General features: G+C 44.7%; 405 protein-coding genes, 14 tRNA genes, 1 other RNA gene, 9 pseudogenes and 1 riboswitch (2 of these 430 running past the window's edge). Of the genes and pseudogenes, 255 read left to right on the top strand and 174 right to left on the bottom strand.

The features are described 5' to 3' along the window. Positions 1-564, top strand: the 3' portion of a protein-coding gene (locus RA178_RS14605; protein ID WP_028760503.1) for a helix-turn-helix transcriptional regulator. Its footprint begins 150 nt before the window's first position; the window shows 564 of its 714 coding nt (coding positions 151-714); its start codon lies beyond the left edge, outside the window; the stop codon is at positions 562-564. 116 nt (positions 565-680) lie between these two features. On the opposite strand, the gene RA178_RS14600 is transcribed toward RA178_RS14605, so the two are convergent. From RA178_RS14600 to RA178_RS14545, 12 genes and pseudogenes are all read right to left on the bottom strand, one after another. Beyond that, entirely contained in the window at positions 681-1,973 is a 1,293-nt protein-coding gene (locus RA178_RS14600) for an aerolysin family beta-barrel pore-forming toxin (RefSeq protein ID WP_306682490.1), read from the bottom strand. Positions 1,974-2,688: 715 nt separating this feature from the next. After that, positions 2,689-2,991 (bottom strand): AzlD domain-containing protein, encoded by a 303-nt coding sequence (locus RA178_RS14595; RefSeq protein ID WP_011789923.1) that lies wholly within the window; start codon positions 2,989-2,991, stop codon positions 2,689-2,691. Then, on the bottom strand, positions 2,988-3,827 hold the full coding sequence (locus RA178_RS14590) for an AzlC family ABC transporter permease (protein ID WP_306682487.1): 840 nt from the start codon (positions 3,825-3,827) through the stop codon (positions 2,988-2,990). Before RA178_RS14590 ends, RA178_RS14595 begins: the two co-directional genes overlap by 4 nt. Before the next feature lie 128 nt (positions 3,828-3,955). Further along, positions 3,956-4,792: an AraC family transcriptional regulator gene (locus RA178_RS14585; RefSeq protein WP_306682485.1), complete on the bottom strand. Its 837-nt coding sequence runs from the start codon at positions 4,790-4,792 to the stop codon at positions 3,956-3,958. A 189-nt stretch (positions 4,793-4,981) separates the two neighbouring features. Next, positions 4,982-5,638: a Vat family streptogramin A O-acetyltransferase gene (locus RA178_RS14580; protein WP_306682484.1), complete on the bottom strand. Its 657-nt coding sequence runs from the start codon at positions 5,636-5,638 to the stop codon at positions 4,982-4,984. 30 nt (positions 5,639-5,668) lie between these two features. Continuing rightward, positions 5,669-6,184, bottom strand: a complete 516-nt coding sequence (locus tag RA178_RS14575; RefSeq protein ID WP_306682483.1) for a ClbS/DfsB family four-helix bundle protein — start codon at positions 6,182-6,184, stop codon at positions 5,669-5,671. A 57-nt stretch (positions 6,185-6,241) separates the two neighbouring features. Next, complete coding sequence (locus tag RA178_RS14570) at positions 6,242-6,550, bottom strand: hypothetical protein (RefSeq protein ID WP_306682482.1); 309 nt, start codon at positions 6,548-6,550, stop codon at positions 6,242-6,244. A gap of 352 nt (positions 6,551-6,902) precedes the next feature. Continuing rightward, positions 6,903-7,355 (bottom strand): hypothetical protein, encoded by a 453-nt coding sequence (locus tag RA178_RS14565; RefSeq protein WP_306682481.1) that lies wholly within the window; start codon positions 7,353-7,355, stop codon positions 6,903-6,905. A gap of 145 nt (positions 7,356-7,500) precedes the next feature. Next, positions 7,501-7,875, bottom strand: a complete 375-nt coding sequence (locus RA178_RS14560) for a hypothetical protein (RefSeq protein ID WP_306682480.1) — start codon at positions 7,873-7,875, stop codon at positions 7,501-7,503. A gap of 23 nt (positions 7,876-7,898) precedes the next feature. After that, positions 7,899-8,495 carry an HAD-IB family hydrolase gene (locus tag RA178_RS14555; protein ID WP_306682478.1) on the bottom strand — a complete coding sequence of 199 codons (597 nt, stop codon included), beginning with the start codon at positions 8,493-8,495 and terminating at the stop codon, positions 7,899-7,901. 306 nt (positions 8,496-8,801) lie between these two features. Further along, a pseudogene (locus tag RA178_RS14550) lies at positions 8,802-8,981 on the bottom strand (hypothetical protein); the annotation flags it as partial. Positions 8,982-9,410: 429 nt separating this feature from the next. Next, entirely contained in the window at positions 9,411-10,169 is a 759-nt protein-coding gene (locus RA178_RS14545) for an IS5-like element ISSod6 family transposase (RefSeq protein ID WP_011071076.1), read from the bottom strand. Positions 10,170-10,362: 193 nt separating this feature from the next. On the opposite strand from RA178_RS14545, the gene RA178_RS14540 reads away from it, so the two are divergent. The 3 genes from RA178_RS14540 to RA178_RS14530 all read left to right on the top strand — a co-directional run bounded on the left by RA178_RS14540 (position 10,363) and on the right by RA178_RS14530 (position 11,955). Then, positions 10,363-10,821 carry a hypothetical protein gene (locus RA178_RS14540; RefSeq protein ID WP_306682470.1) on the top strand — a complete coding sequence of 153 codons (459 nt, stop codon included), beginning with the start codon at positions 10,363-10,365 and terminating at the stop codon, positions 10,819-10,821. Further along, a complete protein-coding gene (locus tag RA178_RS14535) occupies positions 10,818-10,964 on the top strand; it encodes a hypothetical protein (protein ID WP_306682467.1) in 147 nt (48 codons plus the stop codon). The genes RA178_RS14540 and RA178_RS14535 overlap by 4 nt, the downstream gene beginning before the upstream one ends. A gap of 127 nt (positions 10,965-11,091) precedes the next feature. Further along, positions 11,092-11,955, top strand: a complete 864-nt coding sequence (locus RA178_RS14530) for a hypothetical protein (protein WP_306682465.1) — start codon at positions 11,092-11,094, stop codon at positions 11,953-11,955. Positions 11,956-12,534: 579 nt separating this feature from the next. Here the strand turns inward: RA178_RS14530 and RA178_RS14525 are convergent. The 11 genes and pseudogenes from RA178_RS14525 to RA178_RS14475 form a co-directional block, all read right to left on the bottom strand. Continuing rightward, positions 12,535-12,894: pseudogene (locus RA178_RS14525) on the bottom strand (putative pyridoxal-dependent aspartate 1-decarboxylase); the annotation flags it as partial. A 389-nt stretch (positions 12,895-13,283) separates the two neighbouring features. Beyond that, positions 13,284-14,933, bottom strand: a complete 1,650-nt coding sequence (gene panP, locus RA178_RS14520) for a pyridoxal-dependent aspartate 1-decarboxylase PanP (RefSeq protein WP_306682463.1) — start codon at positions 14,931-14,933, stop codon at positions 13,284-13,286. A gap of 560 nt (positions 14,934-15,493) precedes the next feature. Next, positions 15,494-16,708, bottom strand: a complete 1,215-nt coding sequence (locus tag RA178_RS14515) for a glycerate kinase (protein WP_306682462.1) — start codon at positions 16,706-16,708, stop codon at positions 15,494-15,496. A 232-nt stretch (positions 16,709-16,940) separates the two neighbouring features. Then, positions 16,941-18,299 carry a GntP family permease gene (locus RA178_RS14510; protein ID WP_113938868.1) on the bottom strand — a complete coding sequence of 453 codons (1,359 nt, stop codon included), beginning with the start codon at positions 18,297-18,299 and terminating at the stop codon, positions 16,941-16,943. 326 nt (positions 18,300-18,625) lie between these two features. After that, positions 18,626-19,633, bottom strand: coding sequence for a catalase family peroxidase (locus RA178_RS14505; RefSeq protein ID WP_306682459.1), 1,008 nt, complete (start codon positions 19,631-19,633; stop codon positions 18,626-18,628). Between the two features lie 208 nt (positions 19,634-19,841). Next, positions 19,842-21,080, bottom strand: a complete 1,239-nt coding sequence (locus RA178_RS14500) for a sugar diacid recognition domain-containing protein (protein WP_306682457.1) — start codon at positions 21,078-21,080, stop codon at positions 19,842-19,844. Between the two features lie 8 nt (positions 21,081-21,088). Beyond that, positions 21,089-21,787, bottom strand: coding sequence for a uracil-DNA glycosylase family protein (locus RA178_RS14495; protein WP_263199401.1), 699 nt, complete (start codon positions 21,785-21,787; stop codon positions 21,089-21,091). A gap of 110 nt (positions 21,788-21,897) precedes the next feature. Continuing rightward, a complete protein-coding gene (locus RA178_RS14490) occupies positions 21,898-22,503 on the bottom strand; it encodes a hypothetical protein (RefSeq protein WP_306682455.1) in 606 nt (201 codons plus the stop codon). A gap of 216 nt (positions 22,504-22,719) precedes the next feature. Then, a complete protein-coding gene (locus RA178_RS14485; RefSeq protein WP_306682453.1) occupies positions 22,720-24,807 on the bottom strand; it encodes an MtrB/PioB family decaheme-associated outer membrane protein in 2,088 nt (695 codons plus the stop codon). A gap of 12 nt (positions 24,808-24,819) precedes the next feature. Next, entirely contained in the window at positions 24,820-25,821 is a 1,002-nt protein-coding gene (gene mtrA, locus RA178_RS14480; RefSeq protein ID WP_028760483.1) for a decaheme c-type cytochrome MtrA, read from the bottom strand. Between the two features lie 68 nt (positions 25,822-25,889). Continuing rightward, positions 25,890-27,842, bottom strand: a complete 1,953-nt coding sequence (locus RA178_RS14475; protein WP_306682451.1) for an OmcA/MtrC family decaheme c-type cytochrome — start codon at positions 27,840-27,842, stop codon at positions 25,890-25,892. 138 nt (positions 27,843-27,980) lie between these two features. On the opposite strand from RA178_RS14475, the gene RA178_RS14470 reads away from it, so the two are divergent. Then, positions 27,981-28,142, top strand: a complete 162-nt coding sequence (locus tag RA178_RS14470) for a hypothetical protein (protein WP_181800802.1) — start codon at positions 27,981-27,983, stop codon at positions 28,140-28,142. A gap of 42 nt (positions 28,143-28,184) precedes the next feature. Here the strand turns inward: RA178_RS14470 and RA178_RS14465 are convergent, their stop codons facing one another. From RA178_RS14465 to RA178_RS14450, 4 genes are all read right to left on the bottom strand, one after another. Next, positions 28,185-30,377 carry an OmcA/MtrC family decaheme c-type cytochrome gene (locus RA178_RS14465; protein WP_263144391.1) on the bottom strand — a complete coding sequence of 731 codons (2,193 nt, stop codon included), beginning with the start codon at positions 30,375-30,377 and terminating at the stop codon, positions 28,185-28,187. A 248-nt stretch (positions 30,378-30,625) separates the two neighbouring features. Then, positions 30,626-32,545 carry an OmcA/MtrC family decaheme c-type cytochrome gene (locus RA178_RS14460; protein ID WP_306682448.1) on the bottom strand — a complete coding sequence of 640 codons (1,920 nt, stop codon included), beginning with the start codon at positions 32,543-32,545 and terminating at the stop codon, positions 30,626-30,628. Between the two features lie 35 nt (positions 32,546-32,580). Next, positions 32,581-34,731, bottom strand: coding sequence for an MtrB/PioB family decaheme-associated outer membrane protein (locus RA178_RS14455; RefSeq protein WP_306682447.1), 2,151 nt, complete (start codon positions 34,729-34,731; stop codon positions 32,581-32,583). A 13-nt stretch (positions 34,732-34,744) separates the two neighbouring features. After that, on the bottom strand, positions 34,745-35,704 hold the full coding sequence (locus RA178_RS14450) for a DmsE family decaheme c-type cytochrome (RefSeq protein WP_263165956.1): 960 nt from the start codon (positions 35,702-35,704) through the stop codon (positions 34,745-34,747). A 440-nt stretch (positions 35,705-36,144) separates the two neighbouring features. On the opposite strand from RA178_RS14450, the gene RA178_RS14445 reads away from it, so the two are divergent. From RA178_RS14445 to glnS, 3 genes are all read left to right on the top strand, one after another. Beyond that, positions 36,145-36,384: a FeoA family protein gene (locus tag RA178_RS14445; protein ID WP_028760477.1), complete on the top strand. Its 240-nt coding sequence runs from the start codon at positions 36,145-36,147 to the stop codon at positions 36,382-36,384. Then, positions 36,377-38,671, top strand: coding sequence for a Fe(2+) transporter permease subunit FeoB (feoB, locus tag RA178_RS14440; RefSeq protein WP_306682445.1), 2,295 nt, complete (start codon positions 36,377-36,379; stop codon positions 38,669-38,671). Before RA178_RS14445 ends, feoB begins: the two co-directional genes overlap by 8 nt. Positions 38,672-38,887: 216 nt before the next feature. Then, the gene (gene glnS / locus RA178_RS14435) at positions 38,888-40,558 is read left to right on the top strand and encodes a glutamine--tRNA ligase (RefSeq protein WP_306682443.1); all 1,671 of its coding nucleotides are present in this window, start codon (positions 38,888-38,890) and stop codon (positions 40,556-40,558) included. A 179-nt stretch (positions 40,559-40,737) separates the two neighbouring features. Here glnS and RA178_RS14430 read toward each other — a convergent pair whose 3' ends face one another. After that, positions 40,738-41,334, bottom strand: coding sequence for a Yip1 family protein (locus tag RA178_RS14430; RefSeq protein ID WP_105252940.1), 597 nt, complete (start codon positions 41,332-41,334; stop codon positions 40,738-40,740). Between the two features lie 283 nt (positions 41,335-41,617). Between RA178_RS14430 and miaE the strand changes: the two genes are divergently transcribed. Continuing rightward, positions 41,618-42,388, top strand: a complete 771-nt coding sequence (gene miaE / locus RA178_RS14425; RefSeq protein WP_306682441.1) for a tRNA isopentenyl-2-thiomethyl-A-37 hydroxylase MiaE — start codon at positions 41,618-41,620, stop codon at positions 42,386-42,388. 167 nt (positions 42,389-42,555) lie between these two features. On the opposite strand, the gene RA178_RS14420 is transcribed toward miaE, so the two are convergent. Together RA178_RS14420 and RA178_RS14415 are read right to left on the bottom strand one after the other, a co-directional pair. Then, on the bottom strand, positions 42,556-43,281 hold the full coding sequence (locus RA178_RS14420) for a UDP-2,3-diacylglucosamine diphosphatase (RefSeq protein WP_306682440.1): 726 nt from the start codon (positions 43,279-43,281) through the stop codon (positions 42,556-42,558). An 8-nt stretch (positions 43,282-43,289) separates the two neighbouring features. Continuing rightward, the gene (locus RA178_RS14415) at positions 43,290-43,784 is read right to left on the bottom strand and encodes a peptidylprolyl isomerase (RefSeq protein ID WP_198572192.1); all 495 of its coding nucleotides are present in this window, start codon (positions 43,782-43,784) and stop codon (positions 43,290-43,292) included. Between the two features lie 140 nt (positions 43,785-43,924). Here RA178_RS14415 and cysS point away from each other — a divergent pair, with 140 nt between their 5' ends. Further along, positions 43,925-45,304, top strand: a complete 1,380-nt coding sequence (gene cysS, locus RA178_RS14410; RefSeq protein ID WP_105252936.1) for a cysteine--tRNA ligase — start codon at positions 43,925-43,927, stop codon at positions 45,302-45,304. A gap of 176 nt (positions 45,305-45,480) precedes the next feature. Here cysS and folD read toward each other — a convergent pair whose 3' ends face one another. Then, complete coding sequence (gene folD, locus RA178_RS14405; protein WP_014610292.1) at positions 45,481-46,335, bottom strand: bifunctional methylenetetrahydrofolate dehydrogenase/methenyltetrahydrofolate cyclohydrolase FolD; 855 nt, start codon at positions 46,333-46,335, stop codon at positions 45,481-45,483. Between the two features lie 364 nt (positions 46,336-46,699). Here folD and RA178_RS14400 point away from each other — a divergent pair. The 9 genes from RA178_RS14400 (at position 46,700) to RA178_RS14360 (ending at position 55,796) form a co-directional block, all read left to right on the top strand. Next, positions 46,700-46,776: transfer RNA gene (locus tag RA178_RS14400), tRNA-Pro, on the top strand. 116 nt (positions 46,777-46,892) lie between these two features. After that, positions 46,893-46,969 (top strand) — tRNA-Arg (locus RA178_RS14395). Positions 46,970-46,978: 9 nt separating this feature from the next. Beyond that, positions 46,979-47,054, top strand: a tRNA-His gene (locus tag RA178_RS14390). A gap of 261 nt (positions 47,055-47,315) precedes the next feature. Then, positions 47,316-48,620 carry a trigger factor gene (tig, locus tag RA178_RS14385; RefSeq protein WP_028760469.1) on the top strand — a complete coding sequence of 435 codons (1,305 nt, stop codon included), beginning with the start codon at positions 47,316-47,318 and terminating at the stop codon, positions 48,618-48,620. 89 nt (positions 48,621-48,709) lie between these two features. After that, positions 48,710-49,318, top strand: a complete 609-nt coding sequence (gene clpP, locus RA178_RS14380) for an ATP-dependent Clp endopeptidase proteolytic subunit ClpP (protein ID WP_063883148.1) — start codon at positions 48,710-48,712, stop codon at positions 49,316-49,318. Between the two features lie 84 nt (positions 49,319-49,402). Continuing rightward, positions 49,403-50,683, top strand: a complete 1,281-nt coding sequence (clpX, locus tag RA178_RS14375; RefSeq protein ID WP_028760467.1) for an ATP-dependent protease ATP-binding subunit ClpX — start codon at positions 49,403-49,405, stop codon at positions 50,681-50,683. A 132-nt stretch (positions 50,684-50,815) separates the two neighbouring features. Continuing rightward, positions 50,816-53,173, top strand: a complete 2,358-nt coding sequence (gene lon, locus RA178_RS14370) for an endopeptidase La (RefSeq protein WP_306682434.1) — start codon at positions 50,816-50,818, stop codon at positions 53,171-53,173. Between the two features lie 244 nt (positions 53,174-53,417). Next, a complete protein-coding gene (gene hupB / locus RA178_RS14365; RefSeq protein ID WP_255211589.1) occupies positions 53,418-53,705 on the top strand; it encodes a nucleoid-associated protein HU-beta in 288 nt (95 codons plus the stop codon). A 225-nt stretch (positions 53,706-53,930) separates the two neighbouring features. Then, positions 53,931-55,796, top strand: a complete 1,866-nt coding sequence (locus tag RA178_RS14360; protein WP_028760465.1) for a SurA N-terminal domain-containing protein — start codon at positions 53,931-53,933, stop codon at positions 55,794-55,796. 193 nt (positions 55,797-55,989) lie between these two features. Here RA178_RS14360 and RA178_RS14355 read toward each other — a convergent pair whose 3' ends face one another. From RA178_RS14355 to pspF, 8 genes are all read right to left on the bottom strand, one after another. Continuing rightward, complete coding sequence (locus tag RA178_RS14355) at positions 55,990-56,202, bottom strand: TOBE domain-containing protein (protein WP_006085368.1); 213 nt, start codon at positions 56,200-56,202, stop codon at positions 55,990-55,992. 138 nt (positions 56,203-56,340) lie between these two features. Beyond that, the gene (gene fabV / locus RA178_RS14350) at positions 56,341-57,543 is read right to left on the bottom strand and encodes an enoyl-ACP reductase FabV (RefSeq protein ID WP_105252933.1); all 1,203 of its coding nucleotides are present in this window, start codon (positions 57,541-57,543) and stop codon (positions 56,341-56,343) included. Between the two features lie 105 nt (positions 57,544-57,648). After that, the gene (locus tag RA178_RS14345; protein ID WP_105252932.1) at positions 57,649-58,434 is read right to left on the bottom strand and encodes a peptide ABC transporter ATP-binding protein; all 786 of its coding nucleotides are present in this window, start codon (positions 58,432-58,434) and stop codon (positions 57,649-57,651) included. Further along, a complete protein-coding gene (locus tag RA178_RS14340; protein WP_113938851.1) occupies positions 58,415-59,422 on the bottom strand; it encodes a peptide ABC transporter ATP-binding protein in 1,008 nt (335 codons plus the stop codon). Before RA178_RS14340 ends, RA178_RS14345 begins: the two co-directional genes overlap by 20 nt. Before the next feature lie 3 nt (positions 59,423-59,425). After that, entirely contained in the window at positions 59,426-60,316 is an 891-nt protein-coding gene (locus tag RA178_RS14335; protein ID WP_006081133.1) for an ABC transporter permease subunit, read from the bottom strand. Continuing rightward, positions 60,303-61,334, bottom strand: coding sequence for an ABC transporter permease (locus RA178_RS14330; protein ID WP_212599885.1), 1,032 nt, complete (start codon positions 61,332-61,334; stop codon positions 60,303-60,305). The genes RA178_RS14335 and RA178_RS14330 overlap by 14 nt, the downstream gene beginning before the upstream one ends. Then, complete coding sequence (locus tag RA178_RS14325; protein WP_173496504.1) at positions 61,334-62,959, bottom strand: ABC transporter substrate-binding protein; 1,626 nt, start codon at positions 62,957-62,959, stop codon at positions 61,334-61,336. The genes RA178_RS14330 and RA178_RS14325 overlap by 1 nt, the downstream gene beginning before the upstream one ends. A gap of 69 nt (positions 62,960-63,028) precedes the next feature. Beyond that, positions 63,029-64,120 carry a phage shock protein operon transcriptional activator gene (pspF, locus tag RA178_RS14320; RefSeq protein WP_306682422.1) on the bottom strand — a complete coding sequence of 364 codons (1,092 nt, stop codon included), beginning with the start codon at positions 64,118-64,120 and terminating at the stop codon, positions 63,029-63,031. A 177-nt stretch (positions 64,121-64,297) separates the two neighbouring features. Between pspF and pspA the strand changes: the two genes are divergently transcribed. The 8 genes from pspA to ffs all read left to right on the top strand — a co-directional run bounded on the left by pspA (position 64,298) and on the right by ffs (position 70,871). Beyond that, a complete protein-coding gene (gene pspA, locus RA178_RS14315) occupies positions 64,298-64,981 on the top strand; it encodes a phage shock protein PspA (protein WP_006081137.1) in 684 nt (227 codons plus the stop codon). Positions 64,982-64,998: 17 nt separating this feature from the next. Further along, positions 64,999-65,238, top strand: coding sequence for an envelope stress response membrane protein PspB (gene pspB, locus RA178_RS14310; protein ID WP_006081138.1), 240 nt, complete (start codon positions 64,999-65,001; stop codon positions 65,236-65,238). Continuing rightward, complete coding sequence (gene pspC / locus RA178_RS14305) at positions 65,225-65,611, top strand: envelope stress response membrane protein PspC (protein ID WP_263171057.1); 387 nt, start codon at positions 65,225-65,227, stop codon at positions 65,609-65,611. Before pspB ends, pspC begins: the two co-directional genes overlap by 14 nt. Before the next feature lie 113 nt (positions 65,612-65,724). Beyond that, a complete protein-coding gene (locus RA178_RS14300) occupies positions 65,725-67,185 on the top strand; it encodes a YcjX family GTP-binding protein (RefSeq protein ID WP_306682417.1) in 1,461 nt (486 codons plus the stop codon). Continuing rightward, entirely contained in the window at positions 67,182-68,390 is a 1,209-nt protein-coding gene (locus RA178_RS14295) for a TIGR01620 family protein (protein WP_306682415.1), read from the top strand. The genes RA178_RS14300 and RA178_RS14295 overlap by 4 nt, the downstream gene beginning before the upstream one ends. Positions 68,391-68,731: 341 nt before the next feature. Continuing rightward, entirely contained in the window at positions 68,732-69,925 is a 1,194-nt protein-coding gene (gene megL, locus RA178_RS14290) for a methionine gamma-lyase (protein WP_306682413.1), read from the top strand. Positions 69,926-70,151: 226 nt separating this feature from the next. Further along, positions 70,152-70,514, top strand: coding sequence for a ComEA family DNA-binding protein (locus tag RA178_RS14285; RefSeq protein WP_173496509.1), 363 nt, complete (start codon positions 70,152-70,154; stop codon positions 70,512-70,514). A 259-nt stretch (positions 70,515-70,773) separates the two neighbouring features. After that, positions 70,774-70,871: signal recognition particle sRNA small type (gene ffs, locus RA178_RS14280), an RNA gene on the top strand. A 218-nt stretch (positions 70,872-71,089) separates the two neighbouring features. On the opposite strand, the gene RA178_RS14275 is transcribed toward ffs, so the two are convergent. The 6 genes from RA178_RS14275 to dinG are packed head-to-tail and all read right to left on the bottom strand — an operon-like array spanning position 71,090 to position 76,565. After that, positions 71,090-71,380, bottom strand: a complete 291-nt coding sequence (locus tag RA178_RS14275; RefSeq protein WP_028760452.1) for a late competence development ComFB family protein — start codon at positions 71,378-71,380, stop codon at positions 71,090-71,092. Positions 71,381-71,413: 33 nt separating this feature from the next. After that, a complete protein-coding gene (locus RA178_RS14270; RefSeq protein ID WP_263175955.1) occupies positions 71,414-72,322 on the bottom strand; it encodes a histone deacetylase family protein in 909 nt (302 codons plus the stop codon). Between the two features lie 29 nt (positions 72,323-72,351). Then, positions 72,352-73,041 carry a DUF2057 domain-containing protein gene (locus RA178_RS14265; protein ID WP_263175954.1) on the bottom strand — a complete coding sequence of 230 codons (690 nt, stop codon included), beginning with the start codon at positions 73,039-73,041 and terminating at the stop codon, positions 72,352-72,354. 9 nt (positions 73,042-73,050) lie between these two features. After that, the gene (locus RA178_RS14260) at positions 73,051-73,719 is read right to left on the bottom strand and encodes a primosomal replication protein (RefSeq protein ID WP_249195591.1); all 669 of its coding nucleotides are present in this window, start codon (positions 73,717-73,719) and stop codon (positions 73,051-73,053) included. Continuing rightward, positions 73,710-74,483: a sulfite exporter TauE/SafE family protein gene (locus tag RA178_RS14255; protein ID WP_212599893.1), complete on the bottom strand. Its 774-nt coding sequence runs from the start codon at positions 74,481-74,483 to the stop codon at positions 73,710-73,712. The genes RA178_RS14260 and RA178_RS14255 overlap by 10 nt, the downstream gene beginning before the upstream one ends. 9 nt (positions 74,484-74,492) lie before the next feature. Then, on the bottom strand, positions 74,493-76,565 hold the full coding sequence (gene dinG, locus RA178_RS14250) for an ATP-dependent DNA helicase DinG (protein ID WP_131524311.1): 2,073 nt from the start codon (positions 76,563-76,565) through the stop codon (positions 74,493-74,495). Positions 76,566-76,702: 137 nt separating this feature from the next. Here dinG and RA178_RS14245 point away from each other — a divergent pair, with 137 nt between their 5' ends. From RA178_RS14245 to RA178_RS14235, 3 genes are all read left to right on the top strand, one after another. Then, positions 76,703-79,150: a DNA polymerase II gene (locus RA178_RS14245; protein WP_306682411.1), complete on the top strand. Its 2,448-nt coding sequence runs from the start codon at positions 76,703-76,705 to the stop codon at positions 79,148-79,150. Between the two features lie 222 nt (positions 79,151-79,372). Then, positions 79,373-80,584 carry a porin gene (locus RA178_RS14240; RefSeq protein WP_028760445.1) on the top strand — a complete coding sequence of 404 codons (1,212 nt, stop codon included), beginning with the start codon at positions 79,373-79,375 and terminating at the stop codon, positions 80,582-80,584. Between the two features lie 447 nt (positions 80,585-81,031). Next, a complete protein-coding gene (locus tag RA178_RS14235) occupies positions 81,032-83,914 on the top strand; it encodes a TonB-dependent receptor domain-containing protein (protein WP_306682408.1) in 2,883 nt (960 codons plus the stop codon). Positions 83,915-84,016: 102 nt separating this feature from the next. Here the strand turns inward: RA178_RS14235 and RA178_RS14230 are convergent. After that, positions 84,017-85,165 (bottom strand): annotated as a pseudogene (locus RA178_RS14230) (IS3 family transposase). Between the two features lie 638 nt (positions 85,166-85,803). Between RA178_RS14230 and RA178_RS14225 the strand changes: the two are divergent. From RA178_RS14225 to RA178_RS14200, 6 genes are read left to right on the top strand one after another with little or no spacing between them, the layout of a single operon-like run. Continuing rightward, positions 85,804-86,586, top strand: a complete 783-nt coding sequence (locus RA178_RS14225) for a DUF3450 domain-containing protein (protein WP_113938838.1) — start codon at positions 85,804-85,806, stop codon at positions 86,584-86,586. Then, a complete protein-coding gene (locus tag RA178_RS14220; protein WP_173496514.1) occupies positions 86,586-87,941 on the top strand; it encodes a MotA/TolQ/ExbB proton channel family protein in 1,356 nt (451 codons plus the stop codon). The genes RA178_RS14225 and RA178_RS14220 overlap by 1 nt, the downstream gene beginning before the upstream one ends. Then, a complete protein-coding gene (locus tag RA178_RS14215; protein ID WP_113938836.1) occupies positions 87,941-88,468 on the top strand; it encodes a MotA/TolQ/ExbB proton channel family protein in 528 nt (175 codons plus the stop codon). The genes RA178_RS14220 and RA178_RS14215 overlap by 1 nt, the downstream gene beginning before the upstream one ends. 13 nt (positions 88,469-88,481) lie before the next feature. Beyond that, positions 88,482-88,886 (top strand): ExbD/TolR family protein, encoded by a 405-nt coding sequence (locus tag RA178_RS14210; protein WP_037428129.1) that lies wholly within the window; start codon positions 88,482-88,484, stop codon positions 88,884-88,886. A gap of 1 nt (position 88,887) precedes the next feature. Further along, positions 88,888-89,511, top strand: coding sequence for an energy transducer TonB (locus RA178_RS14205; protein WP_131524316.1), 624 nt, complete (start codon positions 88,888-88,890; stop codon positions 89,509-89,511). Next, on the top strand, positions 89,511-90,758 hold the full coding sequence (locus tag RA178_RS14200) for a tetratricopeptide repeat protein (protein ID WP_212599897.1): 1,248 nt from the start codon (positions 89,511-89,513) through the stop codon (positions 90,756-90,758). Before RA178_RS14205 ends, RA178_RS14200 begins: the two co-directional genes overlap by 1 nt. Before the next feature lie 70 nt (positions 90,759-90,828). Here RA178_RS14200 and RA178_RS14195 read toward each other — a convergent pair whose 3' ends face one another. Beyond that, positions 90,829-91,338 carry a diguanylate cyclase domain-containing protein gene (locus RA178_RS14195; RefSeq protein WP_028760435.1) on the bottom strand — a complete coding sequence of 170 codons (510 nt, stop codon included), beginning with the start codon at positions 91,336-91,338 and terminating at the stop codon, positions 90,829-90,831. Positions 91,339-91,417: 79 nt separating this feature from the next. On the opposite strand from RA178_RS14195, the gene RA178_RS14190 reads away from it, so the two are divergent. The 5 genes from RA178_RS14190 to RA178_RS14170 all read left to right on the top strand — a co-directional run bounded on the left by RA178_RS14190 (position 91,418) and on the right by RA178_RS14170 (position 95,040). Continuing rightward, positions 91,418-93,247, top strand: a complete 1,830-nt coding sequence (locus RA178_RS14190) for a DUF885 domain-containing protein (protein ID WP_306682401.1) — start codon at positions 91,418-91,420, stop codon at positions 93,245-93,247. A gap of 171 nt (positions 93,248-93,418) precedes the next feature. Next, the gene (locus tag RA178_RS14185) at positions 93,419-93,697 is read left to right on the top strand and encodes a peptidylprolyl isomerase (protein WP_028760433.1); all 279 of its coding nucleotides are present in this window, start codon (positions 93,419-93,421) and stop codon (positions 93,695-93,697) included. Between the two features lie 83 nt (positions 93,698-93,780). Beyond that, a complete protein-coding gene (locus RA178_RS14180) occupies positions 93,781-94,317 on the top strand; it encodes a GNAT family N-acetyltransferase (protein WP_306682399.1) in 537 nt (178 codons plus the stop codon). A 74-nt stretch (positions 94,318-94,391) separates the two neighbouring features. Further along, positions 94,392-94,622 (top strand): RNA-binding S4 domain-containing protein, encoded by a 231-nt coding sequence (locus RA178_RS14175; protein ID WP_028760431.1) that lies wholly within the window; start codon positions 94,392-94,394, stop codon positions 94,620-94,622. A gap of 22 nt (positions 94,623-94,644) precedes the next feature. Then, positions 94,645-95,040: a ribonuclease E inhibitor RraB gene (locus RA178_RS14170; RefSeq protein ID WP_105252914.1), complete on the top strand. Its 396-nt coding sequence runs from the start codon at positions 94,645-94,647 to the stop codon at positions 95,038-95,040. A gap of 153 nt (positions 95,041-95,193) precedes the next feature. Here RA178_RS14170 and RA178_RS14165 read toward each other — a convergent pair whose 3' ends face one another. Further along, positions 95,194-96,081, bottom strand: a complete 888-nt coding sequence (locus RA178_RS14165; RefSeq protein WP_168823676.1) for a LysR family transcriptional regulator — start codon at positions 96,079-96,081, stop codon at positions 95,194-95,196. A gap of 156 nt (positions 96,082-96,237) precedes the next feature. Between RA178_RS14165 and RA178_RS14160 the strand changes: the two genes are divergently transcribed. The 4 genes from RA178_RS14160 to RA178_RS14145 all read left to right on the top strand — a co-directional run bounded on the left by RA178_RS14160 (position 96,238) and on the right by RA178_RS14145 (position 103,157). Further along, the gene (locus RA178_RS14160; RefSeq protein WP_028760428.1) at positions 96,238-97,011 is read left to right on the top strand and encodes a TSUP family transporter; all 774 of its coding nucleotides are present in this window, start codon (positions 96,238-96,240) and stop codon (positions 97,009-97,011) included. A gap of 382 nt (positions 97,012-97,393) precedes the next feature. Beyond that, positions 97,394-98,539 carry an exonuclease SbcCD subunit D gene (locus RA178_RS14155; RefSeq protein ID WP_306682397.1) on the top strand — a complete coding sequence of 382 codons (1,146 nt, stop codon included), beginning with the start codon at positions 97,394-97,396 and terminating at the stop codon, positions 98,537-98,539. Beyond that, positions 98,536-101,592, top strand: a complete 3,057-nt coding sequence (locus RA178_RS14150) for an AAA family ATPase (protein WP_306682395.1) — start codon at positions 98,536-98,538, stop codon at positions 101,590-101,592. The genes RA178_RS14155 and RA178_RS14150 overlap by 4 nt, the downstream gene beginning before the upstream one ends. Before the next feature lie 263 nt (positions 101,593-101,855). Continuing rightward, positions 101,856-103,157, top strand: a complete 1,302-nt coding sequence (locus tag RA178_RS14145; RefSeq protein WP_028760425.1) for a peptidoglycan DD-metalloendopeptidase family protein — start codon at positions 101,856-101,858, stop codon at positions 103,155-103,157. 372 nt (positions 103,158-103,529) lie between these two features. Here RA178_RS14145 and RA178_RS14140 read toward each other — a convergent pair whose 3' ends face one another. From RA178_RS14140 to RA178_RS14125, 4 genes are all read right to left on the bottom strand, one after another. After that, the gene (locus RA178_RS14140; protein WP_306685413.1) at positions 103,530-103,985 is read right to left on the bottom strand and encodes a hypothetical protein; all 456 of its coding nucleotides are present in this window, start codon (positions 103,983-103,985) and stop codon (positions 103,530-103,532) included. A 90-nt stretch (positions 103,986-104,075) separates the two neighbouring features. Continuing rightward, positions 104,076-104,600, bottom strand: coding sequence for a M48 family metallopeptidase (locus tag RA178_RS14135; protein ID WP_105252910.1), 525 nt, complete (start codon positions 104,598-104,600; stop codon positions 104,076-104,078). A gap of 48 nt (positions 104,601-104,648) precedes the next feature. Then, a complete protein-coding gene (locus RA178_RS14130) occupies positions 104,649-105,086 on the bottom strand; it encodes a DUF3010 family protein (protein WP_028760422.1) in 438 nt (145 codons plus the stop codon). A gap of 203 nt (positions 105,087-105,289) precedes the next feature. Next, a complete protein-coding gene (locus RA178_RS14125; protein WP_168823685.1) occupies positions 105,290-106,645 on the bottom strand; it encodes a DEAD/DEAH box helicase in 1,356 nt (451 codons plus the stop codon). A 250-nt stretch (positions 106,646-106,895) separates the two neighbouring features. Between RA178_RS14125 and rssA the strand changes: the two genes are divergently transcribed. Continuing rightward, on the top strand, positions 106,896-107,843 hold the full coding sequence (gene rssA, locus RA178_RS14120; protein ID WP_028760420.1) for a patatin-like phospholipase RssA: 948 nt from the start codon (positions 106,896-106,898) through the stop codon (positions 107,841-107,843). A gap of 134 nt (positions 107,844-107,977) precedes the next feature. On the opposite strand, the gene RA178_RS14115 is transcribed toward rssA, so the two are convergent. Beyond that, on the bottom strand, positions 107,978-108,988 hold the full coding sequence (locus RA178_RS14115) for an NADP-dependent oxidoreductase (RefSeq protein ID WP_263175938.1): 1,011 nt from the start codon (positions 108,986-108,988) through the stop codon (positions 107,978-107,980). 146 nt (positions 108,989-109,134) lie between these two features. Here RA178_RS14115 and RA178_RS14110 point away from each other — a divergent pair, with 146 nt between their 5' ends. From RA178_RS14110 to RA178_RS14080, 7 genes are all read left to right on the top strand, one after another. Beyond that, positions 109,135-109,623, top strand: coding sequence for a MarR family winged helix-turn-helix transcriptional regulator (locus RA178_RS14110; RefSeq protein WP_212599903.1), 489 nt, complete (start codon positions 109,135-109,137; stop codon positions 109,621-109,623). A gap of 119 nt (positions 109,624-109,742) precedes the next feature. Next, positions 109,743-110,441: a hypothetical protein gene (locus RA178_RS14105; RefSeq protein WP_306682392.1), complete on the top strand. Its 699-nt coding sequence runs from the start codon at positions 109,743-109,745 to the stop codon at positions 110,439-110,441. Between the two features lie 261 nt (positions 110,442-110,702). Beyond that, positions 110,703-112,820: an anaerobic ribonucleoside-triphosphate reductase gene (gene nrdD / locus RA178_RS14100; RefSeq protein ID WP_306682391.1), complete on the top strand. Its 2,118-nt coding sequence runs from the start codon at positions 110,703-110,705 to the stop codon at positions 112,818-112,820. 103 nt (positions 112,821-112,923) lie between these two features. Beyond that, positions 112,924-113,385 carry an anaerobic ribonucleoside-triphosphate reductase-activating protein gene (nrdG, locus tag RA178_RS14095; protein ID WP_306682390.1) on the top strand — a complete coding sequence of 154 codons (462 nt, stop codon included), beginning with the start codon at positions 112,924-112,926 and terminating at the stop codon, positions 113,383-113,385. A 114-nt stretch (positions 113,386-113,499) separates the two neighbouring features. After that, positions 113,500-113,856 carry a YibL family ribosome-associated protein gene (locus RA178_RS14090; RefSeq protein WP_028760414.1) on the top strand — a complete coding sequence of 119 codons (357 nt, stop codon included), beginning with the start codon at positions 113,500-113,502 and terminating at the stop codon, positions 113,854-113,856. A 273-nt stretch (positions 113,857-114,129) separates the two neighbouring features. After that, positions 114,130-114,744, top strand: a complete 615-nt coding sequence (ribA, locus tag RA178_RS14085) for a GTP cyclohydrolase II (RefSeq protein ID WP_006087423.1) — start codon at positions 114,130-114,132, stop codon at positions 114,742-114,744. A 57-nt stretch (positions 114,745-114,801) separates the two neighbouring features. Next, the gene (locus RA178_RS14080) at positions 114,802-115,746 is read left to right on the top strand and encodes a hypothetical protein (protein WP_263166786.1); all 945 of its coding nucleotides are present in this window, start codon (positions 114,802-114,804) and stop codon (positions 115,744-115,746) included. A 51-nt stretch (positions 115,747-115,797) separates the two neighbouring features. Here the strand turns inward: RA178_RS14080 and RA178_RS14075 are convergent, their stop codons facing one another. The 5 genes from RA178_RS14075 to RA178_RS14055 form a co-directional block, all read right to left on the bottom strand. Then, complete coding sequence (locus tag RA178_RS14075; RefSeq protein ID WP_028760412.1) at positions 115,798-116,253, bottom strand: FlxA-like family protein; 456 nt, start codon at positions 116,251-116,253, stop codon at positions 115,798-115,800. A gap of 169 nt (positions 116,254-116,422) precedes the next feature. Continuing rightward, positions 116,423-116,806 carry a VF530 family protein gene (locus tag RA178_RS14070; RefSeq protein ID WP_306682384.1) on the bottom strand — a complete coding sequence of 128 codons (384 nt, stop codon included), beginning with the start codon at positions 116,804-116,806 and terminating at the stop codon, positions 116,423-116,425. 182 nt (positions 116,807-116,988) lie between these two features. After that, positions 116,989-118,449, bottom strand: coding sequence for a carbon starvation CstA family protein (locus RA178_RS14065; RefSeq protein ID WP_306682382.1), 1,461 nt, complete (start codon positions 118,447-118,449; stop codon positions 116,989-116,991). Positions 118,450-118,648: 199 nt separating this feature from the next. Beyond that, positions 118,649-119,359 (bottom strand): two-component system response regulator BtsR, encoded by a 711-nt coding sequence (gene btsR, locus RA178_RS14060; RefSeq protein ID WP_263171093.1) that lies wholly within the window; start codon positions 119,357-119,359, stop codon positions 118,649-118,651. Further along, entirely contained in the window at positions 119,356-121,053 is a 1,698-nt protein-coding gene (locus RA178_RS14055; protein ID WP_028760408.1) for a sensor histidine kinase, read from the bottom strand. Before RA178_RS14055 ends, btsR begins: the two co-directional genes overlap by 4 nt. Before the next feature lie 128 nt (positions 121,054-121,181). Between RA178_RS14055 and RA178_RS14050 the strand changes: the two genes are divergently transcribed. After that, positions 121,182-121,424 (top strand): YecH family metal-binding protein, encoded by a 243-nt coding sequence (locus RA178_RS14050; protein WP_028760407.1) that lies wholly within the window; start codon positions 121,182-121,184, stop codon positions 121,422-121,424. 356 nt (positions 121,425-121,780) lie between these two features. Here the strand turns inward: RA178_RS14050 and RA178_RS14045 are convergent, their stop codons facing one another. From RA178_RS14045 to RA178_RS14025, 5 genes are all read right to left on the bottom strand, one after another. Continuing rightward, positions 121,781-122,125, bottom strand: a complete 345-nt coding sequence (locus RA178_RS14045) for a replication protein RepA (protein ID WP_263171095.1) — start codon at positions 122,123-122,125, stop codon at positions 121,781-121,783. Continuing rightward, on the bottom strand, positions 122,112-122,780 hold the full coding sequence (locus RA178_RS14040) for an AAA family ATPase (protein WP_028760405.1): 669 nt from the start codon (positions 122,778-122,780) through the stop codon (positions 122,112-122,114). The genes RA178_RS14045 and RA178_RS14040 overlap by 14 nt, the downstream gene beginning before the upstream one ends. A gap of 76 nt (positions 122,781-122,856) precedes the next feature. Next, positions 122,857-123,159, bottom strand: a complete 303-nt coding sequence (locus RA178_RS14035; protein WP_105252894.1) for a PilZ domain-containing protein — start codon at positions 123,157-123,159, stop codon at positions 122,857-122,859. Between the two features lie 158 nt (positions 123,160-123,317). Then, the gene (locus tag RA178_RS14030) at positions 123,318-123,722 is read right to left on the bottom strand and encodes a phosphate-starvation-inducible protein PsiE (protein ID WP_028760403.1); all 405 of its coding nucleotides are present in this window, start codon (positions 123,720-123,722) and stop codon (positions 123,318-123,320) included. 258 nt (positions 123,723-123,980) lie between these two features. Further along, a complete protein-coding gene (locus RA178_RS14025; RefSeq protein WP_028760402.1) occupies positions 123,981-124,490 on the bottom strand; it encodes a DUF2062 domain-containing protein in 510 nt (169 codons plus the stop codon). A gap of 32 nt (positions 124,491-124,522) precedes the next feature. Between RA178_RS14025 and RA178_RS14020 the strand changes: the two genes are divergently transcribed. The 4 genes from RA178_RS14020 to RA178_RS14005 are packed head-to-tail and all read left to right on the top strand — an operon-like array spanning position 124,523 to position 129,868. After that, positions 124,523-126,841 (top strand): DNA internalization-related competence protein ComEC/Rec2, encoded by a 2,319-nt coding sequence (locus RA178_RS14020; RefSeq protein ID WP_306682376.1) that lies wholly within the window; start codon positions 124,523-124,525, stop codon positions 126,839-126,841. 32 nt (positions 126,842-126,873) lie between these two features. After that, the gene (gene msbA / locus RA178_RS14015; RefSeq protein WP_105252892.1) at positions 126,874-128,682 is read left to right on the top strand and encodes a lipid A export permease/ATP-binding protein MsbA; all 1,809 of its coding nucleotides are present in this window, start codon (positions 126,874-126,876) and stop codon (positions 128,680-128,682) included. Beyond that, positions 128,683-129,678, top strand: a complete 996-nt coding sequence (gene lpxK / locus RA178_RS14010) for a tetraacyldisaccharide 4'-kinase (RefSeq protein WP_306682373.1) — start codon at positions 128,683-128,685, stop codon at positions 129,676-129,678. A gap of 10 nt (positions 129,679-129,688) precedes the next feature. After that, positions 129,689-129,868: a Trm112 family protein gene (locus RA178_RS14005; RefSeq protein ID WP_006081200.1), complete on the top strand. Its 180-nt coding sequence runs from the start codon at positions 129,689-129,691 to the stop codon at positions 129,866-129,868. A 137-nt stretch (positions 129,869-130,005) separates the two neighbouring features. Here the strand turns inward: RA178_RS14005 and RA178_RS14000 are convergent, their stop codons facing one another. Then, the gene (locus RA178_RS14000; RefSeq protein WP_306682370.1) at positions 130,006-130,467 is read right to left on the bottom strand and encodes a hypothetical protein; all 462 of its coding nucleotides are present in this window, start codon (positions 130,465-130,467) and stop codon (positions 130,006-130,008) included. Between the two features lie 132 nt (positions 130,468-130,599). Between RA178_RS14000 and RA178_RS13995 the strand changes: the two genes are divergently transcribed. Continuing rightward, the gene (locus tag RA178_RS13995) at positions 130,600-131,289 is read left to right on the top strand and encodes an energy-coupling factor ABC transporter permease (protein WP_263198175.1); all 690 of its coding nucleotides are present in this window, start codon (positions 130,600-130,602) and stop codon (positions 131,287-131,289) included. A 160-nt stretch (positions 131,290-131,449) separates the two neighbouring features. Here the strand turns inward: RA178_RS13995 and RA178_RS13990 are convergent, their stop codons facing one another. The 3 genes from RA178_RS13990 to RA178_RS13980 all read right to left on the bottom strand — a co-directional run bounded on the left by RA178_RS13990 (position 131,450) and on the right by RA178_RS13980 (position 136,140). Continuing rightward, on the bottom strand, positions 131,450-131,806 hold the full coding sequence (locus tag RA178_RS13990) for a glutathione S-transferase N-terminal domain-containing protein (RefSeq protein WP_028760396.1): 357 nt from the start codon (positions 131,804-131,806) through the stop codon (positions 131,450-131,452). Positions 131,807-132,108: 302 nt separating this feature from the next. Continuing rightward, positions 132,109-135,504 (bottom strand): DUF748 domain-containing protein, encoded by a 3,396-nt coding sequence (locus tag RA178_RS13985; protein ID WP_306682367.1) that lies wholly within the window; start codon positions 135,502-135,504, stop codon positions 132,109-132,111. 255 nt (positions 135,505-135,759) lie between these two features. Continuing rightward, on the bottom strand, positions 135,760-136,140 hold the full coding sequence (locus tag RA178_RS13980) for a VOC family protein (RefSeq protein WP_028760394.1): 381 nt from the start codon (positions 136,138-136,140) through the stop codon (positions 135,760-135,762). Positions 136,141-136,575: 435 nt separating this feature from the next. On the opposite strand from RA178_RS13980, the gene RA178_RS13975 reads away from it, so the two are divergent. The 3 genes from RA178_RS13975 (at position 136,576) to RA178_RS13965 (ending at position 137,941) form a co-directional block, all read left to right on the top strand. Beyond that, entirely contained in the window at positions 136,576-137,280 is a 705-nt protein-coding gene (locus RA178_RS13975) for a DUF445 domain-containing protein (RefSeq protein ID WP_028760393.1), read from the top strand. A 102-nt stretch (positions 137,281-137,382) separates the two neighbouring features. Continuing rightward, entirely contained in the window at positions 137,383-137,733 is a 351-nt protein-coding gene (locus RA178_RS13970) for a VOC family protein (protein WP_306682364.1), read from the top strand. Continuing rightward, entirely contained in the window at positions 137,708-137,941 is a 234-nt protein-coding gene (locus RA178_RS13965) for a DUF1289 domain-containing protein (RefSeq protein WP_131524340.1), read from the top strand. The genes RA178_RS13970 and RA178_RS13965 overlap by 26 nt, the downstream gene beginning before the upstream one ends. 125 nt (positions 137,942-138,066) lie before the next feature. Here the strand turns inward: RA178_RS13965 and cdd are convergent, their stop codons facing one another. Both cdd and sbcB read right to left on the bottom strand, forming a co-directional pair. After that, entirely contained in the window at positions 138,067-138,957 is an 891-nt protein-coding gene (gene cdd / locus RA178_RS13960; RefSeq protein WP_212599913.1) for a cytidine deaminase, read from the bottom strand. Between the two features lie 211 nt (positions 138,958-139,168). Then, entirely contained in the window at positions 139,169-140,587 is a 1,419-nt protein-coding gene (sbcB, locus tag RA178_RS13955) for an exodeoxyribonuclease I (protein WP_263166805.1), read from the bottom strand. Positions 140,588-140,763: 176 nt separating this feature from the next. On the opposite strand from sbcB, the gene RA178_RS13950 reads away from it, so the two are divergent. Next, complete coding sequence (locus tag RA178_RS13950) at positions 140,764-140,982, top strand: Arm DNA-binding domain-containing protein (RefSeq protein ID WP_306682362.1); 219 nt, start codon at positions 140,764-140,766, stop codon at positions 140,980-140,982. 335 nt (positions 140,983-141,317) lie between these two features. Here RA178_RS13950 and RA178_RS13945 read toward each other — a convergent pair whose 3' ends face one another. After that, positions 141,318-141,779, bottom strand: a complete 462-nt coding sequence (locus tag RA178_RS13945; protein ID WP_306682361.1) for a Fur family transcriptional regulator — start codon at positions 141,777-141,779, stop codon at positions 141,318-141,320. 231 nt (positions 141,780-142,010) lie between these two features. Between RA178_RS13945 and RA178_RS13940 the strand changes: the two genes are divergently transcribed. Further along, positions 142,011-144,257 (top strand): TonB-dependent receptor, encoded by a 2,247-nt coding sequence (locus tag RA178_RS13940; protein WP_306682360.1) that lies wholly within the window; start codon positions 142,011-142,013, stop codon positions 144,255-144,257. 173 nt (positions 144,258-144,430) lie between these two features. Here the strand turns inward: RA178_RS13940 and RA178_RS13935 are convergent, their stop codons facing one another. Both RA178_RS13935 and RA178_RS13930 read right to left on the bottom strand, forming a co-directional pair. Continuing rightward, complete coding sequence (locus RA178_RS13935) at positions 144,431-145,354, bottom strand: transporter substrate-binding domain-containing protein (protein ID WP_306682358.1); 924 nt, start codon at positions 145,352-145,354, stop codon at positions 144,431-144,433. A gap of 585 nt (positions 145,355-145,939) precedes the next feature. Beyond that, a pseudogene (locus RA178_RS13930) lies at positions 145,940-147,107 on the bottom strand (IS4 family transposase). Positions 147,108-147,225: 118 nt separating this feature from the next. Between RA178_RS13930 and RA178_RS22175 the strand changes: the two are divergent. From RA178_RS22175 to RA178_RS13915, 4 genes are all read left to right on the top strand, one after another. Beyond that, complete coding sequence (locus tag RA178_RS22175; protein ID WP_371134924.1) at positions 147,226-147,483, top strand: DUF1398 family protein; 258 nt, start codon at positions 147,226-147,228, stop codon at positions 147,481-147,483. A gap of 319 nt (positions 147,484-147,802) precedes the next feature. Next, on the top strand, positions 147,803-148,651 hold the full coding sequence (locus tag RA178_RS13925; protein WP_306682357.1) for a hypothetical protein: 849 nt from the start codon (positions 147,803-147,805) through the stop codon (positions 148,649-148,651). Between the two features lie 41 nt (positions 148,652-148,692). Next, positions 148,693-149,508 (top strand): 23S rRNA (guanine(745)-N(1))-methyltransferase, encoded by an 816-nt coding sequence (rlmA, locus tag RA178_RS13920; RefSeq protein ID WP_168823743.1) that lies wholly within the window; start codon positions 148,693-148,695, stop codon positions 149,506-149,508. A gap of 307 nt (positions 149,509-149,815) precedes the next feature. Beyond that, the gene (locus RA178_RS13915) at positions 149,816-150,025 is read left to right on the top strand and encodes a cold-shock protein (RefSeq protein ID WP_011789734.1); all 210 of its coding nucleotides are present in this window, start codon (positions 149,816-149,818) and stop codon (positions 150,023-150,025) included. Positions 150,026-151,017: 992 nt separating this feature from the next. Here RA178_RS13915 and rne read toward each other — a convergent pair. Further along, entirely contained in the window at positions 151,018-154,443 is a 3,426-nt protein-coding gene (rne, locus tag RA178_RS13910; RefSeq protein ID WP_306682354.1) for a ribonuclease E, read from the bottom strand. A 542-nt stretch (positions 154,444-154,985) separates the two neighbouring features. Between rne and rluC the strand changes: the two genes are divergently transcribed. Continuing rightward, positions 154,986-155,945 carry a 23S rRNA pseudouridine(955/2504/2580) synthase RluC gene (rluC, locus tag RA178_RS13905; protein WP_105252860.1) on the top strand — a complete coding sequence of 320 codons (960 nt, stop codon included), beginning with the start codon at positions 154,986-154,988 and terminating at the stop codon, positions 155,943-155,945. A gap of 22 nt (positions 155,946-155,967) precedes the next feature. Then, positions 155,968-156,687, top strand: coding sequence for an HAD family hydrolase (locus RA178_RS13900; RefSeq protein ID WP_105252859.1), 720 nt, complete (start codon positions 155,968-155,970; stop codon positions 156,685-156,687). A gap of 163 nt (positions 156,688-156,850) precedes the next feature. On the opposite strand, the gene RA178_RS13895 is transcribed toward RA178_RS13900, so the two are convergent. Beyond that, positions 156,851-157,435, bottom strand: coding sequence for a Maf family protein (locus tag RA178_RS13895; protein WP_263196023.1), 585 nt, complete (start codon positions 157,433-157,435; stop codon positions 156,851-156,853). A gap of 262 nt (positions 157,436-157,697) precedes the next feature. Here RA178_RS13895 and yceD point away from each other — a divergent pair, with 262 nt between their 5' ends. From yceD to RA178_RS13840, 11 genes are all read left to right on the top strand, one after another. Further along, positions 157,698-158,222: a 23S rRNA accumulation protein YceD gene (gene yceD / locus RA178_RS13890; RefSeq protein WP_198572247.1), complete on the top strand. Its 525-nt coding sequence runs from the start codon at positions 157,698-157,700 to the stop codon at positions 158,220-158,222. Between the two features lie 16 nt (positions 158,223-158,238). After that, a complete protein-coding gene (gene rpmF, locus RA178_RS13885) occupies positions 158,239-158,409 on the top strand; it encodes a 50S ribosomal protein L32 (protein WP_006081226.1) in 171 nt (56 codons plus the stop codon). Between the two features lie 15 nt (positions 158,410-158,424). Further along, a complete protein-coding gene (gene plsX / locus RA178_RS13880; RefSeq protein ID WP_028760370.1) occupies positions 158,425-159,453 on the top strand; it encodes a phosphate acyltransferase PlsX in 1,029 nt (342 codons plus the stop codon). Between the two features lie 9 nt (positions 159,454-159,462). After that, the gene (locus tag RA178_RS13875; RefSeq protein WP_028760369.1) at positions 159,463-160,422 is read left to right on the top strand and encodes a beta-ketoacyl-ACP synthase III; all 960 of its coding nucleotides are present in this window, start codon (positions 159,463-159,465) and stop codon (positions 160,420-160,422) included. Positions 160,423-160,484: 62 nt separating this feature from the next. Further along, positions 160,485-161,411: an ACP S-malonyltransferase gene (gene fabD, locus RA178_RS13870; protein ID WP_263177337.1), complete on the top strand. Its 927-nt coding sequence runs from the start codon at positions 160,485-160,487 to the stop codon at positions 161,409-161,411. A gap of 9 nt (positions 161,412-161,420) precedes the next feature. Continuing rightward, complete coding sequence (gene fabG / locus RA178_RS13865) at positions 161,421-162,167, top strand: 3-oxoacyl-ACP reductase FabG (protein WP_006081230.1); 747 nt, start codon at positions 161,421-161,423, stop codon at positions 162,165-162,167. Positions 162,168-162,331: 164 nt separating this feature from the next. After that, positions 162,332-162,565 (top strand): acyl carrier protein, encoded by a 234-nt coding sequence (gene acpP / locus RA178_RS13860; protein WP_006081231.1) that lies wholly within the window; start codon positions 162,332-162,334, stop codon positions 162,563-162,565. 236 nt (positions 162,566-162,801) lie between these two features. Further along, positions 162,802-164,040: a beta-ketoacyl-ACP synthase II gene (gene fabF, locus RA178_RS13855; RefSeq protein WP_006087466.1), complete on the top strand. Its 1,239-nt coding sequence runs from the start codon at positions 162,802-162,804 to the stop codon at positions 164,038-164,040. Positions 164,041-164,272: 232 nt separating this feature from the next. Continuing rightward, on the top strand, positions 164,273-164,641 hold the full coding sequence (locus RA178_RS13850) for a hypothetical protein (protein ID WP_168823881.1): 369 nt from the start codon (positions 164,273-164,275) through the stop codon (positions 164,639-164,641). 117 nt (positions 164,642-164,758) lie between these two features. Next, positions 164,759-165,238 (top strand): acyl-CoA thioesterase, encoded by a 480-nt coding sequence (locus tag RA178_RS13845; protein ID WP_105252855.1) that lies wholly within the window; start codon positions 164,759-164,761, stop codon positions 165,236-165,238. A 105-nt stretch (positions 165,239-165,343) separates the two neighbouring features. After that, positions 165,344-166,282, top strand: coding sequence for an NAD(P)-dependent oxidoreductase (locus RA178_RS13840; protein ID WP_371134922.1), 939 nt, complete (start codon positions 165,344-165,346; stop codon positions 166,280-166,282). A gap of 125 nt (positions 166,283-166,407) precedes the next feature. Here RA178_RS13840 and RA178_RS13835 read toward each other — a convergent pair whose 3' ends face one another. After that, positions 166,408-167,256 (bottom strand): D-hexose-6-phosphate mutarotase, encoded by an 849-nt coding sequence (locus RA178_RS13835; protein WP_306682313.1) that lies wholly within the window; start codon positions 167,254-167,256, stop codon positions 166,408-166,410. 246 nt (positions 167,257-167,502) lie between these two features. Between RA178_RS13835 and RA178_RS13830 the strand changes: the two genes are divergently transcribed. The 3 genes from RA178_RS13830 (at position 167,503) to RA178_RS13820 (ending at position 173,278) form a co-directional block, all read left to right on the top strand. Beyond that, positions 167,503-169,293, top strand: a complete 1,791-nt coding sequence (locus tag RA178_RS13830; protein ID WP_263179819.1) for an acyl-CoA dehydrogenase C-terminal domain-containing protein — start codon at positions 167,503-167,505, stop codon at positions 169,291-169,293. Positions 169,294-169,687: 394 nt separating this feature from the next. Beyond that, positions 169,688-171,934 carry a TonB-dependent siderophore receptor gene (locus tag RA178_RS13825; RefSeq protein WP_306685412.1) on the top strand — a complete coding sequence of 749 codons (2,247 nt, stop codon included), beginning with the start codon at positions 169,688-169,690 and terminating at the stop codon, positions 171,932-171,934. 243 nt (positions 171,935-172,177) lie between these two features. Next, positions 172,178-173,278, top strand: coding sequence for a patatin-like phospholipase family protein (locus tag RA178_RS13820; RefSeq protein WP_306682310.1), 1,101 nt, complete (start codon positions 172,178-172,180; stop codon positions 173,276-173,278). Positions 173,279-173,448: 170 nt separating this feature from the next. Here the strand turns inward: RA178_RS13820 and asnB are convergent, their stop codons facing one another. From asnB to purM, 7 genes and pseudogenes are all read right to left on the bottom strand, one after another. Continuing rightward, positions 173,449-175,113: an asparagine synthase B gene (gene asnB, locus RA178_RS13815; RefSeq protein WP_105252850.1), complete on the bottom strand. Its 1,665-nt coding sequence runs from the start codon at positions 175,111-175,113 to the stop codon at positions 173,449-173,451. Positions 175,114-175,684: 571 nt separating this feature from the next. Beyond that, the gene (locus RA178_RS13810; protein WP_306682308.1) at positions 175,685-177,361 is read right to left on the bottom strand and encodes a M28 family metallopeptidase; all 1,677 of its coding nucleotides are present in this window, start codon (positions 177,359-177,361) and stop codon (positions 175,685-175,687) included. A gap of 229 nt (positions 177,362-177,590) precedes the next feature. Further along, a pseudogene (locus RA178_RS13805) lies at positions 177,591-177,731 on the bottom strand (HAD hydrolase-like protein); the annotation flags it as partial. A gap of 148 nt (positions 177,732-177,879) precedes the next feature. After that, positions 177,880-178,689: a TIR domain-containing protein gene (locus RA178_RS13800; RefSeq protein WP_263138222.1), complete on the bottom strand. Its 810-nt coding sequence runs from the start codon at positions 178,687-178,689 to the stop codon at positions 177,880-177,882. A gap of 314 nt (positions 178,690-179,003) precedes the next feature. Next, on the bottom strand, positions 179,004-179,750 hold the full coding sequence (locus RA178_RS13795) for an HAD-IIA family hydrolase (protein ID WP_028760358.1): 747 nt from the start codon (positions 179,748-179,750) through the stop codon (positions 179,004-179,006). Between the two features lie 159 nt (positions 179,751-179,909). Continuing rightward, a complete protein-coding gene (gene purN / locus RA178_RS13790; RefSeq protein ID WP_028760357.1) occupies positions 179,910-180,554 on the bottom strand; it encodes a phosphoribosylglycinamide formyltransferase in 645 nt (214 codons plus the stop codon). Next, positions 180,554-181,591, bottom strand: coding sequence for a phosphoribosylformylglycinamidine cyclo-ligase (purM, locus tag RA178_RS13785; RefSeq protein WP_113938786.1), 1,038 nt, complete (start codon positions 181,589-181,591; stop codon positions 180,554-180,556). Before purM ends, purN begins: the two co-directional genes overlap by 1 nt. 330 nt (positions 181,592-181,921) lie before the next feature. On the opposite strand from purM, the gene upp reads away from it, so the two are divergent. Together upp and RA178_RS13775 are read left to right on the top strand one after the other, a co-directional pair. Further along, positions 181,922-182,548: a uracil phosphoribosyltransferase gene (gene upp / locus RA178_RS13780; RefSeq protein WP_011789711.1), complete on the top strand. Its 627-nt coding sequence runs from the start codon at positions 181,922-181,924 to the stop codon at positions 182,546-182,548. Positions 182,549-182,801: 253 nt separating this feature from the next. Further along, on the top strand, positions 182,802-184,217 hold the full coding sequence (locus tag RA178_RS13775) for a GGDEF domain-containing protein (RefSeq protein ID WP_263138223.1): 1,416 nt from the start codon (positions 182,802-182,804) through the stop codon (positions 184,215-184,217). 152 nt (positions 184,218-184,369) lie between these two features. Here the strand turns inward: RA178_RS13775 and RA178_RS13770 are convergent, their stop codons facing one another. Continuing rightward, positions 184,370-185,689 (bottom strand): Na+/H+ antiporter family protein, encoded by a 1,320-nt coding sequence (locus RA178_RS13770; RefSeq protein WP_173496537.1) that lies wholly within the window; start codon positions 185,687-185,689, stop codon positions 184,370-184,372. A 385-nt stretch (positions 185,690-186,074) separates the two neighbouring features. Between RA178_RS13770 and RA178_RS13765 the strand changes: the two genes are divergently transcribed. Beyond that, positions 186,075-186,680, top strand: a complete 606-nt coding sequence (locus RA178_RS13765) for a peroxiredoxin C (protein WP_006081247.1) — start codon at positions 186,075-186,077, stop codon at positions 186,678-186,680. A gap of 67 nt (positions 186,681-186,747) precedes the next feature. Here RA178_RS13765 and RA178_RS13760 read toward each other — a convergent pair whose 3' ends face one another. Beyond that, positions 186,748-188,070 (bottom strand): IS4-like element ISSba6 family transposase, encoded by a 1,323-nt coding sequence (locus tag RA178_RS13760; RefSeq protein WP_259216148.1) that lies wholly within the window; start codon positions 188,068-188,070, stop codon positions 186,748-186,750. Positions 188,071-188,210: 140 nt separating this feature from the next. Next, positions 188,211-188,882, bottom strand: coding sequence for a ribonuclease T (gene rnt, locus RA178_RS13755; RefSeq protein ID WP_105252848.1), 672 nt, complete (start codon positions 188,880-188,882; stop codon positions 188,211-188,213). A gap of 141 nt (positions 188,883-189,023) precedes the next feature. Here rnt and motY point away from each other — a divergent pair, with 141 nt between their 5' ends. From motY to RA178_RS13660, 19 genes are all read left to right on the top strand, one after another. Further along, positions 189,024-189,893: a flagellar protein MotY gene (gene motY / locus RA178_RS13750; protein ID WP_263199126.1), complete on the top strand. Its 870-nt coding sequence runs from the start codon at positions 189,024-189,026 to the stop codon at positions 189,891-189,893. Positions 189,894-190,653: 760 nt separating this feature from the next. Next, a complete protein-coding gene (locus RA178_RS13745) occupies positions 190,654-192,837 on the top strand; it encodes a prolyl oligopeptidase family serine peptidase (protein ID WP_306682299.1) in 2,184 nt (727 codons plus the stop codon). Positions 192,838-193,008: 171 nt separating this feature from the next. Continuing rightward, positions 193,009-193,410: a tol-pal system-associated acyl-CoA thioesterase gene (gene ybgC / locus RA178_RS13740; protein ID WP_006081251.1), complete on the top strand. Its 402-nt coding sequence runs from the start codon at positions 193,009-193,011 to the stop codon at positions 193,408-193,410. Continuing rightward, the gene (gene tolQ, locus RA178_RS13735) at positions 193,400-194,086 is read left to right on the top strand and encodes a protein TolQ (RefSeq protein ID WP_028760350.1); all 687 of its coding nucleotides are present in this window, start codon (positions 193,400-193,402) and stop codon (positions 194,084-194,086) included. The genes ybgC and tolQ overlap by 11 nt, the downstream gene beginning before the upstream one ends. After that, positions 194,086-194,520, top strand: a complete 435-nt coding sequence (gene tolR / locus RA178_RS13730) for a protein TolR (protein WP_113938780.1) — start codon at positions 194,086-194,088, stop codon at positions 194,518-194,520. Before tolQ ends, tolR begins: the two co-directional genes overlap by 1 nt. Beyond that, positions 194,521-195,570, top strand: a complete 1,050-nt coding sequence (gene tolA, locus RA178_RS13725) for a cell envelope integrity protein TolA (RefSeq protein ID WP_173245435.1) — start codon at positions 194,521-194,523, stop codon at positions 195,568-195,570. It begins immediately after the preceding gene. A 9-nt stretch (positions 195,571-195,579) separates the two neighbouring features. Further along, positions 195,580-196,908, top strand: coding sequence for a Tol-Pal system beta propeller repeat protein TolB (gene tolB / locus RA178_RS13720; RefSeq protein ID WP_173496539.1), 1,329 nt, complete (start codon positions 195,580-195,582; stop codon positions 196,906-196,908). Between the two features lie 46 nt (positions 196,909-196,954). After that, positions 196,955-197,488, top strand: coding sequence for a peptidoglycan-associated lipoprotein Pal (gene pal, locus RA178_RS13715; RefSeq protein ID WP_028760346.1), 534 nt, complete (start codon positions 196,955-196,957; stop codon positions 197,486-197,488). A 24-nt stretch (positions 197,489-197,512) separates the two neighbouring features. Then, entirely contained in the window at positions 197,513-198,259 is a 747-nt protein-coding gene (gene ybgF / locus RA178_RS13710; RefSeq protein ID WP_028760345.1) for a tol-pal system protein YbgF, read from the top strand. Between the two features lie 142 nt (positions 198,260-198,401). Next, positions 198,402-198,477, top strand: a tRNA-Lys gene (locus tag RA178_RS13705). A gap of 184 nt (positions 198,478-198,661) precedes the next feature. Then, positions 198,662-198,737, top strand: a tRNA-Lys gene (locus RA178_RS13700). A 38-nt stretch (positions 198,738-198,775) separates the two neighbouring features. Next, positions 198,776-198,851 (top strand) — tRNA-Lys (locus RA178_RS13695). Between the two features lie 59 nt (positions 198,852-198,910). Next, positions 198,911-198,986 (top strand) — tRNA-Lys (locus RA178_RS13690). Between the two features lie 37 nt (positions 198,987-199,023). Continuing rightward, positions 199,024-199,099, top strand: a tRNA-Lys gene (locus RA178_RS13685). A 37-nt stretch (positions 199,100-199,136) separates the two neighbouring features. Beyond that, positions 199,137-199,227: transfer RNA gene (locus RA178_RS13680), tRNA-Lys, on the top strand. Between the two features lie 37 nt (positions 199,228-199,264). After that, a tRNA-Lys gene (locus tag RA178_RS13675) sits at positions 199,265-199,341 on the top strand. Positions 199,342-199,378: 37 nt separating this feature from the next. Further along, positions 199,379-199,454, top strand: a tRNA-Lys gene (locus tag RA178_RS13670). Between the two features lie 59 nt (positions 199,455-199,513). Next, positions 199,514-199,604: transfer RNA gene (locus RA178_RS13665), tRNA-Lys, on the top strand. A gap of 50 nt (positions 199,605-199,654) precedes the next feature. Further along, a tRNA-Lys gene (locus RA178_RS13660) sits at positions 199,655-199,730 on the top strand. 393 nt (positions 199,731-200,123) lie between these two features. Here RA178_RS13660 and RA178_RS13655 read toward each other — a convergent pair. The 3 genes from RA178_RS13655 to acs all read right to left on the bottom strand — a co-directional run bounded on the left by RA178_RS13655 (position 200,124) and on the right by acs (position 204,374). After that, on the bottom strand, positions 200,124-200,384 hold the full coding sequence (locus RA178_RS13655; protein WP_028760344.1) for a GrxA family glutaredoxin: 261 nt from the start codon (positions 200,382-200,384) through the stop codon (positions 200,124-200,126). A 60-nt stretch (positions 200,385-200,444) separates the two neighbouring features. Further along, positions 200,445-202,199: a DNA repair helicase RadD gene (radD, locus tag RA178_RS13650; protein ID WP_306682293.1), complete on the bottom strand. Its 1,755-nt coding sequence runs from the start codon at positions 202,197-202,199 to the stop codon at positions 200,445-200,447. A 222-nt stretch (positions 202,200-202,421) separates the two neighbouring features. Then, positions 202,422-204,374, bottom strand: a complete 1,953-nt coding sequence (gene acs, locus RA178_RS13645) for an acetate--CoA ligase (protein ID WP_306682291.1) — start codon at positions 204,372-204,374, stop codon at positions 202,422-202,424. 174 nt (positions 204,375-204,548) lie between these two features. On the opposite strand from acs, the gene RA178_RS13640 reads away from it, so the two are divergent. Next, positions 204,549-207,989, top strand: coding sequence for a hybrid sensor histidine kinase/response regulator (locus tag RA178_RS13640; RefSeq protein WP_306682289.1), 3,441 nt, complete (start codon positions 204,549-204,551; stop codon positions 207,987-207,989). Positions 207,990-208,130: 141 nt separating this feature from the next. Here the strand turns inward: RA178_RS13640 and RA178_RS13635 are convergent, their stop codons facing one another. Both RA178_RS13635 and bioA read right to left on the bottom strand, forming a co-directional pair. After that, on the bottom strand, positions 208,131-209,732 hold the full coding sequence (locus tag RA178_RS13635) for a methyl-accepting chemotaxis protein (protein WP_173496542.1): 1,602 nt from the start codon (positions 209,730-209,732) through the stop codon (positions 208,131-208,133). 390 nt (positions 209,733-210,122) lie between these two features. Then, positions 210,123-211,478: an adenosylmethionine--8-amino-7-oxononanoate transaminase gene (gene bioA, locus RA178_RS13630; RefSeq protein ID WP_306682287.1), complete on the bottom strand. Its 1,356-nt coding sequence runs from the start codon at positions 211,476-211,478 to the stop codon at positions 210,123-210,125. A gap of 124 nt (positions 211,479-211,602) precedes the next feature. Between bioA and bioB the strand changes: the two genes are divergently transcribed. The 4 genes from bioB to bioD all read left to right on the top strand — a co-directional run bounded on the left by bioB (position 211,603) and on the right by bioD (position 215,970). After that, positions 211,603-212,655 carry a biotin synthase BioB gene (gene bioB / locus RA178_RS13625; RefSeq protein ID WP_263138231.1) on the top strand — a complete coding sequence of 351 codons (1,053 nt, stop codon included), beginning with the start codon at positions 211,603-211,605 and terminating at the stop codon, positions 212,653-212,655. Positions 212,656-212,806: 151 nt separating this feature from the next. Further along, the gene (locus RA178_RS13620) at positions 212,807-214,039 is read left to right on the top strand and encodes an aminotransferase class I/II-fold pyridoxal phosphate-dependent enzyme (RefSeq protein ID WP_306682285.1); all 1,233 of its coding nucleotides are present in this window, start codon (positions 212,807-212,809) and stop codon (positions 214,037-214,039) included. Positions 214,040-214,103: 64 nt separating this feature from the next. Beyond that, entirely contained in the window at positions 214,104-215,063 is a 960-nt protein-coding gene (locus RA178_RS13615) for a methyltransferase domain-containing protein (RefSeq protein ID WP_306682283.1), read from the top strand. A gap of 166 nt (positions 215,064-215,229) precedes the next feature. Next, positions 215,230-215,970 carry a dethiobiotin synthase gene (gene bioD, locus RA178_RS13610; RefSeq protein WP_263163129.1) on the top strand — a complete coding sequence of 247 codons (741 nt, stop codon included), beginning with the start codon at positions 215,230-215,232 and terminating at the stop codon, positions 215,968-215,970. A gap of 152 nt (positions 215,971-216,122) precedes the next feature. Here the strand turns inward: bioD and RA178_RS13605 are convergent, their stop codons facing one another. The 5 genes from RA178_RS13605 to RA178_RS13585 form a co-directional block, all read right to left on the bottom strand. Then, positions 216,123-216,404: an HU family DNA-binding protein gene (locus RA178_RS13605; protein WP_263235445.1), complete on the bottom strand. Its 282-nt coding sequence runs from the start codon at positions 216,402-216,404 to the stop codon at positions 216,123-216,125. A gap of 315 nt (positions 216,405-216,719) precedes the next feature. Further along, positions 216,720-217,631, bottom strand: coding sequence for an ABC transporter ATP-binding protein (locus RA178_RS13600; protein ID WP_306682280.1), 912 nt, complete (start codon positions 217,629-217,631; stop codon positions 216,720-216,722). Further along, positions 217,628-218,458, bottom strand: coding sequence for an ABC transporter permease subunit (locus tag RA178_RS13595; protein WP_113938767.1), 831 nt, complete (start codon positions 218,456-218,458; stop codon positions 217,628-217,630). Before RA178_RS13595 ends, RA178_RS13600 begins: the two co-directional genes overlap by 4 nt. Positions 218,459-218,619: 161 nt before the next feature. Then, positions 218,620-219,291: a YceH family protein gene (locus tag RA178_RS13590; RefSeq protein ID WP_113938766.1), complete on the bottom strand. Its 672-nt coding sequence runs from the start codon at positions 219,289-219,291 to the stop codon at positions 218,620-218,622. Positions 219,292-219,424: 133 nt separating this feature from the next. Continuing rightward, positions 219,425-220,267, bottom strand: coding sequence for a CvfB family protein (locus tag RA178_RS13585; protein WP_105252833.1), 843 nt, complete (start codon positions 220,265-220,267; stop codon positions 219,425-219,427). 597 nt (positions 220,268-220,864) lie between these two features. Here RA178_RS13585 and RA178_RS13580 point away from each other — a divergent pair. From RA178_RS13580 to RA178_RS13545, 8 genes are all read left to right on the top strand, one after another. Further along, positions 220,865-221,017, top strand: a complete 153-nt coding sequence (locus RA178_RS13580; RefSeq protein WP_011846564.1) for a hypothetical protein — start codon at positions 220,865-220,867, stop codon at positions 221,015-221,017. Positions 221,018-221,504: 487 nt separating this feature from the next. Continuing rightward, on the top strand, positions 221,505-223,418 hold the full coding sequence (gene speA / locus RA178_RS13575; protein WP_028760330.1) for a biosynthetic arginine decarboxylase: 1,914 nt from the start codon (positions 221,505-221,507) through the stop codon (positions 223,416-223,418). 159 nt (positions 223,419-223,577) lie between these two features. Next, positions 223,578-224,519 (top strand): adenosylmethionine decarboxylase, encoded by a 942-nt coding sequence (locus RA178_RS13570; protein WP_306685411.1) that lies wholly within the window; start codon positions 223,578-223,580, stop codon positions 224,517-224,519. 28 nt (positions 224,520-224,547) lie between these two features. Further along, positions 224,548-225,186, top strand: a complete 639-nt coding sequence (pdxH, locus tag RA178_RS13565; RefSeq protein ID WP_131523902.1) for a pyridoxamine 5'-phosphate oxidase — start codon at positions 224,548-224,550, stop codon at positions 225,184-225,186. 68 nt (positions 225,187-225,254) lie between these two features. After that, complete coding sequence (locus RA178_RS13560; RefSeq protein ID WP_006081277.1) at positions 225,255-225,707, top strand: YaiI/YqxD family protein; 453 nt, start codon at positions 225,255-225,257, stop codon at positions 225,705-225,707. 154 nt (positions 225,708-225,861) lie between these two features. Further along, positions 225,862-226,437, top strand: a complete 576-nt coding sequence (locus RA178_RS13555) for a YceI family protein (RefSeq protein ID WP_263235441.1) — start codon at positions 225,862-225,864, stop codon at positions 226,435-226,437. A 176-nt stretch (positions 226,438-226,613) separates the two neighbouring features. Then, entirely contained in the window at positions 226,614-226,970 is a 357-nt protein-coding gene (locus RA178_RS13550) for a DUF3802 family protein (RefSeq protein ID WP_113938764.1), read from the top strand. A 423-nt stretch (positions 226,971-227,393) separates the two neighbouring features. Next, positions 227,394-227,756, top strand: coding sequence for a SpoIIAA family protein (locus RA178_RS13545; RefSeq protein ID WP_028760325.1), 363 nt, complete (start codon positions 227,394-227,396; stop codon positions 227,754-227,756). Positions 227,757-227,767: 11 nt separating this feature from the next. On the opposite strand, the gene RA178_RS13540 is transcribed toward RA178_RS13545, so the two are convergent. The 3 genes from RA178_RS13540 to nhaB all read right to left on the bottom strand — a co-directional run bounded on the left by RA178_RS13540 (position 227,768) and on the right by nhaB (position 232,777). Beyond that, positions 227,768-230,398, bottom strand: a complete 2,631-nt coding sequence (locus RA178_RS13540) for a PAS domain-containing protein (RefSeq protein ID WP_306682267.1) — start codon at positions 230,396-230,398, stop codon at positions 227,768-227,770. Between the two features lie 160 nt (positions 230,399-230,558). Beyond that, on the bottom strand, positions 230,559-231,086 hold the full coding sequence (gene dsbB / locus RA178_RS13535) for a disulfide bond formation protein DsbB (protein WP_306682266.1): 528 nt from the start codon (positions 231,084-231,086) through the stop codon (positions 230,559-230,561). An 89-nt stretch (positions 231,087-231,175) separates the two neighbouring features. Beyond that, a complete protein-coding gene (gene nhaB, locus RA178_RS13530; RefSeq protein ID WP_028760322.1) occupies positions 231,176-232,777 on the bottom strand; it encodes a sodium/proton antiporter NhaB in 1,602 nt (533 codons plus the stop codon). A 301-nt stretch (positions 232,778-233,078) separates the two neighbouring features. Here nhaB and fadR point away from each other — a divergent pair, with 301 nt between their 5' ends. Then, positions 233,079-233,795, top strand: a complete 717-nt coding sequence (gene fadR / locus RA178_RS13525; protein ID WP_028760321.1) for a fatty acid metabolism transcriptional regulator FadR — start codon at positions 233,079-233,081, stop codon at positions 233,793-233,795. A gap of 84 nt (positions 233,796-233,879) precedes the next feature. On the opposite strand, the gene RA178_RS13520 is transcribed toward fadR, so the two are convergent. From RA178_RS13520 to sodB, 4 genes are all read right to left on the bottom strand, one after another. Beyond that, positions 233,880-235,406: a SpoVR family protein gene (locus RA178_RS13520; RefSeq protein WP_306682264.1), complete on the bottom strand. Its 1,527-nt coding sequence runs from the start codon at positions 235,404-235,406 to the stop codon at positions 233,880-233,882. A gap of 9 nt (positions 235,407-235,415) precedes the next feature. Next, the gene (locus tag RA178_RS13515; RefSeq protein WP_263265240.1) at positions 235,416-236,684 is read right to left on the bottom strand and encodes a YeaH/YhbH family protein; all 1,269 of its coding nucleotides are present in this window, start codon (positions 236,682-236,684) and stop codon (positions 235,416-235,418) included. 66 nt (positions 236,685-236,750) lie between these two features. After that, entirely contained in the window at positions 236,751-238,685 is a 1,935-nt protein-coding gene (locus tag RA178_RS13510) for a PrkA family serine protein kinase (RefSeq protein ID WP_131523897.1), read from the bottom strand. Between the two features lie 286 nt (positions 238,686-238,971). Next, on the bottom strand, positions 238,972-239,556 hold the full coding sequence (gene sodB, locus RA178_RS13505) for a superoxide dismutase [Fe] (RefSeq protein ID WP_028760317.1): 585 nt from the start codon (positions 239,554-239,556) through the stop codon (positions 238,972-238,974). A 225-nt stretch (positions 239,557-239,781) separates the two neighbouring features. Here sodB and grxD point away from each other — a divergent pair, with 225 nt between their 5' ends. Beyond that, the gene (gene grxD, locus RA178_RS13500) at positions 239,782-240,114 is read left to right on the top strand and encodes a Grx4 family monothiol glutaredoxin (RefSeq protein ID WP_011846572.1); all 333 of its coding nucleotides are present in this window, start codon (positions 239,782-239,784) and stop codon (positions 240,112-240,114) included. A 161-nt stretch (positions 240,115-240,275) separates the two neighbouring features. Here the strand turns inward: grxD and RA178_RS13495 are convergent, their stop codons facing one another. Next, on the bottom strand, positions 240,276-241,526 hold the full coding sequence (locus RA178_RS13495) for a uracil-xanthine permease family protein (RefSeq protein ID WP_028760316.1): 1,251 nt from the start codon (positions 241,524-241,526) through the stop codon (positions 240,276-240,278). 215 nt (positions 241,527-241,741) lie between these two features. Here RA178_RS13495 and RA178_RS13490 point away from each other — a divergent pair, with 215 nt between their 5' ends. Both RA178_RS13490 and hda read left to right on the top strand, forming a co-directional pair. After that, the gene (locus RA178_RS13490; RefSeq protein WP_306682258.1) at positions 241,742-242,833 is read left to right on the top strand and encodes a DUF2066 domain-containing protein; all 1,092 of its coding nucleotides are present in this window, start codon (positions 241,742-241,744) and stop codon (positions 242,831-242,833) included. A gap of 62 nt (positions 242,834-242,895) precedes the next feature. Then, positions 242,896-243,606 carry a DnaA inactivator Hda gene (gene hda / locus RA178_RS13485; RefSeq protein ID WP_168823935.1) on the top strand — a complete coding sequence of 237 codons (711 nt, stop codon included), beginning with the start codon at positions 242,896-242,898 and terminating at the stop codon, positions 243,604-243,606. A 118-nt stretch (positions 243,607-243,724) separates the two neighbouring features. Here the strand turns inward: hda and RA178_RS13480 are convergent, their stop codons facing one another. The 4 genes from RA178_RS13480 to bepA form a co-directional block, all read right to left on the bottom strand. Beyond that, positions 243,725-245,680, bottom strand: a complete 1,956-nt coding sequence (locus RA178_RS13480) for a hypothetical protein (protein ID WP_306682256.1) — start codon at positions 245,678-245,680, stop codon at positions 243,725-243,727. Between the two features lie 302 nt (positions 245,681-245,982). Beyond that, positions 245,983-246,357, bottom strand: a complete 375-nt coding sequence (locus tag RA178_RS13475; protein WP_028760312.1) for a DUF2069 domain-containing protein — start codon at positions 246,355-246,357, stop codon at positions 245,983-245,985. Between the two features lie 52 nt (positions 246,358-246,409). Beyond that, positions 246,410-246,760 carry an arsenate reductase (glutaredoxin) gene (gene arsC, locus RA178_RS13470; RefSeq protein WP_105252827.1) on the bottom strand — a complete coding sequence of 117 codons (351 nt, stop codon included), beginning with the start codon at positions 246,758-246,760 and terminating at the stop codon, positions 246,410-246,412. 128 nt (positions 246,761-246,888) lie between these two features. Continuing rightward, positions 246,889-248,358 (bottom strand): beta-barrel assembly-enhancing protease, encoded by a 1,470-nt coding sequence (bepA, locus tag RA178_RS13465; RefSeq protein ID WP_198572697.1) that lies wholly within the window; start codon positions 248,356-248,358, stop codon positions 246,889-246,891. 111 nt (positions 248,359-248,469) lie between these two features. Here bepA and RA178_RS13460 point away from each other — a divergent pair, with 111 nt between their 5' ends. From RA178_RS13460 to cctA, 3 genes are all read left to right on the top strand, one after another. Continuing rightward, positions 248,470-248,703 (top strand): sulfurtransferase TusA family protein, encoded by a 234-nt coding sequence (locus RA178_RS13460; RefSeq protein WP_306682254.1) that lies wholly within the window; start codon positions 248,470-248,472, stop codon positions 248,701-248,703. 225 nt (positions 248,704-248,928) lie between these two features. Next, positions 248,929-250,011, top strand: coding sequence for an AI-2E family transporter (locus RA178_RS13455; protein WP_028760308.1), 1,083 nt, complete (start codon positions 248,929-248,931; stop codon positions 250,009-250,011). Between the two features lie 510 nt (positions 250,012-250,521). Then, complete coding sequence (gene cctA, locus RA178_RS13450; RefSeq protein ID WP_105252823.1) at positions 250,522-250,872, top strand: tetraheme c-type cytochrome CctA; 351 nt, start codon at positions 250,522-250,524, stop codon at positions 250,870-250,872. A gap of 92 nt (positions 250,873-250,964) precedes the next feature. On the opposite strand, the gene RA178_RS13445 is transcribed toward cctA, so the two are convergent. Beyond that, positions 250,965-251,711: a cytochrome b/b6 domain-containing protein gene (locus tag RA178_RS13445; RefSeq protein WP_263255307.1), complete on the bottom strand. Its 747-nt coding sequence runs from the start codon at positions 251,709-251,711 to the stop codon at positions 250,965-250,967. Positions 251,712-252,008: 297 nt separating this feature from the next. On the opposite strand from RA178_RS13445, the gene RA178_RS13440 reads away from it, so the two are divergent. Next, positions 252,009-252,644 (top strand): LuxR C-terminal-related transcriptional regulator, encoded by a 636-nt coding sequence (locus RA178_RS13440; RefSeq protein ID WP_306682251.1) that lies wholly within the window; start codon positions 252,009-252,011, stop codon positions 252,642-252,644. 117 nt (positions 252,645-252,761) lie between these two features. On the opposite strand, the gene RA178_RS13435 is transcribed toward RA178_RS13440, so the two are convergent. After that, positions 252,762-254,528, bottom strand: a complete 1,767-nt coding sequence (locus RA178_RS13435) for a M61 family metallopeptidase (protein WP_306682249.1) — start codon at positions 254,526-254,528, stop codon at positions 252,762-252,764. 144 nt (positions 254,529-254,672) lie between these two features. On the opposite strand from RA178_RS13435, the gene hinT reads away from it, so the two are divergent. The 6 genes from hinT (at position 254,673) to tsgA (ending at position 258,832) form a co-directional block, all read left to right on the top strand. Next, positions 254,673-255,029: a purine nucleoside phosphoramidase gene (gene hinT / locus RA178_RS13430; RefSeq protein ID WP_006081303.1), complete on the top strand. Its 357-nt coding sequence runs from the start codon at positions 254,673-254,675 to the stop codon at positions 255,027-255,029. Continuing rightward, a complete protein-coding gene (locus RA178_RS13425) occupies positions 255,026-255,553 on the top strand; it encodes a PaaI family thioesterase (protein ID WP_028760303.1) in 528 nt (175 codons plus the stop codon). Before hinT ends, RA178_RS13425 begins: the two co-directional genes overlap by 4 nt. Further along, positions 255,540-256,037: a PaaI family thioesterase gene (locus RA178_RS13420; RefSeq protein WP_306682245.1), complete on the top strand. Its 498-nt coding sequence runs from the start codon at positions 255,540-255,542 to the stop codon at positions 256,035-256,037. Before RA178_RS13425 ends, RA178_RS13420 begins: the two co-directional genes overlap by 14 nt. Before the next feature lie 169 nt (positions 256,038-256,206). Continuing rightward, on the top strand, positions 256,207-256,602 hold the full coding sequence (locus tag RA178_RS13415) for a YcfL family putative periplasmic lipoprotein (RefSeq protein ID WP_028760301.1): 396 nt from the start codon (positions 256,207-256,209) through the stop codon (positions 256,600-256,602). Positions 256,603-256,901: 299 nt separating this feature from the next. Further along, entirely contained in the window at positions 256,902-257,606 is a 705-nt protein-coding gene (gene deoD / locus RA178_RS13410) for a purine-nucleoside phosphorylase (protein ID WP_012196924.1), read from the top strand. Positions 257,607-257,656: 50 nt separating this feature from the next. Beyond that, positions 257,657-258,832, top strand: a complete 1,176-nt coding sequence (gene tsgA / locus RA178_RS13405; RefSeq protein ID WP_306682244.1) for an MFS transporter TsgA — start codon at positions 257,657-257,659, stop codon at positions 258,830-258,832. Positions 258,833-258,899: 67 nt separating this feature from the next. On the opposite strand, the gene RA178_RS13400 is transcribed toward tsgA, so the two are convergent. Next, entirely contained in the window at positions 258,900-259,580 is a 681-nt protein-coding gene (locus tag RA178_RS13400) for a Crp/Fnr family transcriptional regulator (protein WP_012196926.1), read from the bottom strand. Positions 259,581-259,777: 197 nt separating this feature from the next. Then, positions 259,778-259,916: riboswitch (TPP riboswitch) on the top strand. A gap of 54 nt (positions 259,917-259,970) precedes the next feature. Between RA178_RS13400 and RA178_RS13395 the strand changes: the two genes are divergently transcribed. The 13 genes from RA178_RS13395 to RA178_RS13335 all read left to right on the top strand — a co-directional run bounded on the left by RA178_RS13395 (position 259,971) and on the right by RA178_RS13335 (position 270,773). Further along, the gene (locus tag RA178_RS13395) at positions 259,971-262,190 is read left to right on the top strand and encodes a TonB-dependent receptor (RefSeq protein ID WP_306682243.1); all 2,220 of its coding nucleotides are present in this window, start codon (positions 259,971-259,973) and stop codon (positions 262,188-262,190) included. Between the two features lie 97 nt (positions 262,191-262,287). Continuing rightward, positions 262,288-262,548 carry a hypothetical protein gene (locus tag RA178_RS13390; protein ID WP_028760297.1) on the top strand — a complete coding sequence of 87 codons (261 nt, stop codon included), beginning with the start codon at positions 262,288-262,290 and terminating at the stop codon, positions 262,546-262,548. A 46-nt stretch (positions 262,549-262,594) separates the two neighbouring features. Beyond that, a complete protein-coding gene (gene pnuC, locus RA178_RS13385) occupies positions 262,595-263,248 on the top strand; it encodes a nicotinamide riboside transporter PnuC (RefSeq protein WP_212599799.1) in 654 nt (217 codons plus the stop codon). After that, complete coding sequence (locus tag RA178_RS13380; RefSeq protein WP_306682240.1) at positions 263,248-264,363, top strand: phosphotransferase; 1,116 nt, start codon at positions 263,248-263,250, stop codon at positions 264,361-264,363. Before pnuC ends, RA178_RS13380 begins: the two co-directional genes overlap by 1 nt. A gap of 164 nt (positions 264,364-264,527) precedes the next feature. Next, positions 264,528-265,385 carry a DUF6279 family lipoprotein gene (locus RA178_RS13375; RefSeq protein WP_263204391.1) on the top strand — a complete coding sequence of 286 codons (858 nt, stop codon included), beginning with the start codon at positions 264,528-264,530 and terminating at the stop codon, positions 265,383-265,385. Positions 265,386-265,465: 80 nt separating this feature from the next. Next, positions 265,466-266,059, top strand: coding sequence for an HvfX family Cu-binding RiPP maturation protein (locus RA178_RS13370; RefSeq protein WP_219252743.1), 594 nt, complete (start codon positions 265,466-265,468; stop codon positions 266,057-266,059). Between the two features lie 186 nt (positions 266,060-266,245). After that, complete coding sequence (locus tag RA178_RS13365; RefSeq protein ID WP_306682236.1) at positions 266,246-266,794, top strand: NAD(P)H nitroreductase; 549 nt, start codon at positions 266,246-266,248, stop codon at positions 266,792-266,794. Between the two features lie 30 nt (positions 266,795-266,824). Next, complete coding sequence (locus RA178_RS13360; RefSeq protein WP_306682234.1) at positions 266,825-267,322, top strand: GNAT family N-acetyltransferase; 498 nt, start codon at positions 266,825-266,827, stop codon at positions 267,320-267,322. Between the two features lie 193 nt (positions 267,323-267,515). Then, entirely contained in the window at positions 267,516-268,139 is a 624-nt protein-coding gene (locus RA178_RS13355) for a 2OG-Fe(II) oxygenase (protein ID WP_028760290.1), read from the top strand. Between the two features lie 383 nt (positions 268,140-268,522). Then, positions 268,523-269,128 (top strand): GNAT family N-acetyltransferase, encoded by a 606-nt coding sequence (locus tag RA178_RS13350; RefSeq protein WP_306682232.1) that lies wholly within the window; start codon positions 268,523-268,525, stop codon positions 269,126-269,128. A gap of 19 nt (positions 269,129-269,147) precedes the next feature. Continuing rightward, positions 269,148-269,612: a GNAT family N-acetyltransferase gene (locus RA178_RS13345; protein ID WP_028760288.1), complete on the top strand. Its 465-nt coding sequence runs from the start codon at positions 269,148-269,150 to the stop codon at positions 269,610-269,612. A 32-nt stretch (positions 269,613-269,644) separates the two neighbouring features. Next, the gene (locus RA178_RS13340; protein ID WP_105252762.1) at positions 269,645-270,049 is read left to right on the top strand and encodes a hypothetical protein; all 405 of its coding nucleotides are present in this window, start codon (positions 269,645-269,647) and stop codon (positions 270,047-270,049) included. Between the two features lie 328 nt (positions 270,050-270,377). Beyond that, positions 270,378-270,773 (top strand): hypothetical protein, encoded by a 396-nt coding sequence (locus RA178_RS13335; RefSeq protein WP_105252761.1) that lies wholly within the window; start codon positions 270,378-270,380, stop codon positions 270,771-270,773. Between the two features lie 65 nt (positions 270,774-270,838). On the opposite strand, the gene RA178_RS13330 is transcribed toward RA178_RS13335, so the two are convergent. Beyond that, positions 270,839-271,654 (bottom strand): substrate-binding periplasmic protein, encoded by an 816-nt coding sequence (locus tag RA178_RS13330; protein ID WP_306682228.1) that lies wholly within the window; start codon positions 271,652-271,654, stop codon positions 270,839-270,841. Between the two features lie 137 nt (positions 271,655-271,791). Between RA178_RS13330 and RA178_RS13325 the strand changes: the two genes are divergently transcribed. The 4 genes from RA178_RS13325 to RA178_RS13310 all read left to right on the top strand — a co-directional run bounded on the left by RA178_RS13325 (position 271,792) and on the right by RA178_RS13310 (position 277,672). Continuing rightward, positions 271,792-272,889, top strand: coding sequence for a DUF2157 domain-containing protein (locus RA178_RS13325; protein ID WP_306682225.1), 1,098 nt, complete (start codon positions 271,792-271,794; stop codon positions 272,887-272,889). Next, a complete protein-coding gene (locus RA178_RS13320; protein ID WP_306682223.1) occupies positions 272,876-274,039 on the top strand; it encodes a DUF4401 domain-containing protein in 1,164 nt (387 codons plus the stop codon). The genes RA178_RS13325 and RA178_RS13320 overlap by 14 nt, the downstream gene beginning before the upstream one ends. Next, positions 274,039-274,554 (top strand): GDYXXLXY domain-containing protein, encoded by a 516-nt coding sequence (locus RA178_RS13315; RefSeq protein ID WP_113938736.1) that lies wholly within the window; start codon positions 274,039-274,041, stop codon positions 274,552-274,554. The genes RA178_RS13320 and RA178_RS13315 overlap by 1 nt, the downstream gene beginning before the upstream one ends. 283 nt (positions 274,555-274,837) lie before the next feature. Further along, positions 274,838-277,672 carry an ExeM/NucH family extracellular endonuclease gene (locus RA178_RS13310; RefSeq protein WP_306682221.1) on the top strand — a complete coding sequence of 945 codons (2,835 nt, stop codon included), beginning with the start codon at positions 274,838-274,840 and terminating at the stop codon, positions 277,670-277,672. A 723-nt stretch (positions 277,673-278,395) separates the two neighbouring features. On the opposite strand, the gene RA178_RS13305 is transcribed toward RA178_RS13310, so the two are convergent. Further along, positions 278,396-278,638, bottom strand: a complete 243-nt coding sequence (locus RA178_RS13305; RefSeq protein ID WP_028760280.1) for a thioredoxin family protein — start codon at positions 278,636-278,638, stop codon at positions 278,396-278,398. A gap of 743 nt (positions 278,639-279,381) precedes the next feature. Here RA178_RS13305 and RA178_RS13300 point away from each other — a divergent pair. From RA178_RS13300 to RA178_RS13290, 3 genes are all read left to right on the top strand, one after another. Next, the gene (locus tag RA178_RS13300) at positions 279,382-280,698 is read left to right on the top strand and encodes a hemolysin family protein (RefSeq protein ID WP_168823978.1); all 1,317 of its coding nucleotides are present in this window, start codon (positions 279,382-279,384) and stop codon (positions 280,696-280,698) included. Between the two features lie 950 nt (positions 280,699-281,648). Continuing rightward, entirely contained in the window at positions 281,649-283,121 is a 1,473-nt protein-coding gene (gene ltrA / locus RA178_RS13295; protein WP_306682219.1) for a group II intron reverse transcriptase/maturase, read from the top strand. A 510-nt stretch (positions 283,122-283,631) separates the two neighbouring features. Continuing rightward, on the top strand, positions 283,632-284,024 hold the full coding sequence (locus tag RA178_RS13290; RefSeq protein ID WP_028760278.1) for a DUF6678 family protein: 393 nt from the start codon (positions 283,632-283,634) through the stop codon (positions 284,022-284,024). Between the two features lie 197 nt (positions 284,025-284,221). On the opposite strand, the gene atcC is transcribed toward RA178_RS13290, so the two are convergent. The 6 genes from atcC to ppk1 all read right to left on the bottom strand — a co-directional run bounded on the left by atcC (position 284,222) and on the right by ppk1 (position 290,884). Further along, a complete protein-coding gene (gene atcC, locus RA178_RS13285) occupies positions 284,222-285,118 on the bottom strand; it encodes a cold adaptation protein AtcC (RefSeq protein ID WP_306682217.1) in 897 nt (298 codons plus the stop codon). Between the two features lie 11 nt (positions 285,119-285,129). Further along, positions 285,130-285,888 carry a cold adaptation protein AtcB gene (atcB, locus tag RA178_RS13280; RefSeq protein WP_006086363.1) on the bottom strand — a complete coding sequence of 253 codons (759 nt, stop codon included), beginning with the start codon at positions 285,886-285,888 and terminating at the stop codon, positions 285,130-285,132. Then, complete coding sequence (gene atcA / locus RA178_RS13275; RefSeq protein ID WP_115015148.1) at positions 285,888-286,415, bottom strand: cold adaptation protein AtcA; 528 nt, start codon at positions 286,413-286,415, stop codon at positions 285,888-285,890. Before atcA ends, atcB begins: the two co-directional genes overlap by 1 nt. Positions 286,416-286,438: 23 nt before the next feature. Continuing rightward, a complete protein-coding gene (gene atcJ / locus RA178_RS13270; RefSeq protein ID WP_006081330.1) occupies positions 286,439-286,723 on the bottom strand; it encodes a cold adaptation protein ActJcold adaptation protein ActJ in 285 nt (94 codons plus the stop codon). 402 nt (positions 286,724-287,125) lie between these two features. Continuing rightward, positions 287,126-288,670, bottom strand: a complete 1,545-nt coding sequence (ppx, locus tag RA178_RS13265; protein WP_306682210.1) for an exopolyphosphatase — start codon at positions 288,668-288,670, stop codon at positions 287,126-287,128. Positions 288,671-288,712: 42 nt separating this feature from the next. Beyond that, positions 288,713-290,884 carry a polyphosphate kinase 1 gene (gene ppk1, locus RA178_RS13260; RefSeq protein ID WP_028760273.1) on the bottom strand — a complete coding sequence of 724 codons (2,172 nt, stop codon included), beginning with the start codon at positions 290,882-290,884 and terminating at the stop codon, positions 288,713-288,715. A 376-nt stretch (positions 290,885-291,260) separates the two neighbouring features. Between ppk1 and yegD the strand changes: the two genes are divergently transcribed. Next, entirely contained in the window at positions 291,261-292,727 is a 1,467-nt protein-coding gene (yegD, locus tag RA178_RS13255) for a molecular chaperone (RefSeq protein WP_306682209.1), read from the top strand. Between the two features lie 45 nt (positions 292,728-292,772). Then, positions 292,773-293,261, top strand: a complete 489-nt coding sequence (locus tag RA178_RS13250; protein WP_131525552.1) for a CreA family protein — start codon at positions 292,773-292,775, stop codon at positions 293,259-293,261. A gap of 156 nt (positions 293,262-293,417) precedes the next feature. Here the strand turns inward: RA178_RS13250 and RA178_RS13245 are convergent, their stop codons facing one another. The 3 genes from RA178_RS13245 to pdsR all read right to left on the bottom strand — a co-directional run bounded on the left by RA178_RS13245 (position 293,418) and on the right by pdsR (position 297,793). After that, positions 293,418-294,617 carry a cystathionine beta-lyase gene (locus tag RA178_RS13245; RefSeq protein ID WP_105252748.1) on the bottom strand — a complete coding sequence of 400 codons (1,200 nt, stop codon included), beginning with the start codon at positions 294,615-294,617 and terminating at the stop codon, positions 293,418-293,420. Between the two features lie 230 nt (positions 294,618-294,847). Next, entirely contained in the window at positions 294,848-297,007 is a 2,160-nt protein-coding gene (gene pdsS, locus RA178_RS13240) for a proteobacterial dedicated sortase system histidine kinase (protein WP_028760269.1), read from the bottom strand. 93 nt (positions 297,008-297,100) lie between these two features. Continuing rightward, positions 297,101-297,793: a proteobacterial dedicated sortase system response regulator gene (gene pdsR, locus RA178_RS13235; protein ID WP_006081337.1), complete on the bottom strand. Its 693-nt coding sequence runs from the start codon at positions 297,791-297,793 to the stop codon at positions 297,101-297,103. A 258-nt stretch (positions 297,794-298,051) separates the two neighbouring features. On the opposite strand from pdsR, the gene pdsO reads away from it, so the two are divergent. The 3 genes from pdsO to RA178_RS13220 all read left to right on the top strand — a co-directional run bounded on the left by pdsO (position 298,052) and on the right by RA178_RS13220 (position 302,006). Further along, positions 298,052-298,882 (top strand): sortase-associated OmpA-like protein PdsO, encoded by an 831-nt coding sequence (gene pdsO, locus RA178_RS13230; protein WP_263223194.1) that lies wholly within the window; start codon positions 298,052-298,054, stop codon positions 298,880-298,882. 87 nt (positions 298,883-298,969) lie between these two features. Further along, the gene (locus RA178_RS13225; RefSeq protein WP_306682203.1) at positions 298,970-301,288 is read left to right on the top strand and encodes a marine proteobacterial sortase target protein; all 2,319 of its coding nucleotides are present in this window, start codon (positions 298,970-298,972) and stop codon (positions 301,286-301,288) included. 10 nt (positions 301,289-301,298) lie between these two features. Next, on the top strand, positions 301,299-302,006 hold the full coding sequence (locus tag RA178_RS13220) for a class GN sortase (RefSeq protein ID WP_219233729.1): 708 nt from the start codon (positions 301,299-301,301) through the stop codon (positions 302,004-302,006). 105 nt (positions 302,007-302,111) lie between these two features. Here RA178_RS13220 and RA178_RS13215 read toward each other — a convergent pair whose 3' ends face one another. Continuing rightward, positions 302,112-303,137 carry a GGDEF domain-containing protein gene (locus tag RA178_RS13215; RefSeq protein WP_028760265.1) on the bottom strand — a complete coding sequence of 342 codons (1,026 nt, stop codon included), beginning with the start codon at positions 303,135-303,137 and terminating at the stop codon, positions 302,112-302,114. 210 nt (positions 303,138-303,347) lie between these two features. Here RA178_RS13215 and RA178_RS13210 point away from each other — a divergent pair, with 210 nt between their 5' ends. Beyond that, positions 303,348-304,970 carry a M28 family metallopeptidase gene (locus tag RA178_RS13210; protein WP_306682199.1) on the top strand — a complete coding sequence of 541 codons (1,623 nt, stop codon included), beginning with the start codon at positions 303,348-303,350 and terminating at the stop codon, positions 304,968-304,970. Positions 304,971-305,109: 139 nt separating this feature from the next. Here RA178_RS13210 and RA178_RS13205 read toward each other — a convergent pair whose 3' ends face one another. The 3 genes from RA178_RS13205 to RA178_RS13195 form a co-directional block, all read right to left on the bottom strand. Beyond that, positions 305,110-305,973: a hypothetical protein gene (locus RA178_RS13205; protein ID WP_028760263.1), complete on the bottom strand. Its 864-nt coding sequence runs from the start codon at positions 305,971-305,973 to the stop codon at positions 305,110-305,112. 379 nt (positions 305,974-306,352) lie between these two features. Next, positions 306,353-307,354, bottom strand: coding sequence for an ATP-grasp domain-containing protein (locus RA178_RS13200; protein ID WP_263197022.1), 1,002 nt, complete (start codon positions 307,352-307,354; stop codon positions 306,353-306,355). A 20-nt stretch (positions 307,355-307,374) separates the two neighbouring features. Beyond that, positions 307,375-307,824 carry a MaoP family protein gene (locus RA178_RS13195; protein ID WP_263171200.1) on the bottom strand — a complete coding sequence of 150 codons (450 nt, stop codon included), beginning with the start codon at positions 307,822-307,824 and terminating at the stop codon, positions 307,375-307,377. A 108-nt stretch (positions 307,825-307,932) separates the two neighbouring features. Between RA178_RS13195 and hdfR the strand changes: the two genes are divergently transcribed. Continuing rightward, complete coding sequence (gene hdfR, locus RA178_RS13190) at positions 307,933-308,802, top strand: HTH-type transcriptional regulator HdfR (protein WP_306682196.1); 870 nt, start codon at positions 307,933-307,935, stop codon at positions 308,800-308,802. 10 nt (positions 308,803-308,812) lie between these two features. On the opposite strand, the gene RA178_RS13185 is transcribed toward hdfR, so the two are convergent. Then, entirely contained in the window at positions 308,813-309,184 is a 372-nt protein-coding gene (locus RA178_RS13185) for a diacylglycerol kinase (RefSeq protein ID WP_028760259.1), read from the bottom strand. A 280-nt stretch (positions 309,185-309,464) separates the two neighbouring features. Between RA178_RS13185 and RA178_RS13180 the strand changes: the two genes are divergently transcribed. Continuing rightward, on the top strand, positions 309,465-310,376 hold the full coding sequence (locus RA178_RS13180) for a DNA ligase (RefSeq protein WP_263185170.1): 912 nt from the start codon (positions 309,465-309,467) through the stop codon (positions 310,374-310,376). 70 nt (positions 310,377-310,446) lie between these two features. Here the strand turns inward: RA178_RS13180 and RA178_RS13175 are convergent, their stop codons facing one another. The 11 genes and pseudogenes from RA178_RS13175 to RA178_RS13130 all read right to left on the bottom strand — a co-directional run. Further along, the gene (locus tag RA178_RS13175) at positions 310,447-311,517 is read right to left on the bottom strand and encodes a type I restriction endonuclease (RefSeq protein ID WP_131525545.1); all 1,071 of its coding nucleotides are present in this window, start codon (positions 311,515-311,517) and stop codon (positions 310,447-310,449) included. 579 nt (positions 311,518-312,096) lie between these two features. Then, the gene (locus tag RA178_RS13170; protein ID WP_306682192.1) at positions 312,097-313,281 is read right to left on the bottom strand and encodes a phage integrase Arm DNA-binding domain-containing protein; all 1,185 of its coding nucleotides are present in this window, start codon (positions 313,279-313,281) and stop codon (positions 312,097-312,099) included. Then, positions 313,271-313,501 (bottom strand): excisionase, encoded by a 231-nt coding sequence (locus RA178_RS13165; protein ID WP_012088952.1) that lies wholly within the window; start codon positions 313,499-313,501, stop codon positions 313,271-313,273. The genes RA178_RS13170 and RA178_RS13165 overlap by 11 nt, the downstream gene beginning before the upstream one ends. Then, complete coding sequence (locus tag RA178_RS13160) at positions 313,498-313,854, bottom strand: hypothetical protein (protein ID WP_306682190.1); 357 nt, start codon at positions 313,852-313,854, stop codon at positions 313,498-313,500. The genes RA178_RS13165 and RA178_RS13160 overlap by 4 nt, the downstream gene beginning before the upstream one ends. A 178-nt stretch (positions 313,855-314,032) precedes the next feature. After that, complete coding sequence (locus RA178_RS13155) at positions 314,033-314,347, bottom strand: hypothetical protein (RefSeq protein WP_113941495.1); 315 nt, start codon at positions 314,345-314,347, stop codon at positions 314,033-314,035. Then, positions 314,344-314,664 carry a hypothetical protein gene (locus tag RA178_RS13150; protein ID WP_306682187.1) on the bottom strand — a complete coding sequence of 107 codons (321 nt, stop codon included), beginning with the start codon at positions 314,662-314,664 and terminating at the stop codon, positions 314,344-314,346. Before RA178_RS13150 ends, RA178_RS13155 begins: the two co-directional genes overlap by 4 nt. Positions 314,665-314,672: 8 nt before the next feature. After that, complete coding sequence (locus RA178_RS13145) at positions 314,673-316,223, bottom strand: DNA cytosine methyltransferase (RefSeq protein ID WP_306682185.1); 1,551 nt, start codon at positions 316,221-316,223, stop codon at positions 314,673-314,675. Further along, entirely contained in the window at positions 316,211-316,450 is a 240-nt protein-coding gene (locus RA178_RS13140) for a hypothetical protein (RefSeq protein ID WP_306682184.1), read from the bottom strand. The genes RA178_RS13145 and RA178_RS13140 overlap by 13 nt, the downstream gene beginning before the upstream one ends. Then, positions 316,447-316,725, bottom strand: a complete 279-nt coding sequence (locus RA178_RS13135) for a hypothetical protein (protein WP_306682183.1) — start codon at positions 316,723-316,725, stop codon at positions 316,447-316,449. Before RA178_RS13135 ends, RA178_RS13140 begins: the two co-directional genes overlap by 4 nt. Next, positions 316,726-316,950 (bottom strand): annotated as a pseudogene (locus RA178_RS22170) (hypothetical protein); the annotation flags it as partial. It lies immediately after the preceding gene. Beyond that, a pseudogene (locus RA178_RS13130) lies at positions 316,878-317,591 on the bottom strand (IS110 family RNA-guided transposase); the annotation flags it as partial. The pseudogenes RA178_RS13130 and RA178_RS22170, both read right to left, overlap by 73 nt. Before the next feature lie 126 nt (positions 317,592-317,717). On the opposite strand from RA178_RS13130, the gene RA178_RS13125 reads away from it, so the two are divergent. The 11 genes from RA178_RS13125 (at position 317,718) to RA178_RS13075 (ending at position 323,529) form a co-directional block, all read left to right on the top strand. Beyond that, positions 317,718-318,149, top strand: a complete 432-nt coding sequence (locus RA178_RS13125; protein ID WP_306682182.1) for a hypothetical protein — start codon at positions 317,718-317,720, stop codon at positions 318,147-318,149. An 82-nt stretch (positions 318,150-318,231) separates the two neighbouring features. Then, a complete protein-coding gene (locus RA178_RS13120; RefSeq protein ID WP_306682181.1) occupies positions 318,232-318,573 on the top strand; it encodes an immunity protein Imm33 domain-containing protein in 342 nt (113 codons plus the stop codon). A gap of 82 nt (positions 318,574-318,655) precedes the next feature. Beyond that, complete coding sequence (locus RA178_RS13115; RefSeq protein WP_306682180.1) at positions 318,656-319,027, top strand: Imm39 family immunity protein; 372 nt, start codon at positions 318,656-318,658, stop codon at positions 319,025-319,027. An 87-nt stretch (positions 319,028-319,114) separates the two neighbouring features. Further along, positions 319,115-319,426 carry a DUF6980 family protein gene (locus RA178_RS13110; RefSeq protein ID WP_306682179.1) on the top strand — a complete coding sequence of 104 codons (312 nt, stop codon included), beginning with the start codon at positions 319,115-319,117 and terminating at the stop codon, positions 319,424-319,426. Positions 319,427-319,623: 197 nt separating this feature from the next. Continuing rightward, entirely contained in the window at positions 319,624-320,010 is a 387-nt protein-coding gene (locus tag RA178_RS13105; protein WP_263223253.1) for a hypothetical protein, read from the top strand. Next, a complete protein-coding gene (locus RA178_RS13100) occupies positions 320,000-320,440 on the top strand; it encodes a hypothetical protein (protein ID WP_306682178.1) in 441 nt (146 codons plus the stop codon). Before RA178_RS13105 ends, RA178_RS13100 begins: the two co-directional genes overlap by 11 nt. A 128-nt stretch (positions 320,441-320,568) precedes the next feature. After that, entirely contained in the window at positions 320,569-321,000 is a 432-nt protein-coding gene (locus RA178_RS13095; protein WP_306682176.1) for a hypothetical protein, read from the top strand. A gap of 92 nt (positions 321,001-321,092) precedes the next feature. Further along, the gene (locus RA178_RS13090; protein ID WP_306682175.1) at positions 321,093-321,551 is read left to right on the top strand and encodes a hypothetical protein; all 459 of its coding nucleotides are present in this window, start codon (positions 321,093-321,095) and stop codon (positions 321,549-321,551) included. A gap of 24 nt (positions 321,552-321,575) precedes the next feature. Then, complete coding sequence (locus tag RA178_RS13085) at positions 321,576-321,962, top strand: hypothetical protein (protein ID WP_306682173.1); 387 nt, start codon at positions 321,576-321,578, stop codon at positions 321,960-321,962. A 573-nt stretch (positions 321,963-322,535) separates the two neighbouring features. Further along, the gene (locus RA178_RS13080) at positions 322,536-322,916 is read left to right on the top strand and encodes a DUF6896 domain-containing protein (protein WP_306682172.1); all 381 of its coding nucleotides are present in this window, start codon (positions 322,536-322,538) and stop codon (positions 322,914-322,916) included. Positions 322,917-323,001: 85 nt separating this feature from the next. Beyond that, positions 323,002-323,529 (top strand): hypothetical protein, encoded by a 528-nt coding sequence (locus tag RA178_RS13075; RefSeq protein WP_283628007.1) that lies wholly within the window; start codon positions 323,002-323,004, stop codon positions 323,527-323,529. A 382-nt stretch (positions 323,530-323,911) separates the two neighbouring features. On the opposite strand, the gene RA178_RS13070 is transcribed toward RA178_RS13075, so the two are convergent. Further along, complete coding sequence (locus RA178_RS13070) at positions 323,912-325,066, bottom strand: IS110 family RNA-guided transposase (RefSeq protein WP_248993755.1); 1,155 nt, start codon at positions 325,064-325,066, stop codon at positions 323,912-323,914. 125 nt (positions 325,067-325,191) lie between these two features. Between RA178_RS13070 and RA178_RS13065 the strand changes: the two genes are divergently transcribed. Both RA178_RS13065 and RA178_RS13060 read left to right on the top strand, forming a co-directional pair. Further along, positions 325,192-326,157 (top strand): acyl-CoA desaturase, encoded by a 966-nt coding sequence (locus tag RA178_RS13065; protein ID WP_306682170.1) that lies wholly within the window; start codon positions 325,192-325,194, stop codon positions 326,155-326,157. 553 nt (positions 326,158-326,710) lie between these two features. Further along, a complete protein-coding gene (locus RA178_RS13060) occupies positions 326,711-327,160 on the top strand; it encodes a hypothetical protein (protein ID WP_263223263.1) in 450 nt (149 codons plus the stop codon). 1,449 nt (positions 327,161-328,609) lie between these two features. Here RA178_RS13060 and RA178_RS13055 read toward each other — a convergent pair. Next, a complete protein-coding gene (locus RA178_RS13055) occupies positions 328,610-329,620 on the bottom strand; it encodes a hypothetical protein (RefSeq protein WP_306682168.1) in 1,011 nt (336 codons plus the stop codon). Between the two features lie 2,253 nt (positions 329,621-331,873). Here RA178_RS13055 and RA178_RS13050 point away from each other — a divergent pair. From RA178_RS13050 to RA178_RS13015, 8 genes and pseudogenes are all read left to right on the top strand, one after another. After that, a pseudogene (locus RA178_RS13050) lies at positions 331,874-332,060 on the top strand (IS91 family transposase); the annotation flags it as partial. 381 nt (positions 332,061-332,441) lie between these two features. Continuing rightward, positions 332,442-332,657 carry a hypothetical protein gene (locus RA178_RS13045; protein WP_306682166.1) on the top strand — a complete coding sequence of 72 codons (216 nt, stop codon included), beginning with the start codon at positions 332,442-332,444 and terminating at the stop codon, positions 332,655-332,657. Positions 332,658-332,765: 108 nt separating this feature from the next. Beyond that, positions 332,766-333,338: a hypothetical protein gene (locus tag RA178_RS13040; protein WP_028760218.1), complete on the top strand. Its 573-nt coding sequence runs from the start codon at positions 332,766-332,768 to the stop codon at positions 333,336-333,338. A gap of 52 nt (positions 333,339-333,390) precedes the next feature. Further along, a complete protein-coding gene (locus RA178_RS13035) occupies positions 333,391-333,702 on the top strand; it encodes an SMI1/KNR4 family protein (RefSeq protein ID WP_231466234.1) in 312 nt (103 codons plus the stop codon). 107 nt (positions 333,703-333,809) lie between these two features. After that, on the top strand, positions 333,810-334,034 hold the full coding sequence (locus RA178_RS13030; RefSeq protein ID WP_306682163.1) for a hypothetical protein: 225 nt from the start codon (positions 333,810-333,812) through the stop codon (positions 334,032-334,034). Continuing rightward, entirely contained in the window at positions 334,025-334,231 is a 207-nt protein-coding gene (locus RA178_RS13025) for a hypothetical protein (RefSeq protein WP_306682161.1), read from the top strand. The genes RA178_RS13030 and RA178_RS13025 overlap by 10 nt, the downstream gene beginning before the upstream one ends. A 186-nt stretch (positions 334,232-334,417) precedes the next feature. Continuing rightward, complete coding sequence (locus RA178_RS13020) at positions 334,418-334,762, top strand: hypothetical protein (RefSeq protein ID WP_306682159.1); 345 nt, start codon at positions 334,418-334,420, stop codon at positions 334,760-334,762. Positions 334,763-334,808: 46 nt separating this feature from the next. Then, on the top strand, positions 334,809-335,321 hold the full coding sequence (locus RA178_RS13015; protein WP_028760214.1) for a hypothetical protein: 513 nt from the start codon (positions 334,809-334,811) through the stop codon (positions 335,319-335,321). 22 nt (positions 335,322-335,343) lie between these two features. On the opposite strand, the gene RA178_RS13010 is transcribed toward RA178_RS13015, so the two are convergent. After that, on the bottom strand, positions 335,344-336,300 hold the full coding sequence (locus tag RA178_RS13010) for an IS110 family RNA-guided transposase (RefSeq protein WP_306682158.1): 957 nt from the start codon (positions 336,298-336,300) through the stop codon (positions 335,344-335,346). A gap of 888 nt (positions 336,301-337,188) precedes the next feature. Between RA178_RS13010 and RA178_RS13005 the strand changes: the two genes are divergently transcribed. From RA178_RS13005 to RA178_RS12965, 9 genes are all read left to right on the top strand, one after another. Then, positions 337,189-337,977 carry a type IV toxin-antitoxin system AbiEi family antitoxin gene (locus tag RA178_RS13005; RefSeq protein WP_263177699.1) on the top strand — a complete coding sequence of 263 codons (789 nt, stop codon included), beginning with the start codon at positions 337,189-337,191 and terminating at the stop codon, positions 337,975-337,977. Continuing rightward, entirely contained in the window at positions 337,970-338,905 is a 936-nt protein-coding gene (locus RA178_RS13000) for a nucleotidyl transferase AbiEii/AbiGii toxin family protein (protein WP_028760212.1), read from the top strand. The genes RA178_RS13005 and RA178_RS13000 overlap by 8 nt, the downstream gene beginning before the upstream one ends. A gap of 450 nt (positions 338,906-339,355) precedes the next feature. Further along, positions 339,356-339,796 (top strand): low molecular weight protein-tyrosine-phosphatase, encoded by a 441-nt coding sequence (locus tag RA178_RS12995; RefSeq protein ID WP_049821717.1) that lies wholly within the window; start codon positions 339,356-339,358, stop codon positions 339,794-339,796. Between the two features lie 69 nt (positions 339,797-339,865). Then, positions 339,866-340,162 carry a hypothetical protein gene (locus RA178_RS12990; RefSeq protein WP_263166468.1) on the top strand — a complete coding sequence of 99 codons (297 nt, stop codon included), beginning with the start codon at positions 339,866-339,868 and terminating at the stop codon, positions 340,160-340,162. Positions 340,163-340,461: 299 nt separating this feature from the next. Beyond that, a complete protein-coding gene (locus tag RA178_RS12985; protein WP_306682154.1) occupies positions 340,462-340,929 on the top strand; it encodes a GNAT family N-acetyltransferase in 468 nt (155 codons plus the stop codon). A 986-nt stretch (positions 340,930-341,915) separates the two neighbouring features. Beyond that, the gene (locus tag RA178_RS12980; protein ID WP_306682152.1) at positions 341,916-343,232 is read left to right on the top strand and encodes a hypothetical protein; all 1,317 of its coding nucleotides are present in this window, start codon (positions 341,916-341,918) and stop codon (positions 343,230-343,232) included. A gap of 19 nt (positions 343,233-343,251) precedes the next feature. Then, positions 343,252-343,782: a hypothetical protein gene (locus RA178_RS12975; protein WP_168824010.1), complete on the top strand. Its 531-nt coding sequence runs from the start codon at positions 343,252-343,254 to the stop codon at positions 343,780-343,782. Next, a complete protein-coding gene (locus tag RA178_RS12970; RefSeq protein WP_306682151.1) occupies positions 343,779-345,767 on the top strand; it encodes a GMC family oxidoreductase in 1,989 nt (662 codons plus the stop codon). The genes RA178_RS12975 and RA178_RS12970 overlap by 4 nt, the downstream gene beginning before the upstream one ends. 334 nt (positions 345,768-346,101) lie before the next feature. Then, positions 346,102-346,479: an SH3 domain-containing protein gene (locus RA178_RS12965; RefSeq protein ID WP_219250512.1), complete on the top strand. Its 378-nt coding sequence runs from the start codon at positions 346,102-346,104 to the stop codon at positions 346,477-346,479. A 301-nt stretch (positions 346,480-346,780) separates the two neighbouring features. Here the strand turns inward: RA178_RS12965 and ylqF are convergent, their stop codons facing one another. Further along, positions 346,781-347,722 (bottom strand): ribosome biogenesis GTPase YlqF, encoded by a 942-nt coding sequence (gene ylqF, locus RA178_RS12960; RefSeq protein WP_306682149.1) that lies wholly within the window; start codon positions 347,720-347,722, stop codon positions 346,781-346,783. 150 nt (positions 347,723-347,872) lie between these two features. Next, the gene (locus tag RA178_RS12955) at positions 347,873-348,712 is read right to left on the bottom strand and encodes an isopenicillin N synthase family dioxygenase (protein ID WP_263176335.1); all 840 of its coding nucleotides are present in this window, start codon (positions 348,710-348,712) and stop codon (positions 347,873-347,875) included. 393 nt (positions 348,713-349,105) lie between these two features. Between RA178_RS12955 and RA178_RS12950 the strand changes: the two genes are divergently transcribed. Then, positions 349,106-350,011, top strand: a complete 906-nt coding sequence (locus tag RA178_RS12950) for a bifunctional methionine sulfoxide reductase B/A protein (protein WP_306685410.1) — start codon at positions 349,106-349,108, stop codon at positions 350,009-350,011. Positions 350,012-350,165: 154 nt separating this feature from the next. On the opposite strand, the gene hemB is transcribed toward RA178_RS12950, so the two are convergent. Beyond that, positions 350,166-351,149, bottom strand: a complete 984-nt coding sequence (hemB, locus tag RA178_RS12945) for a porphobilinogen synthase (protein ID WP_028760201.1) — start codon at positions 351,147-351,149, stop codon at positions 350,166-350,168. A 351-nt stretch (positions 351,150-351,500) separates the two neighbouring features. On the opposite strand from hemB, the gene tsaB reads away from it, so the two are divergent. From tsaB to rnd, 7 genes are all read left to right on the top strand, one after another. Then, positions 351,501-352,214 (top strand): tRNA (adenosine(37)-N6)-threonylcarbamoyltransferase complex dimerization subunit type 1 TsaB, encoded by a 714-nt coding sequence (gene tsaB / locus RA178_RS12940; RefSeq protein WP_173496587.1) that lies wholly within the window; start codon positions 351,501-351,503, stop codon positions 352,212-352,214. Positions 352,215-352,320: 106 nt separating this feature from the next. After that, positions 352,321-352,635: a hypothetical protein gene (locus RA178_RS12935; RefSeq protein ID WP_006081355.1), complete on the top strand. Its 315-nt coding sequence runs from the start codon at positions 352,321-352,323 to the stop codon at positions 352,633-352,635. After that, complete coding sequence (locus tag RA178_RS12930; protein WP_173245273.1) at positions 352,628-353,356, top strand: M50 family metallopeptidase; 729 nt, start codon at positions 352,628-352,630, stop codon at positions 353,354-353,356. The genes RA178_RS12935 and RA178_RS12930 overlap by 8 nt, the downstream gene beginning before the upstream one ends. A 210-nt stretch (positions 353,357-353,566) precedes the next feature. Beyond that, positions 353,567-354,379, top strand: a complete 813-nt coding sequence (locus RA178_RS12925; RefSeq protein ID WP_028760197.1) for a class I SAM-dependent methyltransferase — start codon at positions 353,567-353,569, stop codon at positions 354,377-354,379. 21 nt (positions 354,380-354,400) lie between these two features. Continuing rightward, complete coding sequence (locus tag RA178_RS12920; protein ID WP_168824028.1) at positions 354,401-355,264, top strand: alpha/beta fold hydrolase; 864 nt, start codon at positions 354,401-354,403, stop codon at positions 355,262-355,264. Between the two features lie 204 nt (positions 355,265-355,468). Further along, positions 355,469-357,142, top strand: a complete 1,674-nt coding sequence (fadD, locus tag RA178_RS12915) for a long-chain-fatty-acid--CoA ligase FadD (RefSeq protein WP_105252274.1) — start codon at positions 355,469-355,471, stop codon at positions 357,140-357,142. Positions 357,143-357,212: 70 nt separating this feature from the next. Further along, positions 357,213-358,322 (top strand): ribonuclease D, encoded by a 1,110-nt coding sequence (rnd, locus tag RA178_RS12910; protein WP_306682143.1) that lies wholly within the window; start codon positions 357,213-357,215, stop codon positions 358,320-358,322. A 92-nt stretch (positions 358,323-358,414) separates the two neighbouring features. On the opposite strand, the gene minE is transcribed toward rnd, so the two are convergent. From minE to minC, 3 genes are read right to left on the bottom strand one after another with little or no spacing between them, the layout of a single operon-like run. Next, the gene (gene minE, locus RA178_RS12905; protein WP_028760193.1) at positions 358,415-358,672 is read right to left on the bottom strand and encodes a cell division topological specificity factor MinE; all 258 of its coding nucleotides are present in this window, start codon (positions 358,670-358,672) and stop codon (positions 358,415-358,417) included. Positions 358,673-358,674: 2 nt separating this feature from the next. Beyond that, positions 358,675-359,484, bottom strand: coding sequence for a septum site-determining protein MinD (gene minD, locus RA178_RS12900; RefSeq protein ID WP_006086391.1), 810 nt, complete (start codon positions 359,482-359,484; stop codon positions 358,675-358,677). 27 nt (positions 359,485-359,511) lie between these two features. Next, entirely contained in the window at positions 359,512-360,177 is a 666-nt protein-coding gene (minC, locus tag RA178_RS12895; RefSeq protein ID WP_006086392.1) for a septum site-determining protein MinC, read from the bottom strand. 122 nt (positions 360,178-360,299) lie between these two features. Here minC and RA178_RS12890 point away from each other — a divergent pair, with 122 nt between their 5' ends. After that, a complete protein-coding gene (locus RA178_RS12890; protein ID WP_028760191.1) occupies positions 360,300-360,578 on the top strand; it encodes a YcgL domain-containing protein in 279 nt (92 codons plus the stop codon). A gap of 143 nt (positions 360,579-360,721) precedes the next feature. Further along, positions 360,722-361,162 (top strand): YcgN family cysteine cluster protein, encoded by a 441-nt coding sequence (locus tag RA178_RS12885; RefSeq protein WP_131525467.1) that lies wholly within the window; start codon positions 360,722-360,724, stop codon positions 361,160-361,162. A gap of 174 nt (positions 361,163-361,336) precedes the next feature. Here the strand turns inward: RA178_RS12885 and RA178_RS12880 are convergent, their stop codons facing one another. After that, complete coding sequence (locus RA178_RS12880) at positions 361,337-362,857, bottom strand: methyl-accepting chemotaxis protein (protein WP_219252690.1); 1,521 nt, start codon at positions 362,855-362,857, stop codon at positions 361,337-361,339. Positions 362,858-363,326: 469 nt separating this feature from the next. On the opposite strand from RA178_RS12880, the gene pheS reads away from it, so the two are divergent. The 4 genes from pheS (at position 363,327) to lpxM (ending at position 368,056) form a co-directional block, all read left to right on the top strand. Further along, positions 363,327-364,310: a phenylalanine--tRNA ligase subunit alpha gene (gene pheS / locus RA178_RS12875; protein ID WP_006081368.1), complete on the top strand. Its 984-nt coding sequence runs from the start codon at positions 363,327-363,329 to the stop codon at positions 364,308-364,310. Between the two features lie 15 nt (positions 364,311-364,325). Further along, a complete protein-coding gene (gene pheT / locus RA178_RS12870) occupies positions 364,326-366,713 on the top strand; it encodes a phenylalanine--tRNA ligase subunit beta (RefSeq protein WP_306682137.1) in 2,388 nt (795 codons plus the stop codon). A 3-nt stretch (positions 366,714-366,716) separates the two neighbouring features. After that, positions 366,717-367,013 carry an integration host factor subunit alpha gene (gene ihfA, locus RA178_RS12865; protein WP_006081370.1) on the top strand — a complete coding sequence of 99 codons (297 nt, stop codon included), beginning with the start codon at positions 366,717-366,719 and terminating at the stop codon, positions 367,011-367,013. 104 nt (positions 367,014-367,117) lie between these two features. Then, the gene (gene lpxM, locus RA178_RS12860; RefSeq protein ID WP_306682129.1) at positions 367,118-368,056 is read left to right on the top strand and encodes a lauroyl-Kdo(2)-lipid IV(A) myristoyltransferase; all 939 of its coding nucleotides are present in this window, start codon (positions 367,118-367,120) and stop codon (positions 368,054-368,056) included. Between the two features lie 156 nt (positions 368,057-368,212). On the opposite strand, the gene hypA is transcribed toward lpxM, so the two are convergent. From hypA to hyaA, 11 genes are all read right to left on the bottom strand, one after another. Next, positions 368,213-368,566 carry a hydrogenase maturation nickel metallochaperone HypA gene (gene hypA, locus RA178_RS12855; RefSeq protein ID WP_028760186.1) on the bottom strand — a complete coding sequence of 118 codons (354 nt, stop codon included), beginning with the start codon at positions 368,564-368,566 and terminating at the stop codon, positions 368,213-368,215. Further along, a complete protein-coding gene (hypE, locus tag RA178_RS12850; protein WP_306682127.1) occupies positions 368,566-369,582 on the bottom strand; it encodes a hydrogenase expression/formation protein HypE in 1,017 nt (338 codons plus the stop codon). Before hypE ends, hypA begins: the two co-directional genes overlap by 1 nt. Beyond that, positions 369,575-370,714: a hydrogenase formation protein HypD gene (gene hypD, locus RA178_RS12845; protein WP_306682125.1), complete on the bottom strand. Its 1,140-nt coding sequence runs from the start codon at positions 370,712-370,714 to the stop codon at positions 369,575-369,577. Before hypD ends, hypE begins: the two co-directional genes overlap by 8 nt. Before the next feature lie 62 nt (positions 370,715-370,776). Continuing rightward, positions 370,777-371,022, bottom strand: a complete 246-nt coding sequence (locus RA178_RS12840) for a HypC/HybG/HupF family hydrogenase formation chaperone (RefSeq protein WP_028760183.1) — start codon at positions 371,020-371,022, stop codon at positions 370,777-370,779. Continuing rightward, positions 371,022-371,819 carry a hydrogenase nickel incorporation protein HypB gene (gene hypB / locus RA178_RS12835; protein ID WP_105252278.1) on the bottom strand — a complete coding sequence of 266 codons (798 nt, stop codon included), beginning with the start codon at positions 371,817-371,819 and terminating at the stop codon, positions 371,022-371,024. Before hypB ends, RA178_RS12840 begins: the two co-directional genes overlap by 1 nt. Before the next feature lie 187 nt (positions 371,820-372,006). Beyond that, positions 372,007-374,526, bottom strand: coding sequence for a carbamoyltransferase HypF (gene hypF / locus RA178_RS12830; protein WP_371134917.1), 2,520 nt, complete (start codon positions 374,524-374,526; stop codon positions 372,007-372,009). Then, the gene (locus tag RA178_RS12825) at positions 374,519-376,432 is read right to left on the bottom strand and encodes a Kae1-like domain-containing protein (RefSeq protein WP_306682118.1); all 1,914 of its coding nucleotides are present in this window, start codon (positions 376,430-376,432) and stop codon (positions 374,519-374,521) included. The genes hypF and RA178_RS12825 overlap by 8 nt, the downstream gene beginning before the upstream one ends. A gap of 3 nt (positions 376,433-376,435) precedes the next feature. Further along, the gene (locus RA178_RS12820; RefSeq protein ID WP_105252281.1) at positions 376,436-376,993 is read right to left on the bottom strand and encodes a HyaD/HybD family hydrogenase maturation endopeptidase; all 558 of its coding nucleotides are present in this window, start codon (positions 376,991-376,993) and stop codon (positions 376,436-376,438) included. Between the two features lie 7 nt (positions 376,994-377,000). Beyond that, positions 377,001-377,675 (bottom strand): Ni/Fe-hydrogenase, b-type cytochrome subunit, encoded by a 675-nt coding sequence (cybH, locus tag RA178_RS12815; protein ID WP_028760178.1) that lies wholly within the window; start codon positions 377,673-377,675, stop codon positions 377,001-377,003. Positions 377,676-377,694: 19 nt separating this feature from the next. Beyond that, positions 377,695-379,398, bottom strand: a complete 1,704-nt coding sequence (gene hyaB, locus RA178_RS12810) for a nickel-dependent hydrogenase large subunit (RefSeq protein WP_105252282.1) — start codon at positions 379,396-379,398, stop codon at positions 377,695-377,697. 3 nt (positions 379,399-379,401) lie between these two features. After that, positions 379,402-380,538, bottom strand: a complete 1,137-nt coding sequence (hyaA, locus tag RA178_RS12805) for a nickel-dependent hydrogenase small subunit (RefSeq protein WP_028760176.1) — start codon at positions 380,536-380,538, stop codon at positions 379,402-379,404. Between the two features lie 384 nt (positions 380,539-380,922). Here hyaA and RA178_RS12800 point away from each other — a divergent pair, with 384 nt between their 5' ends. The 10 genes from RA178_RS12800 (at position 380,923) to mepK (ending at position 393,129) form a co-directional block, all read left to right on the top strand. Next, complete coding sequence (locus RA178_RS12800) at positions 380,923-381,390, top strand: TlpA disulfide reductase family protein (protein ID WP_028760175.1); 468 nt, start codon at positions 380,923-380,925, stop codon at positions 381,388-381,390. A 3-nt stretch (positions 381,391-381,393) separates the two neighbouring features. Further along, positions 381,394-381,612, top strand: coding sequence for a DUF4266 domain-containing protein (locus tag RA178_RS12795; RefSeq protein ID WP_028760174.1), 219 nt, complete (start codon positions 381,394-381,396; stop codon positions 381,610-381,612). A 164-nt stretch (positions 381,613-381,776) separates the two neighbouring features. Next, positions 381,777-383,096, top strand: coding sequence for a DUF3570 domain-containing protein (locus RA178_RS12790; protein ID WP_306682115.1), 1,320 nt, complete (start codon positions 381,777-381,779; stop codon positions 383,094-383,096). A 130-nt stretch (positions 383,097-383,226) separates the two neighbouring features. Beyond that, positions 383,227-384,135 carry an FAD:protein FMN transferase gene (locus tag RA178_RS12785; RefSeq protein ID WP_263265276.1) on the top strand — a complete coding sequence of 303 codons (909 nt, stop codon included), beginning with the start codon at positions 383,227-383,229 and terminating at the stop codon, positions 384,133-384,135. A gap of 20 nt (positions 384,136-384,155) precedes the next feature. Further along, entirely contained in the window at positions 384,156-384,815 is a 660-nt protein-coding gene (locus RA178_RS12780; protein WP_028760171.1) for a response regulator transcription factor, read from the top strand. Positions 384,816-384,899: 84 nt separating this feature from the next. After that, positions 384,900-386,297, top strand: coding sequence for an ATP-binding protein (locus RA178_RS12775; protein ID WP_306682113.1), 1,398 nt, complete (start codon positions 384,900-384,902; stop codon positions 386,295-386,297). A 490-nt stretch (positions 386,298-386,787) separates the two neighbouring features. Then, complete coding sequence (locus tag RA178_RS12770; protein ID WP_049821716.1) at positions 386,788-388,416, top strand: glucan biosynthesis protein G; 1,629 nt, start codon at positions 386,788-386,790, stop codon at positions 388,414-388,416. A gap of 23 nt (positions 388,417-388,439) precedes the next feature. Then, positions 388,440-390,623, top strand: a complete 2,184-nt coding sequence (gene mdoH, locus RA178_RS12765; protein WP_105252289.1) for a glucans biosynthesis glucosyltransferase MdoH — start codon at positions 388,440-388,442, stop codon at positions 390,621-390,623. Between the two features lie 324 nt (positions 390,624-390,947). Continuing rightward, positions 390,948-392,426 carry a L,D-transpeptidase family protein gene (locus RA178_RS12760; protein ID WP_371135019.1) on the top strand — a complete coding sequence of 493 codons (1,479 nt, stop codon included), beginning with the start codon at positions 390,948-390,950 and terminating at the stop codon, positions 392,424-392,426. A 154-nt stretch (positions 392,427-392,580) separates the two neighbouring features. After that, positions 392,581-393,129, top strand: coding sequence for a peptidoglycan L,D-endopeptidase MepK (gene mepK, locus RA178_RS12755; RefSeq protein ID WP_028760165.1), 549 nt, complete (start codon positions 392,581-392,583; stop codon positions 393,127-393,129). On the opposite strand, the gene RA178_RS12750 is transcribed toward mepK, so the two are convergent. After that, positions 393,080-393,511, bottom strand: coding sequence for a hypothetical protein (locus tag RA178_RS12750; protein ID WP_106650352.1), 432 nt, complete (start codon positions 393,509-393,511; stop codon positions 393,080-393,082). The genes mepK and RA178_RS12750 overlap by 50 nt on opposite strands. Before the next feature lie 303 nt (positions 393,512-393,814). On the opposite strand from RA178_RS12750, the gene rplY reads away from it, so the two are divergent. Then, complete coding sequence (rplY, locus tag RA178_RS12745) at positions 393,815-394,102, top strand: 50S ribosomal protein L25 (protein ID WP_306682108.1); 288 nt, start codon at positions 393,815-393,817, stop codon at positions 394,100-394,102. A 203-nt stretch (positions 394,103-394,305) separates the two neighbouring features. Here rplY and tamB read toward each other — a convergent pair whose 3' ends face one another. Both tamB and RA178_RS12735 read right to left on the bottom strand, forming a co-directional pair. Beyond that, a complete protein-coding gene (gene tamB, locus RA178_RS12740; RefSeq protein WP_306682106.1) occupies positions 394,306-398,295 on the bottom strand; it encodes an autotransporter assembly complex protein TamB in 3,990 nt (1,329 codons plus the stop codon). Beyond that, on the bottom strand, positions 398,292-400,142 hold the full coding sequence (locus RA178_RS12735; protein ID WP_028760161.1) for an autotransporter assembly complex protein TamA: 1,851 nt from the start codon (positions 400,140-400,142) through the stop codon (positions 398,292-398,294). Before RA178_RS12735 ends, tamB begins: the two co-directional genes overlap by 4 nt. 120 nt (positions 400,143-400,262) lie before the next feature. Between RA178_RS12735 and RA178_RS12730 the strand changes: the two genes are divergently transcribed. The 13 genes from RA178_RS12730 (at position 400,263) to RA178_RS12680 (ending at position 415,916) form a co-directional block, all read left to right on the top strand. Next, positions 400,263-401,294 (top strand): isoaspartyl peptidase/L-asparaginase family protein, encoded by a 1,032-nt coding sequence (locus RA178_RS12730; protein WP_263144772.1) that lies wholly within the window; start codon positions 400,263-400,265, stop codon positions 401,292-401,294. Positions 401,295-401,680: 386 nt separating this feature from the next. Beyond that, a complete protein-coding gene (locus tag RA178_RS12725; RefSeq protein WP_113939536.1) occupies positions 401,681-402,685 on the top strand; it encodes an isopenicillin N synthase family dioxygenase in 1,005 nt (334 codons plus the stop codon). 18 nt (positions 402,686-402,703) lie between these two features. Next, positions 402,704-403,864, top strand: coding sequence for a trans-sulfuration enzyme family protein (locus tag RA178_RS12720; protein WP_219252676.1), 1,161 nt, complete (start codon positions 402,704-402,706; stop codon positions 403,862-403,864). A gap of 281 nt (positions 403,865-404,145) precedes the next feature. Then, entirely contained in the window at positions 404,146-404,409 is a 264-nt protein-coding gene (locus RA178_RS22165; RefSeq protein ID WP_371135018.1) for a DUF4118 domain-containing protein, read from the top strand. A gap of 113 nt (positions 404,410-404,522) precedes the next feature. Further along, complete coding sequence (locus tag RA178_RS12715) at positions 404,523-406,004, top strand: TrkH family potassium uptake protein (RefSeq protein ID WP_306682103.1); 1,482 nt, start codon at positions 404,523-404,525, stop codon at positions 406,002-406,004. A 52-nt stretch (positions 406,005-406,056) separates the two neighbouring features. Beyond that, positions 406,057-407,055, top strand: coding sequence for an FAD:protein FMN transferase (locus tag RA178_RS12710; protein WP_306682101.1), 999 nt, complete (start codon positions 406,057-406,059; stop codon positions 407,053-407,055). A gap of 225 nt (positions 407,056-407,280) precedes the next feature. Continuing rightward, positions 407,281-407,361: a potassium-transporting ATPase subunit F gene (locus RA178_RS22160; RefSeq protein ID WP_105252297.1), complete on the top strand. Its 81-nt coding sequence runs from the start codon at positions 407,281-407,283 to the stop codon at positions 407,359-407,361. An 8-nt stretch (positions 407,362-407,369) separates the two neighbouring features. Beyond that, entirely contained in the window at positions 407,370-409,094 is a 1,725-nt protein-coding gene (kdpA, locus tag RA178_RS12705) for a potassium-transporting ATPase subunit KdpA (RefSeq protein ID WP_131525162.1), read from the top strand. Positions 409,095-409,096: 2 nt separating this feature from the next. Continuing rightward, a complete protein-coding gene (gene kdpB / locus RA178_RS12700; RefSeq protein WP_131525163.1) occupies positions 409,097-411,115 on the top strand; it encodes a potassium-transporting ATPase subunit KdpB in 2,019 nt (672 codons plus the stop codon). Between the two features lie 9 nt (positions 411,116-411,124). Beyond that, a complete protein-coding gene (gene kdpC, locus RA178_RS12695) occupies positions 411,125-411,724 on the top strand; it encodes a potassium-transporting ATPase subunit KdpC (RefSeq protein WP_168824074.1) in 600 nt (199 codons plus the stop codon). 34 nt (positions 411,725-411,758) lie between these two features. Next, on the top strand, positions 411,759-412,520 hold the full coding sequence (locus RA178_RS12690; RefSeq protein ID WP_263166409.1) for a TorF family putative porin: 762 nt from the start codon (positions 411,759-411,761) through the stop codon (positions 412,518-412,520). A 2-nt stretch (positions 412,521-412,522) separates the two neighbouring features. Next, a complete protein-coding gene (locus RA178_RS12685) occupies positions 412,523-415,183 on the top strand; it encodes an ATP-binding protein (RefSeq protein ID WP_105252301.1) in 2,661 nt (886 codons plus the stop codon). Between the two features lie 49 nt (positions 415,184-415,232). Next, positions 415,233-415,916 (top strand): response regulator, encoded by a 684-nt coding sequence (locus RA178_RS12680; protein ID WP_028760150.1) that lies wholly within the window; start codon positions 415,233-415,235, stop codon positions 415,914-415,916. A gap of 171 nt (positions 415,917-416,087) precedes the next feature. Here the strand turns inward: RA178_RS12680 and RA178_RS12675 are convergent, their stop codons facing one another. Then, complete coding sequence (locus RA178_RS12675) at positions 416,088-416,267, bottom strand: hypothetical protein (RefSeq protein ID WP_081729037.1); 180 nt, start codon at positions 416,265-416,267, stop codon at positions 416,088-416,090. Between the two features lie 215 nt (positions 416,268-416,482). On the opposite strand from RA178_RS12675, the gene RA178_RS12670 reads away from it, so the two are divergent. The 8 genes from RA178_RS12670 (at position 416,483) to RA178_RS12635 (ending at position 426,118) form a co-directional block, all read left to right on the top strand. Further along, on the top strand, positions 416,483-416,899 hold the full coding sequence (locus RA178_RS12670) for a CBS domain-containing protein (RefSeq protein WP_006081403.1): 417 nt from the start codon (positions 416,483-416,485) through the stop codon (positions 416,897-416,899). A gap of 122 nt (positions 416,900-417,021) precedes the next feature. Further along, positions 417,022-420,897, top strand: a complete 3,876-nt coding sequence (gene hrpA, locus RA178_RS12665; RefSeq protein WP_371134914.1) for an ATP-dependent RNA helicase HrpA — start codon at positions 417,022-417,024, stop codon at positions 420,895-420,897. Between the two features lie 604 nt (positions 420,898-421,501). Further along, positions 421,502-421,660: a nitrate reductase gene (locus tag RA178_RS12660; protein WP_028760147.1), complete on the top strand. Its 159-nt coding sequence runs from the start codon at positions 421,502-421,504 to the stop codon at positions 421,658-421,660. Between the two features lie 43 nt (positions 421,661-421,703). Beyond that, positions 421,704-421,961: a chaperone NapD gene (locus tag RA178_RS12655; RefSeq protein ID WP_028760146.1), complete on the top strand. Its 258-nt coding sequence runs from the start codon at positions 421,704-421,706 to the stop codon at positions 421,959-421,961. A gap of 2 nt (positions 421,962-421,963) precedes the next feature. Then, the gene (napA, locus tag RA178_RS12650) at positions 421,964-424,453 is read left to right on the top strand and encodes a nitrate reductase catalytic subunit NapA (protein ID WP_028760145.1); all 2,490 of its coding nucleotides are present in this window, start codon (positions 421,964-421,966) and stop codon (positions 424,451-424,453) included. Positions 424,454-424,463: 10 nt separating this feature from the next. After that, positions 424,464-424,949: a nitrate reductase cytochrome c-type subunit gene (locus tag RA178_RS12645; RefSeq protein WP_028760144.1), complete on the top strand. Its 486-nt coding sequence runs from the start codon at positions 424,464-424,466 to the stop codon at positions 424,947-424,949. An 8-nt stretch (positions 424,950-424,957) separates the two neighbouring features. Beyond that, the gene (locus RA178_RS12640) at positions 424,958-425,545 is read left to right on the top strand and encodes a cytochrome c3 family protein (RefSeq protein WP_028760143.1); all 588 of its coding nucleotides are present in this window, start codon (positions 424,958-424,960) and stop codon (positions 425,543-425,545) included. Positions 425,546-425,746: 201 nt separating this feature from the next. Then, positions 425,747-426,118, top strand: coding sequence for a DUF1801 domain-containing protein (locus tag RA178_RS12635; RefSeq protein ID WP_306682095.1), 372 nt, complete (start codon positions 425,747-425,749; stop codon positions 426,116-426,118). Positions 426,119-426,244: 126 nt separating this feature from the next. Here the strand turns inward: RA178_RS12635 and asnS are convergent, their stop codons facing one another. Further along, the gene (gene asnS / locus RA178_RS12630) at positions 426,245-427,645 is read right to left on the bottom strand and encodes an asparagine--tRNA ligase (protein WP_105252305.1); all 1,401 of its coding nucleotides are present in this window, start codon (positions 427,643-427,645) and stop codon (positions 426,245-426,247) included. Between the two features lie 150 nt (positions 427,646-427,795). On the opposite strand from asnS, the gene RA178_RS12625 reads away from it, so the two are divergent. Beyond that, a complete protein-coding gene (locus RA178_RS12625; RefSeq protein ID WP_113939548.1) occupies positions 427,796-428,131 on the top strand; it encodes a hypothetical protein in 336 nt (111 codons plus the stop codon). A 65-nt stretch (positions 428,132-428,196) separates the two neighbouring features. On the opposite strand, the gene RA178_RS12620 is transcribed toward RA178_RS12625, so the two are convergent. Together RA178_RS12620 and pabB are read right to left on the bottom strand one after the other, a co-directional pair. Beyond that, complete coding sequence (locus tag RA178_RS12620) at positions 428,197-428,784, bottom strand: CoA pyrophosphatase (protein ID WP_261272768.1); 588 nt, start codon at positions 428,782-428,784, stop codon at positions 428,197-428,199. A 31-nt stretch (positions 428,785-428,815) separates the two neighbouring features. Further along, positions 428,816-430,228 (bottom strand): aminodeoxychorismate synthase component I, encoded by a 1,413-nt coding sequence (pabB, locus tag RA178_RS12615; RefSeq protein ID WP_306682092.1) that lies wholly within the window; start codon positions 430,226-430,228, stop codon positions 428,816-428,818. A 119-nt stretch (positions 430,229-430,347) separates the two neighbouring features. On the opposite strand from pabB, the gene RA178_RS12610 reads away from it, so the two are divergent. The 4 genes from RA178_RS12610 to RA178_RS12595 all read left to right on the top strand — a co-directional run bounded on the left by RA178_RS12610 (position 430,348) and on the right by RA178_RS12595 (position 436,021). After that, the gene (locus RA178_RS12610; protein WP_306682090.1) at positions 430,348-431,892 is read left to right on the top strand and encodes a fumarate hydratase; all 1,545 of its coding nucleotides are present in this window, start codon (positions 430,348-430,350) and stop codon (positions 431,890-431,892) included. Positions 431,893-432,209: 317 nt separating this feature from the next. Continuing rightward, positions 432,210-434,261 carry a S9 family peptidase gene (locus tag RA178_RS12605; protein ID WP_306682088.1) on the top strand — a complete coding sequence of 684 codons (2,052 nt, stop codon included), beginning with the start codon at positions 432,210-432,212 and terminating at the stop codon, positions 434,259-434,261. 224 nt (positions 434,262-434,485) lie between these two features. Then, the gene (locus RA178_RS12600; protein ID WP_131525170.1) at positions 434,486-434,944 is read left to right on the top strand and encodes a GNAT family N-acetyltransferase; all 459 of its coding nucleotides are present in this window, start codon (positions 434,486-434,488) and stop codon (positions 434,942-434,944) included. Between the two features lie 132 nt (positions 434,945-435,076). After that, positions 435,077-436,021, top strand: coding sequence for a M14 family metallopeptidase (locus RA178_RS12595; RefSeq protein WP_306682086.1), 945 nt, complete (start codon positions 435,077-435,079; stop codon positions 436,019-436,021). A 199-nt stretch (positions 436,022-436,220) separates the two neighbouring features. Here the strand turns inward: RA178_RS12595 and adhE are convergent, their stop codons facing one another. Next, positions 436,221-438,824, bottom strand: a complete 2,604-nt coding sequence (gene adhE / locus RA178_RS12590) for a bifunctional acetaldehyde-CoA/alcohol dehydrogenase (protein WP_306682084.1) — start codon at positions 438,822-438,824, stop codon at positions 436,221-436,223. Between the two features lie 318 nt (positions 438,825-439,142). On the opposite strand from adhE, the gene RA178_RS12585 reads away from it, so the two are divergent. The 4 genes from RA178_RS12585 (at position 439,143) to tnpA (ending at position 443,401) form a co-directional block, all read left to right on the top strand. Next, positions 439,143-439,775: a YchE family NAAT transporter gene (locus RA178_RS12585; protein WP_006081420.1), complete on the top strand. Its 633-nt coding sequence runs from the start codon at positions 439,143-439,145 to the stop codon at positions 439,773-439,775. Positions 439,776-440,054: 279 nt separating this feature from the next. Next, positions 440,055-442,049: a methyl-accepting chemotaxis protein gene (locus RA178_RS12580; RefSeq protein ID WP_131525173.1), complete on the top strand. Its 1,995-nt coding sequence runs from the start codon at positions 440,055-440,057 to the stop codon at positions 442,047-442,049. Positions 442,050-442,262: 213 nt separating this feature from the next. After that, positions 442,263-442,350, top strand: a tRNA-Ser gene (locus tag RA178_RS12575). A gap of 613 nt (positions 442,351-442,963) precedes the next feature. After that, positions 442,964-443,401, top strand: a complete 438-nt coding sequence (gene tnpA, locus RA178_RS12570) for an IS200/IS605 family transposase (protein ID WP_306682077.1) — start codon at positions 442,964-442,966, stop codon at positions 443,399-443,401. Here the strand turns inward: tnpA and RA178_RS12565 are convergent. Continuing rightward, positions 443,377-444,654 (bottom strand): tyrosine-type recombinase/integrase, encoded by a 1,278-nt coding sequence (locus RA178_RS12565; RefSeq protein ID WP_306682075.1) that lies wholly within the window; start codon positions 444,652-444,654, stop codon positions 443,377-443,379. The genes tnpA and RA178_RS12565 overlap by 25 nt on opposite strands. A gap of 5 nt (positions 444,655-444,659) precedes the next feature. Next, positions 444,660-444,848, bottom strand: coding sequence for an excisionase family protein (xisR, locus tag RA178_RS12560; RefSeq protein WP_014620713.1), 189 nt, complete (start codon positions 444,846-444,848; stop codon positions 444,660-444,662). 350 nt (positions 444,849-445,198) lie between these two features. Between xisR and RA178_RS12555 the strand changes: the two genes are divergently transcribed. Together RA178_RS12555 and RA178_RS12550 are read left to right on the top strand one after the other, a co-directional pair. Next, positions 445,199-446,440, top strand: a complete 1,242-nt coding sequence (locus RA178_RS12555) for a tyrosine-type recombinase/integrase (RefSeq protein WP_306682073.1) — start codon at positions 445,199-445,201, stop codon at positions 446,438-446,440. A 32-nt stretch (positions 446,441-446,472) separates the two neighbouring features. Next, positions 446,473-446,931 (top strand): 5' nucleotidase, NT5C type, encoded by a 459-nt coding sequence (locus RA178_RS12550; protein WP_306682071.1) that lies wholly within the window; start codon positions 446,473-446,475, stop codon positions 446,929-446,931. A 545-nt stretch (positions 446,932-447,476) separates the two neighbouring features. Here the strand turns inward: RA178_RS12550 and RA178_RS12545 are convergent. Next, positions 447,477-447,686: a hypothetical protein gene (locus RA178_RS12545; protein ID WP_306682070.1), complete on the bottom strand. Its 210-nt coding sequence runs from the start codon at positions 447,684-447,686 to the stop codon at positions 447,477-447,479. A 294-nt stretch (positions 447,687-447,980) separates the two neighbouring features. Next, entirely contained in the window at positions 447,981-448,937 is a 957-nt protein-coding gene (locus RA178_RS12540) for an IS110 family RNA-guided transposase (protein ID WP_107948140.1), read from the bottom strand. A gap of 628 nt (positions 448,938-449,565) precedes the next feature. Between RA178_RS12540 and RA178_RS12535 the strand changes: the two genes are divergently transcribed. The 3 genes from RA178_RS12535 (at position 449,566) to RA178_RS12525 (ending at position 452,626) form a co-directional block, all read left to right on the top strand. Further along, positions 449,566-450,399 carry a hypothetical protein gene (locus RA178_RS12535; protein ID WP_306682067.1) on the top strand — a complete coding sequence of 278 codons (834 nt, stop codon included), beginning with the start codon at positions 449,566-449,568 and terminating at the stop codon, positions 450,397-450,399. 126 nt (positions 450,400-450,525) lie between these two features. After that, positions 450,526-451,935 carry a zinc-ribbon domain-containing protein gene (locus tag RA178_RS12530; RefSeq protein ID WP_306682066.1) on the top strand — a complete coding sequence of 470 codons (1,410 nt, stop codon included), beginning with the start codon at positions 450,526-450,528 and terminating at the stop codon, positions 451,933-451,935. A gap of 145 nt (positions 451,936-452,080) precedes the next feature. Beyond that, positions 452,081-452,626 (top strand): hypothetical protein, encoded by a 546-nt coding sequence (locus RA178_RS12525; RefSeq protein ID WP_306682064.1) that lies wholly within the window; start codon positions 452,081-452,083, stop codon positions 452,624-452,626. Between the two features lie 472 nt (positions 452,627-453,098). On the opposite strand, the pseudogene RA178_RS12520 reads toward RA178_RS12525, so the two are convergent. Further along, positions 453,099-453,530 (bottom strand): annotated as a pseudogene (locus RA178_RS12520) (EamA family transporter); the annotation flags it as partial. 75 nt (positions 453,531-453,605) lie between these two features. On the opposite strand from RA178_RS12520, the gene RA178_RS12515 reads away from it, so the two are divergent. Then, positions 453,606-454,831, top strand: a protein-coding gene (locus RA178_RS12515; protein ID WP_306682062.1) for an IS3-like element ISSba5 family transposase whose coding sequence is annotated in 2 segments (ribosomal slippage) — positions 453,606-453,864 and positions 453,864-454,831 — 1,227 coding nt in all. Because the reading frame shifts where the segments join, the coding sequence is not laid out codon by codon here. A 561-nt stretch (positions 454,832-455,392) separates the two neighbouring features. Here RA178_RS12515 and RA178_RS12510 read toward each other — a convergent pair. Both RA178_RS12510 and RA178_RS12505 read right to left on the bottom strand, forming a co-directional pair. Then, positions 455,393-455,893, bottom strand: a complete 501-nt coding sequence (locus RA178_RS12510; protein ID WP_263138382.1) for a peptidylprolyl isomerase — start codon at positions 455,891-455,893, stop codon at positions 455,393-455,395. Between the two features lie 61 nt (positions 455,894-455,954). Further along, positions 455,955-457,358, bottom strand: a complete 1,404-nt coding sequence (locus RA178_RS12505) for a DEAD/DEAH box helicase (RefSeq protein WP_105252329.1) — start codon at positions 457,356-457,358, stop codon at positions 455,955-455,957. A 310-nt stretch (positions 457,359-457,668) separates the two neighbouring features. On the opposite strand from RA178_RS12505, the gene RA178_RS12500 reads away from it, so the two are divergent. Further along, a complete protein-coding gene (locus tag RA178_RS12500; RefSeq protein WP_306682059.1) occupies positions 457,669-459,441 on the top strand; it encodes a DUF885 domain-containing protein in 1,773 nt (590 codons plus the stop codon). A 251-nt stretch (positions 459,442-459,692) separates the two neighbouring features. Here the strand turns inward: RA178_RS12500 and RA178_RS12495 are convergent, their stop codons facing one another. Next, positions 459,693-460,013, bottom strand: coding sequence for a hypothetical protein (locus RA178_RS12495; RefSeq protein WP_028760093.1), 321 nt, complete (start codon positions 460,011-460,013; stop codon positions 459,693-459,695). A 220-nt stretch (positions 460,014-460,233) separates the two neighbouring features. On the opposite strand from RA178_RS12495, the gene RA178_RS12490 reads away from it, so the two are divergent. Together RA178_RS12490 and RA178_RS12485 are read left to right on the top strand one after the other, a co-directional pair. Then, positions 460,234-460,728 carry a putative 4-hydroxy-4-methyl-2-oxoglutarate aldolase gene (locus RA178_RS12490; protein ID WP_306682057.1) on the top strand — a complete coding sequence of 165 codons (495 nt, stop codon included), beginning with the start codon at positions 460,234-460,236 and terminating at the stop codon, positions 460,726-460,728. A gap of 57 nt (positions 460,729-460,785) precedes the next feature. After that, a protein-coding gene (locus RA178_RS12485; protein WP_306682055.1) for an AsmA family protein crosses the window boundary here: on the top strand, positions 460,786-461,373 show its 5' portion. It continues 1,239 nt past the right edge of the window; only the first 588 of its 1,827 coding nucleotides appear in the window; its start codon is at positions 460,786-460,788; the stop codon falls past the right edge of the window.

Below are 461,373 nucleotides of genomic sequence, written 5' to 3'. Positions count from 1 at the left end.
GAAGGGGAGGCGGGTGTCGGCTATTTGTTGCGCCATGAGGTGAATGTCCCGCCCTTGATGTTTAACGAAGCCGAACTCGAAGCGATTCAAGTTGGCATGCGTATGGTGCAAACTTGGGGTGGTAAGGAGCTTGGTAGCGCAGCGAGGCAGGCGATGATCAAAGTCGAAGCCGTACTACCTAAACGATTACAAGCCTATCAATCCCTAATGTTTTCACCAGATTTTTACCTCGACTCCAATGAGTTTCAATTCCTCGATCCCCTCCGTAATGCGGCTCAGCGCCGCGAATACGTCAAACTCTTCTATCAAGACGTCAAACTGGATGTCACCGAGCGGGAAGTTAGGCCGCTCGCCATCTATTTTTGGCGTGGTACTTGGACCTTACTGACATGGTGTGAGCTACGTGCTGATTTTCGTAATTTCAGGGTCGATCGCATCACAGGTCTTGTGCGGTTAAACCGTCATTTTGATCTCACTCTCGGGCAAGAGCTTGAAGATTATATTTGCCTGATGGATGAGCAATCGAAGGCGCGAGCAGAAGCGAAAGAAAAGCCACTCGAATGAGTGGCTTTGTATTACATTTCTAATTTGCTAGTAACTTTCTAGTAATTCGCTAGTTGTATCGAGATCTCTCTGATACTGGTGTCATAGCTGTTATTGAGAGTCTAAGCTCACCGTTTTTAATTGTTTAACATGACTTCACTTGATTGCGAAATATTCAGTTTTTTGATTAAACCATCTTCATCATTGTTTTGGAGCTCGCCGACGGCAACCTGAATATTGCGACTCAGTCCTAATTCTTGAGCGCTTTTAGGACGATTAGCAATGTCTTCATCCGTTAGTGGATAGGATTCACTGGCATCGATATTAAATTGACTCGAATCTATTGCGGTAAATTTACCGCTGATAGGTGCGCCATGTTGTCTAACAATATTCGCTAATTGCCACTCAAACCCACTTTTTGACTGTGCCGAATTAATCGCTGCAGGCCAATCCCATACACCATAACCATTTATATCTTGATGAAGATATTGATCGACTAAGGCTTCTGGCCCATTTAAATTATTCGCATTCGCTCCGCCAAAGGTGTAAGGGAAGTTAGGTCTATTTGTCGGATGATTAATATGCGCATTACCTCCCCATTTTAAGAAGTTCTCATATTTTATATCGTACATCATATATAAACTTGAGGTGTATGGGACATCCGCCTTTTGTTTAAATAGGGTAATTGATATATAACGTTTACTGCGAGGCGGCATAATTGCGCGGTACTGCGCCTGACTCGAAATCGTTGTACTTTTGCCGTCGGTTTCACTCCAACCTTGGCTGGCAGAAAATTCGGCGCTGATTTCAGAACTTGCTCCACCTATTCCTGGAATACCCACTTCATATTTATTGGTTACGCCAATTTTCTCGGAGAAGGAGAAATTATCGGTTTTGGCCCAGCTAGTGGTGTAATCATAGTTTAGGGTGGCCACACCGGTATCTTCGGTATCGCCCCAGTTATAGATAACCACAGGAGCAGTATAAATAGCCTCACGATCATAAACTTGAGGTGAACCTAACTTTAGACTTTGAGGATTAGTGACGAAATGAATATTTTGTAAATTTACCTTCAAACGTTCATTCGCTCTGTAGCCGCTTGCATAAGGATCATTGCCGTTATAGCGGGCTTTAAGACTGTATTCGTTGCTCGATTCCCTTCTGACTTCGATGTCTTCACCAACATACTGGGATGCCGTACCGCCAGCCCATGCATATCCAAGATGGTGTCCTAAGGAGAATAACGAGCTGATAAACGAGGGATCGTTAATCGCATCATTTTTAAGCGAATCAAGATCAGGGGCAGCGTGTTCTACCATTGACAGTTTTGGAATAGTATTCGGAATAGCGGCTTCGGCCAACAAAGAAACAGTTCCAAGTGCGGTTAAACAGGATAAAGTTAATATACTCAGGCTAGATTTTGTTCTCATGATTGTTCCTTTATTTTAATAAAATACGTCCTTTCATTGAGAGCGCCGATGGCAATTATATGTAGTCATAAATCATATAAATAATCATTACTGCTAGGCACATCTAAAAACTAGCACTTTTATTTTTATTAAACAAAATAAAAATGAATTAATTTAAGATGTGTTTAAGTTTGGTTAAAAGTGTTAATTTATTTATTTTTAAACGGTATTTAAAACTTTATAATATAGTGTATTTACTTTAATTTTTAGTGGGTTGGTTTTTGAATGTGGATTAATATTTATGCGGCATTTTATTATGTAAAACCTTTTGAATGGACTCTTTATTTCGAGAGCTATACCGAGAACTATACTGAGATGAGTGCTGTAATAGATACAGTAAATAACATTTCTGAATGGACGTTTTAGAGACTAAATAGTTTGAATATGGTTAGGTTAAGTATTTTGTTTTTATTGTTTGAGTCTTTGTTATTGCTGATAAATACCATCACTCTTTCATTATCGTCGATGTGTGAAATACCGTTAAAGCCGATACTATTAGTTGCACAGACATAAGAGTCTAAATATATGAAGATTGTGGAAAATCAAGATAACGTGGAAGTAATTTTCTAGGGGGCGATGTCTCAGAGGGGTTAGGCTGTGTAAAAGAGTGGTAGGGACAGTGTAAGTGATTGATGCAAGAGTCAGTGCAGTTGCTGAACACTGACTCTTTGTTGACTTAGTGGATAAAGAAAAATAGTCCCATACTTAGCACTGTGGTCAGTAAGGTATTACGGGTGACGAGCGCCAACACAGTAGCGACTATGGCGCAGATGAGATAGCTGTTATCTAGGCTGAGATCAAGCTGACCTTCTTGCACAAACACTATGGGTGCAAAGATTGCAGTGAGTACCGCAGGGGCTGAGTAACTTAAAAAGGTTTGGGTGCCCTTACTTAATCGCAGCGGTAGTTTAGGCTCAAGTAGTAAATGACGACTGATAAACACAACCGCCGCCATTGAAAAGATCATTAACCAAATCATGCTTTTTCTCCTGACAATGTTTTTGTCTTAATGTCAGGCCCATCTCCTGTATCCATTTCTGTTTTGGCCTGTGTGCTTGCTAACTGACTTACTGATTGTTCTGCGCGTTCCGCTTCCTTGGTCACTTTGGCGTAAAGTACACCTGCCGTCATTCCCGCAATGGCGGCAATGAGCAGTCCCGCTTGAATTTTAAAAACGGCGCATACCACTGCTAGGGTGAGCGACACTAATACACAGACGAGAATCGATGGCTTTTTTATGGTAGGAACGACCAGAGCGATAAAGGTGGCTGCGATGGCAAAATCTAATCCCAACTCACCTAAATTCTCGATAGCATTGCCCGCCACTATGCCAAGTAGGGTCGCGATGTTCCAACCGATATAGAAACTCAAACCGCCGCCAAGGGCGTACCAAGGGTCGAACTTATGCAACTTGCCTTGATTGGCTATAGCAAACAGTTCATCTGTGAGCAAAAAGCCCAATGTTAGGCGCCACTTTAACGGCAACGGACTGATTTGACTGCGCATCGCCATTGCATATAACAGATGGCGTGAGGTGATGAGTAGCGTCGTAATTAAGATACTCCACAGACCAATACCGGCTTTCACCATGCCCAGTGCCACTAATTGAGCCGCGCCCGCAAAGATAATCGCTGACATAGCTTGGCTCTCAATGGGCGTTAGCCCAACCTCAATGGCGAAGGAGCCCGCTAAAATCCCCCAAGGTACAACCGCTATTGTCAGTGGCAGCATGGCAATAGTGCCATTTAAAAAGGCTTTGGCTTTTGCAGGATGCATAGGATAAACATCAGGTTTTATAAGCTTGTCCGTGGTCACTTTGGCTCCTAAAAATAGCGGCGACGCGAGGGTCGCTATTAAACAATGAATGCTTGGATAAGCTTGCTTGCTTAGTTAATCAAGGAGAAAGCAAGAATGAGCATGGTAGATTAACCTAAAGTGGTTGTTTAGGCTTGGATAATATTGCGGCCTATTTCTTTGGCAAATTGCCCCGGCGTAACACCGACAGTCTTTTTAAAATGTCGATTCAAATGACTTTGATCGTGAAAACCACAATCGAGGGCGACATCGAGTAGCCGTGTGCCTTGTTTGATTTTTCCTTTGGCGAGTCTCACTCTGGCCTGAATTTGATAAGCGTGGGGCGGTAAGCCGTAATAACGCTGAAATTGCTTCAGCAAATAATAGGGGCTTAATCCCGCGAGTGTTGCCAGCTCTTCAAGGGAGATGTCGGCTGCAGGATGATCGTCGATAAAGGATTTCACCAGTGCTAACGCAGGCTTAGCGATTACAGCGAGGTCATCGCTTGGGCGATTCTTGCCATGGCGTGTCATCAACTGTGTCAAGCTGGAATAGACCAAGCTTTCGCGCAGTAATCGATTGTCCGATGAATCTAAAGTCGTAAAGGTGAAACGCAGTAATTCGGCTAATTCAGGATCGTACACCACGGGCTCTGGGAAATAGGGCGCACCGCGGTTTGATGCTAGCTCACTGTTAATATTGGCAAACTGTGCGGGTACTGGATACATGGCACGATAGGACCAACCGCCCTCTGTGGCGCTACAGCCATTATGGACTTCGTCGGCGTTAACGAGAATGATGCTGTGCTTTGGCGCCACATGGTTGCCACCTGTGCGATAAAAACGCTGCGCCCCCGTTTCAATCACGCCGACTGTATAACCTTCATGGGTGTGCCGACTAAAGTTTTGTTTATGGTAGTGGGCATTGAGTAACTCGAGGCCACCTAATTCATCGGCAATCTGGTAGGCCGCATGTTCTGTGTTCACACTAGGCCTCCGTGTTTAGTGTATGAATGGGCGGGTTGTGCCTGATAGTAACCCAGAAACCCTCAGTGCTTTTGTACAAAATTGCGCATATTGGATTTTGTTTGCGTTTAATGGCGTTTTTTTAATGTTTGTTGCTTAATGCTTGTCGCTTGAGATTTTTCGTTCAGTCTTGCTCGCGATAGGCGTTATTTAGGTTGCCTGCTGTAATGTTGTGAGTTCTGCCCCCGCGATAGCCTCAAGGTGTTGAGTGATTTTCTCTATCGGCCAATCCCACCAAGCGATGGCAACAAGCTCATCTATCACAGTTTGCTCGAATCTCAGCTTGATCACTGTGGCAGGATTACCGCCAACCACAGCGTAGGGTGGCACATCTTTTGTCACTACGGATTGACTGGCAACAATGGCGCCGTGGCCAATCTTCACTCCAGGCATGATAGTGGCGTTATAACCAATCCACACGTCGTTACCGATACAGGTGTCGCCCTTAAAAGGTAAATCTTCGGGCTTGGGCGCCGCTTTCTCCCAGCCATTGCCGAAGATATAAAAGGGATAAGTTGAAAAGCCAGATACTTGATGATTGGCGCCATTCATAATGAATTTCACGTCTTTCGCAATGGCGCAGAATTTACCGATATTCAGTTTATCGCCAATAAAGTCAAAGTGATAAAGCACATTCGACTCGAACCTTTCAGGACCAGCTGGAGCGTCATAATAAGTGTAATCACCGACGATAATGTTCTCGCGGGTAATAAAGTTTTTAAGAAATCCAACTTGAGGGAAGCCTTTCATCGGCGCTTTATCGTTGGGATTTGGGCCTAATTGCGGGGGAGTGCGGGTACTTGGCATGAATACCTCCGTGCTTAAAAGAGTTGTTTACTAGGGTAATGCATTGTCTTTTTTGAATCGTCGTACTTTGGTACGCATATTCTTCATCGGGGAGTAAGTATTGAACTGGATCATACGGCCCAGAGTCCATTTATCGTACCAAGTTATGCCGTACAGTTGCTGATTACTGAGACTCGCAATCAGCGTTGACAATTTTTCCATTGTCATTTCATATTCATCAAGTAAATCAGTATATTGCCATTGGCTATATTCATGATGAAATCGCTCTGCTAATAATCCCAGTTGATTCCATTTATAGCCCGTATCGGGAAAATCAACGGGGAGTGCTTGCGATGTTAACTCGTACCATTTGAGCACTAATTTACCCCAACCAATAAGGTAAGCGACGGTATCACTTACACTCATTTGTGTACCTTTGATGTTTCCTTCTATGCTGCACACACGGGACATTTGGGCTGGGATTGAACGATAGTCTGCTATCAATTTGGGGAAAACTGAATAAATAGCCAATTCAAGTTCTTGTTTTGATTGGGGGATAGATGACATCACTACCTCGTCTACATTAGATGCTTAGGCTGAGTTTAACATCATCTATTGGGCTGTTTAGTATTCACCTGTCACAATAAGCTCTTGTTCAATAGATTCAACAACTAAGGCAAGTGTACTATTGTCTCGCTTAAAGCCGACAGAGCAAATGGCCATCGCGCCGTTACCACAGGTGATTTCAGGGTAATCTTCTGTCATTGGCGTTTCATCTTCTGCTACGGGTGCTAATACCCAGCCAGCAGCCAATAAACTCGATTTCACCTCAGCGTATTCTTTGCCCCATAACGCGCTGGTGTCCTGTGCTGGAGCATATAGAGGCAATGCGCCAAGACTTAGCATGATCAGTGGGAGAATGATTTTTCGCATATAAAGCTTTCAGTTCCTATGTGGTTTCGGTTGGTCGCTTAGCGTTTTTGAGCGTGTTAACAGCATTTATTATTCATAGTCCTATGCGCATTATCCCTATGTGCATTAGTCGGGGAAATCATGGCTGTTCTTGTTTCTTCGTTTTTCCCAATATTTTTCATACAGTATCTGTGTTGATATAAAAATAACAACGAACACACCCGTATCAATAATAAATTTCAATGGTTCAAAAGGATCGCTAAAAATATCGTAGTGAAAATCGAAGTATTTGAATAATAATTTTGAGCCAATAAAAGCAAAAATAAAAGAGGTAAAGAACTTCAATGGTTTTCCCTCAAAATATGTTGATAAATTAACCATTCTCTTTTGCGCGTTTGTACTCTTGTTGGGATTGATAAATTCCCAGAATGATCAGGCCAAATACGAAATAGAACAATTTTTGCGCTGAAAACTCGATTGTCAACGTAGGATGTTCTAGGTGGCGGTATAGAATACTGTGAGAAATTGCCTCTGTTATCGTCAGAATAAATGGATAGCTAATTAATGCAATAGACGATATTTTCGCGAATTTGTACGTTTGAGGTTGTCTAATGAATTTTGCAATAAATAGTAACGCAAATGATAGCGTCAGATTGCTTATCCATAAAATAGCCGCCGTAATTCGTACTTGAGTATGACTGGCTTGTTCCGCATCGGGATAAACCTCTAATATCTCCTGCAAGTAGCTTGCTGGGCTCACTAATCCCCAAACAGGGTAAAGGCATAGCAGCACGGCAGTGAGCATTAAAATATATCTGATAAACATCCTTTTTCTCCGACAGATTCTGCTTAGAAAGCTATACTTGTTATACGAATCATTACCTTAGCATTGTTTTTTACAAGTTGCGATTGCTTTAGCTAAAACTAAATTATTGTGACAAAATCCTTGTTGTTGGATTGCATACTATTTTTTAGGCGCCAACAGCAGAATAGATAAGTAGCAAAGATAGCGGGATGGAAAATAGACCAATTAAACGGAATTTATTGTTGAAGTATTGAGCAGACCATAGCGCAAACTTCCTATGTAACCTTGGAGGCGTTAACGCCAAGCCCATTCCAACACTGAACAATGCAATACCTATCGCAAAAATGGTCTGTGGAAACTGAGTATCGGTTGAGTAATGGGTAAAAATGAGACCCGTAATAACTCGACTAAACACTTCAGCAATATGGAAGTAGGGCTGCTCGCTAAATGAAATAATCCCCTTAGAGAAAGACTCAGGCTTTACAGCCATCACTAGACTTAATAACAACATCATTAAACCAAAAGCAGCAATGAAGTACATAGTGATCCCTTGGTATTATTTTTCTAGTAAGTGACTTCATTCCAGTTCATATATTTTTCGTGTGCAAGTTGTAACATTGCCAGATCTTCTGCTGTGTCACTATAGGCGTAAATACGTTCGTAGCTGTTTAAGTCGAAAGTATGTCTGACTTTTATTGCCTTTGTCTCACAACTGACATCACCTGTTGCATAATACCCCGATAAAATGCCATTTTTTACCTCTAACTCACTACTGATTAACGTTAATCCGAGCGGAGTACACCAGTGTTTTAAATAGACATCGAGTGACGCTGAAACAACTACGACGGTATCGCCATTTTCTTGGTACCAGCGGATTTTGTTTAGCGCATGTGGCATGACATGTTTGGGGATCACTTCTTGGGCATAGGTAGCAGCCATAGTATTTAATTGCTGGTAATCACGACCACGGAAGGCAAGATAGCTAACAATCGGTCTTAGTTTTCGTGCCGGAAACCAGCCAATTCTATACAGTGAATAAAGCGGTAATAATAAACAGCGCGCGACGACAGTTCGTCTTTTAGAAGCCGTAAATCGTATAAATTTAGTGTACATATCCGTATCGGTTATTGTGCCGTCAAAATCAAATAATGCGAGATTCATGTATTTTCCGAGCCTGCTTTGATATTAAGTGTAGGTGCTATCATTAATCATCTCTTTTCTTTTATTTCAAATGCTTACCTAGTGTAACTCATGCACCGTGAGTCAGAAAAACGTTATCAGGTAGAACACAAGTTCGTCGAGCAACAGGATACACATGACTGAATGAATAAAGCATATTTATGTAAGTGACCGTTTGTGGCATGGATGTCACGGTCGAGCTTACAGGGATGATCACTGAGACTCGCAATCAGCGTTGACAATTTTTCCATTGTTATTTCGTATTCATCAAGTAAATCAGTATATTGCCATTGGCGTTTCATCTTCTGCTACGGGTGCTAATACCCAGCCAGCAGCCAATAAACTCGATTTCACCTCAGCGTATTTTTTGCCCCATAACGCGCTGGTGTGCTGTGCTGGAGCATATAGAGGCAATGCGCCAAGACTTAGCATGATCAGTAGGAGAATTATCTTTCGCATGGAAAACATCTTAGTTCCTATGTGATTTCGGGGATGATTGTTGAATGCATAAGGCTGCCATGCTGCCAACGCTCACTGCCTTGATGTTGAAACTATAAATCCAGCGACACAATTAAGCACTTTCATTCCAGTGACACGCCATCAACTCATCCCTGAGGGCTCGACGACGGCATCCATGCCGTCAACGGTCACTTCCATGATAGTGCTTAATTTCGTTAATTCCGGTGTACCTTTTAGCGGCAGTTTTAACACTATCATCTTTTATTTTCACGTAGATGCTTTAGATAAGCACTTTTTTATCTCAGAAACATGTGGGTGTCTTGTTTTTTCGCCTTGTTTGCAAGTCATGCAAAGCAAACCGAGTAATGCTTATTACCACTTTTAGAAATTTAACAATGGGTGGCTAGGGTCTGTTGATCTTTGCTGTACAAATGTTGTTCAGCAATACATCGGCAGCCACATTAACATAAACGCCAGTGACACCATACTGGCGTAATTTCTTGCTAGCTTGTCATATCTTGTTGATATTGCTCGATAGTGCTTAATTCTTCCAAAAGCATTCTCCACTAAATGTCGATACCGATATAAGCACCAATCGACTCTTTCTTGAGGTGTATTCTTATAGCGGCGCCTTGGAATAACAGATTTCCCGCCTTTATTTGCGATAAGTTCACGAAAAGCATCGCTGTCATAACCTTTATCTGCAATGACGGTATCAACCTGCTTCAGGTGCTCAATTAAGCTGGGGGCGTGTGTAATATCGTGTTTTTGGCCTTCTGATAATTCGAAATAAATCGGTAATCCTCCGCTGTCGACGGCTAAGTGAATTTTGGTTGAATTACCGCCTCGACTTTTACCAATACTCTCATTACTTAGCGTCGCTGCACCTGCACTGTGCTGGTGAGCCCGCACTATCGAGCCATCAATAAAGACCCATTCTATATCAGCAAGGTTGGCTAAGGCCTTGAATAAATGTGCTAGAACGCCTTTCTTAGACCATAAATGAAACCGTCTAAAGACCGTGCTCCAATGACCGAACTCTTTAGGTAAATCTCGCCAAGGGATACCTGTTCTAAGGCGGTAAAGAATACCTTCGAATGTTTGTCTATGTTCAGGTTTGTCATAAACACGGCCTGTGCTTTTCATTAAATGAAATAGCTTTTCCCAGCGTGCATCGGTTAGCATAAGTCTTGGCATGGCTTGAGGTTATGGTTACTTTTGGCGAAGCAAATTATAACGTCTTGCCATGCTGTCTAAAAATTACTCTCGAAAGATCAACAGACCCTAGTTAAATTGTGGCTAGTTAAATTGTTCTACGCCACGCTGAAAAGGAGGTGAAAAACGATGACCAGACCACCGAAAAAGCTGATTGATAACAGCCGCAAGGCTGATGTGCTGGTTGTCTGTGGTGCTACGGGGTCAGCAAAGTCGAGCTACGTTAAGGCCGAGCTTAAGCCCTCGAGTGATTATTGGGGATCCAGTAGATGAATACGGCGAGCTTGAGGGCATTGTTAAAGTGACCACCGCCGCCGCATTGGTGGATATTCTCAGGCGTTACCCAAGGGGCGCGTTAAAGGTTCGCTTTGTCACCACTAACTTTAAGTTGTTTGAAGTGTGGGCACTGTGTGCCTTTAGCTGGTGTAATGCTGCCGTGGTCGCCGAAGAAATTGCCGATGTCACAAGCCCAAGTAAAGCGCCGCCATGGTGGGGACTGGTGATACGCAAAGGCCGCGCCCGTGGCCTCGCGCCCATTTTTGCCTTAACCCAGCGCCCAGCCGAATTCGATAAAACCGCCTTAGGTAACGCGACCATTATCCGCTGTGGTCGCCTAAGCCGCGCCGCCGTATGATGGCCGCTGAAATGGATATTAGCCCAAGTGTGTTGGCGAAGCTGGTGTCGCTTGATTACGTGATGAAAGATATGAACACAAATCAGGTGGTCAAAGAAAATATTGCTAATATCAAAACTGAGCTGATGAAGTTAATAGACTAAGGCATATATTTTTACTCATTAACATGAAAAAATAGTTCCAGCTATTGTTGAGTTTTTATTTAATAATGTGATTTACTAAATTCATAACGAATATTCGTAAATGAGTCAAAGTTTTCAGGAGGAAAATATGCCATGTCCTATTTGCAAAAAATCTAGACATTTAAGGCTTCATGCATATGAGTTGTCAGAGTTTTGCTTTTACTTAGATAATACGTCTATATATGAAAAAAATAACCGCAGGACTAATCAGAAGGTAAGTATTACTGCAGAAACAGATGTTGTGGGTAAGTGGCTAAGGCTTGGGGCAGATTTGAATAGTGTCGATGTCGCTTTTGAGTCACATCAAAGTATTTCGGCGTTTGCATGTGATACACATTATGAAATGCTTGAGGATGAATCTCGATTAATATCGGAGTACTCGACAGCTATTACCAGATTTATATATATTTGTAATGCGATGGAAGAGTTGTATAGGTTCGTTGAGAAACATTATTCTGGCGGAAACCTATATGATGCATCTGTTAAGTGTTGTAAAATATTATCAAATTTAAAGGCATCTTCATATCCAAACAATTTTAGTCATTTTTGTAATAACTTTGATGTTAAATTCAAAAGATTTATAAATAGGAATGGTATTGATTTAAACGAGGAAGAGTCAGGGGCTGGCAGATATTTACACTCTGTTAGAGAACTAAGAAATTTGATGCTGCATGGTAAGTTCCCTTTGTCTGTGGCTTATGATATACCGCAAGACTCCAATTCGTCATCATTTGAAATGATTACTTTATTGAATTCTGCCATTAGAGTTCAATTACTTGTTACCCAAGCTTTGCTCTTTGAATTTAATAATGGAATTAACTCCAGAAAGTATCATGATCTAAATATAATGATACAAGAAGATCAGGATGGTGATCTTTCAAGCTTTGGTGTCGATTATTTACGGCACCTTCATGAAGAAAGTGATTTTTCTCTTTCAAGTATCGAATGGTAGTGAGCGTACACGTTAACGGGTACGCTTTTTTTATATTCAAAATCCCCGTATACCTATAAGCGCACTTAGCTAACGCTATGAAGCGTAGGCTCGTTAACCCGCCGTGAGGCGCTTATAGTCTGCCGCGAGGCAGCGTATCCCAAGGGGAAAACCATGCTTAAAAAATACCTGCCTTTTGTGGCGATTGCTGTCGGCGTTGTCTATGCCGCTAATCGCGTCCCGTCTGTTCGCCGTTTAATCGGTTAAGGGGTAGAACATGCGCACAACGTTAAACTCCCATCTTTTCAAACGTTGCCGCAGATTACACCTAGATTTGCTAAGGCGAATTCCATTGCGGACGTGACCTTCGATGACATGGATGTCATCGCAGAGCCGCCATGGATGGCTTCACGGCGTGTCACGGAAGCAATGGAATTTGTCGTATCAACTACGTGAATAGAAGTTCTTTATCTTTGTTATTTCACCAAGTTTTCCGCAAATTTAGCTCTGCCAATAAAAACAGCCGCAAAAAATTTGCGGCTGTTTGCGATTAACACACTGTATTTGAACTGGGATTGAAAGCTTACATCAAACCACTTGCTAATCAGCAATCATCGCCATGAGTGCGGGTAAAAACTCGTTATCTAGTGCGGCTATTTCACTTTGCTCAACAAGCACTTGGTTGAGGATGTCATGGCTGGTGAGGGGGTTGGCGAGTACTACGCGAAATACTACGGTCGCTTGTCTAAAATAGCGGGCTGGCTGAATGCGGGTGCGGGAGACGAAGGACTTACCCTGTTCGCGTTGGTGCTTCTGAATAAACTGAGTAAGACCATCGAGCAGTTCGTTAAAGCGGGCGAGTTTTACTGTGTCAGCTTGCTCACAGGCAAGCTGCATGGCGGCTTGTACGCGAGCGGGGACATAACGGTAAGTCAGCAGACAAAGTTCTGGCTCAGTAAGAGTAAGGACACCCACAGCTTTTATGGTTAATCTTTCACACCATCATCCCAATGGAATGTGATTAACATCGCTGCTATGTGATCGCGTTATTTGTTCTTCCATATGCCGCAGATTACACAGAAATTAGCCACGGCGAAGTCAATTGCTGACGTGACCTTCGATGACATGGATGTCATCGTAGAGCCGCCATGGATGGCTTCACGGCGTGTCACGGAAGCAATGGAATTTGTCGTATCAACTACGTGAATAGAAGTTCTTTATCTTTGTTATTTCACCAAGTTTCCGCAAATTTAGCTCTGCCAATAAAAACAGCCGCAAATAATTTGCGGCTGTTTGCGATTAACACACTGTATTTGAACTGGGATTTAAAGCTTACATCAAACCACTTACTATTCAGCCACCATCGCCATGAGTGCGGGTAAAAACTCGTTATCTAATGCGGCGATTTCGCTTTGTTCGACCAGCACTTGATTGAGAATGTCATGGCTGGTGAGGGGGTTGGCGAGTACTACGCGAAACACCACGGTTGCTTGTCTAAAATAGCGGGCTGGCTGAATGCGGGTGCGGGAGACGAAGGACTTACCCTGTTCGCGTTGGTGCTTTTGAATAAACTGAGTAAGACCATCGAGCAGCTCGTTAAAGCGAGCGAGTTTTACTGTGTCTGCTTGCTCACAGGCAAGCTGCATGGCGGCTTGGATGCGGGCTGGCACATAACGGTAAGTCAGCAGACAAAGTTCTGGCTCAGTGATTAGCTCAAAATCCTCATGGGCTTTGATTTGTTCGGCAAAATAGCGGGCTTTTTCAAGGCTGTTATTGATTAAGATTTCATAACCATCGCGGCCGATGATCTGTAAGCAAGCGTGCACTAACATCGCCATGCCGGGGCGTGAACCTTCCAACGTTTGGCTGCCGAGATCCTTTGAACCACGGCGCAGAATGTATTCGGCGTGATGGGCAATGGCGTGGGCGAACTCTGGATCTTTAAATAACACCATGCCTGCGCCCATAGGCACGTACATTTGTTTGTGGGCATCGATAGTGACTGAATCAGCAAGTTCGATACCTGCGAGTAAGTGGCGGTATTTATTGGATAATAAACTCGCGCCGCCCCACGCTGCATCCACATGGAAATGGCTGTTTAACTCTTTTGCCAGCGCAGCTAATTCTGTCAGTGGGTCAACATTACCGGTTTCTGTGGTGCCAGCCACGCCAACAATCGCTAACACTTTGATGTTTTTATTGGCAAGTTCAAGGGCGGCTTGGCGCATTTTAGCGACATCGACCTTGTTATTGCTGTCAGTGGGAATGCTGATGATATTGTCGCGGCCAATGCCAAGCAGATCGACAGCTTTGCCCAGCGAATAGTGACCGCGCTCTGAGACCAAAATCGCTAAATCGTCATAGCCATAGTGGCGTAGCGCCTTGAGTAATCCTTCGCGGCTGACGCCTTTAAACTCACCCTCGGCTTTCAATAATTGGTTACGGGCAATCCACAGCGCCGTGATGTTGGCCACTGTGCCGCCGGAGCAAAATGCCCCGAGGGAATGATTGGCGCTGTGCATCCAGCTTTGATAAAAATCCGTATCTTGGGCATAAATCAAATGGTGCATCATGCCGAGCACTTGGCGTTCAAGCGGCGTAAATGCCTTAGAGGTTTCGATTTTGACCAGATTTTGATTGAGTCCCACCATCATTTTTGACAGCGGCAACACAAAGTAGGGCAGTGCCGAAGTCATGTGGCCGATAAAACTTGGCGCCGCTGTGTGTACCGAATGCGCCACCAAATTTTGCATGATTTCGTCGGTGTAATCGGAGACAAAACGTGGCTGAGTTGGGATCTCAAAGGCTTGAAAATCGGTTTCGATTTCCGACAAGGGTTTTTCGAGCACGGCGATACTGTCACCCAAAAAGCCTGCTAAGTCCTCGGAGAGCTTTTGCTCAATAATACTCAGCGTTGAGCTTGCATCTTCCGGTGCAGTAAAAATGCGGAGCAAGCTTGCTTCGGATGCGGTGGCTTGGCGAGGGAGTTTCTGGGTCATTGGGCTTGCCGTCTATTAATTTTTATAGTGAAACCGCAAATTGGCTCGAAGAGTATAACGTACCAGTGATTCTCGACCAGTGATGCGCGATCAGTGACTCTCAAATGTTCAATCAGCGGAATACCAAAAAGGGAGCTCACTTTACTGCAAGGCCTTTTAGGCATCAAGCACTAAAATTTTGTGTATACCAATCACGTTAAATATCTAATCAGTTCAGAGCCTCACAGGCATCTCAATCCAAGGCGCATTGACGCAGAAATGGTTATTCCCTTTTAAGGCAATGCAACACGGGAGTGGGATGCCTGTGAGGCTCCCGAAGGGCGGCTGATGTTCACTACATGGCAACGCGCTTTATACTGCGTTTAAGGCTTTCAACAGAGCACCACTATGCCTTCAAGCCTTCGCCTTGTCTAAAGCGCGTTGAACTCCCGCTGAATGAACAGATATTTAATACGATTGGTATTACCAAAGCGTTGCGGCCTAAATAAGCAAAGGCGCCGTTATGGCGCCTTTCTTCAAATCATTAAACAGAGGGAATTACTTAAGCATTAGTTCCAGTACTAGCGCTGGCCCAACATGAGTACCGCACCGATATTTCGAGCGGTATTGCAAAGGTTTAGCTTGGCATTGGCTAGCACATCATCAAGTGGACTTAAGTGCGGGATGATAGGGAAGATAGCCGTCATACCGTGATCCAATATGGCATTGGCGTTTTCACCGAGGCAGCCCGCGATACCGATAGTGGGAATGCCCTGCAGTTTGGCTTGCTTTAACACGCCCATTGGGGTTTTACCAAACACGGTTTGACCATCGATGCGGCCTTCACCTGTGATCACTAAATCGGCGCCACGGATTTTGTCCGCAAGGCCAACGGTTTGCATTACAATCTCAACCCCAGGTTTAAGCTCGGCATTTAAAAAAGCCATCACGCCAAGACCCATACCGCCAGCAGCGCCAGCCCCAGCATGATCGCGGTGATCGCTAATGCCATTGCGGGCAATCACATCGGCATAATGGGCAAGAGCGGCATCTAGCTGCTTAACCATCTCGGGCGTCGCACCTTTTTGCGGACCAAAAATCGCCGAGGCACCGCGTTCACCGCACAGTGGGTTATCAACATCGCAGGCAACTTCGAAGCTGCACTCACGTAAAAGTGGATGAGCGTTTGATACATCGATTTTGGCAAGATTCGCCAGCGCTGCGCCGCCAGAAGGCAAGGTTTTACCTTGGCCATCGAGCAATAAAATATCCAGCGCTTGGGCCATACCCGCGCCGCCATCGTTGGTGGCACTGCCGCCTAGCCCCAAAATGATGTGCTTTATCCCCCGATTAAGCGCATCACAAATCAGCTCGCCGGTGCCATAACTTGTGGTAAGCAGCGGATTACGTTGCTCCCTCGGCACATGGTGCAAACCTGAGGCTGAGGCCATTTCAATCACGGCAATCGCGCCTTGATGTGGCGATTTGTTCGTTGGATCTGCACGTGAAACTGACGCAGAACTTGTATTCATCGCAGCGCCGAGAATGCCTTCACCAAGAATGCCATAGTGTGCTTGCACTCTATGCCCCAGTGGCCCCATGACCTCTAAGCTGACAATACTGCCGCCCGTGGCGTCCACCATAGATTGCACTGTGCCTTCGCCACCATCGGCAACGGGTATTTTGATTATGTCGCAGTCGGGGATCACTTGTTTTAAGCCTTGCTCGATTGCGTTGGCCACTTCGAGCGCGCTTAAGCTTTCTTTAAATGAGTCGGGGGCGATAACTATTTTCATTAAAAATCCTACAGCTAAATGGGATAAAACAGGGCTCAATGTTGAACACTAAACCCAAGGCCACTTACGTTGGGCGCAACAACATCCCTGTGCTAAAACTGAGGTGATATAAAGGCATTTATATCCATCACTGGCACATTAATCTGTTGCAATTATTAGGGCGTATAACAGAACTATATCTTGGGCACGGTATGTGCCCAAGGGACAATATTGAATCAAGAACTCATTAATATTAGAGCAACACTAGGCTTAGCACATACACTGTTACCATGGATGTTACACCTTGGATTAGGGTCGCCATAGTTTGGGCTTTATAGGCTTGTTTGACGCTCATGCGGCTAAACTGGGTGACGACCCAAAAGAAGCTGTCATTGGCGTGGGAAACGGTCATCGCACCTGCGCCAATTGCCATTACTGTTAACACTCGGCCCATATCGCTACCAAGACCAATATCGCCAAGCATAGGCGCAACCAGTGCAGAGGTTGCGACTAACGCTACCGTCGATGAACCCTGCGCTGACTTAAGCGCGGCAGCGACGATAAATGGCATGAAGATACCGATACCCAGTGCCGACAGCGATGTACCCAAAAAGTCACCTATAGGTGTGGCTTTTAATACCGCACCAAAAGCACCACCTGCACCTGTGATTAAAATAATCGGCGCGGCAGTGACGAGCCCTTGGCTGATGCGTTCGCTAAATTCGCTGATCTTATTCTCACCCTTTAACAGCAGCAGGGATAAAAACAGGCCAATCATCAGGGCATTAACGGGCTGACCGAGGAACACGAGCGCATCAAACACACCTTCTTTACCCAAAGGCGCTGAAGGGAAGTTAGCGATAGAACCTAAACAAATTAATACGATAGGCACAAAAATCGGTGCGAAAGCTTTTAATGGACTTGGTAGCGTGCCATAGCTTTTTTTCAGCGTTTCATAGTCACTGGCCTGCGCTTTAAGTTCTTCTGCGCCTTCACCATCGGGCTCGACATCGGCAAAGCGGTTTGCCCACAACATACCCGCGAGTGCCGCAACGGCGGCCACAAAGAGACCCACACCGATCACTAAACCTAAGTTGGACTCTAAACCTAAGTTGCCTGCGGCGGCGATAGGGCCTGGCGTTGGCGGTACAAAGGTGTGAGTGGCGTACAGACCTGTGGCTAAGGCAACGCTCATGGAGACACTAGAGACCTTCATGCGGTTCGCCATCGATTGTTTCAGTGAGTTTAAGATCACAAAACCCGAGTCACAAAAGACCGGAATAGACACGAGATAACCGATAATTGACATAGTGAGTGTCGGGAAGCGTTTACCTAATATCTTGATCACCACATCGGCCATGGTGATGGCGGCGCCACTTTTTTCCAGAATAATCCCTATGATAGTGCCTAAGACGATCACTAAGCCGATATAGCCTAAAATATTGCCAAACCCTGTGGTAATGGTTTTAGCGATTTCTCCGCTTGGCAGGCCATAGGCGAAGGCCGCGATAAAGGCGGCCAGAATTAAGGTTAAAAAGGGGTGGAGTTTAAATTTTGAGGTCGCGATAACAATAAATGCAATCACGCCGATGAGAATAAGCACTAAGTTCATAGTTTGTCCCGTTCAGTTCTTGGCTGAAGTTTTTGAGTAAGTTTTTTGACTTATAGTGTAGGGCGCAGTGCTTATTTGGGCCTGAGTCCAAATGAGGGCTGCTTTAAGGTCATCCTATTATTGTGCAGGTATGTTTGAATAGCTTTGGCTAAATCCACGGAATTACCGCGTTATGTTTCGCCATTTTTGTGCTCATGCACAAAAATGCTTGGGTGAATTCGAATGCAGGAGGAGGCATTTTGTCGGTAAGGGAGGCGCTTGTCGGTAAGAATTGGCAAATAGGGCTATTTGCCAATCCTAAACAGGAGGGACTTAACTCGACATCTTTATTGACGACGAATAAAGGATTCTACATAGGCTGCGGTGCGGGCATTGAGTATGGGATCGGCAGATGCAGTAATGCCCTTAGGTAATAACAGTGGGTTAAATATGCCTTTATCGCACTGTTGAACTTGGGGATCGCTGTCTCGCTCACCGTTAATCATCACTTGGCCTACCAGTAAACGCTGGCGAGTTTCAGGCCAGTGCACGGTTGGGTCATTAATCTCATCACCCATTTCGGCGAGTTGAATATAGAGGTTCCATTGTGCTGGCTGGGTTTTAATGCGCTCGAGTAATTCTGCCTTTAAAAAATCATCACTGAGACTGGCAAGTTCACTGGCTGACAGCGCGGCAGTACCTGCGACAGGTTCAAAAATCCATTTACCCGCGACGGTTTCACCTTGTAGAACACTGTTTTTTTGCGTGCTGAACAGGAAACTATTTACACCAAAGTAGCGGCTGTTGGCAAAACTTGGGCTGGGAGGCAGCTGTTTAACATATTCGAAAAAAGCTTTGGCGCTGGGTTGATTATCAATAAGCCACTGTTTACCTTCAGGGCCTTGTTTCACTTTGGTCTGAAAGTTAAAAAATTCTTCGAGATTTTTGGCAAAGAAAACGGGAACGTTAGTGGTGACAAAGTTAAGGTTTTCTTTATCGCCGTCAATTTTGAGTGACATAAAGCGCCCAGCGGTTTTATCGGAGATCTGCGGATTTGTACCGCCGAGGGAAAAGCGGGCTGTGACCTTGATACTATCTTGATTAAAAAATGGAATTGCCAACGTTTGTTGTAATTGTGGATTCGGTTTAAAACTGCCCGAGGTACAAAATCCCTTAGTGTGATTACGCAGTTTGACATTTTTACCCGCCTCGCGACTTGCCGCATCGGGTGTGCCGTTGACGGCATCGACCAGTTCGGGAATGGTTTTCTCGGCCGCGATTAACGAAGGTGAAGTCAGCGCTAAGCCGCTAATGAGACAAGCCTTGGCGAGTAAAGTCAGTTTGATTGAGGTCATTATCATTCCTTTCAATGGACTAAGTAGAGAGCGCTAGCATATCGACGCGATACTATATGAAAGGATAGGAAAGGGGATACGGTATAAATCTTTCAATTAATTTTTTAGTACAGGCCAAGTTTTACTCAATTGATCTGGTCATAAGGTCTGCGCCGTCATCTGCGGGATTTTTCTGGCTAATCTGTTGAGTTGCTAAGTCATTTGAGCGTTAAGTTAAGCGAGTCGAAGTATCAATTAATTGCCCAAGATACAGGCTTAATAATCCATGCAGGGATTGAATGTCGGCTTGGGTGATTTGCTGAATTTTATCAAGGCGATATCTCAGTGTATTGCGATGAATAAACAGAGCATTCGCGCATTGCTGTGCATCGCCAAAGTGGGTGATGTAAGCCGCTAAGGTTTTGCGTAATTGGCCGTTTTTATCCGCTTTGGCGAGTTGCTGATAGGGCGTTGCCAGCGCCTGACCGCGCCAGTCATGTTTCAGCCCTGCAAGTAACACTTGTAGGGAATAATCTTCAAACAGGTATTTATTCCCTTCTGCATTGAGCTGCTTACCGAGTGCCAAGGTTTCTTGAGCCGTGTGATAGGAGCGCGCTATCCCACCTTTTTCCGGGAAGAAATGGCCTAGAGCAATTTTAAAGTTTAAATCCATCTGGGCGGGTAAGCGCTGCAACAGCTTATCGATGCGCTGATTTTCAAGCTCAGGATCCCATTGTTTTCCATCTAAAAAAGCAGGCTTTAGGATCACCAACTGCGACATTGAGGTCATGGCAATCAAGTTACCACGGTCAGGATATTGCAATAGATGCAGCACTTGCTTGAGGGTTTCACTGACTCTGGGGCTGCGTTCATCGGCGGGCAGAGTGGATGCCTCAGCTAAGAACAAGGTCGATGGGGTTGTGTCGGTTTTTAAATGGTGTTTCTGGATGTTTTTCTCGCTGATCTCAATAATGGCCGCGACTCTTGGCAGGCTGATATCAATGTCGAGCTGTTTTGCCCAGCGGTGCAACTGTGCATCATCGGTTTCAGCTTTGATCAGTTGCAGAATAAACTCTTCACGCTGGCGATTCTCCCATTGCAATTTATCCTGCAGGTTGGCTTGTTCAACAATCATTTCGGCGGTCATTTTAAGTAACTCACCATAATGGGTGAGCTCACGCGGATCACCGGTAATGCCGACGACGCCGATAATTTGTCCTTGATAATGTAAGGGTAAATTGATGCCTGGCTTAACGCCATGCAGCCCTGAGGCGACTTCTTGACTGATCTCAACATTGCGATTTTGGGCAATCGCCAGCAGCGCGCCTTCGTGGGTTGACCCTATACGCTTAGGGTCGCCTGAGCCTAAAATCACCCCTTGGCCGTTCATCACATTGATATTGTGGCCAATGATTTTCATTGTGCGACTCACAATTTGCTTAGCAATGGCAGAATCAAGCAGATACATACAGGCGCCTAGTGGGGTTGAAGGTTTAACAGGGATGCAATACGCATTCTTAATCTGGGTAGCATATCGCGTTCAAACTCAGGATGCTGCTTAAGCCAAAGATTATTACGCGGGCTTGGGTGCGGCAAGACAAGATACTTAGGCCAATATTGCTGCCATTGCGCGCATGCTTGGGTCACAGTTATTGGTTTCAGTTTGGGGATGGCTTTTACTTTAGCGCTGGTCGAAATTTTACTGCTGGTTGTTTGAGGCTCAGTGATCGGCAAAGTGGGGTTTACGGCCTTGGACGATTCGCGCGGTAGATGATAGTCGATGGCATATTGGCCGAGGATCACAATTAGCTCTATTTGCGGCATTAGGGCGAGCAAGGCCTGATGCCAAGTGGCAGCACATTCGGGGCGCGGTGGTTTATCACCCTGCTTTTTACCGTTTTTTTCGATACTGCCCGGAAAACAAAATCCCATAGGGATAATGGCAAAAAGATTGGGGTCGTAGAATTGCTCCCGCGTGACATTCAACCAAGTGCGCAGCCGTTCACCGCTGGCATCGTCAAAAGGTATGCCTTTATGGTGGGTTTTCACGCCCGGAGCTTGGCCTGCAATCAAAATTCGCGCTTGGGTACTGGCCTGTAATATCGGCTTGGGCGCTAAGGGTAAATGGGCCTGACATAAAGTACAGGCGCTGATTTTTGCCAGCAGTTTAGCCATTGATGCCGAGCATGATGGCGATACAGTTACGCAAAGTGGCGATGGCGTTTTAGTGAGATTCGTCTTAGTCAATTTAATCGCTAATTTTATCGTTGCTCATTCATTTTCAATCAGGATTGGAGCATCATCACTGTTTGATATACCCAGTAGCCAAAAAGAGAATAGCCAAGGATTAAACTGATATAACTTAATATCTTAGGAATTTGATTTGTGCTTGAAGCCAAACAAATGTGGGCCAGCACAATCGTAAAGAGGGCTAATGGCGCAATCACATAGCTCAAAGCTAAGATGAATAATGCCCCTAGGCTGATGATCCAATCGGCATTGCGATTGGTGGGTTTATCGATTTGGCAAAGCTGTAGTGGCAATAAAATCAGTCCAATACCGACACAGATAATACCTAAGTTAAGGGCGAAATCACTCCAACCTCTATGATCATAAATGGCTAACGCAATGGCAATTAATGGCACTATTAGTGCGCTTAATACATGGCGTTTAGCAAAAGTGGCGCTGCGATACTGACCCGCAAAAAAGAATAAGCCCTGTAGAAACAGATTGATTAAGGTAAAACCACCGAGGCCTAAAATGATAAATAGGCTCGCTGTGCCACCCGAAGGGTCGAACGCCATGGCGGGTAAGGGTAATAGGCTTAGCCCCACTAGTGCAGAAAGTGATAACAGCCACTGAGATTGGGAGAGTGAAGAATAAATACGCATGGGCTCAGAGGATTAACTAAAAGATTGAATTAAGATCCGCTAAAGTGAGCCAAAACTCAAGGATTAAGGTTTTTATGGGCGGACTTTCGCGCCAGAGTCTGATCTTATTCAAGATTTTTACTGTTATCTGCCATGATGTTATCGCTTTAAAAGATCCAGCTGCACTTAAACAAAAGCCCGCAACATGCGGGCTTTTCGTGTTATGAACAGTATCGATTAGAGTTTGTAACTCATGCTCAGCATGATCATTTGCGCTGTGTAGTCATGGCTATTGCTGCCAAAGCCTACGACGTTCCAGATCCCATCGACGGCGATATCATTGGCGGCATCATTGTCTTTATAATTCTCAATTTTATAATCCAAGCGCAGCGCCATTTTCTCGGTGGCTTGATATTGAGCATATAAGTTAATGTTGTGCACTTTGGCAAAATAATCGCCATAGTCGCCTGTGATACCTTGTCTGACTTGAGTGTTACTGTCGGAGTTTGAATAAGTGTAATCCAATCCCATGTGTAACTTGTTCTCAAGCAAGTTGTTGTAGCTCAGGCCCGCCCCGACCACATCTACATTGTCTTCAATGAATCCTGTCCATGTTGGGGTGCTGTAATTACTGCTTCCCGCTTGTTCAGACTCAATGATTTGGTAGTTGTAGAATGCTGTCGCCAGTAAATCATCGGTGATCATGTAGCTGATGTTGGCATCATAACTGGTGTCTTTTGACTCAGTTAAGCCAATAACTGTGTCAGAGTAGTCATCTAATGCGTAACGGGCACCGAAATCTATGGTCAAGCTGTCGATTGGCGAGTGGGTGACTCGAGCTTCAATCTGGGTTCTGTCGCGGTTAGCCAGATTGTACTTACGTAACAGGCTGTTAGTTTCAGAAGATGTCCATTCAGAAGCTTGATATTGCGAGCCATCACGCTGACCGTAACTGCCCTTAACCCACATATCCCAAGTTTCAAAGCTGTTAACGCGCAAACGTGCCCAAACGGTATTTTCATCCGTGGTTTCACGGTCTTGATAATTACGGTCGTCACGTTTGAAGTCATAGCCGCCATCAAGCTTCAGTCCATGGGTAATACGATAATCCGCCGCCACTTTGAAGCGTTGGCTAGTGTTATCGTAAGGGGTGTTATAGGCAACCTTACCATTGACATTGTTGATGCTGACTTGGGTCCACTCTTCAATTTGAGTATTGTTATCACGGTCGCTATAGTCGTAGCTACCACTTAAGCGCAGTGAGTTAGTCACTTTACTGACGACTTTTAAGTTCAACCCTGTGAGGTCAACTTTTGCATCAACGGCCTCTGTCGGCACTTGATAGCCATAGCCCGAAGTGACTAATGCTTGGTCTTGACTCATTTGTCCCGCAAGCACACGACCTGTTAACACATTGGTATTGTCGTTGTATTGACCCATGAGCGACACTGTGTGTGACTGGTTGTCAGGGTCAAGGGCGAGTGTGCCAGAGGTTTGAGCACCAAAAGTTGGATTGAAGGCACTGTCGAAGTTTAACTGGTTGTACTCGTTCTTAAAAATTGAGCCATTGTAGTTAAGTGCAGTGAACCAACGATCGCCTTTGAGTTTAATGCCAGCTTCAATGGAGTCAGTGGTGTAATCAACTGGCTCAGCTAACATCATGGATTGGTTAAAGAATCCACCTGATGTTTTTTTCAAGCCGGTTTTTTCTTCACGCATGTAGCTCACATGCGTACTCCACAGCGATTCACCTTGATAGTCAAAACCTAACCCTGTGCGCTCACGTTTGAGCGACAGTTCTAAGGCATTTAGATTGTCCATCAGTAAAGGCATCTGGCTGCTTGAACCCGCAGTTACCCAGTTGTCTGGCAAGGTTAAATTATCGCTGCCGACACCAGAGTAGGGCGTTAAGGCGCTATTACTGTTGTAAGTGGCGATTTGGCGATAGTTTACATTGACATTATACTGGCCTTGTTTGCCCGCATTGACATCTAAACGGCCACCATCCATGCCCAGTTGATAAGCTTCAACGCTGGCTTGATAGCCTTTCTCACCACGGAAGGTGACATCGGCATCAAATTTACCTGCAACTTCGTTTGAAGTCCCAAAGGCATTCGCCGAGCGAATATCCTCTTCGCTGTTGTAACCCACGCCAACACCCACAGTGCCAGACGTACCCGTTTCAACAACGCAGCCTTTACAGCTCCAAGCGGACATTTTGACTTTTTCTGTATTGGCATTGGCTAAGCCATACCCGTCGGCCGCTATTGCAAAACCTGTGTTTGCTAGTAACGCCAGAGTGATCAAATTGAGTTTAAATTTCATTTTCTCGTCTCCTTAGCGCTGTAATAGCTTGCCAGATGGATGGTTTGAACCATGGACCTGACTGTGGCAATTTAAACAGCTTCTTCCACCCGTAAAGGCATTGTCGCCGACGTTTGAACCTAAACCAGTGTTACCTAAGTAAGCATTGCTGGCGTGGCCATCGCTAGCGTGACATTGTTGACACAGCTGCGGTGCGCGGGTTTTCAACATGGCATCATTCACACTGCCGTGAGGATTGTGGCAAGTCACACAGTTCTCAGTGACGGGTGCATGTTCCCACAGTTTTGGGCCGCGTTTCTCGGCGTGGCAGGAGTAACAGGTTTCGTTAATGCTAGGCTTGTTTAGATCGGAATCTGTCATGCTCCCATGGGGATTATGACAATCGCTACAGGTCATTTGAGCCCATTTTAGTGGGTGACTCGAGCGTTTATTCATATCTGCTTTTTGCTTAGTGTGGCAGCTAGTACAGACTTCCATTTCGGTGTTTTTTGATAACACAGGATCTTTTGCGACATGCACTTGGTGACATGAGGCACAAGCGACATCGGCATTGTCATGGTGACTACCGTTCCAAGATACGCGTTTATCATCTTGGTGACAGCTCATACAGACACTGTTTTGTTTTTCTGCACTTAAGGTCGATTGCTTACCAAAAGTGATCATCGGCTCGTTGCCGCCTTTATTGTGTTGACCCATAGGACCATGACAGGCTTCACATTGCAGGCCAGCCATTGGGCTCTTTGATGAATCAATGGCGCCATGGACACCTTTGAAGAGGTCCATCACTTTTTCAGATTTTTTGTGGCACATCAAACAAGAATCGGCACCTTTAGGGGAGTAGCTGCCTTCGGCAAACTTCTTATCTAAGGTGGCTTCGACTTGTTCTGGAGTCATTTTGTCATCCCACTTTGAGGCGTGTGCACTCGGTGTGATGCATAAAGACATCACTGCAGACATTGCCATGGAGATGACAAGTGCCGGCAGTAGGTTTTTCATTTTTAGGCTGTTCTTCATAATAGGCTTCCCAATTTGTCCCAACAAAATTCAAGAAAGGGGGAGCGAACTCCCCCTGCTTGGGCAAATTACATCTTCACCTGAGTGTGATCTGTTGGTGTGGGTTTGTGACAGTAGAAACAGGTTTCTGACTGCGCCGCTTGATTGGCTTGAACATAATCACCGTTCACAATCGCGCCCATATTTTCTAAGCCGTGGCCAATAGATTCTGGCACGTGGCATGAAGTACAAGTGGCAGTGATTGGCGTGGTGTATTTACCCGCAGTTGTTGCCAGAGCGCCTTTGACCTTGAATGCATCTAGGTTGAAGTCGTTATGGCATTGGGTACATTCTTTGATGACACCTTGTTTACCATGAACAACGTGTAATTTCATCTCCAACGCACCTTTATTAGCACCACTTGCATAGGTACCATCAGGGGTATGACAAGCGACACACGCATCCACACCGACGATTGGCTTACCGCTGGCATCTTTTGCATGTGATAGCTGTTCTGTCATCACAAAACCCGCATGGTGGCCTTTGTGAATTTCGAAGCTATCACCGTGACAACCTTGACAGGTACCAAACTCAACTGAGTTAACATGACGCATGCTCGGTGCTTTGCCAGACTTAGTGCCAAAAGTTAGCTCGGCTTTCATGCTCGTTGTTGCACTGTCTGCGGTACATGCGGTTAAGTTTGTACCAGTGCTACACACTTCTAAACCGATAATGGTAAAGGCGGTATCAGTATCGCCTGCACCGAAAGGTAGAGCGGGTGTTGTAAAGACTAATTTACCGTCAACTAAGGTTACACCTTCTTGCAGTGCGCCATCTTTGACTAAGTCTTTCGCTATTTTCGCTTTACCGCTACCTGGACTTGGGTTGTAGCCCATGATCGGGAAGTTAGGGCCAACGTTGGTAACGGACTCTAAACGTTTAATCTTATCTTGAACGGTTGCCGCATCAATTGCGTTACCATCTTTGTCTAAGATAGACACGGTTAATACTGCAGTATCATCAGCTTGACCAGCAAGTGCTGCTGACATACTTAACTGAGCGATAACGGCTTTTTTGTCTGCAGTCTTACCTGTGTGCAGTTCTGCAGTCCAATCGCTGTTATGACAGGCGATACAGTTAGAGTTATCTAGCTGTTGTGAGTGACCTTTACCGGCAGCAAAGTCCACTGTGCTATGGCAGCTTCCACATGAGGCAGCAGTTGGGATACGTGACCAATTACTCCAATCAGGCGTAGCCTCATTTGCAGCGTGACAGCTTTGACAGCTTTCTAATGAGCCTAAGGTGAGGTCTTTGTGTTTAGCGTGAACGAGAACATTGAACTCTTTACCTACACCGACTTTTCCGGCTGTGTGGCAAGTTGCACAGTAATTAACGTCAGAATACGCGCCGCCATGTTTAACATTGGCTAAATCTTGGTGACAAGTATTACAGCTTTCTGTGGCGACAATTTTGCGACTGTATGTTGGCAGTGCGCCAGTATCGGCAGTGAAGTCGACAAAGGCGTTACTGTTTGGTACTTGAGTACCATCGGGAAGCGGAGTGTTATAAGCGCGGATTAATACTCGTTGAGCTAACTGTTCGTTATAGGTGACTTTAGTGTTAGCGGTCAGGTTCATACTAAAAGTATAACTGTAGTGACCGTTTTTCTTGTCAACGAAAGTCCCTGGGCATGTTGCAGCGACATCACAGGTCTCATCACCAAAGTACTGCCATTGTGACGCATTACCTGCACCAGTTGCGCCTTGTGGGATTAATTGTGCTGCGGCAAAACGCATTTTTTGTAGGCCAACAACGGGTAAATCATTTTCGTTAGTGACGGTAAACTCAACACTCGGAATACCGTTAGTGACGACAGATTTGTCAAAGGCAAAATTAAGGGTTTGAATCGCTGGAGCAGGTTCGCCACCAGGTTCACCGGGATTACCATCATTACCATCACTGCCACCACAGCCCGCTAAGGCCATAGTGACTGCACTTGCTGCTAACAGCAGTGCGATTTTAGTTGTTTGTGCGTTCATCATTTTTTTCCCTGCATAGGTTTGGCATTGCTTAAACGCTATGTTCTAGAGCCAACAGATTCTATGTCTGTGTTTTTGGTCACTAGAAGCGACTTAAGTGGATGCTGGAAATAGAATTCCCCAAGGAAAGGCTAACCTAACATGACCTTAAAATCTCCAAGGCCTTTGCTAATGTGTGACTTGGATCTTTCTATTTCTAAAGAGGTATTTAAAGCGAGAGGTAAAAATGATTCTAGAACAAAAAAACAGCGGATTTTTGAAAGGGAAGAATATAAAGAGAGAGGTAACAACCTCTCTCTTTAATAACGATAAAAACATTGCTCTGAATGAGAGCGTTACACCTGTTTAGTTACCGTGGACTTCACTCAATTGAGCTGGTGTATGGCAAGTCGCACAGCTTTCAGATGCACGGGTTTGCACATCGGCTGCGCTAGTACCGTTTAAGATACCACCGTTAGCTTCAATATGAGATTTAGCGGCATCAGAGAGATATTTCTGGTGACAGCTTAAACATGCGCCTGCATCAGAAGAGACCCAAATATCGGTACCGTTATTGTTGATGTCACCAAAACGCCATGTGCGTTCAGGTGCACGGCCTAAGGTAATACCTGTAATGACGTTTGATTTATCTACAGTATGACATGTAGCGCAATCGGTTTTAAGCACAGTGCCCGATTGTACGCCTGCATATTTTAGATAATGGCCTTCACGTTCGTGAGCTTTCCAAGCAAAGCTAGTTGGGATTTTGCCACCAGGATAGCTTGAATCGGCTTTAAGGGTTTTGTCTGATGTATGACAAGTTTGGCAGTTTACACCATTGTCATAGTGGTGAATTTCTTGATTGTGACAACCCTGACATTTTGTTGGGTCAATAATATCACGACGAATAGCTGCTTTAGCTGTGCTATCCACAGCATTATCTTTCCAAACGAAGTGATAAGGAGCTTCTTTGACTGGGACTTTGTGTGTGTTAGCTGCCGCACAATCTGTCATCACAACATCCGCAACGCCATAGCCACCATTGTTGAAACATACTTCCAATGTTGACCATAGTTCGAATGTTTTACCATTTGCATCTGCGGGTAAATTGAACTTAGTGCCAGTCAATGAGTAGGTTTTATTGGCTTCGTTATAGGTACCTTCACTTAGAGCAATGCGACGGTTACTGTAAGAAGCCGTAGCAGAACTCGGGAAGTCTTTATTAGAATCCCATGCTACTACAACACGCGAGCCCTGGTTCACGAAGGCTTTGTCAATCGCATTGCCATCTTTATCAATAACTTGAACATCGAAAGTGATTTTGCCTGTGGTGTTGACACCTACATTGCTGAACTTAATACCCATAGTTTTAGTGTCAGAGTAAGCTTTCAGCACATCGCCATGACGTTTAGCCGCACTGCCTGTTCCACCATAGGGTTGAGTTGCATTATGACAGGCAACACAGTCATTGCTGCTGTGGTGAGCAGATGGTTTTTCAGTGTGACAACCAATACAGGCTTGATTACTTAAATCAGCCTTAAATAGATCGGCATTAGCTGGCGCGTTCGTTCCTTCTACGTGACAGGCTGCACAATCAGCGGCAGGTTTTAATGGGAAACCAACCTTGCCATAGTCAATGACTTTACCGCCATACCCCACAATTTTATATGGTGCAGGAACTTCCGCTCCAGTTTCATCATAGGTATGACGCTCGCCACCTTTATGGATAGCATGAATCATGTAAGTAAATTCAATGCTATTGCCTGATTCAGGGTCACCAGAGGTTGCCGTATGGCAAGATGCACAGTTCTCAATATCAACTCTGCGGCCGCCGTGTAACTCTAAACTTTCTGGTTGGTGACAGGTGTAACAGGCTGTTATTGAAACAACGTTACGTGTTTGGATTCCTTCTGTTTTACCTGTTGAAGGCTGCCAGTCAAAATGTGCGTTTGCTGAAAGTTGTGGTAACTCAAGCTCTAAGGTTGCACGTTGAGTCGCTTCAGCGCTGTAAGTGATGGCTAAGGGCTCAGTGACATTGGCGATATTGGCTTGATAGGTATAACTGTAGTTGCCATCACCATGATCGACTAAACATGTATCACACTTGGCTGCAGCTTCAACGTTGGCTTGATATTGAGCGGATGGATTGAGGTTATCCACGCCAGAAGGCACTGTGCCAGGTTCTTTTTTCGTATTGATATAGGCTTGCCATTGGTAACCGCGGTCAGCGGGTTTTGCTGGATCTTCTGTTGCTACTGTTACGTGGCTAAGTTGCGCAATACCAAAGCGAATGTCGTGATCTTTATTCAAGCCAAGTACAGCCACACCATTCGCATTTTCTAATGTGAAATTAACAGTCACTTTACCTGCATCGACTGTGGCGTTAGTGAAACTTGCTTTCAGTGTAGGAGTTGAATCGATATTAACACCGACAACGCCCGGTTTTCCGTCTTCACCATCTTTACCGTCACTACCACCGCAACCGGCGAGTAGTAGAGAGAGTAAACCGGCACCCAACATCGCTTTTGTTGCGGTATTGAAATTGAACCGTTTCATCATGATATTTCCCTGCAATAGTTGTAATCATCATCAAACGCTTGGCAAATAAGAATAAATCTCATTACCCGCATAAGATGTGTGGAATTAGTTTTCCATCTGTAAGGCTAACTAAGTCACTGGTATTTATCAGTCACTTTAGGCGGGTAATGTGACTGAGATCTGACTATTTCTTTAGGAGTAGATGACTGCATCGTATGAGTTCCTTTTATATCTGCAGTTGCTGGCCTTTTTAGGCCAGCATCATAGGGTTAGTTTATTGGATGCACTTTCAATACGTCCGCAACTCCACCCTGTCCATGACAGAAAGCACATGTTTCAGTTCCTGCGGTTGCATCGGATTTTGTACCTGCAAAAACAGCACCTTGCTGCGCCATGTGGTTATGAGTGCTGGTATCTGAATGGCAGTTGCTACACACAGCGGCAATTGGGCTGGTAAAAGTGCCGTTATTGAGGGCAAGGGGTTGCACCGCTGAATTTAAGGGGAGGGCGACGGTGGAAATTCCCGCAGTATCGTTAACATGGCATTGGGCACAGTTACCGATTTTTCCTGGGTAGTTTAGGCTTTCAAACCCTGTGAATTGACTGGTGTGAATACCGTGGATCAGCTGCTTAAAGTCAAATGACGTGATTGAAGGATTGGCTGCCGTCGCATCGGCCAGCATATTGGCGTTATGGCATAGCTGGCATTGACCATCGAGATCGTTACGTGAGCCGTGAATATTCAGTTTTTGATCGCCATGGCAATTACCGCAGCTTGCATTACTCACAACGCTACGGCGACCTTCATTGCTCAATGCTGCCATATCAAAATAACTGTGGCTGGATTTAATCACTAACACTTCCGCCAGTTCAGTCGTGCAATCAACCAGTACTTTATCTTTGGCACAGACTCTGCCTTGAATCGCAAGTCCGCCATGATCCGTTTCAGTGCCTGCTGGCACGGTAAGGCCCGCTATCGTATAGGTATAAATGCCATTAGAGCCTGTTATGGGTGTGGATTCCGGCAGTTTAATCGAGCGAGCTGAACGGGTCGCATAATCAAAACTGGTTCCCCAGTTGGCATATACCCTTAAATCATTGATAAATTTTAGCTTATCGGCACTTTCGCTATATACAGTTCCTGTGGCTGGATTCATTAGTTTAACCGCAACAGTGACCGTGCCATTGGCATCCATACTGGCGCTGGTGATACTTGGGCTAAATTGCATCAATGCCGCGTTTTTAGCTTCATCACTGTGTACGCTTGCGGTCCAGTCGGCATTATGACACGCCACGCAGTTACTGTTATCTGTTTGCACTGGGTGTCCTTCGCCTGCGGGGAAATTGATCTGTGTATGACAGGCACCGCAGGCTTGCATGGTCGGGACTCTGCGCCAGTTTTGCTGTTCGGTTAACTCAGCCTTATCGACGTGACAGGTTTGGCAGTCACTAATGGGTTGCGGGAAGCCGGTTAAATGTTTGCTGTGGATCATTTGTGGGAAAATATCCGCAGGGTTACTGACTTTTTTGCTGTTATGGCAGGTGACGCAGGTTTCGATTTGATTATATCTACTGCCATGGAAAGCAAGATTACTGTGGCAACTATTACAGGTCTCTATTGTGACTAAGTTGCGGGTGTAAGCGATATTACTCCCTGAAGATTGCCAGTCATAATGCTGATTGGTTATAGGTAAGGGCGTGTTATCGGCAAGTTTATCGCCGCCAATTTTGACCACCATTCTTTGGGTCGCTTCGGGCATAAACGTCATTCCATTCATGCCATTAAATGCTGTGCTGAAGGTGTAACTGTAGTGACCGTTTTTATGATCTGTGAGACTGCCTGGGCAAGTTGCTGCGCAGGTTTCAGCGGTAAAGTGCTGCCATTCACTGCTATTCCCCGCGCCTGTATAACCTTGGGGGAGAAGCTGCGCGGCAATAAATGTCGCCGATGGGATACCAATCACGGCTTCATCATCTTGATTGCTTACTTGAAAATCCACTTGAGCAATGCCATCTGTCATCGCGACTTTATCGACCATGATGTTAAGGCTAGTTATCGTTAATGCAGGCGGTTTAGCAGGCTCACCGGGATTACCATCTTGGCCGTTATCACCGCCACAGGCGCTTAATAGCGAGACTAAGGCCAGCATAAGACTGAATTGAGTGCGAATTTTTGCAAACTTGTTCATATTTCTATCCTTGGAATGCGCTGTCAGTGCCTAAGTTACATTTGGTAGCTTAAGGTCAAGCCTAAGTAGTGAGCGTTGTAGTCGTGGCCCATATCACCAAAACTGAGTACGTTGGGAATCGTGTCCCAGCTTGTGCCTTGGTTTTGCCAGTTAGCATCTTGATATTTTTCGAATAACCAATCGACGCGCAGCGACATACTGTCGGCAAACTTATATTTAGCGTAGGCATTAATATTGTGTTTGCGGGCGTAAAAATCGCCATAGGGACTGGTGATGCCGTAGGTCACTTCTGTATCACTCTGTCCATCGGAATAGCTGTAATCCAAACCAATATCGAGGTGATGATCGAACAGGTTTTGATAACTAAGCCCTGCACCAATCAAGGTCGATTTTTCCTCGGCAGTGCTGTACCAATCGGGTGTCGAGAAGGAATTACTGCCCGCTTGGTCTGAATCGCGCCAATCTTGGTTAACAAAGGCGGTTAAATTGAGGTCACTGCTCAGCACATATTGGGCTGACAAGTCGTAACCGAGATAGGACACCTGAGTTAGACCTACTAGGGTATGATGATAGTCGTCATCGACACTGTGTAAGCTGGCGCCCAGCGAGAGGCCCATATCAGTTTGATAATCCGTGTGTAAGGTGACTTTCTGTCTTTTTCTATCGGCAAGGTAGGATTTACGTAGCCAAGGATTACTTGAACTTTGAGTGGTTGCGACGGGATGATATTCACTGCCATCTCGCTCTAGTGCTTCTCCTTTCAACCAAGCTGACCATGCGGGTGAATAGCGATAACTTAGTTTAGCAAACACGCCAGATTCATCGATGGATTGGCGGTCGAGTTCGGCATAATCGTTTTCATTATGGCTGTAACCCGCTTCGGCATAAGCCGCTGAGGTAAAACGGTATTTGCTTTTAAGTTCGAGTTTTTTGGTGCGCTTATCATAAAGTCTATTTTGGGCTGTGCCTTGATTAATACTGTCGGTGATGATCTGCGGAAAGTCTAATTGAGCCGTTTTATTATCTCTGTCTTGATAGTTGTAGCTTGCCTGCATGCTTAAATCTTGGTTGATCCGTCCTGAATATTTAAGGTCCATCTCTACAATATCAACTTGGCCATTTAAGGTATCCGCAGGCAGGACGGGCGATGGGCCATTGATGGTGGCAGGATTAAACGTGTCATCTTGGGTCATGCGACTAAAGCCTGCGTGCATCAATACATTTTGACCATTTGCCCCCCCTGAGGCTTCTGCGGCAACTCGGTAGGCTTTATTGTCGGGGTCGACCGCATTCTGGCCTAAGTATGCTGCACCAAAGTTGGGTGTGTAGGCTGATTGCCACTGCATGGCTTGGTGATCATTTTTATATTGGCTGATTTGGCTATTGATGCCTGCTTGCCAGCCTGAACCGTTAAAATAAATTCTCGCATCGACTTCATCAGTACTGTCATCAATTGGTTGGGCTAGCATAACGCTATTGATGAGTATATTGGCACTGGTCTTTTTTGCGCCACTGCGGTCTTCATGCTGATAGTTTAGCGAGGCTTTGTAGTGACTGTTATTGTCACCTTCAGGTGATATTTTGCCCGCGTAGTAACCACCGATACTAAAGCGATCACGTTGAATGCTTAAATCTTGGCTAACAAGGCTGCTCTGTAACATAGGCAAAGATTGCGTTGTGCCGCCTGTTATCCAGTTATCGGGCAATAACATTTTATCTTGCGCTGAGGTATAGGGGCTTTTGAGTTGATTATGGTTATAGTTTGCTAAGCCTCTATAACCCAAGTTGATTTGATAGTTTCCCGGCCTTCCGGTTGTGAGCATGGCAGAGCCAGCGTCAAAGCCTAACTTGTCCGCGACCAGCTCGGTTTGATAACCCGTCTGCGTTTTGTACACCATATCCGCACCGACGGTGCCAACGAGACCATCATTATCTGTCCCTGTGCGGTTACCGAAACGGCTGTCCTCACTATCGTTGTAAGCGAGGCTGGCACTGACATTGCCAATATGCCCTATATTAGGTTGGCATTGCTTACAGCTCCATGCCTCGGTCTTTATGCTACTTCGATTTGCTTCTTGCAGCTCATAACCTTCGGCGTGTGCTTGAGTCAAAACACCGCTTATCGCCCAAGCCAGCAAAGTGAGGGAGAAATAAGCGTTAGGGTGGGACATTTTAGCTGTTCGCATGATCATTCCCTTGTTATCTCTGTAGTAATTTGCCAGAAGGATGGTTAGAGCCATGCACTTGTCCGTGACAATTCATACAGGAATTACCAGAAGTGAAGGCATTGGTTTGATTGCCAAAATAGGCATTACTGCTATGGCCATCCGAAGCGTGGCACTGCTGACACAGTTGTGGCGGTTTGCTGATCAGCATGGCTTCGTTCACGCTGCCGTGGGGATTATGGCAATTAGCGCAGTTGTCGGTGACGGGGGCATGTTCCCACAGTTTAGGGCCGCGTTTTTCGGCATGACAGCTATAGCAATTTTCATTAACACTCATTTGCTTCAAGCTTGAATCGTTTAAACTGCCGTGGGGATTATGGCAGTCACTGCACACCATTTGTTGCCACTGTAATGGATGCGCCGAGCGCTTGTGCATATCGGCTTTTTGTTGGGTATGGCATTGGGTACAAATGGCGACTTCATTGGCTTTATCGCTGATAGGATCTTTTGCGGTATGCACTTGATGGCAGCTGCTACAGGCGACATCGGCGTTATCGTGGTGATTGCCTTTCCATGCGGTACGTTGACTGTCATTGTGGCAACTCATACAGACACTGTTTTGCTTTTGCGCGGGAACAGGGGAGTTTGCGCCAAAGGTGATCATCGGCTCTTTGCCACCTTTATTATGATTCCCTAACGGGCCGTGGCAGGCTTCGCACTGCAAATCGGCCATGGGTGAATCTTTCACATTAGGGTTGCCATGAACCCCCTCAAATATCGCCATCACCACGGCACTTTTTTTGTGGCACATCAGGCAAGTATCAGCGCCTTTAGCGGAATACTTACCTTCGGCGAATTTTTTGTCTAATGTCGCAACAACTTCTTCTGGTTTTTTGTCATCCCAAGGGGTCGCTGAGGCCGAAACGCTCGCGATTGATAACAAAATACATAGCATAGCCTTAGCTATGCTTCTGAACTTTAGCCCTATTTCCATGGTTATGTTTTCCCGAGTGCATTTATATTTGTTATTTTTACGCTTTCGACATTGCTAATGTAGCTTATTGAGCTCGGTTAATATTAGAACAAGTGTGTGACACGTGCTTAACATTGCGGGGTCTTTTCACTGTAAAGAGGGATGATTTTACAGGCGATATAGATTAAGTGTGATTTTGATCACACTTGCTTCGGGTGGGATTTGTTTACAGCGTTTTGACTTCTGTGCATCGCTTGATAGTCACTAATGCTAAGGTGCGGATTTTTATTTTCGGTTGGTCGTTTATTCATTGGAATTTTTATCACATAATACCCAACACAATTGAAAACTATTATCGTTACCAATCAAAAATCTTGATCTAGGTAAAGTTATTAGTGTCATCGCTCGGTTACAATGGGCGCAGTTTTTCGAGCTGAACCTGTTGCAAGGTGGAATACGTAATGAAGTTAAGCGAACTCAGTCCCGGCGATCGCGGTCTTATTTCTGAAGTGGGGCGTTTGGCGCTGCCACAAACCGTGAAGCGCAAGTTGTTGTCCATGGGGATCACGCCAAATACGCGTTTTTTATTGATCCGATACGCACCTATGGGTTCTGGTCTCGAACTGGATATTCGTGGTAGTAAACTTTGTATGCGCAGAGATTTGGCAGACATCATTGAGGTGGAAAAGACGAATGGCTAAGCAGTTTCATTGCGTCACAGTAGGAAACCCTAACGCGGGTAAATCTACACTCTTTAACGCGCTAACAGGTGCAAATCAGCAAGTGGGTAACTGGTCTGGTGTTACGGTCGAAAAAAAGACTGGTCATTTCACCTTAAACGGTGCTGACGTCTATCTGACAGACTTACCGGGTATTTACGACCTTCTTCCTGCGGGTAATAGTTGCGATTGTTCACTTGATGAGCAAATTGCGCAGCAATATCTTGCCGAGCAACGTGTCGATGGCATTATCAATTTAGTCGATGCCACTAATATCGAACGTCACTTATATCTCACAGCCCAATTGCGTGAACTCGCTATCCCTATGGTGGTGGTGCTGAATAAAATTGATTCGGCTGTCAAACGTGGGATTAAAGTCGATTTAAAGAAAATGAGCCAAGAGCTGGGTTGCCCTGTGATTGGCGTGTGTTCACGAGATCCTGCCGATGTTGCTAAAGTACAGGCACAGGTACTCGATTTACTTCAAGGCCGAGTCTCAGAAGCCCCATTAGTGCTTAATTATGATGAACAAATTGAAGCGGGCGTGCAGTTACTTTGCAGCAAAGATACCCAATTAAGTCGCGGCCGTGCTTTGGCTATGCTAGGTAATGGTTCAGGTTGTGGTAGCTGTAAAAATGCTGAACTGCAGGATGAAGTGAATTCCTGTACTCAGATTATCGCTCAGCAAGGCCATGATATTGAAGTGATGGTGGCGACCACGCGCTTTAATTTCGTTGAACAAGTCTTTCAAGGTTCAGTGAAAGAGTCAGGGCTCCTCACCCTCAGTGACAAATTAGATAAACTCGTTTTACATCCTGTGCTTGGCATTCCTGTGTTCTTGTTTGTGATGTATTTGATGTTTATGTTCAGCATTAATATTGGCAGTGCTTTTATTGATTTCTTTGATGTTTTTGCTGGCGCACTGTTTGTCGATCACTTCGGTTCATTCTTGACGAGCATGGGCTCTCCGGCTTGGTTGGTCACTATCTTAGCGGGCGGTGTCGGCCAAGGCATTCAAACCGTATCAACCTTTATTCCTGTTATTGCGGCGCTTTTCCTCGGTTTGTCGATCCTCGAAAGTTCTGGCTACATGGCACGCGCTGCATTTGTGGTTGACGGTTTAATGCGTCGTATTGGCCTGCCTGGTAAAGCATTCGTTCCTATGATTGTCGGTTTTGGTTGTTCAGTGCCGGCAATTATGGCTACGCGAACCTTAGGCAGTGAGCGTGAGCGTATTGTGACAGGGATGATGGCACCATTTATGTCCTGTGGTGCACGTCTTCCGGTTTACGCACTTTTTGCGGCGGCTTTCTTCCCTGATTCAGGTCAGAATTTAGTCTTCTTGCTGTATATTATTGGTATCTTTGCCGCTATCGGTACGGGTTTATTACTCAGAAGCACTTTATTACCCGGCAGCAGTAGCGCTGTGGTGATGGAGCTGCCAAGTTATGAACTACCTAAGCTGAAAGCTGTTATGGTTCGTACAGGTAAACGCACTAAGAGTTTTATCTTAGGCGCAGGTAAAACGATTGTTCTAGTCGTGACCTTATTGAACTTCATTAATGCTATTGGTGTTGATGGCACATTTGGCCATGAAGATAGCCAAGCATCTTTGCTGAGTGTCGCGAGTCAAAAAATCACGCCTATCTTCTCGCCTATGGGCATAGAGCAGGATAACTGGCCTGCAACCGTCGGTATTATCACGGGTATTTTCGCCAAAGAAGCGGTTGTTGGTACCTTAAACAGTCTATACAGCAGCGCGGCGCCGACAGATGAAGAACTTGCACCATTGAGTGAAAGCTTTAATGCGGCTCTGGCAACGATTCCAGCTAACTTGTTTGGTTTAGATCTTGAAGATCCGCTTAAACTGTCGGTCGGTGATTTAACCAATAAAGAAACCGTTGCTGAAGAACAAGGTGTTGCGACATCGACTTTCGGTGCTTTACAAGCAGGTTTTAGTGGTAAAGTTGCGGCTTTCTCCTATTTGCTGTTTATCTTACTTTATACTCCTTGTGTTGCGGCAATGGGCGCCTTAGTGCATGAGTTTGGTTCTCGGTGGGCGACGTTCGCGGCAACGTGGACTTTCTCACTGGCTTATGGTTCTGCAACGGTAGTTTATCAAGCCGCTACCTTTACGCAGCACCCAGTTCAATCAAGTCTGTGGATTGGTTTCTTCTTGTTTGCATTAGCCGCTTTTTATCTGTGGTTGAAACGTAAGGGTAAAAGAAGCCAGCAGATTATTCCTGGGATCCGCATTATCACTGAGTAAGATTTACTGAGTCGGCGTGACTGAATAATAAATGTCAGCTTAGTTAGGTCAAAGATAAAAGCAGCTTTCATGGCTGCTTTTATTGTTTTACTATCGCGGTTATAACCCTAAACAGTCAAAAACCAGAGTTTTTAACCCTAGGCATTGTAACTAGTGGTGATCTGTAGGATCATGCTGGTTTTCTTAAAATTGCCATTGTTCGCAAAGAGGAATTCCATGAGTCATGTGGACACTGAAGTACGTCCGAGTAACTTTATTCGTAATATCATAGATGAAGATTTACAAAGCGGTAAGCACACGAGTGTACAGACTCGTTTCCCGCCGGAACCGAATGGCTATCTTCATATTGGTCATGCTAAATCTATCTGCTTAAATTTTGGGATAGCGCGAGACTATAAAGGTCTGTGTAATTTACGTTTTGACGATACTAATCCTGAAAAAGAAGACATTGATTATGTTAATTCTATTCAGGCGGATGTGCGTTGGCTTGGATTCCAGTGGGATGGCGATGTTCGCTATTCATCAAACTATTTTGATCAGTTACATCAATATGCGGTTGAACTGATTAATAAAGGTTTGGCTTATGTGTGTTTTTTGAATGCGGATGAAACCCGTGAATACCGTGGTACGTTAAAAGAGCCAGGTAAAAACAGTCCTTTCCGCGACACATCTGTCGAAGAAAACCTCGCCTTATTCGCTAAGATGCGCGACGGTGGTTTTAAAGAAGGCGAGTGCGCATTGCGTGCCAAAATTGATATGGCATCGCCATTCATGTGTATGCGCGATCCTATCATCTACCGTATTCGTTTTGCCCATCATCATCAAACAGGTGACAAGTGGTGCATTTACCCAATGTACGACTTCACGCACTGTATTTCTGATGCGTTAGAACATATTACCCACTCTTTATGTACATTAGAGTTCCAAGACAACCGTCGTTTATACGATTGGGTGTTGGATAATTTGAACGATTTTCAAGCGCCGAATCGTACTCGTCAATACGAGTTTTCCCGCTTAAATCTCGAATATACCTTGATGTCTAAACGTAAGCTGAACGACCTTGTGACCCGTAAACTCGTGTCAGGTTGGGATGACCCACGTATGCCAACGATTGCAGGCTTACGTCGCCGTGGTTATACACCGGCGTCAATTCGCGAGTTCTGTCAACGTATCGGCGTGACTAAGCAAGAGAATATGATTGAAGTCGGCATGTTAGATGCGTGTATTCGTGAAGAATTGAACGAACATGCACCGCGTGCGATGGCCGTATTGCGTCCATTGAAAGTCATCATTGAAAACTATGCTGAAGGTGAACTTGAGTACATTCAAGCGGCCGCTCATCCAAATGATGAGAGCATGGGGACGCGTGAATTAGCCTTTGGCCGAGAAATATTGATTGATGTGGCAGACTTTAAAGAAGAAGCGAACAAACAATACAAACGCTTAGTTACAGGCAAAGAAGTGCGTTTACGTAATGCCTATGTGATTAAAGCTGAACGTTGTGACAAAGACAGCGAAGGTAATATCACGACGGTTTACTGTACTTATGATCCTGAAACTTTAGGTAAAAACCCTGCAGATGGCCGTAAAGTCAAAGGCGTGATCCATTGGGTTGAGGCATCTACTGCCAAGCCTGCTGAATTCCGTCTCTATCAGCGTTTATTTACCGATCCTAATCCTGCTGCGGCAGAGACTGTGGATGAAGTGTTGAACCCTGAATCATTGATCGTTGTACAAGGTTTTGCAGAAGCAAGCTTAGTGAATGCACCTGCGGAACAAGCCTATCAGTTTGAGCGTGAAGGCTATTTCTGCGCTGACAGCAAAGATTCATCGCCGGATAATTTAGTGTTTAACTTAACCGTAGCGCTGCGTGATTCTTTCGAGTGATTTTGCTTAAGTGGATCTGTTTGACTGAGTGAGTCAAACAGATCTGCTAAATCGCTCAGAGCGTTAATTCAACTCAAAAAAGAAGGCCTTTACGGCCTTCTTTTTTATTTTCTGCTACAAATCAATTGCGACGCAGAGCTTGAGTTGCTGTTGATTAAATTTGTGATGAATTAAAATGGTTATTGGTACATAGGACCAAAGCCTAAGCTCCATAAAATGACACTAGTTGCCATTAGCCCCACCAAAAGTACTAAGCCTGCTGTCACCATAGAGCTGGCGTAGATAAAACCTTTCTCTTCGGGGATATTCATAATGATAGGCACCCCCGCGTACAGTAAATACACTGAGTAGGCTAAACCAATCAACCCCACTATCATGATAAACCATAGCACTGGATATAATGCGGCTAAACCGACCATAAACAATGGGGTTGCAGTGTAGGACGCGAGCTCTAATGCTTGGGTGTAAGTTGGGTTAGCATCGAAGGTTTTTGCCATCCAATAGGCTAAATAGGCAAGGGCGAATACGCCTGCAATTAGGCCTAAATACATGCCTGCGGACATAAACAGGGCACTTTGTGGTGTAAGGTAAATAGGATCGCCAGCGCCAGGATTCCAGCCAATGTAAGCCGTAGCTATATAGCTGCACACCGCCGGAATTAAGGCGATAAGTACTACATGACTTAAGCTACTTTTCAGTGCCTCATGGTTTTTTTCAATTGTTTGCCACTCTTGTTTTGGATGAGTGTATAGCCCCATTAAGTGATTCAGTATCATTATAATTATCCTTGTTCAGCATTGATGAATGGCTCGCCAAACGTCAGACGAGCTGATAACAGCTCTACAATCGAGGTTAAAATGGTGTCCTGTCTCTTTATCCATCGATTGGTTACACATAGAGAAGTGAGAGGCTGTGTGATCAGGATCTCAGTTCTTTAGAGTGTAGATTATTTATTGAACAAAAAGTTCAGCGCGTCAAGTTTACTTAAGCCTAATGCTATAGCTTATGAGTAAATATGCGTAAAATAGTGCGATATTCAGAATGATATTGAGTGAGTCCATGCTGCAACTTCTTGCCCCCATCCACGCATTTCTTCACTGTGAAACACCGCAAACTTGGATTGATGTTGCGATAAAATCAGATTCCTTGGATGAGTTGCTGATCGACCATTGTAACTGTGAGTTAAAAGCCGCTCAGACAGCGATTTTTTTGCTACGAAAATATGCGTTAGATAAAGACAGTGGTCGAACCTTGTTGGCGTGGGCTAAACCCTATGAAGAGTTTATTTATTCGCAAGAGCATGATGTGGTGAGTTTTTTGGCCCGTGATGTGAAAAAGAATGAGTTGGTAACTGACCTTATACCTAAGCCCAACTTTAAGTTTGCTGCGAATTTAGTTTCACCTTTAATCCGCTTGATTAAAGAAGAGTTTCATCATTTTGAACAAGTATTGGATTTAATGCACAAGCGCAGTATTGATTACCGCAATATTCGCGCGGGTCGTTATGCCAAGGGCATGATGAGTCATGTGACAACCCATGAGAAAGATATTTTGCGGGATAAGTTGATTGTAGGGGCATATATTGAGGCTCGCTCGTGCGAGCGCTTCGCTAAACTCGCGCCTTATTTAGACGGTGAGCTGAGTAAGTTTTATGTGTCACTGCTGCGCTCTGAAGCTCGACATTATCAAGATTATCTTGCGTTAGCTCAGTTGGTTTCACCTGAGGATATTAGTGAGCGAGTGAAGTACTTTGGCGAGTTAGAAGCGGAGTTGATTTTGGCGCAGGATGATGAGTTTCGTTTCCACAGTGGGTCGCCTCTATTAAATTAATTTGAACGGCTTTGTTTCCCCAAACGAGTAGAGTTAAGTCCATATAGCTGAAACGATTAACGGTTCTAAAAAACCGTTAATCACAGTATTTTCAAGCTATTAAAGCTAAAAATTTAAGCTATTTAAGCTTAAGTAACGCTAAATGAGGCCTACTTAAGCCAATGCCTTTAGGTCATCATCGGGTCGAAGGGTAAGGACTGTAAATTAATCCCTTCAGCGCTCACACTGAGCACACTGCCTTGTTCATACCAATCGCCAACCACTATACGCTTACAGCCATTAGCAAGTTGATGAATGGCTGGTCTGTGGGTATGACCGTGGATCATATGCTTAGTGTGTGTCTTGGCAAATAAAACATCGACCGCATTGGGCTCTACATCCATGATAGTGTAGCTTTTTTGCTTATTGCTGTTCTTGCTCTTGCTGCGAATTTTATCAGCAATGCCCTGACGGGTTTTCTTGGATAAACAACCATACAGCCAACGAGACAGCGATAAACTGCGCAGTTTTCGAAAGCGTTGGTAGGCCTTATCTAAAGTACATAAGCTGTCGCCGTGCAAAATTACAGTGTCGACACCGTATAAATTGAGGCGAGTGACTTCGGGTAAAATTTGCATGCCTGCGGCGCGCGCAAATTGTTTGCCTAGCATGAAGTCACGGTTGCCATGGATAAAATACACGGGTAACTTTTGTGATACTTGCTTGAGTTTTTCGGCGATGTCGAGGGCAAAAGGCAAGGCAATATCATCACCAACCCAGACTTCAAACAAATCGCCTAGGATATAAAGGGCGTCGGCATCTTCGAGTTCAGTGTCGAGAAAGTGAGTGAACGCTTGGGTGATATCAAGGCGATCTGCACTCAGGTGCAGATCGCCTATAAATAGAGTTCGCATTCGCCGTATTATGCCGCGACGCTGACTTTTTCAATCACAATGGCTTCTAATGGCACATCTTGATGCATACCACGGTTGCCTGTGCTAACGGCTTTAATTTTTTCGATAATATCCATGCCTTCAACGATTTCGCCGAATACGCAGTAGCCCCAGCCCTGTGAGGTTTCTGATTTAAAATCGAGGAAAGTGTTGTCGTTCACGTTAATGAAGAACTGCGCAGTAGCTGAATGTGGATCTGAGGTACGCGCCATAGCGACAGTACCAGTACGGTTTGATAAACCGTTATTGGCTTCGTTCTTCACTGGCTCGTTACAACGCTTTTGGCTCATGTCTTCGTTGAAGCCACCACCTTGGATCATAAAACCGTCAATCACACGGTGGAAGATAGTGCCGTCGAAGAAACCTTCGTCAACATATTTCATGAAGTTTGCTACTGTTAACGGTGCTTTTTCAGCGTTCAGTTGCAGTTTAATGTCGCCCAAATTAGTGTGTAATGTGATCATGTTTTCATACTCTGTGTAAATAGTGGCGCGATTCTAACTTATCTCGGATTGCGCGCAAAGTGCAGTATTCAAAACCTGTCAGGCCGTGATAGACTGACTCCTTGATTTTACACCTGAATGTATCATTGAAGAGAATATCGATGTTGAAGATTTACAACAGTATTACCCGCCAAAAACAGGAATTTAAGCCAATTAATCCCGGGAAAATTGGGATGTACGTGTGTGGTGTGACCATATACGATCTCTGTCATATTGGTCATGGCCGTACTTTTGTTTCTTTCGACATGATAGTGCGCTACCTGCGTTACGCGGGTTATGAAGTGAATTTTCAGCGCAATATTACTGATGTTGATGACAAAATCATCAAGCGCGCTAACGAGAATAACGAAAGCTGTGAAGCCTTAACCGAGCGTCTTATTGGTGAAATGCACCAAGACTTCGATGCCTTAAATATGTTGCGTCCCGATTTTGAACCGCGCGCGACCCTTCATATTGCTGAAATCATCGACATGGTTGAGTTATTACTCGCCCGTGGCCATGCCTATGTGGCGAGCGATGGTGATGTGCTTTTCAGCGTGGCCTCATATCCTGATTATGGCCGTTTATCGGGCCAGAATTTAGATCAACTGCAAGCCGGTGCTCGGGTTGAAGTGGACGAAACCAAGCAAAATCCAATGGATTTTGTGTTGTGGAAAATGTCGAAACCTGGCGAACCAACGTGGGAATCCCCATGGGGACCGGGTCGTCCTGGCTGGCATATCGAATGTTCGGCCATGAACAGCAAACATTTAGGTCTGCATTTTGATATTCATGGCGGCGGCTCTGACTTACAGTTCCCACATCATGAGAATGAAATCGCCCAGTCTTGCTGTGCCCATGACACGCCATACGTCAACTATTGGATGCACACTGGCATGGTGATGGTTGACCGTGAAAAGATGTCTAAGTCCTTAGGCAACTTCTTCACCATTCGCGATGTACTTGGTCACTATGATGCTGAAACTGTGCGTTATTTCTTATTATCTGGCCATTATCGTAGCCAACTGAACTATTCAGAAGATAACTTGAAACAAGCGCGCTCAGCCTTAGAGCGTTTGTATACGGCGATTAAAGATGTCGACTTAACTGTCGTTGCGGCGCCTGCAGAAGAGTTTATTGCTAAGTTTAAAGCGGCGATGGATGATGACTTTAATACACCTGAAGCCTATTCCGTTCTATTTGATATGGTGCGTGAGATCAATCGTTTAAAACTGACCGATATGGCACAGGCATCGGCATTAGCGGTCACCTTGAAGCAATTAGCGGATGTGTTAGGTCTATTAAGCCAAGAGCCAGAGGCCTTCTTTCAAGGCGGCGGTAGTGACGATGAAGTGGCCGAAATCGAAGCCTTAATCGTTGAGCGTAACCGTGCTCGTACCGAAAAGGATTGGGCTGCTGCGGATGTGGCGCGTAATCGTTTAGATATTTTGGGCGTTGTGCTTGAAGATGGTCCAAGTGGCACCACTTGGCGTAAGAAATAAGCTTATTCGCTATATTTTTAATTCAAGAAAATCTTCAGTAAATAAAAAACCTGCATCATGCAGGTTTTTTTATGCTTGCTAGAACCTAGAACCTAGAACCTAGAACCTAGAACCTAGAACCTAGAACCTAGAACCTAGAACCTAGAACCTAGAACCTAGAACCTAGAACCTAGAACCTAGTCATGATACTGCTCGGCGGCATATAAGGTGTTTTCTAATAGGCTTGCAATCGTCATCGGGCCGACACCGCCGGGGACTGGAGTGATAAAGCTGGCATTTTGCGCAGCAATGTCATATTGCACATCGCCGACTAAGGTGCCGTTATCTAAACGGTTAATACCCACATCTATTACAATCGCGCCAGGCTTGATCCACTCGCCAGGAATAAAGCCGGGTTTACCCACTGCAACGACCACGAGATCTGCCTGACGGATTTTTTGTTCGAGATTCTTAGTGAAGCGGTGGCAAGTAGTGGTGGTGCAGCCAGCAAGTAGCAACTCTAAGGTCATTGGGCGGCCGACAATATTCGATGCGCCAACCACAACAGCATCTAAACCATAGGTATCAACGCCGGTGGATTTGATGAGTGTCATTATGCCCATTGGGGTACAAGAGCGCAGCACCGGAATACGCTGGGCTAAACGGCCGACATTGTACGGGTGAAATCCATCGACGTCTTTATCTGGGCGGATACGCTCGATGACTTTTGAGTCTTCGATATGTGCGGGTAATGGCAGTTGCACTAAGATGCCATCAATTGTCGGATCATCATTAAGACTATCAATCAGGTTGAGTAATTCATCTTCAGTGCAGTTTGTTTCTAAATCGTATGAACGAGAAATAAATCCAACTTCTTCACAAGCCTTACGTTTACTGCCAACATAAACTTGTGATGCCGGATCGGCTCCCACTAATATTACGGCTAAACCCGGTACGCGTTGTCCAGCCTCTTTGCGGGCGGTGACTTTTTCGCTGAGCTTAGTGCGGATGGATTGAGCAATCGCCTTGCCGTCGATTATTTGGGCTGTCATGGGTGTAGGATATCCTTTATATGGGCGATGGTGAAAACAGTAGTTAACACAGAGATTGGCAATCGTGGCTATTTTAACAGGGCACAGCTACTGTGTCATGGTTAAAGCCGTTGCCAAGTGGATAAAAAAAAACAGATTAGCCTGATAATTCAGCACCTAGAGTCGAACGATAAAAAAATCGTTGACGGGTGTAAAGTGAGGGGATAAGATGCGCTCCGTTCTCAGGCAGATGTGTTCATCTTGCGCTGAAACTTTCATGCAAGACCTTAGGTGATTAGCGCAGTCCGGTAGTGCATCCAGATTTTGGATGAGAGTGGACCAGAGGAAACCCTCTGAGTTGATACCAAGTAAAATGTAAGACCTTCGGTGATTAGCGCAGTCCGGTAGCGCATCTGGTTTGGGACCAGAGGGTCAGAGGTTCGAATCCTCTATCACCGACCACTTTATTGTCGTTTGCTTCGATGAATTCAAAATAATTTGAACTAAAATAGGCAAATGATAGGGTTAGCATAAATGCTTTCCAAATCGGTTAGGATACAGAAAATTCTGTAAACCATGCGCCCGTAGCTCAGTTGGATAGAGCACCCGCCTTCTAAGCGGGTGGTCGCAGGTTCGAATCCTGCCGGGCGTACCAGTTTCAGTGGTGATTGTAGCTCAGTTGGTAGAGTCCCGGATTGTGATTCCGGTTGTCGTGGGTTCGAGCCCCATCAGTCACCCCATTTTTAGTACTTTGAGTACAAATTAAAAAAAGCGACCTTGTGTCGCTTTTTTTATACCCCAGATTCGGCTGTTGAGGCTCGACTCTGCAGAAAACGGTGGCTATAATGTCGCGTCTTGATAGATATCAACTATGAGCGACCTGTGCCTAAAGCCAGTTGTGGTGGGCATTGTAGTCAAATTTAATGATCAAGAAACGAATACCTGAATAGTTGATGAATCGGCTATTACAAAGGACGTTAGACAAATTTCGAGGTAAAACAATGCAAGTTTCTGTTGAAGCAACCCAAGGCCTAGAGCGTCGCCTGACCATTTCTGTTCCTGCTGAACAAATTGAAAAGCTGGTTAAAGACAGTTTACAACGTGAAGCTAAGCGTGCTCGTATCCCAGGTTTCCGTCCTGGTAAAGTGCCTGTTACTGTTATAAACAAACGTTACGGCGCAGCGATTCGTCAAGACATCATGGGTGAAGTGATGCAACGTAACTTCATCGAAGCAATTATTGCTGAGAAGTTAAACCCAGCGGGTGCACCGACTTTTGTTCCTGGTTCTACTGATGGCGAAAAATTCGAATTTATCGCTACCTTTGAAATCTATCCAGAAGTTGAGCTGAAAGGCTTAGATGCAATCGAAGTAGAACAGCCAAAAGCTGAAGTGACTGACGCTGACGTTGACACTATGATTGAAACCTTACGTAAACAACACGCGACTTTCGCTGCTGTTGAGCGTGAAGCTGCTGATGGCGACAAAGTGAAAATGAACTTTGTTGGCTCAGTTGACGGTGAAGAATTTGAAGGCGGCAAAGCCGATGATTTCGAACTGCAATTAGGTAGCGGCCGTATGATCCCTGGTTTTGAAGCAGGTATCTTAGGTCACAAAGCGGGCGAAGAATTTGTTATCGACGTGAACTTCCCTGAAGAATATCACGCTGAAAACCTGAAAGGTAAAGCGGCTAAGTTTGCGATTACGCTGACTGAAGTGCAAGCGGCTAACCTGCCAGAAGTAAACGATGAGTTTGCTGCTTTGTTCGGTATCAGTGAAGGTGGCTTAGAAGCCCTTAAAACTGAAATCCGTAAAAACATGAACCGTGAACTTGAGCAAGCGTTAAAAGCTAACGTGAAAGAGCAAGTGATCAATGGTCTGTTAGCGAACAACGATATCACTTTGCCAAAAGCATTGATCGATGGCGAAGTTAACGTTCTGCGTCAACAAGCCATGCAACGTTTTGGCGGCCAATCGGCTAACATGCCAGAACTGCCAGCTGAATTGTTCACTGAACAAGCTGCGCGTCGTGTTAAAATCGGTCTGCTATTAGGCGAAGTCATCAAGACTAACGAACTGAAAGCGGAAGATGAACGCGTACAAGGCTTGATCGCTTCTATGGCTTCAGCCTACGAAGATCCAAGTGAAGTAGTTGCTTATTACAACAGCAACAAAGAGCTGATGCAAAACATGCGCAACGTTGCTTTAGAAGAGCAAGCGGTTGAAGCACTGTTGAAATCTGCCAAAGTGACCGAAAAACAAGTCGCTTTTGAAGAATTTATGAACAAGGCTACCGGTCGCGCATAAGCTAAGCTTGACTTGATTAGCTGTTCGCCATTTATAATGGCTCGTATGAGGCTCCTCATGCGAGCCATTTTTATTTAGGGAAGTGAATAATGCATAATGCGTCAGACATACAAAGTGCTTTAGTGCCTATGGTGATCGAACAGACTGCTAAGGGTGAACGCTCATACGATATTTATTCTCGTTTGTTGAAAGAGCGGATTATCTTTTTGGTAGGTCAAGTTGAAGAACACATGGCAAACCTTATCGTGGCGCAATTATTATTCTTAGAATCAGAAAGCCCAGATAAAGATATCTTTTTATACATTAACTCTCCTGGTGGCTCTGTCACCGCAGGCATGGCGATTTATGATACCATGCAGTTTATCAAACCGAATGTTAGCACTGTCTGTATCGGCCAAGCCGCTAGTATGGGCGCTTTCTTGTTAGCTGGTGGTGAGAAGGGTAAGCGTCACTGTTTACCAAACTCTCGCGTGATGATCCATCAACCGCTGGGTGGTTTCCAAGGTCAAGCATCAGATATTGCTATTCATGCCAAAGAAATCTTAGGCATTAAAAATAAGCTTAACCTAATGCTCGCTGAACACACAGGTCAACCGCTCGAAGTGATTGAACGCGATACCGATCGTGACAACTTCATGAGTGCAACTCAAGCCGTCGAATATGGCTTAGTTGACTCTGTGATGACGAAACGCGGCTGATTTTTGCTTTTGACTGAGCTATGCTTTGTAAAAGTTAAGCAAATTTAAGACAGGCAGTAGAGCAGACTGCAAATGAGGTAATTAATGGGCGACAACAAAAATAATGGTGACAGCGGTAAATTGCTGTACTGCTCTTTTTGCGGAAAGAGCCAGCATGAAGTCAGAAAACTCATTGCTGGCCCATCAGTGTATGTATGCGACGAATGTGTTGAGTTATGTAACGACATCATTCGTGAAGAGATTAAAGAAATCTCTCCAAAGCGTGATAGCGATAAATTACCGACACCACATGAGTTGCGTGCACATTTAGACGATTATGTTATTGGCCAAGACAGAGCGAAAAAAGTGCTTTCTGTGGCAGTGTATAACCACTATAAGCGTTTAAAAAATGCATCGCCTAAAGATGGTATCGAGCTGGGCAAGAGTAATATTTTGCTTATCGGTCCAACGGGTAGCGGTAAAACCCTACTGGCTGAAACCCTTGCGCGCTCACTCAATGTGCCTTTCACTATGGCAGATGCTACTACGCTGACTGAAGCGGGTTATGTGGGTGAAGACGTTGAAAACATCATTCAAAAGTTGCTGCAAAAGTGCGACTACGATGTTGAGAAAGCGCAGCGTGGTATCGTTTATATCGATGAAATCGATAAAATTAGCCGTAAGTCAGACAATCCATCAATCACCCGTGACGTATCGGGTGAGGGTGTACAGCAAGCGCTGCTTAAGCTGATTGAAGGTACTGTTGCCGCGGTTCCACCACAAGGTGGCCGTAAGCATCCACAGCAAGAATTCTTACAAGTCGATACTTCTAAGATCCTGTTTATCTGTGGTGGTGCGTTTGCAGGGCTTGAGAAAGTGATTGAGCAACGTGCGCACGTTGGCTCGGGTATTGGTTTTGGTGCACAGGTGAAAGGCGAGAAAGAGAAAGCGACGATCTCTGAAACCTTATCACAAGTAGAACCTGGCGATTTAGTCAAATACGGTTTAATCCCTGAGTTTATTGGTCGTCTGCCAGTGGTTGCGACTCTGACTGAGCTGGATGAAGAAGCTTTAGTACAAATTCTATCTCAACCTAAAAATGCCCTAACTAAGCAATACAGTGCGTTATTTGAGATGGAAGGGGTTGAGCTTGAATTCCGCGAAGATGCGCTTAAAGCGATTGCTCACAAAGCCATGTCTCGCAAGACAGGTGCCCGTGGTCTACGCTCCATCGTTGAAAGTATTCTGCTGGATACTATGTACGATATCCCATCCGTTGACGGTGTGGTGAAGGCCGTTGTGGATGAATCAGTCGTGAAAGGGGAATCTGCACCAATCTTGATTTACGAGCACAATGAGGCCCAAGTGGCATCAGGCGAACAATAATTGTACTGATCGCTAATAAACTGAAAAACAAGGAGTCCAATGGACTCCTTTTTTCGTATTAGCCATTGAAACTCCATAAAGCGTCCCAATATACTCCAGTATTAATCCATTTCACCAAAACGGAATCGAACTATGACCCAAGAGCGTGAAGCGCATATCGAACTCCCCGTGCTGCCACTGCGAGATGTGGTGGTCTATCCCCATATGGTAATTCCGTTATTTGTCGGACGAGAAAAATCTATTCGATGTCTCGAAACGGCAATGGCGCAGGATAAGCAAATTATTTTAGTGGCGCAGCGTGATGCCGAGCTCGATGAACCATCAAAAGATGACATCTTCGAAGTGGGTACGGTTGCCTCTATTTTACAGTTACTTAAGCTGCCAGACGGTACAGTCAAAGTGCTGGTTGAAGGCGGTCGTCGCGCCCGTATTACCCGTTATACCCAAGAAACAGAATTTTTTGTGGCTAAGGCTGAGTATCTGGAATCAGAACCGCTGGAAGACAAAGAAGAAGAAGTGTTAGTGCGCAGTGCTATTGGTCAGTTTGAAGGTTATATCAAGCTGAACAAAAAGATCCCGCCAGAAGTCTTGACCTCTTTATCGGGTATCGATGAAGCGGCGCGTCTGGCCGATACTATGGCCGCACACATGCCACTTAAGCTTGAAGATAAGCAATCTGTGCTTGAGATGGTCAACGTCGGCGAACGTCTGGAATATCTAATGGCGATGATGGAATCGGAGATTGACCTATTACAGGTTGAGAAACGTATCCGGACTCGCGTTAAAAAACAGATGGAAAAGAGTCAGCGTGAGTACTATCTGAACGAACAGATGAAAGCCATCCAGAAAGAACTGGGTGACTTAGATGAAGGCCATGACGAATTTGAAGCCTTAAATCGTAAGATTGAAGAGGCTAACATGCCCGCTGAGGCGAAAGAGAAAGCCCTCGCCGAGCTTAACAAGTTACGCATGATGTCACCTATGTCGGCTGAAGCGACGGTTGTTCGCAGTTATGTCGATTGGATGACGGCTGTGCCTTGGAGCCAGCGCTCTAAAATCAAACGTGATTTAGCCAAAGCCCAAGAAGTACTCGACACCGATCATTTTGGTCTTGAAAAAGTCAAAGAACGTATCTTGGAATATTTGGCAGTCCAAAGCCGAGTGCGTCAGCTTAAAGGGCCAATCCTGTGTTTAGTGGGGCCACCAGGTGTGGGTAAAACCTCGCTAGGTCAATCGATCGCTAAGGCCACCGGTCGTAAGTATGTGCGTGTTGCCCTCGGTGGCGTGCGTGATGAAGCGGAAATCCGTGGTCATCGCCGTACTTACATTGGGTCTATGCCAGGTAAAGTCATTCAAAAGATGGCTAAAGTCGGCGTGAAAAACCCGTTATTCTTGCTCGATGAAATCGACAAGATGAGTTCTGATATGCGCGGCGATCCGGCTTCTGCTTTATTAGAAGTGTTAGATCCTGAGCAAAATGCGACCTTTAACGATCATTACCTCGAAGTCGATTACGACCTATCCGATGTGATGTTTGTTGCAACGTCAAACTCCATGGATATTCCTGGGCCACTACTTGACCGTATGGAAGTCATTCGTTTATCGGGTTACACCGAAGACGAGAAACTGAATATTGCTAAGCAACATTTACTGAATAAGCAAATTGAGCGCAACGGCTTAAAAGCGGCTGAAATTCAGGTGGAGGATAGTGCTATCGTTGGCATTATCCGCTACTACACCCGTGAAGCAGGAGTGCGTTCGCTCGAGCGTGAGTTGTCTAAGATTTGCCGTAAAGTCGTGAAAATGATTTTGCTCGATAAGTCAGTTAAGTCAGTGACTGTCAACCAAGAGAATCTTAAGTCTTTCCTTGGCGTGCAGCGCTTTGATTACGGCAAAGCCGAGTCTAAGAACCAAATCGGTCAAGTGACTGGCTTAGCTTGGACTCAAGTGGGCGGTGACTTACTGACGATTGAAGCAACTTCAGTGCCTGGTAAAGGGAAGTTAACCTATACTGGTTCCCTTGGCGACGTGATGCAAGAGTCGATTCAAGCAGCGATGACAGTTGTTCGCGCCCGTGCGGAACAATTAGGTATCAATGCGGATTTCTACGAGAAGCGTGATATCCACGTGCATGTGCCAGAAGGTGCGACACCCAAAGATGGTCCATCTGCAGGTGCGGCAATGTGTACCGCGTTAGTATCAAGCTTAACGGGTAACCCCGTGCGTGCTGATGTGGCCATGACAGGTGAAATAACCTTACGTGGTGAAGTGTTACCTATCGGTGGTTTGAAAGAAAAACTGCTGGCAGCACACCGCGGCGGCATAAAATTGGTGCTTATTCCAAAAGAAAACGAGCGTGATTTGGAAGAAATTCCTGCCAATGTGATTGCCGATTTAGAAATTCGTCCCGTGCGTTGGGTCGATGAAGTGTTAAAACTGGCACTAGAAAGGCCGGTAGAAGGCTTCGAAGTGGTTAAAAACTTGGCATAACGCAAGAAATTGCGCTATCACGTTAAAAAAAATGAAAAAAGGGGCTTAACAAAGCGCAGACCTGTGGTAGCCTAGGTCTGTGGAGAGCCAGCTGCTCCAAGCCCTTGGCGCAACTGGCTTTGAGCTGTATCCAGTTTTAATTCTTTGGTTTTCGAACTCAGCTTGAACTTTGAATTCAAGCTTGTTATAAAAGCCTCCGCAGACCGCTCTAGAGACGGATTTGGTTGCGGCGCAAAAAAATTACATTCAAGGGGATGACATGAACAAATCTGAACTAATCGAGAAAATCGCATCTGGTGCTGACATTTCTAAAGCCGCTGCTGGCCGAGCACTGGATTCTTTTATCGCTGCTGTGACCGAAGGTCTGAAAGAAGGTGATAAAATTTCTCTTGTTGGTTTTGGTACTTTTGAAGTGCGTGAACGCGCTGAGCGTACTGGTCGCAACCCACAAACGGGTGAAGAAATCAAAATCGCAGCAGCTAAAATTCCTGCATTCAAAGCTGGTAAAGCACTGAAAGACGCTGTTAATTAATCATTAATATCGTAGCCTTTGTAAGGCGTTCGTAATGACAAGCACTGTTTATCAGTGCTTTTTACGAATTGAAAGTAATGGAATATGAAGCTTAATTTCTACCATTACTCGGGGTTTTAGAATTTACCAGTGGTAGCGTCTGAATATTCCCCATAAATTACAGAAAGGCGCATCTCAACCTGATGCGCCTTTTTATTTTGTTAATCGCAACAAGCGAGAAATCTGATGTTAGAAAAGATCCGCGATGGTTCGCAAGGCGTGATTGCTAAAGGCATTCTCGTACTTGTGATTTTATCTTTTGCATTTGCAGGAGTCAGTAGTTACTTAGGTTCAACAACTGATGTGCCTGCGGCAGAAGTGAACGGTGACAAGATCACTAAAGCCGAGCTAGAACAGGCGTACCAGAGCGAGCGCTCTCGCATGGAGCAACAGCTAGGTGAAATGTTTGCTGCGTTATCTGCTGACGAAAAATACTTACAAAGCATTAAGCAGAGCGTATTAGAACGCTTAGTGGCTGACAAGTTGATAGATCAAGCTGCTAAGGCTATGGGTCTACGTGTATCTGACGAGCAAATTGTTGCTGCAATGAGAGCTGAACCGGCATTTCAAACTGATGGCAAATTTGATAACGATCGTTATCAGGCGATTCTGCGTCAGTTAGGTTATCAGCCACAGACTTTCAGAGACATGATGCGTGTCGATATGACCCGTCGTCAGTTAACTGCAGCCCTTGTGGGTACTGAATTCGTGTTACCTGGCGAAGCTAAGCAATTGGCTGAGTTACAAGGCCAAACCCGTGATGTGCGCTATGTTATTGTCGATTCTGCACCATTCTTAGCGACAGCGGTTGTGACTGACGAGCAAGTGAAAAACTATTACGACGCAAACCAAGGGCAGTTTATGAGCCCTGAGATGGTGAGCCTAGAATATGTTGAACTGAATGCTGCTGATTTTGCTAAAAATAATCCAGTTTCTGATGAAGAAGCACAAACGTATTACGAAGAACATAAAGCACAATATGTTTCTAACGAGAAGCGTCTTGCCGCGCATATTTTGGTTATGCCAGGTAACGATGAAGCGGCAGCAAAAGCCAAGGCTGAAGATCTCGCTAAGCAATTAGATAGCGGTGCCGATTTTGCTGATCTGGCTAAAGCTAACTCTGATGATACTTTGAGTGCAGAGCAGGGCGGTAAACTGGATTGGTTTGAACCTGGTGTAATGGACCCCGCATTTGATGCCGCTTTATTTGCATTAAATAAAGGCCAACATTCTGCGGTGGTTAAAACAGACTTTGGTTTCCATATTATCAAGCTATTAGATGTGCAATCTGGCGCGACTGTACCGTTTGCTGATGTGAAAGCTAAGATAGTGGCTCAATTGCAAGATAAGAAAGCGGTTGACCAGTTCTATAGCTTACAAAGTAAATTAGCGGATACCAGCTATGAAGTGCCAGATACACTATCTGAAACCGCAAAAGCTGTTGGCGTTGATGTTAAGACTACAGCACTGTTTTCTCGCGATAACGCACCTGCTGAGCTAAACAAGCCTGACTTAGTTAAAGCTGCCTTCTCTGAAACTGTGATGCTGAAAGGTTTAAACAGTGAAGTGATTGAGCTTGAACCTAACCATGTGGTTGTTATCCGAGTGAAAGAACATCATGATGCGGGTACTTTGGCCTTAGCTGAAGTGAAAGCCAACATCACTGAGCGCTTGAAGCAAGATCAAGCAAACGAAGCCGCCCGTGCAAAAGCACAGGAACTGATGGCACAAGTTAAAGCGGGTGCAACTGATCTTGGTTTAGTGTCTAAAGCGAAACTAGGCCGTGGCGCGCAGGACGTTGATGCTGCGATTGTAGGCAAAGCGTTCCAAATGCCAACACCAAGTACAACTCCTGTTGTTGATACCGTTGGTTTAGCAAACGGTTATGCTGTGGTTGCACTGGATAAAGTCAACGCTGCAGAAGGTGTGAGTGATGAGCTAGTTAATGCACTTAAACAACGTCTGAACGCACAATACAGTGAAGCAGACTACCGTGGCTTGATCGATTCGCTTAAAGCCAATGCCAAGGTGCTTTACCCTGTAGAAGAATAATTTCAGTGAGGATAGTGAGTTATTAAATTTACTATCCGACTGATTAAATAGAAAAGGCCAAGTGAGTTCACTTGGCCTTTTTGTTTTTTAATTCGATAAAGTTTACCAATGAAGTTCGAAGGATATCCACTATCGCAACACTGTCAGACTCCATATTCCATTACTTCAATCGCCACGTTACTGAATTGAATGGTTAATCATCAACGCCAATCATTACGCTGCTGGCTTTGATGAGGGCATAAGCCGAATCACCCACTTTGAGCCCTAGGCGCTCACAGGAAGCTTTAGTCACCACAGAGGTCAGTACGACACCGGGTGCAAGTTCTATTGTCACTTCATTGTTTACAGCGCCCATTTCTATGGATTTGATTGTACCGCTGAGGGTGTTTCTTGCGCTAATTTTCATTGATTTTCCTTATTGAGGGATTATTAGGGGTCAACTGCAGCTAGTGTAGCGCATCTTAATCTGGGAGTTATAAATAAAAACGCCACTAAAAAGTGGCGTTTAACGTTTGTGATAAGCAGTGATTCGCTATCGAGTTGATTAGAGTTCGATAACGTCAAATTCAACGTATGGGTTAACGTCGGCATCGTAATCAATGCCTTCGATACCAAAACCAAATAACTTAATAAATTCAGCTTTGTATTCACGGTAATCAGTCAATTCTGATAAGTTTTCTGTGGTCACTTGTGGCCACAAATTACGGCAGTGTTGCTGAATATCTTCACGCAGTTCCCAGTCATCTAAACGTAAGCGATTATCACTGTCGGTCTCAGGTTTTGCACCATCGGCACGGAATAGGCGCTCACTGAATAAGCGATAGATTTGCTCCATACAACCTTCATGGAGACCTTCCTGACGCATTTTCTTGAATACCATAGCGATATATAAAGGCATGACAGGAATGGCCGAACTCGCTTGAGTCACAACGCTCTTTAGCACTGCAACATTTGCGCTGCCGCCAGTGGCTGACAGTTGTTCATTTAAGGCTTTTGCTGCGCGGTCCAGATCCATCTTGGCCTTGCCAAGGGCGCCGTGCCAGTAAATTGGCCACGTCAGTTCTGTACCTATATAGCTATAGGCTACGGTTTTGCAGTTATCGGCTAATACACCGGCTTCAGATAAGGCTTTGATCCATAGTTCCCAATCTTCGCCGCCCATAACAGTGACAGTATCGGCAATTTCTTGCTCAGTTGCTGGCTCAACGGTGGCTTCAATGATGCAGTCTTTATTGGTATCAACGGCAGTCGCTGTGTAAGTTTCGCCAATGGGTTTTAAAGCTGATCGGATAAGCTCACCTGAATCTGGGAGTTTGCGCACTGGTGATGCCAGTGAGTAAACAACCATGTCAATTTCACCGAGATCTTGCTTGATAAGCTCGATGACTTTTTGTTTAGCTTCATGGCTAAAGGCATCGCCGTTAATGCTTTTAGAATATAAACCTTCCGCTTTAGCAAATTTGTCGAAAGCGGCAGAGTTGTACCAACCTGCAGTACCTGGTTTCGCTTCAGTACCTGGCTTTTCGAAGAACACGCCAATCGTTGCGGCATCGCTACCAAAAGCGGCTGCGATACGTGAAGACAGACCATAGCCACTTGATGAACCGACTACTAATACCTTTTTCGGGCCGTTAGCGATCTTGCCTTTTGCTTTAGTTAAGGTGATTTGTTCTTGAACGTTTACTTCACAACCGACAGGGTGTGTAGTGGTACAAATGAATCCACGAATTTTTGGTTTGATAATCATATTTAAGCTTCTTCTATCAAAATGACCAATAGGATAAATATTTCGGCGGGTAAATGGCACCTATTTTTAGCCAATTCACCTCATTATTTAAGTGGTTGGAGCAGTTTAGCGTTTGTGAACAAACAGACTCTGCTCTTGGACCAACCTCTGGGTGTATTCATGTTTTGGTGAATTAAATATTTGTTCTGTATCAGCTTTTTCAACCATTACACCTTTGTGCAGTACCATAATTTTATCGCTGACATGGCGAATAATATTGAGATTATGGGACACGAAGATATAAGACAAGCCGAGATCTTTTTGCAGTTTTAACAGCAAATTAAGAATTTGCGAACGCACCGAAAGGTCCAGAGCGGTTAAGGCTTCATCGGCAATGATAATTTTAGGATTGAGCATTAAGGCTCGTGCTACTGCGACTCGTTGTTTTTGCCCTTCGGAAATCATGTGCGGATAAAACTCCGCGTGCTCGGGTAATAAACCTACTTTTCGTAAGGTATCGACCACTTGGGTGTGCCGCGATTGCGCAGACATTTGGGTGTTGAAACGCAGCGGCTCATCGAGCAATTGACCAATCGTTAGGCGCGGGTTCAGTGAAGTATTCGGATCTTGGAAAATCATCCGAATTAAGCGGCATCTTTGCTTCACATTGCGGCTATCTAAGGCTTCACCTTCGAAAAAAATCTCACCACCGCTGCGGGGCTCTGCACCGACTAAAATGCGGGCGAGGGTACTTTTACCTGAACCCGCCTCACCCACTATCGCTAAGGTTTCACCGCGTTCGAGTTCAAAGGATACGGGCGCTAATGCATCGTTATATTGGCGGGAAAAGCCCTTATAACCAGTATCATATCTTTTATAAAGGTCATTAACTTTAAGCAGTGGGGTCGTCATTATGGGTTTCGCCGTGATAAGGGAAATGACAGGCAAAATAGCGGTCTTTGATATGACTCAAATTTGGCTGATTAACGCATTTTTTTTGTGCTTCAGGGCAGCGTGGCCCTAAACGACAACCAATAGGCAAATGCTGTAAGGCGGGCGCAGAACCCGGTAGGGTAGGCATAATCGCCTTGTGACCACCTGAGCCTGAATAGTCGGGCATATTTTCGAGTAACGCCTTAGTGTAAGGATGATAAGGCTGCTTAATCACTTCGTCCGTCGGCCCAGATTCCATGACTTGACCGCAATAGAGCACGGATAAGTGATCGCACCATTGGGCTAAGGTTTCCAGCTCGTGGCTGATCAATAGAATCGATACGTTTTGTAATTGATTTAATTGGGATAATAATCTGAAAATTTGCGCCTGAGTGCTGAGCTCCATCGAGCTTGTGGGTTCGTCTGCAATCAAGAGGCGAGGCTGGTTAGCAACCGCCATCGCAATCATCACTTTTTGGCATTCGCCTTCGGATAATTCCCATGCGTAGCTAGACATCACCTGCCGCGGATTCTTGATCCCGACTTTATGCAGCCATTTCTGTGCTGTAAGTCTTGCATGTCTGCGCCGTTGCCAAAAATAGGCGTTGGGATTTTTAGGCATAGCTTGCATTAACTGACTGCCAACGGTTTGTGCTGGATCTAAGCTGCCAGACGGATCTTGGAAGATCATTGCCATGTCTGAACCCATCAGGTTACGGCGCTCTTTTGAGCTCATGGCCATCAAGTTATTGCCATCCCACATCATGCGGTCTGCAGTAATAGTCCAGTTGGGGCCGGGGATGCCTAAAATCGCTCTGGCTAACAAACTTCGTCCTGAGCCAGATTCACCAACTAGCCCATGAATTTCGCCCGCATTGAGTGTTAAGCTGACTTTTTCTAGCGCCCGCACTCTACCGTGGGGCGTATCGAGTTCAATCGTTAGATTTCGTACGTCGAGTAAGGGCATAAGTTAGTTTCTGATGGGCGCAAGCGCCGACCGTAGGCCATCGCCAACCAAGTTAATGGAAAGCACACTGAAAAGAATCGCTAAGCCTGGGATAGTTACGGCCCAAGGTGCAGTTAGTAAATTATCCATCCCTTGGGCGACCATTGCGCCCCATTCTGGACTCGGCGCCTGTGCGCCCAAGCTTAAAAAACCCAGGGCAGCGATATCTAAAATAGCAGCTGAAATGGCAAGTGTGGTTTGAATAATCACCACTTCCCACACGTTTGGCATAATGACATACCAAAAAATTTGCATCGAGTTCGCGCCGTCTAAACGCGCGGCTGTGACATATTCTTTTTGTAATTCTTCATGCACTGACTGGTGTATGGAGCGCACAAATTGTGGGGTTAAGGCAATCCCGACGGCCCAGAACACGTTTTCAAGCCCTGGTCCCATTACAGCGACCACTAAAATGGCCATTAATAATGAAGGAATCGATAACAGCGCATCGAGCAAATGACCGAGAATACTGGACTTTAAGCCCCGCATCATGCCCGACAACGACCCTATGATAAAGCCTGTGAATAATGCGGTAACGACGATCAGCAGCGCCATGCCAAAGGTCAAGTGCGCGCCGTGTAATAATCGGCTAAAAATATCGCGGCCGAGATCGTCAGTCCCTAAAAAGTGCGCCACTGTCCCTGAAGGGTCCCAAGAGGGTGGTAACAGCAAGGCTCTTGGATCTTGTGCCTCTGGTGGGAAGGGCGCAATCATAGGGCCAAACAGGGTTAGCAAGAGCAGAAATGCAATCGTCCACAGACCCGCTAAGGCGAAAGGATTAGCCGAAAAGTTAAGCCAAACCCGCATAGTCGGGGAGGCAATTTGATCTTCTTGATAAATTTTAACTGGTGGCATAAAGGTCTTTTCTGCTCAGTGGATTAAAGGCTGTGTGCAGCACTTCAATCAAGATACTTAGGAAGATAATCAATAGGGCCACGGCCAAAATCCCACCTTGGATAACAGTATAGTCCCGTTGGTAAATCCCTGAAACCAGCCAAGATCCTACACCAGGCCAAGAGAAAATCATTTCAACCACTATGGCATAACTGGCAAATGAGCCAAGCATTAGCCCTAAATGTTTAAGTACGGGGATTAACGCATTGGGCAGGGCGTGGCGCAGTATAATCGTGCCAGTATGCATGCCTCTGGCTTCGGCGGCGCGGATAAAGGTTTGATTCATCACATTCACCATTGCCGAACGGGTGCTACGAACCACTACAGTAAAAGGTAACACGGCCAGTGTTGTGGCAGGCAAAATGATATGCAGCAGGGCATCTTTAAATGCCGACATGCCGTATTCAGACTCTGACAACAAGGTATCCACTAGCATAAAGCCTGTGACAGGCTTGATTTCATAGAGCAAATTGATTTGTCCCGAAATTGGTAACCAACCAAGATCGACGCCAAACCAAAGCGAAAGATAAAGGCCTAACCAGAATACGGGTACAGAGTAGCCCGTTAGGGTAATCGCCATAATGGTATTTTGGGTGAGCTTATGTTGACTCTGGGAGGCGAGCACGCCTAAGGGCACGCCCAAGCAAATTGCGATAATGCCCGCCATCACAGCAAGTTCGAAGGAGGCGGGCAGGACGGCACTGAGTTCTTCGGCGACTTCTTGATGTGACGTGACTGAAATCCCTAAATTACCGCTAAGCCTTTGTTGTAGGTAAGCGATAAATTGCCACGCTTGGTTTTTATCTAATTTGTAGTCCTGTTCTATTTGAACCAGTTGGCTCGCCGTCGGTGTATGTATGCCAGTGAGTGCATAGGTGCGCTCAACTGGAAACAAGCCTGTAGCGTAAAATAAGACACCCACCATGACTAACGAAGTAGCAAGAAATAAATTGAGGCGACGCAGTAGGTATGTAAACATTAATTCGCCTCCTTTGGTGCTTGGCTAGTATGGGTGAAGGAAATACCACCAAAAGGCGTAAGCTGCATATCCTTGATATCACTGCGAGTTAACGCTACACGTTTGGCATGGGCCAGACTCAGCATAGGTACTTGTTCAGCTAAAAAGGCTTCTGCTTGTTGATAAATCACTTTACGTTCCGCTTGATCTGATACTTCCCTTGCGCTGTTTAAGATGGCATCAAACTCAGGGTTACACCAGCGAGAACGATTGTTGTTTGATTGCATTGCTGCACAGCTCAGCAGCGGATTAAAAAAGTTATCGGGATCGCTGTTATCAGCATTCCAGCCAATCAGCACAGAATCATAGTCGTCGCGGCTCAGTCTCTGATTAAATACGCTCCAATCGTAACTGACGATATTCACTTTTACGCCGATGTTTGCTAAATCGGATTGAATTAATTCGGCCGTTTTCAACGAATTGGGGTTATAAGCGCGGGCAACCGGTATGGCCCAAATATTGATGCTGAGATTTTTTATACCAGCTTCTTTTAATAGGTCGCGTGCTTTTTGCGGATTGTAATCGACAAGTCCTTTGTTATTTTCGTAGGCCCATGATGCTGGCGGCAGAACGCCGGTGGCTTCAATGGCAGTATTTTGATAAACCGCTCGCAGGATATTTTGTTTATCAACAGCATAGGCAAGTGCACGACGTACGCGAACATCATCTAACGGTGGCTTTTGTGTATTAAAGGCCCAAAATGCTACGTTAAGACCTGGTTGTGATTCGATGTTTAATTCTTGATGCTGTTTGATAACAGGCAGTTCACCTGCTTTGGGCAGCGCAGAAACGCTGCAATCCCCCGCGATAAGCTTAGCGAGCCTAACTGTACTTTTGGGCGTGATATCAAATACCAGCATATCGATTTTTGCTGGCTCTCCCCAAAAATCGGGATTACGGCGATAGCGGATATATTCGTTTTTAGCGTATTGCACTAAAGTGAACGGTCCTGTACCAATGGCAAAGTGGTCGACGTTTTCAGGATGACCTAAAGCTAACTGCTGCTGCGCGTATTCGTTTGATAAGATCACCGCAAAGTCGGTGGCTAAATTCGACAGAAAAGAAGCGTCTTTGCGGGTTAAGTAAAAGACCACTTCATGATCGTTTATCTTCTCTATCCCTTTAACTTGCTGAGAAAAGCCAATACTTTGGAAGAAGGGATAACCCGTGCGGGAGACAAAATGATAAGGATGCTGGGTATCGATAATACGATTAAAGGAGAACAACACATCGTCGGCATTAAAGGGGCGAGTTGGGTAAAAACGCTTTGAATGCTGGAACTGCACGTTTTCCCTGAGAGTGAAACGATAGCTTAAGCCATCATCAGACATGGCCCAACTCGTCGCCAAGGCAGGGACAAGCTTGCCTGACTGGGTGTCATAATCCACTAGGCGACTATAAATTTGATGCGAGGTGGCATCGATTGTCGTGCCAGATGTCACCAATTGTGGATTGAAAGACTCAGGGTTCCCTTCGGAGCAATACACCAAACCAGAAGGGAGTCGTTGGGGGCCACACGCGACCAACAACCAACTCATGCAAGAAACTGCAGTTGTTAGGCACAGGCGTCTAATTAGCACACTCATTTATAAATCATTATTTTATCGACTATGAACGGCTATTTTAGCAGTGCATCTCCCCCGTGGGCAATCTGCTTATGCTTTATCAAGTAAATTGTACTTTTTAAGGATGCCACGCAGTTGGTGGTAGCTTAACCCGAGCATGTCGGCGGTTTTCTTTTGGTTATATTGGCTGTTTGAAAGTGCTTGCTGGATCAGATCCATTTCGTACTGCTCCGTTTGCTCTTTAAAATCTAACGGAAAATTAAAGCAATTCGTTGAATACTCAGTATTGACTTGTACTTCAGCCTCAAATGTCGGCGCAGATTGTGGCGTACTGGCAACAGTTGTTGGCGTTACTGAGGTGATTTGACGTTCGCGGGTCTTGATCCGCGTTTTAGGCCGATACGGTGAAGCAAAGGGATCGAGGGTAATATGATCGATGGGCCTATTTTCACCACCATTACGGTAAACGCTGCGCTCGACTACGTTTTTAAGTTCACGGATATTACCCGGCCAGTCGTGGGTCATTAATTGCTCGACCGCATGGGCGCTGAAACCGCTGAACAGCTGCAGTTTTAATTGGCGCGCCATGCCAACGGCGAAATATTCCGCCAGCGTCATTATGTCTTCTGGGCGGCAACGCAGTGGTGGCAGAGTAATTACATCGAAGGCGAGTCTATCGAGCAAGTCGGCACGAAATTCGCCTGCGTCAGCAAGTGATGGTAAATCTTCGTTGGCGGCGCAGATTAAACGAACATCAGCCTGCACGGTTTTACTGCCGCCGACCCGCTCAAATTCGCCATATTCAATGACGCGCAGGAGCTTTTCTTGGATAAGTCCTGAGGTGTTGGCTAATTCGTCGAGGAATAAGGTGCCGCCGTCGGCGCGCTCAAAGCGGCCTTCGTGTTTGCCTTTGGCGCCAGTAAAGGCTCCTGACTCATGGCCAAATAATTCACTCTCGAGTAAATTTTCACTCAAAGATGAACAGTTTAGCTTAATAAAACTTTGATCCCAGCGCTTAGACAGATAATGTAAGCGTTCGGCAATAAGCTCTTTACCTGTACCACGTTCACCAATAATCAGTACGGGTTTAGACAGAGGCGCTATTTGCGACACATGTTCTAACACTTCGAGTAGGGCGTTGGATTGACCGATGAGGTTGTCTTGCTGAAATTTATTATCCACGATATTTTTTAGTCTTTCGCGCTAAAATTTGGTGAAAATGATAATAAGTGGCTTGAAGCGTAAAAGGAAGTAAAAGTTAATTTTTTGTTTAAGTTGCTGTATTTAAATAAGAAGTAAAAGTTGGCACGGTTAGTGTATTACCTTGTACGAGACCAACATCAATTTGAGGATAGGATTATGGGAATTTTCTCTCGTTTCGCCGATATCATTAACTCTAATATCAGCGCATTGCTGGATAAAGCCGAAGACCCAGAAAAAATGGTTCGACTGATTATCCAAGAAATGGAAGACACACTCGTTGAAGTGCGTTCTACCTCAGCTAAAGTGTTAGCTGAAAAGAAAGAGCTGCAACGTCGTATCAACCGCGTGTTAGAGCAAGTGCAAGATTGGCAAGATAAGGCTGAACTGGCACTGTCCAAAGACCGTGAAGACTTAGCGAAAGCCGCTTTAGTTGAAAAACAAAAAGCGACCGGTTTAGCAGATACGCTGAATCAAGAGTTAGCCGTCATCGATGAACATATCGCACGCTTGAAAGATGAAGTGGGCATGTTGCAAGAAAAGCTGCTCGATGCAAAAGCGCGTCAAAAGACCATTATTTTGCGCACTCAAACAGCGTCATCACGCTTAGAAGTGAAAAAGCAGCTAGATTCAAGCAAGATCGACAATGCTATGCTCAAGTTTGAGCAATATGAGCGCCGTGTCGAAGGCTTAGAAGCCCAAGTTGAATCTTACGATCTTGGCAGCAAGAAGACCTTAGCCGATGAGTTTGCGGCGCTAGAAGCGGAAGATTCTGTGAATGCAGAACTGGCAGCGCTCAAAGCCAAGGTAAAAGGTAAAGCGCCAACTAAGTCAAAAGAATAACAATTCAGAGGTGAGTTATGGATATGGACGTGCTAATGGCGCCGATTATTATTTTCATGGTGATAGTCGCGCCAATATGGTTAGTTCTTCATTATCGCAGTAAGCGACAAGTGAGCCAGGGACTCACTGAGGAAGAGTTTTCACAACTCAATGATTTGATATCCAAGGCCGATAAAATGGCGGCGCGTATCGAGACCTTAGAGGCCATTCTGGATACAGAATCGCCCGAATGGAGGGGGAAACATGAGAGGATCTAATGGCCGTTCTTTGTACCGCATTCCCCAGTCAGGCAAAATAGCGGGTGTATGTGCAGGGATTGCCGAGTACTTTGCGATTGAAACTTGGTTAGTGCGAGTGCTGACTGTGTCTATCTTCTTACTCGGCGGCTCAGGTGTGGTATTTATCATCTATGTCGCTTTGTGGGTGATTTTAGACATCAAGCCGCAAAAGCATTACGATAGAGACGATATCGAGGTGAAGAAGAAGCCGTGGCAGTCGGGAGAACCCGCAAAGCAAGCGCTAAGCGACGTGAGTCGTCAATTTCGAAGTCTGGAAGTCAGGCTACAAAACTTAGAACGTCACGTCACCTCTGACAACTTTGACTTAAAAAGACAAATCAATAGTTTGTAACCCTTCTAAAGGGCGGCCATGTCCGCCCTTGTTGCTTAATCTCTGCTCCATTCCAGTGTATAGTCAACATCACTTGACATAAGTTAACATCATTCGACATAAGGGAAGTCTCTATGGGAATGCTTGATGCCTCGCTCCATAAATTAACCCAAAAGGGCCAATCCCTGTTACATCGCACCGCGGACCGGCATTTACGTTTGGCCGTGACTGGGCTTTCTGGTGCAGGAAAAACAGCGTTTATTACGGGGTTAGTCAATCAGTTACTCAATTCTGGACCTGTCTCAACCTTACCTCACGCCCGCAACAACAGCGCTTTGCCACTGTGGCAGGTGAGCCGCGATCAGCGTTTACTCGGTGTTAAGCGTGCCATGCAGCCGGATCTTGAAATCGCCAGTTTTGATTATCAAGGCGCCATGTTAGCGCTCACTTCCGAACCTGCGACCTGGCCAGCCTCTACCCGTACTATTTCTGAGTTACGATTGGCGATTAAATACCAACCTAAGAAGGGCTTACTAGCCAAGTTTTCTGATACCGCCACCTTGTATTTGGACATAGTCGATTATCCTGGCGAATGGTTACTCGATTTACCTATGTTGCGCCAAGACTTCGTTACTTGGTGCCGTGCTCAACAAGTTCGCATCGAGAATCTTAAAAGCTCTCCCTTGTATGCCGAGTTTGAGCAATCTTTGACATCATTGGATTTAGCCGCGAACGCCGATGAACAGCAATTAAAGCAAATTGCCGATCAATATCAGCTATTACTCAATGATTTAGTGCACGTGCAAGGTTATTACCAAGCGCAACCTGGGCGCATGTTATTGCCAGGTGAATGGCAGGGTGCTCCCTTATTGGCTTTTTTCCCCCTGTTATTGGTGAATGATGAAAAGTTTGCTGAGCTTTCGCAAAGCGATAAACACAGTGGATTCCATGTACTGGAAAAACGCTATCAAGAATACGTGGCTAAAGTGGTTAAGCCTTTCTATAAAAACCACTTTGCCGGTTTTGATCGGCAGTTAGTACTCGTTGACTGTTTTAGTGCGTTGAATCGCGGTAAAAAGCAATTTGAGGATATGGGCGCGGCGCTCAATGCCATTATGGAAAGCTTTCAGTTTGGCCAATCGAGTTATTTACGGCGTTTATTTGCCCCCCGCATCGACCGTTTATTGTTTGCCGCGAGCAAGGTTGACCATGTGACTCGCGATCAGCAGAGCCATGTTTTGTCCCTGCTGACCGATATGTTGAAACACAGCCAGCATTTTGCCAGTTTCGATGGTTGTAAAGTGGAGACGATGGCGATTAGCGCCATTAAAGCGACTCGCCATGGCATGGTAACGACCCAAGAGGGCGAGGTGGAAGTCGTGCGGGGGATGGGACTCAATGGTAAAGCCCTGACCTTGTTTCCCGGCGAAGTGCCCACTCGCTTACCTGAAGCGCATTTTTGGCGTGACCAAGGGTTTAATTTTGTTGGGTTCGCGCCGCCGAGCAATGTTAATGTTGACCCTTCTCAAGTGCATTTTGACCATATTCGTCTCGATCATCTGCTGCAGTACTTACTGGGAGATAAGTTGGAATGACGTTAAAGCTATCTGATAATCCAAATGAGCAGGCCTCTAATTCCTCTGTACACTCATTTGAGTATAAGGCGCTGAAAAAGCAGCAGCTATTTGACCCACAAATAGTGGAGCTTAAACCCAGCAAAGAGGATCTCAAAGGGGCGAAAGCCTTTGATCCCCATACGCCAGTGCAAGAAGTGGCTGCTGATATTGAGGAATTGATGGATGAAACGCTGTCAGCCCATCCCCAAATGATTGATGCTAAATCGGTATCGCCTAAACTCGTCAAGTCACGGCGTTGGTCTTGGCTCGCTCGTCTAGCAGCTGTGAGTTTATTGCTGCTTGTAGTCGTTCAAACAGGATTAGGATTGAGGGATGCTTGGCTTGAGAGCCCTTGGTTGTTTAGTTTTTATGGTGTAGTGCTTGGGGTGGTCAGTGCGTGGGCATTAGCGGGTGCAGTCAGTGAATACCGTAAGCTCAAGCGACTCAAACAGGTCGCCGATACTCAAGAAACGGGTGCAAGGCTAGCGCAGAGCATGCAAATGGGGGAAGCAGACAGCTTTATCGATAATATCGTTTGTCACTATGAAGACAGCCAAGGTTTGCAGCAACTTCGCCGTTCATTAAAAGATGAACATAATGATGCCGAGAAAGTCTTGTTATTCGAGGACTTAGTGCTGACGGAGCGAGATGAACTGGCCAAAAAAGTCGTGCGACGCTATGCGGCTGAGTCGGCAGTGCTACTGGCGGCCAGTCCGTTAGCAGTGCTCGATATGGCGATTATCCTCTGGCGTAATCAACGTATGTTGCGTGATGTCGCGCGCTGTTATGGCATAGAACTGGGTTACTGGAGCCGAATTAAACTTATCCGCAGTATCATCATCAATATTATTTATGCGGGCACCAGTGAGTTAGTCACAGATTTAGGAACACAGCTATTATCGGTTGAAATGACAGGTAAATTGTCTGCTCGCTTGGCCCAAGGTTTAGGCGGCGGTATGCTAACGGCGCGTCTTGGATATCAAGCCATGGCGCTGTGTCGGCCGATTGTGTTTAGAGAAGATCAAAGGCCTAAATTGTCTAAAGTGCATCAGGAATTGTTGATCGAACTTAAGCAGTTTTCAGGCAAGCTGTTTACCAAAGAAGGTCGCGACGCATTAAAAGGCCAGTTCGCCGATGTTGATGACAAAGTACCTCGGGCAGCTAAAGAGAAGACTAAAGAGTAGATATTATTTAATATCAAAAAATTAACCGATTTAAATGGCCGAAATTAGATGCGCTAATGGACTTGTTCCTTAGCGCATTTTTTATGATTCTTGCAGATAAAGAGAATGACTAAGTGCGACGTAAAAGTGCTATGTAACAAGTTAATTACACTTTTGAACGCTGCTATTTTCGTCATGCTACTGGCTTAAGTGCTTGGCCGCGTTATGGTAGGGCTTATTCGATAGGACTAATGTTTCATTAACTTATCTATTAGATTATCCATAATGTGGGCATTGAGCGCTCCACACCAACAATCAATCAAGAACGGGAACTGCTCAATGCCAATGACAAGGAGCTAGGTATGCAAGATGAGTCAGGCAAGATGTGGAAGGCGGCAACACAGGTTATTCATGGCGGCCATGAGCGAGAGGCCTTTGGTGTCTTAGTGACGCCGCTTTACCAAAGTGCGACTTTTGTGTTTGAGTCTGCACAGCAAGGTGGTGAGCGATTTGCGGGCAATGAGCTGGGGTATATTTACACGCGTTTAGGTAATCCGACAACTGCCGAGCTTGAACGTAAAATGGCGATTTTAGAAGGGGCTGAGGCCGCAGCCGCAACCGCTTCTGGTATGGGCGCAGTATCCGCCGCATTGCTGGCTAATTTGCAGATGGGCGATCACTTAGTGGCGTCGAATGCCGTATACGGTTGTACTTATGCGCTAATGACGACTCAGTTTGCCCGCTTTGGTATTGAAGTGTCCCTAGTGGACTTTTCATCGGTAACAGAAATAGAAGCGGCGATCAAATCCAATACTAAGGTCATTTTCTGTGAAACCCCTGTCAATCCGCATTTGCAGGTATTTGATTTAGCTGCAATTGCGAATATTGCCAAACGTCATCAGTTGGTCAGTATTGTCGACAATACCTTCATGACGCCATTACTGCAGAGACCGCTGGATTTTGGCATTGATTTGGTGGTCCACAGTGCGACTAAATATCTGAATGGCCATGGCGATGTGATTGCGGGGATAGTGTGTGGCAGTGAAGAACAGCTCCATAAAGTGAAGTATGAAATTTTAAAGGATATTGGCGCTGTGATATCGCCACATGATGCTTGGCTGATCTTACGCGGCCTTAAAACCTTAGATGTGCGTTTGCAGCGCCATTGCGATAGTGCCCAGCGCGTGGCAGAGTTTTTGGCGGAACATCCAAGCATTACACGTGTGTATTATCCCGGGCTTAAATCTCATCAAGGGCATAAATTCATTGGCCAGCAGATGAAACGTGCTGGTGGTGTTATCGCGTTTGAACTGGCGGCAAATTTAGAAGAAGCTATGGCCTTTGTCGGATATCTAAAGTTGTTCTCAATTGCGGTGAGTCTAGGTGACGCTGAATCCCTTATCCAACATCCTGCATCGATGACGCATTCACCTTATACGCCAGAGGCAAGAACGGCGGCTGGGATTGGTGATAATTTGCTGCGGATCTCTATTGGTTTAGAAGATTGTGACGACATCATCGCCGACTTGAACCAAGCGCTAGCTCGATTAGCTTAATGAATGTTGTTATTTTAAAGACCGTTAGCTATTTGAATGATAAAAGGATGCTTTTTGCATCTTTTTATCATAGTCAAGCACTGGCTCATTGAGCTGAAGACAGAAGTTTAGCGATAGTGAATATTTATGACGCCGATTTGGTATTTCGGGACAGCTTAGACTATTTTTGATTTGAGGCCACGGAAGTAGGACGAAAGGCCGCAAATCATGGAATAGAGGAATTGTTATGAAAACCACAAATCGTATACCAGCTTTTATGAGTGCCATAGCATTAACGGCTTTTTTGGCAAGCCCAGCAATCGCAACAGAAACCCCAACCAAGGCCGCCGTGAAAGTACAGGCTAAAACTGAAGCGGGTGAAATGGCATCGGATGTGAAGAAAGCTATGCCAGATGCCGCTCAAGTCAACATTAATACCGCTTCAGCCGAGCAGTTACTCGTACTCAAAGGGATTGGTGCCGCAAAGGCTCAAGCGATTGTCGACTATCGCACTAAAAATGGTAAGTTCAATGCTATAGATGACTTAGCCAATGTCTCTGGTGTTGGGGCTAAGATAATTGAGCAAAATCGCCATTTGATCAAGTTGTAACCACCTTTGGCGATGATTGCGGTGTAGCCTGCTGATTTTTATGATAAGAGATTCAGTAAAACATATATAAAAGTCTGCATTTGCAGGCTTTTATCATTTCAATCACTCCATTTGCTTATAGATTGTGCAGTTAGGTGGGATATTAAGAGATCTTATCGATTAGCGCTTGATCCCATAGGGTCCATGGGGGATAATCCTCCGCGTTCAAGCAATGCTTTGGTTTATGTCATTCAAAGTAATGTTCGAAGTTATGGTGACCCTAGGGTCCCCCCGCAATGATAACTTGTGAACTCGGCCAGGCCCGGAAGGGAGCAACCGCAGCAAGCGACTCGTGTGCCGGGGTGTCGGCTCTAGGGGAACCTCCAATTCAACAGTCCCTCTGTTTATTTCCGTTGTACTTCTATATATCTACTCAATTTATATTATTCAATATTTTAGCTTACAGACTATTTCCGTTTTCTGTCGTTAATCATTTATAGCATTAATATTTCTGCACAATGAGATAATCCATTACCGGCCTCAGTTCTTGCCACTGCAACGGCTAAAAATGCTCTCAATAGTAACTCTTAGCAAGATTAGCGATTTGCTTCGGCTTCTTCCTGTAATCTTTTTTGCAGATTTTGTTTAAGAAAGGCGCGGGACTTTTCGAGTGCGGTTTGGATCTCACGCTTTAATTCCTGCAGCTCGTTATAGTCTTCAAAGAAGTAGGTATCGACGAGGTGGCGTATGTAGCGCACAGGCAGTTGATTTAAGGTCACGCAACATAAGTCGGCGAGATAGTCTTCAGGAAGCTCGTCCATAAGTCCTTCATCTGACAATATTTCCATTAAAAGAACTTCGTAGTAATTACGGATTTCGAGTTGCATTGTTATGCTCCATGACGGTTTTCATTGAGTTTGCTACCACAAATGATTTGCCGCAATAAAAAGTTGGCTGTGTCTTTGGCTTAATTGTAGTGCGTCTCTGCTGTAGCCGCCGCCTATCACGGCTGCAATTGGAATATTTTCCGATTTTGCCATTGATAACACAGTTAAATCCCGTCTGAACAGTCCTTCTTGGCTGATATTGAGCAAGCCAAGATCGTCATTTTGATGAATATCGACCCCAGCATCATAAAGAATCAGATCTGGTTGATGGATTCGCATAAGGAGGGCGAGTGTCTGCTCCACGGTTTCGAGATACAGATTGTCATCGCTGCCTTTGGTTAGTTCAATATCATGGTGGGAATACTGCTTACGACTCGGGAAATTCTCTTTGCAGTGAATCGAGCAACTGATGATCCCTTGATGTTGGTGGCTGAGGGTTGCACTGCCGTCACCTTGATGCACATCGCAATCAAAAATCAGTACCTTGTGTACTTGATGGCTTGCGATGGCATTTCTGGCCGCGAGGATAAGGTCGTTGAAAATACAATAGCCGCTGCCAAAATTGTAATGGGCGTGATGGTAGCCCCCCGTGAGATGCAGGGCAATACCCTGATTTATGGCTAATGAAGCTGTGAGTGTGGTGCCTGCTACTGAATGCAAGGTACGCTCAACTAAGGCTTCACTCCACGGGAAACCAATCCGTCTTAGCGCCGCTGTTGGCAAGGTACCCGCGATAAATTGCTCTACATATTCGCGTTGATGCACTTGTATTACATCTTCTGCAGTCATGGCCGTTGGTGCGTGGAACTGTGCAGTCGTGGCAATGTGGTTATCGAGTAAGTACTGCCGTAAATGTGCGTATTTAGTGGTGGGAAATCTGTGATGGGGAGGAAGCGCCAGCTTGGAATAGCTGGCGTGATAAACCAGTGGGATCAGAGTCAATATTGACTAAACCTCGTTATCGCAAGTTGTTATAGCTGTGAAATTGCCCAGCTCATAAATTCTTTACGGGTTTTTTCATCCGCTTGTAGCCACCAGTATTGCAACATTTGTTGTGGGTTGGCTCCTGCTGCTTTAGAGGTGTCTACGGGGGCGGTGAGTGATGTTGCGTTAACGGTCGCCGATGTTGTCACGGGTGCTGGTGCAACGGCTACTACTGCTCCAGCGGCACCGGTTGCTGCTGCCGCAGTACCGGATACGTCAACGGCTTGATTACCACTGAAAAGGCGAGAGACGAAGCTTTCTTCTTCTAAATTGGTATTCACCACTTGGTAATTGACGTTGCCTTTGTCACTACGGGTTAATTTGATTTGTGGGTTTTGCGCGTAAACTTTAGGCTTTTTAACGACTTCACCTTCGGCCGCTTGTAGGTAATATTGATGGTCGCCATCAACATCTAAAGTAACGATGAAAGGTGCTGACTTAACAAAGGTTTGGCTGTCACTAAAATTATCCTCTACCATTTCATGGTAACGAATGGCGATTTTGTGAGTGCCGGGGGCCAATTCTAAGCTGCTTTTATGGTTGAATACGCTCGACTCGACTTTTTTACCATCAAGAGCAAGGTACTCAAATGACATAGGAATGTTCAGATCTGCGGCGAAGGCTGAGGCAGATCCGAGTAATACTAGCAGGCTGCTAATTGGCAAAAGTGATTTCATTGTTACTCCTTAACGGTTATTACTCTGATACGGGCGTTCGAATATTTGAATGCGATCTTCTATATAACTAATAGCTTGCCTGCATTTTCCTAGACGACGATGCATCAAAAGGATGTCATTTTGCAATTTTATTTTGTCAGCACTATGACAGTTTTCAAGTTTTGATTCCATTTCTTCAATTTTTTGTTCAAATTTTTTCGCCCAATTCAGATGTTTGTTCAATTCTTCGTAGATCTCATGACTATTTTGCATCACGTTATTGGCGATCCAATCGAAACCACTGGCTTGGTGAGACTGATTCTGGCGTTGTGCAAAACGGGCACGGCTACTGGCACGCTGCTGAGTTTTAGACTTAATGTCGATAGAAGTGGTCAGCAAGGCTCGTTTGACTGCGGTGAATCTATCTTGGATCCGCTCACAGCTCAGGGCAATGGTCTGGGGGGCGAGTTTAAGCTTAATTTGTTTTTCGAGCTGCATAATACTGCTACGAATTTGTTCAATACAGGGGCTGAGTTGGGCGCCGTGTTGGACAAACAGCGAGTGATTAAAACGCTCTGTTTCTTGCAGGAGTTTGCGCTGTGGCGGCGCGAGTCGATTATCGTGTTGCAGCACTTCTTGTTCTAAGGCTTTAAGCTGATTCTTCAGCATCACCATTAATTGTTGGGTGTTCACAACCATGCGCTCCATGCCAAATTCGCTGCAATCATTAGCACGATCAAAATAAACAGTGGGCGGATAAAGGGCATGCCAAATTTAATCGCACAGCGGGCACCGATAAATGAGCCTAACATCATGCACAATCCCATCCACAGACCTATTTGCCACTGTACCTGTCCAAGCCAGCCAAAGATAGTCAGTGCGGTCAAGTTGCTGGTAAAAGTCATCGCACGGGCAAGGCCACAACTGTGCAGTAAAGGCAGTTTATACAAAGAGCCAGATGTGACGGTCCAAAATGCGCCAATGCCTGGGCCTGCAAAACCATCATAAGTGCCTAAAGCCAGTCCCTGTAGCCATTGTTGCTTGGCTGGCGGCTTGCTGATTGGTACTTGGCAGTTAACGTCTGACATCGCATTGGGGCTGACTAAACTGTAAATAGCGATGCCAATGATCAGCAAGGGTAGGACTTTTTCGAGCCATTGAGTATCGACTAAATAGACTAAGAAACTGCCCAATACGGCGCCAATAAAGGTGGCGATAAAAGCCATGTACCAAAACGAGGGTTTAAAGAGGTGTTTGCGATAATAGGTCCAAGCTGCCATAAAAGAGCCAAAGCTTGCTGCTAACTTATTGGTGCCTAATACGGTATGCGGCGCAATGCCTAAGGTTAACAGTGCGGGGATCGACAATAGGCCACCGCCACCCACGACGGCATCAATGAATCCAGCGATAAGACCTATGACTGCCAACAGGGCCCAATGACTGGGCTCGAGTAACAACTCCAAATTTTAATCCTACTCTATAACACGTCTAAAGGGCGGTAAGGCATCCAGTAAGGACTTACCATAGCGTTTAGTGACTAACCGCCTATCTAAAATAGTCACTCGGCCATAATCTTGCTCTTTACGCAGTAATCTACCACAACTTTGAATAAGCTTACGTGAAGCATCTGGGATCGTCAGTTGTAAGAAGGGATTACCGCCTTTGACTTTGACATATTCTGCATGCGCTTGCTCAACGGGCGAGGTTGGTACGGCAAAGGGCAGTTTAGTGACGATCAAGTTAGTCAGATAATCACCGGGCAAGTCGAGACCTTCAGAAAAACTGCCGGTGCCAAACAAGATGCTTGGTTCGCCTTTATCGCATTTAGCTTTATGATTTTCTAACAATTGTTGCCGTGGCGCATTGCCTTGGATAAGTAGCTCAGTGGTGAGTTTACCTTCAAGTAATTCAACCACTTTTTCCATCTGCCAGTAGGAGGCGAATAGCACTAAGGTTGCCATTTCGCCTTCAATAAGGGTGATGATTTGTTCGGCAAGTTCAGCCGTATAGGCATCATCCGTCGGCTCAGTGCGCATTTTGGGTAAATAAAGTGTCGCATTATTGGGGTAATCGAAGGGCGATTGTAAGGCTAAATAACGACTGCCATCATTGAGTGACAACCCAACTTGATGCACGAAATGGTCAAAGTTATTGAGTGCGCGCAGCGTGGCGCTACATAAGACTACGCCTGCGGCCTTTTGCCACAGCATGGATTCCAGCATAAAACCGACTTCAATCGGCGAGGCGCTAAACAGATAATCCACTTGTTTACCTGTGATGAGTTCGACCCAGCGCGCCATAGGTGCGCCTTTGTGCTTATCTTCCTTGGCCATCATCCTCCACAGTTTCTGCAGGTTTTCGAGCCTTTGCAGCATAAATCCGGTTTCGGCCAATAGCGCTTCGGATTGATGTTTAGGAATATCGCCATCTTTAATCGCCTCGGCCAGCAGTGACAGCATTTTATTAAACTGTTTGAGGGCAAGATTAGAGGTCACAGCAAGGTTTTCGGCGAGAATGAGTAATGACTCTGGTAGTTTGCCGTGCTCAAAACGCAGACGGTTTTCAGGATTGGCAAAGTGTTTGGTCTGGGTATCGCAATAGTGGGCCACTTGATTGAGCTGGCTGATAAGATCGCCTAAATGATCTTGCATCGCTTGCGCGGGGGCAATGATATTGTTGCTTTTTATTTGGTTTTGTAACTTAGCGCAGGTTTTGCCAATTTTTTCGAGCCAGTCGCAGGCGCCCCTAAGCGTGGCCTGTGCACTGGAGAAGTCCCGCGCCACAATGGGTAAGTGATGTGCCTCGTCGATAACATAAAACACGTCTTCGGGATCGGGCAAAATCACGCCGCCACCTAATTCTAAATCGGCAAATAACAAGCTGTGGTTGGCGATGAGCACGTCCCAGGTATCAACATCTTCACGGGCCTTATGGAACGGGCAATTTCTGTGGCTGGCGACTTGGCGATGACAGCTGTGTTTGTCGCAGGCGATTTGTTGCCACAGGTGATCGGGCAGCGGCACGGCTAAGGTGTCGATTTCGCCGTTCCAGCGACCTTCGTTATAGTCTTTTAACAGGCCATGCATCATAGCCACTTGGCTATTGTCAGGCTTAGTTTGCCACATGGCCATTTGTGTACTGTTGTCGTCACCGATGAGCATCGCCAGTTTCGATAGACACACATAACGTTGTCGACCTTTGACTAGGCCAAAGCGGAAATTTAAGCCGGATTGCTCAAGGAAGAAGGGCAAGTCTTTATGCAGTAATTGTTCTTGCAGGGCGACGGTCGCGGTGGCGATACAGACTTTTTTCTTGCTCGCTAGTGCCAGTGGGATGGTACCGAGAATATAAGACAATGATTTACCGATCCCAGTCCCTGCTTCGACCACTATGATGCGTCTATCTTTGTCATAGTCGCCGGCGAGGGTCTTAGAGATTTCCGCCACCATATAGTTTTGTTCGCGGCGCGGCCTAAAATTAGGCAAGGCGGTAGCGATATCCTTATAGATGGCGCGGATCTGGGTTTTTACATTGTCAGGTAACATGCGTCACTACTTTATCGAATTAATGCTGTACATAATAACAGTGATTGCATAGCCTAAGAAACTTTTCTGCCATTTGGCGGCATTTAAATTGAGGAACCATCTAAATTGACTAGCTATGCGATTTGGGAACCCATGCGATGAAGTCAGAGGCTACCGCGGCCGTTAGTGTACAAGGTCGAGTCTTAACACGCCATGCGATTCATCGTCATGGGAGTTTAGTGTTGCAGTATTATCTGGCTACCGCCCAAGGCCCTGTGCTGGTGGAAGTGCAAGGCACTGAACACATTTGTTTTTGTCATCAAACTGATGTCACTGCTTTGCAGTTGCAAACGCCGGGTCAAGCATTGCGGTTTGTACCGTTAGCGCTCAAAAGCTTTAAAGGCGGCGCGGTTAGTGGTGTTTATGCTAAATCTAGCAATAGTTTACGTACCTTACAGCGCATCGCTAAAGATGCCGATATCCCTTTATTTGAAGCCGACATTCGCCCCGAACAGCGTTATTTAATCGAGCGGTTTGTGGCGCTGGATGTGGCATTTTTAGGGCATTTCTCTGCGACGAGTAACATACACGCGCCGACTAGCGACAGTCTTGAGGCTAACTCGCTGCCCGTGTTTATCGCCGAGCGGGCTAAGAGTATTGCCCCTTTAACGGCTGTACATTTCCGCTGTATTTCACTGGATTTTGAATGCAGCTTTGAAGGTTTACTCTATTCAGTTGCACTATATGGTCAATACAGTGGCCGAGACGAAGAGCAAGACAGTCTCAAGCAGACTTATGAAAAAGTGATTATGGTGGGTGAGGCTGAATCAAACTCTCTCGAATATATTGAATGGGTGGCCGATGAGGCTGCACTCATTCATCGATTAATCGCGTGGTTCCATGAGTTTGATCCTGACTTTGTCATAGGTTGGTCAGTGGTGAGTTTTGACCTCGCACTCTTGTCACGCCGGGCATTATTACACCGTATTCCGCTCACCATTGGCCGCGGAGGGGCAAAGCTTGAGTGGAAAGTCGATAATAAATTTCGGCCAGAAACCTTAGTTTTACCGGGCCGTGTGGTACTCGATGGTATCGATTGGCTCAAAGCCGCTTTCTATCATTTTGAGCGGTTCTCGTTGGAATTTGTGTCGCGGCAATTATTGGGTGAAGGCAAGGCCATTCATAACGTCGATAATCGCGTTGAAGAAATTGACCAGCTGTTTAAGACCGATAAACAAGCCTTAGCGCATTACAATCTTACCGATAGCCGCCTAGTGTGGGATATTTTTACTCACACTCAATTGTGGGATTTTGCCCTCGCGCGTGCCGAACTGACAGGTTTAGAACTTGGGCGAGTAGGGGCTTCGGTGGCGGCGTTTAATCATTTGTATTTACCGCATTTACATCGAGCGGGTTATGTCGCTCCTGCAGAGCCTGCCAGTGATGGCATTGAAAGTCCTGGCGGCTACGTGATGGATTCTGTGCCGGGACTTTATAAGCATATTTTAGTGTTCGATTTTAAAAGTCTATATCCCTCCATTATTCGTACTTTTTTGATTGACCCTAAGGGATTAATTGAAGGTTTGCGATTGCCCGAGTCTGAATGTGTTGCGGGGTTTCTCGGTGGGCGTTTCAGTCGGCAACAGCCCATTTTACCTAAGCTTATCCAAACATTATCTGAGCAGCGCGAAAAGGCCAAAAGTGAGCACAATGCGCCTTTATCCCAAGCGATAAAAATTATCATGAACTCGTTGTATGGGGTTTTAGGTTCTCAAGGTTGTGTTTTCCATGATGCAAAGTTAGCAAGTTCGATCACTATGCGTGGCCATCAAATCATGAAACAAACCCGCACATGGATAGAAGAGATGGGCTATCAAGTGATTTACGGCGATACGGATTCGACCTTTGTCTGGCTTGGCAGCGAGCCAGATCTCTCAGACATTAACGCCTTAGGTAACACTCTGGCGCGGGAAATTAATGCTAAGTGGCAGGCTAAGATCGGTGAAGATCATCAAGTTGAGAGTTTTCTCGAGTTACAGTTTGAACGCCACTATGAGCAGTTTTTTATGCCGACCTTAAGAGGGTCGTTAGAAGGCAGTAAAAAACGTTATGTTGGCGCGTGGCGTAATGCGAGCGATGAACTTGAGCTTACTTTTAAAGGTATGGAGCAAGTGCGCAGTGATTGGAGCCCTTTAGCGCGCAAAGTTCAAGAGTCACTCTATGAACGGATGTTTAACCAAAGGGATATCAGTGTTTATTTGGCCAGTGTGTTTGAAAAGCTGCTTGATGGCGAGTTGGATGATGATTTGGTATTTCGCAAACGTATGCGACGCAATATTGAAGATTACACGGCTAAATCTTCTCCCCATGTTAAAGTCGCTCAACAATTATGCGACTTAACAGGAGATGCCTCTTTTGGCAAGCGTGGGGCGCAGATTGATTATCTGATTACTGTAAATGGACCGGAATCCTTACTGTACAGAACGTCACCAATTGATTACCAATACTACATTGATAAGCAAATTGGCCCTATTGCCGAGCCTGTTTTTTCGATAATGAAACTAAACTACATGGATATTGCGTCAAAGCAGTTACTGTTAATATAGTGTTTTTAATGTTCTTTATGTGTTGCGCAGGGTGGCGAATGTAGCGTTTTGACCTGTTTTGTAGAGGTTAACTGGTTTGTTTTTGTGATGTTAATCGACATATTCTTTAGGTTTAGCTTTGAGGGAATATTGAAAGTTTGCTACCCTTTAAGAGGAAATTGTAAGGAAATATAACAACGGAATGACGTTGACAGAACATAAACAAAAAAGGTTAAGCACCAAATGAACAAGACGTTAGTAGCAACTGCGCTTGCAGCAATTTTTTTAGTTCCATCAGTCTCAGCTATCGAGATCTATAAAGATAATAAAAATGCCGTAGAAATCGGTGGTTTTATTGATGCACGCGTGATCAACACTCAAGGGGAAACAGAGGTTGTTAACGGCGCATCTCGCATTAATTTTGGTTTTAATCGTGAGTTGACTGACGGTTGGAAAGCATTTGCTAAATTGGAATGGGGTGTGAACCCTGTAGGTAGTAGCGACATCGTCTATAACAATCGCTTCGAATCTGTTCAAGAAGAGTTCTTTTATAACCGTTTAGGTTACGCTGGTCTGTCCCATGACACTTATGGAACACTGACTATTGGTAAGCAGTGGGGCGCTTGGTACGATGTCGTTTACAACACTAACTATGGTTTTGTGTGGGACGGTAACACTGCAGGTGTTTACACTTATAATAAAGATGATGGCGCGGTAAACGGTGTTGGTCGTGGTGATAAAACAGTTCAATATCGCAATGCATTTGGCGATGTAAGCTTTGCAGTTCAAGCACAGTTGAAAAACAGCAGCTTCTATACTTGTGATACAACGGATGATATTTCACAAGCTCAGTGTCAAGCGAACTGGGAAAGTGGTGATAAAGCGGCTCAACAAGTAGAATACAATTATACTTATGGTGGCGCGCTGACTTATAAAGCCACTGATATGCTGACCTTAACTGCGGGTGTTAACCGCGGTGAGTTTGATGTGAGTTTTGGTAACGGCGAACAAACCACAGCGGTTGATCTTATCTACGGTGCGGGTATCACTTGGGGTAACTTCGATAGCAATGGCTTATACGCTGCTGCAAACGTTAACAGACAAGAAAATCATGACACAGACAATATTGGTCGTTTGATTAAAGACGCCTATGGTATTGAAAGTTTAGTTTCTTACAAGTTTGACAATGGATTACGCCCATTCATTTCTTACAACGTGCTTGATGCCGGTAAAGACTACGTCATTCAACCTAACTTTAATGCCGATCCTAACGATGAGTTCAAACGTCAGTTTGTCGTGGTTGGTTTGCATTTTGTATGGGACCCAAACACAGTGCTTTACGTAGAAGCACGTAAAGATTACAGCGATTTTACCAGTGCAGATAAAGAACAAGAAGCTAGAATGGCGCTTTCTGAATCTGACGGCGTTGCCATTGGTATCCGTTACACACTTTAAGTTCGCCCTTATCTATTACAATAGTTTAATTGTTTAGAATTGTGCTAGTTGTAAGTGTTGCTTCAAAGCCCAAAGTGTAAAACTTTGGGTTTTTTCATTTAAAAAGGTTATTAAACTCAATAAGGTCGTGTTAAACGCTTTAAGTTTTAGCATTTTCTCTCCTTGCAACCAAGCTCACGTTAATTATGACGTAAGTTGTGCTATCTCCATCCCCTAAAATTACTCGCTGTATAAATAATCATCATCCACTCATCCTTATGTATCTTTGCTGGGGTGATAATGTGTTGTTTGTTTGTTATTTGTTGATTTAGTGTTTCATATGTGATTTTATTGCTCTTGAAATTGACCTGTTAGCAACTAAGGTTGCGATAGAGCAATTTACGCCATCTATACATAAATGTAGGTGCAGAATATAAGAAAAACATGATTTATCAAGGGAGATAGACAATGCATAAGAAAAATTTATTATCTAATTCAGTGCGTTACGCTCTGGTTGGTGGCTTGGCAGCAGCGACGTTAACTGTGCCATTTGTATATGCAGCTGATGAAAGCGCTGATAAAGTTGAACGAATAGAGGTTACTGGCTCTCGTTTAAAACGAACTGATATGGAAAATGCGACACCAGTAACGACAATTACTTCCGAGCAATTAACCAGCTTAGGTATTCAGGATGTTGGTGAGTTTTTGCAATCTAGTTCTGTTATGTCTGGTTCTCCTGTTGCTACTACTACAAATAACGGAGGGGATGGTAGCGCTTTTGTTGAGTTGAGAGGTTTAGGATCATCACGTACCTTATTGTTAGTAAATGGACGCCGTCCAGTTTCTAATGATATGCAGAATATTCCTGCGTCTATGATTGAGCGTGTTGAAATTTTAAAAGATGGAGCTTCGGCAACTTATGGTGCTGATGCTGTTGCGGGTGTAGTCAACATTATTACTAAACGTAATTTCGATGGACTTGAGTTTACTGCTCAAACAAAGCAAAACTTTGATGTTGATGCTGGTGAGCAAACAAGTTTCAGTTTAATTGCTGGGAAAAAGTTTGATACTGGGCACTTAGTTTTTAACATTGACTATGTTAAACAGAAAGAAATTTATCAGGGTGATGTAACTGATGTTGATTTTTTTCAGCATCCATGGAACGTTGAGGATCCTGATAGTTTCCAAGCTAATGGTTTGATTCCTCCAGGACAAGATGGTGCAAACGCCTTCGATGCTGGTAGTTCTATTATTCCATGTGGTAATTTCTTTTTATTCGGAAAACCTGGTTCATATACGAATGGAAAATGTCGTGACAATGGTGATCAATCAGCCAGTGATCTAGCGACACTAAACGATATGAGACGCTATGATGGTTCTAAAGACACTTACAACTTTAATCCTGTTAACTACCTTCAAACGCCATATGAAAAATTAAACTTTTACATTGATGGAAGTTTCGAACTTAATGATGATGTGACTCTTTATTCTGAAACTCGTATAAATAAACGTGAATCAAGACAAGAGTTAGCTGCAGTTCCATATAATACGGGTACAGATCCTGGTTTTACTGTAATTGATCCTGTAACAGGGATTTCTTACAGTGGAGTATCGAAAGATAACTATTACAATCCTTTTGGTGAGGATGTAAAACAAGCTCGCCGTCGTATGCTTGAAGGTGGTCGCTCATTTGAACAAGATATTCTTCGTGCACAACAAGTAATTGGTGCTGATATTACATTGAATGACGTGTGGTCATTAGATGTCAACTATAACTATGGCTATTCACAACGAACAGATAATGATTTTGGTCAATTATACGGCCCTAATTTAGCAAAAGCTTTGGGGCCATCATTTAAGGATGCAGATGGTAATGTTGTATGCGGTACTGCTGGCAATGTCATTAACGGTTGTGTACCACTAAATTTATTTGGTGGTGCAGGTAGTATTACGTCTGATATGCTTGATTATATAACAGCTCCACTAGTCGACTCTTCAAATTATAAATTAGAAACCTTTACAGCGTTTTTAGGCGGAGAGTTATTTGATTTACCAGCTGGATCTGTAAGTGCTGGTTTTGGTTATGAATATCGTGGTGAAAAAGCTGAAGCCAACGTAGACTCTGGCAAATTTATGAGTCAGGTTTCAGGGAATAAATCTAAAGGAACAAATGGTTCGTTCTATGTTAACTCATTATTTGCAGAATTTCGTATTCCTGTTGTCGAAGGATTACCTGGCGTAGAGCGCTTAGAAATTCCTGTAGGAATTCGTTATGATAATTTTGATACCTTTGGCGGTTCAACAACATATCAAACTGGTCTTGAGTGGACTATATTTGATGGTCTGTTAGCCCGCTCCACATATGGAACAGTATTCAGAGCGCCAGATATTGGTGAATTATATGGACCAGCTAATGATTCATTTGCATCAGCTACTGATCCATGCCGTACATCTAATTGGGCAGATCTAAGTGCAGAATCTCAAGCTAGATGTGTTGCAGATGGAGTACCATCTGGTGGAGTTGATAATGACCAGTCGCAACAGTTGGCTAAGGTTGGTGGTAATCCTGATTTGAAGCCTGAGGAAGGCGATACTTTAACTGTAGGAGTTGCTTATTCTCCTGACTTTATTGAAGGATTAGGTTTAACTTTAGATTACTGGGCTGTTGATATAGATAACGTTATCACCTCTATTGACCCTTCAGATTCTATTGATGGTTGTTATTTAGGCAACTTAGAAGAAATGTGTAATAGCGTCAATCGTGGGCCTGATGGTAATCTTTCATATGTTGATGGACGAAATATTAACCTAGCACGAATGACTGCAAAAGGGGTTGATTTTGAAGCTGATTATGGTTTTGAAACATCTATAGGTGATTTTAAACTTAATTTTGTTTGGACTCATTTCTTAGAGCGTGGCGAAAATTCATTTGTAGCGACTGAACAGGCTGATGGTAGTTTTGCTTATGAGTATGCTTTTGGTGATGTTGCCGGTACATTTGTAAACGATACTTCTTATGCTGAAGATAAGTGGAATTTCAGTGCTAATTATAAATGGGAAGACTTAAGTGTAACTTATCGTACTAATTATATTTCAAGCATGACATATGACACATTAACTTACGTTGATGTTGTTGGTAAAGGATATGAGTTTGAGGTTCCGAGTGTTATGTATCACGATGTTACAGCTAGTTACGTTTTACCAACTAACACCACATTGTCCGTAGGTGTAACTAACATTACTAACGAAAAACCTCCATATATTGAAACGGCTTTCAATGGTAATACTGATGAAAGTACATATCGATTATTTGGTCGTAGTTGGTTCTTAAGTGTCAACCAAAAGTTTTAAGAGTTGGCCCTGTATAGCCTGAAATAAGTTAACACTTATTTCCACCTAAAACGCCTGATGAACCTCATCGGGCGTTTTGTATTTTAAGGCTAAATGGGGCCGTCATTGATTATATATGGCGAACGCTTCTGCCACCATCTGTCGCGCCTCCTGCAGCGTTGCTAGTTTATGTGTTATTCAATATGCCATTTACTCGCGCTGCTAACGCATTTTGATAGCAGTCCTATCCGTCTGCCATTGAGCATGTCACGCCATGATGAGTGTGAACCACTTGATAAGCGTTTAAGCAGTATTGTATTCCTCGGTCTGAGTGGTGTATCAGCGGTTTATCTTTGTGTTGCCGCTGCATCAGTGCCTGTTTGTACGCTGTTAGCACACAATCTGTTTTGAGATTATCATCAACATGATAACCCACGATTTTTCGTGACTAGGCATCGGTCACCAAGCTTAAATAGGCTTCATTATCTTGCAGTGGTAGATAGGTAATATCAGCCACCCAGACTTGCTCTGAGCGAGTGATGTCCACTTGTTGCTCACTGGGCTTAAGTAAGCTGGGATGACACCTAAATCGATGATGGCTGTGATTGGTTTTGTGGTACGCCCGTTTAGGCGCGACCAACAAACGATGCGCTCTGAGGCTGCTAAATAACCGGTCTCGCCCAATCACTATTTGATGCGATTTATTCAGTAAATACTGCAGCTTGCGTGTACATATTCGAGGTTGAAACAACCGTTCATATTGCACCGTTTGCAACACATGTTGCTCCCTCTGCTCTGATATTTTTTGCCGCTGACATTGCTGATAATACGCTTGACGGCTAATCCCGAGGTAGCGGCAGCACTGGGTGACGCGATACCCTATGGCCGTTTTTTCTTGGGGCGTTTCGCGCGTGGCTTTTTTACGACAGAAATCCCGTAGTCAGTGCTAAGTTTTTCGACAATGGCTTCGAAGAATGCGGCTTTCATGCGGGTATCCTCAAGTTCGGTTTCGAGTGCTTTTATCTTTTGTTCAGGGGGCAGTGTGGTGGGCTCAGTCATTAAATGTCCTCGCATTGATGTAGACGGTGTCCCTTGGGACCAATCCAGTTTTCCATGTTTGCAAAGCCAAACTAACACGGTGGAACAACCTTGAATGCCGTACTTGTCTTGGGCCTGCTTATAGGTCAGCTCGCCTTTTTCAACTTGGTCGACAACGGCCAATTTAAAAGCGAGGGAATAATCACGTTGAGTTCGTTTAATTGTTGAAGTCATTACACTCTCCAAAATGAGTTTAAAAAGTGTCAACGCTATTTAGGACGGGTCAAACTTAATCATAAAAGCAACTTTTAAAAGTTGGCTTTTTGAGAGCTGGTTCTCTGGTGTGATGGGTTTATTGTGGTCGAAAAATCCTATCACGTGGTGCCCCTAGTTATAATGTTCTTACATCGAGTTCAAGTTAAGTAAATTTTATCAGGAGAATATGAGTAAAGAACATCTACTCGAGTTGCTTTCATGTTAAAAAATGTTAATTTTACAAACAGGGCTCACAAGTATTACTCTGGTTTATCTTTATGATTTTATAGGGTTTAAGTTAATTTATTATTTTTTGGAACAAAAAGTAATAACCCTAAAGATTCATTTCCGCCTAAAAAAACACCTTTCGTAAAAAATTTCATTATTAACGCTTCTTTACACTAGTTTTTAGTCGTCTGAAATGTTGACACAGGTCAACATTTTGTGAAATGATGCCAGCGGGTCTATGCCTGTAAGGGCGTAGGAAAGGGAAGAAAAAACTAAGAATCACAAGAGAAAGACGAACTTACAGAAATTTTTTCGGCAAGTATTTATTCCTTGTCGTTATGTTGCTGGTAAGTTAAACCTTTTTATTCACTTCAAATTGGTTGGGAACTATGTCCAAGGTAAGCAATAGAACAAAAATCGCTACTGCACTTGTTGGCGTGCTGGCATTAGCGAGCAGCAACTTAGTAGTTGCAGATCCTCTTACCGACGTGCAGAAAGCGGATAGTATGATCCATGCTGATGCTGCTGCGTCGCAAAAGAACGTTGATAAGTATTTCGATCAAGCACAAGACATGCTTTTTGAGTATGGTTCTGTCGCAGATGAGCGCGAATCACTGAAATCATATAACGATTACGTTGCAAGCTTAGTCGCTGATCAACAAAAGACAATGGATTCAGTGCAGGGTGACATCAATGGTGTTGATAAACTTCGCCAAGGTGTTGTGCCATTAATGTTTAAAATGGTTGAGTCATTAGAACAGTTTGTTCAATTAGATTTACCTTTCAATTCTGAAATACGCACTAATCGTGTTAATGAACTGAAAAAACTTCTTAATACTGCCGAAGTAACACTAGCAGAAAAATACCGTCTAATTCTTGATGCTTATAGTATTGAGCGTGAATACGGTAGTGCTGTTGCCGTTAACCAAGGTAAGTTAAACCTAGATGGTAAAGAAGTGTTGGTTGACTTCTTTAATTTAGGTCGTGTTGCTCTTTATGCACAGAGTTTAGATCAAAAGACTGGCTGGATGTACAACCCAGAATCTAAGGGTTGGGATAAGTTAGATGACAGCTATTTGCGTGAACTGACTAAAGGTATCCGCATTGCCCGTAAACAAGGCGCTCTAGATCTATTCGCGTTACCAATTCCTGCTGCGGAGACTGCACAATAATGAAGAAGTTAATTACTACAGCTGTGTTGGCTGCAAGTTTCTCTTTAACTGCTGGTATGGCGAGCGCTGCTGATGCGCCTAAGTCAATTGACCAATTATTGCAACAAGTTAAAGTTGAACGCGCTGCAGAAGGTAAAGTCAACAGCAAGCGTGAGCAAGAATTCCAAGCAGAACGTGGCGACAAAGCCGCATTATTAAAGCGTGAAAAAGATGCTTTAGCTGCTGAAAAGCAACGTGGTAAAGATTTAAACCAAGCGTTCTTAGATAACGAGCGTAAAATTGCTCAGCTAGAAGAAGATCTAAAAACGGCTCAAGGTGACTTGGGTGAAATGTTTGGTGTAGTTAAAGGTGAAGCCGGTGATTTCGCTGGTAAACTGGCAAGCTCTAACATCAGTGCTCAATTCCCAAATCGCGATAAATTTATCGCTGATTTAGGTGCCCGTAAGCAATTGCCAAAAATTGAAGAGTTAGAACAATTTTGGCAAGAGCAGCTATTTGAAATGGCGCAATCTGGCAAAGTGGTTAAGTTTGAAGGTTCTGTTACCGAAATTGATGGTAACGTGAAAACGACGACTATTCATCGTATTGGTGCTTATAACTTAACGGCTGACGGCAAATACGTTGTATATAACCCTGAATTAGGTTTAATTCAGCAGTTATCTCAACAACCTGAAGGTTATCAAGTTAGCGCTGTTGCTAAATGGGAAGAAACGGCTTCTGGTACAGCACCTTTCTATATCGACCCTGCACGTGGCGTACTGTTAAACATCTTTACGAACAAAGCTAGCATGGAAGATCGTATCGAGTCAGGCGGTACCATTGGTTATATTATTCTGATATTACTTGCTATTGGTTTATTAATTGCGGTTGAGCGTTTCATTGTGCTGGCAGCTATCGGTGCAAAAGTTAAACGCCAAGCTAAGAATGTTGATAACCCAGGTAACAATGCCCTTGGTCGTATCTTGAAGGTTTACCATGAAAACAAAGATGTTGATGTTGAAACATTAGAGTTGAAACTGGATGAAGCTATTCTGAAAGAAACGCCTGCATTAGAAGCTCGAATTTCAATTTTGAAAGTCATTGCAGCTATCGGCCCAATGTTAGGTCTACTAGGTACAGTAACTGGTATGATTGCGACCTTCCAAAGTATCCAACTGTTCGGTACTGGCGATCCTAAATTGATGGCGGGTGGTATCTCTATGGCTCTGGTTACTACAGTACAAGGTCTAGTTGCGGCTCTGCCACTGATGTTACTACATGCAATACTCGTTGCGCGTAGCAAATCAATCACCCAAATTTTGGAAGAGCAAAGTGCGGGCATTATCGCAGCACATGCTGAGAAGAGGGCTAACTAATGATGCTATACCTGATGGACATATGGGATTCCGTCAGGGGCTTCATGGCCGCTGGAGGAAACGTCCTTTGGTTGGTTGCGTTTGTATTGTTCTTCATGTGGGTATTGATGCTTGAGCGTTATTGGTATCTTAATTGGATATCACCAAAGCAACATAAAGCTATCATATCTGCGTGGGATGCTAGAGAGGAAACAACCTCTTGGTACGCACACCGTATCCGTGAAGCTTGGCTGTCCCAAGCGAAGCAAGATTTGAATGCACGTATGCTGATGATTAAAACCTTAGTAGCTATTTGTCCTATGATAGGTTTGTTAGGTACCGTAACCGGTATGATTTCAGTGTTTGATGTGATGGCAGTTCAGGGGACGAGTAATGCTCGTTTAATGGCGGCTGGTATTTCAATGGCGACTATGCCCACGATGGCGGGGATGGTTGCAGCATTATCGGGAGTATTCTTTAGTACTCGTCTGGATGTAAAAATGAAAATCAGTTTAGAAAAGCTAAAAGACAGCATGCCGCACCACTAGAGAGAGATTGAACATGGCACGTAAAAAGCATTCCAGTGTAGACGAGGAAGCGCAAATTGATATGACACCGATGCTCGACATCGTGTTTATCATGTTGATCTTCTTCATTGTAACAACGTCATTTGTGAAACCTTCTGGTTTGGATTATAACAAACCCAAAGCTTCGCAAGCGACTTCAAAGCCTTCGGCTAACATCTTTATCGGCGTCAGTAAAACAGGCGTGATCATGATGGAAAACCGTCAGGTTGATATCGAGCGTGTAACGGCAAACGTTGAGCGCATGCTGGCTGAAGCTCCTGAAGCTGCTGTATTAATTCAGGCTGACAAAGACGCAATGCACGGCTTAGTTGTTAAAGTTCTAGACCAAGTCAAAGCGGCTGGTATAGATAAAATTTCGGTATCTGCGGGGAACGATTAATATGCTAAGAGCACTAGTATCGATCATTATTGGTGCTGCTGTGACTTTTGGTCTGTTCGCTTTTATGGCGTTCTTGGTCGGTGGCGGCGCACAGCGCGGCGAAACATCGGCCGAGACCCCTGTAATTGAAATCACTATGGATAGACAGGATTCAAAAGCACAGAATAAGCCAAGGGTAGTGCCTAAGCCGCCGCCACCGCCAGAACAGCCACAGAAGCCTGAGGCAACGCCGCCAGAATCTTCGAGCAATATTGACACTGCAATGTCGTTCAATATGGGTGGTGTAGAAGCTGGTGGTCCAAGTACCGGTTTTAAATTAGGCAATATGATGACTCGCGATGGTGATGCTACACCTATCGTTCGTATCGAACCTCAGTATCCAATTGCTGCGGCGCGTGATGGTAAAGAAGGTTGGGTACAACTTCGTTTTACCATTAACGAACTCGGTGGTATCGACGACGTTGAAGTTATTCAAGCAGAACCAAAACGCTTATTTGATAAAGAAGCTATTCGTGCACTGAAGAAGTGGAAGTACAAGCCTAAGATTGTTGATGGTAAGCCATTGAAACAACCTGGTATGACAGTACAACTAGACTTCACCTTAGATAAAGGAGGCAACCAATAATGCGTAATGTTAATAAAATCGCAGTTCTATTATTGCTTTCTGTTTGTGGAGGTTCATTAACTCTTTCATCTGCAGTCGCAGAAGAAAAGTGTGCTATCGACAAACGTCAATCTAAAGCTGTGGGCGAAGGTGCGGCGAAGAAAGTTCAGAAGTCATTTGAAGCTTATACCAATGGTCAGGTCGATGAAGCTATTGCTATTTTGCTAGAGGCAAATGCCAAGAATGACTTCGATAAAGCCTATGTTGCACGTATGTTGGGTAACTTTTATGCCGAGAAAGGCAAAATGGATACCGCGATCAAATACCTAAAACAAGCTGTTGAAGCTGATATTTTAGGTGGTACAGATCATGCTGCAACTATGCGTCTTTATGCTGATTTGCTATTACAAGAGAAAAAGTTTAAGGAAGCGATTCCTTACTATTACAAGTGGATGGAATTTACTTGTAAATCCGATTCTCAAATGTATCGCCGTATTGGTATTGCGCATTCAGAACTTAAACAGTGGGATAAAGTGATTGAAGTGGCCGACAAAGGTCTTTCATTAGCTGAAGCTCCTGACAAAGGTCTGTATCAAATGAAACTGACAGCTTACTTCAATCAGAAGAAGTACAAGAAAGCTGTTGGTGTGTTAGAAGTCATGGTGCCTTTATTCCCGGATGATGGCAGATTGTGGGTTCAATTAGCACAGTTTTATTTGATGGTTGAAGACTATGACAAGTCTCTTGCAACTTACGATCTGGCTTATAGAAATGGTTTCTTAGATAGCGCGGGCAACATTACGCGTTTAGCGCAGTTAATGGCACAAAAAGGTGCTCCTTATCAAGCCGCTAAAATTTATCAGAAACATATGAAATCAGGCATGATCGCTGAGGACGCTAAGTCTTTAGAGATTTTGGCGGGTTTCTATCAAAATGCGAAAGAGTTTAAGCAAGCTGCTGAGTATTACGGTAAAGCTGCAGCCATCACCAATGATGGCAAGACTTACTTAAAACAAGGTCGCTTATTAAACTTGAATGAACAATATACAGCTGCGATCCCTGTGCTTGAAAAAGCCATATCAATGGGTATTGATCATCCTGGTGAAGCAAACTTTGAATTAGCTTTGGCTCATTTAAGTTTGAAACAGTATAAGTCGGCTTATAACCGTGCAGTGTTAGCTGCTAATGATAAGAAGACACAGAAGAGTGCAAATAGCTATATCTCTTATATTAAAGAGAAAGCACGTATGCATAATATCACGCTGTAATTACTTCGCAGTTTAGTGTTTGAATCGAAAGCCCCGCAAGGGGCTTTTTCTTTGGTATCAATAAACCTATTTACTGTAATCGGATTAAAGCTTGTGATTGATCATGATTTTTTTCAAGCTGTTGTGAAAGTTGGCTGACATTACTGAAGAGTGACTCTATTTTACTTTCCTGTGTAGGTAGGCAAATACAGGCAGCCAGTTTATAGTCGATTGTCAGTTTATGATGTTTACCAAAATCTTGATTAAAGTCAGATATTTGTTGTTCTATTCGTTTTAACACTACTTCCGTCCCCACCTCATCTATGTTGAATAAACCCAGTGCAAAGTGATTGTGATCTAGCCTAGCAATCATATCTGTTGCTCTTAATAGCGCTTCTTGCACTTGTTTGGTAAAGAATTCGAGTAAATGGGGTTGTTTGACGGTTTCATGAATGTGAGGGCACAGATACAATAGTGCCAAGCTTTGGTGGTCTCTCATGTGACGATGCCATTCTCGGTTGAATACTTCCATGAAATAGGTTTGGTTATAGACTCCAGTTTCAGGATCCCTGAAACCTGAGTTGCGGAACGAGTAGATCATAGATTAACTCCGATAGCAGACCTTGAACTAAGTATAGAAACAGTTCTGCAATAGCGGGCCAAAAAGGAGAAATATTAAAATGAAATTGGGTTTATTGGCAGGTTCGATAGCGTTAATCTTCACCCTTCAAGGTTGTTCTAAACCTGAAGTCACTGCAGTTCAAGAAAATAGCTCGGCTAATACGCCAGCAGTGCAGGGCGAAACACAAACGGCAGAGCAGCGTTACTTAGCGCTTGTGGATGCTTATTTTAAAGATTACCTAAAGCTTGAGCCCATCTACGCCACTTTTGTCGGCGTTAATAACTATAACGCCGATTTCGGTGGGGATTTAACTGAGGATTACCTTAAGGCTCGTCATGATCTTAACACTCACTATTTAGCTCAGGTGCGTGCGATAGATCCAAAGCAACTGCCTGCGGATCTACAGTTAAGTTATGACCTGTTCGTCTATGACCGTGATATGGCGTTAGTGGACGAAACTTTCCCTTCACGCTTTATGCCGATAAGCCAGTTCTATAGCACTGTCATTACTATGGTGCAGCTGGGAAGTGGCGAAAGTGCACAACCTTTTAAGACTGTCCAAGATTATCGTAATTGGGAACAGAGAGTCGATGGTTTCATCAAGTGGGTCGCACTTGCTGAAAATCGTATGAATCAAGGCATTGAAAGTAAAGTGGTACTACCTCGAGTGTTGGTAGAGCGCATTATTCCTCAGTTAGATGCTATGTTAACGACGGATGCGACTCAGAGTATTTTTTACTCGCCAATCCAGCATTTCCCCGAGAGTTTTTCAGAGCAAGATAAAGCGGAATTGACCACCCGTTATCAAGCCATGATAGCCGAACGTATCGTGCCAGCGTTAACGAACTTACGCGATTATTTTAAGCAAACCTATTTACCTAAATCGCGTGCGACTGATGGTTGGTCAGGTTTGCCTAACGGTAAAGCTTGGTATCAGCATCTGGCGAACTCACATACGACCACCACTATGTCTGTGGATGAAATTCATCAAATTGGTTTAAGTGAAGTGGCGCGAATTTTATCTGAGATGGATAAGGTGCGTGAGCAGGTCGGTTTTAAGGGCGATTTGAAGGCGTTTTTTGCGTCTTTATCTTCAGAGCCGCAGTATTTCTATAGCGATCGCCAAGGTTTGATTGATGGTTATATGGTGTTGAAAGATAAAATCAATCATGTCTTACCTAACTACTTTAATGTGATGCCAAAGGCTGATTACGTGGTTAAGCCGGTTGAAAGTTTTAGAGAACAATCAGCAGCGGGTGCCTCTTATGAAGCGCCAGCGGTGGATGGCAGCCGTCCAGGGGTGTTTTATATCAACACTTATAACCTCAAAGCACAGCCTAAGTGGGGGATGACGACTTTATCTTTGCACGAGGCCGCTCCTGGGCATCACTTCCAAATCGCGATCAAACAAGAGTTGACCGGTGTACCTGAGTTTCAGCGTTTTAGCGGTTATACCGCTTTCGAGGAAGGTTGGGCACTTTATGCTGAATACTTAGGTATTGAGATGGGGTTATTTACCGATCCTTACCAGTATTTTGGTAAGCTTTCCGATGAAATGCTGCGTGCCATGCGCTTAGTGGTTGATACTGGCCTTCATTCTAAAGGTTGGAGTCGTGAACAGGCGATTCAGTACATGAAAGACAACTCGCCTATGGCTGAGAGTGACATAGTCGCTGAAGTGGAGCGCTATATGGCGATCCCTGGTCAAGCTTTGTCTTACAAGGTCGGTCAGTTGAAGATTTTGGCACTGCGTGCCCGCGCAGAAAAAGCCTTGGGTGATAAATTTGATCTTAAAGCGTTCCACGATCAAATCCTCACCTCAGGTTCATTACCCATGGCGGTCATGGAAAACAAGATCGATCGTTGGATTGCGTCGAAACAAGCTTAGCCGTGTAAGATGCCGTTAATTGACTTTGTTGTCAGTGACGGCATTTTAAGACTTTTTTATTCAACAGAAAGTTTTTATACTGTTGATTCAAAACCTGTTAAAACGAATGTTTTAGTGGGAACTCAATGATATTTGGGGCAAATGTCTCATGATCCTTACAGGAGTTTTACTATGGTCCAGGCAACAGCAAGACATTTGTTAGTCAGCAGTGAAGAGCAGTGTCAAGCGCTGAAACAGCAAATAATGGAAGGCGCAGATTTTGCTCAAATTGCTCGCGCGCACTCTTCTTGCCCATCAGGTGCCCAAGGCGGCGAATTAGGGTCATTTGGTCCTGGCATGATGGTCAGAGAGTTTGATGAAGTGGTTTTTAGTGCACCATTAAACGAAGTACAAGGCCCCGTGAAAACGCAATTTGGCTTTCATTTACTTGAAGTGACCAGCCGCGCGTAAGTTTTACCGCTTATCTAATACAGCTTGTTTGATACGGCAGCGTTTGCTGCCGTTTTGTTTTATATGCTCATCACGGAGTCACTATGCTGGAACTCTACACAGATAGATTGAAACTCAGGAGCTTACAAGATAGTGATTGGGAACATTTTTATGCACTGCATAACGATTCTGAGATTAATCGTTTTGTACGCGTTCCAGAGTCGCAAGAGGTGATCCGCAGTAAGTTTCAGCAGCGTTCCGATACTTGGTTCTACGGTTCTGGCGATTGGCTGACCTTAGTAATTGAGACCGTTGATACTGGGCAGTTTATCGGTTTAACGGGCCTCTATTGTCAAAGTTTCGAGGAACAGCGTGCCGAAGTGGGTTATTTACTGGCGGCCGAGGGCCACGGTAAAGGTTATGCGACTGAGAGTTTAATGGCGGTCATTGATTGGGCTTGTTTAAGTTTTAATGTACATAAATTTGTTGGCCATTGTGCTAAAGATAATCACGCATCGGCACGAGTACTCGAAAAGTGTGGTTTTCGGCTTGAAGGTTTGCTCAGGCAGCAATTCAAAATAGGTGAAAACTGGCTCGATGAATCAGCCTTTGGCCTACTCGCCGATGAAAGACGTCTCTAGCCAAATTATCTTCAGCGAATTTTGTACTGTGCTGGTATAATGCCGCAGGTTTATTTTTAGAAGGCGTGTATTAAGTGGCGCAAATTAATCAATTGGCTTTGCATTCTGGCGAAGATTTCATTGAATTGTACAAAGTATTAAAAGTGCAAGGCATGAGCAATGCGGGTGGTGAAGCCAAACATTTTATCGACGAAGGTCAAGTCACTGTGAATGGTGAAGTTGAAACTCGTAAACGTAAAAAAATTATCGCGGGCGACATCGTCAGCTTTAATGGTGAATCAGTTCAAATCATTGCGGCAGAATAAGCCTGAAACAGTGGAGCAAGAAATGCAATTTCCAGATGATGACAATGGTAAAATGCTGGCCGCAATGGCTGAAGCGGGAATCGATTTAACTAAAGAGTTAGATGTTGATTTCTTTTTGGTTTTTGATGACCAACGCGATGCTGAAACTGCGTTAGAAGAATTAACAAATTCTGACTTGGAAGGCGAGCTTGAGCTGAATCTGAATGATGAGCTTGGTAAGTGGGAAATCATTGTTTGTCTCAATATGGTGCCTGAGTACGATACATTGGTTGAACAAGAAGTCATGCTAAATGATTTTGCTGCCGAATTCGGCGGCATGACCGACGGTTGGGGCGTAATGCAACATCAAGACGGTGACGATGAGTTTATGGACGATGATGACCATGACCATGTTCACGGTGAGCATTGCAATCACTAATTCTGATGCGCTTTAAGCCTTGAATCTAATAAACCACCTTTTGGGTGGTTTTTTATTGGTGTTTTTCTGCGATCCGTTAGTGATCTCAATAGCCTCGTTTAGCACTTATAGCGTTATTGTGCCTCGCTTAAACTGAGATACGTTTAATACAGATTAATGACGATAGGGCGCAAAAATCTCTAATAACCAGTCGATAAAAGCTTGAGCTTTTAACGGCAGGCTTGGGGATTTTGGGGTGAGTAAATAATATCGATAGGGACTGGTAAAGGGGGCGTCGAAGGGGATGACTAAGCTGCCATTTGCCAGTTGTTCTTCGATGAAGAATCGCGGAATAAGTGCTGCACCCATGCCACTCGCAGCCGCTTGACTCAACATATAAAAATGCTCAACACCAAAGGTTTGTGCTTGGGTGAGTGTTAAACCCACCTTTTCCGCCCAATACTCCCAAAGTTCGGGTCTTGTGGTGTGTTTCAGTAACGTGACGTGATTAATGTCCTCGATATTTTGCAGTTTAGGCGCTAGTGAAGGCGCGCAAACTAAGCATAAATCCTCATCCATCAGCTTGATATAATTCGCGCCCTTAGGGATGACTGTGCTACTACGGATCGCAATATCATAACGACCTTGGCTAAAATCCACGGCAAAGTCGCCAATGGATAAGTCGACATACAAGTGTGGATGGCGGGATTTAAACTGCTCCATTCTTGGAATGAGCCAATTGATGGTTAAGCTTGGCAGCACATTGATGGCTAAGGTTTGCGGCTTAGTGGGCTGACGGCGCAAGTCACTTGTAGCACTAGATAATGTTTGCAGAGCGGCTTGAACATGGGGTAAATAGCGTTTGGCTTCATCGGTTAAACCAACTTTTTTGTGTAAACGTACAAAGAGCGCAAAACCTAAATAATCCTCCAATACTCTGATTTGTTTGCTGACTGCGCCATGGGTGACATGCAACTCCTTGCTAGCTAATGTCATGCTCTGTAAACGTGCTGCGGCTTCGAAGGCACGGAGAGAATTGAGGGGCGGTAGTTCGGCAAACATTTTATTTCCTACTGCTGGAAAATCAGAACAGGACTCGGGATTTTGTGTGAGTTTATCTCACGCTGTGGCGACAATAACTCCTTTGCGTTTATTTGGCAAACGCAGTCTAATGTTCGGCAATCACTCTCTTTTTTATCAGAAGAATAATAAATCATCATGGAATTTGAACTGACTCTACAAATCGCAGCGATACTTTTTGCCGTCGCTATGGTGGCTGGTTTTATTGACTCAATCGCTGGTGGCGGAGGCTTGCTGACCATTCCTGCACTTATGTGGGCAGGCTTGCCGCCTGCGGTTGCCTTAGGGACAAATAAGCTGCAGGCCTGTGGCGGCAGTTTTTTTGCGAGTTTGTACTTTGTCCGTAAAGGGCTGGTTGATCTTAAATCCGTTAAGTTAGCCTTGATTTGTGCATTTATCGGTGCGGCATTGGGTACGATTCTAGTTCAACTGGTCGATACTGAAGTGCTGGAGTTGATGTTACCTTTTTTGATTTTGGCTATTGGTTGTTACTTTTTATTTTCGAAAAAGATTTCTGAAGATGACAAACATCAAGTGCTAACACCTACCGCATTTGCCTTTACTGCGGCATTGGGCGTGGGATTGTACGATGGCTTTTTTGGCCCTGGTACTGGGAGCTTTTTTGCGCTGGCCTTTGTATCGTTAGCGGGGTTTGGTTTGGCGAAGGCAACTGCCCACGCAAAACTACTTAATTTCTCCACTAACATTGCTTCGCTGATCTTCTTTGCCTTGGGCGGAAAAGTGATTTGGTTATTAGGATTAGTCATGCTGGCAGGGCAAGCGATTGGCGCAACCTTGGGTTCTCGTCTCGTGGTCACTAAAGGTACAAAGATTATCAAGCCATTGGTGGTGACTATGTCCCTTGCTATGAGTTTTAAACTTTTGGCGAGCCAATATAATTTATTTTCGTAAACTATTTGATATTAAGCATTTTATAAAACTCACTCATCAATAGACGCTCTTTAAGCTGCGCATGAGTGTATCTTAGTGGCGTCCATCTTGGCTCAAAAGTTAAGCTGAGGTGGATATCATCCAAAAGATCCGCCAAATGACGACTTAAAACGTCTCATCCTACTTTGAGTTAGGTGTACTCTTTCAAGTTTTTTGAATAGTATTACCTGTCATTTTTAATACACTTTTTAGGCTTCTTATTGTTTTGGTGTGTATTTTAAATATTGTGTACATATTTAATCCGATTGATATAAGTGCAGTGTCTATCTTGCTAGTCTTATTTGCATCGACGGGCGGCATGTGCGCTCGGGTTTAGCGCCACCACTTCTTTAAAAGAGCGATTATGAAATTTATCCACACCTCGGACTGGCACATAGGTCGTCAATTACACAATCAATCACTACTGGATGATCAAGCCTTTGTGCTCGAGCAAATTATTGCTCTAGCGGATGAACACAAGGTGGATGCCGTGATTGTGGCGGGGGATATTTATGACAGATCGATTCCGCCTGCGAATGCGGTCGCGCTGTTAGATGATGTGCTTAACCGCTTAGTACATGATTTAGGTCTGCAAGTCATTATGATTGCGGGTAATCACGATGGTCACGAGCGCTTAGGTTTTGCAGCAAAACAAATGGCGGCAAGTGGGTTACATATTATTGGCCCTTTGAGTGCTGACATTCATCCCATTACTTTGTCGAGTTCAAGCGGTGATGTGGTGTTTTATCCCTTGCCCTATGCCGAACCTGCCACAGTGCGCCAAGTTTTTGAGTGTGAGGCGGCAAGCCATGAGGCCGCAATGACGCTATTGCTTGAACAAGTACACCAGCACGATAGCCAAGGTTTGCCGAAAGTGGTGATAAGCCATTGTTTTTTGGATGGTGGCAGTGAGTCAGAATCTGAGCGACCACTGAGCATTGGTGGCGCCGATAAAATATCGCCAACGCTATTTACTGAGTTTGATTATGTCGCCCTTGGGCATTTGCACGGACCGCAATACAAAGGTGCAGAGCATGTGCGCTACTCAGGATCGATTTTGAAGTATTCCTTTAGCGAACAACATCAACATAAGTCGGTGACCTTAGTCGAACTTAGTGCAAAAACGCCAGCAAATATCCGCTTATTGCCATTAACGTCGATACGCGATGTCCGCATCTTAGAAGGGGAGTTAGCCACATTACTCGCCCATGGAAAAACGGATATCAAGCGTGAGGACTACCTTATGGTCAGACTCCTTGATAAACATGCCATTTTAGATGCTATGGGGAAATTGAGAGCCGTTTACCCTAATGTGCTGCATTTAGAGCGGACTGGTCTGATGGCGGGGCAGCAACAAGTCACCTTGAGCCGAGATCATATCAAAAAAGGCGAGATGGACATGTTCCGTGACTTTTTCTCTCAAGTGTCCGGCGAGTCATTAACACAAGCACAGCAAGCCGTGATGGATGAACTCCTGACTAAGCTACACAATGAGGAGCACCAAGCATGAGACCACTTAGCCTTTCCATGTCAGCCTTTGGCCCCTTTGCATCGATTCAACAACTTGATTTTACGGCCTTAGGGACTAATCCGTTATTTTTGATTAATGGACCCACTGGTGCGGGTAAGACGACCTTGCTCGATGGTATTTGCTTTGCTCTCTATGGCAAAACCACTGGTAATGAGCGTGAAGGCAGCCAGATGCGCTGCGATATGGCCGATGATAGTCTGCTAACAGAAGTCACTTTTAGTTTTCAGTTGGGTAATTGCAGTTATCGTATTCGCCGTGTGCCAGAGCAAGACAGGGTTAAAAAAAGCGGTGACGGCTCAACGGTGCAGAAGCCCGAAGCACAGTTATATAAGATAGACGCCGCGGGTAATGAAAGTTTGCTTGTAGCGAGCAAAGTCTCTGAGGCAACCGCTGAGATTGAAGCCTTAACTGGCCTCGATGTGGAGCAGTTTCGCCAAGTGATGGTGTTGCCGCAGGGGAAATTTCGCGAATTGTTAATGGCAGACTCCAAAGCAAGAGAACTGATATTTAGTCAGCTATTTCAAACGCATATATACCGACGTATTGAAGATTCCTTAAAAAGTAAGGCTGCAGATATCCGCGCCTTAGTGAAAGATCAACGCAGCCGCCGTGATGGCATTTTACAAAGTGCGGGTTTAGCATCCGATGACGAGCTTAGCTGTGAATTAGCCAAGCTTACGCCAGAACTTGAAACAGCCCAAAGTGCGAAAGAACAGGCATTACAGCAGCAACAATGGGTGATAAAAACCAGCGATGCCGCCCAGCATTTATTGGCCGAATTTGTGCAGTTTGATGCCTTAACTCAAACGGTAGTAGTGCTTGATGCGCAGCAAGAAAACATGGCTGCGCAAACCTATAAACTGAATTTGGCCAAACAGGCGCAGCACTTGGCACCCATGATTGAGGTGTTTGTGGCCCGTGAGCAGGAAGCCAAGGCGGCAAGTTTTGCCCTTGAACATGCGAAAACAGCATTAATCAATGCTAAAAAAGCCTTCGATAACGCAGAGCTTAAGACCGCTGATTTGCCCGTGTTGGAAGCGTCGTTACTCGAACAGGAACAGGTTAAACAGCAACTGAATGCCTTAGGGCCGCAGCTCAGGGAATTGGATAGGCTTAATAAAACCCTTGAACAAGAGCAAGCGCAGCTCATTAGCGCGAAAACACAACTTCAGAACAGCAAAAATGAGTTAACCACCGTAGTCCAAAAACGCCGTGAATTAGAATCCGCTCTGCCGCAACTACAGGCCAACAGCGAAACTCGCCTCTCATTGCAACAAGCGCATCAGCAGCAACAGCAGTTATTGTCTACCTATCAGCAATGGCAACAAGTGGCGGCAAGGGTATCGTCGACACAGGCAAAACTTGTTGAGGCTAAAGTCAAAGGGCAACAACTCAGTGCTCAGCATCAGCAAGCACAGGTTGTATATAAAGCCTTATTGTTGACTTGGCATCAAGGACAGGCCGCTATTTTAGCGCGGCAATTACAGCAAGATGAACCTTGCCCTGTTTGTGGCAGCCAAACACATCCACAGCCAGCACAAAGCCAAGAGCCACTCCCAAGTGATGAAGCGCTGCAATTAGCACTTGAGGCTGAAACGAATGCTCAAGAAATCCTGAGCAAAGCCAGAGCGGAATATCGTGGGCTACAAACGCAGTTAGAAACCTTGCAACAGCAAGCACAAGATCTCGCGGTCCAATTGGGCACTGCGGTTGATATTCCTTTAGACGAACATACACATACCTTGTCGCAATACGCTTTCTCACTCACTCAAGCGGAGCAAGCCCATCAGCAGTTACAGCTGTTACAGCAAGAGATTGCATTGTTGCACGCACAGGAAACGCATCTACAACAAAAGCTAGAGCAAGGACAAACACACGACAGTGCACTGCAATCTAAAGTGGATATATTGCAGGGGCAGTTAGCGCACATGCAGCAAAGTGTTCCATCTGCGCTTGTAACGCTTGAGGCCTTAACTGCAGCAATCGCGCAAAATCAGCAAAGTATCAGCCAAATTAAGCAACAGATCACTAGTGTTAGGGATCTCCAACAACAGACTGGCCAATCTTTTGTTGCGGCTAAAGCGGCACTTAATGGTGCTGAAAATGCTGCTGAGGCGGCATTAGCCCAGCAAACGCGTGCACAGCAGCAACTCAATCAGCAATTAGTCGCAGCAGGTTTTGCCGATCAACAGGCCTTATTTGAGGCCATGCTGGATGAAGAACAACAGCGTGCATTAGCCAGCGAAATTGAGGCTTACCAGCAGCGCAGTGCTTTGACCAAGGCACAGTGCGAGCAGTTAGCGCTTAAGCTTAAGGATAAAGTACTACCCGATAGCATTAAGCTGGCTGCTGAGCTTGAGTTCGCGCAGCAAGCATTACACGCTGCCGAGCAGGCATGGCAGTTGCTTCACACTCGCACAGTATTACTGATGCAAACCCAAACCCAGCTGAGTATTGCCGATGCAAAAGCTAAGGTTTTGGAAGATGAATATGCGGTTATCGGCACCCTTGCAGATGTCGCTAATGGAAATACAGGTAATAAGATCAGTCTGCAACGTTTTGTGTTAAGCGTACTGCTTGACGATGTGTTGTTAGAGGCAAGCCACAGGCTACACCTAATGAGCAAAGGGCGTTATCGTTTACTACGTAAGGAAGATAGGGCCAAGGGCAACAAAGCTTCTGGGCTCGAATTAGAAGTAGAAGATGCTTATACCTCCAAAGTGCGTCCTGTGGCTACCTTAAGCGGTGGTGAAAGTTTTATGGCAGCATTATCTATGGCGTTAGGCCTATCAGATGTAGTGCAAGCCTATGCAGGTGGTATTAAACTCGATACTTTATTTATCGATGAAGGCTTTGGCAGTTTAGATCAAGATTCTTTAGAACTGGCCATTCGGACCCTGATGGATTTGCAATCCTCTGGCCGCATGATAGGGGTGATCTCGCACGTGTCGGAAATGAAAGAGCAGATAAATACCCGCATCGACATCAATAAAACCTCACATGGGAGCGAAATGACGATAGTTTTGCCTTAGTTGCTCTTTCTCACAGAGTGCGATAAATAACAAATTGTTTTATAAGTGTTATTTATTGTATCTCCAGTGTGTTTAACATTCGGATAATACACGCAAAGTGAGTTGGAAATGCCAACTAGCGCATGTTTTTCATTAATGGTGCAACAAAAGAGTGAAATAGCGTTTGTCATAATCGGTTTTTTGATATAAGTTGGGAAAAATTCGGGCTTCCCTCAAAGGGACTGGTCAAAATAGAACGCAAAGTTAACGAAAGGTGAAAAGCGTTGCAAACAGGCAAACCCAACTTTATCAACTTATCGCAAACCCGTTTGCAGAACTTATCATCGACCCAAAAGAACATTCTATTAATGGGTAGTTTGTTGATGGGTGCTGCTATGTTGATGCCGAATAATAACCATGTTACGCCAACTGCTCAGCGTATCCCTGTTGTTCTCGATATTGAAAATATTCTCCCTCAAGTTTCTGAACCTGAAGTCCTAGATCAAGCTGCACTCATTAATAATGCTCCCCAGTTTGAGCGAATTATCGTTTCCGGTGATACCTTAAGTGGGTTATTTTCCAAGGCGGGTGTTGATCAGCAGACTATGTATAAGGTTTTAGAAGCTGATTTAAACATTTTGGCACTTGATACCCTGTTACCTGGTAACAGAATGCAATTTTGGCTTGATAGTGAAGGCCAGTTACAAAAATTAGAACTTTATTTTAACGCTGCCCGCCAAGTGGTTTTTACGCGTTATGAAGACGGTAGTTTTAATGTTGAAGAAGTGAACGTTGAAGGTGTTTGGCAAAATCGAATTTTGACTGGCGATATTAAAGGTTCTTTCTACGTTTCAGCCCAAAAAATGGGCTTAGCCGCTGCAGATATTCAGCGAATTGAAGATTTACTCAAAGAAAAATTGAATTTTGCCCGTGATTTACGAGCTGGCGACAAATTCTCAGTTTTGGTAAATGATCAATATGTTGAAGGTGAACCGACGGGAAGTAGCCAAATTTTAGGCGTCAGTATTAAAAGTGGCCGTTCTGAAATTAGTGCATATCAATATTCTGATGGTAGTTATTATGATGCTAAAGGTCAGAGTTTAGTTCGGGCATTCCAACGTTATCCGTTAGCTAAACAACCGCGTATGAGTTCACGTTTTAACAGCCATCGCAAACACCCAATCACAGGGCGTATTTCTCCCCATAATGGAACAGACTTTTCTGTGCCGATCGGGACTAAAGTTGTTGCACCTGGTGATGGAATTGTCAGTTTAGTGACGGACCATCAGTTTGCTGGTAAGTATATTGTGATTGAACATGGTGGTAAGTACCGTACCCGTTACCTACATTTGTCTAAGGCGTTAGTGCGTAAAGGTCAACGTGTAACTCGCGGTCAAGTGATTGCTTTATCTGGTAATACAGGTCGTTCGACTGGCCCGCATTTGCATTATGAATTCCATATCAATGGTAAACCTGTTGATCCGTTGAAAGCCGATATTCCTATGTCGAGCAAGTTAGCGAATCAAGATTTACGCACATTCACTAATATGGTGAAGAGTCGTGAAGCTATAATGAACTTAGGTTAGCCAAACCTAAGCTAATAGAATTTATAGTATCAAAGTTTGAATAAACAATAGCACTGACTTTCTAGAAGAGTTTATCAATGCCGATGAAATGAAAATTTCATCGGCATTTTTGTTTCCACAATACTTATTATGGTAGACATTTTCCTGCTATCACGAGTACTGTTCGAGTTGTATAAAAGCTTAAAATTTGTTCGACTCGAAGTCGTGGCGATAAAACATAAGGGGATAAAATAGATAGGATCTTCAGTTAGAAGTGTTATAGCGAGTCATTCAAAAGGTTGTGAAGAGGAAAATTGTGCGGCTGAAGAGCTTATAACGTTTTTTATTAAGGACTGAACAGAGAACCCAATATGCAGTGCTAAATCGTGCCTATCAGCTTGCGTGGCGCCTTTGCATCACTTTTAATGCGCACTTGCACAATTTACCTTTTAATGCGGGACAGCCACCACAGGGTGATTTTTTAAAGGGACGTAATGCAAAGCTGTGTTCCGTGGGTAAAGGAGAAAGTCGAGTAATAATAGTCGATGAAAATGTCGCATCATTTGCGGCAATAAACTTAGCTTTCGCGAGTTTTAATTGTTTTTTGAGTGTTGATTTATTGCTATGGGCAAATTCTTGCTGAGCAATATGCTTAGAGAGTAATTGGGTGAGGTGCTTTCGTTGAGCCTTTTTATTCGTCAAAAATTTATCAGTCTGCGCGCGTAGATGTGATGAGGATGTAATAGCGTTCCCTGTGTTTGAAACAGATTTAACCTGTGCTTTGAGTAGCTTTTTAGCTTGCTTTTTACACCACTTGCTTAAGAGTTTGTCGATATTCTGTTTCATCATTGTCATTACAGTATTTTGCTGCGCTAGATACTATAACATTCTAAATGAAAACTATTATCAGTCAAGTTTTGAGCAAAAAATATACGAAGGTCAGGTGTCGACTTTATCTGTAGAATAAGGGGATATGTTAGCGTCGATGCAAGTCAATAATAAGCGCAAATCAAATTCAAACTGGTGATAATCCGGCTCCATGTGGGTACACAAATTATAGAAAGCTTTGTTGTGATCTTTTTCTTTTAAATGGGCTAATTCATGTACGACGACCATACGCAACAAAGGTTCTGGCACACGCTTTAAACGCGAAGAAATGCGAATTTCGTTCTTCGCTTTGATTTTATTGCCTTGAACTCGTGCTACGTAGGAATGCAAGCCAAGTGCATGATGACTAATATTAATTTTGTCATCAAATATCACTTTTGAGAGCGGGGAGGACTGGCGTAAAAATTGATTTTTAATCGTCTGAGTATAGTCGTACAGCGCTTTATCGCTACGAACGCTATGTATGACAGGATGACGTTTCAGCAATAGCTTGGGTAATGTGCCAGCATCGAGATGTTGCTGTACCTGCTGCTGAATATCAAGGCTGTAACCGTTTAAGTACTTTAATGGATTCATAGAGGATTTAGCTCCGAATGACTTCGGAGCCTGAGTTCATCACATTACTTATACTTTGCCAAAAATTCGGCGATTTTGATGGGCATAAGCGGCTTCGAAAGCTAACTGCTGTACTTTTTTAAGATCTAAACTATCGAAATCAACTTGGGGTGGATTGCGCTTGTTTTGCTCTTTGATAGTGACAGGAGACAATAGACTGACAGGTAATTCCCCTAATTGAATGGCTGCTTCAAGTTTAAAGCTTGTCGCTGAACCCGCGAGTTTACCTTTTTGCTCACGTTCTATGATGACAACTTCATCAACGCGATAATCTTGCATCAGCTTATGAAAAGCGAAGTGAAACTCACGAATAGCTTCTGTGGTAGCAGATTGGGAAACGGTGAAAGACACCTTACGGCATTCTGGCACATTGAAGGTTTCACCTTCATAGCTCAATAAACTGATAATGGCTTCGCCACCTTTTAATTCAACACCACAAACTCTCATGTTACACCTTCAAAATATCGATAATAGCGCTATTGTAGCTGGAAATGACATGAGGATCAGTGTTTACCATGCGCTTTTGATTCGCTTGGCGACAGACTGATAATTTTAGTATGTCAATTTCCAGTATTAGATCATGCCTATGTGATTTGTATCAGAGATAATATCTGATGTTAAATCCACCGGCCTTTATGCATAAATTAGTTTTAAACTTCTTCAGTATCATTATCTTGCAGTAATTGTGCCGCAGCAGGTTTTCTACGCATAGGAGCATCGCCGACATCCACGCCCGTGATGAAACGCTTATCCCGCGACGGTGCTGGTGTGGTTGCTTTGGTTCTTTTGCTCTTACCTTTAGCAAGCTCCGCTTTAGCAACACGTTTTACTGGCGTCTGTTTAGCTTTGCTTTTTAGACCACTAAATTTAGCTTCTAGGCCTGGAATTGTGCTGATCTCAAAGGTTTTTCTGAGGAAGACTTGGACTTTCTTAAAGTTGTCCCAATCTTTTGGCCCGACGAGCGATATCGCATCACCTTTTGCGCCTGCACGACCAGTACGGCCGATACGATGCACGTATTCTTCGGCAAATTTAGGCATGTCGAAGTTAACGACCAAGGACACATTGAGCAAATCGAGGCCGCGAGAGGCGACATCGGTTGTCACTAGTACTTGTTGTTGGCCACGGGCAAATTGGTCCATGATTTGGTTTCGTGCGGATTGCTTTAAATCACCGCTGAGGGCGGCGGTTGCAAAACCTTGCGCGGTTAATTTAGCGGCTAAGCGCTCAGTATCTGGACGCGTCGCGGTAAAGATGATCACTTGTTTATGGGTTTCATCTTTGAGCAAACGAGCTAATAACGCTTCTTTATGGTCTAAGTGGTCACATAAAAAGATACGTTGATGAATATCGTTATGCTCAGAGTGAGCTGCGCCAATCGCCACGTGCGCTGGATTTTTTAGTAATGTTGTTGCGATATCATTGATTTCATCGTGATCTAACGTGGCCGAAAACATCAGAGTTTGACGACGTTTATGATCGGCTGCATCGTTGATCGCTTTTAGCTGCGGTGCAAAGCCTAAATCCAACATGCGGTCGGCTTCATCGAGGACTAATAACTCTAAGCCATTGAGAAAAAGATGCTTCTGTTCTAAATGATCGGCGATACGGCCTGGAGTCGCGACAATGAAATGCGGTTCTTTCGCTAGAGCTTTGGCTTGGTCATTAAAGTTTTCCCCGCCCAGTACGCTGATGGCCTTGTATTGGGTGTTGGCGACAAGGAGGCGAAGCTGACTATAAACCTGATGCGCTAGTTCGCGGGTCGGTAATAAAATCAAGACTCTAGGATCACGTTTCGACAGTGAGCGGGTAGAAATGACTCTTTGCAATGCGGGTAACAAAAACGCTAAGGTTTTACCTGAGCCCGTTTTTGATGACGCCATTAAATCTTTACCTGCCAATGCGATAGGCAGTGCTTGTTCCTGGATGGCGGTGGGTTCTGTGATCCCCATATGTTTTATGCTTTGAAGCAGACGCTGGTCCAGAGAAAAATCGGTAAATTGCAAAGGTATATCCCCTAAATCTTAGTAAGGGCAGATTATAGCCTTAATCATCCTTGCTCAGCTATCCACATCGGTGATTATCTCTGCTTCATGCACGGATTGATGTAGAAAGAGTGCCATTTATGCTCTGTTGATTGTATTTATTTACATTGGTATTACAACCTCTTAATTGTGTCGTTTTTACCGATTGACAGTGGATATGGCAGGATTTTACGTTATCGTGTACTGCATTGAGTTACAGGAGAAATGATTTATGGCTAACGGAACAACCCCTTCGGTAGGTATTGCCTTGGGTAGTGGGGCGGCGAAAGGTTGGGCACATATAGGTGTATTGAATGGTTTAGCTGCCATGGGTATTAAGCCCGATAAAGTGGCTGGATGTTCGGTAGGGGCTTTAGTGGGGGCCGCTTACGCCCATGATCATTTACCCGAGTTAGAAAAATGGGTGCGCGGTTTTTCTAGTTGGGACGTGCTTGGCTTGATGGATATTCGATGGCGTAAGGGCGGGCTTATCGGCGGAGACAAAGTGTTCGATGTGCTGCATGCACGTATAGGAGATGTGAATATTGAAAATCTCAATCGTCCCTTTGCAGCCGTCGCGACTGACTTATACTCTGGTCAGGAAATTTGGTTTACTGAAGGGGATTTACGGCAAGCGGTACGGGCCTCTTGCTCCATGCCGGGGATTTTAGCCCCTGTCAGACAAGGAGATCGCTGGTTAGTCGATGGTGCTGTGGTGAATCCTGTTCCTGTTTCGGTCAGCCGTGCCATGGGCGTTGATGTAGTGATTGCAGTGGATTTATATGGCTATCATTCTGGGCGTATCCAAGTGTTACCCGTGAATATGACCAGCCAAAGGACTGTCCAAGCTGAAATGGATATGCCAGCGCGACAAGAAACGGGCTTTATGGATTTATTCGCCCGTGGCCGAGATTATGTCAGCAACCTAACCGATAAGTTTTCACTCGGCACTAAATCGAATCCGGGGATGATTGCTGTGATGTCGCAATCTATGGGTATTTTAGAGCAAAGACATAAGCGGGCGCGGTTGATGGGCGATCCACCAGATATTTGTATTGTGCCAGAGGTGGGAAATATCGGCACTATGGAGTTTCACCGTGCTGATGAGGCGATTGCCGCCGGCGAAGCTGCGGTGGAGAAAGTCGCCCACTTGATTGAAGCTGCGCTCTGGAAAGGCTGATGATGCAAAATGTAGAGTCAAAAGCTTTATATAGATAGCGTTTGATTGCCAGATAAACAAAAGTCGGTATCACTTTTGCGATACCGACTATTTGCTATCTCATATTGAGATGTTTATACCGCTTTGTTGGTGACTTAGGCTAGTTTGACCAACATTTTACCGCGATTCTTACCTTCAAATAGACCGATAAAAGCATCAGGTGCTTGTTCAAGCCCTTGATAAATTGTTTGTTCTGCTTTTACTTTGCCTTCCGCTAACCATTGAGCCATTTTTGCGGTGAACTCAGGATAATGCGCCCAATGTTCGGATACGATAAAACCTTCTAACTTGAGTTTTCGCATTACAATTAGGGCTAAGTTGTCAGGGCCAGGTGTTGGAGTTGTGTTGTTATATTGCGAAATCATACCGCAAACAGCGATACGTCCATGATCTTTCATATTGCTCAGCGCTGCGGCTAAATGCTCGCCACCGACGTTCTCAAAATACACGTCAACCCCTTCTGGCGCAGCTTTTGTCAACGCTTGGGTAAGATTGCCACAAGTCTTGTAATTGATGACCGCATCAACACCATAACTTTTTAATAATTCAGCTTTTTCATCTGAACCGACAGAGGCTATAACACGGGCACCTATTAGTTTACCAATTTGGCAAGCCACACTACCTACTGCGCCAGAGGCGGCGGAAACAAACAATGTCTCACCCGCTTTTAAATCTGTAATGCGAGCCAGTCCTGTCCAAGCTGTCATGCCTGGCATGCCGAGTACGCCGAGGAAATGTGAACTATCAAGCGTAGTTAGTGGTAAAGCTGTTAGTCCTGCGGTATCTGTGACTGCGTGTTCACGCCAACCTAGCATGCTGCTGACTTTAGTACCAACCGGGAACTCGGTGTTTTTTGACGCGATAACTTCACCAATCGCACCGCCTTCTAAGACTTGATTTAAGGCGAAGGGCGGAACATAACTCTTGCGATCAACCATGCGCCCGCGCATGTAAGGGTCAACCGACATCCATAGATTTTTAATCAGCACTTGTCCATCAGCGAGTGGTGCTAACGCTTTATTTACTAAAGTAAAGTTCTGTGCTGTAGGCATGCCTTCTGGGCGACTAGCTAGATGGATCTCACGGGTTTCAGTCATACTCTTCATAAAAACTCACCTTTTGTTTGTGCGCAAACTAATGATGTTAACTCTACGTGGCTTTAAGATTGAATGCAAATAGTTTGCGCGCAAACTAGATGGGGTGGGACAGATCGGATAAGATAGCGTTATGTTTAAATGACAGGCGCTTAAACGTGCAGAATTGCTTACCTCAACATGAGCTAGACGCTACAAAACAGACTCATAGCCAAGCTTCTAGCGATCCACTCTGTTTATCCGATAATGTTTGTTTCGCGTTATATTCTGCGAGCAATGCATTAGTGCGTGCTTATCGGCCTCTACTCGAGGCATACGAGTTAACTTTCCCTCAATATTTAGTGATGCAAACCCTGTGGCGTCAAAACGGCTGTAGCCAAACCCAGCTATCAATGGCGACTAAACTCGATATGGGAACCTTAACGCCCATCGTCAAGCGGTTAGAGTTGAAGGGGTTGATTACGCGATTAGCCTGCGTTGAAGATGAGCGGAAAAAGCTGATCACTCTGACAAGTCAAGGAGAGGGTATCAGGCACGAAGCTCTTGCCTTGAAGCAAACCTTGCTTGATAAAGTGCAGATGGACGCTGAGGCACTCGATTTACTAAGGCGGCAATGTCTTGCCTTGATCGAAGATATACAGTCCTAGATATAAGTTGGTTTATGCATAGTGATGCTATTAACTCAGGGGTTGCACTGATTAATACTTGATTGGCTTAGTTTTTGCTTTAAAACCGTTATTGAGTCTTAGACGCCGAATTTTTGACGATGAATTCTATTTTAAATGCCTTTAATCTTAATCGCAGCAGTGCCAGTATCGCCGATGCCTATGGTGCCTATGGTGCCAATAGCCAAAAGACGAGCACGGCTAAAACCGATACTACGACAGAAACAAATAAAACGCAGACGGATGCTACCAAACCCGATAACGGTAAAACCGATGAGATAGCGCTGTCGCCACGGGCGCAACGCGCACAGAAAATTCAATCGATGGCGAAGGATTTTTTTGCCGATGGTCAATTTGGCGTCGCCGATATTCCCGCATTGGTATCGCGCTTACAAAAAGATGGCATTTTATCGGATGTGCAACTCGAGCGTTTATCGAAAAACGGTATTACAGTGCCGAGCACAACAACGCCGACTAAACAATCGTTGCAAGATTTTTTAGATGATGAAATCAAGTCATTAGCTAAAAAATCACCTAATAATCCTCTTATCAATACCTTAGTTGATGCTAAAAACGTCTTAACCAATATGGATGATGCTCAGTCGCCGGTGCTAGCCCAGAAGGCCACGAAAGTCCTTAGCCAATTGACGGATTATTTGAATTCTGAACCTCCGCTTACGGATGCTCAAAAGCAGCAGTGGCAGGGGCTAAAATCTATGATGCAACTTGCTTCATCTATGGGGGCACATCAATCTGCATCGGGCCAACTCAGTAGTTATCTTGCGCTTGCTAAACGTTAATTCACATCCATAGTGCGTGATAAACACAAATTGTCACGCATTCAACTAGCTGGGTTTAATCAGCAGGTCAAGGCGCAATTTTCAGATAATTGGGCCTAGCTGCAGTTCTTGTTTGTTCTTTTATTTCATCCTAAAAACTATGATCTGGATCATGGACTCCTTACCGTCATTGTAGCCTAATGCTCTACATATTGTGTTTTATGCTTTTAAAATCACTAGATGTAGTGTTAATTTTTAGGCGAGATGGAGAGGAACTGAACAATGCCAGTCGTAATTAAGCGTGATGGTTGCCGCACACCTTTTGATGAAACAAGGATAAGGGATGCAGTGAATGCCGCTGCAAACTCAGTTGGAATAGAGGATGGCGACTATGCAGCGACAGTGGCAGCGTGTATCAGTCAGAGCGTCGCGCCATTAGCTGAAGTCGATATCCACCATCTACAAGATGCAGTTGAGAATTTACTGATGGAAGGGCCGTACAAGTCCCTGGCGCGGGTGTATATCGAATACCGTCACGACAGAGATGTGTGCCGTGAAGCGACCAGTAAACTCAACCTCGAAATCCGTGGTTTAGTTGAGCAAAGCAATGCGGCTTTACTCAATGAAAATGCTAATAAAGATTCAAAAGTCATTCCTACTCAGCGGGATTTACTCGCGGGCATAGTCGCCAAACATTACGCCAAGAGTCATATTTTGCCAAAGGATGTAGTCGCTGCCCATGAAGCGGGCGAGATCCATTACCACGACCTAGATTACTCTCCGTTTTTCCCGATGTTTAACTGCATGTTGATTGATTTAGCTGGCATGTTGACCCACGGCTTTAAAATGGGTAATGCCGAAATTGAAACCCCTAAGTCTATTTCAACAGCGACAGCAGTGACCGCGCAGATCATTGCCCAAGTGGCGAGCCATATCTATGGCGGCACAACTATCAACCGTATCGATGAAGTGTTAGCGCCATTTGTCGCTAAGAGCTACGACAAGCACTACCAAATTGCCCTGAATTGGAAGATCACCGATGCCAAAGCCTTTGCTACGGCACAAACTGAAAAAGAATGTCACGATGCATTCCAGTCTTTGGAATATGAGGTCAATACCTTACACACTGCCAATGGCCAAACACCGTTCGTGACCTTTGGGTTTGGTTTAGGTACGTCGTGGGAATCACGCTTAATTCAGCAATCTATGCTCAAAGTGCGGATGGCGGGATTGGGGAAAAATCGCAAGACTGCAGTATTCCCTAAGCTAGTGTTTGCGATTCGCGATGGTATTAATCATAAAGCGGGCGATTGCAATTACGATGTAAAACAGATGGCGCTCAAATGCGCAACAATGCGCATGTATCCCGACATCCTCAACTACGAGCAAGTCGAGAAAGTGACCGGTTCATTTAAAACCCCAATGGGCTGCCGTAGCTTTTTAGGCACCTATGAAGAAAATGGCGAGCTTGTGCATGAAGGGCGCAATAATTTGGGAGTGGTCAGTTTAAACCTGCCGCGGATTGCCTTAGAAGCCAATGGCGATGAGACTGAGTTTTATCGCATTTTAGATGACAGATTAGTATTAGCCCGTAAAGCGCTGGATACCCGTATTGAGCGACTGAACGGTGTTAAAGCTCGCGTGGCACCTATCCTCTATATGGAAGGCGCCTGTGGTGTACGTTTACGGGCAGATGATGATGTGGCGCAAATCTTTAAAAATGGCCGCGCTTCGATTTCACTCGGTTACATTGGCCTGCATGAAACCATGAATGCACTCTATGGCACCCAAACCCATGTATTTGACGATGCACAATTAAGGGACAAAGCCGTCGCTATTGTAGCTTATCTTAAAGCGGCTACCGATGCGTGGAAGGCCGAAACAGGTTATGGCTTTAGTCTGTATAGCACGCCAAGTGAGAGTCTCTGCAGCCGTTTTTGTAAACTGGATGCGAGGCAATTTGGGCTAGTCACAGGGGTGACAGATAAGGGCTATTACACGAATAGTTTCCACCTCGATGTGGAAAAAAGCGTTAACCCCTACGATAAAATTGATTTTGAACAGCCATATCCCGCTATCGCCAACGGCGGCTTTATTTGTTATGGCGAATATCCCAATATGCAGCATAACCTCGAAGCGCTGGAAAACGTCTGGGATTATAGCTACAGCCGCGTGCCTTACTATGGCACTAACACGCCAATTGATGAATGCTACGACTGTGGTTTTACCGGCGAATTTAGTTGTACCAGTAAAGGGTTCACTTGCCCTAAGTGTGGCAATCATGAGCCTAGTCGAGTTTCTGTGACGCGCCGTGTGTGCGGTTACTTAGGCAGCCCAGATGCGCGGCCTTTTAATTATGGCAAGCAAGAAGAAGTAAAGCGCAGGATTAAACACTTGTAACACTATTACCTTATTCTGCCTGTTAGACTTATTCCGTGGCATCAATGGTGCCATGGGGTAAGTACCAATGTTAAAAGATGAAATGCACTGTGAGTGACCATCAATGAATTACCATCAGTATTTCCCTATCGATGTGGTCAATGGCCCAGGTACCCGTGCGACCTTGTTTGTCTCTGGCTGTGAGCACCAGTGCCGCGGTTGTTACAACCAAAGCACGTGGGATCCCCGTTCTGGGCATATATTTGATAGGATGATGGAAGATAGGATTATTGCCGATCTTAATGATAAGCGGATTGTGCGCCGAGGTTTATCGCTTTCGGGCGGAGATCCTTTATTGCCTGTCAATCTCAGTGCCATTTTGACGCTCGTCAAACGAGTCAAGACTGAGTGTTCGGGTAAAGATATTTGGCTGTGGACAGGTTATGTGCTCGATGAGTTGAGTGATGAACAGCGCGCCGTGTTGGCCTATATTGATGTGCTGGTGGACGGAAAATTTGAACAAAGTCTTGCCGATCCGAGTCTCGTGTTTCGCGGTAGCAGCAATCAGATCATTCGTTTGTTATAAAAGCGGTAACGAGGATCTGTAACTTGCTGCTATAATCTCAGGCCTTGACACAGACGCTAGCATAATCAGGCTAAGATTTTACTGTGGCTAACTTAGGTAATTTAAGGTAACAGAATGAATTTAAAGCAAGAACTGCAGCAGCTTAACGATAAATTAGATAAATTTCGTCGTAAACTTGCTGCGGCTGAACAAAGAGGCGATGACGTCATTATTGCCCAGTTCAAACGCGAAATCGCTGCGGTCACTAAGCAAATCGGCAGTGTGAAAGGACAACAAACCCGCTTATTGAATAAGCAAGGGTCAGATATCAAAGGTTTGCCTTTCCATCGTGCTTTGACAAAAGCGGAACAAGCAGACATGGGCAAACTGAAAAAGTCTGTCAAAGGGCTTGTGGTAATCCACCCTATGACGGCTATCGGCCGTGAAATGGGGCTAACGGAAGTTACTGGATACGCTCCCGCAAAATTTTAATGTGGGATAGGATGTCACTGGCACGGGATCGAGTGTCGATCGCGTGTTTGTGCTCCTTGTATTTTATGCACTGCTTCGTTTTAATCCATTCCTTCGTGCTGCCCATCGAAAAGACATTCATGTTTGGTTTAGTTGATTAAAACACTAAAGTATTTCTGGATTGTTCGAAAACACTTTAGAATAATGCGCTTAGTTGGCTAAGTGCCTAATCCTCGTTTTGTTTCTAGGGATCTTATTCGTCTCATGGAATGAGAGTTGTCGTTAAGGTTAAGTATGTCGATAAAATATGTCGCGACGTCAAAGTTACCCACTCCTTGGGGCGTGTTTGCCATGCATGGTTTTGAAGATACCGAATCAGGTAAAGAGCATGTTGCGCTCACATTCGGTACGCTCAGTGCGGATGAACCTGTGTTGGGCCGTATTCATTCCGAGTGTTTAACCGGCGATGCTTTATTTAGCTTGCGTTGTGACTGTGGTTTTCAGTTACAAGCTGCCATGCAAAATATTGCGGAAACGGGCAGTGGCTTTATCCTCTATTTACGCCAAGAAGGCCGTGGCATTGGTTTGCTTAATAAAATTCGCGCCTATGAGCTGCAAGATAAAGGCGCCAACACGGTTGAAGCCAACGAGCAACTCGGTTTCGAAGCGGATATGCGTAAATACGACATGATCAAGCCTATGCTGGAACAGATAGGGGTGAAGCATGTGCGTTTGATGACCAATAATCCGCGTAAAGTTAAAGCGATGAAGGAGTTTGGCATCGAAGTGGTTGAGCGCGTACCGCTGCAAGTTGGTAAAAATCGTTATAACGAAGCGTACTTAAAAACTAAATCCACTGAGCTTGGACACATGATGTCTGAATATCATTTTATGGATGAAAATAAGTAGTTTTGTCATCATAAAGAGTCGACCGATTGAGTTAAAAATGAGGAAGGTTTAAGTCAATTGAGCCATTGTTTCAGTCGGTTGCTATTAAGCTTGTCGCTAATGTGCTTGGCATTACTGAGCGTTATTCCTACCACCTTTGCCGATAGTGTCTCTGCTACAAATACATTCGTATCTGCATCTCAAGCGGATTATTCCGACTTTTCTATCAATCATGCACCTAATAATGCTAATGGTAGTAATCCGATAGAAACTAGCACTAATCCAAATTCTGTTTACGCCTTTGGTAGTTATCTTGGCACTGGCGTTTACCGCGCTGCAAACCAAAATGCCACCGTCGTTAGCATTCCGTTAAGCTTTGATTTGAAGAAAGATAGCGGTAGCCAAACTTGGTTACGGTTACCTATCTCCTTTGGCTTTTTTGATTATTTAGCCAAAGATATCACTGAAGGTGAGTTGCCGTCGTCGATAGGTACTATGACAGTTACCCCAGGTTTTGAGCATCATTGGCAGGCGAGCGAAAATACTCGAATGGAAGGGTATTTAGATATCGGTTTTGGCACTAATTTCGATAAAAACGATAACGTTGCTATTATCGCCTCAGGGATTAGTAGCTTGTATGACTTTACCTTAGCAGGGCAGGATGCTGTGTGGGTATCGAGATTACGCTTTGCTGGGTACAGCGAGCACTATGGTAAGTTTTCGGATCAATTTGCAGTACTACAAACAGGTGTTGATTTAGGGTTAGCACCACGCTGGCAATGGTGGGATCTGCAGGTGCAACCAAGGATCTTTGCCGTGGGTTATTGGTATTTCAATGAACTCAGATTTATCAGCGAGATAGAGCAAGATACCATAGTTTCAGGCAGCTATGAGGCAGGTTTTTCCCTTGCCTTTTCTAAGCCGTTAGGCGGTGAATTATTGAGTGTTGATCGCATCGGATTCAGTTATCGTCGTGGCGATGGGCTCAATGTTTGGCGTTTAATGTTTAGCTTTCCTATCTAGGTATCATCCATTACGGGATGTATTACAAAGACTATTGGTCAGTTATTTTGTCTAAGCTGACTTTTGCGCGTCGCGCATCTTCTTATCAGTCAAGGTCGCTATTTGACTACTTAGCTGCATTATTTGTTCTTGGATTAACTTACGCTGTTGCTCCGCAACCTCAGAGTCATCTCCTTTAAGTTTGGCCAGCATTTTTTGTAGTGCTTTGATCTGCTCTTTTATTTTCTGGATCTGTTGGTCGATTAACGTCATGGGCTCTTCTGACGCATCATTTTCTGTTCCATCTTTTTTTGCTGCAGCATTGTCTCTTAAAGGGGCACCTACATCTGCGGACAATGCGGCGCGGCCGGCTGAAGAAATGGAGACTGTGTCTTGAGTATCCTGCGCATCTGCTGTCGATTCATTAGTCGCCGTTTTTGTTGTGGCAGGAGTTGCTGCGATATATGCGCTCGATACCGGAGTGAAAGTTGAGCCGATTGTGGCACTGTTTATTCCATTAATGCTCATTCCATACTCCATTAGATGCAAACTGTGTTGATACTCAAATCGCTATCGGCCATTAATTGGAAAACTGAAGCTAATTTTTGGCTTATTTGGCAAAAAGCGCGATATTGCTGATGACAATACAGCCCTCAAGTGAGGACTGTTCACGTTTTATGGCTGCAGAGGGCGAAGATTAACTGTTACCCCAAATATGGCTATTTACTTTGTCATCTGTGCTAGGTTTATCGCTTTTAACAGACTTGTCAGGGGGAGTTTGATTGGTTTTCTTCGTCGCAATTTTTGCCGCAGGCTTCTTAGTCGCTTGACTAGAGTCTGCTTTGGGTGGCGGCAAGGGTAATTTATTGGCTCTTAAATAAAGATATTCGACTTTATCCCGCGCCCACTCTGTTTTTCTCAAAAAACGTAAACTGGATTTGATGCTGGGATCGTGGGTAAAACAGCGGATATTAATTCTTTCACCTAATTCTTCCCAGCCGTATTTCTCGACTAAATAAGTGATGATCGTTTCCAGTTTAATGCCGTGGAGCGGGTTATTCGATTGATTCATATTATGCATGTTGCAGTGTGCTATGGCGGGAGTATAGCAGTTTTGTATGCCTGATACAGTGTGCAATGGTATCGAGTCAAGCTTGAATACCTTGCTAGCTCAAACCTGTGATAGCTGTTATTGGTGCAGCAGTATGATCAAAACAGGCGCAATAAAGCGCCTGTTTTAGGTTGGTCATTTGGACTGTTTGACTAGTCTTTGACTGGCTCTTTAAGCTCAGTTTCAACCAGTAAATCAATTTCGCCTTTACCTTTGGTTTTCACAATCAAGAGTGCTGTAATCACTAAGGTTGTGACTATGCCCGCTATGGTTGATACCGTCATAGGTAAACCTGCGCCTAAGGTTGACGAGTTCAGTAGGAAGGTGATAACCACAGTGGTCATAAACATCGCTGGAATTGTCGCAATCCAATGTAGTTTGTTATGTCGTAGCAGGTAAGCCGAAGCCGTCCACAGCATTAATACTGCAGTGGCTTGGTTTGCTACACCGAAGTAGCGCCAAATCACACCAAAGTCCACTTGGGTCAATATGCCGCCGATAACAAAGAGTGGGAGAGCTAACACTAAGCGCTTTGGTAGTGAGATTTGTGGCATCTTGAAAAACTCAGCCAGAATTAAACGCGCAGAGCGGAAAGCCGTATCGCCTGAGGTAATCGGCAGAATAATCACCCCTAGGATAGCCATAAAGCCACCGATAGCGCCTAACAGACCGGTAGAGGCCTCATAGACGACGTTGGCAGGGTTACCTGACATACCCGCACTTAACCCTTCAACTCCGCCAAAGTAAGACAACGCGATGGCACACCAAAGCAATGCGATAATGCCTTCGCCAATCATGGCACCAAAGAAGACGAAGCGACCATTAGTCTCGTTTTCAACGCAGCGGGCCATTAACGGTGATTGAGTAGCATGGAAACCCGATACTGCGCCACAGGCAATAGTGATAAATAGGGCAGGCCAAAGTGGCATGTCGTTCGGATTTAAGTTTTGGAAGAAATCGCCCGCTTGTACGTTAGGCAGTAAGGTATGCTCGCTTGATAGCATAATTGCGAAAGCTAAACCAAACGACATGAAGAACAATAAAGCGCCAAAGAAGGGGTACAGACGACCGATAATTTTATCGACAGGTACCACAGTTGCAATCAGGTAATAGACGAAGATTATACCAACGAAGATACTGACATCCCAACCAGTAAGCTTGCCAAGTAAGCCTGCAGGCGCAGAGATAAAGACCACACCGACAAGCAGTAACAGCACAATAGCAAACACGTTCATGAAGTGTTTGGCGCTCTTACCTAAATACTTACCCGCAAGGTTTGGCACGGATTGACCGCCATTGCGCACTGACAACATACCGGAGAAGTAGTCATGTACTGCACCTGCAAAGATACAGCCAACCACAATCCACAACATGGCTGCAGGACCATAGAGTGCACCTAAGATAGGACCAAAAATTGGGCCTACGCCTGCAATGTTTAATAATTGAATTAGATAGACTTTGCCTTTAGACATAGGCACAAAGTCGACGCCATCAGTTTGACTGAAAGCGGGTGTTTGACGATTAGCGTTAATGCCGAAGACTTTCTCGACAAAGGCGCCGTAGATAAAGTAGCCGCCGATCAGTAGACCGACACAGAGTAGGAACCACATCATTTTTGTTATCTCCCCATTTGAGTTCTGGCGAGTGTAAACAAGTTGTTGATATAAAACTTTGTAATTTCAATGAGTGGTCGAAAATGCAGTGTGAGCGGCAATTGGTGAGCTTAAGTGGTTACCATTGTATGTTAACGGTGAGTGTTGTTGGCCATCTTATGGCTAAAAATACGTCGCTAAGATAACTTTGGTATTGTGTTTATTGAAAGCCAAATAGCTGTTTAAGGCTTTTAAGATAGCGGCGTGATACGGGTACTTTATCGCCTAAATGAGTGGTGACTTCAGCCCCTGTATCTAACAGCTCAATTTCAGCAATCGCCTTAGGTGAAATCAAATACTGCCTATGGCAGCGCACCAGTGGGGTTTTTTCTTCGAACACTTTCAAGGTCAACTGGGTATGGACTTTGCCTTTCGTGCTGGCCACATGGATGCCGCTTAAGTCACTGAACACATATTCCACATCTTGGATTGCAATGACTTTGAGTTTATTGCCGCTGTAGCAGGGAATATGTTCAAGACTCTTTGGGGTAATGGAGTCCATAGCCTGAGGCGTTAGATTTTTACGCACACGAGTGAGGGTTTTACTGAGTCTGTCGGCATCTATGGGTTTGAGTAAATAATCGAAGGCATGATTGTCGAAGGCTTTGACGGCAAACTCGTCGTAGGCGGTGACAAACACGATTTTCGGCATGTCATCGGGGTCGAGCATTGCAATAAGTTCCATGCCCGAAATGCGTGGCATTTGGATATCAAGAAAGATTAACTGAGGTTTTTCTTTGGTTATGCTCTGTAATGCTTCAATAGCATTGGCGCATTGACCGACGATTTGGATGTCGTGTTCTTGCCCCAAAAGGTCAGCTAATTCTTCACGAGCAAACAGCTCATCATCGACAATTAAACAATTGATCACGTGCGGTTATCCATATTTGATGTTTCAGGGCTTTCTATGGGCAATCTTATGGTGACACGAGTCAATTGATCGGGCTCGCATTCCACTGTCACGCCGTATTGTTCGCCAAAAATATTTTGAATTCGCTTATGCACTAAGTTCATCCCTAGGCCTTCTGAGCCCTCAATGGGCTGATACAACCCGGCATTGTCTGTGACTTCTAGCTCCAGTACATCATTTTCGAGCTTGCCAGTCACTTTGATCTGCCCTTGCTCAATCATGTGCGACGTGCCGTGCTTTACGGCATTCTCAATAATTGGCTGCAGGGTAAAGGCGGGGACTTTACAGTGGTAGAGTGATTCAGGTATCGCGATACTGACTTGTAATTTATCAATAAAACGCGCTTTTTCAATGGTGAGATAGGACGCTATGTGATCTAGCTCATCCCCAAGCGTCACTAAGCCTGTCGTTCGCTTTAAATTGATCCGTAAAAATTGCGATAACTGCTGCAATAGCTGCTTAGACATATCAGGATCACGTTTGATAATCGCGCTAATGGTATTCAGTGCATTAAATAAAAAGTGCGGATTGACCTGAGCCTGCAGCAATTTAAGTTCGGCTTGAGTCAGTAGATTTTGCTGTTGCTCAAAACGCCCATAAAGAATTTGGTTCGATAACAGGCGGGCAATACCTTCACCTAAAGTACGGTTGATATTCAAAAAAAGTTTATTCTTAGGCTCATAGAGTTTAATCGTGCCAATGACTTCGGTATCACTGCGCAGCGGGATCACTAGACTTGACCCTAGACGGCAATGAGAAGAAATAGAGCATGCATAGGGCGTTTCAACGCCATCGGCGAACATGACCTTATTTTGATTGATGGCTTCTAAGGTGATTTTGGATGAAATCGGTGTACCAGGGAGATGGTGATCGGCGCCTATGCCAATAAAGGCTAACAGTTTTTCTCTGTCCGTGATGGCCACTGCACCCACATTGGTTTCTTCGATGACGATTTGGGCGACGTGACTACTACTTTCTTCGTTAAATCCTTTGGATAGTAATCCGACACTGCGTTCGGCAATTTTTAATGCCTTAGTCGAAAAGCTCGATGAGAGTTTATCAAACATGGTTTTTTGGTCACGGATCATGCTCATAAAGAGTGCCGCTCCCACGGAGTTCACTAACAACATGGGCGGCGCGATTTGACGTACCAATTCCCATGCATCATCGAAGGGGCGTGCGACCAAAAGTATGATGCTCATTTGCATCATTTCAGCATAAAAAGTCACTAGGCAAACGAGTAATGGATTGTAGATGAGCTCACTTTTATCTGCGCGTCTTAAGTAGAAGCTTATCATCCCTGCGGATAAGCCTTCTAAGGTGGTGGAGATGGCGCAGGCTATATCAGTAAAGCCGCCCATACTGTAGCGGTGTAGCCCACCAGTCAGCCCCACCAGAAAACCAGTAACCGGTCCTCCTAGTAATCCGCCTAAAACGGCGCCCATAGCACGAGTGTTGGCAATCGCTCCTGAGGTTTGCTCACCAAAATAAGTGGCCATGATGCAGAAACTCGAAAAAATCAGATACATAAAAATCTTATGTGGCAGACGAGGAGACGTTTCAGCAAACAGTTTAAACAGCGGTGTTTTACTGACTAAGTAAACGATCACTAAGTACAGCGACATCTGTTGGGTCAGTAATAGGATCAAAGACATAATGGCTCACATTATCGTCACAGATGTCGGCGCAGTCGTCCCCATTTGAAAGTTTGTGCGCGAGATCAGGGTTCGAATTTAACCGTTAGGATATAAAGAACAATAATATTGCATCTTTAGGAGGACATATGTCCAATTCTGTTCACGGTCATGATGTTATGGCGCTGATGGTAGCTCAAGGGGCCGCTATTATAAAGCCTGAATTAATTTCCATGATGGAGCAAAAGTTTGGCTCGGCGGCTCGATACCATACTTGTAGTGCAACTGATTTGAGTGCCGAAGCATTAATTGAGTTACTCATAGGTAAAGGTAAGTTTTACGAAACGTCCCAAGGTATACAACTTGTAGCAGGGCGAAAGTGTGAGCATTAATACCCATCGTATTAAATATCTGTTCATTCAGCGGGAGCTCAAAGCGCTTTAGACAAGGCAAAGGCTTGAAGGCATAGCGGTGCTCTGTCCAAAGCATTAAACGCTGTATAAGCGTGTTGCCATGCAGTGAATATCAGCCGCCCTTCGGGAGCCACAGGCATTCCACTCCGGTGTTGCATTACTTAAAAGGGAATGACCATTTCTGCATCAATGCGCCTTGGATTGAGATGCCAGTGAGGCTCTGAACTGACTAACTATTTAATGTGATTGGTATAATACACAGTGACCATAGCGTACTCATTTTATTTGGCTGGTTAGTTTTTAGTCACTTAGATGTGTAATTATTTTGTTGAAGCTTAGGCTTCATCATGGCGCTTATTTGCAATTTGCTCCTGCTGTGCGGGGGTGAGTTGGGTAAATTCATTGATCAAAATACGCAGTAATCGAGATTTTGCAATATTGGTGGATTTCGATAGGGCGTCAAGCTGAGAAATACTGTTTTCAGTGAGGGTAAAGGTCGCGTGGCGATAAATCTTAGTCGATTTTTTATCTAAGCCCTTAACTATGGTTTGTGTGGTGGGCGCAGCTAATAAACTCGCCTTACCTAAAGCGTAGTTATTGGCATCTTCAATGAAATCATCGACAGAAACCGGCTTGATGATTTGCTTAGGTTTCTTACGTTTAAGATCAGTTAAGCTCATAGCTATTTTCTGGTGGCATTGCGAATAACTCATCCGCGATGGCGCGGATCTCATCGGCTGCTTTTCCATCGGGTTCTATTTCGACGACTGAAGAGCCTCTTTCTTCACTGTCATCATAAATATTTCGGCAAAATGTAACTGAATTTAGCACTCTTAGTCCAAAGGATTGCACCACATCTTTGGCTTCTAAAATGCGTTTAAACTGTGTAGGAAGCGCTGGACATTGGGTTAGCACTATAGTCGCGATCATTTTAGGATTCACCATCTTACACGTACTTAGCATGTCTTCCATGTGGGGTAATGTTTTGAGATCGCGTCTTTTGGGTCTGAGGGGGATCACAACATAAGTCGCTACCGACATAGCTGCGCGCATGGCTAAGTTATCTTGGCCACCACAATCTACAATTACGTAGTCAAAACGCTCATTGAGGCTGAGTAAATCATTACGAATCTTGCCGTAAAGTTGGATGCAATTAATACTTGGGAGGCTTGGATCATTATTTCTTGCTTGGATCCAATCTGAAGTCGTGCGTTGGGGATCACAATCGACCATGAGGACGTTTGCCTGAAATTTTTGCTTAATATAAACGGCAAGATTTTGAGCGAGACAACTTTTTCCGCTACCACCTTTTTCACCACCTACCAGCAAGATCATACTGACGCCCCTTAATGAATTGTTCAATTCATTGAGTGTAGAACAGAGCCATTAAAGCTGCGAAATTTAAGTTAAATTAAAGCAGTTGCATAGCAATATGGTAGCTTTGGTCATGGCATCTCGCGCAACGGCAGACTTGTCCTTTAACGGTATTTTGTTGGGTTGAATTGGGATTAAAGGTCACTTCGATGAGTTCCCCGAGTGCAAACGGATTTTTATAATCGAATAAAATGCCGCGTCTTGCTAAGTCGATACACACACCTTCATCTGTTTGCTTCATGCCTTGAGTGTCGATCCAATTCAAGACCACGCGCTCTGCTTCCATGTCGACTCGCAGTGATGTGCGTTTTTCTTCAAAACCAGTAGTATGGTCACCCATAACTCAATTGCCCCGTAAATTATTGATCTCAGTAAAACTAGCATAATTGCTTTTTGGCAGAATACCAATGTGAAAGCTAGGTCTTTGATAATAGTTTTAAAACGAGAACAGCAGGTGCCATTGATTTAGGTTTCAATAGCACCAACTCAGGTATTTGATTAATTGTCGTATTCTTGATTTTTTGGATAAGGCATTTTTAATTGGCCCCAACGAATCACAATCACGGTTGCCGCTAAAATTAGCGTCGATAATGATATTGCTGCGATACGCCAGTCTTCCATGCTCTTCATATCTAAGATTAGGTAACGGGCCAAGGCGACAATCGCAATATAAAGCGGCATACGTACTGGTAACTTACCGGATTCATAGTAGTTAGCCACCATGGCTAACACTTCTAAGAAAATAAATAACAAGAGTAAATCGGCCAGTGCGACCATACGTACAGAGATGATATGCACAATTTCTTGGCCTATTGCGACAACGGTGGCAATGGCAATAATAAATAGGACTAAGTGTTCAACGGCTTTAAGGCTTTTAGAACCATATTGATGATAAAAAGGCATGGATATTCCCTACTTGATGTTTTTATAAATAGTAACAGCAAAAATCTGTTTTTAGGGAAAAGCTAGGCGCCGCTGTGTGATTTAATTCACAGATATGTACGATCTTAAATTCGGCGCAAAGTGGAGTTAACGTGGTTGTATTGTAAAAGGTGATTCACATGATGAACAAAAGGGAAGCGAGAGCGAATGTGTTAATCCGCTTATGCTGTTACCTTGACTCAATCGTTGTACCAACATAAGCGGTTTGAATATAAAAGATTATTTATTCTTGCGTTTCTGCCACTTAAACATAATTGAATATTTCCACAGATTATTAATCAGCAAATAACCGACAGCGGAAAAAACCACTCCTAGCACTAGACACCCGAGTAAGAATGCCGGACCTATGGTCGCAAGCGATGCTTCAATCCATTGCCAACTTGCTTCGAAGGCAAAATCTTGCGGAGCATGGCCGAGTATTTTAGCACCGAGTAAATACGCCCCATAAAACATCACTGGCATAGTTAAGGGATTGGTTATCCATACTAATGCAACTGAAACAGGAATATTAACGTTAAATAGAATGGCAAAAGCCGCTGCAACAACCATCTGAAATGGCATTGGGATCCAAGCGACAAATAACCCTACGGCAAATGCGCCTGGGGCGGATTTTCGATTAAGTGCCCATAGATTGGGATTATGTAACAAGCGTCCGAACATGCGTAAGTGTTTATGCTCACGCAAGGTTTCAGGCTTAGGCATAAATCTTTTAATTAATTTTTTTGGCATATGCTGAAATTGCTGTCTTAACTTAATTCACTATGAATCGATTCATGTTTGGCTTTAGTGCCATCTTATTATCAGCGATGTTATGGCCTTCGCTGCCGCCAGTCAGTTACATACCCTACTTTGTTGTTGGGGCGTTAATCTTACACCGAAAAATCCCTGTCTGTGCAGGTGGGCTCTTTGCGGTAGCATGGCTAACTGGTTTTTGCTTAGGATTATCTAGGCAGGATTTGCCAGTGTTACAACAACCTATACAGGTAAGGGGCGAAATCATATCACTAGTTAGTCGAAACAGCGACTGGCTAAGTTTGGATATATCGCTCATTAAACCAAATTTAATCTTAGGGCCAAACGCAAAATTGCGACTCACGTGGAAAGATCCGCCAGAAGTCGATGTGGGTCAGGTTTGGCTGTTTACGTTGACACCTAAGAGCATTGCTAGCGTGCTAAATCAAGGCGGCTACAACGAACAAAAACAATTAATCAGTCAACATGTTGTCGGTAAAGGACGAGTGATTGAGGCGCAGTTACTTGCGGTTTCGCCTTCATTGCGTAATGACCTCATAAGCGCATTGACACCTGAATTAGCCTCTTTACCTCAAGGTGACATTTTACTCGCTTTGCTTTTGGGGGATAAGCATTTGATCTCACAAGCTCGTTGGCAAGCACTAAGGCAGACTGGCACTGGCCATTTAGTGGCGATTTCCGGTTTGCACCTCTCCGTCGTCGCGGCATGGGTATACGCTTGCCTTTTGTTTGGATTGAGTCGTTTGGTGTCACATCAGAGTCGACGTAATATGACTTTTGCGTTAGTCGCGGCAGGTATAGGCGCAGCATTTTATGCCTATCTTGCAGGTTTTGGTGTATCGACTCAGCGTGCACTCGTGATGATTTTACTGTTAATGCTACTGAGTTTATTAAAGCGATTTTCTACTGCGTGGGAGCGCTTGCTGTTTGCATTGTTTGTCGTATTGTTACTCGACCCGCTTGCTTGTTTAAGTGCGGGATTTTGGCTGTCGTTTTGTGCTTTAGGGGTGATTTTATATACCTTAGTCATCCAGCCCAAAGAGTTTACGGCTGTGTCGACTCGAAGGACGCGTGTAGGCGCGGGGCTTTTACAATTTTGGGCCATCCAGTGGCGCTTGAGCCTTGGGCTTGGATTACTGCAAGGAGCACTCTTTGGTGGTGTGAGTTTACACAGCTTGTGGATGAATATCCTAGCTGTGCCATGGTTTAGTTTTGTTGTTATCCCATTAGCTATGGCGGGATTTATATGCTGGTGGGTTGGTACTGCGTTTGGGTTCTCTTGGTTAGGACTGCTTCGCCTAAGTGATTGGAGTTTATCACCCTATGCACAGTTGCTAGACATAAGCCAGCAATTGCCAGCCCATTGGTTAGCGCTTTCAGATACGATATTAGCCTTGGGGTTATCTGCGTTCATCGGTGGTGTGTTATGGCGCTATGTGCCTAAAAATAAAAATTATACTGCTTGGTTAAGCCTGCTGAGTTTACTGTTTATTCCCGCTTTGCTTTTCTGTATTACGCTGTGGTCACCCGTTCAAAATAATCGATGGGCTATGCATTTACTGGATGTGGGCCAAGGTTTAGCTGTGGTTATTGAAAAGAATGGTAGAGGGCTGGTCTACGACACAGGTGCCGCCTTTGGTGATGACTTCAGTTATGCGGAGCGGGTGATATTACCTTTCCTAAAAGCCAAAGGCATTCAAGATATTGATTATATTGTTATCAGCCATAGCGATAACGATCATGCAGGTGGTGCCCCTGTTTTGATTGAGGCTTACCCTAAGGCTTTAGTGATCACAGACATGGCTGGCTTTAGTGGCCAAGATTGCCGCCCAAGGCAGATTCAATGGCAAGGGCTGAGCTTGAATTTGCTTTCTCCGCCTCAAGCGTTAGTGGGTAATAATGGTTCCTGTGTTATACGCATTGATGATGACAGGCAGAGTCTACTGCTTACGGGGGATATCGAAAAGCAAATCGAAACTTCGCTATTAAGTCGTGCCTTAAGTGGTGAGTATGAGTTACAAAGTGAAGTGCTCGTTGCGCCCCACCACGGCAGTAAAACCTCGTCAACTGAAGCCTTTATTGATGCTGTGGCCCCCAAGTTAGTCTTGTTTCCTGCTGGTTTTGCTAATCGCTGGGGGTTTCCAAAATCCACAGTGGTTGAACGGTATCAGCAACGGGAGATTATGGGCCTAACTACAGGTATAGAAGGGCAGATTAGTGTGATTTTTCAGCAGTCTGAGCGAGAGGTTAAGACCTATCGTGGTGATTTAGCGCCATTTTGGTACAACTCTCTGTTTAGATTTGGTGACTTGATTAATCCAGAGTAGAATGCCTACTTTGCCATAATTTAGTGTTATCAATGACAACATCTCCTAAAGACGAAATGTGGACAGTTTTCAAACGATTACTGGGCTATATAAAACAGATGAAAGGCATGTTTATGCTTTCAGTTGCGGGATTAATTATTTATGGTCTCGTCGATGCCGCCTTTATCGCTTTCATCGGCCCCTTTATTGATAAGGGTTTCTCCGGCGGCGCACCTGCTGCGGTGACCAACGGCATCGCATTGCCAACCAGTGAAGGTTTCCACGCGAACAACGACGTGCTAATGATGGCGCCGCTTGTGGTTATCGTCATGTTTTCCCTGCGCGGTTTTGCCAACTTTGTCTCGACCTACGGCATTTCATACATGAGTGCGCGTTTGATCATGGACATGCGTCAGCAAGTGTTTGAGCATTATCTGAGCCTGCCTGTCAGTTATATGGATAAGGAAAATACCGGTAACTTGATCTCAAAAGTGACTTTTGATACTGAGCAAATCGCTCGAGCATCGGGAAGTGCTTTGATTTCAATCGTCCGCGATAGTGTGACTGTGTTTGGTATGCTGGTGCTGATGTTCTATAACTCTTGGAAGCTATCCCTCTGTATTCTTGTGATTGGTCCTATCATGGGCATGGTCATTGCGGTGGTTAGTCGTCGTTTCCGTAAGGTCTCTAAGCAAATTCAAACAGCCATGGGCGGGGTGAGTGCGACTACGGAGCAAATGATTAAAGGCCATAAAAACGTATTGGCCTTTGGTGGACAGGAAACAGAAGCAACCCGTTTTGCTAAAGTAAACGATCAAAACCGCCATCAAAATATGAAGTTAGCTGTGGCACAAGCCATTAGTCAGCCTCTGATCATGATTATTGGTTCATTCGCCTTAGCCTTTGTACTTTATGCGGCAAGCTTAGACAGCATGAAAGCCGATCTTACCGCGGGTACTTTCGCGACGATTCTTGGTGCCATGATGGCCATGTTACAGCCAATCAAAAACTTAACCCGAGTGAATGCCGAATTTCAACGGGGTATTGCGGCTTGTACCACAGTGTTTGAATTACTGGATACGCTGCCTGAGTCAGATACGGGAACTTATACTGTTGAGCGTGCTAAGGGTCATCTACGTTTTGATAATGTGTGTTTTACCTATGACAGCCAAGATCGTCGTGCTCTTGAGAATGTCGATTTTGAAGTCAAACCCGGGCAAACCTTAGCCTTAGTTGGACGTTCTGGCTCAGGTAAGTCGACTATTGCGAGTTTAGTGACCCGTTTTTATACGGGCCTTGAATCCGGCGATATTCTGCTTGATGACGTCAGCATCTACGATTACTCGCTAAAATCGCTGCGTAATCAAGTGGCACTGGTATCGCAACAGGTGACCTTGTTCAATGACACGATAGCCAATAACATCGCTTACGCCTACCCAGGTGAAGCCACTCGTGAGCAGATCATTGAAGCTGCGACCTTGGCCTATGCGATGGAGTTTATTGATCAGCTGCCCCAAGGCCTTGATACCCAAGTGGGTGAGAATGGCGTGTTATTGTCCGGTGGTCAAAGACAGCGGATTGCGATTGCGCGCGCTATGTTGCGTGATGCGCCTGTGTTGATCCTCGATGAAGCGACCTCCGCACTGGATACTGAGTCAGAAAAAGCCATTCAAAAAGGGTTAGATAACCTCAGACAAAACCGCACATCTGTAGTGATTGCCCACAGGTTGTCGACCATCGAGAGTGCCGATCAAATTTTAGTAGTCGATCAGGGGCGGATTGTCGAGCGCGGGACGCACCAATCACTATTGGAATTAGATGGGATGTACGCCAAATTATACCAAATGCAATTTGGTAGTTAGATGCAGGCCTTAGTGAATAAAATTTGGTATCAGGGCCATCCACTGCGATGGCTCCTGTTACCTTTATCTGGCTTATTCGCGGTTATCACTTATGTGCGCCGCGCTTTGTTTCACCTCGGGATGAAATCACAAACTGCAATGCCTGTACCTGTCATCGTCGTCGGTAATATTACCGTCGGTGGCAGCGGTAAGACGCCAACTGTGATTTATCTGATTGAATTACTGCGCCAACATGGATTTCACCCCGGTGTGATCAGTCGTGGTTACGGTGTTGATATTCAAGGCGTTAAATCGGTTTGCTTAGGTGCAAGTGCGGCAGAGGTGGGTGATGAACCTGCCATGATAGTGGCGCGCACTCAAGTGCCTATGGTGGTTGGTGCTAAACGGGTCGATGCGGCTAATGCGCTTATTGCTGAGTTTGGTGTTGATGTCATCATCTGTGACGATGGCCTACAGCATTATGCTCTGGCACGCGATATTGAGCTGGTGGTAATTGATGGTCAGCGCGGTTTAGGCAATGGCTTGCTATTGCCAGCAGGTCCATTGCGTGAAGGCGCGTGGCGTCTCGATACCGTGGATTTTATCGTCAGTAATGGCGGCCCAGCGGCAAAAGGGCAGTTCGAAATGCAACTGACACCTACGGCAGTGAAGCCTGTTAAATGTGATGCGACGTCTGGTGAATATACTTTCGATAAGTCTCAGCCGCTCGTTGCGATGGCGGGCATAGGTAATCCAGCGCGTTTCTTTGAATCGTTGCGCGCTCAAGGTTATCAACTGGCGCTATGCCAGGGTTTTGATGACCATCAGCCCTACGATAAAACCCAATTACGTGATTTAGCCCAAGACTTGCCGCTATTGATGACAGAAAAAGATGCGGTTAAATGTCGCGATTTTGCACAAGAAAACTGGTGGTATTTGGCGGTCGATGCCAAGCTATCCCCACAATTTGATGAACAGCTGCTCGCACGTCTTCGTGAAGTGGCTGCAGCTAAATAAGGAAACTTCCATGGCATTCGATAAAAAATTGTTAGATATAGTGGCTTGCCCTGTGTGTAAGGGAAAACTTGAGTACGATAAAACGACGCAGCAGTTGATTTGTAAGGCAGATAAACTTGCTTATCCGATCACTGAAGGTATCCCGGTGTTATTGGAAAATCGTGCTGTGCCACTGACCGAATCAGTTTAGTGTGATGTGAATGCGCGTATTGTCTCATACGCGCATGCTTACTTTTTATTCTGCTTATTATCGTTTTAGCTATTTTTAGCCGATTTAAGTTTTTTGTATTGGTAACTGTGCACGTTTCTTCATTACTTTGAGTTTAGTTAATAGCTCATAAATTTGTGTTTATCAGCATTGGTTGCCCCCTCTTGGCACTCACCGCGGATTTCTCCTCGACCAGGCTCGATAATTCGGCTTAATTCAATATAACCTTCGCGGCAATAACCCGTCATTTCAAGGGTTTTGATTAAACCTAAATCAACCTGTCTCCCCCAAATTTCTAATGAGTCCTGTAGATCTTGCATCGCGCGGCGTTGCTCACGGGGATCTTGCATATTACGTATGCGTGCCTCGTGTGGAAAAGGGCGCTCTGTATCATTCATTGTCGACTTTTCATCGACCAGCCGCGCTTTGTAGCTGAAGAGTTTAAGGCCATCGCTTTTAATATCCGTCGTTAACTTATCCCGTAATTTTCCGGCGAGTTCACTCGGGTCAATTGGCGCACTGCTGCAGGCGATGAGCGAGAAACAACTTAAGATGGCAAGGCTGAGATATCGAAACGGCATAATCAAATTTAACTCTTAGGTTATTAACTGACAGAAGAATACCTTAATATGGCCCTAAAGTTCATGGATTTATGGCATTCTCATAGGGTGAGTACGCGCCGATAGGTGTAATGGATTAAGGATGGGCGAGTAATGTGGGCGTTTTGGTCGAATAAATGGGCGCAAATCGAATGGGATATGGGCCTGACTCAAGGTATATGCCTTATGTTCTTGGCGTTATGGCTCTACGCCATATGGCCAAAAGAAGAGTTAGTGCAGCTCCGGCGGGATAAACATCTCCAATTACGTTTGTTGCTGACGTTGGTGGGGATCAATGCGCTGTGGTCGCTAAATGCCAGTATTCAAACTGGGTTGCATCTGCATTTTCTGGGAATTGTCACTTGTATGCTGATGTTCGGCTGGCGTCTTGCGACTCTAGTGTTGCTATTGCCGAGCGCTTTTTTTAGTCTTTTTGTATTAAAGCAACCCGCTGATTTTGGTGCTTTTAGTTTGTTCGCTATGGCCGTGCCGCTGTTTCTGTGTTTTATCCTATACAGTCGCAGTTACCATTTATTTCCTAAGCATATTTTTGTATTCATCTTCGTCGGTGGTTTTATCAATGCGGGCCTCTCAACTGTGTTTCATCAATTGAGTTGGGCGACGTGGTTGTGGTCTGCGGCGGATTACGATTGGAATGTGTTAGTAGACGACTACCTGATGCTAATCCCTTTGCTGGCATTCCCAGAGGCATTGCTTAATGGCATGGCGGTGACGCTATTGGTGGTGTATCAGCCCCAGTGGTTATTTGATTATTCTGACCGTGAATATTTGTGGCGTAAGTAAATGCGATAAAAGAATGTGATAAAACAACGCAATAAAAGAACTGCGCCCGAAACCTCGTCATTCCAACGTAAAGCCCTTTGTAAGTGCCCATTGAACAGACGATTGAAAAGGTTACTGGACGCTCTTATTTGTATATTTGCGCTGACCGTTGCGCCGTGATTTAGGCGAAGCGTTGGTCTAAGTAGTTAATGATTTCTTTTGATTCATATAACCACTGTACTTGACCGTTTTCTTCAATCCGCAGACAAGGCACTTGTTGTTTGCCGCCTTGAGCGATGAGTTCATCTTTATGCGGCGCTTTTTTAGCGTCGTGGGTCACTATGTTGAGTCCTTGGCGACGCATTGCACGGCGGACTTTTACACAAAATGGGCATGCAGGATATTGATACAGGGCTAATGCTTGAGTTTGAGCATCAATTTTTTGTTGCTCAGCCAGTGGACGTTGGCGCTTCTTAGGGCTAAATACGAAGTTTAAAAACAGAATAATCCTGCCTAAAATCCAGCGAATGATAAACATGTTATTGACCTTAATGATAATTTTTGTGGAAGAACATTTGTGCGTTATGGCGCCACAGAAAGTGTGCGGCGAGTCTGAGAGCCAGTCGTTTAAAAACTGTGATCTCAGTTGTATAAAGGTCGCAGAGTGTAACCTATGGCACCAAGCACGGCCAACATTTTAGAGTGAATTAACAGATAGATGATTTGATTGTAGAAGAATGGTTTTTTGATTGGTTATGACGCTTAGCCATAAGGTAAAAGCCCGCTAAAGTCGAACTTTAGCGGGCTTAGTTTTATATAAAAAGCAGTTAATTGGCTAAGTTATTGAGCATCAATGGTAAGGCTCACTTGGGCTGTATTCTGGGTTAAACTCACTCGGCTTTCGAGCAAGAAGATCCGCTCTGGAGCAATTTCTTTCACATCCACAAGGTAAGCTTTAACGGCTTTCGCTCTTTCTTGGGCCAAATTACCCAACATGCCATCGTTAACATTCTGTGCTTTTACCGACAGATTATATAAAGCGATATGCCAGCGGGTGGTGATTTCGTCATCGGAAAGCTGCGTGTCTTTGGCCTCTGCGATAACAGTGTCTTTGATTTGGGCAGGATCGGCTTTAACTTCTTGTTCATAAAGCTTTACTAGCGCATCGGCAAGCGGCCCTTGGGTCGGGAATTGACTCGGACTTAAATCATCAGGTAACGCACTAAATTCAATATTGGCTAATTTAGCCAATTTACGCTTCATGATGCGCTCAGCAATGGCTTGGCTGTCATTGATGGCATCGACTTCCCCTTCAACGCTGAGCTTGAGCATAGGTCTGTCGAGTAAGGCGCTAGCGAGTTTGTCTAAACTTTTTTGCTCATCTTCACTTAGGCTGAATTTGCCTTCGGCAAAGCTGATCTTATCTAAGGTTTCGTCAGAACCTATTAGTCCTGCTAAGAAAGTGAAGGGCGCAGTGACGGCTTTAGTGATCACATTGGTAATCGCCGTCATTATGATGCTGCCGACACTAAAGCTGGGTGAGTCTAAATCGCCTGAGACCTCCATACCTAAATCAATCACGCCGTTACGGTCCTGCAGCAGGGCAATCGCGAGCGTGATGGGTAAGCTAGTGGCAAGGTCACTGTCACTGGGTTTACCAAGTTTCAGTTGGTCTATGACCAGATGGTTACTGCCCTTGAGCTTGTTCTTATCGAGTTGATAGTTCAGCGATAGTGATAGCTGCCCTTTATCTATGTAGTAACCCGCATAGGTGCCTGAGTAAGGATTGACTGAGGTTAACTCAACGCTCTTAAAGACTAAATCAAGATCTAAATATGGCATATCTAGCAAAGGGTTAATATCGCCTTTTAGAGTTACAGGCGCATACTTGTCTATCTTACCTTTGATATCGACCGAGGCCTTAGTCCCTGGCGTTGACGACAAGTGAGTGATATTACCTTCAAGTAACTCAATCCCTGAGGCAAAGTTTGGTGTCAGTGAGTTATCGGCAAAGTAAGCTGAGCCTTGGCTAAAGCTAATTTTTTGAATATCGAGGCTTAACTCCGGCGTTGTCTTGCTTGCCGTTTGCAGCTCGGTTTGCTTAGCACTGGCTGTGGTTGTGTTTTTAGTTGTCTTGCTATTTGCAGCCGGAGCCTCAACGATAAGATCGCTGATATTAGTGGTTCTATCTTTGGCTATCACCACTTTGGCGTAGGGTTGATTAAAGGCTAAGTGATCAATTTTGATTTGATTTTTCTGTTGGTCAAAATCCAGTTGATTGATATTCATCTTTTGCCATTTGACCAGTGGAGCATTACGCAATTTGTCATGAATAGCTAAATCATCGAGCTCAACACTACCACCGTAAATGGCTTTGCCTTTAGCATCGGCGGTCAGCTTGCCTGCTGAGCTTAATAGACCGCTCTTGAGCTGGATATTCACGTAGGGCGCTAAATAGGGCTGAAATTGGGTTAATGTCAGCTTATCGAGTTGGATATTGGCATCTATGGTTTCGCCCGTCACATCGACTTGGCCTTGAGAGCTCAAAGTACCTTGATCATTGAGGCTGAGTTGTAGCTCATATTCAATCGGAGCGGTTAAGGTACTCGTTATGACCTTAGTTGAAAAATTAAGCGGATACACTCGCCATTGCTGCGGCGTTGCCGTTAGCTTTTGTTCCGATAGATTAAGGTCATAGTTTTCAATATTGAGCGCATCAAGTTGCACGAACCAAGTGTCAGTTGACGTCGTTACTGGTGTTTGCTTGATTGGCTGTAGAGGATCTGCCTCAGAAGCGACTTCTGCAGTGGCTTCATTAGTGGCATCAGTGGTGACATTTGCGGTCGCTTCTGTCTTTTGTTCTGTTTTATCATTCTCGTTAGTTGCGGCTAATTCGCTTTCCGTTGCTTTGTCTGCGCTATCGCTTGCATCAGTGGCAGTCTCTGCTATTTGACGTTTTTCTTCCACTTGCGCAACTTGTACGCGCTCAAGCGATTGAGCATCTGCTGGCTTAGCATCGATTGGTTTAGCAACCGGCTGCGTAGTCGTTGTGGAGGCACTTAACGATTTAGGCATGAATAAGCCAACAAGATCGAGCCCGTCTTGGTTCAAAATGGCACTCATTGTTAGGCCATCGCTGTGGAGTTTGTTGATATGCACTTTCTGCTGCTTCAAGTTGGCTGAAATACCGTCGAGGGCAAAGATTGGCAGCTTGACCACAGAGCGGTCTTGGTCGTTAAAGTTCAGTTTTTCAACAATAAGCTGGCCTTTGTTGCTGGTGACTTGTAACTCGCCACTCTCGGCAAGATCCACTTGATACTGAGTTTTAATACTGAGCTCGCCATCCGTGAGGACGGGATTAAATTGATCGTCGATAAATCGCCATAGTGGTGTCAGTTTCAGTTTGGCGACTTGGATGTCACCCGCAACTTTTAGCGGGAACAATTGGAATTGCCCCTGCAAACTGATTTCACCAGCATGATCATCACTGAGTTGTATCGCATAGTGATTGTGCTTGATAGGCACAATGGGTGAGTCAGACGTTGATTGGGCGTTTGGTGTCGTATTATCAACTTTGTTTACTTTTATGGCTGGCGTTATCGATGCCGATGATGCCGCCATCAAATATTCAGTATCAAGGTAACTGAGTTTTAGATTGATATTGGGGTAGTTCACTTGAGCGTGGGTAATTTTGTCATCGAAGTTAAATTGTCCCGCATCCAACACAAATTGGCTGAGCAGGACACGAACGGGTGAGCTGGCTTCTGTGGGGGCTGTTTCTGTGCTCGTGGATGAATTCTCGTTCAAGGTCTGCAGAATATCGTCGAAGTTGAATCCAGCTTTCCCTTTTTTCTCCACGCGAATGATATGTGCGAAAGGCGCTTGTATGTGTATGTTTTCGATAACGGCGGCGCGATTAAAAACAGATCGCCAAAAATGTATTTCGAATTGGACTTGTGCAATGCCAGCAAAAGGTTTGTCGTCTTTTTCTTTAATGGTCAGTTGGTCGATTTCGACTTTGAAATTAAAAGGGTTAATGCGTATATCGCCGAGGGTGACGGGACGACCGAGCAGAGTTGAGAGTTTTTCTGGTGCCAGCGTGGTTATCGCATAGGGGAGGATTAAACCTAATGTGCAGACATAGCTAAGGTAGACTGCTGTGAGGTAAATAATCACTCGCAGGTATCTTGGGAGGGCAAAAAAAGAGTGTCTGAATTGCGATAACTGGGTCAGCATTAATATCAAGGCTCCAATGCATAAGACAGGGAAAAACTTCCATAAGTAGGGACATTCTAGCGAATAATGCTAATGTTTCCAGAAATTATTTATATTTTTACCAATGAAATCTTGGTATTACACAGACAATAACGTCTTCTGATCTAAGACGTTCCTGAGTGGTAACCTATCATCTACATTGATAACTACATGTGTTTCAGCCTATGGCTAATGATTTGAGTCGTCAATACTCGCTATATTGGAGGCTATTTTTGATCAGCGATTTAAATAACTAATCGCTGCAATAATGGCGCCTTGTGGATCTTTTATCCAACAAAAACGGCCTACTTCGGGTATATCTTCAGGACCAAACAGAATATCCCCGCCAAGTTTTTTTGCGCTGATAGCGACTTGATCGACATCGTTAACGGTAATGTAGCCGGTCCAATGTGAGGGAAGCATTGGGAGCAAACTATCTGTGATCCCCCCAATGCTGACGCCCTGATTTTCAATAATATGATAATTGCCGTGGGGCATTTTGACGGTTTTAAAGTGCCAGCCAAAAATCTCAGCATAGAAGTGCATAGCTTCTTCGGTATTATTGGTTGTCAATTCATGCCAACTTAACGCCCCTGCAGTGTTAAAAGCCGATTCCATAAGCGCATCCTTTATTCTATTTTGGGTAAATTTTGTGTATTGAGCCGAGGTTAACTGTCAGTGTTCAGTACCGTCTGTATTTTGAGCCATATTTTTTGTACGTTATCTTGATTGAGTGTAGTTGAGGCAAGTTGATAATTCACAGACGGTAAATTAAAATTTTTGCGTTTTTTAGGTCGGCAAACATTAAATTAACTTAATGTTCTACAAGGATATTCACTTTATTTGGTGCTGGCTAATCAGCTTCTTGTGGCTCAGTGGCGCTGCGGCTTAGTTGATGGGCTTCATCTTGCCCCTCGCGCCAAGACTTAGCACTGAAAACAGATTTTAAAACGGGTTTGTTTACTGTGGTTTGAGTGTTAGACCTGACTCCCGTTAACTTGTTAATATAGGCGAGTTTTGCATCTTATCGATGCCACATTAGGGGATATGAGATTGAATAAGAGTTTAGTGACGAATTTATTGGCGGCAGCTTTGGTCGTTGTAGGTTACCTGATGAATTCGGCAATTGTCCTGAATGTCGGATTATTTGCTTTATCGGGTGCGATTACCAACTGGGTTGCAGTTTATATGTTGTTTGAGAAAGTCCCCGGACTCTATGGTTCGGGAGTCGTGCCTTCTCGTTTTGAAGAGTTTAAGGCGGGCATTGCTCATTTGATGATGAAACAGTTTTTTACCACTGAAAATATCGACCGATTCCTATCTGAAAAAGAAGGGCTGAGTAAAATAGACTTGGCGCCAGTGATTGAAAAGGTTGATTTAGCGCCTTCTTTTGATGCGTTAATTAGCACAGTCGCCCAATCTTCCTTTGGCGGCATGTTGTCTATGTTTGGTGGCACAGATGCCTTATTGCCGTTAAAAGAGCCGTTTATTGTGAAGATGAAAGCTTCTTTAGTTGAAATGGCACAAAGCGATGCATTTCACGAGTTGCTGAAACAAGAAATTGAACAGCCAAATGTGATGGCCGATCTGCAAACTAAAATTGCTAACATAGTGGAACAAAGATTAAACGAGTTAACACCACAAATGGTGAAACAAATCGTTCAGGACATGATCCAAACGCACTTAGGTTGGTTAGTGATTTGGGGCGGCGTGTTTGGCGGTCTGATTGGACTTGTCGCAGCCTTAATCCAAGGTTAACCTGAGTTAAAGCCGCGAATAGAATGGGAGCTTTGGCTCCCATTTTTACTTACGCATTTTATATCCATCATTTTGTGCCCTGATTAAATAGCAAGGAAGTCTATGAACCGTCACCACAGTATTAATTATTTGGAAATCCCAAGTCGCGACATTGCAAGCTCTAAGGCCTTTTTTAGCCAGGTTTTTGGATGGACCTATGTCGATTATGGCCCTGAATACAGTTGCTTTATGGATGTCGGCATTACTGGGGGATTCTATCAAGCCGAGGTGAATTTCACCCTTGCTCGAGGTTGCCCGCTGATTGTGATCTACAGCCAGAACTTAGAATTGACTCTGACGGCTGTCGTAACAGCTGGTGGCATTATCACAGCTGACATCTTTAGTTTTCCCGGTGGCCGTCGATTCCATTTTGTTGAACCTTGTGGCAATGAATATGCCGTCTGGTCAGAATGATCCTAATGTCACTCCTTGTATTCGAAATTGTTGTTTAGATCAGCAAGATATTTGTTTAGGTTGTTTCAGGCATCTTGATGAAATTTTAGCGTGGCGCGTTATGTCGGAAGTGGAGCGGCAAGCTTGTTTTATCAGGATGGAGGAGCGTAAGGGGGAGTATCTGGCTAAGTTCAATGACGCGGTTAGTAGAAGACAGGATGGAGCATGATTAGCCGTCAGAATTACCTACGATAATTGATTTTTAAGCTTTAAGTGGATAATCGAACGGCGAAATACGCATAAACGTATTTCGCCGTTGGCATTTTGAAACCCCCTTGGCATTTGAAGCAGACGTTACACAGGATCTACCACTATGTGCTCAAGTTCGATGGCGGCAACGGTATGGAGCGCATCCATAGTCGCGCCAACTAAGCTGATTTTTCCTTGAGATGACTCAATTAAAACCGCACGGCTGATATCGCTAAACTCACGATTGTGGCGTGCCAGATTTGATAAGGCCATCTGCATGGGCAGCATAGAAGGATTGAATGCCGCATTTTCGGCATAACGTCCGCAATAGGTTGCACCATCGTGAGTTTCTAATACCACGGCGGCAAAACTTTGGGTGTAAGGTGCATAGCTTAAACCTGCATGATCTAAACCTTCGATGATCATAGGATCGGCACTGTCTAGTGCAAATTCAGTTTGTTGCTTGGCCATTAAGGGCGAAGTGACATTTAAGTCTTTTGGCCCAAAAGCATAGGGTAAATAATAGGCCAGAGGATGACTTTCCTGTGCGGGTAGATGAATGCTGATCTTGCTCCCTTCAACCAGTTCATTCATAAACTGACGACAATGACCGCAAGGACTGGCATTAACTATAATATCAACAATTTGGCTTTCACCACTGAGCCATGCGTGGCTGATAGCGCTTTGTTCTGCATGGACAGAATGAAATAACGCTTCACCGGGTAATTCTAAGTTGGCCCCCATGTAGATATCGCCACTTTTACCTTTGGCTATCGCGCCGACATAAAACTCACTGATAGGCGGTTTGGCCAATGCCGCTGCTATCGGCAGTAATGCTAATAACACTTCTGCTTCGGTCATTTTGCTTGCACTTGTTAGCGTAGCAAGTTGCTGCGCATCAATGTGTCCAGCAAAATTCTGGTGCAACATTGGGATAAGTGCATCGGCTAACGGCGTTGGCAGTTGGGTTATGCTACGAATGAATCTATCTTGCATTTCCCTATTCCTTATTTGTTAAGTTCATGGAAGAACATTCTAGTAATTTTGTTACAGCATAAATGCGAGTTAGCTCGCGTTTATACGCTGTCAATGTCAGTGCTATCGAGAGTGATAAACTTATGTTATTCACGTATAGAGTAAGTCTATTGGTGCACACATATAAGCTTAAGACTATAAAACAAAAGACTTAAGCTTGAATTTACACAACTTAAAGTTCACGCAAATAATGACAAAGGGCAGCAAGTAGCTTTTGCTTAGTCTCATCCGCTTGTGTTTCTTGTAGCAAATTTTCTAATTTAAGTACGTAGTCTTGATCGGCTAAGCGACTTTGACAGAATTCACGCCAGCGCTGCGACTCTGTATCATCGAGTAGTTCAGGGTAATTACGGGCGCGGTAACGAAACAGCATCTCAGGAATACGTGGATCATCAAACTGCAAATCTAACGCCGCTAGATTTTGCGGTAGGGTATGACGGATGATTTCCATTTTTGCTTTATCAGCTTGGCTAAAGAACCCACCAGAATACAGCATCAAATCGGGATCTGTGGTCGCTCTGCTGTCATCGTGCTCAAATAATAGCGCCAGTTTTTCGCGTAATTCTGGGTGACGTTTTAGGCGTTTATATTGCTCTCTGGCAAATTCTTTATCTATGCCTAAACGAACGGCATGCTCATCACTGAGGATTTTTGCCGAGGTGATAAAAGGGCACTTATTAAGATGAATTTGTTTTACTGCAATAGGTAATTCATCTTCGGCAAGATCAGCCCTTGACGTATACATGCGCGTTTTAATTTGCTCGACATCTAGCTCGAATAGCGGTGTTAAATCCATGGCTAAATTAACGCAAATAACGGCATTTTTGTTAGTTGGATGGTGCGCTACGGGTGAAATTAACGTTGCACAACCATTGCGCGCACTAATTTTAGAGCTTACGTGAACCAAAGGCTGCATATTGAGCACATCGATTTGATCGCTCACCGCTTGCTTACGGCGCAGGTCAAAATAGTACTGATATAACTTAGGCTGTTTCTCGCGAATGAGTTTTGCCATAGCGATGGTCGCATACACATCAGACATAGCATCATGGGCTTTCTCATGGCTTAAACCATTCGCTTGGGTCAGATGTTCTAGCTTAAAACTCGGAGAGCCATCTTCCTTTGTCGGCCAGTTAATACCTTCGGGCCTAAATGCATAACAAGCGCGCACTAAATCAATGATATCCCAACGAGAGTTGCCATTTTGCCATTCACGGGCATAGGGATCGATAAAGTTCCGATAAAAGCCATAACGGGTCACTTCATCGTCAAAACGCAGTGAGTTATAACCTGCAACACAAGTGTTTGGTTGGCTAAATAGCGCTTGAATTCGTCCCATAAACTCAGTTTCAGGGATGCCTTTTAAATTAGCTAACTGTGGAGTGATCCCTGTGATTAATATTGCTTCCGGAGACGGCAAATAATCAGTGGCTTGCTTACAATAGAATGTCTCAGGCTCGCCGATGATATTGAGATCTAAATCCGTGCGAATACCAGCAAATTGCGAGGGTCTGTCTTTCGCTGGGTTCGCTCCAAATGTTTCATAGTCGTGCCAAAAAATCGACCCTGCTTTATCGTCTTTCATCTTCATTTATTTTCGTTCTCTAAAGCATGTAACTTCATGTTATCAGTAGTTAAATTGCTTTAATTGGATTCGTTGTCATTTACATCAATTTAGTATGCAGCTCTTCGATGTGAGTACATAATCTGTATATATTGGGTTCTGCGTCAGATTAGCTAAAATCACATGTACACAGGGTAATTAAAATGTCTTTATCTGACAATTGGTTACGTGCAATAAACGGCAATCCATATTTAGAGAAACCAGAGTTTGCAGACCGCGACGGCTTAAGCGTTCGTATTACCCCTGCAGGGACTATAACATGGCAGTATCGATTTAGGATTGATAATCCATCAGGGTGCTTAACCTTTGGTCTCTACCCGGATTTAGGACTTGCTGACGCACGTAAGCTGGTCCCTGTGTGACTAAATTCATGGGTAAATATTATAGATCCCTATGCGTTTTGGAAACCGCTTAACACATTCGAAGGCCGATCAGTTCCGCTTTACTCGAGATATTATAAGAACAGTGGAACTTATATCACTCGCCATGGCGCTTTCCCACGGCAAGCGACCGAGTAATGTTGCTTCTATTAATGAGCTGGTCCGCGATATGAAATCAAGACTGGCATATCCACGATTTTAGACGGACATTATCGACCAGAATGTCGGAGGCTGGGGGATTTATAGCGTTACTGTGAGTATGGGATAAGTTCAGTAACCATGATAAATAGCGTTCCAAATTAGTTAATGTACATAACTTAACTATTATGTTGCTGCTGACATTCATGACACCAACCCGCTAATTCAAGCTGTGGGCTCGATAAGGTAAATTCCGCTTGGCTAACATTCAACTGTAACTGTTCAACAAGAGCAGTGGGCAATGCTATCTCTGTGACTTTTTGACAAGTATTACAAATTAAAAATTGATTGTGAATGTGATGATCACATACATGATGGCAGGCAATATACTTATTCACCGTTAATAACTTATGCACTAATTGTTCCTGTATTAAGAAATCCAACATGCGATAGATAGACATTATGGGTAAACTCTCGCCCAAACTTTGTTTTAACACATCGGCAATTTCATAGGCAGACAAAGGAACATCATGTTCCTGTAATACGATAAGTACTTTTTTGCGCTTACTGGTAAGATTGATGCCTTTTTCTTCACACTTTTTCACTACTTCACGCAGTAAATCAAGATTTTTTCCTGTCATAGAACTGCCAATTTTTTTGAAATGATCATACTTGAACAGTTTACCTGATCCACCCCTTCTAATGACAATCTTTGTTAGCAATCATCAGTCACCATACCGAGTGCTGTTCTGATTGCCATTTACAATCAGTAACTTAATTTGCTTTCATTCATATTGAACTCGACTGATATGCAGTGATACGTTATAACATATCATTTTTTCAGCAGTAATCATATGGAGACGACCCACAAAATGAATTCCCACAAATACCTTCTGTTATTAGGTGTTGGCACTTTAGCTGTTTCAGCAGAACCTATTGAACGTATCAATGTCACTGGGCATGCTTTAGAAAAACCATTAAGCCAAAGAATACAAGCCAGTAAAATCGAACTCAGCGGCGATGAACTAAATAATCGTAAAGCCGATACCTTAGGAGAAACTTTAAGCCAATTACCGGGGGTAGACAGTGGTTTTTTTGGTAGCTCATCGGGTAGGCCACAAATCCGTGGATTTGGTGGAAACAGGGTTAAAATGTTGCTCAATGGAACTCAAGTTGAGGATATGTCGTCGGTGAGTGAGGATCAATACATCCCCATCGAGCCCTTTCTTGCTGACAGTATCTTGGTCATTAAAGGTCCTACTGCTGTGATTGCCTATGGTGGGCAAGCGATGGCAGGCATTGTTGATCTCCAAGATGGCCGTATTCCATTGAGCCCAATCAATGGGTTTAACAGTCGCGCTGAAGTGAAAGCTGGCTTCAATAGTACAAGTACCGCACTGGCAAAACTTACCGCAGGGAATGAATCTTTTAACTTTGCGCTGAATATGATCAACAAAGACCGTGGTGACTACGATATTCCTGGATATTCTAAAGACAGCGATTGTAAAACGTGGTCAAAAGTCGTAGGTGCCGCACAGTTTGCCGATCTATGCCAAATCAAATATGCGCAACCTGTGTGGCAGATGAACAATCAATTAAAACGCTATGAAGATGCTACACCTTTAGAACAACAAATTATCACCGACTACTCAATAGACAGTAATGGCACTGTGCTTAACAGCAGCCACCACACATCATCATTCTCGGCAGGCGGAAGCTACACTGGCCAACAACGTCTTTTGGGTTTGGCTTATGGTTATACGGACACTCATCGCGGTATTCCGGGATTTATGCGTCGTGGCAGCAGCGCACCAGTGGATTTTGATCAACGGGGTAATATTCGAATTTTTTCCCGTGGTGATCGCGTAGATATGAAGTATGTCGAAAACTGGGATGACAATTGGATAAACTCATTTAGCCTCGATGGCGCCTATTCGAATCAAGTCGATGATGAGCATATGGCAGAGGTATCCGTCAACCAATTCGAACTTACCTCTTGGGTCATTAGCCCTAAGCTCTATCATAGTTGGACATCAAACTTCGATGGTGTCTTAGGATTACAGTACGACACTAAAGCCTATAAAGGGGAGGGCTATGACAATTACATGCCTGATGTCGATAGTCAAAACTATGCAGCCTATACGCTACAAACCCTGCACTTTGGTTCGGTTACTTTTGAGTTTGGAGGTCGTTATGATGCGATTAGGCACCAAGTAAACGCAGAGGGTTACAAGGTAGGTCGAGGCTCAGGAGCGAATGTTAAAGATAGAAATTTTTATCTCCAAAGCTACTCAGGATCACTGCAATGGGACATATTGCAAAATTGGTCAACACGAGTCAATTACGTTCATGCCGAGCGTGCTCCTGAAATGAATGAGCTTTACGCCAGTAACCCACACTATGCTCTGTTAATTGAAGAACAGGGCAGCTCAAATCTTAAAAAGGAAATTAATCACTCCTTTGAAATAAATACCACCGCTAAAATCGCCGATTTACAGCTAATGGCAAGTTGGTATCAAAATCAATTCAATGATTTTATTTATCTTGGTAGTACAGGCCTTGAACGTAATGGTACTTATGTTCGTGAATGGCGCCAAGCAGATACAAACAATCAAGGGTTAGAGGTACAAGCTATCTATACCTTCCCGTGGCAAAGTTGGGGAGTTTTTGAGCTTAGCGCATTTACTGACAGAGTGAGAAATACTCCTCGATATCAATACGATGGTAGTTACGACATCTTTAGTACTCGCCCACCTCTCGCAGGTGAGCGGGACGAATACTTTCGCCGCAGGTTAGAAGGCACTTCAATGCCTCGAACACCACAATCCAAAACAGGCACTGCACTAAATTGGCAGTATGATGCGCTTACTGTGTCCATCGATTATGTTCGCTATCATTCACAAGGTGACGTTAGCAGATTTGAGAGGCCCTCTGAATCTTATGCTTTGCTCGGAGCCAATATCACTTTAGATCAAGTCATTTCGAAAGTGCCGACTCAATTCTACCTAAGCTTAGATAATCTTACCGATGTAGATGCGCGCCCACATAACAGTTTCCTAAGGCATTTATCCCCTATGCCAGGTCGCTCAGCGGCTATTGGTGTCAGAGTGCAATTCTAAAAAGTTTCCTTCAAGGCTAATGGCCTTGAAGGTTTTCATTTGATTTCTTGATACCCAAGGCCAAAAATCTAACCTCCTTCAATTCAAGCCGCGACTTGCTGTTTTTTATCCCATTTTCCGAGAGATGTTTTTAAGTCATGACGGACCCAAAGCGTTTATCTGATGAAGCCTATTCAATGATATTTCTTACATAATATGGAAAAGTCATCCATTGGATTGAGTAAGAAATCTTTACCGACAATGGAAGTCATTTCTGATTCAGATATAAAAGGATTGTTAATTTTAAAAACTACTCGTTGATTCAATTTACTTTTTATCAAAAAATCGCAATGGCGTTGATAAAATAACTGGTCAAATTGACCATTATCGATAATTCTCTGGAGGCCAATTTGTATTCGCTGAGCTAAGCGAGGTTTGTTAGGTGAAACATAATAATATGTCGCTAGCGGAATATGTAGCATGATGCTTTCATCAACAACGAGATCTGGATATTGTTGATTAAACGGCTCAACCTCTTGAAAGACTTCATTCACTCCGCGGCCAAATGTTATAAACCGTCCTTTTGATAACATATTAAATAAACTGTCATATTGATTGCTTTCTATAATCTTAAATCCTGCTTGTTGCATGGCGACTTTAGTTGACCATTGGCTACCTGAACCAGTATCAAGAGCAGTTAACTGCGCTAGCGAGGTGATTTGGGCTAACCTAGGTACATTTTCCTTTTTAATAATAAAAATTCTAAATCCCTGAATGCCTTTTCTAATAGGAATTTTTATTGGAATAAGCTGTTTATTCCACTGTAGGTTAGAGGCTTCAGCAATAACATTGATGGTTTCACCCTCTTGTAATGCTCTGAAGATACGATTTCGACTCATTATTAGATCTGAGACTTGCAGTGATGCTTCACCAAAATCGGCTTTAGTTGCATCAATAACTAATTGTAAAAGGTCATAAGTATACTGATATCTGTGATCAAGCTTGGATTCTGACTGATTGATAATGAATTGATCATTAGCATAAGTGACGGGTAAGTTTGCCAAGACCCACAGGGAAAGAATACAAAAAATAATGCCCAGTCGCTGTAAATTATCCATCAATAAACTCATTGCTAGAGGTTGAAATTGATTCGGTGTGCTTATTTTAGCAGTAGCCTAGATGGCTTGCGGGATAAAGAAACAGATGATAAGTGTAAATGATACATTTTTTTAGTTTGGGTTTATGTGAGTTGTAAATCAATTTAGACACCCCAACGGTGTTGGCACTGGGTGCGAGTGGCTCGCAGAATATTTTAAAGTCCTTATGTTCTTTAGCCATAGTGTTTTTAATATGGCTTTACGTTATATATGCATAAACGTGTTTGTAGTCTGGCAACGATTTTGGGGGAAGTTTGAAGGTCGTGTTTATTGCGTTAATCATTTATGAGAACGTGTTTTGAGCGTTTAACCAGCGCTGGCGCATGCTCCACGTTTTTACAGTGCTATCACTTTGGCTCTACTGCTGATGTTAAACATATAAATTGACCACTCAAGACCCAGAGAGGACATCAATGAACTCGGATAAAATTTTAGAATCTGCACAAGCAACCTTGTCTGGATTAATACCATTTCCTCAAATTGTCGGCAATCTTATTGCTGAAGGTGTCGAGTATTACTATGTAGACTATGCCCTGTAGGATCCCCTCATAATTCATAGCCCCAACAACCATGAGTTAATGAGAGTTCAGCTAGTTTCTTCGCAGCACAAAGCAAATCATCTGCTGATATGGGGTAATCATGCCGTCGCCGCAGCAGTTCTTTGCCCATCCTGATTGTTGATAGCACATTCCTTTTCTTTACCGTGTTGGCTTGGAAGTGCCGCTGTAATTGCTGTGTTTCTCCGTATAATCCTACCCACCAAAATGCCAGTTGCACCAATAATGCTATCAATAGCAGTATGTCCATCCTCGCCGCATAACGTGTTCTGCTATGATGTAAACCAAAGCCATAAGCGGGGCTTTTTAAATCTCTAAAGGTTTCTTCTATTTGCATCCGTTTTTGGTAAATATTAACCAGTTTTTGAGGCGACATGGCTTCTATGGTTAAGTTGGTCACCAGTGCCCAAGGTTCTTTGGCGGTCAGTTCATACGTCCATTGCGCCGTATGGTGACAGTCTGTTGTCGTACTTCGCTGGCCTTTACTTGGGGCTCTGAACAACACCATCTCGCATAACAAGGGTTTCTTTACCGATAACGCCACCCGCCCAACATGTTTTGCGCGACGACTGGCTTGGGGATAAAGCGCTTTTAGTGAAAATTGGCGACCAGAAGGATGCGGCCGATAGACACTTAATCCTCTGACACGACCCAGGATTACGGAAGCCCGCGTCAGTGACTATCAGCGGGGTAATGTTGTCAGGTAACACTTGTTTGAGTTCATTCAGAAACTGATTATGGGCAGTTTGAGTGCCTTGCAGCACTAACGGAAATGTTCGCTCGTAGAGCGTGATAGAGCGGCCCTTGATAGCAATAGAGGCGCGTAGTGCAATCAGCTCACGACCTTCACGCATATCTGACCAATCCACCAATATAGTCGGCATCGTATGAGTAGTCAGCAGCCACTTTGCATGCCACTGATAAACCGCCAGTCTTTCATGGTGAAGGTGCGGGTTGCCCAATAATCTATCCATGCGTTTTATCGAGTGTTTAGTATGAGTGCTCGTGCCATCAATGTGCCGCCCTAAATGCGTTAAGGTGAGACAATCCGCATTGATGAGAGCTTTGCAGGCGACCATGAGTGTATTAAGTCGCTTTTGATGGATTTCTGGACAATGTTGATAGAGAGATTGATGTAAGATAGTTAACACTTGCACCTTAATGCCTTGTGATTGATGTTTGTTCGCACTTCCATCTGATCACACTTCAAGGTGCAAGTTCACTCTAATTTAATGATTTATCTGAAAATCATCAGGGGATTCTTCAGACTATGCCTTGAAGTCATTTACTTTCTATAGCGCAGCAGGTTCTACAGTGCAATCACCTTTATCATATGAGGGACTTCCATTCATTGCTGAAAATTTTAATGTGATTGAACTCAGAGCTGCCATCTTGGATAGTCAGCAGCATGGGCAAACATTTCGGCTTTTCTGTCAGCGCGCTATGAATGCAGGAGTTCAAGGTTATTTCGTGTTTTTGCGAGGTAAACGTGTAACCTATTTTGGCCGTCAAGGTGACCAGCATACCGAATGATTTTCTGGCGCTAAGCCGAGCGATGCCTAATAACGCTGACTAGGCTCGTCACTTTCTGGGTTGGGTGCATCGTGAGTTTTACATTGGGTGAATGGTTACGCGAAGTTCATTGTATACGTCACTTACATCTTCCTGTGCTTAACGTAATAGAACACTGGAAGCATAAATGTGCTACCACGCAATGTCACTACTATTTCTCGAATGCCTATTTACGCCATCATGAAGATTAAGTCATATCTTGCGATGGGTAATGGTTTACGGGGTGATTTTAATTGGTATTGGACGGTACAATTGCGGTTAAATAGGAGAATAATGTCTTATGTACCATCAATTTCTAAATGAACCTATGGTGCTTGATATTGAAAATGCATCAATACTCACATTACGGCTACCCGACGATGTGAGTGATTTTATTGTGTCACAGGCGATCAGTGCCCCTTTACTAGAGATTATCGTCATCGCTGAAGCCGGAATTCAGCAAAATATAGTCATCCGCTTCCAGCCGTTTATGGGTCTTAAGGTCGAATCGTTACCGCAAAGCCCTCAGGCTTTCAATACACCAATAACCCGCAGCCTTGGGCAAGGTTTTAGGCTTTATACACGGATGGGAACAGCTGCGAAATTTTGTGCGGCAGAATTGAGGCGAGGTGTATCTTTTACCTTAGATACGACTCGTCATTTAGGTGCAGATAATGACTTAATAGGTGCAAATAGTTACTTAACTTTTGCCTTACAAGCTAATTCAAAGTTTGAGTTAGTTCCCTTAGAAGCGGATTTACGGGTTTTGCATGAGCCCAAAGCATTAATGGTTGCTAAAGCACTATTAGCAAGGCACTACGACTATGCCGCATCATCTGAATCTCTTGCAATTTACATGACTGAAATCGAGCAGGTTAGATTAGAATTGCAGTCGTTTATGCGCGGGGAGCTTGGTCAATGTCACGCCAGCCTTGCTGATGAAGTATTAAGGATCGATCCCTTGCTATTGCAGAAACAACAATGGTTATTTAGAACCTATACCCATATGTTTGAGCGACCAAACTACAGCCGCGCTGCTAATGATGTCGATAACACTGATAAGCTATTAAGAAAATTAGAGTGTTATGAATTACTTGCTTCACCGGAATTGATCCTGATGGTAGACCGATTAATGGAAGACGAAACGTAAACTTTTTTTACCCAAATTTAGCTAAATGATAAGAGTCCATTATGCATTATTTATGTCCCCTGTGTGCCGCCCCACTGACGTTAACGGAGCGAACTTGGGGTTGTTCGCAGCAACATAAGTTTGATATGGCCAAAGAAGGCTATGTCAACTTATTACCTGTACAGAAGAAAAACTCAAAAGATCCTGGTGATAATAAACAGATGATGTTTGCTCGGCGTGAATTTTTAAACGCGGGTTACTATCAAGGTTTGAGTGATAGAGTGAATGAGCTCGCGCTTGAGTTTGGTGCCGAAGCAAAACAAATCCTTGATATAGGCTGTGGGGAAGGGTACTACAGTCAACGTTTATTCCATGTGTTGAGCCAGCACCATGATTGCAATTTACAAGGTATAGATATCTCTAAGTCTGCAATTAAATATGCAGCTAAACGTTACCCTAATTTGCAATTTTGTGTCGCAAGTGCCTATGAAATGCCAATCGCATCCCAAAGTGTCGATCTTGCCATTCGTATTTATGCCCCCTCAAAAGTAGAAGAGTTACAACGGATTATGGCTGATGGAGGCTTACTGATAACGGTTTCTCCGGGACCTTTACACCATTTTGCGTTGAAACAACAAATTTATGCTGAGCCAAGATTACACCCCGTTTCCACAGCGCATATTGCTGGATTTGAGTGTCTTCATCAGGAGCGCTTAATCTCCCAGTTAGAACTGGCAAACAGTGAACATATTGCTCATTTTTTAGAAATGACGCCCTATGCTTGGAAGTTTACTCATGCCCAAAAGCAAGCATTTGCGTTGCAAGGGCTGAACTGTGAATTGGATTTCCAAATTGAAGTGCATCGGATTTCAAAGTAAGCGATAAGATTAAGCTATTGAAATAAATTATTTAAAATGCTTAACTGTACTTGCTAAACAGCATGAACCTAGTGTTCTGCTAGCCGGTTGCAAAACCGTAAAGTAGATTTAGGCAAAATAAATAATCCAAAGTGTCGCAGTGTGTTGACTTATCTTTAGAATGGTTTATAGTCTTATCAGCTTGAAGGTTGGGCTTATATTTATGTGTTCAATACGACCAGTTCGTCCTGTAAACATAAGTAATACCGGCATTTTCCAGCTCCACCCGCCGTTAAGGCTTTAATTTTTTATTTACAGGATTTATATTATGTCTCAAGTTACTGGTGTTGTTAAGTGGTTCAACTCTGACAAAGGTTTCGGATTCATTGAGCAAGAATCTGGTCCAGATGTATTCGTACACTTCCGTGCGATCAACTCTGACGGTTTCAAAACTCTTGATGAAGGCCAAAAAGTGTCTTTCACTGTGACTCAAGGTCAAAAAGGTCCACAAGCTGAAAACGTAACTATCATTGGTTAATTTTCAGTGCTGTTAGCCTAGAGCTGATAGCAATGGATTAAAGGGCTATGGTTAATTCCGTGGCTCTTTTTATTTTTGCGAAAGATGAAATTTCATTTAGTTTAGATTGTTAAATCCAGTAAAGCGACGAGATCCACTTAACATGTCGCATTAATTTAATGCTTAAATCTGAAGTTAATCCTCTAATCTTTCTCTGTTAGAACCCAATTCTGATATCTCCAAGATTTTCAATAAAACCATTTGATGCACTCTCCTTATTTTTTCCCCTTTAACATTCAATTCCTTTATATGCTAACTCTTAACGCTTGCTCTTATCGAGTTTAGTTTTTTGCGTAATCTTATATTCAATGTCGAACGCGAATGTGTCTAATCATTCATTTGTTGTAAATCAGTGACTTCAGATATTGCCGAATATGATTGGTGCATTTACATTTCTTGCACTTAGTTATCCTACATATATAAGGCTGAAAGCCTTGTAGTAAAGAGTTGAGGCTGGCAAAGCATTTAGTGCTTGATATTAAAGAACACTAGCTTATTTATGATGTAGTTTGGATCCGACCAAAAAATGAATATTGCTATTGAGATGCCTTGCATTTCGTACATTTAAGTATTTCCGACAGAAGCTTTAGGTTGCTAATCCAACTTAATTATCGGCTACTTTATAGCGGAATAATGTTCTCCCTCGACTAGTTTCCCTAACTTATAAAGGAGAGGTCTACAGTTAGCACTAAATGGATTAAGTGCCCTTTCTACTGGCGGTATTGGCCTAATATTTTGTTAGCATGTTTATTGCTTCTAATGTGACGTTAGTGACAATACAAGAATACTTAAAGTTGAGAACTATATACCGAGGATCTTTTGATGGGTTATGTTATTCAAGGGACTACGATTAAGCCGAAAAATGGATAGAGCTAAATTTAAATATTGTGGAGTATTAAGTGTAAATAAAAAAGCCATGCAATTGCATGGCTTTTCTGGTTTAGCTTAAGTGATTATGGACGTGCCATATCAGACTCTGCACCATTAGCGAGTTTGATTTTGGCAGTAGACTCTTCGTTCGCAGTATTCTCATACTCTCGTCCTTTAGGGACTGCCACTTGTTCTCTCACTTCAACGACAGGCTTGGTCATATCCGAAGACACCATAGAGCCAAAGCGGCTGGCCGCTTTCGGCTTGCTGACAACAACTGCATCCGTGATTTGCGGTGTTGTTGGAGCTGTTTGTACTGTGGCTTGAGGCTTAGCGATAGCAGCCGGTCTGGCCATTGGCGCAGAGGCTGTTGCTTTCACGGCTTCTTTTACTTCAGCGCTCGGTGCAACACTTGGCTCGACAAGTGTTTCGGTTTTAGCTGCTTCAGTTTTGGGTACTGCTACTGATTTAGTCACTGAGCTTTCAACTGATGGGACTACAACGACTACGGCTTCAGCAGTAACGCTGGTCACCTGAGTTTCAACGATTGACGCAAGGTCAACTTTTACGTCAGCAGCCTTTGGCTCTTCCGCTTTCGTTTCAGTGGTTTTAGTCACAACAGGTTTAGTTTCAACTGCTGCAACGTCATTTGCTTGAGGCTGAGGCTCAACTTTTGCTTCTACTTTAACAACAGCAGGAGCTTCAACAGCTGGAGTTGAACTGGTTTCAGCTATTTCGACGTCAGCAGTTTTAACGGCCGGTTCAGTTACCGCTGTTGTTTGAGTTGCAACAACAGGAGTTTCCACTCGAACACTGACGATTTCGCTTGGGTACTCTTGGTCCGCACCTAATTCGTCATTAGGAACGAATTGCGCTGGCGTTGATGTCCCTTGGTCATCTTCGTCGCGACGACGACGTTGACCCGCTGCACGAAGGTGGCGAGGGCTACGACGGCTACGACGTTGACCATCTCTTTGCTCGCGTTTTGATTGATCATCAGCATTCGCATTTTCGTTGTCTGCATCAACTTCGCTATCTTGCGATACAGCATCCGCTGCTACAGTATGAGCTGCTGTGTCAACCAAGGTGTTTTCAGCTACGTTAACAGCATCAACAGCAGGTGTTTCTACTACAGTAGAAATTACAGTTGTCTCTTCTAGCACAATATTTTCTTGCGCTTCTTGAGCAGGTGCAGCTTCCTTACGAGGCTGGCGACGTGTTCTTGGCGCTTTAGTTTCTACTGGCGTTTGGGCAATGACTTCAGCTTTGGCATTAACACTGATAGTACTTGCCGCTGCGGCGTTAAGGGCTGCAATTTCCGCTAACACTTCTGCGGCATCTTCAGGTGCAATTGGGATCGCATTATCTGGCGTATTATGGCCATTATCGATACGCACCTTACGACGCATGTTACGGCGCTGACGACGCTCGCGGGCGACTTCTTGCTTAGGGGCATCATCTGCTTCAATGTCGGCAACAACATCTTTTGGCGCTTGTACGCGTGGCTTCGGTTCAGCTTTAGCTGGACGTTTAGCCGTTTCTTCTTTTTCGCGTACTGGACGTTCTTGTGTGCTGACTACTGCATCAGTCGGCTTTTTTGGATTGCGGCTACGCGGCTCACGAGTGCCTTCTTTTGCTTTGTCGGCATCTTGGGCATTGCGTGGGCGGCGAGTGTCATTACGACGGTTACGGCGATTTGCGTTAGCCGCACTGGTATCAGTTGCTTTAGTTTCAACAACTTTTACGGGTTCAGCTTTTTCACTTGGCGCAAACATGGCACTGATTGCACTCACAAGCTTGCTGAAGAAGCCTGGTTGTGGCGCTTCAACTTTCACCGTTGGTGATGGGGCTTGTTCTACTTTTTGTGGCGCTGCAAAACCTTTTAATGCCGGAATAGGCGCCGCAGTACGTTCCAGTTTGCGTGGCTCATACAATTTGGCTTCAGGATGCTCTATACGCTTATAGCTTGATTCACTGATTTCATCATCACTACGGTGACGGATCACGCGGTAATCAGGCGTCATCATGTGTGCGTCAGGTATCACATACACTTCGACATCGTGACGCTGTTCTGTGATGCGAATGGCTTTGCGTTTCTCGTTTAACAAAAAAGCTGCAACATCCACAGGCACAATCGCTTCGATTTGTGAGGTGTTTTCTTTGATGGCTTCTTCTTCCATCAAACGTAAAATTGACAGTGCTAAAGACTCGGTACTGCGAATCGTGCCTTGGCCATGACAGCGAGGGCAGATATGCGCTGCAGATTCTTCTAAAGAGGGGCGCAGACGTTGACGCGACATTTCCATCAAACCGAAACGAGAAATGCGACCTAACTGCACGCGAGCACGATCATGGTGAACAGCATCACGTAAGCGGTTTTCAACTTCACGCTGATGGCGCACAGGCGTCATATCAATAAAGTCGATAACCACTAAGCCACCTAAGTCGCGGAGGCGCAATTGGCGGGCAATTTCATCGGCGGCTTCGAGGTTAGTGTTCAGTGCTGTTTCTTCAATATCGCCGCCTTTAGTGGCACGGGCAGAGTTGATATCGATTGAGGTTAATGCTTCAGTTGGGTCGATAACAATTGAACCGCCAGATGGCAGACGCACTTCGCGTTGGAAGGCAGATTCAATTTGTGATTCGATTTGGAAGTGAGTGAATAATGGCACTTCAGCTTCGTACAGTTTTACGCGCTCAACGAAATCAGGGCGAACTAAGGCGATATGTTGCTTCGCTTCTTCAAAAATACGTGGATGATCGATGAGGATTTCGCCCACGTCACGGCGTAAATAGTCACGAATAGCGCGAACTATCACATTGCTTTCTTGGTGAATTAAGAAAGGTGCGCCTTTAACTTGTGAAGCTTCGGTGATCGCCGCCCAGTGGTGTTGTAGAACTTTTAAGTCCCACTTTAACTCGGCAGATTCTTTGCCTACACCCGCAGTACGCACGATAAGACCCATGCCCGCAGGCACTTCTAAGTCAGCCATCGCTTCTTTTAGCTCAGTGCGTTCATCACCTTCGATACGACGAGAAATCCCGCCAGCACGTGGGTTGTTTGGCATTAATACTAAGTAAGAGCCTGCAAGGCTGATGAAGGTCGTTAAGGCTGCACCTTTATTGCCGCGTTCTTCTTTGTCAATTTGGACAATAACTTCCTGTCCTTCACTGACCACTTCTTTGATATTTGGGCGACCCTGGAACGAATATCCCTTCGGGAAATATTCTCTAGCGATTTCTTTCAGTGGCAAAAAGCCGTGACGATCGGCACCGTAGTCGACGAAAGCGGCTTCTAAAGACGGTTCTACTCGGGTAATTTTACCTTTGTAAATGTTTGATTTTTTTTGCTCATGACCTGGGCTTTCAATGTCTAGATCATACAGTTGTTGCCCATCAACAAGGGCAACACGCAACTCTTCTGATTGAGTTGCATTGATTAACATACGTTTCATGATGACGTCATTCTTCTTTAAATAGAGGTCATCAAACATCGCGCTTCGCTGCATTACGGGCCTAGCAGTAGGTCAACTGAGCCTCACGGCTGGTGGCTAGGCAAGAGGTGCGCATTACTGTTAGACGCAGTCGCTGCGTGTCGCATCCTATTTATGGCTTATTTTTTAATGATTACAAAAACAAGGAATTCGTTGTAAAACATCAACCAACCCCATAAATTCTTTAGTTTCGTTCCGGTAATGCCCAAGTCGAATCGGTTTGTCTGACGACAAGTTAAAATATCCTTCGAAATCGGGGAGGAAAACCTAGGGTAAACCTTATTAAAGTAAGGTGACTTTCTCGATTTAATCGTAAAAAACGCATTTGTGGTATTTTTACTCTATATACGATTTGCAAATCAATGATTTGCTATCAAGAAAATCTTTTTTTATCCGTTAAATTTTCCGCTTGGGATCAGGGCGTTGTGAACACTTTATTCACGGCTTATCCCTAATCGCTGGTGAAATATAGCAATAATCAAAAAATTCAGCAATGGAAAGGCACAATTCTTCTCAGTTGTTGTACAATGGCGACCGTTATAATTAGATGGCGCATCATGAATATAGAATCCACCCCACAACAGGTTCAGTTGATCACGATTGATGAAGATCACTTCGAACAGCGTATCGATAACTACTTAATGACCAAGCTGAAGGGCGTGCCGAAAAGCATGATCTATCGCATTGTCCGCAAGGGCGAGGTTCGAGTGAATAAGAAACGCATCAAACCCGAGTACAAGTTGCAGATTGGCGACATAGTACGTATTCCGCCAGTTCGCGTGGCAGAGCCGGATAACCGTACCGCACCATCGGCGAACTTAAGTAAAGTCTCGCAACTCGAAGATCGTATTTTGCATGAAGACAATCATTTGATCGTGCTGAATAAACCTGCTGGCATTGCCGTGCATGGTGGTAGTGGAGTCGATTACGGTGTGATTGAAGCATTGCGTTCACTGCGTCCTCAACAAAAGTTTTTAGAGCTAGTACATCGTCTCGATAAAGATACTTCGGGCGTGTTATTGGTGGCGAAAAAGCGTAGCGCGCTTAAACATCTGCATGATCAGCTTCGGTATAAAAAGATGCAGAAAGACTATTTGGCCTTAGTTAAAGGTGAATGGTCTGCTCAAGATAAAGCCGTTAAACAGCCTTTATTGAAGATCACCCTTAAATCCGGTGAGCGCATAGTGCGCGTTAATGCTGAGGGTAAGCCTTCAGAAACGCGCTTTAAAATTATGCAGCGTTACCAAGGTTGTACTTTAGTGAAGGCAAGCCCTGTCACTGGACGTACCCATCAAATTCGGGTGCATTGTCAATTTGCCGGTCATCCAATCGCCTGTGATGATAAGTACAGCGAGCAAGGGTTTGACGACAGCATGCGTGCATTAGGCTTAACTCGACTCTTTTTACATGCCGCTGAATTGATGTTCATTCATCCAGAAAATGATGAAGTGATGCGGGTTTCAGCGCCTTTAGATGAAAATTTGTCGCAATTACTCGATAAGTTAAAGCGTGCGTAATCGACGGGGATAGGTTTCAAGGATGAAGATAAAGCAATACGATTTAGTGATTTTCGATTGGGATGGCACTCTGATGGATTCCATCGGTAAAATTATCACTTGTATTGAAAATATGGCTAAGGCATTGCAGTTACCTATCCCAACTGAAAGTGACATTCGCGATATTATTGGTCTTTCTATGACAGAAGCGCTGCGAGTCCTGTTCCCACAGGGACTTAATTGCAGCGCTTCTTCTGCCAATTCTCAGCATCAGCAGCATTCTAATAATGCATTCAGCCAAGGCGAAAATGATCAATATCAGCAAATGCGCGCTGAGTTTAAAGCACAGTATTTGCATTTAGACACCACGCCAACTCCCTTGTTTGTACAAACTCCAGCGTTAATTGATGACTTGCATAGCCAAGGCTATAAGTTAGCCGTCGCAACCGGTAAAGCCCGTGCGGGACTTGATCGCGTCTTTGAGCAAACAGGCTTAGGTCGATACTTTGTTGCATCACGCTGCGCCGATGAAGTGCACAGCAAACCCCATCCTGAAATGATCTCAAGCTTGCTGAAAGAATTGAATATTGCACCGAACAGAGCCTTAATGGTGGGTGATTCTCTGCTGGATTTAACCATGGCGGCCAATGCAGGGATTGATAGCGTTGGTGTGACCTATGGCGCTCACAGTGCCGAAAAGTTGCTGCGGGCAAAACCTATCGCCTTGATAGATTCACCAAAGCAATTACTGCAATACCTCTAACACTGCTATTTAATGCTGGAGCGGCAATACATGCCGCTGCGCATGAGACTTCCTTATCACTTTTATTTACGTCTCATCTTCTCGTCGATGAAACGACTCAGTAGCTCGGTATTTTTGATGCGTGTCATCGATTCAATAAACAGAACAAAGCCTTGGCAAACGTTTAAGCAAGAACGTCTACACCTTGGGCTAACAGCATTTCCGTCAGTAATATCAGTGGTAAGCCAACTAAGGTATTGGGATCGCGCCCTTCGAGCGCTGTAAATAACGCGATACCTAAACCTTCGCTCTTAAAACTCCCCGCGCAATAATAAGGCTCTTCTTTTTCAATGTAAGCCACAATCTGCGCATGGCTAAGGTGCCTAAAATGAACCGTAAAGGGTTCAACCTCAGCGGCCATAGCGCCAGTTTTGGCATTATAGAGTGCAAGACCAGTATAAAAGGTGATGGCCTTGCCTGAGGCTTGAGTGAGCTGCGCGACGGCATTATTAAAATGATGGGGTTTACCGATAATCTTGCCATCAATGACGGCAACTTGATCGGATCCAATAATCAGACCATCGGGGAATTGTTCTGCCCCCGCGACGGCTTTTGCTTTGGCTAATCGCAGCACTAAAGCATGGGCCGATTCTTCGAGATACGCCGTTTCGTCAATATTAGGATTGCAGCATTCGAAGGGTAACCCGAGTTTTTGCAGTAAAGATTGTCGGTATACAGACGTCGAAGCTAAGATTAATGGGGTTGGCATAATGAGATATCCGCAAAAGAGTGACTCATATTGTGACCAATCAATGCGCGAGAGTGCAAGAGTTTCGTCTTTTACGGTTTCTTTTCAATGAATGCGACTATTTTAGGCGGCTTGCGCTTGTATGCGGCCCCATGCTTGGGTACTATTTCGCTTCCGTCAATTTCAATGTTGGGGCAGGGGAAAGGCTTAAGTCGCAAACTGGGACTTAAGTTAGTATTTTTTCTTTGACTCTAGCGTTTTCAAACTATAATATGCGCGCCTTATGCAAACAGTAAAGATACCGGTTTCAATTGATCCATTTCGCGCCGCCTCGAGTCGCCTAGTTTATCAGGGCGTTGTTCCTGGTGTGCAACTGAAAAGATTAACTGAGTTATGTGCCGGCGACTGTTCCGATGTGGCAGTGTTGCTTGAATGTGGCGTAGATTTACAGGGGATAGTCTACCTGAAAGGGAAGGCTGTGACGGAGCTCACTCTGATATGTCAACGTTGCATGACACTATTTACCACTGAGGTTACGGTCGAGTTTTGTTTTGGTCCATGTCGGACTAAAGCAGAAATCGATGAGCTCCCGGATGCGTATGACCCAATTGAGTGCAATGAAATTGGCGAAGTGCGTCTACATCAATTGATCGAAGATGAATTGATAGTCGCTATGCCGATAATCCCAATGCATCAAGAAATTGATTGCAGTGCAGGATCTAAAGACATGGTTGTAGGCGAGATAGAACCCGCTCAAGAGGAGCGTCCAAATCCGTTTGCAGTGTTAGAAAAACTGAAGAGCAAGTAATCGAGGAGACAGGCCAATGGCTGTACAACAGAACAAAAAATCACGTTCAAAGCGCGGAATGCGCCGTTCACATGACGCACTGAGCACTGCTCAGCTGTCTGTAGACGCTACCAGCGGTGAAATCCATATGCGTCACAATGTGACTGCAGATGGCTTCTATCGCGGTAAAAAGGTAATCAACAAGTAATTTGTTGGTTTCCTAATGACGAATCTGACGCTTGCGTTAGATGCAATGGGTGGTGATCATGGCCCCCACGTCACGGTGCCTGCAGCCTTGCGGGCACTACAATTACATTCTTTTCTTAAAATCATTTTAGTCGGTGACAAGACTGAAATTGATGTCTATCTACGTCAAGCCGAAGCGAGTTTACTTTCGCGCATAGAAATCATTCATACCGATGAAGTCGTTAGTATGTCCGATAGGCCTGTGCATGCCTTGCGTACACGTAAAAACAGTTCCATGCGATTGGCTATTGAGTTAGTGCGTGACGACCGCGCACAAGCGTGTGTGAGTGCCGGTAACACTGGGGCGCTGATGGCAATGGCGAAAGTATTGCTGAAGACCTTGCCTGGTGTTGATCGACCTGCATTAGTCAGTTGTTTACCTGCGGTGACTCAAAAACCGGTTTATTTGTTGGATTTGGGCGCGAATATTTCCTGTGACTCGGAAACCTTATTTCAATTTGCCGTGATGGGCTCAGTCCTGTGCGAAGCGGTAGATAAGAAATCTCGGCCAAAAGTCGCCTTGCTCAATGTGGGCGTTGAAGAAATTAAAGGTAATGACCAAGTTCAGCAAGCCGCGCAGTTGCTGCAACACACAGAACAAATCAATTACACAGGTTTTATCGAAGGGGATGAAATCTATTCCGGTAATGTGGATGTGATTGTTTGTGATGGGTTTGTGGGTAACATCACGCTCAAGACCTCAGAAGGTATTGCCAAGTTATTAGTACATCAGTTAAAACGGGGACTAACCCAAGGTTTATTCGTTCGTTTTCTGGCTAAACTTATCGCCCCTCGTATCCAGGCGGTCCTTAGTCAGATGAACCCCGACCACTATAACGGTGCAAGTCTGATAGGATTGCGCGGAATAGTTGTAAAAAGCCATGGAAACGCGGATGAAACTGCCTATTTACAAGCAATTAGTTTGGCAGTAACGGAAGCTCAACGTCGACTCCCTGAAATGATAAAAGATCGTTTGGAGTCGATTCTTTTAGATATAAATAACTGATCCCTCCTTATGCATACAAAAATTCTCGGAACTGGTAGTTATCTACCAGTGCAGGTGCGTAGCAATCAAGATTTGGAAAAAATGGTGGAAACCACTGACCAATGGATTGTTGAACGTACAGGTATATCAGAACGTCGCATTGCGGCTTTCGATGAAACCGTTTCAACTATGGGCTACCAAGCGGCATTAAAAGCGCTAGAAATGGCTGGCATAGAAGCATCAGATTTAGACATGATCGTCTGCGGCACCACCAGTGCTCCCAATGCTTTTCCGGCTGCGGCCTGTGAAATTCAAGCCATGCTTGGCGTGCATACCATTCCAGCTTTTGATATCGCAGCGGCGTGTTCAGGCTTTGTTTATGCTTTATCTGTTGCCGATCAATTTGTAAAAACGGGCGCGGCTAAAAAAGTATTAGTGATTGGTGCCGATGTACTGTCTCGCTTATGTGAGCCAGAAGATCGTTCAACGATTATTTTATTTGGTGATGGTGCGGGCGCGGTTGTGATAGGCGCATCCGAAACGCCAGGGATCATTTCGACCCACATTTATGCCGATGGTCGCCAAGGTGACTTATTGAAATGCGCTTTCCCACCACGTAAAGGCGAAACCTCTGAAGCGGTTGGTTTTATGACCATGAAAGGCAACGATGTCTTTAAAGTGGCTGTGACTCAATTGTCCCATGTCGTGACTGAGACGTTACGCATTAACAATATCGATAAGTCAGAAATTGACTGGTTAGTGCCACATCAAGCCAACTTCCGAATTATCAATGCTACCGCTAAAAAGCTCGATATGAGTCTTGATAAAGTCGTATTGACCTTAGCTAAACACGGTAATACTTCTGCCGCGTCAGTGCCCATTGCATTGGATGAAGCCGTACGTGATGGCCGTATTCAGCGCGGACAACTACTGCTGCTTGAGGCCTTTGGTGCTGGGTTTGCGTGGGGCAGTGCGCTCATTCGTTTCTAAGTTCTACATGTGTGTTCCACATGATTTTTCAATAAATTAAGTTAGCCATAGGTAATTTGAATATGGAAAATGTTGCTTTTGTATTTCCGGGTCAAGGTTCACAAGCCCTAGGCATGTTAGCCGAGCTTGCCGAATCTCATGCTGTTGTTGGACAAACCTTTGCTGAGGCGAGTGACGTCTTAGGTTATGATCTGTGGGCATTGGTTCAGCAAGGTCCTGTTGAAAGCTTAAATGAAACCGATAAAACTCAACCAGCCCTATTAGCGGCGAGCGTGGCGATTTGGCGTACCTACGTGGCTTCAGGCAAACCTATGCCTGCTATACTCGCGGGTCACAGCTTAGGCGAGTATTCTGCTTTAGTTTGCGCCGGTGTGATGGATTTTAAAGACGCGATTAAGTTGGTGGAATTACGTGGTCAACTGATGCAGCAAGCTGTACCCGCTGGCACGGGTGCTATGTATGCGATTATCGGTTTGGACAACGAGAGTATCGCTAATGCCTGCGCCGAAGCGGCTCAAGGTGAGGTGGTGAGTCCAGTTAACTTTAACAGTCCTGGTCAAGTGGTCATTGCAGGTCAAAAAGACGCAGTTGAGCGCGCTGCAGCAGCTTGTAAAGCAGCGGGCGCTAAAATGGCGGTGGCTTTACCTGTCAGCGTGCCATCACACTGTGCATTAATGAAACCTGCGGCGGATAAACTGGCCGTGGCATTAAACGATGTACAGTTTAATACCCCAACAATTACAGTGATTAATAACGTTGATGTGGCATCGCCCACCTCTGCTGATGACATTAAAGATGCGTTAGTGCGTCAGTTATATTGTCCTGTCCGCTGGAGCGAAACTGTTGAGCTAATGGCCCAAAAAGGCATTACCCAACTGGTGGAATGTGGTCCTGGTAAAGTATTGACAGGATTAGCAAAACGAATTAATAAATCACTATCAGCCCAAGCGGTTAATGATGTTGCTTCATTAGCAGCATTAACTGAGTAAGGAGTTTATATGAGTTTCAACCTGAATTTAACAGGCAAAGTGGCTTTGGTGACAGGTGCGAGCCGCGGTATTGGCCGTGCGATCGCTGAGACACTGGTCGAAGCGGGTGCCGTGGTTATTGGAACCGCAACCAGTGAGAAGGGCGCTGCGGCGATCCAAGAATATCTGGGTGACAAAGGTTTTGGTTTAGTGCTTAATGTCACAGATAGTGAATCTGTTACACATTTATTCGCCTCGATCAAAGAAAAAGCCGGTGATGTTGATATTCTAGTCAACAACGCGGGTATAACCCGTGATAATCTGCTGATGCGGATGAAAGATGATGAATGGCAGGATATTATCGACACTAACCTGACATCGTTATTTAGACTATCAAAACCTGTGATGCGTACCATGATGAAAAAGCGCTTTGGCCGAATCATCAATATCGGTTCAGTGGTAGGCACCATGGGGAATGCAGGTCAAGTTAACTACTCGGCAGCAAAGGCGGGTTTGATTGGATTTACAAAATCTCTTGCAAGAGAGGTTGCATCTCGTCAAATTACAGTTAATGCTATCGCTCCTGGATTTATCCAGACCGATATGACAGATGAGCTGACCGAAGAGCAGCAAAAAGCTATCATGTCACAGGTTCCGATGGAACGATTAGGGCAAGCGCAAGAAATTGCGAACGCAGTGCTCTTCTTGGCCTCGGACTCAGCCGCTTACATCACAGGCGAAACTTTGCATGTGAATGGCGGCATGTACATGGTTTAAGGGCGAATGGCAGGGATTTCTGTCGCAACTGAGTAGTGATCTGTATCAATTGATAGTGAAATTTCGTGGTTAGACCACGAAAACTAAGCTTGCATTGTCAGCCAAATCTAATAAACTACTCGCAATCTTACGCAAGTGCGTAATTTGAATAGGAAAGAAAACTAATGAGCAACATCGAAGAACGTGTAAAGAAAATCATTGTAGAGCAACTGGGCGTTAAAGAAGAAGACGTTAAGCCAGCGGCATCTTTCGTTGACGATCTGGGTGCAGATTCTCTGGACACTGTTGAGTTGGTTATGGCTCTGGAAGAAGAGTTTGATACCGAGATCCCTGATGAAGAAGCTGAAAAGATCACTACTGTTCAAGCAGCGATCGACTACGTTTCTAAGAATCAGTAATTCTGAATTCTTGAAGACAGGCGGCATTTTTGCCGCCTGTTTTTGTTTTACCCCCGTCAAATTCTGCCTCCGTGCCATTCAATCGTCTCTGGATCGTGTTTTAATTGTTATCCACGAGATGCTCGCCGCAGATTGGCGAATTTTTCTAAATAAAAATTATTTAAGAAATTGTCTAATGATAGAAAACCCTGTGTCCTCTATCTGAATTAACAAATTAGCATTTAAAGGTGACTGCCGTGTCTAAACGTCGTGTAGTGGTAACCGGTTTGGGGTTAGTAACTCCAGTGGGCAATACTGTCGATACTACTTGGAAGGCTTTGCTTTCGGGTAAGAGTGGTATTGCACCGATAACCAAATTTGATGCCAGTGAATTTACCACTCGTTTCAGTGGTTCAGTAAAAGATTTCGATGTTGAGCAATACGTAACGAAAAAAGACGCCCGTAAGATGGACCTCTTTATTCAATACGGTATGGCGGCTGGCATCCAAGCTATCCAAGACTCAGGTCTGGACATGAGTAAAGAAAACCCTGGTCGTGTCGGTACTGCTATTGGTGCGGGTATGGGCGGTATGTGGTTGATTGAACAAGGTCACAGCGCATTGATGAATGGTGGCCCGCGTAAGGTTTCTCCTTTTTTCGTACCTAGTACCATCATCAATATGATTTCGGGCCACTTGTCGATCATGTTTGGCATGAAAGGGCCAAATTTCGCCGTGACTACCGCTTGTACTACGGGCGTGCATAATATCGGTTTCGCGGCGCGTACCATTGCCTATGGTGATGCAGACGTGATGGTTGCGGGCGGTGCTGAGGATGTCACTTCTCCTTTAGGCGTGGCAGGTTTTGGTGCAGCGAAAGCATTATCGACACGCAATGACGATCCGACTGCGGCGAGCCGTCCATGGGATAAAGACCGTGATGGTTTTGTGATCGGTGATGGCGCTGGTGTGATGGTGATGGAAGAGTACGAACACGCAAAAGCGCGCGGTGCGACCATTTACGGCGAATTAGTCGGTTTTGGTATGAGCGGTGATGCGTTCCACATGACATCGCCTCCAAGCGACGGAGCAGGCGCTGCGGCGGCTATGGTCAATGCTATTAATGACGCTAAGTTATCACTGGAGCAAATTGGTTATATCAATGCCCACGGTACGTCGACGCCAGCAGGTGATAAAGCGGAAGCGGCAGCGGTTAAGTCAGTATTTGGCGACCACGCTTATAAAGTACTGGTTAGCTCGACTAAATCGATGACGGGTCACCTATTAGGTGCTGCGGGCGCGGTTGAAGCGATTTTCACTTTGCTAGCACTGCGCGACCAAGCCGTGCCGCCAACGATTAACTTGGATAATCCAGATGAAGGTTGTGACTTAGATTTTGTTGCCCATACAGCCCGTGACGTGAAGATGGATTACGCTCTGTGTAACTCCTTCGGTTTTGGTGGGACTAACGGTTCATTACTGTTCAAGAAAGTGTAAAACACGCATTTATGGTGTAAAAAACAGTGAAAAAATGCGCCTGAGGGCGCATTTTTTATGGGTCAAATTCATTGCTCATGTGAGTTGAACTCCGTTATCTCATGACTTTATTGTGATGGATGTCACTTTCTAACTGCATGATATCCATAGTGTTAACATTTGTTCATCAAGCTTGTTTAATTCTAGTGACCACAGATAATGACAAACATATTCAATCTTAATGGAGTGTGTCATGTTAAATCCCGCGGTGATCCCGCTTGTTCCCCTTATTGGCGCATTAACTGCCAATCTGACCGAATTGATCCGCGGTGAGTTTAAAGTGTGGCATCCAAACATGGACATTGGGATCAAGACTTTTACCTTAGCAATCGCTGCTTACGTGGTGGTTTGGTTTGCCTTATTGGTGACGGCGATTAATGTCGGTGGCGATAGCAATATGTCCTCTGGCCTCGAAGTGCTTGGTTTCTTTATGTTTGGCTTAGGTGTTTACACTTTTGCTAAGGGTACGCGTTTCGTCAGTAGTGAACTTCAACTATGGATTTATCGTTTAGCGTTGCCGAGTTTATTGCTTTGCTGCGTGCTTATTAGCCACTTTGGTTAAATCGAATTTTTTGACGAGGTCAATCGTAATTATTTTTACGCTAATGGGGCTTTCTATCGTAAACTCAGCCTATTGCACGAAACATTGAGCCACAGTGGCTGAATAAGTTGAGGTTATATGGCTGGTATAGATAGACAAAGTACCCTGAGATTTTTGTCAGAGCCTGCGGATGTGAATTTTGGTGGTAAAGTTCACGGCGGCGCTGTGATGAAGTGGATCGATCTCGCGGCCTATGCCTGTGCAGCGGGCTGGAGCGGTAAATATTGTATTACTGCTTATGCGGGCGGTATTCGTTTTGTGCAACCCATTTTGGTGGGCAATATCGTTGAAGTCAGCGCAAAAGTGATTTATACGGGTAAAACTTCTATGCATATCGGTATCGATGTGCGAGCGGGCGACCCTAAAGTTTCTGAGCGTCATCTCACCACCCATTGTATTGTGATCATGGTAGCAGTTGATGAAGATGGCCTACCTACGCCAGTGCCTGAGTGGATACCACAGACGGAACATGATATTCATTTGCGGGATTCTGCACTGCGCTTGATGGAAATGCGTAAAAAGATTGGCGCCGAAATGGAAGCCCATGTAGTGAAATAGCTCCATAAATTAAATCAGCAAAGGCGCTTAAGGCGCCTTTGTTGTTTCTAGCGAAAAGTGCGTTTATCACTCGCTCCGATTTCACTCTGACGTTACCGTTGATGAATGTTAAACTGCGGCCACTATTTTGAATCGATTCACTTTGTTTATCTATTTAAGGATCTGCTCATGGCAAAAGTTGCATTTATTGGTTTAGGCGTAATGGGATATCCCATGGCGAGGCATTTACTGAACAAAGGCCATGAGGTCACTGTTTATAATCGTACTTTTACCAAGGCGCAAACTTGGGTCGACACCTATGGCGGTCGCTGCTGTCCAACACCAAAGGAAGCGGCTGAGGGTCAAGATATTGTGTTTACTTGCGTGGGCAATGACAACGACCTGCGTGAAGTGGTATTAGGCAGTGATGGTGTTATTCATAGGATGGAAAAGGGCACTGTGCTGGTTGATCATACTACGGCTTCGGCCGATGTCGCTCGTGAGCTTCATCAAGTGTTAGCGGAAAAGGGCATTGATTTCCTCGATGCGCCCGTGTCTGGCGGTCAAGCGGGCGCTGAAAATGGCGCCTTGACTGTGATGGTCGGCGGCGATGAAGCGGTATTTGAGCGTGTTAAACCCGTGATTGAAGCCTTTGCCCGCTGTGCCGAGCGTTTAGGTGAGGTTGGTGCAGGTCAGTTAACTAAGATGGTGAACCAAATTTGTATCGCGGGTGTGGTGCAAGGTTTGGCAGAAGCGCTGCAATTTGCCCGTAAAGCGGGACTCGATGGCGAGAAAGTCATTGAAGTGATCAGCAAAGGCGCGGCGCAAAGCTGGCAGATGGAAAATCGTTACAAGACGATGTGGGGCCAAAGCTATGATTTTGGTTTTGCCGTCGATTGGATGCGTAAAGACTTAGGTATCGCCTTAGAAGAAGCCCGCCGCAATGGTTCACACTTGCCATTGACCGCTTTGGTGGATCAATTCTATTCAGAAGTTCAGGGCATGGGCGGTAACCGTTGGGATACGTCTAGCTTACTGGCGCGCTTAGAGAAATCAGCTAAATAGGCTTATAAAAACTCTGGTTTTGCAGTGATAAAAATGCCCAGTCTCGATTGCGTTGGCAAATAGGACTGGGCATTTTTGTGTGTATCGTTTTTGACTAGGACATTAAGAGCTAGGATATTTAATCGTTAGTCTTTCCAGCGAATATGGGTCACTAAACTGTGGGTTTCACCTGGCGCGAGCACGACTTTATCTTCTAATACATTGGCCGCTTCTAGGCAGACCATGGTCAGATAATCCTCTGGATTAAATCGGCCCAGGCGCTGTGACTTTTCAATCCATGGATTCCATAATACCGCTGATTGGCTGTTTTCACGGCTGACTTCGATTATCCCCTGCGGCGTATGCAATAACTGCACTGGGCCGAGATCGGTATAGACACGATCTGTCTCGCGATCAAACAGCACTTCATCCGTGGTTTGCGGGTAAGGCCCTTGTGCAAATTCGATGTATTTTGACTCACTAAAACCGCTGGCTTTGAGTTGGTGGATATCCTCAATCGGGAAATAGCTGTGTAGCGCTTGGGTAAGCGTGACGGTTTCATCGCCTAAGTTGGTATTCACAAGGCTAATGCTTAGGGTGTCGCCTAGGGTGAATAACACGCTGACCTCAGTGTTATGCGGCCAATAGATTTTATCTTGCTCACTGATTTTTAAGCTAAAACGTAAATCCACTAACTGATTACGCATTTCTACCGATTCCAGCGCCCAAATACGGGTACGGGCGAAACCGTGTTGGGGAAAATTCGCTTCACTACTCATGCCAAACCAAGGCCAGCATACGGGTACACCGCCACGGATCCCATTACCGGGTTGATAATCGTCAGCCGATGAAACCCACAGCAAAGGTGGTTTTCCTACGGGTTGAAAATAGTCTATTTGCGCGCCCTGCAAAAAAATTCTTGCCTGACATAACGCCGTATTTACTTCGACATAATCGAGCCCGTTGGCGTGCTTTTTAGTAGTGACAGAACCCATAGTAACAATATCCTTAACTCTGCTGACGTATCAGAAAAACAGGCAGTTAGCTTACAAAGTTTTCCGCGATAACATAAGGCTTTGTTGCGATCAATTTACGGTTTCGCTGTTCGTTTGTGTAAACAAAAGTCTGTGGCGGTTACTGAGGTGCTTTCTTTTTCGGCAGATTTAGCTAAAGTGGTCAGAGCATCAAAGTGGTCAGATCACTTAGTTGAGTTGCAGTCTAACAAGAAAAGGGAAGCGATTATGCCAGTCTATCAAGCGCCGCTGCGCGACTATCAATTTATCCTCGATGAAATGTTACATATTTATCAGCAAGATGCGCTCAAGGGGTTCGATGAAATCGATCCAGATCTTGTCGATGCGATCCTGCAAGGTATGGCCGACTTTAGTACTGAAGTTATGTTACCGCTCAATAGTGTCGGCGATCTGCAAGGCTGTAAGTTGGTCGATGGTAAGGTGATTACACCGGAAGGATTTGATAACGCCTATCGGCAGTTTGTTGATAATGGCTGGCCGACGCTGACCTGCGATCCTGAATATGGCGGCCAAGGTTTACCCGAAGTGGTGGGGATTTTTGCCACTGAGATACAAACGGCAACTAACATGGCCTTTGCCATGTATCCCGGTTTGACCCATGGCGCCTATGCCGCCATCCATGCCCACGGCAGTGATGCTCTCAAGCAAAAATATTTGAGTAAACTGGTTAGCGGTGAATGGACTGGGACCATGAACTTGACCGAGTCCCACGCGGGTACTGATTTAGCCTTATTACGCACCAAAGCCGTGCCAGTATCTGAAGGCGTTTTTGCTATTACCGGCGAAAAAATTTTTATCTCCTCAGGTGATCATCAACTCACCGACAACATAGTGCACCTCGTATTAGCTCGTTTGCCCGATGCACCTGAAGGTGTGAAGGGCATATCTTTGTTCGCCGTGCCTAAAGTATTAGTGAATAACGATGGTAGTTTAGGCGCACCGAACACTTTATATGCCAGTGGCCTTGAACATAAGATGGGCATTCACGGTAACTCAACTTGTGTGATGGTATTTGAAGCTGCGCTGGGTGAGCTTGTCGGCGAGCCGCACCAAGGACTGCGCGCCATGTTTACTATGATGAACCAAGCGCGTTTAGGCGTTGGCGTGCAAGGTCTGGGTGTCTCTGAGATTGCCTATCAAAATGCGCTAGCCTATGCCAAAGACAGATTACAGAGCCGCGCCTTAAGTGGCGCCAAAGCCCCGGAAAAAGCCGCCGATCCGATTTTGGTTCACGGCGATGTGCGCCGCATGTTGCTGTCGCAAAAAGCCTTCAATGAAGGCGCAAGAGCCTTAGTTGGACAACAAGCTTTATGGCTCGATGAAGCTGAGCGTCATAGCGATCCCGCAAAAGCCAAAGTTGCCTCCCAATTAGCGGCACTGTTCACGCCAGTGGTGAAAGGTTTTATCACTAACCGTGGTTTTAATGCCTGTGTCGATGCACAGCAAGTGTTTGGCGGACATGGTTATATTCATGAGTGGGGTATGGAGCAATTTGTGCGTGATAGCCGTATTGCACTGATTTATGAAGGCACTAACGGTATTCAGGCATTGGATTTAGTGGGACGTAAGTTGCTTAGCGACCGCGGCGCGGCGATGCAGCAATGGTCGGCGTTAGTGACAGAGTTTATTAAGTCACATAGCACGAATGCGGCGATGCAACCTTACGTGAGTGGTTTAATGGATTGTGCGGGTGATTTGCAAAAGGCCAGTGGTTATTTAGCGACCCATGCGGCGACCAATCCTGACATTATCGGCGCAGCCTCTATGGCTTATCTGGAGTTATTTGGGGTGACTGCGCTGGCGTGGATGTGGGCCAGAAGTGCCGCAGTGGCATTAGCGGCGCTGGAGCAGGGCACCGAAGAAACTGCATTTTATCAGGCCAAATTGAAAACTGCCGATTTCTACATGGCTTACTGGGCGGTGCAAGGTCGCAGTCTGCGTAAGCAAATCGAGCAGGCGAGTGAAATGCTAACTCAATTGGATGAAGCTATCTTTTAAGCATTCACCTTATAGGCTGAGTTAAGCCTTTGCTTAAAAACAGCTCAACAACAGTCAAAACCAGCGTCTTGTCGCTGGTTTTTATTTTTATATTGTTTAAATCTTTAACTTATTGTTTTTATTAAGCTGCACGCAAATACTCAGCTTGATGCTGTGAGTCTCTATTTCATTCCACATTAAAACTTCCATCGAAGGTTTGTGTTACTGGCGCTCCTTTGTTTGATTCATAACCAAACATAACAAGGATTATGTGGGTTGATGTCGATGATTTATTAAACGCGTCTCACAATTGCGTAAATTCAAATGATAATTATTGTCATTCGTAAATCATTCTTTATAATGACGGCCAATTCGTTTGAATACATTTGTAAACCCTTTGGTTTATGCCATTTTTATGCGCTCGCGCTGGGGACATTCTGTGAAGACTCGTTTCGCTTACTCATTAATCGCACTTGCACTTGCTCAACATCAGTCGGCATTCGCCGCTGAAACTGTACTCGATAAAGAGGCTCCACAGCAGACCTTGTCTACGAGCTCACCAGTCCCCAGTCCTGCATCGACTCAATCCGCAGCCGATGGGGAGATAAAACTCGCAGCACCTGAGCGTATTACAGTCCATGGCCGCGCAATGCAAATGTACGTCGATAAAGAAACGACGATTGGCACTAAGACGGCGATTAATGTGATGGAATTGCCGCAGTCTGTGCAAGTGCTGACCGAGCAGTTAATCGTCGACCAAGCCGCGCGCAATATTACCGATTTATACCGCTCAATCGCGGGCGTGAGTGAGTTTAGTTATTCCGGCGTGACCTTTCGCGGTTTCCGTGACGATGCCAACGTTTTTTATGATGGGGTAAGGGGCGATCCCTATTCGGGGTTTTCAGTGCCGCAACTCTTTAATGTGCAGCGGGTTGAAGTGCTAAAAGGTCCAGCATCCGCACTTTATGGCGGCGGTGAACCCGGCGGCATGATCAACTATGTCACTAAAAAACCAACCTTTGTCGAGAGTAAAGAGCTGACCTTAAGTACGGGCAGCGAGGATATGATGGGCGGCTCGCTGGATTTCACCGGTGGCTTAACCCAAAATCTTGCCTATCGCTTTGGCGCCTATTATCAGCAGGAAGATAGCTTTCGAAATAATGCCGATAGCCAAAATGCCGAAGTGGCGGGTGGGTTACTCTACGAAATCAGTGATGATACTAAGCTCACTACCACTTTCGATATTATTAAGCAGGATTTAGGTGGCAATCGACTGCGCGGCGTTCCTGTCGATAATGACGGTAACTTCCTGGTTGCGCCATCCTATAATGCCAATGAGAAGAGTGACTTCCAGAAGATGGATGCACTGGTGCTGCAATCGATTCTCGATCATCAATTTACCGATAATTTCTCGGTCAAGACTCAGATCCGTTATCTGAATAATGATTCCACGCAGCAATATCATGAATCGAGAGGTTGGGCGACCTTAGATGCCAATAAAAAGCCCATTATGGGTGATGGCACCATTAAGCGTGAATACCGAGTTCAAGCACGGGCTAATGATGAAATCAGTTTAACCAATGATTTTGTCTATGCATTCGATGCTTTAGGTTTTGAACATGAATTCCTGTTCGGCGGCGACTATCACTATGTCGAAACCGAATATCAGTACAAATTGGCGACTGATAAAGATGGTGTTGGTAACTTGAATATTTTTGACCTTAACTATGGTGAAACCAACCCTAATAGTTACAACTTGAAGGATAAAAATACCGATGGTACCCGCGCTAACCGTTACGGCATTTATGTACAGGAACATCTGCACTTTAATGAACAGTGGTCATTGATTGCCGGTCTGCGTTTTAGCCAGTTTGATGATTATGATAAAAATACCGGTTTCTCCTTCAGCGATAACGCGATAACGCCAAGGGCAGGGCTTAATTATCGCCCAATTGATTCAATGTCCTTTTATTTGAATTACTCTGAGAGCTTCAATCCAGCATCTTTAACCAATCAAGCGGAAGATATTGGTGATGGTTTCCTCGATCCAGAAACGGGCAATCAAATTGAACTTGGGATGAAAAATGAATGGCTTGATGGCCAGTTTATGACCACGCTCGCGGTATATCGCATTGAAAAACAAAATGTCGCCCAAGCTAACCCTTTAGATACTGGCGATGACGATGGTATTCCCGCTTTACTTAATTTGGGTGAAGTACACAGTCAAGGCCTTGAATGGACGCTGGTGGGGGATCTAACCGATAACCTGACCGTCACGGCAAACTATGCCTATAACGAGACCGAAGTGGTTAAAGGGGTAACGAACGATAGTTTAACCAATACGTTTGATAGTAAGCACTTTGCCAATGCGCCGCGCCATCAAGCAGGGATATGGACCCGTTACGATATCAATGCACTCGATTCGGCGATTGCTTTTGGTATGGACTATGTGGGCGAGCAGTTCAGCCTCGATGGCCAAACGGTGAAGCCCCATACGATTTTTGACATGAGCTGGACGACCCTGTGGGATCAAACTCAAGTTCGCTTAAATCTTAAAAATATCTTCGATAAAGAATATGCCGTCAGTGGTTTTAGCGAGCGTAATGGCCATTTCCCCGGTGAGCCGCGTAATATCACGCTTGAACTGAGTCATAAGTTTTAATGCATTGATGTAAAAATAGCTTGTTCGTTAAGGATGATGAGCAAGCTGGAGCGAATGGGTTAATCTTGCGCGAATAACCGCCGTAGCTCTCTGTCTGTATTCGTGCCTTGAGCATGGATTAACCTTGTGTGACTTATCATCTTAATAGTGTTTACCTATTAAGATGATAGTTTCTATCCGTTATCCTTTCTGATTCAGCTTGTTTAGACTCGCCTTATATGAATTATTCGATAAGGTTTTCCTATGCACGCCGTCAGCCACTTAGCCTCCAAAGACCCTCAATCTAACGCTAGCCCACAGGTGGCCCTGATTGCAGAAGGTGGCGGTCAGCGGGGTATATTTACCGCAGGCGTGCTCGATGCTTGGCTTGATGGCAGATTCGATCCCTTTGATTTGTTTATCGGTACCTCAGCAGGCTCACAGAATCTCAGCAGTTTTTTGGCCCGCCAAAAGGGTTATGCCAAACGCTTAATCCGCGGTTTATCGCGCCATAAACGTTTCTATCGACTCGGTCGCGGGTTAGTCGGCGGTAACGTGGTCGATTTAGATTGGTATTTTGAGCAGACTAGACAAGGGATGTTTAAATTAGATCTTAACGCGGCAACAGCCTCACTCGGTCATCGGCAGTTACTGATCACAACTACGAATGCCAGTGATCGCAAGGGTTATTTTTTAAGTCCAAGCAGTAAAAGCCAGTGGCGCGAATTGCTAAAAGCTTCTAGCGCATTACCATTTTTGTATAAACAAGGGGTGAAACTCACGCCTTGGCTGAGTGACAACGCCTGTAATAACGGCGCGGCTAATCATAGCGCCTCTGGTCACGGCACAGCATTAAGCGAAGGTATTGATAGTGATTTTTATCTCGACGGCGGTTTAGCTGCGCCTTTACCTGTGCGTGAGGCCTATCGTCGTGGTGCCCGCAAAATTGTGGTGATCCGTACTGTGAGTGAGGATTTTCAGGCGCAATCGGCTTGGGTGCATAAGCTCAAATCTTGGATTTGTGTTTCTGGCTTTTGTCCGAAAACCATAGATTACTTAGTGCAGCACGAACAAGCCTATCAGGATGAATTGGATTTCATCGCTAATCCGCCAGAGGATGTGGAGATAGTGCAGATTTTTGCTGCTGAAAATTTGCAAAGTAAATTGCTGGGCAGTACCGATGCGGATTTACGCCATGATTATCATGCGGGGCTGAGTGCTGGAAAGCAGTTTTTAAGCTTAGATCCGATGGCGTTGACGCAGAGTAATGCTTATTTTCAAACTCAAGTGCAAACCAACGCTCACACTCAAACCCACATTCAAGCTCACTCTCAAATCAAGCCATTCAGTGCGCTGTCGGCCTAGTTTGGTATTTTAGCTAAGTCACCATTTTGTACGTGAGTAAGCAATAAAAGTAAAAAGTATTAAAACACAAGCGCCACCCTAGGGTAGCGCTTGTGGTTGGCTGTATTAACCAGTTCATCAATCTAGCTCATTAACCTAATTTATGAACTTAGTCCTTCAACGTTAGGCTATTAATAACTTGAGGTGTGTACAGAGCGTACTGCTCGGCCTGATGGGTCGATAATGCCGCGTAAGCTTTCGTCCCAAGCCAATGCTTCTGGCGTTGAACAGGCGACGGATTTACCGCCTGGAACCGTTTCTGCAGCGCCGCTCAGTGGATAATGTTCCTCAAAGAAGCAGCGATAGAAATAAGCTTCTTTGGTTTCTGGCGTGTTGTATGGGAAACGGAATTTCGCGTTCGCCAATTGTAAATCATCCACACGCGCTGCAGCTTGTTCTTTCAAACCGTCAATCCAAGAGTAGCCAACGCCGTCACTGAATTGTTCCTTCTGACGCCACGCTACTTCTTTTGGCAATTTGTGCTCAAAGGCTTTACGCAGAATATGTTTCTCAATACGGCCATCCTTAGACATTTTCGCTTCAGGGTTGATGCGCATCGCCACATCCATAAACTCTTTATCGAGGAAGGGCACGCGAGCTTCTAACCCCCAAGCGGCCATGGCTTTGTTGGCTCGCAGACAATCGAACAGATGCAGCTTATCGAGTTTGCGGACTAACTCCTCGTGGAATGCCTGTGCGTTTGGCGCTTTATGGAAGTATAAATAGCCGCCAAATAGCTCGTCAGCACCTTCACCCGATAACACCATTTTAATGCCCATCGCTTTGATTTTACGCGCCATTAAATACATTGGCGTGGCAGCACGTATGGTGGTGACATCGTAGGTTTCTAAGTGATAGATCACTTCTTTAATCGCATCTAAGCCTTCTTGGAAGGTGAAATGGATCTCATGGTGAATCGTACCAATCGCTTCGGCTACCTTTTTGGCGGCGATTAAATCTGGCGCACCTTCAAGGCCGACGGCAAAGGAATGTAACTGTGGCCACCAAGCGTTGGTTTCGCCATCGTCTTCAATGCGGCGTTTAGCAAAGGTTTGCGTCACGGCGGAAATGATCGATGAATCTAAGCCGCCCGACAGCAACACACCATAGGGCACGTCTGACATTAATTGGCGCTTGACCGCCGCTTCTAATGCGTCACGCAATTCTTCTTGGCTGGCTGGGTTATCTTTAACCGCATCATAGCTTTGCCAATCGCGAGTGTAGTATTTCACCGCGGCGGCATCGCTTGAGTACAAATATTGGCCCGGTAAGAATTCTTCTACCGTTTTACACACTGGCATCAGCGCTTTCATCTCGGAGGCAACATAGAAGTTACCCGCAGCGTCACGGCCTGTGTATAGCGGGATGATACCCATGTGATCGCGGCCGATAAGGTATCTGTCTTGGGCTTTGTCATATAACACAAAGGCGAAGATACCGTTTAATTTATCAAGAAATTCAGTGCCGTATTCTTGATACAGCGCCAAGATTACTTCGCAGTCAGAGTTGGTTTGATAGCTGTACTTATCGCCTAGCTGGGCTTTCAATTCTTTGTGGTTATAGATTTCGCCGTTGACCGCGAGGATCAAACTGCCATCTTCGGTCAGCAGTGGCTGAGCACCATGTTCAATGTCAACAATCGCTAAACGTTCGTGGGCAAGAATTGCCTTATCACTGGCATAAATACCTGACCAGTCAGGGCCACGGTGGCGCATGAGCTTAGACATTTCTAGCGCGACTTGGCGCAGTTCTTTGGCATCAGATTGGATATCTAAAATCGAAAAGATTGAACACATAGTACAACTCCCACACTGTCTGTCATTTGAGGATGTCTCAATTGAGGTTTAATGTGCCAGCAATTTAGGTATTTGCCAAATACTATTTTTGATGTTTTATCTGTTTATTGGTATTTTTATTGATTTAGATGTTTATGTTTAGCGATTTTATTTGAGAATAATTCATTTAATTCGAGTTATTTTTGATGATTTGTTTTTATTGTCTGATTTGGCATGAGGGGTTTTGGGGAATTCACAATGTGTTTTAAAAAAGTGTCGATGACAGAAAAACCGTTAAAAAAGACCATAAATAATGAGTTGGCTCGTTTAAGTGTTTTATTTTTAATCAATTAATGCGTCGAGTTTGACATCAACAAATGGCATAAGCCTATTCATAATGGCGTTGTGGAATGGATATTTCGCGATAACGGCATTTTTGTGAGCTGAAAACAAAAAAGCACGTGAATGGTTCACGTGCTTGTAGGTCTTGTTTGGCGCTTTGGCTGGCGGAGGAGGCGCTTTATTTCAAGCAGACGCCAATAAGAGATGACTAACCCAACTGTCTCTCGCAAGAAGCCACTGACTTAGCCTGTTATTTTGCGTCCGTTACCAGCGTCGTTTTGGCTGGGCGCAGGCTATTAAACTCTGTGCCTTGATAGTATCCCGGCCAATCTTTACTGTTGCTCAATGTGCGTGTGACTTGGTAGTAGATTTGCAAATCTTGCAGCGCGCCGCTCAAATCCCAGTCTTCACGGTATTCATCGCAGACATTGTGATAACAGCCTTTCATTGTAGCTTGCATCTGAGTTTTATAAGCAGCCGTGGCTTCATCAACGGGATCGCTACCGCCGCCGGCAAAGACGGCGGGCACGCCTAGTTTGGCAAAGCTGAAATGATCTGAACGGAAGAAACCGCCCGAAGCGGGATTTTTCTCACCCATGGCGATGCGGTTTTGTTGTTTAGCCGCATCGATAAGATAAGTTTCTAACTCAGATTTACCTTTGCCGACGATGGTAAAGTCTTTGGTTTTGCCATAGATATTAGTGCTGTCGAGGTTTAACACTGCCACGGTTTTGTCGATAGGATAAAGTGGATTAGCGGCGTAATAGCGTGAACCGAGTAAGCCCTGTTCTTCACCTGTGGTGGCAATAAAGGTGACCGAGCGCGCTAAACCATGGCCTTGTTTCGCATTGTCGGCTAATTGTCTGGCGATTTCGAGAATGCCGGCAGTGCCTGAGGCATTATCCATGGCGCCGTTATAAATTTGATCGCCTTCTTTCGTCTCGTCTTTACCTATGTGATCCCAATGGGCGGTGTAGAGGATTTGCTCGTTGGCTTGTGTGCTGCCGGGGAGTGTGGCGACCACATTGTAGCTATTTGCGTATTCGGCTTTATTTTTAAAGGCGATGTTGGCCGTTTGTTCAAGGGGTAAATTGATTGAGCTGTCGGCGGCGCGCGCCATTAAATTAGGCAGTGATAAACCGGCTTTATCGAACAGTTGCGTAGCCGCGTCCAGTGTAAGCCAGCCTTCGACTTGGATACGGCTATCTTGTTCTGCTTTACTGAGGACCAGATCTTGCTGTGGTCCAGTCCAACTATTTTCTATCACGGACCAAGGGTAAGAGGCGGGCTCGGTATCATGGATAATCAGTGCGCCGAGTGCGCCTTGACGACTGGCTTCTTCAAATTTGTAGCTCCAACGGCCGTAATAGGTCATGGCTTTGCCGTTGAATTTACCCGAGTCAGGGCGAGCAAAGCCGGGATCGTTCACTAAGATCACCGCGATTTTGCCTTTCATGTCGAGATCTTGGTAATCATTCCAACCATATTCGGGTGCGTTCACCCCATAGCCGACGAAGACTAATGGTGCGTTCTCAATACTAATACCACCGTTATCGTGGCGACTGCTGAGCACTAGATCTTTTCGGTATTTAAAGGGTAATCCTGCCAGCGTGACTTGCTGTGCTTCATCTGCGGTATAGCTCACCATAGGCACTGGTTGTAAAAAGCTGCCTTGGTACGCGCCCTTGAGTCCCATCTCTGTAAAGGCTTTGGTCAAATAATCCAAGGTGAGTTTTTCACCGTGAGTGGTGGGCGCACGACCTTCAAATTCATCGGATGACAGGGCTTTAATATCATTTCTAAAGCGCGCTTCATTAAACTGCACTGGTTTGAGTTCAGCCAAAGTGCTGTTGCCATCAGGCTGTGATGCATTCGGACTACAGGCACTGAGCATGGCCAACGCACAGAGGGGATACAGACGTCGCATAGGTTAATCCTACTGTTGTTTTAATTAAGGTATTTTAGATTTCTGTTAATCAATCAGAAGCGAGACTTATCATGAAGCAAGCCGCTGTGAGCCACAAGGCTGAGAAGAAGGCGAATATGTTACTTAATGTTGCTTTACCCTATGCAATACGCCTTTGGGCGAGGCGTGTTGCATGGGTAATTGCAGAATGACTGGCTACGCAGGGTTAGACAAAGGTTTAGATAATTGTTTAAACAACATCTATATCGCCCGCGCAGGCAAACACATGGTTCGGGCGGAAGGGTTCTTTGTCGATATCTTCAAGCTTACTCACGCCACTGGTGACCAGAATGGTTTCAAGCCCCGCTTGGAAGCCTGCCAAAATATCGGTGGACACAGGGCTCCACAGGCCGAACTGTAAGCGGGACCGTGGTGGTTGTTGGGGGTGGTATCGGTAATGATTGGCACCTGACTTAGGATGTAACCCTTACTGTAACAACAATACGCTTATGTATTTAGTAAGGGCTTTCAATCAAAACTTAGAAAAGCTTGTTGAAGTCGATCTCGTAACCTGCTTTCTTCATTTCTTTAGCTATAGCTGTTTGCCAGTCATCTCTGACGTAAACCACACCACTAATGTCGTTTGGTATCTCAATGTTATCAGCAACTAATGGCACAACATTTTCTCGCCCAAGTAGACCAATCAATAAGCCATGTTCGAAGACAACATTTTGTCTTGCTCTTGGTTTTAGACCGCTCGATTCTGTATTCTTTATTCCACCTACATCATCAGCGGTGTAGAGGACAATCGCGAAGTCAGTTGTCTTAGCATACTCCAAGATTTTTTCGATGATTGTAGTGCTGCCGCCACTAGCTTGTTCGTGAAGAATGATTGGTTCAAAACCTAACTTTTGGATGAAGCGGGCGGTTCGCTCTTTGACTTCGTTGTTGTGTCCATGCACGATAAACACGTTTTTTGATTTTTCTTTAGGTGTTGCTTCCACTTGTTTAACTTCCTTATTGATTGGGGTGAAATCATATTCATCATTTTGGATATCAAGAATTAACGAATCTAAATATGAATATGTTTTCTCTCCATCAGTTATCCAGAAATAGTCAGCATCGCTTTCTGTTCGGCGTAATAAAACAGCATAAACCACGAACAAAGCATTAAAGTGTTTAACTTCTCGAGGCATATTCTCTTCAAGAAAAGCCGTAGTAACATGTTTCCATGTTACAAATCTGCGTGCACCGTAGTTAGCACCTCGATCATTAAACGATGTATAAACGTCGCTTAGTAGTCGTTCTTTAAGTTTCTCTAATCCATCAATAATTTCTTGCTTATCCATCCATGCCTCACAAAACAATGCTATTAGAAGCATTCTATCGCGTGATGTAGATATGGCAAGAAGTAGGGTGGTAACTTGCTGTTTTAAAATGAGGTTTGTGATGCCGTTCTAGAGGTGTTACTAGTAACTCTATCCACAATTGGAGTTTGACACTGTCACAGCTTTCAATCCACTTTAAGGGGCGCTTAGAAAACCACATCGATTTGTGAAATTAACCTGACACAGAATTATGAACAGCCTCTATTTAGTTTATGGTGCCCAGCGCTGTAAGCACTGGGCACACATTGGGAAATGAGCTTAATTAAAATGAAGATTTAAACAACGTCGATGTCGCCAGCGCAGGCAAACACATGGTTCGGGCGGAAGGGTTCTTTGTCGATATCTTCAAGCTTACTCACGCCACTGGTGACCAGAATGGTTTCAAGCCCTGCTTGGAAGCCCGCCAAAATATCGGTACGCATATTGTCGCCTATGATGACAGTGTCTTCCGAGTGCCCATCGATATGATTAAGTGCAGAGCGAATAATCCAAGCGCTCGGTTTGCCCACGTAGAAAGGTTTTTTACCGGTAATACGTTCGATGGGTGAGCAGAGTGCGCCACAAGCAGGGCTGTAAGCTGGGCCGTGGGTATCGGGGTTAGTGGCAATAAAGCGCGCGCCACGTGCGATGAAGCCTGCGGCTTTATGGATCATCTCCCAGTTGTATGAGCGGGTTTCACCGACAATCACAAAATCGGGATTAATATCGGTAATGGTAAAGCCTGCTTTGTAGAGTTCGTGGGTGAGGGCGCCTTCGCCAATGACATAGGCCTTGCTGCCTTCTTGGTGTTTTAAAAAGTCGGCGGTTGCCATGGCAGAGGTGTAAAAGCATTCTTCAGGAATATCAATACCGGCGGCACTTAAACGGTTTTGCAGATCCTTACCCGTTTGTACGGGATAGTTAGTCAATATCACTAACGGATTGCCTTGCTCTAAAATGCGCTGGATAAATTTGTCGCTGCCGGGGATCAGTTTATTGTCGTGCAGTAGTACACCATCGATATCGCAGATAATATTTTTCATCTAATAGTCTCTTGTCATGCCGATCAAAAATCACTTTTTCGTTAAGTTATCTAATGCCACATTGCCTAAGAAAACAATGCTTTTGTTGAAAATAGTTAAAAAAATAGAGACCCGAAGGTCTCTATTTTTTTGATTGGTACAACTTACGGTCAAGTGGAACTAATCGGGCGCGTAACCGCTTGGGCCGATAAGGTTGCCATCGAGATAGGCTTGGCCATTTTGCATGTTAAGACGTTGCTGACTAAACCATTTCACCACGAGCGGATAAATGGCATGTTCTTGCTCATGCACGCGGGCGGCGAGCATATCAGCCGTATCGTCTTCATAAACAGGCACTTTGGCCTGTAATATCACTGGGCCTGCATCCAGCTCAGGCGTGACAAAATGCACGCTAGCACCATGTTCGCTATCGTTCGCGTCTATGGCACGTTGATGGGTGTTTAAGCCAGTATATTTAGGTAGCAGCGAAGGATGAATATTGATCATGCGACCTAGGTAATGATTCACGAAATCATCGGTTAAGATCCGCATAAATCCCGCCAACACGATTAAATCGGGCTGATACTTTTCAATCACTGTCATTAAACGTGCATCGTATTCAGAGCGAGATTCACCTTGGTGAGCTATCACGCAGCTGGTATCAATTTCGCCATGATGGGCGCGCACTAGGCCATAGGCATCGGGTTTATTACTGATGACTCCGACAACTTCGGCCTGCAGATTATCATCGCAACCGTCGATAACCGCTTGCAGGTTACTGCCATTTCCGGAAATTAATACAACTACACGACAGCTCTGGGGCATTACAGGATCTCCACTTGCTCTTCATTGCCTTCACGATGTGCGATAGCACCGATAAGCCATGCTTGTTCGCCTTCTGCAGCCAGTAATGCAAGTGCTGCATCTACTTTATCGGCTGGCAGCGCGACTAACATGCCGACGCCACAGTTGAAGGTGCGATACATTTCGTATTCTGCAATGTTGCCATTTTCCATTAACCAACTGAAAACAGCGGGCCATTGCCATGAATCGCCTTGGATAACCGCTTTTAAATTATCTGGCAGTACGCGCGGGATGTTTTCCCAGAAGCCGCCGCCAGTAATGTGCGCCATCGCATGGACATCAGATGCTTCAATCAGTTTGAGCAATGATTTTACGTAAATTTTGGTTGGCTCAAGTAGATGTTCAATCAGCGGTTTGCCGTTGAGATCTTGTTGAGGGTCTGCTTGGCTCACTTCTAATACTTTACGTACTAAAGAGTAACCATTTGAATGAGGGCCGCTTGAGGCTAACGCAATAAGCGCATCACCCGCTGCCACTTTGCTACCGTCAATAATGTCGGCTTTTTCAACTACACCCACGCAAAAACCCGCTAGGTCGTAATCTTCACCTTCATACATGCCTGGCATTTCAGCGGTTTCACCGCCAATTAACGCACAACCAGATTGGAAACAACCTTCGCCGATGCCGTTGACGACGGACGTTGCCGTTTCTACATCGAGCTTGCCTGTTGCGTAGTAATCGAGGAAAAACAGTGGCTCAGCGCCTTGAACGATCAGATCGTTCACACACATGGCGACTAAGTCTATGCCGACAGTGTCATGTTTTTTATAGTCGATAGCTAAACGTAATTTAGTCCCAACACCATCGGTGCCAGACACTAAAACCGGTTGCTTGTATTTAGTGGGGATTTCACATAGGGCGCCAAAACCACCTAAGTTGCCCATAACTTCTGGACGACGGGTACGTTTAACGGCTGCTTTAATGTTACTTACCAGTGCATTACCTGCATCAATATCAACGCCGGCATCTTTATAGCTCAGTGGGGTAGGTGTGCTCACGGAGGGATCCTCTCGGGTACATCGTTATTGGATTTTATGCGGCGGTATTCTACCAGCTTGTGCTAGGGGTCGAAAGTCATGATTTGGATTTATGCCCCTCGGCGGAGTTTTTTTGGTCTGAATGCGAGATATTCTATTTTTAGAGGTCTTGAGTTTGGTCACAAAATAGTAAATCACAGTAGGTATCTTAGACGATTGGGGATTATTCTTGCGAGATAGCTCACGATTAGACCGAATGGCAAAACTTTCTGTTTTACCTAGTAAACAAATCAACTAGAATCTGAAAAATTTGCCTAAAATAATACGCCGAAAAATAAGCAGGAGAGAAAAATGAAAGTTGTCGAGGTTAAACATCCTTTAGTGCGTCACAAAATCGGTTTAATGCGCGAAGGTGACATTAGCACTAAACGTTTCCGTGAACTAGCCGCCGAAGTGGGTAGTTTATTAACCTATGAAGCTACCGCAGATTTCGAAACTGAAACGGTGACGATTGAAGGCTGGAACGGTCCGGTTGAAGTCGATCAAATCAAAGGTAAAAAAGTCACTGTCGTGCCAATTTTGCGTGCGGGTTTGGGCATGATGGACGGCGTACTCGAGCACATTCCAAGTGCGCGTATCTCAGTTGTCGGTATTTACCGTGATGAAGAGACCCTTGAGCCAGTGCCTTATTTTGAGAAGCTGGCCAGCGACATGAACGAGCGTATCGCCTTAGTTGTCGATCCTATGTTGGCGACAGGTGGTTCTATGATTGCGACCGTTGATTTATTGAAAAAGCGAGGTTGTACTTCAATTAAGGCCTTAGTGCTAGTGGCTGCGCCTGAAGGCATTAAAGCCTTAGAAGCGGCGCATCCGGATATCGAATTATATACTGCCGCTATCGATAGATGCTTAAACGAGAAAGGTTATATCCTGCCAGGTCTGGGTGATGCGGGCGATAAAATCTTTGGTACTAAATAGCCAAAGTTGCTAAATAATCAGAGTTGATGATGCTCAATTGAGCGGATGTGGTCAGTAAGGGAGCCTAGGCTCCCTTTTTGTTTTTGTTCAATACAGTAATAACAACTTTATCTTAAGCTGCTAAAGTTTAGGATAAGGTAAATAATAATTATCTATTGAAGTTGTTTTTATTGGCTTATTTTGCAATTTTATTGATCGCAGTTTACGTTTTGTGCAAGGTACATTGTCGGTAGAACAGGGATTAAGAGGAATTATGGGAAATTCGGCTCTCAACTGGTTATTATTGCGTCGATCATTTGAATTTGCGACCCTCTTGTTTGTCGTACTCCTACTTATTCTATTACCGTTTAAAATCGATAGAGAGCATAAATCCTTTGTGTCTTTTGTAAAAAACGAGCAACTTACACCGAGTTATATTGAACTGCTCGGTAAAAGCTTATCTCTGCACGATATTATTGATTTCAATAAATCCTCTTTAGCGCTTTTTCAACTCGACCCTTCCAGATTAATGCTGCCGCAAGGGGGAGTGCTTTCCGCAGAAGAAGAGCAAGTATTACGCTATTTTGATTATCTCTATTCCAGTAAAACCAGTAAAAAGACCAATGTCGAAGATATATTCCTGTATGTGGGACTTTATCGCAGTGATGCCATGTATTTTGCCTCCCCAATTCCTGAGGACGTAAAAGCGCGGCTGATTAAAGACCGTACTTCAACGAATGAGTTTTGTCAGAGTCTGCACTATTGCGCGAAAGACGCGACCCCAGAGTCCTTAGCCGATGGAATCGTATTATCCATTCCTTATCAAGATGAAGTCAGTGGGAAAGTCATTTTATCGATGGCATCACCGATTTCATCATCTAATGATCCTAATCATTTCATCGGTGATGTTATTGCCGACACGGCCTTAATGACGTCGGTTTTTATGCGTAATAAACATGTTGAATTGCAGAAAACGGATTATGGTACTGAGTTGGTGATCACGACAGATAGCCTTTGGGCTGAACTGACGCCGGAGTTCTTGTTTTATTCGATGACAAATCATTTAGATAACATGACTTCACTGACATATAAAATCAGTATATTTCGTTTCATTGTGTGGAATTTGCCCCTGTGGTTTTTGTTATCTATCGTGATCTTCTTCGTTCAAATTAATATCAATCGTTTTAGGAAACTTCGTACTGAGCGTCAACGGTTTAGTGAAGCGATGTTATTGGATGCTTTTACTCGAACCTATAATAAGAAAGTCTATGAGACCACACTGTTTGATGTCGCAACTAAGGGGCATTACGCGGTGATTTGCGTGGACGGCGACAAAATCAAAACCATTAATGATACCTATGGGCATAAACTCGGGGATATGGCGATCATGCAAATTGTTGATGCGATGCGCAGTGTATTTCGAGAAAATGATTTGTTAATCAGAACCGGCGGTGATGAGTTTGTCGTTATCTTAGCCAATTGTACTTTTGAACGGGCTTTATTGTTGGCTGAACATTTACGTCAGGCGGTCGCAGAGCGGCAGTTTTTAAATGTGCTGACAGTCTCCTGCGGTGTGGCTGATTCGCAAGATTATGCTTCCTTTGAGGCAGTGCTACAAGCGGCGGATAAAGCGTTATATGAAGATAAAAAGAATAGGCAAGGGAGTCGCAAACTTGACCCGACATCTTAATTATTACGTTAATTAGTACGTGAGTTATCGAGTGAATCAGTAAGTTAACCAGCTGCCCGCAATAAAGTGAATACCCGAGATAAAAAACAGCGCGGAGAATGCCGCGCTGTTGTTACTTTCTAATCCGGTAATGTAAACATCTGCGATAACACTTACAACACCATGGCCGCAATCCACCCAAACACTAATAGTGGAATATTGTAGTGGATAAATGTTGGGATCACGCTGTCACGAATGTGGTCGTGTTGACCATCGGCATTCAAACCTGCAGTGGGACCTAAGGTGGAATCTGATGCTGGCGAGCCCGCATCACCCAGCGCGGCGGCAGTGCCGACTAACGCGATTGTGGCCGCTACTGAAAAACCAAAACTCAATGCCAATGGTACATATATCGTCGCGATAATTGGAATGGTGGAGAAAGACGACCCAATTCCCATAGTGATCAGTAGCCCAACCAGTAGCATCAAAAAGGCTGCGAGGGCTTTATTATCCCCAATGATGTCGCTAAGCGAGGCCACAAGCGTACCCACTTCACCGGTTTCTTTCACTACAGCGGCAAAGCCAGCGGCTGAAATCATGATAAAGCCGATATTGGCCATCATTCGCACACCTTGGTTGAAGATATCTTGGTCGGCGACATGCTTCAAGGCACCCGAAAAACTGAAAATCATGAAGCCGACTAAGGCACCAAAAATCATAGAGTCAGTTTCGAGTTGTACGACGAGAGTGGCTAATATCGCCAGTGCAGCAATGATGATATTGCGTTTGTTGAGATTTTCTTCAGGTTCAGCGACCAACACTTTTGCCTCGTCGTAAGTCCGAGGTTTACGGTAACTGATGAATACTGCAGTGAGTAATCCTACGACCATACCCGCGGCAGGGATTAACATGGCTGGCGGAATTTGCTCGCGAGCAGCGGCTAAGCCATTGCTGGTTAAGTTGGAAAGCAGAATATCATTTAAGAAAATGCCACCAAAACCAATTGGTAAAATCATATAGGTGGTGACTAGGCCGAAGGTGAGAACACAAGCCACAAGGCGACGGTCGATGTTCAGTTTGGTCATCACATGTAAGAGTGGTGGCACTAAAATCGGAATGAAGGCGATATGGATCGGTAAAATATTCTGTGAAGCCATCGACATGACGAGTAGCGATAACAGCAGTAACCAGCGTACCCAGTTAGTGTTAGTGGGATTAGGATCTTGTCCAAGGCTACTAATGATGCTTCTAGAAATCAGCGTCGTTAAGCCTGAATGCGATAGTGCGACAGCGAAAGCACCTAATAATGCATAACTGAGCGCAATTTGTGCGCCGCCACCTAAGCCTGTATTAAAGGCATCTATAGTTTGGTGCAGATCCATTCCGCCTACCAATCCCGCCACGAGGGCGCTCACGGTCAGGGCAATAACCACATTCACCCTAGCTAAACTGAGTGCTAACATTAAGCACACTGCAATTACGACTGCATTCATTATCAATTTTCTTAATTCTTTAAGCCAAAGGAGCTATTTTCGACTGCAAAGGCAGTGGATGTCCAGTTTGCCGAGGGCTTATCTGAAAAATATCTGAAAATGTGATCATGCAGGGTTTTGTCTGTTAGCTGAATGTGGATTGCTCCGCACACTGGATACACAGATTGCTCTATCCTTAGTCAGGCAAAACGGAAATACCCTTGAAAAATGTGATATTGGTCTTAAATAGGTTGTAAGGCACAGCACACGACTTATAATGCCTAAGGATTTGATTGGTAAGAACACCTTTTAATCAGTAAGGATTTAACTTGACCTAGGTTGAGAACATACTGGCTAGAAGGCATCTTGCCTTACACTTAGTTCAACTCATAGATGGAGATATAAAATGAGCGTATTAGTAGGCCGTCAGGCTCCTGATTTTACTGCTGCAGCTGTATTAGGTTCTGGCGAAATCGTTGATAGCTTTAACTTGACTGCAGCCATCAAAGGCAAACCAGCCGTCGTATTCTTCTATCCACTTGACTTCACTTTCGTTTGCCCATCAGAGTTGATCGCTTTTGATCACCGTATGGAAGAGTTCACTAAGCGTGGCGTAGAAGTGATTGGTGTGTCTATCGATTCTCAGTTTACCCACAATGCATGGCGTAACACCCCAGTTGAAAAAGGCGGTATTGGCCAAGTTAAATACACGCTAGTGGCTGACGTTAAACATGAAATCTGTAAAGCATACGATGTTGAGCATCCAGAAGCGGGTGTGGCTTTCCGTGGTTCATTCTTGATCGACAAAGAAGGCATGGTTCGTCACCAAGTCGTTAACGATCTGCCATTAGGCCGTAACGTTGATGAAATGCTACGTATGATCGATGCACTGCAATTCCATGAAGAGCACGGTGATGTTTGTCCTGCTGGCTGGGAAAAAGGCGATAAAGGTATGAATGCAAGCACTGAAGGTGTTGCTGCTTACCTGTCTGAAAACGCAAGCTCACTGTAATTAGTACTTTTCTAATCATAGTCGCCTGTTAAATGAAAAAAGCTGCCAATGGCATAATGCCGTTCACTTAAGAGTGAACGGCATTTTTCTTTGGTCTAACCGGGAACTTGTTTTTGCTCATTTTAAGAACTCGTGGATATGCCCTTTCCCGCTTACCATCCAGCTTAAATTGCCGTGCATTTCGTTCTATATCCAATACGTCTCTCGGGACATTCCCCGGTGTTTGTGATGACAGTTGTGTCAACTTGAAGATGATATAACTCGCCGCATCTCGAAAACTCAGTTGATTGGGGTGGACCGATGGCAAGCTTTTAGCCATCAGCAACATCTTATATCTAATGAGATTATAGGCCAGTAGCACGCCCCATAACTCTTGAGTCACCAGCTCCGGTAGTTGACTACGGAGCGTAAAACGGCTCTCCAGTAGATGTTGCTTCATCTCTCTGTAGCCCAGTTCTATTTCCCATCGATGGGCATATAAGTCGACGATGTCTTCGCTGGGGTAACGCATCGGGTCTGTCAACGAGGTCAAAATGGCGACTGGCTTACCTTTCACTGTCTTAGTCAATAAACGCGCTTCAAGAGTTTCAGGCAGCTGCGGCCATTTCTTTCTGGCCTGAGGTGTAGTGGTGAGTTTCACCCACTGATCATGCTTTCCTAGCGTTCGCACCACCTCATATTGAGTGCCTTTCTTCAATGGCAACAACCAGTGGCTATCAGGTTGCGCTTGCTGCCAAGCGTGTAACAGGCCGAGCGAGTAAAATCCTCGGTCAAATAGGGTTAGGCTGTAATTGGGAATGCTAGGAATGAGCTGGGATGCTAAGTTCATTTCATTTTCGGCAACCGAATCAAAGGCGCTGTTGACCAACAAATGGCTGCTTAATTCCATCAAGCAAACCATGCGAATTTGCGGATAAGCAGCTTCGCCTGAAGCGTTTGCGGTACGCGCAAAGGCGGCTTGATTTTGGACACTATCGGGTGTCCGCCACACTACACCGTCAACACCATACAAGTTAAGGCCGCACCAATGAGGATGTTCAGCTCTCGCGTGCCAGGTATTGGCGCTGCGACTAAATACTTCTCTAATAACCTCACTGCCCAATCGTTTACGCGCCTGAGTCACGGCGCTGCGTGCAACATAATCAATCTCTTGCGGCAAAACAATGTCGAGTTTGTTGATGAGTGACCGAACAGATTCCCCTCGGAACAAAGCCATTCCGATAACGGCCCAAATCATCGCGTCCATCGGCAATTTACGCCGTCTTAACGTCGCAACGCCCTGAGAGTCTAGGCAAGATTGAATTAACTCAGGTTCTAACACATCTGCTAAGCAGGTGAATTCGGTTAGGCGGGTAATATGAGTACGGGCGAGTGCTTCTGAGAGTTGCATAAAAAAATCCGATGACATGAGGTCATCGGATTTTGATCTTTTCAGCGAGATCGTCAAGCGATCTGTCTTAACTGATCGGCATTAGCCAATGGCAGCTTTTTTGTTTTTCATTGCTGAAGATCTATTGTTAACTGTTCAATTTATTCCACAGTACCGCTTTCTGCATCCTGCGCATCCACGGCCAGTAACGGCCAGCCACCTAATGATTTCCAACGATTCACTATGTGACAAAAAAGCTCCGCAGTACGTTCGGTATCATATAGCGCCGAATGGGCTTCTTTATTATCGAAGGGAATACCCGCCATAATGCATGCCTTGGCAAGTACGGTATGACCAATGGCGAGTCCGGCAAGCGTAGCTGTGTCAAAGGTGGCAAAAGGATGAAACGGCGAGCGTTTTAAGTCGCAACGTTCTATCGCCTTACTCACAAAACCATGATCGAATGCCGCATTGTGCGCCACTATGATACTGCGATGGCAGTCGGAGGCTTTTTGGGCTTTCTTCACGGCTTTAAAGATTTCTAAAAAGGCTTCTTTCTCGCTCACCGCTCCCCGTAACGGATTAGTGGGATCAATACCGTTGAATGCTAACGCTTCGGGTTCTAAATTTGCACCTTCAAAGGGCTCAATGTGGAAGTGTAGGGTTTTATCGATTCCTATCACACCTTCATTGTCCATTTTTAGTAGGGTGACGGCAATTTCTAGCAACGCATCGGTTTGAGAGTTGAAGCCCGCAGTTTCGACATCAATAACTACGGGAAAGTAGCCTCGAAATCGGTATTTCAATTTGTTCGCGTCGCAAATGTCACTCATAAAGTACTCAAGAAAATTCACAGGGCGCTATTATGCTAAATGTGTTGGGGTGTGTCATGCTTGATTGGTGGTTTTATGAGCTAAAGGAACTAAATAGTTTGCCGATAAAGCCATGTAACCGATTAAACATGAGTAAAGGCTATGTGGCGAAAACTGATATTAGTATCAATTTTATGCGTTCCAGCAACTGCAATGGCAGAGTTGCGCCATTATGTCGCCTCTTTAAGTGATTCCCAGTGGCGAGTGAGTGAAAATACTCCCATCGTCTGTCGCCTTGAGCATGATATTCCTTCTTACGGTAAAGCAATTTTTACCAGTGAAGCGGGTAAACAGCAGAATATGACTTTTACCTTAGATATGTGGGTAAAACCTGATCAAGTGACGCAGGCGAAATTAATTAGCCGCGCGCCGCAGTGGCGTCCTGGTGTGGTATCGAAAGAGATCACGTCATTACATTATCAAAAGTACTTTAACGGTGAAGTGCCTAAGCGTGCAGCTTGGTCTATGTTGGCAGAGTTGAGTCGCGGTATGGAACCAACGTTTTACTATGCTGATTGGTATAACGAGTCGAATAAGATAGCTGTGGGTTTGTCTTCAGCTAATTTTGGCCGTAAATATACTGAGTTTAAAGCTTGTCTAGCGCATTTATTGCCCTATAGCTTTGAAGATATCGCTTTTACTGTATTAAATTACGATGAAGGCGGAACCGATTTAACTCGTTTCTCCCAGCAACAACTGTCTCGGGTGCAAGAATATTTAGCCTATGATCCCTTGGTAGAGTTAGTGCTGGTGGATGCGTATACCGACAGCTATGGCGGCCGTTCAGTAAACCAGAAAGTGTCGGATACACGAGCTGCGTCTGTAAAAGAGTTCTTTGTTGCCAGTGGTATTCCTCAAGATCGTATTGTCACATTTGGGCATGGTGAGCGTCGTCACGTGGCTTCCAATGATGAAATGGATGAAAGGGCGCGTAACCGTCGTGTTGTTATACGGATCAGTAAACCTTTGTAGTGTTTGTTTTACCTAGGTTTTAAGTGTTTTCCAATGCCAAGTTTATGACTTGGCATTGTCGTTTTTAAAAGAAGGAGAGTTCAGGCAGTATGCCACTTTAATCGAATGATTCGCTCAATTTGCGCGTATGGGTAAAAATAATGAGATTTTTTAATTTGTAGATATGACATATCCACCTCAACAAGTACTGCAGAAAGCGAGAGTGGGATAAGTACGAGTAATATAGATGAAGTATAAAACTTGGCCGTTGCAATAATCAGGATTGTGTTTGAAATGCTAAAAAAAAGCCCGCTTAAACTAAGCGGGCCGCAAAAATAATGCATTTGCAATCAACAAATTGAAGGAAGGAAGTCAAGCATAAGAACCAGAAAAGAAACTGAAGTGTTGGGAACACACCAGTTTAAAAGTTCTTTGTTTTCGATATCTGCAAGCAGTTATCTCCTGAAAACAAGCACATTCTATTGGGAAACCTGTTGTAACACAAACGAGAAAAATTGCCCATAAACATTAGTAATTCTAATGGCTACAAAGGTGATTTATATCACTTAAGTCACTATTTACCTTGATTAATAACTTATAACTCACTATTAATGCATAATAATACACTTCAATAAGCTTATCCTTGCTGCTATTTTGTTAAATTCACGATACAGCTTAAAAAACTTCATATTAAGTTACGCCATTGCCATGATTTTTTTTGCTTGTATAGTACTTGCTGAAAAGGCCTTAAGCCCGAAACCATAAGAAGGACGACAACACGATGGCATTAAGATTTCGCCTTGCAAAGCAAGGTTTGTTAGTGGCCACATTGGGGATGGCACTCGGTGCCTGCCAAAGTGGCAATGCACCTGAGCAAAATTCGACTGAGCAGGCAAGCGCAACTAAACTCGTTTACCCTGTTACTGAAAAAGATGACCTCGTCGAAACCATTCATGGTGTCGCAGTGGCCGACCCTTATCGTCATCTGGAGGCCAATACGCCTGAAACTGAAGAGTGGGTAAAAGAACAACAAGACTTTGGTCAAGCCTACCTCGCTAAGATCCCCAATAAACAAGCTGTGGTCGAACGTATTACAGAACTTTGGAATTACGAAAAAGTCTCTGCTCCGTTTGAAAACGGCGACAATCAATTTTACTACCGCAATGATGGCCTACAGGCGCAATCGGTTTTGTATGTTAAAGGTTTAGATGGTGTTGAAAAGCCTGTTCTTGACCCAAATAAACTGTCTGCGGATGGTACTGTTGCCTTATCCGGCGTTGCTGTGAGTAATGACGGTAAAATTTTAGCTTATGGTGTTTCAAATTCTGGCTCAGATTGGCAGCAATGGCAGTTCGTTGATATCACAACCGGTAAGAAACTGGCCGATGAACTGAAATGGATTAAATTTTCTAGCGCAGTGTGGGATAAAGAAAATCAAGGTGTGTTCTACGCCCGTTATGATGCCCCAGCAGGGGGGGATGTCTTAGCTGACGTTAATTTTAACCAAAAAGTGTATTACCACAAATTAGGCACAGACCAACATCAAGATCTATTGATTTATGAGCGTCCACAGAATAAAGATTGGGGCTTTGGCATTGATGTCTCTGAGAAAGGTGAATACTTATTACTGTCGATTTCTCAAGGTACGGATAAGCGTAATCGTTTCTTCTATAAATCGTTATTTGAGCCTAAATCCCAAGTGGTGGAATTGATCCTCAAATTAGAAGCTGAATATGAGTTTCTCAGTAATGATGGTTCAGTGTTTTATTTCAAAACCGACTTAGAGGCGCCTAATGGTAAAGTGATTGCGATTGACACCCGCAATAGTGATAAATCGCAATGGCAAACGATTATTCCTGAGTCTAAAGATCCGATTAATAATGTCGCCATTATTAATGACCATTTAGTGGTGAGTTATTTACATGATGTGTTAGGTCAATTATCGATTTACAGTATGGGTGGTCAGAAGCGTCAAGATGTGGCATTGCCTGGTCTTGGCAATGTGGCAGGGCCTTTTGGTAAAGCCAGCAAAGATTATTTCTATTATGTGTTTAATAGTTATATTCAGCCTGAAACCACCTATAAGTTTGATTTTAAAACTGGTGGTTCAACTGTCATTGCTAAACCCAAAGTCTCGTTTAATCCCGATGACTATGTTTCTGAGCAGGTTTTCTATAGCAGCAAAGACGGTACGCGTGTGCCTATGATGCTCTCCTATAAAAAGGGCTTAGTGAAAAACGGTCAAAATCCGACATTACTTTATGCCTATGGTGGTTTTGCCATTTCGATGACACCACGTTTTAGCCCTGCCAATATCGCTTGGTTAGACATGGGTGGCATTTATGCCGTGCCGAGTTTACGTGGCGGTGCTGAGTATGGCGAAAGCTGGCATCAAGCGGGGATGTTCGACAAAAAGCAAAATGTGTTTGATGACTATTTTGCTGCTGCGGAATATCTGGTAAGCGAAAAATACACCAACAGCTCTAAACTCGGTGCCTATGGCCGCAGTAATGGTGGTCTGTTGATGGGCGCTGCGGTGACTCAACGTCCTGAACTCTTTGCTGCCGTATTACCTGCGGTGGGCGTGTTGGATATGCTGCGTTTCCACAAGTTCACTATTGGTTGGGCTTGGACGAGTGAATACGGCAGTGCTGATAAAGCAGAGCAATTCCCTGCGCTATTGGCTTATTCGCCCTATCACAATGTAAAAGCGCAAGCTTATCCTGCGACTATGGTAATGACTGCGGATCATGATGATCGTGTTGTGCCATTACACAGTTTCAAGTTTGCGGCCATGCTGCAGGAGAAACAGCAGGGCAATAAACCAGTCATTATGCGTATCGAGTCAAATGCTGGTCATGGAGCGGGTAAGCCCACGGCGATGAAGATCGACGAATTTGCCGACATCTACAGTTTCTTGTGGCAGAGTTTTGGCTTAACCTTGCCACAAGCTATCGCAAAATAACTAACTATGTTAATAAAATGGGGTCGTTTGACCCCATTCTCTTTTACAATTGCCCCTATTCATCTGAAACCCGCGCTATTCCTATCTATATCTTCATCGGGTCATTCACAAGTCTTGTTTCCCTAGGTATAGTAAGCGTCAATTTTTCAACCAAAATTTGCTTATTTTCAAATGATGTTTCATTGGCCAATTTCAGTCTATTACGAAGACACCGACGCTGGTGGCGTTGTCTATCATTCGAACTACCTCAACTTTTTTGAGCGCGCGCGAACCGAGTGGCTAAAAGCCCTTGGCGTGAGTCAGACTGCGTTATTAGCCGACGACACCGCTTTTGTCGTAAAGCGTGCGGAACTCGATTTTCGCAAAGCAGCACGTTTTGAACAGAACCTTATTGTTGAAACTAAGGTCATAGAGTTGAAAAAGGCCTCGTTGATCTTTCATCAACGCTTGGTCGATAAACAGGGAGACTGTTATTGTGAAGGCACAGTGCTGGTTGTTTGTGTTGCGCTATCACGTATGCGTCCCCGAGCTATTCCCTTAAATATTGTGCAGGAGTTTGACAGTGCAAGCTGATATGTCGATTGTTGGGTTATTTTTACAAGCCAGTTTATTAGTGAAATTTGTTATGTTCACTTTACTTTGCTTGTCGGTGATGTCTTGGACGGTGATTTTACAACGCCGTAGCTTACTGACATCCGCAAAAAGTAAATCGGCGAAGTTTGAAGACAAATTTTGGTCAGGTGTTGATTTAAACCGTTTGTATAAAGAATTATCATCTCGTCCAGATAATAGCGGTTTAGAGTCATTATTTGTGACTGGCTTTAAGGAATATTCACGCCTGAATAAATTAAATAGCAAAGTGCCCGATGCCGTCATGGATGGTACATCGCGAGCTATGCGTGTGACCTTGTCTCGCGAAATGGAAAAGTTAGAAGCGAACTTACCGTTATTAGCAACGATTGGTTCGACTAGCCCTTATATCGGTTTATTTGGTACGGTATGGGGGATCATGAATTCTTTTATCGCTATTGGTTCGATGGAAAACGCGACCTTAGCTATGGTTGCCCCCGGTATTGCTGAAGCTTTGATTGCAACGGCTATGGGTTTATTTGCTGCAATTCCAGCGGTAATTGCGTACAACCGTTTCTCGACTCAAGTCGATAAATTAGAAATGGCTTACGCAAACTTTATGGAAGAGTTCTCCAGCATTTTGCATCGCCAAGCATACAGTGAGAAGGAAGGGGCATAATGCAACCAGCTTATCAGCGCAAACGTCGTCGCCCCGTTGCTGAAATCAACGTTGTGCCTTATATCGACGTCATGCTCGTGCTGTTAATTATTTTTATGGTAACAGCACCCATAGTGACCCAAGGGGTCAAAGTTGAGCTGCCTCAAGGGGCGGCAGAAGTGTTACCCAATGACAGTAAGCCGCCCATTGTTGCTTCAATTGATGGTGACGGTGATTACTTCCTCAATAAAGGCGGTTCAACGAATGTGCCTATGGATTTGGAAGAATTGGCAACGGAAGTAGCTGCACTTATCGTGACTGAACCTGAGCGTCCTGTTGTGGTTAAAGCCGATAGAAATATTCCTTACGATAAAGTGATTCAGTTGATGGTGACACTGCAGCAAGCTGGCGTGCCATCAGTCGGTTTGATGACGGATTCACCCAAGGAGAAATAGGTGGCAGATAAGTCAGATGTAACATTACCTCTGTCAATTTCAGCGGGTATTCATATTGGCGTGATAATTATTCTGGCATTAGGAATAGATTTTTCTCACAAACCTGAGCCTATGCAACAAGTTAGCGCACCAGCAATCAAAGCGGTTATGGTTGATCAGCAAAAAGTGGCTAATCAAGTTGAGAAACTTAAGCAAGAAAAGCGTGATGCTGAACGCCGTGAGCAAGAACGTCAAGCCGAGCTTGAACGCAAAGCTCAAGAAGCGAAACAGGCACGCGAGCGCGAACAAGCTCAGATTAAACAGCTAGAGCAAGAACGTAAGCAGCAGGAAATTGAGATTCAAAAAGCCAATGAAGCGACCAAATTAGCCCAGGTGAAACAGCAGCAGGAAAAGGAAAAGGCGGTCAAAGCCGAAGCCGACCGTAAGCTGAAAGAGCAGGAGCGTAAGGTTGCTGAAGACGCCGCACAAAAAGCCGCTGAAAAACGTAAGGTTGAAGAAGCTGCTGCAGTGAAAGCTGAAACTGACCGTAAGCAAAAAGCAGATGCGGAAGCTAAAGCTAAAGCGGAGGCAGATGCCAAAGCTAAAGCAGATGCCAAAGCTAAAGCAGATGCTAAAGCTAAAGCAGATGCTAAAGCTAAAGCAGATGCTAAAGCTAAAGCAGATGCCAAAGCTAAAGCGGATGCTAAAGCCCTTGCCGATCAAGAGCAGGAAATGGCTGATGCATTAGCGGCTGAGCAAGCGGCGCTGTCGCAAACCATGAATAAGCAGATGCAGAGTGAAGTCGGTAAGTATCAGGCAATGATAAAATCAACTATTCAACGTAATTTGGTAGTGGATGAATCTATGCGTGGAAAGACTTGTACTGTCTCTGTGCGTTTAGCGAATGATGGGTTTGTGATCAGCAGCCAAACAAAAGGTGGTGATCCCAACGTTTGTCGTGCAGCAAAAGCGGCGATTTTGAAAGCGGGCAAACTGCCTGTGTCTCCGGATCCTGCGGTTTATAACTTGATGAAAGAAATTAACTTAATCGTTGAACCAACGTTTAATTAAAGGAGCACCATGAAAATATTGGCAAAATGGTTAGCACTGGCAGTTCTGCTGTGCGCCACCCCCGCGAAAGCGGCATTGGATATTGTGATCACAGAAGGTGTTGACGCAGCGCGTCCCATCGCTGTGATGCCTTTTGTATGGCAAGGTCCTGGCGCACCGCCACAAGCGATTGCTGATGTGGTGATGTCTGACTTAGCTCGTAGCGGTACCTTTAAACCTTTAGACGAGCTCGGACTACCTCAGCGCAATATTGGTGCTTTGGCTCAGTTTCAACCTAGTTCATGGTCTAGCGTTGGCGCAGAAGCTGTGGTGTTAGGTACTGTGAAACCTTACGGAACCGATCAGTATTTGGTGAGTTTTGATTTAATCGATTTAGTTAAAGCACAAAACCAAGCATTGAAAGGCTCAGTCAGCGCTACAGAATTTTTGATGGACAGTCGCCAAACTGTGATTTCAGCAGCGCAATTTCGTCAATATGGTCATAGAATTAGCGATATCGTCTATGAAAAGTTAACCGGTATTCGCGGTGCATTCTTAACGCGGATCTCCTACGTCGTGGTCAATCATACTCAAAAAGCACCTTATCAGTTGATGGTTGCTGACTATGATGGTTTTAACGAGCAAATGTTACTGCGCTCACCTGAGCCATTAATGTCACCTACTTGGTCGCCTGATGGGCGTCGTTTGGCGTATGTTAGCTTTGAAAATAAAAAAGCAGAGATTTTCGTACAAGACCTTTATACCCAAGTGCGCACTAAAGTGAGCTCTTTCCCTGGTATTAACGGTGCGCCGGCTTTCTCTCCTGATGGCAAATCTTTGGCTGTGACGCTGTCTAAGGATGGTCAGCCTGAGATCTATGTTATCGATATTGCGACAAAAGCGATTAAGCGTATTACCAATCACTATGCTATCGATACTGAACCATCATGGTATCCTGATGGGAAGTCGTTGATTTTCACCTCTGAACGTGGTGGTAGACCGCAAATTTATCGCGTAGAGTTAAGTTCAGGTAAAGTGAGTCGTGAAACATTTGAAGGTGAATGGAACCTTGGCGGTTCAATTACGCCAGATGGACGTAGTATGATTTTTGTTAACCGTACTAACGGTAAGTTTAATATTGCGCGTATGGATTTAAATACGCGTTTTATGCAGGTGCTAACCTCTACACGCTTGGATGAATCCCCAAGTGTGGCGCCTAATGGTACTATGGTCATATATGGCACTACACACCAAGGTAAGCAAGTATTAGCAGCTGTTTCTACGGATGGACGCTTTAAAGCGAGATTACCCGTGGGTCAAGGCGAGGTGAAATCACCTTCTTGGTCTCCGTTTCTCTAATGTTATACCTTGATTTAATCACATTTAATTTTATAAGGAACACGTAATGGATCTGAATAAGTTGTTAAAAGCTATGTTGGTAGCACTTCCAATTATGGCTATTAGTGCATGTAGCTCAACTTCAGAATCAGAAACTGATGCAATGGGCTCAACAAACGGTTCAGGTAGCGAACTGAATGGTGGCATTCAAACTGGTGGTGTGGGTGCTATGTTGTCATCTGAAGAGCAGCAACGTCAGCAGTTAGAAGAGTTGAGAAAAGAACACATCATTTACTTCGATTTCGACCGCAGTGAAGTTCAAACTGAATTCGCCGCAGTATTAGAAGCTCATGGTACTTACTTAGTTGAGCACCCAAGTGTGCGCGTACTGATTGAAGGTCATGCGGACGAGCGTGGCACTCCTGAGTACAACATTGCTCTGGGCGAACGTCGTGCTAAAGCCGTTGCTAAATACCTACAAGGTATGGGCGTACAGCCAAGCCAAATGAGCGTAGTCAGCTATGGCGAAGAAAAACCACTTGATTTTTCTCGCACTGATGAAGGTTTTGGCAAAAACCGTCGTGCAGTTTTAGTTTACTAAGATTGAATCTCGGAGAGTAACACAATGAAACGTGCCGTCTTAATTACGGCAATGTTCCTTGGTGCGGGCGCTGCAGTTGCAGCGCCTGCTCCTGTGGAAGATATTGCTGGTGGTTCGGGTGATGACAGACTTGCTCGTATCGAACGTATTGTAAAATCGAGACAACAAAGTGAGCTCGAGATGCAACGTCGTCTTGATACACTGCAGCAGGAAGTTCTTGATTTACGCGGTTTAACCGAACAACAGAATTATCAGATTGAGCAGATGCAAGAGCGTCAGCGTCAGTTATATGATGAGCTTGCTAATTTATCCTCAAAGGCATCTGCCGCACCTGCAGCTGCAGCGACATCAATCCCCTCTGTGGTATCGACTAATGCTGCCGCAAGTAGTTTAAGTGAAACTGCAAGTTATGAAAATGCCGTTAACTTAGTCTTAAAAGAGCGTAAGTATGACGATGCCATTCCTGCCTTCCGTGCTTTTATCAAACAATACCCAGACTCTGTGTATGCCGCGAATGCGAACTATTGGTTAGGACAGCTATTATTTAATAAGAGCGAATTTGCAGAAGCCAAACAAGCCTTCAAAACTGTGGTTGATCGTTTTAGTGATTCTAATAAACGTGGCGATAGTTTAGTGAAGCTTGGCATGATCGCCGAGAAAACCGGTGATAAAGCTGGTGCGATGCAATACTACCAACAAGTTGTCAAAGATTACGCAAACAGTGCCGCAGCACGCATTGCACAGCAGCAACTGGCTGCAATTAAAGCGTAATTAACTAAAAAACATACTCTTAGTCTGTTTTTCATGCAAACGACAAAAAATTGGGAATTTGCGCTTGCATGAGAAGATGAAAAAGGTATTATAGGCGCCCTCAGAGCGGCGAGGTCGTTCGGGGCGTGAAATACCAGTAAATGGGTCGTTAGCTCAGTCGGTAGAGCAGTTGGCTTTTAACCAATTGGTCGAAGGTTCGAATCCTTCACGACCCACCACTTACTCTAATGAATAGAATAAGTTAGTGGTATTTAATGAGATAGCCAGTAGTACAATGGGTCGTTAGCTGAGTCGCTTTTTATAAAGCTAGGGCAGTTGGCTTTTAACCAATCAGTCGAATGGTTCTAATCCTTAATGACACACCACTTTACTGAAAGTGCATAAATCAGCGCAACACCAGATGGGTCGTTAGCTCAGTCGGTAGAGCAGTTGGCTTTTAACCAATTGGTCGAAGGTTCGAATCCTTCACGACCCACCACTTTACTGAAAGTGCATAAATCAGCGTTATACCTCGATGGGTCGTTAGCTCAGTCGGTAGAGCAGTTGGCTTTTAACCAATTGGTCGAAGGTTCGAATCCTTCACGACCCACCACTTATTATTCGCATTGTTGATGCTAAAATAAGTGAACATTTTTATCGTAATACCTAGATGGGTCGTTAGCTCAGTCGGTAGAGCAGTTGGCTTTTAACCAATTGGTCGAAGGTTCGAATCCTTCACGACCCACCACTTTACTGAAAGTGTATAAATCAGCGCAACACCAGATGGGTCGTTAGCTCAGTCGGTAGAGCAGTTGGCTTTTAACCAATTGGTCGAAGGTTCGAATCCTTCACGACCCACCACTTTACTGAAAGTGTATAAATCAGTGCAACACCAGATGGGTCGTTAGCTCAGTCGCTTTTTTTATAAAGCGAGGGCAGTTGGCTTTTAACCAATCAGTCGAATGGTTCTAATCCTTAATGACACACCACTTTACTGAAAGTGCATAAATCAGTGCAACACTAGATGGGTCGTTAGCTCAGTCGGTAGAGCAGTTGGCTTTTAACCAATCAGTCGAATGGTTCTAATCCTTAATGACACACCACTTTACTGAAAGTGCATAAATCAGTGCAACACTAGATGGGTCGTTAGCTCAGTCGGTAGAGCAGTTGGCTTTTAACCAATTGGTCGAAGGTTCGAATCCTTCACGACCCACCACTTATTATCTGCATTATGAATGCCACACTAAGTGAATCGTTTTATCGCAATACTTAGATGAGTCGTTAGCTCAGTCGCTTTTTTTATAAAGCTAGGGCAGTTGGCTTTTAACCAATCAGTCGAATGGTTCAAATCCTTCATGACACACCACTTTACTGAAAGTGTATAAATCAGCGTAACAGTTTTAATAGACAATAGATGGGTCGTTAGCTCAGTCGGTAGAGCAGTTGGCTTTTAACCAATTGGTCGAAGGTTCGAATCCTTCACGACCCACCACTTATTTCTTCAGCTGTATATCTCTCGAATTTCCCCCTGAATGTCCCACGTTAAACTCCAATACTGAGTACCGAATTTACTCCAATACTGAGTACCGAATTTAATACCTTCGTTTTACTTATTCCACTGCAAAATATTTTTCTAACATAATTATTGGCATTAGCAAGTTCGACTAATGCGGCATCTTTAAAAAGAAACGTATCTTGATATATTAAAGCTGACATTATGTGCCGTGATGATGACAATGGTGCGCTGGATTCAAGGGGGCTTTCTAGGCAGTTCATGTACCGAGCACTATTTATGGAAAGCTCTAATCTCACTGGGTTGTGATAAAGACTAAAAAGGAGACCTTAGGTCTCCTTTTGCATTAAGCGGATCACATATCTATAACGCTTAATCTAACAGATTGTTTTCACGAACATATTGCTCGAAATCTGTGCAGCCACCTATGTGCTTCTCATCGACAAAAATCTGCGGTACGGTTTCAACTGGCTTACCGACAGTTTTTTCTAAATCTGCTTTAGAGATGCCTTCTGCATGGATATCGACATATCTGAACTTAAAGTCATCACGTTTTTCAACGAGTTGCTCAGATAATTGCACAGCACGAACGCAATAAGGACAGCCTGGACGGCCAAAAATAACAACGAACATAATAGCTCCTTAGGATTACTTTAGTCGTTTTATACCATAGGCCTAAGTGAATTGATAATGTCAGCCACGTTTATTTTCAGTTTGATAGCGACCTTGATAATCAAAATAGCTTTCGAGCAGATCCCAGCCTTTTTTATGTTTCTTCAGCAGCAAGAGATCGGGCATGCGGAATTTATCCGCGTCGCTGATTAACTCTGTCACCTTAGTGTATTTTTTCGGTTTTAATCCCGGTGTACGGCTATGGGGAAAGATGAATAAGGCATATAGGGCTCGCCACTGGGCCGGTGTTTGTAATTTAAAGCGGCGATTGAATTCATTACCGTCGATATCGAGGTACTGCACTTTCAGATTGCCGCCATCGTCGATGAGGCTCATATGCTGGCAGCGGAATAAATGATGGTGCTGCAGGCTGAGCACTTGGCGTAGGCGTTTATCGGGATCGATGAGGGTCGATTGGCAGTGCTGGCAAATGCGCGCCGCGATATCATTCTCTTCGCCGCAATCAGGGCAAGATTTAGATCTAAATCGAAAGTCGCACTGCAGCTTTTTACCTTGCTGTTCGACTATGCCCTGACAGCGGCGACCAAAGTGTTCGATAATGTCGCCATCGTCGTCCGTGAGTCCCCAGAATATATTGGCAAAATCGCATACTGGGCAATGCACTTGCACGGGGACCGATTTACTGTTGGGTTTAGCTTGGCCGACCTCAGGGAAATACAAGTCATAACCATTGGCAGCATAGTCGATGATAAGACAATCTTTTTTGCCTTCAGCGATTCGCAATCCACGGCCGATCATTTGTTGAAACAGACTGACTGAGGCGGTAGGGCGCAAAATTGCAATCAAATCCACATGGGGCGCGTCGAAGCCTGTCGTCAACACAGCCACGTTGACTAAAAACTTAAGCTCTTGGGCTTTAAAGCGTTCAATCGTCGCGTCACGTTCATTGTCGTGCGTTTGTGCTGTGATAATGGCACTTTGTGCAGCGTGAGCTTGGTTGAGTTGGCCAAAAATCTCATTAGCGTGGCGCACCGTTGCCGCAAAAATGATAATGCCTTTTCTATGTTGGCTCAGTTCAATGAGTTGTTTCACAATCGCAGTGGTCGCGCGGCCGTAATGTCCCAGTAAATCGTTAACCTCGGCTTCGGCATACTCGCCATTCTCGTTTGCTTTAAGTTGGCTGAAGTCGTACTGGGCACTTAGGCCATCAAACAGGGTTGGCGCTGTGAGGTAACCTTGCTTAATGAGCGGCCTGATGGGTAGCTCAAACACACAATGTTCGAACACGGCATGTTCGGGAGACCCCACTTTGCCGTGATAGTGTTGCTGATAAATCCAGCCAGTGCCAAGGCGATAGGGTGTGGCGGTGAGACCGAGCAATCTTAATTGGGGATTTTTCGTGCGTAAATGGTTGAGTACTTGCTGATATTGGCTGGTTTTTTCTAGGCTGACTCTGTGGCATTCATCAATAATGACTAACGAGAACGGCTGATCGAACTGGGTTAACCCCCGCGCCGCCGATTGAATACTGGCAACGACGGTTTTCCCCTCTGTGGCTTTTTGATTAAGCCCCGCCGCATAGATACTGGCTTGTGCGGTGAGGAGGCCGACTTTCTCGGCATTTTGTGCAACTAATTCTTTCACATGGGTGAGCACTAATACTCTGCCTTTGGCGATGCGTGCCAGTTCGGCGATCACTATGCTTTTGCCGGCGCCTGTGGGTAATACGAGTACGGCGGAAGCTTGGCTTTGCCTAAAATGGGCGATGGCGGCATTAACCGCTTGCTGTTGATAGTCTCTGAGTTTGACTGACACGCTGATAAAAAATCTATGCTGAATAAAAGTGAGGCTGCAAGCTTAACATAACAGGCAAAAAAAATGCCCCTGGTTGGAGGGGCAAGCTAGAGAAAGGAGCAATCACACACACTCTCTCAACAGGGTTCACTTTTAACCTGAGGTTTAAAAAGGGAGGTTCAGGTTACGCTTAGCCTATTGGGCATAGACTAAGCGTTGTGGACGTTGTTCGTCACTCGGATATTACTCAGTACGATTCAAGCGTGATTCAATCAAGGTCTCGATCACAGCTGGATCGGCCAAGGTTGATGCATCCCCTAAGTTGGTCACTTCGTTAGCGGCAATCTTACGCAGGAAGCGGCGCATGATCTTGCCCGAACGTGTCTTAGGTAAGCCCGTCGCCCATTGGATGAGATCTGGGGTTGCCAGCGCACCAATTTCTTTACGAACCCATTGACGCAGCTCTTGTCGTAGCTCTTCGGTTTCTTCAGTGCCGCGGGTTAGCGTGACGTACGCATAAATACCTTGGCCTTTAATATCATGTGGGTAGCCAACTACTGCTGCCTCGGCGACCAGTTCGTGTGATACCAGCGCACTTTCGACCTCTGCAGTACCTAATCTGTGGCCGGATACGTTGATTACGTCATCGACGCGGCCAGTAATCCAGTAGTAGCCATCTTCATCACGGCGTGCACCGTCACCGGTAAAATACATGCCGCGGAAGGTTTTAAAGTAGGTCAGTACAAATCGTTCGTGGTCGCCATACACAGTACGCATTTGGCCCGGCCAAGAATCGAGTAACACTAAGTTACCTTCGTTCTCACCTTCTAAAATATTCCCCATGTTATCCACTAAGGCGGGTTGAACGCCAAAGAACGGACGGGTAGCTGAGCCAGGTTTAGTATCGGTCGCGCCTGGCAGTGGCGTGATCAAAATGCCGCCCGTTTCAGTTTGCCACCAAGTATCGACGATAGGGCAATGTTCATGACCTATGACCTCATGGTACCAACGCCACGCTTCAGGGTTGATAGGTTCGCCTACCGAGCCCATGATCCTCAAGCTGCTACCATCGAACTTATCGAAGTGTTGCTTACCTTCTGCCATCAATGCGCGAATTAAGGTTGGCGCTGTATATAGAATGTTCACTTTATGGCGGTCAATCATTTCGCCTAAACGGGCAGGGCTTGGATGATTCGGCACACCTTCATGGATAAGCACAGTCGCACCATTGGCAAGTGGGCCGTAAACCATGTAAGAGTGGCCAGTGATCCAACCCACATCGGCGGTACACCAGTACACTTCTCCCGCTTTGTAGTCGAACACATACTCATGGGTCATAGACGCATAAACCATGTAGCCACCAGTGGTGTGCAATACGCCCTTGGGATTACCGGTTGAACCTGAGGTATACAGCAGGAATAACGGCGCTTCGGCGTCCATTTCCTCTGGTTCACAGTATTCAGATGCGGTTTCCATCAGTGAATGCCACCAAACATCACGACCTTCTACCCAATCCACTTTGCCACCCGTGCGTTTAAGCACGATAACTTTTTCAACGGTAGTGACATCAGGGTTTTTTAAAGCATCATCGATGTTGCGTTTCAATGGGATAGCACGGCCACCGCGCATACCTTCATCTGAGGTAATGATGACTTTTGATTTGCCATCAATCACGCGAGAGGCGATAGAATCCGGTGAGAAACCACCGAAGACCACGGAGTGCACAGCGCCGATACGGGCACAGGCGAGCATAGCCACTGCGGCTTCTGGCACCATAGGCATGTAAATCGTGACTATGTCACCGCGGCGCACGCCTTGGCTGCGCAGTGCGTTGGCAAACTTACACACATTTGCATGTAATTCACCGTAGGTGATTTTGCGTTGTTCGCTGGCGTTATCGCCTTCCCAAATAATCGCCACGCGATCACTGTGCTCGGCTAAATGACGGTCTAAACAGTTGGCTGAAGCATTCAGGGTGCCATCGTAAAACCAATTGATCGATAAATTATGGTCATCAAAAGAGGTTTTTTTAATTTTGGTATAGGGTTTTATCCAATCAATACGCTTGCCGTGTTCTCTCCAGAAACCTTCAGGATTGACAATCGACTCTTGGTACATTGTTTTATATTTATCGTTGTTTACAAGTGCATTGGCAGCGATATTGCCGGAGACTTTGTAGAGAGACTGCGAGCTCATAGGGCTTCCCTTTTGAAAAATTGCGTGGACTGAGTATGGTATGCAAGGGGGCGGCAACTCCATTAGACCTTGGTCTAGTGTTAAATTTTCCTTTATATTTAGTCTGTTGCATTAAAAATCCGGCTAGATTTTAGACAGGTTTTATCGCACAATAATCAGAAAAAAGAGCAAAGTATGAATTTAACCTTAGTCGTTGCTGTTATTGCCGTCTGTTATGTCTCGCTTTTATTCCTATTGGCTTGGGGGGCGGAGCGTTGGTTTACTCAGATCACTAAAAAGCTTCAGGTCGTTATCTATGGTCTGAGCTTAGCGGTTTATTGCTCCTCGTGGAGTTTTTTAGGCACAGTTGGGCAATCGGCTAAGGATTTTTGGTCTTTCTTACCGATTTTTATCGGCCCTATTCTGATTTTTACTCTAGGTTTTGGCATGTTACGCAAGATGGTATTAGTGTCTAAGGCGCAAAATATCACCTCAGTGGCCGACTTTATTGCCGCCCGTTATGGCAAATCTCAAACTTTAGCCGCCTTAGTCACCTTAATCGCCTTGTTTGGTATCATGCCCTATATCGCCCTGCAGCTTAAGGCGATGGTGTTCAGCCTTAATTTGTTTCAACCCGCAGACGATCCCCTCGATGGCGTGACGATTCCGTTACTGATCACTTCGCTGTTAGCCATATTTGCCATTTTATTTGGTACTCGCAAACTCGATGCGACCGAGCATAATCCCGGCATGATGCTTGCGATTGCCTTTGAGTCTCTGGTGAAACTTGCCGCATTTTTGTTGGTCGGCATCGTCATCAGTTTCGGAGTGTTCGATGGTTTTGGGGATATTTGGCAGCAGGCCAATGCGCAGTCACTAATTAATTATCCCAATCCACGTATTGAAGCTTTAATGCCTGAGTTACTCGTCGGAATGGCGGCCTTTTTATGTATGCCAAGGCAGTTCCATGTAATGGTGGTGGAATGCGCCGATGAGTCCGTGTTGTCAAAAGGGCGTTGGCTGTTTCCCATCTATTTAGCACTTTTCGGTTTATTCGTTGGACCGCTCGCCTTGGCGGGGAAGCTCATCCTCGGAGACTCCGTGTCGGCCGATACCTATGTGATTAATTTACCGCTGGCGTTAGATCAACCCTTGTTGGCTGTGATTGCTTTGCTGGGCACCTTATCTGCGGCAACGGGTATGGTCATTGTTGCTGTAGTAACTATCAGTGTGATGGTAAGTAATGAATGGCTGGTGCCAGTGATGCTGCGCACGGGTCATATCCGCGAGAAAAACTTCAGTCAGTTCTCGCACCTGTTACTTAATGCCCGCCGCTTGGCGATCGTGATTATTCTTGGCTTAGGCTATGGCAGCTATTTGGCATTATCAGACAGTGATTCCTTGTCCCATTTAGGTATGTTGTCTTTTGGGGCTTTTGCCCAACTCGCGCCAGCTTTAGTCGGTGGACTCTATTGGAAACACGGCAATCGTGCTGGGGTATTTTTAGGGCTCGGCGTGGGCTTTACGTTGTGGTTCTACATCATGTTGCAGGGCATGACAGATGTGCAAAGCTCATCGGTGTTCTTGTCTGGCGTTGCGAGCGAGAAAGGCCTACTAGATGCGATAACACCCAATGTGCGTGATGCGCTGACGGCTCTTTTTGCCAATATCGCCTGTTATATTTTGGGTTCTATTTGGTTTAGAGCCGGTGTGGCTGAGCGTATTCAGGCCAGTGCTTTTGTGAGCCCTGGCAAATTGAAAAACAGCACTAATAAGAAAAATGGTCCGATTTCACAGCAAGATTTACTGATACTGGCGAGTCGCTTCGTTAGCCCAACACGCGCCTATGAGAGTTTTAGCCGTTTCTCGATTGATGCGGTAAAAAGTGATAGTTGGCATAAAGCGGCGCCGCCGGAGTTGATTTCCCACACTGAACGTTTATTGGCGGGGGTGCTCGGCGCTTCAAGCGCAGCGCTAGTGATGGATTCCGTGCTGCAAGGGCGCGATTTAGCGCTGGATGAAGTCTTTAGTCTGGTCGATGAAGCCTCATCGAAAATCATGCTCAGCCAAGACATGTTGCGCGGCGCGATTGAACACGCCTATGAAGGCATGAGTGTTATCGATAACGATCTCAATCTTGTGGCATGGAATTACAAATATGTGGAGCTGTATCAATATCCCGATGGATTTTTGCAGCAGGGCATGCCGATCAGTGAAGTGATCCGCTTTAATGCGGCGCGGGGTTATTGTGGTGAAGGGGAAATAGAACAGCAGGTTGAGCAGCGGGTGCAGCATATGCGTAATGGCACGCCGCACACTTCTGAGCGCCATCGCAGGGACGGTAAAGTGATAAAAATTCAGGGAAATCCTATGCCAGATGGCGGCTTTGTGATGACCTTTACCGACATTACTCAGTATCGCGAACAGGAGCGCGCGCTGCTTGAGGCCAATGAAACCTTAGAGAGCCGTGTTAACGAACGTACCTATGAATTGGCTATGTTAAACAGTGAGTTACTGGAGGCTAAAGCGCAGGAAGAAATCGCTAACGCTTCTAAGAGTCGCTTCTTGGCCGCCGTCGGCCATGATTTAATGCAGCCACTTAATGCTGCGCGATTATTCACTGCGTCGTTATCTCAGTATCCCAATCTAGATCGTGAGGCCAGAACCACCTTATCCCATGTGAATAGCTCGCTAAAAATTGCCGGCGAGTTGCTCACCGATCTGCTGGATATTTCTAAACTCGATTCTGGCATGGTGGATGTTAATCGCCGTGACTTTGCGATTTCAGAACTGATCAATGGCTTATCCGTTGAATTTGAAGCGATGGCGGCGGATAACCAAATTCGTTTTAAGATGATCCCATGCAGCGCAACCGTTAATTCCGATCCTTCGCTGTTAAGGCGTGTCCTGCAAAACTTTTTAACGAATGCCTACCGTTATGCTCGCGGTGGCAGAGTGTTATTTGGTTGTCGTCATCGAGGTCATTACCTTGAAATCCAAGTGTTAGACACGGGTTGTGGTATTGATGAAAAAGAAACCCAAGAAATTTTCAAAGAATTTAAGCGGTTGAATAATCCTAAGAGCAACAATGTTAGCGGCTTGGGCTTAGGTCTAGCGATTGCTGATCGCATTAGTAAAGTGTTAGAACACGGTATTCAGGTTTCATCCTATTTAGGGCGCGGCTCGGTCTTCTCCATTTGTGTTCCGCTTGGAGAAACTGTGCGTCAGCCACAAGTGAAAGCGTTACCGTCGCTGCTGCAGCCGTTATCGGGTATCAAAGTGTTGTGTATCGACAACGAAGAGGCCATTTTAGCTGGATTAGAAAGCTTATTAAGCCGCTGGCAGTGTGAGGTTATCTGTGCAAAAGATTTATCCGATGCACGCATTAAACTAGGACTGAAAGGCGTCGCGCCTGATATTGTGCTCGCGGATTACCACTTAGATGATGGCCAAAATGGCGTCGATGCGATGGACGGTATTCGCGCGCTTTATGGACAAGATTTACCCGGTATTTTGATTACCGCCAATACCCGCAAAGAGCTGGTGGAAGATGTGCAACGCCGCGGCTATCACTATATGGCGAAAATGATAAAACCTGCCGCGCTACGTGCCTTGATTTCTAGCTTGGTAAAATAAGCTTGGTATACGTGTTCGGTAACATGAGTTTAGTGACGTCGGCACGTTTAACGAAATGCCAAGATAATCGCGTAATTTTTTATGCGGCTTATCTTGGCTAAACGGTTTGACACAGGTTTGTGGGTGTAACTAAATACATGACTAGAGTTTGAATACGGCCAGTTTATTGTTTAAATTCAGTGATAATTCGGCCAAACTTTCACTTTCTTGAGCCAAATAAGTTGCCGATTCAGAGACTTCGAGCGCTGAGTTATTAATCCCGCACACGTTTCTGTTCATGTCTTCTGCGACCACACTTTGTTCTTCTGCGGCGGTGGCGATATGGGTTGCCATGTCACTCACATGTTTTATATGAGCAACGATAAGCGATAAATCCTTCCCCGCTTTTGCCGATTGACTCACACTGTTTTCTGCCAGTGCACGGCTTGCATCCATTGCCTTAGCGGCGCTCACGGCCCGTTGTTGCAATAATGAAATCGTGTTTTGAATTTCTTCGGTCGATTGCCTAGTGCGACTGGCAAGTTGCCTCACTTCATCGGCGACTACAGCGAATCCTCGCCCTTGCTCGCCTGCGCGGGCGGCTTCAATGGCGGCATTCAGTGCCAGCAAGTTGGTTTGGTCTGAAATCGCGCTGATAACAGAGGTGACCTCGCTGATCTGCATGACTTCCTCTTTAAGCATATTCACTTGATCCGTCGCTTGCTCCACTTCTTTGGCAAGAGCATGAATACCATCTACGCTGGCGTGAACATCTTGGTCGCCAAGGCCAGCTTCCCAAGTGGCTTCTTTGGTATCTTTGGCTGTGCTCTCCGCATTATTCGCTACATCGGCGATAGTGGCGCTCATTTCATTCATGGCGGTGGCAAGTTGGGCGAGTTGATCCCGCTGATTATTTACCGCTTGATTAGTTTCCTCTGCAGTTGAGGCGATACGAGCCGAGGCCTGTGCAACATTGTCAGCGCTATGACTCGCTTGAAGTAAAGTGCTACGAATGGAGTCTATGCTTTGGTTTATATTGTGGGCTAAGATGCCAAGTTCATCTTTACCATAGATTTTTAGCTGAGTTGTTAAATCACCTTTTGTGATGGCGAGCATAGCCAGATTCACATCATCCAATGGCTGAGTAATAGAGCGGCTAATGGCATATCCTAGCCAAGCCATAAGCACAATAATGACAAATGTAATGCCTCCCATGGTGAGGTATTCATTCCAAATGGTGGCTTCGATATCTTGGAGTAACATACCTGAGCCTAAGATCCAGCCCCAAGGTTTAAATCCCATGACAAGTGAGATTTTCTGCGCTGATTTGCCATTCGCCGTCGTCCAGCGGTATTCGACTAATCCTTGTTTGCCATCACGGCCGAGTTCGACCATTTCAAACCAATAATTCTCTTCGCCTCGATTACCCATTTGTTGGCCAACCAGTTCTTTTTTGATGGGATGAACGATAACGTGCCTCGATTCATCAATCACAAACAAGTAGTTATCACCATCAAAACGCATGTCGTTCAACATGTCTTTAGCGGCTTGCTGTGCTTGCTCTAGGGGGAGCGATTGCGACAACGCTTGGATACGGCTGCTGGCGAGGGACAATACGGCATTAAGTCGTGCTTCACGCTCTGCCATCAGGTTGTGCTTTAGGGCTGTGACGGAAATAGTGAGTAAAATTAAGGCACCTGCGAGTGCGATAATGAGCTGTAGTGCGAGTTTTCGATTAACGGGGATGTCAGCGAGTTTGAACATATGCTCTCCTTTTCTTTGTGTAGCGATTTAAGCCATTCCCTCTGCTCAAGTTGTTGTCAGCTTTTGGCGAAAGATATGTTGTGTAAAGTGAGTGATATAAGCATCGTTGGCTTTGATAAAATTTCCAGTTGGCGGATTAAATAAATGCACTAAATTACAGAGTTTTAATGGAAATTGTGAGCAATATTGCAATTGCAACCTTAGCGCGTTTATCTATCGAGAGGATGCGAGATTCGAACAAGGGAAGGGCTGCTGAGTCTGATATAAGCCAAGCAGTTCGAACCCCTAGCGCACAGTGCGCAGGGGTTCGTGTATTTGAAAGCCTATGTAAGTTGAAGGCTTATTGAGTTGAAAGAGCGTTAAGCTAAAAGATGGTCAAGCGCTAAAACATTAACCGTGGCTGATAAGCTGCGGCTCAAGACTTTTTGATACCGCGCTAATACCTGTTGCGACTTGCTTCATCGCGCAGGTGAGTTGGCTTAATTGTGCTGAGCTAATGATATAGGGCGGCATGATATAGATAAGGTTGGCGAAGGGACGCACCCAGACGCCTAAATCAACAAATTGTTGCTGTAGCTCTGCGGTATTGACGGGTTCGTGCATCTCTAACACGCCGACAGCGCCGAGCACTCGCACATCTTTTACGCTCGGCAAATCAATCGCATCCTTAAGTTCTAAGCGCATTTGCTGCTCGATAGCAGCCACTTGCGCTTGCCATTCATTACGGTTAATTATGTCTAAGCTTGCACACGCCGCGGCGCAGGCTAGCGGGTTACCCATAAAAGTAGGGCCATGCATAAACACGCCTGCGGGAGATTGGCTTATGCCTTGGGCAACTTTATCGGTACATAGCGTTGCCGCTAGGCTGATATAACCGCCAGTCAGCGCTTTGCCTAAACATAAGATATCAGGGGTAATATGGGCGTGTTCATAGGCAAAAAGCTTGCCTGTTCGACCAAAGCCAGTGGCTATTTCATCTAAGATCAGCAGGACATCAAATTCATCACATAGGGCACGAAGACCCGTTAAATAATCTGCGCTGTAGAAACGCATACCGCCAGCGCCTTGCATTATCGGCTCTATAATCACTGCGGCAATATCATGGTGATTAATGCTTAATATGTCGCGCATTGCGGTTAAATCATCGGCTTGTAAGGCTTCGCCAAAGGCGGTTTGTGGCGCGGGCACAAATGATTGCTTGGTTACTGCATCGCCAAACATAGTGTGCATGCCGCCTTCGGGATCGCATACGCTCATCGCGGCAAAGGTATCGCCGTGGTAACCCTTCTTAACGGTAAGAATGCGTTGTTTTAGCGGTCGCTCTTCTCCATGTACACTTCGCCCTTGCCAACTCTGACCTTGCCAATATTGCAGCGCCATTTTAATTGCCACTTCGACTGAGATAGATCCAGAGTCGCACAAAAAGACCTTTGTTAGCGGTTCGCAGGTCATAGCGATAAGTTTTTTACACAGTTCAATGGCGGGTTCATGGGTGATACCGCCAAACATCACATGGCTCAGTTGATGCAACTGTTTTTCCATCGCGGTTAATATCTTGGGATGTGCATAGCCGTGCACGCAGGCCCACCACGAGCTAGTGCCATCGACCAGCTTGCGGCCATCGACGAGTTCAAGCTCGCAGCCCTTTGCACTATGTACACCAAAAACAGGAAGAGATCGGGTCATTGAGGTGTAAGGATGCCAAATATGGGCGCTATCAAAGTCAAAATCGAGTAAATTGCGCATAAATGCTCACTTTTTTTGGTGATAAAGTAGCCATTAGTAAACTGGGTTCACTGGTTGGCGTTGACAGTTTAAGGGCTGAGGTTATCCTAGCCAAGATAAAAAAACAGAATAAAAAGGGTGTTCAATGTCGCAGTTGCAAGTTCGTCATGATTGGAAGCGGGAAGAAATCGAAGCCTTATTTGCGCTGCCGATGAATGATTTGTTATTTAAAGCCCACAGCATTCACCGTGAAGTGTACGATCCTAATGAAGTGCAAATTAGCCGCTTGTTATCGATTAAAACCGGTGCTTGCCCTGAGGATTGTAAATATTGCCCACAGAGCGCCCGTTATGACACAGGTCTAGAAAAAGAGCGTTTGCTGGCGATGGAAACTGTGCTGACCGAGGCACGCAGTGCTAAAGCCGCGGGTGCCTCTCGTTTCTGCATGGGCGCTGCTTGGCGTAATCCAAAAGAAAAAGACATGCCGTACCTTAAACAAATGGTGCAAGAAGTTAAAGCCTTAGGTATGGAAACCTGCATGACGCTTGGCATGCTGTCGGAAGAGCAGGCGAACGATTTAGCCAGTGCTGGCTTAGACTATTACAACCATAATTTAGATACTTCGCCTGAATATTACGGCGATGTGATCACGACACGTACCTATCAAAATCGTTTAGATACACTGACACATGTGCGCGCTTCTGGCATGAAAGTGTGCTCGGGCGGGATTGTCGGCATGGGTGAAAAGGCGACGGATCGCGCAGGCTTACTACAACAGCTGGCTAATTTACCGCAGCATCCTGATTCAGTACCAATCAATATGTTAGTCAAAGTGGCCGGTACGCCGTTTGAGAAGCTTGACGACCTCGACCCACTCGAATTTGTTCGTACTATCGCCGTGGCGCGTATCTTAATGCCGCTTTCCCGCGTGCGGTTATCGGCAGGCCGCGAAAATATGAGTGATGAGCTGCAGGCCATGTGTTTCTTTGCTGGCGCTAACTCGATTTTCTATGGTTGTAAATTGCTGACCACACCAAACCCAGAAGAAAGCGATGATATGGGGCTATTTCGACGTTTAGGCTTACGTCCCGAGCAGGGCGCCGCGGCAAAACTGGAAGAAGAAAGTGCTGTTTTAGCCAAAGCGGCGGCCTATCAAGATAAGTCATCGGCACAATTCTATGACGCGGCTGCTTTGTAATACCACTGAGTGCATGTTGTCCGACAAACAGGTCGAATAGCCTGTAAACCTTGTTGGCTGCAGCCTATTTTGATTGCGGCCGATAGCTTTATTGGCCGCACTCCATTTTTCAAGCAGCATTTTTAAGACAATCATTCTTGAGGCTAAATCGATGAGTTCTCTGCTCGAGATGAAAATTGCCGCCCGTCAGCAAGCCTTACGTGAGCAAGGTTTATTACGGCAACGTAAAATGTTGAGTGTTGATCACAGCTTTGATATTAACGCACCCACTTCGAGCCCGTGCTTTGTGTTCGAAGGGCGATCCTATGTTAATTTTAGCAGTAATGATTATTTAGGCTTATCCCGCGTTCCTGAGTTGGTTGAAGCGCTGCACCTTGGCGCGCAGACCTACGGTGTGGGTAGCGGCGCATCGCCCTTAGTGACAGGGTACAGTGATGCGCATGTCACACTTGAACGTGAACTCTGCGCCTTAACGGGGCATGAAGCGGGATTACTATTCTGCTCGGGCTTTAGTGCTAATACGGCGTTAATGAAAACCTTGTTTGATCAGCAAGATACTGTGATTGCCGATAAACTTGTGCATGCCTCAATTATCGATGGTTTGCAGGACAGCGGTGCGCAGTTAAAACGTTTTTTACATAATTCGCTTGAGAGCGCTGAGCGGCTTCTGACTCGAAATCACGCATCGGCGTTAATCACAGAAAGCGTGTTTAGCATGGACGGGGATTGTGCGCCGATCGTGCAGTTATCGGCGCTTTGTCGTCAACAAAATACTTGGTTGATTGTTGATGATGCCCATGGTTTTGCGGTGCTTGATGGCTATCAAAATAGTGATGTAAAAGATAAAGCCGCCAAGCTTATCGATGTGCAAGTGGTGACCTTTGGTAAGGCATTAGGTTGCCAAGGCGCAGCGGTTTTGGGGAGTCAGGCGCTGATCGACTTTTTGGTCAGTAATGCCCGCGAATATATTTATTCGACCGCCTTATCGCCCGCCAATGCCGCATTAGCGTTAGCCGCGACTCGGTACTGCACTGCACATCCTGAGTTACAGCTGAAACTGCTTGAGAATATTTCGCTATTCAAACAGTTATGCCTCGATGCTGCCGTGCCCCTTTTAGGTTCGGATACCGCAATTCAGCCGTTGATCATTGGCGATGCGCAGCAAACCCTGCAAGTCGCCGAAGCGTTAAGAGCCGCGGGCATTTGGGTTGGGGCGATTCGCCCGCCGACGGTGCCTGTAGGGTCGGCGCGATTACGCATTACCTTAACGGCGACCCATACCGCTGAAGATATTGCTGCTTGTGTTGAGCAATTAGCCCAAGTGCTCAGTCGTGTTGGTATCCCGCTTGTCAGTGAACGAGAATCTGCCGATGAGTACAGATAAATGTACCCTATAGATCGCGTTATTTTATTGAATGTTAAGTTTTTATGGTTGAGTGTTAGTTAAAATGCCAAGCCTGATAAAGTCTAGTGATCCAAGCTGTAGTGAATTTGCTCTTGAGTCAAACAAGTTTATTTCTTGCGATCTTAAGCTGAGTGAGCTTAATGCGGGCGTTTCTTATGAGGGCGTTTTCGCGGGGACTGTGTCCAATGTGCACGGGACTCAAATTGCTGAACGTTTTTCTGCAGCGGCTCATAGTTACCAAGATCATAATCAATTACAACGCCTGAGCGCTGCCAGTTTACTCAGTGAGTTTTCGGCAGCAGGTTATCTGTTAGACATAGGGGCTGGCCCAGGCACGGATTTTTCTGCGTACCACAGTGTCTCTCAACCAGCGGATCTCTCTACGCAAAATCCATCCACAACTGTATTTGCCGTGGATATTGCCCTTGGCATGCTGCAAAAGCTAAAACAGTCTTATCCCGATTATCTCGGCGTATGTGCCGATGCGCAGTGTTTACCTTTTACCAATGGCTGCATGGATGTTATTTACTCTAATCTAGCCCTGCAATGGTGTGCTGATTTTCCTGCTGCGGTAGCCGAAATAGCGCGGGTACTTAAGCCTAACGGCGAGTGTCATTTGAGCCTAGTAGCGCAGGGGAGTTTGAATCAATTAGCTGAATTAGGGTTAAGAGTGAATGACTTTTCGACGATGCAAGCACTCAAGGCTGCATTTAAACTCGATACATGGCAATTACTTGAAGTGCAACTCGTCCCTATGACAGTGTATTTTGACACTCTTAAGGCACTACTCTATTCAATTAAAGGTGTGGGGGCTTCTGTACATGTCGCCAGTTCAACAACTCGGGTTTCAGGTTCAACAGTGAGTGCTTCAGAATTCACTCCACGGCTGCGTGGTCGTCAAGATTGGCAGGCCATGCAGGCCAAAGCTGAATCGCTACGTTTACCCCAAGGTTTGCCTTTAACCTACCAGATAGTTCAAATACGTGCTCGGCGTAGGTTTTAAAGTTCACATATTATGCCTTTAGTCATGGCATTATCAATTAGCACTAATATCTAGAAAACGTTGGATTTTTAACATTACGTATAGAGATCGTTAGCTATATGGACATTTAGCTTATGGAGAGTGGGCTTAACAAAGCACAACTCATAGCAACAGATAAGGATCTAATATGTATTTTGTAACAGGTACAGATACCGATAGCGGTAAGACTTTGGTTTCGGCGGCATTATTAACCGCTGTGAATCGTTTAGGGCTCATAGCCAATGCTGACTCCGCTGTGAGTATTCTTGCGGCTAACACTATGTTGACTTTAGGTGTTAAGCCCATCGCCTCGGGCTGCGCGCAAACCTCTGAAGGATTGCGTAATGCCGATGCGTTACAGCTGATGACGTCATCTTCACTAAAACTGGCCTATTCCGTCATCAATCCTTTTTCCTTCGAACCTGCGATTGCACCGCACATTGCCGCCGCCCAAGTGGGCGTGAGTTTAGCGCCTGAAGCTATTATTGAAAGTTTAGATTTAGTGGCATTTGCTCAAGCGGATTTTTGCTTGATTGAGGGCGCGGGAGGCTGGCGTTTACCCTTAGGTGATGGCAGGTATCTTTCGGAAGTCGTACAGAGATTAGAACTGCCAGTGATACTCGTGGTTGGCATGAAACTCGGCTGCTTAAATCATGCATTGCTGACTCAAGAGGCGATATTGGCCGATGGGCTTAAGATTGCAGGCTGGGTTGCTAATCGTGTCGATCCGAACATGAGTATGTTTGAGGAGAATCTGACGAGCCTTAAAGAGATGATGACAGCACCTTTCCTCGGTTGTGTGCCATTTCTCGAGGATCCAAGTGCTGAAAACGCTGCTGACTATGTCGATATTGCGCCACTTTATCAAGGTGAGGAGAGCAATACTTAGCGACTACTTAATTGTTTAAGGCTTTCCCCTAAGCGGAACGGTTATTTTTCTTTTGATAAAAAATGAGCCTCAAATTATGTTGAGGCTCATTTCTATCAAGGCTGCTGACTAATGTTCGCAAAATCTCGCAAAATAGTGCCTGCACATTAAAGCTAAGCGCCGCTATTGATTTTCTGCTTCAATGCGGTTGAGGCTTTAAAACTGGGCTGATTGTAACCGTCGATTTCTATGGCTTTGCCCGTTTGTGGATTACGCCCTGTTTTAGCGACATGGTATCTGAGTTCAAAGGTGCCAAATTGTGGCAGGAAAATTTTCTCGCCTTCGCTCAAGGCGACGTGGATCTGTTGCAGTATCTGCTCAACCACAGGTTTAGTGCTCGCTTGCGATGCATTGAGCTCGGCGGCAATACGTTGGATAAGTTGTGCTTTGTTCATAGAAACCTCTGAAGTCAGCTTAGGTTCAATCGAAGGGGAGTTATAACAAGCTCGTCCCGAGATTGAAAGCCATAGCAAGCTCAGCGCGGTTGATTGGTGGTTTATTGACAGGCTTGTGAAGCTTTTGGTGATTGTGTGTTGCTAAAGTAAGTACAAGTTTGTCGGGTTGAGTGGCGGGCTGATTGTATTGGGTGAATTGACTGCCTTAGTTTAAAACCTTAGTTAAAAGGCTTAAGCGCAAGGCGTATTGCGCTTAAGCTGTGGATTGAACACTAATCAACCGTTGGGTGATGAGAAACCCCTTTTAACGCTTGCCTATGAAAAGAGTGTTTCTTCCAGAGTGCGACCTTTCAGCAGCATCTTGTATTGCCATTGATGCTGATTGAAGAGGGCGAATAGGCGCATCTCAATATCACTGTTGTGCGCTTTTTCTGTATTTGTGTCTAGCTGGATAATAAACACATTGCTTTGTTTTGAGCTAATGTTCACTACTCCCGCCAGTTTTGCCACTTCCGCTTGCAGTGCATCGCTCTCACAATTTTGCATGGTTAACGTCAGGTAATCGCTGTCGGTCGACGCATGCATTGACACAGCTTGGCTCAGTTGGCCTTTATCTAAATACAACACTTGATCGCACAGCTTTTCGAGCTCATCGAGATTATGCGAGCTGATCATAAAAGTTGTGGTGGGCGATAAGGCTTTGACCAGTTCACGGACTTTTTTTGCATTGGCAGGGTCGAGTCCCGCCGTCGGTTCATCTAATAATACTAATTCTGGCGAGCCAATCAGCGCCTGCGCAATCGATACACGTTTACTCATACCGTGGCTAAGGCTAGGCGGTTTTTGTTCGGCAACATCAATTAGATCGACCAAGGCCAACACGCGAATGGCCTCTTGCTTTGCTTGCTCCACGTTCATGCCCTGCAGGCGAGCGAAAAATATTAACTGGCTGACAATCGTCAAGTTGGGATCGAGTACTGCATCCTGGGGTAAAGCGGCAATCTTGCCTAAGAGTTTAGGGCTATTGGGGGCTTCACCGAGTAGGGTTATGGTTCCAGAGCTGGGTGATAAATAGCCGCATAACAGGCTAAAAAGCGTGGTTTTACCCGCGCCATTGGGACCGACAAGGGCGATGGGGGCACCCGCTTCAAGACTGAAACTCACATTATTCAGCGCCTTTTTGCTGCCGTAAAGCTTCGATAGCCCTTGGCATTGGATCAGACTCATAGCGAGCTCCTTTGCATATAAATTCTGCCGAGCAAGAGGGCCACAGCGGTTTGTAACAGTGGAATAGGGGCATAGACTAAGCTATTGAGTCCATTGGTATTGAGCATGTCCGACAGTTGAGCACCGGGTAATACCCACTGGAGTTGTGCGAGTAGGCTAGATTGATTCGCTAACACCACGATAGTGATGGAAATCACTGTCCATAAAATGGTGGCAAACACCATAGCTTGGCGTGCCGTGCGCGCATACAGGGACAATAAAGTCATCACAGCCGTGTAGGGCAAGATCACTATGATGAGGTTAAGGCCCACTAAGGCGCCAGACGTTAACGCAGATAAAAACAGTTGGCTGTCGCGGCTGAGCGCGAGGGCGACAGTGGCGATAATCGTTAATAGGATCAGTAAACCTTGGATCAGAATTTGGCCGAGAAAACGGCCGAACAATAAGCTGTCACGGCTAGTGCGTATGGTTAAAAAGCGCAGCGTGCCGCGGGTTTTATCCGATGAGAACTGATCGGCGGCGATAAGAATACTGAACAGTGGAAACAAATACAGCGCAAAACACCAAAACACTGCCATTTCGGCCACGGGCCACTCAAAGAGCACATTGAGGGTATTGGCACCAAATAAGCTGTCGATGATATCTTTTACATTGGGCTGCAATAACATGGCCGATGCACTTTGAATGGGGTAAAGCAGAAGTACACCCCAAACTAAACCAAAGGCGACCAAGGCGATGATCCCGCGGGTATTAAATAAAAATTTGCGCAGTTCAAACATGGCGATAATAAACATGTTGTTGAAACTGCTGGGTGGATTATTGGTCATGTGCTGTCTCTATTCTTTTTTGCGCTAGGTTCAGGGGCTATGGTGCTTGGCGCGGTTAAGTTTCTCACCCTTGGGTAGACAGTGGATTGGTCTATAAGTGCCATGTTGCTCACATAGCACTTATTATCCATCGGTATTTATCAGTCATTATCTATCGCTAATTAGCTCAATGAGGCGATTAATTCATCGAGCTTTTGCGTCAGTTCGGCGACTTGTTGTTCAAGCTCTGTCACTCTGTTCACTAATTCAAGCGGCTCTGCGTCTACAGACACAGCGACATGGGCTAAGGTATGACTTGTGCTATGGGATTGACTAGCACTTTCGTGCGATGACGCTGCAGAGAATAATTCCACATAACGGGATTCACGGCGACCAGCTTCTCTGGGTAATTGTTTTAAGAAGGGCTTTTCACGGCTCATTAATTGGCGGATGCAATCTTCCACGTCGATCACGTCTTTAAATTCGTGTAGGCGGTTGCTGCGGGTCCGAAGTTCTCCCGGTGTTTGTGGGCCACGTAATAGCAACAAACAGACGATGGCGAGTGCGGCGGGGGACAGTTGAAGTTCGCTGAATTCGGTATTGCAGAATCTGTGCTTGTATTTAACGACGCGGCTGCCGAATCCCGACTGTTCGCTGATCAAACGTTTCCGATTTAGGGAATCAACGGCGATTTGCACTTGGGTTTCACTGAGTTCGAGTACGGGCTCGCGGCTGGTTTTTTGATTGCAGGCTAAGGTCAAAGAGTTTAGCGAGAGTGGATATTGCTCAGGGGTGGTGATTTCTTTCTCAAGCAGGCATCCGATGACTCTGGCTTCGTGTAACGTGAGTTCCATATAAGCTCCAAAGAAAAAAGCATGGCTTTGTTTATAACAGAGCCATGCTTAATATCCTAGGAGTTGTCAGTCAAACTCTGTCTTAGTGGCGGTAAACTGTACAATTTTAACGCTAAGTCCTGAATAGAGTTGATTATTCTGCTGTTTCAGTTAAACGCAGACCATCATTATCTATGCTCAGTTGGCCATTCTTAAACAAGCCACCTATGGCTTTTTTGAAGGCCTTTTTACTCATGCCAAGCTGATCGTAAATGATTTCAGCATCGGTTTTATCGGTCAGGGCTAAGAAGCCGCCAGCCTGTTTGAGTTTGATCAGAATGATGTGGGCGTGCTTATCTAATTCTTGTTTGCTGCCTTGTTGCAGCACAAGATCGATTTTGCCATCGCGACGCACTTGTTTGATGAAACCTTTGAGTCTTTGGCCGAAACGCAGTTTTTGGAACACTTCGTTTTCGTAAATCACGCCCCAATGGGCATGATTAATAATGGCTTTGTAGCCTAAATCTGTGGTGCCGCCGATGTATAAATCGACCTGCTCACCCACTGTGTAGTCTGGCTCTGTCTTATCGAGGAACTTATCGATTTTTGATGAGGCCATGATGCGTTCATCGGCGCGGTTAGCGTGTACATAGACCAAGTATGAACGGCCTTCTTCGATAGGCTTATGTTGCTCACCGAAGGGCAGTAATAAATCTTTATCTAAGCCCCAGTCTAAAAAGGCGCCATAAGGGCCGGTTGCAACGGCTTTTAAATAGGCAAATTCGCCTACCTGTGCCAATGGACGGCGCGTGGTAGCAATCACGATATCTTCAGAATCTAGATACAGAAACACGTCAAGCAGATCACCGACTTGGCAGTCTTTTGGGGTGACTTTGTTTGGCAGCAGTACTTGCCCTAATTCGTGGGCGTTTAAATACACGCCAAAGCTGACTTGTTTTACAACCTCAAGTTTGCAGGTTTTACCTATCTGTACCATGGATCTCTCTGTGCATAATGGAATGTGATTCGGTTGCGATTATACACTTCGGTGCTGAAACTGCAGCATTATTGTCTTTGAGCTTTATTTTAGCGTGTGTGGGCCGTCACTCAGCGAAGGCTTGATCACGCATTGTGTCTCGGAGGAACCACTGATTTGTGGCGGGTTTGGCGCTGTGATATTGGTTGTTTGGCTTTGCTTAATGTTGGCAAATGTGTATCACTTGAGTGACACACAAAAATCAGGGATATTTGCAGGGGTAAATGTCAATAAAAGTGACAAAGGTGATATAAAAAATATTGAACAGACTTGTACGACGTTTATGGGTTAACTAACTAATATTACTCTATTTAAAACCAATGGGTGGCGGGTGGTTGTTAAGCAAGTGTTTATTATATTTTAATGCAAAAGATTAAATGAGATTCTTGCTTGCATTCTGTGACATTGCGCGGTTTAATTGCGCCGTTCAACGATTCCGCTCGTTGCAGACATTACAAATATTACGTGAGTAATAAAGGTTTTATGGTTCACCAGTCATTAACCGTGTAATTGACAACATATCGATTTACATGGGGTTAAGAGGGTTTTTATTAGCTAATGCACAAGCATCCATTTTTTGCACTTTGCCTAAAAGTGTCACAATGCCAACGCTCGATTGTCGTACCATACGATGATACTGGCCTTAAGCATCTCACGTTGATCCGCATCAATTCTGGCCGCGAAGAAGCCAATAGTCCCCTGTTAAAATAATCTTGCCTAGCGATAAGCTGGTTTGGCGTTTTCGCTAGTTCAGTGTTATCGGTTTTCGTTTTCTACTTGTGTTATCGGTTTCTGAAGGTCTTAACCTCTTTCAAACGTCTTTAAGCTACTTATTAGCTTGATGTTTTAAGGATGCGACTCAGGATCTTATTTGGCTTTTTGGCGGTATTTGTGCCCTTTAGCCTGAGGATAAATGCAAGCGAGGCAAGTAAAGATAGCTTTACTGAGGTAAGGGAATAAGCTTTCCCTTCAATATGATACGATGTATTGCGCTAAGATGCGTTGTCTCTTGCGCTATTAATGAAAATCGCAGCAATGTCACTTACACTAGCGTGACGTTGCGGCATTAAGGAGAAGGTAAAATCTACCTTCGTGTATGTCAGGTAAGGTGTCCCTTTGCCTGGGTTTGTCGAACGGGCGGTTGTGCTATTAAGCCATAACCGTTTAACCCATTTTTTAATAGACGGGCTAAATAATAATGAATGATTGGTCTATTGATGATGCTCGTGCTGGGTACAATGTTACTCACTGGAGCCAAGGTTTTTATGGGATTAGCGATCAAGGTGAGGTGACTGTGTCACCGGACCCCAAAAATCCTGATTACAAGATTGGCTTAAATGAGCTAGCCAAAGACATGGTTAAGGCGGGAGTCGCTTTACCTGTACTAGTTCGTTTTCCGCAGATCCTGCACCACAGAGTGAACAGTTTGTGCCAAGCATTCGACCAAGCGATACAGAAGTACGAGTATCAGGCGGACTATTTGCTGGTTTACCCGATTAAAGTAAACCAACAGCAAACTGTGGTGGAAGAGATCCTGGCGAGTCAGGCATCAAAAGAAGTACCACAACTGGGTTTAGAAGCAGGCAGTAAGCCTGAGCTGATGGCTGTGTTAGCCATGGCGCAAAAAGCCAGTTCAGTCATTGTATGTAATGGTTATAAAGATAATGAATATATCCGTTTAGCACTGATTGGTGAAAAGTTAGGCCACAAGGTTTACATCGTTTTAGAAAAACTGTCTGAACTGAAAATGGTGTTAGCTGAATCTAAACGTCTGGGTGTGACACCGCGTTTAGGTCTACGTGCACGTTTAGCGTTCCAAGGCAAAGGCAAGTGGCAGGCGAGCGGCGGTGAAAAATCTAAGTTCGGTTTATCTGCTGCGCAAATTTTGTTGGTTGTAGAGCAACTTAAGCAACACGATATGCTGGATTCGCTGCAATTGCTGCATTTCCACTTAGGTTCGCAAATCGCTAATATCCGTGATATTCGCCAAGGTGTGAGTGAAGCGGGTCGTTTCTACTGTGAATTACGTGAATTAGGCGCAAGCGTTAACTGCTTCGACGTCGGTGGTGGTTTAGCGGTGGATTACGATGGCACTCGTAGCCAAAGTAATAACTCGATGAACTATGGCCTGACCGAATACGCCAACAACATAGTTAACGTATTGACTGACATCTGTAATGAATACGAGCAACCTATGCCACGTATTATTTCAGAATCGGGTCGTTACTTAACGGCGCACCATGCTGTGCTTATCACCGATGTTATCGGTACTGAAGCTTATCAGCCTGAAGATATTCAACCGCCAGCGGAAGATTCACCACAGTTATTGCATAACATGTGGCATTCATGGTCTGAGATCAGCGGTCGCGCCGATCAACGTGCTTTGATTGAGATTTACCACGATAGCCAAAGTGACTTACAAGAAGCGCATTCGCTATTCGCTTTAGGTCAATTGACCTTAGCGGAGCGTGCGTGGGCTGAGCAAGCTAACCTGCGCGTGTGTCATGAAGTGCAAGGGCTATTGAGTGCGAAAAACCGTTATCACAGACCTATCATTGATGAACTCAATGAAAAGTTAGCCGATAAGTTCTTTGTTAACTTCTCATTATTCCAGTCATTACCGGATGCTTGGGGTATTGACCAAGTGTTCCCAGTATTGCCGTTATCGGGCCTAGATAAAGCCCCTGAACGCCGTGCTGTCATGCTCGATATCACCTGCGACTCTGACGGTATTGTCGATCAATACGTTGATGGTCAAGGGATTGAAACCACGCTGCCAGTGCCAGCATGGAGTGCGGATAGCCCATACCTGATTGGTTTCTTCCTTGTGGGTGCATACCAAGAAATCTTGGGTGATATGCATAACCTGTTTGGTGATACAAACTCAGCAGTGGTTCGCATCGAAGATAATGGTGTGACTAACATCGAATCTGTATTGGCGGGTGACACGGTTGCTGACGTATTGCGTTACGTTAACTTAGATGCGGTGGCCTTTATGCGCACTTATGAAGAGTTAGTGAATCTGCATATCGCCGAAGGTGAACGCGCACAAATTTTAGAAGAATTGCAACTAGGGCTGAAAGGCTATACCTATTTAGAAGATTTTTCTTAATTTCTAGCGTGTTAAAATAAATCAGCCTTGGGTAACCTCGGCTGATTTTTGTTTTTATAAGGACAGATTTTTCGCTTTTATTGCCGTTTTAGTCGTGTAAAATCGCGTTGTTCTAGGATCAAGTAAAGGATGAGTGACGATCATGAGGTCAAAGGGTTGATGTTTTTCGAAGGTTCAGAAAAAAAACTCGAGATTATCGTGACGGCGTCTACGCCGAATTTACGAGAACTCGATGTGAGTTTTTGGTCTGCCTTAGTCAACTGTGCCCACGCCGAGATACTGTCGCAGTTAAGTAATGCGGACTGTGATGCCTATCTTTTGAGCGAATCCAGCTTGTTTGTATGGCATGACAGATTTGTCATGCTCACCTGTGGTAACAGTACCTTAGTGGACGCCGCTTGTTATTTTATCGACGCGCTTGGCGTGCCTGCCATGGCCTTGGTGAGTTATCAGCGTAAAAACGAATACCAAGCCCATCTGCAAACCACGAGTTTTGCCGAGGATATTGGCAAACTGCGCCAACGTATCGCCGGTAAAGCCTTTCGAGTGGGTCATCTCGACAGCCATCATCACTATTTTTTCTGCTCTGACAGTGATTATCGAGCACCAAAGGATGATCAAACTAGTGAGCTGTTGATGTATCACATTCGTGGCGAATTTGCCGACTATCTTAATGGCGGCTCGCAGAGTAACGATGAGATTTGCGCTGCACTCGAACTTAACGATTTACTCCCTGAATTTGAGATTGACGCCCATTTATTTGATCCGTCAGGCTTTTCGATGAACGGTCTCTGGGGCAAATATTATGTTACTTTGCATATTACGCCTCAAAGCGACAATGCGTGCGCTAGCTCCTATGTGAGCTTTGAAACGAATCTGGATTTAGCGCAGTATCCGCAAGATCTATTAGCGCGTCTATTAACCTTGTTTGCTCCTGTCAGTTGGGACACAATCCGCTTTAATACCGACGACTCAACGCAGGGATTTCCTGCCCATTTATGCTTAGGGCGGTGTTCATTAACGACCGAGCAAGGTTATAACATTGGTTTTAGCCACTATCAGCAGCTTCAGGCTGAAGTGCTGATCCCTGAACTCATGTGAATTTTTGGCGTTTGCTTAAGGAAACCCTATGACAGATCTCAGTGATATCCGCCGCGAGTATGCCAAAGGCGGCTTAAGACGTGCCGACTTACCGCAAAACCCGATGGATTTGTTTGAACTGTGGATGACGCAGGCGAGGGATGCAGAGCTTAGCGATCCCACCGCTATGTGTGTGGCGACTGTGGATGAGCACGGCCAACCTTTTCAACGTATAGTATTACTTAAGCGTTTTGATGACACAGGTTTCGTATTTTTTACTAACCTTGGCAGCCGCAAAGCACAGCAAATTGCTGCTAATAATAAAGTCAGTTTGCATTTCCCTTGGCATCCTCTAGAGCGTCAAGTATCGGTGCTCGGTGAAGCGCAGGCACTGTCCACCGCTGAAGTGCTTAAATACTTTATGACCCGTCCTAAGGACAGCCAAATTGCTGCTTGGGTATCGCAGCAGTCGAGTAAACTCAGCGCTAGACAAGTACTTGAAGGCAAATTCTTCGAAATGAAAGCTAAGTTCGCCAAGGGCGATGTGCCTTTACCCAGTTTTTGGGGCGGTTACTTAGTGAGACCTTCGAGTATCGAATTTTGGCAGGGTGGAGAACATAGGCTGCATGATCGTTTTATTTATTCTCGCCATGATGCAGAGTGGGAAATCGATCGTTTAGCGCCTTAGTACGGTGCATAGTTCGATAGCTCGGCATAAAACTGAGCTTGTGAACCTAATTACAGAGTTAAAAGACATTGAGTGATTATAAAATTTGGGTTGATGCGGACGCGTGTCCCAATCCTATCAAAGAAATCCTGTTTCGGGCGGCGGAGCGCAAAGCCCTGCCGCTGGTGCTGGTGGCTAATCAAATGATCCGCGTACCACCATCTCCCTATATCAGCCAAATTCGAGTCGGTGCGGGATTTGATGTGGCCGATCAATATATTGTCGATCATGTTGAACCGACGCATTTAGTGATCACCGCGGATATTCCCTTAGCGGCTTTAATCATTGAAAAGGGCGCCTTGGCGCTCAATCCCCGTGGCGAGCTTTATACCGTCGATAACATAAAACAAAAGCTGACGATGCGCGATTTTATGGAGGATTTGCGCGGTTCTGGCGTGCACACTGGCGGGCCTGATTCGTTTTCTCAAGCAGATAAACAGGCTTTTGCCAATAGCTTAGATAAATGGTTAGTGCGCGTATGAATCATAGTTTACTGGTCGCTAATGGATAAACAGAGTATCTTTAGCTTAAGTTAGGTGATGTTGATCACGTTTAACTGGGCAGGATTTTAGTCTGTTGCGGATGTCGATTTTCTTTACGGCATGGCTTTAAACTCACTCTTTAAGGACGGATACGATGAAAAAATGGATGGGAATTGTCGCCTTATCTGCTATGGCCAGTTTTAGCTGTGCCGCGCAATGGCAAGTGATGGAACAAGATTCGCGAGTCAGTTTTATTTCGGTAAAGAAAGGTGATATAGGTGAAGTCCATCACTTTAAACAACTCAAAGGTACGCTAAAAGATAACGGTCTATTTGAATTAACAATTCCACTAATCGGTGTGGCAACGGGTATTGATGTCCGCGATGAGCGGATGCAAAATTTGTTATTTGAAGTGTCTTTGTATCCAGAGCTGAAACTGTCATCACAAGTAGACCCTCAGATACTAAAAAATCTTGGCGTTGGTGAGAGTAAAGTTTTTGATATTGATGGAAAAATTGCGTTACACGGTAAATCGCAAACTAAGGCTTTTTCGGTGATTATCACTAAAGTTTCTGATAACAAACTTTTAGTGAACAGTTTTCAACCGGTAATTGTTAATGCCAATGAGTTTGATCTTGTTGCTGGGATTGATAAATTACGTGAAATTGCGGGTTTATCGAGCATTAGTCAAGCTGTTCCTGTGTCATTTATACTAACCTTAACTCAGTAACTTCAATAAGATTGGTATAGATCAATACGTCTGTTATCGAAGATAGGCTAGAGTTAAATAAGTGGCGTATGCTAGATCTTGATAAGAAGCCGAGCCTTTGGCTTCTTTGATATTTTCTGATGTGCTATTAATAGCATCACAATAGATATTAAGTTAATGAGTTTAAAGGGTAAAAAATGGTCACAGATAAAGATGGTTACATGCATTTGGTCCAGTATTTAACTGAACATCTTGGCTTATTTGAAACACCAAGTTCAGAGGTAGTTTCAGACGATACTGTGATGGAGTTATTTGAAGAGCAATTGTCGGCACAGATCATTATGGTGTGTGGCCAAAATCCATCGTTGTCTTTTACGCAACGTAATGTGATTATCCGTGAAGTGGATGCAATTGTGTATGATTTAGAAGAGATTTTAGCTTCAGTTGCCAACCATAAAGCGACTCCCGCACAGACTTTATTTATTACCGAGTTTTCTAGTTTGATTAAGAATTTGTTCGATCAAGAAATCGCTAAACTTCAAGTGAGTGCTTAGTCAGAATAGCAATTAGATTATCTATTAATGCGTGATTTCAGGTAAGTCACGACTAATACTAATTTTTAGCGGCGTAAATCATCATCGTTTGAGTACCATGTGTTTCCTCACTCTTATTGTTAAGCTCGAGCAGTCGTAGCCTTGAGTGTGAGGTAAATATCTGCTCTTTGCTTCACCTCATGTTATTTCGTATGGTCACCATTTTTCATCGAGTTCTGCGACTAAGTTTTGTTGCTGGGTTATGCGAGTCATCGCTGTGGATTAGCTCCTTTTAGTGTTATTTGCATTGCTGATGTGTATGTATTAAATGGTGTTAGCTTAAAATAAAAAGCCCATCTTTCCCGCATTTATGTCATTGTCTGTGTATCTTTAGTGTATGAGCTTTAACTATTTTTCCCTTCATGTATTGATAAGGAGTGTTCAATGCTAACGATTTCTTCGGGTCATGCTGATGATATATTGGCAGTGGTCGCATCTGGCCGTGTTAACCATGGGGATGTTGAAGGCTATTTGGTTCCCGCCATAGAAGCCAAGCTGCAAGACCACGCCAGTATTCGCCTTTGGTACGAGTTTTCCCCTGAATTTGAAGGTATATCCGTTGGGGCCCTGTGGGATGATGCGGTATTAGGTTTATTTCATTTAAGTGATTTTTCAAGGGTTGTGATGATTGCCAATGCCACTCAAACAAATGCTATGGTTAATGCGCTAGCCTGCATGCTGCCATGTCCGGTAAAGGTATTTACCGCCGATGAACATAGCCAAGCCAAGGCATGGTTAGATCAATAACGCACCTTTGTTTATTGCGGTTCTAAATCTGTACTCAATGGCCAACGACATTGAATGTGTGTGCCTTGGTTCAAGTGGCTACTGATGCTAAGGCTGCCATTGAGATCATTTTTAAGCCACAGATTTATACAGGTCAGCGTTCCAAGGCAGAGTTCTTGCGCTAGTTCTTGCCGTAACTGTGCGAGTTGCAGCTCTGTCATACCTATCCCATTATCGATAATACTGATGTGTAACTCTTCGCTCGACTTGTCGATATTAATGGTTATTTCACGCTGTTCATTGTGAGCTTTAAATGCATGATTCAACGTGTTGGTGATTAGACGATAAAACAGCTGCAAATATTGCCATGAAGGGCCATCAATAATGATGTTTTCTTCGCAATTTAACGCTATTTCCACATTTGTTTTAGCTAGTTGTACCTTTAGTAACCCTAAGAGATGGCGCATAAATTGTGCGAGATGCAGTGGCCGAATGTCATTTTGATGATTCGTTAATAACTGGGCAATATGTCGCAATTTATCTGCCTGAGTCACCATGATTTCGGTGATCTGATTTTGGTCGTTAGCATTATCTATTGGCTGAAGTTGGCACACTTTGGCGAGTAGCTGATCTTGCTCATGCATAATTTGCGTCATCATTTCAGCTAGAAAATTTTGCATTAGCTGTTGACTTTGTTCACGACTGAGATTGAGTTGATGATGCTTCTCAAGTAATTGGGTTGATTTGTCTTGGAGCAGATAGAGTTCATGGTTATGTTGATTACTGAGGCGAACTTGTTCTTGTAGGTGATTAAGCGCTTCGACTTGCCCTAAAAGTAACTTTTCTTGTTCTTGCTCTTTAATTTTTTGTAAGGTGATATCAAAGGCGATAGCACCGACTGCAATAACGGTATCGTCATCATCTTTGATCTTAAATTTAGTCACGATATAAATAAGATTGCCTAGGGGCGATGGAATAGCTTCTTCGAAGTTTATGGCTTCATGATTATGCAGAACGCGTCGATCATTTTGTTGATACTCGTGGGCAAATTGGCTGGGAAATATCTCAAAATCAGAGGTGCCAATAATGCGTCTGCGTTCTATACCTAAGATTTCACAATATTTGTCATTGACGAGAATATATTTACCGTGAAGATCTTTGATATAGATGAGATTTTGAGAAAATTTAAGCAAAGCCCTCAATTGTTCTTTATGGCGCTTTAACTCCAGTTGAAACAGATTTTGGCTCTGCAATTGCTGTTCTAGCGCCAGGTTACTCGCATCTAAGCTCGCCATTGCCACTTCAAGTTGTCGAGTACGCGATAGGAATGTTTTTGCCAATAAGCCAATTTCGTCATGGCTGTTATTGGCTTTGAGTTCGATAGAGGCGGAATCATTACGTTTTAAGGCTTGGACGATTTCAATAATGGGGGTAATAAATAGTCGGTGCTGGAGTAAGAATAATAGAATTAAGCCTAATAGTTGAATACAGACTAAATAAACGCCGACCTTTTCGATTAAATGTTTAGCGGTATCCTGCAGCGGTGAAATTGGGGTGACGACAAGTACCTTCCAATAGGTATTTGGCATGAGAAATACCGAAACGAGGGATGCCGTTTTAAGGATTGGATCATGGGTCAAAGTTACCGACGTCAGTAATTTCGGGGCAGTAAAATGATTTAAGGCATTGTTATTTACGATGGCCGCTAACATGTCACGCTCATTTTGATGACTTAGTCTCGTTAGATGCTGCATCTGTTCTTGGGTAAAAACGCGTTCGGCAATCGCCGCTTCTATAAAGGCTTTATCTGCACTCTGTAATGCGACTTCGACGGGGCTGAAATCTGGCTGTTGGCTGGCGAGATGATTGAAGGTGACGAAAGAATGATTGGTATTGGTTTGATGCTTAAGATCGTTATTGGCATCCGGATAGGCGAGTACTTGGTTTTGATGATCTAAGGCTATGACATAGCCTCTGACATTAATCATAGCATTGCGTAACAGCACATTGAGCTTTTCTAAACTGATATCCACAGTGGCTGCACCAATAAACTGATGGTCCATCCACATAGCGCCTGAGGCTGTGATCATTGACTCATGGGTTGTCGGATCGAAATAAGATTTTGACCAGAAAATTTTACCTGCAGGAAAATAGCGCGTCGGGCGATACCATTCTTCGGTGTGGTAGCTTGGGAACGTGTCTTTGTTATAGGAATCAATGGCGACTAATTCATCGTTTACATTGTGTGCCCAAAACAGGCTATCTCGAAATTTTTGCTGATTAAACGCACCGGGTTCCGGCCAGACGCCGCCGCCAGAAATGATGCGTTGTTGACTATCGAGTTTCAGCAACGTGGGAATGGTTTTCACCAGTTGCTCATGATCATAGCGGTAAAGTTTGGCAATACTGGAAATAGAGTCGACTACGGTTTCAACCTGTGAAGTCATTTCTTGCAGTTTGGCGATAATCAACTGGCCATAGTTTTGGTTTAACACGGCTTGCTGATCAAGAACTTGTTGGCGTTGAATGCTTAGCATCACCCAAGCTGTACTACAAATCAAAATAGCGGCAATGACGAGCTGAATAAGGCTAAATTTGAATGGCAAACTGTTTTGCCATTGGGTTAATGGCGTGTGTGGCTCAGATGTCGAACTTTTTCCCATAATCCCCAGTTTCCAAATCACCACTTTTCATTGAGCCAGTGTAGCGCTTTCTCACTGTTTTGCTATTGGCATATGTTTAAGTTGCGAGGATTGAATGGGATAAGTGGAATACAATCGTCAATAAAAAGGCAGGTTCTATGCCTGCCTTATCTCAAACTTGTTATTTATAAAGAGATGGTTTATTTGTACCACTTAGGACAGGCACAATAAAGAGTAACCAAGCGACTAAGAAGCCACTGAAGCCCACGACCATCCATTCGGGCATCGTTACACCCATAAAGACCCAAGGTACATCAGTACACATGCCAGTAGGCATCATAACGGCAGGGAACCATTCGTGTAATGGCATCCAAGCTGGAAATTCAGGTAAGAATGAACAGGTTGAAAAAGGGGATGGGTTGGCTTGCATATCTACGAGCGATAAGGCTAGTTTTAATCCCCAAGTTGCACTGATGGCCCAGAGCACGGCAGCTAAGATCCTGACGATTCGATATTTGGGTGCTGTCATGCCAATGAGACCTGCTGCCAATAAACCAAAAATAGCGAGTCTTTGGTAAATACACATGACACAGGGTTCCAGTTTCATAACATATTGAAAATACAGGGCGGCTGCTTCTAACCCAAGGGCTGTGCCTGCGAGAATAAACCAAGATGAACGGGAATGGGCAAAGCGAGTCATTACAGTCAAAGTGAGCTCCATATCAACAAAAAACGCCCTCAGACATGGGGCGTTTTTTGGACTCTACTTATTAAATAAAGTTCAGTCAATAAAGAAGATTAATGTCCAGTCATCGGCTCTAAAACTTCACTCGCGCTGTGATGGATGATTATCTGGGAATCATAGAAATATTGGGTAGCTTGTTCTAAGAAACCCGTTTGAATCGCCATGACACCTACGATAGACAGCACGATAGTGTAAGGCAATGCCATCCATACCATTCTGCCATAGGATAAGCGAATAAGTGGCGCTAGTGCTGAGGTTAGTAGGAATAAGAACGCCGCTTGACCATTGGGCGTGGCAACCGAAGGTAAGTTAGTTCCAGTATTAATCGCAACGGCCAGCAAGTCGAATTGATCACGGCTGATTTGACCGTTAATCAATGCCGCTTTCACTTCGTTAATGTACACAGTGCCGACGAACACGTTATCACTCACCATAGACAGCAATCCGTTGGCGATGTAGAAAATCACCAACTGAGTATTGCCTTGATAACTCAGTGCCCATTGGATCACTGGTGCGAATAAGTGCTGGTCGATAATCACGCCAACAACCGCAAAGAAGACTGCTAATAACGCGGTAAAAGGCAGTGCTTCTTCGAAAGCTTTACCGAGGGCATGCTCATCGGTAACGCCGTTAAAGGCTGTGGTTAAAATAATCACAGAAAGACCAATTAGGCCCACTGAGGCCAAGTGCAATGCAAGTCCAGCGATCAACCAGACACCCACTAAGGCTTGGACGATTAACTTCATGTTGTCTTTATTGGTACGGCGTGCATCTTCATGGGCGGCATATTCACATAAGATCCGATGAACGGCCGTTGGCAACTTAGCGCCATAACCAAAAATGCCAAATTTTTCAACTAAGTAACAAGTTAAGATGCCCGAGATTAATACAGGAACAGTAACGGGTGACATACGCACGGCGAATTCACCAAATTGCCAATTTGCTTGCGCGGCGATAATAAGGTTTTGTGGTTCACCGACCATAGTACACACGCCGCCCAGCGCAGTACCCACACCCGCATGCATTAACAGATTACGTAGGAAACCACGGAATGCACTGAGTTCTTCTTCGTTTAACTGATCTTCACCATCATCATTTTTACCTTCAGAGGTATGATCGTGATCGGCGCCGAAATCTTTTCCAGAAGCGACCTTGTGGTAAATAGAATAGAAACCCACAGCGACCGCGATAATGACGGCAATAACCGTTAACGCATCTAAGAAGGCTGATAAAAAGGCTGAAGCCAAACAAAACATTAATGACACTAAAATTTTAGAGCGCACTTTAGTAATGATTTTCGTGAAGCCAAATAGCAGCAATTGCTTCATGAAATATATACCAGCGACCATAAACACCAAGAGTAATAATACTTCGAGGTTGGCTTCTATTTCATGTAAGACTTGGCTTGCCGATGTCATTCCGATCGCGACGGCTTCAATTGCCAATAATCCGCCAGGCTGTAATGGATAGCATTTTAATGCCATTGCTAAGGTAAAAATAAATTCAAGCACCAATACCCAACCAGCCACAAAGGGGTCGACATAGAAAAAGAGTATTGGATTGATAATTAAAAATGACAGTATTGCGGTTTTGTACCACTTAGGAGAATTTCCTAAGAAGTTCCCAATAAACGCCTGACTCATTGTCGCCGGCATGGCAGCCTCTCTTCTAATTATGTTAAAAATTGCACGTGATTATTATCAATACCTGCGTTAGTTAAATGAGTCTAGCCTAAAGAGAAAGCTAATGTAATGAGTTACTGATACCGACATTTCAAAAAGCGGAGCTAAGCGGCAAAATTGGCCCATCCTGTATTGACCTTGGTCGTTTTTTTGAACGATTCTGTGACATTTACACGGCGATAACACAGTGATTTTAAGTGAATGGTTTCCATTTTTTACCGCTCTGGTATGATCAGTGACCATTACGACGCACAACAACTGGATAAGTGGGCTGATGATTATCAATGCCAAAGGACCTGCAAGTTTTGCAGAGAAGTATATTGTGAGATCAATTTGGGAAAACAAATTTCCTCCAGGGTCCATTTTACCGGCTGAACGTGAGCTTTCAGAATTGATTGGTGTGACTCGCACCACTCTGCGTGAGGTGCTACAGCGCTTGGCGCGTGACGGTTGGCTGAAAATTCAGCATGGCAAACCAACACGGGTTAACAACTTTTGGGAAACCTCAGGCTTAAACATCCTTGAGACTATTGCTGATTTGAATCCCGAGGGTTTTCCGGTATTGGTTGACCAACTCTTGTCAGCTAGAACGAACGTCAGTGCTATCTATTTTCGCGGTGCTTTGCGTTATAACCCGGATACCGCTGTGGAGGTACTTGCAAAGATTCACCAGCTTGAAGATACGGCTGAATCCTATGCTGAATTTGACTACTTACTGCATCACACCTTAGCGTTTTCGTCTGGAAATCCACTTTACGTTTTGATATTAAACGGATTTAAAGGTTTGTATAGTCGAGTTGGTCGTTATTACTTTACCAGCTCAGATGCGCGTTTATTAGCATTGAACTTTTACAAAGAATTAGAACTGTTGGCTCAGGCTAAAAATTACCTCGATGTCTCTGCGCTGATGCGTACCTATGGCATGAATAGCGGTAAGATGTGGTTACAATTACGCGAAGATATGCCGGCTTCTATTGCTCAAGATCATTAAACTCTGTGAGTTATATCGCGTTAAGATTGCGCTAAATAAACAAAAAGGCCGTTTCAATTGGAAACGGCCTTTTTATTGTGCTTATTATTCTGGTTTATTGGCTTCAGGGCAGGATGCTAAGACGCTAATACTCGCATCTGCATTTTTTTGCTCTAAGGTGACAGTGAAGCCCCATAATCGATGTAAATGCTTTAATACTTCTCTATGGCTATTGGCTAAGGGAATATCGTTATTTGGCACATAATGTAAGGTTAAGGATCGATCACCGTTGATTTCCACATTATGTACTTGGATATTTGGCTCAATATTAGACAGGTTATATTGTTGTGATAGTAACTGGCGAATATCTTGATAGCCCCGTTCATCGTGGATCGCGGATACCGAAAGATAATTGCGTTTCTCATCATCATGGATACCAAACAATTTAAATTGGCGGATAACTTTAGGTGAGAGATATTGGCTTATAAAACTTTCATCTTTAAAGTTTTGCATCGCAAAATGCAATGTTTCTATCCAATTACTGCCGGCAATGTCGGGAAACCAAGCTTTATCTTCATCGGTTGGATTTTCACAAATACGCCGAATATCGGTGAACATGGCAAAGCCTAAAGCGTATGGGTTGATGCCACTGTAATAACGACTGTTGTAATCGGGTTGGGCCACAACGCCTGTATGGCTTTGCAAAAACTCGATCATGAAGCGGTCAGTGACCACGCCATCGTCGTACAAGTGATTCAAGATAGTGTAATGCCAGAAGGTTGCCCAGCCTTCATTCATCACTTGAGTTTGTTTTTGCGGATAAAAATATTGCGCCATTTTACGCACAATACGGATTATTTCCCTTTGCCATGGTTCAAGCAAAGGAGCGTTTTTCTCGATGAAATATAAAATATTTTCCTGCGGTTCGGCGGGGAAACGACGTTTTTTCGATTGAGACTGCTCATGTTGATGGGTCGGAATCGTGCGCCATAAATCATTTACTTGGCTTTGAAGGTAAGCCTCGCGATCCTTTTGTCTTGCTTGTTCTTCCCTGAATGAGATTTCAGAGGGACGTTTATAACGATCGACACCATAGTTCATTAGCGCATGACAGGAGTCTATGACGCTTTCGACTTGTTCTACACCGTATTTTTGCTCGCAGTCACTGATGTAGTTTTTAGCAAAGACAAGGTAGTCAATAATCGAGCTCGCATCTGTCCATGTCTTAAATAAGTAATTGTTTTTAAAAAAGCTGTTATGTCCGAAACAGGCGTGAGCTATCACCAGCGCCTGCATTGTGATGGTGTTTTCTTCCATTAAGTAAGCGATGCAGGGGTTAGAGTTAATCACAATTTCATAGGCGAGCCCCATTTGGCCACGTTTGTAACCTTGCTCGGTTTCGATAAAACGTTTGCCGAAAGACCAATGGGTGTAACCTATGGGCATGCCTATGCCAGCATACGCATCCATCATCTGTTCAGCAGTGATGACTTCAATTTGATTTGGGTAAGTGCTGAGTTTATAGAGCGCTGCCACCCGCTCAATTTCCTTGAGGTAGTCCTGAAGTAGCTCGAAGCTCCAGTCGGGACCATCGCTCAGTGGTGTCCAAGATGTTGATTTAGTTATCCCCATAGTGCCCCCTTAAACCGCTTGTTTCTTGAATAGCTCCCTAAAGACAGGGTAAATATCTTCGGCTTGACGTATATGCTGCACGGCGATGTTGTCGTAATGCTGTTGCAGGGATTCATATTCGCGCCACAGGGTTTGATGGGCGCGATTGGTGATTTCGATATAGCTGTAGTAGCGCACCAGTGGCAATATTTTTTGTTCTAATAATTGCCTACAGGTAGGTGAATCGTCGGCCCAGTTATCCCCGTCGGATGCTTGGGCTGCGTAAATATTCCATTCATCGGCGGGGTAGCGTGCTTGTTGAATTTCATGCATTAATTTCAATGCACTGGACACTATGGTGCCGCCCGTTTCTTGGGAGTAAAAGAACTCGTGTTCATCGACTTCTTTGGCTTGGGTATGGTGGCGAATGTAAACCACTTCTAAATTTTTATAGGTACGAGTGAGGAACAGATACAGCAAGATATAGAAGCGTTTTGCCATATCTTTAGTTGCCTGATCCATAGAACCAGACACATCCATTAAACAGAACATCACAGCTTGGCTAGAGGGGATTTCTCGTTTCGCATAATTATTAAAGCGCAGATCGAAAGTATCGATAAACGGCACTCTAGCAATCTTTTGTTTTAATTCCTCAATTTGAGCTTTTAAATCCAAAATCAACTCAGCCCTAGTGCCTGGAATATTTTCCAGTTCAGCAAGTTCTTGTTCTAACTCTTTTAATAGTTTCTTTTTACTGGCCGACATCGCAATGCGACGAGCAAGGGATGAACGTAATGAACGGACAATATTGATGTTAGCAGGGACGCCATCATTGGTGAACCCAGCACGGTAGATTTGGTATTCTACCAGTTTATTGAGGCGATTTTTTTGTAGATTGGGGAGTTCTAAGTCCTCAAACAATAACTCTAGATACTCGTCTTTAGAGATTTCGAACACAAAGTCATCGTCGCCTTCACCCGAGTTTGAGGCCTCACCTTTGCCCGAACCGCCGCCTGAACCACCAGGTGGTCGGTCAATTTTATCGCCACGGGTAAATTGGTCATTACCGGGATGCACTCTATCCCTGACACCGCCTTTGCCTTGGTGAAACATTGGTTCACTGATATCCCGTGTTGGGATACTGATTTTTTCGCCTTTATCTACATCCGTTACGCTGCGACGAGTCACTGCATCGCTGACGGCTTTTTTAATTTGTTGCTTATATCTATTGATAAAGCGTTGGCGGTTGACTGTGCTTTTTCCTTTCGCATTCAACCGTCTATCGATAAAGTTCGCCATACGCACCTCCCAAAACCCAGCGAAGGCTTTGGCAACACCAAAGCCCTGTACTTAGTTAGCGCAAGTTTAAGAAGATTTACGAACTCGTAAATACCACTCAGACAAGAGTCGGACTTGTTTTTTGGTATAGCCTTTCTCCATCATGCGATTGACGAAATCATCGTGTTTGCGTTGATCGTCGTTCGACGTTTTGGCGTTAAAGGAAATAACAGGCAGTAAATCTTCTGTGTTGGAGAACATTTTCTTCTCGATCACAGTGCGAAGTTTCTCGTAGCTGGTCCAGAGCGGATTGTTACCCTCATGATTCGCGCGGGCGCGCAGCACAAAGTTAACGATTTCATTACGGAAATCTTTAGGATTGCTGATCCCCGCGGGCTTCTCAATCTTCTCAAGTTCAGCATTGAGGGCGGCGCGGTCGAATAGCTGACCCGTTTCTGGGTCGCGGTATTCTTGATCTTGGATCCAAAAATCGGCGTAAGTGACATAGCGGTCGAAGATATTTTGGCCGTATTCAGAGTAAGACTCTAAGTAAGCGGTTTGAATTTCTTTACCGATAAACTCCACATATTTAGGGATCAAATAACCTTTTAGGAATTCAAGATAACGTTCGGCGGTATCACCGGGGAACTGTTCTTGTTCAATTTGTCGTTCGAGGACATAGAATAAATGTACTGGGTTGGCTGCGATCTCTGAATGGTCGAAGTTAAATACCCGCGACAAAATCTTAAAGGCGAAACGGGTGGATAGTCCATTCATGCCTTCATCGACACCTGCGTAATCACGGTATTCTTGGTAAGACTTAGCCTTAGGATCGGTATCTTTCAGGCTTTCACCGTCATATACCCGCATCTTAGAGTAGATGGAGGAGTTTTCAGGCGGCTTGATGCGTGACAACACACTAAATTGCGCTAAGGTTTCTAAGGTGCCGGGAGCGCAGGGCGCTTTCGATAACTCAGAGTTGATTAGCAGTTTTTGATAGATTTGCAGCTCTTCTGAGACCCGTAAACAGTAGGGCACTTTGACTATGTAAACACGGTCGAGGAAGGCTTCGTTGTTTTTGTTGTTTTTGAAGGTTGACCACTCGGACTCGTTTGAGTGAGCCAGAATAATCCCGCTATAGGGCAAGGCCGATAAGCCTTCTGTGCCGTTATAGTTACCTTCTTGCGTCGCAGTCAGTAGTGGATGCAGCACTTTAATTGGTGCCTTAAACATCTCGACGAATTCCATCACCCCTTGGTTTGCACGGCACAATGCGCCTGAATAGGCGTAAGCATCGGGATCATCTTGGGAGAAATGTTCGAGTTGCCGAATATCGACTTTACCGACAAGGGACGAAATATCTTGGTTGTTTTCATCACCAGGTTCAGTTTTCGCTATTGCCACTTGGTCCAGAATGGATGGAAAGACTTTTACCACGCGAAATTTGGAGATATCGCCACCAAACTCATGCAGACGTTTTACCGCCCAAGGCGACATGATAGTTTTCAGATAACGGTTGGGAATGTTGAATTCATCTTTTAACAGCTGTCCATCTTCTTCCACATCAAACAGGCAGAAGGGGTGATCGTTGACTGGGCTGCGGACTCCATTCGCGCTCAGAATGTAAATGGGCACTTTTTGCATTAGGGCTTTGAGTTTTTCGGCGAGTGATGACTTACCGCCGCCCACTGGGCCCAGTAGGTATAGAATTTGTTTGGATTCTTCTAATCCTTGAGCCGAGTGCTTTAGGTAAGCCACAATTTGCTCTATGGCGTCTTCCATGCCGAAGAAATCTTTAAATGCGGGATAGCGTGAAATAAGTCGATTCGAAAAAATACGGCTAAGTGTTGGATTTTTTGCGGTATCAATGACTTCTGCTTCACCAATTGCAAGCAGTAGTCGCTCTGATGCTGACATGTAAGCGCTGCGATCTCCCTTGCAGATGTCCAGAAACTCCTGCAAAGAATATTCTTCATCGAGTTTTTGTTCGTAGCGCTTTTGGTAATGCTCGAAAATGCCCATATAAACCCCCTGAAACGCCAGTGATGTCATGGAACGGATAACTGGCTAGCCAGCCTCCTACTCTAATCTTAGACACAAACTCACTATCTGTGTCAAAAAAATATCAAATAAAAACAATAACAAATAGTTGCAAACGCAATTATTGCACTTGTAGTTAGCGGAGGATAAATCGGTAGAATAAGGGATGGGCGGCAAACGAGGGGCATAAAAAAAGAGCCACTAGGGCTCTTTTTACTGGGATTAACCCACTGCTCATTCGGCAGTAAACAACGTTAGGTTAAATGAATTAACCTGCGAAGTTTTGGTTAACGAAGTCCCAGTTAACTAATTGCCAGAAGTGGGCAAGATAGTCAGGACGCACGTTACGGTAATCGATGTAGTAAGCGTGTTCCCACACGTCAACTGTCATGATTGGCGTTACTGTGCTGTCAGTCAGTGGCGTCGCTGCATTGCTAGTGTTAACGATAGCAAGAGTGCCATCGGCTTTTTTCACTAACCATGTCCAAGCGCTACCGAAGTTGTTTACTGCTGAATCAGTAAATTGCGCTTTGAATGCGTCGAATGAACCGAAAGCGGCATTGATTGCATCAGCAACTGGGCCTGTTGGTTCGCCGCCAGCATTAGGGGCTAAGCAGTTCCAGTAGAAAGTGTGGTTCCACACTTGAGCTGCGTTGTTAAATACGCCACCGGTAGAAGTCTTGATGATATCTTCTAAAGATTTGCCAGCGAAATCAGTTCCTTCGATTAAGCCGTTTAGCTTCACAACATAAGTGTTGTGGTGCTTGCCGTAGTGGTATTCTATGGTTTCTTGAGAAATGTGTGGTTCTAGTGCGTTCTTTGCATATGGTAATGCGGGTAATTCGAAAGCCATTAGTATCTCTCCATGGTCTTAGGTTATCGTTTCTTAAACGTGCTCACTTAGGACTATTGTACCGATAAAATTTGTGATGTGAATCATTGTTTAGCTAATTGACTAGATAGACGCCATCGAAAAATCAAATGTCGACATAACCTTACAAACTGTGGGATTTTGTTCTGCGTCTAGCTGACGTACAATAGTCGCATTGAGTCAACGTCATCCTACTTAGGAATCAAAATGGAAACAGTAGAGAAAATTAAGCAGCAGATCACGGAAAACCCTATCATTGTTTATATGAAAGGCTCTCCTAAGTTACCAAGCTGTGGCTTCTCGTCACAGGTAGCTCAGATCATGATTAACTGCGGCGAGCAGTTTGCATTCGTGGATATTCTTCAGCATCCAGACATTCGCGCAGAATTACCTAAGTTTGCTAACTGGCCGACTTTCCCACAATTGTGGATTGAAGGCGAGTTGATCGGTGGGTGTGATATCGTAGTGGACATGTTCCAAAAAGGCGAATTACAACCTTTGATCAAAGCGGCTGCCGCTAAGATCAAGACTGAGGAGTAAGAGTTAATTCTTACTTCATAAAAATATTGCTTCATAAAAAAGCCGCCGTGATTGATATCACGGCGGCTTTTTTATGGTGGTTTCTTAAGAAACGATCAATTTTATAAAGTGGTCATTTTTCAACGACCTACTTCGAAATTGATCGTGTCTTCAAGCCGTGATTAATGAGGCGTCACATCAGACTCGTGGTGTTTATTGTGTGGCTTAGTCGCGGGTAATAGTAAGTTCATGGTAATAGCGACAATACCGCACAAGCTAATACCAGTCAGACTGAATGAACCTATGCCAAATGCCATGCCGCCGATACCAAAGACTAAGGTAACACCGACAATACTTAAATTACGTGGCTCAGATAAATCCACATGATTACGAATAAGGGTGTTGAGGCCAACTGCGGCAATGGAACCAAATAGCAAACACATGATACCGCCCATCACGGGGACGGGGATAGTTTGCATCAGTGCACCTAGTTTGCCAACGAAGGCTAAAGTGATAGCGGTAATGGCAGTCCAAGTCATGATCTTAGGATCAAAATTTCGGGTTAAGGTTACTGCACCTGTCACTTCTGAGTAAGTTGTGTTCGGTGGACCACCAAAGGCTGCGGCTGCAATTGTGGCAATCCCGTCACCCGTTAGCGTGCGATGCAGGCCGGGTTTTTTCATAAAATCTTTACCCGTGACGTTGGATATCGCCAGAATATCACCTATATGTTCTACCGCAGGGGCGATTGCCACTGGGATCATAAATGCGATGGCATACCAGTTTAATTCTGGCGCGACAAATTTAGGAATAGCAATCCAGCTTGCAGCGGTCACGACTGCAAAATCAACAATGCCAAAGGCTAGGCTTAAGCTGTAACCTACTATAATACCTGCTAAAATAGGCATCACTTTGAGGAGGCCCTTTGCGAAAATGGCCACCGCGATAGTGGTACCAAGCGATGCGAGCGAAATAAATAACGCCGTATTTGTAGCGACTAAAGTCAAGCTACCATCACCACTCTTGCCTAATGCCATATTCACCGCAACGGGGGCTAAGCCAAGGCCGATAATAATGATCACAGGTCCCACTACGACTGGGGGCAATAATCTGTGAATAAAGTCAGTGCCGCGCACTTTAACCAAGGCGCCGAGCATGACGTAGACCACGCCCGCGGCCATAATGCCGCCCATTGTGGATGGAATTCCCCAAGTCTGCACGCCATAAAGTATGGGGGCAATAAAGGCGAAGGAAGATGCGAGGAAGATAGGCACTTGGCGTTTAGTAATCAATTGGAAGAGTAGGGTACCGATACCTGCGGTAAACAATGCCACACTGGTGTCGAGCCCTGTGAGTAGCGGCATTAGCACTAGGGCACCGAAGGCCACAAATAGCATTTGCGCGCCCTGTAGGGGGATAGCGAGTCGTCTCATTTATTATTCTCGTTAATTTAGGGTAAACCGCCAAATGATAACAGTTTGTTGGATTTTGAGCAGAAGAAAATCGCCTGTTTTGCCGACGTTGATCACTGTTTGGGTTTTCTGTGCTATGGCAGGCACGGAAATGGGGCTAAATTTTGGCAAGACTCGCTTAAGGCGCTAACTATGGTACAATTTGCCTCATCTGACGCTACTTCAACTACTCAAAGATGCTGAAATTCCTATTGAAGCCGAGCTTAATTGCATTTCTATATTGTCTGTTCACGATTAATAGCGTCAATGCTGTTGAGGTGAGTAAATTAGATGAGGCCAATGTGCCTGTGTCTTCGCGCGCAGTTGCTGAACGCGACAAAGCCTTAAAAAGTGCACTTGAGCAAGTCATTATCAAGAACACTGGGACTGCGCGATCCCTCGATAACAGCCTGATCCAATCTCAGCTCAGTAATCCTGATACCTTGCTGAGCCAGTATGGTTATATCGAGCAAAATGGCCAATTGCTGTTGACCGCGAGTTTTGAGCACCGCCGCATAGTGGCGTTACTGCGTCAGGCACAATTGCCTGTTTGGGGAACTCAACGCCCGCTGACCTTATTTTGGGTCGCTATGCCTGGTGATGGCGACACTATGATATTGGGTGACTCATCTGCGTTAGCCGAACGTAAGATTTTTAGCGATTTTTCCTATGCCCGCGGTATACCTGTACTCTTGCCTATCTTAGATCTTGATGAGTTGATGGGTATAAATCCTAACGATATTAAAGGGATGTTTGCCGACATCGTGGCGAGTGTGTCTGGCCGCTATCAAGCTGACTTTTTGGCGCTAGTGGCAATTGATGCCGCCGGGAATCAGGTTCGTTATCGTTTAAATCTTTATACTAAGGCTACCATTGATTCTTTGACGCCACCGTTATTCAGTTACAACGGTACTGCTGAAAATTCGGCCCAAGCGATTACCGCTATGATGGCGGCGTTAGGTGAATACTATTTTACTAAGTATGCGATTGCCGATACTGGTACTCAGCTTGGTGCGAGTGTTACCTTCGTTAATATCCAAAAAATGGCGCAATTAGTTGAAGTTGAAAAATATTTGAAGCAACTCAGCGCGATTAAAAATGCTACGTTAACGCATATTCAAGGTAATACTGTGACTTTCTCGTTAGATTTATTTGGCTCAGAGACGGATTTACAACGCTTATTAAGCTTAGAGCCGCGTATTTCTGTGGTCGCACCTGTGAGTGCAGGTGAATTTAGCCCTGTCTCTAATCAAACTGGCAAACCTGTGTATGAATGGCGTTTATATTAAGATGTTATCGGCCGTGTTTAGTTAAGCACGGCATTGTTTTTATTTAATATTGAGAAGACCGAGTGCCCTTAAACTCACCTCTGCAACTCTCGTTACCTGTGCATTTGCCAGACGACGAAACCTTTAATAGTTATTACCCCGCCGCGGGTAATGATGAACTTATTCAAAAATTGAGAGCGAATGCCGAAGGGCATGGTGAAGCCGCCATCTATTTGTGGGGCCCAGTTAAATCGGGTCGAACCCATTTAATGCACGCTGCTTGCGCGCACGCTAATGAAGTGGAGCGTCGCAGCTTTTATATTCCCTTAGGCATACATGCGAGTATTTCGACCGCATTGCTTGAAGGCCTAGAACAGTTGGATTTGGTTTGTATCGATGATGTCGATGCCATCGCCGGCCACCCCGTTTGGGAAGAGGCGATTTTTGATCTCTACAATCGCGTCGCAGAAAATAAGAATTGCGCCTTAGTAGTCAGCGGCAGCTCGTCTCCTGCGGATGCTGGGTTCCTCTTGCCAGATCTTGTTTCACGTATGCAATGGGGGTTGAATTACCAACTGCAACCCATGGCAGATGATGAAAAACTTGCTGCACTGCAACGCCGCGCCGCTATGCGTGGCCTGCAATTACCGGAAGATGTCGGGCGTTTTTTACTGAACCGTATGGCGCGGGATTTGCGGACCTTGTTTGATGTATTGGATAAGTTAGATAAAGCCTCATTAGTGCATCAACGTAAGCTCACGATTCCGTTTGCCAAAGAGATGCTGCACCTTTAGATACTGCATGGTTTGCATTCGTTCTGAAGATACAAAATCTACTGGCATTAAAGCCAAAAAGAGTAAAGCCCGTCATGTTGAATACATACGGGCTTTTGTTTATCTAAAACTTAAAACGCTATTGTTGTGGATGTTGGTGACGATCACCACTTAAGCGAAGTTCGGCTTCAAAACGAGACTCGGCATTAATTGCAGCTGCATTGCTTTGGCCTTTGAGATGCGTATTCGCAGGCGATATTGCCAGTGTTTGACGCCAGCTTTGACCTTGCACCATATTAATTGGCTCGGGTAGGCTTTCGATCAGACTGATCCCATTAAGCTCTGGCAGCATTTCATCAATCACCAACGCGGCGCGATTTTCTAGACTGTCTTGCGCAATTCTTCCCCTTTGTCCCCAGTCAATAATCAGCGAATCCGCAGTTAATATCGCAGGTTTATTGGTGACGGCGACATCACGCAATATTTGATAGCGATAACTCATCATGGCTTCCTCAAATAACATGGCCGTGTCTTCACGGGTACTGGAATAGGCATAGAAGTCGCTGGCGATATCGGCAGAAAAGAAAGTACTGACATCCGATGCTTGATAGGTCTTTTGCACATTACTCGCCGCTGCGCCGAGGAAACTAACATTGGCAAGTCCCATCATTTCAGTACTCGTTAATGGGTAGGTTTTGCTGACTTGATCTGAAATTAGACTCTTGTTGGCATTGCGGCGGCTGTAGTCATCTAACAGTCTTGGCCCTGTGAGTGTGGCATGCACGCTGCGTGGAAAAAAGTCATTGGCATGGGCGAGTTCGTGATACAACAAGGAGGCCAGATCGGGGTTGATTTGCGCTAATGTGCGGTTTGCTCTGACGGTGATAGGCACGCCAAGGGAGGCATATTGGTTATCTTTTACATAACGCCAAGGCATCACAAAGTTAAGATCATTTCCAAAATTACTGCGGTAATCCGGCGCTTCATTAATAGTGTCGCGTTGGCTTGGCGTAAGCCATAAATCATTGGGATCGAGATAAATCGCCCCTGTGACTACCCAATAAAAAGAAGGGCGTACATCATAGCTAATCACCACGGCCGTGACGGATTGTAATAGGCGAGCAAAATCGCTGTTGGGGTCCATCTGGGCTAAGAAAGCGGCAAAGTTATCACCCATCCAATCGTGGGAAACCAGTACTCGATTTAGAATCGTCTCGTGATTGAGATCGCTTGAGGTTTGACCTATCAAAGGTAAGGTATTGATAGTGCAGCTATCATTAAGCTGATTGGAGTAAACACAGTTTGCTAGCACATTGGCGTAAGGTGAAGCCGGACGATAGGCATGGGTGCGCGCAACTGGGGTATCGAAGTATGGTGAGCTGATCGCTGGCGCCGAGGTTGTTAGCACAAAGACATCATCGCTAAGCTGATTGCCATTGACGTTGGCATTCACTTTGAGGCGAGTGATTGTATCCTGGGTGACCGTTGGCGCGGTAAACAAGGGTCTAAACGGATCGCTCACATCGACCATTAAATCTGGGCCAGATGCTATACACCAAGAGATATTTGCTGCACTTAATTCCGATTGTTGTCCGAGTCTTAAGCTCACATTATTGCCTTCAACCACTTGGTGATCTTGACGGACGTTTAGCATACCCGTCGATGCGGGATCGACATTAATGCCAATTTCTCCGGTGACATCTAGATTACTGCCCGTCACATGCAAGTTAAAACGGTAGCCGCCTGCGGTGGGAGTATCAAAGGCTAATACCGGGCTGTTTTGACTGACGAGTGCGATGTTAGCGCCATCGATTTGCTGCCAACGGAAGGTTAAGTCTTGGCTGTCACGATTTAGGATATTGGCAATGATAGTACTGGATTGACCCGCCACATAATTTGGCTCGGTTTGAAAGCGAATTGAGGATGACGTGGTGGTAATGAGTGGCGAAATACTATCTGTGCAGCGTGCTAGTGAAGTGGAGGGGGGCGTGACTACACTATCATCTGGTTGACTATCACCACCGCCCCCGCATGCCGCAAGTAGGCCCGAGCAGGCCATAAATCCGAAAAATTTCAGTGGTATCGACATTCCCATTACACCATTCTCCCTTGTTAACTCTGCTGTGCTATTTAGACTTTTGTGGCGTCATGGGACGCTTATACCGTGAGAAACTGACTATAACACGGGCACTTAGTTGCAAAAAGTCAGTGTAAGTATAATAAGTGTTAATTTTGTCGTGATGGGAATTGACGTCGGAACGGAGGTTGAAACTAAGGTTGAAATGGGTATTCAGACTGAGATCATAAGGGATATTTGAGCCAAGGTTTGGTCTTGTAATATAAAAAATGCCGCCATACCTAGCAAGGTAAGACGGCACTGAAAATATATTGAACGGACTATTCTTTAGATTTTTTCTTCAGGCCTAATCCCAGTTCACGACCACGTATGCGGGCATAAAATGGGAAAGCGATTAGCAGTACGCCAATCAATAATACTTCGATTAAGGCAAAAGCGAAGGCGTCATTGGTGACATAAAGCAGGGTGAGCCCATGTAACATATATAAGCACAGAATAAAACTCGCCCAAGCATAAGTGTATGGATTACCTTGGAAAACTCCCTTTGCGGGTAGTAATAACGGCACTATCCATAAGAGGCTAAATAGCAGGGTGTATTCACCGCTAATCCCTTGGCCAACAAACCAACCGCCTAATAGCAGCACTAGCGCAAAGTAGCCTAAACGGCTAAGGATAAATAAGGTGTTGGACGTCATAAGTCTACCTAAGGGTTGAAAATAAAAGCCATTTTGGTTTAAAAATCATGGGTTAAAGAATAGTGAGCACATTCTCAGGAGGGCGGCCGATGGCTGCGCTTTGATTGGCGAGCACAATTGGCCGTTCGATGAGTTTAGGTGTGTTGACCATAGCCTCAATCAACTGCAATTCTGTTAGTGATGAGTCTGCAAGTCCCAAGGCTTGATATTCTGCTTCCTTGGTGCGCATTAATTCGCGAGCACTGATGCCTAATTTAGCCAGAATGTCGCCGATGTCTTTAGCCGTAGGGGGATTTTTTAAGTATTCCACTAGGGTAATGTCGCAGCCTTGTTGCTCGAGTAAAGCTAAGGTTTCACGGCTTTTTGAACAACGTGGGTTATGGTAAATCGTCGCTTGGGTCATAGTACTAGAGGCTCAATACGGGCTGAAATAACAATGGCGCGGATAATAACAGAAAAAACCGCGCCCCGTCAGTGTGTTCGGGGCGCATAAATGGGTTATTGTCTTTAATCTATTTGTAAACCAACTTATTACTTAAGCGCATCCATTTCTTTATCAGCCATTTTAAACTGGCGAATACGTGCTTCAATACGTGCAAGCTGTAATGGATTATTTTCGGATGCACGGTAGGCGAAGTTAAGTTGATCGATTGCGCCCTTATAATTAGCACCTAAGGCCATCAGCTCTGCGGTGGAAAAATATTCCAATGCTTGATTGCCGGTTTTTTTATACACCATAGTCAACAATTGATAAGGCAGTTCATTTTGTTTATCGAGGAAAATCATATCTTCCAGCAAAGGGATTGCTTTGGGGGCTTGATCGGCTTCGATATATATATTGGCTAAGTTGGCATTGATCACTTGAGACGTTGGTTTCATTTTACGCTGGGCTTCGAGCATAGTAATCGCTTTTGCATAGTCCTTACGTTCGATCAGTAAATCAGATTTAGTGTCTATATAAAACAGGTTGTTATCATCGATTTTTAACAGCTCATCGACGATTTTTTCTGATTCATTAAACTTCTTCAATCTATATAAAGCCAGCGCTTTGCCATAAAGTGCTGCCTCTTTGAAGGTATAGGTCTGTTTGTTGAGCTGCCGATCAAACATGCTTAATACTGCTTCGTCGCTATAGCTGGAAAAACGGACTTGAATACGAGCTTTTGCTAGCTGAAAATTAAGATTATCAGGGATATAACGTTTAGGGTATTGCTCGGCACGGTTACGGGCTTCAGTGATCCGCGATTCAGGCAATGGGTGAGTTAATAACATTTGTGGTGGTGTTGTGGTAAAGCGATAACGACTGGCTAATTTACCAAAGAAATCCGCTGCAGCATTAGGATTAAAGCCTGCATCCACTAGAATTTGCATTCCGATGCGATCGGCTTCCTTTTCATGCAAACGGGTGTAGTTGATTTTCGATTGTGTTGCCATAGCTTGGGTTGTCGCAAGTGCCGCCATACCTGCTTGTGGTACTGCAATCGTTAACAAAATGGCGCCGAGTAAACCGGCAATTGTTGCAGGATTACTTTTTTGCTGTGCTTCAAGGGATCGGGCAAGGTGACGTTGAGTAACGTGAGTCACTTCGTGGCCTAATACTGAAGCGAGTTCGCTTTCATTGTCGGCATTGAGAAATAAGCCTGTGTGCACGGCAACATGGCCACCAAAGAAGGCGAAGGCGTTGATTTCATCATTTTGTAATAGGAAAAAATAAAACGGCGTTTTTACGCCTGTGGCATGGGCGACCAGTTTATTGCCAAGCTCGGTAAGATATTGACTCAACACGGGGTCATTTAGCATAGGTGCCGATGAGCGAATGATGCGCATATAAGCATCACCGTAAACCATTTCTTTTTCAAGGCTGAAGGTGTTAACTGCGGCCGTACCTAAATCCGGTAAGTCATTGTTGGCAAAGCTTTTGGCGGCGAAGGTTAGCAGCATCAAGGAGAGTGCGCCTGCAACAAAAGGTTTGAATCGAGTCAAAAAAGTCAAGTTACGCAAGCGGATCCTTTTATTTCTAATTATCTCAACTAAAGGCAGATACTGCACTTAGCTTGTAGTTTGAGGTGCAACTTAGGATAATGGCCCAAGTTCGTCTATAGCAAGTTCATTATGATTTTTATTGATTTAACGCTCTTTCGTTGTCCAGTACCCTTAGTGAAAGTGAAGCTTGCATTGAAGCCAATGCGAGAGGGTGAGCAGTTGCATATCTTACTCTCAGACTCTGGTTCGCGGCGAGATGTTCCCCAATATTTAAAAAAACAAGGGCATGTCGTGCAAGAGTTGCGTAATGATGCAAGTCTGTTAGCCTTGATGGTCACCAAAGTTGATCTATCTCAGAGATAAATTGAGGATTTTTATGTTTAAATCCTCTTAGACTAACATTAATCGCTTAATTCTGAGCCAGACTACCGCTCAGGCTAGGTTGTTTACTCCTATCAGTTTATTTTTTGATTTAGCTGACGTGTAGAAGCGAAAGTCTAACTGAGTAAAGTCTCGAATAACATCATGATAAATAAACTTTCCTGAGCGTTTGGGAAGCCTCGCCAACCATCACTATTGGAATGATCCATGTTTACTGTTTTTTCTCGTTGGTACCAAGAGCGCTTTAGTGATCCACAAGCTGTGACCTTAATGGCTATTCTTGTCGGGCTTGCGCTAGTGATTTATTTTGCGGCAGGTTTACTTGCTCCGCTGTTGGTCGCTCTTGTGTTGGCATTTCTATTGGAATGGCCTGTGGCGCAAATGCTTAAATTGGGGATTAATCGCACCGCTGGTGCGTCCTTGGTTATTGTGTTGTTTTTGGGAATCGTGGTTTTACTGACATTTGGCTTAATTCCGAGTGTGTGGCGTCAAGGTGTTAGCTTAATTGCCGACTTGCCTAGCATGATAGATAAAGGCCTGCTGACAATACAAACGCTGATCAATCAATATCCACGATTTATCAATCCAGAGCAGTTAGATCTGATGGTTGGTGAGCTTAAAAAACTGCTCGATACTCAACATGTGTTGGATATTGCTAAGCAATTAATCGGTTATTCAGCTTCTTTACTCGTCTTGATGGTGTACGCGATTTTAGTGCCCTTACTGGTGTTTTTCTTTTTAAAAGATAAAGACCAACTGATTAGCGGCAGTAAGCGATTTTTTCCCGTAAATCGCCAGTTAGCCCGTAAAGTGTGGTTTGAAATGCACCAACAGATTTTTAATTACATTCGTGGCAAAGTGATCGAAATCGTGGTTGTTGGTGTCGCAACTTATATTTTGTTTGCCTTGATGGGACTGCGATATTCGGCGTTGCTTGGTGTGTTAACGGGGTTATCGGTATTGATCCCTTATGTCGGTGCAACCCTAGTTACATTACCTATCGCCCTAGTGGCATTTTTTCAGTGGGGTTTTAGTTCTGAATTTGGCTATTTAATGTTGGGTTACGGTATTATTCAGGCGCTCGACGGTAATTTACTCGTGCCTATTTTGTTCTCCGATGCGGTGGATTTACATCCGGTGATCATCATAGCGGCCGTTTTAGTCTTTGGCGGTTTATGGGGTGTATGGGGAGTATTCTTTGCCATTCCATTGGCATCGTTGGTCAAAGCCGTGATTAACGCTTGGCCTAAAACAGAGCTTGAGGCTGACAATAAACTTGATGCGAGTTGATGCCTACCTGTCTAATAGCTATTTGTATCATTGGTTATAGTGGGCGAGTTAACCGTTATCGCTAATTCCTTCTGGCATTTGAATTAAGTGCCAGAGGCGTTTTGGTTGAATGTTGTGCCTTCACTATTTAAAGCATCCTCGTCTAGTACTCTGTACCCATTCACTTATTGTCATTCCTTTTTATTATCACTTTGTCTTAAGTATCACCATGAATCGAGCTTTTAGTTTTAGATTAAGGGGGATTTATTCTGTCGCTTGCCAGTTTAGGGATTTACATTATGTAGCCTCTAGGTTAGGTAGATGTAAAACTCTTATATAAGCATGTGGTTACATGATGCAGCGCACATTTTACCCTTGAGTATGTTGATAAAGTTGTGTCGCTTAGTTTGGGTTTGCTTATTCGTTCATCCTTAGCTAAGTTATATCGAGTCGTGCTATTTATTTTGGTTGAGAGATGGAAGTCACCCTGACAAGAATTTCCACTGACAATCGCCATTGGAGGATACTATTGTGAGCAAAAAACTATTAAGTGCGCTTTTCGGGGCAAGTCTTGCAGCGTTAGCGCTGTCGCCAACCGCATTTGCTGCAGATCAAAAATTGTCTGATTTCCATGCTGAGTCGGGTGGATGCGAAAGCTGTCATAAAGATGGTACACCTTCTGCGGATGGTGCCTTTGAATTTGCACAGTGCCAAAGTTGTCATGGTACCTATGCTGAAATGGACGCTGTGCATAAGCCACATGACGGTAATTTAGTCTGTGCAGATTGTCATGCGGTACATGATATGAATGTCGGTCAAAAACCTACCTGTGAAAGTTGCCATGATGATGGTCGTACCCCAGCAACTGTTCTGAAAAAATAATCAAACATGTTAGAAACGTTGGCGTGAGCCTTCAAATCTAAATAAATAACGCCAGCAAATGCTGGCGTTATTTTTATGACTAAAGTCACTCATTACTCATCTTTGGGTTGGCCTTGGATGATTTTTTTACCCGAAAACATGGCTGAAATAATCCCTGGTTGACGTTTTACTTCAGTATAAATCACCGCGAATACATGTAATAACATCAGCAGTAACAACAGATAAACCGCATAGACGTGCACTTGACCTGCCAATCCTTTCATTGGTTTAAGTGCATCCGCTTTTTCTGCGTTCACACCCGTTGCATCATAGGGTTTTAAGCTTGTTGGTTCGACATTGGTATCAGCAAGATAACTTTGTACAGCACTACCTAGCGGCGGATAATAAATATCTGTACCTGCACGCAAAAGTCCAGTGATCATTATGGTCACTAATAGCAACATGATGGCCAGCACGGCAAATTTACCTTTAGGGTTATGACCTAAATACTGCGGATTTTTCCCCGCGGCTAATTCAGTCTTATAAGCTATTAATTCGCTTTTGCTATTAGCATTGGGAAACATGTGGCTGAAACGCGCATATTTGTTACCGATAAAACCCCACACAAGGCGGACGATGAGGTTTATTGCAAACGCATATCCTATGCACACGTGTAAAGTTTTCAAGCCAATTTTACCTGTTAACTCAGATATGCCTAGCTCAGTGCGATACATCATGATGCCACCGACTAAGATGAGTGCGAGTACAAGAATGACATTAATCCAATGAAATAATCGCGTCGGTTTGTCCCACACAGGATAGGATTTTATTTCAAAAGCGGTGGGGTTACTGCTGGACATGGAATTTCCTTATTTTTTGTGTTGGTATGATCTTACGCTTTTATCCTAAAATTTCAGTAACTTTTTTCAGTTTCAATTAAGACTTCTGATTGATAGTGTAGTCAACGAAAGTGTTAGAAGTTTTTGATTTGCGTACGGTAAATATTTTTTACGTAAGTCTTTTTAATCTGTTTTATCTAATGCTAATATCGTGACCACGGTAGACTTGGAAGTCTATTGAACGGATGTTGAAGTCGTATTTGGAGGATCTTAGATCCTTAAAGTGAATAATCGTTAACCAGACAGGGAGTGAGCAGGATGTTCAAAATATTACATTGGATTGTAGTGTCACGATCGCAAGTATTGATAGAATTGCTCGCAGGACGTTGGCCGCAGGAGTTTCTCGTTAAGTTGACCCAAGTCAGCCCTGATGAGATGTGTGAGAAAATCAAAGATAATAATGCCTCCATGGTCGTGATCGATTTAGCGACTGTTGATCTTCAAAAAGCCCATCAATTTCAACGTTTACTTGCCCGTGAGCAACCGAGTGTGCGAGTTGTCTATTTACAGTTCCCTAAACAAGTGGATGCACGTTTTTTAATGCAAGCTGCCACAACTGCAGGGGTGTTTTATCTTGATGCAGGTTTAACTGAAATAAGCCTAGGACTCTCGAATATTTTACGAGGTCATAGGGTCATCCCAATTCAGCTCATTAATGGGGTAAATGATGATTTTGGATTGTTCGAAGACACTGAACCGTTAACTATCCGTGAGCGTGAAGTATTACAAGCATTGTTGACGGGAAGTACTAATTTAGATATCGCCAATCAGTTGTTTGTCAGTGAAAGCACGATAAAAACCCATTTGTACCGAGTATTCCGTAAAATTGGAGTGTCTAGCCGTGGTCAAGCGATTGCGTGGGCACAAACCTATTTGCACGATGTGGTGGTTTAAGTCGATATCAGTATTGATATACAAACGTATATACGTTTAAGTTAAGTCTTATCTCAGATAAAAGGGGCTAAAGCCCCTTTTATTATTTCTCAAAAGTGTTCTTAAGCCGAAAGTCTATTAACGTCCAAGCCAAGCCGCTATTTTGCTTTTGTCACGAATGGATAGGGCGACAGTATCCTTAGGCGCGGCAGTTATCATCAATTCACCCGTCATCAATTCATCCCGTCTAAACCAATGTAAATTCAAGGATTCACCCAGCGGATACTGCTGTAGCTGCGCCTCAAATTGTCCTGTGACTTGTAGGTTATCCGCGGCAATTAACACATCACCTGCACTTAACCCTGCAAGGTGTGCAGGGCTGCCTTGGGTGACTGTCACGATTTTTAATCCTATAGGTGCTGCTTGGGTTTTCGCGCCGAATGTAATCTCATAACCTTTCACTTGTCCACCGCCCACATCTTGCGGGCCTTGGCTGGCTCGAAGACTCAAGTTGACCCCAAATTCGGCGAGTAAAGCCGCTAACGGAATATCGTCAGTGCTATCTAAGTAGGCAAACAGATCTTGGCAATCACGACCAAGGAGTCGTTCAACGATGGCTTGATGGCAAGTATCTGTGGTGCCTTTATCTTGCAGAGCATATTCCTGCCATAAAATCTGCATAACATGGTCGAGATTGTATTTGCCCTGGGTTTCGCTGCGCAGGGTTAAATCTAAATACAGCGCAAACAGAGCCCCTTTAGTGTAATAACTGATGATGGCATTTTGTGCGTTTTCATCCTGCTTGTAGAACTTAGTCCAAGCATTAAAGCTTGAGTCCTTAACACTTTGTTTAAAGCGTCCCTGGCTGCGATAGACACGGGTGAAGGTCTCACTCAGCATATCTAAATAGCTTTGTTCATCTACCAGACCTGCACGATAGGTAAGAAAGTCATCGTAATAGGAGGTGATGCCTTCATAGGCCCATAATTGTGGCGTATAGGTTTCTGCCTCAAGTTTATAGGGTAAAAAGCATTCAGGTTTAATACGCTTAACGTTCCAGCTGTGGAAATACTCGTGGCTGCACAGGGATAAATAAGTGCGATAGTCGTTATTGACTGGCATATCGAGCGACAGTGGTAAGTCTTTGCGTGAACACATTAATGCAGTAGAAGCTCTGTGCTCTAAACCGCCAAAGCCATTGTCTAATACTGTGGTCATAAACAAATAACGCTTAAACGGTGCAGGCGTACCAAAGAAGTTAATCTGATACTCACAAATGGCCTTTAAATCTTGGCAGAGCCTTGGCATGCAAGCACGGTGGCGACCATTGAGTACGATATCATGCCTCACGCCACAGGCATCAAAACTCCCTAAGGTGAATAAACCCATTTCCACCGGATGATCGATGAGCTCGTCATAGCTTTTAGCTGAAAATTGGCCGAAGGCAAAATCGTCACCACTGGTGCGAGTCATGCTGGTAGCAAGGCGCCAGTCACTTAATGTTGGCTCTGTGGGTGGCTCTATAGAGACGGTGTGTAAAGTGTCTTCAAAACCATGGGCAGATAAAAACACGCTACTGCCGTTAAAGAAGCCGTGGGTCATGTCCAAATGCGCGGTGCGCACCGACAGATCCCAAGCATACACTTGATAAGTCAGAATGATTTCGCTGCTATTATGGTCAACCGACCAAGTTTGCTTATCTAGTTGGGTGAGCTTAAGCGTTTGGCCTTGTGCATCTTGTGCCTTGAGTTCAATGATATTTTTGGCAAAGTCGCGCACCATGTAACTGCCTGGCAGCCAAGCGGGTAGGCTAAAGACCTGCACTGGCTTGGGTTGTGATAATGTCATAGTAACAGCGAATAAATGGGCTTTCGGATCGACGGGGATTATCTGGTAATGGATCATATTTATCCTGCAAAACCTGAGTGTTTTAATGGTGGCCATGCTGCCAAAAATGCCTGCAACTGGCAAATGAAAAGCAAAATATCTGCAGACACAAAGTATTGAATTGCTAGTATACTATGCCAACTAACCCAAGGAGGACGCCCCATGGCCGAAGAAACTATTTTCAGCAAAATTATTCGTCGCGAAATTCCCGCGGATATTCTGTATCAAGATGAACTTGTGACTGCCTTTAGAGACATTTCCCCTAAGGCGCCAACGCATATTTTGATTGTGCCGAATCATTTGATCCCAACGGCGAACGACATGAAAGCCTCTGATGAGCCAGTACTTGGCCGTATGATGACGGTTGCGGCGAAATTGGCGGCGGAAGCGGGTATCGCTAAAGATGGCTACCGACTGATCATGAACTGCAATCAACACGGTGGACAAGAAGTCTATCACATTCATTTCCACCTTGTGGGCGGGGAGCCTCTGGGGCCCATGTTGAGCCAAGGCAAATGAAGGTCAATTCGGATTTTTTCCCGCTGACCCAAATGGCGCAGCGGTTTGTGGATCAACTAGCCCAGTGTCGCCGTCTCGGTTTAACCGTATTGGAGGCGAGTGAGCACCATGTGTTGATTGAGTTGCCCTATAGCACTGAATTAATTGGGTATCCCGATACCGGTGTTATCCATGGCGGGGTGATCACTACTTTAATGGATACCGCGTGTGGCAGTGCAGTCGTGAGCGCTATTTTCCATAAATTCAAATTATTAGAAATATCACCTACGCTCGATTTGCGGGTGGACTACATGAAGCCCGCTCAGCCCCATAAGCCTGTATTTGGTTTTGCTGAATGCTACAAGTTGTCTTCTAATATTGCCTTTACCCGCGCGATTGCTTATCAAGACAGTATTGACGATCCCATCGCCCATGCCGTCGGCTCTTTTATGCGGATAAGCCCTGAAATGGTCGGTGATGCCTTTAGGCAAGCGTTAATGGGTGAAGCCGTGCCTGCGATAGGAGAGAGTGATGAGCGCAAATAATTCGATACTAGATGCAGCCAGTCCAACTCAAAACTCACAGGTTAAAGCGCCTATTGATGTGCAAGGGATAGTTAAACGCGCCACTGAACTTAATGATTTTGGCCATTTACTTGAGCACGTTCCCTATGCCAAATTTATTGGCATGAAGGTGGAGCGTTTTGGTGATGAACTGATTTTTAAATTGCCCGCTAAAGACGACAATATCGGTAATCCTGTGTTGCCCGCTATTCATGGCGGCGTGATTGCGGGCTTTATGGAAATGTCAGCGATAGTGCAGTTAATGGTATTTATGCAAACAGCAAAGGTGCCTAAAGTCGTTGATTTTTCAATCGACTATTTACGTGCAGGTCTGCACAAGGATAGTTTTGCTGAGTGTCGTATTACCCGTCAGGGTCGACGAGTCGCCAACGTGAATATTGATTGTTGGCAAACCAATCGTAAGCAGCTTATTGCTACGGCACGGGCACATTTTTTGATTGATTAATCTGATTAAGTTTAGATTGATGAAGCATGACTGATTCACTATTTTAGATTGAGAATGCTTTATTTAGCCTATGTTATTAAGCATGAGTTCAGCACTGTTCGATTAGTTTGTCGTTTAATGGGAAATGATGCGCTAGCTGCGTATTTTGTGGCGTGACTAGGAGAAATATATGAAACAAGTTTATACAGGGTTATTACTGGCCGCAGCGCTTACTTTAGGTGCTTGTGCCTCACATACCGCAGGGATTTCAGTGAGTTCACTGGGTGAAACCCGCGTCGATAATTCCAGCTTTGCCCGAGATATTGCGGTACAGAGTGTGGATGCACGCCGAGTCGGTGATTTAGTGCAGGGCTCAGCGTTGATTGTTAGCAAATCCTCTTCCGATATGCGTGTGCAATATAAATTTACTTGGTACGATGCCAGCGGCTTTACTATCGAAGATGAAGCGACCAGCTGGAAATCGGTGAAATTACACGGCAAACAGCAATTGCAAGTCGGCGCCGTAGCACCTAATGCCCAAGTGGTTAAATTTGATGTATACGTGCGTGAAACCTTTTCAAACTAAGCTTGAGTTTACTTCTGTTTAGTTTATTCCGGGTTTAATTGATTTTTTGATATTAAACCCGTTCTAAAAAGGCTTACTTCTTTTAAGGAGTAAGCCTTTTTATCGTTTTACATCAACGTTCAATGACCTTAAGGTCACTAAAATGTTATTAGCTTTCGTCTTTTTGACATTGAAAGTTGCGATAAATTACCCATTTTTAAGCAAAAAGGTTTACGGCAAGGTGAAATCCGGACTTTAGTCCTAAATACATTCAGTGATTGAGCACTACTATCAGCATATTACCACATGAGGATAGAAAGATGACCGCTCATATTAATGCTCAACCTACTGATTTTGCTGAAACTGTTATTATGCCGGGTGATCCACTCCGTGCTAAATATATCGCTGAAACCTATCTCACCGATGCCGTAGAAGTCACGAATGTTCGCAATATGCTTGGTTACACGGGCTTTTACCAAGGACAGCGTATTTCCGTAATGGGTCATGGTATGGGTATTTCATCTATGGTGCTTTATGGCCATGAGCTGATTAATTATTTTGGCGTGAAACGCATTATTCGTATTGGCAGTTTAGGTGCAACACAAAAACATGTACAAATGCGAGATGTCATTTTAGCCCAAGCCGCAGGCACGGATTCACCCACTAACGCTAAGCGTAGTAGCGGCTACCAAATGGCAACTTCTGCGACCTTTTCTTTATTGCATAAAGCTTATACCACAGCGAATGAGAAAGGCATTAGTGTAAAAGTTGGCAATATCTTTAGTGGTGATCTTTATTACGATCCCGATGAAGATATGATCCCCGCACTTGAACGTTTTGGGGTATTAGGTATTGATATGGAAGTGGCGGGGCTTTATGGATTGTCACACCAACAAGGTATCGAATCATTAGCCATTTTAACGGTATCGGATCATTGTTTAACCGGTGAAGAAACAACGGCCGAAGAACGCCAACTCTCTTTTAATAATATGATCGAGCTCGCGTTAGAAACCGCCCTCAATTAGGTTTAAAGCCATCCTTTGAACCCTTAGCATTTCACTTATGGAATGACATAATGAATAATAAAATTACTTTAACAGCCATCAGTTTTCTCGCCAATTTTATTATGGCGGGCTTTGCGACCCAATTTGGGATGTTGATTGAACCCATAGCTGAGAAATTTGCCGCTAGTGTTAACGAAGTTGCATCAATCTTTTCATTGCTCAATGGTGGTGCACTCGCGGGGACGATTGCAGCATTTTTATTTATTGAAAAAATGGGTATCAAAAGAATGACCTTGATAAGTTACAGTCTGGTTGCTCTTTCTGCTCTGGCTTTACATCTAACCAATTCCCTACAAGTTGTGATGGTAGCAATGACCTTAATTGGTTTTTGTGGCGGTATCGGTCTATGTATTGCTGGTACGATTGTGGTGTCTGTGTGGCAAGAGAAATTACAAAGCACAATGTTAGTGGTGCAAGATGCGACGTTTAATATTGCAGGCGTTATTTTTCCATTGATAACGACTTATGCATTAACAAGTTCATTATCATGGAGTTATAGCTATTTAGCCGTAGGTTTAGTGGCGTTCGGTACAGTCATTATTACCTTGTTCACTCATTTCTCTATTTGCGAGCAATCTTCTACAACACAAGAGAAACAACAGTCTGAATGGAATCTCGGTATTATTAGTGGAGGTATTGGTTTATTTTTAGGAATGCTGGCTTTATATACTTTTTTAACTTGGGCACCTTTATTTGTAAAACAAAAATTTGATATTCCGTTTGAAGATGCCGGTAATATTATTACCCAGTATTGGTCCGCTGCGCTAATTGGGGCGTTAATTTCGACTGTAATTGTGACGCGTGTAAAAATTCACCATTTCTTAGTCGGTATTATTGCTTTAGCTATGGTGATCACCGCTGCCATTGTCAGTACCAATAATCTTAATTGGATAGCTTATTTAACCTATGGTTATGGTTTTGTGTGTGCTGCTCTTTATAATGCATTTATTGCTTATGGCGTGTCTTTTGTAAAAAAAGCCAGTAGCAAAAATGTGTCATATATTCTTATTAGCGGAAGTGCAGGGGCGATGTTTAGCCCAGCCATCAGTTCTTTCTTTGAACGTATTATCGGATTACAAACAGTGATGTATGTGATACCTCTGCTTTACGCAGCGATATTTATGCTATTGATCGTTTCAAGTCAGATGAAATCGGGTATGGAACAACACTCGCCATCCGTAAGTTAATTTACCTGTGCATCCATTCCACACTCGGTTGTTAAATTAAGTCGAGTGTGGGTTATGTTGAAAGCGGTTATATACCTGCTTCAACAAATTTCTTGAGTGCGTTGAGATCACAAATCCGAATGCCATCTTTTTTCCGCTCAATTAAGCCTCGTTCCTCAAGATTTTGTAGCGCCCGACGGTAGACTCGGTCAGTAGTGCCAAATCGTTCAGCCTCTAAATAGCGTTTACTAAAGCCATCTACAGGCAAGTCATTTAAGTATTCATGATAAATATCAAATGCCACGTTATAACTGATGGGATAGAGCAGTCGCCGAGTAAAAATATCCACTGTGTCTTGGTAGTCAATCGCAATTGCACTAGCGAAAAATAGCGCGAGTTGAGGGTGTTGACCGAGGCAATGTTGCAGTTTTTCAGCGCTAATCAACATGATTTCTAAGGGTTCACTGGCAATAATGTCTAGTTGACAGTGGTACTGGGTGAAGAACTCCATTTCGCCAAACAGTTGTGAATCACAATCAATAGTACCTAATTGAAAACACCGACCATTTCTCGCGGTATGGCCGAGTGATACGCGACCTTGCTTCACCAATACAAGTGATGCCATCGCTTCCCCCTGCGTCATGAGGTGAGCGCCTTTTTTGAGCATTTTTATTTCGCTGATGCAGCTAAGTACAACCGCTTCAATAAGTGGATAGTCTTGCTCCCATCGCTGGCTATAACGTCCTTTCGATAAAGGTTTTAGCTGCATCGACTATGATCCTCTTACTGTGTTCGAAATTGCGACCTTCTATAGCATTATCATGATAGGCGGTCAAATGGACGAAAGGATTTAGGCGGCTACTAAAGACATTTTCATCATACGAACTGAAGGGCAGTGGTTTTCGCGACATTTAATTGAATCGCAGAGATAAGAGTGCCCACTTTTTATTTCCGTCATGTATACTAGGTGCCGCCAAGGGGTGTTTGTTGTGCATTAATGTTACTCTGATTTTAACGTTAACGGCTGCAAACTGAGATGTCATCTGACGAACCCTTAGAACCTGATCCGGCTAATACCGGCGTAGGAATGGGCCAATCAACAGCACACTTCTGAATCGCTTATTCGTTGCCGGATCTCAAACATTATATTTGAGGTCCTATGTCAAACCGTAAAACGTCAAACCATCAATCTCCATTTTCAACCGTATCGCCAAGCTTATTTTTAGCCCGAGCGCCGCTGGCGTTAGCCATCGCCGCAGCGCTGAGCACCCCTGTTTTTGCACAAACCGACGCTATCGATAAACCCGATCCCAGCACTGAGATGGAAGTCATGGTGGTGACGGCGGATTTTCGCAGTTCAAGCTTAGAAAAAATGCCCTCCAGCATTACCGTTATCGACAGTCAAAAAATTCAAGATGAAAGTGCGCAACACTTTGAAGATCTGCTTAATTCTATCGCCAATTTTAACTGGTCAGGTGGAAGCTCGCGGCCGAAATATTTTCAAATTCGCGGTGTAGGAGAGCAGGAACAATACCAAGGCGCACCTAATTCTTCCGTGGGTTACATCATAGATGATATCGATTTATCCGGTATTGGTATGGTGTCGAGCATGTACGATTTACAGCAGGTCGAAGTGCTTCGTGGACCGCAGGGGACGCGTTACGGCGCGAATGCCTTAGCGGGATTGATTTATCTGAAGAGTAACGATCCCACCGATGTGTTTGAGCATGGCGGCGAAGTGTCGTTAGGCGAGGATGATTTGCGCACTTTTAGTGGTTTCAGTTCTGGCCCATTAACGGATTCTGGCAAGCTGCTTTATCGTGTGTCAATGCAGCAGCACCAGCAAAATGGTTACCACGATAACCTGTATTTAGGCCGTGATGATACTAATGGTCGCGATGAATTCAGCGGCCGCGCTAAGCTGCGCTGGTATGCGACTGATGATTTGCAGTTTGATTTAACTGTGCTGCATGCCGATTTTGATAATGGCTATGATGTATGGAGTTTAACCAATTCACCAACCCAGACAACATCGGATCAACCGGGTGTCGATAGCCAACGCACCACTGGCGCGGGTTTTAAAGCGACCTATTCCGGCGCCGAAACCTTTGAGCTAACCTCGTTAACGTCCTTTGCGAATACCGATCACCATTACAGTTACGATGGCGATTGGGCTAACTCAGAATATTGGGCCTCTAAGCAATGTAATGATGACAATGGCAATCTGGCGCCGTGTCAATACGATTATTTTTGGGATAAAACGGGTCAGCGTAAAACCGTGTCGCAGGAGTTTCGCCTAAGTTCTACCGAGCAGGGCCGTATTTTTGCAGAGAGTACTGATTGGTTGCTTGGTGTGTATGCCATGAATCTGAAAGAAGATAACCAATTGTATTCTGAGTACAATACTTCGCTAGATGAAGTCTTAGACTCAGAGTATGAGGCGACAAACTATGCACTGTTTGGCCAGCTTGATACGGATTTGGGCTCAAATTATGCTTTATCTGTGGGGCTACGTTTAGAGCGTCGCAACAGCCATTACTCTGATACGAATAACGATAATTTCGACCCGAGCGAAACTATGTGGGGCGGTCATATTGCTGTGAGTAAAGTGCTGAACGACTCACACAATGCTTATGTCCGAGTCGCACGCGGTTACAAGGCGGGCGGTTTCAACATGACTTTGCCAGTCGAATTGAACGATAAAAAAGAGTTTAGTACTGAGACGCTCTATAACTATGAAATCGGCCTTAAATCCCATTGGTTAGCGGGACTTATCGATACTAATTTGGCGCTGTTCTATATGGACAGACAAGATCAACAGGTGGCTGCATCACAGCAAGATCCCGATAAACCACAGCGTTTTATCTTGTTCACTGAAAATGCAGGCAGTTCGAATAACTATGGCGCTGAGTTAGATGCAACCTGGTATGCCACGGATAATCTGCAAGTTTACTCAAGCTTAGGTTGGTTAGAAACGGCCTACGGTGACTATCAGTATCAGGACAAATATGGCACTGAGGTGGATTTAACTGGCCGCGATCTAGCCCATTCTCCACACGTTACCTACAGCCTTGGCGGGACTTATCGTGCTAATTCGGGTTGGTTTGCTAACCTGAATCTTAGCGGTAAGAGTGAATTCTATTATTCAGACAGCAATGAATCCCGCTCTGAACCCTACACTATCGTCAATGCACGCGTAGGTTATGAGGCGAACGCATGGTCGGCATATTTGTGGGGACGCAATCTGTTTAATGAAGAATACGGTGTGCGTGGCTTCTATTTTGGCAATGAGCCAGATAACGGCTGGGCGGAAAAGCAATATATTCGTTACGGCGATCCGCGTCAGATTGGCGTAACCTTTAACGTTAAGTTTATGTAATAGCTCATTTTAAAGTGAGTATAATCATTTAAGTGTTAATTGAACTGTAGCCCAGTATTTGGGCTACAGCCTTACTTCAGAATATCAAGGAATTAAAATGAAACTGACCGCAGAAATTAGCATGTATCCCTTTAATGAAAATTACCTCGATCCTATCAAGTGGTTTATTGGCCGCGTGGATAGCTATCCCAATATCGAGCGCGTGACTAATGCGATGGCAACTCAAGTGTGCGGCGATTATTTAGATGTGATGACTATGCTGGCGACCGAGATGCAAGCGGCCCATGAGAAGTGGGGCAAGGCAGTATTTGTGTGTAAGTTTATCGGTGGTGAGCTGAATTTAGCCCACAGCGAATAATGATTGACCGCCATGTAAGCGACAAATAGGCAATGAGAACAACACTATGACAGATTTATGGTTAACCTTGGTCGAGAGCGTTAATACGGCCTTTGGTGAAGTCCATGTGATGACCGTATGGGAAGCCCTCGCGGTGTTGCTGGCGATGGCATATTTACTGCTGGCGATGAAGGCCAGTGTGTGGTGCTGGGCGGCGGCCTTTGCCAGTACCGCCATTTACACTGTGTTGTTTTGGAAGGTGTCGCTACTGATGGAGTCTGTGCTTAACGTCTATTACATGGCAATGGCGCTCTATGGATATTGGCTCTGGACCCAAGGTGGTGATAAGCATCAAGGAGTAAAAGTGACCACTTGGCCATTGAAAACCCATTTAAAGTTGATCACAGCGACGGGCGTGATTTCGCTTTTGGTTGGTCACGGTATGGCGACGTATACCCAAGCCGCATTCCCGTATCTAGATGCGGCGACAACCTGTTTCGCCGTGATGACGACTTATTTAGTGGCAAAAAAGGTCCTTGAGAATTGGCTTTATTGGGTGGTTATCGACATAGTGTCGATTTACCTTTATCTCAGCAAAGGCTTGATGCTGACATCCTTGTTATTCGTGCTTTATGTGGGTCTGGCGGTCGTGGGGTATTTCCTGTGGCGAACCGCGTTAGCCGACGCACGTGAAGCTAATACCTTGAAGTTACTCAGTTAATGCTCGATATAAACGCCTCGATGCAGCGCTCAGTGGGCGAGCCATTCAAAGCACTTTACCCCATACTCAAAAGTGCTGGGCTAGTTAACGTGTTAAGTATTCATGAGCTTGCGGGCGGCTTAAGTAATCACAACTATAAAATCACTACGCCCACAGGCAGTTATGTGCTGCGGGTGAATGCCGATGCGGCGGACAGTTTTTGCAACCGCCAGCAGGAGCGTTTTTACTGGCAGCAATTGGCTCAAGCTAAACTTGCTCCTGAACTGTTGTGGGTGAGCGAAGATGAGCGTTATTACCTCAGTGATTTTATTGAAAGTGATTATATTGAAAGTGACGATATTGAAAACGAGGTCTTAATCCACTGGCCAGCGTTAGAGCGCCAAACGAGTGCTGCTGATTTTGTGCTGGGGCAATCGACGTTTAATTATTTACAGTATCCGGCAGCAGAACAAGAAACGCATCCTAACCAAGCCCATTGTTTGCTATTGGCGTTATTGCTGCAATTACGCGATCTGCCTACAGGGCCTTATGCTATTAGTATCACTGAGCAGTGGCAGGAATATCACCAGCAAATACTTGCCTATCAGGCTTCTGCAACATTTAGTGAGCCAGTATTAAGGCGACCTGTGCCATTGAAGCAGGGTAGTGATATTGGTGATAGCAATACTCACGATTGGAATGAGCGGGTGGCTAAGCTGCTTGCAATTCAAATCGAAATTAAACATTGGTGTGATGAGTTAGCAGCCTGCATAATCAAGCCGCAGTTTTGCCATCGCGATCTTAATCCCCATAATTTGTTACTTAAAAATAACCGCTTGTGTTGTATTGATTTTGAGTATGCGACGGCGTCGCATCCACTGTGTGAGTTGGCTGTAGTGTTAGCGACCCATGCGTTAACGCCCTATCAGCAAAGTGTTTTGGTGAAACAGTATCTGAGTGGACATCCTTATGTTACTGCACAAGCCGTAACGGCAGTGCCTGCCGCTATTGACATGTATTGGGTATTTGCTTGCTACTGGGCATTATTGATGGCAGCGCAAACAGAACCCAGTCGTAGCGCCGACTACCTTGCTTGGTTTGATTGCTTCTGGCCGCTGATCACCCAAGAATCATAACTGTTTAGCTGCACTTAGCTTTCCTCTGCGCGATTAGAAACTTAAATAAGGCAAATTATTAACATACTGAAAACCTTTATTAGACAAACTTGTTTGATATAAAAAGCAACTTTATATAGTCTCAAGCGTCTTATTAGCAACAATTCTAGGATGGATTATTCAGTATGAAAAAAGGCGTGATGCTACTTGTGTGTCTCTTAGGCTTAAGCGCCTGCTCCACTAAATTCAGTTACCATTTCCTCGACTGGGCCATCGGCTGGGAGCAAGAGGATTATGTTACCTTAGATAAATCTCAGCAAAAGGCATTCGATTCCCTCATTGAAAAATTTGTCATTTGGCACCAATCCAAAGAGTTAGCTCATTATGTGGTGCAATTGACCGAAGTCGAAAGCCTCATAAAAACCAATACGTTAACGCCAGTGCTATGGGCAGATCATGTGAATATTGCTAAGCGGCATTGGTTTCGATTGTTTGAGTTCGCCTTGCCCGAGCTTCTACCTATCATAATGTCTTTGTCCGATGAACAGGTGAAGCAGATCCTCACAAAATTACGGGAGGAAGAGCAGGAGCTCGTTAAAGAATTTGCGGGTAAAACCCCTGAACAGTTACAAAAAGATGCCGATGAAAACCTTCAAACCCAATTTGATGATTGGCTTGGAAGTGTAACTGCGGAGCAAAAAGTGCTTATTCACCAATATAATCAACAGCGTTTATCCACCTTAGATATGTGGCTTGAGTACAGACACGAATGGTTACGCCAGTTTGAAGTTGCATTGGGTCAGCGCGCCGATAAAACATTATTAACCGAGCGTTTGACCTTGCTGATGACGCAGCCCGATGAGCTTAAGTCAGAACAACATAAAGTGTTTTTACGTAAAAATACTGAGGCATTCGGGACTTTGCTGCTGGCGCTGAATGCGAGCTTATCGGAGCAGCAGTCTAAGCATTTTTATAAAAAGTTAGGTGGGCTCATTCAAGATCTCAAAGAACTGAATCAGGAAGCGATTGAAAAAGAAGCCTAGGCAATGAAAGATTTATTACCTTGCTAGGGTCTATTCCTGCAAGCCAATAAATCAGCCAACTAACTACTAATAGAGACCTTATGCCACTCGTATCCCTTTATCAGAAACTGCTCAATATGAGCCGCTATTTCGAAGGCTTAGCGCCATTAGCCCTTAGGATTTACCTTGCACCTGTGTTAATGCAAGCAGGTTATAACAAGCTCGCTCACTTTGAAGATACGGTTGCTTGGTTTGCCAATCCCGATTGGGGCTTAGGTCTGCCAATGCCGGCGTTAATGGCTGGACTGGCGGCGGGAACTGAGTTCTTTGGCGCTATCTTGTTACTGCTTGGGCTCGCGACGCGACTGATTTCAATCCCTTTAATGGTGACTATGTTGGTCGCCGCATTGACTGTGCATTGGCCAAATGGTTGGTTAGCGATTGCCGATGGTAGTTCTTGGCTTGCGAATGACAGAGTGCTTGAGGCAGGGGATAAACTGATAAAAGCCAAAGAGTTATTGCAGGAGCACGGTAACTATGACTGGCTGACCAGTTCAGGTAATTTTGCTGTGCTTAATAATGGTATTGAGTTTGCGATCACCTATTTTATTATGTTGCTGGCGCTTTTTACCTTAGGCGGTGGTCGTTACACTAGCCTAGATTATTTCATCGCTAAGCGCTGTGGGATTAAGTAAGTCTTTCTCAAGCGGGCCCAATTGTTAACTGCATCGGATTTTCAAGCGCATTTAATTTTGAAGCCCACTCGATTGTTAAGTGCACTCAACAAGTTAAATCCCACTCAAGCGGCGGGATTTTTTTATGCCTCTTTGTCAGCAATTTGCTATGCTTGAGCGCAATTTATATCGAACTAGGATAAGAACTTGGACGCTATTGAACTTTTACTCACTCGCCAATCAACCCCACGATTAACTGCTCCTGCTCCAGATGCGAGTCAATTAAAAATCATCTTAGATGCTGCCATTCGTGTGCCAGATCATGGCGCCTTAGCGCCATGGGAATTTATTATTGCCGCAGGACAAGGGTTAGAGACCTTGGCAGATATCTTTGTTGAGGCGGCTAAAGCGAACGGCGCCGATGAGGATTTTGTCAATAAAGCTAAGGGTATGCCAATGCGTGCGCCTATGGTGATTACTGTCGTGGCGAAAACGCAGCAACATTCCAAAGTCCCCGTACTTGAACAGCTTATTGCAGCGGGTTGCGCGACCATGGCGATGCAGCAGACTGCCTTCGCCTTAGGTTTAGGTGCAGTGTGGCGTACAGGGGATTTTGCCTTTGATGCGAATGTGAATGTTGCTTTAGGTCTTGAGCCACACGATCAAATCGTCGGCTTTTTGTATGTGGGTACGCCAGCCGTTACTGCTCCTAAGAAACCGCAAAAGGACGGCAGTCAGTACGTCCGTTATTTATAAATCCGCCCTCTTTTTTAGTGGAGAAATTCTATGCAAGTTGCGCGAACTCCTAGACTCATCCTGCGGCAGTTAACCCCAGCCGACGCTTCTTTTATGTTAGTCTTGCTCAACAGCCAAGGCTTTATAGAGAATATCGGGAATAGAGGAGTACGCACACTTGTGCAGGCTAAGGATTATATCGTCAATGGACCGATGAAAAGTTATGCCGAGTGCGGTTTTGGTTTTTATGCTGTAGTGCTCGCCGAGAATGGATTCACTATTGGCATCTGCGGTTTAATCAAACGGCCGACACTGGACAATGTCGATATAGGCTATGCTTTTTTGCCGCAATATTGGGGCAAGGGCTATGCATTCGAAGCCGCGAAAGCCGCTTTTGACTTAGGTAAAAGTTTTGGTATTGAGCGTATTGTCGCGATTGTTAGCAGCCATAATAGTGCTTCAAAAGCTTTGCTGAACAAACTTGGATTACACTTTGAGCGTTGTTTGCAGCTTAGTGATCATGATGAGCCTGTTGAACTGTTTGGTTAACGTTAACATGTTGTTTATATAGGTTTTTATTTTATTGTAATTCCGTCTTCTTTATTCTAGAATTTCGCAAAATTTATCGTTGAGATATGGCAATCATATCTCTTATCGACGCCCCTCGAAAATCAGGCTCACTTAATCCCTCCTTGAGCCCTTGAGTACAGCAAAAGCGTAGCCCTTTTTTGGATGTAGCATAATGGTTTCGCAATTAAGTGAAGCAATGCTGGACGTGATCGCTGATGCCTTGGTAGACAAAGGCTATATTTTTTTATCTGACTTAGTTCCTTCCTGTATTAGCCAAGTACTATTGGAAAAAATTCAATCAACTGAAATATATGAATTAAAAGCTGCCTCTATCGGTCGAGGTTCTGAACAGCACTTAAATCCAGACATTCGTCGTGACAGAATACAGTGGCTAGAAGAGCAAAATGAGCCTGATGCCCAGTATCTTGAGTTGATGACACAACTCAAAAATGGCTTGAATCGTCGCTTGTTTATGGGCTTATTCGATTATGAAAGCCACTATGCGGTATATCAGCCTGGGGCCTTTTATAAAAAACATGTTGATGCACTTAAGGGCAGCCAAAATCGTATTTTAACCACAGTGTTTTTCTTAAATCCTGACTGGAAAGCGGCAGATTGTGGTGAGTTGATTATCTATGATGAAGCCGATATTGAGATTGAGCGCATCGCGCCTAAAATGGGCCATTTTGTGATTTTCCTCAGTGAGCGTTTTCCCCATGAAGTGACTAAAACCTTGGCCCAGCGTAATAGTATTGCGGGCTGGTTTAGGGTCAGTAACAGCGTGCATGGCTTTTAACTTTAGCTTTTAACTTCACCAGATAACAAACGCCTAAATGCTGCCCACTGGTTTAGGTGTTTTTGCTCTCGATTGTCGCTTTTGGTCATCACCAATCACTTATCGCGACTGCGCAATGTCATTGGCTATTTCTCGGATATTGATTGGCCATCACGGCGTGTTCTTCCGCAGCAGTATTTATTCCAACCTGTTTTAACTACCTTCTACTCATTTTTTCAAATTTTTTTACACTCTTAAGCTTTAGGTAATCTAAGCCGCCGACAATGGGGTAAATTTGTCCAATCATACTGAAAATAGGGTATTTTTTTATTCTCGTTTAATGTTAGGCTAGATAAAAACGTGCGCTACAACACACTTTTCTATCATCTAACGGAGGCGATACTGTGGGCTGTGAAGATAACTTAGGTTGTTTAAGTGGTGAGCATATTGTACTTGAGCCCTTATCTTTGTCCCATGTGGCGGCATTGAGTCTCGCCGTCACAGATGGTCAACTTTGGCGTTTATGGTTTACCAGTGTCCCTGAGCCAACAGAGATGAAGCTCTATGTGGCTAAAGCACTCGAAGAAAAAGCGCGGGGCCTGAGTTTTCCCTTTGCGGTGCGGGATAGAGTGTCAGGGGAAATCGTCGGATGCACGCGAATTTGCAACTGGGAGTCTGATAATCGCCGTCTTGAGATTGGATACACTTGGTATGCTAAACGTGCCCAGCGCACTGGGATTAATACTGAAGCTAAACTGCTGTTATTGACCTTTGCTTTTGAAACTTTAGACGCCATTGCCGTTGAGTTCCGTACTCATTGGCATAACCAAGCTTCGAGACAAGCCATTGCGAGACTGGGCGCTAAGCAAGATGGTGTATTGCGAAATCATAAGATTCTTAAGGACGGCACTATCCGCGATACTGTGGTGTATTCCATTATTGATACCGAGTGGCCAACGGTGAAAAACAGTCTGCAATTTCGATTGCGACAACGACCGCTAACACTCTAATGATAAATAGGAAAAGCCCATGGCAAGCATCATAACTCGAGTAGATGTGACTCATGTCCATGAGGTTGCAGTGTTATTCAATGAGTACCGACAGTTTTATGGGCGTAGGGATGATCTCGCGGCTGCGGAGCAGTTTATTCATTCAAGAGTGTCAGATGGCTCATCGGTGATATTTATAGCCAAAGATAATCAAGGGCTTGGATTAGGTTTTGTTCAAATGTATCCCAGTTTTTCATCGTTACGTTTGGCCCCTATGTTGATCCTCAATGATGTGTATGTGACTCAACATGCCCGATGTGTCGGTATTGGGCGGGCATTAGTGCTACAAGCCGCCAGTTATGCCAAAGCGCATAATATGAGTTATTTGATGTTAGAAACACAGCAAAAAAACCAGCGCGCGCAGGGCTTGTATGAAGGTTTAGGCTTTGTGCGTAACCAAGATTTTTATATCTACGAACTTGAGCTCCACCGAGGACTTGAGTAGGTTTATTTATGACGATTAAAAGGAAAAGTAACATGTTAACTCAGGTAAAAACGTTAGTATTAGGTGGTTTAGTCTTAAGTGCCAGTACTGCAGTTTGGGCTGATGAAGCAGAAAAAGCGTTTAGTAAAGAAGCCATTGAATGTGCCGCTTACTATCAAATTAGCTCAGAAGCCATTGGGGCGATGAATGCACCGCAAATGCAGGCCGTGGGTGAGCGTTTAAAAAGTTCTAAAATTGAGTCTGAGAATTTAGCTAAGAAATACAGCTCTGAAGCAGAGGTCACTCAAGCGGTTGCCGATGCTAAAGCCCGTCAAATCGAAAGCTTAGGGGGGTCAAGCAACTTAGGTGCGTTAATGGGTAAATATAAAGAAGAATGTAAAAACCTGTTAGCCGATCCACAAAAGCGCTTAAATTATTGGACTATGGCAACTATGTAATCGTAGGTTTTAGTCAGGGTAATCGTTTACGGATTGTGAAGAGAAGGAGCCTGATGGCTCCTTTTTTGCGTTAAAGTACAAGCACTAAGGAGCTGATGGGGTCATTCATATTGAGTCGGTTTCCCCATAGATTTTAGCCCCGTTTGGTTTAGGGGCTGAGAACCAAGTTGCTTATTTTAGCTCGGCTGAAACTCAACCGCAGTTTTTAGGGTCTTAGTTACATGGTCAAGTATTTAAGCCTTGGGTTTAAATTCTCCTCAGTTTTAAATTCTTAGTTCAGTTTACGATATTCAAAGATAATCAAATATAAGTACTAAATGGGAGCACTATGGTATTAACAATAATGGCAGCGACTGTTTTGAGTGCTGGAGTCTGTGGCTACCATTTAATCTATGGTAAGCGGGTTTTATTAGCGCCACTCTTAAAGGCGAATGTGTCACAGCAAAGCAAGCAAATGCTACTGTGCTTATTTCACTGCCAATCGGTATTTTTTGTGGTTTCTACAGCTGCACTTTTAGCCTGTGCATTAAAGGTGATCCCTGGGATGTATGCCTTTAGCCTGTTGTTATTCCTCGGGATGAACTATGGGATCTTTGCGATTTGGCAGTTTTATATTGCCACTCTGAGTCCACCAAATAGTGGCCAGATGATCATAGTGCAAGCGCTGATTTTCTTGCTCATTGGTATTTTGGCTATGCTAGGGCCACTCTTGTCTGCCGCGTAAATTGCTCATGATAGTTTGTAAATCATCGCGATTGAAGCGTAAGAGTTTGAAAAACAAACAGCGAATTATGGGGTTAATTGAATACCGTATTGGGCGGCGAGTTCAGCGAGCTTACCATTATTGATGAGCAGTTCAATCCAGTGTGAGAGCCTTTTGCTATCGAGCTGTGAACTGGGGTTGAGTAAAATGCCATTAGCGTATTTTTGGTCCCATTCATCTGATATTAAAAGTAATTTTCTCTCTTCTGGATGAACCTTTAAATAATACTGTAAGTAAGAGTTAGTCACGGGCGCTATGTCGGCGCGTTCACGCAGAATACTTTCGATAGAGGCGTTATTGTGACTGACGAACAAGGGGCGAAATTGTTTTGCCAGCGTGTTCGCATCGGTTTCAAAGTGGGCAAACTGGTAGTGATATCCTTTGATGAACGCAATTGACTTGTTGGTTAAGTTTTTGAAATAGCTTTGGTTATGAGCTTTAGTTTTAAGTGCAATAAAGACTTCACCATCTATCATATGTAGCGGAATAAACTGAGTCGCTATTTTTTGCCATCCCCAAGCGGGATTCTCAAAGAGCATCATGTCGAAGCGACCTAAGGAATAGGCTTTATATCTGTGCTCAATACTGGTGACGGCAAATTTAAAGACCACTTCTTGTTGTACTTGATTTAATGCATTAATGATATCGAGTGTGAGACCTGTGTAACGGCCGTCTTGTTGTTGATGGACATAGGGAGCAAATTGATAACCACCGACATGAATTGTCGGAATTGACTCGGGAATCGCTGGCGACTGAACTTTATCTTGGGCGATAGCCGTGGTAAATGCGCTAATGCTTAAGGTTAAACAAAAGAGTAGACGACACAACTGGCTCAATATCATAGTCACCCCTTGTTATTTTTAGCATGAATGATTTTTTACAAGTATACACAATTTAATTTGTTCAATGCTGTCGATAAAGTGCGAATTTTAAATCTGTCATAGTAAGCTAGCGCAAACAGGATGAGGGAGATTTCACATTGAGCAAGATAAAATCTCAAGTGTGTGGTTGGGTTGAACAGGGACATATCACGCAAGAGCAGGCGAATAAGCTTTATCGACAGGTGACTGTCTTGCCGGATGGGTCGAGTTGGTGTCGCTTAATTGCTCATTTATTACTCTGGTTTGGTGCGTTAAGTTTTGCCTGTGGGGTGATTTTTTTCTTTGCCTATAATTGGCAATCTTTGGGGCGATTTGCCAAATTTGGACTGATTGAAGTGGCGATAATACTCGCTATCAGCGCATTTGCTTGGCTCTATTATCGTGCCAATATTTATTCCCCTGTTAGTTCTTATCGTAAAGACAGCACTTTTGGTGCGACGACCGCCAATGGCGTGCTACTGGCCGCAAGTGTGTTAGTTGGTGGCTTATTAGCGTTAGTTGGGCAAACCTATCAAACGGGCGCCGATCCTTGGCAGTTATTTGCGCTATGGGCATTCGTTATCTTACCCTTTGCTTGGGTGGCGGGATTTGATGGTTTGTGGCTGTTGCTGGTGGGATTGCTAAACCTCAGCATAGGGATATTTCTGGATTCCTTTTCCCATTTCTGGGGATTATTTTGGGGCGCTCAAGGACAATTGCTGATCTTTATCTGTTTGAATTTAATTATCTATTATGCTTTCGTACTTTTAGACAACAAAGTCGCGGGGCGCTGGCATGCGCCAATCCTTGAATATATTTGTTCATTGTTTGCTATGGGCTGTTTTACTTGGTTAATCACTTGGCTTATTTTTGACGATTTCCTTGAACGTGACAGCTTCAGTACTGGGATCTTCTGTGGTTATTTTGCCCATCTGATATTCGGATTCGTTATTTTTCGTTATAGATTACCACGCATATATCCCTTGGCCTTGGGCGGTTTTAGCCTGATTGCCGTAGGCGCCGCGTTACTGATAAAGCTGATGTTTGAGGATAATGACCCCATAGGTGGATTTTTGTTTATTGGGCTTTATATCATTTTGGCAAGCACAGGTTTGAGTATTTGGTTGAGGGAGCTAAACCGGAAACTTAAACCTCAGTTTGTAGGAATCGCCAGCCAAGGAAGCGTGAGCGTGGGAGATGTTCATGAGCAACAATAATGGTTTACAGGATAGCGAAATGATCACTCGATCCAGCACTGATAGTGTTACATCAATCGACGCTTCGAGTGAATTAAGTCTAATCAAACTCTGGCAAGCTTTGTATGCCGAAGGCAATGTTAGTGCTGCTCAAATGCCAGAAGACCATGATATCCCTTGGTATATTGCCACTATGCAGGCGTTTGCTGCTTGGATAGCGGCGTTGTTTTTATTGAGCTTCATGATGGCAGTGTTTGGTGCCATTTTTGAGCATGTTGAAGAAGATGTCATTTTATTTATCGGCTTAACCTATTTAGCCTTGGGGATTGGGCTGTATTTTTTACCGCGGCAACAGATTTTTATTGAACAATTTGCTTTTGCCGCCTGTTTGAGTGGTTTGATCAGTGTGGCATGGGGATTATTTGATTTAATTAACAATGATTTTAGCCTCACATGGTATCTCTGTATGGCGGGTATTACATTGGTACTGTGGGGCTTGATTGCCCACGGGCTAGCCCAGTTTGTATTCGCTTTTTGCTTAAGTTGGTGCGTGATTGGCCTGATGGCAAAATTTGAACTGCTCAATTTTAGCCCAAGCCTTTTTGCCGTAGTCATTAGTCTAGTGTTATTAAATATCAATCAGTTCGGGCGTCATTATCGCAGGGCTCGGATGCTCATCTATGGTTTCGCACTCGCGTTGCTTTCGTTGCAGTTGATGCACGCTTTTAGTATGGACAGTATTTTTGAAGCCTTATTTAGCCCTTGGCAGCAAAGCCTGTGGCTGACACTGACTCATCTGTTGATTATTTTCGCTATTTGCGGATTTTTATTGGTGACAATCTTGCGCGAGCGCCATCAATCACTAAGCTCACCAGCGGCGCTAGGGTGTGTTATCGGTTTAGTCATCGTTAGCGGTTTATCCTTACCTATGCAGGGTTTATCAACAGCTATTCTATTGATCTTGCTTGGCCATTATTGCAACGAGTCTTGGTTGAAAGGTATGGGAATGGTGTCGGCGCTGTTATTTGTCAGCGGGTATTATTATTCCCTAGAGACGACTCTGTTACTTAAATCTGGTTATTTGATGGGCTTAGGCGCCTTGCTGTTGGTGGCAAGGTTAGTGATGTGGCGGTTATTTCCTGCCAATGAAAATGCCAAGGAGACTGTGTGATGGGCAATGTGATGGGAAAACTGTCGGCTTCACATAAATGGGCGCTTGGACTCGTATTATTCACAACAGTGACGATTCTCGCTGGCGTGAATTGGCGCATTTTCAAATTCGAACAACTGCTTAATCACGGGCAAGTGGTGCGTTTTGCATTAGCACCGGTCGATCCGCGCTCATTAATGCAGGGTGATTACATGGCGCTTGAATATGCCATTGCGCGCGATGTGCGTAGCGCCTTAGCGCCGCAACAAATGCAGGGGCAGTTATTGCTGGCTGTCGATGGGCAAAAAGTGGCGCGTTTTGTGGACTTTTATACCGACCAAGCACTCGGTAAAGATCAACTACGAGTGCAGTTTCGTGTCCGTGGTAATCAAATTAAGCTCGCATCGAACAGCTTTTTCTTTGAAGAAGGGCAAGCCGATCATTTTAGTGCAGCTAAATACGGTGAGTTTAGAGTGAATTTGCAAGGTGAGTTACTGCTCGTCAGTTTACTCGATGAAAAGCTTCAGCCCTTATAACCCTATGTCAGGATTGCCATCCATTTGTTCTGCTTACTTGATTAACCTCGATTGATCTCTGGCCGCACTGTGTAGTGCGGCCAGCATCTCCCGTACTGCTTTCTTCCTAGTTCTGATCGCTAAATCGCGCGAATAATATCCACCTTAAGTTGCAACTTTGATGCAACCAATTTGTAACCTTGACCGCCTATAGTATCGTCAGTCTTCGAGGTGATATCACCTTGAAGCATCTAAGCGCATCAATTAAATACCAAATATTAAAACAATACATTTAGGGGTCTCAATGTTTAACACTAAAACTGTGCTGGCGTTAGCCATCAGCAGCGTTTGTGGGCTTGCCCATGGCGCGGATAATTTGATCATTTCTGAATATGTCGAAGGCAGCAGTAATAATAAAGCTATCGAATTGTATAACCCAACCGCGGGCGCTATTGATTTAAGCCAATACCAATTGCGCTTCTATTTTAATGGCAGCACAAACGTCGGCACGACCATTGCGCTCACTGGCTCATTAGCGGCGGGGGCGACTTATGTGGTTGCCGATAATGACTCTTCTGCCGATATCCTTGCGGTTACAAATCAACAGAGTAGCGCCAGCTTCTTTAACGGCGACGATGCGATTGAACTGACCTATCAAAATCAAGTCATTGATAGTTTAGGCCAAGTCGGTGTTGATCCCGGCGCCGAGTGGGGCAGTGGTGATCTCTCCACTCAAGATAATACCCTGCGCCGTAATCCTGATCTGCTGATTGCCGATCCTATCAGTACCGATGCAGTAAGCTTTAGCACTTGGCTAGGTTTTGCGAAGGACGATGTTTCTGATCTTGGTAAATTCAGTGCGGGTACGCCAACCGATCCAGTCGACCCTCCACCAAGCTCTTTAGTGTGCGGCGAAGAAGCCACAGCAATTCATGCGCTTCAAGGCGCGGGTGCTTCCAGCCCTCTCAATGGACAAACTTTAGTGGTTGAGGCGGTTGTCGTCAGTAATCAAGAAGCCGGTCTTAAGGGCATTTTCGTGCAAATGGCTGATAACGAAGCCGATAGCGATCCCCAAACCTCTGAAGGTGTGTTTGTATATACCGGCACTGCGCCCACAGCTTATGTGGCAGGCGATCGTATTCGTTTAAAAGCCAAAGTCACTGAATATCAAGGCTTAACTGAACTAACGACTTTATCTGATCACAAGTTGTGTGCCACAGGACAAACGTTACCTACGGCCGCGCTAGTGACCTTACCTGTTAACAGCAGTGATGATTTTGAGCCCTTTGAGGGCATGCGGGTTCGTTTCAGCCAAGATTTAGTGGTGAATGAAGTCTATAACCTAGGCCGTTATGGCGAGATTTCATTAGGCAGTCAGCGCCACTTTATCGGTACGCAGGTGGCTGCACCGGGCGCGGATGCGCTAGCTGTGAGTGCAGCCAACCAACGGGACAGTATTTTACTGGATGACGGTTTAACGGCGCAGAATCCTGATCCTGTGCAATTCCCCGCTCCTGGTTTGAGCGCATCAAACACTGTGCGTGTAGGCGATAAAGCCACATCGCTTACGGGTGTAATGCACTATGGCTTTAATCTGTATCGTATTATGCCAATCGAAACGGTGAACTTTGTGGCTGAAAACCCACGCCCAGTTGCGCCCACATTGGTTGAGGGTGGTAATCTAAAAGTCGCTAGCTTTAACGTACTCAACTACTTCAATGGTGATGGCCAAGGCGCAGGTTTCCCAACTGCGCGTGGTGCCAATACCTTAAGCGAGTTTGAGCGTCAAAAGGCGAAGATTGTCAGCGCCATGGTGGGCATTAGTGCCGATGTATTTGGTTTGATGGAAATTGAAAACGATGGCTTTGGCGCTAATTCAGCCATTGCCGATTTAGTCGCAGGTTTGAATGCTGCTGTGGGTGAAGCACGTTACGCTTATATTGCGCCAACAGGCATGAATGCGATTGGCACCGATGCCATCACAGTCGGCTTGATTTATCGCAGTGATAAAGTCACGCCGCAGGGCGCTGCACGTATTTTATCCAGTGCAAATTCGCCATTAGATAGCGATCAACAGCCCCTGTTTGACGATAGCAAAAACCGTCCAATGCTGACGCAAGCCTTTAGCGTGAACGGCAGTGAAGAAGGCGTGGTTGTTGCGGTTAATCACCTTAAATCTAAGGGCAGTGAATGTGCGGGCGAACCTGATCTTAACGACGGTCAAGGCAACTGTAATATCACTCGTACCCGTGCGGCGACGGCTGCAGGTCAATGGATTAGCGAGCAATATCCAGATCAAGGCGTATTGCTGATTGGTGATTTGAACGCCTATGCGAAGGAAGATCCATTAACTGCTTTAGGTAATGCAGGCTTTAGTGAGCTGTTTGCCAAACTTGAAAAGCCAAATCCTTATTCCTATGTGTTCTCGGCTGAATCGGGTCAGTTGGACCATGCTTTAGCAAACGCTGCCCTGGTGGATAAAGTGGTGGATGTGACGCAGTGGCATATCAATACCGACGAACCACGCGTTTTGGATTACAACGAAGAGTTTAAGACGCCCGCTCAAATCCAAGACTTATTCGCAAGTGATGCTTACCGCTCATCGGATCACGATCCTGTGGTGATTTCACTCTTACTTGAAGCGGAAAAAGTCGCGCCAGTGGCCAGTTTCACTCAAGTGGTGAATGGCGCTGCAGTGCAACTGACATCCACTTCAACCGACAGCGACGGACAAATCGTGTCAGCTGAGTGGAGCTTTGGTGATAACACAGTGGCAGTGGGTGAGGTTGTTACTCACAGTTACAGCCAAAGTGGTGAGTATCTGGTCACATTAACAGTCACGGATAATGACGGCCTAACCCATAGCACGTCACAAATGGTGACAGTGGTTGCTGGTAATGTTAAACAACCACCTGTTGCGCAAATTCAGCGTATTAATTTATGGTTAGTCGATATGTTTATCTCGACTAGCTATGATACCGATGGCGTAATCAAGCAACATAAATGGACATTCGACAATGGCACCCGCGCTAACGGTCAAGTGGTATTGCGCCTTGCCCGCCGTGGACAACACACTGTTGAACTGACCGTTAAAGATAACGACAAGTTAACGGATACCACGACGCTGACTTACCGTTAAGCCAGTTTTGTATTCCGTTGATTCTTAAGTGATTCAAAGCCCGCAGCCGCGGGCTTTTGTTTTTGCCTAAAAGCAAGATAACTTTGTCGTCAGTTGTTGTGACGCATCAATTGTCATTGTTTCCCCAGTGACTCTTCACCTCTTTATTTAACAAGAAGTATCCCTGAGGGTTCTAATAAAATATCCCTGTTTTAGAAGGTTACAGGTGCAACAATGCCAATCTTAACTAACCCTTCTGCTGTTCGTTTAGCTAAAAAGCTATTGCCCCAAAGTTCACCACAGCTTGAAGTTCAGCCATTTGTTGTCTGATAATTTGAGATACATAAAGTAATGACTACCAAAAAGTAAGGCCTGACCATCAGGGATTGCATAAACCGTTACAGTTGATCAGACTTTGAAGTGATTCTCGGGAGCAAAATCTAGTATTTGGCGTTAGCTTTGGGTAAAGCACTTCTGCCCCATTCTTAATTGAAACCAGTAGACTCGTCGTATCAAGCTTGAATATTTGACCTGCTTTTGTTAATGAGTATTGTTGTGCTTACAGCTATTTTGGAAAAATAAGGCAACAAATCAACAAATCAATAAATCAACAAATCAACAAATCAACAAATAACGTGTGATTTTTCTTTTTTTCTATATGTATAGAACGTTAATTGGGATCTGAGGTGACGGTAAAACAAGAAAGTAATCTGTTGATTTATTGAGCAGTGATAATGCAACAATTCAGCGCAAAATGTTTAGCCATGATTCAACCATGTATGGTTGGGGAGTAGAGCCCCAATGCATTAATCTTTCGTTAATAACAACCGCTGGTGAGCTCACCACTCTATAGTCCATCATCACTTCTGGATTTGACTCCATAATCAAGTTAATACTGATGCCACGATTAGTCGCGATAGTAGTGATTAACGCTGCTGTACTTGTGCATTTTGTGCATCCATTGCCCAAAATTTTTATGTATAGCATTTTTACACTCTCACAAAATGGATCATTCACTCAGTGCCACAGTTATTGGAGATAGGATAAGGACACTTTGCAAAAATTCACTTCAATGTGATAACGGTTAAAATCTATGTGCGCACTATGCCTTTTGGTTTTATTCTAATCAACTAGAGCTTCATTAAAATTTAGGTGTTTTTCTTAAATTTTTGTTAACCTTAGTGTGCTTAAGTAAGGTAAAAACGTAAGTGCTCCATACAACTGATGACCTAAGTAGTCTTCACTACTCATACACTTAAGCTATAATTTTTTAATATCAGAGCTTAAGTATTCGTACTAATTATGTTAATTACTAATACTTTACAACTCTCTCTTTTCGTTTAATATGCGAATTACAATCACTTTTTTATGTAGGATTATGGACCCTCACCGACGATACGCTGTAACTTCATTTGTTGCAGCCATTATCAATAAGCATTGTCTTTCCATTTATTTCAATGAGTTAAGACAAGTATCTACACAATCAAATACACGGCTAATCAAAAAGTTGATAGCAGGTAGTAGATGGTTTGTTCTGAGAATTTCAAATCATACCCCAAGCCCGTTCTGGGAAAGGTCCTTTCGTTATATTCTTTTGTTTTTTAAGAAGATTATTTCATGAGTTGTATCTAAGCTATCTTTCGATATTTAGCTGAGCTCATTGAGTTTCAGTATCAATTGTCTATTCATTTTTTCTTGTTCAACTTAAAGCGGAACCCAGAGCCACGACTATGGAAATTTTTATTCTTATTGGTTTGATTGTGTTAAATGGCTTATTTGCTATGTCGGAAATCGCCATTGTGACTGCTCGCAAGTCACGGCTAACTGCCCTTGCTCATGGCGGTAGCAGCACTGCTAAAGCAGCACTCAAACTGGCAGAAGATCCAACGCAATTCTTGTCAACTGTGCAGATAGGCATAACATCAATAGGGATCTTAAACGGAATATTTGGTGAATCCATCCTCGCCGAACCTTTGTCACTTTGGCTTCAGACTTTTGGTCTAAGTCCAGATTTAACCAACATCTTTTCAACCGTTCTAGTGGTTATCATTGTCACTTATGTGTCAATTGTCATTGGTGAGTTAGTTCCCAAGCGAATTGGTCAAGTCAGTGCGGAAAGTATTGCCTGTCTAATGGCTAAACCAATGGTATTTCTAGCAATAGCAACCAAACCATTTGTATGGATGTTATCCGGTTCAACTCATGCTCTTATGCGTCTAATGGGATTTTCGCATAGACTTGACGACAATGTGACTCAGGAAGATATTCAGGCAATGTTGCAGGAAGGCTCATCTGCAGGGGTGATTGAGCACAATGAACATGCGATGGTTAAAAACGTTTTTCGATTAGATGAACGTACTATTTCTTCTTTGATGGTGCCACGGTCTGATATTGTATTTCTCGACTTAAACCTGCCTCTTGATGCAAATCTGCGAACTGTTATGCAGTCTCCTCACTCACGATTTCCTGTTTGTCGTAACAATGTTGATGATATGGTGGGTATTATTTCAGCTAAACAACTCCTTTCACAGTCTATCGCGGGTGAACGTTTAGAATTGGTGGATCTCGTTAAGAATTGTAACTTTGTACCCAACAGCTTATCTGGAATGGAGCTACTTGAGCATTTTCGTACTACAGGCTCGCAGATGGTGTTTGTTGTTGATGAATATGGTGATTTGAAAGGGCTGGTAACGCTTCAAGATATGATGGATGCACTGACTGGTGAGTTTTTTCAGGAAGATGTGAATGATCAGATGGTGATAAAAAGGGAAGATGGCTCATTATTACTAGATGGTCTAATCCCTATTTTTGACCTAAAAGACGCTTTAGGTATAAAGCAATTGCCAAATGAAGAGGATGGGCGTTATCAAACGCTAAATGGATTTTTAATGTATGAATTAGGGAAAATACCTCAAACCACAGATATTGTTGAAGTTGCAGGTTGGCGACTCGAAATTATGGATATGGACGGTAAAAGGGTAGATAAAGTCCTTGCTCAAATGTTACCTGATGCTGATTCTTCAGAAGAATCTATATTTGTTGATTGATAAATTCAAAAGCATAGTAGTTGTCAGCTTTAGTGCAAAAAACACGTCTAAAGAGCGACCAACTAAATCTGCTCGGTGAGTCGAGCATTAGCCATAGATTTCCTCATGGTTGTTTAACTAAAAATCGTGCCCGTGAATCACTCTACATCAGACTGATTCACGCTATCCCCAATGCCCCGTTTGCAGCTATTCTGGGGCGCTTTTTTCCCTTGAGATGAATCAAATCTTTATAGAATTGATTTATGTCCCTGTTATGCCTATTCCGACTAGTAATATCGAGAGTTGATTAGTTTACAGTCAACAGAGACGTTACTAATAGAATAGCTAATCCGAATCTGACTAAGCAGAGTGAATTATCTAACAAGGTTTTGTCCGTGCGACCTGAGGTCGTATGAAGCGCTGTTCACCGCGATAAGAGTGAACCATCTGTATCACCAGATGACCCTAAGACTCTGAATAAAGCAGCGAGTCTGACAATGTAACGATATTTGGCTTTATGCCGAATGGGAACAGAATTGTGAGAGGACGTTCTTCCTGATAACCACAATCGGGTAAGTGCTAGGGTGTCAGTATGATGAACGTAAGTGAATCCATATAAGGTGCGTTATACGTGAAACAGCGGAAGTGGTTAATACGCTGTGGCCAAAAGGCACGAGAGTTGGAAAGAGATTGGACAGTGCTCTTTCGTGATCAAATAACTCTCCGCACTATAGTGGGCATCTAACCTGACGTTGCGCGACATACGGAACAGGGTAAGCCTGTATTGCTCCCCTTGGGAAAGCGGTCTGCGAAGACTGCCGATAGTCATGCAGGTAAAGGAGGCTAGAAAAAGCGAATGCCGCATTGTAATGATGCGGATACTGATTTTATCAGGCGCGAAAGCGAGCTGACTTCTAGCTGGTCTCCCGTTGCAAGATGATTTGAAGAACTTTATTCAAGGAGAAACGCAAATGATGGCTTCAAACGAAGTTAGTGCACCTCCTGACAATGCTCAATGGCAATCCATTAACTGGAAGGCGGTTAAGCAACATGTATTAAAGCTTCAAATGCGCATTGCAAAAGCAACCCGAGAAGGTAAACACAGCAAGGCGAAAGCATTGCAGTGGATATTAACCCACTCTACATCAGCAAAATTGCTTGCTGTTAAAAGAGTTTCTCAAAATAAAGGCAGCAAAACACCAGGGATCGACGGCATTATTTGGAATAGTGATGCTCGTTGTATGACTGCGGTGAATCAACTGAGCCGGAAAGGCTATCATGCCAAACCGCTCAGGCGTATCTACATCCCCAAGAAAAACGGCAAACTCAGACCTTTAGGCATACCCTGCATGATAGATAGAGCGCAGCAAGCGCTTCATCTTCTCGCCTTGGAGCCTATTTCGGAAACGTTGGCCGACCTCAATAGCTATGGCTTTCGACCTAACCGAAGCGCAGCAGATGCAATTGCACAGTGCTTCAAATGTTTATGTATGAAGCGCTCTAGCCAATGGGTTCTTGAGGGTGACATCAAAGCTTGTTTCGATAAGATAGGTCATCAATGGTTCATCGACAACATTCAATTAGATAAGCGAATGCTGAAACAATGGCTTGGATGTGGTTATGTTGATAAAGGATTGTTCTACAAAACAGCAGAAGGAACACCGCAAGGCGGGATAATCTCCCCAACGCTGATGTTGCTCACGCTGGCTGGGTTAGAACAATTGGTTAAGTCTATTGCCTGTAAAACAGGTAATAGGGTCAACTTTATCGGATATGCAGACGATTTTGTTATCACAGGTTCTTCGAAGGAAGTGCTCGTTAATGAAATCAAGCCGCAACTAATTGGTTTTCTACAGGAAAGAGGCTTAACACTCTCTGATGAGAAAACGCACATAACTCATATCGATGATGGGTTTGACTTTCTGGGATTCAATATCAGGAAGTACAACGGCAAACTGCTCATTAAGCCGAGCAAGAGCAACGTTCTATCATTTTTGAGTAATCTACGTGAATTCATCAGAAAACATCCAACAATCCCCGTTAACGATTTAATCAAAATATTGAATCCGAAACTGAGAGGATGGGCGAACTATTATCGCCACAGTGTTGCAAAGCAAGTTTTCGGTTATGTAGGGCATCAACTTTTCTGGTTGTTATGGCGTTGGGCCGTTAGGCGTCATCCAACTAAAAGTAAGGACTGGGTGAGGCGTAAATACTATATGAATCGCATAGGAGGATGGCAATTTCACGGTTGGCAGAAAATCGCCAACATGGACTGCCATTTTAATCTGGTTCAGATAGCTCAAACGCTGATAAAGAGACATGTGAAAATCAGGAGCGCAGCCATACCTTACGACCCCGAATACGAAGCTTACTTAAGTAAGCGGAAACAGGCAAAGGAAGGTCGAAACTCTTGGTTCGATCCTGTCTTAGCTGCTATGTAGGGTGCTGGGTAACAGAACACGCCTTAGTGGAGGCTTGAGCCGTATGCAGTGAAAGTTGCACGTACGGTTCTTAGGAGGGCGGCACTTGGTAACAGATGCCGTCTATCCGACAAAAGTATGTTGCGTATGCCTTTTAAACCTACAGGTTACGCGAATGCTCGAAAGGTGAGCCGTGGTGATTTGCGATACGACCGTCCGCCCCATGGATGGGGCGGTCGGGCATTCTAGGATGGACTTGAACAACATTCTTGTTTAACTGCCAGTTCGCTGTCCATGGCTCTCATTCATAAACTTAGAATCCCTAGGCTTCTATTCACCCTGTCGACGAGCAAATACGATGGCAAGCTTATATGAGTAGGTCAAACCAATAAGCGCTCCACGGTTTAAAATGGATGGCCTAATTTATTGCCCATCATTTTATCTGTCATTTTAATTAGTTTTTATTGGCAATATATATCTATTAAAGCTATATCATTTAGTTTTTCACTTAGTCGCTTGAGACACTAAAAAATGAATTCTGAAGTTTTGAAGTATGTAAACGAGCATCAGCTTTCGTCTGTAATGAATAAAACAAAGTGGTGCGAGCTTGAAAAGGCATTAAATGGATCTGAAGACTTTATTCCCTATGTGCGATACAAATTGATTTATGATGAAAACCCTAATGCAGGTTTTACTGCTGTGTGGTGGCACGAGTTACTTGAAATAGCAGAAACCATTGAGTGGTTAGAAGTTGATCCATTCAAAAGAGAATGGCTAGGCAGATTAGTGGCGGATCGAGTGACGGACTTTTCTGATGTTGTAAGCGCACAATTAGCCCAATATTCAATTCCTTATTCGATAGAAAATGGTATGTTTCGGATTTGGGGTTATCTGAGGAGGGATGAATCTCCAGAATTTATCTAACTGAAGAGTTATATCTCTGTAAGTTACTTATTTTCAAGCTAAAACCACTCAAAATCGAGACCTAAATACTGATTGTTGGGATTGGAGATAGAGAAATAAGACAATAAAAAAGTGCTTTATTTTTCAATAAAGCACTCATTTTTAAGCGACTCAAGCACTCGTTAACCTACTGATCACAGTACCGATTAAAGTAGCGATCAAAGTACTATGTAGAGTGGCCAGCCAAGGAGACCGACGAGACCTTCTTTGTGTTCGAATCTTTCTAAGCGTTCGGGTGAAGCGTCGCTGAGTAAGAGTTCGCGGTAGCTTTTCGCAAAGTGCAGGGTACGCAGTAGGGCGGGGGCAAAGTTTTTACCGAGATCTTTACTGATGGTTTCAGCGAGTTCTGCGGGTAATTCTGCTAACGCTTTCTGGGTTTCCAATTCGATACGCTCACGGGTAAACCACTCCTCTTTTAAGGTGATTTTGCCGATACGCTTTTTCAAATCCTGTCTGACTTTGGCGCCATCAAACAACAATCGATACAGTACCGCTTCGGCTAATACACTCTCTAGATTGAGAAAATCTAGCGGATCATAGCTCGATTGCGCGTAAAACTGTGCCAATAGGGCTGCAATTGACTGTTGGCGTTGATGCTCAAGCAGGGCATCTTGATAGGCTTCATAGCCTAACCATTCTTCCGCATCGGGCGGGCTAGACACTTGTTCAAGCAAGAACTTGTCGACATCGCCGTACAGTGACTTGCCGTTGACGAGTTTGTGCTTGCTGACGGTGCTGAGCATGCTCCAGCCTTTTTGAAAGCATTTGACTACGCCATCGGCGGTGATCAACAGGCGTATCGCCTGCTGCGGATTCTGGTTTGATAACTCCATCAAACCAAGACTCACCACACCAATGACATCGTGCGCCGCTTGTTCGAGCAGGTGCATTTTGTACTTGTTGTAAAACTTATCGGCCAGTTTGAGGCTCATCAAAATGGCTTTGGATTTGATTTGTGACAGCTGTTCACCGCTCAGCGTTTCGTCTGCTTGGCCTTGGATCAATACCTTGCTCAGGTAGGGTCCTTGATCTACATCACGCAGTACCAGTTGCATCAAATAATTCCTTAATCCAAAAAGCTAAACATATCATCGACTTCAGCGTATTCATCCGTCACTTGGTTTTTCTCTTTGGCTTGAATAACCAGCTCGTTGACAAACTTGCTGATGATCATTTCCCAACCTGAGCTTTCGTTACGCAGCAGACTCTTAATGGCTTTTTCAACATCGGGCGCGAGCTCGTGGATCAAGGCCATTAGGCTGCGTGGGTCGTCTATGCTGAGGCTGTGTGCATCTTCACTGGCAACGCGGCTGTCGTAGCCGATGGTTTCAGTGTCTTCTTCGTCATCATAGAGATCTGTGTAGCCGTCTTCATCTTCATGTTTTTCGCCTAACATCATTTCGATGAAAGGGATCGACAGGTAGAAGAGGCCCGCAGGATCTTCGGCGATACATTCTAGAATCGCAGTTTGCTTTTCTTCGCTATCTTGAATGCGAATTAAATAGGTCAAAAAATCAAAGGTATGCTGAATAAGTTCTTCGGCATTGTTTTTGATTTTTTCTTCCCAGTACAAAGGTTGCTGACAGACGATGTCGCGAATTTGTTCCGGGGTCATGAGTTCAGACATGATCGAAGGGCAAGAGATATCATGGTGACTGTTGATTTGCGTCAGCGTGACGATATCCATGTGTTCGATAACTTCGACTAATTGCTCGTCGCTCATGGTATTTGCAATGATTTCAAAGCGTTTGCTCGCTTGTTTTGGCTCTACGTCCGCCAACTCTTTAATTTCGGCGACGGTAATCTCAATGAGACTAGTGTTCATTAGCGGTCCTCATCATCGTAGTGATCGTAGTAGCCATCTTCCTCTTCGCCTTCATCATCATCGTCGTTATCTGAGGTGCCAACATAATCGTTGTCATCATCTTCATCGTCGTGATGTTTTGCTGCTGGCGTTGCTTTACCTTGAGTTTCAAGTAAATACAGCACGGCGCAGCTTTCAATCAGTAAGGTTTCCGAGTAACCACGCACGGCTAACACTAAAGGTAAATCAGCATTGTTAAAGCCAATCGTGACTTTAAACTCATCCCACTCGGGTTGAGTTGCCGTGTTTATCCAATGTGCCCACTTGAGTTTGGCTTCGGCGGGAAACTTAATTCGACCGTAAAGCGCGACAGGCAGGTACTCAGGCACAGTATCGAGCATCTTAGGATCGGCTTCTAACACCTTTTTGATTTGGCTAGTAAATTGCTCTAGCGCTTTAGGTGTATCGGGATCGTCGTAGGACTCGATATTGTCGTAGGCATTATTTTTTAGCTCATTAATGCGTGAGATATTCAGTTTTTTGACCATTTGGCACTTACTCTAGAAAACGCTCAAGGATAAAATTGATCCCACAGCTCGCGCATGGCACTAGCGGGATCGGTCACTATGACGTTATTGAAATCTTTGATAAACGCATTTCGTCGCTTAGGATCGGACAACACATCATAAGCATTTTTAACGCGTTCAAGTTGTACGGCGGCTTGCTGCTTTTCCTCTTCCGAGGCGCCTAACAACTTGTCGGGATGATATTTGTTTGACAGCCGTCGATAGGCTTTTTTAATGTCGTCTTCTTTGGCACTGGGTTTTATACCAAGCACACTAAAGTGGTTAATCATACTTGTACCTGCAGGCGATGGGGCTGATATCGCGAGATAAAAAGGGTTTGACTCTGATTATCTTTAAATTCGTGGAATTATGATTAGTCAGCCGTGGATGATAGCAGAAATTCCCACTCAGCGGCAAACGCGCGAGCAGGAATTTGTGCTTTAGTGAAGGGTTAAAAATCCTTTAAACTTTAATCTGTTGTGGCGCATAGATTAAGTCTACCGCTATGCTGTTGAAATCCGGTTACCTAGCCAGATTGACAGCTAACTTAACCTTGTTTTAGGCGAGATAATGGCCCTCGATTAAGGGCAATATTTTAGCGCCGAACAGTGCCGAATCCTCGCTAAACGCATTCACACAGAGCTAACCCACACTCGCCTCGGCCACGTTAGGCTGAGCTAACGCCGTAACCGCTAAGTCAGACTAGACACTAAACGCAGGTTCATTCCAAGGGTGAGCATTTGTTTTTGTTCTCGCTGTAAATCTTTCATAAACAAGCTGATTTTCCGCTTATGGCTTGGTAGTACTAGCATGAGTCCATCGGGGATCACTTTAATATGATCTAAGGTCAGCGTCTTAGCGATACGGCCAAGATTGAGCAAGACAGCGAGCCTAAGCAAGCAGAGCAGGCGATTGAGTGTGAGCTTATGGTTGGGATCGAGTTCAGCCAGCATTAATTCGTTAGGCTTCTTTCTGTGATTGGTGATAAGCCGCGCTAAATCCAGCTGTAATGCTTCGCTAAACCCAGGTAAGTCACTGTTACTGATAATGTAACCGCCGTGTTTGTGCAGGGATTTTGAATTAATGTGTAATCCGATTTCATGTAAAGTCGCGCTATAGGCGAGCAAGCGCGCATGGGGCCTTAATTGCCATTCATCGGCGACCTGTTCAAACAAGGCCATGGCAGTGTCGCGTACCTTAGTCGCGTGGGCCATATCGATATGATAAAGCTGGGCAATACTGTCGACGGTGCGGTGGCGAATATCCTGATATTGACCAATCTTTGCCAGTTCATAGAGTACGCCTTCACGCAGTGCGCCTGGGCTAAACTCAAGTTTTTGAATTGGTAAGCGCCTAAAAAAGCTGATCAAAATGGCAAGTCCGGCGGGCACTAAGGGAATGCGTTTATCATCGACGTTGGCAAATTGGATTTGGCTAATATGGCCACATTTGATCAACTTGATTTTGAGCTGTTTGAGTCGTGGTAGCGTGATGGTTTCATCGCCGTGCTCTTCTTGAATTGCTTCGCAGATGGCTTTTACTGTGCCTGAGCTACCTAAGGTGAGTTCCCAGCCACCCGCGAAATATTCCTTTGAGAGCGACGCGAACTGCTTATCGGCCGCACTTTGGGCATCGCGAAATGAGGCTGGGGTGATGAGCCCATCAATAAAGAAACGCTCATTAAAACTCACACAACCGCAGCGCAGGCTAGATAACTGAGTTGGGGTATTTTTCTGGCCGATCACCACTTCGGTAGAACCGCCACCGATATCGATGACTAAATTACTTTTCCCTAGCACTTGGCTTTGGGCAATACCGTTATAAATCAAACGCGCTTCTTCATGGCCCGAAATGACCTCCACCGGATAGGGCATGATGGCGAGCGCAGCCTCGATAAACTGATCGCGATTTTTGGCGATTCTCAGAGTGTGGGTGGCGACTAATCGCACTTGCGCTTGGTCGAGATTGGAAAATCGTTGGTTAAAATCCCGTAGGCAATTGAGCCCACGTTCTATGGCGTCATTGTCGAGAATATTTTGCGCATTGAGCCCAGTGGCGAGCTGAACCTGTTGTTTTTCTTTATGTAAAATCTGCAAACTGCCATCTTGCTCGCGGGCAATGACCAGATGAAAACTGTTCGACCCCATATCGATGGCGACAAAGTGGCGCGATTTAGAGTTTGCGAGTACATTGCTGGGCGTAGCGTGTGACTGTGTGTGCGAATATGTGGTTACCAATCGGATTATCCTTAGGCAATCAAAGCGATATAAAGCCAGCGATTAGCTGGCTTTGGCCCGTAACTCAGGTGTTATGTCAGGCTGAGTTTTCACTTCTCGCTCAGCGTCACCCTCATGGGTGGACATACGTAAGGCATTAAATTCTTGCAGTTGGCGCTTCTCATAATTAATCAGATATTGATAAATGGCAATTTGAGAACGCACTTTTCGTTTGTTACCGCGATTCCGATAAGGATTACTTTGTTCCTTGTTGATGACACGTGCTTTAGTGTTGTCATTGAACTGTAAGGATAAAATATCCATTATCATCTGTTTTAGGCGCAGATCATAAATCGGCACACTCACTTCAACGCGATTATCTATGTTGCGACTCATCCAGTCGGCGGAGCAGATAAAGAGTTTGTTCTCTCCACCCGCATGGAACAGCATCACTCGTGAGTGTTCGAGGAATCGGTCGACGATACTATAGACTTCGATGTTGTCGCTGATCCCTGGAATTTGCGGGATAAGCGAACACATGCCGCGAATAAGTAACTTGATTTTGACCCCAGCGGCTGAAGCCTCATAGAGTTTTTGGACTAAGGATTCATCGAGTAAGTTATTTAATTTTAAGGTAATTGCCGCCTTCATATGGCTTTGGGCATTAACGATTTCATTATCAATTAAGTGACTCAGTTTTTGTCTGGCATCGTAGGGCGACACGATTAAATGCTGGAAGTTATCGCGGCGATACGGATGTTCAATCAAGTCAAACACTTGTTCCACTTCACGGGCAATCTCTTGATTGGCGGTGAACAGTGACAAGTCGGTGTAAACCCGCGCCGTGCCTTCGTTAAAGTTGCCTGAGCCAACGTGACAATAGAGTTTGATTTCCCCTTGTTCTTCGCGGCCAATCAAGCACAACTTGGAATGCACTTTTAAACTGGTGATACCGTGGTGAACTTTGACGCCCGCTTCGGCCAAGATGCGGGTCCATTCGATGTTGGATTGCTCATCGAATCTGGCCCTGAGTTCAATGACGGCGGTGACTTGTTTGCCATTTTTCACTGCATCGATAAGCGATTGCATCACATGGGATTTTTTCGCGACTCGATATAAGTTAATTCGAATAAAGCGCACCGCCGGATCGTAGGCCGCTTGGCGCACCATTTCGGTAAAGTGGGAAAACTTATGGTACGGATAATTGAGCATGATATCGCCCATCCGAATCGCATCGAAACTGTTGGCACTGCGGCCGAAACCTGCACTATTGAGCGCCGGTAGTTTTTCGTTTTCGAGGTAGTCGCGGCTCGGGTTGGGGAAGGCGATAAAGTCTTTAAAGCTGTGGTAACGCCCGCCTGGGATCAAACATTCGGTCGAGCTGATGTTCAGGTTTTCTTTGAGCATCACCAACATGTGTTCAGGCATTTCTTTGTCGTACACTAAGCGTACAGGCTCGGCGGTAAGACGTTTTTTCAATCCCTTGGTCATTTTCTCAAGCTGGGTTTGTTCAAGCTCGTCAGTGATATCAAAATCGGCATCGCGGGTTAACTTCATCGAATACACTTCGATAGCATCGTACTCGAAGAAGGGACCAAAGAGTTCATCTACGCAGTGGCGAATAATATTATCTAATAAAATCAGATATTTTTTCGCTTTACTCTTTTCAGCTGGGAGTTCGATAAATCGCGGTACATTTTTAGTCGGTACTTCGACTAAGGCGTATTGGCGGCGCGCCTTAGTGAACAAACAAACACACAAATAGGTGGCGTCGTCGTTGATTTGCTTGATCAGATCGCGATTATTATTGACCATAAGCGGCGCGATATGGCGTTTGAAATGGTCTCTAAAATGCTTTTTCAGCCAGTCGCTGTGGAACTCGCTTAATTGTTTCTCATTGATTAACAAAATATTACGACGTACAAGTTCGCGCATTAAATCCGTGTATATGCCATCGAACCTTTCTTGCAATGCCATCACTTTCGATTGGATCTTGGCCATTAAATGGCGGCTATTACTGCGACCTTCCTGCAGGGATGACAGCAAAATGGAGCGTCTGACCGCAGCCACACGCACCCTAAAAAACTCATCCATGTTATTGGAAAATATCCCTAAAAAGCGGACTCGCTCCACTAAGGGAACATTGTGATCGCAGGCTTCTTGCAATACCCGCTCATTAAAAGACAACCAAGAGAGTTCTTTATCAATCGAAAGTTTATCGGTATTCGGGGACACTGCACAGCTCCTTTAAGCAAGCGTCATGGCGCAATATACAATAGCATTCATCCGCCGTTGTGCAATCAGATTTACTGCCGACAAGTGAAGGAATTTCAATGATAAATATTGCGTACACGCCAAAATCAGTCAGGGATTTATCTGGGATAAAGATACGAGGGAAATATGTCAACTTGATGACGAGTGTGACAGAAATATGACCTTATGATGATCATCTTGGATTGAGCTTAAACTCTGTTCGCGTCACTGCGATTTAAGTCTTGAGAAACTGTGCAAGCGCGGCTTACTGGAGGATAAATCCGTCAGTGTTAACTCCTTGGGCATTATCGCAAACTATGTTATCTTGCTCGGCTTTTTTATCGCGGGAGTAAAAGGTATGTTTGTTGGATTTGATTATGGTAGTGCTAACTGCGCCGTAGGGATCATGCTGGATGATGGTGTGCAGTTATTGGCGTTATCAGGGCAATCAGCTTATTTGCCTTCGACCTTATACGCGATGGACAGGGAACTGATCGCCGAGGCGGTTTATCGTGGTCTTCCCACTGAATTAAAAGCCGATTACGCCAAAAAGCGCGCCGCGCAATTGAGCCGTGCCCGTATGGTGCGCCATGAGTTAGATCTCGATGCCGATGTTCAGGCTGTATTTGTTGGCGAGCAGGCGGTGAGCGCGTATTTAGAAATGCCGGAGGAGGGATTCTATGTCCGTTCGCCAAAATCCTTTTTAGGCGCGACAGGGCTTAGACCCGAACAAGTGGCCCTGTTTGAAGATATTGTTACCTTGATGATGCAGCACATTAAAGTGCGCGCCGAATCTGTGTTAGTTGAAAAGGACCTTGTTAATCAGGGTAGCACTGCGATGATCACCCATGCGATTATTGGTCGTCCGGTGAACTTTCAAGGCATAGGCGGAGAAGAGAGTAACCGTCAGGCCGAAGCCATTTTGACCTTAGCGGCAAAACGCGCGGGTTTCATCGACGTTGATTTTCTGTTCGAGCCGTTAGCGGCGGGGATGGATTATGAAGCGACCTTGACCGACAACAAAACGGTATTGGTCGTCGACGTAGGCGGCGGTACAACGGACTGCTCTGTGGTAAAAATGGGACCCGCCCATAAACAAAAAGCGGATCGCAGTGAAGATTTCCTCGGTCACAGCGGCCAGCGGATCGGCGGTAACGATCTCGATATCGCCCTTGCAATGAATGCCTTTATGCCGCATTTTGGTTTAGGTTCCTTGATGATCAATGGCAAACCTATGCCCAGTAAAACCTTTTGGAATGCGGTCGCAGTGAATGATATTAGCGCCCAGCGAGAATTCAGTACCTTAAGTAGCCGTAAATTGATTGATGAATTGGTTAAAGAAGCCGAGCAGCCACAGTTACTGAAGCGATTGTTAAAGGTGCAACAGCAGCAGTTAAGCTATCAACTGGTTCGCCAAGCCGAGCGTGCGAAAATTGCGCTGTCAGATACCGATAATACTGATGTTAATCTGGATTTTATCGAAGCGGCGCTGCACGCGGGTGTGAGTCGTGACTTGTTTGAAAATGCCATTGAGCCGTCGCTGACGAAAGTGGAAGCCCTGATGCACCAAGCGCTCGCGCAAGCTGCAAAAACTTTGGCTGCAACAAATGTCGCGGTAAACCGCTCAGCAACTGAGGATTTATCCGCTGAAGCAGAGTGCAAACCCGATGTGATTTACGTGACGGGGGGTACGGCACGAAGCCCTGCGATTTATGCGAAAATCGCTGGTATTTATCCCGATATTCCGGTCGTGGTCGGCGATCACTTTGGCTCTGTGACAGCCGGATTAACCCGCTGGGCACAAAAATTATTCGCTAAGCATTAATATATAAGCGCTAACATATAAGCACTAATGTAAAAGGATGTATGAATGAAAACTCTGTTGAAGTGTGCGTTTGCGGCCTCTGTAGGTTTATTGCTTGCGGGTTGTGGTGACGATGTGGGTAAGGTGAGCTTAGGGCTTTTTACCACTAAAGATGTGATTATTGATGCTAAAAACGATCCTAAAATACCTGGGGTGACTTGCCATATCAGTCGTATCGAAGCCAATTTAGACTTTGCCGATCCATCCGATATGGGGATCAGTTGCCGTCAAACTGGGCCAATTACTGCGGCCGATCTGGCGAAGATAGACATGGGAAAACACGGCGAAGTGATTTTCACCGAATCCCTGAGTATTTTATTTAAGTCATTAAAAGTGCGTAGAATTTACGATGCGCAAAATCAGACTCTGTTGTATTTGTCCTATTCGACGAAAGAGACCAATGGTAGCCATAAACATGCGCTCTCAACAGTGCCGCTTTATGGCTCTGCGGCTTGGGTCGATCCTGCATTAAGTATTGGAACGAAAGCGAATTAATCACCGTAGAGTTTATGATTTAGCGGTTTATTTGCTATAAGCATAATGATATTGCAATAAAAATTCGTATTTGTGTCAGTATCGATAAGAGAAGGGGCGGAATATTTATTCAGCCCCTTTTTTATATTCTGCTAGCACTTAGCACATTAAATATCGTTACTTAGCTTTGGCCGCCAATACTGCGTTAAAGCGTTCAAACCCAGCACTGAGATCGGCGATTAAATCAGCGGGATCTTCTAAACCAATATGTAAACGGATCAAAGGTTTGCTCGCATCCCATTGAGTTGCTGAGCGGATTTTTTCAATACCGAAAATGCCGAGGATTAAACTCTCGTAGCCGCCCCAAGAAAAGCCCATCTTAAAGTGACTCATATTTTCAACCAGTGCGGTGACGGCATCGGCATCGCCCTGTTTTAAGATAAAGGAAAACAAGCCGTTGGAGGCACTAAAGTCGCGTTTAAAGAATTCGTGCCCAGGGCATGTCTCGAATGCGGGGTGACGCAGATGATCGACTTCTGGCCGGGTTTTCAACCAGTTGGCCACTTGCAGTGCATTTTTTTCATGTTGCGCCATACGCACGCCTAAGGTACGTAGGCCGCGGGCAGCAAGGTACACATCGTCTGGCGATGTGGTTTGTCCCATCAAATAACTGTGTTCACGTAATTGTGGCCAGTATTTTTCGTTGGCCGTGGCCGTGCCTATCATCACATCCGAGTGACCGACGATATATTTGGTCGCCGCTTGAATTGAGATATCTACACCCATTTCAAAGGGTTTGCTATTGATGGGCGAGGCCCAAGTATTGTCCAGCATAGTGATCAGCCCATGTTCGTGGGCGATGCGGCACAAGGTCGGTACATCTTGCACTTCCATGGTGATGGAGCCCGGAGACTCTAAAAACAGTACCTTAGTATTGGGGCGAATGAGGTCGCGAATGCCTGCGCCAATTAGCGGATCGTAGTAAGTGGTTTCGATACCAAAACCGCCGAGAATATGGGTGCACAGATCCCGCGTTGGCTCATACACGCTATCAACCATTAACAGGTGATCGCCCGTTTTTAAAAATGACAGTAGCGCCGCACTGATCGCCGCAGCGCCAGAAGGGTACAGCGCCGTACCGACGCCGCCTTCTAGTTCGGCAATCGCGGCCTGAAAGGCAAAATGGGTTGGGGTGCCACGGCGGCCATAAAACATCTCGCCATTGGTTTTATTTTTCGCGGCGTGGCGCATTTCATCCATGGTTTCGAATACGATAGTCGAAGCGCGAAAGACGGGCGGATTGATCACGCCTTTGGTCCATTTTTTGTCTCGACCTAAGCTGACGATTTGGGTGGCTTGATGATGTTTATCTGTCATTGGATCATTACCTTGGCATTTAGGTTGAACGAAGAGGTTGAACAATTTGGGAGAATAATTGGCGATTTCTAATCGATTGTTATGGCGGTCATCTTAGCATCTGCACGCATAAATGACAGGAGGCGCGTGATGAGTTTGGCTCATGTTATTGGCCTCCTGTATTTTAGCTGTTGAGATTATTACGCAGGGCTTAAAAGCTGTAACACGCTTAACTTAAAGGCCGTATGTTCTTAATTTAAAGGTAAGGTAACAAGGATATCCACACCATTATGTTCGCTGCGATTACGGGCAAGGATTTGTCCTTGGTGGAACTCGGCGACCAATCGCGCGATATACAGACCTAAGCCTAGGTGGGGTTTATCTTGGGCTTGATTTATCCGTACCGACACCATGGAATCGAAAATCTGCTCCGACATATCAATGGGCAGTTCAGGCCCTAAGTTACTGATAAGCAGAGTCGCTTGCTTACCCACTTGTGTGAGCGTGACTTCGATAGCACTGTCTTTATGGCAAAACTCAATGGCGTTGGCGATAAGTTTGTCCATTAACTGGGCGATATATTCTGGCACACCTTGCATCATCAGTGGTTGTTCGGGCACTTTCACACTAAAGCCTTGTTCTGGATAGGTCATTTGATAACCTTGCATACAACCGCTGACCACTTGGGAGAGTGGGAACTTAGTGATATCGGCCTGCGTTAAACTCTGTTCTAAGCGTGTTGCCTCGCTCATGTTGTTTAAAATCATGCTTAAGCGGCTGACACCTTCTTGGGCGCGGTCGACATATTTTTGCGTGTCTTTATCTAAGGTCTGCAGGTTTAAATGCTCAAGGGATGAACGCACCACAGCCACGGGCGTGCGCAACTCATGGGACAGGCGCGACGACATGTTTTCTAGATAGTGAGTGTACTGACCCAGTCGCCCCACAATGCTAGAGAAGCTACGGGACAGATCGCCAATTTCATCCCGAGCCTTCGACGGTTTGAGGTGATTACGGACACGGCCTTGGCTATCGATGGCGTTTTCGGCTTCATCGCGCAATTTACGGATGCGGTTAGAAATACTCGAGGCGAAGAAGAACAGCGCCAAGGTGCCCATACTCATTATGGTCAAAATCACGTTAAAGAGTTTTTCCAGCGCTCGGTTACGTAGAGTTCGAATTCCGTGGGTGGTTTCTTCGGCGACGACGGCACCCATCACATTGTTATCAATCCAAATGGGGCTCGCGGCGGCGAGTACCACAGCTTTGTTGTCTGGGGTTAACCGCCAAGTCGAACTTTGCTGACCCGCGAGGGCTTTTTGGATATGACTGCCGTCAAGCTCGGTGGAATCTTGTAAGGAATCAATAAAGTCTTTGGGCGGTTTAGTGAGAATTTTATAGTACAGCGGATGCAGATAATCACGCTTGAAGGTATCCCACAGCGCGGTACTCTTTTCATCTTCTAAGGTGCGGGTCCATACACTGTCATTAGCGCGAATGTCGCCGGATTTTGCCAGTACGCGACCGTGTTTATCGACTACCCAAATACGTGAGCTATAGTGGCTCATGCCTTTGATAATACTTTCAATTTCCGGTGATGGTACCAGCACAGTGCCGAGATTGTCGACCGTATCTAAGGCCGAGGTGCCGACAACTGCAGCGACATCACGGTATTTGCTGTCGTTGACATCGGCAATGGCAAATCCGAGTTTGCTGCCGACCATGTCTAAGGGAATACGCAGCTCGACATTGTAGCCCACATCTGTCGTCGCCCATTGTCCTTGGATACGTACCTCAGGTGTAACAGGCACAGTTTGCTTAGGATTAGCGGGTAATTCGAAGGCGCTGATCCAGCCGGGTTGAGTCGTGGCAACGATATAGCGTTTGAATTTATTGTCGGGCGCGAGTGTTGCAATCGAGAGATGATCGTTTCTATCGACACTTAGGGCATTTTTACCCCGCAGTACCACGGTTGGATCAATGACTTGAAAAAAAGCATACAGATAACCATCGTATTGGCCGACCATGTGGGTAAAGCTTAAGGTCAGGGGAGCGTTCGGATCGGCACGCATAATTTGGTGCGCCTCACCGTATTGGATAAATCTGTGCTGATATTCCTGCCATTCGTTGAGTTTGCCGTCGAGCAAAATCGCCCCCGCCAGTGGATAGGCGTATAGATCGCGGCTTTTTTCTACTTGCTTTAAAAAACTCGCTTGCCCATCGAACAATTTCGGCCGCTCGTGCAGCGCGGTGGCCAGTGCTTGAGTGGTGCCTTCTAAGGTGCGTTCTTGGCCGTGGCGAAGATACTTTTCCATTTCCCACACATATTGATACCCCAGCCAAGGTAGGCAGAGCAAGAACAGGCTAAGGCCGATGACTTTAGTGCGTAGACCAAAGGGGAAACGTGTCATAAGTTAGGGATCAGCATTAATGGGTTTAAAAGTTCATTCATCCAAGGTTATCTGGTTCAACGCCGCGCGCTTAAAGGTTGGTTAAGCCATAGATCAGGCCAAGCTATCCCAGCGATAACCCATACCATAGACAGTATCAATACAATCAAACTCTGGCGCGGTAGCGATAAACTTTTTGCGAATGCGTTTCACATGGGAGGTGATAGTGCTGTCATCGACAAAGATTTTAGCCTCTTGCATTAATTCATGGCGACTGCGTACATGGCCTGGATGTTTGGCTAACGCATGCACCATCCAAAATTCGGTCACAGTAAGCTCGATTGGTAACTGGTTCCAATAGACTTGCATGCGGTTGGCATCAATGGTCAGTGGGCCACGTTCGAGCAGGTTTTCCTGCGCCGTTTGGCTGGCCGCAAGTTCAGATCGTCGAAACAATGCGGCTAAGCGTGCGGTTAAATGGGGAAAACTCACTTCTTTACTCAAGTAATCATCGGCGCCTAAACGCAGGCCACACACAGTATCAAAGTCACTGTCACGGGCGGTTAAAAAGATGATCGGCAGCGTGCTCGACATGGCGCGCAATGACTGACATAGCATAAAGCCGCCATCAATTTCATTACCTAAGCCGATGTCGATAATGGCTAAATCTGGTAAACGGGTATTAAAGGCTAGCATGGCCGATGGTCTGTCGGCGTAGGTTTGCACGCTGTAACCGTGTTGTTGCAGCACGTCCTTGTAATTTTCGCGAATGGCCGCTTCATCTTCCACTATGGCTATACGCTTCATAGAGCCGTATTCCTATTGACTTGGGGGAGTAAGTTTTCGTGACTATACAGGATTTTACCCGAGAAAAAAGGCCACAAATGCAATTGCCATTTTGTTGCCACAATTGATAGTTGTATTGCCATTTTCCATCCCTGCTCATGCCATTCCACTTGTGTTTAATAGCCCCATTCAGTTTTGTACCCGTTTGACCTGATGTGGTGTTGAGTGGATTGCTTCAGGTACGAGTCCAAGCTCAGCTAATAATCAAAAAGGAATGAGATGATGAAAAAGACACTAATTAATCTATTGGTTTTGAGTTTATTAAGCGCACCTGTAGCCAGTGTGTCGGCGCGGGTTTCACTGCAAAATAAAGTGATAGGACAAGACCTCACCCTAGAAAATGATGCCTATGCAAGCGGTATAGCGATGGATGATGAATACGCAAGCGAGGACGAACAACCGGAAGCCCTCATTGGCCTCGGTGGTGGAGCCTTAGTAGGGGCGTTAGTCGGTGGTCCAGTGGGGGCCATTATTGGTGCGTTCACAGGCACCTTAATTGGCAAATCGGTCAGCGATACAGACACACTGCACGTTCAGCAAAGACAGATCCATTTGCAAGAGTCCCAGTTATCCGAGTGGAGTGTAAAACAGCAAGCCGCCGAAAAACGGGCGAGCGAATATACCAAGGCGCAGCAAGAGCTGGATGAGTTGCTGTCAGCGCAACGTCAATTGCTCAGTGAACTCGCCTTGGGGCTTAGCGTACAGTTTCGTACCGGTTCCTCTGAGGTTGAATCGCATTTTTTGCCCCAATTAGATGATGTGGCTGAGGTGATGAATTTGTCACCAGAACTCAATCTTGAGCTGAAGGGTTATGCCGACCGCCGTGGTGATGAGAGTTACAACCAAGCCCTTTCTGAGCAGCGTCTACTGGAGGTGCGTGGCTACCTGATTAAGCAAGGCGTCACTGCCGAGCGTATGACCACTCAAGCCTTTGGCGCTTTATCGCCTTTGCAAGCCGACCAAGACAGAGAATCGGATGTGTTCGACCGCCGCGTGACATTAACACTACAGCCTCATTTGGCCTTGACGGCCAGGCACGCTGCTGACTAGCGGTCAATTTAAGCTGTCCATTTTACGTCGTTCATATTAACGACAACCAACATCAGTTCATATTTGTTAATAGAGGAAGCCTTTGTGATGATCACAGGGAAAAGGGTAAAAGAAGTGAGTGAAGCGGTAGCGGTATTGCTGATCAGTGCAGCCGTGTGTTGGGGTTTGCCCTTTGTGGCATTGGCTTCGCCGAATAGCACCGGCACATTATCTGCGCCGCAGAATATGGCTTCGGCATTGGTCGGGCAAAATAGTGCTCACAGAACGGCAGAGTCACACATCATTAATTACGATGATATTACGCAGGGGCTGTTGCTTTATCGTCAGCCGAGCGGTGCTTGGGTGCCATCTTTGCCGCTCGATACACAAGTGTCGATGCAAGTCTCTGGCTTAAGTAATCGCGTGAGCGTGAAACAGGTTTTTCGCAACAACACTGAATTTGTGTTGAATGGGCAATATTTGTTCCCGCTGCCCAATGAGGCTGCGGTGGATTCGTTGCGATTACATATAGGCCAGAGAGTGATCGAAGGGCAAATTCATCCTAAGGCCGATGCCAAGCAGATTTTTGAGCAAGCGAAAGCTGAAGGTAAACGTGCCAGCTTAGTGAGCCAAGAGCGGCCTAATATGTTTACGACCGAAGTCGCAAACCTAGCACCTCAAGAGGAGCTGATTGTAGAAATCAGCTATCAGGAGACCATTAAATATGAAGATGGTTTGTTTAGTTTACGTTTTCCGCTGGTGGTCGCGCCCCGTTATATTCCGGGATTAACATCGGATTCAAGTGCTAGCGACTCACATGATCCTATGGCACAGGTGCGCCAATCAAGCCGAGTGACAAGTTCGCAGGTGTTTGATGCTGACCGGATTGTGGCACCAGTGCGGGACGGCGCCAGTGGACGCGATCCTGTGCTGAAGGCAGACATTCAAGTTTTACTCTCAAAGGGGGTTGATAAAGCGTCCATTGAGAGTCCTTACCATGACATCAAACTCAAGCAAGACAACAGCGGTGCGGTCGATGTATCGCTGGCGCAACGTGTGCCCGCTAATCGGGATTTTGTACTGCAATGGCGAGTACAGCAGGGCACGAGCCCAATGGCTTGGGTGTTTAATCAGCAAGGTAAAACCCATAAGCTCGATGACGAAAATCTGTCTCAGGATACACTTGAGACAAGTAAAACCAGCGGCGTAAATGATGATAATTACAGTCTCGTCATGGTGTTGCCTCCTAAGGTTGAAAAGAGTACTCAGCCGAGTTTGCCCCGTGAATTAATTTTAGTGATTGATACTTCGGGCTCTATGGCGGGGGATTCTATCGTTCAAGCTAAAAATGCACTGTTATACGCGTTAAAAGGACTGAAGCCGGAGGACAGTTTTAACATTATCGAATTTAACTCCAGTTTGTCTCAGTTCTCAGCAGTGCCATTACCGGCGACCTCGTCGAATTTGTCACGGGCCCGTCAATTTGTGAGCCGTTTACAGGCCGATGGTGGCACTGAAATGGCGTTGGCACTGGATGCTGCCTTGCCAAAATCCTTGGGCAGTGTATCGCTTGATGCAACGCAGCCTTTGCGCCAAGTGATCTTTATGACCGACGGCTCTGTGGGCAATGAACAAGCGTTATTTGATTTGATCCGTTATCAAATAGGTGAAAGCCGACTATTTACTGTCGGTATAGGTTCGGCGCCTAATTCTCACTTTATGCAAAGGGCGGCTGAACTCGGTCGTGGCACTTTTACCTATATTGGCAAAGTGGATGAAGTCGATGAGAAGATCAGCGCCTTACTGAGCAAAATTCAATATCCGGTGTTAACCGATATTCAAGTGCGTTTTGATGATGGCAGTGTGCCCGATTATTGGCCATCACCGATTGCCGATCTGTACCGCGGTGAGCCAGTGCTCGTGAGTTTAAAGCGCAGCGCCCGTGAGCCACAGGAGTTAGTGATTTCAGGACGGCAAGGGCATCAAAACTGGCAACAGTCACTCTCGCTGCAGGACAACTCCGCAGGATTGATGACCCATCAAGGTGCGGGTTTAGATTTGCTGTGGGCGCGTAAACAGATTGGTGCATTGGAGTTGAGTAAAAATGGCGCGAATGATGACAAGGTCAAACAGCAAGTGACGGCCTTATCAATGAATTATCACTTAGTCAGCGCCTATACCAGCTTAGTGGCGGTGGACTTAACCCCAATTGACTCAACTGCAATGAGCCGTGATGCCGTGGTTCGTCAACACTTGCCCTTAGGTTGGCAACCTTTTGGCGCCTTGCCGCAAACCGCGACGTCAAGCCGTTTGGATATGTTATTAGGTGCGCTGACCTTGCTACTCGCTTTGATTCTTACGGGATCGATTCTTCGACAAAGACGGGAAGAGAAGGCGGCCTTGGTGGCACTTACCTGTGAACGATGAGTTAAGCGCGATGAGCAAAAGCAGAACACAGCGATTTTTAGTGGTGGGATTATTTTTAATTGGCGCAACATTGTTAGGAAAGGGACTCTATATGCAAGCTAAAGCACACTTTGCCCAGTATTTGATTGAACAGGCGTGGACTAAAACCTTAGCCGATGGACAATCTCATAAGCCTTGGTCATGGGCGGATACTTATCCCGTGGCAAAGCTGTCTATTCATCGTGAGCAAGTGGCGGCGAACAACAATATTGAAGCAGAGCTTAATGACAGTTTATACGTTCTTGCGGGGGCTTCTGGGCGCAATTTGGCCTTTGGTCCGAGTCTGGTGTTGTCCAGTGCGCCAGCGGGGCAAAAAGGCAATACTGTGATTGCCGGCCACAGGGACACGCATTTTGCGATACTTAATGGCATGGCGGTGGGGCGTCGATTATCGTTACAAACGCTTAAAGGCAATCACATTATTTATGAAGTGGTGGCGACTCAGGTCGTACATGAAACCGAAACTCAATTTATGGCGCCATCCGATGATAATCGCTTAACGTTAATTACGTGTTATCCCTTCGATTCACTTCAAGGTGGTGCTGAACTGCGGTTTGTGGTGCAGGCGATACCCGTCGAAAATGAGTCGATGGAAACACACGGTACGAATGTATCCGTTTCAATAGGGAGTGGCGTGCAAGGGAATATTGGAACTGTTTCTCGCAGTTTCAAACATTAATCTGAAATCTAATTTAAATCATTTACTTAGCTTTGAAAAAAATGCTCCTTTGTTAATCATCTTAGCCTGAAGCTGAATTATCGGCTTCAGGCTAAGTTATAACCATCAGTTACTGATAGGCAGTACACGATTTCGTCCTAAGCGTTTGGCTTCATAAAGTAATTTGTCTGCCGCTTCAATCAATTGCATACCCGTTTGTTTTTCTTGCCATTGGGCGACGCCAAAGGAAGCACTGATATTATTGATGCGTTCGTCTTTGCGTCTGTCTTTTAAACTGAGTTTTTCGAGTCCACGGCGCATAGCTTCGGCCAGTTGCCTTGCGATACGTAGCTGACTTTTAGGGACAATAATCGCAAATTCTTCACCGCCAAAACGATACAGTTTCGTGCCATCGCGGCAGGATTCCTGTAGTCGTTTCGCCACGGCGCGTAACACCTGGTCGCCGAGCTGGTGGCCATAGGTGTCGTTAAACACTTTAAAATGGTCGATATCGGCCAAGATCACACAAGTGCCTAAGGGGGCTTGGGCTATCATTCCTGCAAAATCAGTGTCAAAGGCGCGGCGATTAAAGCAGCCCGTCAGTGCATCGTAGAGAACGTCTTTTTCTGTTTGTTCAAGTTTTTTCTTTAGTGCGTCTATTTCGGTTTGAGCCTTCTGCAGCTGACCGGTAAAGAACTCTGTGCTCGAGCGAATATTGTCCGACTCTTTCACTAAGCTGCGGACCAGATCGAGTACTTGTTCGACGCTAAAGCCTTCGTCTTCGATGCGATTGAGCTTTTCAAAATTACTTTCGATACGTGACTGGAAGTCATTGGCATCTAGATTGGTATCTTTAAGTGATTGGGAAAGCTCAGTCACCATAGCATCCAGATTTTGGCGCATTTCTCTGACATCGAGTTCAACTGGGTCGGCAACATATTGGCGATACAAGATTTCGCTACTGACAGGAGGGCAAGTATTGTATTGGGCAATAACAGTATCGAGTTGTTGATTTAATTCGGGATTTTGTTCACCAACATAAGTGTACCAAAGCGCATAGTTAACGGGGGTGGTCGGAATTTTATGTTTGAGCATCAGAGGCACTGCTTTTTTGAGGTTCAGTGCAGCGGCTTGTAATAACTCTAGCGACATATTGTTACCTTACTCAATGAAAATACACGGATATTTTAAAATTTTCGCTATTTTTTATTCTGTTGCAGTCAGATTTAGGTCAACGACAAGAATATCGGTCAGATGGAGACATGATTACCGTTTACTCTTGGATGCAGCGACTCCGTTTGCGCTAAGACTTCCATCATAAATTAAAGATGATATGGTAAAGTCTATCCTTAAAACCAAATAATGATAATAACTTGGGAGAAAGTTGTGAAAAATTTAATCATAACCACAAGTCTGTTGGCCACTATCTCATTACCTGTCTTTGCTGAAACGGCATTTGTGAAAAGTCTCGATCTCGTGCAATACCGAACCGATGTGAAAACCTTAGCGAGCGATGCTTTTGGGGGACGCGCGCCCTTGTCTGAAGGTGAGACGTTAACTTTAGACTATTTAGTGACAGCATTTAAAGATATGGGTCTCAAACCCGGATTTGGCGATAGCTATTTACAGGCGGTTCCTTTGGCGCAAATTAGTGCCGATCAAAACATGCAGCTTGATATCGGTGGGCTGAAGTTTGCTAATGGTAGTGAGTTTACTGCGAGAACCCAAAGAATCGCCGACACCGTGAGCCTGAATAAAAGCGATGTGGTATTTGTTGGCTATGGTATCAATGCACCCGAATATGGCTGGAATGATTATCAAGGGCTAGATGTAAAAGGCAAAACGGTCATCGTACTCGTGAATGACCCCGGCTTTGCGACCCAAGATCCAACAATATTTAAAGGTAATGCTATGACCTATTATGGTCGCTGGACTTATAAATATGAGGAAGCGGCGCGTCAAGGCGCTGAGGCCGTGTTTATTGTCCATGAAACCGCGCCAGCCGCCTATGGCTGGGGAGTGGTGCAAAACTCCAACACGGGCACTAAGTTTACTCTGGTCGATGCCAATAATAACCAAGGTCAAGTGGGCGTGATGGGCTGGGTTCAGCACGAAACCGCACAAAAAATCTTTGCCAAAGCGGGATTGGATTTTGATACCTTAAAACAGCAAGCAGCCAAGCCAAACTTTAAGGCTATCCCACTTAAGCTGAGCGCGCAGCTCACGTTAAACAATAAAATTGAACGCGCCGAGTCCCATAACGTCGCGGCCTTACTGCCCGGTAAAACGCGCCCCGACGAAGTGGTGATGATGCATGCCCATTGGGATCACCTTGGCACTGTGATTGAAGACGGTAAGTCAGAGATTTTAAACGGTGCGGTCGATAATGCCAGCGGTGTGGCGGGGGTTTTAGCGTTAGCGCGTTACTTCAAACAGCAGGCTAGCACGGCGGCACTGGATCGCTCGGTGCTCTTCAGTGCCTTTACTGCAGAAGAAACGGGTCTGATTGGTGCACAGCATTTTGCTCAGCATCCCAGTGTGCCAACCAAAAATATCGTCGCCTTTTTAAATATCGATGGCATGAATGTAAATAAAGGCGTGGATTACATTTTGCGCTATGGGGAAGGGGTATCTGAGTTGGAGCAATACTTAGATAAAGCCGCCAAAGCCCAAGACCGTTCGGTAAAAGCGGATCCAAGACCACAGAATGGATTGATGTTTAGATCAGACCATTTTGCGCTGGCCCAGCAAGGTGTACCAGGATTGTTATTTATGAGTCTTGGGGATACAGATCCTGACTATATTGCGCATAAATATCACCAAGGAGCCGATGATTATGATCCAAATTGGACGTTGGAGGGCGTGAGTCAAGACCTAGACTTGATCGCCAGTATGATAACCACATTAGCGAATGGTTCAGATTGGCCCCATTGGCTTGAATCATCAGACTTTAAAGCCAAACGTGAGCAGGATGGCCGTAAATAGGTTTAATGGGTTGGATCATGAGGGAGTCCAGTAGGCGCCCTTATTTTTTAGCACTAATTTGGGTTAGGGTTCGGGCAACGGTTTGAGCTAGAAGGGGTGTTTAATACAATATGGGAAGAGATTTTTTATAGCATTAAAATTAAAAGGAATAGCTGATAGAAAGCATAGGGCCAATAAAATTGTAATAGATGTTGTAATCGGCGATTTGAGTATCTTTATTCGGCGAATTTTGGGCGATATCAACGTCAACTTTATAGTAGTTATAGGCCACGCTCATACGCCAGTTTGGGGTGATTTGTGCATTAACCCCCACTTTAATATCAACCAGTTCGCCTTTGACATCATTGAGTTTGATATAGAAATACTGTGCATGGCTGGTGATTTGCCAACCGGGAACAAATTCATACTGACCATATATGCCAATGTCGGGCAGTGGCGCAGTGACATTTTCGTCAACAATGCGCGGAATTGCTTGGCTACCGCAGACATTATTGAGTAATTCCGATGAAGCGCAAACACCAATCACCCCTTCAAAACCTGTCTTGATAAACATAGTATGTAAACCAAGTGATAAACCGACATCATAGTTACTGCCTTGAAATACATCATAGCCATAGCCGAAGCGCAGTACATCAATGTTTAAGGTTGAATTTAGATTACCGCCTGCTTTGATATCGTAAATGGTGTCGTTAATCTCGAGCTGGAAGGGTTTGGTTAAGGCTTGGGTTTCGGCGTTACGATGAAGCTGTTTCCAGTCTAGGTAGATATTGTGCCGTTCGTTAAAGTGATAATTTAACTCGATAAAGGGTAAAAATTCGTTTTCTGCAAGTTGTAGATCGGACTCATAATCTAAGGTGAAATTATTACCCGAAATAGGGTTAGTGACTTCCATATTGGTGTCTGATTGCGAATAAAAGCCGCCTAACTGAATAGTAAAATCATCGGCTTGCACTTGAGTGCTGAGCAGTGACGCTATGATTAGGGGTAATAGGCGGATCGACATGTTAAGGAGTGACTCCTGCATTATTCTTATTATGTTTAGCGATAAGGTCAGAATTTAGTGCCATAAAAAAACAACATTTGGAGTTTAACAGCAAATTTTTCAATGTGAACAAAATGTTTTAAAAAATGCAAAAAATTGTGATTCAAAACAAAAGTAGGGTTGGTTCTCGTGAGGTTGAATGAAATTTGAGTGAGCGATCACATCAATTGTGGATTGAAAGACTAAGGGCAAGTGTTTCCTTCCTGAACGGCTTTAGGATTGTTGCGTTGTTGATGGGGCGAGATACAAATGGATATAGACACAAACATGGTGGAGAATCATCGATATTGAGAATATCTAGCGGTACGATCCCGCTAGATATTGATATGTCCTAGTACTTCTATTTCGCCTCGATAGAGGACGATAGAGGTGACGGGGTAGAAGTCTCAGCCTCTACGCTATCAGTCACGATTTTTGGGCTACTTGGTTCATCTTTATTAAACATGCCTAAACGGATGCGAATAAAATGCAAAATTTGCGCGGCAATATCCACATTCAAACAGGACTCTAAGCCCTCAAACCCTGGAGATGAGTTAGCCTCACAAATTTTGTAATGGCCGTTATCAAACAATAAATCGATACCTGCAACATCAAGATCGAGGATATTGGCTGTTTGGGTGGCAAGCCATTCAATTTCAGGAGTGATCTGAAATGGACGCGCTGAACCACCGGCACTGACATTGGCTTTGAAGCTGTCTTCTTGACCACGTCTTTCATAGCAACCCGCCACACGACCACCAATAGTGAATACGCGTAGATCGCGCCCATGACTGTTAGCGATAAACTCTTGCAGAATGATGTTAGCGTTTTTATTGGTCGCTTCAATCAACTGCATTAAATCGTCAAATTCACGCGCCTTATGGGATAAAAACACACCACTGCCCTGTGAGCCTGAAAGTGTTTTTATCACCACAGGAAAACCGAGATGGCGTTCTACGAGGGCGATATCGACGGGGAATTTAACCAACATGGTTTTAGGCGTAGGCAGATTCTTCTCGGCCAACAATTGTTGGGAGAATAACTTGTCTTTAACGATTTCAATGGCTTTAGATGGATTGAGGCAATATACCCCTAATCTTTCTAAGTGACGAATAATGGCTAAAGCAAAGTAGGTCGTGCCTGAGCCCATTCGCGGAATGATAAAATCGGGCAGCTCGACGGCTTGCCCATTCAATAAAATACTCTTGTTATCTTCTCTGGTGACAGTCAGATCAAATTCATCAGGTGCGTAAACTTCCAACTCTATGTTATCGGCTTTTGCTGCCGCCAGTAGACGCTCAATTTCATACCATTCAGGTTTTAGCTGAGTCGCGGTTTCTTTATATAAAATCCAACCACGCATTTAGTAGCAAACCTTAATCTTCATTCTTTATCCTCGGGTTCAGGTTCATCCTGAACATCATCTTCAATATCAAATACAGCCTCAGCCTCTATTTCTATCTCGGGCTTGGTTGCAGGCAAATGCACTGTACCAACCACGGCATAAAAGGGTTTCCCCATGGCGAGCCTGCGATACTTTACCCAGATCTGCTCTAACAAGCTACTGGGGGCGATATTTCCTTTGGCGACTTCCACAAATTGGGCTTCATCAGAGGTGCAAGGCAGCGTTTTCCCTTCCGCTAAATTCTTCATCGCATGACCATGCAATTCAAGGAGTTCAGCTTCTTTATTGGTAAAATCGCCGCTTCGTTTAAAGCCTTTGGGGAAATTAGCGTCGTCGTAGAAACGTTTTTGAGAGACAAAACTGGTAGCAACTGAGCCGTTAAACGTCTCAGAACCCTTGTTAGCGTTAAAAAAAGACTGTTCAGACATGGCAGATACCCTCTAGTTTTTGATATACAAAGATTTGCAACTGGAGTATTGGCTAGTATTATTGATTTATAAATCAAAAAAATTTGCCTATGTTGGTCAAGAATTTTTATGGATACCGATTTACTAAAAACCTTTCTCGAAGTCTCCCGTACTCGCCATTTTGGTAAAGCGGCTGAGAATCTTTATCTCACCCGAAGCGCTGTGAGCTTTAGGGTGAAACAGCTTGAGAGCATTTTGGGTGTAGCCTTATTTGAACGGCAACGTAATAATATTCAGCTCACGCCAGCAGGCGAACGTATGCTTGGTCATGCCGAAGCGGTGTTAACAGCATGGGAGCGGGCTAAGCAAGATGTTTCCCTCAGCCAGTTACAGACAACGCAGCTTGCCATCGGTGCAGGGCCGAATATTTGGGACGCTTACTTGCAAGGTTATTTACAGGGACTGCATGTCGGTTTACCTGGCGTGGCGTTGCGCACCGAAGTGCTACCCGCGAATGCAATGACGCGTCAGCTAATGGACCGCACCTTAGATATTGCGATTTCATTCGATCCGCCAAAGCTTGATCAATTTGAGATAGTGCAACTGGGGCAAATTAATTTGTTGTTGGTGTCGAGCTTAAAAGGTCAAACGGTAAAAGCGGTTGTGCCGGGGCAATATGTAAAAGTCGATTGGGGTACGGCGTTCAATATTGTTCACGCGCAGGAATATGCCTCGCTGCCAGTGCCAACGCTGCACACGAGTTCAGCACGTATTGCGTTAGATTTCATCTTGAATAATGGCGGCTGTGCATTTTTACCTGAGCATCTAGTGCAACATGCATTGCGCGGCGGCGAATTGCATCTCGTCAGCGGCGCGAATGCCATTTCACGAAATGTGTATCTTGCGTATTGGGCTGAGAATGACCGCTTAGCCCAGATCAAACAAGCCATCGACTTTTTAAGGGACGATGGCTCAATGGTTGTTCATGCGACGGTTTAGAAACTAAGAATTAAAGCACTAGCGGCGTTAATACAACCAGCCAAGTTAATCCACAAAGTGCAAGACTCATAAAGACGGCAGCCGAGGCAATGTCCTTGGCTTGGCCACTTAACGGGTGTATTTCACTGCCGACACGGTCAACCACAGCTTCAATCGCCGAGTTTAATAGCTCAACAATCAACACGATAAACAACGTGAAAATCAGCATAAGGCGTTCAATAGTGCTGATATCAACCCATAAGGCTACGGGTAACATGACTATCGTCAAGATTAATTCCTGTCTGAAGGCGGCTTCGTGGATCCAAGCGGCCTTTAGGCCCTTCATCGAAAATCCCGTCGCTCTGAATATGCGCTTAATACCGTGATTATTGGCTGGTTTCATAGTGTTTCCAATTGACGTTAGCGACAAAGCGCTGAGGTTCTGCTCATTCAAAACAGGGGGGAATAAACCCTACTGTTGTCTTTGTTAACATTTGACTGAGTCATAAATTTGGCCGCAGTATAGCCTGAGATGAAAAGTGCATAAACAATTAACTGAGCAAATTTGATCATCAACATTCGTTGTTAACTTAGGGAGTTAGTGACTTTTGCGGTTATTTTAGTGCAACTTTAGCCGTGCGGCCTAAGCTTGATGAAGGATATATTGCAGCGTGGGCAAGGGAATGACTCATACAAACCCGTTACGAAATTTAACATTTAATCATTTCATCCGTTTTAGTATTTTTAAGCTCAGCTTGCTTATAATTTGCGGTTTAACTCTTTCGGTTAACGCACACACCTCACCTCCTGCCATACAACTTGCTACCGAGTTTGATGCGACTCGAACTTCGCAAGATATTAATATTCAAAATTTTTTGATTAGTGAGAAACTCGACGGGGTTCGAGGTTACTGGAATGGCAAGGAATTATTCACTCGGCAGGGAAATGCCATCGCCGCACCCATTTGGTTTACTGCGAATTTTCCGAATTATCCCCTCGATGGTGAATTATGGCTTGGGCGAGGCCAGTTTGAAGCGATGTCCAGTCTTGTTCGACAAACTTCGGCTAAGGATGATGATTGGCGCAAAGTGCGATTTATGGTGTTCGATGTCCCCAAGGCGAGTGGCGACTTTCAGCATCGCTATCAATTTGCGCTGACTGAACTGAGTGGCAAATCGAATTATCTTGAAGTCATAGTGCAGTTCCAAGTAGAAAGCCTTGAAGCCCTGTATCAAAAACTCGATGCCTTAGTTGCAAAAGGCGCCGAAGGCTTGATGCTGCATCGCAGTTCTGCGACTTATATCAGTGGCCGCAATCCTCATCTGATGAAGCTAAAACCTTATTATGATGCTGAAGCTACTGTTATCGCTTATATCCCTGGTAAAGGTCAATTTGCAGGGCAGATGGGCGCATTAAAAGTGCAAACGCCAGACGGCCGAATTTTTAGTATTGGCACAGGTTTTAGTCTCGCAGAGCGCCAACATCCCCCCGCAGTGGGCACTATCATCACCTATAAATACCTTGGGCTTACCGTTAACGGTTTACCGCGGTTTGCCAGTTTTTTACGGGTAAGAACCGATGTTGAAACTGAGTAGCCGTTCCTAGTAAATCAAATTGCGCATAAGTCTTTACGCTGAGTAATGCGCAATTGATATTTTGATAGTGTTATTCGTAATAGGCGACTGTCGATAATAGTTGTTCACTGAAATTAAAAATATCATCTACAGAGTTAATAGGATGACGAGTTTCATTTTTATTTTCATCCACTAATCCTAGATACTTTTGTTTAGCATTGAAGTGTAAGCGGCATAAGGGTTTTCGGTTATTATCATCCAATAGTATGCCAAAGTAACTTTGGGTATCCCTTGCGATGATTCGATTAACTTCTATTTTTTGCCTCAATATAGCTTTTATCACATTGAAACCGTCAATTTCTTCTTCAGTAGTAACTACTTTAATTTTTTCATCATTGGATGGGATTGGGGTATCGATTAAATTTTTGTTTTCATCAGTTGGTTTATCATTGCCAATAGCGGATTTTAAACGTTCATTAATGCTGTCGTTGAGAAATTGTCTTAGTGCTTTATGAGTAATTTCAGCAAATTGATGTTTTACTTTAGGTGTAAGAACCCCATCATAAGCCCTTGAGGCAAAAAAGCGAATAAACTCTTCTTCAGGTTCTTTAAATTGCTCACTAATAATACGTTTTATCTGACTCAAGTATTTTAGTTCTCCTGCCGCGCTGACTATTGAGTTAACGTCGAACGAGTTTTTAGTCAGCTTTTTAACTTCAGGAATTAAGTGTTCATCAATATTTTCAAGATCTAAGATCAGAAATGGTTTTTCATCCATTTTGTTAGGAGCATCAAGATCGGTATAAAATTGATATTCAGTACCGTTTGTAAGAATAGCTAAGCGTGCGTTTGTGACAGAAAAATAACGAAATAGTTGTGACGCATGCTTTATGGACAGCTTTTCATTGTACTTTTTGCATTCAATAAGGATTTGCACTTCACCTTCCTTAATTAATGCGTAGTCAACTTTCTCACCTTTTTTACCTATAGTATCTGCCGTAAATTCTGGGACAACTTCGCTAGGATTAAAAACATCATATCCTAGAACTGTATGCAAAAATGGCATAACTAAGGCATTCTTAGTCGCTTCCTCAGTTTGAAGGCTATTAGCAATTTGAGGGATGCGTTTTGATAGAACATCGATTCGTTCAATAAAATCCATTTTACTTTTCCTCTTCTTGTACTTTGTGGTGTATTTTTTATTTGAGCGAGTATGCGGTGAACATTCAGTTTTATTTTAAACCGTACTCTGACATATAAACCTAGTCGATAAAAAATCCTTAGCAAGGAGGCTAATTTGTTTCTGTGCTGTTTATCGTATATTTTACGGGTTAGGTTAAATTTTGTGCGTGCTTGGTATGTATATGACTCAAGGGGAATATTTTAGCTGAGGTGACACCCTTAACTTTCGGATCGTAGCGCGCATTTTATTTTTGATAATGGTTTGGCGTAAGAATATTTTGTATTTCTAGGTTTAACATTTTGTATTTATAGGTAAATAATTAATGTATTAAGCTGCTTATCATATTAAGTTTACATCTAGGTTTAAGCACATTAGATAAATTATTGATAATACTAAGCTATGAGGTATTCATGTTAAAAAATCAAAGTGTACGGCGAATATTGATGGTTTGTATGGGTAATATCTGCTTGAAATTTAACTCATTGTAATTGTTAGATAAAAACCTCTCTCCAAAATCTCTCCAAAATTCCTCTCCAAAACACTGTGTGATTTCTGGTGCTAAATCACTAGCTCTATCCACATCTGGCCACGTATATCATGATATGCAGCAGTGGTTCGCGGGTCTTTGTGACCAAGTAAGATTTGAGTGTCGATTCCCTGACCGCTATAGAGTCTTTCTGAAAGTGATCGCAATTCGTGAAAGGTTGTTGTCGATGGACCAAGCTCGTCGCGGCATTCAGAAAAGCGTTTGGTAATGGTATCAACAAACACTTGCCCACCAATGGTTGCACCTCTACTACCGTGTTGATGGTGGATCAGGTATTTAGATACACAGCGGCTACGGCACGATAAAACAACGTTGCCAATGCTCAAATCTAACGCCTCAAGTTTAAGTCCCAACGGCAGCTTGAGCATCGTTGAGGTTTTCTGCTGAAACACATGCAACCATTCGCCTTCAACGTAGGAGTAGGGCGGCTTCGAACGGTTTCCTGTTTTCCAATTTTGATACAGTCTTTCCCAATCTTTGCCCTTTTTAAATTGCATGTTAGCGATATCAACGCGGCGCTGCCCAGTCACCAATGCGAGCAGAATGGTATTTTTAACCCACGGCTCTTTGGTTTCGGCAACCGTGAGGATTTGTTTCACGGCCTCTAGTTCAAGCCGATCCCGAACGACGTTTACCCGTGGGGATTTGGTTGCCGATGCGGGATTAAATCCACCGGTGATTTCTCCCGCTTGAGCGGCTTCTTTGAAAATATCAATCAGTACTGATCTCACCGCCTGCGCAGTTCTTTCTTTTCCTTGCGCTCTTAAAGACTGCATCAGCTCGTAACAGTCTTTGGTTGATATGTCTTTGAGGGGAATATTGCCCATCGCTTTTATAGCAATAGTCGCCTGAGACTTACGGGTTTTAAACGTGTTGAGTCTGATCTCGCCGTTATTTAATCTATCGCCCTGGATAGCAATATATTTTTCAACCCACTTTTTAAAGGCAATGCCATGTTGTGCCACACGTTCCGGCCTAGCGTTATAGTTATCGATAAACGCACTTGCAAGTTGTTGAGCAATTAACAGATTTAATGCGCTTGCTCGTTCCTTTGCGATGGTTCTATCTTTACCTAGCCCTCTAAAGGCCCCATTGCGGGGATCTCGGTACTGGTAATAAACTTCACCATTGCGAGCGTCTTGCCGGCAATAAAGGTTTTCTACACCTAGGTCGAACTTACGTGGTCTAGCCGCCATTGAGGATTCTCCTGATAACAGGGTCGCTTATATCACTGACCACAACCTGAGTCGGGTCTACGTAAATCGCATTGGATTTAACCGCCCAGCGTCTACCGAGCTTAATTGGTCTTGGGACAATGGACCCTGACTTTGCCCAAGCCTGCAAAGTCGCTTTTGATACAGAGAAGGCGATATGCATTTTCGCCCAATCTTCAAGGGTAATATATTGCTCGATCATATCGGACTCCTGATTAAGTCAGCGCCAGCATTGTTGCAGTGTTCATCATCGTGCCTTACCTGCTTTAAACAACCTTCATCCTCATCTTCTTGCCATTCACCAGAGTCGATTAATGCTTTGGTGCATTGACTGCAAATCTGATGGGTACGGCCGCAATGTTCGACAAAGGTTGGTCTATGCGCTTCACAGAAATAACCCTCGCAGCTGATCTCATCTTCGCCATGCATACCACCACACGCATAAGAAAGGCCACGGTCGATTTGTTTGTGGCAACCCGGATGATCACAGGTTGCTTCGAAGGCATAACCAATGGGTCTGCCGTTACTATCTTCACCACAATTTGACCAGCTCATTGCTTACCATCCTCAATGTAACGATGAAAATCATCCCCGCCACATGTTGCAAACTCTTTTTCGCAATGCGCCCATGAACAGACAAATTCGTTTTCGCATAGATCTGATGCGTAAATCGTATTTTCACCGCCACAGTGTGGACATGAAACTATTAGCCCTGCAGGCTTTGCCATCTTCTTCATTGTTTACCACCATTTGTAACGCTTTTTTCTTGGCCGCAAATTTTTAGAAGCTCGTTCGCATCAGTTATTGCACTCTCGATTCCTAGGCACTGTGGATAGTCATTACTTAATACAAATAGGTTTGGCAGTGCTTGTGTAGATATGAAGGTTTTGAGCTTATCCACCTGCATCGCCAGCTGGCCGCGCTCAGCTGTTAGAGTGTCAATTTCTTGCGCTGCCTCAGCCGCAAGATTCTTTTCACCACGACGAGATAAGTCGTCTTGATCTGTAGCGAACTGCTTTAGCCGTTCTGATAGTGAAAGCTGCTTCATGCCGCTACCTTATCTTTCGGCGCGAAGAACAGCGCAACGGGGCCATCTTCGGTATCGTGAATACTCAGCAAGAATGAGCCGGCCTTGTCGCAAACGGGTTGCCAATCGCTGATATCGGTGTCGCCCTCGTCAAAGTAGCGCTCGATTAAGTTTTCAGGCGCATCGAGTTCAAACCAAATCGCCACAAACTCGCCGCCTTGGCGTGCCGCCCATGCTTCGCACTCCACACGGGTTACGCCTTCGTCCCACTCGGGCAAATCTGGATGGGTCCAATAACCTTCTTCACATTCTACTGTTGCTGCTTGTATCGGGTTCATAAAAACTCCTATGCCGCTTCGGCGGTGTGTATGCAAAGCTCTGGGAGATTTGCGCGGGTGAGTGCTTCGGCAAATGGGGGCGGAACGCTGTTACCCACACGGGCGACTTGCTGTTTCTTGGTCGATTTGCCGTTGTAGTTACTGATAATGTATTCAGGGTTAAAACCTTGGCAGGCGAACAGCTCATGGGGTTCGAGCATGCGCATACCAATATCGATGATTTGATAGGGCTCACCCTTGATCATCACTAGGCCAAAGCGATCATTGGTGGTGATGGTGTGCAATGGTTCATTACATGCCACACCGTCTTGCTCGTTGCCGTAGTATTTGATGAAGAACGCGCGCACTTCGCCGAGGTGTAAGCCGCCAGCGGTGATCGTGTGTGCGGGTTCATCCATTGCAAAGCCGAGGTTAGTACCACGCAATTTAATCATGTGGCTGGTGATCAGCGCGTTGTGATCAACCGTTGTCACCGTCGGTAAGGGATTATTTAAGTCGTCACCTGGTCCCGAGTAATTGCCGCCGTAATGCTTGCAGATATTGGCCGCCGCTAGTACCGGTTGCACCACCGCAAAGTGACCGCCTTTTACCTCGGCGCATATCGTGCGCAAGGGTTCATCAACGGGCATATTGCGCTGATTACTGGCATTCGCGTGCTCAGTAATAAAAGGGGCTAACGTGACATTTTGCGGAACAATAAACGGCTCCTTGGCATCAAACACAAACTTTTGAATCCCTTTCGCAATGCGCTTCATGGTGTTTTCTGCCAACGGCTTTTTACGGCCAAAGATGGAACGACAAGGCAGTGACCAGTCGATGCATTCAGCCGCCGTTCGCCAAGGTTGCAGCTTGCCCGATTTAACCGCTTCGCTATTGGGTGCGCCGTGGGTCGGCTCAGGCCAAACTATGGGCTGGCCATCACAACGGGCGATCATGAATAGGCGTTTACGGATAGTTGGGGCGCCGAAGTCACAAGCCCGTAGCTCGCGCCACTCCACCTTATAACCCAGTCCTTTCATCAGTTTAGCGGTATCGAGTAAGCCCAAGGTTTCAACGCATTCCGCAAGTGCGGGGTGATCTGCATTTATGCCAGTGCTTAACATACTGACAAAGGCGTTAAAGGTTTCGCCTTTGCGCTCAGGGCAGGGGCGCATCGCCTCCGTGACTGGGCATTCAATAACAGGCCCCCACGTTTTAAATTCTTCAACATTCTCAAGCATCAACACGCGCGGCCGAACCATCATCGCCCAGCGAACCGTCACCCAAGCCAAGCCGCGTATCTCTTTACTCACGGGCTTGCTGCCTTTGGCTTTTGAGAAGTGTTTGCAGTCGGGTGAGAACCAAGCTAAATCAACCGGCTTACCTGCCGTAGCTTGCACGGGGTCAATATCAAATACCGACTCGCAATAGTGAAACGTCTCTGGGTGATTTGCTGAATGCATCGCAATGGCGTCAGGGTCGTGGTTAATGGCAATATCCACACTGCGACCAATCGCCCACGCTATGCCCGTACTTGCACCGCCACCGCCTGCAAAATTATCGACGATTAAGCCTCGCATGCTGCTTCTCCTTTTATCCTGAGTTTTGATTCTGCGTTGAGTGCGAATACTTCGGCGTCGGCTTGGCCGAAATCGCTGCACTCGATGGCGTTAAAAGACTTACAAATGCCCCAGCCGTGATAGTTGTTGGGGGTGTACTTCACTTCGATTTGTTGCTGATCGCACATCAAGGTGGAGTAGGGCTTAGATAGCGTGACCACGCCCGCTTTGGTGCTAAACTTATTCATGCCGCCTCCATGTTTTGGTTGTCGCTTGCTTGGCTGACAGGCGAATGGCAGGGCAGACGCATTGGGTGATATCGGTACGAATACACTATGGTGCGGCTAATGCCCTTGGCTAAGTTGGTTAAGCCGTTGCCCAATGCTTGCCAGTACAGGCAATCTAACGCGCCGAGCGCCAGTGCGATTTTGATACTGTCGCCCGTTGTGGCCTTGAGTAACAGGCTTAACTTATGGCTGCGGAAATGATTTAACAGATGGCGAAACGCCGCTGATTGAGTCATTTAGGCCACCTGCTTTGGTTGCAAAGGAGTTGATTGCAAAGGGTTTGATTGCAGCTTGGCCCAGTCGATGGCTTTAATGGCCTCGACCGTGGCGGCGATTTGCTCTAGCTTTTTTTGCCCGCGCATAAAGTTCGACAGTTCAATACCGTGGCGAGCCGCCGCACACCTCTTAGCGCTTGAATGGCTTTGACAACGGGATAATAGCGCCAATTTCTCACATGATGCTCAAGTTCATTGTCTAATCGTTTTAGCCTTGCAATCCGTTCCGTGACAGTCTGTAGATATTCCTGCAAGACAATCTGCTGACTGGGATGGGGTAATATCAGTTCGGTCAGCCAACGTAAATGCTGTAGTGACCAATTGGCCGTACCTTTGTAGTTGATATTATTTCGAAGGAGTAACGCTTTAAGTTGGTATTTGGCATCCTTTAAATCCTTCATGGCAGTTTCCCTTGCACGGGAAAGGTCACGAATGGCTTCGTCTTCAGGCTCAGGCACATAGATGGGTGTGAGATCTTCAGATTTAAGTAGCTTAGCGAGTTTAAGCGCATCACGTTTATCAGTTTTGACTTTTTCACCAGGCTTTTTGGGAATGAGAGAGGGAGCTATAACGTAGCAACAGTGGCCTAAGCTAGTGAGGAGACGATAGATCCAATAGCCACAAGGGCCTGCTTCGTAGACAAAGTGCAGTGTTGCATCTGGATACTTGGATTGAAATTGTTTTGCTAATTTAGTGATGGATGCTTTTGCACTAGAAACGCGGCCATAATGTACCGATTGTGCACCATAATGGTCTTCGATATAGGCGACTTCGACGAATTCTTTATGAGTATCTAAGCCAATGAAAAGTATGTTATGTTTTATCATGCTGATCTCCAATTTTTAGTTTCTTTGACAAAACTATTATGGCTCTGGCTTTAAGCTAATCCACGATTGATTGGAGATCAGCATCTTTGTGGGGAGTCATTATGTCTATGCCCACAAGGAAGCATCGTGAAAACCGTATTATTTGCATTTCTAATCTTCATTTCGGCGAATGTTATGTCACAGGAATATGCACCGGGCCAAACCTGGGAATACAAAACTCGCGACACAGAGAAATCGTCAAAGTTAACTATATTAAAAGTAGAGAAATATGATGATCTCGGCGAGGTCATACACATAAGAATCGATCAAGTAAAAATGATAAACCCAATAAAGGGTAACGAAATAACAGACATCCCTCACCTTCCTTTTAAAAAGAAGGCATTAGACTCAAGCATTACCAAATTCAAAGGTATGGAAACGGTGCCGGACTTTCAAGAAGGCTATGACACTTGGAAGGCTGCTTATGATGAAGGGCAGGCAGGAGCCTTTGAAACCACAGTAAAGGAAACACTTGAGGCATTACTAGGCGCGGAATGGATCGAGAAAGAGGGAGCATAACAACTGATTCAAATCGCTCGCTTCGCTCACTGGGACGGGCTAAAGCCCGCCCCTTAACCATACGTTATGCATCTGGAGCATCATGAGAATCCTGCGTGACCAAACAATCTGTGAATGGGCAGATGTTGAGCCGCAAAAGCCCGAAGCAGGTACTAAATTGGGTATCGCGCTCGGTACGCTGGGCTCTGGGCCAATCAACGGACTCCGGTATAAACCGGAAAATGGTACGAACGGTTGGTATATTTGGTGCGGTGAAGTAATGTCACAAGATGACGACTTCTTTTCACCACTCCACATCGAGCATATTCAAGAGTACTTGCCTGAGGTAATGGAGTATCTTGATTTGCCTCCTGGTTACCGTTTTCTCATTGATGGAAACAACTATGAAGATATCTGGTATGAGGCTGAGTTACTAAATGCATAACAATCGCAGGCACAGCGATGGCTTTTTCGTTGCGGCTTTGCCTCCACTACAAAGCCGCGCGTGCTGCGGGCGTTAAATGCTTATGAGTAAGTATCCAGTATTAATCGGCGGTGTAGGCTTAGTTAAAGGCCGCATCAAAAACATAGGCCAAGCCATGGTTGCAGTCTGTGACGACGTAAAGCCAGTTATTGAGCAATCAAATGCGTTCGAAGGTATGCCGTTTAAAGAAATAAATATGGTTATTCGCTGGGCCGAGGAAGGTATCAGCGAGCCTGAAATTGGTCCCTTGCGTAAATCCCAGCAAAGCTTAGATGTCGCAACCACTATTAGCTTCCGTGAGGGAAAGGCTGTCGAGAACAACCCTGATCAACTCAAGTCCTTGGTCAAGGCTGAACTAACCAAAGTGCTAAATGCTATAGGGGTAAAATATGGTTTGTGCCAAATTCACATTTAACAATGCGCACCACTCGCTCCCGTTGGTTGCTGGGACGCCAACACGCTGCGCGGCTCGTCGCCCGTGTGCTTCGCGTTAAGTAACTATATGAATAAGCATTGTTGCCAAGAAATGGAAGAAAAACTTACATTTACATGTAAGGTTCATCGTGATGAATTCGAATGTCCTGACTCAATTATTAGGTATACGCCAAAATTTGACGAGTACGGCCTAATTATTCATGACGGAGGCTCAAGTTCTATTCTAATTAATTATTGTCCTTGGTGTGGCGTAAAGCTTCCTGAATCAAAGCGAGATTTGTGGTTTGACACTCTTGAACAGTTGGGCTTTGATTCTCCAACCGAACAAGAAATTCCATCGGAATTCAAAGGTTCTTTGTGGTACGAAGAACGGCAGTAAAAGTAAGTCAATTGCATTGGTTGTATCAAAGCGGAAAAATCATACTTAACAATGTGGTCAAACATCGTTCCGCTTCGCTCCACTGGACAGAATTTAAGTCGCAGCTTTGTGGTTTTGCTGCGCAAAAGTATTCCACAAAGCCACAACTTAAATTCTGCCGTTTACCACGGCGTTGTAACCCATTCAGGATAGTACATTTGAATATTTTACTTACTCTGTTTTTAGCCTTATTCGCATCAGCATCTTTTGCTTGTTTTGCCCCTCCTGAAGGACTGAGCGATAGTCATGAGTTGATTTTCGCTGAAAGAGTAGGGGTGAGTTTTGTTCTATTCATATCAGCGTTAACCTTCCGTTTTCTCAGTCAAAAAACTAGACTCTGGGTGCCTGCATTGTTGGGGCTATCTTTTGGTTACGTTCCCGTAGTTATGTATGTGCTTTTCATGGAAGGTATTGCCGGACCAGGTGGCGCATGTGGAAGGCCAGAATTACTGGAAATGGCTAATGTAATTCTCATTGGCACAACCGTTTTAGCATTGTACGAATGTATTTACTGGTTTAGGCGTAAGCGTAAAAATGGGTTATAACAAACCAATTATTCCGACCTCAACTCGCAGTGCTCGTTTCGGCGGCATATTGGGGCGTTATGTGAAATCCATGTACATACTTAAATTTAATGAATTAAAGCTGCTTGAGTTTAAAATTACATCTGGTGACGCCCCAATGGGTTGTGTTCTAGCTGTAATTAACACAGGAGTAGAGACTAAGCTCTTGGAAAATCACATCAAGGAGTTTGGGGTGGAAGCAGAAACTGGCATTAACGAACTTGCTTTGTCAGAACCTCACTCAGTCTTAGATGGAGGAGATAGAAATTTAAATTATTCCGGTGGGTTAATTTGTTGGGTGGAAGAACTTGAGGAAATTACACTAGAGTTAGTGGGCATCCCGTATCCTGAGTATGAAATTAAATTTCCTCATTTGGTTAGCCAGTACAATGAACTACACAAAAACACATAACAATGCGCAGCAACACGCCACTGCGTGGCTGGACAGTTTGTAAGTCGCGCTTATGTGGTTTTGCTTCGCAAAAGTATTCCACAACGCACAACTTACAAACTGCCGTTGTGCTTAACGTTATGAGCCATATGAATAACTTACCAATTTGTAGCCTGATAATTCTCTTGGTTGGTTGCACAACCATAAAAAATGTTTCAGATAGTTCTCAATTTGGAGGTGACATAGGCATAAAGCATTTAGAAAAGAACGCTTTCATTTGTTCTGTTGATAATAATGCGATGTTTACGAAAGGCTTACCCGTTAACGAGCTATATGAAAACCATGGTTTCAAATCCTGTCCTTACGGAATGGATGTTGCGTCCCTTCTAAAGGGGGCTGAAATTAAAGTTTCAGAGGTTTCTCATCGCTCACACTTCGGTTTAGTGTCTTATACAGATCATTGGTATTTTGTTGGTTCCGCCGTCATTGACGGTAAAACGGTGAATTTTCATTACTACTTAGGGTTAACTACCGATGGAAAACCTCCTGCGAACTATAAGGATAATTTGTTGTGGCAATAGCAAAAGCTCATAACAAGGCCAGCCAGCATCGTTCCCTGCGGTCGCTGGACCTCGTTTCACTCGGCCGCTGCTGGCAGCGTTAGGCAAAATTCATGGCTTCGAGTAAACGGCTAAGCAGCGTATCCCACAGCATTGCCCACCACGCAGTGAGCGGCTTGTCGTATGTCCACCCACATCTGAGGCAAGCAGCAAAAGCGCATACAGAAGAAACAGTTTTTATTAATCTTCTTGCAGACGAGCCATGCCCTCAGCGGTTTTCTGAAATCGTGCCACTGAAAACCGCGTTAAATTCCTTGAAGCTGCGTTTTTTAGAAATACTCAAGTCCGAAGGCTTTTCAAAGCCAGAGCTCAAAGCAGCGGTACTAATGTTCGAATTTCCAGAAAATTTTGCCGATGATTACTGCAGCAACTGTCACTCTTTGCTAGTCCATACAGCAGGCAAAAAGTATGCGCACGCAGTCAACTATATGGGTGCGTCAATTTCGCCTAACAATGCGCTCAAAGCGCTCACTTCGTTCGCTGGGACCGGCGAAGCCGGCCCCTTAGCTTAATCGTTATGTCTCGCGAGGGAATGAATGAAGTACAAGTGTTTTTGTAAAGCAACAAATCGAGAAGACAAAGAACCTAGATACTCACATAATTGGGTTACTGCTAAACGAGCTATGTTCAAAGTCTATGATGATCGTGTTGAGTGCGGTAGTTGGAAAATTCCATTCTCAGAAATTGAATCCGCTCACTTATACAAAGCAAAACAGTTGTTTATTCCGGTCAACGTTCTTCAGCTCGTAACTGCAACTGGTAACTATCAGTTTGGGTTTAATCCATGGGCAAACCCATTTAAGTTCTTGGGGTTCGAGTATGAACAAAGTGAAATCAAACTAGGCTATTCCATATACAGTATTGTGATTCGTACTCTTTTAGTGGTGTACTTAGCTTATTTAGCATATGAAAAATGGCTGTAGAGGCTTTCGCAAGCAAAAAATTACATAACAAATCGCTCAAGCACCGCGCCTTCGGCGCTGGACAGTTTTTAAGTCGCGCTTTTGTGGTTTTGCTACGCAAAAGTATTCCACAAAATCACAACTTAAAAACTGCCGCTTAGCTCGGCGTTAAAACTCTATGAGGGAGCAGGGTTTGTCTTGGAAAAAGGGGGAATTGGCGGCATATAGTTCGGTATTTCTCATCGTATTGTTTGTTGGTATTTCGTTATATTCCTCAGTTCGCGCTGTTGAATGCGGCGGGGAGTCAGATCGCGAATGCTATGTGCCATTATGGCAATCAATATCCCTATATTTGGTTATTGCTCTTTATGCTATTGCCATGGCCGTCGGTGGGTTTGAATGGGTGAGAGGAAAGCTAAACAAATTCAGCTCGGCTTCCCTAATTGTTTCATGTATGTTCCTAGCCGTGTTTGTGGGTGGACTTGTGTGGCTTTATATGCAGTCAGGGCACTAAGTTTTAACAAGCGCATTAAGGATAAATTTTCGCTGCGCTTCAATTTTCCGCAAATGCGGTCGTTATGCATTAAGGATGTCATGAGTATTAATCCAATCAAAGTAGCGATTCCATTATGGTATGCCCAAATGAGTTGGGCTAAGGAGCTAATTCGGCTTGGATTCGGACTATCGAAAGCAGAAGACATTCTTTCTAGAGAAAATCGTGGCTGCAAATTGGTGCCAGGAACAACTTGGTATATTCGCACTCATGGCATCGGTGTAGATGTTTTTAAAACTCCTGATGTTGGAGGTATAGATTTTGATTTTGACAAACCCGACCCAGACCCATGGCGTATGCAGATCTTTGTTGAGAGACAAGTCAATGATGGAAACTTACCCTATGAGAACTATCGTGAATTACTTGATGATGAAGAGCTAATGAAAAAAGCCATTTCTGAGGCATTGTCACAAAGTGCATAACAAACGCCAACACACCGCGCCTTCGGCGCTGGACTCGCAACAAGTTGCTCGCCTGTGTGGCGGGCGTTAGGCATCAGGAGAGATCGTGGCACCTAAGATTGGAGATTGGGTAAGAAGCTATAGCGCTGGTATTTGGCAGATTTACCGAATTCTGGACTATAAATGCAAAGATCCCGTGACAGGCAAGGTAGTTGAAAAAACAACCATCTTCTCAAAAAGATTCGTTTCAGACTCCTTCAAACGTTCATTCAAAGAAGAATGCTGTGATCCAGCATTTGTGTATTTACTGGAGCTGGATAAAAAGAAGGAACTTGATGCGTTTATTGAAAGCAATTCTGGCTTGTATCAAAAGTTCATTGACCATGAACCGAAGCAAATTGATTGCATATACAATGCACGGATTGGTATACCTCCGCACAGGGACAGCCAAATTATCGCAGACAAACTCAAAGACCTGGGCCCGATTAAAGATATCGAAATAAATCCAAAGCTGAATGAACTTGGATTTAATACAAAGGCTATGCCTTCATGGACAGTACAGTTTGTGTCGAGCGGCTTTGAATGTCTTGGTGGGTATTTGTCGTTCCAGTTTCTTCGAGTTCTGGAGCAATAAATGCCTAACAAATCAAACCAGCAAGTGCCCTTCGGGCAGGGACGCGCTAACGCGCGCCCCTGTTTGAGGCGTTGGTATGACTCCCCACGTCAAGTAGAGCACACAAATATCGGCCTAATTATTTAAGCCTTATTTTTACGTTACTCAAAAGTATTGAGTTAACGCAGTAGATGAAGCAAGTAACTTCGTCGGTTGTCATGCTGATATCCGTGGATTACTTATCTTTCGACAAGCAGCGCCTACCTTACTTTATCCGCCGTGGCACCTGTCTTCAGTCTATGTACGTGGTTCAATACAGGGTTAGCCGTATTGCCATCCTAACGCCGTCGGTGGTTGTGCCACATCCGCTGCCTCACCAGCTGCATTAACTCAAAAATTAAACTCATGCAGGCACCCTCGCTAAACGCAACTTGGGATTGATCTGCACTAATACAATTTCCCTCGCAATCGCCCAAATATAAGCAATCATTTCTCTCGCTATGGCAGTCACAACCACATTATAGTGTTTACCTTTTTGCATTAGCCGTTGATATCGACGGCAAAGCCGAAGTTGTGCTTGCCATGCCATATCAACAACTTGCTTCGGCAAACCTTCTTGTCTTAGCTGAAGGTCTGTAGAGATATTGGCGGGATAGCGATAGGTGTGCGCTCCCTCCACGAGTAATCGCCTAGCCCGAGTATTGCCGCACTTGGTTATTGCTCCGAGATGACGTTTGCCGCCACTAGAGTGTTCAGCGGGGACGAGTCCTAAATAACTCATTAATTTTCTGGGATGATCAAAGCGTGTTAAGTCGCCTAATTCTGCAATTACACCCGTTGCAACCAAGAGCCGCACACCTCTTAGCGCTTGAATGGCTTTGACAACGGGATAATAGCGCCAATTTCTCACATGATGCTCAAGTTCATTGTCTAATCGTTTTAGCCTTGCAATCCGTTCCGTGACAGTCTGTAGATATTCCTGCAAGACAATCTGCTGACTGGGATGGGGTAATATCAGTTCGGTCAGCCAACGTAAATGCTGTAGTGACCAATTGGCCGTACCTTTGTAGTTGATATTATTTCGAAGGAGTAACGCTTTAAGTTGGTATTTGGCATCCTTTAAATCCTTCATGGCAGTTTCCCTTGCACGGGAAAGGTCACGAATGGCTTCGTCTTCAGGCTCAGGCACATAGATGGGTGTGAGATCTTCAGATTTAAGTAGCTTAGCGAGTTTAAGCGCATCACGTTTATCAGTTTTGACTTTTTCACCAGGCTTTTTGGGAATGAGAGAGGGAGCTATAACGTAGCAACAGTGGCCTAAGCTAGTGAGGAGACGATAGATCCAATAGCCACAAGGGCCTGCTTCGTAGACAAAGTGCAGTGTTGCATCTGGATACTTGGATTGAAATTGTTTTGCTAATTTAGTGATGGATGCTTTTGCACTAGAAACGCGGCCATAATGTACCGATTGTGCACCATAATGGTCTTCGATATAGGCGACTTCGACGAATTCTTTATGAGTATCTAAGCCAATGAAAAGTATGTTATGTTTTATCATGCTGATCTCCAATTTTTAGTTTCTTTGACAAAACTATTATGGCTCTGGCTTTAAGCTAATCCACGATTGATTGGAGATCAGCATCTTTGTGGGGAGTCATTATGTCTAACTGTATCTAGGAAGTTATGCGAAATACTGAAAGAGTTAATTCAGAAAGACCGGAAAGCGCATTTGAGGGCGAGGTAGTGTGGAGCCCTTTGAAATCGATTTGGTTTCTTTCAAATCTGATTGCCGCGCTATGTATCGCTCCTTTCGTATTTTCTTTTTCATCTCTTATGGTATTTATCTCATTGACTGCCGTAACTCTTTGTTTTGGTCATTCCCTCGGAATGCATAGGCTACTCATTCACCGATCATATGAATGTCCAAAATGGATGGAATATTTGTTTGTCTATTTGGGGGTCTTGGTTGGTATGGCTGGGCCAATTGGAATGATGATGCAGCACGATTTAAGAGACTGGGCGCAACGGCAGAAAAAATGCCATGATTTCTTATTGCACGGGTCGAAAATAATAAAAGATGGGTGGTGGCAGCTTAACTGTGATCTCAATTTAAAATATCAACCTGAGTTTACAATTGAAGATGAAGTGTCAAAAAATCGGTTCTACCTTTTTATTGAGAAATATTGGTTGCCCCAACAATTAGTTGTCGCAATTCCTCTATATTTATTGGGTGGTGTACCTTGGCTGGTATGGGGCGTCTCTGTAAGGGTTGTCATCTCTGTCGGTGGTCATTGGCTTATTGGTTACTTCGCTCATAACCACGGGCAAAGAACTTGGAAAGTTGAAGGTGCGGCTGTTCAGGGGCACAATATTCGTATTGCTGGTTTCCTATCAATGGGTGAGGCGTGGCACAACAATCATCACGCATACCCCGGCTCAGCTATGCTTGGTTTATACAAAGATGAACCTGACTCAGGTTGGTGGGTATTAAACGCGCTTCATAATCTAGGAGTCGTTAAAAACATTAAGCTACCAAAAGAATTACCCCATCGTTCAGAGTTAGTTGCAGAAGCTACAGACCTTGATCGTCGAGTGGAGCGTGTTCCTGAAGAGTGTGAAATTGCAAATTTCATCAGAAGGAACAGTTAACAAACGGCTGCACCGGACAAATTTCCGCTGTCACCTTTTGTGCAAAACACGCACAAAAGCCGCCATCAAAAATTTACTCGGTGAGCCGGGCGTTGAACTAAGCCGCTGCGCGGAGCCCAAAGCGAACCACTGATCCAGAGCAAGCATATGAAGAAGGAGATATTGCCTCTAGAGATATACCCGACATAAGAAGAGGTAAAGGTCGAGATTTTGTTAATAAATTCGCTATCGCTTATGTAGATAAGAATGGACAGGTTAAGTTAGAAACGTTTTCATCCTTCAGTGAAGCTAATGATTTTGCTGAAAAAGTCAATGGAAAATGGCCTGAGGCAATGGAGAGAGGAGGTTTTGTAACACTGTATAGAAGTGCTACTTATTCTAAAATTGTGGCGAATCGATTTAATCGTTATCAAAAAACACAATTGACGTCTGTGGAAAGTGTTGTTTTCAATTTGGCTTATGAAGGAGTTCATACTAAGTATGGGCCTACTCATGATCAAAGATTAGAGTCTAAATCATTTGGGGCAGTTGAAGCTTATAGGGAACGTTCAAGATGAAATTTAATATACGTATACTTTATATTCTGATGTTTTTTTGTTTTAGGGTTGTTGCAAGTGATTCAATCTACATAACGAGAGAAAATGCAGCTAAATATAATGTTGATGTTAAAGTTAGTGCTAGTGAAATTTATAAAATGTATGAAGTAACTGTTAGAGTGAGCAGTATTCCACCTAAATGGCACTGTTTGAGACTTAGCAAAGTTGATGTTGGTTTTTATGATGATAATGGACTAATAGCTATAGTGCCGCTAGCTTTTAATGATAGTGGTGAGCTTTATTACACATTTACTTTACGAAAAGAAAATTTAGATAAAACGAGCATTGGTATTAATTATACAAATAATTCAAATGATAACAAATGCGAAATCTTATCCAATAATGCATTCATTATCGAATTATTGGGCTGGAAAACGAGTAAATCTGATGTTTTAAATTTAGATTAGCGAGGGAGTCCCCCTGCAAGATTAAGGTGCCAAAGTATTTAAACGAGACACAGAATTATGAACAGTCTCGAAAAAGATGCACTTTAATAACTGTTAAAGTGCAGTTTTCACGCATTTTAGTGCATAATCGACGTACTTCACATTATCGATACGTACTAGTGCAAAACTCAGTTTATGCATCAGAATATGCATAAATAGTCACATATCTATCAATCTTAGACTCTCACTCGCAGTAACAGCTGCGAAAGCACTTTAATATAACTGAAATCAGAACAAAGTATCACTTAATAGCTTTAAATCTATAGGGGTCCTAAATTACTATGAGCAGAGTCATACACTTCTAATTAGTTGACCAAATTTAATATGCCACTACATAGACCCCCCTCAAGAAGTTGGAAGCACTAAAACTCATGCAGCAGTATGGCTACAGGCGAGTCGTTTCATCAACCCTACAGGAGGATGCAATGACGTGTTTTTGTTGGTCTTGTATTAATTTTCTCAGGTCAAAAAGGTCAGGGGAATATCGATATTTTTAGTTGTCTTGCGTGAGCCGCAGACGTTTGATAGTGCGATCAGTTCGGCCTGTTCTTGGACTATGACTTCACCTGCAGACGTGTTACCCAATCACAATGGCATCATGGCCAGTCGCAGGCTTAGTGCGGCATGTTCTTGAACTGTACTCTTTTCACCTGCAGGCGTGTTATCCAATCCCAAAGTGCATCATGAGCGCTGAACAGCTATACGTTAATGCCAGTGGTCGATGATGGCCGGTATCTAAGCGTATTGTTCTGCTTGGTCCTATGTTCCTGCCGTGTTGACCTGCCGGTGTGTCCACTAACCTTACGCTGGCTAAATAGTCTTTGTGAGGCAGGAATATTAGTTGGGCGGATAGGTGTTGATGCCTGGCATCAATGTGCATGTTTACGTTTTGTCAGCTGTTTTACCTGCAGGTGTGTTAGTCGTTCAGGCATTTACTGATGTTTGTGGGTGAAGCCGGTAATGTTAGGGCAGATATAGGCGTGTTGTGCGACGATGACGAGTGAGAATAGCGCACGTTTTCTCAGCCTCAGTTGCTACTGAAATATTGCATTGCGATAGAGGTGTTACACCATTATGGTTCAATAGTGTTTCGATGCGGCCTAGATAATCCCTAGATCCCCTTAAAAAGTTGGGAGCACTCAAACCCATGCAGCAGTAGGGCTACAGGCATATCGTTGCATCAACCCTACAGGAGGATGCAATGACGTGTTTTTGTTTCTTTTGTGTTAATTATTTCCGTTCGAAAAGGTCTGGGGAATTGCGAGATTTTGAGATGTCTTGTGTGAGCAGTATGCGCTAAATTGTACAATCTCTACTCGACATCACACAACTTACTTCGGGGCAAAAAGCGAGCTAGATTCCTAACTCTAATTCGTGAGTTTCGGAGTCCTCTAGATGAATTGTTAGGCATCACTGACGGGCATGCTCATGAAAGCCTCTTTTTTCTAAGTCCACGCGAATTTCAGAGTCCCGCTTGCTTTTGCCCGTGTAGAACGCAAAGGTTTTTAGACTACTGGGCACCGAGTCTGTAACGAAACTATTGTAATCAATCGCGGTTTTATAAACTCGCAATGACGAGAGTCCCTTCAAGTCCTCAATACCTGCAATCTTTTCAAGCGTTTTGCAGTTGATGATCTTCATGTCACTCAATTTGGGGTTTGGACCAACTTTTACGTCAGCCAACCTAATCTGATCTTCTATAAACAAGCGCTCTATATTCTCGAAACGTCCTATGTCACCCAAGTCTTCGAGCCCTTGAACTCGAATGACTTCTAGTGACTCAAGCTGCGGTGAGGTTATTTGAGCTATGGACGAGCGACCACCAAGAATGAAGCGCAATGTCTTCAATGTCGGGATACTGGAAACGAACTCGATGCCGTCTTTCTTCTTGATTGAAGCAAGGGATAAGCCTCTGAACAACGGCAAATTGCAGATAGTTGAAATGTTTTTTGTGTGGCCAGTCGTGTGAAGTTCCTCTAGAACAACACTCTTAGAGAGATGCCGAAAATCAATATTACATCTTCTCGTTTCTCCCAATGACAGAACTTTCAAAGAAGGGAGATTGCAATAGCTGAGAACGTCAGCATCTTCGAGTTCGAACACACCAAGTCTAAGCTCCGCAAGAGATCGAATTTTGGATAATACCTCAAGATTAGACGCCTTCATAAGGCAATCTATCGAAACACATTGGGCGTCAGGAATGAACTGCAATACTGAGGCGTCAAAAGATTCAGAGTAGTGGCCATAAAAGCGGATTTCAAAACTCCGCCCATGATTCTTTGCCAGCTGGTTCAGTAGTGTTAGCTGTTGTGCGGAATAGCCGCTCTTCGAATACTGAACGATCACTCGCTCACCAGCATCGATGTATTTGGCGATGCTGACTGGGTTAATATCTTCATAGCCGTCGATTCTGCGCTGCATTGTGATGCCCAAAATTTTATTTATTAGTGTTCATGCGCCTTTACCTCATTAGACCAGTAAAAATGCGCATAGTTAACTGATTGTATTGCAAAGAACTTATCAGCTTTTTCTCAAATGTACCATCCGGAAAAACGTTCATGCGCCTTTTTCAAATCTATCATCAAAGCTCTGTTTTACATAAGTGGTTAATTTTAAAGTATATCTATCCAGCTTGATCACACTGATTAAGCGCTAAAAGGAGGGTTAAAAAGCAAAGTTAATAGATAAGAATTTGTAGTGCAGCCTGTCTGCAATTTTTCGATTCACTAAACGAGTGCTCGCAAGCTTTGGTGCAGAAGTGGAAAGCCATCTGTCGGATCTAATTGCATAGTGGTTTGAATATTGAGGGGTTAAGTCAAGACTAATCCAGTTCAATCGTGCGTTCAGTTTGACCTGTTCTTAGACCACTATCTTCACCTGCAGACGTGTCACTCGATCACCTTAAGCTTCATGGCTAGTCGCTGGCTTGGTACGGCGAACTCTTTATCCGTGCTCTTTTCATCTGCAGACGCGTCACCCGATCACCTTACGCTTCATGCTCAGTCGTCGGCTTTGCCCAATCCTAATGTACATCATGAGCTATGCGCAGTTATACGCTAATGCCGGTGGTCGATAATGGCACGTACCTAAGCGTGTTGTTCCGCTTGGTCCTATGATCTAGCCGTGTGTTTACCAGCAGATGTTTTAGTCGTTCAGGCATTTACTCATGTCTGTGGGTGAAGCCGGCATAAATAGGGCTGATGTAGGTGTGTTGAGCGACGATGACGAGTGAGAATAGCGCACGTTTTCTTAGTATTAGTTGTTGCTGGTTTGTTGTGTAGCGATAGGTGTATTACACCATTATGGTTCAACGCATCTTCGATGCGGCCTAGATAATCCCTAGATCTCCTCAAAAAGTTGGGAGCACTCAAACCCATGCAGCAGTAGGGCTACAGGCGAGTCGTTGCATCAACCCTAGAGGAGGATGCAACGGTTCGCTTTTGTTTCTTTTGTGTTAACTCCTGATGGCGTGAAGGGTAGGGCAAAAGGCGAGGTTTTTGGCTTTTTTGGGTGAATTGATGGCGCCCAAATGGATCCTTCTATTGGGCTCACGGTTTCGGTTGTTGCCTCATCCTGCTTGGGGGCAATCCGCTCGCTGTTTTTGGTCATGAAAAGCAGGCAAACTGGGATGATCTGCACACTGTTTCTGGGTAATTGAACGCGTTTTTAGGCTCATGCTGCCTTAATTTGAATTGTTATTGATATGTTTTAATTCAATGGGTGTTGTTCAGTGTGTTGCACCAATATGGTTCAACCGTTTTTCGATGCGGCCTAGATAATCCCTAGATAGCCTAAAAAAGTTGGGAGCACTCTAGCCCATGCAGCAGTAAGGCTACAGACGAGTCATTGCATCAACCCTAAGGAAGGATGCAATAACGTGCATTTGTTGCTTTGGTGTTAAATGTTGGCAATGGGGTGAAGAGGGTAAAAGCCAAGGTTTTAAACGGTTTTTGACGGTTTTATGTGAACAGTAGCTGTCTAGGCCTTGGCTCACTTTAGCCGAGTGCCAAGCTCGCTCTCTTTACCTATATTAGCCATCCTGCATGGATAGGAATGGAGCGATGATCATGTGCAATTATGAGGAATTTTGATTTTCAGATGGGCGGATTTTGTGCCTCGCCGATGCTCACGGTTTGATTGAAGCAGAACGCGACACCTTATGGTGATGAGAATCACTCGCAACTCGATGTAGATGCGAACCATTATCATCACGGGTCCTTCCGGCTCGGTTGATTGCGGGGGCAGTGACGCGCAGTGCTTCACTACATATGAGGATTTTAGAGGGCTTGGTTGTTGTTTTATTAGCGGGCTTTTAGGGGGCGTTCATAATTTCGAACGCTATTTATGACGTTGATTTTATTTGCTTATTATTCTTATTTCCTCAGGGATTTAAAAAATAGGTGTGCTCGGATATACCAACTTGAACAGATCGATTTGTGATCCTTTGATCTTTGTTGAATGGGCCGATATTTTGCGTCTCTTGGTAAGCTAGTCACTATAAAGCGGAGAACAGTGAGGGGAGAAACCTACCTTTAGTTTGAATACATCAGAGCGCAGCTACCTAGGCATATTGTTTTGTTCTAGCTTTATCGCGGAATCACTTAACTGATAACTAAATCATTCAAAATTTCCTAACCGGTTAGTACTGTATGTCATGACGGTGATTTTACGCAGTACTTAACCAATGCTTGCCACCGCAAAAAGTTCGCGCATCAAGCTGCAACTTCGCAAACCGCAGGTGGCATTGGCGAGTACTTTGGTCAAAGAAGACTGTTTGTGGTCATACCCGCAATGCCAGTTAGGTCATTTGCAGTGTATTGGGCTGATAAGACCGCAGGGATTAGTGATGATTAACACTTAAAGTCAGCAAGTACGTATGTCAGGAGGATAACCGCTCCTTCAAGACGTAGCGGAATGACCAACAGCGAAAAGCAGCCAGCCTTATGGGGTTAAGCCGATGAGGGGATAGGGTGTGAGTGTCAGCCTGAATGTGGGGCCCAAATGCTGTCAACCAAGGTCAATAATCAGTCGAAAGTGAGCGTAAAAGAATGAGAAAGCTAAAACAATATCAAGTGATTACCCATCAAACTGTATAAAAAAACGCTACCACAAAAAAGCAAATTCCTATAGCATCATTCATATCCATTTAAACGGATGTGGCAGCGGCCAAGTCCAACAAGCGATTTATGCCTTGCAAACAGCGCAACGCATAAATACTAAGACGTTATATGTACGGAAAGTTATGTCGTTAAACAATGAAATAATACTCAAATCATTGATAGGCTTTGGCTTGTTTTTCTTTATTATCTGGCTTGTGCTGGCTTGTATTTTGATTTTTTCAGGCTCTGCTGAATTTTCCGTTAAAGGTTTAGGATTGTCGTTCTTAGTGCTTCAAATTCCAACTTTGGTTCTTGTAATTAAAACAAAGTTACGACTTAGTAGAAGTGCAATAAAATGAGCAATGTACATATAACAAGGCGCATCACTCGCTCCGTTCGGTCGCTGGGATGTCTACCGCTGCGCGGTCATCATCCGTGTGCTTTGCGTTAGCTTCATGGATAAATCGATGCTTTTAGAAAAATTGCAGAATTCGTTAAGAGATGCATTTCAAGAATGTATAAGTTCAAATTATTCTAAGCCTAGATTATTTCATGCAGCTAGAAGTAAAGCTTGGGTGAAAAACATCGCAGCATCATTTAGAGAAGAATATGTTCAAACTGAATACAGAGTTTTTTCAGCAGATTATTCTAATAATAGAAGCGAATTTAAATTAAATGAATTGCTTTTTGATATTAGTGTTGTGAATGTTAAATCTATACCTTCTGCGTCAAACAAGAAGCAGCTAATCTATGTGAATAAAATGGAATGGGCTATTGAAAGTGAATTTCAAAGAAGCGATAGTCGCGCTTCTATAATCGATTTTAGTAAATTGGCCATGGCTCGATCAGAAAATAAGCTATTGATACTCTCTCAAAGTAAAAGTATAAAAAATTGGGCGTTATCAATACTGAGTGGTGCTGTACCGGAAGATGGTGATAATTACTTCTTAGCATTTGTACCTCATCCTGAAAGTTGGGATGAAGACATGAAAGTGGAACTATATTCTCATGGTAAAGATGGCTGGGAAGCAAGAAGCTAACAAGGCAAGGCACAAAACCTCCAGCGTGTGCTCGCGGCGTTAAATGGACAGCATGAACATCGAAGCCCTTAAGCAAATTTTGCAGTCATGGATCGCTGAAGGTTACGCCGAAGGTGAATTGTCGGTGGAGCCCGAATGGTATGTTCTGTGGCATCCCGAAGAAATAGAAGAATTTAACCGTGATTACCAGCTACCCGAGTACGCGCCGGGGTTCGTAACATTCGGTGGTAATGGTGGTGGAGAGCTTCTGGTAGTAAACGATGAGGGTGAGGTGTTTTATTTGCCCGCAATAGGGATGGCACCTGATACGGCAATAAAAGTTGCAAGTAGCCTGCAAGATTTCAAAGGCTACATGCAAAAATGAGCAAGCCATTTAACAAACTGCTGTTGTCGCCCCGTCGGGGCTGGGACGGCCTTTCCGCCGCTGCGCGGCTACAAGTCCGCCCCAAAGCCGGGCGTTAGGTGCCTCCCTTGAAGTTTAAACCACCACACTATGAGTTTGTTCTCGATATAGCTTTAGAAATGACCAATACAGATAATAATCAGTCATATTGGGCTTCTTACAATCAACTCAGAGATGTGTGTGAAAAACATGAAGGTACTATTTTAGATCATGCTTTTCAGTGGGAAACACTGGCAGATTTTACTTCGGACAAATCTGAAGCGATTAATCTCTATTTAAAGCATTGGCTTTAGCAAAAAATAGCGAAGAACAAGACTATATTGCTTCTATATCGTTTGGGCTTGCTGAGTTGTATTTAGATTTAGGTCAAAATGAAAAAGTTAGAATTTATATTGATACTGCCAACGATGCATCTGAACAAACTTCGGATTTATCCTTGAGGACTGAAGTTGTTGATTTTTTACTCAGTTTTAATCAAAATGCCACCTAACAAGCCAATGTTGCTGGGACTTTTACTCGCTGGTGCTTCGTACCAAAACACTCACAAACGCCGCAAATTGGGGCGTTAGCAGCCTAAAAGGATTTGAGCTTTGAATCAGATTGGAAAAAAACTCTGGAATTTAGGGGCCGCAATATTTTGGGGTGGGGTTGTATTCTATATTCCTTCATGTACTTGATGAGTACAGCATGTTCTACAGATGAATACGAAGAACTTTATTCTCCTAATGGGGAGTTGCGAGCGGTAGTTATAATGACTGGCTGTGGTGGTTTTTCTAGTCCCCAAACTCAGATATATGTAGAACGAATAAAAAATAAATCTTTATCTCCATTCTCGTTAAAAAAAACTGATGCTTTGATTCGCTTAGATGGAAAACCTGACGATGTAAGTTATCAAATTGAATGGGAAACTAATGAAAAATTTGTTATTTCAAATTTTGATTTCTCCAAGATGATGGCATTTAAAAATCAATCTTGGGGTACTGAATTACCAAGAATTTATTTTGCAGTAAACGGCAGCTAACAAGCTGTTAAACAATAATAAAATACAGTTGTTTTTTGGGAGTTTTATGCTTAGACGGATTATTTATATATCAATAATACTCGCGATAGGTGTCCTCATAGGCTGGTTAGCGAATGCTTATGTTAATGGCGCGGATATTAGAAAAGCATATACATCAAGCACAATCTCAGGAATAGTGAATGACTTCGAAATTATTGGTTCGCTTGATGAGCAAGGCTTGTTCACTGATAAGATAAAAGAGCAATACAATAAAAAGTTTAATTCGACTGTATTCTATCTTATGTTTCTTAAACCCAATTACACGGAACTTACGGCGAACCCAACTCAAACACTGTGCAGATTAGTAGAATATCAATCAAAATACGGAATTGAGCTTAATTCCGAAACGGATAAAGTAGTAAGTGACTATTTAATTCAAATTGAACCAGTAATCCGTAAAGAAATGGCTAGTATTCAAAGCTTTGCAGGTGGCAGTGGTTGTAATATCGGTGGAACACCTGCTACAAGTAAAGTTTGTCGTTATGACGATCCCGCTCGCTGTAGAAAAAATGAGACATAACAAGAGACTATGGCGTCAATAACTAATTTATCGCTTTTGGCGCTTCCCATAGGGCACCGTCTCTCAATATCGAATTTAACGTCACCACCATCTTCCTAATACAGGCAATGATAGCCACTTTTTTAGGTTTCCCTGTGGCAACTAATCGCTGATAGGTGCTCTTAAAAACCGGGTTAGATTGTATGGCTGACATCATTGCCATATATAAAACCGTTCTCACTTGATGCCTTCCTCCTTGTATTTTTCGCATGCCTTTAAAGCGCCCGCTTTCTTTATTCATCGGTGCCACACCGACCAATGCGCTTGCTTCCTTGTTACTGATATAACCCAATTCTGGTAAGTTACTGATGATGGAAGCTGCGGCGATTTTACCGATACCTTTCATACTCTGAAGCAGTATATTTTTCGCTTGATAATCAGGGTTTGACTCAATGAGTTTAACGATTTTTATTTCAATCTTTTCAATCTGATTTTTGAACGCCGTTAAAATAGGTTTAATGGTCATTTCAAGTTCTTTTGGCAATATTTGAAGGCGGTTTTTTTCCATCGTCTGCATCACCAATAGTTGATTTCGTCTTGCGACTAAATCACTCATAGCACGCATTACATCAGGTTTTAAAGTTGATAAGGTCGGCTTAATCGCTTCGCTGTAATGCGCTATAAGTTGCGCATCAAGCTTGTCAGTTTTTGCCCGTTGACCAATGGCACCAGCAAAGCGTTTTATGTGAACAGGGTTTGCGATGACAAAAGGTAAGTTTGCCTCAGCGCAGGCCATAATGAAGGGCATTTCAAGACGACCTGTCGCTTCGATAACGATGCGCTCAGGAGTGTATTTTTTAATAGTTTTGACGGCCTCTTTAATCCCTTTTTCATCGTTCGATACAGTGAAATAGATATTGAGAGGGCGGATATAAATGTCGAGTTGAAACTTGCCAGTATCAACACCTACGTTAATGTTTTGATTAGAAGTTGTTTTCATAATAAGCTAACTCTTGCTTGCAAATGCGGGTTCGAGACCCAGTAGACTATTCGAGTATTTTGCTTGGAGTCCTTTGTCGCGTTCTTTCTTGTTATCGGTCTCTCAATAGAGGAGCCAGCGTTCAATCGAACTACGACAAGGAAAGCTTTAGTTGCAGCTAAAGCCTGGGTCTCACATTACCCGAAACTGGAAATTATTTGTAATCAGGTGAGTTTATTATCCATACAAGTTTATTAAGTTCGCCTAACGAGTTGGGTTGGGACGAGTATACAGCACGCGCCCCTTACAAAAGCGTTAATCATAGATTTTTTATCCGAAACTGACGAGTTAGAGTTAAGGCTTTAACTCGGAAATGTCAAAAAATGAGCTAGTGAATCACTCTGCACCAGCCTGATTCACGCGAGTCCCTAAAACCCGCCCTAGAGCCCAGTTTGCGGCTATTCTGTGGCGTTTTTGCCCTAGAATGAATCAAACTCAAGATAACTGATTAAGACCCATATATGGGCCTGTTATTCCCATTCCGACTAGTTATATCGAGCGTTGATTAGTTTGTAGATAAAAGAGGTTGTAATAATAGAATAGCTAATCCGAATTTTACTAAACAGACTATTCATGTCCTCCGTTAAAACCTGCCACTAGTTCCCTGTTTTGAGTTGTTCAATCTTTAGATAACCGATCTAATCTCATGCAAAAATCGATATTGCATTTTTTATGCTCGATGGTGACTGATTGTATTTAACCGCGGAACAACGGCGGCGCCCCCTCTCATTCAGTTAGTTTATAATTCACGTTAAAAGTGCACTTTAGGTCCTAATATGTTGCAATTTATAAACTCTGCTTCTATATTTGGTTTAATTTACTCTATATTTTGGTACTTATGGTGCAACTATGTCATCAAAAATAAACTGGCTTATTAATCATACGAGTCCTGGTGCGGTAGTGCTTCAGTCGTGGTTAACACAAAATGAGATCAGCTCATCTTTGGTGAGAAAATATGTGCAGAGTGGTTGGTTGTACAAGATAAGTGCGGGGGTTTACGTTCGTCCTGAGTCAACAGGTAAGTTACAGCCTCATTGGGTTGAAGCGCTCAAGGCTGTGAATGAGCAGCTAAAGCTTCCTGTTCACCTTGCGGGAGTCAGTAGCCTAACACATCAAGGGCTTAGTCATTATCTTCAACTAAGCAGCGAGCAAGTTTGGGTTGGCTGTCAAAGTAAGCAGGCGTTGCCAAAGTGGTTCCGCGAATTGGAGGAGCAAAACTGGCTTTTCTATACCAGTAGCAAGCTGACCCAAACGTTGGAAAAAGACTTTATTACTATAGGGGTGAACAATAGGGAAGTTAAGGCAAGTTGTGCGGAGCTTGCAGCCTATGAGGTCGTCAATGCCATTGGCAAACATATCAGTTTTGAGCATGCCGCGGAGCTGTTTCAAGGGTTAGTGAATCTCAGTCCACGTAAAATACAGTCAATACTGAATCGAAGTGAAGCCGTACAAGCTAATCGCGTATTTCTCTTTTTAGGCCACTACTATCAACATCAGTGGAGCAAAAGGCTAGATGAGCAGCAAATCACGCTAGGCGCGGGAAAGCGTCAGGTGGTGGCTCATGGCCGTTACGATGGGCGGTATCAAATAACAGTGCCGGCATCGTTTATTAATACAGAAGAAAATCAATATGAATAAGTCATCGATATACTACCAGCAAGTGACCTTGCTTATTCGGATGCTGCCGCTCGTCGCCCAAGAGAAGGTATTTGCCCTAAAGGGCGGTACGGCTATCAACCTATTTGTGCGCAACTTCCCACGCTTATCGGTCGATATCGATTTGGCTTATCTTCCTTTGGAGCCAAGGGAACAAGCGCTACAAAGTGTGAAGGAAGCGCTTGGTCGTTTGACTGCGCAGATCAATCTACAACCGAACCTTAGTGCAGTATTTCAAGACAATAAATATGATGAGCTCAGGGTTGTCGTGACAAGTGATAGAGTCACAATAAAAATTGAAGTCTCTCCTGTTGCGAGAGGTACGCTACACAAAGCGGTATTAATGCCAGTCGTTGAGTTAGTTGAAGAAGAATTTGGGTATGCAGAGATCCCCGTTGTAAGCCTGCCTGATCTATACGGTGGTAAGTTATGTGCAGCGATGGATAGACAGCACCCAAGGGATCTTTTCGATGTGAAAATGCTGCTGGCGGAAGAGGGGATCAGTCGAGAGATTTTGGTCGGCTTTCTCACTTATACACTTAGCCATCCAAGGCCTATTAATGAAGTGATGTCTCCACGCTGGAAACCGCTTGATGAAAGCTTTCAAACTGAATTCAATGGAATGACGACAAAGCCGATTAAACTCGATGAGCTGATTTTAACTCGCTCAGAAATGCTGATAGCGTTGCAGCATCACTTTACTGCAAAAGACAGAGACTTTTTATTATCCTTTAAACAGGGTCAGCCTGATTGGTCATTGTTTGATGAACCGAGCGTCGCGGCACTACCTGCGGTGAGATGGAAGCTATTGAATATCCAAAACCTAGCGAAAAACAAATCCAAGCATCAAGAACAACTCATTAAACTGGCTGATGTATTGGAAACGTGGGTTGCAGGTCGGATACTGTAATGTGCAGTGTATTGCCGATTTTATCTGATAGTTCGCTGTTTGTGGGCGTTACTTTGGTTCGACTGATTATTGGACCGTCTCTATTCAGCTGCAGGATACTTCCAAAAAGTGATTTTCTTGAAAATAAAAAATAATTTCAAATAGTACTACATAAATTGCCACAGGGTATTAAACACTACCGTGATGGCTGGAGCATCTGCGCCATTGCCAGTGTCACTCTCGGCGATAACATAGCAGGGTGCAAGGAACAGCATAGACTTGCTACTTATTGAAGTAGAGGTCCAGTTTTGCATCTAGAAGGTGCGTTATTCACACTTTCTCTCTCCAAAACCCAAAATAAGTAATTGATTAGAATAGCATTTAAATTTGTTCAATGTTCTCTACAAAAACACCTCAAATAGCAATTAATCAATTGATTTTATTGCAATTTATCTTGTTTATTGTGTTTATATGGGTAATATTTGTCGCTCACCGACGGCAGAGGCGGTTTGTCGTTTTAAGATTGCTGAGCGCAGGCTTAATATTGAGGTGGATTCGGCGGGTACTATTGGTTATCACCAAGGGGATAAGCCCGATAGCCGCGCTATTGAGGCTGGTAAAAAGCGGGGTTTTAGTTTCGAGGGCATGCGGGCGCGGCAGGTGGTGAATGCTGATTTTGAGCATTTTGATTTAATTCTAGCTGCGGATAATGCCAATTTGGCGGATCTGCTTAGCCGTTGTCCGGTTGAGTATCAACACAAGTTACAGTTAATGTTGTCCTATGCTGATACGCAAATCACGGAAGTACCAGATCCTTACTATGGCGGCGCACAGGGTTTTGAACTAGTGCTCGATCTCCTCGAGCAGAGTATGGAAGCTTTATTAGATCAATTGACCGAAAAGTTCCGTTGAGATGCGTATTTCCATTTACGGTTTGGGTTTTATGATAAGTTCGGGTAAATCCCCTTATGCGAGATGACGATGAAAGTAATGGATTCTGAAAACCGAGTATGGTTCCTTTTGGAGCATGAAGGTCGCTTGTACTTGAATGCAAATTGCAACATGAGTGCATTTGGCTATAGCTATATGATCCAGCTCAATGGTCAGGAACTGCAAAATTATGACGGTGGTGGCCGCGAGTATCTAAATAATCTTGCTCACGATATTCATTATTCTGTTCCAATCGCAAAAGACACAACGTCAATTTACAAAGGTCGTGAAGTTTCAAAACAGCTAGCTGGTTTAGCAACAGAAGCGATTAAAGCGTGGCGTGCTTAAAATCGGTTAACTCTAAAATGCCCCAAAGCTTGTTTCAAAGTTTAAAATGCAAGTAGGGTGAATAAAGTTGTGGGCTATAAAAAAGCTAATGTGATGAGGTTACTTTCAACCTAGAAGTCATGCCAGTCCGAACTTTCAATAAAGCCACAGCAAAGTAAACATCATCATAAAGTCATTAATAGATATCAGTATAGTTTGACTACAAACATCAATGGTTGTGGGCTGCTTGCCTTACAAGGTTAAGTTGGTAAGATGTTGTTCATAAAGAAAATCAAATCGTTGTACATCTAAGGACATATATGGAAATTTCATTACTTGCCGATAATCCCTCTGCGATAGACACGGTAGCTAGTTGGTATTTCAACGAATGGTGCCAAGACAATGGTAGCTATACCAAGGAGGAAGTCGTTGAAAAAGTCTCTGCATCAATAAATCGTGATACCGCGCCTATTCTGATCATTGGAAAAGTAAATGGTGTTCTTGCTGGTTCAGCAGAGCTAAAAATTCGAGAAATGGACATATACCCAGAATTTGAATTTTGGCTTGGTGGTGTTTACGTCACTCAGCAGGCTAGGGGACAGGGTGTCGCCTCAAAACTTGTGAAAGAGATAATATCGCTAGCACATAAAATAGGTGTGAAAAAATTATATCTTCAAACAGAAGATATAACTGGAGGTTTGTACTTACATCATGGGTTTAAGCCTATAGAACAGGTGAATTATAAAGGTATAAATGTATTGGTTATGGGCACAAACATCGGTGAATAACAAGTTTTTGAAGGTGCACTGCGGCTCAATTGAGGGAAGCAAGTGGAACGATATGGTTATATTTCACAGGGCTACCTAAGTAGGTCAAAGCATCCCCAAATGGCATCATTTTTAATCTTAGAGTTTTCGTCAGTACAAGAAAATAGATTTTCTGTTTCAACAGTAAGAACCAGTTGTGTTCTGTTTCAGTCAAAGTGTTTATAAAGTCATTAGCAAGGCCATATAATCAGATGCTGAGTGACTCTTTACAGAATCTAATGATGAAAATGAGTCGAAATCTTCCAAACTTTGACAGTTATTGTTGAATCAATGGCTACCAAATAAGAATAGGCCGCGCGTAGTTGCGACCGATTTTACGATCGCTTAGTTAGTTCCTGTCCACGCTTGGTCCTCGCAGACTTCAGATCAATGTTGAACTCTTGATATCACATTATGCTTTTTACCGCTGTTATCGTCGTGTCGTACGGTGGGCTTTTTTGCAAATAAACCTCCTGCCTCACGCTTGACAATAAGTGAAACGTAAACAATCTTTTAACATGGAATATTTTCAGAAGGTTACTTTTCTTTCTGCAGAATAGAATTATTTTCACTACGGGAACACAGGAGTGTTTAACCCTTCTACTGAGATAACTAGGCTTCATTTGAGGCGATCCTCAATGAATAATCTAGGCTCAAGGTATTGTGATAAAACGCAATCATGAAAAGGAATTTCAATGAAAGACGTTAATATTTATCCTTATCAATCAATCTGTTCAGACCGGCTCAGTAAGCCAGAGACTGCGATCAAAACAGCAAACTTCAATTTTAATATCGAAATCCATTTATTGGGATTTGGTTGAGGTCAAGTCTTGTACGCTATTTGTATCGTGACATCACGCCTGCAGTGGCGGGTGTTGTGAAAGCCCTGATTTTAAGTCGTTAAAGAAAGTGGAGTTGTAAACGTTTTAAGCATTGAATAAGTCCCAATAACAAGGAGAGTTAATTTCATGTCTATCAAATCTTTTCGCTATAGTACGCTTTTTTTGTGTATGAGTGCTGCTGTACATGCAGAAGCACCAGTAGTGACAAAAGCAGCTATAACACTACCAACGTTAAGCCCTGTTATGCCGCTGGAAATCACAGCAAAACCCCCTGTCTCACTCGAAAGCCTGCAACATGATTTTGATGATTTTTCTTGGCAATCGTTTATTGCACTTAACTGGCCAGCAAATGCCGATGGCACACCCAATACTATGTCTACCATTGGGCAAAAAACTAACCAGCCAGTCGTGTGGCTGCATTGGAAGGAAAGCCGGGAGATTTTTTTACCCGATGGCGTAAAACCACCTGGGTGGGATCAGTCCAATAATGTGCCGGATGTTTGCAAAAGTATTGATCCCAAGTCCATTCCTCAAGGGACTATTTATTTAACGCAAGTAGGGAAGACCCCGAATGTGTTGGATGAAAGTGGTGAGCCTTTTACAACGGGTCCATTGATTGATCAAAACGGGCTTTATACCCGTTATGAAATATTAACCAATGAAACCATGTTCAATTTTATTTTGGACAATAACCTTTACAGTAAAAAAGGACAGAAACAGTTTAATGCCGATGTCGATTTTACCGCGAGCGACAGTAAAACCGGGCAGGTAGGTTCTATCATGCTTAAGGCATCATGGATAAAAATGGGCGGCAAGTTTGATGCGACGAATTACTATACGACTTATGCGCTAGTTTATAACAATCCCGAAGAGCAACACGGGGTCAAGCCCGCGTGTGCGCTTGAACAAGTCGGTCTAGTGGGGTTTCACATTGCTCACAAAACCACAGGTGAACCACAATGGATTTGGTCTACCTTTGAGCATGTCGCTAACGCGCCAACCCAAGGTGAGTCAGCATCATTGTCGGCATATAATTTTTACGATGCTAAATGTACTGACTGCAAAGTGAATGAACCACCAGCACGCCCGTGGGATCCGGCAAACCTGCACACTAAACCAACTCAAGTGGAACGCGTCATTCCTATCACTGCCGACGCTAAAGCCTTAAATGCCAGTTATCACGCTGCACTCGACGCTGTAGTGCCGGGATCGGTATGGAAGAACTACGAATTGATCAGTACGCAATGGCCTACCGATGCCAAAAATCCCACCGATCCAACGGGCGTACCTGCTCCCTCATTTTTAGCGAACACCACGCTCGAAACTTATATCCAAGGTTCGGTAAAGCAAACATCAAGTAGCTGTATGGCTTGTCACAATAATGCGGCAACCACTAACGGTAATTTTGCTGATTTCACTTACTTGCTGCAACGCGCGCAATAATTTACGAAAGGAACTCATCATGACTGATATTACAGGCGCGACTGCCGATACTATGAATCATTTTATTGGTTTGAGCGCGGTATTAACCGGCTTTGCTACCAGTATTATTGCCCCGACATTGGATCCCGTGGATATTAAATCCGAATACTTAGCCGTGTTTACGCAAAAAATAACCGAAGAATCGCAGGACCTAACTTTAGTTACAACTATTCTGCAAAAATTTGCGGCGTTAAAAGCGCAGCAATTATCAGATCAACAAATTGGTACGCAAATGCTGGCGCCTGATAACGGGGCTAATTTTGTGTTGGCCTGCCGTAAATTGATTTTTATGTGGTACTCAGGTGCATGGCCAACCATTATTCCCGCGACGGATACAGAGCCGGAAACCACGGTTAGCGATATGATTTCGGCAAAAAGCTATACCACAGGTTTAGTCTGGCAAGTTATGCAGGCTCATCCGATGGGGGATTCAAATTATCGCTATGGCTATTGGGCGAAACCACCCGCTGTACTGTCGGCCTATACGGGTCATCAAGGAGGTGCAGTATGAGCACTCAAACCAATTACGATGTCATTATTGTGGGATCAGGTATTGCCGGCTCTATCATGGCTTATCAATTGGGGATGGCGGGGAAAAAAGTATTAATCCTCGAAGCAGGGCAGGAAGTGCCGGTTGACCGCAGTGGTTACATGGAAACCTTTTTTAAAGCCAATGCCAAAACACCTGAATCACCTTATCCTCCTACTACGCAAAATCCAGCGGCATCGACGGCGGATAATCCACTCGGATTGCCTGATCCTGCGAAGGAAAATGTGCCGCGTTATACCGTGTTGCAAGTTGGCGCATGGCGTAATCCAAAGCAATGTTATTTCGATTACACGCCGCAACCAGAGCATTTGAAACCTGACAGCCCTGAAGCAAAGTTTGCTTTTGCGAGTTCCTATGAGCGTATTGGCGGCGGCACAACTTGGCATTGGCTAGGAACCAGTTTGCATCTATTGCCCAATGATTTTGAGTTGCAAACCCAGTATAAGCAGGGTGTGGATTGGCCCGGTGGAAAACAATTTTATCAGGCGCTGGTTCCTTACTATGAACAGGCGACCAATGAGATTGGCGTCGCCGGTGACAAAGAGGCGATGGATCAGCTTTATCGCGGATTTAATGTTTCACCGGATGGTGTTTATGGGCCGAATTACGATTACCCAATGCCTGGCATTGTTTCATCTTTAGTTGATCAACAATATGAACAAGCTGTGAGCGATATGGTGTACGACAATATTCAATTGTCAGTCACGCCAACCCCCCAGGGGCGCAATTCATTACCGGGTGAACGCCGTCAATGTGCGGGGAATACGAATTGTATTCCTATTTGCCCTATCCAAGCCAAATACGATGCCACTGTGACGCTCGGGCGAGCATTGCAAACCGGCAATGTTGATGTGTTTTATCGTCATGTTGCGACAAATGTTCAAGTGGATGAAAATACAAAGGATGTTGTTGGTATTGATTATGTGACCTATCAAACTCACGGAGGGATAGCGACGGGCGGCGGTACCGTTACGGGTAAAAAATATGTGATTGCAGCTCACGCGATTGAGACGCCTAAATTATTGCTCATGTCTAAACGTAATAAAGCCTGTCCGAACGGCGTCGCCAACCATAGCGATCAAGTGGGGCGTAATTTGATGGATCACATTATGTATTTGGCCTGGGGTCTGGCGAAAGATCCTGTCTATGGTTTTCGGGGGCCTTTATCTACTGCGGGTATAGAAAGTTTACGTGATGGCGCCTTTCGTAAAGACCGTGCCGCCTATCGTATTGAAATCGGCAATGAAGGTTGGCAGTGGGCAGCAAATGATCCATTCACGACCTTAGCTGATTTTGTATTTGGGCAAAATAATTCGCAATTAAATGGGGATTCTGTCAATCAGCAGGGGATTCCATTACGGTTTGATCCCGCCATGTCTGCGAATAGCGCCTTATTTGGTGCCTCACTGGTGAATACCTTGAATGGTATTTACACACGGCAAATTCGTATGGGCTATTTAATTGAACAATTACCTGATCCGGAAAACCGTGTCGAGTTGTCGGAGACGCTGAAAGATAACTTAGGTTTACCGCGCCCAAAATTAACCTATCGAGTCCGCGAAGATTATGTGCGCAATGCGTTCGTGTCGGCTAAAGATATTTCGACCAAACTCTTTGACGCCCTTGATGCGCGGGAATATACCAAGGCTCCGCCTGCGCCGGTATTTTATGGTGATAAGAGTCAAGTAACGTCGAATAATTTTGAATATCAGGGCCATAATTTTACGTTTTACGGTGCTGGACACATTGTGGGGACGTATCGAATGGGGGACTGCAGAGATACGTCGGTGGTGAATCCTCGTCAGCAATCTTGGGATCATAGCAATCTGTTTTTAGTCGGTAGCGGAGTGTTTCCAACGGTTGCAACAGGTAATCCAACCCTCACTTTGGCAGCGTTGGCATTCCAGGCTGCAGATCATGTTTTGGAAGACCTTAAAATAAGTTAAAAAAGTTGTAATTATTCATTAGCTTGCTGTTAATTCCCATTGAAAACCGCGTGCAAATTGGCGCGGTTTTTGGCTAACTGAATATACCTTCATATTACGCTAACTGGCATTTTCCTACTCACAATGCAGTTTATTGTCATCGTATTTAAAATCAAAATATTACAGTTTTTTTATGCTGATAATTAGTTTGAAAACTGTGCATGCGTGTGTTGTCGGATAGTATGTCTGATAGAAAACTGATAAGTTTCACTCAAACCGAGCGTTAATTGGGCGTGCTTTAATAAGCGAACAAAGTTAATTTTTACGAATATTTATCAAAAGGTTAGCTGAATACATGACTACTAAGAAATATATCGTTGTCAATCCACATGAAAGTGAGTTTCCTAACCCCATTACGTTCAAAAAAGGTGATCCTCTTATCGTTGGAGAAAAATATGCAGGTCCTGAAGGCTGGGATCTCTGGTTCCTTTGCACTACGCCAGGGCAAGATGCTGGTTGGGTTCCTGGTCAAGTGATTCAGCGCCTAAAAAATGCCAACGGGCTGGCGCTTGAGGACTATACGGCAAGAGAACTTAATGTGCATGAAGGGGAACAACTCATTGGCACACGAATGTTGAATGGCTGGGTATGGTGTATAAAAGCTGTCAGTGAAGAATCAGGGTGGGTACCATTAGAAAACTTGAAAGAAGTGGTAGATCTATCCCGCGACTAAAGCATCTTTGCTGTGCAGTCAAATCCAAGATGGCTCCTTGGTGTATTGTGCCAAGAGGATGATGACTGGCGGATATTGAGAGCTTATATCTGGCACGCAGAAGTCATTGGCGTAAAAGTGTTTTTTAGCACAAGCTTTCCGTTTCTGATAATAAAAAGCCAGTATATTCAATATACTGGCTTTAACTTTAAACTTGATGAATGAGCGCCATAAGCTGGAATATAAAAGTCATCAGCGTCTTGTCTTTAACGTCTTTAACAAACTCTGCGCCTTATATTCCAAATGCAGAGTGGCGGGCTGACTAGTCGTTATGACGTTTGCCTGAACGTTTAAGTCTCTCTGCTGCCAATTTGGCTTCTTTCTCTGCTTCTTTTTCGGCCATGATACGGGCGACTTCAATCTTTTCAAGCTCTGCCATCGCAGGCGTTTCTAGCGAGAGTAAGCCTATTTTCCCCGAGCGATATTCATGCAGTAATAACTCTGATGCCTTGTGCATATCGATGCGACCACCGGGACGTAGCGCTCCACGTTTACGGCCGATTTCCTCGAGAAGTGCGACATCATCCTTTGGTAATTCACTTAAGTTATAGCGCTCACAAATCTCTTTTGGATAAGCGGTTAAGAAATACTTGGCGGCGAACAGGGCCACATCTTCATATTCCATCGCCGTATCTTTAATCGCGCCAGTGACGGCAAGGCGATAGCTGCTCGCTTCGTTATCCACTTTGGGCCATAAAATACCTGGGGTATCCGACAGCACGATACCGTTACGTAAATTGATCCGTTGCTGGGTTTTGGTTACCGCAGGTTCGTTACCGGTTTTGGCAATAACACGTCCAGCTAAGGTATTGATGATGGTAGATTTCCCAACGTTGGGTATCCCCATGATCATAGTGCGAATGTCTTTTTCGGTTTTATCGCGACTTGGCACTAGCTTACGGCAGAGAGCAGGGATTTTTTTCACCATTGCCGCTTGCAGTGTCGTGATCGCCGTGGCTTTGACGCCTTGTTCACGCTCTAAGTATTCAATCCATTGTGCGGTGATCTCTGGATCGGCCAGATCAGATTTATTGAGCAGTTTGATACAAGGTTTGTCGCCTCGAAGCTGAGCCACCATGGGGTTTTCGCTACTGTAGGGAATACGCGCGTCCAGCACTTCGATAACAAGATCGACTTGAGGCATTGCCTCTTCAATCTCCTTGCGTGCCTTGTGCATATGCCCCGGATACCACTGAATTGCCATGATAACGCCTTGTCCTAAATAACTTAAAGAACGGCTATTCTACCTTGAAGGTGGCGAATGTCATAAAAAAAGCGCCCTAAGGCGCTTTAATCGCTTAATCCTTGACTGTCTCTTGCGATTGTTACTTGGATTAATAGGCTGAATTAAGGCTTAGATTACCCCTAGTTCGCGCAGTCTTTCCATCAGATAACTGTCAGCGGTATAGCGATCCGATAGCACGACTGCAGGGTTTGGATGTAAAAATAACGGCAAAGAGATCCGTGACTTGGTTTTATCCGTACCTTCAGGATTGATGACGCGGTGAGAGGTCGATGGGAAATAGCCGCCAGAGGCTTCCTGTAACATGTCACCGATATTGATAATAATGTTGCCAAAATCGCTGGGGACATCTAACCAAGTGCCATCTTTTGCTTTCACTTGTAATCCAGGCTCATTGGCCGCAGGTAACACTGTGATAAGGTTGATATCTTCGTGGGCGGCGGCACGAATGGCGCCCATTTCTTCACTGCCCGTCATCGGCGGGTAATGCAGAATACGCAGTAAGGTTTTTTGGCTATTGGCGATCATTTCTGGCAATGGCATCGAAAACTTGGCTTTTATGTCTTCTGGTGAGTAGGTTTCGATCCACTCTAATAGTTCTGCAGCCAGTGCGTTGGCTTTATCGTAATAGGCGAGAATATTGGCACGCAGTGAATCGGGGATACGCCCCCAAGGGTACACGTGGTAGTACTCTTTAATGTCTTTGACTGTGTTGCCTTTGGCGGTTTCAGAAATCGACGCAGGGAAGAAACCGTCGTGGGTTTCTTTTTTAAACATATAGTCGTTTTTGGCTTCTGAATTAAAAAAGGCTTGCCACTCGGTGTAGATGTCTTCAACTAAGCGCTTATCAATCGGATGATTAGATAAAACACCAAAGCCAGTTTCCCGAAGTGATTCAACGAATTGCTGGGCACTGTTTTCAGCGCGATAATCAATGGTTTCTAATTTCATTTTGGTTTCTACTTGTTATATTTAGTTGTAATTTGACCCGCCGCAAGTGTAGCCGTGCGCTGATGTGGGTGCAAATACTCAGCGACTGTGATCTGGATCAACTGCCGTATTTTCCGTCATTTATGCAGTTGCTTATATGAGTACTTAATATGAACACTTATATTAGTACTTACTTGAGTGGTAAGATTTTAGTCACCAAATCCGTTAGTATGGGTATTAGATTTGTTGTGATTGGATTGATGTCAGCTGCATTTTGAAGCCGAGTGCAAGAAATCTTGCTTGGAGTGGGTCTTATGTTGGCTTCCTTATAAATCAGCTTCTTAATCAAAGAATATCGAAATACACAACGACGTGAGTCGAAAGGGCATTAATATGAATAAACTGACCGATAATATGAATAAACTGACCGATTTTGAACGCTATGTTATCGAAGAGAAAGGCACTGAACGCCCCTTTAGTGGTGAGTATTATGAGCACGATGCTAAGGGTTTGTATTTATGCAAAAAATGCCATGCCCCCTTGTATCGCTCTGAGCATAAATTTAATGCCCATTGTGGCTGGCCTGCCTTCGATGATGAAATTGCCGGCGCTGTAACCCGCCACATAGACGCCGACGGCCGCAGAACCGAGATTGTTTGTAGCCAGTGCGGCGGTCACTTGGGGCATGTCTTTGAAGGTGAAATGTTAACACCTAACAATATCCGTCACTGTGTTAACTCCGTATCTATGGTGTTCAAAGGGATGGATGATGCTGTTGAACCAGCACCTAATCACTTTGCGACTTTTGGTGCTGGGTGTTTTTGGTGCGTCGAAGCGATTTTTAAAAGCCTAAAGGGCTTGGTGAATGTCACTTCTGGCTATGCTGGCGGTGATGCCCATGATGCCGATTATAAATCTGTTTGCTCGGGCCAAACCGGCCATGCAGAGGTTGTGCATATCGAGTTCAACCCTGAGGAGATTGATTTTACGACGTTATTACAGGTCTTTTTTGAGAGCCATGATCCGACCACGCTTAATCGCCAAGGTAATGATAAGGGGCCACAATATCGCTCAGTGGTGTTTACCCATAATGCTGAGCAGATAGAGCAAACTACCGCTATGCTGACTCAGTTAGCAGCAGCCAAGGTTTTTGATGCGCCGATAGTGACCCAAGTTTCAGCATTTGATACTTTTTATCCCGCTGAAAATTATCACAATGACTACTTCGCTTTACACGGTGAGCAGCCCTATTGTCAGATGGTCGTGCGTCCTAAAGTGGAAAAAGTGAAAGCCTTGTTTGCAAGATTGCAGAAGGCTTAAGCGATTTAGCACAAGGTGTTAAATACAAAAATGCCACCGATAAAGGTGGCGTTTTTATGGGGTTTCTAAAGTGCAAAACCTAGTTGTTCTCTTAACAAGCCGCTTAGCTATCGATTTAACGATTAGCGTAACTTTTGATTCGCTACCGACGCAACTATCGGCTTTCAGTTAACCATTGGGCGTATTGTTTAGTGTAATAGCTGACAATCAAATCTGCACCCGCCCGCTTTAAGCCGATAAACGTTTCAGTCACCACCGCACGCTCATCCAACGCGCCCGCAAGGGCGGCAAATTTAATGCCCGCATATTCACCGCCGACTTGATAGGCGGCGAGTGGCAAGTGGGTTTCTTGTCTTAAACGGCTGAGCACATCTAAGTAGGGGGTGCCAGGTTTAACCATCAGGATATCGGCGCCTTCGGCTTCATCTAATGAGGCTTCTAACAGGGCTTGACGACCATTAGCATAATCCAGTTGATATCCCTTGCGATTTCCGCTGAGTTCACAATCAACCGCTGCTCTAAAAGGACCGTAAAAAGAAGAGGCGAATTTTGCCGAGTGGGCCAGAATCGCCACATGTTCAAAACCTGCGGCATCGAGCCCTTGGCGAATGGCTTTCACTTGACCGTCCATCATGGCCGATGGTGCTAACATATCAGCGCCCGCTTTGGCGGCTGTTATCGATTGCTTAACTAAATTTTCGACTGTGAGATCGTTGCAGACTTCATTATTGTGCACCACGCCGCAATGGCCGTGGTCTGTGTATTCACAAAAACAAATGTCGGGGATTACCATCATCTCAGGCACGGTAGCTTTAATGGTGCGCACCATACGGGCGAGTAAACCATTGTCGTCCCACGTATCGCTGCCCTTATCATCCTTAGTGTGGGAAATCCCAAAGGGCATCACATAGCGGATCCCGAGGGCGTAAAGCTCGCGAACTTCATCCGCCAGTGCGCTCTCAGGTAAACGGCTGATGCCAGGTAGCGTGGAAATAGGCACAGCATGGGTGATGTGCTCTTCAATGAACAGGGGATGGATAAGATCGCTTAGCGAAATATGGGTTTCGCGCAGCAGATCGCGCATTGCTTCTGAATTACGTAAGCGTCTTAAGCGACGCAATGGAGGCGTGTTTAACATGAAATGTCCTTATCGAAGGCGGGTTAAAGCAATCGTACAATACTAAGGGAAAGGCAAGGGATAAATTCGCCCCTTACTTTTCTGCTCTGACAATCAAAGTTGAAAAAGTTTCCCCAAGCGAGCTATATTCATTAATGAGTTTATTGATCATTGACTTAGATCACATAAATCCATCTCGTCCAGATTTGCGACTGAATATCATGTGAGCGCTATTTTAGCTGAGTTGCTTGCTTAGCCCTTTGTTTTCGGGCATTTGATGTTATTATTTGCGCCAGTTTTCTCATGGCATATTCGCGCAATACAGATTATGTAAATTTGATGCGAAATATTGCCCGCTAATCCGGTTTTGAAATGACAATAACACATGAACACTCTGCTTGTATTCTTGCCTTAGACACTTGTACCGAATCCTGCTCAGCTGCGCTGCAATACCAAGGTCAGATTTATGCTGAACTTGCCGATGCACCGCGTGAACACAGTCAACGTCTGCTGCCTATGGTCGATTCAGTGCTCAAGCAAGCGGGCATTCGCTTAGATAAAGTGACTGCGATTGCTTACGGACGAGGCCCTGGCAGTTTTACGGGGATCCGCATCTGCACTAGCATGACGCAAGGTCTGGCACTGGGGTTAGATTTGCCTGTGATTGGTATTTCAACCTTAGCGGCAATGGCACAAATGGCGATTAGCGAGCATCAAGCCGAGCAAGTTTTGTGCACCATTGATGCGCGCATGGGCGAAGTGTATTGGGGCCAGTTTGTGGCCGTTGACGGTATTGCAACGCTTGTCGGTAAAGAAGTGGTCAGTGCGCCTGCGGACGTACTGCTTCAGCTCGATACTCAAGCGCCAATTGTGGGCTGCGGCACAGGTTTTGATGCTTATCCCGATTTGCTGGCACTCGGCAAGGGGATTTTAGCTCTCGAGGCCGTGAAATATCCCGATGCAAAGGCTATGCTGATATTGGCTGAAGCAGGCATAAAAGCTGGACTGACAACCTCGGTCGATGAGCTTGAACCTGTGTACTTACGTGATACAGTCACATGGAAAAAGTTACCCGGTCGTGAATAAGCTGTTCTTTGCCTGAGTATCTGCGATAGAATCTCAGGCAATTAATGCTAAGCATTCTTTACGATGAATGGCTTAACGATGAATAGTGCAAACTTAAGGCTTCTTGATGCAAGTTAATGTGAATCAAATGAGTTTGACTAATGCTGTAGCGAGTAATAGACCCGCTATCGCTCAGGGGCTGACTGCGCCTGAATCGTCACGCCCAGTGATTGAGCAAGATGCCGTCGAAGCCCTTAGTTTAGAAACCCAGCCTAAAAGTAAAAGCGCAGCAGGAAATTTACAGTCAAGGCTCGGCGCGCACCTCGAGTATGAGCAAGATACGCGTGGCCATCAGGGGGCGATAGCCCAATATTTACAAACTCAACATGCCGCCAAACGCGATGAAATTCAGCAAATGGTTGGCGTGGACTTGTATGCTTGAACATCAACAAAAGCCTCCCCGTTCTACCTCGCGATTTTCCTCTTCTAAATTAACGGGTTTAGCCGCCAGCGGTGTGCCAAGCCGTGGCTTGTTTATTATCGAGCTGGTGGTGGCGTTACTCATCACTCGCATTCCCTATTTAAGCGTGCCGTTTAAATGGCTTGAAAGCTATTTTCATGAACTGTCCCATGGTATTGCAACGATTTTAAGCTCGGGCGTGGTCAGCCATATTCAGTTGTTTCCGAATGGAGCAGGATTTTGTTTTAGCCAAGGCGGCTCGCCGATGTTTATTGGCTTTGCTGGGTATTTTGGTGCAGCCTGTTGGGGATATTTAATCTATTTATTAGCGACTTGGCCAAAGGGGATCCGCGTGAGTTTTGCCTTGCTAGGTGCCTTAGTGGTGCTAAGCGGCTTGCTTTGGGGCAGGGATATTCTCACGTTAGCGATTTTAGCTGTGCTGACTATTATTTTGTTGTTACCGCTTAAACTCAGTCAAAACAAAATGTTGACTCAGTTTTTGCGTATTATTGGCTTGATGATCATGCTTAATGCACTTGCGAGTCCGACTGTGTTGCTCGGGCTTGATGGTCAAGGTGATGCAGTGATGTTGGCCGAGCGTTCTTGGATCCCCGCGTGGATTTGGGTGGGATTATGGTTATTAACCAGTGCCTGCGCTTTGTATTTTGCGTGGCGCCGCGTAGATAATGCCGCAAGTCGTTAGTTCTCAAGCTTGTTTAATGCCTCAGTCGTCTAGTGTTTTCCCCATCGTTTTTCTGCTTTGAACTTTGTTGATTTAGGTAAAGGTGATTTTGCTCATCACTTTGAGCTATAACCACTTATGTCGCTTAAAGCTTAGTTTTCCGACTTCTATTCCTTGGATTTTTGGCCATTGGCTGCTAGGTTAAGCCTTCGGTATCCATGGAGAATTACAATGAAAAAAGTCACCTTAGTTGCCAGTCTGCTGCTTGCTGGTTTATGTTCGAGTGTTACCTATGCCGATGAAAGCTTAGATAAAGTCTTAAAAAGCGATTTTCGTCAGGCTAAAAATGCCAGTCGTGACGTTTATCGTCATCCCGCTGAAACCTTAACTTTTTTTGGCATTACCCCAAAACAGACTGTGATTGAACTCTGGCCGGGTAATGGCTGGTACAGTGAAATATTAGGGCCTTATCTTGCTAAAGAGGGCCAATATATCGCAGCCAGTTTCGAAACGGCTCCTGCGACAGATACTCCCGGAAATCGTTATCGCGCTAACGCGGGTACTAAGTATGCTGCGTGGATGACGGCCAATAAAGACGTCATGGGCAATGCTAAGATTGTTACCTTCGATCCTCCACATAAGATGGATTTAGGTGCTGACGGTAGTGCTGATCTGGTATTAACCTTCCGAAATCTACATAACTGGGCATCGACAGATCAGCTGGAAAACGTGTTTGCCGCGTCTTATAAAGTGTTGAAGGACGGCGGTATCTTTGGCGTGGTAGAGCATAGAGCTAACGAAGGAATGAACTTCAGCACTGGCTATATGGATCAAGCGGCTATGGTTGCTTTAGCCAAAAAAGCAGGTTTTACCTTAGTTGAAAGTGCAGAAATCAATGCGAACCCCAAAGATACTAAGGATTACGCCAAAGGTGTTTGGACGCTACCGCCCTCTTTTGCCTTGGGTGATACCGATAAAGAAAAATACCAAGCGATCGGTGAAAGTGACCGTATGACACTTAAATTTGTCAAAAAATCATCTTAATTACCTGACATCAGAGGCATTATGTGGCAATCTTTCGCCCCCAAAAATCAAATTGAATTTGTATTACCTCATATTACGGTCGCGGGCCGATTATGGGGGGCGAAGGATAAACCTTTATTGCTTGCCTTACATGGTTGGTTAGATAACGCCAACAGTTTTGAACCTTTAACAGCGCATTTACTCGATTATCAAGTGCTCGCCATTGATTGGCCAGGACACGGCTTTTCTGCACATAGGCCGGGACACTATCCGCTGCATTGGATTGATTATTTGTATGATTTAGACGCGTTGTTAACGGCATTACCGCAAAAGCCAGCGGCAATGATTGGGCATTCGCTTGGCGGTATAATCGCCTCAGCTTACACGGCGACATTTCCCGAAAAGGTTAACAAGCTGGTATTGATTGAAGCGTTAAGCCCCTTGTCTGAGTTGCCAACGCAAGCTAAGGCGCGATTGAAAAAAAGCTTCTATCAGCATGAGAAGTATTTAACTCAGAAGCATGGGCAGGCAAAGATTTACGACAGTATAGATACTGCGGTGCGGGCGAGGGCACATTTAACAGGACTTGCTGAACCTTGGTGTCGTTTGTTGCTCGATCGTAATATGCAGCCCGAAGGTGATGGCATAGGTTGGCGTAGTGATCCTCGATTAAGATTAGATTCACCCCAACGATTAACCTTCGCCCAAGTTGATGCCTTGATGCAGGACATCAATGTCGAAACCTTATTAATTTGTGGCAAACAGGGATTTAGCCAGTTGCAGAGCGCGATACCTAAGGCCAGAACGTGGTTCAAGCATTTGTCTGAGCACATAATTGAGGGCGATCATCATGTGCATATGGACAATGCCGAAGGCGTTGCACGTTTGATCCGCAAATTCGTTTAATAGGTTGCTTATATGGGTATAAAAAAGACGCTAGGTTTTTTGTTTTTTTTATGTGATGATGATCAAAATTAAAACGCTCGTATGATTTATGACGAGTAAATCAATAACTATAAAATGTAAGCCGGTATTTTAACTCGGTATTTATCGAGTCTTGACGCTTGTATGGATATTGTTTCCGCAGTTGTGGGGATTTAGGAGAGAGTAGTGGATCAGCCTTGGATTAATCATTTGCCAGAAGATGTGCCTGCTGAAATTAATGTGGAACAATACTCATCGCTTGTCGATATGTTCGAGACAGCGGTGGCTAAGTATGAAGATCAACCTGCATTTATCAACATGGGTGCCACGCTAACCTATCGTAAATTGGAAGAACGCAGCCGAGCATTCGCTGCGTATTTACAAAATGAATTAAAGCTTGAAAAGGGCGACCGTGTCGCCTTGATGATGCCAAACCTGTTGCAGTATCCCATTGCACTGTTTGGTGTTTTGCGTGCAGGTATGGTGGTTGTTAACGTTAACCCACTTTATACACCGCGCGAGCTTAAACATCAGTTGATTGACTCTGGCGCCAAAGCCATTGTGGTGGTGTCAAACTTCGCCCGCACTTTAGAAGAAGTGGTCGAGCAAACTCCTGTTGAAAGCGTGATTATCACCAGTTTAGGTGATCAATTAAGTGCACCAAAACGTACCTTAGTGAACTTTGTGGTGAAGTACATCAAGAAGTTAGTGCCAAAATACGATTTACCCCATGCCTTATCAATGCGCGATACCTTATCAACGGGTCGTCGCATGCAATACATCAAACCAGAAGTCACTAACGATGATTTAGCGTTTTTACAATACACAGGAGGCACCACTGGGGTCTCTAAAGGCGCTATGTTGACCCATGGCAATATTGTCGCAAACGTGTTGCAGGCCGATGGTGCATATTCTCCCGCTTTAAACGATGGCAGTGAGTTTGTCGTAACGGCCTTGCCGCTGTATCACATCTTCGCCTTGACCGTGAATTGCCTGCTGTTTTTGCACAAAGGTAGTCAGAATTTACTCATCACCAATCCTCGCGATATCCCAGGATTTGTGGCTGAGTTGAAAAAGTATCCTTTTACCGCATTAACTGGGGTGAATACCTTATTTAACGCTTTAGTGAACAGTGATGATTTTTCCCAGTTGGATTTCTCACGCTTAAAACTCTCTATCGGTGGCGGCATGGCGGTACAGAAAGCCGTGGCGGATAAATGGCAAACCATTACTAAAACCCGTTTACTTGAAGGTTATGGTCTGACGGAAGCCTCACCCTTATTAACCTGTTGTCCATATAACTTAGACGGTTATAACGGTTCAATTGGTTTTCCTGCACCTTCGACACTGATCCAAATCCGTAATGATGACGGCAAGGTATTAGCTCAAGGCGAAACCGGCGAGCTGTTTGGTAAAGGTCCTCAGGTGATGAAAGGCTATTGGCAACGTCCTGAAGAAACCGCCAAAGTAATCGACACTGACGGCTGGTTAGCCACGGGTGATATTGGTTACATGGATGAGAAAGGTTTCTTCTATATTGTCGACCGTAAGAAAGACATGATCTTAGTCTCAGGATTTAATGTATTCCCTAACGAAGTCGAAGAAGTGGTCGCACTTCATCCCAAAGTGATTGAAGTGGCTGCCGTTGGTGTGCCAAACGACGCCAGTGGCGAGTTAGTGAAGGTATTTGTGGTGGCAAAAGATAAATCTTTAACCGCTGAAGACATCATTAAGCACTGCCGTATTCATTTAACGGGATATAAAGTGCCGAAGCTGGTAGAATTTAGGGACGAGTTACCTAAAACCAACGTGGGTAAAATCTTGCGACGAGAGCTTAGAGACGAAGCTAAGCGCGCGTAAGATTGAAGCCGGCATTTGCCGGCTTTTGTTTTTATGGACTGTGATTGACCCACAGGATCTGGAGAAGAATTTGTCAGCGTTTCAATATGTGAGTGATGAAGTAAGCCTTAATGCCCTCGTTGCCCAATATAAACAGAGTAAGATACTCGTGTTAGATACCGAGTTTGTTCGTACTCGTACTTATTATGCCAAGTTAGGTTTGATCCAAGCCTATGATGGTAAAACCTTAGCTTTGATTGATCCGGTGGCTTTACCTGATTTAGCCCAGTTTTGGGCGCTGTTATCGGACCCGAATATCGTTAAGCTAGTGCATTCCTGCAGTGAAGACTTAGAAGTTTTTGCGCACTACGGTAAATGTCAGCCTACGCCTTTGTTTGATAGCCAAATTGCCGCCTCTTTGTGTGGTATGGGTCATGGGGTGGGTTATGCCAAGTTAGTTGAAACTTGTCTTGGTGAAGTGATCGATAAAGGTGAGTCGCGTACAGATTGGATCCGTCGTCCTTTAACGGAAGCCCAGTTAAGCTACGCCGCCAATGACGTCCTGTATTTGTATCAGCTCTATCCTCAACTGGAAGCGAAACTCAGCGCCCAAGGGCGTTTAGCTTGGTTATACGAGGAAGGGGAAAGGATGACTCTGGGCAGGCTTGCCGATCCTGATCTCGATACAGCCTATTTGAAAGTGAAAAATGCTTTTCAACTCACTGAAATTCAATTGGCTTACCTTAAAGTGCTCGCCAAATGGCGCCTTGAAAAAGCCTTAGTCCGTGATTTAGCCTTAGGTTTTGTGATCAAAGATCATGGTCTTATTGCATTAGCGAAGAAGCAACCTAAAACTTCGGCTGATTTGTTTAAGCTCAATGACTTGACCGAACAGGAAAAACGCATTCACGGCAAAGATTTATTACGTGTGCTACAAACTGCGGATTTGGTTAATTTACCCGAGTTAGTGGATGTATTGGCGTTAAAATCAGGCTACAAATCGGCCTTTAAAGCGATTAAAAGCTGTTTGGTCGAATTATGCGAAAAGCATGATGTGCCGCAGGAAATGCTCGGTTCTAAACGTCATATCCATGAGTTTTTGCAATGGCGTTGGGATAAGCAACAAGGGGATTTACCGGCAGTGTTATGCGGTTGGCGAGGGGAATTGGCAACTGAGGCTTTAGCAAAGCTTGAGGTCTAGTGCTTAATATTTCGTACTTGAAGCTATCGCTGAAAAACATCCACATCAAAATGTCATCTTCAATTGAAGATGACATTTTTTGTGTCATCGACTTATCTGTCAGGCAAAGTGACGTTAAGCTCGAGTACCGACAGGTTGGCGTCGTTTTGATCTAACTGCACAGAAACTTGATCATCAGAAATCGGCACATATTTGCGAATAACGGCAATGATCTCTTGTTTCATCTGTGGGAAATAATCGGGAGTGTCCCTTTGTCCACGTTGATGAGCCACGATGATCTGTAGGCGCTCTTTTGCCATTACCGCAGTGCTAGGCTTTTTCTTGCTTTTGAAATAGTCGAGTAAAGACATAATTAGCTACCAAATATCCGTTGTAAGAAACCTTTCTTTTCTTCCGTAATAAAGCGTACTGGTACATCTTCACCCAGTAAGCGTGCGACTGTATCACTGTAGGCTAAACCCGCATCACTTTCTTGGTCGATAATCACAGGTACGCCTGAGTTAGAGGCTTTCAGTACAGATTGTGACTCAGGAATAACGCCGAGTAACTCAATGGCCAGAATTTCTTGAACATCGTCGACACTTAACATTTCGCCCGATTTTACACGGCTCGGTGAATAGCGAGTCAAGAGTAAATATTCTTTTATCGGCTCTAGATTCAGTTCTGCGCGGCGTGATTTGCTTTGCAACATACCTAAAATACGGTCTGAGTCGCGCACTGAGCTGACTTCTGGGTTAGTGGTCACAATGGCGATATCGGCAAAATACAATGCCATCATAGCGCCTTGCTCAATCCCTGCGGGAGAGTCACACAGAATAAACTCAAAGTCTTTGGCCAAATCGTCTAGAACACGGCCGACGCCTTCTTTGGTCAGTGCATCTTTATCACGGGTCTGTGAAGCGGGTAAAACGAATAACTTATCGCAGCGTTTATCTTTGATCAGCGCTTGATTTAAATTGGCTTCACCATTGATCACATTAACGAAGTCATAAACAACACGACGCTCGCAACCCATGATCAAGTCTAAGTTTCGTAAACCTATATCGAAATCAATAACGACTGTCTTGTGTCCTTGCATGGCAAGACCGGTCGCAATTGCAGCACTCGATGTGGTTTTACCTACGCCGCCTTTACCTGAAGTGACAACAATAATTTGTGCCATGTTTCTCTCTATCCTTTGTTCTGCCATTTAGAGGGGCAATGATTCAACCATAAGCGACTCACCGTTTAGGCGAATGCAGCCGCTTTTATCTGAGCTATGTTGTTGTAGATTTTCAGCGAGCCAATATTGCCCTGCTATTGAAACGAGTTCGGCCTCCAGAGAGTGGGCAATGATAACGGCGCTGGTATCGCCCGCGGCGCCTGCCATGGCTTTCCCTCGTAATGCGCCATAGATATGAATGCTACCATCTGCGATGACTTCTGCGCCATTGCCTACCGCACCAAATATGATTAAATCACCATTTTTTGCATAGACTTGTTGGCCTGAACGAATATTTTGCTTCACTATTTTAGTTTGGCGCGGGGCCGGCGGCGGGGTACTGCTCTGTTTTCCCGCTTTGACTATGGCAAGGCCTAAGTCTTTTGCTTGTTTACTGAGTACGGTTGTCGCGCCCGTTATGCCAACAATCACTAATTGACGTGAGATCAGCAGATCCTTTAACGCACTTAAATTCAAGCTGTCGTGCTGAATGGCACTCAGATTGACGACTAAAGGAGCACCCAGAAAAAACTGAGGAGCCTGTGCCAATTTATGGTCTAATTCAGTCATGACAGCTTGTAAATCGCTGCTATTAATATGAAGCACTGAAAGAGTAAAAGAAGCGCCTTTTAACTCTAAGCTAGGTTTTGACATCCCGGCACTATTCTCCAGAAATCATCAGTCGGTTCGCTGATTTTACAATTAAATTACTAGGCGACCATGTTATAGTGTGCCCCATTGACTGGCAAGTTTGAACTATTGGATATTTGATTCTTATGCTATGTGCCGTTTATAAAAGTAGCCGAAAGGCTGATACTTATTTATTTGTGAAGAAAAGAGATTGTTTTGACGATGTTCCAGTGCCTTTGATGGAAATGTTTGGCGTGCCAAAGTTGGTGATGGTGTTTCCTATCGCTAAACGCGACGCGTTAGGAATGGCAGATATACATAAAGTCAGAGCAGCCATGGCAGAAAATGGCTTTTATTTACAAATTCCGCCACCTCAGGTGAATTTATTGGCTGAGCATAAGCTAAGTCTTGGGATCAAAGATTAACTTGGTAGCATCAAGACGCTGCTAATGAGCTCTGGCGCGTCAAACCACACTCGTTAATCTCAGTGGCATTGCGTATCTGACGACAAATTAGTGTAAAATAGCCCGCATTGAGCGGGTTTTTTATTAAGAAGATATAGTTAATCATGGCATTTTGGCAGAGTAAAACATTAGCGCAGATGAGCACAACCGAGTGGGAATCCCTGTGTGACGGTTGTGGTAAATGTTGTTTAAACAAGTTGATAGATGATGAAACCGAAGACTTGTATTACACCAATGCAGCTTGCCTTTTGCTCGATCATCAAACGGCAGGCTGTCAGCATTACAGTGACCGTTTCACCCATGTCCCCCAATGTACAGTGATCACGATTGATAATATCCATGAGTTAACTTGGTTGCCCGACAGTTGTGCCTATCGCCGCCTAGCGGCAGGGCGTGAGCTACCGAGTTGGCATCCGCTGCTCACAGGCTCCAAAGAAGCGATGCATTTAGCGGGTATGTCGATCCAAGGCAAGGTGGTGGATGAAAGACGCGTGAAGGATATTGAAGATCATATCGTGCTATGGCCACTTAAAGACGTGGATTAACAGACGTGAATTCATTTTGCCGTAGCGTTATCGATTGAAAATTAACTTATTAATTGAAACGACACTTGTTGATTGGAAAGTGACCGTCAGAATGAAAACAACAAGGGAGCGATTATCGCTCCCTTGTGCATTTTGGGTGTTAAGTGAATTTAAATTCCATCAAATAATGCGCAGCTAGATTTTTAATCCCACCATCAACTGATCCAGTTGCCCCGCAGTCGCTTGCAGCTCATCACAACCTGAAACCGACTGGTTGGCCGATTGCTCCACATCGTGTGATTGGTTGCGAATTTCCATTAAGTTAGTCGCAATCTCGTTGGCCACTGCCGATTGCTCTTCGGCCGAGGTCGCAATTAGCACACTCATCTCAAACACTTTGTTGCTGTGGTGGGCGATAAACTCTAAGTCTTTGCCCGTTTGCAGTACGTGTTGTTTACCTTCATTGGCTTGATTCACAGTACGCGACATCACTTGTGTCAGATTGCGAGTACCCGATTGCAGTGATTCGATCATGGTTTTGATTTCAACCGTTGCGGCCTGAGTTCTCCCCGCTAAAGTACGTACCTCATCGGCCACCACGGCAAAGCCACGACCTTGTTCACCGGCGCGTGCCGCTTCAATCGCCGCGTTGAGGGCCAGTAGGTTGGTTTGCTGGGAAATCGCATTAATGGTTGACACCACTTCATCAATTTTACTGGCGTTGTCATTGAGTACACCCACCGCATTTGAGGCCGCGGAGATCTCATCCGATAACACGTCAATAGCTTTGACTGTGGTTTCAATATCTTTCCCGCCCGCGCTAACCTGTTGATTGGCTTCTTGGGTTTCGGCTGAGGATTGTTCGGCATTGCGGGCAACTTCTTTCACTGCGGCAGTCATTTCTTCCATTGCCGTCGCTAAGGAGTCCAGATGTTGTCTCTGGTTTACCGCCAAGGATTGACCTTGCTGCGCTGTGCTACGAAACGATGATACAACTTCGCGTATTTTAGCGGTCGATTCTGCGATTTGCTTGACTAAGGTATGTTGACGTTCTACCAAGGTATCTATGCTGATGGCTAAGATACTGAACTCGTCTTTTACTTCGAAGAAGTTTAAACGCCCCGTTAAATCACCCGATGCGGCCCGTTTTAATGCCATCACTGTCGTATAAAGTGCGCCGCCTACGAAGGTTGAAATGTAATAGCTGAACAAAAATAGCACAAACAAGAGTGCCGCCATTAGGCCATAAACCAGCAGGTTATCGTTGGCGAGCAAGGCATCAATTTCTTTGCTGTCTAGGGGAATAATCGTGATCAGATTTTGATCGTTAACCCGACTCACAGCTCTAGGTTGCTTACCGCTGTCATCGATACCACCGCCACTGCGAGCGATGGATTGCGCTTTACTGTCGGCTTCATTTACCGAAACAATGCTGACATTACCTTCAATTTCGCGACTAAGTTGATTAAGGATAGTTTGGCGTTCTGGCTCTGGTAGTTTGTTATATAAGCTGCCAGTGACTTGGTTGATTTGTTGTGAAGCATTTTGCAGACTGTTGAGCTGTCCTTGAATTAAGGTTTGCTGGGATTGGTTATCTAGGAAAAGCGCCAGTCCAACAATCATCAACATAGGAACGATAGAGAGAATAGCGAATTTAGTTTTTAAGGTCATATGGATAAGATATTGATCTATCCAGCGAAATTTTACTTCTTTCATGAGTGCCTCGATAAAATGGGCCATAAACCGAATTTATATCGGTCAGTTTGCCATAGACTTTATAGTTTTCTGTTTTGTAACGATTTATATGGTTAATGTAGTCTAATTGCAGTCATTATTGTGTTGTTTGCTGCAATTTTGGCAAGGTACAGGTGTGAGTTTACAGTTTAGTTACAAATGCTGCTAGTGGCTGAAAGCGGAAGTTGTTTACGTCAGAATCGAGGTTTGGGTTTCCCCTTGAGTAAAACTCAGGCTCCAAACTGGGGTAACACATGAATTTGCATGATAAAAACCCCCAATAAGCCCTAGTAATATGCCGCTCGCTCGCGTAAAATTTCTATCCTTTTATTTCGTTATAGCTAGCAAAGCGTCTGGCATTAACGCCCGATAACCTGAGCACCCAAATAGCCTGAAAGTTTGGCGCCCATAGCACTTGTTTATCAAGCGCGACTATGCAGTGGAAGAGAAAATGCAGCAGTTAACTGAGATCGTAGAACAAGCCTTAGTCATTATTGACCAGGCCAGTGATCTAAAAGCACTGGATGATATCCGTGTCGATTACCTTGGTAAGAAAGGTAAGATCACCGACATGATGAAAATGATGGGTAGCTTAAGCCCTGAAGAAAAGCCAGCCTTTGGCCAAGCGGTCAATGATGCTAAACAGGCGATTCAACAAAAATTAACTGAGCGTATCGATGGTCTGAAAAGTTCGGAATTGGAAGCCAAATTAATCGCCGAAAAGATTGATGTGACTTTGCCAGGCCGCACCCAAGAGATCGGTGGCTTACATCCTGTGACTCGAACCATTGAGCGCATCGAAACCTTTTTCGGGGAATTAGGGTTCTCGGTAAAGCAGGGGCCTGAAATTGAAGATGATTTCCACAATTTCGACGCACTGAATATCTCTGAGCACCATCCTGCGCGTGCTGATCATGATACCTTTTATTTCAATCCTAAACTGATGCTGCGTACCCAAACTTCGGGCGTGCAAATCCGTACTATGGAAACTGAAAAGCCACCATTACGCATTATTTCTCCTGGTCGTGTTTATCGTAACGATTACGACCAAACTCACACGCCTATGTTCCACCAAGTGGAAGGGTTGTTGGTTGATGAGCATGTTAACTTTGCTGAATTGAAAGGCATTTTGCATGACTTCCTGCGTAATTTCTTCGAAGAAGATCTGCAAGTGCGTTTCCGTCCATCTTACTTCCCATTCACTGAACCTTCAGCGGAAGTGGACGTGATGGGCAAAAATGGTAAATGGCTAGAAGTGCTTGGCTGCGGTATGGTACATCCGAATGTGCTGCGCAGCGTTGGCATAGATCCAGAAAAATACTCTGGTTTTGCTTTTGGTATGGGTGTCGAGCGCTTAACTATGTTGCGTTACGGCGTAAACGATTTACGTGCGTTTTTCGAAAACGACCTACGTTTCCTGAAGCAATTTAAATAACGGAGCTGTAATAGCATGAAATTTAGCGAATCTTGGCTTCGTGAATGGGTAAACCCTTCAGTCAGCCGTGAAGCATTATCCCACCAGATCACTATGGCCGGTCTCGAAGTCGATGACGTTGAAGCCGTAGCTGCCGATTTTAGCGGTGTAGTGATTGGTGAAGTGGTTGAGTGTGGTCAGCATCCCGATGCCGATAAACTGCGCGTGACCAAAATCAACGTTGGTGGTAGTGAACTTATCGATATCGTCTGCGGTGCACCAAACTGCCGTCAGGGTCTTAAAGTGGCCGTGGCTATGGTTGGCGCCGTATTACCTGGCGATTTCAAAATCAAGAAAGCCAAGCTGCGTGGCATGCCATCAGAAGGCATGTTGTGCTCGTACAGCGAGCTTGGCATTAACGTCGAAAGCGATGGCATTATCGAATTGCCATTGGACGCGCCATTAGGCACTGACATCCGCGACTATCTGCAACTTAATGATGCCGTTATCGATGTGGATTTAACGGCTAACCGTGCCGATTGCTTAGGTATGGCAGGTCTTGCCCGTGAAGTGGGCGTGTTAAACCGCCAAACAGTGGTTGAGCCACAGTGGCAAGCCGTTACGCCAACGACAGATGCACAGGTCACGATTAACGTTAACGCGCCTGCAGCGTGTCCACGTTACTTAGGCCGTGTGGTTAAAAACGTTAATGTGAAAGCGCCTACGCCATTATGGATGCAGGAAAAACTGCGCCGTAGCGGTATTCGCTCTATCGATCCTATCGTAGACATCACTAACTTTGTGTTGATTGAATTCGGTCAACCTATGCACGCTTTCGATCTTGCCAAATTAACAGGCGATATCCAAGTGCGTTTAGGCACTAGCGAAGAGAAAATCACCCTGCTTGATGGCAGCGAAGTGACCATCCCAAGCGATACCTTAGTGATCGCCGATGATGTGCGTCCATTAGCCCTTGCTGGTGTGTTTGGCGGCGAATATTCAGGCGTGAGCGACACGACCCAAGACATACTGCTTGAATGTGCCTTCTTCGCGCCGCTCGCCATTATGGGTAAGTCACGTCGTTTAGGTTTGCACACAGATTCATCACACCGCTTTGAGCGTGGTGTTGACCCTGAGATGCAACACAAGGTTATCGACCGTGCTACGCGTTTAGTACTGGATATCTGTGGCGGTGAAGCTGGCCCTGTAGTTGAGGCTAAATCAGAGGCTGATTTACCCAAACCTGCACAAATCGTTTTACGTCGCAGCAAGTTAGATCGAATTTTAGGTCATCATGTACCTGATAGCGATGTCGTTGAAATCCTACAACGTTTAGGTTTTAGTGTGGTTGTTGGCCAAGATAGTTGGCAGGTCACTACCGCGACTTATCGTTTTGATATGGCGATTGAAGAAGATTTGATCGAAGAAGTTGCCCGTATTTACGGTTATAACAATATCCCGAATACGGCGCCTGTTGCTGCGCTGCGTATGTCAGATCATAAAGAATCTGACTTAAGCCTAAAACGCGTGCGTGCCTTATTGGTCGCTCGTGGTTTCCAAGAAGCGGTAACCTACAGCTTTGTCGATCCAAAATTGCAAAATCTGGTTCATCCTGGTTTAGACGCTATGGTGTTACCAAACCCAATTTCCAGTGAAATGTCGGCCATGCGCCTGTCAATGTTCACCGGTTTATTGGCCGCCGTTGGCTACAACCAAAGTCGTCAACAGAGTCGCGTGAGACTTTTTGAAACTGGTCTGCGCTTTGTTCCTGATATCACTGCAGAATCCGGTGTAAGACAGCAAGCAATGCTCGCTTGTGTCATTACTGGGCTCCAAAATGATGAACATTGGGCTATGGAATCGAAAACTGTTGATTTTTTCGACCTTAAAGGTGATTTAGAAGCAATTATCGGCTTGACAGTTTCCGCATCAGAATTTAGCTTTAGAGGAGCGACGCATTCTGCTCTCCATCCGGGGCAATGTGCTGAAATATTGAGAAATGATCGAGTGATCGGTCATATAGGTGCAATCCATCCTAGTTTGGAGAAGCCTTTTGGACTCAATGGTAAAACCATCGTTTTTGAGTTGGAATTGGATGCTTTATTGCATACCAGTTTGCCGCTAGCCCAAGCTGTATCTAAGTTTCCAGCTAATCGTCGTGACATCGCAGTCGTAGTAGATGAGAGTGTATCTGCAGGTGATGTAATGAAATTGATAAGAAAAGTTGGCGAAAATCAGTTGGTTGGCATAAACTTGTTCGATGTATACTTAGGTAAAGGTGTTGAACCTGGCAAGAAGAGCCTGGCGATAGCACTTACATTACAAGACACTACTCGTACGCTTGAGGAAAAAGAGATTGCTGAGACCGTTGGTTCAGTCGTTTCTGCCCTTAAGTCCGAGTTCAACGCATCGTTGAGGGATTAAAGTATGGCACTTACCAAAGCCGAAATGGCAGAACATCTTTTTGAAACACTCGGAATGAACAAACGTGTCGCCAAAGAGATGGTTGAGTCGTTCTTTGAAGAGATTCGGGGCGCACTTGAAAGTGGTGAGCAGGTCAAGTTATCTGGCTTTGGCAACTTTGACCTTAGGGACAAGAATCAAAGACCGGGAAGGAACCCAAAAACAGGCGAAGATATCCCAATTTCTGCTCGTCGTGTCGTGACTTTCCGTCCCGGCCAAAAGCTGAAAACTCGTGTAGAAGCAGCAAACACGGGTAAGTAATTTCGTTTGTTTGATGGGAAAGCCACTCCTTAGAGAGTGGCTTTCCTGTTTATTTTTTCGTGCAATATCTCCATTGTTTTTATCCACTGTCTGAGGTGAATTCTTTGTCAAGACAGCCCAAACATTTTGACCGTCGTTTTAAACTCGCCTTATTACACCCTAGATACTGGGCCACTTGGTTAGTGATTGGTCTATTAGTGATTTTCGGACTCATGCCCGCATGGCTGCGTGATCCTATTGCAAGATTATTGGCAAAAATAGTGATGCCAATTGCCAAAAAGCCCATTAGCGTTGCGAGAGCAAACTTAAGGGCGTGCTTTCCTAATCAATCCACCGCCGAGATTGAAGTGTTAATCCGTGAGAACGTGCAAAACTTCGTTTTGGTGTTGTTAGCACAGGGCGAATTGCTGGTGCGCTCAAAAGCGCATTTACGTCGTCGAGTGAATTTAATCGGCTTTGAGCATGTGACTAAAGCACAAGCGGCCGGGCAACCGATCATTTTTATCATGCCCCATGTGTGGCCAATCGATTATGCTGGTTTACGCCTTAACCTTGAGTTGCCTATGGTGACTATGGCCAAAGCCCATAAAAACGGGTTATTCAATTGGTTTAGTAATCGTGTACGCAGCAGTTGTGGTGGCCATGTGTATATGCGCGAGGCGGGCATTCGGGCGTTATTGGCTGAGCTTAAGCGCGGTAACAGTTTCTTTTATCTTCCCGATGAAGACTTAGGTCCTGAACAAAGCGTGTTTGCGCCTTTTTTAGGCACAGTGAAGGCAACGCTACCTGTTGCTGGGCGTTTAGCGCAGGCAGGGAATGCCCAAGTGTTACCAGTAAAGATTGGCTACAACCAAACGTCACTCCAATTTGATCTCACCGTGATGGCGGCCGTTGCGCCTGAAGATATGGTGGGCAAAGAAAACGAAGCGTTGGCACTGAACAAAGTGGTCGAGCAAGTTATCTTAGCTTATCCAGAGCAGTATATGTGGTTCCTGCGGTTGCTCAAGACGCGCCCAGAGGGTGAAGCTTCTATTTACGGCTGATTGTAGCGTGACTGAAATAGTGTGGTTTAAAATGGCTTTGAGCTCTGATTGCTCGAAGCCATTTTTGTGTTGAAGGGCGTTATTTATTGATAGCACTCTTTATTTATAGAGCGTTTTATCAATAGCGCTGTCGTTAACCATGCGTATCGTGGATGATTAATCCTCGTTCTGTTCCATCTCAAGTTGCATCAGTAACATATCTTCGCCATCGAGTACGCGAGTACGAAAGCTTTGACATGCAGGGCAGACGACCGTGCGCTCACTCAGTACGGATTCAGTCTGGCAGTCTTGGCAAAGTATCACTAGCGGCTGAATTTGCATATTGAGTAGGGCTTCTTTGCAAATCCCATCGAGCTTAAACGTATCGAAGGCTGTTTGTAGCAGGCTAGGTTCAACCCCGCTCATGACTCCCAGTTTGATATCCACTCGGGTGATTTTATCGGCATGATTGGCCAGCGCGTGCTGTTCGCATTGCTCAATCAGGGCACTCACAATCGAATATTCGTGCATCAGCAAATCCTTGGCAGCAGTTCACCTTGGGGAAGATCGAGATAACGCTTAGTATTCCAAGGCGTTCTTAGTACGACTTTCCCTACGAGTTCATCACTCACAGTGCCGATTATCGCTGCATGCTCACAGTGGCCAAAGCGTTGCATGATTTCGAGCGCACCTAAAGCGATGTCGTTGGGGACGGCGAGGATGAAAGTGCCTTCGTTGGCAAGATCCATGGCTTCGAAACCATAGAGTTCGCACAGACCTTTGACTTCATCGCTGACGGGAATACTGGCCTCATTCACTGTGATACCAACATTGGAGGCAATAGCCCATTCGTTCAGTACTGCCGATAAGCCGCCGCGAGTCGCATCTCGCATCGCATGAATGGGAATATTGGCGGCAATCAATTGCTCGACTATCGGCCAGAGCGTGGCGCAGTCACTTTGTAATGCTGATTCGAGCGTGAGTCCTTCACGCGCCATTAAAATCGCTGCGCCGTGGCAACCAATATCACGGGAAACAATAATGGCATCGCCCACTGCAATGTTTGCCGCTGAGATATTCGGACGCAAGATGCGACCAATGCCTGAGGTATTAATAAATAAACCATCGGCGCAGCCCTTGGGTACGACTTTAGTGTCGCCGCAGACAATCCGTGCACCACTGTGTTTTAATTCTTTCGCCATACTGCGGACAATCGTCGTTAAATCATTGATAGAAAAGCCTTCTTCGATGATCACGCTACAACTCAAATACTGAGGTTCTGCGCCCATCATAGCGAGATCGTTGACTGTGCCGGCGATGGCAAGCTTGCCGATATCACCACCGGCAAAAAATAAAGGTGAGACGGTGAAAGAGTCAGTAGTAAAAGCGTTGGCACCATGCAAATCGAGTTTTGCGGCGTCTTCTTCACTACGAAGGATAGGGTTATCAAACTCGGCAAAAAACAGATCGCGGATCAGTTTATTCATTTCTTTGCCGCCACCGCCGTGGCTGAGTTGAATGGATTTATCTTTAAGCGTATCAGCCATGATGTGGCTCCTTGATATCGATACCTTGATAGCGGTAATAGGCATTGCAGGCACCTTCGGAGCTGACCATGCAACTGCCTAAGGGCGTTTCGGGATTGCAGCCGCGGCCAAAAACTTTACAGTCCTTTGGTTTAGCAAGCCCACGAAGTATATCGCCGCACTGGCAGGCTTTATGATCGTCAATTTCCTTCACGGGTAGGCGGTCTTTAAAGCGCAGTTCGGCGTCCCTGTGGGCATATTCGGGTTTAAGCTGCAGCGCTGAATTGGGGATTGGGCCTAGGCCACGCCAGCGAAATTGCGGTCTGACATTGAAGAATTGATTTACTTTGGCCTGCGCCGTGAGGTTGCCGTCCTGTGATACCGCGCGGCTGTATTGGATATCGAGCTCAGCTTTGCCCGCGGCTTTTTGGCGCACAATCCGCAAAATGGACTCCATCACATCGACGGGCTCAAATCCCGCCACCACTACGGGCGTGCCATAGTTTTCGACTGTGCTGCAATAGATTTTTGCGCCACTGATCACGCTCACATGGGCTGGGCCGATAAAGGCGTTGACCCTCGCTTTTGGGTCGTGCATCACGGCATCAATTGCGGGTGGCACTAATACATGATTGATATGAAACAGTAGATTTTCGAGTTTTTCTTGTTCGGCCAGTTGTAACAAAATTGCTGTCATTGGGGTTGAGGTTTCAAAGCCAATGGCGAAGAACACTACGGTTTTATCGGGATTGTCGCGGGCAATTTTGAGCGTATCTAAGGGATCGTAAATTGGGCGAATATCGCAGCCCTTGGCCCTAAAACTGGCTAAAGAGCCTTGAGAACCGGGCACGCGGATCATATCGCCCAGGGTCACAAGAATAACATTTTCTTGGGAGGCAAGCGCCGCGGCTTGGTCGATGCGCTCTTTAGGCATAATGCACACTGGGCAGCCAGGACCATGGATAAATTCAATATTATCTGGCAGTAAATCTAGCAAGCCGTATTTCATAATCGTATGAGTATGGCCGCCACAGACTTCCATGATATTGATTTGTTGCTTAACCAATTTAGCGGTTAACCGAATATCCCGTGCTAAATTGGCAATCGTTTGGGGATCGCGAAAGCCTTGATAGAGGTGTTTTAGTTCAAGCATGCTTTTTCCTCGGTGCACTCGATAGGGGTGCGCCTTGCGACTTAATCCTGCACTGCTGATGGTCAGTGTATGGCTTCATTTTCAAGCTTAGTGACGATTTCTTTGTATAGATCAATGCTTTGCTGCGCATCTTCCTTATCAATTTTGTTCATCACAAAACCAATATGGATCAACACATAGTCGCCAATTTCCAGTGGCTCATTCATTAAATGACTGCTGACATCGCGGCGCACGCCTAAGGTATCGACGGTGACACTCTGGCGCTCAATATCGACCGCCACCACTTGGGAAGGTATGGACAAGCACATTATTGTGCACCTCGAATATTGTCTTTAAGCCAAGCGGCTACAGCCTGCATGGAGTCGCCATCTTTAATTGAGACTTCAATAATTTGAGTTGCTGGATTGAGTTTTTTAAGCTGCGCTCTGGCTTCGTCCATCTTGAAATCAAAATAGGGCAGTAGATCGCACTTTGTGATAAAAACTACATCGGCGCGGCGGAACATCACAGGATATTTCTCAATCTTATCATCGCCTTCTGGCACTGATAGCAGCACGATATTTTTGTGAGTGCCCACATCATAACTGGCTGGGCAGACGAGATTACCGACGTTTTCGACAAAGCAAATATCGAGTCCTTCAAGCGGCAGATGATGTAGGGCACCGTGCACCATAAAGGCGTCGAGGTGACAGGCGCTGCCCGTTTGAATTTGATAGGCCTTAATACCTTTAGCGATGAGGCGGTCAGCATCACGTGAGGTTTCTAAGTCGCCCTCGATCACCGCATAGTTGAGCTGCGTGTATTCTTTGAGATTTTCTAATAGGGTGGTTTTGCCACTGCCCGGGCTACTCATGATGTTGAAGGCAGTAATATTATGTGCCTCAAAGTGGGCGCGGTTATGTCCAGCTTCGACATCATTTTTATCTAAAATTTTGTGGATGACTGACAAGGTTTTTTTATCGTTTAACTGAGGATTTGTGTGTAACTCTTGATGGCTATGCTCATGAGTATGTGAATGGTCATGATTATGCTCATGGCTATGGGCATGCGCGCCTAGATGATCATGGTCGTGGCGGGTAAGGGAGCAGCCGCAGTCTTTACACATTTTACCTCTCCTTGTATCGGCAGAGTACGAGGACTTTGCCTGACAAATAATGATTGATGTACGAATCGTTAATTTGGTTACGCTAATGTTGAGTGTGATACAAATTGCGCTACGGATCTTTGATGTTCGTCAGGTTTATGGGGATAAAAATGGCGAGCGAACATCAGGGATTATCAAATAAGTACGGTTATTGACTCTGATGAATGCCATACCAAAGTTGGCCTAGGGCGATGCCGCCATCATTGATGGGTATCTGTTTACTGGATAACACTTTATTTCCTTGGGCGCTGAGCTTACTCAGGCAGTATTCCAATAGATATTTATTTTGAAATACGCCACCGCAGAGCACGGTTGGGAGGTGTTGATACTGGGCAGTATAATCACAGATAGCATCACCTAATGTGTGTAAAAAGGCGCGGGCGATGGCATAGCATCTATTGTCTGTTAGCGGTTGTGCTGTAATCAATTCAACAATTTGCTTGAACATTTCACTGCTTCGCCACTGGTCGATGTCAAGAGGTAAGTTAAGCGAAATGACTTCAAGGGCTAATGCATCGGCGCGATTGGCCGCGGCTTCTATTGCCATGCCCGCTTGGCCTTCAAACAGTGTTGTTTCGATTAAGCCTAAGGCGCAGGCGAGGGCATCGAACAGTCGCCCGACAGAGGAGGTTTTTATCGCGCTGCCGTTCTGCCAGATCTTATGTAAGTTAGTCAGAGTGTTTGGGCGCATGTTGTTTAATATAGGTAATTGCAATGCGAGCACAGCATCGAGGCTCATTTGCTCGAACAATAATGCCAGTAACAACCTCACGGGTTGCTTAATGGCTTGCTCGCCGCCTAGCAGGGCTATAGGCTCAAAGTGCGCCAGTCGCTGCGCTTTATCGAGCGTAGTTAATAGCACTTCACCGCCCCATAAACTGCCATCGTCGCCAAGCCCAGTACCGTCAAAACTAAAGCCCAATACGGGATCTCGATATTGATTAACCGCCATTACGCTGAGCACATGGGCATGGTGGTGTTGCACCGATAAACATTGATTTTGACGGGTATCGCTGAGTTTTACACTCGAGTTTGAGTGCATTTCAGCCCAGCGTGAAGGGGCATAATCTGGGTGTTTATCGCAAATAATAAGATTTGGCGTAAAGTGATACAACCGAGCAAAAGTGGCTAAGGTGCGCTCAAAATACTGCTCGGCGCTGACACTGAACAGGTCGCCAATATGGGGACTTAAAAACACATTATTGCCAAAGCCTAAGGCGATGGCATTTTTTTGCTGTGCGCCCACGGCCAAAATCGATTGGGTCAGCGGTATCTCTAAGGGGAAACTTAACGGTGCATAGCCGCGGGCGAGGCGCAATACTTGCACCTCTGCGGAGGAATCAAGTTGCGGCTGGATCACTTGCACCACACTGTCATCACAGCCATTAATAATCGGCCGATTATGATCGACTATCGCATCCACCACATGGCTTAAGTGACTAATAAGCTCATCACAATCAGTGATGATAGGTTCACCGGAAACATTGGCGCTGGTTGCAACTAATGGCCCTTTGAAGAGACCTAATAGCAAATGATGTAGCGGTGTGTAGGGTAAAAATACCCCGAGTTTATTCAGATTGGGGGCGACAGCTAAGCTGAGATCATGTTCGGCTCGGCTGCTCATCAGCACTATGGGCCTTTCTTGCGAACTTAGCACTCGCCACTCGGCATCCGTCCCTGTGACATAGTGCTGCACCATGGTGATATCCGCCATCATCACCGCTAGCGGCTTGGCTTGGCGCTGTTTTCGCAGCCGGAGTGCGTTGACGGCATAGTCACTTCGGGCATCACAGATTAAGTGAAATCCACCCAATCCTTTAATTGCCAGAATCTGCCCTTGGCGTAATCTATCAGCCGCTGCTGTCAGTACCGCAAGGTCCGTACTCAATTCAGGTGCGCTGAGATTTGAGGCATTGGGAAGGATGTATTCCCCTTGCGGTGTTTTTAAACTGAGTCTGGGGCCACAGGCGGGGCAACTTATGGGCTGGGCATGGTAGCGGCGGTCGAGTGGGTTTTGATATTCTTTGGCGCACTCGGGACACATGTCAAAATCGGCCATGGCGGTGTTGTGTCTATCATAGGGTAAAGCATTGATAATCGTGTATCGAGGGCCACAGTTAGTGCAGTTGGTAAAGGCATAGCCAAAGTGGCGGTCATCAGGATTATGTATATCGTTCAAGCAATCTTGGCAGGTACTTTTATCTGCCGATACCGCCACTTGCGCACCTATCGGTGAACTTGGATCATCGTCCTCATGGCTGTCGCTTTTTATAATCTCAAACGTGGTTTCGCTTAATAAAATCGGCAGTGGTATTTGACTGATATTGTCGATACGGGCAAGTGGCGGTGGAGTGGTATTGAGTACAGTGATAAAGCGAGTGAGGTTTTCATCATTACCTTGCAGCTCAATGGTCACGCCCTTGGCATTGTTGAGCACAGTGCCCGTCAGTTGAAACTCAAGGGCATAACGATAGACAAAGGGGCGAAATCCCACCCCTTGTACTATGCCAGTGACGTGCAGCTGACAACGCTTTAACGTGGCTCCTTTGTGGACAAGGTATTCCAATGCCAGCCTTCGTTTTATCTGCAGGTCACAGTGCTTTTTGTGGCGACTATTGTGCCTATGTGGCTTCATACGTTGTGACTTAACTTTTGGCCTCCTAATCATGGGCATTCAGTTGGCGCTGCTTAACGTAAAGTGCCCCAACGGCTAAGTTATCGCCGTCTAAATCTAGGCTGCGATTGATCACCAATGGAAAGTTTTTGCCTAAGCGTAAGCTGATGCGTTTGCACAGGGTTTCATTGATTAATTCATTGCCCGCTAAGGCTATATTGTGCACGCCGATATTTAAATCGATATGCTCGATCCAGTTAGATAAATAGTCCGCCAGCGAGTCTTGCATTGCAAAGGCGAGCTGACTCGGATCGTCATTACCCGCAATACGAAAACTTAAGACAGTGCCTAAGGTTTTACACCAATTTAGGCTGCGGTGGGCTTCACCTTTGGTCAGCGGATAATCGATACGCGGTGCATTGGCACCGTGGTAGCGCATGGCGGCGGCCATGAGTGCATCGCTGAGCCTTGCTTGGCTTTGAGTCTCTTCTTGTGTATTAAGGCCAATTAATATGGCAGCAATCGCCCACAGGCTTTGTAAGTTGTCCCGTCTGCCGTGAAGCTTTAGGCTTAAAAGTTTTAGGTAATCTTCGGGGAACAGGCTCTTAAATTTTTGCGCTACGGCTTTTTGCGGACTGCTGTCCAGTTGATGGAAGATTTCGTAACCGTTATCGGGCAGCTCGGGCAGGGCAAAGAAGAGTTCAGTGTCGCCCTTATTATTGCAGGTGACAATTTGACTGGCGTGGGTATGGCTTAAGTAAATGACCGCAGCATTTTTTGCCTGTTTATGACTGGTAAACTTACCGTTGAGCAGCGCACTGAATAGCGCTGCATCTGCAAGGGTGTGATTTTCTGTGTTGACTGTATTTTGATTATTATCGCTTAGCATACTGGTGTAATGAATATCACTGTCTTCACTTGACGCTACTTGAGTCAATACTGCCACACTCAGTTCGCCTTGGTGCGATCGTGAACGTTTCGCCGCCTGCCATTGGGCTTGATAGCCGTGAAAACTGACTTTTTCCCTTAAGGGTTCTGGAGCGATAAAGTGCTTGGTTTGAACCTGTGTTGAGCTTAAATCGTGACTGGCGATTTGTGCCCAAGCACCATCGACCCACGCTAGCTTTGGCCTATTATGCGGCCCTTTAATGTAAACCCAATCGACCCCTTTTTGTCGTAATACTTCCCCGAGCACTAAGATCACTCGGCTGTAGGCAAAGCAAATGTCGTACAGTGGCGCACTGAGTTTGTCGTGTTCTTGCGTGGGTCTCGCGCAGATAAGCGGCTTTTCAATACTCGAAAGCGCGAGCACCTGCGCATCGTTCAGACAAAAATGGGCGTTCAGCGTATTGGGATTACAAATTAACAGTTGTGGCCGCTCGCTTAAGGGCTGCTCAAACGGTGTCAGGCTGATTTGCAGATTATCGGCGGCCGCTAATGTCAGTGGGCCTTGTGTTAGCAGTCCCTGTGCCATGGCTTTAATATCTGACAAGGTTAACGCTTTTTGTGCGGACGTTAATTGTGTTTCGCCCTTGCAGCAAGGGCAAATTAAATCGAGTGTGCCAAACTTAGCCGACTGATTATCGCCAATCAACGGATAACAATGCTGGCAAAAAGGCACTATGGCAGGGCTTGATCCAGACTGTGGAAAGGGCAGTAAGGTTTTACTGCCCTGGGGCTCGTCGATGACTTTAATACTAGAGTCAATCAACCAAGCGGAAATCAAAAAGTCCGCGGCAATGGCATCGGCCAATTGTTCTAGTTGGTTTTGCTCGCCCTGAGCTTCAATAAAATAGCTTTGGGGGCCAAAGTCATGTTGGCCACTATATTGACCTGAGCTATGTTGACCATCACAGCCTATGCTGATATTTAGTTCATCATAATTTAGATATTGATTACATAAATGCGCGTACAAAGGCACCTGACGTGAGCAGGTAAAATCAAATCTGATGTTTTTCATCTTCTATATACTTTCACCAGTAGTAACGCCACGTTTATAAGAGTCAGGGATCAGCGAGTCGATACTATGCTCTGCAACACGCGTTGCAGTGAACCCAAGGGAGGCTAAGTGGGATAACAAGCTTGATTCCATTAAAGGTACCGCGGCGGCGACTTTAGGGGTCAAGCCTAGCACCATAGGTTCGAGCACGGTTGGGGTGACGCCAAGCACGAAGGTTTTAGGCCTGTCGCCAACCATTTCCATCATATTGAGGGTTTGCAGCATTTCGACTTCATGGGCGCTGCCTTGCCAGTCGATTTCCTTCGGCGCTTTATCAAAATCGAAGAAATAGACTTCGCCCGCTTCTACGCCATTGGCATTAACTGTATCGACCACGATTAAATAATCGTATTGGCAAATAATAGGGATAAGTCCCTGAGCCAAGGTGCCGCCATCGAGCAGCGTTAGCTGGTGGGACTCATGGGTAAACTGATAATTATCAGCTATATAATTGACAAAATGTACGCCGATGCCTTCATCGGCGTACAGGACATTGCCAATACCGAGTAGCAATATCTTCATTGGACTCCTAGTGGTGTGAGTCTGGCTTTGGGTAGTCATAGCCAGAGACAATCGAGTCAACTGAGTTATGTTTGAAGCGTATCCCTGACCAAACCGCCATATAGACGTGGATAACTACAAAGATAACAAATGCCCAGGTGAGGTAGTGATGCCAAATCCTAACTTGTGCCAGCCCACCCATTTGTGCCGTGATCCAAGCGGCGCTGCCCCAAAGCATGCCACCTAAACCTTGGTGATACACATTGGCATACAACACCAGACCCGTTATACATATCACAAGAGCGACCAGTGAGATTGCTACATAAGTCACAAATTGCAGCGGTCCATAGACACCGGCTTTATGTAAGTGCCCCATCCATAAGTAAGATTTCAGCTGAGTGATCCAGCTTTTTACGCTCATGACATCGCGAAATGAGCGCCGCTCAATGTCGCTTCGGCTGAAAAAATACAGGTAGAAGCGCACTAAAGTGATTGCGGTTAGTACAAAACCGCAGATCAGATGAGCGAAGCGGATCCAGCCTTGTACGAGTACGTCCGTACTTTCAGGCGCCACAAGAAACGGCCAAGCAATATAGAATCCGGTGATCACTAGCACCAGAATTGACAGTGCCCTGAGCCAGTGAAAAATCCGTATTGCCGGACTAAAAATCAGTGTCCGAATGCGGGTTGCAGAATGGTTCATTTTGCGTTCCCTCCCTCGATTATTGACCATTGGGACTGACACGGAACTCGCTCAATGCTTGGCCTTTGAAATCCATCACGTGTACAGAACACGCCATGCAAGGGTCAAATGAGTGAATAATACGTATCACCTCAAGGGGCTTAGTAGGATCTTCCAGTTTCAAGCCAATTAAAGAGGCTTCATAGGGACCCATTTTACCGTTGGCATCCACAGGACCTGCGTTCCAGGTCGTCGGTACCACGGCTTGATAGTTCTCAATCACTCCATTTTTAATGCGGATCCAGTGGCTTAACATGCCGCGTGGCGCCTCGATCATGGCGTGACCTACATACTCTTTATTTGGATCAATATTGGGTTTTACATAGGTAGATTCATCGGACTGGATATTCGTCAGCAGCGCATCAAAGGTTTTTAACCCTTCTTGGGCGACGATGACTGTCTGTAACATACGGGCTGCAGTGCGACCTAAAGTGGTAAATAGAGCCGCTACGGGTAGACCTGTGCGAGCGAGCAGGGCATTAACCGAATCCACGACCACCTTGTTACCGCGGGCATAACTCACCAATAGGCAAGCGAGTGGACCCACTTCGACAGGTTCACCTTGATAGCGGGGAGATTTCACCCATGAGTATTTGCCATCACCATCCAGTGTTGGCAATTTGCCGTAGACAGTGTCGCGTTCAACAAAACCCGTGTAATTAGGAATCGTTGTACCGTCATAGGGATGTTGCGGTGCATCGGCGCTATACCAAGCGTGGCTGACGTCTTCGGCAATCAGATCTGGATTCACATCACTGACGCCGGCAAGGTCGCCATTCATGATCACGCCTTGATTAAACATGTATTCGCCATTGGCTAACACAAAGTCATCGGTCGCCATGAAGTTTTTCACGTTTACGCCGCCCAACACGCTAGGTTCAGTACCAAAGGCTTCGGCCGCCATCACGATATCTGCTTGATAGGCACGCAGAATAAAGTCAGTTACTGTCGCATGTTTTTGCTTCCATTCCTGCAGGCGAGCAGGGCTGAGCATGTCGCGCACCGAAGTCACACCACCGACAACAACGGATTGTGGATGTGGTGATTTGCCACCAAAAATGGCTAGCATTTCTGCCGCAACACGTTGTACTTCAAGCGCTTTAAGGTAGTGAGATAGCGCGATAAGGTTTTGCTCTGGGGTAAATTTATAGGTGCCGTTGCCCCAATAAGCGTTGGCAAATGGACCTAATTTTCCCGTTTCGACAAAGCCTTTAACTCTTTCTTGTACCGCTTTTAAATCACCTTCACCCGCCGCTATGGGATGGTCTGTGTATTTCAGGGCAACTTGTGCCGCTTTAGCAGGATCGGCGCTCAGTGCAGAAACCACATCAACCCAATCTAAGCCGTGTAGATGGTAGAAATGCACAATATGGTCATGCATGTATAAAGAGGTTTGCATTAATGAACGTAAGTATCTCGCGTTCAATGGAATTTGAATTCCTAGCGCATTTTCAACCGCTTCAGTACCGCAGCGGTAGTGGGAATAGGTACATACGCCACAGATACGTTGCACAATAAGGCCAACATCCATAGGCGTGCGGCCTTTGAGAATGACTTCAATACCGCGCCAAAGTGTGGAGGATGACCAAGCCTTGTTGATGACGTTATTTTCATCAACTTCGACTTCGATACGTAAGTGACCCTCGATACGTGTGATAGGGTCGATAACAACGCGCTTGCTCATGGGTTATTCCTCCAGCGGTTTGGCAAAAATACTGGCAACGGCATGGGCTCCAATGCCCACCACAGTCGCGCCTAAAATCACCGCACCAATAGTATCTGCGGTCGCATCCAATCCATGGAGGAGTTGACGGCCAAGGGGTTTTTCAAAGTCAGCCATATCGTCCCAGAAGTTAGGTTCTGAGCAACCCATACAACCGTGTCCAGCGAGTACTGGCCAGCTAGTGTGATGGTTAAAGCGCTCGGTTGGGCAGTTGTTGTAGGTGTAAGGACCTTTACAACCGACTTTATAAAGGCAGTAGCCTTCTTTCGCACCGTGATCGCCAAATTCTTCAACGAATTCACCAGCATCGAAGCGGCCGCGGCGTTCACAGTTATCGTGTACCCGTGCGCCGTAAGCCCATTTAGGTCTATTAAACATATCCAGCGCAGGTAATTTTCCGAACATGATGAAGTACATCAAAGTGCCGACTATGTTCTTTTCACTCGGTGGGCAACCGCCTAAGTTAATCACGGGTTTACTGACCACTTCATGCACGCCTTTCGCCCCCGTTGGGTTTGGATAAGCGGCTTGCACCCCACCAAACGCCGCACAAGTGCCGACAGAGATAATCGCGGCGGCGCCTTCAGCAGCATGCTTGATGATTTCTAAACCCGTGTGGCCTTTACAACCCACAGTTAAGAAACTGCCGTTATTTGCAGTCGGAATCGCCCCTTCAACGGCCAGTAAATAGCGGCCCTTGTAAGTTTCGAGTGCATGTTCGAGGTTCTCTTCAGCTTGCCAACCCGCTGCAGCCATTAAGGTTTCGTGATATTCCAAGGAAATATGATCGAAAATCAGTGAGTCTAGATTGGGGGTATCGGTACGAATTAAAGATTCGGAGCAGCCAGTACATTCGGCCATATGTAACCAGATTAAGGGTACACGATCGGCTAATTCGGCAGCTTCGGCCACTAAGTTACTAAAGGGGAGGGGTAATGCGAGCATGCTCGTCACCATGGCACTCCACTTCATAAAATCACGGCGACTAATGCCGTGCTGTTGCATTTTCTCAATCAGCGATTGTTGTTGACGGGGAGCGAATTGGCGTAACGCATCTAAGCGCGCCTTTCCCTGTTCATATAGGGCTGCATGTGTGTCCATGGGTCAACCTTTTTTGTTATTTAAATGTAAATTGGTAAGGGTTTACATAATTGACAGTGTCAGTTTAGGCCGTTGGAGTGTAAAGATTATTGATGTATATCAAGAATTTTTAAGAGATGTGACCGAACTGATTTTGACATTTAATTAACATGACACAGATCTAATTTCACTTTTTCTAATGGGACAAAATGTCTCACATTTGCCATTTTGGATGAAATCGGTCACTTAATCAGCACTCATGTGATTAAGGCCATGCAGATGACTATGGTTCATTCGCGTGGTGAGTCTGGGCGAGCAGGTTAATTAAACTTATATAAGCTTGTTTAAGAAAACCTTAAGATTCAGTTAATAGATTCGAACGTAATCGTTAACGCGGAATGTGCTATGAAGAAAATATTATTGTTACTCAGTTTATTGGCCGCAGGCGTACAAGCCGCGCCATCGCTGGACTATCAAGTGTTTAATGCGCAAAACCAAGCTGTTTCCCTGAGTGAGTTTAAAGGCAAAGTCGTCTATGTCGATTTTTGGGCATCCTGGTGTGGCCCTTGCCGTAAATCGTTTCCTTGGATGAATGAGATCCAAAAAAAGTATCAAGATCAAGGTTTGGCCGTCGTGGCAATCAATCTAGATACAGATAACGAGTTAGCTCAAGAATTCTTAAAACAAGTCCCTGCCAATTTTTCAGTGCGTTTCAATCCAGAAGGTGATGTCGCGCGCAGTTTCGATTTGCTGGGCATGCCGAGCAGTTTTATGTTCAATCGTCAAGGTCAGTTAGTACAGCATCATGTTGGCTTTTATGCCGATAAAACCGCTGAATACGAGCAAGAACTCGTCAATTTACTGAAGGAGTAATTTATGCTTAAACCCGCATTAGTCGCAGTAACGCTCATCATAGGTTTGAGTGGATGTTCAAGTTTAGGAGTGCAGCCGTGGGAGAAAGGCCAGTTGGCCCGCAGCGATATGGCGCTCGACAGTGAAAAGCTCGATCTAGCACTCGATGATCATATTTATTTTAGTAAAGAAGGCAGTAGCGGCGGACGTGCATTTGCCGGTGGCGGATGTGGCTGTAACTAAACTCTCCGTTGGTGTTATTTGCCCTTAGATGTAACGAATAAATGTAACGCACAGACGTAATGAACAGACCTACTAAAACAAATGTGACGAGCAGATGTTCTAAAATCTGGGGCGAAATCCCGCGGTATTGAATAGATGGAAGTGACCTACAGGTGTTGTCAGCTATGACTCAAAAAAAGAACCAAATAAATACAAAACAATCGAAGCAGATAGCGGGTGCTCTCGCATTAGCCAGTTGTGGACTGTTTGCAACAAGTGGCCATGCGACTGAATTATCTAAAAAAGCTGACGACTGGAAGATCGATGCTGCGTTAATGTATTACGGTGAGCAAGATAGAGTACAAGCCATCGAAGCCATAGGCACAGCGCAAAAAGCCTTTGGCGATGACAGTGTGCTGGATCTCAAACTCGTGGTTGACAGTCTAACGGGGCCTTCAGCATCGGGCGCCGTGGCCCAAAGTACCAGCCAAACGTTTACTCGACCATCTGGTAATGGTCAATATCATGTTTCAGCGGGAGAAACGCCGTTAGATGACACCTTTCACGATACTCGCGTACAAGCCAATGTCGGTTGGAGTGAAGTGCTAACACCAGATTGGAAACTCAATGTTGGCGCATATGGCTCGAAAGAGTTTGATTATATGTCAATGGGCATCAATGCCGGAATTGAGCGAGGGTTTAATAAAGACAACACCACTTTATTTTTAGGTACGGCTTATAGTTTCGATGTGGTTGACCCCGTTGGCGGTCGTCCGGTGGATTTATCTTCGATGGTCATTCGCGATAACTTCACCAGTGAGGAAGCTTATCGCAGCGCATTCGATGCGACCCGTCAAGGTGGCAGTGATAATAAGCAGACCGCGGATGTGATGTTAGGTATCACCCAAGTGCTTAGTCAGCGCTGGTTGTTGCAAGCCAATTACGGCTTGTCGAGTGTCAATGGCTATTTAACGGATCCCTACAAGATGCTCAGTGTGGTGGATAACAACGGCATTACTCAGGATTTATTGTATGAGAGCCGCCCCGATTCGCGCTTGAAGCACAGTTTTTACGTGATGACCAAAGGCGCATTAGATGCGGGTGTGGTGGATTTTTCCTATCGTTATAATACCGATGACTGGGACCTCACATCGCATACCTTAGAAACCCATTATCGGTATTACTTTACCGGCAATTTCTATGGTCAATTACATCTGCGCTATTACCAACAAACTGCGGCTAACTTCTATCAACCTTTCTTGATGGCTGATACGCCACTGCCAGAGTTTGCCAGTGCCGATTATCGTATCGGTGATATGTCGGCTTATACGATTGGGGTTAAATTTGGCCATAGATTATCGGGCGGTCATGAAATGTCGTATCGCTTAGAGTATTACCAACAGGATCCGAAAAATAACGGCGCTACGATTCCTGGAGAGCTGCAAAACTTCGATCTATTTCCGACTCAGAAGGCAATTACAGCACAGTTTAGTTATTCTTTTTAATACGAAATAATGCTACTGGCTCAGATAGCAAGGCGTTAAACTGTATGGGTAGCTTAGCTACCCATACTCAATTTACCCCTGAACTTATTCAATCGCAATCCCAGTGGGATGCCATGTGAAGAGGTGATTTATGATGTCGACATCGTCCCTAAAGACCGCACCTTATTCGTTGCAGCGCCGTGATTGGGGTTATGTGGGTGAATTTAGAGCCATGGCGAGTCCCTGTGAAATACTCATTGGGTGCGATCAACTTGATATTGCAGACGATATGTTGGACATGGTAGTCACTGAGGCGCTGCGTATCGAACATAAGTACAGTCGCTTTATCGCGCAGAATTGTCTGTGGCAATTAAACCATGCCAATGGTCATAAGCAGCTTATCGATGAAGAAACCTGGCAGTTATTAGCTTTTGCTAAACAATGTTTTCAGCTCAGTGATGGACTCTTTGATATTTCTGCTGGGCCGTTAATGGAACTGTGGCGCTTTGATCCCAAAGCCCAATTGCCCGAACATGACCGCATACTTGCCGCGAAAGCCTTAGTGGGGTTTGAGCGTATCGAGTTTGATTCGCGCCATATTGAGATGCCAACAGGAATGAAATTGGATTTTGGTGGTATCGCAAAAGAATATGCGGTCGACAGAGTCGCCTATGAGTTAGCCGAATGTTATCCAGACATTCCAGTGTTAGTGAATTTTGGCGGTGATATCGCTTGTCCCGTGTCCAAAGTGACGCCATGGCAAGTGGGAATTGAAGACCCACGACACCTCGATCATGCTGCGAGTGTACTAGCGATTAGTCAGGGTGCATTAGCGACCAGTGGCGATACGCGGCGATTTTTTGAAGTCGATGGAAAGCGTTACGGCCATATTGTCGACCCACGCACTGGCTATCCCGTTATCCATGCGCCGCGCTCTGTGACTGTGTTAGGGCCAAACTGCGTGACTGCAGGTATGCTCGCCACTATGGCTATGCTGCAGGGGCGAGACGCGGAAGATTTTTTACAGCAACAAGATGTTAAGTTCAGTATTTTCCGTTAGGGCTCAGTTAAGGACATTGAATGCGTATTATGTTGGTTGAAGACAATGAGTTATTAGCCCAAGGGATTTGCTTGAGTTTGGCAAAGCTGGGTATGCAAGTTGATCACCTTAATAGTTATCAGCAAGCTTTGCTGGGGGTTAAAAATGAAAGCTTCAGTGCCATAGTGCTCGATCTGGGATTGCCTGACGGTAATGGTAAAGAGTTACTTAAAGCTTGGCGCCAGCAGGGAGTGTCAATTCCCACAATAGTTCTGACCGCTAATACGGATTTTGACACTAAGCTTGAATGTTTAGACATGGGCGCCGATGATTATCTCGGTAAACCTTTTGATGTGCGTGAATTAGCCGCGCGTATTCGTGCTATCGTCAGGCGTCAGTATGGGCTCGATCACAACAGTTTGATTATTGGTGCTTTGTGTATCGATTTAAATACCCGTGAAGTGACATTTCGCGATCAAAATGTGCTGCTTTCACGGCGTGAATTTCAATTACTGCTCGAACTCGCTCAGTCGGCAGGGCGTGTATTGACCCGCAGCCAGTTAGAACAGTTAACCTATGGCTGGGATGAAGTCGGCAGTAATTCAATAGAAGTGCATATCCACCATCTGCGCAAAAAACTTGCCAATGAATTAATCAAAACCGTGCGTGGAATAGGCTATACCTTGATTGAAATAAATTAATTTGAAGAGTTAAGTGACAAGCTCCACGTTTGTGGGTACTGATAACGCAGTGATGACTTGAAGCATAGTCGTTAGGAAAAAGAAGTGATTCGATTAAAGGGGCTAGATGTGTATTCACTGCGTTTGGTACTGACATTATTAATTTTGTCAGGTATTTCAGTATCCGTCGCTGTGTCTAGCTGGTTGAGTACTCGGGATTCTAAGCATCAAATCGAAGAACTCTTCGATGCGCAAATGCTCCAAACCGCTAAAATGTTGGAGTTGTTCTATCATACTGAGCCCGATGCAACAGCTCAGGATCTCGTCATACCCCAAGTGCTCCACGTTCCCGATAGCCAGATCAGTTCCTTTGCCGAAAAGGCCGATGCGCTGAAACTGGCCTATGAGCATAAATTGGCGTTTCAAATCTGGAGTGAGGCGGGTGAAGCCTTAGTTTTATCGGATAATATTGGTCATCAACCTATCAGTCGATTCGTACAGGGTTATCATAAGAAAGTGTTCGAAGGAGAACTCTGGCATGTGTTCAGTTTTTTTTCGGTTAAAAATCATGTTTGGATTGTCACTGCTCAACAGGATGAAGTACGCCAAGAGCTCGTATCGCAAATCATGCATAACGCCGTTATCGTGCCTTTAATGGTAGTGCCTTTAACATTAATTATTGTTAGCTTCTTGTTTTATCTCTTGTTTCGGCCATTAAAAACCTTTGAAAGAGAATTAATTGGACGGGCGCCCAACGATTTGACCCCGTTGACTATGTCATTGCCTAAAGAATTAGTCCCTGTTCGGCGCGCATTGAACTTATATATCAATAGTATCGCGCGATTTATCGCCCGTGAGCGTCGTTTTAGCGCCGATGCGGCCCATGAGCTTAAAACGCCATTATCTGTGATTAAATTACATCAACATGGCTTAGAGAGTCTGATTGATGATGATCCGCAGCAGAAATTCCATTTAGCTGCGATAGATGCTGGCGTAGTGCACATGAGTCATACCGTTGAACAATTACTCGTATTAGCAAGGGTGGACTCGATTAATGAGCTTAATGTGTCATCCCACGCCATTTTGCCTATGGTCGAAGATGCGCTTAATCAATTAATGCCACAAATCACAGATTATGAATGGAATATCGATATCGGATCCAATCTAACGGTGACCTGTGATCGTTTTTATTTGCTACTTGTACTGAAGAATATTATCGAAAATGCCTGTAAATACAGTCCACAGGAATCGGAGATTTCAGTGTCGGCCCATGCTTTGGATGATGAAATCTGTATTTGTGTCGCGGATCGAGGCCAAGGCATGACAGAGCCGCAGATTGCCAATGCGACAGAACGTTTTTATCGTGTGAATGAAAATGAAGGCATAGGTGCGGGATTAGGTTTGTCTATCTGCTATCACATCATAGAATTGCACCAAGGTCGTTTAGTGATTGCGCCTAGGGATCAAGGTGGATTATCTGTGACACTTTTTCTGCCAAAATAGTTCAGGCAATGAAATGTTAAAATAGATCCGCAGTTTCAGTGACATCAGCTCAGTTGTTTTGATACATTTAAGCGGGTAAAATTTTGAATTTTCCTGCTGTCTTAGTGTTAATCCTTAGGCTTACCAACGGATTGATTCGCTTATTGTGATATTTCATCTATGATCATCAACACTTAGTTGAGGTGTAAAAAGGCTCATTTTACTTTCAATAATGTAGCATTTGGATCACTTAATTTGTTTTTGTAACTTTGAAAACAGAAATAAGCATGATAATGTTATTTTAATATTCATTTTTGGTATAAGCTTATTCTCAAATAGTATTGTGTGGAAGGGGTTAACTGCATCTTTATTTATGAGTTTTTTTCTCCTTCTGATATCTTTCGCGATATGTAAGCAACTGTTTTTTTTCATCCCTAAATCAGAGTGAAAAAAATTCACTGTATACATAAAAAACATTGATTTCTTAGTTTATTTTTTAGGTTACCTATCTATGGTTAGCTTGTTGCGTTGCCCATCGTCCAAACCTTATTCGTCACTCATATGTTCACTGACGCTAGGCGCTGTAGTCGCCCTGTCTGGTGTCGCGTACGCTGAAGAGACAAAACCCGCCGAGGCAGTTCCTGTGGTTACTCCACCGAAAGTGATTTCTCAGCCCAGTACAAAAAATCAAATCAGATTCACTAAGACAGGCGCTTTTGATAGCGAAACTGTCGTGAAGATTGCAAAACGTTTGGCAGCGAAACCTTATGTGACCCTCAAAGATCCTTTGCCAGCTGGCCTTGCTAAACTGTCATACGATGAATACAGAGATATTCGTTTTAACCCGACTGCGTCTATTTGGCGTGATCAGGGCGTGCCATTTCAAATGCAAATGTTCCACCGTGGTTTCTATTTTCAGGATCTGATCGAGATTGCGATTGTAGAAGGTCAGAATGCAACGCACTTAGCCTATGAGCCTAAATATTTCACCGCGGGTGAAGTGATTACTCAAGCGCTACCAAATGATGACATTGGCTACTCAGGATTCCGTATTCATAACCAATTGAATACGAACGGTGTATTTGACGAGCTTATGGTATTCCAAGGTGCGAGTTATTTCCGTGCTTTAGGTAAAGGTAACGCCTATGGCTTATCTTCCCGTGGTTTGGCGTTAAAAACGGCTGACGCTGAAGGGGAAGAATTCCCGATATTTCGCGCCTTCTGGGTTGAGCGTCCACACAATGACAGCAACTTGATTGTTGTGCATGCCTTGTTAGATAGCCCAAGCGTAGCAGGTGCCTATACTTTCTCTGTCCGTCCCGGTGATAACACCTTGATTGATGTAGAAGCGACACTGTTTCCTCGTGTTGAGCTGAGCAAAGTCGGTTTAGCACCAAGCACTAGCATGTTCTTACATTCACTCAATGGTCGTCACGACACCGATGATTTTAGACCTGAAGTACATGATTCTGATGGTTTATTGATGTTAAATGGTCGTGGTGAGCATTTATGGCGCCCATTGGCTAATCCACGTCAGTTACAAGTCAGTGCGTTTTCTGACAACTCGCCTCAGGGATTTGGTCTGATCCAACGTGAGCGTGACTATGCGTCATATCAAGATTTAGAAGCCCATTACGAACGTCGCCCAAGCCTATGGATTGAGCCTGTGGGTAATTGGGGGCAAGGTTCAGTGGTGTTGACTGAAATTCCGACAGAGTCTGAAATTCATGACAACATTGTTAGTTATTGGAAACCACGTCAGCCTATTCCTGCTGGCGGTGAATTTCATTTTGCCTATCGCATGAGTTGGGGTGAAGAACCGGCTGCGAAAGTCGGTGCTGTACATATTTCTCGCTCTGCCAGTGGTCGTGCCGATATTGCTAAGGCAACTCCAAGACGTTTATTTGTGGTCGACTATCAAGTTGAAGGTCCGATGACAGATGAAATGCCAGTCGCTAAAGTTGAAGCTTCTGGTGGTGTGGTCACGAACGTGGTGATTGCCCGTAATGCCGCTAAAAATGGCTATCGCTTAGCTTTTGAATTAGAGCCAGAAGATAAAGATCTTATCGAACTGCGCGCTGAACTTAAGTTCCCAACTCCTCGTCAGGTTGAAACCTGGCTCTATCGCTGGACGCTGTAAGGTTCATGACGGAGCAACATGATATGACTGTATCCGATAACTCGGTACTCGAGACGGAAGTCCTCGTGGGTGGTAGTGCTATGCCAAATGAACGGCCTGGCGCTATGGAACCCCAAAATTTAAGTAAGATGCCAGAGGGATTTCCTCGCCGTAGCACTGTGGCTGATGGGGTACGTTCGCGTACCTACCGTCGTGTGTTTGTGGTGGGTGGGGCTTTATTATTATCTTTGTTTGCTATCTATGAAATGGGGGCGGTATTTAGCATTGGCGGAATTACTCCTCTGGAATATTTAGTGCTAGTGCTGTTTGCGGTTAACTTCTGCTGGATTGCTTTGGCGTTTTGTAGCGGTATTGCAGGTTTTTTAATTTTACTGCGAAAACCGCGGGCAAAAGATTTGCAAGTGACTGAACTGCATACGCGCACCGCGATTTTGATGCCGACCTATAACGAATCTCCTGATAGGGTATTCTCGGCGGTTTCAGTGATGGCTGAAACCTTGTCGCAAACGGGTCACGGTCATGCTTTTGATTGGTTTATCTTAAGTGATACTACGGATCCCGATATTGCTTTACTCGAAGAGCAGGCGTTTCTGGTGTTACGTCAAGAAACCCATAAGCATTCGCGGGTGTATTACCGTCGCCGTCGTAAAAACGTCGCTCGTAAAGCGGGTAACGTAGCCGATTTTTGCCGTCGTTGGGGGTCGCGCTATGATCACTTGTTAGTGCTTGATGCCGACAGTTTGATGGAGTCTTCAACCATCACTGGCTTAGCTCAGCGCATGCAGGCCGATCCTGATGCGGGTTTGATCCAAACGATTCCGTCGTTGATCAATGGCACCACTTTAATGGCCCGTTTACAGCAATTTGCGGCGCGTATTTATGGTCCGGTTATTGGTACCGGGTTAGGTTGGTGGGTACAAAAAGAAGGTAACTTCTGGGGCCACAACGCCATAATCCGCACCGAAGCCTTTATGACTGCGGCGGGATTACCTAACCTTAAGGGTAAGCCACCTTTTGGTGGTCATATCATGAGCCATGACTTTGTTGAAGCTGCGCTGATCCGCCGTGCGGGCTGGAGTGTGGTTATTGCTTATGACTTACCGGGTTCATACGAAGAATGTCCACCGTCGATTATCGACTTAGCCGTGCGTGATCGTCGCTGGTGCCAAGGTAACTTGCAGCATTCGCGTATTTTGCCGACTAAAGGTTTGCACTGGGTAAGCCGTTTACATTTACTGACGGGTATCATGGCTTATTTGTCATCTCCTTTCTGGTTGATGTTGATTTTGACCGGTTTGATGTTGGCTTTGCAGGCACACTTTATTCGACCTGAATATTTCACCGATCAATTTTCACTGTTCCCGACTTGGCCCATCATGGACTCGGATAGGGCATTAAGATTGTTCTACATTACTATGGGGGTTTTGTTTGGCCCTAAAGTATTCGGTGTCTTGTTGCTGCTTAAAGACGGTGAGTTTGCTCGCAGTGTTGGTGGTCGAATTAAAGCGATATTCAGTGTGATCTTTGAGGTTATACTTTCAGCGCTGATTGCACCTATCATGATGTTTATCCATTGTGGTGCTGTGATGTCAATTCTGATGGGGCGGGACAGTGGTTGGTCGCCGCAACGTCGTGATGACGGCAGTATGCCTTGGATGACGTTAATTTATCGTCACCGCTGGCATATGCTGGCAGGTGTGATGTTAGGTTATGCGGCAATTTTGGATTCTTTGACTTTGTTAGCTTGGATGAGTCCGGCGTTGATCGGTCTGTGGATTGCTGTGCCAATTTCGGCATGGACAGGTTCAGTCAAAATTGGCGAAGTGTTCAAGCGTGCCGGTATTCTTGCAACACCAGAAGAACGTAACCCTGCGCAAATTTGTCTGCAAGCGCAAGAAGCGCGCGCCGCTTACCAAAGACACATTGCTGAGCCTTGGACGTTAGCACAGGTACTTAAAGACCCTGCGTTGATGGAATTGCATTTAGCCATGGTGGATAAACAGCCTTTGCGTGCTGCGGGTACACCAATTGAAGCGATGGAAGCAATAGTGCATGTGAAGGTGCATGAAGCTCGTTGTCAGCAGAGCGCATTAGCTTTACTCAATCGTCAAGAAATGGCGATGGTGTTGGCAAATCCTTTGATGTTACGTAGCCTACAGAAATTACCAGAGCAATTTGTCGAAGAAGATCTGGTGTCTTTTTGCTAACGAACACTTGATCAGCATATTTATGCGAGTTTGTTTGATATCAATGCCACTGACGACCTCAGTGGCATTTTTCTTTTCATTATCTGGAGTTAACCCCTAGTAATTAATTGATCTCCATGGAATAGTCATATAACAGTGTTGTTGACTGATATAACCGCTGGCTCTCAGGTGACCTTAAAAATAGCTAAGGGAGTATTTATGATATTGAAAAAGATCATTCGCTATTTGCCCCCATCCATGCGTGTAACGCTAAACGTGAGAGAACTCAAATTGATAGAGCAGGAGTTCAACATCGCGAACTTGAAAGCATTGCAGATTAACTCGATGCCGACGAGGCGTAATCTCGCGCAACTATTACTTAGCCTTTTTTTCTGTATTCCAATAATTTTAGTGCCAAAGGTAAGTGCAGCTGATGGCGCTCAATCCCTGACATCAAATTCGAGTATTGCTGCGCAGCCAAATCTTGAGGGTAAAGCTGAAGATCTTACTGCTGTGCTGCCGCTTGCGGCCTTAGTGCCACAGGTGTTGCTATTGGATCTCGCAGGCGTTAATCCAGTATTTGGCCAGCATTATCGTGACTTAACACTTTCTCCTAATACCTTATCTACTGCTGATTTAGTACGAATCCAAGCTGATGTTACCGGTTACTGGCATTATGTGATGACATCCGCAGAATGTAACAACGCTGGAGCCCCAGAGACGGTTTCATCCGTTATTCCAGAGGATCCCCAATATCAAAGGGTGCTTAAGCAAATCGCCCATTTAGTGCAATTGGACACAATTGAACCATGGGAAACTTTAGTGCTAGATGAAAAGTTAACCTTAGGAATGAGTCATCAGATCGTTGATACCATAGCAAAGCGTGTGTGGATATTGGGAGACTTAGCCACTGAGCCTAGAGTGAATCAAGTTTATACCGAAGAACTTATGATTGGCATTAAGCGCTTTCAGCAAAAGCATGGGTTAAAACAGGACGGGGTGATAGGTAAGCAGACCTTATTTTGGGTGAACCAATCGCCAAGGGCGAGGGCGGTACTATTAGCTAAAAACACTATTCGACAAAGAGTGTTTGAACGTAAATTAGAGCCGAGTTATTTGCTGATTAATGTGCCCGCTTTTGAGATGACGTTGGTCGATAATGGTACGCCAGTGTTAAGTTCCAAGGTCATTGTGGGTAAATCTTCTCGGCAAACACCGATTTTGGACAGTCAGATTTCTAGCGTGGTGCTTAACCCTAGTTGGCGAGTGCCTAGCAGCATTTTACGGCGGGACATTCTGCCGCAAATTCAGCGAAATGGTCATTATCTTAAGGAACGTCAATTTGATGTGTACGATTATAACGGTCAACAGGTGCAACGCATGCCAGAGGAATGGCAGGCCTTAGCCAGCGCTTCGTTTCCCTATCAGCTTGTACAACGCCCAGGGGCGAAGAATGCATTAGGTAAATATAAGTTTCACTTTGATAACAGTTTCAGTGTCTATTTACATGGAACTTCTGAGCCAAGTCTCTTTAAAAAGGACGATAGGGCACTATCATCTGGCTGTATTCGTATTGAAAAAGCCACTGAATTAGCCCAGTGGTTTAAAGAACATTTAGTGAAAGACAAACGTTTATGGGACAAGTTAGCCCCTGGTATCACTGAACCCCAGTGGTTTTCACTTTCCGAAAAGCTGCCCGTGCATCTGGTTTACTGGACTGCATGGTTAGACGATAGTGGGCAGGAGCAATACCGTCGCGATATTTATCATTTGGAACCTGAGCTGACGAATGCTGTGCCTGCCACGGTTTTGGAACAACATTAACGTTTTTGTGCTGTAAAGCTGAGCAAGATAAGCATCTGAACTCGCTTGGCATTTTGAAATCCTACTCAGAATGGGGTTGGCAAAACTTGATCTTAGGGCTTATTCAGTATAATTTGCCTTACTAGTGACCAAAAAGCATACAAAAGGTGATCATGTGACTTTAATATGTCCTGCCCGTAGGCAGTTATTGTTAGGCCTTAGTGGTGTGGCATTATGTTCCTTTATTCCCTCAAAAGCAGTTGCCAGCCGTTCAACCAAAGGGATCCGCGAGTTAAGTTTGTTTAATCGTCATACTGGCGAGCGCGATGATGGTAGTTACTGGGTAGATGGTCATTATCAGAGCAAGGTGTTAGACAATTTTAATCATTTGCTGCGGGATCATCGTCAGAATGTGGCAGCACCTATGGATAAGCGCTTATTTGATTTACTCCACTCGCTCAAAACAACCTTGAATACCAACGATGAAATCCATGTAATTTCTGGTTACCGTTCACCAAAAACCAATGCCATGCTCGTGAGCCACAGTGGCGGAGTTGCTAAGAAGAGTTATCACATGCGCGGCATGGCGATGGACATAGCTATCCCTAGCGTTAAACTAAAAACCCTCAGAGAAGCGGCTTTATCCCTGAAACTCGGTGGTGTGGGTTATTATCCTAATTCTGGCTTTGTGCACGTCGATTGTGGTCCGGTAAGGCACTGGTAGCAATGATCTGTTGTTGGATCTGCTGATAAAAATCTTGTTCCAAGGCTTGCGATTCGATCAAGTAATGTCTGAGCAGCGGGATAAATTGTTGATTGAGTTTGTTCATTTCTCTATGTTGTTGCCAATCACAGATCAATAGGCTGAGACGTTGTGAAAATTGATATTGTCTTTGCCTCTGCGACTCAATATCGACGGACTCAATAATTTGCATAAGTAAGATCAAGCTGCGGTTTTTTTGTTGGGTGCAGGCAAGCAATTCTAAGAATTTTAATTCGAGGGTATTTTGCTGATAAGGAACGGTTTCGATAAGAGAGACGAGTTCACGGGCCAGTTGGCATGAAAGTCTATTTTCTTGTTGTAACTGGTATAGCGCATGACGCATTTTTTGACACAGCAGTTATCGAAATTTGCCCGAGCTTAACAGGCTTCTCAATTTCCCAGTGTGATCTAGATCTCGTGTTTTTTGTTTGAGATCAAAGCCTTTTCTCTGCCGTAACAGCCAAGATACAAGTTCCTCAATTTGATAAATAGCGGTCTGTTTTGCTAACGCTGACGCCGATAAATAGGGGGCTTGCGGTATTCTTGTGCGCCTTGGGTATCTATGTTAGTATTCGCGCGCTTTATATGAGCCGTCATTGGTCGAAAATGCCGGCAACTTTTTACTCTAAATTTAAGTGAGAAACACATGTCTTACACTATCCAAGCACAAACCCGCACTGAAATAGGGAAAGGTTCGAGCCGCCGCCTACGCCATGCTGGTAAAGTACCTGCTGTTATTTATGGCCAAGGCAAAGAGCCAGTTTCTATTGTTTTTGATCACAAAGATATCATTAACATTCAAGCTAATGCTGACTTCTACACTTCTACTCTGACTATCGTTGTTGATGGTAAAGACGTGGGTGTTCGTGCACAAGCTATGCAACGCCACGTGTTCAAACCAATCATTGAACACGTTGACTTCGTTTACGCTTAATTGTCGTAACTGAAGCAAAAAGCGCCTAAGGGCGCTTTTTTTGTGGCTGATTTTTAGTTGTTTGTATTTATGGGTAGACACTTAGGCTTTACCCAAACAACCTCAACATACTGTAACCCGTATTTTGAGATTGTTTGGCTAGAGTGATTGGATGCTAATTTTGTAGTATCAATATTTTGGTATTCATATTGGTATTCATATGGTTACTTGATATTGAAGTTGTAATAGATATCAAGTGATTGGCCTAAAGTGCCTGACACGGTTTCTAGATAGAGTTGTGAGAGCAAGTAATACCTGACGGTCATTTCGTAACCAGGGTTAAATACACCTACTCCGTATTTCACCATTAAGTTATCGCCGATAAAGCCACTGATCGCCACACGCCCTTCATCATTAGTGTCGAGTTGCACGTTAGAGAAACCAAACTCTTCAATGAGTCCTGTCGCAGTATTCCCTAAGTTGTTAATTGCGCCGCCGCCTACCTGTGACCCTAAACCGAGTGCCGCCCCCATCATCAGCGAGTTATTTTGCTCATTGTTGGCGCTGTTAAAGCCACTGCCTTTGATAATGTAAGACAAGATTTCGGCCTGCTCTTTGGCTGGATTGGAGAATAAGGTCACCACTGGGCGTGATGGCGTGCCTGTGACGCGTACACCTGCCACTAAGTCTTCAGTCTTAATTTCCCGTATTGCTTCAATATTCAGGTTTGGTAATGACGTTGGCCCCACAAATTGCACTTCACCAGTACGGATTTTTAGGGTTTGACCCATAAACTTGTAGCTACCTTGATTGACTTTGATATTACCGAAGAGCAAAGGAGGACGGAAAGCTTGCTGCTGTAGCTTTAAGGTCCCTTGGAGTTTACCTTTGAGACCCATACCATCAATTCTGAGTTCGTTCCCCACACTGATATTCAGATCTGCAACGATGGCGTAGGGGCTAGTTTTAGGCTGAGTGGCGGCAATGGAATCGTCAAATACCACGTCTTCGGAGGCTGCGACACCGCCTTCCGCTAATGGCACAATTTTAATGTTGCCAGAAGGTACTGCTATTTTTCCTTTTACTGCCAGTTGCTTACTGTTGAAGGTTAAGTTGATCTCGGGGGAGACATCGAGAATAGCCAGTGGCGGTTGGATCACGGCGAGCTTATCGCCTTCGAGGGCTAACTCGCCACTAAATTGACCTTGGGGCCATTGCAGTTGACCATTCACTCTGCCTAAACCATTGCCCATCATCCAGCGTCCCTTAAGCTGCGCTTGTTGACCCGCAAATGACATCGACATGTCAATTTTGTCGATTAATGTTGGGTTTGCTGTTAGGGCTAAGGCGCCCTCAGTTAAGGCCATGCTCCCCGATACTTCGGGCGCATCTAGACTACCCGCAAAGTTAAGTTGACTCGTTAGCAAACCTTGCACTGTATTTAATTGAGGGAAAAACTCCCCAAGTGGCTGCAAGTTGATTTGCTTGATGTTGGCATAACCTGACAGGGTGCGATCGGGTGTGACATTGACGTTAATCTCACTCTGCCAACTGGCCACGCCTTCTGATTCAAAATCTAAAACCGTCGCCAGCCGTTTTGCATCTAAGGTCGCTTTTAATGACAGGTTTTGGTAATTAATGGTGACTTCACGATTTTTATCCCGTTTGAGCATAATGCTGCCGGGAGCAAAATCAAAGTTCACATCGGCAGTAGGCTTACGGCCAGCAGCCCATGCAACATTGGCTAATAGCGATGCATGGCCGTTCCAACGCATATTCGTTGGTAATATTGGGATAAGTAATTGCCCTGGATTACCTGAGTAGCTCACCTGTGCGCTGCCTTTTTTACCTATTGGTGTATTACTGTTTAGGCAGATACGGCTATTGGGATTCATGAGGCAAAAGGGCGTAATGCTGCCTTGATTCTTGATTTGGTCCCAAGCCAGATTAATGGTGTTATCGAGCTGCCATAGGCCTACGGGCGTGTTGAGATTTAAACGATCAACATCGAGCTGTAGTCGTGACTTCTTCACATCGTATTGGCTGCTCATCGTTGCATCGAGCCCAAGATCGCCCGTGGCGTTGAGAGTGAGTTTTTGAGCGTTAATGGTACCTTTCGCCCCGAGTGTCACTGTATCTAAATTTTGTTCTGCAATCTGCAAGGTTTTTGATTTTAGCGAGATAGCAAACTCATGTTGATCTAGCGGCTTGTAATAGGCCTTTAAATTAGATTCCTGCAGTTTAATGTTTTGATAGTAAAGTTCTGCCAGCTGCGCAGTAAGCTCGACCTGGGGGTGTTTCTCGTCACCAGTGACATTGATCTGCGCCTGTAGTTGGCCGCTGGCCTTAGGTAACCACAGGCCAAAGTCGGGCACTTGTAATTCACCTTGGAGATCCCAGTTGGCATTGGCTTCGCCTTTGAGTGCCAGAGTTGAACCTAGTACTTTGGCGTTCAGCCCTTTAGCACTGATATACAGGGAGTCATTCACACTGATATCCCCTGTAATGTCGAAGGGATAACCTTGCAAAGTGCCAGTGAGCTCAGTATCGCTCAGGGATACTTGCCAACGGGGGTCTGCAAATGAGCCTTTAGTGCGTAATTTTCCTGAAATCAAACTGTCCGGTAAACCCGTTGTACTTTGCGCTGTATCCGTTTGTGGCAGCTGTATTTCTTGTAATTTGACGTCATTGATCCAGAGATTGGCGTTCCAGCTAATGGCTTTTTGATAATCGAGTTCGCCCGTGAGCTTGACCTTACCAATCGCGCCCATTACATCAAGATTATTGATGGTTAACTTAGCATCTTGATGTTGGATGTCAGTGTCTATGTCGAGCACTTTGTGAAAGGGTGTGATCAGTTGGCCAGTAAGACTCGCCTCTTGCCGATTAAGGTCGCCTTGGCTATCGAGTGTGGCATTGCTTACCGAGTATTCAGGGTTCTTCAGTGGCCACTGAAGCCGTGTTTGTTCAAGTTTCACCTTGTAGGGCAGGTTAGGGTCTTGCAGTGTTATTTGGCCATCTAGTGTAAAGTCGGCATCGCCCTTGGCGACGGCATTCACCTGAAGTTGCCCTAAACTTTGGCTCAGCTTTAACGTTAATACTTGATGAGTGAGATCTGGCAATTCGACTAGTTGGTTAAGGGTGAGATTTGCCTCTAAATCGAGTGGATAATCTTTATCAAGTGTTAGGCTGCCAGTGATATCGACGCTGCCATCGGTGTGGCTGATGGCAAGATGGTCTAAGGTCAATTGGTATTCACGGAAACTGCCTTGTAGTTCTGCATGGCCAAAAACATCTTTACGATCGCCGATTTGCAGTGTGGTGTTGTCTAACGTTAGGGCATTGACTGTCACAGGGAAAGGCATAAATACTTGTGGCAATTGTGCTAAAGCCCATTCAGCCTCTTTTGTTAGCGACGGACTGGCCGATGGTGTCGGTGTTTTTCCCGCGGCAGTGCTGGGATCTGCTGCATTCGTTACCGCTGCCGTGCTAGTTTGCGTTGCTACATCGGTTGATGCAGGGATCAGTACTAATAATCCTTCGCTGGATAGCTGTTTAACCGACAAACCTTCGGTAAACCATTGTGCTTCTGCGTTAAGACGATTAGCGGTAAATTGCATATCATCCACTTGGATATTAACGCCATTGAGTTCAGCAGAATCTAAAACAATATCAAAGGGTAATAGGAGCTCGCTGGGTTCTTCATCAAGTGGTGCGACAGGTGCTTCGTTTGAGTCTGCAGAAAGCGCTAGGGTATCAATAGTGACATTGACTTTAGCCGCAGATAAGCTATTCACGCATAAGCGTTTTTGCAGTAAACAGGCGGGTTGCCACAGTAAATGCAGATCCTCAAGTTGCACGTTCATTCCGGCCATAGACCAAGCCGCGTGTGATAGGGCTAAGTCTTTGTTAATGGAACCAGAGGTATAAGTCAGTTCAAGATCGGGTACAAATTGATCGGCTAAACCCACGGTAATGCGCGAGCCAAATTCAGTGCCGAGTAATAGGGCGATTAACACTAAAAGCCCTAATGGCACATAGATAATAATCCGAGTCCAGAGTTTGAACTGCCGCCACAGTCTTTGAATGAATGACACCGATGGGGTGACAGAGGTCACTATGGTTTCAGTGGCTTCGGCTTCATTGGCTTCAATGATGGGATTATCAACGATATCTTGTTCGCTTGGCTTATTATGCTCTGGGGGCTGGCTCATAGATCTGTCCCCATGGTTAGGTGAATTCGCCATGATCTTTCAATGGTCTCAGTTTCTTTCAATCCGACCCCTAAATCTAATTTGATTGGACCAATCGGGGAGATCCAATGGATACCGCCACCGACAGAGACGACAGGTTCAAATTGATTATTATCGAAGGCGTTACCCGCATCGATAAATGTACCGACCCGCCAAGTGGGTGTCACATAATATTGATATTCCAAACTACCAACCATTAAATAGCGGCCACCGATAACCTCGCGATTGGTTTTTCCATCGTCAGCAACATAGTCTAAATAGGGGCCGAGTTCTTGATAACCATAACCTCGGACACTCTGATCGCCACCGGCAAAATAGCGTAGTGATGGTGGGATAGAGGCAAGATCATTCTCGTTAGCTAAGTTGGCAGCTAAATCAATACGAGCGACGATTCTGTGGTTATCGAAGAAGGTATCAATCCATTTAAATTTAGCTTGCAAGCGGGCTAGGCGGGTTTCTGATCCTAAATAGGGATCGGCATAGTCTAGGCTGTAAATTTGTCTAAACCCGGATTTAGGATCCAGTGAGTTATCACCCCGGCTAGTCCGAGAAAAGTTAATTCCTGCCAGATAAAACGACGGCATATAATCGACGTCAGACTGAGTATATTCTTCGCGTATGGCCTCCAACGAATAACTCATTAGCCATTGATTTTCTAGTCTTTGCTGACGTAATAGTCCCAGAAGGTACTTAGTCGACTCGAGCTGGCCTGTGTTACTAAAATCACGATTCTCGGCATCATATACCTGAGTCACACCGTATTTGTCCCGCAGCAAACCGAGGCGGATCTTCAATTGATCGTCTAAGGGATGCGTGAGCGGAATCGTATAAGTGGTTAATAACTTTGGTCTATCGGGCGACCATTCGAGACTGGTTTCTTGGGAATGCCCGTATTTATTGATTTGTGGTGTACGCCAAGTCACGCGCACCCTCGGATCAAAGGCTTGATCTGTTTTGCCAATATCACCACCAAAACCGAGTTCAATTGCGTGACTTGCCTTAGGTGTTAATTCGACTCGCATTGGAATATGGTTATCTTCGACGTTATCGATTTGCGGGATCACTTTGATATTGGCGAAATAACCAGTATCTAATAACTGACGATTCAAGGCGCTTACACGGCGAGTTGAGTATGAAGCACCTTCTTTAAAGGGGATAAGATCCTCTAATATATCGGGTTCTAAGTTATGGCCATCGAAACTGACTTGGCCAAATCGGTAACGTTTGCCTGAATCAAAATGCAAACTTACCTGTGCGGTATTAATATCGCGGTTAACTTTAATTTGTGATTCAGTAAATTCGCCATCGAAGTAACCTCGTGCCAAGGCTAAGGTGACCAGTTGCGATTTTACGTCGCTGTAAACACCGTGATTTAACACATCGCCGGGTTTAATGTTGACCTTTGCGAGCCATTGATCGAAGGCTCGGTCATCAAGCATTTCACCACTAAAATTAATATCGACCCACTGAACAATGGTTGGCTCGCCGGGGCTGATTTCAAGTTTTAATTCCCACGGTCCCTTGTCATGCTCAATCAGCTTTTCTTCTACTTCACCGTGATAGTAGCCCATGGATTCTAAGGCGGTGCTGATATTGTCATCGACATTAAACAAAAAGGCACGGCGCTGCACCTCAGATTCAGGTAAAGCGCCTAAGTGAGCAACTATGTTGCTTCGAAGCGCTTCATTCACGCCTGTAACAGATAATTTGATAAAATCATCTGCTGCCGCGACTGATGTGACTGAAATCAGACTCAGAAACAAGCAAAGACGAATGTAATGTGAGGTGATTTGCAAAAATGGCTGCACTTTATAGTCCCTGTGATTTGGCATCATTGTCGCCAGAATAAAACCAACAGGCAAGGAGATGATTGAAATTACACGATGAAATGGTTACAAAGGACGCTACTTTTTAAGGGGATGTAAAGAATGAAAACAAAATTAGCCACCTTTAGTTTAATTATTTCGGGCCTACTTTTTATGTCACATAACACCTTTGCCAATGATAAACCGTTCGCCATTGCGATCCATGGCGGTGCGGGGACGATTTCTAAAGCTAATCTCACCCCTGAACAACGCCAAGCCTACAAAGATAAGTTAAAGGAAGCGGTCGATAAAGGCTCAAAAGTCTTAGAGGAGGGCGGTGACAGCTTAGTGGCAGTACAAACCGCAATTAATATCCTTGAAAATAGTGCTCTGTTTAATGCTGGTATAGGCGCGGTTTATACCTATGACGGCGGACATGAATTAGATGCCTCTATTATGGATGGCAAAACCATGAATGCCGGTGCTGTTGCTGGAGTGCGTCATATTGCCAATCCAATTGACTTAGCCTTGGCCGTGATGAATAAATCTGAGCACGTGATGCTCTCGGGGGCAGGAGCAGAAGAATTTGCCCTGACTCAAGGCTTTACTTTAGTGCCAAATCATCATTTTGATACTGACGAGCGTTATCAGCAATTACTCGATGCACGGCAAAAACTGCAAGTTGCGGCTAAATCTGAACAAGTTGCTAATGTTGAGATGAAGGACCTCGATTACAAATTTGGTACCGTTGGTGCTGTCGCCTTAGATAAAAAGGGTAACTTAGCTGCAGGTACATCGACCGGTGGTATGACGGCAAAACGCTTTGGTCGTATCGGTGACTCTCCTGTCATCGGTGCTGGCACTTATGCTGAAAACGGTGTTTGTGCCGTATCGGCAACGGGTCATGGTGAATTCTTTATCCGTTACCTCGTCGCGGGGGATATTTGTGCCAAGGTGAAATATCAGCAAAAATCTATCATTCAGGCAGCAGATGAAGTTATTAATCAACGTCTTATCACTGCTGGCGGTTCGGGTGGTGTGATTGCAGTCGATCAGCGTGGCAATATTGCTACGCCATTTAATACCGAAGGTATGTACCGCGCCACCCGTAGTAATGGTGAGCCAGCCCAAGTGCTAATTTGGCATGATCAATAATGTCATTTGTAGAAGCATCTAGGTTTATAACTAACATGACTTAGAAACGTTAAAACTTCGAAACCTTAAAAAGCGAGTGCCGCAAAAGTGGACTCGCTTTTATTTTTATATCCTAATTGTACTAATATATTGAAAAATAACCAGATAAAGATCATTAAGCAGTATGGCTTATGATGTTTATCTGAGTGGTGCGGTTTGAGTTGGCCTAATAATTACCGCTGTTTAACCTTTAAAATTCAAATCTAGCAGTATAGAAGCCTAGATGTATATATATCTAAACGATCTATTATTACTGTTTAATATATCAAATAGTTATTAATTCATTATCCATCGACCCATAAAGGCATAGAATCCGGCTCAGACAATGCATTAAATGGGAGTCATTGATGGAACAATTACCGATATTGAATTTAAGTGATTGGCATGCCGGTGGACAACGTCGTAACGCTTTTATTACTAAGCTTGCCGATGCTGCCAGAAGAATAGGGTTTTTCTATCTCACAGGCCACGGCATTGAGCTTGCTAGACAGCAGCAAGTACTTCAGTTAGCGGCAGATTTCTTTGCGCTGCCCGTCGTAGATAAACTTGCGGTGAAAATGGCCAATACACCGCATTTTCGCGGTTATACCCGTTTGCAAGGTGAATTGACCTTAGGGAAACCGGACTTGCGGGAACAGTTTGATATCATGCAAGAAGAAGTGGCTAACCCTCAGCAGTCTGATGTGCCTATATGGTGGCAGCTACAGGGGCCTAATCAATGGCCGTCACAATTACCACAGATGAAATCGACTTTATTGGCATGGCAACAGGATTTAGCCGATACCAGTGTCACACTATTGAGGGCTTTAGCTGTTGCGCTAGAGCAGCCAGAAAGCGCCTTTGATGCCACGATCGAAGCGGGTCCTTATCAGCATATGAAGCTTATTCGCTATCCCAGCGCGGATGGACAGACTTCTGGCCAAGGCGTAGGGGCACACAAAGATCCTGGCTATTTGACCTTAGTGCTGCAAGATAAACAATCCGGTTTAGAGGTTCAGACTGACAACGGTTGGTTAAGCATACCGCCATTAGAAGATGCCTTTGTGGTGAATATAGGTGAATTACTTGAGTTGGCTTCTAATGGGTATTTAAAGGCAACCAACCATAGGGTTACTAGCCCGCCTGCTGGGGTCGAGCGCTACTCGTGCGCCTTTTTTATGGCGGCGCAGTTGAATGCGACAGTCCCTTTGTTACCTTTGCCAAAGCATCTGGCGAACCAAGCTCAAGGACCGGCAAGCGATCCATTAAATCCACTTTTCCACCAAGTGGGCCAGAACGTATTAAAAGGGCGTTTACGCTCTCATCCCGACGTTGCTCAAGCGCATTACGCCTCATTCGCTCATGCCATTTAATGGTTATTAGGATCTATTATGCAATTTAAAACTAAATTACTTCACACCCATTATGCCGCTGATAACTCGACGGGCGCTCTTACAACTCCTATCTATCAAAGTAGCACCTTCGCCTACGGTAGTGCCGAGGATGGTCGAGCCCGTTTTGCAGGTGAGCAACCGGGCTTTATCTACAGTCGCATGGCGAATCCGACAGTGCAGGCGCTTGAATATCAATTAGCACAACTGGAAGGGGCTGATGAAGCACTCGTTGTTGCGAGTGGGATGGCGGCAATCAGCAGTATTTTCTATGCTTTAGCCAGTCAAGGTGATGAAATCGCATTTATCGACCCCGTATACGGTGGCACTGCGGCATTTTTAATCCAAACGTTAACCCGCGCGGGTATTACTGTGCGCCGTTATCAAGATGATGATCATTTATTGGCAGAGATTACCGCCGAAACAAAAATTATTTTATTTGAGCCCATCACCAATCCGACCTTAAAAGTCAGTGACTACCGTAAGGTTAAGCTTGCCGCCGAAAAAGTGGGCGCTATAACCATTTGTGATAATACGTTTTTAACCCCGTATTTATTCAAACCGCTGGAACATGGCATTGATATCGTGATGCACAGTGCCACTAAGTATTTAAGTGGCCATGGCGATTTAATCGCAGGTGTTGTCGCTGGACCTAAGGCATTAATGCAACCTATTCGCACTATAGCGCTTAAACATATCGGCGCTGCGATTGGGCCACAGGAAGCCTATTTATTACAGCGAGGCTTACGTACCTTAGCACTTAGAATGGATGCTCATCTTGCGGGCGCGGCTAAGGTCGCCGCTTTTCTTGCAACCCATCCGAGCGTTGCAAAAGTTTATTACCCAGGGCTAGCAGAGGATCAAGGTCATCAAGTTCTGAGTGAAACCATCAACGCCTTTGGCGGTATGGTGAGTATTGAGCTCGAAGGGGGCTTTAATCGAGCGGCGCAGTTTTTAGATCATTTGAATTTGTTTACCCAAGCGGTCAGTTTAGGCGACTTAGAGAGCCTTGCTTGCCACCCCGCTAGTACCACCCATGCCGCTATGGATGCCACGAGTCGGCTAGCTTCAGGGGTGAATGACAACCTGATTAGATTGAGCATTGGCGTCGAAGATCCTCAAGATTTGATTGCCGATCTTGAGCAAGCCTTAGCCATTTAAGCATATTGATACTAGCCATCCCCAGTTAAATTGATTGGGGATTTCAAAAGTATAATGTTATTAATTTCGTCTATCTAAAGTTAATTTCCGTATTTTTTTACGTTTTTTTTACGCGTCAGAATTGTTTTCGTCTGTTAAAGTGAAAATCTGTATGACATAACGACTTACATTTTGATGGACAAACTAAGTGTTTTTAAACTCTCTGTTAGGTTGAGCTTTATTTCTGAGTGCCTACTCGCTATTTGCTTGTATTTACCCTCTTGGAGGGTGTCATCTAAAGCATTATTATTGTACTCCAACTCGTTGTCGTTATGATTACACTTCAATGTTGTTTTCAATATACGTATATGGCTGTATTTGTTGAAGCTATTCGTGTTTATTTTTTATTTAACGCTCCTTATTATTCTCTCCCAATGATAGATGTGGCTGTTTTTATCAATCTAATCGCTTTTATTGTCATAGCCATTGTCGCGACGATAAGTCAACTTGCAATCCACCTTAGACGACAACAAAGAGTATTAGGGACGATCTATTTCCTAACCTAACTCTGTTATCGATTGCATATAATTTTAGAACAGGACGTGAGCGCTCGTATTTTATGATACCTAATAAATTATTCATTAAGTCTTTCACGATAAATATCTAAAGGTGAGTTGGAATGATTGCAGTCAGTGGAATACAGAAATCTAGCTCTCGATTTCATACCATAATTCATCTATGTAGCTTTTTGATTGTCATATATAGCTTCACCATGTTGATGCCTATCGCTGTTGCATTATTTTATAAAGATGGATATATCACTCCATTTTTAATCACATTCCTTCTTTCCTTTTTTATTGGTGTGGTCGGTTGGAAGATGACAAGTGAGGAAAATAAAAATCTGCAAAAACGTGATGGCTTCATGGTCGCTTGTTTATTTTGGCTGATATTTTCCTTAATGAGTGCATTACCTTTTCTTCTTGATAGACGATTGGACTTGAGTTTAACCGATGCCATGTTTGAAGGTGTGTCTGGCATTACGACGACTGGAGCCTCGATTTTTTCAGATATTGATGAACTACCTAAATCGATTTTATTTTATCGAGCACAGCTTAATTTCCTCGGTGGGTTAGGGATAATTGTTTTGGCCGTTGCAATTATGCCATTTCTTGGTATTGGTGGCGCAAAATTATATCAGTCTGAGATGCCAGGTCCCATGAAAGAGGAAAAGATGACGCCTCGCCTTGCGGATACGGCTCGAAATTTATGGGGGCTTTATAGCGTACTTGCCTTAGGTTGTGCAGTTGCTTATAAACTTGCAGGAATGAATTGGTTTAATGCCATATGTCATAGTCTATCTACCGTTTCATTGGGTGGGTTTTCTACACATAGTGACAGCTTAGGATATTATAACAGTGCTGCAATTGAGCTTGTGGGTGGTGTGTTTTCAATACTGGCAGCAATCAATTTCGCCTTATACTACACAGTATTAGTTCGACGAAGCTTCAAGCCTATTTGGTATAATGCGGAGGTTCGATTTTTTATTCTCATATTATCTATCGTTGTTGGGATCGCTTGTTTAGAGCTGAATCGTACTCAAACTTTTGATATTAAAGATTCATTGGTACATGGATTTTTTCAAACAGTTTCAGTTATGACGGACAATGGATTAGGCTCTGCAGGTTATCCTAATTGGCCCAGTCATATTGTGCTTTTATTATTAGGCGCGAGCTTTTTTGGTGGATGCTTTGGTTCTACTTGTGGCGGTATTAAAGCTGTCAGATTTTTACTTTTGTACCGTCAAGGGATCCGAGAAATTCATCAATTGGTTCATCCTAATGCCATTTTAACGACAAAGATCAGTGGCCAAGTCGTTTCAGACAGAGTCATTCGTTCAGTATGGGGATTATTTTTCCTGTACATATTTTTTACTTGCGTTTTTGTATGGGGATTGGTCGCCATTGGACATGATTTTGCCACCGCCTTTGGAACCGTCGCTGCGTGCATTAATAATATGGGAATTGGTTATGGTGACACTGCATCTGGATTTGGCACGTTAAAAGATGCGGCTAAATGGCTGATGTGTGTCGCTATGCTTTTTGGGCGATTAGAAATATTTCCTGTACTCATCATTTTCTCACGGGCATTCTGGCGATTTTAATTTTAAGTGTATTTTATGGTTGATTTGTCGAATTGACTGGGAGGGTCAGTAAATGAAATGGTTATTGAGATGTATATTACTCATTATGCTAGTAGGGTGTCAGAAATCATCAGTGTATACCAAGTTAGAAGGCCTTGCGCAGGGGACGAGTTGGCATGTGACATTTTGGAGTAAAGACAAGTTAAATAGTACAGAGATAAATCGCGAGATTGAGCGGCAATTGGCAGAAATAGATCTTCATATGTCTACTTATCGTTCAGATTCAGTGATTTCTCGTTTTAACAGTATGCACTCTGCTATGGCGGTCGGGGATGATATTTTAGGGCTCATAGGGATAGCCAAGGAGGTCACTTCAAAAACGGAGGGTTGTTATGATTTGACCATTAAACCATTATTCGATTTGTGGGGATTTACCCATAACCAATTAACCATTCCTACAGAAAGTGCACTTCAACAGACATTAACCTATGTAGGCTTGCATCATTTAAGTATTGATAATCAAATGTTAACTAAAGATTTGCCAGAGGTACATCTTGATTTATCTTCGATTGGACAGGGATATAGCGTAGGCAAAGTTGCAGATGTGCTAAAGCGATACAATATCGATAATTATTTGGTAGAGATTGGCGGCGAAATGTTCGTACACGGCAGTAAGCTCGATGGTTCTGCTTGGAGAATCGCGATTGAAAAACCGCTGCCCGAACAGCGAACAATGCAAAAGGTTCTGCTTATTGATTTCCCTCAAGCGATCATGACATCGGGTACATATCGTCATTATTTTGATCATTTAGGGCAGCGTTATTCACATATTCTTGATGCGCGAACCGGTAAACCCGTAACCCATAACACAGTATCTGTAACTGTATTGGCAACGGATCCGGCTAGAGCTGATGCTTGGTCTACAGCGCTATTATGTTTAGGAAGTCAAGAAGGATTAGTCGTCGCTAATCAGAATGATATAAAAGCATTATTTATTGATGACAATAAAGGTGTACTTAAAGAGATTAAGACTGATAGCTATAATAAAATGAAAAATATAGAGCTTAATTAATCTACAATATCATCGCTTGGTCATGTGTTAATGCCAGTTAGTATTTCTAGCTGGCATTTTTATTTTACTTTTATAGCTAATGCCATGGTTTATTGTGGCCTTATTTACCACTGATTATGATGACTTTTACGTATTCTTTACGGGATTAGTCATTTGAACTCTAGAGACTTTACGCGGTTAATTCATATATTTGTCCTGTTACTCACTTTCTTAAGGACAAATTATATGGACTGGATATTTCTAATACTTTCCATAGCACTTTTCATCTACTTAGCAGTGGCAATGTTTGCCCCTAATAAGTTTTAGGAGTCGTTATGTTTGAAATTACCCTTATTTTTACTACTGCGCTTGGGCTCGCATGGCTGTTGGGATCCTATATGACAGGGGTTTTCTCTGGTCAGTCCCATTTTTCAGATCGTTTATTTAATCCCATTGAAAAGTGGATTTATCGGGCTATAGGCGTAAATGCCCATTCGGGGATGACATGGAAATCCTATGGTGCGGCGTTTCTTATCAGCAACTTGGTACTTGGCATTTTGGCATTTCTTATCCTTAAATTCCAACATGTGTTACCGCTTAACCCCGATGGCATAGGACCATTATCTTGGGATCTGGCTTTGCACACTGCGGTGTCATTCCTTACCAATACCAATCAACAGCATTATTCCGGGCAGGCTCAGCTCAGTTATCTATCCCAAGGATTTGTCATTGTCACGCTGCAATTTGTCACGCCAGCCATGGCGCTGGCGGTTTGTGTGGCGATTTTGCGGGGAATGTTAGGTGGGTTGAATAATGACAGCGCCAAAGAGGGTGAGGCTCGAAATCTGGGTAACTATTATGTTGACTTAGTGCGCGGTGTGCTCAGACTTATGCTGCCATTAGCGGCTATTGTGGCGCTGTTACTGACTTGGCAAGGCGTACCGAGTAGTTTTGACGGTGCGCAAAAAGTAAACACCTTAGATTCTGCATCACCTATCACTGAGCAGGTCGTTCCGATCGGCCCCGTTGCTTCTATGGTGGCCATCAAGCAGTTAGGCACTAATGGCGGGGGCTGGTATGGCCCCAACAGTAGTAACCCGCTTGAAAACCCAACGCCAGTCAGTAATGCAATCGAGACCATTGCCTTAGTGCTGATCCCTATGGCCGTCGTCTTTATGGCTGGCGGAATGCTAAGACGCAAAAAATTTACCTTGATGGCTCTGGTTGCTATGGGTTTATTGAGCGTCAGTTTTCTTGGGGCAACTGTGTACAGCGAGTTGCAACCCAACGCCGCCTTTGCGGGATTAAGCGCCCAAGGGCCTAATATGGAGGGTAAAGAAGTTCGCTTTGGACCTGAGCTTTCGGCGCTATGGGCTTCTTTTACCACACAAACCTCTAACGGTTCGGTCAATGCCATGCACGATTCATTCAATCCAATCGGAGGATTGATGACGCGATCAGGCATGTTACTCAATGCGATATGGGGCGGTATTGGCTGCGGTTTTGTTAACTTTATCGTTTATGTGTGGATTGCTGTTTTCTTATCGGGATTGATGATTGGCCGTACGCCAGAGATATTTGGTCGTAAGCTCGAAACCCGTGAAATCACCCTTTTGGGAAGTCTATTAGTTTTACCTACCTTGTGCGTCTTAGGTTTGACGGCAATCACTGTGGCTATCCCGAGTATTACGGGCAACAGTAACCCCGGCTTTCATGGGATTTCGCAAGTCTTTTATGAATATACCTCCGCTTTTGCTAATAACGGTTCGGGTTTTGAAGGCTTAGGTGATAACACGCCTTGGTGGAATATCAGCTGCGTTATCGCCTTACTGCTTGGTCGATACTTGCCACTGTTTTTACCGCTGGCGATTGCGGGGATGATGTCGAGTAAAAGAGTGAGCCCCGACAGTAACGCGAGCTTGAAGCTCGAGAGTCCCACCTTTTGTTTCACCCTTATTGCTGTGATTTTAATCATTAACTTCCTGTCTTTCTTACCTGCGGCGGTATTAGGGCCTATTGGCGAAGCTTTAGAACTTGCCACTATGAGTCTGGAGAAATAGTCATGCATAAACCTGCTCAAATATTAGATAGCGCCGGCGTGAAGCAAGCTGCCTTCGGTGCTGTAAAGAAAATGTCCTTAGTGAGTATGGCTGGTAACCCTGTGATGTTCGTAGTGATGGTCGGCGCTTTACTTGCCGCTTTGATCACAGGACAAAAGTTCTTCAATGGCGAGACTGTTGGTTTTGAGCTAGCCACGACCCTTATTCTTTTGCTTACCGTGTGGTTTTCTAACTTTGCGGAATCCGTGGCAGAGGCAAGGGGGCGCGGACAAGCTGCTAGCTTAAAGTCGGCGAAAGAGGCCTTGCAGGCTCGGCGCATACGCCACGGTGAGTTGGAATCAGTATCCGCAACTTTGCTTGTCAAAGGCGATAAGGTGAAGGTTTTACAGGGTGATTATATTCCTGCCGATGGTGAAATCATTGAAGGGATAGCCACTATCAACGAATCGGCGATTACCGGTGAATCTGCGGCTGTGCTGCGTGAAGCAGGCACAGATCATTCCGGTGTGATTGGCGGCACTAAGGTACTTACGGGTGAAATTACCGTGCTGGTTGCCAACGATCCTGGGAATAGCTTTTTAGATCGTATGATAGGGCTGGTCGAAGGGGCGAAGCGTCAGAAAACACCGAACGAAACGGCGTTGACTGTGCTACTTGCATCATTGACTGCGGTTTTCCTTATCGTGGTGGTGACTTTGCCACCCATGGCGGGTTTCGTCGGTGCAAGCCTTGATTACACTATGTTAATTGCGCTGTTAGTGTGTTTGATCCCAACGACGATTGGTGGCCTGTTACCCGCTATTGGTATTGCAGGTATGAACCGCGCCTTAGCCGCCAATGTGGTCGCTAAATCGGGTAAAGCCGTGGAAGTTGCGGGGGATATCGATACGTTACTGCTGGATAAAACTGGCACTATCACTTTCGGTGATCGTCAAGCGACCGCATTTTTACCCGTGAAAGGCATTGCAGCTGAGATGTTGCGTGATGCGGCGGTGCTTTCTTCCCTCGATGACCCCACCCCAGAAGGGAAATCTGTACTCAAATTGGCCATAGATTTGGGCGCGGTGTTACCTGTCAAACCTACGGATGCGACTTTTATCCCATTTACGCCGGAGACTCGGGTTTCTGGGGTCATTTTAACCGATGGTATTCAAGGCATTAAAGGTGCTGGTGATGCGATGCAGTTTTGGGCGCAGCAGCATCAAATTCACTGGCCTGAATCTGTTAACGCGCTTATCCGTAAAGTGGCTTTGCAAGGGGGCACTCCCTTAGTCGTCGCCAGTGGCACGCACATTTTAGGGGTTATAGCCTTAAGTGACGTGATTAAGCCAGGCGTTGCGGAGCGGTTTGCCCGTTTAAGAGCGCTCGGTGTGCGGACCATCATGGTGACAGGGGATAATCCGCTAACGGCTGGCGTGATTGCCGCCGAAGCTGGGGTCGATGATTTTGTCGCTGAAGCTAAACCTGAGGATAAACTTGCCCTTATTCGCGCAGAGCAGGCCAAAGGTCGATTAGTGGCTATGGTGGGGGATGGCACTAACGATGCGCCGGCATTAGCGCAGGCCGATGTAGGTCTTGCGATGAACTCAGGTACCCAAGCCGCTAAAGAAGCTGGCAATATGGTGGACTTGGATTCAGATCCCACTAAATTACTGGCAATCGTTGAAGTCGGAAAACAATTGCTGATCACCCGCGGCGCCTTGACTACATTTTCTCTCTCTAATGATGTGGCTAAATATTTTGCCATTATTCCTGCGGTATTTGCGGGGGCTTTGCCTGCGATTGGTGCACTGGATCTGATGCAGCTTCACAGCCCAACCTCAGCCGTACTCGCAGCGCTCGTATTTAACGCTCTTATCATTCCCGCCTTAATTCCATTGGCATTAAAAGGCATCAAACTCAGACCCATAAGTGCCGAAAAATTACTGCGAAATAACATGCTGATTTATGGCTTAGGTGGGGTGATTTTACCCTTTGTCGGCATTAAAGCACTCGACTCAATCATTGCCCTTATGCTCTAGGAGACAGTAATGAATTCAATCGTATATACCACTAAAACCCAGCATGCCGTTATGGGATTGAGAGCCAGTCTCGCCCTGTTATTTGTGTGTGGCGTTGTCTATACCGGCACTGTGACTCAGCTCGGTGGCGCTTTATTTCCCGTACAAGCTAAGGGCAGTGTGATCCACAGGGATAATGTCGCGATGGGTTCTGAGTTCATCGCTCAGCCCTTTGTTAATCCAGCCTATTTTTTTAGTCGGCCGAGCGCTGTCGGTTACGACCCTATGGCGACAGGTGGTAGTAATCTTGCACCGAGTAACCCGGCGTTACGTGAACGTGTGATGGCAACGAGCCAAGAAATCCAAGCCAGAGAATCCGTTCAGGCCGCAGATATTCCTGTGGATTTACTCGCCACATCGGGCGCGGGACTGGATCCCCATATTTCACCCGCAGCGGCCAAACTGCAAGTTGCGCGCGTGGCTCAGGCTCGACAGTTAGCCGAACCACAAGTGTTGACCTTAGTGGCGCAATTTATCGAACCACCGCAGTGGGGCATTTTTGGGCAAGCGCGCGTCAATGTACTCAAGCTCAACCTCGCTCTCGACCAGATTGCTAAACACGCTCAATAAAACAATATTCTACTGAATTTAAGGATAAATTTTTATGTTACCGATTAAGTCTGCTCCTTGTTCACGCCTCTGTGCGGGTGTGATGATGGCATTATCTTCACTCTCTATGGGTGCGCTTGCCAGCACTGAGACTCATGGGGGCAATGCCTCTTGGCAGAGCCAAGGGAGTGTGATGCTCATCAGTGATTATGCGTTTCGCGGTATTTCTCAAACTGATGAAGGACCTGCAGTTCAAGCAGGGTATACCCTAAGCCATGATTCTGGCTGGTATGGCTCGCTTTGGGGCAGTAACATCGAATTTGGGGATGGAAGTTTAGAACTCGACTTGTCCGCTGGCTGGGCTAAAGATTGGGATAATGGCTTAACAACGGACCTAGGCGTGATACGTTACCAATACTCTCAGGACGATACCGACCTGAGTTATAACGAAATTTATGCTGTGGTAAGCTACGCCGATGCTAAGTTAGGGCTGGTTTATTCTCCTGATTATTTTGGCGAGAATGTGGACGATTTTCAGTATGTTTATGCCAGTTATGAGCCGCAACTGTTCTCTAATGTAAGTCTAGTACTGCATCTTGGGAGCAATTTTTTTGCTTCTCAGCAAGATATGGCACTGTTTTTAGGTTCTATGGCCGCAAGCAATAGCCACTATTTAGATTGGCGAGTTGGGCTGAACCTCAATATGACTGAGCAGGATGTGTTGAGTGTCGGTTATGTCGATACGGATTTATCGCAGAGTCAGTGCCAGTCCCTGTGTGATGCGCGCTGGATAGTGAGTCTTTCAAGGAGTTTCTAATCGTGGTACCAATCAGTCAAACACAGCAAGCCAATGCGCTCTTAAGTCAGATACAGCAAAATGATAAAGGCAAACTGACGGTTTTTCTTGGGGCGGCACCAGGCGTGGGCAAGACCTATGCAATGCTCAGTGCGGCAAGGGAAATGGCCCAGCAAGGTGTCGATTTGCTGGTTGGACTGGTGGAAACCCATGGGCGTGCCGATACCGAGGCCATGGTAGCGGGTTTTGAGGTATTGGCACGTAAACCCATTGATTATCATCATAATCGTTTAACGGAATTCGATTTGGATGCGGCGCTGCTTCGTCGGCCTAAGCTTATCTTAGTCGATGAGTTGGCCCACACGAATGTCCCCGGTAGTCGCCATAAACGGCGCTATCAAGACGTCGCAGAATTATTGGCTGCGGGCATTGATGTCTATACCACAGTCAATATCCAACATTTGGTCAGTTTGAATGATCTGGTTTTGCAAATTACTCAAGTGCGGGTACGGGAAACTGTACCCGATCGCTTCCTTGATGAAGCCCATGAAATTATATTTGTCGATTTACCGCCATCAACACTCATCGAACGCTTACAGCAAGGCAAAGTTTATCTGCCAGAGTATGCTCGCTCGGCTTTAGATGCTTTTTTTTCGGTCTCGAATTTGACTGCACTGCGCGAATTGGCAATGAAAAAAGTCATAGAGCGAGTCGATGCAAAACTGATTTGCGAGCTAGATGCTAAGGCTCTCGGCACAGAGTTTGTACTCAAAGACAGATTGTTGGTTTTAGTGAGTAACAGCAGTGATCATCAGTATTTGATCCGTATAGGTCGGCAGATTGCCGAGCGGCGGCAAATTCCTTGGTTAGTGCTTTGGGTCGATACCGGCAAAGCGCTGGGCCTTTATCAGCGGAAAAGGCTAAATGAGGCCTTTGCCTTAGCGAAGGAACTTGGCGCGCAGACCGAAGTATTACGCGACACAAGCAGTTATCAGGCCATTTTACCTTACATAGCCCTGCATCGAATTAACACAGTATTAGTCGGCGCGGGTGTGAAACGCACCTATCCTTGGTGGCGTAAAAGGCTGTATCAACGCTTGATTGAGTCTGGTTTACCTGTTGAGGTGAGTGTCTATCACGCACCCGAAAACCAAATGCAAGTACGAGATCCCATTACGCCTAAAGCCAGTTTTGGTGATCTTCGAGGCCATATTCTTGGGCTGATTGGCGTGGTGGTTATTTTTCCGCTGGTGGCATTTTTAGATACTTGGCTCAGTAATGGCAATCTGGTGTTGTTATATGTTTTCTTGATTGTCAGCATTGGCTTAACCTATGGCGCTAGGCCTGCCATGGCAACTGCGGTGTGGTCTTTTTTCAGCTTTAATTTTTTTCTTACTGATCCCAAATTTACTATGAATGTAAATAGTCAGGATGATATTGCCACTTTAATCTTTTTGATGTGTATAGGGCTTATCAGTGGCCCTGCGGCATCTCGGATCCGAAATCAGTTTATTTTACTGCGTGAGTCAAATCGTTATGCTGAAACCTTAAAAGATGTTGCCCAAGAATTATCGGTCGCCGATGATGAAAAAGCCCTTTGGCAAACGATAGGGCGCAAGATTGCTGGTTCAGTGAATGCCGATTGTTATATTGTTTTGCAGCGTAAAGACGGTCAGCGATCCTATTTACCGCTGCTGAATACGCCATTTAACGACCTTGATTTAGCCGCAATCGATTGGACCTTGCGCCATGGGCAAGCGGCGGGGCGTTTGAGCGATACCTTGAGCGCATCGGGTGTGAGTGTGTTCCCCATTGAACTTGAAGGTACGACAATTGGCGCGGCGATTTTAGATTGGCAACCCACGGTCAACGAACTCAGTCCGTTTGATAGAGAGCTTATTCTGGCCATGTTACAGCAAGGCGCTAATACATGGCGTCGTATTCAGTTAGTGTCAGATCTTGAATCGGCACGGGTGAAAACAGAAATTGAGCAGTTACGTTCCGCATTATTATCGTCAGTGTCTCACGATCTAAAATCACCACTCTCAGCCATGATGGGGGCGGCGGAGAGCTTAAAACTATTGAACAAACAATTGCTAGAGGCCGACCGTAACGAGCTACTTGATACTATTTTGCAAGAAAGCCGTCGCTTGGACAGCTATATCCAAAATCTACTCGATATGACACGCCTGGGTCATGGCACTTTGAGCATAGAGCGTGATTGGGTTTCGGCAGATGACATTATTGGCAGCGTACTTGGCAGGCTTAAACGTTATTTCCCTAACGCAATCGTTGAATATCACAGAGAAAAAGAGCCCCCACTCCTATTTGTGCATGCGGCGCTGATTGAACAAGGATTATTTAACATTCTAGAGAATGCTGTTCGATTTTCACCACCAGAAGAGCCTATTTGTATTGAATTGACCATTTCTAATCACCGTTGCTGTATTGCCATTGAAGACAGAGGGCCTGGGATTCCCGCCAGTCATAGGGATCAAATTTTCGATATGTTTTATGTGGTTGCCGATGGCGATCAGAAAAAACAGAATACAGGTATGGGGCTGGCTATTTGTAAAGGCATGATAGCTGCACACGGCGGTAGTGTTCGCGTTACCGATTGCCTACAGGGGCAAGGTACTCGTTTTGAAGTTGAATTGCCGTTAGACTATCCCGTTCCTGGCTAATCATTTTCAGCCAAAATATCCTTAATAAACCACAGAATGGACTAGAGACGTGGCAATAAAAATCGTGGTTATCGATGATGAGACCCAAATACGCCGCATGCTGCGGATTGCACTCACCAGTGAGGGCTATGACGTTACCGAAGCTGAAAATGGTCAGCAAGGGCTAGCAGCTGTCGCTCGACAGCAACCTGAATTAGTTATTTTGGATTTAGGCTTGCCGGATATGGAAGGTCATCAAGTGCTACAGGAGTTACGGGGATGGTCCGATGTTGCTGTGATTGTATTGTCGGTTCGCAATCAAGATAAAGAAAAAGTCGCAGCATTAGATGCAGGCGCGCAGGATTATGTGACCAAACCCTTTAGTGTGGAAGAGTTACTGGCAAGGGTGCGGGCGATTTTAAGGGACCATATCAAACCTGAAAAATTACCCATATTAGATGACGGCAAGTTACAGATTGATTTAAGTCGCAGGCTGGTTAAAGTTGATCATCAAATTGTCGAACTCACACCCAAGGAATACGCAGTATTGTCTAAATTGGCGTCGTCACCTAACTGCGTTGTCACTCAGACTCAGTTGCTCAAAGAAATTTGGGGACCCGCTCATACAGAAGACACACATTATCTACGAATTGTGGTCAGTCACTTAAGACAAAAATTAGGCGACTCCCCGAGTGAACCTCAGTATGTGCGGACTGAGCCCGGTGTAGGCTATCGCTTTTATATCGACTTATAACTTGTATCAATAGCGAATTAAAACGCGTTGGAATGACAAGTAAAATGATCACCGAAGACTGATGGCATGACCTGCCGCCATTGAAGCTCAATCAGATACTTGTCTGATTTCAGTTTGTAGTGTTCGCTTCAGTTAACTCTAAGTCGCTATTTCTGGCTGCCTTTGTTGACGCTATTTTTGTCCTGTTAGCTCTTGTTGACATTGGATTATACCAATCGTATTAAATATCTGTTCATTCAGCGGGAGTTCAACGCGCTTTAGACAAGGCGAAGGCTTGAAGGCATAGTGGTGCTCTGTCGAAAGCCTTAAACGCAGTATAAAGCGCGTTGAAACCCGCCCTTCGGGAGGCACACAGGCATCCCACTCCCGTGTTGCATAGACTTAAAAGGGAATAACCATTTCTGCGTCAATGCGCCTTGGATTGAGATGCCTGTGAGGCTCTGAACTGATTAGATATTTAATGTGATTGGTATTATGCACTAGATAAGCCCAATCGATATAAATCGCACATTCTTGCCGATATTTTGACTAGACTACAAACGTAGGGTTAATTCGAGGGAAAGACTATGGACTTAATTAAAATCCGCGACCATATGGATCGTCAGCCCGTGTTGCTGCGCGCTAATATGTCGCTCGCGACTGCGGTCGAAAAGCTGTTAGATAATAATAAAATGGGTGCAGCAGTGGTTGATGATGCGGGCGATTTGGTGGGCTTTTTATCCCAGCAGGATTGTTTGGCTGTGATGATTAAAAGTAGCTATCACTGTGATATGACCTCAGTGGTGAAGGATTGCATGCGAACTGAAGTGCTGTTCGTTGGGCCAGATGACAGTATTTTGCAGCTCGCCGAACAAATGCTAGGGCCTAAACCAAAAGTGTATCCAGTGGTTGAACATGGCAAAGTGATTGGCACGATTAATCGCACCAATGTGCTCAAAGCCATGAATATCTATATGCAACAATGTTATCTGTCACCGGTTTAATTTAAGTCGAGCCAGTGCGAAACTGACACGCCATATACTGAGTGCAGAGTAAATTAGCAATACCATTACGCCACTTTCCTTGCTAGGATCGCCGTTTTTGATGCTAGCAATGGAATTTGGATTTGAACTCAGACAAACATCCGCTATCGAACGCCTTTCTTAATCTTTGTTATCAGAGCGACGCGTCGCGGATCCGTCGTCGTTTATTTAAGCTCAATAAAGAAGCCGACTCAGATAAAAAGACCCAAGTCTTAGCTCAGCTGAGCGAGCAAGCGCAGGCGGCGTTTGAGAAGGTTGAGCAGCGCCGTAACGCTCGGCCTAAAATCCACTATCCTGAAAACCTGCCTGTTTCCTTGATGCGCGATGATATTGCACGCGCGATTGCGGGCAATCAAGTGGTGATCATCGCTGGTGAAACGGGCTCGGGTAAAACGACCCAGTTACCTAAAATCTGTTTGGAACTGGGCCTAGGTTGCCGTGGCATGATAGGCCACACCCAGCCAAGACGATTGGCTGCCCGCAGTGTGGCGAGCCGAGTCGCTGAAGAATTACAAAGTCCGCTCGGTGAAGTGGTTGGCTTTAAAGTGCGTTTTGCCGATGCGCTTAAGAGTGACTCTTATATCAAGTTGATGACCGACGGTATTTTACTGGCGGAATTAACCTCCGATCGTAATCTTGATCAATACGATACCATCATCATAGATGAGGCCCACGAGCGCAGCCTCAACATCGATTTTATTCTGGGCTACCTCAAACAAATTCTCAAAAGACGCCCCGATCTCAAAGTTATTATCACGTCGGCGACCATAGACGTTGAGCGTTTTTCTAAGCATTTCAACAATGCACCTATTATTGAAGTGTCGGGCCGTACCTTTCCGGTCGAAACCCGTTACCGACCCTTAGTGCAAGATAGCGATGCCGATTTAGATCAAATCGAAGGCATTTTTGCCGCCGTCGATGAACTGGTGGCCGAAGGGCTGGGTGACATTCTGATCTTTATGAACGGCGAGCGGGAAATTCGCGATACGGCCGAACAATTAAGTCGGCGTAATTACCGCGATACCGAAATTTTGCCGCTGTACGCACGTTTATCTTACGGTGAGCAGTCTAAAGTCTTCAGTAGTCACAGAGGTCGGCGGATTGTATTAGCGACCAACGTGGCGGAAACCTCGCTGACTGTGCCGGGCATTCGCTACGTTATCGACCCAGGTACGGCGCGTATCAGCCGCTATAGCTATCGCACTAAGGTGCAGCGTTTACCGATTGAACCTATCTCGCAAGCGAGCGCCAATCAGCGCCAAGGCCGTTGTGGTCGGGTAGGGCCGGGTATTTGTATTCGTTTGTACGATGAGGCGGATTTTAATAATCGTCCGGCGTTTACCGATCCCGAAATTTTGCGCACTAACTTGGCTTCGGTTATTTTGCAGATGCTGGCCATCGGCCTAGGTGATATCGCCGGTTTCCCCTTTATCGAGCCACCCGATCCACGCCATATCCGCGATGGTTTCCTGTTGCTCGAAGAATTACAAGCGGTTGAGAGCAAACACGGCAAGCTAGTGCTGACGCCACTTGGGCGCAACTTGGCGCAAATTCCTGTGGATCCGCGTTTGGCGCGTATGGTGGTCGAGAGTCAGCAGTTAGGTTGTTTAAACGAAGTGCTAGTGATTGCCGCGGGCTTATCGATTCAAGATCCCCGCGAGCGTCCGATGGAGAAGAAGCAAGCCAGTGATGAAGCCCATCGGCGTTTTGCCGATCCCAGTTCCGATTTCGTCAGTTGGATAAACCTGTGGCAGCACTTAAAAGATCAACAAAAAGAGTTATCTGCTAGTCAGTTCCGTAAAAAGTGCCGCGATGAATATTTGGCCTATTTGCGCGTTCGCGAGTGGCAGGATTTATACGCCCAGCTTAAACAAGCCGTGCACGATTTAAAGTGGCGCCTAAACGATACGCCAGCCAATTACGACAGCTTGCACCGTGCGCTCTTATCGGGCTTATTGAGCCATGTGGGTTTTAAAGATAACAATAACGAGTACTTAGGTGCCCGTAATCGTAAATTCTTTGTGTTTCCCGGTTCGCCTTTGGCCAAAAAAGGCCCTAAGTGGATCATGGCGGCTGAGCTTACCGAAACATCGCGCCTATTTGCTCGCTGCTGCGCCAAAATCGAACCTGAATGGCTAGAGCCCTTAGCGGCGCATTTGATTAAGAAAAGCTATGTCGAGCCCCATTTTGAGGCAAAACCTGGCAGCGTTATCGCCCTTGAGAATCAAGTGCTCTACGGCTTGACGGTTGTGCACCGTCGTAAAGTGCAATACGGCCCCATCGATCCCGTTGAAGCGCGTGAGATTTTTATCCGCAGCGCTTTGGCAGAAGGGCAATTACAGACCCAAGAAGCATTTTTTGTCGCTAACCAAAAGTTGCTCGAAGACATTGAATCCCTCGAACATAAATCCCGTCGCCGCGATATTTTGGTGGACGAGCAAGTGTTGGTGGACTTTTACGAGCCGCGGATCCCGGAAGGGATTTACAACGCCCAGCTGTTTTTTGGCTGGTGGAAGAAGGCAAAGCGCGAGCAACCGGATTTACTCGATTTCAGCAAAGCACTGTTAATGCAGCGCAATGCCGACCATATTTCGACCTTGGATTTTCCCGATACGTGGCACAAGGGCAATTTGCGCCTGCAGCTAAGTTATCACTTTGAACCCGCGGCGGCGGATGATGGTGTGTCGGTGCACATTCCGGTGGCGCTACTTAATCAAATCGACGATAGCGATTTCGATTGGCTAGTGGCAGGGCTAAGGGAAGAAAAGTGCATCGCGCTGATCAAATCTTTGCCTAAGAGTTTACGACGCAACTTTGTGCCCGCGCCTGACTATGCCCGCGCTTGTGTGCAGGCCATGGTGCCTTTTAGTGCCAGTTTGCTTGAGGCCATGTGCAAGCAATTATTGCGCATGAGTGGCACGCGTATATCGCCGGAAGATTTTGATTTAACGCAACTGCCCGCGCATTTGCAGATGAACTTTAAAATCGAAGACGATAAACACAACTTAGTGGCTGAAGGTCGGGTGCTCGATACCTTAAAAGCTGAGCTGCAGGGTGTGGTTGCTAAGGCCATTCGTCAGGTGGCGGATAAAGGTATAGAGCAAGAAGCGTTAACTGAGTGGTCCTTTGGCGATTTGCCGCAGCAGTATCAGCAGCAAAAAGGCAATTACCAAGTGCGGGCGTTTCCGGCGCTGATCGATAAAAAAGACAGTGTTGCGATCAAATTATTTGATGATGAATTTGAGGCCTTAGATGCCCATCGCCAAGGTCTGCGACGGTTATTGCTGCTAAACATTCCATCACCGGTGAAACACTTACAGCAAGCTTTGCCGAATAAGGCGAAATTGGCGATGTATTTCAATCCCTTCGGTCAAGTGCAAATCTTGATTGATGACATTATTGCCGCCGCTGTGCAGCAATTGTTGGATGAAAAAGCCCTCGATGTGCGTAATCAAGCCCAATTTGAGCAGGCAAAGGACTGGGTTCGCCAAGAACTCAACCCGACCGCCGAGCAAATTGCATTGAAGGTTGAGCAGATTTTGACCTTGTATCAGAGCATTAAAAAGCGTCTTAAGGGCAAAATTAGCTTAGATATTGCCTTTGCTATGAGTGATATTCAAAGCCAATTAGACAAGTTAGTGTTTAAAGGGTTTGTCGAATCCTGTGGTTGGAATCGGTTAGCCGATGTGGCGCGTTACTTAAAAGCGATTGAAATCCGTGTCGAGAAGTTGCCCGTTGATCCGACCCGTGACCGTTTGCATATGCAGAGCATCAACAAGGTTCAAGAAGCTTTAATCGCACAACTGGCTAAAGTACCGCGTTCTATGCCAACACCGCCTGCGTTAATCGAGGCACGCTGGATGATTGAAGAGTACCGTGTTTCCTGTTTTGCGCAGGTGTTAGGCACGGCGTATCCGATATCTGAAAAGCGTATTTTGAATCATATTCAACAGGTTTAATGGACTGATTTAAAGGTTGAGCTGAGCGCCTTTGTCCGATTAATGTAACAATAACGCGATCAAAAAATGACTAAACAAACCGAGAAAACTAACCATTTTCTCGGTTTTTTATTTTCCCTATGTTTACTCTTCTCACGCGATATACCTCCAGTGATGCGCCATAAAATGAGCGCTTTTTTGGGTGGCAGCGATGCTTTTATGCCGAATATCTTTCTTTTGGGATCAAGTCGTTATCTCGCATGTTTTTACACCTTTCTACTGCCTACTCCTTTATGAATACTCAGGTTTTTTTGGCGGGTTTTCTGTTGTTTTCTTGCAGTGATTTATCCATTCCAGTTGTTTATTAATCACAAAATCAGTTTAATAATATAATTTGTAATTGCAAAAAACATTTAAAAACTGAGATCTGACGAATACTCACATCAAATTGATGATCTGGATCAAGCATCATCCGCTTTACCAATTTGGAGGTATACATTTTGTTAACAACTAAAAGGTATGATCGCTTCGTGATCCAAAGATGCAATAGATATACATAAAACCTGCCGCTGGCGATTTTTTGCAGCGCATTCAAAGTGGCAGGAACACACCTCTTGGAGGATGCATGAGTGCTAGCACCGCAGAAGAAAAATCCTTAGAACTGAAAATCTTTATCTTTTTAACCGTGTTTCTCGCACCGTTATTGTCCGTACTACTGGTCAGTGGTCTGGGCTTTGCTATTTGGTTCAGCCAAATTTTGACGGGTCCACCGGGCGCTGGTTAAACGTAACATCATCAAATAGTTAAAAATAAGAGTGGAATGTCGGATGAGCAAAGAACTCCATATCACCAGTTTAGTGGTGCAGGTCTTACCGCAGAAAATGGCAGATGTTAGACAACAGATAATGACCATTGAAAATGCCGAACTTTCCGTCAACAACGAAGTGAAATTGGTCGTCGTGATCGAAGGCGAGACGCAACGCGCCTTGATGGACAGTATCGAAGCGATCAATGCCATTCCGGGCGTGTTATCAGCCACTATGGTTTACCACCAGAGTGAAGTGCTCGAAGAGGGTGAAGAATGAATATGAACAGACGTGACTTTATCAAGGCCAATGCGGTGATTGCCGCTGCAGGCGCCGCGGGTTTAGCCTTGCCCGCAGGCGCAAGCAACTTAATTACCAGCTCAGAACAAACCAAATTAGAGTGGAATAAAGCCCCTTGCCGTTTTTGCGGCACAGGTTGCTCCGTGATTGTCGCAACTCGCGACGGCAAAGTGGTTGCGACCCATGGCGATGCCAACAGTGAAGTGAACCGTGGGCTCAATTGTATCAAGGGCTATTTCCTGTCGAAAATCATGTATGGCAGCGATCGCTTAACCACGCCTATGCTGCGGATGACAGATGGCAAATACGACAAGCACGGTGAGTTTTCGCCCATCAGTTGGGACAGTGCCTTCGACATCATGGCGCAAAAATGGAAAGAGACCATTAAAGCCAAAGGGCCAACCGCCGTGGGCATGTTTGGCTCGGGCCAATGGACTGTGTGGGAAGGTTATGCTGCCGTTAAGTTGATGAAAGCGGGTTTTGGATCGAATAATATCGATCCGAATGCGCGTCACTGCATGGCGTCAGCCGTGGTCGGGTTTATGCGCACCTTCGGTATCGACGAACCTATGGGTTGCTACGACGATATGGAAGCCGCCGATGCCTTTGTCCTTTGGGGCTCGAATATGGCGGAGATGCACCCGATCCTCTGGAGTCGAGTGACTGACAGGCGTCTCAGTGCCAGCCATGTAAAAGTGGCCGTGTTGTCGACTTTTGAACACAGATCCTTCGATTTGGCCGACTTGCCGATCGTGTTCACCCCGCAAACCGATTTAGCCATTTTGAACTACATAGCTAACTACATCATTCAGAATGATAAAGTGAACTGGGACTTCGTGAAGAAACACGTTAACTTCCGTCAGGGCACAACAGATATTGGTTATGGTTTACGTCCGACACATCCCCTTGAGAAAAAAGCGAAAAATGTTAAAACGGCGGGGGATTCAACCCCAATTGATTTTGAGACATTTAAAGCCTTCGTGGCGGATTATAGCGTCGAAAAAGTCAGTAAGTTGTCGGGCGTACCCGAGGATAAACTGATTGCGCTGGCCAAGCTGTATGCCGATCCCGACATCAAAGTGACCTCATTTTGGACCATGGGTTTTAACCAACATACCCGAGGTGTGTGGTGTAACAACCTGATTTATAACATTCATCTCTTGATGGGTAAAATTTCAACCCCAGGTAACAGTCCATTCTCTTTGACGGGTCAACCATCAGCCTGTGGCACGGCCCGTGAAGTGGGGACGTTTTCCCACCGTTTACCCGCCGATATGGTCGTGACCAATCCTGAACACAGAAAGCATGCCGAAGACATTTGGAAGATCCCAAGCGGCATTATTCCACCTAAGCCCGGTTATCACGCCGTCGAGCAAAACCGTCGTCTAAAAGATGGCGACTTAAATTGTTACTGGGTGCAAGTGAACAACAATATGCAGGCGGGCCCAAACATCAATGAAGAAGGTTTACCGGGTTACCGTAACCCTGCCAACTTTATCGTGGTGTCCGATGCCTATCCGACGGTGACGACTCAAGCTGCCGATTTGATTTTGCCCACCGCTATGTGGGTGGAAAAAGAGGGCGCCTACGGTAACGCCGAGCGCCGCACTCAGTTTTGGCATCAAATGGTGCAGGCACCGGGTGAGTCTCATTCGGATCTGTGGCAATTGATGGAGTTTGCGAAGCGTTTCACCACAGATGAAGTCTGGCCTAAGGATGTATTAGCGGCGAACCCTGAGTTTAAAGGCAAAACCCTATTCGAAGTCCTGTATCAGAACGGTAATGTTGATAAGTTCCCGCTTGCGGATGCCGATCCTAAGTATTTGAACGATGAGGCTAAACACTTTGGCTTCTATGTCCAAAAAGGCTTATTCGAGGAATATGCGACCTTTGGCCGCGGCCATGGCCACGATCTCGCCCCATTTGATGTTTACCATGAGGCTCATGGTCTGCGTTGGCCTGTGGTCGATGGTAAAGAAACCAAGTGGCGCTTCCGTGAAGGCACAGATCCTTATGTTAAAGCAGGTAAGGGCTTTGAGTTCTACGGTCATCCCGATGGTCGTGCGGTGATTTTCGCGCTGCCCTATGAACCTGCCGCAGAAGCGCCCGATGAAGAATATGATATCTGGCTGTCGACGGGTCGAGTGTTGGAACACTGGCATTCGGGTTCTATGACCCAACGTGTGCCTGAGTTATATCGTGCCTTCCCCGATGCCGTATGTTTTATGCACCCCGAAGATGCGAAGAAACGCGGTCTGCGCCGTGGCGATGAAATTCGCGTTGTGTCCCGTCGCGGTGAAATTAAGACCCGAGTTGAAACCCGTGGCCGCAATAAACCGCCCGTGGGTTTAGTGTTCGTGCCTTGGTTTGATGCTAGCCAGCTCATTAATAAAGTCACTTTAGATGCGACAGATCCCTTGTCAAAACAAACTGACTTTAAAAAGTGTGCGGTGAAGATCGTCAAGGTTTAAGGAGAACACGATGAAAACCCTAAAATTAGTCTCAGCGATCGGTTTATTGGTATTTGGCTCATTCATCATGACAAGTGTGTCTGCCGCCAGCATTCCCGAAGATAAAATTGATACCCTGCGCCAAGCGCCTATCAATGTCGAGCCTACGCCACCTGCGATGCAAAGTGTGCGTAATACCGATGTGAAGGAAGTGCGCAGCTATCCTATGCAACCACCGGTGATCCCACACAAGATCGACGGCTATCAGCTTGATCTTAAAGTGAACAAGTGTATGGCTTGCCATGCTCGTAGCCGCATTGGGGATTCGCAAGCACCTATGGTCAGCGTCACGCATTTTATGGACAGGGACAATAACTTCTTAGCCGAGTTATCGCCGCGCCGCTATTTCTGCACTCAGTGTCATGTGCCGCAGTTAGATGCCAAGTTACTGGTCGAAAACGACTTTGTGGATATGGAACATCTGATCAAAGCCAACACTGAGCAGAAAAAACACTAGGAGTTAGCATGTTAGATAAACTGAAAAAAATCTGGCAGGTACTCAATCGTCCGAGTGTGCATTACAGTTTAGGTTTTTTGACCTTAGGTGGTTTTGTGGCTGGCGTGATTTTCTGGGGCGGATTTAACACTGCCCTAGAAGTGACCAACCAAGAAGCTTTCTGTATCGGTTGCCATGAGATGGAAAATAACGTCTATCAAGAGTTACAGACGACGATTCATTTCACTAACCGCAGTGGCGTGCGGGCGACGTGTCCTGATTGCCACGTACCGCATAACTGGACCGATAAAATTGCCCGTAAGATGCAGGCATCTAAGGAAGTGTGGGGTAAGGTTTTTGGGACGATTAATACCCGTGAGAAGTTTGAAGATAAGCGTCGTGAACTGGCAGAACATGAGTGGGCAAGGTTAAAGGCCAATGATTCGCTCGAGTGTCGTAACTGCCATAACTTCACTTACATGGACTTTACTCGCCAATCACCCAGAGCGGCGCAGATGCACTCAACGTCACTGGCAAGCGGCGAAAAGACCTGTATCGACTGCCACAAGGGGATTGCTCATCATCTCCCTGACATGGCCGGTGTGAAGGGGTTTTAATCTAGGGCGCAGTGTTTATCCGTGTGACTTAGCCTTGCTAAGTTGGACAACTCCAGCAAAAGGCCAAGCGTACTCCACGCTTGGCCTTTTTATTTGCACGTCACTATTTTTTAGGGATGCTTCAATAGGGTGTTATTCAGTCCGATTAGCGCGCTACAATCTGACTGAGATAGTCTTGCTTGTATGAGAGGTGAAGAGATCATGATGGAAGATCAACCGCAACTTGAAAAACTGTTAGAAGATATTTTATGTACCAGCCCGAGTCTGTTTGAAATAGTGCAGGGGGTGCGACAGGAGGTCAAAACCGCCGCTACCACATCGTCGCGGGCCATTACTGAAGCCGTTAAGTACGGCGGTATACTCTTTAGCACCAAAGCCAGTTTTGGTGGTGTGTTTGCCTATAAACAGCATGTTTCATTGGAGTTTAGCTTAGGCGCGAATCTTAGCGATCCACATCAGGTACTTGAAGGCAGTGGCAAATTTCGTCGCCATATTAAGTTGGTGTCAATCGATGATATTGCTGCCAAGCGAGTCGCGGAATATATTGCGCAGGCGTTGAGTCTGGCGGATTAATGGTTGTTTAGCCGCATGATGTGACTAAAAACGGACGAACAAAAAAGGAGCTGAATATTCAGCTCCTTTCGTTTTGCTAAGGCTTAATAGAGATGTCTTAGCTATGCAGTCCCAAGTTAAGGGAGATTAGAAGTTCGCAGTGCGCGGTGCACGTGGGAAAGGGATAACATCACGAATGTTGTTCACGCCCGTCACGTAAGATACTAAACGCTCAAACCCTAGACCAAAACCTGCATGTGGCACTGTGCCATAACGGCGCATATCACGGTACCACCAGTAATCTTCTTGGTTCAGATCCATTTCGGCTAGACGCATATCTAGCACGTCTAAACGCTCTTCACGTTGAGAGCCACCGATGATCTCACCGATACCTGGGGCTAACACGTCCATCGCGGCAACAGTTTTACCGTCATCGTTTAAGCGCATGTAGAAGGCTTTGATATCTTTTGGATAGTTCTTCACTACCACAGGGGCTTTGAAGTGTTCTTCGGCTAAGTAACGCTCATGCTCAGAAGATAAATCGATACCCCAAGACACAGGGAACTCGAAGGTTCTGCCACAGTTTTGCAGAATTTCAACCGCATCCGTGTAATCCACTTGAGCAAAATCGCTTGAAACGAAAGATTGCAGACGGTCGATCACAGTCTTATCAACGTGCTGGGCGAAGAAAGTTAAATCGTCCATACGCTCAGTCAAGACTGCATTGAATGCGTATTTCAACATAGCTTCGGCAAGGCCTGCGATGTCGTTTAAGTTAGCGAAGGCGACTTCAGGCTCAACCATCCAGAATTCCGCTAAGTGGCGGCTAGTGTTTGAGTTTTCAGCACGGAAAGTCGGGCCAAAGGTATATACTTTTGACAGTGCACAGGCGTAGGTTTCAGCATTCAACTGGCCTGATACGGTCAGGAAAGCTTCTTTACCGAAGAAATCTTTATCGTAATCGACTTTACCCGCTTCAGTACGCGGCAGGTTTTCCATATCTAAGGTCGATACGCGGAACATCTCACCGGCGCCTTCGCAATCTGATGCTGTGATAAGTGGGGTCGATACCCAAATAAAGCCTTCTTCGTGGTAGAAGCGGTGAATCGCTTGGGATAGACAGTTACGTACGCGGGCAACGGCACCAATAATGTTAGTACGTGGGCGTAAGTGCGCTAATTCGCGTAAATGTTCAATTGAATGACGCTTAGCGGCCATTGGGTAAGTGTCTGGATCATCAACCCAGCCAGCGACTTCAAGTTCAGTCACTTGCAGCTCAAATGCTTGGCCTGCACCAGGAGATTCCACCACGTCGCCTGTCATCACAACAGAACAACCCGCAGTCAGCTTTAACACTTCGTTGTCGTAATTATCTAAGCTATTGGGCACGACACCTTGGATAGGATTAAAGCAAGAGCCGTCGTAAACAGCTAAAAAAGAGATGCCGGCTTTAGAGTCACGACGGGTTCTGACCCAGCCACGCACTGTGACTTTAGAACCGACGGCGTGCTCACCTTTAAATACAGATGCGACAGATGCAATGCTCATTGTTGCTTAATTCTCCAACGAAACGTTTTATATGAAAATTTTGGAGGTTTATATTACCTTGCTGGTGGCTTTTCTCAAGCTGAAAAAGGTATCCTGAGGTTAATAATATCGATATTGAGCGATATAGTGAGTTAAACGGCGGGAGGCGGTATGAGCAAGACTAGAATATTTCAAATTATCCTTGCGACCTTATCCATTTTAGGCTGGGCAATAGCCGTCTATGCGCTATTAGTGTTTAGTGATGCAAGGCCAGACCGTGAAGTTGGGGCCTATTTAACCCGTGGCGCGACATTTAGAGTCCATTGGGATCCACATGAAACCCAATTATTGCAGTATTTGATTTGGGTTTGTGGCGGTATTAGTTTGGTCAGTTTAGCGTTTAACTATTATGTCGCCCACCACAGTCGTATGGGTTATTGGTTTAATATTCCCATGTTGCTGTTAACCTCTATTGTCGCCGGTTTGTATATCCACTTGGTGGTTTAAGTTAGCCATTATTTGGCTAATTTAACAGTTTGGCTTTTTTAACGGTTTAGCAATGGCAAGTGAAGTCAGAGGATATCGGCAGGAATGCTTAATTGGCGGCACAGATGGTCGATAATCGCGGCAGTCGCACCCCAGATAAACCGTTGTTGATAGGGAATAAAATGCACGCTGTAATAGCGCCCTTGGCGTAAAAAGCGTTTTTGGTGGCGATTATTCGGTTCAATAAAAAAGCTTAATGGCACGGTAAAGCAATCGGCGACCTCACCGGGATCGAGTTTTAAATCAAATGCCTGCTTGATAATGCCTATCACAGGAGTGATTTCAAACCCTGTGAAGGTATTATGGGCTGGAAACGTGCCCACCACGTCGACGTTATGCCTTGAGAGTCCAATTTCCTCTTCTGCTTCCCTTAACGCGGCCGCAATCGCATCAATATCATAGGGCTCAATTTTACCGCCTGGGAAACTGATCTGCCCCGGATGGGCGCGCAGATGCATAGGTCTTTGGGTTAAAATTAGATTCAGCTCACCGTTCATCTCCAGCAGTGGGATCAAAACCGCAGCTTTGCGCAGTCCAAGGTGAGGGAATGCCGCCGGATCTTGCCGCGCTAACGGGTGCAGATTAAATCTGAGTCTAAATTCCGCTTGATCCATCGACGTTCTCGTTACTGTTTAGTATTAAAGCTTACGGCTTTTGTGACGCAGCGCCAAGCAAAGGTAAAATACGGCTGATCTTATCAAAGGTTTCTTGGTATTCAGCATTCACTTCTGAATCCGCCACTATGCCGCCGCCCGCCCAGCAATAGAGTTTCCCCTGCTCAGCCACAATAGTGCGAATGGTAATACTGGTATCCATTTGACCGTCTTGGCTGATATAACCCATAGATCCACAATAAAGGCTGCGCCGTGAAGGTTCGAGCTCTTCGATAATTTCCATGGCTCGAATTTTCGGTGCGCCGGTAATTGAGCCGCCGGGAAACGCCGCGCGCAGTAAATCACTCGCCGTGAATCGGCTATCAAGCTTGGCAGTCACCGTACTGACTAAGTGATGCACGGCAGGAAAACTTTCAATCTCAAATAGATGCGGTACACGTACTGAGCCTGCTGCCGCCACTTTGCCGATATCATTACGCAGTAAATCGACAATCATGACATTTTCGGCACGATCCTTTGGTGAGTTTGCCAGTGTATTGGCGGCTTTAACATCTAATGCGGGATCGGTATGACGCGGCAGCGTGCCTTTGATAGGTTTGGTTTGAATATCGTCACCGCGAAGCTGAATAAAGCGCTCGGGTGAAATCGATAAAATCGTGTTTTGCGGCAGACGCATAAAGGCCGAGAAGGGTGCTTTATTGGCATTGCGCAGTTGGCTATAGGCTGACCATTCATCGCCTTGATAATGGGCTTCGAATCTTTGGGTTAAATTTATTTGATAGCAATCACCGCTGTGTAAATAGGCTTGAACTGCTGCAAATTTTGACGTGTATTGGGCTTTATCGATTTGTGCTGCCCATGGGCTAGTGAGCATGAATGCGGCGGAATTTGGCTTTTTGGCGATTTTATCTTGAATTTTATTCAATTCAATATCGAGTGCTACTTCACCTAAATAATGCAGCAAATGCCAACACTGGTCTTGGTAATCAAAAACTAACGCCCAGTCGTAAAAGCCGATGTTCATCTCTGGCAGTTGTATATCTTGCTTGGCCGTTATCGGCAGGGATTCAATTCTGCGGCCTAAATCGTAGCTAAAACTGCCCATTGCGCCACCACTAAAGGGCAAATCGCAATCAAAAGATTTTGAATACCAATGGGTTAATAAAGTGTTGAGTAACTCGAAGGGATCACGGTTTGAGTCTATTGCCTCGGGTAAGCTCAAGTTCGTATCGATGAGCTTTATATCGCTACGCTCGCCCTGAGTCACTAACGTTGCGATAGGATTGGCGCAAATGATGTCGAATCTGGCGTCTTGATGCGGCGCGTTCGCCGAATCTAACAGAATTGCCCAAGTGTCATTTGCAAAGTGTTCGAACAGTGCTGCGGTACTTAATGTCCAGTCAAGTTGGCGTGATGCAAGCTGTTTTGACGCCCTAATTGCCATCGATTAACCCTATTCAAAATGTGATGTAGCCCAAAAAGATGTGAAAGAGTATCATATTGGCCCAGAAAGAATTAAACAAAAACAAGTTAGGCCGCAAAGGCTGCTGGAGCGCTCCTACTATGTCATCTCACCATAAAATGTCTGAAACTTCTGTGATTAAACAAGCCGACTTTATTGAAAGTGTGGCGGATGCTTTGCAATACATTTCTTATTACCACCCGAAGGATTTTGTTGATGCCATGAGCCAAGCTTATGAGCGTGAACAAAGTGCGGCGGCGAAGGATGCAATTGCCCAGATCTTAATTAACTCGCGTATGTCGGCCGAAGGTAAGCGTCCTCTGTGTCAAGACACTGGGATTGTGACCACTTTCGTGAAAGTGGGCATGGGTGTCCAATGGGACAAAACCGATATGACGATTCAGGAAATGGTCGACGAAGGTGTTCGTCGTGCCTATACCAATCCTGATAACCCACTGCGCGCATCAATAGTGTCAGATCCTGCGGGCAGCCGTAAAAATACCAAAGATAACACGCCATCTGTGGTGCATATCGACATGGTGCCAGGCAACCACATCGAAGTGGCGATTGCAGCCAAAGGCGGCGGCAGTGAAAACAAAGCTAAGATGGTGATGTTAAACCCATCTGACGATATCGCTGCATGGGTAGAAAAAACGCTACCGACCATGGGCGCGGGCTGGTGTCCACCGGGTATGCTGGGTATAGGCATTGGCGGCACAGCAGAAAAAGCCGCCGTATTAGCCAAAGAAGCGCTGATGGAAAGCGTGGATATCCATGAGTTGATGGCCCGTGGCGCGCAAACGACCGAAGAAAAGCTGCGTTTAGACATTTTTGAGCGTGCGAATAACTTAGGCATAGGTGCACAAGGTCTTGGCGGTTTAACCACAGTGTTAGACGTTAAAATCAAATCGGCGCCCACCCACGCGGCGTCAAAGCCAGTGGTGATGATCCCGAACTGCGCGGCTACACGCCACGTACATTTCCATTTAGACGGTTCAGGTCCTGCGGAATTAACGCCGCCATCATTGGCCGATTGGCCAGAAATCACCCGTGAAGTGGGTGATGATGTGCGCCGCGTGAACTTAGATACTGTGACTCAAGCGGATATCGAGCAGTGGAAAAGCGGTGAAACCATTCTGCTGAGCGGTAAAATGTTGACTGGTCGTGATGCTGCCCATAAGCGCATTCAAAGCCTGATTGAAAGCGGTGAAGGTCTGCCAGAAGGCGTGGACTTTACGGGTAAATTTATTTACTACGTTGGCCCAGTTGATCCAGTTGGCACTGAAGTTGTCGGTCCTGCGGGCCCAACCACAGCAACTCGTATGGATAAATTCACTGACTTAATGTTAGAGAAAACGGGCTTGATGGGCATGATAGGTAAAGCTGAGCGCGGCCCTGCGACAGTTGAATCGATCAAAAAACACAAAGCGGTATATCTGATGGCCGTTGGCGGCGCTGCGTATTTAGTGTCTAAAGCGATTAAACATTCTCGCGTCGTGGCCTTTGCTGATTTGGGCATGGAAGCGATTTACGAGTTTGATGTGCAAGATATGCCAGTGACTGTGGCTGTGGATTCAAACGGTGTGAACGCCCATGAAACTGGCCCTGCAATTTGGAAAGTGAATATTGCTAACGCGAAAGCGTAAAGGTTGGGATGCAGCGGATTGAACTTGATGGTTTTTTAAGCAAAATAGCTTAAGTTTGAGTTCTGATATCTGTTCTTGAGGTAAAACGCTGCGCCACTGACATTTTGTCACAAAAAAATACGCTCAGGTTCGCCATTTGGCTTGCCTGAGCGTTTTTGTTTCGATAGTGTGGCAAGCTTATCTTCGAAAGATACGATCTCAGATCGTTTTTTAACATTCGTGCGGTTGCAACTCAGTAGAACTATTGCAATTTCAATAGAACCCTTGCAATGATTGGCGCAACTATCGAACCAGTTTAACCAAAGACGGACATAACAATGAAAATAGCTCCTCTCCTATTGGCGCTCGGCGCTGCAGGACTGGCGTTATCAGCCCAAGCGGCCGATCCAACGCCTTTTACTGTGCAACAACTCATTAAACTCAATAAGATGCACTCTGCGACTGTGTCCCACGATGGCACTAAATTAGTTTATGGTCTTAAAACGGTAAACGATAAGGGAGAGGCCAGCTCGGATCTGTATCTATTAGATTTGATAGACACGAAGGCGAAACCACTACAATTGACCTCTGCCACGGGCACTGAGCACGATGTGAGCTTCGCCAATGACGACAAGTCGATTTATTTCCTTGCTAGTCGCAGTGGTTCAAGCCAGTTATTTCAACTGCCATTAACGGGCGGTGAAGCGGTACAAGTTTCTGATTTACCTTTGGATATTGATGGCTACAAATTATCAAACGACGGTAAACAAGTTGTACTTAGCATGCGGGTATTCCCCGAGTGTAAGGACTTAGCCTGTTCAAAGGATAAATTTACCGCTGAAGCTGAGCGTAAATCGACTGGCCGTGAATACAAGCAGTTAATGGTTCGCCATTGGGATACGTGGGAAGACCACGCCCGTAATCATTTATTTGTGGGCGCTGTAAACGGTGAGAAACTCACTAGAGTAGTGGATGTGACTCAAGGTTTAGACACTGAAACGCCGCCAAAACCTTTCTCGGGTATGGAAGAAGTAACTTTCACCCCAGACGGTAAGTTTGTGGTTTATAGCGCGAAAGCCCCCAGCAAAGATCAAGCTTGGACCACTAACTATGATTTGTGGCAAGTGCCAGTGACAGGCGGCACCGCAACCAACTTAACCAAAGACAATCTTGCATGGGATGCGCAGCCAACATTTTCGAGCGATGGTCGTTACATGGCCTATTTAGCAATGAAAAAACCGGGTTTTGAAGCAGATCGTTACGGCATTATGCTGCGCGATACTAGCACAGGCCAAACTAAAGAAGTGGCGCCATTATGGGATCGCAGCCCAAGCTCACTGATGTTTGCTCCTGACAATCGTACTTTGTATGTGACGGCACAAGACTTAGGTCAAGTCTCTATTTTCCAAGTGAATACCCAATTTGGCGATGTACGTTCTGTCTACAGTGATGGTACGAACAGTTTAATTGCGGTCACTAACGAACAACTGATTTTCGATAGCAAAACCTTAGTTGAACCGGGCGATCTCTATAGCATTACGACTGAAGGTGAAGGGCTTAAACGTCTGACCGAAGTGAATAAAGACAAATTGGCCGAGATCAAGTTTGGTAAGTTTGAACAGTTCAGCTTTAAAGGTTGGAATAACGAAGACGTTTACGGTTACTGGATCAAACCGGCGAACTTCCAAGAAGGGAAAAAATACCCAATTGCCTATCTCGTTCACGGTGGGCCGCAAGGTTCATTTGGTAATGCCTTCAGTGGTCGTTGGAATGCCCAATTATGGGCGGGTGCGGGTTATGGCGTCGTTATGGTGGATTTCCACGGCTCTACCGGTTACGGCCAAGCCTTTACTGATTCAATCAGCCAAGATTGGGGTGGTAAGCCATTAGAAGATCTGCAAAAAGGCCTAGCAGCGGTGAGCCAGCAACAAAAATGGCTCGATCCGCAAAACACCTGTGCGCTCGGAGGTTCTTACGGCGGCTACATGATGAACTGGATCCAAGGTAACTGGAACGACGGTTTCAAGTGCTTAGTTAACCACGCGGGTCTGTTCGATATGCGTTCTATGTATTACGTGACCGAAGAAGTGTGGTTCGCAGAGCATGAGTTTGGCGGCACTTATTCAGATAACAAAGCGTTATATGAGAAGTTTAACCCAGTGAATTATGTTGAAAACTGGAAAACACCCATGCTGGTTATCCACGGTGAGAAGGACTTCCGCGTCCCTTATGGTCAAGGTTTAGCGGCATTCAGTTTTATGCAGCGCAAAGGGATCCCATCAGAGTTATTGATTTTCCCTGATGAAAACCATTGGATCTTAAAACCTGAAAACTTAGAGCAATGGTATGCTAATGTCTTCGGTTGGATGGACCGCTGGACTAAGCAATAACGACCCGTGCGTTTATGGGCTTTGCACCGACGAAAGCCCATAGAAGCAAGGCTCGCCCGATAGGGTTATCATCGGCGAGTTGACTATTAGAGTGTTTTAAGCGGAGCGCTTTAAATAAGCTAAGCGTTTTCAATTAAGTGCACTTTGTTCAGCGTTTTAACAAAGCCAGAACTCTGTTCTGGCTTTTTATTATGTCATGAAATGTTTTTAATCAAGGAGTTAAGATGAACATTCGAGCCGCAACCTTAACTGACATCCCTGAAATAAGCGTATTACTCACTCAATTAACCCAAGAATTTATCGCCCCAACTTGCACTGCTGAGGGCGCTGCAATCTTAGTCAATGCCATGTCGATAGAGGCGATTGGTAGCTACTTTGCTATGGGTTATCAGTACCATGTCGCCATAACGGACTCAGGCCAACTCGCAGGCGTGGTGGGGATGAAGGCGAATAGTCACTTATACCATCTCTTTGTCGCCTCCCATGCGCAGGGGCAAGGCGTGGCGCGAATGTTGTGGGAACATGCCAAAGCTCAATGTTTAGCCCAAGGCAATTCGGGCATATTTACCGTGAACTCGGCGCTGAATGCGCAGGCTGTGTACTTAGGCTTTGGCTTTGTGCCCCTTGGACCCGAGCGAGAACGCGGCGGGATCCGCGATATTCCCATGCAGCTAGTGCTTTAGGTTGACTGTACTTATTTATCATCCGAACACGAGCACTATCATTCGACTGAATAGTAATTCAACGAAAAAGCTTGAGCGAAAAGAGCTTGAATAAAAAGAACTTTACCGAATAGAACTAAAAATAGAGGAATTATGGCAAATTTAACATTTTATCCCATCGGCACCGTAGGCGAAAAATGGGGCGAGGCTGAAAAAGCTGCATGGCTTGCAAGCGCCAAAATCAAGCGTTCGTATCAGGACGATGTCGTGACGCCACTCAAGGCGATGGAAGCATCACTCTTAGCACTTGGGCTTGCCGTTGTGCAATATGGCGCCTTATCGATTAATGCCGCTCGTTACCCCTTGCTTGCGGTTAAGTCAGCGTCCTTCGATCCTCAAAAACTGACAGTATTAGTCACAGGTGGCGTGCACGGTTACGAGACCAGCGGTGTTCATGGTGCCTTGGCATTTTTAGTGGATAAGGCGGCTCATTATGTTGATCGCGTCAATCTTGTGATCGCCGTGTGCGTGAGTCCTTGGGGTTACGAAACCATCAACCGTTGGAACCCTAAGGCTATCGATCCTAATCGCTCATTTTATGCCAACAGCCCAGCAGAAGAATCGGCGGCCTTGATGGCTTTAGTTGCTTCCGTTACTTCAGTTGAGCAAGGTTTTGATGTGCATGTGGACTTACATGAAACCACTGATTCAGATGAATTAGAATTTCGTCCAGCACTTTGCGCCCGTGATGGTAAGGAGTACGTCAAAGGAACTATCCCAGATGGTTTTTATGCTGTGGGTGATACCGAAAACTCAATGGATGCCTTTCAGAAAGCCATTATTGATGGTGTGAGTAAAGTGACGCACATTGCTCCTGCCGATGAGAAAGGCGAGATCATTGGCTCGACTGTGGTGCAGCACGGGGTGATTAACTATCCGCTTAAGTCATTAGGGCTTTGCAGCAGTGTCACTGGCTGTATCTATAACACAACGACAGAAGTGTACCCAGATAGCCCAACGGCCACGCCAGCTGAGTGTAATTTGGCGCAGGTTGCGGCAATCACTAGTGCCATCGATTATGTGCTGGTGCAGCGTTAGTTGCTTTTTAGTGATGATCAGTTTAGTGATGAACAGTCGAATTAACGGTTAGTGAAGCAATTTTACGTTTTATATCCACGGTTTACATCACGGTAAAACTCGCAATAAATCATGCAATAAAAAGCCCTCATTCGAGGGCTTCTTCATTTATGTCGCGAGGCTTTTACTAAGCTCGTGCCTAGCATTGGCAGATAGTAACCTAGTTGTTGTCGCTATAGTCACGGCCATAGTAGCTATCGAGGAACAGTTGTTTCAGCTCGTTAATCAATGGGTAACGTGGGTTGGCACCGGTACATTGATCATCGAACGCATCTTCGGCTAATTCATCTAACTTGGCGAGGAAGTCGGCTTCGTTGACACCGGCTTCTTGGATAGAAGCAGGAATGCCAATCGTCTTCTTGAGGTGTGTGATTTTCTCAAGCAATTTTTCGACTTTTTCTTCATCCGTCTTTCCGCCTAGTTTCAAGTGATCTGCGATGGCAGCATAACGGCACAGGGCTTTTGGCCTGTCGTATTGGCTAAAGGCCGCTTGCTTAGTGGGCAGATCCGTTGCGTTAAAGCGTATTACGTTGTTGATCAGCAGCGCATTGGCTAGGCCATGGGCGAGATGGAACTCGGCGCCCAGTTTGTGTGCCATTGAGTGGCAAATCCCAAGGAAAGCGTTAGCAAAGGCGATACCCGCAATAGTGGCGCCATTGTGGACCTTTTCACGGGCGACAGGTGATTGTGAACCCAAGTTGTAGGCATCGGGTAAATATTTGCACAGTAAGTCGAGGGCTTGTAGCGCTTGGCCATCGCTGTACTCATTCGCCATCACGCTGACATAGGCTTCTAATGCATGGGTCACCGCATCTATGCCACCAAAGGCGGTGAGGGATTTAGGCATGTCCATCACAAGATTTGGATCAACAATCGCCATATTGGGCGTGAGTTGATAGTCGGCAATCGGGTATTTTTTACCGGTAATTTCGTCTGTCACTACCGCAAAAGGTGTGACTTCTGAGCCAGTGCCTGAAGTCGTCGGAATTGCCACCATCATGGCTTTGGTGCCCATTTTGGGGAATTTGTAGATACGTTTACGAATGTCCATAAAGCGCAATGCTAGATCGGCAAAATCCACATCTGGATGCTCGTACATTACCCAAATAATCTTAGCCGCATCCATTGGTGAGCCGCCGCCGAGCGCAATTATCACATCGGGTTTAAAGCTTTGAGCGACCTTAGCGCCTTGACGGACTATGGCTAAGGTGGGGTCGGCTTCAACATCGTAAAAAATTTCGGTTTCAAGGCCTTGGGCTTTTAAAATCCGCATGGTTTCATCGCAATAACCGTGGTTGAACAAAAATCTGTCTGTGATGATTAAGGCGCGCTTTTTATCGCTCAGTTCTTCGAGCGCGATGGGTAAACTGCCGCGGCGGAAATAGATAGATGCAGGAAGTTTATGCCACAACATGTTTTCGGCCCTCTTAGCGACGGTTTTTTTATTGATCAGATGACTCGGGCCAACGTTTTCTGAAATCGAGTTGCCGCCCCAAGAACCACAACCTAAAGTGAGCGAAGGTGCCAGTTTGAAGTTGTACAGATCGCCAATACCACCCTGTGAAGCTGGGGTGTTGATCAAAATACGTGCTGTTTTCATTCTAAAACCAAAGGCATGAACACGTTCTGTTTGGGTATCTTGGTCGGTATAAAGCCCTGATGTGTGGCCAATGCCGCCGAGCGCGACTAAGGCTTCGGCTTTATCCATAGCATCGTTAAAGTCGATGGCGCGGTACATGCCAAGTAATGGCGATAATTTTTCATGGGCGAAGGCTTCGCTGTCGCAAATGTCGGTGACTTCACCAATCAACACTTTTGTCCAGTGCGGCACTTCAAAGCCCGCCATTTGCGCGATACTGGCGGCGCTTTGGCCAACGATATCGGCATTTAAGCCACCATTTTTTAAAATGACCTGCTGCATCGCCGCGGTTTCATCCTTCGACAGCATATAGCCACCGTGGGTTGCGAAACGCTCTTTAACCTGCTCATAAATACTGTCGACCACAATTACCGCTTGCTCTGACGCACAAACCACACCGTTATCGAAGGTTTTTGACATGAGAATCGAACTGACCGCGCGTTTGATGTCGGCGGTTTCATCGATAACAATAGGCGTGTTACCCGCACCTACGCCAATAGCAGGTTTACCGGAAGAGTAGGCAGCTTTCACCATACCAGGGCCACCCGTTGCGAGGATTAAATTGACCTTAGGGTGAGTCATTAATTGATTTGATAGTGCAACGCTGGGTTCATCAATCCAACCAATAATGTCTTTGGGTGCGCCCGCGGCTATGGCAGCATCAAGCACTAATTTTGCTGCGGTTGTGGTTGAAACTTTGGCCCTAGGATGGGGCGAGAAGATAATTGCGTTACGGGTTTTAAGGCTGATTAAGGCTTTAAAAATGGCAGTCGATGTGGGGTTCGTGGTGGGGACTATGCCACAGATGATGCCTACGGGTTCAGCAATGGTAATAGTACCGAAGGTGACATCTTCAGATAAAATTCCGCAGGTTTTTTCATCTTTATATTTGTTATAAATGTATTCGGAGGCAAAGTGGTTTTTAATTACTTTGTCTTCAACTACACCCATGCGGGTTTCTGCGGCGGCCATTTTGGCCAGCGAGATACGCGCATCGGCAGCGGCAAGGGCGGCTGCACGGAAAATTTTATCGACTTGCGCTTGGCTGAATGTCGCATACTCGGCTTGTGCTTTCGCCACTCGCTCGACCATGAGATCCAGTTCTTGTGCATTGGTCACTGTCATGATTAATACTCCTAAAAAGATTTAGTGAATCAAGGCATTCACTAAATCCTCTTTATGGTAGAAAATTACACCTAAAGCCGCGTTGAAAGTGTGATATCAACGACAATATCGTGCTTTTATGTAATAAAACTACACTTAGGGTAACTTGTTTGTTTAAAATTGCGCTGAAAATGCATCGGCTTCGATAACTAAATATTATTCGAAGTTGTGATTTAACCTCAAAAATCTCATTTTTCAGTCAATAGCGCTTGAGATACTATACTTGCCCTCAAGCTTATTTTGATGAAGACGGCGTGACACGCACATAAGGATAGTCCCTTGGAGTTAACTCTTTACGTTAAATTTTTTCTTGGCCTCGTTGCCATCATTAATCCGGTTGGCTTGTTGCCTGTGTTTGTGAGCTTAACGAGCCATCAAACGGAGGCTGAGCGGAATCACACGGGTAAAGTAGCGAACTTTGCGGTTGTGGTGATTCTCTTAGTCACGATTGTGGCGGGGCAGCACATCCTGAATATGTTCAGCATTTCGTTATCTGCCTTTAGAATTGCTGGTGGCAGCCTGATTGCCATTATTGCGATGTCAATGTTGCAAGGTAAGTTAGGTGAAGTGAAGCGTAACCAAGAGGAAGACCGCGAATCCTCGGCGATGGAATCTGTGGCGGTTGTGCCTTTGGCTTTGCCACTGATGGCGGGACCTGGCGCTATCAGTTCGGTGATTGTCTTTGCCGCTGAGCATAATTCATTGTCGAACATTATTGCGATGTTCATTACTGTGATAGTGTTTGGTTTAGTCAGTTTTGGCCTGTTTAGAATGGCATCTATCATTTATAAGATCCTCGGCAAAACGGGTATTAACGTGATTACCCGTCTCATGGGACTCTTGATGTTATCTATTGGTATCGAAGTCATTGCGGCTGGTGTGAAGGGGTTATTCCCACAGCTTTTCAGTTAGAGTCATCTTCAGTCACAGTATTAAGTGTTCCTTTCTCTAGAAAAACGCATTGGAATTTTCAATGCGTTTTTTATTTCTATCTGATCCTTGTTTGACGTTTCTCAAGTTTGCTCTGCGATTAGCAAAATCTAAACAATTGATGGAATATGGGGGAAATCCTCGTTTATCAGGATATTAGCTTGTGCAATTTCAATAAACCTTAGTCGTCCTACGGTTGATATTATGCTATACCTAGTGTTCGGTATTTGGATCTAAAACTAAGTTTAAAAGGATATTTCTATGAAATGGCAATGGATTGGTAATCTCAGTCTAAAACAAAAATTATTAATGGTTGTCTTGCCTCCACTGTTAGCCTGTTTTTTATGTGGCACGCTTTACCTCATTGAAAAATATGAATATAGAAAAGATTTAACCTTAGTGGTGCAATTAAGCGAGCTAGCCGTCACCAACAGTAATTTAGTGCATGAGTTACAAAAAGAGCGCGGCATGAGTGCTGGATTTATTGGCTCAGCAGGAAAAGCGTTTGCGGGTAAAATACCTGATCAAAGACAATTAACGGATACGCAGCTCGGCCTCTATCAGCGTTTTATCACTGAGAATCATCTGCCGGAGATATTTGCCCCAAAACTTAGAGAACTAAACGCTCAACTCGGGCGTTTAAATGCAATCCGCTCGCAGGTGGATAGTTTAAGTATCAGTGTCGCCGATGAAGTTGCCTATTACACTGAGTTAAATAAGTTATTACTGACAATAGTCGATGAAACCGCAAAAACGGGTGCTAATCAAGAAATCGCCATTAAAGCGACGGCTTTTAGTGCTTTTTTGCAATTAAAGGAAAGGGCGGGGATTGAAAGGGCGGTACTCAGCTCAACCTTTGGCCAAGCTGGATTTAAGCCTAAGGTTTATGCCAAATTTATCACTTTGGTTTCGGAGCAAAATACATATCAAGAGCGTTTTTTAGCGCTAGCAAATTCTGATTTATTATCCTCGTTTAACCGTTTACAGAGTTCAGCTGCAATGCATGACGTTGAGCTGTTACGTCAAATCGCATTCGAGCAAGATAATCAAAAAATCCTGCAACAAAGTCCCGAAGAGTGGTTCAGTAAATCGACCGCGCGGATTGAGCTATTACGTGAGTTTGAACAGCAAGTCTCGGCAGATTTACTTAATACCACCCATGAAAGATTAACCTTAGCGAATGAGAAAATGTTCTTAGTGCTCGCGACCTTAATCTCAGTATTGGCGATAGTCTTGATATTGAGTCTATCTGTTATCCGTTATTTGCATGACAGTGTGCATCACTTATATTCGACCATCACGCAAGCCCGTAAACATTACGACTTAAGTGTGCGTCTAACTCACTCTAGCTCCGATGAATTCGGTGAACTCGCCATCGCCTTTAACGACATGATGAGTGATTTTGAAAAAGTGATCCTACATGTACGTTCCAGTGGCGCTAAATTGCAACAAGCTGTGGCGCAAATGGATCTCTGTACCCATGCCATGGAGCAAGATGTGATGGCGGGCCACAGTGAGGCAGAACAAGTGGCCTCCGCTATGACAGAAATGAGTGCAACAGTGGCCGAGATTGCCAGCAATGCAGTGCAGGCATCCGAAGCGTCTTCCGCCGCCAATATAGAGGCTAAAGAAGGCAACCTCGAAGTCGGCCGAACCAGCAAAGCGATCAAAGCGTTAGCCGACGATATTAGTGGAGCTTCTAAAGCCATTAACGATTTAGACCGTGAAATTCACGGCATAGTGGTAGTGCTTGAAGTGATCAGCAGTATTGCTGAGCAAACTAATTTACTCGCGCTTAATGCCGCCATTGAAGCTGCTCGCGCAGGGGAAATGGGTCGCGGTTTTGCTGTAGTTGCAGACGAAGTCCGAAGTTTAGCGCAGCGCTCACAAACCTCGACCTCTGACATTAAAAATATGACAGATAGATTGAAGGCGGGAGCGAGCATTGCAGTAAAAGCCATGGACAGAGGATTAGCTCAGGCTAATAGCAGTGTCCATGAAGCTGAACAGGCAGGTATCGAATTGAAACGTATTGTGGAGCAAGTAGACATTATTGACCGCATGAACGAGCAAATTGCTACAGCAACCCATGAGCAATCGGCGGTATCCGAAGACGTAAATCGTAATGCACTGAAGATCAGTGAGATTTACCTTAATACTCAAAGGATCTCCGATGAGCTTAGGGAGCTGACCAAAGCTCTGACGTTTGACGCGAATTCAATGTCAAAAGAAGTGCACAAATTTACCGTCAATTAACGGTATAAAACGGTGAAAAGATTCAAGAAATCACGGCGGTTTGTTTAGCAATTGTGCAACCGCCTGAAACTGAGTCTTTTTTACTTGACCCCCTTTAGGCTTTTGCGTACAGTACCGCTCCGTTAACGATGAAAGCCTCTCGGCAAGGCTATACGAAATCGTTAGTGATTCTTAAACGTGAAAGATTAACCACGCTAACATAAATCGACATATGGTGAGGTGTCCGAGTGGCCGAAGGAGCACGCCTGGAAAGTGTGTATACGGTAACGTATCGAGGGTTCGACTCCCTCTCTCACCGCCAAATTCTTAAGCAAAAACAGTGACTTACGAGTCGCTTTTTTGTTTTGGGAACTATTTGGGATCCAAATGTGGATTTTAATATAGTTGTTTAGCCTAAAATCTCCCTTCCAATCATTTTTTTCCGGTTTTACCTTAGTGATATTCTTTCACTCATTTAGCACTTATCTACCCATCTTAGGCATACAGGCAGTTGGTATGTTATCAAGTGTAGGTGTGTAAAAAATCATCTATGTTAGTTCGACAATTTCTAGAATTATTTGATGGGGTAAAAACAACTGAAATGTTGCTTAGCTAATGTGAAGGGAAGAACAGTTGAAATGTTGAAACCAGCATTGTTCCGGTGATTTTTTAGAACCTTAATAATGCTGGATATTGGCATGCTTATTTTATCTAATGTAAGCAGCTCTATAGTTACCCTTGAGCGGTTGTGAACCGTTCAAAAATAGAATTTATCTTTTGGGATGCGCTATCTCGTTCTACTTTGTTTGGAGATTTATTGTCATCCCAAAACCACCGCCTCTGGCGGTGGTGATTGTTCCTTGAGGCTATAGCCTGAATTACGCCCATGCTAAAAGAGACTTCTTATTCACCACAAGTAAGAGGAAACGAAAAGCATGGGCGATTATAGAAGTTCATCACATGTTTATTGGCGTTGCAAATATCATATTGTTTGGACTCCGAAGTACCGTTTTAAAATATTAAAAGGAAACCTTGGTAAGGAGTTATACAGGTCAATTTATATCCTTTGCAATATGAAGGGTTGTGAGGTTTTAGAATTAAACGTTCAGATAGATCACGTTCACTTGGTAGTCATAATCCCGCCGAAGCTGTCAGTATCAACGCTGATGGGAGTATTGAAAGGAAGAAGTGCGATAAGGCTATTCAATAAATTCCCTCATGTACGTAAAAAGCTATGGGGCAATAGCTTTTGGGCCAGAGGTTATTTTGTAGATACAGTAGGTGTTAATGAAGAAATCATTAGACGATATGTGCGCCATCAAGATAAACAAGATCAGGAAGATGAGGCTCAATTGTCGTTGCAGATGATGTAGGTTCTTGGAATAGCCCCTTCCAGGGGCAAGTCAAAGCCGCCTTCTAAGAAGGCGGATTCTTTACTCCATTTAAGATAGTGTTTCTCTGTTGTTAAGACGCTTGCATGGCCGAGTTGTTTTGAAATGTACGTTTGATTAGCACCTTCATTTAATGCTAAGGATGTAAAAGTGTGTCGGCAATGGTTTGGTTTTGTCTTGCTGACGTTGATAACCTTCAGAAAATGATAAAAATCTTTTCTAAATTTCTGTTCGTTTTGATAGCTTGTTTGTGTATCCATGCATAGCAAGACGAATCGGACATTTTCTTGTTTGATTTGTTTATAATCTGCACCAAGAGTCTTGATTGTTTGTTGAGGTGATAGTTCATAGAACCTTTTCTTTATTTCATTCAGCATCCAAAGCGCAGGATCTAAAATATCGACTTGACGAGATTCGACGCCTCTTACTTTTAAGGTTTTATATTTTCCATCTACTCTCGCTCTGCGGATGGTAATAATTCTTTTTTCTAAATCAATATCCTCCCAAGATAAACCCATTAGCTCTGAAAACCTGAGCCCTGCGCAACAATTGAATAATATAATAAGTGCAATCATTGGGTTAATAGAAATACTATTCTGAATTTTGTTAAGATCCCCGATCGTGAATAATTTTTCAGTGATTGTGCTATCGCCATGACCCTGCTTAATTTTCATTCTTCGTAAATTGATCGGCGACTTTACTAAATCACCGTTGTCGACGGCATTTTGTAAGAGTGTATCCAGCAGCCTGATCGTCTCATTCACTGTTTTCCATGCCAACGTAGATAATTGTTCGTTACGAAACTTAAAGACATCATTTGAGTTAATTTCAAGTATATTTTTTTCACCAATAGCCAATGAGATACGCTTAAAGTGACCTATATAGCTTTTGACTGTAGCGGGAGCCAAGGTGGGATAGTGGTTTTTTGTATAGTTTTCTATTAAGTCATTAATAGTTAAAGGGACTTTGGTATTATTTCTTTTATAATTAGCGAACGCGAGTTCCAACTCAGCTGGCGATAACTTCCGCCATCCATCTAACTTAGATATCACGGAAACAATTTCTAGAGATGTAAGGCCCACATACAGTGTTTGTTTATAAGTCCTGTTTTGTCGTTTAAACACAGCTCTTAACGAATTACCATGTACTTCAATATTTTTAATTTGATGCTGATTTATTACCCCTTTTGCTTCAGCAGGTGTTAGTTGCACTGTATTTAAAGGAAATTGTTTCACTGTGCTTAATTCCCTTGTTCATTGATTAATACGTCAATTGCTTCGTAGTGAAACATATTCGTACCATCGAATTTCTTGTAATGAATCCCTTTAATCAGCACCTTACGACGAATTTTGCTCTTAATTGCGTTATAAGTTAACCCTTTGTAACGTTCCAAAATTTCTGCAGTGACCCATCCTAGTTTTTGAGACATATCTTAACCTCGCATTTTGTTGGTATGAGGTTATTGTCATCGAAGTGATTTGGCGCTGAAAATTTTGATTATGCTTTCTTTGCTTTTTATTTTTGTAACCCAAGCTTCATAGTTTTTTTTATGTTGCTGATTTTTAATTATTTTGTTTTGACTTAAGGTTTGTTGTCGAGCCAGGCAACACTACTGATATTTAAAAAAAATATTTTTGAATTGACTACTTTTTAGGGCAGTTCTTGGAGTGATTATTTTGTTTAGGAAGGAATTTAAGCTGAGTTTCACAGTGAATATTCCTTTTAATATCATTAATTTAAGTTAATATCAAGGTGTATTTCATACTTTGGATAGACCAGATGTTAATGACTGTTGAGCAAGCGAAATTGTTTTGTAAGAAAAAAAATATTAAACATCTAGATATTCGCTCAAGTACCTGCGTCCGAATGATGTTTAAACTTAACTCAAAACTATACCGTATGGCATTGGATGATGTTGAGTGCACCGAACAAGGATTGTTACGCGCATCAGTAATCGTTAGTGACTTGAAAAATCTAGCAAAATATAATCATGAGCAATTTTTGAAGCAACTTGATAATTATCATTTCATTCGAGAGGAACAGCTTGAAGCTAAATTCTTCAATCATTACATTGACGCTTTTTTGAATGCGAAAAGGATAACATTAGCGCCATGTACGATTAAAAACTACGAGAATACGATTCTGACGCATATCGTGCCTCGCTTTGCAAATGATGCAGTTGATAAAATCAAGCCGTTAGATATTGAATCATGGATGAATACTAAACTAGCGTATTTGAGCAACAAAACGATTAAGGAGATTTTAAGCATTTTAAATCAGATATTTACCTTTGCGCTGTTGGATGAGGCAATATCGGTTAATCCGCTGGATAGGTTAAAATCGACTAACGTTACAAATCTCAAAGTATTAACGCAAGTACCAGATCCATTCTTAGCCGAAGAGATAACCCAAATAGCATCAGTGGCCACAGATAGACAATCTGAAGTCAATATGATCATTTGTAATTGCTTTCTCGGTCTAAGGGTCAGTGAGTTGATGGCGTTGGCATGGGAAGATGTTGACTTAGAGAACGATACAATTCATATCTCGCGTGCAGTCGTTGAAGGCATTTACAAAAAGCCAAAAAACCTATCTAGTAACAGGCATATAGAGTTACTCCCGCAGGCAAAAACAATACTCATTGATCAGCGTGATAATTATAATTATTCTGCACTAGAAACGATTAATGTGCTTCGAGAGGACAATAAGTCTATAGAGAGGCAGCGTGTTCACTTTGTATTTTGTAATAGTAAGACTAGAAAAGCATACACTTCAGATGCCCACTTGAGACAAAGATTTTATTGTTACCACTTGAAGAAAGCTGGGATTCGTTTTAGAGGGCCAAGTCAAACGCGGCATACCTTTGCATCGCACTTAATTTCGGCAGGACTACCTTTATCCTGGGTTGCTCGGCAAATGGGGCATACCAGCATAAAGATGATCGAGAAACACTATGGTAAGTGGCTACCAACGCAAAAATACTGCATGAGAGAAATGGCTGAAAAAGCTTTCACATTTTGATTTAAATGATTGAAATTACTTAAGGTTAATATATGCCAAAAATCGTATGTGTAGACATGGACGATGTGCTTGTAAATTATACAGAAGCTGTAACCTTTAAAAAACTCCAGAAACCTGAGCAGGCATACCCTCAAGCTGAATTGGGATTTTTCAGCTGCTTAGCCCCTAAAGTAGGTGGCATTGCTGTGATGAAAAAGATGCTCGAACATCCAGAAATTGAACCTTATATAGCCACAGCGCCAAGTTTACAAAATCCATTGTGTTATATGGAGAAGCGTATTTGGGTAGAGCAACACTTAGGCATGGAATATGTCAGTCGTCTTATAATCATTCCGAACAAAGGATTGCTGAAGGGAGATATTCTTATCGACGACCACGTTGAAGGAAAGGGCCAAGAGTTTTTTAAGGGGGATTTGTGGCAGTTTGGTTCAATACGCTTTCCAGACTGGAGTGCTGTTGAGATTGAGTTATTTAATAACTTTCTCAGATGATGACGCCTTACTTAATAGTTAAGCTAACTGGCGAAAGTTGTTGGCTCGAAGTGGTGGTTGAGCCAGATTGATTTCGATGCGATTTAAATAAGGAAACTGCTTAAACATTTAGGCAGATTCCTTACTATGGTCACGGATTTCAGAGTTTTTTCTTATCTATTTCTTTGGCTTACATCTTTTCACAAGCACTATGCTGCCAATAATCATTAGCGCAATTGGTAGTAAAAATTCCATCATTTTTCCTTAACCGCCCTATAGGCGTCATTCACTAATTTGTCTGGTTAGTTACGTTGAGGTTTAGCAAAACCGGAACATCATGTACTTAAAACGCACCCATGGATCCTCGGGCTCGGGTGTATTTGCATAACGTCTATCATAGGCTAAAACACCGAAGGCGTACTTAATATGCAGTATTAACGGAGGTAAAAGGCAATTCATATCCTCAGTATAGATAAACCAGCAAAAGCACATGATGGTGATAATGCTCAAAAGGACTAAAGGTATCCATTTGGCAAGTATTTTGTCGTTTAGATGACGGCGCATAATTAGAAACCATCCCCAAATCCACTTTCGAAATCGCAGCTAAATGTGTCGTTAGGTAATGACCAAGCATCATCGCTTATGCTGCTATTACACGCCGATGTGTCGGATTCAGTAATGCCAAATGGGTTGCCATGCACATCGACTCCTGTGTTACCTATCATAGGTGTGCCATCAATGTTTACGATCGGGCCGTCGTGATTATTGTCAGTCATGCTGTTATTCCTTTAATGTGATTAAGAGTAAAGCTCCTAAATTGACATTAATGAAAAAAAGCACTTTTTCAAGCATATTTTTCGCAATGGTGGACAATAAAAATGTTGAGTGAGTTTTGTAGTTTTTCTTTCATTTTTTTATCTTGTCTCGGACTTCACACTCACATTATTGACGACATTTTAATGCTGAGCTTGCAGGTTGGCGTTAACAGAATGTGCTTTTGACGAGCAAAAATCGGTACGATTTTCTGCGACAAAAGTGCTTGTGATAACAAGAGACTATGGCGTCAATAACTAATTTATCGCTTTTGGCGCTTCCCATAGGGCACCGTCTCTCAACATCGAATTTAACGTCACCACCATCTTCCTAATACAGGCAATGATAGCCACTTTTTTAGGTTTCCCTGTGGCAACTAATCGCTGATAGGTGCTCTTAAAAACCGGGTTAGATTGTATGGCTGACATCATTGCCATATATAAAACCGTTCTCACTTGATGCCTTCCTCCTTGTATTTTTCGCATGCCTTTAAAGCGCCCGCTTTCTTTATTCATCGGTGCCACACCGACCAATGCGCTTGCTTCCTTGTTACTGATATAACCCAATTCTGGTAAGTTACTGATGATGGAAGCTGCGGCGATTTTACCGATACCTTTCATACTCTGAAGCAGTATATTTTTCGCTTGATAATCAGGGTTTGACTCAATGAGTTTAACGATTTTTATTTCAATCTTTTCAATCTGATTTTTGAACGCCGTTAAAATAGGTTTAATGGTCATTTCAAGTTCTTTTGGCAATATTTGAAGGCGGTTTTTTTCCATCGTCTGCATCACCAATAGTTGATTTCGTCTTGCGACTAAATCACTCATAGCACGCATTACATCAGGTTTTAAAGTTGATAAGGTCGGCTTAATCGCTTCGCTGTAATGCGCTATAAGTTGCGCATCAAGCTTGTCAGTTTTTGCCCGTTGACCAATGGCACCAGCAAAGCGTTTTATGTGAACAGGGTTTGCGATGACAAAAGGTAAGTTTGCCTCAGCGCAGGCCATAATGAAGGGCATTTCAAGACGACCTGTCGCTTCGATAACGATGCGCTCAGGAGTGTATTTTTTAATAGTTTTGACGGCCTCTTTAATCCCTTTTTCATCGTTCGATACAGTGAAATAGATATTGAGAGGGCGGATATAAATGTCGAGTTGAAACTTGCCAGTATCAACACCTACGTTAATGTTTTGATTAGAAGTTGTTTTCATAATAAGCTAACTCTTGCTTGCAAATGCGGGTTCGAGACCCAGTAGACTATTCGAGTATTTTGCTTGGAGTCCTTTGTCGCGTTCTTTCTTGTTATCGGTCTCTCAATAGAGGAGCCAGCGTTCAATCGAACTACGACAAGGAAAGCTTTAGTTGCAGCTAAAGCCTGGGTCTCACATTACCCGAAACTGGAAATTATTTGTAATCAGGTGAGTTTATTATCCATACAAGGCGTTGAAAATCAGTCGCTGCGCTCCTTGGGACCTTCAAAGCTACGCTTTTCCGGCCCTTTAACGCAGCGTTGAACTAAAGCCGCTGCGCGGAGCTTAACTGCGATTTAGTGGAATGATTTAGCCTGCTCGAATCAGCTAGACTTAAAAATATTCGATGGAACACAACCATGACAAAGGATTTTCAATGAACTACGCAGAAACCACGCAATATTATTTGTTCAAAACAGCTCTGCAACTCAGACCTTGCCTCAAAAATGCAAATTCCTAAAGCATGAAGCATACCAATTAATCTGGATAAGGCATCGGCCAAGTCCAACAAGCGATTTATGCCCTGCAAACAGCGCAGCGCATAAATACTAAGACGTTAGGTGGCCGGAGAAACGCTGTGCAGTACATCATGAAAATTAAGAAGGTTCTGCTGTTGCTGTCGATTGCTGTCAACTCCGTCGCGGCATACTCGCAGAACGGGTCAATCGAAGCTGTGATGCAAGCTAACAAGCTCACTGAATATGATCTAGAAGAGCTGCCCATGCTGCAGTTCTTTAGCAACCCGTATGTTGTATCAAAGCGGGGAAGCGAAGTCCTTGTTTCTACCGAATGGCCGCAAGAGCATCCCCGAAAATTACAAGTAGCTTCACGGCATTACCAGTGGGTTAATGGTGGCGAGTTTGGTGGGCGCCTGGAGCTAGCTACTAAGCATGGCGCCGTCGAGATCTTGAAGGGCAACATCGTGGATCTCCTGCCGATGGGTGACGAAACCTTGGTTATATCTGGTCTCGCGCATCTAAGTATGCGATCCGGTGCAGTTCACGTGATCTCTGAGTTGTCCGATCCGCCGACGCCGACGTTCGTGACAAAGCTTCCTGACGCACCAACGATTGTTTACTTAGACGACGAACGAAAGGACTATCCTCTCAAGGTACTTGTTGGAAGCATGAGTTTGATGTCGCTGGATCCGTACAACAATGTAGACATAATATATTGGGACGCTTTTTGGTCGTTTGGTTTGGATCCGACCAGCATCGTCCGCTATATGGACCATTATCTTATCGGTCTGCCGCACGGCATTGCAGTGATACCGGCACCGTGGGGTCCGACTTCTAATTACTGCCGTAGCAATTCTTCATACCGTGTGCCTGACTCCTGTACTCGGGTTCGATTCTATGCAGATGAGGCATTCCGTAGTGAAATAAAAGATAAGCTTCCACTTTATACGCAGCCTGCCACCTAACCAGCGGATCCAGCCGACGTCCGTCTCGTCGCTCGCTCCTCGCCGGCCGCGGCTGATCCTTGTCGTTAAATTTATACGACAACCTTTAACAAGGCTTTTACATTAATAAGAAGATGGAATTAAAATATGATGTTTAGTGAAAGATTTCCAGGATTATCTTTGCGATTGAAGTCTGGTTTTGATCCAAAGTCAATTTCAGCTAAAACTCATAAGAAGGTGGAAATTCTATGTATGGGAAAAGATTGCGAAAACTATGTAGAACGAAGACCAGATAATATGAGCCGAGTCTCTGGCGAACCTCGAGTATTCTGTAATCGCGAGAGTTGTGGTCAAGAGAAGTTAGCATTAATGCTTAAGAGGAAAGTTATTAAAGGCAACTCTATAAAAGATAAATTTCCAACTTTAGCTAAACAGTTAATATCTAATGATCCAGAACGTATTTCTTGGAGAGATACTAATAACTATGATTTTAAATGTATTGGTTGTAATGATACATTGAAGATTTCACCAAAAAGGATCAAAGAAAACAATGATGCTTGGGCTCCTTATTGTGAAAAAACAGATTGTAAAAATAAAAGTAAAACTGTTAAGTCAAAAATTTGTAAAGAAAGGGGAAGCTACGAAAAGCTTGCAATTGATGAAAGTTCTAGCATTGGTGTTTTATATCCCAATATCGCGAGGATGCAACATCCTACGTGTACCCTAAACTTAAATGAAATAAAAGCGGGTTCAAACAAAAAGGTTATTTTGAGTTGTTACTCATGTGGTGCGCCAACAAGTTATTCTCTTAACAAAACTACTTCTCACGAGGAGTTTTATTGTAAGGAAGAAAAATGTCTACAGCGTAAAAAAAATTATTTTAGGATGAGAGATTGGAAGACAAGAATAAAATCTAGAGGAACTTTTGCATCGGAACATCCTCAGCGAATTGACGAATGGGTTAGGTGTATTGACTTACCTCAGATAACACCATGGGATATTCCTCCTAATGTACGACTTAAAGTGGAATGGAAGTGTAAAGTAAATCCTAAGCATGTGTGGACCAGAAGTGTAGATGGCCGAGCAGGTTGTCCTTTTTGTACTGCTAACGTTAGTAGAATGCAGTTAAGGTTTGCTGCTGAACTTTCGCATTTTCTGAATATTCCCATTTCCCATTCAGAAGTGGTGAAAATTTCTGAAAATAGAGTAGAAGTAGATATCCCAATAAGATTAAATAATGGTGAAAAGTTTGCTTTAGAAGTGGATGGTTATAAATGGCATAAGGATAAAGCGAAAGAAGATTCCGAAAAGGATATTATCTTGAAAAGTGATGGTTGGACAGTCATAAGAATAAGAGATGATCGTCTTCAAGAATTGACATCGACTGACAAAACAATCCTTGTTCCTTCAAATGAGTTTTATAAACTACAATGGCGCGAAGCTATCATTCAGGTTTTAAAGTATTTAGGTTTATCAACGCCAAAAGATTACGATAGTTATCTAGCCCAAGATGAGTACTTGTCATTATTAGATTATTACAAACTAGGAGGAGGATAAAAATATAACAAACGCTTCAAAACGGATTCGCAACGCTCGGCGGTTTTAGATTAATTTAGCTTATGTGTTTACGGTGCAGTAATTGAGTATTGTGGTAGCGTTACTCACCACTTAAGCGGGCGCTATGCCTTCAACGGGGAACCGAATGGATAACACTCAAAGGTTTTGTTCGATATTAAGAAAAAGATCCTCCGAGCATGCGAAAGCAATGTCGCGATTGGCTGGCCTTTCAGGGATAATGGTATCAGTTCTAAGGCTAGAGCTGGATTCCATGGTTAGGGTAATATTTCTTTTATCCGAAAGTGACCTAACTGAAAGGGAGCGTCTAATCAAGCAAACTTTGAATGGTGAAGTTTGGACGGTGTTGACTGCAAATGGCAAGAACAAGAAAGTTACCAATAGGGAGATGGTTGAGCTATCTAATCAACTGCAAGGTTGGACACTTTCCGTTTACAAGTTTGGATGTGCATTCATTCATTTTTCGGCGTTTCACGATTACTCTGATATTAATCCATTCGAATCTCTAAGTATTGATGAAAAGACAGATATTTTATCGCACCTTAGGTATTACCATGGTGGGCCACAAACCGATAATCCATCGTTTTCGGAGTTAGCATCGTTCTTTCCTAGAGTATTCGAAAAAATAGCTGGAAACTTAGAGTGTTACATAAAAAATCTAGAAGATCGCTAAATTAACTGCGAGTCAAAACAAGTTGCTCCACGCTGTCCCTGCAATTTTACGTTACATTGATTGATAGTTTTTCTAATGTAAAAATATTGAGTGAGCCGGTTTGTGTTGCCCCAACTGAGGAGCCGACTTAGCAGGTTTGGTCCCAAACTTATAGGCCAAATATGGTCCATATAGTAAGCAGAATTAAGCTGGGCAAAAGCTGGGCAAAATCATGTCCTTTTGCATCCTAAATCGTCCTTCCAATACTGACTAATTCGTATAAATATCAAGTACATGATAGGACTATCTTTCTACTGTTCAGGGTTCGACTCCCTCTCTCACCGCCAAATTAAAACAAAGGGAATCAGTATCTTACTGGTTCCCTTTGTTGCTCTGGGACCTATTGGGGACCATTTTAGGGCGTTCTAGTCCGTTATTCTCCTCACTAAAACCCATCATTTCAGAGATACGATTAGCCATTCTTAGTGAGTCCTTAGGTTTTTGCCACATTAGCTATGTTATTCGTCGTCATTCTTTTACGCGCTTGAACTAAGGTATAGCCGCCACTTAATACTATGAGTAGGCTTCCCAGAATAGTCAGCAAATCTGGGGATTCTCCAAATATAAATATTCCTAAAGCTAAGGCAAAGAGTAAACGTGTATAACGAAAGGGGCTTACTACCGATACATCTCCAGTGCGCATAGCGATTGTCAGCGCATTATAAGCTATTACACCAAAGACGATTGCTCCAATTATCTGTATTGCAGCGGCAGCACTAAACTGTATTGCTTCATTTTGGTACATCAGTATCGCTAAGCCAGTAGGAATCAACACAAAAAAACCATACACTCCAAGCTGCATATTAGATAACACGGGAGAGGCTGCGCGTGTTGCTAAATCGCGTCCTGCAAAACCTAAGGTAGCGTGTAGTGGCACACTAATTTTGGCCACCTAAATAGAGGTGATATTATTACCTCGTAGATGACTTTAGGTGAACACATGAGATCGACAACCAGAAAAACATTTAGTGCTGAATTCAAACTTGAAGCAGCCCAATTAGTCCTCGATAAAAACCATAGCATCATCGAAGCTGCAAAGGCGATGAACGTTGGTAAGTCCACTATGGATAAATGGGTGAGACAGTTAAAACTAGAACGCCAGGGTGGCACACCAAAAGCATCTCCGATTACCCCTGAACAAATTGAAATCCGTGAGCTGAAGAAGCAAATAGCTCGTCTTGAGGAGCACAATCTTATCCTAAAAAAGGCTACCGCTCTCTTGATGTCAGACTCGATGAACAATTTACGCTAATCAGCGCACTCAAGCAGAGCCACTCTATTCTCACAATTTGTAATGCATTCAAAGTGCATCGAAGTAGCTATAAGTATTGGCTAAAAAGAAAAGAACATATTGATGCAGACTTTACTATTTTATGCAGTGAAGTGAAGGCCGCACATCATATTAGTCATGGCTCTGCCGGTGCGCGAACGATAGCGCAATTAGTGACTAACAAAGGGATTGGTCTCAGTCGTTATCGAGCCCGTAATCTAATGAAAAAGCTTGGGTTATTAAGCTGTCAGCAGCCTAAGCATTCTTATAGGAAAGCGACACAAGAGCATGTTGCAATCCCCAATACGCTTAATCGACAGTTTGCAGTAACTCAACCAGATCAAGTGTGGTGTGGCGACGTGACATATGTTTGGGTCAGTAATCGTTGGGCCTATCTAGCCGTTGTTTTAGACTTATTTTCCCGCAAACCTGTTGGATGGGCTTTGTTATTATCACCAGATAGTGAGCTGACCTGTAAAGCTTTGAAAATGGCATTTGAGTTAAGGGGTAAGCCTGAGAATGTGATATATCACAGCGATCAAGGTTCGCATTACACGAGCTTGAAATTCAGACAATTAATATGTCGTCTTCAGATTGAGCAAAGTATGAGTCGCCGCGGGAATTGTTGGGATAACGCACCAATGGAGCGTTTCTTTAGAAGTTTGAAATCTGAGTGGATATCCGCCAGTGGTTATGGGAATTTTACAGAAGCAGATAAAGAGATCACAAATTACATCACTGGATATTACAGTGAGACCAGACCCCATCAATATAATGGAGGGTTAACGCCAAATGAGTCAGAACGTTTATATTGGAATGACTCTAAAACCGTGGCCAATTTTACTTTACCACTACAATATAGCTTATTAGAATCCAATAGAAACATCATTTTCTGATCACTATAGCAAGCTTTCTCTGCTTATCTGAATAGGGTTTGTAGCTTAAGTTAACAATGATTCTGGTTTAAAAATAAATAGGGATAATAAGCATTAGCAAGAAACGATAATAGATACAGAAATGGTTTTTTTATCTATATCAGATGGCAAGTTAAGCCTCTTTTTACCATAAGGATTATGGTTGGTGTATCGTTTTAATATTATCAACTTGTACGGCTAGTCTAAGATATTGATGTCAGGTATGTGCTGCTGTTTTTCAGCTTTTATGATGAATAACATTGTTTGAAAGAGGTCTATATTGTTTGAAAGAAGCCTATATTGTGAGGTTAATGTTATATGTAGTAGTCTTAAGCCAATAATGGGAAAGATTAAATAATCCATCAGTTGATTTTACACTAAGTGATTTTGTATTGGGGATTTAATGTTTTTAGGTTTATATAAAATGAAATTGCGTTGAATCGTACAGAAAAGTTAACTAAATAACTTTGGGGAAATGATTAATCGCTCAACTAAAACTGAGCGATTAATCATATTAACAAAAAAGTATTATTGTTTTAAAAATTAACTTTGGATATTAATCGTTACTTTCTCGATGACGATAGGTTCACGGGGCACGTCTTCGTGGCCAGCGACCGTGGAGGTTTTGACTTTCTCAATTTGCTGGATAATGTCCATTCCCGCCGTAACCTTACCAAATACCGCGTAGCCCCAACCGTTATTGGTGGTGGCAGTATGGTCTAAAAAGTCATTATTGGCTGTGTTGATGAAGAATTGCGCGGTGGCCGAGTGAGGCGCATCGGTGCGAGCCATAGCGATTGTGCCTATGGTGTTACTTAGGCCTTTGTTGGCTTCGTTAACGATAGGCTCGTGGGTTGGTTTTTCCTTCATTTTTGCGGTAAACCCGCCGCCTTGGATCATAAAGCCTTTGATCACTCGGTGAAAAATCGTGTGTTCAAAGAAGCCTTCTTCACAATAGCGGACAAAGTTTTTTGAACTGACTGGCGCATGTTCAAAATCGAGTTCTATAGTGATGTCGCCTAGATTTGTGCTAAATGTAATCATGCTAATATCTTCTATCTTAATGAGTTTTTATATCTAATAAGTCACGACTTGTACTGAGTCATTACTTGGTTTTAGGGCCGCTATTCCACGGATTAAAGGGCGCGCTGCGACCCGTTGTCTCGTTACCATTATCAGTCTGAATAGATTGCGGCCGTGTTACATTGGCTTTAACCTCTGGCTTTGATTTCGCGCTGCGATGCTTTTTCGCATGGGCGGTTTCAAAGGAGCCTTCTTTCGCGGGGCGCGAGGATCTGGCCTCAGGTGCCCGAGCTTTAAAGGTTTTTGGCGTAGTATTTTTGGGCACAAAATCGAGAATAGACACAGGCACTTCTTTGTTCGGCACAAAGCCTTCAATTTCTTTACGCACTATGAGGTGACCTAGACGGCGCTCGATAGCACATAGATTCCTAAAATCATCTTTAGAAACAAAGGAGATGGCTTCGCCGCAGGCGCCAGCACGACCGGTTCGGCCGATGCGGTGAATATAATCATCGGCTTCATCGGGCAAATCATAATTGACCACACGGGTGAGGGCGTCGATATCGATACCGCGGGAAGCAACGCCAGTCGCGACTAAAAAGCGTAGTTTGCCAGATTTGAAATCCACTAATAATTGCTCGCGTACCGCTTGGCTGCGACCGCTGTGAATGGCTTCGGCGGCAATGCCACGTTTTTCGAGTTGGCTAACCAGTTTGGCGGCGCCTTGTTTCGTCTGGATAAAGATCAGTGCCTGTTCCCACGCTTGCTCAGTGATGAGTTTGCTTAACAGGGCCGACTTTTTATCTTTATCGACAGTGATCAACCATTGGTCGATTTGTGGTGCGTTTGCGCTGTCGCGGGCAATTTCAATTTCGACTGGGTTTTCAACCGCTGTTTTCGCTAAAAAGCGCACTTGCTTAGATAAGGTTGCCGAAAACAACAGATTTTGGCGTTCTGTTGGCAGACGTTCGATGATCTTATTGATGTCTTCGATAAATCCCATATCGAGCATTCTATCGGCTTCATCTAGGACTAATACCGAGATTTCATCGAAATGAATCGCTCTTTGGGTGTACATATCGAGCAATCTACCGGGTGTTGCCACCAGAATATCGACGCCTTCAATAAGACGTTGTTTCTGCGGTGCGGAATCCACGCCACCATACATGGCCATAGACGTCAGCGGCAGGTATTTTGCGTACTTGGCAATATTGTCTTCTACCTGAACGGCCAATTCGCGGGTTGGTGTTAAGATTAATGCACGAACGCGTTTAGCACGGATTTTCGGCATCTCGGCGAACATTTGCAGTATTGGCAACACAAAACTGGCGGTTTTACCTGTACCTGTTTGCGCGCCAGCAAGCAGGTTTTTGCCTTTCAAGATCACCGGAATGGCTTTTTCTTGGATCGGAGTAGGTTGTGAATAGCCGAGCTCAGTGATGGCTCTTAAAATCGGATCGCTTAATCCAAGTTTGGAAAATGGCATTGAATGTCTCAGGTAAAGGGTCAGGTCAATAATGTATAAGCAAACTGTTACGCTAAAGCATGAACAGTGAAGCAGGGCGATATTATAGCAGGAGGTGAAACAGAATAGGCGATTATCATTATTTGTGTGTGTTTGGTAAAGAGGGGCTTATACGTCGAATAGGCGAATGATAGGCGGTAAAATATTGAGAACTTACAATTTTGTAACCGGGCATGTATTCATGGCTAACATAGCTGCAATTATTGGGGCAATATGATTAACTGAGGTAATTTTTGTATGCCTGATAAATCTTAACAAAGGACCCATAATAATGAAAAAAAACGCTATTTCCCTTGCGATAGTGCTATCGCTGGCCAGCCTTGCTGGTTGTCAATCCCATACGAGTCAAACTGCGCCCGTAGTCGCACCTGAAGTTAAAGCCCACTCATTTGAGCAATTTTCAGCATCCTTTATTGATTCATTGTGGGAATTATCACCGACTTGGGCCTTATACAGTGGCAAGCATGTTAACGATGGTTACCTTGAAATCCCCGATGCAGCAGGTCGAGCAAAGACCTTAGCGTTTGTGAAAGCGCAGCAAGCGCAATTGACTCAGTTCGAGCAAAAGTCGCTAACGCCGAATGAGCTGATTGATTACCATCTGATCGACAATTTACTCGGTAGCATGGCATGGGAAATTGACAGTTTTAAATCCTGGCAGTGGGATCCTTCAAGCTACAACGTATCGGGCGGTTTTGCCCAAATCATCAATGAAAATTTCGCTCCATTAGATGACAGATTACGTTCGGTATTAGCGCGTTTAGAAAATGTGCCAGCTTATTATGCTGCCGCGCAGGCGAACATTAGCAAACCAACATTGGAGCACACTGAGTTAGCAGTGCTGCAGAATCAAGGTGCATTTTCGGTTTTTTCCGATGACTTATTAAAACAGGTCGCGGACTCTGGTTTGACTGATGCGGAAAAAGCGTTATTTAAAACGCGTTTCGATACGGCAACTGCCGCGATTAACGGCCATATCGCTTGGTTAGACAAATTAGTGGTTCAACTTAAAAAAGATGGGGCACGTAGTTTTAGAATTGGCGAGGCGTTATATGAGCAAAAATTTGCCTTTGATATCCAAGCGGGGATGACGGCGAAACAGCTATATCAAAAAGCCGTAGCCGATAAAGATCGTGTTCAAGGAGAAATGGCTAAAATTACCGATAAGTTATGGCCTAAATATTTTACTACGCCAAAGCCTGCTGACAGTAAGCTCGCCATTCGCCAATTAATCGATAAATTATCGACTCAGCATGTTCAGCGCGATGAATTCGTGAATGAAGTGCGTAAGCAAATTCCAGAGCTGATTGAATTTGTAAATAAGAAAAAACTAGTCACATTGGATCCTAAAAAGCCACTCGTTGTCCGTGAAACGCCCGAATATATGCGTGGTTATGCCGGTGCATCAATTAGTGCGCCTGGACCCTATGAGAAGTCAGGCAATACTTATTATAACGTGACGCCACTCGATGGCATGAGTGATGAGTCTGCCGAGAGTTACTTACGTGAATATAATCACTGGATCCTGCAAATCCTCAATATTCATGAAGCCATCCCAGGGCACTACACTCAACTCGTTTACTCTAATCAATCTCCGAGTTTAGTGAAAAGTTTATTTGGTAATGGTGCTATGGTCGAAGGTTGGGCGGTTTATACCGAGCGTATGATGTTAGAAGAAGGCTATGGCAATTTTGAGCCTGAAATGTGGTTGATGTACTACAAGTGGAATTTACGTGTTATCTGTAACACGATTTTGGATTATAGCATTCATGTGAAAGACATGACTGAAGAGCAAGCCATCGCTCTGATGATGAACGAAGCCTTCCAACAGCAGGCAGAAGCCGAAGGCAAGTGGCGCCGCGCGACGCTTAGCCAAGTTCAATTGACGAGCTACTATTCTGGTTATCGAGAAATCTATGATTTCCGTGAAGAATACAAAAAATCGCAAGGTAAAGATTTTGACCTTAAAACCTTCCACGAAACATTCTTGAGTTATGGTAGTGCACCAGTGAAATATATTCGCCAATTAATGCAGAGCAAATAAGTTCGCATATTGATATAAATCAGCAGAGCTTAGGCTCTGCTTTTTTATGCCAAATAGCTAGACAGGTATAGTGTGAGCTTAACATAAGTTGGCATTGTTACTTATGAAATGAAACCGTTAATACTGTGCGAATAATGAAAAGCCGAAAATTCTGCCATATAACCGAAAAAGTATATATTTCGTTATATGGCATATGCAGATGTTAATCAAACAATTTAACTGCGTGGTGATAGAGCACAATGGCGATAAACTTACTTCTTAGATTTAGATGATGCCATCAGCGCTAATACTTCATCGTAAGAAATGTTAAATTCTCTCGACAAGTTAATGATTTTTGTTTTGTAGGTTTGAATATTCTCTTGCTGAGCTAATTGATGTTTCTTTTCTTCAACTAACTCATTAACGGTTTCTTGTAATATCAATAATCGACGTAAACTATAGTCGAGAGATTTAATATATTTACCCATTTGTTGCTTGTTACGTGCTTGCTCAAGATCCGTTGAGACTTTCTTATCATATCCATACTCATCAAGAGCTGCGATTGCGCTCTGTAAATCAAGATCAGTTGTCATTTGGTTTTCGCTTTATAACAAAGAGGTGTGGGAACAAATGTATGAAACTTTAAAGAGTGTCATAGGACGTTAACTATCGCAGATTATAATGCTTATGCCAATATACACCAAGCCTTTGCACGTTAAAATGAAATAAAAAATTCCGCTGATTTTTGCTTTGACCTTGTCGGGGTCTACAATTATGAGTAGTCTAAAGTTATAGACTATTATGGAGATTCAAATGCTTGATCTACTACCAGATTTATTCGACCACTATCCGTCTAAATTACAGTTACTTCCCCTTGCATTTAAACCCTTTGGTGGTAAACGGCTCTTCTGGGGCGAGATAGTCACAGTAAAGTGCTTTGAGGATAATTCAAAGGTAAAAGAGATACTTGCACAGGATGGGCATGGAAAAGTGCTCGTTGTCGATGGCGGCGGTTCTCTGCGCCGCGCACTATTAGGTGACCTCATAGCGCAGAGCGCCTTAGATAATGGTTGGCAAGGGATAGTGATTAATGGTTGTGTTCGCGATGTGGCGAGATTAAATACTTTCAGCTTAGGTGTCTTTGCCTTAGGGGCTATGCCGATAAAAACCGAAAAATTAGGTCAAGGTCAAATTAATGTGGTTATCGATATGGGGGGCGTGACGGTTAAGCCCGGTATGATGCTCTATGCTGATGAAAATGGTATTGCAGTAAGTGATGAAATGTTGAACTTTGCATTTTTAAATTAACATTTCTAAATGCATTAGTTGCTATAAATTCAAGTTGTTTTTGATAAGGATATTTATATGAAATTCATTAAGTGGCTCTTAGCCTTAATGGTGACGCTCATTCTTTTAGTCACCGTTTATCTCACCGTCTTTTTCGACCCTAATGATTTTAAACCTGAGATAGTCGATGCCGTAAAAAAACAAACGGGTCGTGAATTAGTCATTACTGACGATTTATCTTGGACATTTTTCCCTGTTATAGGTATTAATTTAGGAGGGGTGTCTTTATCTAACCCTGAAGGCTTTACGCCTAAGGCTATGTTAGAAGTCAAAAAAGCCGTTGCTGAAGTGGCGCTCATGCCGTTGTTTAGTCAGAAAATTGAAATTGCAGAATTGAGTCTCGATGGCGCAACGATCAATTTAGTCACCCGTAAAAATGGCACTAGCAGTTTCGATGGGTTGAGCGGCGATAATAGCCCAAAAACAGCGTCTCCAGCTGCTGCCGAATCCTCATCGAATGCTAAACTTAACGACATTAATATTGGTGGCATTTCTATCACCAATACCCAAATTAATATGATTGACGAAGCTAATAAGCAGACTCAAGTCTTTACCTTAAGTAGCTTCACCTTAGGTGAGTTCTCTTTAGATAAATTTGCGCCTATC

This window comes from Shewanella oncorhynchi (genome assembly GCF_030848765.1).
Taxonomy (GTDB): domain Bacteria; phylum Pseudomonadota; class Gammaproteobacteria; order Enterobacterales; family Shewanellaceae; genus Shewanella; species Shewanella oncorhynchi.
Note: the sequence above shows the minus strand (reverse complement) of the source record. Positions and strands in the feature narration are given on the sequence as shown.

What these genes read in the sequence shown, in the direction of transcription:
- RA178_RS14600 (WP_306682490.1), bottom strand. Translation starts at nt 1,973, where the DNA reads ATGAGAACAAAATCTAGCCTGAGTATATTAACTTTATCCTGTTTAACC.
- RA178_RS14595 (WP_011789923.1), bottom strand. Translation starts at nt 2,991, where the DNA reads ATGATTTGGTTAATGATCTTTTCAATGGCGGCGGTTGTGTTTATCAGT.
- RA178_RS14580 (WP_306682484.1), bottom strand. Translation starts at nt 5,638, where the DNA reads ATGCCAAGTACCCGCACTCCCCCGCAATTAGGCCCAAATCCCAACGAT.
- RA178_RS14575 (WP_306682483.1), bottom strand. Translation starts at nt 6,184, where the DNA reads ATGTCATCTATCCCCCAATCAAAACAAGAACTTGAATTGGCTATTTAT.
- RA178_RS14570 (WP_306682482.1), bottom strand. Translation starts at nt 6,550, where the DNA reads ATGCGAAAAATCATTCTCCCACTGATCATGCTAAGTCTTGGCGCATTG.
- RA178_RS14565 (WP_306682481.1), bottom strand. Translation starts at nt 7,355, where the DNA reads ATGTTTATCAGATATATTTTAATGCTCACTGCCGTGCTGCTATGCCTT.
- RA178_RS14560 (WP_306682480.1), bottom strand. Translation starts at nt 7,875, where the DNA reads ATGTACTTCATTGCTGCTTTTGGTTTAATGATGTTGTTATTAAGTCTA.
- RA178_RS14555 (WP_306682478.1), bottom strand. Translation starts at nt 8,495, where the DNA reads ATGAATCTCGCATTATTTGATTTTGACGGCACAATAACCGATACGGAT.
- RA178_RS14545 (WP_011071076.1), bottom strand. Translation starts at nt 10,169, where the DNA reads ATGCCAAGACTTATGCTAACCGATGCACGCTGGGAAAAGCTATTTCAT.
- RA178_RS14540 (WP_306682470.1), top strand. Translation starts at nt 10,363, where the DNA reads ATGTGCTGGTTGTCTGTGGTGCTACGGGGTCAGCAAAGTCGAGCTACG.
- RA178_RS14535 (WP_306682467.1), top strand. Translation starts at nt 10,818, where the DNA reads ATGATGGCCGCTGAAATGGATATTAGCCCAAGTGTGTTGGCGAAGCTG.
- RA178_RS14530 (WP_306682465.1), top strand. Translation starts at nt 11,092, where the DNA reads ATGCCATGTCCTATTTGCAAAAAATCTAGACATTTAAGGCTTCATGCA.
- panP (WP_306682463.1), bottom strand. Translation starts at nt 14,933, where the DNA reads ATGACCCAGAAACTCCCTCGCCAAGCCACCGCATCCGAAGCAAGCTTG.
- RA178_RS14515 (WP_306682462.1), bottom strand. Translation starts at nt 16,708, where the DNA reads ATGAAAATAGTTATCGCCCCCGACTCATTTAAAGAAAGCTTAAGCGCG.
- RA178_RS14510 (WP_113938868.1), bottom strand. Translation starts at nt 18,299, where the DNA reads ATGAACTTAGTGCTTATTCTCATCGGCGTGATTGCATTTATTGTTATC.
- RA178_RS14505 (WP_306682459.1), bottom strand. Translation starts at nt 19,633, where the DNA reads ATGACCTCAATCAAACTGACTTTACTCGCCAAGGCTTGTCTCATTAGC.
- RA178_RS14500 (WP_306682457.1), bottom strand. Translation starts at nt 21,080, where the DNA reads ATGTATCTGCTTGATTCTGCCATTGCTAAGCAAATTGTGAGTCGCACA.
- RA178_RS14495 (WP_263199401.1), bottom strand. Translation starts at nt 21,787, where the DNA reads ATGGCTAAACTGCTGGCAAAAATCAGCGCCTGTACTTTATGTCAGGCC.
- RA178_RS14490 (WP_306682455.1), bottom strand. Translation starts at nt 22,503, where the DNA reads ATGCGTATTTATTCTTCACTCTCCCAATCTCAGTGGCTGTTATCACTT.
- RA178_RS14485 (WP_306682453.1), bottom strand. Translation starts at nt 24,807, where the DNA reads ATGAAATTTAAACTCAATTTGATCACTCTGGCGTTACTAGCAAACACA.
- mtrA (WP_028760483.1), bottom strand. Translation starts at nt 25,821, where the DNA reads ATGAAGAACAGCCTAAAAATGAAAAACCTACTGCCGGCACTTGTCATC.
- RA178_RS14475 (WP_306682451.1), bottom strand. Translation starts at nt 27,842, where the DNA reads ATGATGAACGCACAAACAACTAAAATCGCACTGCTGTTAGCAGCAAGT.
- RA178_RS14470 (WP_181800802.1), top strand. Translation starts at nt 27,981, where the DNA reads ATGACCTTAAAATCTCCAAGGCCTTTGCTAATGTGTGACTTGGATCTT.
- RA178_RS14465 (WP_263144391.1), bottom strand. Translation starts at nt 30,377, where the DNA reads ATGATGAAACGGTTCAATTTCAATACCGCAACAAAAGCGATGTTGGGT.
- RA178_RS14460 (WP_306682448.1), bottom strand. Translation starts at nt 32,545, where the DNA reads ATGAACAAGTTTGCAAAAATTCGCACTCAATTCAGTCTTATGCTGGCC.
- RA178_RS14455 (WP_306682447.1), bottom strand. Translation starts at nt 34,731, where the DNA reads ATGCGAACAGCTAAAATGTCCCACCCTAACGCTTATTTCTCCCTCACT.
- RA178_RS14450 (WP_263165956.1), bottom strand. Translation starts at nt 35,704, where the DNA reads ATGGAAATAGGGCTAAAGTTCAGAAGCATAGCTAAGGCTATGCTATGT.
- RA178_RS14445 (WP_028760477.1), top strand. Translation starts at nt 36,145, where the DNA reads ATGAAGTTAAGCGAACTCAGTCCCGGCGATCGCGGTCTTATTTCTGAA.
- feoB (WP_306682445.1), top strand. Translation starts at nt 36,377, where the DNA reads ATGGCTAAGCAGTTTCATTGCGTCACAGTAGGAAACCCTAACGCGGGT.
- glnS (WP_306682443.1), top strand. Translation starts at nt 38,888, where the DNA reads ATGAGTCATGTGGACACTGAAGTACGTCCGAGTAACTTTATTCGTAAT.
- RA178_RS14430 (WP_105252940.1), bottom strand. Translation starts at nt 41,334, where the DNA reads ATGATACTGAATCACTTAATGGGGCTATACACTCATCCAAAACAAGAG.
- miaE (WP_306682441.1), top strand. Translation starts at nt 41,618, where the DNA reads ATGCTGCAACTTCTTGCCCCCATCCACGCATTTCTTCACTGTGAAACA.
- RA178_RS14420 (WP_306682440.1), bottom strand. Translation starts at nt 43,281, where the DNA reads ATGCGAACTCTATTTATAGGCGATCTGCACCTGAGTGCAGATCGCCTT.
- RA178_RS14415 (WP_198572192.1), bottom strand. Translation starts at nt 43,784, where the DNA reads ATGATCACATTACACACTAATTTGGGCGACATTAAACTGCAACTGAAC.
- cysS (WP_105252936.1), top strand. Translation starts at nt 43,925, where the DNA reads ATGTTGAAGATTTACAACAGTATTACCCGCCAAAAACAGGAATTTAAG.
- folD (WP_014610292.1), bottom strand. Translation starts at nt 46,335, where the DNA reads ATGACAGCCCAAATAATCGACGGCAAGGCGATTGCTCAATCCATCCGC.
- tig (WP_028760469.1), top strand. Translation starts at nt 47,316, where the DNA reads ATGCAAGTTTCTGTTGAAGCAACCCAAGGCCTAGAGCGTCGCCTGACC.
- clpP (WP_063883148.1), top strand. Translation starts at nt 48,710, where the DNA reads ATGCATAATGCGTCAGACATACAAAGTGCTTTAGTGCCTATGGTGATC.
- clpX (WP_028760467.1), top strand. Translation starts at nt 49,403, where the DNA reads ATGGGCGACAACAAAAATAATGGTGACAGCGGTAAATTGCTGTACTGC.
- lon (WP_306682434.1), top strand. Translation starts at nt 50,816, where the DNA reads ATGACCCAAGAGCGTGAAGCGCATATCGAACTCCCCGTGCTGCCACTG.
- RA178_RS14360 (WP_028760465.1), top strand. Translation starts at nt 53,931, where the DNA reads ATGTTAGAAAAGATCCGCGATGGTTCGCAAGGCGTGATTGCTAAAGGC.
- RA178_RS14355 (WP_006085368.1), bottom strand. Translation starts at nt 56,202, where the DNA reads ATGAAAATTAGCGCAAGAAACACCCTCAGCGGTACAATCAAATCCATA.
- fabV (WP_105252933.1), bottom strand. Translation starts at nt 57,543, where the DNA reads ATGATTATCAAACCAAAAATTCGTGGATTCATTTGTACCACTACACAC.
- RA178_RS14345 (WP_105252932.1), bottom strand. Translation starts at nt 58,434, where the DNA reads ATGACGACCCCACTGCTTAAAGTTAATGACCTTTATAAAAGATATGAT.
- RA178_RS14340 (WP_113938851.1), bottom strand. Translation starts at nt 59,422, where the DNA reads ATGCCCTTACTCGACGTACGAAATCTAACGATTGAACTCGATACGCCC.
- RA178_RS14335 (WP_006081133.1), bottom strand. Translation starts at nt 60,316, where the DNA reads ATGCCACCAGTTAAAATTTATCAAGAAGATCAAATTGCCTCCCCGACT.
- RA178_RS14330 (WP_212599885.1), bottom strand. Translation starts at nt 61,334, where the DNA reads ATGTTTACATACCTACTGCGTCGCCTCAATTTATTTCTTGCTACTTCG.
- RA178_RS14325 (WP_173496504.1), bottom strand. Translation starts at nt 62,959, where the DNA reads ATGAGTGTGCTAATTAGACGCCTGTGCCTAACAACTGCAGTTTCTTGC.
- pspA (WP_006081137.1), top strand. Translation starts at nt 64,298, where the DNA reads ATGGGAATTTTCTCTCGTTTCGCCGATATCATTAACTCTAATATCAGC.
- pspB (WP_006081138.1), top strand. Translation starts at nt 64,999, where the DNA reads ATGGATATGGACGTGCTAATGGCGCCGATTATTATTTTCATGGTGATA.
- pspC (WP_263171057.1), top strand. Translation starts at nt 65,225, where the DNA reads ATGAGAGGATCTAATGGCCGTTCTTTGTACCGCATTCCCCAGTCAGGC.
- RA178_RS14300 (WP_306682417.1), top strand. Translation starts at nt 65,725, where the DNA reads ATGGGAATGCTTGATGCCTCGCTCCATAAATTAACCCAAAAGGGCCAA.
- RA178_RS14295 (WP_306682415.1), top strand. Translation starts at nt 67,182, where the DNA reads ATGACGTTAAAGCTATCTGATAATCCAAATGAGCAGGCCTCTAATTCC.
- megL (WP_306682413.1), top strand. Translation starts at nt 68,732, where the DNA reads ATGCAAGATGAGTCAGGCAAGATGTGGAAGGCGGCAACACAGGTTATT.
- RA178_RS14285 (WP_173496509.1), top strand. Translation starts at nt 70,152, where the DNA reads ATGAAAACCACAAATCGTATACCAGCTTTTATGAGTGCCATAGCATTA.
- RA178_RS14275 (WP_028760452.1), bottom strand. Translation starts at nt 71,380, where the DNA reads ATGCAACTCGAAATCCGTAATTACTACGAAGTTCTTTTAATGGAAATA.
- RA178_RS14265 (WP_263175954.1), bottom strand. Translation starts at nt 73,041, where the DNA reads ATGAAATCACTTTTGCCAATTAGCAGCCTGCTAGTATTACTCGGATCT.
- RA178_RS14260 (WP_249195591.1), bottom strand. Translation starts at nt 73,719, where the DNA reads ATGGTTGTGAACACCCAACAATTAATGGTGATGCTGAAGAATCAGCTT.
- dinG (WP_131524311.1), bottom strand. Translation starts at nt 76,565, where the DNA reads ATGTTACCTGACAATGTAAAAACCCAGATCCGCGCCATCTATAAGGAT.
- RA178_RS14245 (WP_306682411.1), top strand. Translation starts at nt 76,703, where the DNA reads ATGAAGTCAGAGGCTACCGCGGCCGTTAGTGTACAAGGTCGAGTCTTA.
- RA178_RS14240 (WP_028760445.1), top strand. Translation starts at nt 79,373, where the DNA reads ATGAACAAGACGTTAGTAGCAACTGCGCTTGCAGCAATTTTTTTAGTT.
- RA178_RS14235 (WP_306682408.1), top strand. Translation starts at nt 81,032, where the DNA reads ATGCATAAGAAAAATTTATTATCTAATTCAGTGCGTTACGCTCTGGTT.
- RA178_RS14225 (WP_113938838.1), top strand. Translation starts at nt 85,804, where the DNA reads ATGTCCAAGGTAAGCAATAGAACAAAAATCGCTACTGCACTTGTTGGC.
- RA178_RS14220 (WP_173496514.1), top strand. Translation starts at nt 86,586, where the DNA reads ATGAAGAAGTTAATTACTACAGCTGTGTTGGCTGCAAGTTTCTCTTTA.
- RA178_RS14215 (WP_113938836.1), top strand. Translation starts at nt 87,941, where the DNA reads ATGATGCTATACCTGATGGACATATGGGATTCCGTCAGGGGCTTCATG.
- RA178_RS14210 (WP_037428129.1), top strand. Translation starts at nt 88,482, where the DNA reads ATGGCACGTAAAAAGCATTCCAGTGTAGACGAGGAAGCGCAAATTGAT.
- RA178_RS14205 (WP_131524316.1), top strand. Translation starts at nt 88,888, where the DNA reads ATGCTAAGAGCACTAGTATCGATCATTATTGGTGCTGCTGTGACTTTT.
- RA178_RS14200 (WP_212599897.1), top strand. Translation starts at nt 89,511, where the DNA reads ATGCGTAATGTTAATAAAATCGCAGTTCTATTATTGCTTTCTGTTTGT.
- RA178_RS14195 (WP_028760435.1), bottom strand. Translation starts at nt 91,338, where the DNA reads ATGATCTACTCGTTCCGCAACTCAGGTTTCAGGGATCCTGAAACTGGA.
- RA178_RS14190 (WP_306682401.1), top strand. Translation starts at nt 91,418, where the DNA reads ATGAAATTGGGTTTATTGGCAGGTTCGATAGCGTTAATCTTCACCCTT.
- RA178_RS14185 (WP_028760433.1), top strand. Translation starts at nt 93,419, where the DNA reads ATGGTCCAGGCAACAGCAAGACATTTGTTAGTCAGCAGTGAAGAGCAG.
- RA178_RS14180 (WP_306682399.1), top strand. Translation starts at nt 93,781, where the DNA reads ATGCTGGAACTCTACACAGATAGATTGAAACTCAGGAGCTTACAAGAT.
- RA178_RS14170 (WP_105252914.1), top strand. Translation starts at nt 94,645, where the DNA reads ATGCAATTTCCAGATGATGACAATGGTAAAATGCTGGCCGCAATGGCT.
- RA178_RS14165 (WP_168823676.1), bottom strand. Translation starts at nt 96,081, where the DNA reads ATGTTTGCCGAACTACCGCCCCTCAATTCTCTCCGTGCCTTCGAAGCC.
- RA178_RS14160 (WP_028760428.1), top strand. Translation starts at nt 96,238, where the DNA reads ATGGAATTTGAACTGACTCTACAAATCGCAGCGATACTTTTTGCCGTC.
- RA178_RS14155 (WP_306682397.1), top strand. Translation starts at nt 97,394, where the DNA reads ATGAAATTTATCCACACCTCGGACTGGCACATAGGTCGTCAATTACAC.
- RA178_RS14150 (WP_306682395.1), top strand. Translation starts at nt 98,536, where the DNA reads ATGAGACCACTTAGCCTTTCCATGTCAGCCTTTGGCCCCTTTGCATCG.
- RA178_RS14140 (WP_306685413.1), bottom strand. Translation starts at nt 103,985, where the DNA reads ATGATGAAACAGAATATCGACAAACTCTTAAGCAAGTGGTGTAAAAAG.
- RA178_RS14135 (WP_105252910.1), bottom strand. Translation starts at nt 104,600, where the DNA reads ATGAATCCATTAAAGTACTTAAACGGTTACAGCCTTGATATTCAGCAG.
- RA178_RS14130 (WP_028760422.1), bottom strand. Translation starts at nt 105,086, where the DNA reads ATGAGAGTTTGTGGTGTTGAATTAAAAGGTGGCGAAGCCATTATCAGT.
- rssA (WP_028760420.1), top strand. Translation starts at nt 106,896, where the DNA reads ATGGCTAACGGAACAACCCCTTCGGTAGGTATTGCCTTGGGTAGTGGG.
- RA178_RS14115 (WP_263175938.1), bottom strand. Translation starts at nt 108,988, where the DNA reads ATGAAGAGTATGACTGAAACCCGTGAGATCCATCTAGCTAGTCGCCCA.
- RA178_RS14105 (WP_306682392.1), top strand. Translation starts at nt 109,743, where the DNA reads ATGAATTCTATTTTAAATGCCTTTAATCTTAATCGCAGCAGTGCCAGT.
- nrdD (WP_306682391.1), top strand. Translation starts at nt 110,703, where the DNA reads ATGCCAGTCGTAATTAAGCGTGATGGTTGCCGCACACCTTTTGATGAA.
- nrdG (WP_306682390.1), top strand. Translation starts at nt 112,924, where the DNA reads ATGAATTACCATCAGTATTTCCCTATCGATGTGGTCAATGGCCCAGGT.
- RA178_RS14090 (WP_028760414.1), top strand. Translation starts at nt 113,500, where the DNA reads ATGAATTTAAAGCAAGAACTGCAGCAGCTTAACGATAAATTAGATAAA.
- ribA (WP_006087423.1), top strand. Translation starts at nt 114,130, where the DNA reads ATGTCGATAAAATATGTCGCGACGTCAAAGTTACCCACTCCTTGGGGC.
- RA178_RS14075 (WP_028760412.1), bottom strand. Translation starts at nt 116,253, where the DNA reads ATGAGCATTAATGGAATAAACAGTGCCACAATCGGCTCAACTTTCACT.
- RA178_RS14070 (WP_306682384.1), bottom strand. Translation starts at nt 116,806, where the DNA reads ATGCATAATATGAATCAATCGAATAACCCGCTCCACGGCATTAAACTG.
- RA178_RS14065 (WP_306682382.1), bottom strand. Translation starts at nt 118,449, where the DNA reads ATGATGTGGTTCCTACTCTGTGTCGGTCTACTGATCGGCGGCTACTTT.
- RA178_RS14055 (WP_028760408.1), bottom strand. Translation starts at nt 121,053, where the DNA reads ATGTCTTTGATCCTATTACTGACCCAACAGATGTCGCTGTACTTAGTG.
- RA178_RS14050 (WP_028760407.1), top strand. Translation starts at nt 121,182, where the DNA reads ATGTCCAATTCTGTTCACGGTCATGATGTTATGGCGCTGATGGTAGCT.
- RA178_RS14045 (WP_263171095.1), bottom strand. Translation starts at nt 122,125, where the DNA reads ATGAGCTTAACTGATCTTAAACGTAAGAAACCTAAGCAAATCATCAAG.
- RA178_RS14040 (WP_028760405.1), bottom strand. Translation starts at nt 122,780, where the DNA reads ATGATCTTGCTGGTAGGTGGTGAAAAAGGTGGTAGCGGAAAAAGTTGT.
- RA178_RS14035 (WP_105252894.1), bottom strand. Translation starts at nt 123,159, where the DNA reads ATGGGTGACCATACTACTGGTTTTGAAGAAAAACGCACATCACTGCGA.
- RA178_RS14030 (WP_028760403.1), bottom strand. Translation starts at nt 123,722, where the DNA reads ATGCCTTTTTATCATCAATATGGTTCTAAAAGCCTTAAAGCCGTTGAA.
- RA178_RS14025 (WP_028760402.1), bottom strand. Translation starts at nt 124,490, where the DNA reads ATGCCAAAAAAATTAATTAAAAGATTTATGCCTAAGCCTGAAACCTTG.
- RA178_RS14020 (WP_306682376.1), top strand. Translation starts at nt 124,523, where the DNA reads ATGAATCGATTCATGTTTGGCTTTAGTGCCATCTTATTATCAGCGATG.
- msbA (WP_105252892.1), top strand. Translation starts at nt 126,874, where the DNA reads ATGACAACATCTCCTAAAGACGAAATGTGGACAGTTTTCAAACGATTA.
- lpxK (WP_306682373.1), top strand. Translation starts at nt 128,683, where the DNA reads ATGCAGGCCTTAGTGAATAAAATTTGGTATCAGGGCCATCCACTGCGA.
- RA178_RS14005 (WP_006081200.1), top strand. Translation starts at nt 129,689, where the DNA reads ATGGCATTCGATAAAAAATTGTTAGATATAGTGGCTTGCCCTGTGTGT.
- RA178_RS14000 (WP_306682370.1), bottom strand. Translation starts at nt 130,467, where the DNA reads ATGCCGTTTCGATATCTCAGCCTTGCCATCTTAAGTTGTTTCTCGCTC.
- RA178_RS13995 (WP_263198175.1), top strand. Translation starts at nt 130,600, where the DNA reads ATGTGGGCGTTTTGGTCGAATAAATGGGCGCAAATCGAATGGGATATG.
- RA178_RS13990 (WP_028760396.1), bottom strand. Translation starts at nt 131,806, where the DNA reads ATGTTTATCATTCGCTGGATTTTAGGCAGGATTATTCTGTTTTTAAAC.
- RA178_RS13985 (WP_306682367.1), bottom strand. Translation starts at nt 135,504, where the DNA reads ATGCTGACCCAGTTATCGCAATTCAGACACTCTTTTTTTGCCCTCCCA.
- RA178_RS13980 (WP_028760394.1), bottom strand. Translation starts at nt 136,140, where the DNA reads ATGGAATCGGCTTTTAACACTGCAGGGGCGTTAAGTTGGCATGAATTG.
- RA178_RS13970 (WP_306682364.1), top strand. Translation starts at nt 137,383, where the DNA reads ATGAACCGTCACCACAGTATTAATTATTTGGAAATCCCAAGTCGCGAC.
- RA178_RS13965 (WP_131524340.1), top strand. Translation starts at nt 137,708, where the DNA reads ATGAATATGCCGTCTGGTCAGAATGATCCTAATGTCACTCCTTGTATT.
- cdd (WP_212599913.1), bottom strand. Translation starts at nt 138,957, where the DNA reads ATGCAAGATAGATTCATTCGTAGCATAACCCAACTGCCAACGCCGTTA.
- sbcB (WP_263166805.1), bottom strand. Translation starts at nt 140,587, where the DNA reads ATGAAGATGAAAGACGATAAAGCAGGGTCGATTTTTTGGCACGACTAT.
- RA178_RS13950 (WP_306682362.1), top strand. Translation starts at nt 140,764, where the DNA reads ATGTCTTTATCTGACAATTGGTTACGTGCAATAAACGGCAATCCATAT.
- RA178_RS13945 (WP_306682361.1), bottom strand. Translation starts at nt 141,779, where the DNA reads ATGACAGGAAAAAATCTTGATTTACTGCGTGAAGTAGTGAAAAAGTGT.
- RA178_RS13940 (WP_306682360.1), top strand. Translation starts at nt 142,011, where the DNA reads ATGAATTCCCACAAATACCTTCTGTTATTAGGTGTTGGCACTTTAGCT.
- RA178_RS13935 (WP_306682358.1), bottom strand. Translation starts at nt 145,354, where the DNA reads ATGGATAATTTACAGCGACTGGGCATTATTTTTTGTATTCTTTCCCTG.
- RA178_RS13925 (WP_306682357.1), top strand. Translation starts at nt 147,803, where the DNA reads ATGTACCATCAATTTCTAAATGAACCTATGGTGCTTGATATTGAAAAT.
- rlmA (WP_168823743.1), top strand. Translation starts at nt 148,693, where the DNA reads ATGCATTATTTATGTCCCCTGTGTGCCGCCCCACTGACGTTAACGGAG.
- RA178_RS13915 (WP_011789734.1), top strand. Translation starts at nt 149,816, where the DNA reads ATGTCTCAAGTTACTGGTGTTGTTAAGTGGTTCAACTCTGACAAAGGT.
- rne (WP_306682354.1), bottom strand. Translation starts at nt 154,443, where the DNA reads ATGCAGCGAAGCGCGATGTTTGATGACCTCTATTTAAAGAAGAATGAC.
- rluC (WP_105252860.1), top strand. Translation starts at nt 154,986, where the DNA reads ATGAATATAGAATCCACCCCACAACAGGTTCAGTTGATCACGATTGAT.
- RA178_RS13900 (WP_105252859.1), top strand. Translation starts at nt 155,968, where the DNA reads ATGAAGATAAAGCAATACGATTTAGTGATTTTCGATTGGGATGGCACT.
- RA178_RS13895 (WP_263196023.1), bottom strand. Translation starts at nt 157,435, where the DNA reads ATGCCAACCCCATTAATCTTAGCTTCGACGTCTGTATACCGACAATCT.
- yceD (WP_198572247.1), top strand. Translation starts at nt 157,698, where the DNA reads ATGCAAACAGTAAAGATACCGGTTTCAATTGATCCATTTCGCGCCGCC.
- rpmF (WP_006081226.1), top strand. Translation starts at nt 158,239, where the DNA reads ATGGCTGTACAACAGAACAAAAAATCACGTTCAAAGCGCGGAATGCGC.
- plsX (WP_028760370.1), top strand. Translation starts at nt 158,425, where the DNA reads ATGACGAATCTGACGCTTGCGTTAGATGCAATGGGTGGTGATCATGGC.
- RA178_RS13875 (WP_028760369.1), top strand. Translation starts at nt 159,463, where the DNA reads ATGCATACAAAAATTCTCGGAACTGGTAGTTATCTACCAGTGCAGGTG.
- fabD (WP_263177337.1), top strand. Translation starts at nt 160,485, where the DNA reads ATGGAAAATGTTGCTTTTGTATTTCCGGGTCAAGGTTCACAAGCCCTA.
- fabG (WP_006081230.1), top strand. Translation starts at nt 161,421, where the DNA reads ATGAGTTTCAACCTGAATTTAACAGGCAAAGTGGCTTTGGTGACAGGT.
- acpP (WP_006081231.1), top strand. Translation starts at nt 162,332, where the DNA reads ATGAGCAACATCGAAGAACGTGTAAAGAAAATCATTGTAGAGCAACTG.
- RA178_RS13850 (WP_168823881.1), top strand. Translation starts at nt 164,273, where the DNA reads ATGTTAAATCCCGCGGTGATCCCGCTTGTTCCCCTTATTGGCGCATTA.
- RA178_RS13845 (WP_105252855.1), top strand. Translation starts at nt 164,759, where the DNA reads ATGGCTGGTATAGATAGACAAAGTACCCTGAGATTTTTGTCAGAGCCT.
- RA178_RS13840 (WP_371134922.1), top strand. Translation starts at nt 165,344, where the DNA reads ATGTTAAACTGCGGCCACTATTTTGAATCGATTCACTTTGTTTATCTA.
- RA178_RS13835 (WP_306682313.1), bottom strand. Translation starts at nt 167,256, where the DNA reads ATGGGTTCTGTCACTACTAAAAAGCACGCCAACGGGCTCGATTATGTC.
- RA178_RS13830 (WP_263179819.1), top strand. Translation starts at nt 167,503, where the DNA reads ATGCCAGTCTATCAAGCGCCGCTGCGCGACTATCAATTTATCCTCGAT.
- RA178_RS13825 (WP_306685412.1), top strand. Translation starts at nt 169,688, where the DNA reads ATGCGCTCGCGCTGGGGACATTCTGTGAAGACTCGTTTCGCTTACTCA.
- RA178_RS13820 (WP_306682310.1), top strand. Translation starts at nt 172,178, where the DNA reads ATGCACGCCGTCAGCCACTTAGCCTCCAAAGACCCTCAATCTAACGCT.
- asnB (WP_105252850.1), bottom strand. Translation starts at nt 175,113, where the DNA reads ATGTGTTCAATCTTTTCGATTTTAGATATCCAATCTGATGCCAAAGAA.
- RA178_RS13810 (WP_306682308.1), bottom strand. Translation starts at nt 177,361, where the DNA reads ATGCGACGTCTGTATCCCCTCTGTGCGTTGGCCATGCTCAGTGCCTGT.
- RA178_RS13800 (WP_263138222.1), bottom strand. Translation starts at nt 178,689, where the DNA reads ATGGATAAGCAAGAAATTATTGATGGATTAGAGAAACTTAAAGAACGA.
- RA178_RS13795 (WP_028760358.1), bottom strand. Translation starts at nt 179,750, where the DNA reads ATGAAAAATATTATCTGCGATATCGATGGTGTACTACTGCACGACAAT.
- purN (WP_028760357.1), bottom strand. Translation starts at nt 180,554, where the DNA reads ATGCCCCAGAGCTGTCGTGTAGTTGTATTAATTTCCGGAAATGGCAGT.
- upp (WP_011789711.1), top strand. Translation starts at nt 181,922, where the DNA reads ATGAAAGTTGTCGAGGTTAAACATCCTTTAGTGCGTCACAAAATCGGT.
- RA178_RS13775 (WP_263138223.1), top strand. Translation starts at nt 182,802, where the DNA reads ATGGGAAATTCGGCTCTCAACTGGTTATTATTGCGTCGATCATTTGAA.
- RA178_RS13770 (WP_173496537.1), bottom strand. Translation starts at nt 185,689, where the DNA reads ATGAATGCAGTCGTAATTGCAGTGTGCTTAATGTTAGCACTCAGTTTA.
- RA178_RS13765 (WP_006081247.1), top strand. Translation starts at nt 186,075, where the DNA reads ATGAGCGTATTAGTAGGCCGTCAGGCTCCTGATTTTACTGCTGCAGCT.
- RA178_RS13760 (WP_259216148.1), bottom strand. Translation starts at nt 188,070, where the DNA reads ATGCAACTCTCAGAAGCACTCGCCCGTACTCATATTACCCGCCTAACC.
- rnt (WP_105252848.1), bottom strand. Translation starts at nt 188,882, where the DNA reads ATGAGTGACATTTGCGACGCGAACAAATTGAAATACCGATTTCGAGGC.
- motY (WP_263199126.1), top strand. Translation starts at nt 189,024, where the DNA reads ATGTGGCGAAAACTGATATTAGTATCAATTTTATGCGTTCCAGCAACT.
- RA178_RS13745 (WP_306682299.1), top strand. Translation starts at nt 190,654, where the DNA reads ATGGCATTAAGATTTCGCCTTGCAAAGCAAGGTTTGTTAGTGGCCACA.
- ybgC (WP_006081251.1), top strand. Translation starts at nt 193,009, where the DNA reads ATGATGTTTCATTGGCCAATTTCAGTCTATTACGAAGACACCGACGCT.
- tolR (WP_113938780.1), top strand. Translation starts at nt 194,086, where the DNA reads ATGCAACCAGCTTATCAGCGCAAACGTCGTCGCCCCGTTGCTGAAATC.
- tolB (WP_173496539.1), top strand. Translation starts at nt 195,580, where the DNA reads ATGAAAATATTGGCAAAATGGTTAGCACTGGCAGTTCTGCTGTGCGCC.
- pal (WP_028760346.1), top strand. Translation starts at nt 196,955, where the DNA reads ATGGATCTGAATAAGTTGTTAAAAGCTATGTTGGTAGCACTTCCAATT.
- ybgF (WP_028760345.1), top strand. Translation starts at nt 197,513, where the DNA reads ATGAAACGTGCCGTCTTAATTACGGCAATGTTCCTTGGTGCGGGCGCT.
- RA178_RS13655 (WP_028760344.1), bottom strand. Translation starts at nt 200,384, where the DNA reads ATGTTCGTTGTTATTTTTGGCCGTCCAGGCTGTCCTTATTGCGTTCGT.
- acs (WP_306682291.1), bottom strand. Translation starts at nt 204,374, where the DNA reads ATGAGCTCGCAGTCTCTCTACAAAGTCTCCGGCAATATCGCTGCCAAT.
- RA178_RS13640 (WP_306682289.1), top strand. Translation starts at nt 204,549, where the DNA reads ATGAATTTAACCTTAGTCGTTGCTGTTATTGCCGTCTGTTATGTCTCG.
- RA178_RS13635 (WP_173496542.1), bottom strand. Translation starts at nt 209,732, where the DNA reads ATGTTCAAACTCGCTGACATCCCCGTTAATCGAAAACTCGCACTACAG.
- bioA (WP_306682287.1), bottom strand. Translation starts at nt 211,478, where the DNA reads ATGCGCAATTTACTCGATTTTGACTTTGATAGCGCCCATATTTGGCAT.
- bioB (WP_263138231.1), top strand. Translation starts at nt 211,603, where the DNA reads ATGTCGCAGTTGCAAGTTCGTCATGATTGGAAGCGGGAAGAAATCGAA.
- RA178_RS13620 (WP_306682285.1), top strand. Translation starts at nt 212,807, where the DNA reads ATGAGTTCTCTGCTCGAGATGAAAATTGCCGCCCGTCAGCAAGCCTTA.
- RA178_RS13615 (WP_306682283.1), top strand. Translation starts at nt 214,104, where the DNA reads ATGCCAAGCCTGATAAAGTCTAGTGATCCAAGCTGTAGTGAATTTGCT.
- bioD (WP_263163129.1), top strand. Translation starts at nt 215,230, where the DNA reads ATGTATTTTGTAACAGGTACAGATACCGATAGCGGTAAGACTTTGGTT.
- RA178_RS13605 (WP_263235445.1), bottom strand. Translation starts at nt 216,404, where the DNA reads ATGAACAAAGCACAACTTATCCAACGTATTGCCGCCGAGCTCAATGCA.
- RA178_RS13600 (WP_306682280.1), bottom strand. Translation starts at nt 217,631, where the DNA reads ATGAGTCTGATCCAATGCCAAGGGCTATCGAAGCTTTACGGCAGCAAA.
- RA178_RS13595 (WP_113938767.1), bottom strand. Translation starts at nt 218,458, where the DNA reads ATGACCAATAATCCACCCAGCAGTTTCAACAACATGTTTATTATCGCC.
- RA178_RS13590 (WP_113938766.1), bottom strand. Translation starts at nt 219,291, where the DNA reads ATGGAACTCACGTTACACGAAGCCAGAGTCATCGGATGCCTGCTTGAG.
- RA178_RS13585 (WP_105252833.1), bottom strand. Translation starts at nt 220,267, where the DNA reads ATGGTACAGATAGGTAAAACCTGCAAACTTGAGGTTGTAAAACAAGTC.
- RA178_RS13580 (WP_011846564.1), top strand. Translation starts at nt 220,865, where the DNA reads ATGCACAAGCATCCATTTTTTGCACTTTGCCTAAAAGTGTCACAATGC.
- speA (WP_028760330.1), top strand. Translation starts at nt 221,505, where the DNA reads ATGAATGATTGGTCTATTGATGATGCTCGTGCTGGGTACAATGTTACT.
- RA178_RS13570 (WP_306685411.1), top strand. Translation starts at nt 223,578, where the DNA reads ATGTTTTTCGAAGGTTCAGAAAAAAAACTCGAGATTATCGTGACGGCG.
- pdxH (WP_131523902.1), top strand. Translation starts at nt 224,548, where the DNA reads ATGACAGATCTCAGTGATATCCGCCGCGAGTATGCCAAAGGCGGCTTA.
- RA178_RS13555 (WP_263235441.1), top strand. Translation starts at nt 225,862, where the DNA reads ATGAAAAAATGGATGGGAATTGTCGCCTTATCTGCTATGGCCAGTTTT.
- RA178_RS13550 (WP_113938764.1), top strand. Translation starts at nt 226,614, where the DNA reads ATGGTCACAGATAAAGATGGTTACATGCATTTGGTCCAGTATTTAACT.
- RA178_RS13545 (WP_028760325.1), top strand. Translation starts at nt 227,394, where the DNA reads ATGCTAACGATTTCTTCGGGTCATGCTGATGATATATTGGCAGTGGTC.
- RA178_RS13540 (WP_306682267.1), bottom strand. Translation starts at nt 230,398, where the DNA reads ATGGGAAAAAGTTCGACATCTGAGCCACACACGCCATTAACCCAATGG.
- nhaB (WP_028760322.1), bottom strand. Translation starts at nt 232,777, where the DNA reads ATGCCGGCGACAATGAGTCAGGCGTTTATTGGGAACTTCTTAGGAAAT.
- fadR (WP_028760321.1), top strand. Translation starts at nt 233,079, where the DNA reads ATGATTATCAATGCCAAAGGACCTGCAAGTTTTGCAGAGAAGTATATT.
- RA178_RS13520 (WP_306682264.1), bottom strand. Translation starts at nt 235,406, where the DNA reads ATGGGGATAACTAAATCAACATCTTGGACACCACTGAGCGATGGTCCC.
- RA178_RS13515 (WP_263265240.1), bottom strand. Translation starts at nt 236,684, where the DNA reads ATGGCGAACTTTATCGATAGACGGTTGAATGCGAAAGGAAAAAGCACA.
- RA178_RS13510 (WP_131523897.1), bottom strand. Translation starts at nt 238,685, where the DNA reads ATGGGCATTTTCGAGCATTACCAAAAGCGCTACGAACAAAAACTCGAT.
- sodB (WP_028760317.1), bottom strand. Translation starts at nt 239,556, where the DNA reads ATGGCTTTCGAATTACCCGCATTACCATATGCAAAGAACGCACTAGAA.
- grxD (WP_011846572.1), top strand. Translation starts at nt 239,782, where the DNA reads ATGGAAACAGTAGAGAAAATTAAGCAGCAGATCACGGAAAACCCTATC.
- RA178_RS13495 (WP_028760316.1), bottom strand. Translation starts at nt 241,526, where the DNA reads ATGAGACGACTCGCTATCCCCCTACAGGGCGCGCAAATGCTATTTGTG.
- RA178_RS13490 (WP_306682258.1), top strand. Translation starts at nt 241,742, where the DNA reads ATGCTGAAATTCCTATTGAAGCCGAGCTTAATTGCATTTCTATATTGT.
- RA178_RS13480 (WP_306682256.1), bottom strand. Translation starts at nt 245,680, where the DNA reads ATGGGAATGTCGATACCACTGAAATTTTTCGGATTTATGGCCTGCTCG.
- RA178_RS13475 (WP_028760312.1), bottom strand. Translation starts at nt 246,357, where the DNA reads ATGACGTCCAACACCTTATTTATCCTTAGCCGTTTAGGCTACTTTGCG.
- arsC (WP_105252827.1), bottom strand. Translation starts at nt 246,760, where the DNA reads ATGACCCAAGCGACGATTTACCATAACCCACGTTGTTCAAAAAGCCGT.
- RA178_RS13460 (WP_306682254.1), top strand. Translation starts at nt 248,470, where the DNA reads ATGATTTTTATTGATTTAACGCTCTTTCGTTGTCCAGTACCCTTAGTG.
- RA178_RS13455 (WP_028760308.1), top strand. Translation starts at nt 248,929, where the DNA reads ATGTTTACTGTTTTTTCTCGTTGGTACCAAGAGCGCTTTAGTGATCCA.
- RA178_RS13445 (WP_263255307.1), bottom strand. Translation starts at nt 251,711, where the DNA reads ATGTCCAGCAGTAACCCCACCGCTTTTGAAATAAAATCCTATCCTGTG.
- RA178_RS13440 (WP_306682251.1), top strand. Translation starts at nt 252,009, where the DNA reads ATGTTCAAAATATTACATTGGATTGTAGTGTCACGATCGCAAGTATTG.
- RA178_RS13435 (WP_306682249.1), bottom strand. Translation starts at nt 254,528, where the DNA reads ATGATCCATTACCAGATAATCCCCGTCGATCCGAAAGCCCATTTATTC.
- hinT (WP_006081303.1), top strand. Translation starts at nt 254,673, where the DNA reads ATGGCCGAAGAAACTATTTTCAGCAAAATTATTCGTCGCGAAATTCCC.
- RA178_RS13425 (WP_028760303.1), top strand. Translation starts at nt 255,026, where the DNA reads ATGAAGGTCAATTCGGATTTTTTCCCGCTGACCCAAATGGCGCAGCGG.
- RA178_RS13420 (WP_306682245.1), top strand. Translation starts at nt 255,540, where the DNA reads ATGAGCGCAAATAATTCGATACTAGATGCAGCCAGTCCAACTCAAAAC.
- RA178_RS13415 (WP_028760301.1), top strand. Translation starts at nt 256,207, where the DNA reads ATGAAACAAGTTTATACAGGGTTATTACTGGCCGCAGCGCTTACTTTA.
- deoD (WP_012196924.1), top strand. Translation starts at nt 256,902, where the DNA reads ATGACCGCTCATATTAATGCTCAACCTACTGATTTTGCTGAAACTGTT.
- tsgA (WP_306682244.1), top strand. Translation starts at nt 257,657, where the DNA reads ATGAATAATAAAATTACTTTAACAGCCATCAGTTTTCTCGCCAATTTT.
- RA178_RS13400 (WP_012196926.1), bottom strand. Translation starts at nt 259,580, where the DNA reads ATGCAGCTAAAACCTTTATCGAAAGGACGTTATAGCCAGCGATGGGAG.
- RA178_RS13395 (WP_306682243.1), top strand. Translation starts at nt 259,971, where the DNA reads ATGTCAAACCGTAAAACGTCAAACCATCAATCTCCATTTTCAACCGTA.
- RA178_RS13390 (WP_028760297.1), top strand. Translation starts at nt 262,288, where the DNA reads ATGAAACTGACCGCAGAAATTAGCATGTATCCCTTTAATGAAAATTAC.
- pnuC (WP_212599799.1), top strand. Translation starts at nt 262,595, where the DNA reads ATGACAGATTTATGGTTAACCTTGGTCGAGAGCGTTAATACGGCCTTT.
- RA178_RS13380 (WP_306682240.1), top strand. Translation starts at nt 263,248, where the DNA reads ATGCTCGATATAAACGCCTCGATGCAGCGCTCAGTGGGCGAGCCATTC.
- RA178_RS13375 (WP_263204391.1), top strand. Translation starts at nt 264,528, where the DNA reads ATGAAAAAAGGCGTGATGCTACTTGTGTGTCTCTTAGGCTTAAGCGCC.
- RA178_RS13370 (WP_219252743.1), top strand. Translation starts at nt 265,466, where the DNA reads ATGCCACTCGTATCCCTTTATCAGAAACTGCTCAATATGAGCCGCTAT.
- RA178_RS13360 (WP_306682234.1), top strand. Translation starts at nt 266,825, where the DNA reads ATGCAAGTTGCGCGAACTCCTAGACTCATCCTGCGGCAGTTAACCCCA.
- RA178_RS13355 (WP_028760290.1), top strand. Translation starts at nt 267,516, where the DNA reads ATGGTTTCGCAATTAAGTGAAGCAATGCTGGACGTGATCGCTGATGCC.
- RA178_RS13345 (WP_028760288.1), top strand. Translation starts at nt 269,148, where the DNA reads ATGGCAAGCATCATAACTCGAGTAGATGTGACTCATGTCCATGAGGTT.
- RA178_RS13340 (WP_105252762.1), top strand. Translation starts at nt 269,645, where the DNA reads ATGTTAACTCAGGTAAAAACGTTAGTATTAGGTGGTTTAGTCTTAAGT.
- RA178_RS13335 (WP_105252761.1), top strand. Translation starts at nt 270,378, where the DNA reads ATGGTATTAACAATAATGGCAGCGACTGTTTTGAGTGCTGGAGTCTGT.
- RA178_RS13330 (WP_306682228.1), bottom strand. Translation starts at nt 271,654, where the DNA reads ATGATATTGAGCCAGTTGTGTCGTCTACTCTTTTGTTTAACCTTAAGC.
- RA178_RS13320 (WP_306682223.1), top strand. Translation starts at nt 272,876, where the DNA reads ATGAGCAACAATAATGGTTTACAGGATAGCGAAATGATCACTCGATCC.
- RA178_RS13315 (WP_113938736.1), top strand. Translation starts at nt 274,039, where the DNA reads ATGGGCAATGTGATGGGAAAACTGTCGGCTTCACATAAATGGGCGCTT.
- RA178_RS13310 (WP_306682221.1), top strand. Translation starts at nt 274,838, where the DNA reads ATGTTTAACACTAAAACTGTGCTGGCGTTAGCCATCAGCAGCGTTTGT.
- RA178_RS13305 (WP_028760280.1), bottom strand. Translation starts at nt 278,638, where the DNA reads ATGCTATACATAAAAATTTTGGGCAATGGATGCACAAAATGCACAAGT.
- RA178_RS13300 (WP_168823978.1), top strand. Translation starts at nt 279,382, where the DNA reads ATGGAAATTTTTATTCTTATTGGTTTGATTGTGTTAAATGGCTTATTT.
- ltrA (WP_306682219.1), top strand. Translation starts at nt 281,649, where the DNA reads ATGATGGCTTCAAACGAAGTTAGTGCACCTCCTGACAATGCTCAATGG.
- RA178_RS13290 (WP_028760278.1), top strand. Translation starts at nt 283,632, where the DNA reads ATGAATTCTGAAGTTTTGAAGTATGTAAACGAGCATCAGCTTTCGTCT.
- atcC (WP_306682217.1), bottom strand. Translation starts at nt 285,118, where the DNA reads ATGCAACTGGTACTGCGTGATGTAGATCAAGGACCCTACCTGAGCAAG.
- atcB (WP_006086363.1), bottom strand. Translation starts at nt 285,888, where the DNA reads ATGAACACTAGTCTCATTGAGATTACCGTCGCCGAAATTAAAGAGTTG.
- atcA (WP_115015148.1), bottom strand. Translation starts at nt 286,415, where the DNA reads ATGGTCAAAAAACTGAATATCTCACGCATTAATGAGCTAAAAAATAAT.
- atcJ (WP_006081330.1), bottom strand. Translation starts at nt 286,723, where the DNA reads ATGATTAACCACTTTAGTGTGCTTGGTATAAAACCCAGTGCCAAAGAA.
- yegD (WP_306682209.1), top strand. Translation starts at nt 291,261, where the DNA reads ATGTTTGTTGGATTTGATTATGGTAGTGCTAACTGCGCCGTAGGGATC.
- RA178_RS13250 (WP_131525552.1), top strand. Translation starts at nt 292,773, where the DNA reads ATGAAAACTCTGTTGAAGTGTGCGTTTGCGGCCTCTGTAGGTTTATTG.
- RA178_RS13245 (WP_105252748.1), bottom strand. Translation starts at nt 294,617, where the DNA reads ATGACAGATAAACATCATCAAGCCACCCAAATCGTCAGCTTAGGTCGA.
- pdsS (WP_028760269.1), bottom strand. Translation starts at nt 297,007, where the DNA reads ATGACACGTTTCCCCTTTGGTCTACGCACTAAAGTCATCGGCCTTAGC.
- pdsR (WP_006081337.1), bottom strand. Translation starts at nt 297,793, where the DNA reads ATGAAGCGTATAGCCATAGTGGAAGATGAAGCGGCCATTCGCGAAAAT.
- pdsO (WP_263223194.1), top strand. Translation starts at nt 298,052, where the DNA reads ATGATGAAAAAGACACTAATTAATCTATTGGTTTTGAGTTTATTAAGC.
- RA178_RS13225 (WP_306682203.1), top strand. Translation starts at nt 298,970, where the DNA reads ATGATCACAGGGAAAAGGGTAAAAGAAGTGAGTGAAGCGGTAGCGGTA.
- RA178_RS13220 (WP_219233729.1), top strand. Translation starts at nt 301,299, where the DNA reads ATGAGCAAAAGCAGAACACAGCGATTTTTAGTGGTGGGATTATTTTTA.
- RA178_RS13215 (WP_028760265.1), bottom strand. Translation starts at nt 303,137, where the DNA reads ATGTCGCTAGAGTTATTACAAGCCGCTGCACTGAACCTCAAAAAAGCA.
- RA178_RS13210 (WP_306682199.1), top strand. Translation starts at nt 303,348, where the DNA reads ATGATAATAACTTGGGAGAAAGTTGTGAAAAATTTAATCATAACCACA.
- RA178_RS13205 (WP_028760263.1), bottom strand. Translation starts at nt 305,973, where the DNA reads ATGTCGATCCGCCTATTACCCCTAATCATAGCGTCACTGCTCAGCACT.
- RA178_RS13200 (WP_263197022.1), bottom strand. Translation starts at nt 307,354, where the DNA reads ATGCGTGGTTGGATTTTATATAAAGAAACCGCGACTCAGCTAAAACCT.
- RA178_RS13195 (WP_263171200.1), bottom strand. Translation starts at nt 307,824, where the DNA reads ATGTCTGAACAGTCTTTTTTTAACGCTAACAAGGGTTCTGAGACGTTT.
- hdfR (WP_306682196.1), top strand. Translation starts at nt 307,933, where the DNA reads ATGGATACCGATTTACTAAAAACCTTTCTCGAAGTCTCCCGTACTCGC.
- RA178_RS13185 (WP_028760259.1), bottom strand. Translation starts at nt 309,184, where the DNA reads ATGAAACCAGCCAATAATCACGGTATTAAGCGCATATTCAGAGCGACG.
- RA178_RS13180 (WP_263185170.1), top strand. Translation starts at nt 309,465, where the DNA reads ATGACTCATACAAACCCGTTACGAAATTTAACATTTAATCATTTCATC.
- RA178_RS13175 (WP_131525545.1), bottom strand. Translation starts at nt 311,517, where the DNA reads ATGGATTTTATTGAACGAATCGATGTTCTATCAAAACGCATCCCTCAA.
- RA178_RS13170 (WP_306682192.1), bottom strand. Translation starts at nt 313,281, where the DNA reads ATGGCGGCTAGACCACGTAAGTTCGACCTAGGTGTAGAAAACCTTTAT.
- RA178_RS13165 (WP_012088952.1), bottom strand. Translation starts at nt 313,501, where the DNA reads ATGATCGAGCAATATATTACCCTTGAAGATTGGGCGAAAATGCATATC.
- RA178_RS13160 (WP_306682190.1), bottom strand. Translation starts at nt 313,854, where the DNA reads ATGAGCTGGTCAAATTGTGGTGAAGATAGTAACGGCAGACCCATTGGT.
- RA178_RS13155 (WP_113941495.1), bottom strand. Translation starts at nt 314,347, where the DNA reads ATGAAGCAGCTTTCACTATCAGAACGGCTAAAGCAGTTCGCTACAGAT.
- RA178_RS13150 (WP_306682187.1), bottom strand. Translation starts at nt 314,664, where the DNA reads ATGAACCCGATACAAGCAGCAACAGTAGAATGTGAAGAAGGTTATTGG.
- RA178_RS13145 (WP_306682185.1), bottom strand. Translation starts at nt 316,223, where the DNA reads ATGCGAGGCTTAATCGTCGATAATTTTGCAGGCGGTGGCGGTGCAAGT.
- RA178_RS13140 (WP_306682184.1), bottom strand. Translation starts at nt 316,450, where the DNA reads ATGAATAAGTTTAGCACCAAAGCGGGCGTGGTCACGCTATCTAAGCCC.
- RA178_RS13135 (WP_306682183.1), bottom strand. Translation starts at nt 316,725, where the DNA reads ATGACTCAATCAGCGGCGTTTCGCCATCTGTTAAATCATTTCCGCAGC.
- RA178_RS13120 (WP_306682181.1), top strand. Translation starts at nt 318,232, where the DNA reads ATGAGAATCCTGCGTGACCAAACAATCTGTGAATGGGCAGATGTTGAG.
- RA178_RS13115 (WP_306682180.1), top strand. Translation starts at nt 318,656, where the DNA reads ATGAGTAAGTATCCAGTATTAATCGGCGGTGTAGGCTTAGTTAAAGGC.
- RA178_RS13110 (WP_306682179.1), top strand. Translation starts at nt 319,115, where the DNA reads ATGAATAAGCATTGTTGCCAAGAAATGGAAGAAAAACTTACATTTACA.
- RA178_RS13100 (WP_306682178.1), top strand. Translation starts at nt 320,000, where the DNA reads ATGGGTTATAACAAACCAATTATTCCGACCTCAACTCGCAGTGCTCGT.
- RA178_RS13095 (WP_306682176.1), top strand. Translation starts at nt 320,569, where the DNA reads ATGAATAACTTACCAATTTGTAGCCTGATAATTCTCTTGGTTGGTTGC.
- RA178_RS13090 (WP_306682175.1), top strand. Translation starts at nt 321,093, where the DNA reads ATGGCTTCGAGTAAACGGCTAAGCAGCGTATCCCACAGCATTGCCCAC.
- RA178_RS13085 (WP_306682173.1), top strand. Translation starts at nt 321,576, where the DNA reads ATGAAGTACAAGTGTTTTTGTAAAGCAACAAATCGAGAAGACAAAGAA.
- RA178_RS13080 (WP_306682172.1), top strand. Translation starts at nt 322,536, where the DNA reads ATGAGTATTAATCCAATCAAAGTAGCGATTCCATTATGGTATGCCCAA.
- RA178_RS13070 (WP_248993755.1), bottom strand. Translation starts at nt 325,066, where the DNA reads ATGATAAAACATAACATACTTTTCATTGGCTTAGATACTCATAAAGAA.
- RA178_RS13065 (WP_306682170.1), top strand. Translation starts at nt 325,192, where the DNA reads ATGCGAAATACTGAAAGAGTTAATTCAGAAAGACCGGAAAGCGCATTT.
- RA178_RS13060 (WP_263223263.1), top strand. Translation starts at nt 326,711, where the DNA reads ATGAAATTTAATATACGTATACTTTATATTCTGATGTTTTTTTGTTTT.
- RA178_RS13055 (WP_306682168.1), bottom strand. Translation starts at nt 329,620, where the DNA reads ATGCAGCGCAGAATCGACGGCTATGAAGATATTAACCCAGTCAGCATC.
- RA178_RS13045 (WP_306682166.1), top strand. Translation starts at nt 332,442, where the DNA reads ATGTCGTTAAACAATGAAATAATACTCAAATCATTGATAGGCTTTGGC.
- RA178_RS13040 (WP_028760218.1), top strand. Translation starts at nt 332,766, where the DNA reads ATGCTTTTAGAAAAATTGCAGAATTCGTTAAGAGATGCATTTCAAGAA.
- RA178_RS13035 (WP_231466234.1), top strand. Translation starts at nt 333,391, where the DNA reads ATGAACATCGAAGCCCTTAAGCAAATTTTGCAGTCATGGATCGCTGAA.
- RA178_RS13020 (WP_306682159.1), top strand. Translation starts at nt 334,418, where the DNA reads ATGAGTACAGCATGTTCTACAGATGAATACGAAGAACTTTATTCTCCT.
- RA178_RS13015 (WP_028760214.1), top strand. Translation starts at nt 334,809, where the DNA reads ATGCTTAGACGGATTATTTATATATCAATAATACTCGCGATAGGTGTC.
- RA178_RS13010 (WP_306682158.1), bottom strand. Translation starts at nt 336,300, where the DNA reads ATGAAAACAACTTCTAATCAAAACATTAACGTAGGTGTTGATACTGGC.
- RA178_RS13005 (WP_263177699.1), top strand. Translation starts at nt 337,189, where the DNA reads ATGTCATCAAAAATAAACTGGCTTATTAATCATACGAGTCCTGGTGCG.
- RA178_RS13000 (WP_028760212.1), top strand. Translation starts at nt 337,970, where the DNA reads ATGAATAAGTCATCGATATACTACCAGCAAGTGACCTTGCTTATTCGG.
- RA178_RS12995 (WP_049821717.1), top strand. Translation starts at nt 339,356, where the DNA reads ATGGGTAATATTTGTCGCTCACCGACGGCAGAGGCGGTTTGTCGTTTT.
- RA178_RS12990 (WP_263166468.1), top strand. Translation starts at nt 339,866, where the DNA reads ATGAAAGTAATGGATTCTGAAAACCGAGTATGGTTCCTTTTGGAGCAT.
- RA178_RS12985 (WP_306682154.1), top strand. Translation starts at nt 340,462, where the DNA reads ATGGAAATTTCATTACTTGCCGATAATCCCTCTGCGATAGACACGGTA.
- RA178_RS12980 (WP_306682152.1), top strand. Translation starts at nt 341,916, where the DNA reads ATGTCTATCAAATCTTTTCGCTATAGTACGCTTTTTTTGTGTATGAGT.
- RA178_RS12975 (WP_168824010.1), top strand. Translation starts at nt 343,252, where the DNA reads ATGACTGATATTACAGGCGCGACTGCCGATACTATGAATCATTTTATT.
- RA178_RS12970 (WP_306682151.1), top strand. Translation starts at nt 343,779, where the DNA reads ATGAGCACTCAAACCAATTACGATGTCATTATTGTGGGATCAGGTATT.
- RA178_RS12965 (WP_219250512.1), top strand. Translation starts at nt 346,102, where the DNA reads ATGACTACTAAGAAATATATCGTTGTCAATCCACATGAAAGTGAGTTT.
- ylqF (WP_306682149.1), bottom strand. Translation starts at nt 347,722, where the DNA reads ATGGCAATTCAGTGGTATCCGGGGCATATGCACAAGGCACGCAAGGAG.
- RA178_RS12955 (WP_263176335.1), bottom strand. Translation starts at nt 348,712, where the DNA reads ATGAAATTAGAAACCATTGATTATCGCGCTGAAAACAGTGCCCAGCAA.
- RA178_RS12950 (WP_306685410.1), top strand. Translation starts at nt 349,106, where the DNA reads ATGAATAAACTGACCGATTTTGAACGCTATGTTATCGAAGAGAAAGGC.
- hemB (WP_028760201.1), bottom strand. Translation starts at nt 351,149, where the DNA reads ATGTTAAACACGCCTCCATTGCGTCGCTTAAGACGCTTACGTAATTCA.
- tsaB (WP_173496587.1), top strand. Translation starts at nt 351,501, where the DNA reads ATGACAATAACACATGAACACTCTGCTTGTATTCTTGCCTTAGACACT.
- RA178_RS12935 (WP_006081355.1), top strand. Translation starts at nt 352,321, where the DNA reads ATGCAAGTTAATGTGAATCAAATGAGTTTGACTAATGCTGTAGCGAGT.
- RA178_RS12930 (WP_173245273.1), top strand. Translation starts at nt 352,628, where the DNA reads ATGCTTGAACATCAACAAAAGCCTCCCCGTTCTACCTCGCGATTTTCC.
- RA178_RS12925 (WP_028760197.1), top strand. Translation starts at nt 353,567, where the DNA reads ATGAAAAAAGTCACCTTAGTTGCCAGTCTGCTGCTTGCTGGTTTATGT.
- RA178_RS12920 (WP_168824028.1), top strand. Translation starts at nt 354,401, where the DNA reads ATGTGGCAATCTTTCGCCCCCAAAAATCAAATTGAATTTGTATTACCT.
- minE (WP_028760193.1), bottom strand. Translation starts at nt 358,672, where the DNA reads ATGTCTTTACTCGACTATTTCAAAAGCAAGAAAAAGCCTAGCACTGCG.
- minD (WP_006086391.1), bottom strand. Translation starts at nt 359,484, where the DNA reads ATGGCACAAATTATTGTTGTCACTTCAGGTAAAGGCGGCGTAGGTAAA.
- minC (WP_006086392.1), bottom strand. Translation starts at nt 360,177, where the DNA reads ATGTCAAAACCTAGCTTAGAGTTAAAAGGCGCTTCTTTTACTCTTTCA.
- RA178_RS12890 (WP_028760191.1), top strand. Translation starts at nt 360,300, where the DNA reads ATGCTATGTGCCGTTTATAAAAGTAGCCGAAAGGCTGATACTTATTTA.
- RA178_RS12885 (WP_131525467.1), top strand. Translation starts at nt 360,722, where the DNA reads ATGGCATTTTGGCAGAGTAAAACATTAGCGCAGATGAGCACAACCGAG.
- RA178_RS12880 (WP_219252690.1), bottom strand. Translation starts at nt 362,857, where the DNA reads ATGAAAGAAGTAAAATTTCGCTGGATAGATCAATATCTTATCCATATG.
- pheS (WP_006081368.1), top strand. Translation starts at nt 363,327, where the DNA reads ATGCAGCAGTTAACTGAGATCGTAGAACAAGCCTTAGTCATTATTGAC.
- pheT (WP_306682137.1), top strand. Translation starts at nt 364,326, where the DNA reads ATGAAATTTAGCGAATCTTGGCTTCGTGAATGGGTAAACCCTTCAGTC.
- ihfA (WP_006081370.1), top strand. Translation starts at nt 366,717, where the DNA reads ATGGCACTTACCAAAGCCGAAATGGCAGAACATCTTTTTGAAACACTC.
- hypA (WP_028760186.1), bottom strand. Translation starts at nt 368,566, where the DNA reads ATGCACGAATATTCGATTGTGAGTGCCCTGATTGAGCAATGCGAACAG.
- hypE (WP_306682127.1), bottom strand. Translation starts at nt 369,582, where the DNA reads ATGGCTGATACGCTTAAAGATAAATCCATTCAACTCAGCCACGGCGGT.
- hypD (WP_306682125.1), bottom strand. Translation starts at nt 370,714, where the DNA reads ATGCTTGAACTAAAACACCTCTATCAAGGCTTTCGCGATCCCCAAACG.
- RA178_RS12840 (WP_028760183.1), bottom strand. Translation starts at nt 371,022, where the DNA reads ATGTGCTTGTCCATACCTTCCCAAGTGGTGGCGGTCGATATTGAGCGC.
- hypB (WP_105252278.1), bottom strand. Translation starts at nt 371,819, where the DNA reads ATGTGTAAAGACTGCGGCTGCTCCCTTACCCGCCACGACCATGATCAT.
- hypF (WP_371134917.1), bottom strand. Translation starts at nt 374,526, where the DNA reads ATGATTAGGAGGCCAAAAGTTAAGTCACAACGTATGAAGCCACATAGG.
- RA178_RS12825 (WP_306682118.1), bottom strand. Translation starts at nt 376,432, where the DNA reads ATGAAAAACATCAGATTTGATTTTACCTGCTCACGTCAGGTGCCTTTG.
- RA178_RS12820 (WP_105252281.1), bottom strand. Translation starts at nt 376,993, where the DNA reads ATGAAGATATTGCTACTCGGTATTGGCAATGTCCTGTACGCCGATGAA.
- cybH (WP_028760178.1), bottom strand. Translation starts at nt 377,675, where the DNA reads ATGAACCATTCTGCAACCCGCATTCGGACACTGATTTTTAGTCCGGCA.
- hyaB (WP_105252282.1), bottom strand. Translation starts at nt 379,398, where the DNA reads ATGAGCAAGCGCGTTGTTATCGACCCTATCACACGTATCGAGGGTCAC.
- hyaA (WP_028760176.1), bottom strand. Translation starts at nt 380,538, where the DNA reads ATGGACACACATGCAGCCCTATATGAACAGGGAAAGGCGCGCTTAGAT.
- RA178_RS12800 (WP_028760175.1), top strand. Translation starts at nt 380,923, where the DNA reads ATGAAGAAAATATTATTGTTACTCAGTTTATTGGCCGCAGGCGTACAA.
- RA178_RS12795 (WP_028760174.1), top strand. Translation starts at nt 381,394, where the DNA reads ATGCTTAAACCCGCATTAGTCGCAGTAACGCTCATCATAGGTTTGAGT.
- RA178_RS12790 (WP_306682115.1), top strand. Translation starts at nt 381,777, where the DNA reads ATGACTCAAAAAAAGAACCAAATAAATACAAAACAATCGAAGCAGATA.
- RA178_RS12785 (WP_263265276.1), top strand. Translation starts at nt 383,227, where the DNA reads ATGATGTCGACATCGTCCCTAAAGACCGCACCTTATTCGTTGCAGCGC.
- RA178_RS12780 (WP_028760171.1), top strand. Translation starts at nt 384,156, where the DNA reads ATGCGTATTATGTTGGTTGAAGACAATGAGTTATTAGCCCAAGGGATT.
- RA178_RS12770 (WP_049821716.1), top strand. Translation starts at nt 386,788, where the DNA reads ATGGTTAGCTTGTTGCGTTGCCCATCGTCCAAACCTTATTCGTCACTC.
- mdoH (WP_105252289.1), top strand. Translation starts at nt 388,440, where the DNA reads ATGACTGTATCCGATAACTCGGTACTCGAGACGGAAGTCCTCGTGGGT.
- RA178_RS12760 (WP_371135019.1), top strand. Translation starts at nt 390,948, where the DNA reads ATGCCGACGAGGCGTAATCTCGCGCAACTATTACTTAGCCTTTTTTTC.
- RA178_RS12750 (WP_106650352.1), bottom strand. Translation starts at nt 393,511, where the DNA reads ATGCGTCATGCGCTATACCAGTTACAACAAGAAAATAGACTTTCATGC.
- rplY (WP_306682108.1), top strand. Translation starts at nt 393,815, where the DNA reads ATGTCTTACACTATCCAAGCACAAACCCGCACTGAAATAGGGAAAGGT.
- tamB (WP_306682106.1), bottom strand. Translation starts at nt 398,295, where the DNA reads ATGAGCCAGCCCCCAGAGCATAATAAGCCAAGCGAACAAGATATCGTT.
- RA178_RS12730 (WP_263144772.1), top strand. Translation starts at nt 400,263, where the DNA reads ATGAAAACAAAATTAGCCACCTTTAGTTTAATTATTTCGGGCCTACTT.
- RA178_RS12725 (WP_113939536.1), top strand. Translation starts at nt 401,681, where the DNA reads ATGGAACAATTACCGATATTGAATTTAAGTGATTGGCATGCCGGTGGA.
- RA178_RS12720 (WP_219252676.1), top strand. Translation starts at nt 402,704, where the DNA reads ATGCAATTTAAAACTAAATTACTTCACACCCATTATGCCGCTGATAAC.
- RA178_RS12715 (WP_306682103.1), top strand. Translation starts at nt 404,523, where the DNA reads ATGATTGCAGTCAGTGGAATACAGAAATCTAGCTCTCGATTTCATACC.
- RA178_RS12710 (WP_306682101.1), top strand. Translation starts at nt 406,057, where the DNA reads ATGAAATGGTTATTGAGATGTATATTACTCATTATGCTAGTAGGGTGT.
- RA178_RS22160 (WP_105252297.1), top strand. Translation starts at nt 407,281, where the DNA reads ATGGACTGGATATTTCTAATACTTTCCATAGCACTTTTCATCTACTTA.
- kdpA (WP_131525162.1), top strand. Translation starts at nt 407,370, where the DNA reads ATGTTTGAAATTACCCTTATTTTTACTACTGCGCTTGGGCTCGCATGG.
- kdpB (WP_131525163.1), top strand. Translation starts at nt 409,097, where the DNA reads ATGCATAAACCTGCTCAAATATTAGATAGCGCCGGCGTGAAGCAAGCT.
- kdpC (WP_168824074.1), top strand. Translation starts at nt 411,125, where the DNA reads ATGAATTCAATCGTATATACCACTAAAACCCAGCATGCCGTTATGGGA.
- RA178_RS12690 (WP_263166409.1), top strand. Translation starts at nt 411,759, where the DNA reads ATGTTACCGATTAAGTCTGCTCCTTGTTCACGCCTCTGTGCGGGTGTG.
- RA178_RS12670 (WP_006081403.1), top strand. Translation starts at nt 416,483, where the DNA reads ATGGACTTAATTAAAATCCGCGACCATATGGATCGTCAGCCCGTGTTG.
- RA178_RS12660 (WP_028760147.1), top strand. Translation starts at nt 421,502, where the DNA reads ATGAGTGCTAGCACCGCAGAAGAAAAATCCTTAGAACTGAAAATCTTT.
- RA178_RS12655 (WP_028760146.1), top strand. Translation starts at nt 421,704, where the DNA reads ATGAGCAAAGAACTCCATATCACCAGTTTAGTGGTGCAGGTCTTACCG.
- napA (WP_028760145.1), top strand. Translation starts at nt 421,964, where the DNA reads ATGAACAGACGTGACTTTATCAAGGCCAATGCGGTGATTGCCGCTGCA.
- RA178_RS12645 (WP_028760144.1), top strand. Translation starts at nt 424,464, where the DNA reads ATGAAAACCCTAAAATTAGTCTCAGCGATCGGTTTATTGGTATTTGGC.
- RA178_RS12640 (WP_028760143.1), top strand. Translation starts at nt 424,958, where the DNA reads ATGTTAGATAAACTGAAAAAAATCTGGCAGGTACTCAATCGTCCGAGT.
- RA178_RS12635 (WP_306682095.1), top strand. Translation starts at nt 425,747, where the DNA reads ATGATGGAAGATCAACCGCAACTTGAAAAACTGTTAGAAGATATTTTA.
- asnS (WP_105252305.1), bottom strand. Translation starts at nt 427,645, where the DNA reads ATGAGCATTGCATCTGTCGCATCTGTATTTAAAGGTGAGCACGCCGTC.
- RA178_RS12625 (WP_113939548.1), top strand. Translation starts at nt 427,796, where the DNA reads ATGAGCAAGACTAGAATATTTCAAATTATCCTTGCGACCTTATCCATT.
- RA178_RS12620 (WP_261272768.1), bottom strand. Translation starts at nt 428,784, where the DNA reads ATGGATCAAGCGGAATTTAGACTCAGATTTAATCTGCACCCGTTAGCG.
- pabB (WP_306682092.1), bottom strand. Translation starts at nt 430,228, where the DNA reads ATGGCAATTAGGGCGTCAAAACAGCTTGCATCACGCCAACTTGACTGG.
- RA178_RS12610 (WP_306682090.1), top strand. Translation starts at nt 430,348, where the DNA reads ATGTCATCTCACCATAAAATGTCTGAAACTTCTGTGATTAAACAAGCC.
- RA178_RS12605 (WP_306682088.1), top strand. Translation starts at nt 432,210, where the DNA reads ATGAAAATAGCTCCTCTCCTATTGGCGCTCGGCGCTGCAGGACTGGCG.
- RA178_RS12600 (WP_131525170.1), top strand. Translation starts at nt 434,486, where the DNA reads ATGAACATTCGAGCCGCAACCTTAACTGACATCCCTGAAATAAGCGTA.
- RA178_RS12595 (WP_306682086.1), top strand. Translation starts at nt 435,077, where the DNA reads ATGGCAAATTTAACATTTTATCCCATCGGCACCGTAGGCGAAAAATGG.
- adhE (WP_306682084.1), bottom strand. Translation starts at nt 438,824, where the DNA reads ATGACAGTGACCAATGCACAAGAACTGGATCTCATGGTCGAGCGAGTG.
- RA178_RS12580 (WP_131525173.1), top strand. Translation starts at nt 440,055, where the DNA reads ATGAAATGGCAATGGATTGGTAATCTCAGTCTAAAACAAAAATTATTA.
- tnpA (WP_306682077.1), top strand. Translation starts at nt 442,964, where the DNA reads ATGGGCGATTATAGAAGTTCATCACATGTTTATTGGCGTTGCAAATAT.
- xisR (WP_014620713.1), bottom strand. Translation starts at nt 444,848, where the DNA reads ATGTCTCAAAAACTAGGATGGGTCACTGCAGAAATTTTGGAACGTTAC.
- RA178_RS12555 (WP_306682073.1), top strand. Translation starts at nt 445,199, where the DNA reads ATGTTAATGACTGTTGAGCAAGCGAAATTGTTTTGTAAGAAAAAAAAT.
- RA178_RS12550 (WP_306682071.1), top strand. Translation starts at nt 446,473, where the DNA reads ATGCCAAAAATCGTATGTGTAGACATGGACGATGTGCTTGTAAATTAT.
- RA178_RS12545 (WP_306682070.1), bottom strand. Translation starts at nt 447,686, where the DNA reads ATGACTGACAATAATCACGACGGCCCGATCGTAAACATTGATGGCACA.
- RA178_RS12540 (WP_107948140.1), bottom strand. Translation starts at nt 448,937, where the DNA reads ATGAAAACAACTTCTAATCAAAACATTAACGTAGGTGTTGATACTGGC.
- RA178_RS12535 (WP_306682067.1), top strand. Translation starts at nt 449,566, where the DNA reads ATGAAAATTAAGAAGGTTCTGCTGTTGCTGTCGATTGCTGTCAACTCC.
- RA178_RS12530 (WP_306682066.1), top strand. Translation starts at nt 450,526, where the DNA reads ATGATGTTTAGTGAAAGATTTCCAGGATTATCTTTGCGATTGAAGTCT.
- RA178_RS12525 (WP_306682064.1), top strand. Translation starts at nt 452,081, where the DNA reads ATGGATAACACTCAAAGGTTTTGTTCGATATTAAGAAAAAGATCCTCC.
- RA178_RS12510 (WP_263138382.1), bottom strand. Translation starts at nt 455,893, where the DNA reads ATGATTACATTTAGCACAAATCTAGGCGACATCACTATAGAACTCGAT.
- RA178_RS12505 (WP_105252329.1), bottom strand. Translation starts at nt 457,358, where the DNA reads ATGCCATTTTCCAAACTTGGATTAAGCGATCCGATTTTAAGAGCCATC.
- RA178_RS12500 (WP_306682059.1), top strand. Translation starts at nt 457,669, where the DNA reads ATGAAAAAAAACGCTATTTCCCTTGCGATAGTGCTATCGCTGGCCAGC.
- RA178_RS12495 (WP_028760093.1), bottom strand. Translation starts at nt 460,013, where the DNA reads ATGACAACTGATCTTGATTTACAGAGCGCAATCGCAGCTCTTGATGAG.
- RA178_RS12490 (WP_306682057.1), top strand. Translation starts at nt 460,234, where the DNA reads ATGCTTGATCTACTACCAGATTTATTCGACCACTATCCGTCTAAATTA.